The sequence below is a fragment of the Sphingomonas glacialis genome (genome assembly GCF_014653575.1).
In the GTDB taxonomy this organism is placed as follows: Bacteria; Pseudomonadota; Alphaproteobacteria; order Sphingomonadales; family Sphingomonadaceae; genus Sphingomonas; species Sphingomonas glacialis.
Genome location: NZ_BNAQ01000002.1, coordinates 115344 through 569097 on the forward strand (window position 1 = coordinate 115344; position 453754 = coordinate 569097).

Annotated in this window: 423 protein-coding genes, 3 tRNA genes, 2 other RNA genes and 4 pseudogenes (2 of these 432 only partly in view); 224 read left to right on the forward strand and 208 right to left on the reverse strand. The window is 66.7% G+C overall.

Annotated features, from left to right (window positions below):
- The 3 genes from secA to IE187_RS07210 all read right to left on the reverse strand — a co-directional run.
- Positions 1-823: the 5' portion of a preprotein translocase subunit SecA gene (secA, locus tag IE187_RS07200; protein ID WP_189675695.1), read on the reverse strand. It extends 1913 nt beyond the left edge of the window; the window shows 823 of its 2736 coding nt (coding positions 1-823); its start codon is at positions 821-823; its stop codon lies off the left edge, out of view.
- 85 nt (positions 824-908) lie between these two features.
- Positions 909-1172 (reverse strand): hypothetical protein, encoded by a 264-nt coding sequence (locus IE187_RS07205; RefSeq protein ID WP_189675696.1) that lies wholly within the window; start codon positions 1170-1172, stop codon positions 909-911.
- 62 nt (positions 1173-1234) lie between these two features.
- Entirely contained in the window at positions 1235-1705 is a 471-nt protein-coding gene (locus IE187_RS07210; RefSeq protein ID WP_189675697.1) for an energy transducer TonB, read from the reverse strand.
- 206 nt (positions 1706-1911) lie between these two features.
- On the opposite strand from IE187_RS07210, the gene argJ reads away from it, so the two are divergent.
- Both argJ and IE187_RS07220 read left to right on the forward strand, forming a co-directional pair.
- Complete coding sequence (gene argJ, locus IE187_RS07215) at positions 1912-3138, forward strand: bifunctional glutamate N-acetyltransferase/amino-acid acetyltransferase ArgJ (protein ID WP_189675698.1); 1227 nt, start codon at positions 1912-1914, stop codon at positions 3136-3138.
- 155 nt (positions 3139-3293) lie between these two features.
- On the forward strand, positions 3294-4199 hold the full coding sequence (locus tag IE187_RS07220; RefSeq protein WP_189675699.1) for a glutathione S-transferase family protein: 906 nt from the start codon (positions 3294-3296) through the stop codon (positions 4197-4199).
- Positions 4200-4203: 4 nt separating this feature from the next.
- Here IE187_RS07220 and IE187_RS07225 read toward each other — a convergent pair whose 3' ends face one another.
- From IE187_RS07225 to IE187_RS07320, 20 genes are all read right to left on the reverse strand, one after another.
- Entirely contained in the window at positions 4204-4596 is a 393-nt protein-coding gene (locus IE187_RS07225) for a PEGA domain-containing protein (protein ID WP_189675700.1), read from the reverse strand.
- A 100-nt stretch (positions 4597-4696) separates the two neighbouring features.
- Positions 4697-5020: a thioredoxin TrxA gene (trxA, locus tag IE187_RS07230; RefSeq protein WP_133186775.1), complete on the reverse strand. Its 324-nt coding sequence runs from the start codon at positions 5018-5020 to the stop codon at positions 4697-4699.
- Between the two features lie 65 nt (positions 5021-5085).
- Positions 5086-8532 carry a double-strand break repair helicase AddA gene (gene addA, locus IE187_RS07235; protein WP_189675701.1) on the reverse strand — a complete coding sequence of 1149 codons (3447 nt, stop codon included), beginning with the start codon at positions 8530-8532 and terminating at the stop codon, positions 5086-5088.
- Between the two features lie 150 nt (positions 8533-8682).
- Positions 8683-11643: a double-strand break repair protein AddB gene (addB, locus tag IE187_RS07240; protein ID WP_189675702.1), complete on the reverse strand. Its 2961-nt coding sequence runs from the start codon at positions 11641-11643 to the stop codon at positions 8683-8685.
- Positions 11636-12394: a nucleotidyltransferase family protein gene (locus tag IE187_RS07245; RefSeq protein ID WP_133191881.1), complete on the reverse strand. Its 759-nt coding sequence runs from the start codon at positions 12392-12394 to the stop codon at positions 11636-11638. Before IE187_RS07245 ends, addB begins: the two co-directional genes overlap by 8 nt.
- On the reverse strand, positions 12394-13383 hold the full coding sequence (locus IE187_RS07250) for an aminoglycoside phosphotransferase family protein (protein ID WP_189675703.1): 990 nt from the start codon (positions 13381-13383) through the stop codon (positions 12394-12396). Before IE187_RS07250 ends, IE187_RS07245 begins: the two co-directional genes overlap by 1 nt.
- The gene (gene tsaE / locus IE187_RS07255; RefSeq protein WP_189675704.1) at positions 13380-13820 is read right to left on the reverse strand and encodes a tRNA (adenosine(37)-N6)-threonylcarbamoyltransferase complex ATPase subunit type 1 TsaE; all 441 of its coding nucleotides are present in this window, start codon (positions 13818-13820) and stop codon (positions 13380-13382) included. The genes IE187_RS07250 and tsaE overlap by 4 nt, the downstream gene beginning before the upstream one ends.
- Position 13821: 1 nt before the next feature.
- Positions 13822-14121 (reverse strand): CcdB family protein, encoded by a 300-nt coding sequence (locus IE187_RS07260; RefSeq protein ID WP_133186765.1) that lies wholly within the window; start codon positions 14119-14121, stop codon positions 13822-13824.
- Complete coding sequence (locus tag IE187_RS07265) at positions 14121-14402, reverse strand: type II toxin-antitoxin system CcdA family antitoxin (protein ID WP_438810919.1); 282 nt, start codon at positions 14400-14402, stop codon at positions 14121-14123. Before IE187_RS07265 ends, IE187_RS07260 begins: the two co-directional genes overlap by 1 nt.
- A gap of 18 nt (positions 14403-14420) precedes the next feature.
- Positions 14421-16772, reverse strand: coding sequence for a sensor histidine kinase (locus IE187_RS07270; protein ID WP_189675705.1), 2352 nt, complete (start codon positions 16770-16772; stop codon positions 14421-14423).
- 161 nt (positions 16773-16933) lie between these two features.
- A complete protein-coding gene (locus IE187_RS07275; RefSeq protein WP_189675706.1) occupies positions 16934-17857 on the reverse strand; it encodes a 2OG-Fe(II) oxygenase in 924 nt (307 codons plus the stop codon).
- A gap of 89 nt (positions 17858-17946) precedes the next feature.
- Positions 17947-21066, reverse strand: coding sequence for a TonB-dependent receptor domain-containing protein (locus IE187_RS07280; RefSeq protein ID WP_189675707.1), 3120 nt, complete (start codon positions 21064-21066; stop codon positions 17947-17949).
- A gap of 304 nt (positions 21067-21370) precedes the next feature.
- On the reverse strand, positions 21371-21694 hold the full coding sequence (locus IE187_RS07285) for a YbaB/EbfC family nucleoid-associated protein (RefSeq protein ID WP_133186755.1): 324 nt from the start codon (positions 21692-21694) through the stop codon (positions 21371-21373).
- A complete protein-coding gene (locus IE187_RS07290) occupies positions 21691-23343 on the reverse strand; it encodes a DNA polymerase III subunit gamma/tau (protein WP_189675708.1) in 1653 nt (550 codons plus the stop codon). Before IE187_RS07290 ends, IE187_RS07285 begins: the two co-directional genes overlap by 4 nt.
- A 79-nt stretch (positions 23344-23422) precedes the next feature.
- The gene (locus tag IE187_RS07295; RefSeq protein ID WP_189675709.1) at positions 23423-24949 is read right to left on the reverse strand and encodes an ABC1 kinase family protein; all 1527 of its coding nucleotides are present in this window, start codon (positions 24947-24949) and stop codon (positions 23423-23425) included.
- A 267-nt stretch (positions 24950-25216) separates the two neighbouring features.
- An RNA gene (gene ffs / locus IE187_RS07300) (signal recognition particle sRNA small type) lies at positions 25217-25314 on the reverse strand.
- 66 nt (positions 25315-25380) lie between these two features.
- Positions 25381-25596 (reverse strand): hypothetical protein, encoded by a 216-nt coding sequence (locus tag IE187_RS07305; RefSeq protein WP_133186749.1) that lies wholly within the window; start codon positions 25594-25596, stop codon positions 25381-25383.
- A gap of 44 nt (positions 25597-25640) precedes the next feature.
- Positions 25641-25973, reverse strand: coding sequence for a 2Fe-2S iron-sulfur cluster-binding protein (locus IE187_RS07310; protein WP_133186747.1), 333 nt, complete (start codon positions 25971-25973; stop codon positions 25641-25643).
- Positions 25970-27073, reverse strand: a complete 1104-nt coding sequence (locus IE187_RS07315) for a cysteine desulfurase family protein (protein ID WP_189675710.1) — start codon at positions 27071-27073, stop codon at positions 25970-25972. The genes IE187_RS07310 and IE187_RS07315 overlap by 4 nt, the downstream gene beginning before the upstream one ends.
- On the reverse strand, positions 27070-28227 hold the full coding sequence (locus IE187_RS07320; protein WP_189675711.1) for a cysteine desulfurase family protein: 1158 nt from the start codon (positions 28225-28227) through the stop codon (positions 27070-27072). Before IE187_RS07320 ends, IE187_RS07315 begins: the two co-directional genes overlap by 4 nt.
- Before the next feature lie 42 nt (positions 28228-28269).
- On the opposite strand from IE187_RS07320, the gene IE187_RS07325 reads away from it, so the two are divergent.
- Positions 28270-28926 (forward strand): alpha/beta hydrolase, encoded by a 657-nt coding sequence (locus IE187_RS07325; RefSeq protein ID WP_133186743.1) that lies wholly within the window; start codon positions 28270-28272, stop codon positions 28924-28926.
- Between the two features lie 270 nt (positions 28927-29196).
- Here IE187_RS07325 and IE187_RS07330 read toward each other — a convergent pair whose 3' ends face one another.
- Entirely contained in the window at positions 29197-32103 is a 2907-nt protein-coding gene (locus IE187_RS07330; protein WP_189676215.1) for a M16 family metallopeptidase, read from the reverse strand.
- A 96-nt stretch (positions 32104-32199) separates the two neighbouring features.
- On the opposite strand from IE187_RS07330, the gene IE187_RS07335 reads away from it, so the two are divergent.
- The 16 genes from IE187_RS07335 (at position 32200) to IE187_RS07410 (ending at position 45170) form a co-directional block, all read left to right on the forward strand.
- Positions 32200-32772 (forward strand): NifU family protein, encoded by a 573-nt coding sequence (locus IE187_RS07335; protein ID WP_189676216.1) that lies wholly within the window; start codon positions 32200-32202, stop codon positions 32770-32772.
- A 2-nt stretch (positions 32773-32774) separates the two neighbouring features.
- Entirely contained in the window at positions 32775-33362 is a 588-nt protein-coding gene (locus IE187_RS07340) for a malonic semialdehyde reductase (RefSeq protein ID WP_189675712.1), read from the forward strand.
- 5 nt (positions 33363-33367) lie between these two features.
- Positions 33368-33991, forward strand: a complete 624-nt coding sequence (gene tsaB, locus IE187_RS07345) for a tRNA (adenosine(37)-N6)-threonylcarbamoyltransferase complex dimerization subunit type 1 TsaB (RefSeq protein ID WP_189675713.1) — start codon at positions 33368-33370, stop codon at positions 33989-33991.
- Positions 33988-34461, forward strand: coding sequence for a GNAT family N-acetyltransferase (locus IE187_RS07350; RefSeq protein WP_189675714.1), 474 nt, complete (start codon positions 33988-33990; stop codon positions 34459-34461). The genes tsaB and IE187_RS07350 overlap by 4 nt, the downstream gene beginning before the upstream one ends.
- A gap of 106 nt (positions 34462-34567) precedes the next feature.
- A complete protein-coding gene (locus IE187_RS07355) occupies positions 34568-34990 on the forward strand; it encodes a Ros/MucR family transcriptional regulator (RefSeq protein WP_133186731.1) in 423 nt (140 codons plus the stop codon).
- A gap of 113 nt (positions 34991-35103) precedes the next feature.
- Positions 35104-35526 (forward strand): Fur family transcriptional regulator, encoded by a 423-nt coding sequence (locus tag IE187_RS07360; protein WP_133186729.1) that lies wholly within the window; start codon positions 35104-35106, stop codon positions 35524-35526.
- Positions 35510-36427, forward strand: a complete 918-nt coding sequence (locus IE187_RS07365) for a lysophospholipid acyltransferase family protein (RefSeq protein WP_133186727.1) — start codon at positions 35510-35512, stop codon at positions 36425-36427. Before IE187_RS07360 ends, IE187_RS07365 begins: the two co-directional genes overlap by 17 nt.
- A gap of 45 nt (positions 36428-36472) precedes the next feature.
- Positions 36473-37807, forward strand: coding sequence for a tRNA (N6-isopentenyl adenosine(37)-C2)-methylthiotransferase MiaB (miaB, locus tag IE187_RS07370; protein ID WP_189675715.1), 1335 nt, complete (start codon positions 36473-36475; stop codon positions 37805-37807).
- A 173-nt stretch (positions 37808-37980) separates the two neighbouring features.
- Positions 37981-38127 carry a hypothetical protein gene (locus IE187_RS07375; protein ID WP_157134567.1) on the forward strand — a complete coding sequence of 49 codons (147 nt, stop codon included), beginning with the start codon at positions 37981-37983 and terminating at the stop codon, positions 38125-38127.
- A 115-nt stretch (positions 38128-38242) separates the two neighbouring features.
- A complete protein-coding gene (locus IE187_RS07380; RefSeq protein WP_189675716.1) occupies positions 38243-39244 on the forward strand; it encodes a PhoH family protein in 1002 nt (333 codons plus the stop codon).
- Between the two features lie 51 nt (positions 39245-39295).
- A complete protein-coding gene (locus tag IE187_RS07385) occupies positions 39296-39550 on the forward strand; it encodes a type II toxin-antitoxin system VapB family antitoxin (RefSeq protein WP_189675717.1) in 255 nt (84 codons plus the stop codon).
- Positions 39547-39945: a type II toxin-antitoxin system VapC family toxin gene (locus tag IE187_RS07390; protein WP_189675718.1), complete on the forward strand. Its 399-nt coding sequence runs from the start codon at positions 39547-39549 to the stop codon at positions 39943-39945. Before IE187_RS07385 ends, IE187_RS07390 begins: the two co-directional genes overlap by 4 nt.
- Positions 39945-40454 (forward strand): rRNA maturation RNase YbeY, encoded by a 510-nt coding sequence (ybeY, locus tag IE187_RS07395; protein ID WP_189675719.1) that lies wholly within the window; start codon positions 39945-39947, stop codon positions 40452-40454. Before IE187_RS07390 ends, ybeY begins: the two co-directional genes overlap by 1 nt.
- 9 nt (positions 40455-40463) lie before the next feature.
- A complete protein-coding gene (locus IE187_RS07400; RefSeq protein ID WP_133186715.1) occupies positions 40464-41393 on the forward strand; it encodes a hemolysin family protein in 930 nt (309 codons plus the stop codon).
- Positions 41394-41511: 118 nt separating this feature from the next.
- Positions 41512-43758 carry a catalase/peroxidase HPI gene (gene katG, locus IE187_RS07405; protein WP_189675720.1) on the forward strand — a complete coding sequence of 749 codons (2247 nt, stop codon included), beginning with the start codon at positions 41512-41514 and terminating at the stop codon, positions 43756-43758.
- 89 nt (positions 43759-43847) lie between these two features.
- The gene (locus IE187_RS07410) at positions 43848-45170 is read left to right on the forward strand and encodes a PQQ-dependent sugar dehydrogenase (RefSeq protein ID WP_189675721.1); all 1323 of its coding nucleotides are present in this window, start codon (positions 43848-43850) and stop codon (positions 45168-45170) included.
- Between the two features lie 184 nt (positions 45171-45354).
- Here IE187_RS07410 and IE187_RS07415 read toward each other — a convergent pair whose 3' ends face one another.
- Positions 45355-45657 carry a polyhydroxyalkanoic acid system family protein gene (locus IE187_RS07415; protein ID WP_189675722.1) on the reverse strand — a complete coding sequence of 101 codons (303 nt, stop codon included), beginning with the start codon at positions 45655-45657 and terminating at the stop codon, positions 45355-45357.
- Positions 45658-45667: 10 nt separating this feature from the next.
- On the reverse strand, positions 45668-46084 hold the full coding sequence (locus tag IE187_RS07420) for a VOC family protein (protein ID WP_189675723.1): 417 nt from the start codon (positions 46082-46084) through the stop codon (positions 45668-45670).
- Positions 46085-46360: 276 nt separating this feature from the next.
- Between IE187_RS07420 and lnt the strand changes: the two genes are divergently transcribed.
- Together lnt and metK are read left to right on the forward strand one after the other, a co-directional pair.
- Positions 46361-47887, forward strand: coding sequence for an apolipoprotein N-acyltransferase (gene lnt / locus IE187_RS07425; RefSeq protein ID WP_189675724.1), 1527 nt, complete (start codon positions 46361-46363; stop codon positions 47885-47887).
- A 73-nt stretch (positions 47888-47960) separates the two neighbouring features.
- On the forward strand, positions 47961-49181 hold the full coding sequence (metK, locus tag IE187_RS07430; protein WP_189675725.1) for a methionine adenosyltransferase: 1221 nt from the start codon (positions 47961-47963) through the stop codon (positions 49179-49181).
- Between the two features lie 42 nt (positions 49182-49223).
- Here the strand turns inward: metK and IE187_RS07435 are convergent, their stop codons facing one another.
- From IE187_RS07435 to IE187_RS07445, 3 genes are all read right to left on the reverse strand, one after another.
- Positions 49224-49862 carry a hypothetical protein gene (locus tag IE187_RS07435; protein ID WP_189675726.1) on the reverse strand — a complete coding sequence of 213 codons (639 nt, stop codon included), beginning with the start codon at positions 49860-49862 and terminating at the stop codon, positions 49224-49226.
- Positions 49863-49990: 128 nt separating this feature from the next.
- On the reverse strand, positions 49991-50593 hold the full coding sequence (locus tag IE187_RS07440; RefSeq protein ID WP_189675727.1) for a phosphatase PAP2 family protein: 603 nt from the start codon (positions 50591-50593) through the stop codon (positions 49991-49993).
- 61 nt (positions 50594-50654) lie between these two features.
- Entirely contained in the window at positions 50655-51464 is an 810-nt protein-coding gene (locus tag IE187_RS07445; protein WP_189675728.1) for a formate/nitrite transporter family protein, read from the reverse strand.
- A gap of 82 nt (positions 51465-51546) precedes the next feature.
- Here IE187_RS07445 and trmB point away from each other — a divergent pair, with 82 nt between their 5' ends.
- The 6 genes from trmB (at position 51547) to IE187_RS07475 (ending at position 57282) form a co-directional block, all read left to right on the forward strand.
- A complete protein-coding gene (trmB, locus tag IE187_RS07450; protein WP_189675729.1) occupies positions 51547-52236 on the forward strand; it encodes a tRNA (guanine(46)-N(7))-methyltransferase TrmB in 690 nt (229 codons plus the stop codon).
- 107 nt (positions 52237-52343) lie between these two features.
- Complete coding sequence (locus IE187_RS07455) at positions 52344-53195, forward strand: glycoside hydrolase family 75 protein (RefSeq protein WP_189675730.1); 852 nt, start codon at positions 52344-52346, stop codon at positions 53193-53195.
- On the forward strand, positions 53192-53479 hold the full coding sequence (locus IE187_RS07460) for a hypothetical protein (protein WP_189675731.1): 288 nt from the start codon (positions 53192-53194) through the stop codon (positions 53477-53479). Before IE187_RS07455 ends, IE187_RS07460 begins: the two co-directional genes overlap by 4 nt.
- 112 nt (positions 53480-53591) lie before the next feature.
- Positions 53592-54089 carry a 2Fe-2S iron-sulfur cluster-binding protein gene (locus tag IE187_RS07465; protein ID WP_140851689.1) on the forward strand — a complete coding sequence of 166 codons (498 nt, stop codon included), beginning with the start codon at positions 53592-53594 and terminating at the stop codon, positions 54087-54089.
- Positions 54086-55060 (forward strand): FAD binding domain-containing protein, encoded by a 975-nt coding sequence (locus tag IE187_RS07470; RefSeq protein WP_189675732.1) that lies wholly within the window; start codon positions 54086-54088, stop codon positions 55058-55060. Before IE187_RS07465 ends, IE187_RS07470 begins: the two co-directional genes overlap by 4 nt.
- Positions 55057-57282 carry a xanthine dehydrogenase family protein molybdopterin-binding subunit gene (locus IE187_RS07475; protein ID WP_189675733.1) on the forward strand — a complete coding sequence of 742 codons (2226 nt, stop codon included), beginning with the start codon at positions 55057-55059 and terminating at the stop codon, positions 57280-57282. Before IE187_RS07470 ends, IE187_RS07475 begins: the two co-directional genes overlap by 4 nt.
- Before the next feature lie 123 nt (positions 57283-57405).
- Here the strand turns inward: IE187_RS07475 and IE187_RS07480 are convergent, their stop codons facing one another.
- On the reverse strand, positions 57406-57678 hold the full coding sequence (locus tag IE187_RS07480; protein WP_189675734.1) for a UvrB/UvrC motif-containing protein: 273 nt from the start codon (positions 57676-57678) through the stop codon (positions 57406-57408).
- A 47-nt stretch (positions 57679-57725) separates the two neighbouring features.
- A complete protein-coding gene (locus tag IE187_RS07485) occupies positions 57726-58808 on the reverse strand; it encodes a GNAT family N-acetyltransferase (RefSeq protein WP_189675735.1) in 1083 nt (360 codons plus the stop codon).
- Positions 58809-58891: 83 nt separating this feature from the next.
- On the opposite strand from IE187_RS07485, the gene IE187_RS07490 reads away from it, so the two are divergent.
- Positions 58892-59344, forward strand: a complete 453-nt coding sequence (locus tag IE187_RS07490; RefSeq protein ID WP_133186679.1) for a DUF2721 domain-containing protein — start codon at positions 58892-58894, stop codon at positions 59342-59344.
- A 55-nt stretch (positions 59345-59399) separates the two neighbouring features.
- On the opposite strand, the gene IE187_RS07495 is transcribed toward IE187_RS07490, so the two are convergent.
- Both IE187_RS07495 and IE187_RS07500 read right to left on the reverse strand, forming a co-directional pair.
- Positions 59400-60977, reverse strand: coding sequence for an amidase (locus IE187_RS07495; protein WP_189675736.1), 1578 nt, complete (start codon positions 60975-60977; stop codon positions 59400-59402).
- 524 nt (positions 60978-61501) lie between these two features.
- A complete protein-coding gene (locus tag IE187_RS07500) occupies positions 61502-62056 on the reverse strand; it encodes a hypothetical protein (protein ID WP_189675737.1) in 555 nt (184 codons plus the stop codon).
- Between the two features lie 191 nt (positions 62057-62247).
- On the opposite strand from IE187_RS07500, the gene IE187_RS07505 reads away from it, so the two are divergent.
- Complete coding sequence (locus IE187_RS07505) at positions 62248-62616, forward strand: PRC-barrel domain-containing protein (RefSeq protein ID WP_133186673.1); 369 nt, start codon at positions 62248-62250, stop codon at positions 62614-62616.
- On the opposite strand, the gene IE187_RS07510 is transcribed toward IE187_RS07505, so the two are convergent.
- The 3 genes from IE187_RS07510 to uvrB form a co-directional block, all read right to left on the reverse strand.
- A complete protein-coding gene (locus IE187_RS07510) occupies positions 62613-62870 on the reverse strand; it encodes a HigA family addiction module antitoxin (protein ID WP_229839290.1) in 258 nt (85 codons plus the stop codon). The genes IE187_RS07505 and IE187_RS07510 overlap by 4 nt on opposite strands.
- A 34-nt stretch (positions 62871-62904) precedes the next feature.
- On the reverse strand, positions 62905-63186 hold the full coding sequence (locus tag IE187_RS07515) for a type II toxin-antitoxin system RelE/ParE family toxin (protein ID WP_189675738.1): 282 nt from the start codon (positions 63184-63186) through the stop codon (positions 62905-62907).
- Between the two features lie 80 nt (positions 63187-63266).
- Positions 63267-65483, reverse strand: coding sequence for an excinuclease ABC subunit UvrB (gene uvrB / locus IE187_RS07520; RefSeq protein ID WP_189675739.1), 2217 nt, complete (start codon positions 65481-65483; stop codon positions 63267-63269).
- Between the two features lie 81 nt (positions 65484-65564).
- Between uvrB and IE187_RS07525 the strand changes: the two genes are divergently transcribed.
- A complete protein-coding gene (locus IE187_RS07525) occupies positions 65565-66128 on the forward strand; it encodes a DUF3617 domain-containing protein (RefSeq protein WP_189675740.1) in 564 nt (187 codons plus the stop codon).
- A 192-nt stretch (positions 66129-66320) separates the two neighbouring features.
- Here IE187_RS07525 and IE187_RS07530 read toward each other — a convergent pair whose 3' ends face one another.
- From IE187_RS07530 to IE187_RS07550, 5 genes are all read right to left on the reverse strand, one after another.
- Positions 66321-66776: a hypothetical protein gene (locus IE187_RS07530; protein ID WP_229839291.1), complete on the reverse strand. Its 456-nt coding sequence runs from the start codon at positions 66774-66776 to the stop codon at positions 66321-66323.
- Between the two features lie 111 nt (positions 66777-66887).
- On the reverse strand, positions 66888-67808 hold the full coding sequence (locus IE187_RS07535; RefSeq protein ID WP_189675741.1) for an EamA family transporter: 921 nt from the start codon (positions 67806-67808) through the stop codon (positions 66888-66890).
- Positions 67809-67839: 31 nt separating this feature from the next.
- Complete coding sequence (locus IE187_RS07540) at positions 67840-68133, reverse strand: type II toxin-antitoxin system RelE/ParE family toxin (protein ID WP_189675742.1); 294 nt, start codon at positions 68131-68133, stop codon at positions 67840-67842.
- Positions 68121-68393, reverse strand: coding sequence for a CopG family ribbon-helix-helix protein (locus IE187_RS07545; RefSeq protein WP_189675743.1), 273 nt, complete (start codon positions 68391-68393; stop codon positions 68121-68123). The genes IE187_RS07540 and IE187_RS07545 overlap by 13 nt, the downstream gene beginning before the upstream one ends.
- A gap of 73 nt (positions 68394-68466) precedes the next feature.
- Entirely contained in the window at positions 68467-69984 is a 1518-nt protein-coding gene (locus IE187_RS07550) for a fumarate hydratase (RefSeq protein ID WP_189675744.1), read from the reverse strand.
- A gap of 131 nt (positions 69985-70115) precedes the next feature.
- On the opposite strand from IE187_RS07550, the gene IE187_RS07555 reads away from it, so the two are divergent.
- Positions 70116-72227 (forward strand): putative bifunctional diguanylate cyclase/phosphodiesterase, encoded by a 2112-nt coding sequence (locus IE187_RS07555; protein WP_189675745.1) that lies wholly within the window; start codon positions 70116-70118, stop codon positions 72225-72227.
- An 89-nt stretch (positions 72228-72316) separates the two neighbouring features.
- Here the strand turns inward: IE187_RS07555 and IE187_RS07560 are convergent, their stop codons facing one another.
- Positions 72317-72988 carry a hypothetical protein gene (locus tag IE187_RS07560; protein WP_229839292.1) on the reverse strand — a complete coding sequence of 224 codons (672 nt, stop codon included), beginning with the start codon at positions 72986-72988 and terminating at the stop codon, positions 72317-72319.
- A 122-nt stretch (positions 72989-73110) separates the two neighbouring features.
- Between IE187_RS07560 and IE187_RS07565 the strand changes: the two genes are divergently transcribed.
- From IE187_RS07565 to IE187_RS07580, 4 genes are all read left to right on the forward strand, one after another.
- Positions 73111-73770, forward strand: a complete 660-nt coding sequence (locus IE187_RS07565) for a response regulator (protein ID WP_133186655.1) — start codon at positions 73111-73113, stop codon at positions 73768-73770.
- Positions 73771-73888: 118 nt separating this feature from the next.
- Positions 73889-75358: a sensor histidine kinase gene (locus IE187_RS07570; RefSeq protein ID WP_189675746.1), complete on the forward strand. Its 1470-nt coding sequence runs from the start codon at positions 73889-73891 to the stop codon at positions 75356-75358.
- Positions 75359-75759: 401 nt separating this feature from the next.
- A complete protein-coding gene (locus IE187_RS07575; protein WP_133186651.1) occupies positions 75760-77712 on the forward strand; it encodes a ribonucleoside-diphosphate reductase subunit alpha in 1953 nt (650 codons plus the stop codon).
- A gap of 85 nt (positions 77713-77797) precedes the next feature.
- Positions 77798-78193 (forward strand): endonuclease domain-containing protein, encoded by a 396-nt coding sequence (locus IE187_RS07580; RefSeq protein ID WP_189675747.1) that lies wholly within the window; start codon positions 77798-77800, stop codon positions 78191-78193.
- Between the two features lie 77 nt (positions 78194-78270).
- Here the strand turns inward: IE187_RS07580 and IE187_RS07585 are convergent, their stop codons facing one another.
- On the reverse strand, positions 78271-78531 hold the full coding sequence (locus IE187_RS07585) for a DUF2171 domain-containing protein (RefSeq protein WP_133186647.1): 261 nt from the start codon (positions 78529-78531) through the stop codon (positions 78271-78273).
- A gap of 133 nt (positions 78532-78664) precedes the next feature.
- Here IE187_RS07585 and IE187_RS07590 point away from each other — a divergent pair, with 133 nt between their 5' ends.
- The 5 genes from IE187_RS07590 (at position 78665) to IE187_RS07610 (ending at position 81236) form a co-directional block, all read left to right on the forward strand.
- Positions 78665-78865, forward strand: a complete 201-nt coding sequence (locus IE187_RS07590) for a hypothetical protein (protein WP_189675748.1) — start codon at positions 78665-78667, stop codon at positions 78863-78865.
- Positions 78841-79086, forward strand: coding sequence for a hypothetical protein (locus IE187_RS07595; protein ID WP_189675749.1), 246 nt, complete (start codon positions 78841-78843; stop codon positions 79084-79086). Before IE187_RS07590 ends, IE187_RS07595 begins: the two co-directional genes overlap by 25 nt.
- Positions 79087-79107: 21 nt before the next feature.
- Positions 79108-80172: a ribonucleotide-diphosphate reductase subunit beta gene (locus IE187_RS07600; RefSeq protein ID WP_140851713.1), complete on the forward strand. Its 1065-nt coding sequence runs from the start codon at positions 79108-79110 to the stop codon at positions 80170-80172.
- 4 nt (positions 80173-80176) lie between these two features.
- Complete coding sequence (locus tag IE187_RS07605) at positions 80177-80860, forward strand: DUF4145 domain-containing protein (RefSeq protein WP_229839293.1); 684 nt, start codon at positions 80177-80179, stop codon at positions 80858-80860.
- A gap of 115 nt (positions 80861-80975) precedes the next feature.
- A complete protein-coding gene (locus IE187_RS07610) occupies positions 80976-81236 on the forward strand; it encodes a DUF2442 domain-containing protein (protein WP_189675750.1) in 261 nt (86 codons plus the stop codon).
- Between the two features lie 190 nt (positions 81237-81426).
- Here IE187_RS07610 and IE187_RS07615 read toward each other — a convergent pair whose 3' ends face one another.
- The 4 genes from IE187_RS07615 to dxs all read right to left on the reverse strand — a co-directional run bounded on the left by IE187_RS07615 (position 81427) and on the right by dxs (position 85315).
- Positions 81427-81711: a type II toxin-antitoxin system RelE/ParE family toxin gene (locus tag IE187_RS07615; RefSeq protein ID WP_189675751.1), complete on the reverse strand. Its 285-nt coding sequence runs from the start codon at positions 81709-81711 to the stop codon at positions 81427-81429.
- A gap of 1 nt (position 81712) precedes the next feature.
- On the reverse strand, positions 81713-81889 hold the full coding sequence (locus tag IE187_RS07620) for a CopG family transcriptional regulator (RefSeq protein WP_189675752.1): 177 nt from the start codon (positions 81887-81889) through the stop codon (positions 81713-81715).
- Between the two features lie 194 nt (positions 81890-82083).
- Complete coding sequence (locus tag IE187_RS07625) at positions 82084-82782, reverse strand: DUF6629 family protein (RefSeq protein WP_189675753.1); 699 nt, start codon at positions 82780-82782, stop codon at positions 82084-82086.
- Positions 82783-83389: 607 nt separating this feature from the next.
- The gene (gene dxs, locus IE187_RS07630; protein ID WP_189675754.1) at positions 83390-85315 is read right to left on the reverse strand and encodes a 1-deoxy-D-xylulose-5-phosphate synthase; all 1926 of its coding nucleotides are present in this window, start codon (positions 85313-85315) and stop codon (positions 83390-83392) included.
- 117 nt (positions 85316-85432) lie between these two features.
- On the opposite strand from dxs, the gene IE187_RS07635 reads away from it, so the two are divergent.
- Positions 85433-85972 carry a GNAT family N-acetyltransferase gene (locus IE187_RS07635; RefSeq protein ID WP_189675755.1) on the forward strand — a complete coding sequence of 180 codons (540 nt, stop codon included), beginning with the start codon at positions 85433-85435 and terminating at the stop codon, positions 85970-85972.
- A 7-nt stretch (positions 85973-85979) separates the two neighbouring features.
- Here IE187_RS07635 and IE187_RS07640 read toward each other — a convergent pair whose 3' ends face one another.
- A complete protein-coding gene (locus IE187_RS07640) occupies positions 85980-86438 on the reverse strand; it encodes a Fur family transcriptional regulator (protein WP_189675756.1) in 459 nt (152 codons plus the stop codon).
- Between the two features lie 53 nt (positions 86439-86491).
- On the reverse strand, positions 86492-86884 hold the full coding sequence (locus IE187_RS07645) for a MerC domain-containing protein (protein WP_189675757.1): 393 nt from the start codon (positions 86882-86884) through the stop codon (positions 86492-86494).
- A 139-nt stretch (positions 86885-87023) separates the two neighbouring features.
- On the opposite strand from IE187_RS07645, the gene IE187_RS07650 reads away from it, so the two are divergent.
- From IE187_RS07650 to IE187_RS07670, 5 genes are all read left to right on the forward strand, one after another.
- Positions 87024-87608, forward strand: a complete 585-nt coding sequence (locus IE187_RS07650) for a hypothetical protein (RefSeq protein ID WP_229839294.1) — start codon at positions 87024-87026, stop codon at positions 87606-87608.
- A gap of 60 nt (positions 87609-87668) precedes the next feature.
- Complete coding sequence (locus tag IE187_RS07655; RefSeq protein ID WP_189675758.1) at positions 87669-88706, forward strand: COX15/CtaA family protein; 1038 nt, start codon at positions 87669-87671, stop codon at positions 88704-88706.
- Between the two features lie 185 nt (positions 88707-88891).
- Positions 88892-89371, forward strand: a complete 480-nt coding sequence (gene rplM, locus IE187_RS07660; RefSeq protein ID WP_010185350.1) for a 50S ribosomal protein L13 — start codon at positions 88892-88894, stop codon at positions 89369-89371.
- Positions 89371-89931, forward strand: coding sequence for a 30S ribosomal protein S9 (gene rpsI / locus IE187_RS07665; RefSeq protein WP_189675759.1), 561 nt, complete (start codon positions 89371-89373; stop codon positions 89929-89931). Before rplM ends, rpsI begins: the two co-directional genes overlap by 1 nt.
- A 173-nt stretch (positions 89932-90104) precedes the next feature.
- The gene (locus tag IE187_RS07670) at positions 90105-91379 is read left to right on the forward strand and encodes a sensor histidine kinase (protein ID WP_133186620.1); all 1275 of its coding nucleotides are present in this window, start codon (positions 90105-90107) and stop codon (positions 91377-91379) included.
- Positions 91380-91390: 11 nt separating this feature from the next.
- On the opposite strand, the gene IE187_RS07675 is transcribed toward IE187_RS07670, so the two are convergent.
- From IE187_RS07675 to IE187_RS07690, 4 genes are all read right to left on the reverse strand, one after another.
- Positions 91391-92653 carry a dipeptidase gene (locus tag IE187_RS07675; RefSeq protein WP_189675760.1) on the reverse strand — a complete coding sequence of 421 codons (1263 nt, stop codon included), beginning with the start codon at positions 92651-92653 and terminating at the stop codon, positions 91391-91393.
- Between the two features lie 53 nt (positions 92654-92706).
- Positions 92707-93474 carry a metallophosphoesterase family protein gene (locus IE187_RS07680; RefSeq protein WP_189675761.1) on the reverse strand — a complete coding sequence of 256 codons (768 nt, stop codon included), beginning with the start codon at positions 93472-93474 and terminating at the stop codon, positions 92707-92709.
- Positions 93471-94301, reverse strand: a complete 831-nt coding sequence (locus IE187_RS07685) for a diacylglycerol/lipid kinase family protein (RefSeq protein WP_189675762.1) — start codon at positions 94299-94301, stop codon at positions 93471-93473. The genes IE187_RS07680 and IE187_RS07685 overlap by 4 nt, the downstream gene beginning before the upstream one ends.
- 72 nt (positions 94302-94373) lie before the next feature.
- The gene (locus IE187_RS07690; protein ID WP_189675763.1) at positions 94374-94820 is read right to left on the reverse strand and encodes a MarR family winged helix-turn-helix transcriptional regulator; all 447 of its coding nucleotides are present in this window, start codon (positions 94818-94820) and stop codon (positions 94374-94376) included.
- Positions 94821-94932: 112 nt separating this feature from the next.
- Between IE187_RS07690 and IE187_RS07695 the strand changes: the two genes are divergently transcribed.
- Positions 94933-96879: an OPT family oligopeptide transporter gene (locus IE187_RS07695; protein ID WP_189675764.1), complete on the forward strand. Its 1947-nt coding sequence runs from the start codon at positions 94933-94935 to the stop codon at positions 96877-96879.
- A gap of 131 nt (positions 96880-97010) precedes the next feature.
- Here the strand turns inward: IE187_RS07695 and IE187_RS07700 are convergent, their stop codons facing one another.
- From IE187_RS07700 to queF, 3 genes are all read right to left on the reverse strand, one after another.
- Positions 97011-98291 (reverse strand): glycoside hydrolase family 130 protein, encoded by a 1281-nt coding sequence (locus tag IE187_RS07700; protein ID WP_133186608.1) that lies wholly within the window; start codon positions 98289-98291, stop codon positions 97011-97013.
- Positions 98292-98333: 42 nt separating this feature from the next.
- Positions 98334-100607: a glycosyltransferase family 4 protein gene (locus IE187_RS07705; RefSeq protein WP_189675765.1), complete on the reverse strand. Its 2274-nt coding sequence runs from the start codon at positions 100605-100607 to the stop codon at positions 98334-98336.
- A gap of 151 nt (positions 100608-100758) precedes the next feature.
- Positions 100759-101205: a preQ(1) synthase gene (queF, locus tag IE187_RS07710; RefSeq protein ID WP_189675766.1), complete on the reverse strand. Its 447-nt coding sequence runs from the start codon at positions 101203-101205 to the stop codon at positions 100759-100761.
- A 128-nt stretch (positions 101206-101333) separates the two neighbouring features.
- Between queF and sseA the strand changes: the two genes are divergently transcribed.
- The 3 genes from sseA to IE187_RS07725 all read left to right on the forward strand — a co-directional run bounded on the left by sseA (position 101334) and on the right by IE187_RS07725 (position 104533).
- Positions 101334-102173 carry a 3-mercaptopyruvate sulfurtransferase gene (sseA, locus tag IE187_RS07715; RefSeq protein ID WP_189675767.1) on the forward strand — a complete coding sequence of 280 codons (840 nt, stop codon included), beginning with the start codon at positions 101334-101336 and terminating at the stop codon, positions 102171-102173.
- Positions 102174-102288: 115 nt separating this feature from the next.
- Positions 102289-103482, forward strand: a complete 1194-nt coding sequence (gene metC / locus IE187_RS07720) for a cystathionine beta-lyase (protein WP_189675768.1) — start codon at positions 102289-102291, stop codon at positions 103480-103482.
- Between the two features lie 193 nt (positions 103483-103675).
- Positions 103676-104533 carry a TorF family putative porin gene (locus tag IE187_RS07725; protein WP_189675769.1) on the forward strand — a complete coding sequence of 286 codons (858 nt, stop codon included), beginning with the start codon at positions 103676-103678 and terminating at the stop codon, positions 104531-104533.
- 88 nt (positions 104534-104621) lie between these two features.
- On the opposite strand, the gene IE187_RS07730 is transcribed toward IE187_RS07725, so the two are convergent.
- From IE187_RS07730 to sppA, 6 genes are read right to left on the reverse strand one after another with little or no spacing between them, the layout of a single operon-like run.
- Positions 104622-105032 carry a DUF3035 domain-containing protein gene (locus IE187_RS07730; protein ID WP_133186598.1) on the reverse strand — a complete coding sequence of 137 codons (411 nt, stop codon included), beginning with the start codon at positions 105030-105032 and terminating at the stop codon, positions 104622-104624.
- Positions 105025-105567: a signal peptidase II gene (gene lspA, locus IE187_RS07735; protein WP_189675770.1), complete on the reverse strand. Its 543-nt coding sequence runs from the start codon at positions 105565-105567 to the stop codon at positions 105025-105027. Before lspA ends, IE187_RS07730 begins: the two co-directional genes overlap by 8 nt.
- Positions 105564-108677, reverse strand: coding sequence for an isoleucine--tRNA ligase (locus tag IE187_RS07740; RefSeq protein WP_189675771.1), 3114 nt, complete (start codon positions 108675-108677; stop codon positions 105564-105566). The genes lspA and IE187_RS07740 overlap by 4 nt, the downstream gene beginning before the upstream one ends.
- A gap of 50 nt (positions 108678-108727) precedes the next feature.
- The gene (locus IE187_RS07745) at positions 108728-109120 is read right to left on the reverse strand and encodes an endonuclease domain-containing protein (RefSeq protein WP_229839295.1); all 393 of its coding nucleotides are present in this window, start codon (positions 109118-109120) and stop codon (positions 108728-108730) included.
- 52 nt (positions 109121-109172) lie between these two features.
- A complete protein-coding gene (locus IE187_RS07750) occupies positions 109173-109757 on the reverse strand; it encodes a GNAT family N-acetyltransferase (protein WP_189675772.1) in 585 nt (194 codons plus the stop codon).
- Positions 109754-111646, reverse strand: coding sequence for a signal peptide peptidase SppA (sppA, locus tag IE187_RS07755; RefSeq protein ID WP_189675773.1), 1893 nt, complete (start codon positions 111644-111646; stop codon positions 109754-109756). Before sppA ends, IE187_RS07750 begins: the two co-directional genes overlap by 4 nt.
- A 226-nt stretch (positions 111647-111872) precedes the next feature.
- Here sppA and groES point away from each other — a divergent pair, with 226 nt between their 5' ends.
- The 3 genes from groES (at position 111873) to IE187_RS07770 (ending at position 114642) form a co-directional block, all read left to right on the forward strand.
- Positions 111873-112160: a co-chaperone GroES gene (gene groES, locus IE187_RS07760; protein WP_010183565.1), complete on the forward strand. Its 288-nt coding sequence runs from the start codon at positions 111873-111875 to the stop codon at positions 112158-112160.
- 54 nt (positions 112161-112214) lie between these two features.
- Positions 112215-113858 (forward strand): chaperonin GroEL, encoded by a 1644-nt coding sequence (groL, locus tag IE187_RS07765; protein ID WP_133186586.1) that lies wholly within the window; start codon positions 112215-112217, stop codon positions 113856-113858.
- Positions 113859-114072: 214 nt separating this feature from the next.
- Positions 114073-114642 carry a Uma2 family endonuclease gene (locus IE187_RS07770; RefSeq protein ID WP_189675774.1) on the forward strand — a complete coding sequence of 190 codons (570 nt, stop codon included), beginning with the start codon at positions 114073-114075 and terminating at the stop codon, positions 114640-114642.
- Between the two features lie 4 nt (positions 114643-114646).
- Here the strand turns inward: IE187_RS07770 and IE187_RS07775 are convergent, their stop codons facing one another.
- Complete coding sequence (locus IE187_RS07775) at positions 114647-115168, reverse strand: hypothetical protein (RefSeq protein ID WP_189675775.1); 522 nt, start codon at positions 115166-115168, stop codon at positions 114647-114649.
- Positions 115169-115344: 176 nt separating this feature from the next.
- Here IE187_RS07775 and IE187_RS07780 point away from each other — a divergent pair, with 176 nt between their 5' ends.
- Positions 115345-118200 (forward strand): TonB-dependent receptor, encoded by a 2856-nt coding sequence (locus IE187_RS07780; protein ID WP_229839296.1) that lies wholly within the window; start codon positions 115345-115347, stop codon positions 118198-118200.
- On the opposite strand, the gene IE187_RS07785 is transcribed toward IE187_RS07780, so the two are convergent.
- Positions 118194-118685, reverse strand: coding sequence for a GNAT family N-acetyltransferase (locus IE187_RS07785; RefSeq protein WP_189675776.1), 492 nt, complete (start codon positions 118683-118685; stop codon positions 118194-118196). The genes IE187_RS07780 and IE187_RS07785 overlap by 7 nt on opposite strands.
- 23 nt (positions 118686-118708) lie before the next feature.
- Positions 118709-119764: a mannose-1-phosphate guanylyltransferase/mannose-6-phosphate isomerase gene (locus tag IE187_RS07790; protein ID WP_189675777.1), complete on the reverse strand. Its 1056-nt coding sequence runs from the start codon at positions 119762-119764 to the stop codon at positions 118709-118711.
- Positions 119765-119935: 171 nt separating this feature from the next.
- Between IE187_RS07790 and IE187_RS07795 the strand changes: the two genes are divergently transcribed.
- From IE187_RS07795 to IE187_RS07815, 5 genes are all read left to right on the forward strand, one after another.
- On the forward strand, positions 119936-121324 hold the full coding sequence (locus IE187_RS07795) for a TIGR03013 family XrtA/PEP-CTERM system glycosyltransferase (RefSeq protein WP_189675778.1): 1389 nt from the start codon (positions 119936-119938) through the stop codon (positions 121322-121324).
- Complete coding sequence (prsK, locus tag IE187_RS07800) at positions 121321-123369, forward strand: XrtA/PEP-CTERM system histidine kinase PrsK (protein ID WP_189675779.1); 2049 nt, start codon at positions 121321-121323, stop codon at positions 123367-123369. Before IE187_RS07795 ends, prsK begins: the two co-directional genes overlap by 4 nt.
- On the forward strand, positions 123366-124715 hold the full coding sequence (gene prsR / locus IE187_RS07805) for a PEP-CTERM-box response regulator transcription factor (RefSeq protein WP_133186572.1): 1350 nt from the start codon (positions 123366-123368) through the stop codon (positions 124713-124715). Before prsK ends, prsR begins: the two co-directional genes overlap by 4 nt.
- On the forward strand, positions 124708-126753 hold the full coding sequence (locus IE187_RS07810; protein ID WP_189675780.1) for a tetratricopeptide repeat protein: 2046 nt from the start codon (positions 124708-124710) through the stop codon (positions 126751-126753). Before prsR ends, IE187_RS07810 begins: the two co-directional genes overlap by 8 nt.
- 89 nt (positions 126754-126842) lie before the next feature.
- Positions 126843-127667, forward strand: coding sequence for a DUF815 domain-containing protein (locus IE187_RS07815; protein ID WP_189675781.1), 825 nt, complete (start codon positions 126843-126845; stop codon positions 127665-127667).
- A gap of 177 nt (positions 127668-127844) precedes the next feature.
- Here IE187_RS07815 and IE187_RS07820 read toward each other — a convergent pair whose 3' ends face one another.
- Positions 127845-129638 (reverse strand): ABC-F family ATP-binding cassette domain-containing protein, encoded by a 1794-nt coding sequence (locus IE187_RS07820; protein WP_189675782.1) that lies wholly within the window; start codon positions 129636-129638, stop codon positions 127845-127847.
- A gap of 382 nt (positions 129639-130020) precedes the next feature.
- On the opposite strand from IE187_RS07820, the gene IE187_RS07825 reads away from it, so the two are divergent.
- The 4 genes from IE187_RS07825 to IE187_RS07840 all read left to right on the forward strand — a co-directional run bounded on the left by IE187_RS07825 (position 130021) and on the right by IE187_RS07840 (position 133646).
- The gene (locus tag IE187_RS07825) at positions 130021-130326 is read left to right on the forward strand and encodes a PepSY domain-containing protein (protein ID WP_189675783.1); all 306 of its coding nucleotides are present in this window, start codon (positions 130021-130023) and stop codon (positions 130324-130326) included.
- Between the two features lie 31 nt (positions 130327-130357).
- Positions 130358-131023 (forward strand): response regulator transcription factor, encoded by a 666-nt coding sequence (locus IE187_RS07830; protein ID WP_010183547.1) that lies wholly within the window; start codon positions 130358-130360, stop codon positions 131021-131023.
- 110 nt (positions 131024-131133) lie between these two features.
- On the forward strand, positions 131134-132459 hold the full coding sequence (locus IE187_RS07835) for a sensor histidine kinase (RefSeq protein ID WP_416194524.1): 1326 nt from the start codon (positions 131134-131136) through the stop codon (positions 132457-132459).
- Between the two features lie 74 nt (positions 132460-132533).
- A complete protein-coding gene (locus IE187_RS07840) occupies positions 132534-133646 on the forward strand; it encodes a serine aminopeptidase domain-containing protein (protein WP_229839298.1) in 1113 nt (370 codons plus the stop codon).
- A 12-nt stretch (positions 133647-133658) separates the two neighbouring features.
- Here the strand turns inward: IE187_RS07840 and IE187_RS07845 are convergent, their stop codons facing one another.
- Positions 133659-134438, reverse strand: coding sequence for a TIGR00266 family protein (locus tag IE187_RS07845; protein ID WP_189675786.1), 780 nt, complete (start codon positions 134436-134438; stop codon positions 133659-133661).
- A gap of 218 nt (positions 134439-134656) precedes the next feature.
- A complete protein-coding gene (locus IE187_RS07850) occupies positions 134657-135655 on the reverse strand; it encodes an LLM class flavin-dependent oxidoreductase (protein WP_189675787.1) in 999 nt (332 codons plus the stop codon).
- A 189-nt stretch (positions 135656-135844) separates the two neighbouring features.
- Here IE187_RS07850 and IE187_RS07855 point away from each other — a divergent pair, with 189 nt between their 5' ends.
- The 4 genes from IE187_RS07855 to IE187_RS07870 all read left to right on the forward strand — a co-directional run bounded on the left by IE187_RS07855 (position 135845) and on the right by IE187_RS07870 (position 140494).
- Entirely contained in the window at positions 135845-136513 is a 669-nt protein-coding gene (locus tag IE187_RS07855; protein WP_189675788.1) for a pyrimidine 5'-nucleotidase, read from the forward strand.
- Positions 136510-137334, forward strand: coding sequence for a 2,3,4,5-tetrahydropyridine-2,6-dicarboxylate N-succinyltransferase (gene dapD / locus IE187_RS07860; RefSeq protein WP_189675789.1), 825 nt, complete (start codon positions 136510-136512; stop codon positions 137332-137334). Before IE187_RS07855 ends, dapD begins: the two co-directional genes overlap by 4 nt.
- 182 nt (positions 137335-137516) lie before the next feature.
- On the forward strand, positions 137517-138485 hold the full coding sequence (gene glpX / locus IE187_RS07865; protein WP_189675790.1) for a class II fructose-bisphosphatase: 969 nt from the start codon (positions 137517-137519) through the stop codon (positions 138483-138485).
- A 140-nt stretch (positions 138486-138625) separates the two neighbouring features.
- A complete protein-coding gene (locus tag IE187_RS07870) occupies positions 138626-140494 on the forward strand; it encodes a CocE/NonD family hydrolase (RefSeq protein WP_189675791.1) in 1869 nt (622 codons plus the stop codon).
- A gap of 139 nt (positions 140495-140633) precedes the next feature.
- Here IE187_RS07870 and IE187_RS07875 read toward each other — a convergent pair whose 3' ends face one another.
- The 5 genes from IE187_RS07875 to IE187_RS07895 all read right to left on the reverse strand — a co-directional run bounded on the left by IE187_RS07875 (position 140634) and on the right by IE187_RS07895 (position 145618).
- Positions 140634-141428, reverse strand: a complete 795-nt coding sequence (locus tag IE187_RS07875) for an ABC transporter permease (protein WP_189675792.1) — start codon at positions 141426-141428, stop codon at positions 140634-140636.
- 127 nt (positions 141429-141555) lie between these two features.
- Positions 141556-142482 (reverse strand): ABC transporter ATP-binding protein, encoded by a 927-nt coding sequence (locus IE187_RS07880; RefSeq protein WP_189675793.1) that lies wholly within the window; start codon positions 142480-142482, stop codon positions 141556-141558.
- Positions 142483-142667: 185 nt separating this feature from the next.
- Positions 142668-143399, reverse strand: a complete 732-nt coding sequence (locus IE187_RS07885) for a DsbA family protein (RefSeq protein WP_133186532.1) — start codon at positions 143397-143399, stop codon at positions 142668-142670.
- Positions 143399-144754, reverse strand: a complete 1356-nt coding sequence (locus tag IE187_RS07890; protein ID WP_189676223.1) for a M48 family metalloprotease — start codon at positions 144752-144754, stop codon at positions 143399-143401. Before IE187_RS07890 ends, IE187_RS07885 begins: the two co-directional genes overlap by 1 nt.
- Before the next feature lie 48 nt (positions 144755-144802).
- Positions 144803-145618, reverse strand: a complete 816-nt coding sequence (locus IE187_RS07895) for an LD-carboxypeptidase (protein ID WP_189675794.1) — start codon at positions 145616-145618, stop codon at positions 144803-144805.
- 46 nt (positions 145619-145664) lie between these two features.
- Between IE187_RS07895 and IE187_RS07900 the strand changes: the two genes are divergently transcribed.
- The 13 genes from IE187_RS07900 to IE187_RS07960 all read left to right on the forward strand — a co-directional run bounded on the left by IE187_RS07900 (position 145665) and on the right by IE187_RS07960 (position 154931).
- The gene (locus tag IE187_RS07900; RefSeq protein ID WP_189675795.1) at positions 145665-147074 is read left to right on the forward strand and encodes a glutamate ligase domain-containing protein; all 1410 of its coding nucleotides are present in this window, start codon (positions 145665-145667) and stop codon (positions 147072-147074) included.
- Positions 147075-147092: 18 nt separating this feature from the next.
- Positions 147093-147347 carry a DUF6356 family protein gene (locus tag IE187_RS07905; RefSeq protein ID WP_133186524.1) on the forward strand — a complete coding sequence of 85 codons (255 nt, stop codon included), beginning with the start codon at positions 147093-147095 and terminating at the stop codon, positions 147345-147347.
- Positions 147348-147426: 79 nt separating this feature from the next.
- The gene (locus IE187_RS07910; protein ID WP_189676224.1) at positions 147427-149046 is read left to right on the forward strand and encodes an NAD(P)/FAD-dependent oxidoreductase; all 1620 of its coding nucleotides are present in this window, start codon (positions 147427-147429) and stop codon (positions 149044-149046) included.
- Positions 149047-149267: 221 nt separating this feature from the next.
- Positions 149268-149675 (forward strand): hypothetical protein, encoded by a 408-nt coding sequence (locus IE187_RS07915; protein WP_189675796.1) that lies wholly within the window; start codon positions 149268-149270, stop codon positions 149673-149675.
- The gene (locus tag IE187_RS07920) at positions 149672-150091 is read left to right on the forward strand and encodes a hypothetical protein (protein ID WP_189675797.1); all 420 of its coding nucleotides are present in this window, start codon (positions 149672-149674) and stop codon (positions 150089-150091) included. Before IE187_RS07915 ends, IE187_RS07920 begins: the two co-directional genes overlap by 4 nt.
- Positions 150088-150297 carry a helix-turn-helix transcriptional regulator gene (locus IE187_RS07925; RefSeq protein WP_133186518.1) on the forward strand — a complete coding sequence of 70 codons (210 nt, stop codon included), beginning with the start codon at positions 150088-150090 and terminating at the stop codon, positions 150295-150297. Before IE187_RS07920 ends, IE187_RS07925 begins: the two co-directional genes overlap by 4 nt.
- Positions 150294-151205: an alpha/beta fold hydrolase gene (locus IE187_RS07930; protein WP_229839299.1), complete on the forward strand. Its 912-nt coding sequence runs from the start codon at positions 150294-150296 to the stop codon at positions 151203-151205. Before IE187_RS07925 ends, IE187_RS07930 begins: the two co-directional genes overlap by 4 nt.
- A gap of 179 nt (positions 151206-151384) precedes the next feature.
- The gene (locus IE187_RS07935; protein ID WP_189675798.1) at positions 151385-152122 is read left to right on the forward strand and encodes an alpha/beta hydrolase family protein; all 738 of its coding nucleotides are present in this window, start codon (positions 151385-151387) and stop codon (positions 152120-152122) included.
- Positions 152119-152877: a tetratricopeptide repeat protein gene (locus IE187_RS07940; protein WP_189675799.1), complete on the forward strand. Its 759-nt coding sequence runs from the start codon at positions 152119-152121 to the stop codon at positions 152875-152877. Before IE187_RS07935 ends, IE187_RS07940 begins: the two co-directional genes overlap by 4 nt.
- Positions 152878-152953: 76 nt before the next feature.
- The gene (locus tag IE187_RS07945) at positions 152954-153370 is read left to right on the forward strand and encodes a VOC family protein (RefSeq protein ID WP_189675800.1); all 417 of its coding nucleotides are present in this window, start codon (positions 152954-152956) and stop codon (positions 153368-153370) included.
- A complete protein-coding gene (gene gloB, locus IE187_RS07950) occupies positions 153370-154098 on the forward strand; it encodes a hydroxyacylglutathione hydrolase (RefSeq protein ID WP_189675801.1) in 729 nt (242 codons plus the stop codon). The genes IE187_RS07945 and gloB overlap by 1 nt, the downstream gene beginning before the upstream one ends.
- Before the next feature lie 57 nt (positions 154099-154155).
- Positions 154156-154563 (forward strand): hypothetical protein, encoded by a 408-nt coding sequence (locus IE187_RS07955; RefSeq protein ID WP_189675802.1) that lies wholly within the window; start codon positions 154156-154158, stop codon positions 154561-154563.
- Entirely contained in the window at positions 154560-154931 is a 372-nt protein-coding gene (locus IE187_RS07960) for a hypothetical protein (RefSeq protein ID WP_189675803.1), read from the forward strand. Before IE187_RS07955 ends, IE187_RS07960 begins: the two co-directional genes overlap by 4 nt.
- 194 nt (positions 154932-155125) lie before the next feature.
- Here IE187_RS07960 and hslU read toward each other — a convergent pair whose 3' ends face one another.
- Both hslU and hslV read right to left on the reverse strand, forming a co-directional pair.
- A complete protein-coding gene (gene hslU, locus IE187_RS07965) occupies positions 155126-156421 on the reverse strand; it encodes an ATP-dependent protease ATPase subunit HslU (RefSeq protein WP_189675804.1) in 1296 nt (431 codons plus the stop codon).
- Positions 156422-156517: 96 nt separating this feature from the next.
- Positions 156518-157072, reverse strand: coding sequence for an ATP-dependent protease subunit HslV (hslV, locus tag IE187_RS07970; protein ID WP_189675805.1), 555 nt, complete (start codon positions 157070-157072; stop codon positions 156518-156520).
- A gap of 93 nt (positions 157073-157165) precedes the next feature.
- Here hslV and IE187_RS07975 point away from each other — a divergent pair, with 93 nt between their 5' ends.
- Positions 157166-157810 (forward strand): TMEM175 family protein, encoded by a 645-nt coding sequence (locus IE187_RS07975; protein ID WP_189675806.1) that lies wholly within the window; start codon positions 157166-157168, stop codon positions 157808-157810.
- A 32-nt stretch (positions 157811-157842) separates the two neighbouring features.
- On the opposite strand, the gene IE187_RS07980 is transcribed toward IE187_RS07975, so the two are convergent.
- From IE187_RS07980 to IE187_RS07990, 3 genes are all read right to left on the reverse strand, one after another.
- The gene (locus IE187_RS07980; RefSeq protein WP_229839300.1) at positions 157843-158229 is read right to left on the reverse strand and encodes a hypothetical protein; all 387 of its coding nucleotides are present in this window, start codon (positions 158227-158229) and stop codon (positions 157843-157845) included.
- Between the two features lie 60 nt (positions 158230-158289).
- Positions 158290-158724, reverse strand: a complete 435-nt coding sequence (locus tag IE187_RS07985; RefSeq protein ID WP_189675807.1) for a hypothetical protein — start codon at positions 158722-158724, stop codon at positions 158290-158292.
- Positions 158725-158890: 166 nt separating this feature from the next.
- Positions 158891-159628, reverse strand: coding sequence for a hypothetical protein (locus IE187_RS07990; protein WP_189675808.1), 738 nt, complete (start codon positions 159626-159628; stop codon positions 158891-158893).
- Positions 159629-159942: 314 nt separating this feature from the next.
- On the opposite strand from IE187_RS07990, the gene IE187_RS07995 reads away from it, so the two are divergent.
- The 4 genes from IE187_RS07995 to IE187_RS21295 all read left to right on the forward strand — a co-directional run bounded on the left by IE187_RS07995 (position 159943) and on the right by IE187_RS21295 (position 161233).
- Positions 159943-160545, forward strand: a complete 603-nt coding sequence (locus IE187_RS07995; protein ID WP_189675809.1) for a hypothetical protein — start codon at positions 159943-159945, stop codon at positions 160543-160545.
- A gap of 229 nt (positions 160546-160774) precedes the next feature.
- Positions 160775-160969, forward strand: coding sequence for a BrnT family toxin (locus IE187_RS08000; RefSeq protein ID WP_189675810.1), 195 nt, complete (start codon positions 160775-160777; stop codon positions 160967-160969).
- Positions 160929-161132, forward strand: coding sequence for a hypothetical protein (locus IE187_RS21290; protein WP_229839301.1), 204 nt, complete (start codon positions 160929-160931; stop codon positions 161130-161132). Before IE187_RS08000 ends, IE187_RS21290 begins: the two co-directional genes overlap by 41 nt.
- Positions 161129-161233, forward strand: a complete 105-nt coding sequence (locus tag IE187_RS21295; RefSeq protein ID WP_229839302.1) for a BrnA antitoxin family protein — start codon at positions 161129-161131, stop codon at positions 161231-161233. The genes IE187_RS21290 and IE187_RS21295 overlap by 4 nt, the downstream gene beginning before the upstream one ends.
- 103 nt (positions 161234-161336) lie before the next feature.
- Here the strand turns inward: IE187_RS21295 and IE187_RS08010 are convergent, their stop codons facing one another.
- Both IE187_RS08010 and uvrA read right to left on the reverse strand, forming a co-directional pair.
- Positions 161337-162308 (reverse strand): DUF4062 domain-containing protein, encoded by a 972-nt coding sequence (locus IE187_RS08010; protein WP_189675812.1) that lies wholly within the window; start codon positions 162306-162308, stop codon positions 161337-161339.
- A gap of 515 nt (positions 162309-162823) precedes the next feature.
- Positions 162824-165721, reverse strand: a complete 2898-nt coding sequence (uvrA, locus tag IE187_RS08015; protein ID WP_189675813.1) for an excinuclease ABC subunit UvrA — start codon at positions 165719-165721, stop codon at positions 162824-162826.
- 100 nt (positions 165722-165821) lie between these two features.
- Here uvrA and IE187_RS08020 point away from each other — a divergent pair, with 100 nt between their 5' ends.
- Positions 165822-166631 carry an energy transducer TonB gene (locus IE187_RS08020; protein WP_189675814.1) on the forward strand — a complete coding sequence of 270 codons (810 nt, stop codon included), beginning with the start codon at positions 165822-165824 and terminating at the stop codon, positions 166629-166631.
- Between the two features lie 33 nt (positions 166632-166664).
- On the opposite strand, the gene IE187_RS08025 is transcribed toward IE187_RS08020, so the two are convergent.
- Together IE187_RS08025 and IE187_RS08030 are read right to left on the reverse strand one after the other, a co-directional pair.
- Positions 166665-167294 carry a trimeric intracellular cation channel family protein gene (locus IE187_RS08025; protein ID WP_189675815.1) on the reverse strand — a complete coding sequence of 210 codons (630 nt, stop codon included), beginning with the start codon at positions 167292-167294 and terminating at the stop codon, positions 166665-166667.
- Between the two features lie 70 nt (positions 167295-167364).
- On the reverse strand, positions 167365-167649 hold the full coding sequence (locus IE187_RS08030; protein WP_189675816.1) for a hypothetical protein: 285 nt from the start codon (positions 167647-167649) through the stop codon (positions 167365-167367).
- A gap of 51 nt (positions 167650-167700) precedes the next feature.
- Here IE187_RS08030 and IE187_RS08035 point away from each other — a divergent pair, with 51 nt between their 5' ends.
- Positions 167701-168423 carry a YoaK family protein gene (locus tag IE187_RS08035; RefSeq protein WP_229839303.1) on the forward strand — a complete coding sequence of 241 codons (723 nt, stop codon included), beginning with the start codon at positions 167701-167703 and terminating at the stop codon, positions 168421-168423.
- A 278-nt stretch (positions 168424-168701) separates the two neighbouring features.
- Here IE187_RS08035 and lpdA read toward each other — a convergent pair whose 3' ends face one another.
- The 8 genes and pseudogenes from lpdA to IE187_RS08075 all read right to left on the reverse strand — a co-directional run bounded on the left by lpdA (position 168702) and on the right by IE187_RS08075 (position 179547).
- Complete coding sequence (lpdA, locus tag IE187_RS08040; protein ID WP_189675817.1) at positions 168702-170108, reverse strand: dihydrolipoyl dehydrogenase; 1407 nt, start codon at positions 170106-170108, stop codon at positions 168702-168704.
- Positions 170109-170225: 117 nt separating this feature from the next.
- Entirely contained in the window at positions 170226-171482 is a 1257-nt protein-coding gene (odhB, locus tag IE187_RS08045; protein ID WP_189675818.1) for a 2-oxoglutarate dehydrogenase complex dihydrolipoyllysine-residue succinyltransferase, read from the reverse strand.
- Between the two features lie 114 nt (positions 171483-171596).
- Positions 171597-174536 (reverse strand): 2-oxoglutarate dehydrogenase E1 component, encoded by a 2940-nt coding sequence (locus tag IE187_RS08050; RefSeq protein ID WP_189675819.1) that lies wholly within the window; start codon positions 174534-174536, stop codon positions 171597-171599.
- A 106-nt stretch (positions 174537-174642) separates the two neighbouring features.
- Complete coding sequence (gene sucD, locus IE187_RS08055) at positions 174643-175527, reverse strand: succinate--CoA ligase subunit alpha (protein ID WP_010183864.1); 885 nt, start codon at positions 175525-175527, stop codon at positions 174643-174645.
- Between the two features lie 60 nt (positions 175528-175587).
- The gene (gene mdh, locus IE187_RS08060; RefSeq protein ID WP_133186470.1) at positions 175588-176550 is read right to left on the reverse strand and encodes a malate dehydrogenase; all 963 of its coding nucleotides are present in this window, start codon (positions 176548-176550) and stop codon (positions 175588-175590) included.
- A 204-nt stretch (positions 176551-176754) separates the two neighbouring features.
- Complete coding sequence (zapE, locus tag IE187_RS08065) at positions 176755-177864, reverse strand: cell division protein ZapE (RefSeq protein WP_189675820.1); 1110 nt, start codon at positions 177862-177864, stop codon at positions 176755-176757.
- 194 nt (positions 177865-178058) lie between these two features.
- Positions 178059-178803, reverse strand: a pseudogene (locus IE187_RS08070) (succinate dehydrogenase iron-sulfur subunit).
- A gap of 183 nt (positions 178804-178986) precedes the next feature.
- Positions 178987-179547, reverse strand: a complete 561-nt coding sequence (locus tag IE187_RS08075; RefSeq protein WP_189675821.1) for a ClpP family protease — start codon at positions 179545-179547, stop codon at positions 178987-178989.
- 138 nt (positions 179548-179685) lie between these two features.
- Between IE187_RS08075 and IE187_RS08080 the strand changes: the two genes are divergently transcribed.
- Both IE187_RS08080 and IE187_RS08085 read left to right on the forward strand, forming a co-directional pair.
- Positions 179686-179946: an AbrB/MazE/SpoVT family DNA-binding domain-containing protein gene (locus IE187_RS08080; RefSeq protein ID WP_133186462.1), complete on the forward strand. Its 261-nt coding sequence runs from the start codon at positions 179686-179688 to the stop codon at positions 179944-179946.
- Positions 179940-180260 (forward strand): type II toxin-antitoxin system PemK/MazF family toxin, encoded by a 321-nt coding sequence (locus IE187_RS08085; protein ID WP_133186460.1) that lies wholly within the window; start codon positions 179940-179942, stop codon positions 180258-180260. Before IE187_RS08080 ends, IE187_RS08085 begins: the two co-directional genes overlap by 7 nt.
- Positions 180261-180318: 58 nt before the next feature.
- Here the strand turns inward: IE187_RS08085 and sdhA are convergent, their stop codons facing one another.
- The 3 genes from sdhA to sdhC are packed head-to-tail and all read right to left on the reverse strand — an operon-like array spanning position 180319 to position 182924.
- Positions 180319-182121 carry a succinate dehydrogenase flavoprotein subunit gene (gene sdhA / locus IE187_RS08090; RefSeq protein WP_189675822.1) on the reverse strand — a complete coding sequence of 601 codons (1803 nt, stop codon included), beginning with the start codon at positions 182119-182121 and terminating at the stop codon, positions 180319-180321.
- Positions 182114-182512 (reverse strand): succinate dehydrogenase, hydrophobic membrane anchor protein, encoded by a 399-nt coding sequence (gene sdhD, locus IE187_RS08095; protein ID WP_133186456.1) that lies wholly within the window; start codon positions 182510-182512, stop codon positions 182114-182116. Before sdhD ends, sdhA begins: the two co-directional genes overlap by 8 nt.
- Position 182513: 1 nt before the next feature.
- A complete protein-coding gene (sdhC, locus tag IE187_RS08100; RefSeq protein WP_133186454.1) occupies positions 182514-182924 on the reverse strand; it encodes a succinate dehydrogenase, cytochrome b556 subunit in 411 nt (136 codons plus the stop codon).
- Between the two features lie 248 nt (positions 182925-183172).
- On the opposite strand from sdhC, the gene IE187_RS08105 reads away from it, so the two are divergent.
- The 3 genes from IE187_RS08105 to IE187_RS08115 all read left to right on the forward strand — a co-directional run bounded on the left by IE187_RS08105 (position 183173) and on the right by IE187_RS08115 (position 186692).
- The gene (locus IE187_RS08105) at positions 183173-184516 is read left to right on the forward strand and encodes a methyl-accepting chemotaxis protein (RefSeq protein ID WP_133191870.1); all 1344 of its coding nucleotides are present in this window, start codon (positions 183173-183175) and stop codon (positions 184514-184516) included.
- Between the two features lie 20 nt (positions 184517-184536).
- Complete coding sequence (locus tag IE187_RS08110; RefSeq protein ID WP_133186452.1) at positions 184537-185916, forward strand: methyl-accepting chemotaxis protein; 1380 nt, start codon at positions 184537-184539, stop codon at positions 185914-185916.
- A gap of 77 nt (positions 185917-185993) precedes the next feature.
- Complete coding sequence (locus tag IE187_RS08115) at positions 185994-186692, forward strand: SDR family NAD(P)-dependent oxidoreductase (protein ID WP_189675823.1); 699 nt, start codon at positions 185994-185996, stop codon at positions 186690-186692.
- Here the strand turns inward: IE187_RS08115 and IE187_RS08120 are convergent.
- Positions 186689-187270, reverse strand: a complete 582-nt coding sequence (locus tag IE187_RS08120) for a nucleotidyltransferase family protein (RefSeq protein WP_133186448.1) — start codon at positions 187268-187270, stop codon at positions 186689-186691. The genes IE187_RS08115 and IE187_RS08120 overlap by 4 nt on opposite strands.
- A gap of 267 nt (positions 187271-187537) precedes the next feature.
- On the opposite strand from IE187_RS08120, the gene IE187_RS08125 reads away from it, so the two are divergent.
- Both IE187_RS08125 and IE187_RS08130 read left to right on the forward strand, forming a co-directional pair.
- Positions 187538-188566 carry a glycerophosphodiester phosphodiesterase gene (locus tag IE187_RS08125; protein WP_189676228.1) on the forward strand — a complete coding sequence of 343 codons (1029 nt, stop codon included), beginning with the start codon at positions 187538-187540 and terminating at the stop codon, positions 188564-188566.
- A complete protein-coding gene (locus IE187_RS08130) occupies positions 188566-188844 on the forward strand; it encodes a hypothetical protein (RefSeq protein WP_133186446.1) in 279 nt (92 codons plus the stop codon). The genes IE187_RS08125 and IE187_RS08130 overlap by 1 nt, the downstream gene beginning before the upstream one ends.
- Positions 188845-188966: 122 nt before the next feature.
- On the opposite strand, the gene IE187_RS08135 is transcribed toward IE187_RS08130, so the two are convergent.
- A complete protein-coding gene (locus tag IE187_RS08135; protein ID WP_189675824.1) occupies positions 188967-189659 on the reverse strand; it encodes an esterase/lipase family protein in 693 nt (230 codons plus the stop codon).
- Positions 189656-190348, reverse strand: a complete 693-nt coding sequence (locus IE187_RS08140; RefSeq protein WP_189675825.1) for a TIGR02117 family protein — start codon at positions 190346-190348, stop codon at positions 189656-189658. The genes IE187_RS08135 and IE187_RS08140 overlap by 4 nt, the downstream gene beginning before the upstream one ends.
- 44 nt (positions 190349-190392) lie before the next feature.
- Here IE187_RS08140 and phhA point away from each other — a divergent pair, with 44 nt between their 5' ends.
- Together phhA and IE187_RS08150 are read left to right on the forward strand one after the other, a co-directional pair.
- Positions 190393-191262 carry a phenylalanine 4-monooxygenase gene (phhA, locus tag IE187_RS08145; protein ID WP_189675826.1) on the forward strand — a complete coding sequence of 290 codons (870 nt, stop codon included), beginning with the start codon at positions 190393-190395 and terminating at the stop codon, positions 191260-191262.
- Positions 191259-191627, forward strand: coding sequence for a hypothetical protein (locus IE187_RS08150; protein ID WP_133186438.1), 369 nt, complete (start codon positions 191259-191261; stop codon positions 191625-191627). The genes phhA and IE187_RS08150 overlap by 4 nt, the downstream gene beginning before the upstream one ends.
- Before the next feature lie 7 nt (positions 191628-191634).
- Here the strand turns inward: IE187_RS08150 and IE187_RS08155 are convergent, their stop codons facing one another.
- The 10 genes from IE187_RS08155 to IE187_RS08200 form a co-directional block, all read right to left on the reverse strand.
- The gene (locus IE187_RS08155) at positions 191635-192567 is read right to left on the reverse strand and encodes a 50S ribosomal protein L11 methyltransferase (protein WP_189675827.1); all 933 of its coding nucleotides are present in this window, start codon (positions 192565-192567) and stop codon (positions 191635-191637) included.
- Positions 192568-192710: 143 nt separating this feature from the next.
- Positions 192711-193919: an ABC transporter permease gene (locus IE187_RS08160; protein WP_133186434.1), complete on the reverse strand. Its 1209-nt coding sequence runs from the start codon at positions 193917-193919 to the stop codon at positions 192711-192713.
- Positions 193919-194779: an ABC transporter ATP-binding protein gene (locus tag IE187_RS08165; protein WP_229839305.1), complete on the reverse strand. Its 861-nt coding sequence runs from the start codon at positions 194777-194779 to the stop codon at positions 193919-193921. The genes IE187_RS08160 and IE187_RS08165 overlap by 1 nt, the downstream gene beginning before the upstream one ends.
- Positions 194769-196142, reverse strand: a complete 1374-nt coding sequence (locus tag IE187_RS08170) for an efflux RND transporter periplasmic adaptor subunit (RefSeq protein WP_189675828.1) — start codon at positions 196140-196142, stop codon at positions 194769-194771. The genes IE187_RS08165 and IE187_RS08170 overlap by 11 nt, the downstream gene beginning before the upstream one ends.
- The gene (locus IE187_RS08175; protein ID WP_189675829.1) at positions 196143-197618 is read right to left on the reverse strand and encodes an efflux transporter outer membrane subunit; all 1476 of its coding nucleotides are present in this window, start codon (positions 197616-197618) and stop codon (positions 196143-196145) included.
- A gap of 129 nt (positions 197619-197747) precedes the next feature.
- The gene (locus IE187_RS08180) at positions 197748-199805 is read right to left on the reverse strand and encodes an ATP-binding protein (RefSeq protein WP_229839358.1); all 2058 of its coding nucleotides are present in this window, start codon (positions 199803-199805) and stop codon (positions 197748-197750) included.
- A gap of 174 nt (positions 199806-199979) precedes the next feature.
- The gene (locus tag IE187_RS08185) at positions 199980-200342 is read right to left on the reverse strand and encodes a lysozyme inhibitor LprI family protein (RefSeq protein ID WP_189675831.1); all 363 of its coding nucleotides are present in this window, start codon (positions 200340-200342) and stop codon (positions 199980-199982) included.
- Positions 200333-201427, reverse strand: a complete 1095-nt coding sequence (gene bioB / locus IE187_RS08190; RefSeq protein WP_438810920.1) for a biotin synthase BioB — start codon at positions 201425-201427, stop codon at positions 200333-200335. The genes IE187_RS08185 and bioB overlap by 10 nt, the downstream gene beginning before the upstream one ends.
- Positions 201424-203565, reverse strand: coding sequence for a methylmalonyl-CoA mutase (scpA, locus tag IE187_RS08195; protein ID WP_189675832.1), 2142 nt, complete (start codon positions 203563-203565; stop codon positions 201424-201426). The genes bioB and scpA overlap by 4 nt, the downstream gene beginning before the upstream one ends.
- The gene (locus tag IE187_RS08200; RefSeq protein ID WP_189675833.1) at positions 203562-205088 is read right to left on the reverse strand and encodes an acyl-CoA carboxylase subunit beta; all 1527 of its coding nucleotides are present in this window, start codon (positions 205086-205088) and stop codon (positions 203562-203564) included. Before IE187_RS08200 ends, scpA begins: the two co-directional genes overlap by 4 nt.
- Positions 205089-205175: 87 nt before the next feature.
- Here IE187_RS08200 and IE187_RS08205 point away from each other — a divergent pair, with 87 nt between their 5' ends.
- Entirely contained in the window at positions 205176-206585 is a 1410-nt protein-coding gene (locus IE187_RS08205; RefSeq protein ID WP_189675834.1) for a helix-turn-helix domain-containing protein, read from the forward strand.
- A 66-nt stretch (positions 206586-206651) separates the two neighbouring features.
- Here IE187_RS08205 and IE187_RS08210 read toward each other — a convergent pair whose 3' ends face one another.
- The gene (locus IE187_RS08210; RefSeq protein ID WP_189675835.1) at positions 206652-207185 is read right to left on the reverse strand and encodes a DUF805 domain-containing protein; all 534 of its coding nucleotides are present in this window, start codon (positions 207183-207185) and stop codon (positions 206652-206654) included.
- 68 nt (positions 207186-207253) lie between these two features.
- Positions 207254-208759, reverse strand: a complete 1506-nt coding sequence (locus tag IE187_RS08215; RefSeq protein WP_189675836.1) for a YifB family Mg chelatase-like AAA ATPase — start codon at positions 208757-208759, stop codon at positions 207254-207256.
- Between the two features lie 140 nt (positions 208760-208899).
- Here IE187_RS08215 and IE187_RS08220 point away from each other — a divergent pair, with 140 nt between their 5' ends.
- From IE187_RS08220 to yihA, 6 genes are all read left to right on the forward strand, one after another.
- Positions 208900-209229 (forward strand): hypothetical protein, encoded by a 330-nt coding sequence (locus IE187_RS08220; protein ID WP_189675837.1) that lies wholly within the window; start codon positions 208900-208902, stop codon positions 209227-209229.
- Positions 209230-209330: 101 nt separating this feature from the next.
- Entirely contained in the window at positions 209331-209465 is a 135-nt protein-coding gene (gene rpmH / locus IE187_RS08225; protein ID WP_010162954.1) for a 50S ribosomal protein L34, read from the forward strand.
- Between the two features lie 32 nt (positions 209466-209497).
- Positions 209498-209815: a ribonuclease P protein component gene (gene rnpA / locus IE187_RS08230; protein ID WP_189675838.1), complete on the forward strand. Its 318-nt coding sequence runs from the start codon at positions 209498-209500 to the stop codon at positions 209813-209815.
- Between the two features lie 151 nt (positions 209816-209966).
- Positions 209967-210179: a membrane protein insertion efficiency factor YidD gene (yidD, locus tag IE187_RS08235; RefSeq protein ID WP_189675839.1), complete on the forward strand. Its 213-nt coding sequence runs from the start codon at positions 209967-209969 to the stop codon at positions 210177-210179.
- A 34-nt stretch (positions 210180-210213) separates the two neighbouring features.
- Positions 210214-211968 (forward strand): membrane protein insertase YidC, encoded by a 1755-nt coding sequence (gene yidC, locus IE187_RS08240; RefSeq protein ID WP_189675840.1) that lies wholly within the window; start codon positions 210214-210216, stop codon positions 211966-211968.
- Positions 211965-212600 carry a ribosome biogenesis GTP-binding protein YihA/YsxC gene (yihA, locus tag IE187_RS08245; protein ID WP_133186406.1) on the forward strand — a complete coding sequence of 212 codons (636 nt, stop codon included), beginning with the start codon at positions 211965-211967 and terminating at the stop codon, positions 212598-212600. Before yidC ends, yihA begins: the two co-directional genes overlap by 4 nt.
- Positions 212601-212634: 34 nt before the next feature.
- On the opposite strand, the gene IE187_RS08250 is transcribed toward yihA, so the two are convergent.
- Both IE187_RS08250 and IE187_RS08255 read right to left on the reverse strand, forming a co-directional pair.
- Positions 212635-213102, reverse strand: a complete 468-nt coding sequence (locus tag IE187_RS08250) for an OsmC family protein (RefSeq protein ID WP_189675841.1) — start codon at positions 213100-213102, stop codon at positions 212635-212637.
- Positions 213099-214442, reverse strand: coding sequence for a chloride channel protein (locus tag IE187_RS08255; protein ID WP_189675842.1), 1344 nt, complete (start codon positions 214440-214442; stop codon positions 213099-213101). The genes IE187_RS08250 and IE187_RS08255 overlap by 4 nt, the downstream gene beginning before the upstream one ends.
- A 72-nt stretch (positions 214443-214514) precedes the next feature.
- Here IE187_RS08255 and IE187_RS08260 point away from each other — a divergent pair, with 72 nt between their 5' ends.
- Positions 214515-215183, forward strand: coding sequence for a glutathione S-transferase family protein (locus IE187_RS08260; protein ID WP_189675843.1), 669 nt, complete (start codon positions 214515-214517; stop codon positions 215181-215183).
- 130 nt (positions 215184-215313) lie between these two features.
- Here the strand turns inward: IE187_RS08260 and IE187_RS08265 are convergent, their stop codons facing one another.
- Positions 215314-215778, reverse strand: coding sequence for a cupin domain-containing protein (locus IE187_RS08265; RefSeq protein WP_189675844.1), 465 nt, complete (start codon positions 215776-215778; stop codon positions 215314-215316).
- A gap of 10 nt (positions 215779-215788) precedes the next feature.
- Between IE187_RS08265 and dapE the strand changes: the two genes are divergently transcribed.
- The gene (gene dapE, locus IE187_RS08270) at positions 215789-216925 is read left to right on the forward strand and encodes a succinyl-diaminopimelate desuccinylase (RefSeq protein WP_189675845.1); all 1137 of its coding nucleotides are present in this window, start codon (positions 215789-215791) and stop codon (positions 216923-216925) included.
- Positions 216926-217035: 110 nt separating this feature from the next.
- Positions 217036-218175 carry an SET domain-containing protein gene (locus tag IE187_RS08275; RefSeq protein WP_189675846.1) on the forward strand — a complete coding sequence of 380 codons (1140 nt, stop codon included), beginning with the start codon at positions 217036-217038 and terminating at the stop codon, positions 218173-218175.
- A gap of 7 nt (positions 218176-218182) precedes the next feature.
- On the opposite strand, the gene IE187_RS08280 is transcribed toward IE187_RS08275, so the two are convergent.
- From IE187_RS08280 to IE187_RS08305, 6 genes are all read right to left on the reverse strand, one after another.
- The gene (locus IE187_RS08280) at positions 218183-221110 is read right to left on the reverse strand and encodes a PAS domain-containing protein (protein ID WP_229839308.1); all 2928 of its coding nucleotides are present in this window, start codon (positions 221108-221110) and stop codon (positions 218183-218185) included.
- Between the two features lie 168 nt (positions 221111-221278).
- On the reverse strand, positions 221279-222505 hold the full coding sequence (locus tag IE187_RS08285) for a threonine synthase (protein WP_189676230.1): 1227 nt from the start codon (positions 222503-222505) through the stop codon (positions 221279-221281).
- Positions 222506-222640: 135 nt separating this feature from the next.
- Positions 222641-223198: a hypothetical protein gene (locus IE187_RS08290; RefSeq protein ID WP_189675848.1), complete on the reverse strand. Its 558-nt coding sequence runs from the start codon at positions 223196-223198 to the stop codon at positions 222641-222643.
- Positions 223199-223223: 25 nt separating this feature from the next.
- On the reverse strand, positions 223224-223772 hold the full coding sequence (gene grpE, locus IE187_RS08295; protein WP_189675849.1) for a nucleotide exchange factor GrpE: 549 nt from the start codon (positions 223770-223772) through the stop codon (positions 223224-223226).
- A 16-nt stretch (positions 223773-223788) separates the two neighbouring features.
- A complete protein-coding gene (gene hrcA / locus IE187_RS08300) occupies positions 223789-224832 on the reverse strand; it encodes a heat-inducible transcriptional repressor HrcA (RefSeq protein WP_189675850.1) in 1044 nt (347 codons plus the stop codon).
- A 515-nt stretch (positions 224833-225347) separates the two neighbouring features.
- On the reverse strand, positions 225348-226109 hold the full coding sequence (locus IE187_RS08305) for an energy transducer TonB (RefSeq protein ID WP_189675851.1): 762 nt from the start codon (positions 226107-226109) through the stop codon (positions 225348-225350).
- 111 nt (positions 226110-226220) lie between these two features.
- Between IE187_RS08305 and rph the strand changes: the two genes are divergently transcribed.
- Positions 226221-226937 (forward strand): ribonuclease PH, encoded by a 717-nt coding sequence (gene rph / locus IE187_RS08310; RefSeq protein WP_133186384.1) that lies wholly within the window; start codon positions 226221-226223, stop codon positions 226935-226937.
- On the forward strand, positions 226934-227566 hold the full coding sequence (rdgB, locus tag IE187_RS08315) for an RdgB/HAM1 family non-canonical purine NTP pyrophosphatase (RefSeq protein ID WP_189675852.1): 633 nt from the start codon (positions 226934-226936) through the stop codon (positions 227564-227566). The genes rph and rdgB overlap by 4 nt, the downstream gene beginning before the upstream one ends.
- A 160-nt stretch (positions 227567-227726) precedes the next feature.
- Here the strand turns inward: rdgB and IE187_RS08320 are convergent, their stop codons facing one another.
- Positions 227727-228296 (reverse strand): CAP domain-containing protein, encoded by a 570-nt coding sequence (locus tag IE187_RS08320; protein ID WP_189675853.1) that lies wholly within the window; start codon positions 228294-228296, stop codon positions 227727-227729.
- Positions 228297-228335: 39 nt separating this feature from the next.
- On the opposite strand from IE187_RS08320, the gene hemW reads away from it, so the two are divergent.
- Complete coding sequence (gene hemW / locus IE187_RS08325) at positions 228336-229526, forward strand: radical SAM family heme chaperone HemW (RefSeq protein ID WP_189675854.1); 1191 nt, start codon at positions 228336-228338, stop codon at positions 229524-229526.
- Between the two features lie 4 nt (positions 229527-229530).
- On the opposite strand, the gene IE187_RS08330 is transcribed toward hemW, so the two are convergent.
- A complete protein-coding gene (locus tag IE187_RS08330) occupies positions 229531-230730 on the reverse strand; it encodes a penicillin-binding protein activator (RefSeq protein ID WP_189675855.1) in 1200 nt (399 codons plus the stop codon).
- 11 nt (positions 230731-230741) lie between these two features.
- Here IE187_RS08330 and rsmI point away from each other — a divergent pair, with 11 nt between their 5' ends.
- The 4 genes from rsmI (at position 230742) to IE187_RS08350 (ending at position 233861) form a co-directional block, all read left to right on the forward strand.
- Positions 230742-231575, forward strand: coding sequence for a 16S rRNA (cytidine(1402)-2'-O)-methyltransferase (rsmI, locus tag IE187_RS08335; RefSeq protein ID WP_189675856.1), 834 nt, complete (start codon positions 230742-230744; stop codon positions 231573-231575).
- 55 nt (positions 231576-231630) lie between these two features.
- Entirely contained in the window at positions 231631-232032 is a 402-nt protein-coding gene (locus IE187_RS08340; protein WP_229839309.1) for a YraN family protein, read from the forward strand.
- Between the two features lie 141 nt (positions 232033-232173).
- A complete protein-coding gene (gene gshB / locus IE187_RS08345; RefSeq protein WP_189675857.1) occupies positions 232174-233130 on the forward strand; it encodes a glutathione synthase in 957 nt (318 codons plus the stop codon).
- A gap of 131 nt (positions 233131-233261) precedes the next feature.
- A complete protein-coding gene (locus tag IE187_RS08350) occupies positions 233262-233861 on the forward strand; it encodes a DedA family protein (protein WP_189675858.1) in 600 nt (199 codons plus the stop codon).
- 130 nt (positions 233862-233991) lie between these two features.
- On the opposite strand, the gene IE187_RS08355 is transcribed toward IE187_RS08350, so the two are convergent.
- Positions 233992-234876: a tyrosine recombinase XerC gene (locus IE187_RS08355; protein WP_189676232.1), complete on the reverse strand. Its 885-nt coding sequence runs from the start codon at positions 234874-234876 to the stop codon at positions 233992-233994.
- A 187-nt stretch (positions 234877-235063) separates the two neighbouring features.
- Here IE187_RS08355 and IE187_RS08360 point away from each other — a divergent pair, with 187 nt between their 5' ends.
- Positions 235064-237241: a primosomal protein N' gene (locus tag IE187_RS08360; protein ID WP_268249497.1), complete on the forward strand. Its 2178-nt coding sequence runs from the start codon at positions 235064-235066 to the stop codon at positions 237239-237241.
- A 64-nt stretch (positions 237242-237305) separates the two neighbouring features.
- A complete protein-coding gene (locus IE187_RS08365) occupies positions 237306-238880 on the forward strand; it encodes a peptidase MA family metallohydrolase (RefSeq protein ID WP_189675860.1) in 1575 nt (524 codons plus the stop codon).
- Between the two features lie 22 nt (positions 238881-238902).
- On the opposite strand, the gene IE187_RS08370 is transcribed toward IE187_RS08365, so the two are convergent.
- The gene (locus IE187_RS08370) at positions 238903-239757 is read right to left on the reverse strand and encodes a GAF domain-containing protein (RefSeq protein ID WP_189675861.1); all 855 of its coding nucleotides are present in this window, start codon (positions 239755-239757) and stop codon (positions 238903-238905) included.
- A gap of 413 nt (positions 239758-240170) precedes the next feature.
- Here IE187_RS08370 and IE187_RS08375 point away from each other — a divergent pair, with 413 nt between their 5' ends.
- Positions 240171-241721, forward strand: a complete 1551-nt coding sequence (locus IE187_RS08375; protein ID WP_229839359.1) for a S1C family serine protease — start codon at positions 240171-240173, stop codon at positions 241719-241721.
- Positions 241722-241734: 13 nt separating this feature from the next.
- On the opposite strand, the gene ada is transcribed toward IE187_RS08375, so the two are convergent.
- The 3 genes from ada to IE187_RS08390 form a co-directional block, all read right to left on the reverse strand.
- A complete protein-coding gene (gene ada, locus IE187_RS08380) occupies positions 241735-242775 on the reverse strand; it encodes a bifunctional DNA-binding transcriptional regulator/O6-methylguanine-DNA methyltransferase Ada (protein WP_189675863.1) in 1041 nt (346 codons plus the stop codon).
- A 63-nt stretch (positions 242776-242838) separates the two neighbouring features.
- Complete coding sequence (locus tag IE187_RS08385) at positions 242839-243516, reverse strand: dienelactone hydrolase family protein (protein ID WP_189675864.1); 678 nt, start codon at positions 243514-243516, stop codon at positions 242839-242841.
- A 68-nt stretch (positions 243517-243584) separates the two neighbouring features.
- Entirely contained in the window at positions 243585-245366 is a 1782-nt protein-coding gene (locus IE187_RS08390) for a methyl-accepting chemotaxis protein (RefSeq protein ID WP_189675865.1), read from the reverse strand.
- A 219-nt stretch (positions 245367-245585) separates the two neighbouring features.
- On the opposite strand from IE187_RS08390, the gene IE187_RS08395 reads away from it, so the two are divergent.
- The 6 genes from IE187_RS08395 (at position 245586) to IE187_RS08420 (ending at position 252344) form a co-directional block, all read left to right on the forward strand.
- Positions 245586-246140, forward strand: coding sequence for a F0F1 ATP synthase subunit delta (locus tag IE187_RS08395; RefSeq protein WP_133186361.1), 555 nt, complete (start codon positions 245586-245588; stop codon positions 246138-246140).
- Between the two features lie 3 nt (positions 246141-246143).
- The gene (gene atpA, locus IE187_RS08400; RefSeq protein WP_189675866.1) at positions 246144-247673 is read left to right on the forward strand and encodes a F0F1 ATP synthase subunit alpha; all 1530 of its coding nucleotides are present in this window, start codon (positions 246144-246146) and stop codon (positions 247671-247673) included.
- 168 nt (positions 247674-247841) lie between these two features.
- Entirely contained in the window at positions 247842-248729 is an 888-nt protein-coding gene (locus IE187_RS08405) for a F0F1 ATP synthase subunit gamma (protein WP_133186357.1), read from the forward strand.
- A gap of 19 nt (positions 248730-248748) precedes the next feature.
- On the forward strand, positions 248749-250224 hold the full coding sequence (atpD, locus tag IE187_RS08410) for a F0F1 ATP synthase subunit beta (RefSeq protein ID WP_140846760.1): 1476 nt from the start codon (positions 248749-248751) through the stop codon (positions 250222-250224).
- A 186-nt stretch (positions 250225-250410) separates the two neighbouring features.
- Positions 250411-250662 carry an ATP synthase F1 subunit epsilon gene (locus tag IE187_RS08415; protein ID WP_133186353.1) on the forward strand — a complete coding sequence of 84 codons (252 nt, stop codon included), beginning with the start codon at positions 250411-250413 and terminating at the stop codon, positions 250660-250662.
- A 155-nt stretch (positions 250663-250817) separates the two neighbouring features.
- Positions 250818-252344, forward strand: coding sequence for a TadA family conjugal transfer-associated ATPase (locus IE187_RS08420; RefSeq protein WP_189675867.1), 1527 nt, complete (start codon positions 250818-250820; stop codon positions 252342-252344).
- Between the two features lie 165 nt (positions 252345-252509).
- Here IE187_RS08420 and IE187_RS08425 read toward each other — a convergent pair whose 3' ends face one another.
- Positions 252510-252689 (reverse strand): hypothetical protein, encoded by a 180-nt coding sequence (locus IE187_RS08425; protein WP_189675868.1) that lies wholly within the window; start codon positions 252687-252689, stop codon positions 252510-252512.
- Between the two features lie 3 nt (positions 252690-252692).
- The gene (phaR, locus tag IE187_RS08430) at positions 252693-253274 is read right to left on the reverse strand and encodes a polyhydroxyalkanoate synthesis repressor PhaR (RefSeq protein ID WP_133186349.1); all 582 of its coding nucleotides are present in this window, start codon (positions 253272-253274) and stop codon (positions 252693-252695) included.
- A 20-nt stretch (positions 253275-253294) separates the two neighbouring features.
- On the opposite strand from phaR, the gene IE187_RS08435 reads away from it, so the two are divergent.
- The 4 genes from IE187_RS08435 to IE187_RS08450 all read left to right on the forward strand — a co-directional run bounded on the left by IE187_RS08435 (position 253295) and on the right by IE187_RS08450 (position 260039).
- Positions 253295-254374, forward strand: a complete 1080-nt coding sequence (locus IE187_RS08435) for an alpha/beta fold hydrolase (protein ID WP_189675869.1) — start codon at positions 253295-253297, stop codon at positions 254372-254374.
- 29 nt (positions 254375-254403) lie between these two features.
- Positions 254404-255576, forward strand: coding sequence for an acetyl-CoA C-acetyltransferase (locus IE187_RS08440; RefSeq protein ID WP_189675870.1), 1173 nt, complete (start codon positions 254404-254406; stop codon positions 255574-255576).
- A gap of 170 nt (positions 255577-255746) precedes the next feature.
- Positions 255747-258986, forward strand: coding sequence for a TonB-dependent receptor domain-containing protein (locus IE187_RS08445; protein WP_189675871.1), 3240 nt, complete (start codon positions 255747-255749; stop codon positions 258984-258986).
- A gap of 72 nt (positions 258987-259058) precedes the next feature.
- Positions 259059-260039 carry a 2OG-Fe(II) oxygenase gene (locus IE187_RS08450; RefSeq protein ID WP_189675872.1) on the forward strand — a complete coding sequence of 327 codons (981 nt, stop codon included), beginning with the start codon at positions 259059-259061 and terminating at the stop codon, positions 260037-260039.
- Between the two features lie 10 nt (positions 260040-260049).
- Here the strand turns inward: IE187_RS08450 and IE187_RS08455 are convergent, their stop codons facing one another.
- The 3 genes from IE187_RS08455 to IE187_RS08465 form a co-directional block, all read right to left on the reverse strand.
- Entirely contained in the window at positions 260050-261081 is a 1032-nt protein-coding gene (locus IE187_RS08455; protein WP_189675873.1) for an alanine racemase, read from the reverse strand.
- Between the two features lie 45 nt (positions 261082-261126).
- Positions 261127-262740 (reverse strand): MFS transporter, encoded by a 1614-nt coding sequence (locus tag IE187_RS08460; protein ID WP_189675874.1) that lies wholly within the window; start codon positions 262738-262740, stop codon positions 261127-261129.
- 95 nt (positions 262741-262835) lie between these two features.
- The gene (locus IE187_RS08465) at positions 262836-263120 is read right to left on the reverse strand and encodes a chorismate mutase (protein WP_133186337.1); all 285 of its coding nucleotides are present in this window, start codon (positions 263118-263120) and stop codon (positions 262836-262838) included.
- Positions 263121-263227: 107 nt separating this feature from the next.
- On the opposite strand from IE187_RS08465, the gene IE187_RS08470 reads away from it, so the two are divergent.
- Entirely contained in the window at positions 263228-264244 is a 1017-nt protein-coding gene (locus tag IE187_RS08470; protein ID WP_133186335.1) for a polyprenyl synthetase family protein, read from the forward strand.
- Positions 264245-264348: 104 nt separating this feature from the next.
- Complete coding sequence (locus IE187_RS08475) at positions 264349-264537, forward strand: hypothetical protein (protein ID WP_133186333.1); 189 nt, start codon at positions 264349-264351, stop codon at positions 264535-264537.
- A gap of 21 nt (positions 264538-264558) precedes the next feature.
- Here the strand turns inward: IE187_RS08475 and IE187_RS08480 are convergent, their stop codons facing one another.
- Positions 264559-265509 (reverse strand): cation diffusion facilitator family transporter, encoded by a 951-nt coding sequence (locus tag IE187_RS08480; protein ID WP_133186331.1) that lies wholly within the window; start codon positions 265507-265509, stop codon positions 264559-264561.
- Between the two features lie 194 nt (positions 265510-265703).
- Here IE187_RS08480 and hrpB point away from each other — a divergent pair, with 194 nt between their 5' ends.
- Both hrpB and IE187_RS08490 read left to right on the forward strand, forming a co-directional pair.
- Positions 265704-268244: an ATP-dependent helicase HrpB gene (hrpB, locus tag IE187_RS08485; protein WP_189675875.1), complete on the forward strand. Its 2541-nt coding sequence runs from the start codon at positions 265704-265706 to the stop codon at positions 268242-268244.
- A 9-nt stretch (positions 268245-268253) separates the two neighbouring features.
- A complete protein-coding gene (locus IE187_RS08490; RefSeq protein WP_133186327.1) occupies positions 268254-268535 on the forward strand; it encodes an ETC complex I subunit in 282 nt (93 codons plus the stop codon).
- A 39-nt stretch (positions 268536-268574) separates the two neighbouring features.
- On the opposite strand, the gene IE187_RS08495 is transcribed toward IE187_RS08490, so the two are convergent.
- The 4 genes from IE187_RS08495 to IE187_RS08510 are packed head-to-tail and all read right to left on the reverse strand — an operon-like array spanning position 268575 to position 271275.
- Positions 268575-269087 carry an NUDIX hydrolase gene (locus tag IE187_RS08495; protein ID WP_189675876.1) on the reverse strand — a complete coding sequence of 171 codons (513 nt, stop codon included), beginning with the start codon at positions 269085-269087 and terminating at the stop codon, positions 268575-268577.
- Positions 269084-269767, reverse strand: a complete 684-nt coding sequence (locus tag IE187_RS08500; RefSeq protein ID WP_189675877.1) for a TPM domain-containing protein — start codon at positions 269765-269767, stop codon at positions 269084-269086. The genes IE187_RS08495 and IE187_RS08500 overlap by 4 nt, the downstream gene beginning before the upstream one ends.
- Positions 269767-270657: a TPM domain-containing protein gene (locus IE187_RS08505; protein WP_189675878.1), complete on the reverse strand. Its 891-nt coding sequence runs from the start codon at positions 270655-270657 to the stop codon at positions 269767-269769. The genes IE187_RS08500 and IE187_RS08505 overlap by 1 nt, the downstream gene beginning before the upstream one ends.
- Positions 270658-270690: 33 nt before the next feature.
- Positions 270691-271275: a LemA family protein gene (locus IE187_RS08510; RefSeq protein ID WP_133186319.1), complete on the reverse strand. Its 585-nt coding sequence runs from the start codon at positions 271273-271275 to the stop codon at positions 270691-270693.
- Between the two features lie 84 nt (positions 271276-271359).
- Between IE187_RS08510 and mscL the strand changes: the two genes are divergently transcribed.
- Complete coding sequence (gene mscL / locus IE187_RS08515) at positions 271360-271791, forward strand: large conductance mechanosensitive channel protein MscL (protein WP_189675879.1); 432 nt, start codon at positions 271360-271362, stop codon at positions 271789-271791.
- A 120-nt stretch (positions 271792-271911) separates the two neighbouring features.
- On the opposite strand, the gene IE187_RS08520 is transcribed toward mscL, so the two are convergent.
- Positions 271912-272343: an RrF2 family transcriptional regulator gene (locus tag IE187_RS08520; RefSeq protein ID WP_189675880.1), complete on the reverse strand. Its 432-nt coding sequence runs from the start codon at positions 272341-272343 to the stop codon at positions 271912-271914.
- 81 nt (positions 272344-272424) lie between these two features.
- On the opposite strand from IE187_RS08520, the gene ssrA reads away from it, so the two are divergent.
- Both ssrA and dinB read left to right on the forward strand, forming a co-directional pair.
- Positions 272425-272769: a transfer-messenger RNA gene (ssrA, locus tag IE187_RS08525) on the forward strand.
- 69 nt (positions 272770-272838) lie between these two features.
- On the forward strand, positions 272839-273942 hold the full coding sequence (gene dinB / locus IE187_RS08530; protein WP_189675881.1) for a DNA polymerase IV: 1104 nt from the start codon (positions 272839-272841) through the stop codon (positions 273940-273942).
- A gap of 117 nt (positions 273943-274059) precedes the next feature.
- On the opposite strand, the gene IE187_RS08535 is transcribed toward dinB, so the two are convergent.
- Genes IE187_RS08535 through IE187_RS08545 form a run of 3 tightly spaced genes read right to left on the reverse strand, consistent with a single transcriptional unit; the run spans position 274060 to position 277168 of the window.
- The gene (locus tag IE187_RS08535) at positions 274060-275448 is read right to left on the reverse strand and encodes a UdgX family uracil-DNA binding protein (protein WP_189675882.1); all 1389 of its coding nucleotides are present in this window, start codon (positions 275446-275448) and stop codon (positions 274060-274062) included.
- 10 nt (positions 275449-275458) lie between these two features.
- Entirely contained in the window at positions 275459-276709 is a 1251-nt protein-coding gene (locus tag IE187_RS08540) for a putative DNA modification/repair radical SAM protein (RefSeq protein WP_133186309.1), read from the reverse strand.
- Positions 276710-276757: 48 nt separating this feature from the next.
- On the reverse strand, positions 276758-277168 hold the full coding sequence (locus tag IE187_RS08545; RefSeq protein ID WP_229839310.1) for a hypothetical protein: 411 nt from the start codon (positions 277166-277168) through the stop codon (positions 276758-276760).
- A gap of 169 nt (positions 277169-277337) precedes the next feature.
- On the opposite strand from IE187_RS08545, the gene IE187_RS08550 reads away from it, so the two are divergent.
- Positions 277338-277643 (forward strand): hypothetical protein, encoded by a 306-nt coding sequence (locus tag IE187_RS08550; RefSeq protein ID WP_133186307.1) that lies wholly within the window; start codon positions 277338-277340, stop codon positions 277641-277643.
- A 5-nt stretch (positions 277644-277648) separates the two neighbouring features.
- On the opposite strand, the gene IE187_RS08555 is transcribed toward IE187_RS08550, so the two are convergent.
- The 4 genes from IE187_RS08555 to IE187_RS08570 form a co-directional block, all read right to left on the reverse strand.
- Positions 277649-281050, reverse strand: coding sequence for a chromosome segregation SMC family protein (locus IE187_RS08555; protein WP_189675883.1), 3402 nt, complete (start codon positions 281048-281050; stop codon positions 277649-277651).
- A gap of 160 nt (positions 281051-281210) precedes the next feature.
- Positions 281211-281987: a thioredoxin domain-containing protein gene (locus tag IE187_RS08560; protein WP_189675884.1), complete on the reverse strand. Its 777-nt coding sequence runs from the start codon at positions 281985-281987 to the stop codon at positions 281211-281213.
- Between the two features lie 23 nt (positions 281988-282010).
- Positions 282011-282721: a thioredoxin domain-containing protein gene (locus tag IE187_RS08565; RefSeq protein ID WP_189675885.1), complete on the reverse strand. Its 711-nt coding sequence runs from the start codon at positions 282719-282721 to the stop codon at positions 282011-282013.
- The gene (locus tag IE187_RS08570) at positions 282718-283254 is read right to left on the reverse strand and encodes a DUF721 domain-containing protein (RefSeq protein WP_189675886.1); all 537 of its coding nucleotides are present in this window, start codon (positions 283252-283254) and stop codon (positions 282718-282720) included. Before IE187_RS08570 ends, IE187_RS08565 begins: the two co-directional genes overlap by 4 nt.
- Positions 283255-283307: 53 nt before the next feature.
- Here IE187_RS08570 and IE187_RS08575 point away from each other — a divergent pair, with 53 nt between their 5' ends.
- The 5 genes from IE187_RS08575 (at position 283308) to IE187_RS08595 (ending at position 287778) form a co-directional block, all read left to right on the forward strand.
- Entirely contained in the window at positions 283308-284312 is a 1005-nt protein-coding gene (locus IE187_RS08575; protein WP_189676234.1) for an A/G-specific adenine glycosylase, read from the forward strand.
- Positions 284309-285685: a serine hydrolase domain-containing protein gene (locus tag IE187_RS08580; RefSeq protein WP_189675887.1), complete on the forward strand. Its 1377-nt coding sequence runs from the start codon at positions 284309-284311 to the stop codon at positions 285683-285685. The genes IE187_RS08575 and IE187_RS08580 overlap by 4 nt, the downstream gene beginning before the upstream one ends.
- Positions 285686-285698: 13 nt before the next feature.
- The gene (nudC, locus tag IE187_RS08585; protein WP_438810921.1) at positions 285699-286565 is read left to right on the forward strand and encodes an NAD(+) diphosphatase; all 867 of its coding nucleotides are present in this window, start codon (positions 285699-285701) and stop codon (positions 286563-286565) included.
- A 122-nt stretch (positions 286566-286687) separates the two neighbouring features.
- Positions 286688-287347 (forward strand): SatD family protein, encoded by a 660-nt coding sequence (locus tag IE187_RS08590; RefSeq protein WP_189675889.1) that lies wholly within the window; start codon positions 286688-286690, stop codon positions 287345-287347.
- Complete coding sequence (locus tag IE187_RS08595) at positions 287347-287778, forward strand: hypothetical protein (RefSeq protein ID WP_189675890.1); 432 nt, start codon at positions 287347-287349, stop codon at positions 287776-287778. Before IE187_RS08590 ends, IE187_RS08595 begins: the two co-directional genes overlap by 1 nt.
- A 197-nt stretch (positions 287779-287975) precedes the next feature.
- Here IE187_RS08595 and IE187_RS08600 read toward each other — a convergent pair whose 3' ends face one another.
- Positions 287976-288866 carry a prephenate dehydratase gene (locus tag IE187_RS08600; protein WP_189675891.1) on the reverse strand — a complete coding sequence of 297 codons (891 nt, stop codon included), beginning with the start codon at positions 288864-288866 and terminating at the stop codon, positions 287976-287978.
- A gap of 134 nt (positions 288867-289000) precedes the next feature.
- On the opposite strand from IE187_RS08600, the gene IE187_RS08605 reads away from it, so the two are divergent.
- A complete protein-coding gene (locus tag IE187_RS08605) occupies positions 289001-289717 on the forward strand; it encodes a c-type cytochrome (RefSeq protein ID WP_189675892.1) in 717 nt (238 codons plus the stop codon).
- Between the two features lie 48 nt (positions 289718-289765).
- On the opposite strand, the gene IE187_RS08610 is transcribed toward IE187_RS08605, so the two are convergent.
- Both IE187_RS08610 and IE187_RS08615 read right to left on the reverse strand, forming a co-directional pair.
- Entirely contained in the window at positions 289766-290704 is a 939-nt protein-coding gene (locus IE187_RS08610; RefSeq protein WP_189675893.1) for an LOG family protein, read from the reverse strand.
- Positions 290705-290741: 37 nt separating this feature from the next.
- Positions 290742-291407, reverse strand: a complete 666-nt coding sequence (locus tag IE187_RS08615) for an extensin family protein (RefSeq protein WP_133186283.1) — start codon at positions 291405-291407, stop codon at positions 290742-290744.
- Positions 291408-291553: 146 nt separating this feature from the next.
- Between IE187_RS08615 and IE187_RS08620 the strand changes: the two genes are divergently transcribed.
- From IE187_RS08620 to IE187_RS08630, 3 genes are all read left to right on the forward strand, one after another.
- Positions 291554-292687, forward strand: coding sequence for a phosphoserine transaminase (locus IE187_RS08620; RefSeq protein ID WP_189675894.1), 1134 nt, complete (start codon positions 291554-291556; stop codon positions 292685-292687).
- A 136-nt stretch (positions 292688-292823) separates the two neighbouring features.
- A complete protein-coding gene (serA, locus tag IE187_RS08625) occupies positions 292824-294401 on the forward strand; it encodes a phosphoglycerate dehydrogenase (RefSeq protein ID WP_189675895.1) in 1578 nt (525 codons plus the stop codon).
- 59 nt (positions 294402-294460) lie between these two features.
- A complete protein-coding gene (locus IE187_RS08630; protein ID WP_189675896.1) occupies positions 294461-295567 on the forward strand; it encodes an ATP phosphoribosyltransferase regulatory subunit in 1107 nt (368 codons plus the stop codon).
- Between the two features lie 276 nt (positions 295568-295843).
- Here IE187_RS08630 and IE187_RS21820 read toward each other — a convergent pair whose 3' ends face one another.
- Together IE187_RS21820 and IE187_RS08640 are read right to left on the reverse strand one after the other, a co-directional pair.
- The gene (locus tag IE187_RS21820; protein WP_438810922.1) at positions 295844-296017 is read right to left on the reverse strand and encodes a hypothetical protein; all 174 of its coding nucleotides are present in this window, start codon (positions 296015-296017) and stop codon (positions 295844-295846) included.
- Positions 296018-296215: 198 nt separating this feature from the next.
- A complete protein-coding gene (locus tag IE187_RS08640) occupies positions 296216-296656 on the reverse strand; it encodes a winged helix-turn-helix domain-containing protein (protein ID WP_189675897.1) in 441 nt (146 codons plus the stop codon).
- Positions 296657-296834: 178 nt separating this feature from the next.
- Between IE187_RS08640 and IE187_RS08645 the strand changes: the two genes are divergently transcribed.
- From IE187_RS08645 to IE187_RS21305, 3 genes and pseudogenes are all read left to right on the forward strand, one after another.
- Positions 296835-300032 carry a glycoside hydrolase family 2 TIM barrel-domain containing protein gene (locus IE187_RS08645; RefSeq protein ID WP_189676235.1) on the forward strand — a complete coding sequence of 1066 codons (3198 nt, stop codon included), beginning with the start codon at positions 296835-296837 and terminating at the stop codon, positions 300030-300032.
- A gap of 51 nt (positions 300033-300083) precedes the next feature.
- Positions 300084-300314, forward strand: a pseudogene (locus tag IE187_RS21300) (DUF4861 family protein); the annotation flags it as partial.
- Between the two features lie 152 nt (positions 300315-300466).
- Complete coding sequence (locus IE187_RS21305) at positions 300467-300625, forward strand: DUF4861 domain-containing protein (RefSeq protein ID WP_229839367.1); 159 nt, start codon at positions 300467-300469, stop codon at positions 300623-300625.
- 113 nt (positions 300626-300738) lie between these two features.
- Here IE187_RS21305 and IE187_RS08655 read toward each other — a convergent pair whose 3' ends face one another.
- The 5 genes from IE187_RS08655 to IE187_RS08675 all read right to left on the reverse strand — a co-directional run bounded on the left by IE187_RS08655 (position 300739) and on the right by IE187_RS08675 (position 309615).
- The gene (locus IE187_RS08655; protein WP_189675898.1) at positions 300739-301908 is read right to left on the reverse strand and encodes a hypothetical protein; all 1170 of its coding nucleotides are present in this window, start codon (positions 301906-301908) and stop codon (positions 300739-300741) included.
- Positions 301905-306947 carry a DUF11 domain-containing protein gene (locus tag IE187_RS08660; RefSeq protein WP_229839313.1) on the reverse strand — a complete coding sequence of 1681 codons (5043 nt, stop codon included), beginning with the start codon at positions 306945-306947 and terminating at the stop codon, positions 301905-301907. The genes IE187_RS08655 and IE187_RS08660 overlap by 4 nt, the downstream gene beginning before the upstream one ends.
- 75 nt (positions 306948-307022) lie before the next feature.
- On the reverse strand, positions 307023-308078 hold the full coding sequence (locus tag IE187_RS08665; RefSeq protein WP_189675899.1) for a DUF11 domain-containing protein: 1056 nt from the start codon (positions 308076-308078) through the stop codon (positions 307023-307025).
- Between the two features lie 56 nt (positions 308079-308134).
- Entirely contained in the window at positions 308135-308593 is a 459-nt protein-coding gene (locus IE187_RS08670) for a hypothetical protein (protein ID WP_189675900.1), read from the reverse strand.
- 11 nt (positions 308594-308604) lie between these two features.
- Positions 308605-309615, reverse strand: a complete 1011-nt coding sequence (locus IE187_RS08675) for a hypothetical protein (RefSeq protein WP_189675901.1) — start codon at positions 309613-309615, stop codon at positions 308605-308607.
- Positions 309616-309875: 260 nt separating this feature from the next.
- Here IE187_RS08675 and IE187_RS08680 point away from each other — a divergent pair, with 260 nt between their 5' ends.
- Positions 309876-310463: a response regulator gene (locus IE187_RS08680; protein WP_229839360.1), complete on the forward strand. Its 588-nt coding sequence runs from the start codon at positions 309876-309878 to the stop codon at positions 310461-310463.
- Here IE187_RS08680 and IE187_RS08685 read toward each other — a convergent pair.
- The 8 genes from IE187_RS08685 to cyoA all read right to left on the reverse strand — a co-directional run bounded on the left by IE187_RS08685 (position 310460) and on the right by cyoA (position 321227).
- Positions 310460-311227 (reverse strand): response regulator, encoded by a 768-nt coding sequence (locus IE187_RS08685; protein ID WP_189675903.1) that lies wholly within the window; start codon positions 311225-311227, stop codon positions 310460-310462. The two genes, IE187_RS08680 and IE187_RS08685, sit on opposite strands and share 4 nt — an antisense overlap.
- A 32-nt stretch (positions 311228-311259) precedes the next feature.
- Positions 311260-315144 (reverse strand): PAS domain S-box protein, encoded by a 3885-nt coding sequence (locus IE187_RS08690; RefSeq protein WP_189675904.1) that lies wholly within the window; start codon positions 315142-315144, stop codon positions 311260-311262.
- A 262-nt stretch (positions 315145-315406) separates the two neighbouring features.
- Positions 315407-315799 carry a hypothetical protein gene (locus tag IE187_RS08695; protein WP_189675905.1) on the reverse strand — a complete coding sequence of 131 codons (393 nt, stop codon included), beginning with the start codon at positions 315797-315799 and terminating at the stop codon, positions 315407-315409.
- A 412-nt stretch (positions 315800-316211) separates the two neighbouring features.
- Entirely contained in the window at positions 316212-316922 is a 711-nt protein-coding gene (locus tag IE187_RS08700; RefSeq protein ID WP_189675906.1) for a Crp/Fnr family transcriptional regulator, read from the reverse strand.
- A 127-nt stretch (positions 316923-317049) separates the two neighbouring features.
- The gene (gene cyoD / locus IE187_RS08705) at positions 317050-317430 is read right to left on the reverse strand and encodes a cytochrome o ubiquinol oxidase subunit IV (protein WP_189675907.1); all 381 of its coding nucleotides are present in this window, start codon (positions 317428-317430) and stop codon (positions 317050-317052) included.
- The gene (cyoC, locus tag IE187_RS08710) at positions 317427-318062 is read right to left on the reverse strand and encodes a cytochrome o ubiquinol oxidase subunit III (RefSeq protein WP_189675908.1); all 636 of its coding nucleotides are present in this window, start codon (positions 318060-318062) and stop codon (positions 317427-317429) included. The genes cyoD and cyoC overlap by 4 nt, the downstream gene beginning before the upstream one ends.
- Before the next feature lies 1 nt (position 318063).
- Positions 318064-320058: a cytochrome o ubiquinol oxidase subunit I gene (gene cyoB / locus IE187_RS08715; protein ID WP_189675909.1), complete on the reverse strand. Its 1995-nt coding sequence runs from the start codon at positions 320056-320058 to the stop codon at positions 318064-318066.
- Entirely contained in the window at positions 320055-321227 is a 1173-nt protein-coding gene (gene cyoA / locus IE187_RS08720; RefSeq protein ID WP_268249500.1) for a ubiquinol oxidase subunit II, read from the reverse strand. Before cyoA ends, cyoB begins: the two co-directional genes overlap by 4 nt.
- A 158-nt stretch (positions 321228-321385) precedes the next feature.
- Between cyoA and IE187_RS08725 the strand changes: the two genes are divergently transcribed.
- Positions 321386-322735 (forward strand): MFS transporter, encoded by a 1350-nt coding sequence (locus tag IE187_RS08725; RefSeq protein WP_189675911.1) that lies wholly within the window; start codon positions 321386-321388, stop codon positions 322733-322735.
- 147 nt (positions 322736-322882) lie between these two features.
- Here the strand turns inward: IE187_RS08725 and IE187_RS08730 are convergent, their stop codons facing one another.
- Complete coding sequence (locus tag IE187_RS08730) at positions 322883-325018, reverse strand: alpha-galactosidase (RefSeq protein ID WP_189675912.1); 2136 nt, start codon at positions 325016-325018, stop codon at positions 322883-322885.
- A 179-nt stretch (positions 325019-325197) separates the two neighbouring features.
- On the opposite strand from IE187_RS08730, the gene IE187_RS08735 reads away from it, so the two are divergent.
- Genes IE187_RS08735 through IE187_RS08745 form a run of 3 tightly spaced genes read left to right on the forward strand, consistent with a single transcriptional unit; the run spans position 325198 to position 329932 of the window.
- Positions 325198-327162: a beta-galactosidase gene (locus IE187_RS08735; RefSeq protein WP_189675913.1), complete on the forward strand. Its 1965-nt coding sequence runs from the start codon at positions 325198-325200 to the stop codon at positions 327160-327162.
- A complete protein-coding gene (locus IE187_RS08740; RefSeq protein ID WP_229839314.1) occupies positions 327159-328487 on the forward strand; it encodes an alpha/beta hydrolase family protein in 1329 nt (442 codons plus the stop codon). The genes IE187_RS08735 and IE187_RS08740 overlap by 4 nt, the downstream gene beginning before the upstream one ends.
- Complete coding sequence (locus IE187_RS08745; RefSeq protein WP_133186245.1) at positions 328484-329932, forward strand: SLC5 family protein; 1449 nt, start codon at positions 328484-328486, stop codon at positions 329930-329932. The genes IE187_RS08740 and IE187_RS08745 overlap by 4 nt, the downstream gene beginning before the upstream one ends.
- A gap of 268 nt (positions 329933-330200) precedes the next feature.
- On the opposite strand, the gene IE187_RS08750 is transcribed toward IE187_RS08745, so the two are convergent.
- Entirely contained in the window at positions 330201-333032 is a 2832-nt protein-coding gene (locus IE187_RS08750) for a TonB-dependent receptor (protein ID WP_189675914.1), read from the reverse strand.
- Positions 333033-333165: 133 nt separating this feature from the next.
- Between IE187_RS08750 and IE187_RS08755 the strand changes: the two genes are divergently transcribed.
- The 4 genes from IE187_RS08755 to IE187_RS08770 all read left to right on the forward strand — a co-directional run bounded on the left by IE187_RS08755 (position 333166) and on the right by IE187_RS08770 (position 339588).
- Positions 333166-334740 (forward strand): tryptophan halogenase family protein, encoded by a 1575-nt coding sequence (locus IE187_RS08755; protein ID WP_189675915.1) that lies wholly within the window; start codon positions 333166-333168, stop codon positions 334738-334740.
- An 11-nt stretch (positions 334741-334751) separates the two neighbouring features.
- Positions 334752-335459, forward strand: a complete 708-nt coding sequence (locus IE187_RS08760) for a SapC family protein (RefSeq protein ID WP_229839361.1) — start codon at positions 334752-334754, stop codon at positions 335457-335459.
- Between the two features lie 112 nt (positions 335460-335571).
- Complete coding sequence (locus tag IE187_RS08765; RefSeq protein WP_133186239.1) at positions 335572-336315, forward strand: FadR/GntR family transcriptional regulator; 744 nt, start codon at positions 335572-335574, stop codon at positions 336313-336315.
- Between the two features lie 777 nt (positions 336316-337092).
- Entirely contained in the window at positions 337093-339588 is a 2496-nt protein-coding gene (locus tag IE187_RS08770; protein WP_189675917.1) for a TonB-dependent siderophore receptor, read from the forward strand.
- 947 nt (positions 339589-340535) lie between these two features.
- Here IE187_RS08770 and IE187_RS08775 read toward each other — a convergent pair.
- A tRNA-Thr gene (locus IE187_RS08775) sits at positions 340536-340611 on the reverse strand.
- Between the two features lie 196 nt (positions 340612-340807).
- Between IE187_RS08775 and IE187_RS08780 the strand changes: the two genes are divergently transcribed.
- Both IE187_RS08780 and IE187_RS08785 read left to right on the forward strand, forming a co-directional pair.
- Complete coding sequence (locus IE187_RS08780) at positions 340808-342106, forward strand: PAS domain-containing protein (protein ID WP_189675918.1); 1299 nt, start codon at positions 340808-340810, stop codon at positions 342104-342106.
- An 85-nt stretch (positions 342107-342191) separates the two neighbouring features.
- Positions 342192-346796: an NAD-glutamate dehydrogenase gene (locus IE187_RS08785; protein ID WP_189675919.1), complete on the forward strand. Its 4605-nt coding sequence runs from the start codon at positions 342192-342194 to the stop codon at positions 346794-346796.
- 132 nt (positions 346797-346928) lie between these two features.
- On the opposite strand, the gene IE187_RS08790 is transcribed toward IE187_RS08785, so the two are convergent.
- The 5 genes from IE187_RS08790 to IE187_RS08810 are packed head-to-tail and all read right to left on the reverse strand — an operon-like array spanning position 346929 to position 352260.
- On the reverse strand, positions 346929-348047 hold the full coding sequence (locus IE187_RS08790; RefSeq protein ID WP_189675920.1) for a PepSY-associated TM helix domain-containing protein: 1119 nt from the start codon (positions 348045-348047) through the stop codon (positions 346929-346931).
- On the reverse strand, positions 348048-348731 hold the full coding sequence (locus tag IE187_RS08795; protein WP_189675921.1) for a Fe2+-dependent dioxygenase: 684 nt from the start codon (positions 348729-348731) through the stop codon (positions 348048-348050). It lies immediately after the preceding gene.
- Complete coding sequence (locus IE187_RS08800) at positions 348725-349468, reverse strand: tetratricopeptide repeat protein (RefSeq protein WP_189675922.1); 744 nt, start codon at positions 349466-349468, stop codon at positions 348725-348727. Before IE187_RS08800 ends, IE187_RS08795 begins: the two co-directional genes overlap by 7 nt.
- Complete coding sequence (locus IE187_RS08805) at positions 349468-351933, reverse strand: TonB-dependent receptor (RefSeq protein ID WP_189675923.1); 2466 nt, start codon at positions 351931-351933, stop codon at positions 349468-349470. Before IE187_RS08805 ends, IE187_RS08800 begins: the two co-directional genes overlap by 1 nt.
- A 48-nt stretch (positions 351934-351981) precedes the next feature.
- Positions 351982-352260 carry a ribbon-helix-helix domain-containing protein gene (locus IE187_RS08810; protein WP_229839315.1) on the reverse strand — a complete coding sequence of 93 codons (279 nt, stop codon included), beginning with the start codon at positions 352258-352260 and terminating at the stop codon, positions 351982-351984.
- Between the two features lie 287 nt (positions 352261-352547).
- Between IE187_RS08810 and IE187_RS08815 the strand changes: the two genes are divergently transcribed.
- Positions 352548-353219 carry a hypothetical protein gene (locus IE187_RS08815; protein ID WP_189675925.1) on the forward strand — a complete coding sequence of 224 codons (672 nt, stop codon included), beginning with the start codon at positions 352548-352550 and terminating at the stop codon, positions 353217-353219.
- A 56-nt stretch (positions 353220-353275) separates the two neighbouring features.
- Here IE187_RS08815 and cobT read toward each other — a convergent pair whose 3' ends face one another.
- Both cobT and IE187_RS08825 read right to left on the reverse strand, forming a co-directional pair.
- On the reverse strand, positions 353276-355105 hold the full coding sequence (gene cobT, locus IE187_RS08820; protein ID WP_189675926.1) for a cobaltochelatase subunit CobT: 1830 nt from the start codon (positions 355103-355105) through the stop codon (positions 353276-353278).
- 148 nt (positions 355106-355253) lie between these two features.
- Positions 355254-356270 (reverse strand): SDR family oxidoreductase, encoded by a 1017-nt coding sequence (locus IE187_RS08825; RefSeq protein WP_189675927.1) that lies wholly within the window; start codon positions 356268-356270, stop codon positions 355254-355256.
- A gap of 119 nt (positions 356271-356389) precedes the next feature.
- Here IE187_RS08825 and acs point away from each other — a divergent pair, with 119 nt between their 5' ends.
- Complete coding sequence (gene acs, locus IE187_RS08830; RefSeq protein WP_189675928.1) at positions 356390-358330, forward strand: acetate--CoA ligase; 1941 nt, start codon at positions 356390-356392, stop codon at positions 358328-358330.
- 161 nt (positions 358331-358491) lie between these two features.
- Here acs and IE187_RS08835 read toward each other — a convergent pair whose 3' ends face one another.
- On the reverse strand, positions 358492-361332 hold the full coding sequence (locus IE187_RS08835) for an Rne/Rng family ribonuclease (protein WP_229839316.1): 2841 nt from the start codon (positions 361330-361332) through the stop codon (positions 358492-358494).
- Positions 361333-361898: 566 nt separating this feature from the next.
- Here IE187_RS08835 and IE187_RS08840 point away from each other — a divergent pair.
- The 4 genes from IE187_RS08840 to IE187_RS08855 all read left to right on the forward strand — a co-directional run bounded on the left by IE187_RS08840 (position 361899) and on the right by IE187_RS08855 (position 367861).
- Positions 361899-363113 carry an N-acetylmuramoyl-L-alanine amidase gene (locus IE187_RS08840; protein WP_189676239.1) on the forward strand — a complete coding sequence of 405 codons (1215 nt, stop codon included), beginning with the start codon at positions 361899-361901 and terminating at the stop codon, positions 363111-363113.
- A gap of 172 nt (positions 363114-363285) precedes the next feature.
- On the forward strand, positions 363286-365832 hold the full coding sequence (locus IE187_RS08845; RefSeq protein WP_189675929.1) for a penicillin-binding protein 1A: 2547 nt from the start codon (positions 363286-363288) through the stop codon (positions 365830-365832).
- Positions 365833-365972: 140 nt separating this feature from the next.
- Complete coding sequence (gene prfB / locus IE187_RS08850; RefSeq protein ID WP_133186187.1) at positions 365973-367100, forward strand: peptide chain release factor 2; 1128 nt, start codon at positions 365973-365975, stop codon at positions 367098-367100.
- Positions 367100-367861, forward strand: a complete 762-nt coding sequence (locus IE187_RS08855) for a class I SAM-dependent methyltransferase (RefSeq protein WP_133186185.1) — start codon at positions 367100-367102, stop codon at positions 367859-367861. The genes prfB and IE187_RS08855 overlap by 1 nt, the downstream gene beginning before the upstream one ends.
- Here IE187_RS08855 and IE187_RS08860 read toward each other — a convergent pair.
- On the reverse strand, positions 367856-368272 hold the full coding sequence (locus IE187_RS08860) for a JAB domain-containing protein (RefSeq protein ID WP_189675930.1): 417 nt from the start codon (positions 368270-368272) through the stop codon (positions 367856-367858). The genes IE187_RS08855 and IE187_RS08860 overlap by 6 nt on opposite strands.
- Before the next feature lie 97 nt (positions 368273-368369).
- Here IE187_RS08860 and IE187_RS08865 point away from each other — a divergent pair, with 97 nt between their 5' ends.
- The 8 genes from IE187_RS08865 to IE187_RS08900 all read left to right on the forward strand — a co-directional run bounded on the left by IE187_RS08865 (position 368370) and on the right by IE187_RS08900 (position 374637).
- The gene (locus tag IE187_RS08865) at positions 368370-369164 is read left to right on the forward strand and encodes a thymidylate synthase (RefSeq protein WP_189675931.1); all 795 of its coding nucleotides are present in this window, start codon (positions 368370-368372) and stop codon (positions 369162-369164) included.
- A 58-nt stretch (positions 369165-369222) separates the two neighbouring features.
- Complete coding sequence (locus tag IE187_RS08870; protein WP_189675932.1) at positions 369223-369741, forward strand: hemerythrin domain-containing protein; 519 nt, start codon at positions 369223-369225, stop codon at positions 369739-369741.
- A gap of 41 nt (positions 369742-369782) precedes the next feature.
- Positions 369783-370253 (forward strand): dihydrofolate reductase, encoded by a 471-nt coding sequence (locus IE187_RS08875; RefSeq protein WP_189675933.1) that lies wholly within the window; start codon positions 369783-369785, stop codon positions 370251-370253.
- 100 nt (positions 370254-370353) lie between these two features.
- Positions 370354-371520, forward strand: a complete 1167-nt coding sequence (locus IE187_RS08880) for a dipeptidase (RefSeq protein ID WP_189675934.1) — start codon at positions 370354-370356, stop codon at positions 371518-371520.
- 33 nt (positions 371521-371553) lie between these two features.
- Positions 371554-372489, forward strand: coding sequence for a bifunctional riboflavin kinase/FAD synthetase (locus tag IE187_RS08885; RefSeq protein WP_189675935.1), 936 nt, complete (start codon positions 371554-371556; stop codon positions 372487-372489).
- Between the two features lie 657 nt (positions 372490-373146).
- Positions 373147-373470 (forward strand): glycine zipper 2TM domain-containing protein, encoded by a 324-nt coding sequence (locus tag IE187_RS08890; RefSeq protein WP_133186171.1) that lies wholly within the window; start codon positions 373147-373149, stop codon positions 373468-373470.
- Between the two features lie 72 nt (positions 373471-373542).
- Positions 373543-373971 carry an OsmC family protein gene (locus IE187_RS08895; RefSeq protein WP_189675936.1) on the forward strand — a complete coding sequence of 143 codons (429 nt, stop codon included), beginning with the start codon at positions 373543-373545 and terminating at the stop codon, positions 373969-373971.
- Positions 373972-374079: 108 nt separating this feature from the next.
- Complete coding sequence (locus tag IE187_RS08900; protein WP_189675937.1) at positions 374080-374637, forward strand: glycine zipper 2TM domain-containing protein; 558 nt, start codon at positions 374080-374082, stop codon at positions 374635-374637.
- 55 nt (positions 374638-374692) lie between these two features.
- On the opposite strand, the gene IE187_RS08905 is transcribed toward IE187_RS08900, so the two are convergent.
- Positions 374693-374923, reverse strand: a complete 231-nt coding sequence (locus IE187_RS08905) for a hypothetical protein (protein WP_133186165.1) — start codon at positions 374921-374923, stop codon at positions 374693-374695.
- Between the two features lie 122 nt (positions 374924-375045).
- On the opposite strand from IE187_RS08905, the gene IE187_RS08910 reads away from it, so the two are divergent.
- The 6 genes from IE187_RS08910 to IE187_RS08935 all read left to right on the forward strand — a co-directional run bounded on the left by IE187_RS08910 (position 375046) and on the right by IE187_RS08935 (position 378927).
- Positions 375046-375825, forward strand: coding sequence for a hypothetical protein (locus tag IE187_RS08910; protein WP_189675938.1), 780 nt, complete (start codon positions 375046-375048; stop codon positions 375823-375825).
- Positions 375826-375917: 92 nt separating this feature from the next.
- The gene (crcB, locus tag IE187_RS08915) at positions 375918-376292 is read left to right on the forward strand and encodes a fluoride efflux transporter CrcB (protein ID WP_133186161.1); all 375 of its coding nucleotides are present in this window, start codon (positions 375918-375920) and stop codon (positions 376290-376292) included.
- Entirely contained in the window at positions 376289-377407 is a 1119-nt protein-coding gene (locus tag IE187_RS08920; RefSeq protein WP_189675939.1) for an RluA family pseudouridine synthase, read from the forward strand. Before crcB ends, IE187_RS08920 begins: the two co-directional genes overlap by 4 nt.
- A 16-nt stretch (positions 377408-377423) precedes the next feature.
- Positions 377424-378023 (forward strand): FMN-binding negative transcriptional regulator, encoded by a 600-nt coding sequence (locus IE187_RS08925; RefSeq protein ID WP_189675940.1) that lies wholly within the window; start codon positions 377424-377426, stop codon positions 378021-378023.
- Positions 378020-378709, forward strand: coding sequence for an HAD-IA family hydrolase (locus tag IE187_RS08930; protein WP_189675941.1), 690 nt, complete (start codon positions 378020-378022; stop codon positions 378707-378709). The genes IE187_RS08925 and IE187_RS08930 overlap by 4 nt, the downstream gene beginning before the upstream one ends.
- A complete protein-coding gene (locus tag IE187_RS08935) occupies positions 378706-378927 on the forward strand; it encodes a hypothetical protein (protein WP_189675942.1) in 222 nt (73 codons plus the stop codon). Before IE187_RS08930 ends, IE187_RS08935 begins: the two co-directional genes overlap by 4 nt.
- A 13-nt stretch (positions 378928-378940) precedes the next feature.
- Here IE187_RS08935 and IE187_RS08940 read toward each other — a convergent pair whose 3' ends face one another.
- From IE187_RS08940 to IE187_RS08950, 3 genes are all read right to left on the reverse strand, one after another.
- Positions 378941-379198 carry a hypothetical protein gene (locus IE187_RS08940; RefSeq protein ID WP_189675943.1) on the reverse strand — a complete coding sequence of 86 codons (258 nt, stop codon included), beginning with the start codon at positions 379196-379198 and terminating at the stop codon, positions 378941-378943.
- Between the two features lie 131 nt (positions 379199-379329).
- Positions 379330-380799 carry a sensor domain-containing diguanylate cyclase gene (locus IE187_RS08945; protein WP_229839317.1) on the reverse strand — a complete coding sequence of 490 codons (1470 nt, stop codon included), beginning with the start codon at positions 380797-380799 and terminating at the stop codon, positions 379330-379332.
- A 47-nt stretch (positions 380800-380846) separates the two neighbouring features.
- Complete coding sequence (locus IE187_RS08950; protein ID WP_189675944.1) at positions 380847-381428, reverse strand: hemerythrin domain-containing protein; 582 nt, start codon at positions 381426-381428, stop codon at positions 380847-380849.
- 307 nt (positions 381429-381735) lie between these two features.
- Between IE187_RS08950 and IE187_RS08955 the strand changes: the two genes are divergently transcribed.
- Positions 381736-382632 carry a helix-turn-helix transcriptional regulator gene (locus IE187_RS08955; RefSeq protein WP_189675945.1) on the forward strand — a complete coding sequence of 299 codons (897 nt, stop codon included), beginning with the start codon at positions 381736-381738 and terminating at the stop codon, positions 382630-382632.
- A 236-nt stretch (positions 382633-382868) separates the two neighbouring features.
- On the forward strand, positions 382869-383489 hold the full coding sequence (locus IE187_RS08960) for a helix-turn-helix transcriptional regulator (RefSeq protein ID WP_189675946.1): 621 nt from the start codon (positions 382869-382871) through the stop codon (positions 383487-383489).
- Here IE187_RS08960 and IE187_RS08965 read toward each other — a convergent pair.
- Together IE187_RS08965 and IE187_RS08970 are read right to left on the reverse strand one after the other, a co-directional pair.
- The gene (locus IE187_RS08965; protein ID WP_189675947.1) at positions 383477-383734 is read right to left on the reverse strand and encodes a hypothetical protein; all 258 of its coding nucleotides are present in this window, start codon (positions 383732-383734) and stop codon (positions 383477-383479) included. The two genes, IE187_RS08960 and IE187_RS08965, sit on opposite strands and share 13 nt — an antisense overlap.
- 136 nt (positions 383735-383870) lie before the next feature.
- Positions 383871-384815, reverse strand: coding sequence for a lycopene cyclase family protein (locus tag IE187_RS08970; RefSeq protein WP_189675948.1), 945 nt, complete (start codon positions 384813-384815; stop codon positions 383871-383873).
- Positions 384816-385102: 287 nt separating this feature from the next.
- On the opposite strand from IE187_RS08970, the gene IE187_RS08975 reads away from it, so the two are divergent.
- The 9 genes from IE187_RS08975 (at position 385103) to IE187_RS09015 (ending at position 393425) form a co-directional block, all read left to right on the forward strand.
- Complete coding sequence (locus tag IE187_RS08975; protein WP_189675949.1) at positions 385103-385663, forward strand: hypothetical protein; 561 nt, start codon at positions 385103-385105, stop codon at positions 385661-385663.
- 142 nt (positions 385664-385805) lie between these two features.
- Positions 385806-386465, forward strand: a complete 660-nt coding sequence (locus IE187_RS08980) for a hypothetical protein (protein WP_189675950.1) — start codon at positions 385806-385808, stop codon at positions 386463-386465.
- Between the two features lie 41 nt (positions 386466-386506).
- Complete coding sequence (locus IE187_RS08985; RefSeq protein WP_189675951.1) at positions 386507-387142, forward strand: hypothetical protein; 636 nt, start codon at positions 386507-386509, stop codon at positions 387140-387142.
- Between the two features lie 113 nt (positions 387143-387255).
- The gene (locus IE187_RS08990) at positions 387256-387774 is read left to right on the forward strand and encodes a hypothetical protein (protein WP_165954423.1); all 519 of its coding nucleotides are present in this window, start codon (positions 387256-387258) and stop codon (positions 387772-387774) included.
- Complete coding sequence (locus IE187_RS08995) at positions 387771-388379, forward strand: hypothetical protein (RefSeq protein ID WP_133186132.1); 609 nt, start codon at positions 387771-387773, stop codon at positions 388377-388379. The genes IE187_RS08990 and IE187_RS08995 overlap by 4 nt, the downstream gene beginning before the upstream one ends.
- A complete protein-coding gene (locus tag IE187_RS09000) occupies positions 388379-388975 on the forward strand; it encodes a hypothetical protein (RefSeq protein ID WP_189675952.1) in 597 nt (198 codons plus the stop codon). Before IE187_RS08995 ends, IE187_RS09000 begins: the two co-directional genes overlap by 1 nt.
- Positions 388976-389024: 49 nt before the next feature.
- Positions 389025-389762 carry a fimbrial biogenesis chaperone gene (locus IE187_RS09005; RefSeq protein ID WP_189675953.1) on the forward strand — a complete coding sequence of 246 codons (738 nt, stop codon included), beginning with the start codon at positions 389025-389027 and terminating at the stop codon, positions 389760-389762.
- A gap of 4 nt (positions 389763-389766) precedes the next feature.
- Positions 389767-392463 (forward strand): fimbria/pilus outer membrane usher protein, encoded by a 2697-nt coding sequence (locus tag IE187_RS09010; protein ID WP_189675954.1) that lies wholly within the window; start codon positions 389767-389769, stop codon positions 392461-392463.
- Positions 392460-393425, forward strand: a complete 966-nt coding sequence (locus IE187_RS09015) for a hypothetical protein (protein ID WP_189675955.1) — start codon at positions 392460-392462, stop codon at positions 393423-393425. The genes IE187_RS09010 and IE187_RS09015 overlap by 4 nt, the downstream gene beginning before the upstream one ends.
- A gap of 10 nt (positions 393426-393435) precedes the next feature.
- Here the strand turns inward: IE187_RS09015 and IE187_RS09020 are convergent, their stop codons facing one another.
- From IE187_RS09020 to IE187_RS09030, 3 genes are all read right to left on the reverse strand, one after another.
- Positions 393436-393864 carry a hypothetical protein gene (locus IE187_RS09020; RefSeq protein WP_189675956.1) on the reverse strand — a complete coding sequence of 143 codons (429 nt, stop codon included), beginning with the start codon at positions 393862-393864 and terminating at the stop codon, positions 393436-393438.
- A 215-nt stretch (positions 393865-394079) separates the two neighbouring features.
- A tRNA-Pro gene (locus tag IE187_RS09025) sits at positions 394080-394156 on the reverse strand.
- A 69-nt stretch (positions 394157-394225) separates the two neighbouring features.
- Positions 394226-394900: a hypothetical protein gene (locus tag IE187_RS09030; RefSeq protein WP_189675957.1), complete on the reverse strand. Its 675-nt coding sequence runs from the start codon at positions 394898-394900 to the stop codon at positions 394226-394228.
- A 248-nt stretch (positions 394901-395148) separates the two neighbouring features.
- Between IE187_RS09030 and yajC the strand changes: the two genes are divergently transcribed.
- The 5 genes from yajC to IE187_RS09055 all read left to right on the forward strand — a co-directional run bounded on the left by yajC (position 395149) and on the right by IE187_RS09055 (position 399764).
- Positions 395149-395493, forward strand: a complete 345-nt coding sequence (gene yajC, locus IE187_RS09035; protein ID WP_133186118.1) for a preprotein translocase subunit YajC — start codon at positions 395149-395151, stop codon at positions 395491-395493.
- A 4-nt stretch (positions 395494-395497) separates the two neighbouring features.
- Positions 395498-397084 (forward strand): protein translocase subunit SecD, encoded by a 1587-nt coding sequence (secD, locus tag IE187_RS09040; protein ID WP_189675958.1) that lies wholly within the window; start codon positions 395498-395500, stop codon positions 397082-397084.
- A gap of 103 nt (positions 397085-397187) precedes the next feature.
- A complete protein-coding gene (gene secF, locus IE187_RS09045; RefSeq protein ID WP_189675959.1) occupies positions 397188-398147 on the forward strand; it encodes a protein translocase subunit SecF in 960 nt (319 codons plus the stop codon).
- Positions 398147-398527, forward strand: coding sequence for an Mth938-like domain-containing protein (locus tag IE187_RS09050; protein WP_189675960.1), 381 nt, complete (start codon positions 398147-398149; stop codon positions 398525-398527). Before secF ends, IE187_RS09050 begins: the two co-directional genes overlap by 1 nt.
- A gap of 55 nt (positions 398528-398582) precedes the next feature.
- Positions 398583-399764, forward strand: a complete 1182-nt coding sequence (locus tag IE187_RS09055; protein ID WP_189675961.1) for a DUF3089 domain-containing protein — start codon at positions 398583-398585, stop codon at positions 399762-399764.
- Here IE187_RS09055 and IE187_RS09060 read toward each other — a convergent pair.
- Positions 399750-400922 carry a glycosyltransferase gene (locus tag IE187_RS09060; RefSeq protein WP_189675962.1) on the reverse strand — a complete coding sequence of 391 codons (1173 nt, stop codon included), beginning with the start codon at positions 400920-400922 and terminating at the stop codon, positions 399750-399752. The genes IE187_RS09055 and IE187_RS09060 overlap by 15 nt on opposite strands.
- Positions 400923-400992: 70 nt before the next feature.
- Entirely contained in the window at positions 400993-401817 is an 825-nt protein-coding gene (locus IE187_RS09065) for a class I mannose-6-phosphate isomerase (RefSeq protein ID WP_189675963.1), read from the reverse strand.
- 113 nt (positions 401818-401930) lie between these two features.
- On the opposite strand from IE187_RS09065, the gene IE187_RS09070 reads away from it, so the two are divergent.
- Positions 401931-402887 carry an outer membrane protein assembly factor BamD gene (locus IE187_RS09070; protein WP_133186104.1) on the forward strand — a complete coding sequence of 319 codons (957 nt, stop codon included), beginning with the start codon at positions 401931-401933 and terminating at the stop codon, positions 402885-402887.
- Positions 402888-402963: 76 nt separating this feature from the next.
- Positions 402964-404628: a DNA repair protein RecN gene (recN, locus tag IE187_RS09075; RefSeq protein ID WP_189675964.1), complete on the forward strand. Its 1665-nt coding sequence runs from the start codon at positions 402964-402966 to the stop codon at positions 404626-404628.
- Between the two features lie 143 nt (positions 404629-404771).
- Here recN and IE187_RS09080 read toward each other — a convergent pair whose 3' ends face one another.
- Positions 404772-405104 (reverse strand): hypothetical protein, encoded by a 333-nt coding sequence (locus tag IE187_RS09080; protein WP_133186100.1) that lies wholly within the window; start codon positions 405102-405104, stop codon positions 404772-404774.
- A gap of 350 nt (positions 405105-405454) precedes the next feature.
- Here IE187_RS09080 and IE187_RS09085 point away from each other — a divergent pair, with 350 nt between their 5' ends.
- Both IE187_RS09085 and IE187_RS09090 read left to right on the forward strand, forming a co-directional pair.
- Entirely contained in the window at positions 405455-405661 is a 207-nt protein-coding gene (locus IE187_RS09085) for a cold-shock protein (protein WP_010185321.1), read from the forward strand.
- 41 nt (positions 405662-405702) lie between these two features.
- The gene (locus IE187_RS09090; RefSeq protein ID WP_229839318.1) at positions 405703-405942 is read left to right on the forward strand and encodes a hypothetical protein; all 240 of its coding nucleotides are present in this window, start codon (positions 405703-405705) and stop codon (positions 405940-405942) included.
- Between the two features lie 251 nt (positions 405943-406193).
- Here IE187_RS09090 and IE187_RS09095 read toward each other — a convergent pair whose 3' ends face one another.
- Positions 406194-406889 carry a hypothetical protein gene (locus tag IE187_RS09095; protein WP_189675965.1) on the reverse strand — a complete coding sequence of 232 codons (696 nt, stop codon included), beginning with the start codon at positions 406887-406889 and terminating at the stop codon, positions 406194-406196.
- Positions 406890-407209: 320 nt separating this feature from the next.
- On the opposite strand from IE187_RS09095, the gene ligA reads away from it, so the two are divergent.
- Positions 407210-409345, forward strand: a complete 2136-nt coding sequence (ligA, locus tag IE187_RS09100; RefSeq protein WP_189675966.1) for an NAD-dependent DNA ligase LigA — start codon at positions 407210-407212, stop codon at positions 409343-409345.
- A gap of 190 nt (positions 409346-409535) precedes the next feature.
- Positions 409536-412286 (forward strand): TonB-dependent receptor, encoded by a 2751-nt coding sequence (locus IE187_RS09105; RefSeq protein ID WP_189675967.1) that lies wholly within the window; start codon positions 409536-409538, stop codon positions 412284-412286.
- A gap of 65 nt (positions 412287-412351) precedes the next feature.
- Here IE187_RS09105 and IE187_RS09110 read toward each other — a convergent pair whose 3' ends face one another.
- Entirely contained in the window at positions 412352-412942 is a 591-nt protein-coding gene (locus IE187_RS09110) for an HD domain-containing protein (RefSeq protein WP_189675968.1), read from the reverse strand.
- Between the two features lie 157 nt (positions 412943-413099).
- Here IE187_RS09110 and IE187_RS09115 point away from each other — a divergent pair, with 157 nt between their 5' ends.
- Together IE187_RS09115 and IE187_RS09120 are read left to right on the forward strand one after the other, a co-directional pair.
- Positions 413100-414224: a sensor histidine kinase gene (locus IE187_RS09115; protein ID WP_133186092.1), complete on the forward strand. Its 1125-nt coding sequence runs from the start codon at positions 413100-413102 to the stop codon at positions 414222-414224.
- The gene (locus tag IE187_RS09120) at positions 414221-415021 is read left to right on the forward strand and encodes a LytR/AlgR family response regulator transcription factor (RefSeq protein WP_010185313.1); all 801 of its coding nucleotides are present in this window, start codon (positions 414221-414223) and stop codon (positions 415019-415021) included. The genes IE187_RS09115 and IE187_RS09120 overlap by 4 nt, the downstream gene beginning before the upstream one ends.
- A 44-nt stretch (positions 415022-415065) precedes the next feature.
- Here IE187_RS09120 and IE187_RS09125 read toward each other — a convergent pair whose 3' ends face one another.
- A complete protein-coding gene (locus IE187_RS09125; protein WP_189675969.1) occupies positions 415066-415338 on the reverse strand; it encodes a DUF3297 family protein in 273 nt (90 codons plus the stop codon).
- A gap of 96 nt (positions 415339-415434) precedes the next feature.
- A complete protein-coding gene (locus IE187_RS09130) occupies positions 415435-415818 on the reverse strand; it encodes a hypothetical protein (protein ID WP_189675970.1) in 384 nt (127 codons plus the stop codon).
- A 236-nt stretch (positions 415819-416054) separates the two neighbouring features.
- Here IE187_RS09130 and IE187_RS09135 point away from each other — a divergent pair, with 236 nt between their 5' ends.
- The gene (locus IE187_RS09135; RefSeq protein WP_189675971.1) at positions 416055-416723 is read left to right on the forward strand and encodes a peptidylprolyl isomerase; all 669 of its coding nucleotides are present in this window, start codon (positions 416055-416057) and stop codon (positions 416721-416723) included.
- 13 nt (positions 416724-416736) lie between these two features.
- Here the strand turns inward: IE187_RS09135 and IE187_RS09140 are convergent, their stop codons facing one another.
- From IE187_RS09140 to IE187_RS09155, 4 genes are all read right to left on the reverse strand, one after another.
- Positions 416737-418455 carry a putative bifunctional diguanylate cyclase/phosphodiesterase gene (locus tag IE187_RS09140; protein WP_189675972.1) on the reverse strand — a complete coding sequence of 573 codons (1719 nt, stop codon included), beginning with the start codon at positions 418453-418455 and terminating at the stop codon, positions 416737-416739.
- Positions 418456-418521: 66 nt separating this feature from the next.
- Positions 418522-419088: a Smr/MutS family protein gene (locus tag IE187_RS09145; RefSeq protein ID WP_189676242.1), complete on the reverse strand. Its 567-nt coding sequence runs from the start codon at positions 419086-419088 to the stop codon at positions 418522-418524.
- A 56-nt stretch (positions 419089-419144) separates the two neighbouring features.
- Complete coding sequence (gene mltA / locus IE187_RS09150) at positions 419145-420344, reverse strand: murein transglycosylase A (protein WP_229839319.1); 1200 nt, start codon at positions 420342-420344, stop codon at positions 419145-419147.
- Positions 420345-420415: 71 nt separating this feature from the next.
- Entirely contained in the window at positions 420416-421060 is a 645-nt protein-coding gene (locus tag IE187_RS09155) for a Tim44/TimA family putative adaptor protein (protein WP_189675973.1), read from the reverse strand.
- A 190-nt stretch (positions 421061-421250) separates the two neighbouring features.
- On the opposite strand from IE187_RS09155, the gene secB reads away from it, so the two are divergent.
- From secB to trpS, 3 genes are all read left to right on the forward strand, one after another.
- Positions 421251-421763: a protein-export chaperone SecB gene (gene secB / locus IE187_RS09160; RefSeq protein WP_133186078.1), complete on the forward strand. Its 513-nt coding sequence runs from the start codon at positions 421251-421253 to the stop codon at positions 421761-421763.
- Positions 421764-421891: 128 nt separating this feature from the next.
- Positions 421892-423484 carry a murein biosynthesis integral membrane protein MurJ gene (murJ, locus tag IE187_RS09165; protein WP_189675974.1) on the forward strand — a complete coding sequence of 531 codons (1593 nt, stop codon included), beginning with the start codon at positions 421892-421894 and terminating at the stop codon, positions 423482-423484.
- A 3-nt stretch (positions 423485-423487) separates the two neighbouring features.
- On the forward strand, positions 423488-424489 hold the full coding sequence (gene trpS / locus IE187_RS09170) for a tryptophan--tRNA ligase (RefSeq protein WP_189675975.1): 1002 nt from the start codon (positions 423488-423490) through the stop codon (positions 424487-424489).
- Here the strand turns inward: trpS and IE187_RS09175 are convergent.
- The 5 genes from IE187_RS09175 to mutM form a co-directional block, all read right to left on the reverse strand.
- On the reverse strand, positions 424486-424890 hold the full coding sequence (locus tag IE187_RS09175) for a PIN domain-containing protein (RefSeq protein ID WP_189675976.1): 405 nt from the start codon (positions 424888-424890) through the stop codon (positions 424486-424488). The genes trpS and IE187_RS09175 overlap by 4 nt on opposite strands.
- Positions 424880-425107 (reverse strand): AbrB/MazE/SpoVT family DNA-binding domain-containing protein, encoded by a 228-nt coding sequence (locus IE187_RS09180; RefSeq protein WP_189675977.1) that lies wholly within the window; start codon positions 425105-425107, stop codon positions 424880-424882. Before IE187_RS09180 ends, IE187_RS09175 begins: the two co-directional genes overlap by 11 nt.
- A 50-nt stretch (positions 425108-425157) precedes the next feature.
- Entirely contained in the window at positions 425158-426558 is a 1401-nt protein-coding gene (dnaA, locus tag IE187_RS09185) for a chromosomal replication initiator protein DnaA (RefSeq protein ID WP_133186068.1), read from the reverse strand.
- A 499-nt stretch (positions 426559-427057) separates the two neighbouring features.
- Positions 427058-427321, reverse strand: a complete 264-nt coding sequence (gene rpsT, locus IE187_RS09190; RefSeq protein WP_133191840.1) for a 30S ribosomal protein S20 — start codon at positions 427319-427321, stop codon at positions 427058-427060.
- Positions 427322-427412: 91 nt separating this feature from the next.
- Positions 427413-428222, reverse strand: coding sequence for a bifunctional DNA-formamidopyrimidine glycosylase/DNA-(apurinic or apyrimidinic site) lyase (gene mutM, locus IE187_RS09195; RefSeq protein ID WP_189675978.1), 810 nt, complete (start codon positions 428220-428222; stop codon positions 427413-427415).
- Positions 428223-428486: 264 nt separating this feature from the next.
- On the opposite strand from mutM, the gene IE187_RS09200 reads away from it, so the two are divergent.
- The 4 genes and pseudogenes from IE187_RS09200 (at position 428487) to coaBC (ending at position 433214) form a co-directional block, all read left to right on the forward strand.
- Entirely contained in the window at positions 428487-429230 is a 744-nt protein-coding gene (locus tag IE187_RS09200) for a class I SAM-dependent methyltransferase (protein ID WP_189675979.1), read from the forward strand.
- A 124-nt stretch (positions 429231-429354) separates the two neighbouring features.
- On the forward strand, positions 429355-430890 hold the full coding sequence (gene ubiB, locus IE187_RS09205; RefSeq protein ID WP_189675980.1) for a 2-polyprenylphenol 6-hydroxylase: 1536 nt from the start codon (positions 429355-429357) through the stop codon (positions 430888-430890).
- A 37-nt stretch (positions 430891-430927) separates the two neighbouring features.
- Entirely contained in the window at positions 430928-432046 is a 1119-nt protein-coding gene (locus IE187_RS09210) for a glycosyltransferase family protein (protein ID WP_189675981.1), read from the forward strand.
- A pseudogene (coaBC, locus tag IE187_RS09215) lies at positions 432043-433214 on the forward strand (bifunctional phosphopantothenoylcysteine decarboxylase/phosphopantothenate--cysteine ligase CoaBC). The gene IE187_RS09210 and the pseudogene coaBC overlap by 4 nt, the downstream one beginning before the upstream one ends.
- 142 nt (positions 433215-433356) lie before the next feature.
- On the opposite strand, the gene IE187_RS09220 reads toward coaBC, so the two are convergent.
- Positions 433357-433581, reverse strand: coding sequence for a DUF3072 domain-containing protein (locus IE187_RS09220; protein WP_133191834.1), 225 nt, complete (start codon positions 433579-433581; stop codon positions 433357-433359).
- A 108-nt stretch (positions 433582-433689) separates the two neighbouring features.
- Between IE187_RS09220 and dut the strand changes: the two genes are divergently transcribed.
- The 6 genes from dut to IE187_RS09250 all read left to right on the forward strand — a co-directional run bounded on the left by dut (position 433690) and on the right by IE187_RS09250 (position 438643).
- Entirely contained in the window at positions 433690-434148 is a 459-nt protein-coding gene (gene dut, locus IE187_RS09225; protein WP_133191833.1) for a dUTP diphosphatase, read from the forward strand.
- Positions 434145-434528, forward strand: a complete 384-nt coding sequence (locus IE187_RS09230) for a hypothetical protein (RefSeq protein WP_189675982.1) — start codon at positions 434145-434147, stop codon at positions 434526-434528. The genes dut and IE187_RS09230 overlap by 4 nt, the downstream gene beginning before the upstream one ends.
- On the forward strand, positions 434525-435274 hold the full coding sequence (locus tag IE187_RS09235; RefSeq protein ID WP_189675983.1) for a HesA/MoeB/ThiF family protein: 750 nt from the start codon (positions 434525-434527) through the stop codon (positions 435272-435274). Before IE187_RS09230 ends, IE187_RS09235 begins: the two co-directional genes overlap by 4 nt.
- Positions 435275-435308: 34 nt before the next feature.
- Positions 435309-436448: a non-hydrolyzing UDP-N-acetylglucosamine 2-epimerase gene (wecB, locus tag IE187_RS09240; protein WP_189675984.1), complete on the forward strand. Its 1140-nt coding sequence runs from the start codon at positions 435309-435311 to the stop codon at positions 436446-436448.
- A gap of 76 nt (positions 436449-436524) precedes the next feature.
- Positions 436525-437826 carry a UDP-N-acetyl-D-mannosamine dehydrogenase gene (gene wecC, locus IE187_RS09245; protein ID WP_189675985.1) on the forward strand — a complete coding sequence of 434 codons (1302 nt, stop codon included), beginning with the start codon at positions 436525-436527 and terminating at the stop codon, positions 437824-437826.
- 61 nt (positions 437827-437887) lie between these two features.
- Complete coding sequence (locus IE187_RS09250; protein WP_189675986.1) at positions 437888-438643, forward strand: metallophosphoesterase family protein; 756 nt, start codon at positions 437888-437890, stop codon at positions 438641-438643.
- On the opposite strand, the gene galU is transcribed toward IE187_RS09250, so the two are convergent.
- From galU to rpsU, 4 genes are all read right to left on the reverse strand, one after another.
- Positions 438640-439509, reverse strand: coding sequence for a UTP--glucose-1-phosphate uridylyltransferase GalU (gene galU, locus IE187_RS09255; RefSeq protein WP_189675987.1), 870 nt, complete (start codon positions 439507-439509; stop codon positions 438640-438642). The two genes, IE187_RS09250 and galU, sit on opposite strands and share 4 nt — an antisense overlap.
- Positions 439510-439599: 90 nt before the next feature.
- On the reverse strand, positions 439600-440148 hold the full coding sequence (locus IE187_RS09260; RefSeq protein ID WP_189675988.1) for an FKBP-type peptidyl-prolyl cis-trans isomerase: 549 nt from the start codon (positions 440146-440148) through the stop codon (positions 439600-439602).
- A 1-nt stretch (position 440149) separates the two neighbouring features.
- Complete coding sequence (locus IE187_RS09265; protein ID WP_189675989.1) at positions 440150-440743, reverse strand: FKBP-type peptidyl-prolyl cis-trans isomerase; 594 nt, start codon at positions 440741-440743, stop codon at positions 440150-440152.
- Between the two features lie 79 nt (positions 440744-440822).
- Complete coding sequence (rpsU, locus tag IE187_RS09270; RefSeq protein WP_010162663.1) at positions 440823-441029, reverse strand: 30S ribosomal protein S21; 207 nt, start codon at positions 441027-441029, stop codon at positions 440823-440825.
- Positions 441030-441182: 153 nt separating this feature from the next.
- Here rpsU and cysS point away from each other — a divergent pair, with 153 nt between their 5' ends.
- Positions 441183-442610, forward strand: coding sequence for a cysteine--tRNA ligase (gene cysS / locus IE187_RS09275; protein ID WP_189675990.1), 1428 nt, complete (start codon positions 441183-441185; stop codon positions 442608-442610).
- Positions 442611-442813: 203 nt separating this feature from the next.
- The gene (locus IE187_RS09280) at positions 442814-443749 is read left to right on the forward strand and encodes a D-2-hydroxyacid dehydrogenase (protein WP_189675991.1); all 936 of its coding nucleotides are present in this window, start codon (positions 442814-442816) and stop codon (positions 443747-443749) included.
- Positions 443750-443791: 42 nt separating this feature from the next.
- Here the strand turns inward: IE187_RS09280 and IE187_RS09285 are convergent, their stop codons facing one another.
- Both IE187_RS09285 and IE187_RS09290 read right to left on the reverse strand, forming a co-directional pair.
- A complete protein-coding gene (locus IE187_RS09285) occupies positions 443792-444097 on the reverse strand; it encodes a hypothetical protein (protein WP_189675992.1) in 306 nt (101 codons plus the stop codon).
- 238 nt (positions 444098-444335) lie between these two features.
- Positions 444336-445613, reverse strand: coding sequence for a hypothetical protein (locus IE187_RS09290; protein ID WP_189675993.1), 1278 nt, complete (start codon positions 445611-445613; stop codon positions 444336-444338).
- Positions 445614-445773: 160 nt separating this feature from the next.
- Here IE187_RS09290 and IE187_RS09295 point away from each other — a divergent pair, with 160 nt between their 5' ends.
- Positions 445774-447360 (forward strand): class II 3-deoxy-7-phosphoheptulonate synthase, encoded by a 1587-nt coding sequence (locus IE187_RS09295; protein WP_189675994.1) that lies wholly within the window; start codon positions 445774-445776, stop codon positions 447358-447360.
- Between the two features lie 21 nt (positions 447361-447381).
- Here IE187_RS09295 and IE187_RS09300 read toward each other — a convergent pair whose 3' ends face one another.
- The gene (locus IE187_RS09300; protein WP_010407531.1) at positions 447382-447528 is read right to left on the reverse strand and encodes a lmo0937 family membrane protein; all 147 of its coding nucleotides are present in this window, start codon (positions 447526-447528) and stop codon (positions 447382-447384) included.
- A gap of 159 nt (positions 447529-447687) precedes the next feature.
- Here IE187_RS09300 and IE187_RS09305 point away from each other — a divergent pair.
- The 3 genes and pseudogenes from IE187_RS09305 to IE187_RS09315 all read left to right on the forward strand — a co-directional run bounded on the left by IE187_RS09305 (position 447688) and on the right by IE187_RS09315 (position 449360).
- Positions 447688-447762: transfer RNA gene (locus IE187_RS09305), tRNA-Glu, on the forward strand.
- A gap of 129 nt (positions 447763-447891) precedes the next feature.
- Positions 447892-448140, forward strand: a pseudogene (locus IE187_RS21310) (MFS transporter); the annotation flags it as partial.
- Positions 448140-449360, forward strand: coding sequence for an alginate export family protein (locus IE187_RS09315; protein ID WP_189675996.1), 1221 nt, complete (start codon positions 448140-448142; stop codon positions 449358-449360). The pseudogene IE187_RS21310 and the gene IE187_RS09315, both read left to right, overlap by 1 nt.
- A 241-nt stretch (positions 449361-449601) precedes the next feature.
- Here the strand turns inward: IE187_RS09315 and IE187_RS09320 are convergent, their stop codons facing one another.
- From IE187_RS09320 to IE187_RS09330, 3 genes are read right to left on the reverse strand one after another with little or no spacing between them, the layout of a single operon-like run.
- The gene (locus tag IE187_RS09320; protein WP_189675997.1) at positions 449602-450747 is read right to left on the reverse strand and encodes a glutathionylspermidine synthase family protein; all 1146 of its coding nucleotides are present in this window, start codon (positions 450745-450747) and stop codon (positions 449602-449604) included.
- A complete protein-coding gene (locus IE187_RS09325) occupies positions 450744-451154 on the reverse strand; it encodes a hypothetical protein (RefSeq protein ID WP_189675998.1) in 411 nt (136 codons plus the stop codon). The genes IE187_RS09320 and IE187_RS09325 overlap by 4 nt, the downstream gene beginning before the upstream one ends.
- A 43-nt stretch (positions 451155-451197) precedes the next feature.
- Positions 451198-451401 carry a hypothetical protein gene (locus IE187_RS09330; RefSeq protein ID WP_189675999.1) on the reverse strand — a complete coding sequence of 68 codons (204 nt, stop codon included), beginning with the start codon at positions 451399-451401 and terminating at the stop codon, positions 451198-451200.
- 220 nt (positions 451402-451621) lie between these two features.
- On the opposite strand from IE187_RS09330, the gene IE187_RS09335 reads away from it, so the two are divergent.
- The 3 genes in view from IE187_RS09335 to kdpB are tightly spaced (at most 14 nt apart) and all read left to right on the forward strand, a layout consistent with a single transcriptional unit that may run on beyond the window.
- On the forward strand, positions 451622-451711 hold the full coding sequence (locus tag IE187_RS09335; protein WP_081476845.1) for a potassium-transporting ATPase subunit F: 90 nt from the start codon (positions 451622-451624) through the stop codon (positions 451709-451711).
- A 13-nt stretch (positions 451712-451724) separates the two neighbouring features.
- The gene (kdpA, locus tag IE187_RS09340) at positions 451725-453416 is read left to right on the forward strand and encodes a potassium-transporting ATPase subunit KdpA (RefSeq protein ID WP_189676000.1); all 1692 of its coding nucleotides are present in this window, start codon (positions 451725-451727) and stop codon (positions 453414-453416) included.
- A gap of 14 nt (positions 453417-453430) precedes the next feature.
- On the forward strand, positions 453431-453754 hold the 5' end (the start) of the coding sequence (gene kdpB, locus IE187_RS09345) for a potassium-transporting ATPase subunit KdpB (RefSeq protein WP_189676001.1). Its footprint extends 1704 nt past the window's final position; 324 of the gene's 2028 nt are visible here — the first part of the coding sequence; its start codon is at positions 453431-453433; its stop codon lies beyond the right edge, outside the window.

Below are 453754 nucleotides of genomic sequence, written 5' to 3' on the forward strand. Positions count from 1 at the left end.
CAAGCATCCGCTCGACCTTCTCGGTGCCGTCCTCGGTGAGGATGATCGACTTCTGCTTCTCGTCCTTCTCGTAATCCTCAGCGGCGAGCTCCTTCACCACCAGATCGACCGAGCGGTACAGGTCGGACTTGTCGTCGGTCGGGCCCGAGATGATCAGCGGCGTACGCGCCTCGTCGATCAGCACCGAATCGACCTCGTCGACGATTGCCATCGCGAACGGCCGCTGGACCATCGATTCGCGATCGTACTTCATGTTGTCACGCAGGTAATCGAAGCCGAACTCGTTGTTCGTGCCGTAGGTGATGTCGGCGGCGTAGGCGGCGTGGCGCTGCTCGTCCGACAGGTTGGGCACGATCACGCCGACCGTCAGCCCGAGGAAATTGTAGACCTGCGCCATCCAGCCGGCATCGCGTGCTGCCAGATAGTCGTTGACGGTGATGACGTGGACGCCCTTGCCCGGCAGCGCGTTGAGATAGGTCGCGAGCGTCGCGACGAGCGTCTTGCCCTCGCCGGTGCGCATCTCGGCGATCTCGCCGCGGTGGAGCACGATGCCGCCGATCATCTGCACATCGTAATGCCGCTGGCCGAGCGCGCGCTTGGCGGCTTCGCGCACCGTCGCGAACGCCTCGGGGAGCAAGTCGTCGAGCTTCTCGTCGGCGGCGAGCCGCTCGCGGAAGCGGACCGTCTGCGCCGACAAATCCTCATCGGACATCGCCGAAATGACGGGCTCGAAATCATTGATCTTGGTGACGATCGCACCGAGCGATTTGACGTAGCGGTCGTTGGACGAACCGAAGAGCGTTTTGGCAAGGCCACCAAACATGGGGAATTCCTGTACGATAGAACGCGCGCGCCGCGGCTGCGCAGAATAGGATGGAGAGCTGGCAAGCGCGGTCAGCGCCGCCGGATCAAGCGCGTGGGCGATCCAGATACAGCCGCGGTGCGGCCGACAGCGGGGCGGGCAGCGAATCGACAACCGCAAAGCTGTCGGTGAGCCCGAACGCGCCGAGAAGATGCCGATGGCCGATCACGAACGGGGCGACCGCGACCGCGAGACGCTGCGTCTGCGCGGCGGCCAGCGGGCATTGCGCGCTGATCTCGACCGGTCGCACGCCACTCACCACGCCGGTCAGCGCGGTCAGAAGGGCAGAGAGAAGCAGGAGAAACGGCATGGGTCCGCGCGATCTAGGGACTAACCGCGCGCACGTCCAGCGGATCGCGCCTCCATCGCCGATCAGGACGGAAGGCGCCAGACGACATTGCGGTGCCAGGTCGCGGCAATCGGCGTGCCGTTCGCATCGCGCGCCGGGGCGAAGCGGGCACGGCTGCGGAGCGCCCGGCACGCGGCCTGGTCGAGCGACTCATGGCCGCTGCTCTCGCCGATGCGGCACGCGACCACGCTGCCCGTGGCGGCAATTTGGAGATCGACTCCTACCTTGCCCTGCTCGTTGCGGTGGAGCGCTGCGACAGGATAATCATCGGCGGTGATCCAACGCGCTGGATTTCCAACCGGAACCGGACCCTGCGGATCGGAGGCTTCCAAGTGCGCGGGCGACGCTGCGCGCCTGGTCGAATGCGCGGACTGCCTTGCCTGGACGCGCGACAGATCGGCGAGCGAATCGTCGGTCGAATCGCGTACCGATGCGATCGCGATGCTCAGCACCAGGATCCCAGCAACCCCCAGCACGCCGCAGACTGCGATCATCCAAGTTTCGTGGCGTTTCGCCCCCTCCGGCATCGCGCCCTCTCCTTCTGTGTGCACGATCGCGGCATGGACTGGTCCAGCGACGCCATGGGACGATACGGGTAGTCAGGAGACGCGCCAATCCCCCGCTGGCCCGCTCAAGCACGCGCCGCCCTCCTCGGTGCCGACCCTTTGCGTCAGCGCGGCGGCGCATCTAAGAGCACAGCATGACCAGCCCGCGCTCCCCGCTCGCCCGCCCCTTCCCGCTTTTGCCGCAAATTGCCGGCGTCACGCCGCATGTCGCGCGCGCCGGCTACAAGGCGTGGGAGCGCACCGACCTGACTTTCGTCACGCTCGATCCGGGCACCAGCGTCGCCGGCGTGCTGACGCAGAGCAAATGCCCTTCGCCCGAGGTCGAATGGTGCCGCGCCGCGCTCGTGCTCGGCCAGGCGCGCGCGATGGTGGTCAATGCCGGCAACGCCAACGCCTTCACCGGCGCGCGCGGCCGCGCTGCGGTCGAGGCGATCGCGGCACGCGCGGCGGGGCAGCTCGGCTGCCGGCCGTCGGATATCTTCGTCGCCTCGACCGGCGTGATCGGCGTGCCCTTGCCGATCGACAAGGCCGAGGCCGGGCTCGACGCTGCCTTCGCCGCCGCGCCGTGTACGTGGGAGGAGGCGACCAACACGATCGGCACGACCGACACCTTCGCAAAGGCAGCGATGACGACCGCGGTGGTCGACGGGCGTACCGTGACGCTCGTCGGCATCATCAAGGGTTCGGGGATGATCGCGCCCGACATGGCGACGATGCTCGGCTTCATCTTCACCGATGCGGCAGTCGAACCCGCCTTCCTCCAGGCGGCGCTCGGCGAAGCGAACCGCGCGAGCTTCTCGTGCATCACGGTCGATAGCGACACCTCGACCAGCGACAGCGTGCTCGCCTTCGCGACCGGCAAGGCGGGCAACACGCCGCTCGCCGACGCCGAGGATGCCGGCGCCGACGCCTTCCGCGCGGCACTGTCCGACCTGTGCCTCCAGCTCGCGCATCTCGTTGTCCGCGACGGCGAAGGCGCGACCAAGTTCATCGAGATCGCGGTGACGGGGGCGGAAAGCGACGCCAGCGCGCGCACGATCGCGCTCAGCATCGCCAACTCGCCGCTGGTCAAGACCGCGATCGCGGGAGAGGACGCCAATTGGGGCCGCGTCGTGATGGCGGTCGGCAAGGCCGGCGAACCCGCCGAGCGCGATCTCCTCGCGATCCGCTTCGGCGACACGCAGGTGGCGCAAGGCGGCCTCGCGGTGGTCGGCTATGACGAGGCGCCGGTCGCGGCGCATCTCAAGGGGCAGGACATCGAGATCGGCGTCGACATCGGGCTGGGCGAAGGTCAGGCGACGGTATGGACGTGCGACCTGACGCACGGCTACATCTCGATCAACGCGGATTATCGCAGCTGAGTACTGCCCTTTACTGCTCCCCGGCGAAGGCCGGGGCCCAGTCGCGAAGGTCTTGATGGCGGGGGCGGTACACGACGATCATCCGCCCGCAACCGGGCCCCGGCCTTCGCCGGGGAGCACCAACGATAAAAGAAAAACACACCAGGAGAGCCACGATGTCCGAGATCATCCTCCACCATTATCCGCGCTCGCCGTATAGCGAGCTGCTGCGGATCGCGCTCGGCATCAAGGGCGCGGCCTGGCGCTCGGTGATCATCCCCGACATCGCGCCCAAGCCCGATCTCACCCCGCTCACCGGCGGCTATCGCAAGACGCCGGTGCTGCAGATCGGCGCCGACATCTATTGCGACACCGCGATCGCGATCGAGGCGATCGAGGCCGCACTGCCCGGCCCGAGCCTGTTCCCCGCCCCGCTCGGTCGCTTGCACGCGGTGCTCGCGCTGCAGGCGGGCGGCGCGACCTTCAGCCAGGCGGTCGGCTCTGCAATGGCGCCGTTCCTCGACCGCATCCCCGACGCGTTCTTCGAGGACCGCAAGAAACTGTTCGGCTTCGACCGCGACCGTATCGCCAAGGCCGCGCCGCATCTGCTCGCGCAATTCACCGGGTGGCTCGCGCGGCTCGACGACGCGCTGAGCGACGGGCGCGCGTTCCTCGGCGGCGACGCACCGGGCTATGCCGATTGCGCGGCGGCGATGAACCTGTGGTTCCACGGCAATTTCGGGATGAAGGACGCGCGCACCGCCCGATTGCCGCACCTCGCCGCGTGGTTCGAGCGCGTCACCGCCATCGGCCATGGTACGCCGACCGACCTCTCCGCGGCCGAAGCGCTCGTAATTGCGCGCGACGCCGAACCCACCGCGACCGAACTGGTCGAGCCCGACAGCGGCTTCACAGCGGGCCAGACCGTCACCGTTCGAACCGAAGACCCGGGCGCAGATGCGGTAACCGGCGCGCTGGTGCGCCTGACACCGCGCGAGATCGTCGTGCTGCGCGAGGATCCGGACGTCGGGCGCGTCGCGGTGCATTTCCCGCGGATCGGGCAGATCCTGGCACCCGCCTGACGCGTCAGCGTCGCGGCTCGGGCGTCAACGTTACGTCGATCGGGTTGGGCTTGAGTTCGCGCAACGCGCCATTGCCGCGATCGACAAGGTAGCCGACCAGTCCCGTCGTCAGCGCACTACGGGCAGCGGCACCCGGCCGCTCGGTGTCGATGCTGCTCACGGCAACCTCAAGCGGCTGATAGCCGGGCTTGCGGATCGTCGCGACGAAGCCGGTCTTGCGCTTGAGCCGCAGCGTGCACGGCGTGATGCACGCGGTCCCGAGCGACGTGCTGACCTCTGCCCCCGCCGGCTGCGAGCGCACATCCAGGCTTTGCGTCGTGCCGTGCGAGATCGTCGCGCACCCGCCGAGCAGGAGGATCGCCGCCACGACCGCGGTCGCGCGCTTCGCCAGGATCATGATACGACTCCGCCAGCGCGCGAGGATCACGCGCTGGCGGGAAGATATGCAGAAAAGGCTATCGCTTCAAAGCGCTAACAGCCTAACCCGCGATAGGATCTCAGGCGAGCTCGCCCTCGAGCCACGCCTTCAACCGGCCCTTGGGCTCGGCGCCGACCTTGGTCGCAGCAGGCGCGCCGTTCTTGAACAGGATCATCGTCGGAATCCCGCGCACGCCGAACTTGCCCGGCGCATCGGGATTGTCGTCGATGTTGAGCTTGGCGATCGTCACCTGCTCGCCGAGTTCCTCGGAGATTTCCTCGAGGCTCGGCCCGATCATCTTGCACGGGCCGCACCATTCCGCCCAGAAATCGACCAGCACCGGGCCGGTTGCGTTGGTGACGTCGGCTTCCCAGCTCGCGTCGGTGATCTTCTTGGTCGCCATGGTGAAACTCCTTCGTGTGAACGCAGAGATAGGATGTGCGCCGGGTACACTCAAGCGCACGAACGTTAGCTTTGCTCCACCCTCGCGAAGCCTGGCTTGTGCGCGGCGAGCAGGTCGTCAGGCAACATGTGGAGCGTCGGCCCGCTGGTGTAGAGCAACGCCGCCTCGACGCGACGCTGCGGGAAGATCACCGCGAGCGCGGCGACATACGCCGCCATCTGCTTGAGGTGATAGGCGGGCACGTCGGCAAGCCCCGCCGGCACCGCGCGCCCGGTCTTGAAATCGACCACGCGGATCAGTTCGGGGGTCACCAACAGCCGATCGACCGTCCCCGACACGACGAACCCGTCGGGCAATACCGCGGCGATCGGCGCCTCGGCGAGCGCGTTCGGGCCGAACAGCTCGGCCAGCGCCGGATCATCGAGCACTGCGAGCACCGGCGCGATGATCCGCGCGCGGTCCTTGGCATCCTCGACCGCGCCCGCCTGCGCAAGCCAGCGATCCGCCGCCGCCGCCCGCAGCTCGGGCGCGACCGCGGGCAAGCGTTCGAACAGCGCATGGATCAACCGCCCGCGCTCGGCGGCGGCGCGCATCGTCGGCGTCGGCGGCGCATCGGCGACCGCGTCCTCGCCGAGCGACGACGGCGCGAGCGGACGCGGCGGGCGGGCTTCCTGCGGTGCGGGGCGCAGCGCCCAGTCGGGGACGGGCTCGTGCGTCGCTGCCCCGCGCGCCGCGCGGCGATCGGGCGCGACGGGACGTTGCGGCTCGCGCCCGGCAAAGTCGCGCGCGCCCTCGCCCGCGATCCCGAGCGCGGCCATCGCGCGGTCGGCGGCGGCGTACCAGCTCTGCTCGGGCGCGATCCCTTGCGCGCGCGGGCCGACCGATCCGGCGATCACCAGCCGCTCCTCGGCGCGCGTCGCCGCGACGTAAAACAGCCGCCAATGCTCCTCGAGATCGCGCGCCGCGGTTTCCTCGACCAGCACGGCGAGCGGCCCGGTCGCCTCGCCCTTGCGCGGGCGGATCACCGGCAGTTCGTTCGCCATGTCGCCCGCGCGCCAGTTGAGCGTCGAACGCGGCGAGCGCGTCGGATCGACCGCCGCATCGGCGAGGATCACCAGCGGCGCCTGCAGCCCCTTCGCCCCATGCGCCGTCATCACCCGCACCGCATCGAGCGGCGCGGACGGATCGCGCTTGATCTCGACCTCACCGCGATCGAACCAGTCGAGGAAGCGCTGCAGCGACGGCGTGCCGAGCGATTCGAAATCGAGCGCGGCGCTGAGCAGTTCCTCGATCGGATCGCGCGCTTCCTGCCCCAGCCGCCGCACGAGATTGCGCCGCGCGCCGAGCGGGCCCGACAGCAGCTCCTCGAGGAACTGGTACGGCGTTGCAATATCGGCGCGCGCGAGCATCGCGAACAGCGGCGCGATGTCGTCGCGCGGTTCGGTCACCGAGATATGCCGCCACAAGCTGCCGGTGCGCGGCGGTGCCGCCAGCATCAGCCGCTCCTGGCTCCATCCGATCAGCGGCGAGACCAGCAAGGCGGCAAGCGACAGATCGTCCGCCGGCTGCAGCACGAAGCGGATCGCGGCGAGCAGATCCTGCACCGACAGCGGCGCGTTGAGCCGCAATCGATCCACGCCCGCGACCGGCACGCCCTCGGCATAGAGCCGCGCGACGATCAGCGAGGCGAGCTCGCCGCGGCGCTTGACGAGGATCATGATGTCCTCGGGCCGCAGCGTGCGCCCCTTGCTCTCGAGCATCAACGTGCCAATCCACCCCTTGATCGTCCGCGCGATCTGGCGCGCGAGTTCGCGCGTCGAATCGGAGATCCAGCTCTCCTCGTCCTCGTCGCTTCCGCCCGCGACGACGAGCGGCCACAGCGTGACGGTGCCAGGGCCCGGCACTTCGCTCGCATGCACCTCGCGGTCGGCGATCGCGCCCAATCCGGGCTCGGGCAGCGCCTCGATCGCGGCATCGACGAATTCGAGCACGGGCCGCGTCGAGCGGAACGATTGCGTCAGCGACAGCCGGTGCCACGGTCGCGCGCGCATCGTGCCGGTCTGGCGGCGCTGCTCGTCATCGGCCTCCCACGCATCGCGAGCCAAGGTACCGAGCTTCTTTTCGGCGGCGGCGAAGTAAAGCGGGTGCGTCCCCTGGAAGCCGAAGATCGCCTGCTTGAAATCGCCGACGGTGAACAGCGTGCGGACGCGCGCATCCTGCGCGCCCTCGCCCGCGAAGAACTCCTCGACCAGCGCGTGGATGATCGCCCACTGCGCGGGATTGGTGTCCTGCGCCTCGTCGATCAGCACATGGTCGGTCGCCTGGTCGAGCTTGTAGCGCACCCATTCGCCCATGCCGGGCTGGCCGAGCAGGCTGATCGTCGCGCGGATCAGATCATCAAAATCGACCGCACCGAGCCGCCGCTTCGCGCGCTCATATGTGACCGCATAATCGCGCCCGACCGACAGCGCGTCGGCGAGCAAGTCGGCATAAGCCGCGCGCTCGCGCAGGCCCAACAGATGCGCGCAGGCCTCGCCGATCTCGATCGCGAGATCGGCATACTCCGAATCGGCGGCGAGCAGCTTGGGCGAATATTTGCGCGGCTCGCGCTTCGCGGTGAAGGGTACACCAATCAGATCGCCGAGCATCTGGGCGCGCATCGCGGGGTCGGCCTCGACCCAGCATTCGGCGACATCGGCATGGTTTCCGCCTGTCGCGGTGCCCCAAGCACGGTTGGCGGCCGCGACCCGCGCGACCGAGTCGACATCGAACGCGTCATCGCTGCATGCGGCGGTGATCTCCGCCTCGATCTCGCCTTGCGGCAAATCGAGCGCGCGGCGGATGAAGGGCCGCACGCCCTCCCCCATCGGCAGCTCGGCCATCGCCGCGGGCGCGCGGGCGCAGGCGAGCAGGAACTTCTCCGCCTCGCCCTCGCCAAGCCGCAAGCTCAGCGCGCCAACCGTCGCGACGGGCGCCTCGCGCCCTTCGGTCTCGGCAGCGACGAGCATCTCGGCGAGCGCATCGCGCGCCATCACCGCTTCCTCGCGCGCCTCGATCGGACGGAAGCCGGGGACGAGCCCCGCCTCGACCGGGAAGGCGGCGAGCAGGCTCTGGCAGAAGCCGTGGATCGTCTGGATGCGGATCCCGCCGCCCGGCGAATCGAGCACGCGCGCGAACAGCGTGCGTGCTCGCGCGCGGAGCGCCGGCGACGGATCCTCGCCGAGCGCCTGCAGGTCGGAGACGAGCTCGGGCTCGGGCATCCGCACCCAGGCGGCGAGCCGATCGCCGATCCGGCCTGCCATCTCGGCAGCGCCCGCCTTGGTAAAGGTGAGACACAGGATCGCGCCGGGATCGACGCCGGTGAGGAGCAGCCGGAACACGCGCGCGGTGAGCACTTGCGTCTTGCCGGTGCCCGCGGACGCGGAGAGCCAGACGTGCCCGCCGGGGTCGCTGGCGCGCGCCTGCTGGTCCTTGAGGATCGGAAGCGGGCGGTGGGTGTGGGGAGCGCTCATTTAAATCCTCCCCTCCCTGAAAGGGAGGGGATCGAGGGGTGGGTTGCTCTCAGGAGAAACGCAACGCCAGCCACGGGCCAACCCACCCCCAGCCCCTCCCTTTCAGGGAGGGGAGGAAAAAGGTTCGGGAAGAGAAGACGACGGCCGAGCTCACTCACGCCCATACCATTCGTCCCGCCGCATCAATTGGTCATACTCGGCATAGGGCGCATATTCCGGATGCAACTTCGCCTCGAACGCGCGCATCCCCGTCAGCCAGTCCGCAGCCGCAGCCGAAAAATGCCCCGCCGCAACGCCCGTGAAATCCTCGGGCAAAACCTTGTCGCCCTTCCCCGCCGCATCGACCGGCGAAGTCACATACCCGAACGCATCGCCCTTCTTCGACAGCGACCAATATTCGAACCCGCGCGCCTTGCCGGCAATCGCATCGAACCCGTCGTGCTCGGCGATCAGCCCGAGCAACCCAAGCTGCAGACTGAACCCCTCGCGCACCGCTGCCGGCGATGGCGGCTTGCCGGTCTTGTAATCGATGACCGCGAGCGTCCCGTCGGCCAACCGATCGATCCGATCGAACTTGCCCGTCAGCATCACCCCCGCGAGCGACACCGCCCCCGATTGCTCGACCGCGAGCACTTGCCGCCCCTCATCGAGGTTCCGCCCCATCTGCGCGACGATCCAGTCGATCGCCTCCATCAGCCGCGGCTTCCACAGCGCGCGCTGCATCGGATGCGCGCCTTCGAACATCGCGAGCGCCCGCGTATGTAGGCGGTCAAGCGCGCAGCCGTCATCCTTCGCCCAGCGCTCGAGAATGTCGTGGACCGCGGTCCCCCGCCACGCAGCACTCGGATCGGCATCGACCGGATCGAGCGGCGCGAGCCCCAGGATGCGCTTGGCGTAGAAAGCGTACGGGTCGGCTTTGAGCCGGTCGACATCGGTCACCGCGATCTTCTCGGGCCGGCGCTCGGCCGGCGGCACTGGCGCGGGCTGCTGGGCGGGCTCATGCACCCCCGGATCGTCGAGCGCGCGCGTCCAGCCCTCGAGCGCAGTCGCACGCTCGAACCGCTCGCCCGCCAACGCCTGCAACCGCAGCCAGAAGCGCGACGCGATCGCGGGCTGCGTCCCCCCGCGCCGCGCGCGCGTGATTAGCGCGGTCGGCGCGCCGAGCGCCTGCGCGAGATCATGCGCCGCCAGGCCGACACCACGATCGAGCCCTGGAAGCCCGAGCTCGGCGCGGATCCGCGGCGCCAACCACGGATCGGGCGCGGGCAGGCCCGGCCACGTCCCTTCGTTGAGCCCGCCGAGGATCATGATGTCGGCGGTCTGCAGCCGCGCCTCGATCAAGCCATAGATCGCGAGGCGCGGATGCTCGCCCTGGCGCGAGCGCACCGCGACTTCATCCATCAGCGTCTTGAGCAACGGCGCGAGGCTCGCCGGGTCGATCGTCGGCGGGCCGTGGCCAGCATGCGCCTCGGCCTCGTTGAGCAATTCCGCCGCCGCGCGCCCGTTGGGGCCCGACCACAAGGCATCGCCGCACAGCGCCTGCGCGGTCGTGCGCAGCGCCTCAAGCACCGCACCGAGCGGCTGGGCGCCATGCGCAAAGACACGTTCGATCGGTGCGAGCAATGCGCGCGCCTCGGGCCACCATTCGAGCGCAGCGCGCGCGTGCCGCGCCTCGCGCAGATGCGCGTCGATCCCCGCCAGCCCCGCCGCCGGCCGCGGCCCGCGCAACGCGCGGTCGAGCGCCCGCACCCCCGACAGCCACGCCGCACGCGGCGCTCCGCTGCGCACCAGCGGATGCTTGAGCAGCGTCAACAAGGCGAGCGGCGCAAACCGCTGCGTCGCCGCCTCGGCCAGCGCGGTGAGCAAGGTCCCAGGCGGCAGGATCGACAGCGGTCGCCCCGCAGAATCATCGACGGTGATCCCCCACCGCTGGAGATGCGCGGCAACACGCCGCGCCAGCCCACGATCGGGCGTAATCAGCGCCGCGGTCCGCGTGCCGATCAGCTCGCCCGCCTCGGGCTCGAGCGCAGCGCGCAGCGCGAGCGCGATCGCCTGCGCCTCCTCGCCCGGCGTCGCGAGCTCGGCGGCGGAAATTCCCGCCAAGCGGCGCTGCTCGGGACCAAGAGTCGTCCAGCGCGCGGTATAGTCGGCGACCGACAGCGCGTTCGCCACCGCCTTGCCGCGCGCGATCGTAGCGTCGTGATCACTGCCGTCGCGCCAGGTGCGGAACTCGCCGCGATTGACGCCCATCCGCTCGAGCAGCAGCTTCAAATGGAATTGCGGATGCGTCTCGATCGATCGCCGCGACAGGCCGCTCACCGCATCGGGCGCATGCGGCCCGAGCGCCTGCCACTCGCCCTCATCCATCCCGGTCGCGAGATCGGCGAGCACCACCATTCCGCGCGGGCTATCGGCGATGCAGCGCAGCAGCCGCGCCACCGCGGGCGCGCTGTCGATCACCCCCGCCGCGCAGATGAACCCGGCGGGCGGGGCGACACGCCAGCGCGTCGTCAGGCGCTCGAACAGCATCGCGCGCCGCGCCGCCGCGTCGACCCGCCCAAGCCGCCGCAGCTCATCGGGCCAGCGGTCGAGCACGATCCCGAACAAAGCGAGCGCGCGCTCCCAATGCGCCGACATCGCTTCGTTGAGTTCGATGTCGCGCAACCGATGCGGCGCGATCTCCTCGACGAGCAATTGGTCGAGCGTGCGCGCAAGATCGCCGGCAAGCCGCACCGCCTCAGCCGCATCGACGGGCTGCCCCGCCCGCGCGCGCTCCTCGCCGACCAGCCGCGCAAGGATCATCCGCCGTTCTAGCGGTGCGACCGCGGGCGGCACCGGATCACCATCGTCCGCCGGATCGAGCGCCGCGCCGATCGCTTCGTCGAGCGCGGGATCGCCGATCGCGACCAGTCGCGGCAACAGCAATCCGCCCGAACTCGCACGGACGAACGCGTCGGTCAGCGCGAGCTTGGCGCGGTTGTTGGGGAGCAGCACGAGCCCCTTGGCGAGCCCCAGATCATCGCCACCAAATTGTCGGATCAGCCCCGCCGCCAGCGCATCGGCGAACGCGCGGTGCGCGGGGATCGTGAAGAGCCGCGGGCCCTCAGCCATCCGCGAGCATCGCCTCGGTCTTGGGGATCGCCGCCGGCGTGCCGACGTCGAACCACAAGCCCTGATGCACGATGCCGAATGCGCGCCCCGCCTCGATCGCGCGATCCCAGAAAACGTTGGTCGAAAACGCGTCGCTCGGCGGATCGACGATCAGCCGCTTCGACAGCATCTGGATCCCGGTCCAGACATACGGCGCCACCCGCCCCGACTTGCGCCGCGCGATCCGCCCGAATGGATCGAGATAGAAATCGCCTAAGCCCGCATTGTGGTTGGCGCGCGCTTGCGGGATCATCAGCATCAGCACGTCCATGCTCGCATCATCCCACGCGTCTGCCATGAGTTTGAGCGAATCGAGCGGGCCGTCGAGCCAGATATTGTCGGTGTTGACGCACAGGAACGGGTCGGCATCGATCAGCGGCAGCGCCTTGACGAGTCCGCCGCCGGTCTCGAGCAGCTTGCCGCGCTCGTCCGAGATCGCCACCTCGAGCCCGTGGGCATTCACCGCGAGATGCGCCTCGAGCATGTCGGCCATGTAATGCGCGTTGACGACGATCTTCGACACGCCCGCGCTGCGCAGATGGTCGAGCACATGATCGATGAAGGTCGTGCCGCCGATCTGGATCAGTGGCTTGGGCCGCATCGCCGAAAGCGGGCGCATTCGCGTGCCGAGTCCCGCCGCCATCACCATCGCGGTGGTCGGTACCGCGGCGTTCGAATCGGGCCGCAGGCGCAGCGTGCGCTTGGGACGCATCACGCCGCGGCGCCTTGGCGGACCAGCATCGGGTCGCCGCGCAACTCCGCCGGGAGCGTCGCGTCGAACCACACCCTGACCGGAGCGAGCGCCGGATGTGCGAGGTCGCGCTCGAGATAGCGCCACACGCGTGGGCACAGGCCTGCGTAGCGGAGCTTGCCGTCGCGCTGCCACAGCCGCGTGAAGATGCCGACGATCTTGGCGTTCCGCTGTGCGCCGAGCACGTGATACGCCCTGTCGAAGGCGTCACCCGCCCCCGTTGCGTCCTTGTACCGCGCCAGCATTTGCGCCTCCACGCTTTCGTCGACATCGCGCCGCGCATCCTGCAGCAACGAAACGAGGTCATAGGCCGGATGCCCGACCAGCGCATCCTGGAAATCGAGCAGCCCGAGCGTACGTTCGCCCGTTCCGCCCGGGATCAACATCAGGTTCTCGCTGTGATAATCGCGCAGTACGGTCACGCCCGGTTCGGCGAGCACGGGCGCGAAAACCGCGTCCCACGCGGCATCGTAGCGCGCCTGATCGGGGGTAACGCCGACCGCGGGGCAATACCACTGCGTCAGCAGATCGACTTCGCGGTGCAGCACCGCATGGTCATAGGGCGGTACCGGCGCTGCGGGCACGCCGTGCAACCGCACCAGCGTATCGATCGCGGTGCCGTAGAGCGCTGGCGCCCGTGCGGCATTGGCATCGACCGTCTCGCGCATCTGCACGTCGCCGAAATCCTCGAGCAAGACGAGGCCCTGCGCGAGATCGACCGCATCGATCGTCGGCGCGGCAAAGCCGTGTTCGCCGAGCCAGCGCGCGATCGCGATGAAGTCGCGCGGGTCCTCGTGCGGCGGCGGCGCGTCCATCAGGATCGCGCTGCGCGCGCCATCGACCACGCGGAAATAGCGCCGGAACGACGCGTCGCCCGCAACCGGAAGGATCGTCGCGCCGCCCCAGCCATAAGCGGCCAGAAAAGCCGCCGCGGCCGGGGGTGGAATCATATCTGCTGCCATCGCGCCCTCCAGCCAGCGGGCACGCTGGCTGTCAAGCGGCGGGTGCCATCGGGCAGCATCTCGAGCGCCAGCGCGAGCGCCTCGGGCCACCAGCCGGGCGCGCGTTCGGGCCATTCGATGATCAGGACCGAATCCGCGAGCGCCTCGTCGAGCCCAAGTTCCTCGATCTCGTGCGCGTCATCGACGCGATACAGATCGACGTGGAGGACGGGCAACCGCACTTCGGGCGGCGCATACGGCTGGACGATCGCGAAACTCGGCGACGGCGCCTCGCCGACCAGCCCGAGTGCGGCGAGCAGCCCGCGCGCGATGCTGGTCTTGCCAGCGCCCAGCGTCCCCGACAGCGTGATGACATCGCCCGGTGCGACGAGCGCCGCGAGGCGCGCGCCGAGCGCTTCGCTGGCCTGAGGATCGACGAGGATCATTTCAATAGCCCGTCAGCAGCATGTCGAGCGCGTTCATGATAGCGGACTGTTCGGCAGAAAGCGCTGCGACACGTTTCCCGAGGTCCTTGACCGGGACAGTGGCCGCATATTGCGTGGCCATCACATAGTCGCCGTCTGAAAAGGAAAGAACGGGGTTCAACCGCGCGTAAATGCGGCTGATTCGCTCTGCGGGGACAAGCGGAACCACGAATCGCGTCGGCAAGTCATCAAGGACGTCAGCTTGGCAATCGAGCAGAACGTCGTCGAAATCCCGCGTGCGATAGACATCGAAACGCGCCATCAGAATTGACGATAGCGCTCGAGCGGCAAGCCATATGTCTCGACATACTCCGCCCAGGCGGCGGTCGCCTCGAGATTCTCTTCTTTCCAGCGGCGATTGCGCTCCGCCCGGATTTCAGCATCCAGCCCGACTTCGCATGCGCGTGAGACATTGATCCCAAGCGCCTTTGCATCTGCAACCAATTGCTCGTCGAGCGACAGATTGGTTGGTCGTCGAAACGCGGCGCGATCTTCACGGACTCGAGTCATCGGACACCTCCAATGCGCATAGAATATGCGCATCCTTCCAACCGCGCAACGTCAGCCCCGCGGCAATGTCACCGTGATCAGCGTCCCCTGCCCCGGCTCGGACACCAGCGCGATCGTCCCGCCATGCGCCTCGACGAACTGTTTCGCGAGCGGCAAACCAAGCCCGAGCGCGCGCTCGCCGTCGCGCGTGATGCCGGGCTGGCCGAAACGATCGAACGCGCGTGCGACTGCTTGCCGCGACATCCCCGCGCCATCGTCCGACACGACGATCCGCGCGCCATCGGCACCTCCATCGACATGCAGCAGGATCCGCCCGCCCTCGGGCGTTCCAGACACGGCATGACGCAACAAATGCTCGACGACTTGCTGCAAGCGTTTCGCATCGCCCGAAATCTCGCCGCTCGACGGCAGGATCTCGACCGCGAACTCGAGCTTGCGCTTCACCGCGAGCGGCGCAACGGCATCGGCGGCAGCGCGCGCGAGCGGCGCGAGCGCGACCGAATGCATTTCGAGCGCCGGTGTGCGACCCTCGGCCTGTGTCAGATCGAGCACTTCGTCGACCAGCATGCCCAGCCGCTCGACCGATTCGAGGATCGCCTCGACATACCCCACCGCCGCCTTGCTGAGCTTGCCGGCATAGCCCTCATGCAGCATCTCGGCGAAACCGCTGATCGAGGTCAGCGGTGTGCGCAGTTCGTAGCTCATCGTCGCGACGAACGCGGTCTTGATCCGGTCGGCCGCCTCGAGCGCCTCGTTGCGATCGCGCAGCGCGGTTTCGATCCGGCGGCTGTCCGAAATGTCGAGCATCGTGAACAGCCCGTTGCCATCGGGCAGCGGCACTGCCGCGAATTCGAAATGCCGCCCGTCGGCAAAGGCCACCCGCCCGCCGCGCTGCTGGCGCTCGACCGTCGCGGCGCGCACCAGATCGCTGATCAGCACCGCACGCTCGGGGTTCGACAATTGGCGCGCCGCGCGCTCGGCAAGCGCATCGACGCGCGGATGCGTCGAGAGGAACGCCTCGTCGAACCCCCATGTCGCGCGAAACTTGTTGTTCCACAATTGCAGGCGCCCATCGGCGGCGAATACGCCGAGCGCCTCGTGCAGATTCTCGAAGGTCGCGGTGCGGACGCGCAGCAGCGTGTCGCGCGCGCTGGCGAGCTGGACCTCCTCGGTGCGGTCCTCGAAGATCAGCAGCAGCCCGCCATCGGGCAGCGGCTGCGCAACGACGCGCAGATGCACGCCGCCCGGCAAATGCCATTCCTCTTCCTCGCCGCCGCCCGCCAGGAACCAGTCGCGCCGCTCGGCCTTCCAGCCGGGGAAGTCGCGTACTTCGGGCAGGCGCTTTGTTTCACGCATGCGTTCGAGCACGCGGTCGAATTCGGGACGATCGGCAAGCCATTCGCCCTTCATCGCGAACAACCGCCGGAACGGCTGATTGCAGAAGACGAGCGAACGATCCGCGGCGAACTGCACCACGCCCGCCGACAGCCGATCGAGCATCGCGCGCTGCGCATCGTCGAAGCGCTTGAGCCGCGCACGCGCTTGCTCGAGATCCTCGATATCGATCGCGAAGCCCGCGACCCCGCCGGTCGACAGCGGCGCGTCATACACGCGCAGCATCCGCCGCGCGCCGCGGATCGTCGCGGGCATCGCCTGGCTTTGCACCGCCTTGGCATCGCGCGCGAGCACGGCATTGGCAAGCGGGCCGCCCATCCCCGATCCCTCGACCAGTTCGAGCCCACGCGCGATGACGTCCTCGGCAGAAGCGCCTTCGACCGCATCGACGTAATGCGAATTGACCATCGCCAAGCGTAGATCGGCGCCGCGATACCACATCGGCATCGGCGCGGCCTGGATCACCCCGCTCAGTTCCTCGTACAGCGTCGTCGCATAGCCGACGGCGTCGCCGAGCCGGACGATCTCGGCTTCGCTCTCGGTCGCGTCGAACACCCACAGGATCACCCCGCCCGGCGCTTGCATCTCGCGCGCCGCACGGCTGCCGCGGATCATCAGCGCGCGGTCGGAGCCTTGCGCGCGGACGGTGCGCGAAAAGCCGCGCCCCGATTTCTGCGCCGACACGACATCGGCGGCGAGCGCGGCGGCGTCGTCGGTGGCGAGGCCGGCATCGGCCTGTGCGAGATCATCGAGATAGCGCGGCGGCGCCGACAGCCCGAGCCACGACGCGAGCCGGGCGCTGCATTCGACCCGCCCGTCGGCGCGCACGACCATCGCCAGCGCAGGCGCCGACGCGAGCATCGCACCCAACCGGGCATTGCTCGCGATCGCATCGGACGCGGCCCGCCGCGCGCGCAGGCCGGTGTACAGCACCCAGCCGGTCCCGCCGATAAACACGGCGAGTGCGACCCCGACCAGAATTGCTGCAACGTCGCCACTTCCAAACATTGGCGCAAGGGTAGCGGCAGCGAGCCGCGTTCCCAACCCCCCAGCGGGTACAGGCGACGAATAAAGCTGACGCACACCCAAAGCGCATGGTCGAACGACCGGCTTCGTCATCGCCCGCGCCAAAAGCGCCAGCGGCGAGCGCGCGTCACGCTATGGTGATATCACAGCATCAGACGAGACTGCCGGATCCAGCGCGATGCGACCAGCTTTTCTCCGGCCGAGACGACCATGCCTTCATGCAAGGTGAGCGGATCGGGCTGCCCGTCATCGCGCACATTGTAAAAGAGCAAGGCATCCCCCTTTTGCGCCCGGACTTTGAGGCCGATTTTCGGAAAGTGGGTTTCGCCACCACCATAGCCGTCGTTGAGATAGACGAGCATTGTCGCGAGGCGCTGATTGTCGACGCGAGGCAAGGTGTCGAGATGCGCGCGATATTGCTGCCCCGGCCGATAGCGCAGCACCGTCAGCGGTTCGCCAGCCCGCACGTCGGTCTGGCTCGCGGCCGCGATCCGGCGATTGATCGCGTGGATCGCTGGCTGTTCGAGCGCCAGCGGAAACGCAGCCAGGTTCGATGTCCGAATCGGGTCGGGGATCTGCTGGCCCGTCACGGGATGCACGACGAGTGCAGGCTGAAAGCGTGGCGTGGCACGCGCGACGAGATAGTCTGCTTCCGCGTTGCTCAGGAACCGCCGGAACAGGAGGATCCGTGGCTGTGCGCTGAGCGGCTCACCCACGAGCGGCATCGGTCCCGCGCCCGTTTCATCGAGCGCCATCGCGGCGATCAGCGAAAGCTGCTCCGCCGCATCGGGATCGACGTGATCCGCCTCGAGCAACCGCACCGCCGCCGGCCAGTCCGGCGCGCCGCCCGTGCCATTGGCGACAAATGCACGATACACCGCTGCCGCAGCCTGCTCCCCCGCCGCGGCGGCGCGCGCGAAATAGTCGCGCGCGCGCGGCAGATCGCGCGGGACGTCGCGGCCCACCAGGTACAAGCGCGCAAGCTCGAGCAACGCCGCGCCGCTGCCGGCATTCGCATCACGCTCCAGCGCGACCAGCCATGCTGGCGGGGGTGGATTACCAGGCATCATCTACTCCCATGCCACACGCGCTTCGCGACACAAAAAGGGCCGCCGCTTTCGCGGCGACCCCAAGGTGTCGTTCCGATCGAAGCCGATCAGAAGTTCGCGGTGACACCTGCGTACAGGCGGCGACCGATATTGTCGAAGATCGCCGTGCCGCCGCCGATGCCGGTCGAGCCGTAGGGCGGCTGCCGGTCGAAGGCGTTGTCGATGCCGACATAGAAGGTCGACTTCGGCGTCACGTTCACGCCCAGGCGGAAATCGTGATAATCGACCGCCGGGTAGTAGTTGTTCGGATACTGGTTCGGGTTGGTCGGCGCGCGACCCTGAACCGTGTTCACCGTCTCGTAATCGCCGATCAGCTGCGGCGAGATGTAACGCACCTGATAGTTCATGAAGAGCTTGTTGTAGGTGAAGCCGAAGCTGGCGTTGACGCGATCCTTCGGAATGCCGACGGTCGTGTTGTAGCGCGTGATATAGGTCGGATCGGTCGGGTCCGTGAACGCGTCGTTCAGGATCGAATGGCTCCACACAACATGCACCGTGGCGCCGAAGTCACCGAACTTGTGGCGATAGGTGACGTCGGTGTTGATGCCGCGCGCCTGAAGCTTGGCGTAGTTGAGCGACGAGGCGAGCAGGCTGCCCTCGATGATGCGGAACGGCTCTTCGCCGCCCGAACCACCCGTTGCACCGGCACGCTTGAACTGGCCGCAGAACTGGTTGTTCGGGTTCGACAGATCATAACACTGATCGACGATCGTCTGCCCATCGACCGACTGAATCACGTTGTCGACCTTGATGTCGTAGTAATCGACGCTCAGGACGAGGTCGCGGACCGGCTGCAACACCACACCCGCCGTGATCGAGCGCGATTCTTCCGCCTTCAGATCGGGGTTGCCACCGCTGCGGTACACCAGCGACTGGTTGTACGCATAGTTGTAGCCCGCCGGACGCCCTGCAGCGGCACAGTTCGCTGCGCGGTTGGCCGAGCCCTCCGCGATGTGATCCGCAGCGCACGGATCGATGAAGCCCGGCGCGAAGTTCTGGCCCTGCGGGGTGTAGAGCTCGGCCAGGTTCGGCGCACGGACCGCGATGTTGTACGATCCACGGAACGTGATCTGATCGATCGGCTTGTAGGTCCCGGTCGCATTGTACGTCCAAGTCGTGCCCGCCGAACCCTTATAGTTCGAAACGCGTGCAGCCGAACCGACGGTCAGTTCCTTGGCGAACGGCAGATCGCGGAGCAGCGGCAGCTGAACCTCGGCGAACGCTTCCTTCACCTCGAACGACGTCGGCGTGAAGGCCGGGATCGCATTGTAGAAATAATAGCCGTTCGCGACCCCAGCATCCTGCGCATAGCGCGCGGTTTCACGACGATATTCGCCACCGACCGAGCCGCGGATCGGGCCGCCCGGCAAGTTGAAGAAGGCACCCGTATCGCCCGCGATAGTACCCACGATGTCGAGCTGCGTCAGCTTTCCAGAAGCCGAGATCGAGTTGAGCAGGTAGCTCTTGGCAGCTTGCGAAATGTTGCCGTTGCCGAACGGATTGATCGGAACGCACGCCGCGATGTCGCGCGCCAGGTTGGCGGCATCGCCGTTGAGATCGGTACCGGCACGGGCAGCGCTGATCTGCGAACCGCAGACGATCTGGCCCGATGCGTTCCGCTGCGCGTCCATTGCGAGCAGGAAACGCTGGGTGTTCATCACGCCTTCGAGGCGGGTGTTCTCGATGAACTCGCCATAGTTCGCCGAAACCTCATAGTTGAGGTGGCTGCTGAGATCACCCCGGACGCCGCCGACGATACGATACGTGTCGCGCGTCGCCGATTCGGTACGCGTGCCGAGATCGGTCAGGTTGCGGCGCAGCGTGAAGCGCGTCGCCCCCGTGATGTTCGCTGGGTTGGCGCCACCGGCAACCAATGCCGAGATGATCTGCGCGCGCGCCTGAGTCGACAAATACGGATTGTCGAGGTTCGGCCGCTCATAGGTCGACAGCGGTGCCGAATAGCCGAACGCGCTGCCGATCGTCGAACCGGTGATGAACGCCGGACCCGAGGAGCCCTGCCCGACCGAATTGGTGCGCACGAAGCTCGCTTCGACGAACGGGATGAACGCCTTCGAGACTTCGAAATGGCCGATCAAGTTCGCCGAATAGCGATCGAGTTCGGGGTAGAGCTGGACCAGCGTGTTTTCACGCCCGGTGTTGCCGTTGCCGCCAATGAACGAGCTGCCCGAGGGCGAACCCGCCGTCGGCGCGAGACCGACGCGCGTGCCGGTCTGCTGCACCAGCGAACCGTCCGGCTGGAACAGGTAGTTGCAGGTGAACGCCCGGCCCTGCGAATCGCGGCCGCATGCGCCCGTCGTGCTGCCGAAGGCGACGAGGCCGCCATCGGAGATCGTGCCGGTGCGACGGTCGTTGAAGAACTGGTTGTTGGCAGGCCCGGACGTGTTCGCACCGCCGGCCGAGTTCACCAGCACGAAGCCGTTGCTGCTGGCATAGTTCGAACGGTCCGAAGCGTAGAGGCTGTTCTGCCGCGCATATTCGAGATCGATCGCGATGTTGCCGCGGCCGTCGGCGAAATTCTTGCCGGCGAGCAGGCTGCCATAATAGGATCCGGCATCGCCGTGCGGGGTGATGTTACCCTGGCCGCGAACCTGCAGACCTTCGAAATGATCCTTGAGGACGAAGTTCACGACGCCAGCGATCGCGTCCGAACCATAGATTGCCGAGCTGCCGCCGGTGACGATGTCGACACGCTCGATCAGGTCGCTCGGGATGGTGTTGATGTCGGTCGAGACCGCGTTGTTGAGCACGTCCGAAGCGACGTGACGGCGGCCGTTGACGAGGACCAGCGTGCGCTGCGTACCCAGACCGTAGAGATCGATCAGGTTGAGGCCGGCGGTGCCGAGGAAACGAGTCGAGTTTGCCTGGCTGAACGTGTTGGCAGTGCCGGGCAGCTTGTTGAGCACTTCACCGATGTTGGTCGTGCCGGTCTGCAGCAATTCGGCAGCGCTGATCGAGTTGATCGGAACCGCGGACGCGCCGTTCGGATTGCGGATGCGCGATCCGGTGACGACGATCTCGCCGGTCGTGTCGTCGGCAGTGGCTGGCTGGGTGGTCGGCGGCACGGCGCCGGGGGTTGGCGCGGCGTCTTGCGCGACCGCAGAGCTGGCCGTGACGATCGCGAAGAGCGAAGCCGACAAAGCGAGCATCGCCCTGCCACGAGGTGTTCCTACAAGCATTTCACATCCCTGAATTGGTTCGGCATCTCTATGCCGATTGCTAGGATGATGAATGGCTGACGAATGCTTGCAAAGGTGTTTGATGGCGTATGTGTCTGATTGTCTGCGATATGTGTCGGCGCCGCCACAGAACTTCCGATCTGGTCCTTTTGCAGCGATGCGAAAATGCCGGCACGCAAAAGCACCGGGCCGCCGCTAAATACGCGGCGTCGGTCTCGTGCAACACGGATTTTCAGCGGCGCACACCGCGCGCCGCCGCAACCGTCCGTCTCGTTCAGAACGGGAGCTTGAAGCCCGGCGGCAGCGGAATGCCGCTCGTCATCTTCGCCATTTCCGCACCCGACGCCGCATCGGCCTTGACCTTCGCGTCGTTGAACGCCGCGATCACCAGATCCTCGACCATCTGCTTCTCGCTCGGCTGGAGCAGCGACGGGTCGATCTCGATCCCGATGATCCGCCCCTTGGCCGACGCCCGCACCTTTACGAGCCCGCCGCCGGCGGCGCCCTCGACCTCGATCTTGTCGAGCCCGTCCTGCGCCTTGGTCAGCTCGGCCTGGACGTTCTGCGCCATCGCCATGATATCTTCGATGCTCTTCATGCGGTATGTCTCCTTTTTTCGAGCAAGCTCTTGATCTCGGTCTCGGGCAGCTCGGCGCCCGGGAAAGCGGCAAACGCCGCTTCGATCATCGGGCTTGCCAAGATGCTGGCCTTGAAACTCTCATATTGGGCTGCTTCGGCCTCGCGCAATGTCGGCCGGCCGGGTTTGGGCGACGTCGTGATCTTCCACGCGCGGCGCGTGAGCGCTTTGAGCGCGGCACCGAGATCACCGACCAGATCGGCCGGCAGCGGTCGCGCGTTGCTCAGCACGAGCTCGGCCTCGACGATGCTGATCACGCTCGCATGATGCACGATCCGCGACGACAGCGCGAGTTCGCCGGCATCCTCGAGCAGCGCGACGATCCCCTCGACCGTGCTCGGCAAGACCGCCTCGGCGGCGGGCGCCTGCGCCGGTGCGGCGGCGGCTTGCGCGACCGGCGCCGCCATCATCGGCGCGCCCGCCGCGATCATCCGCGCGAGCTCGCCCGGATCGGGCAGGCTCGAGGCATGGACAAGCCGCAACAACGCCATCTCGCACGCCTCGATCGGCATCGCCGCGCGGGCGACTTCGTCATGGCCCTTGAGCAGCAACTGCCACAGCCGGTGGAGCACCGCGAACGACAGCGTCTCGGCCCAGCCGACCAGCGCCTCGCGCTCTTCGGTCGCCTGCCCCGCTTCCTGCGTCGCGCCAAGCTTCACCAGCGTCGTCGCATGGACCGTTTCGAGCAGCCCGCGCAGTACGCCGAGCGGATCGACGCCGAGATCGTATTGCCGGCGAAGCGCGGCAAGCGCGCCAACGCCGTCGCTCGCGATCAGCAACGCCATCAAGTCACGGATCGCACCGCGATCGGACAGGCCGAGCATGTCGCGCACCGCCGCCGCACTCACCGCGCCGCCGTCCATATCGGCATGCGCGATCGCCTGGTCGAGGATCGACAGCCCGTCGCGCGCCGAGCCTTCCGCCGCCCGCGCGATCAGCCCCAAGGCCTCGGGCTCGGCCTCGACGCCTTCGGCCTTCGACACGCGCGCGAAATGCTCGGCGAGCTTCTCGGCCGGGATGCGGCGCAGATCGAAGCGCTGGCAGCGCGACAGCACCGTCACCGGCACCTTGTTGACCTCGGTCGTCGCGAGCACGAACTTCACGCCCTCGGCCGGCTCCTCGAGCGTCTTGAGCAACGCGTTGAACGCGTTCTTCGACAGCATGTGGACTTCGTCGATGATGTAGATCTTGTAGCGCGCGACGAACGCCGTCATCCGCGAGGCATCGATCACCGCGCGCATGTCGTCGACGCCGGTATGGCTCGCGGCGTCCATCTCGATCACGTCGATATGCCGCCCCTCGGCGATCCCGACGCACGGCTCGCACACGCCGCACGGGTCGATCGTCGGGCCGCCTGTGCCGTCGGGCCCGATGCAATTGAGCGCCTTCGCCAGCAGCCGCGCGGTCGAGGTCTTGCCGACGCCGCGGACGCCGGTCAGCAGGAAGGCATGCGCGAGGCGCCCGCGCCGGATCGCATTGCCGAGCGTGGTGACCATCGCATCCTGGCCGATCAGTTCGCCAAAGGTCTGCGGTCGATATTTGCGCGCGAGGACGCGGTACGCGTCCTTCGAGGCGGTGACGGGAAGGTCGAGATCGAAGGAGTCGGACATCGCCGGGCGGTCTAGCGCGGCGGGCGCGCCGTGTCGAAGGGTTGGTGCGCGACGCGGCGATTAGCGCGCCCGGCTCCGCTCAGGCAAGGAACAGCGCCGCCGCAATGAGCCCCGCTGCGATGAGCACCGCAGCCGCGATCCAGCGCCCCACCGTCAGGATCGCTGCCGCCGGATCGCTCTGCACCGGTCCGGCGGGGTCCGCCTCGAGCCGGCGGACCGCCGCGCGGACGAGCCGCGGCGCATCGTCGCCAAGCTTGATCACCTCCCACGCAAGCGCTTGCACGACCGGCGCCCAATGCTCCGACGACAGCCGCGCCTTGACGATTCGCAGGGTCGCGCGCTGCATCGCCGCCGAGAGATCGAAATCGGGCTCGATCGCTTGCAGCACGCCGTCGATCGTCACCAGCGCCTTGAAGATCAGCAGCAGATCGGGCGGCATCGTCATGCCTTCGTCGCGCATCAGCGGCAGCAGATCGCCGACGATCGGCGCGAGCAGCACGCGACCGCCGCCGTGACGGACGATCAGCCGCTCCGCCGCCGCCTGCACGCGCTCGCGCGGCACGCCGCTCCCCGCCGACCATATCGCCAGCACATCGGCCAGCTGCGCCGGATCGGACCGCGACAGCGCTTGGACGAAACCGATGAATTCCTCGCGCCGCCGCGGCGAGACATGGCCGATCATCCCGAGATCGAGCAACGCGATGCGATTGCCCGGCAGGCACAGCAGATTGCCCGGATGCGGATCGCCGTGGAAGCGCCCGTTGACGAGCACCATGTCGAGCACGAGATCGGCTCCGAGCGCGGCGATCGCGCTCGGGTCGATCCCGGCGGCACGCAGCGTCGCGCCGTCGCGCGGCGGCACCCCCGCGACATAGTCCATCACCAGCAGCGTCTCCGACGTCCATTCCCAGTGGATCTGCGGAATGACGATCCGCGCATCGTCGGCGAAATCGGCGCGCAGGCGGTCGGCGTTGCGCCCCTCCGCAGTGAAATCGAGTTCCTCGAGCACCGCCTCGGCCAATTGCCGGATCATCTCCGACGGCCGAAAACGCCGCGCCTCGACGCTACCCGTCTCGGCCAGCGCGGCGAGGTGCGCGATCAGGCGGAGATCCGCCTCCATCCGCGGGCGGATGTCGGGGCGCCGGATCTTGAGCACGACCGCGCTGCCATCGGTAAGCGTCGCGCGGTGCACTTGCGCCATCGACGCCGCGGCGAGCGGCGCGGGATCGAAGGTCGCGAACGCGGTTTCGGTCGATTGGCCGAGCGCCGCCTCGACCGCCGGGCGCAGCGTCTCGAACGGCAACGTCGGCGCACGCGAATGGAGCAGCTCGAGTTCGGCGATCCATTCGGGCGTCAGCAAATCGCCGCGAGTCGCGAGGATCTGACCAAGCTTGACGAAGGTCGGGCCGAGTTCCTCGAGCGCGAGCCGCGTCCTGCGCGGCAGCGTGTTGGGCTCGTCGGGCAGCGCCGCATCGACCGGCGCGCGCTCGAGCCCGAGCTGCGCGAGCAATACCCCGAGCCCGAACCGCGACGCCACCTGGACGATCTCGCTCAGCCGCTGACGGTCGCGCCCGGCGACGAGGATCGTGGAGATAAGGCCGGTCATGCGGAAAACTCGCGATTGCTTCATGGTCGAAACGATGCCGCCGCGGCGAAGGTTGCGCCGGGCGTAGCGCGATGAAACCGTGATGCAGCGCGATCGGTCGACCGGCATGTCCGCGCCGCAGCGGCTGGAGAATCGGCTCCAGGCTTTGCTGCGGTCGGGCGGTTGAGTGGCGGCCCGGCTAAGCCGTGTCGTCGGACGGCGCTGGAGGCGCCGCCGGCCGCGCTTGCTGCGACCTCGCGCTACACCTGCGGTGCAGCGTGGCGGCTGCGCGGTGGGAGCCGGAACGACCCGTAGCGAAATCGTTGTGGCTGCTTCCTTCCGGATCTGACCAGGTTGGCGACGACTACGTCCGCCCGACTCCCGCGGCGCATATGGCGGGGTCGGGCGGCGGGATCAAGCCCGCTTTATCGGCGGGGCTTGCCTAGCCGGTCTCAGTAGCGGACCGTGCGGCACGTGCGGATGCGCTTGTGATGGCGATAGGTCACCTTGCAGACGCGGCGCGTGTGGTTGCGGTAGCCGTTGTGGCGCTCGGTATGGACGGTCCGCGTCACGACGCGGTCGTGGCGGTTCTGCTGCGCGCTGGCGGCGGCGGGGACAAGGGCAGCGGCGGCGATCAGGCCAGCGGAAACGAGGGCTGCAAGCTTCATCAAATCTCTCCCAGTGGGTACCAAGGGGTACGCGAGCGTAATGATCAACGGCCTTGCATGTTCCGAACTTCGCCGGGAATCCTGACAGTTAATTGATCGAGATCAGACGTGAGCAGGATCTGGCACGCGAGCCGGCTGGTCCGCGTTGCACCGGCCGCGAGGTCGAGCATATCCTCTTCATCCTCGCTCGGCGGCGGGAGCTTGGCGAAATCCTCGGCCGCGACGATGACGTGGCAGGTCGAGCAGGCCATCTGCCCCTCGCACGTTCCCTCGAGCGGCTGGCCATCGGCCTGCGCGACCTCGAGCAGCCGTGCGCCGGGCGCGGCATCGACCTCGCGCAGTGTCCCGTCGATTCCGATGAAGCGTACCAGCGTCATGCCGCAATTCCTCCCGCGATCCGTTGCGCATCGGCGGCTGCCACGATCCGGTCGATCGCCTCGGCCAGCTCCGCCTCGGTCGTGTAGCGACCAAAGCCCAACCGGATGCTGGAGCGCGCCTGCGCTTCGGAGCGCCCGATCGCGCGCAGCACATGGCTCGATCGGCCCGAGCCACTCGCACAGGCCGACCCCGCCGAAAAGGCGATATCGCGGAGGTCGGACATCAACCGCGCGACGTCGAGCCCATCGCGGCGGATGTTGAGATTGCCGTGATAGCGCTGCTCGGTCGATCCGTTGATGTGCCACTCGGGGCCGAGGCGTTCGGTGGCGAGCGTCCACAGGCAGTCGACCTTGAGCGCGTCGGGATATTCCTCCGTCTGCAGCAGCCGCGCCGCTTCGCCGAACCCCGCACACAGCGCAGGCGACAGCGTGCCCGATCGTCCCGCAGCTTCCTGCGCGCCGCCATGCAGCAACGCCGCGAGCGTGACCCCCTTGCGGATCCACAGCGCCCCGATGCCCTTGGGTCCATAGACCTTGTGCGCCGACAGCGCGACGAGATCGCAGCTCGACGGAATCGAGACACGTCCGAACCCCTGCACCGCGTCGCACAGCATCAACGCACCGGCGCGATGCGCGATTTCGGCCAGTTCGGCGATCGGCTGGACCACGCCTATCTCGTTATTGACCAGCATCGCCGCAACGAGCCCCGTCCCCGGCCCGATCGCCGCCTCCGCAACGCCCAGATCAACGAGCCCGTCCGTGCCGACCGGCAGGATGGTCACCGTGCGGCCGCGCGCGCGCTCGGCTTCGACCGTGTCGAGCACGGCGGCATGCTCGGTCGCCAGCGTGACGATCGACCCTTGCGTCCCCTTGATCGCCCAGTTGAGCGCCTCGGTCGCGCCGCTGGTGAAGGCGATATCGCCATCATCGCCAAAATGTTCGGCGATCCGCGACCGCGCGACCTCGACCACCGCCTTGGCCTTGCGCCCTGCGGCATGCGCCGAATGCGGGTTGGCGTGCTGGTCGCGCAGCCACGGCAGCATCGCGTCGAACGCCTCGGGCGCAAGCGGCGTGGTCGCCTGGTAATCGAGATAGATCATGCCGCAAACGCCCGCGCCGAGCGGGCGACGCTGCGCCATTCGGCGATGAAGCGATCGACATCGGCCTCGGTCGTCGTGCGCCCGAAGCTGACGCGCACTACCTCGCGCGACGCCTCGACGCTCCACCCCATCGCGCCGAGCACATGGCTCGGCTTCATGCTCCCCGACGAACACGCGCTCCCCGCCGACACTGCGATCCCCGCCATGTCGAAGCGGATCAACTGCGTCGCCGCCGCCATCCCCGGCATGCGATACGCGCCGATCGCCGAATGCCGCGGCGCGTCGGCTGCGACGAGCTGGCCGCCCGAGCGTGCGATCGCGTCATCGAGCTTCGCGCGCAGCGAGCGCATTTCGGCGACATATTCCGCCTCAGCCAAAGCCGCAGCGAAACCGAGCGCGGCAGGCACATTCTCGGTCCCGCCGCGATAGCCGCGTTCCTGCCCGCCAGTCGGGCTGAGCGTCGCGATATCGCGCACCAGCAGCGCGCCGATCCCCGGCGGGCCACCGCGCTTGTGCGCCGAGATCGCGAGGAAATCGGCATGCTCGACGACGTCGCCGGCAGCGCTCGCCGGCATCTGAGCGCCATCGACCAGCAGCAGCGATCCCGCGGCACGAACGATCGCAGCGATTTCCGCGATCGGCTGCCGCACTCCCGTCTCGCTGTTGCACCACTGCACCCCAACGATCGCGCGTTCGCCGTCGAGCATGGCGGCAAGCGCGGTCAAATCGAGCAACCCTTGTCCATCGACCGGCACCACGCCCGCATCGCCGCCAGCACGAATCACTGCGTCATGCTCGACCGCCGAGATCAACCGCCGCGCCGCCACCGCGCGCCCGAGTGCGACTCCCAGCGCCTCGCTCGCCCCGCTCGTCAGGATCGTCTCGCCGCCCCAGCCATAGGCCGCGGCGATCCTCGCCCGCGCCGCCTCGAGCGCCGCGCGCGCCGCGCGACCCTCGGCATGCGGCGAGGACGGGTTGGCCCAGCTGCGCATCCCCGCCTCCACCGCGGCGATCGCGGCCGGCAGCATCGGCGTCGTCGCCGCGTGATCGAGATAGAGGCGGGAAGCGGGGCGGTCGGTCAAAAGCGGGGCGGCTCCGTTAAGATTGCGAAAAGCAGGGTCATGGCTATATAGCGCACAAGCTCCCGCGCCCATATCCTACGGGCCGCGCCCCACATTCTACAGTCAGCAGGTCCGATGCCAGAAGTCATTTTCCCCGGCCCCGATGGTCGCCTCGAAGGTCGTTTCGTCCCCGGACCCCGCCCGCGCGCGCCCGTCGCGATGATCCTCCACCCGCATCCGCAGGCCGGCGGCACGATGAACAACCATATCGTGATGGAGCTCTACAAGACCTTCCAGCGCCGCGGCTTCGCGACGTTGCGCTTCAATTTTCGTGGCGTCGGCAAGAGCCAGGGCACGTTCGACAACGGCGTGGGCGAGCTGTCCGACGCGGCGTCGGCGCTCGACTGGGTGCAGAGCTTCCACCCCGAGGCGCAGACCACCTGGATCGCGGGCGTCAGCTTCGGCGCGTGGATCGGCATGCAGCTGCTGATGCGCCGCCCGGAAATCCGCGGCTTCATCTCGGTCGCGCCGCCGGCGAACATGTACGACTTCACCTTCCTCGCGCCGTGCCCGGCGAGCGGCATCATCATTCAAGCCGAGAATGACGAAGTCTCGCCCCCGCTCGCGACGCAGAAGCTGGTCGACAAGCTGCGCACGCAAAAGCACATCACGATCCACCACGACACGATCCCCAAGGCGAACCATTTCTTCGAACACGAAATGCCGCAGCTGATGGGCAGCGTGGACAAGTATCTCGACATGCGGCTCGACCCGAACTCGCCGATCCGCTGACCCTCGGCCTCGCACCTGTAACGCGTCACCCCGGCCTTGTGCCGGGGTCCACCACGCCCCTCGCGCCGCCGTCTTAGCACGCGCGGCGGGGTAGACCCCGGCACAAGGCCGGGGTGACGCGTTGGGGCGGTACCGATCCGCTCACCCCCGGCCCCGCAGTCCAAACCCGTCACCCCGGGCTCGTCCCGGGGTCCACCACTCTACACGCGCTGCAGACGCTGCACGCGCAGAACGGTGGCCCCCGGCAAAAGGCCGGGGTGACGTGAGGGCTTACTTCTTCCCCTCGCCCGCCGGCACCACCTGCAGCGTCCAGTCGCGATCGGGCCGCAAATACTTCGCCGCGGTCTCCTGCAGCTGCGCCGCGGTGATGTTCGAAATATCCGAATAGAGATGCATCAGCGCATTGATCCGCGCCGGATCATAGGTCGCGCCGTCGAGCTGGTTCATCCAGAACTGGTTGCCGGTCGACTGGCGCTGGATCGACTGCTGCATCGGCCCGATCGTCCGCTTGAGCTCGTCAGCGTCGATCGGCGTCGACACCAGTTCCGCCGCAATCTCGCGCGAGAGCTTGAAGAACAGCGGGATGTTCTCGGGCGCGACCTGGCCGATCGCGGCCATCTTGCCGCCGGTCGCGAAACCGGTCGGCCAATCGCTCGATACGTTGGGGCTGTAGCTCGCGCCCGCCTGCGAGCGCAGCCGGTCGAACAGCCGATCGCTGAAGATCGCCGCGAGCACTTCGAGCCGCCGCGCTTCGGATAGGCCCGCGACGCCGCCCCCGGTCGGCCACGCGATCACCGCCGCCGCCTGGTTCGCCGGGCCGTCATGCGTGCGCGTGACGGGCGTGGTGTTGTGCGCCGGGAAATGCGGTGGCGGGGTCTGCTCGGTCGCCGCAGTGCGCGGCGGGAGCGCGCCGAGCGTCTTCTGCACCGCCGCGATCGCAACGTCGGCCTTGATATCGCCGAACACCATCACCTCGACCGGCCCGGTCTTGAGCAGCGGCTCCCACAAGGCGCGGAAGGCGGCAGGCGTCGTCGCGTTGATCGCGGCGAGGCTCGGCGTACCCCAGCGCGGATCGCCATCGCGCAGCAAGCGATCGAGATCGCGCGACAGCACGCCGGTCGGCGACGCATTCGCGCCGGCATAAGACGACACCGCGACCGCGCGCGCGCGCAGCACCGGCGCCGGATCCCACGCCGGCGCCGACATGGCGGCGGCGATCAGCTTCAACTGGTCGTCGAGATCGGTTGGCGAGGTCAGCGCATTGTAGAGGAAGGCGTCCTCGTCGATTCCGAAATCGAGCCCGATCCGCCGCCCCGACGTCAGCGCATCGAGATCGCCCTGGTTGAGCTTGCCGATGCCACCCGCGGTCAGCGCGAGATCGGCTGCCCAGGCCGGCGTCTCCTTGTTCGACGGCAGCGCGTTATAGCCGCCGCCGAAGCGCACGCGGACATAGACGCGGCTGTCCTCCGACGTCGTCGGATAGACCAGCACGCGCACGCCGTTCGACAGGTTGTACTCCTGCATCTCGAACTCCTTGATCGGCGTGTTCGAGACGATCGTTGCCGGCGCGCCGAGCTTGGGCAGGCTGGCGAAGGTCACATTGCCCTGCCGCGTGCGCTTCCCCGCGAGCCCCTTCACATCGACCTTGAGCGCGTTGGCAAGCGTCGTCTCGAGCCCCGGCTCGGCGGTCGGCGTCGAGATCAAAGCGCGCGTCGCGGTGCCCTGGAACAGCCGCTTGGTCGCAGCGAGGATCTTGTCGGGGGCGAAGAAGCCCTTCTTGACCGCATCCTCGAACACGCCCTGGATCACCGCCGGCGAGGTCGTCGTCTCGCGAATGTCGAGCGCCTGGACCATGTCGTCGGCTTCCTTGCTACCGGCCTCGGCGCGATAGGTGTCGACTTGCGTCTTGAACGACACGCGCTGCTCGGCGAGCTCGCGCTCGATCTCGGCCTTGGTGGGCGCCGAGGCCTGTGCGTCGGCGATCACCGCGCGCACATCCTTCAACGCCGGATCCCACGCGGAGCCGACCGGCAGGATCGTCACGAACGTCCCGTTGGCCGAGCGCGACGGATCGTCGAGCCGGACTGCCGCCGCGATATAACTGCCGCCCGAGCGCGCGCGCGTCTCGAGCCGGCGGTTGATCACCGCGAGCGCGATGAAATCGGCGAGCCGCTTCTGGTTGAAGACGATCGTATCGTCATTGTACTGCCACGGCCGCACGATCGCCATTTCGATCCGCGTCGGAATGCCGGGCTCGACCACCGCCTTGGTGGTGGTCTGCTTGGGGTCGGGCTTGCCGAAATCGGGGTCGGCGGGATTGGGACCGATGCCCTTCCAACCGCCGAAATTCTTCGCGACCATCGTCTCGAGTTTGGCGGGATCGAAATCGCCCGCGATCACGACGAGCGTCCGCTCGGGGCGATACCAGCGATCATGGAACGCGCGAACGGTCTCGGCGGTCGCCGCCTCGAGCTCCTTGACGTGGCCGATCGGCGAACGATCGGCGAGCGGCTGCCCGGCGAAGAACGTCTCGTTGAGCGCATTGATCACGCGCACTTGCGGCCCCGGCTGCTCGCGCTGTTCGGCGAGCACCGCGGGCCGCTCGGCCCCCAGCGCGGTCGCGGTGATGTTGGGGTTGGAGACCATCCCCGACAGGATCTTGAGACTCTCGTCGATCCCCGCCTCGGTCGCGCTCGGCAAATCGAGCTTGTAGACCGTCTGCGTCGGCGTGGTCTGTGCGTTGGTGTCCGAGCCGAAGGTCGTGCCCATCCGCTGCCAGATGCGCTTGGCTTCGCCATCCGGAACGTATTGCGAGCCGCGGAACGAGAGATGCTCGATGAGATGCGCGAAGCCGCGCTCGGGGTCGGTCTCGTAGAGCGAACCCGCGTCGATCCGCACGCGCATCGAGATCTGGCCTGGCGGGACGCCGTTCTTGCGCACCGCATAGCGCAGGCCATTTTTCAGCGTACCGAAATGCCACGCCGGATCGGGGGTAATGTCGCTGCCTTTGTAGAGCCACGCCTCGCGGCTTGCGATCGCGCTCTGCGGATCGACCGGCGTGTTGGCGGCGCGCAGTGCGGGCTGCGCGGGAGCGGTCTGGGCGACGACCTGCGGCACGGCAGCCAGGACCAGGACGGAAGCGAAGGCGAAGCGCGTCATACGCGAGGGCGAGATCATCTGGCGTAGATAGCGGCGGAATGCGGCGACCGCCAGCACCCCAGCGTTTCCATATCCACCCTTGCACCCGCCGCACACGCGCGCCACATGGCAGGCATGTTGATCGAAACCGAAACGACGCCCAACCCGGCGACGCTCAAATTCCTTCCCAACCGTGTCGTGATGGAAGCGGGCACCCGCGATTTCGTCACGCCCGAAGATGCCGAGGCGTCGCCCCTCGCCGACGCGCTGTTCGGCCTGGGTGACGTCACCGGCGTGTTCTTCGGGCGCGATTTCGTCTCGGTCACCGCCGCCGCCGGGGTCGATTGGTCGGCGCTCAAGCCCGATGTGCTCGGCCTGCTGCTCGATCATTTCAGCGCCAACATGCCGCTGTTCAAACCCGGCAATGCCGGTGGCATCGCAGTCCCCGCCGAGGATAGCTTCAACGACGATCCCGCCGACGCCGACATCGTCGCGCAGATCAAGGACCTGATCGAGACGCGCATCCGCCCGGCGGTCGCCAATGACGGCGGCGACATCGTCTATCGCGGCTTCGACAAGGGCAAGGTGTTCCTCGCGATGCAGGGCGCGTGCGCCGGCTGCCCGTCGTCGAGCGCGACGCTCAAGAACGGTATCGAGCAATTGCTCAAATATTACGTACCCGAAGTCACCGAAGTGCGAGCAGTCTGAGCATGGCCATCATCGACGACGCAGCGCTCGACCAGATCTTCCGCACCGCGCGCAGCTATAACGGCTATACCGATCAGCCGGTCAGCACCGAAGAGCTGCACGCGATCTGGGACTTGATGAAATGGGGCCCGACCGCGACCAATCAGCTTCCCGCGCGCTTCGTCTGGTGCACCAGCGACGCCGCGAAGGAAAAGCTCGCGGTCTGCTGCTCGGATTCGAACGCCGACAAGGTGCGCAAGGCGCCCGTCACGGTGATCATCGCGATGGACCGCGATTTCCACCATTACCTCCCCGAACTCTTCCCGCACGTCGATGCGCGGCCGTGGTTTGCAAAGGAAGAGGTCCGGGCCGAGTCGGCCTTCCGCAATTCGACGCTCCAAGGCGCGTATTTCCTGATCGCGGCGCGTGCGCTCGGTTTCGATACCGGGCCGATGTCGGGGTTTGACGGCAAGGCGGTCGATGCCGCGTTCTTCGCCGACACGCCGAACGTGACCACCAATTTCATCGCAACGCTCGGGCATGGCGATCCGTCGACGGTCTACGGGCGCCTCCCCCGCCCGGCGTTCGAAAAATTCAACACGCTCGCCTGACGCCCTTGTCGCGCACGCTCGTAATCGAAACCGCCACCGCTGCGTGCTCGGTGGCGCTGATCGAGAATGGCACGGTCCTCGCCCAGACGCATGAAGTCGTCGGGCGCGGCCACGCCGAGCGGCTGATTCCGATGATTGCCGACTTGCCCGGCGGTGGCCGTGCCGACGCGATCCTGGTCGATTGCGGACCGGGCAGCTTTACCGGCATCCGCGTCGGGATTGCCGCCGCGCGCGGTCTCGCGCTCGGCTGGGGCGCAAGGCTCACCGGATATTCCTCGCTCAATCTGCTCGCCGCGACGGCGTTCGGCAGCGGTGCCAGTGGCGATCTTGCGATCATCCTCGAAGGCGGGCATGGCGAGGTCTTCATGCAAGGTTTTGCCCCGCCAGATCGGGACACCGGTCCCTTTACGTCGCTGCGGCCCGAGGCGGCGCTCGCCGCGCTGGCAGGGCGTACCGCGATCGGCAGCGGCGTCCGCTACCTGACCGCGCTCGACCCGACCATCGCCGCCGATCCACGCTTGCCCGACGCCGCCGACGCGGTGTTGCTGCCGCCGCACTGGACGACGCTCGAGCCCAAGCCGATCTACGGCCGCGCGCCCGACGCGAAGCCACTCGTGCCCGTGGCATGAGCACGATGATCGGCATCGCCTTGCGGACCGGCGCCGTCGCCGATCTGGCGAGTGTCGATCGCGTGATGCAGGCGGCGTTCGATCCGCGCTTCGGCGAGGCGTGGACGCACAATCAAGTCCTCGGCCTGCTCGCAATGCCAGGCGTGTGGCTGACACTTGCCGAAGTTTCCGGTGAATCCGCCGGTTTCGCGTTGTCGCGTCGCGTGCTCGACGAAGCAGAACTGTTGTTGCTCGCAACTACACCGCATCTGCGTCGCCGCGGTGTCGCTGGCGCTCTTCTGCGTACCGTTATCGGCGATGCCGGATTGCAAGGCGCGACCAGCATTCATCTCGAAGTCCGCAGCGATAATGACGCCATTAAATTGTATAGTTCCGAGGGCTTTATCATGGCCGGTCGACGCCGCGATTACTATCGCGGACACAACGGACAGACTTATGACGCTCTAACGTATCGCCGCTTAATACCTTAAACCTTTTGTCACATATTCATTACTGCTTGCACAGGGAGAGCGGAGCGGCGATAGGCCCCGTCAGGCGGGCTGAGACGCCTGCCGAGTTGATCGTGAAAGGATTATTATGGACGTGATGGACGAACTGCAGGAGACCCTGATTACGTTGACCGCGGACATCGTTGCTGCGCATGTCAGCAACAATAGCGTTGCGGTTTCGGATCTTCCGGTGCTCATCGCAAACGTTCATGGTGCTTTGACCAGCCTTGGTGGCCCGGCGCCCGTTGAAACCATCAAGCAAGAGCCCGCAGTTTCGGTGCGCTCTTCGATCAAGCCCGACTTCATCGTGTGCCTCGAAGACGGCAAGAAGCTGAAGATGCTCAAGCGCCATCTGATGACGCATTATCAGATGACCCCCGAGCAATATCGCGCGAAGTGGAATCTCCCCGCCGATTACCCGATGGTCGCGCCCAACTATGCCGAGCAGCGTCGCACGCTCGCCAAGAAGATTGGCCTCGGCACCAAGCGCCGCAAGGTCGCTGCACGCTAAGCCCCTGCCACCGCCCCTCCCGCGACAGGGAGGGGCTCGAGGGTTAGTCGATCGGGCTTGTTGCGACTCACTATCCCCTTTCGCAACAACCGCGAAGCGCCTACATCGGCCGCATGCCGCGTCATATCGATCTTGAAGCCCTGTGCGCCGAAAAAGGCCTGCGTATCACCGACCAGCGTCGCGTGATCGCGCGCGTCCTGTCCGATGCCGAAGACCATCCCGATGTCGAGAAGGTCTATGAGCGCGCCTCGGCGATCGATCCGGGCATCTCGATCGCCACCGTGTACCGCACCGTTCGCCTCTTCGAAGAGGCCGGCATCCTCGACCGCCACGATTTCGGCGACGGCCGCTCGCGCTACGAGCCCGCGCCCGAGGCGCATCACGATCATCTGATCGACGTGGAGACCGGCAAGGTCATCGAATTCGTCGATCCCGAGCTCGAGCAGCTCCAGAAGGCGATCGCCGAACGGCTCGGCTTCCGGCTGGTCGATCACCGCATGGAATTGTACGGCGTCGTCCTTGACCGCAAGAGCTGAAGCGGCTGCGGCGCGCGCCTCGGCGCGGGCCGACGCGGCCGCTGGCCGCCCGCCCCCGATCTCTTGGCTCGGCTGGGTCAGGCTGTGGACGCGCGTGAGCTTGCTCGCGGTGACGCTGCTGCTCGCGATTCCGCTGCACTATCTGTGGCGGACGGTGCGGCTTTCCTCACCCTGGCCGCGCCTGTTCCTCGGCACCGCGGCGCGGATCTGCGGCGCGCGCGTGCGCGTCGTCGGCGTGCCGCTCAAGCGCGACGTTTTCTACGTTGCGAACCATGTCAGCTGGATCGACATCCTCGCGATCGCGGGGGCAAGCGGCACCGCGTTCGTCGCCAAGGCCGAAATCCGCGAGGCACCGGTGGTCGGCTGGCTCGCCACGCTCAACCGTACCGTGTTCGTCGCGCGCGAGGATCGCCTGGGAGTCGCCGAGCAGATCAACGCACTGCGCGAGACGCTTGCCGAGAATTGGTCGGTCACGGTGTTCCCCGAAGGCACGACCACCGACGGCCGCTCGTTGCTGCCGTTCAAGACGCCGATGCTCAAGGTGCTCGAGCCACCGCCGCCGGGCGTGATGGTGCAGCCCGTGCTGCTCGACTACGGCCCGGTCGGTGCGGATATCGCCTGGATCGGGGACGAGACCGGCAAGGCCAATGCGATGCGGCTGCTTGCGCGCAAAGAGCGGTTCCGCGTCGCGGTGCACTTCCTCGAGCCCTTCTATCCGCGCGACTTTCCCGGGCGCAAGCTGATCGCGGCCGAGAGCAAGCGGCGCATCGAGGCGGCGCTGTCGGTGGTGATGTGCGGCCCCGTCCCGCCGTTCATCGGACACGACGCCTGGGCGGGCAAAGGCGACACGCTGCCCGGCGTCCTCGCCGCCGGTCTCGAACGCCCCGCGCCGACCGCCTAGCAGGGGTTCTGCACCGGCGCTTTTGTGCCTATAGCGCCGCCGATCATGTCAGACGCCACCACCGCCCCCAAGTCCGCCCCCAAGACGTACGCCGTCAAATCGTTCGGCTGCCAGATGAACGTCTATGACGGCGACCGGATGGGCGAGCTGATGGCCGCGCAAGGCCTCACGCAGGTAGATGCCAAGGACGCCGACCTCGTCGTGCTCAACACCTGCCACATCCGCGAGCGCGCGACCGAGAAGGTCTATTCGGACATCGGCCGGCTGCGCAAGGATGCCGGCAAGCAGGGCCGCAGCCCGATGATCGCAGTCGCCGGTTGCGTCGCACAGGCCGAGGGCGCCGAAATCGTGCGGCGCGCCAAGGTCGATGTCGTCGTCGGCCCGCAAGCCTATCACAACCTGCCCGACCTCGTCGCGAAGGCCGCACGCGGCGAGGCGGCGCTCGATACCGACATGCCGGTCGACCTCAAGTTCGGTCACCTCCCCGCCCGCCGCCGCGTGCCGCCGAGCGCGTTCCTCACGGTGCAGGAAGGCTGCGACAAGTTCTGCACCTATTGCGTCGTGCCCTATACGCGTGGCGGCGAAGTCTCGCGCGGTTGGGGGCAAATCGTCGACGAGGCCAAGGCGCTGGTCGACGCCGGCGCGCGCGAACTCACCCTGCTCGGCCAGAACGTCAACGCCTGGACCGATGGCGCGCGCGGCTTGCACGACCTGATCGCCGCGCTCGATGCGATCCCCGGCCTCGCCCGGATCCGCTACACGACGAGCCACCCCAACGACATGACGCAGGGGCTGATCGACGCGCATGCCAGCGTCGAGAAGCTGATGCCGTTCCTGCATCTGCCGGTGCAGGCGGGCAGCGACCGCATCCTCAAGGCGATGAACCGCAGCCATAGCCGCGACTCGTACCTGCGCATCCTCGAGCGCGTCCGCGCGGCGCGGCCGGACATCGCGTTGTCGGGCGATTTCATCGTCGGCTTCCCCGGCGAGACCGAGGCCGATTTCCGCGAAACGCTGAGCCTGGTCGACGCGGTCGGCTATGCCCAGGCCTACAGCTTCAAATACAGTCCGCGCCCCGGCACGCCCGCCGCCACGATGGGCGATCAAGTCCCCGAAGACGTGATGGACGACCGCCTCCAGCGCCTCCAGGCCGCGCTCAACCGCGATCAGGCGGCGTTCAACGCGGCGACCGTCGGGCGGACCTGCCAGGTGTTGATGGAACGCGCCGGCAAGCTGCCCGGCCAGCTGATCGGCAAGAGCCCGTGGCTGCAATCGGTCCATCTGGTCAGCGATGCGGCGATCGGCGATCTCGTCGAAGTGACGCTGGCGGAAGCCGGCGCGAACTCGATGCTCGGTCTCCTCCCGCCGTCTTCTTCCTGAAGCCCTCTCCCGCCTTCGCGGGAGAGGGTTGGGTGAGGATCTTCTTCCTTCTTCTCCCCCGCCAACAAAGAAGAAGAAGACCCTCACCCAACCCTCTCCCATGAAGAATGGAAGAGGGCTCAAAAAGAAGCGCCCTCTCGACACGCCTCCCCAAAAAGCGCAAAACGCTGCTTATGCCCAAACCCGCCCCGACCGAACTCGTGCCGCCGCAATGGAAGCGCAATCCGGCGGCCTTGTGGGTCTATATCGCGGCGGGCGTCGGCATGATCCTGCTCTCGGGCGGACGCATCGTGCTCGAACGGATCGGCCTGCGCCGCTGATCCTCGCACGCGCGCCCAGCGCCCTCGGGCGCCGCGTCGGAATATTCCAATCGCCACCTATCTATCCGCGCCGCGATCCCTACCTTTTGCTCACCCTCCGACGTTAAGGAACCGCATGAGCCGCAAGCCCGTCCCCGCGCAATCCGGTGATCGTAGCCGCACCGAACTCGTGTTCGATCGTCCCCAATTGATGGCGCAGCTGTTCGGCGAATTCGACCAGAACCTGCTCGCGCTCGAGAACAAGCTTGGCGTCTACATCACCGCGCGCGGCAACAAGGTCGGGCTCGAGGGCAGCGCCGAAGCGGTCGCGCAGGCGCGTGACGTGCTCCACGGGCTCTACAACCGCATCGTGCGCGGCGAAGTCGTCGATACCGGGCTGATCGACGCGGTGATCGCGATGTCGAGCGAGCCGACGCTTGCCGGGATCATCCAGGCCGATGCGGGCGGCGGCGCCGTCCCGCAGATCATGATCCGCACGCGCAAGAAGACGATCGTCCCGCGCACGATCGCGCAGGCGCATTACATGCGCCAACTGCTCAACAACGACATCATCTTCGCGCTCGGGCCGGCGGGTACCGGCAAGACCTATATCGCAGTCGCGCAGGCGGTAGCGCAGCTCATCACCGGCAGCATCCAGCGCCTCATCCTGTCGCGCCCCGCGGTCGAGGCGGGCGAGAAGCTCGGCTTCCTCCCCGGCGACATGAAGGAGAAGGTCGATCCCTATCTCCGCCCGCTCTACGATGCGCTCAACGATTGCCTGCCTGCCGAGCAGGTCGAGCGCCGCATCGCCAGCGGCGAGATCGAGATCGCCCCGATCGCCTTCATGCGCGGCCGCACGCTCGCGGATGCGTTCATCATCCTCGACGAGGCGCAGAACACCACGCCCGCGCAGATGAAGATGTTCCTCACCCGCTTCGGCGAGAACAGCCGCATGGTGGTGTGCGGCGATCCCAAGCAGACCGATCTGCCCGGCGGGATGAATGCGTCCGGGTTGAACGATGCGGTCGGGCGGCTCGAAGGGGTCGAGGGGCTTTCGATCTGCCGCTTCGGCTCGGCCGACGTCGTGCGGCACCCGATCGTCGGACGCATCGTCGAGGCGTATGAAGGCGCGAGTTGATTGACGATTGGGATATCCTGATAGTATATTCAGGATATCCCGGAGGCTCCGATGGCGTCACTCTACATCAAGAACCATGACACCGCCGATCTCGCGCGCGAGGTCGCCGCTCTGTTGGGCACCAGCAAGACGGCGGCCGTCCATGACGCGCTCGAACATCGCAAGCGCGCCCTTCAGGCCGAGCGGAGCCGCAGCATCCACGATCGGCTTGAGGCGTGGCGCGCGGCCCATCCGCTCGGCGAAGCGACCGGCCTCGAGGCCGACAAGGCGTTTTACGATTCGCTAAATGACGAGGATGAGGATTGATCCTCTTTCTCGATGCATCCGCCATGGTCGCCATGATGACCGGGGAAGCCGGGTCGCCCGCGCTCGAGGAACGGTTCGGCGCGGCTGACGAGATCGTGTGTTCGGCGATCTCGCTGTGGGAGGCGGCACGCGCCGTCGCCAGAAAAAGGACCGTGCCCATCACACACGCGTTTTCCGAAATCGAGACCTTCGTCGCCGACTTCGCGATCCGTCTGGTTCCGATCGGCACCACCGAGAGCCACGTCGCTGTCGATGCGTACCATCGCTATGGCAAGGGCACCGGCCACCCCGCCAAACTCAACATGGGCGACTGTTTTGCCTACGCCTGCGCGAAGGCCAACAACGCCAGCCTGCTCTACAAGGGCAACGACTTCCTCCATACGGACCTTGCCTGATGCTTGAAATCGCCCTCTCCCACGAAGACGTCTGGCCCGAGCACGACTGGGAGGCGCTCGCCACGCACGCCGCGACCGCCGCCATCTCGCGCACGCCGTATGGCAAACTCGCGACCGGCGCCGCCACGGTCGAAATCTCGATCCGCCTCGCCACCGACGCCGAGGTGCAGGTCCTCAACGCGCAATATCGCCAGAAGGACAAGCCGACCAACGTGCTCTCCTTCCCGATGGTCCAGGCCGACCTGCTCGAAACGATCGGCGAGAACAGCGACGATGGCGAGGTCCTCCTCGGCGACATCGTGCTCGCGCACGAGACCTGCGCGCGCGAGGCGATGGAAAAAGGCGTCAGCCTCGAAGATCACGCGACGCATTTAATCGTGCATGGCACGCTGCATTTGCTAGGCTATGATCACATGGTCGGCATGGAGGCCGAGGCGATGGAGGCGATCGAGATCGACGCGCTCAAGAGCCTCGGTCTTGCCGATCCCTATCTCATCGAAGAGGACTGAACGACCGCCATGCCCGACGGCCAAAGTACGACCGGCACCGCCAGCCATTTAGGCGGTGCCCAGCACGCGGAAACCAGCATCTGGCGGAGCTTCCGCAGCTGGATCTCGGGTCACACCGGCGACGAATCGCTCCGCGCGACGCTCGAGGAAGCGATCGACGCGCATGAGGATGACCCCGCGCCCGACGCCAAGGGCGATCTCTCCCCGCTCGAACGCACGATGGTGCGCAACCTGCTCCATTTCGGCGAGCGCGATGCCGGCGACGTCGGCGTGCCGCGCGCCGATATCGTCGCGGTCGAGGAGCGCACCAGCTTCGCCAACCTCGTCGCCTTGTTCGCCGAGGCCGGCCACAGCCGCTTGCCGGTCTATCGCGAGAAGCTCGATACGATCATCGGCATGGTCCATATCAAGGACGTGTTCGCGATCCTTGCGACTGGCGCGCCGCATCCGCCGAGCATCGCCGAGCTGATCCGCGAGCCGCTCTACGTCCCGATGTCGCGCGGCGCGCTCGATCTGCTCGCCGACATGCGGACAAAACGCGTCCATCTCGCGATCGTGCTCGACGAATATTTCGGCACCGAAGGCCTCGTCACGATCGAGGATCTGATCGAGGAAATTGTCGGCGATATCGAGGACGAGCACGACGACGCCCCCGAGGCGCTGCTCGTCCCGCTCGACGGCGGCGCCTGGGAAGCCGATGCGCGTGCCGAATTGGAAGATGTCGGCGAGACGATCGACCCGCGGCTCGCCGAGGTCGATGGCGATATCGACACGATCGGCGGCCTCGCCGCGGTGCTTGCGGGGCATGTGCCGCAAGTCGGCGAATGCATCGTGCATGACAGCGGCTGGACGCTCGAAGTGACCGCCGCCGACACACGCCGCGTGCTGGGCTTGCGCCTGCATCCGCCCAAGGCCGAACCCGAAGGTCGCGATGGCTGACGGCCGACCGCAGAAATCACCCGGTCGATCACTCTCTGCGGTTTAATGCATTTCCTCGATCTTCGCGTCCATGCCACTCTCCGTGTCGAGATTACCAAGCCTCGACATGGAGAGAATCATGGACGCCATTACCTCAGGCAGCCCGCTGAGCGACCCGAGCAAGGAGCCCGCCGCGCTCCGCTCGTTGCTCGGCCGCACCAATCGCGATTGGTGGCCTAACCAGCTCAGCCTCGAAATCCTCCAGCAAAACGGCCTGTCGGGCAACCCGATGGGCGACGACTTCGATTATGCCGAAGCCTTCAACACGCTCGATTACGCCGCGGTGAAGCGCGACCTGACCGCGCTGATGACCGACAGCCAGCCGTGGTGGCCGGCCGATTACGGGCATTACGGCCCGTTCTTCATCCGCATGGCGTGGCACAGCGCCGGCACCTATCGCACCGGTGACGGTCGCGGCGGCTCGTCGTCGGGCTCGCAGCGCTTTGCACCGCTCAACAGCTGGCCGGACAACGGCAACCTCGACAAGGCGCGCCGCCTGTTGTGGCCGATCAAGGCGAAGTACGGCAAGCAGCTGAGCTGGGCCGATCTGTTCATCATGGCCGGCAACGTCGGGATCGAATCGATGGGCGGCCCGGTGTTCGGCTTCGGTGGCGGACGCGAGGACGTGTTCGAGCCGCTCAAGGACATTTACTGGGGCACCGAAGAAGAGTGGCTCGGTGAAACGCGCATCAACGAGGAATCGGGCAAGGCGTTCGAAAACCCGCTCGCCGCGATCCAGATGGGTCTCATCTACGTCAACCCGGAAGGCCCCGGCGGCTGCCCGAACCCGATGGGCTCGGCGCGCGACATGCGCGAGACCTTCGCGCGCATGGGGATGAACGACGAGGAAACCGTTGCGCTCACCGCCGGCGGTCACACCTTCGGCAAGGCGCATGGCGCGGGCGATGCCTCGCTCGTCGGCGTCGAGCCGGAAGGCGCCGACATCGCGACGCAAGGCATGGGCTGGGTGTCGACGCACGGCACCGGCATGGGCGACGACACGATCACGTCTGGGATCGAAGGCGCCTGGACCCCGACGCCGATCACCTGGGACCAGACCTATTGGGACATGCTGCTCGACCATGAATATGAGCTGGTGAAGAGCCCGGCGGGCGCACACCAGTGGCAGCCGGTCGGCAACCCCGAGGAAACGCTTGCCCCCAAGGCGCACACGCCCGGCGTCAAGGTCCCGACGATGATGACGACCGCCGACATGGCGCTCAAGAAGGACCCGGCGTATCTCGAGATCAGCAAGCGCTTCCAGAAGGATCCGGCGGCATTCGCCGATGCCTTTGCGCGTGCCTGGTTCAAGCTGACGCATCGCGACATGGGGCCGAAGGTCCGCTATCTCGGTCCCGACGTTCCCGCCGAAGACCTGATCTGGCAGGATCCGATCCCCGCTGCCGACTATGCGCAGATCGACGAAAGCGACGTCCCCGCCCTCAAGCAGGCGATCGCCAATTCGGGCCTTTCGGTTGCCGAGCTGGTGACGACGGCCTGGGCCTCGGCCTCGACCTATCGCCATTCGGACCATCGCGGCGGCGCCAACGGCGGGCGCATCCGCCTGGCCCCGCAGAAGGACTGGGAGGTCAACCAGCCCGAGCAGCTTGCCAAGGTGCTGGCTGTCTATGACGGCATCAAGGCCGATTTCGACGGCAAGAGCGAGAAGAAGGTGTCGATCGCCGATCTGATCGTGCTCGGTGGTTCGGTCGGCGTGGAAGCGGCTGCAAAGGCGGCTGGCCACGCGATCGAAGTGCCCTTCACGCCGGGTCGCACCGACGCCTCGGCCGAGCAGACCGACGCCGCAAGCTTCGACGTGCTCGAGCCCAAGGCCGACGGCTTCCGCAACTATCTCTCGGTCAAGTTCAGCGTTCCGACCGAGGAATTGCTGGTCGACCGGGCGCAGTTGCTCGGCCTCAGCTCGCCCGAGATGGCGGTGCTCGTCGGTGGCCTGCGCGTCATCGGCGCCAACCACCCCAAGGCCGAGAAGCATGGCGTCTTCACCGACCGCAAGGGCCAGCTGACCAACGACTTCTTCGTCAATCTGCTCGACATGCAGACGGCGTGGAAGCAGCTGAGCGACGACAGCGACGAGGAGTATCTCGGCACGCTGCGCGAGACCGGCGAGGAAAAGTGGACCGCCTCGCGCACCGACCTGGTGTTCGGCGCCAACTCGCAGCTCCGCGCACTGGCCGAGGTCTATGCCTCGGGCGACGCTGGTGACAAGTTCGTGCACGACTTCGTCAAGGCGTGGGTCAAGGTGATGAACGCCGACCGCTTCGACCTGGCCTCGGGCCATGTCCGCGGCGAGCCTGCGGTCGCCTGATACGAACGAAGCCCCTCCCCGAAAGGGGAGGGGCTATCTTTCGCGAGAACGCGCTTCCCCTGCCCGCCTTCGCCCCCTATTTCGCATCCATGCGCAAACACATCCTCATCATTCTCGCGATCGTCGTCCTGGTTGCCGGCGGCGTCCTCTGGTGGGTGCTCCAGCCCGAACCCGCGCAGCTTCCGTTGAGCGCGGTGGAAGGTGACCGCCCGACGATCTCGCCCCCGCGAGAGCAGACCATCCCGACCGTCAAGGTCGCCGACCGCGTCGGCTGGCAGAACGGCGCGATGCCGGTCGCCGCGCCCGGCCTCAAGGTCGCCGCCTTCGCCACCGGGCTCGATCATCCGCGCTGGCTCTACCGCTTGCCCAATGGTGACGTGCTCGTCGCCGAGACCAATTCGCCGCCGCGCGCGACCAAGGGCGTGGCCGACGTCGTGATGGGCTATCTGATGAAGAAGGGCGGCGCCGGCGTCGCCTCGCCCAACCGCATCACGCTGCTGCGCGACACCAATGGCGACGGCGTGGCCGAAACGCGCACCGTGCTGATCTCAGGGCTCAACTCGCCCACCGGCATGGCGCTGCTCGACGGCCAGCTCTACATCGCCGATACCGACGCGCTGGTCCGAGTGCCGTTCACCCCCGGCCAAACCAAGATCACCGCCAAGCCCGAAAAGGTCATCCCGCTCGTCGGCGGCGGCAATCACTGGGCGCGCACGCTGCTCGCCGGGCCCGATGGGCTGCTCTATGTCGGCGTCGGTTCGTCGAGCAACATCGCCGACAACGGCCTCGACGCCGAGAAATTCCGCGCCAACATCCTCCAGGTCGATCCCAAGGCCAAGACCTTCCGCGTGTTCGGCGCGGGCCTGCGCAACCCGCAAGGCATGGCGTTCGAGCCCAAGTCGGGTGCCTTGTGGGTCGCGGTCAACGAGCGCGATATGCTCGGCTCGGACATCGTCCCCGATTACATCACCCGCGTCGGGCTCGGCGACAATTTCGGTTGGCCCTGGTATTATTGGGGCGGCTATCCCGACGCCCGCGTGAAGCCTGAAAACCCCGCGCTGCAGGAATATTCCAAGCGCCCCGATTACGCGATGGGCCCGCACGTCGCGGCGCTCGGCCTGACCTTCGCGGCCGACGCGAAGCTCGGTGGGCAGTTCAGCAACGGCGCGTTCGTCGGCGAGCATGGTTCGTGGAACCGCGTGCCGGTGTCGGGCTACAAGGTCGCGTTCGTGCCGTTCGGCGGCAATGGCTTCCCGGTCAAGGGCAGCAAGCCGGTCGATGTGCTGACGGGGTTCCTCAACGCCAAGGGCGGCGCGCAAGGGCGCCCGGTCGGGGTGATCACCGACCAAGCCGGCGCGCTGCTCGTCGCCGACGATGTCGGCAACACGATCTGGCGCGTGAGCGCGAAGTAGGCACTTTCGTTCCTAGCCCTCTCCCGCCCTTCGCGGGAGAGGGTTGGGTGAGGGCCTTCTTCTGCCTTCCCCGGCCCAACAAGAAGACCCTCACCGACTACGACTAGGCTCGCGCTGAAGAAGCGCGACCCAAGTCTCCGTAGCCTCTCCCGAGTGCGGGAGAGGTAGCAGCAGGAAAAGACCCCTACTCCAGCATCTTCGGCGCTTCCTTCGCCAGCTTCGCCTTAATCTTGTCGGCGAACAGCCGCAGGAAGATCGGCAGGTCGATCTCCGCCCGCACCTTGGCATCCCCCACCGTCAGCCGGCTCGCGACCCGCTGCCCGAGCGCGGCAACGGTGAAATGCATCGTGTCGCCCTCCCAGCGATGATCGACCGACGTCGCGCCGGGCACCATCTCGACGATCTTGCCGACCCCGCCCTCGACGCGCGCACGAGCGCCCGCCAGGCCGAGCTTATGCGGAATTTCGAGGGTGATCGGGTCGCTCATCACATATCCTTCATGTCGCGAAGATCATCGCGTCATCGGCAAACGCCTTGAACTCGAGCGCGTTGCCCGAGGGGTCATAAAAGAACATCGTCGCCTGCTCGCCCGGCTGCCCGACGAAGCGCAGATGCGGCGCGATTCCGAAGCGCGTGCCGGCGGCGGTGAGCCGGTCGGCAAGTGCCTGCCAGTCGGGCATCGTCAGCACGACGCCGAAATGCGGCACCGGCACGTCATGCCCGTCGACCGCGTTCGACACCGCGACGGCTTTCGCCGCCGGATCGAGATGCGCGACGATCTGGTGGCCGTAGAGATCGAAATCGATCCACGCGTCGGAGCTTCGCCCCTCGCGGCAGCCGAGCGTCTCGCCATAAAATGCGCGCGCCGCGGCGAGATCGTGGACCGGAAAGGCGAGGTGGAAGGGCCGTGTCATAAACGCGCCCTACCAAATCCTCCCCCGCAGGGGGAGGGGGACCGTTTTGCCTCTCCCGGCAAAATGGTGGAGGGGGCGTGCCACGGGCGTACCGCTCGTGGAGAGCCTCCTCCACCACCAGGCTGAAGAAGGCTGGTGTGCGAGCGAGAATGTGTCCCCCGGACACATTCTTGGCCTGCCGGGGGCAGGCCAACGCTCGCACACCCCCTCCCCGTTCCGGGGAGGATCGAAGCGCGACGTTGCGTTGCTCGGCCGATCCCGCGATAGCCGCACGCGATGACCCAACGCCCCGCGCTCTTCTCGTTTCTGCTCGGCGGAATCGCCGCGGTCGGCTTCGCGCCGCTCGGGTGGTGGCCCGTCACGCTCGGCTGCCTCGCCGCGTGGATGCTGCTCGTCCACCAGGCGCCGACCCGCAAGGCGGCGCTGTGGCGCGGCTGGCTGTTCGGCTTTGCGCATTTCGCGATCGGCAATAACTGGATCGCCAAGGCGTTCACCTTCCAGGATGCGATGCCGCACGCGCTCGGGCTCGTTGCACCCGCCTTGCTGTCGCTCTATCTCGCGATCTTCCCGATGGCGGCGGCGACGGTGGCGTGGAAGCTGCGCCGCCCGGTGCTCGACGCGAGCTATGTCCTGATCTTCGCCACCGCCTGGATCGCGACCGAATATCTGCGCGGCACGCTGCTCACCGGCTATCCGTGGAACCCGCTGTCGGAGATCTGGCTCCCGCTGATCGGCGTCGCGCGCGGCGCGCAGTGGATCGGCACCTATGCGCTCTCGGGCGTCACGGTCCTCGTTGCGGGCGCGCTGCTGCTCGCGCTGCGTCGCGACTGGCGCCTGCCCGCCGCCGTCACCGCCCTGCTCTTGGTCCTGACGCTCGGTTCGCTCGCCCCGGCGATCGCCCCCAGCGCGCCGAACGCCCCGCGCATCCGCGTCGTCCAGCCCAATGCCGCCGACGAGCAGCGTCCGCGTGACGATTATGCCGAGACCAACCTGCAGGCGCTTGTCAGGCTGAGCGGAAAGCCAGGCCCAGCCCCGCGCCTGATCGTCTGGCCCGAAGGTGCGCTGCGCTATCTGCCCGAAGACGGCTATCCCTTCCAATATTACGCCGACGACCCTGCGTTCGTCCGCCGCCGCATCGCCGCCCCGCTCGGACCCCGCGACGTCGTGCTGACCGGCGGCAACGCGCTCCGCTTCGACGCCGCCGGAAAGGTGCGCAGCGCGACCAATTCGATCTTCGCGATCGATGCGCGCGCCCACATCCTCGGCCGTTACGACAAGGCACACCTCGTCCCGTTCGGCGAATATCTCCCCGCGCGCCCGCTGCTATCGGCGATCGGCCTGTCGCGGCTCGTCCCCGGTGATTTCGACTTCGCCCCCGGCCACGGCGCCGACGGGCTCGATCTCCCCGCCTTCGGCCGCGTCGGGTTCCAGCTCTGCTACGAAATCATCTTCTCCGGCGAAGTCGTCCAGAGCGGGCACCGCCCGGCCTTCCTCTTCCAGCCGTCGAACGACAGCTGGTACGGCTATTGGGGCCAGGCCGAACATCTGGCCCAGGCCCGGATGCGCGCGATCGAGGAAGGCCTGCCCGTCATCCGCGCGACACCGACCGGCATCTCGGCGATCATCGACGCGCAGGGCCGCATCGTCGCGTCGATCCCGGCGGACACGGCCGGCGCGATCGAGCGCCCGATTCCCCCCGCGGCTCGCCCGACCCTGTTCGCGCGTATGGGCAATGCGATGGCGTTGTTGATCGGGATCATCCTCGCGCTCGCGGCATTTGCATTGCGCCGCCTGGCACGATAGGGCGCCATATAAGGAAAGCTTTATATCAGGCATGGCAACGGCCGAAGCTCTCCTCAACATGAGGATCCCACGCATGCGTTCCAATTTTCTTTTCACCTCCGAGTCGGTCTCGGAAGGCCATCCCGACAAGGTCGCCGACCAGATCAGCGACACGATCGTCGATCTGTTCCTCGGCAAGGACCCCTATGCGCGCATCGCGTGCGAGACGCTGACCACGACCAACCTCGTCGTCCTCGCGGGTGAAATCCGCTGCAAGGGCGTGTACGAGAACGGCCAGTGGGCCGATGGCGCGCTCAAGGAAATCGAGGCCGCCGTCCGCAACACCGTCAAGGAAATCGGCTACGAGCAGTCGGGCTTCCACTGGGAGACCTTCGCCTTCCACAACAATCTCCACGGCCAGTCGGCGGAGATCGCGATGGGCGTCGACGAAGGCGCCAACAAGGACGAAGGCGCCGGCGACCAGGGCATCATGTTCGGGTACGCGACCGACGAGACCCCGGGCCTGATGCCAGCGACGCTCTATTACAGCCACAAGATCCTCGAGCGCCTCGCCGCCGATCGCCACTCGGGTGCGGCACCCTTCCTCGAGCCCGACGCCAAGAGCCAGGTCACGCTTGAATATGAGAACGAAGTGCCGGTCCGCGCGACCGCGCTCGTCGTCTCGACGCAGCACAAGGCGGGCTATTGCCTGCAGGGCGACAACGCCAATCCGGCGCTGTACGAAGAACTGCGCGCCTATGTCAGCGGCGTGATGCATGACGTCCTTCCCGACGGCTTCATCAGCGATAAGACCGCGATCTACATCAACCCGACGGGCGCGTTCGAAATCGGCGGCCCTGACGGCGACGCAGGCGTCACCGGGCGCAAGATCATCGTCGACACCTACGGCGGCGCAGCCCCGCACGGCGGCGGCGCCTTCTCGGGCAAGGATCCGACCAAGGTCGATCGCTCGGCCGCCTATGTCGCGCGCTACATGGCGAAGAACGTCGTCGCTGCCGGCCTCGCACGGCGCTGCACGATCCAGCTGTCGTACGCGATCGGTATCGCCGAGCCGCTCTCGCTCTATGTCGACCTGCATGGCACGGGCACCGTTCCCGAAGCCAAGATCGAGGAAGTGCTGCCCAAGCTCGTTCGCCTGACGCCGAAGGGCATCCGCGAGCATCTCAAGCTCAACGCGCCGATCTACAAGCGCACCGCAGCCTATGGCCATTTCGGGCGCGAGCCCGATGCCGATGGCTTCACCTGGGAAAAGACCGATCTGGTCGACGCGCTCAAGAGCGCCGTCGCCGCCTGATCGAACGCCGAGCGCGGGATCATCCCGCGCTCGGCACGGTCGTTACGGCCGGTTGGCCGAGAAGACCGACGGATCGAACCGCGCCGGCAGCGCGCGCGGCCCCTGCGGCGGCGCTTCTGTTCCGGCTCGTGCGGTCTGCGCCGACCCGGGTTGCACGCCGAAGTGCAGATCATCGGCCAGATAGGCGGTGATCGGTGAATCGGCAGGAAGCCGCCCGCTGGTGCCGTGAATGAACATCATCGGCCACGATACGAACAGCGCGCCGCCAATCGCCAGCACGCCTTGATCCAAGCCCTGCCGCGCAGAACGCCCCGAGATGCGGACAGGCCCCGACGGCGTCTCGACATAATCGAGCCGGACCTCGAGTTCACCACGCTTGCCGAAATTTCCGCTTCGCTCGGACCGCATCACTTCGCCAACCGCGATCGATCCGACCGGCACGACGACCTGGCCGCGATAGATCAGCGCTTCGGCCACCTCGAGATAGAAGCGATCGCCCGAATGCACGTCCTTGGTGTTGAGTTCGTTACGCGTCTTCAGCTGCAACGGCATACCGATCGGGAAATACGCCGAGGGGCCCGTCGCCGCCACCGGCGCGGCCCAATGCACGCTATATTGCGCCGCCGCGACCGACGGGATGCTCGCCGCGAGCGCAAGGATCGTCCAACACGTCAACTTCATCACAACGCCCCCGTTTGTCGCAGATCGAGCGTTCTGATAATTCAACCGCGTTTATCGGCACTTAGGATACGCGCTGAAGGCGTTGTTAAGCCTCTTGACCGGCTCATAGCGCGGGCGTCACACGACGCTCAGCGGGTGCGTTTGAAAAGGCGAACCAAGGCCGGTTCGGCAGCGCGAATGATCATGCTTGTCGCCTTCTGCGCGACGAAGCCGACCGCCGCCCCGGCGACGGTATCGAAAATATAGTGCTTCCCGCGCGGCATCTGTACCGCCGCGACCCCGGCCGCCGCCGCATAGGCGGGCGCGATCGCCGCGGGAGTGTCATGCGCGATCGCACCCGCCACCGCGACTGCACCGGCGGTATGGCCCGAGGGGAACGACGTATCGCCGTGCGCCGCGCTCTTGCCCGGCGCGAAGCGGTGCTCGCCGGTCTCGATTGCCTTTTGCGGGCGGGTGCGGTCGATCGAGCGCTTGATGCCGTTCTTGATCGCGGTGGCGAGCACCTCGCTCGCCAGCATCCGCACCCCATTGCGGATCACCGTCGGACGGCGCAGCACCGCACCGACGACGATCGTCCCGACGCCGAGCAGCAGCAACGGCGGCTGGTCGGCAACTTCGCTCGCCGCTCCGGCCAGCTTGACCACCGGCGTGTCGCGATGCGCCGCGGCGCGGTGCGTGACCTTGCGGTCGGCGCGGGCGATTTTCCGCACGGCCTCGGCGATCTTGCTCATGTCGCTATTCCTCTTGTGTCGCACGCCCAACGCCGCGGGCGGCGGATTGGCTCCGCCCGGATCAGGCGCCTTCTTCCTGCACCTGCGCATGCGCCAGCACCGCGAACAGGCCGGCCCCGCCGAACAAATTGCCGAGCACCGCGGGCACGAGGAACGCCAGTGCCTGACCCCCGCCGATCTTGCCCGAAAAGAGCAGCAGGAAGGTCTCGCTCGACCCGACCACCGAATGGCTGAACCCGCCGATCGCGACGACATAGACGATCCCGAACACCACCAGGAAGGCCTGTTCGCGCGCATTGGGCAAGGTCCAGGCAACGATCGCGATCAGGAAGCCCGCTGGCACCGCATTGATGAAGGTATCGAGCGCGCCGTGCTCGGTGATCTTCATCGACACTTCGAGCATCGCCGCGCGCATTGCGGGATCGCCGAGCTCGAGCGTCGCAAACGCCCACGCAACGAGCGCGGTCCCGAGCAGATTGCCCCCCAGCACCACGCCCCACAGCCGCAAGGTCCGCCCGAGCGCAGCCCATGACGGCTCGGTCACGAGCGGCAGCATCGCGGTCACCGTGCTCTCGGTAAACAATTGCATCCGCCCGAGGATCACCATCAGGAAGCCGATCGGATAGCCGATCGCGATCAGCAGCGGCCGCGCCGGGGATGGCGCGGTGTGCGCCGCGATCGCCGCCTCGGCGATTAGCGAGGCGTTGATCGCCAGCCCCCCCGCCAGCCCCGACCAGAACAGCGAGGTGATCGGGCGTTCGAGTTCCTCTTGCCCTTCCTCGCGCACCGCTCGGTGCAGCTCGCGCGCATTGGCGGCCTTCAGTTCCTCGACGTCGCCGCCCTCGGTTTGCTCTTGATTGGTGTCCGCCATCATGTCCGCCACTTCGTTGATGCGCTGTAACGACCGTAACGGGACTTTGCTCCGAACGCTGCGCTCGCTAGAGGCTGCGCGGATGACCGATCCGATGACGACCCGCCGCCTCTATGGCCGCCGCCAGGGGCACAAGCTCCGCCTCGGCCAGGCCGATTTGGTCGAGCGCCTGCTCCCCGAAATCAGCGTTCCCGAAGAAGGTCCGCTCGACGCGACTACGCTGTTCGGCAAGGATTGCCCGCTCGAGGTCGAGATCGGCTTCGGCGCGGGCGAGCATCTCGCCGGCCAGGCGATGGCGCGGCGCGAGACGGGGTTCATCGGCTGCGAGCCATTCCTCAACGGCGTCGTCGGCGCGCTGACGCATGTCCGCGACGAAGAGCTCGACAATGTCCGCCTCCACATGGGCGATGCGCTCGACGTGCTCGAGCGCCTGCCCGATGCGTCTTTGTCGCGCGTCTACCTGCTCCACCCCGATCCGTGGCGCAAAGCGCGCCACGCCAAGCGGCGGATGGTCAATCACGGCCCGCTCGATTTGATCGCGGCCAAGCTCAAGCCCGGCGCCGAATTCCGGCTCGGCACCGACGATCCGACCTATTGCCGCTGGGCGATGATGGTGCTCGGGCAACGCCGCGATTTCGTGTGGAGCGCGCAAACAGCCGCTGATTTCCTCACCCGCCCCGACGACTGGCCCGAGACGCGCTACGAACGCAAGGCACGCCGTCAGGGACGCGAGGTCTGGTACTTCCGCTACATCTACCAGCCAGCGGCATAACCGCTCCCCTCGTCGCGCTGCGCGCACGCCGTACGGCGGGAGCGGAACCCTCGGTCCTGCTGCCTCGTTCGACGCGGGTGCATCCAGCCCCCGAGGGAAATTCAACCGTGTCCACCGTCCGGCGCCTGCTGGCGACCGCTTTGAGCTGCTGCCTCTTTTCGAGCACGAGCGCGATTGCGCAGTCCTGCCCCGCGGGCGGATTCGATTACATGGGCGTGCCGATCGCGTTCAGCCCTGATCACGCGGCCTATTATTTCGCGACCGACCACAAACTCGTCGACGCCGATGGTGCGCCCAACGCCTATCACCCCGCCGACGTGCCCAACACTTGCCCCGCGACGGGGCGCGGGATCGATTGCCTCGCCGCGGCGGGCTATCCCGACGGGTCGTGGTGGCAGACCGTGCTCGTCGCCGACCCTGAAGATCCGACCCGGCCAGCGATCCAGCAGGACGGGCCGTACAAGGGCTTTTTCGTCTCGATGACGTCGCTTCGGAACACCGCGTTCGCCGGGCCCGCGAGCACCGCCAGCTATGTCGATGCCGCGGCGATCCCGTATATCGTGCTCCCCGCGCCGATCTATCGCACCGATGGCATGGGCGAGATGGGCGATATCGGCTTCGCGACCAACCTCGATACCGGCCAGACGACGCCGTTCGTCATCGCCGACGAAGGCCCGGTCGAACGACTCGGCGAGGCGTCGGTCGCGTTCTGGCACGCGCTCGGCGCCCAGGCGCCCAACCCGCGCAACGGCGAGGGGCTGCCCGACGGGCGGATCGCCTATGTCGTCTTCCCGGGAAGCGCCAAGGACGCCAAGATCGGCTGGCCGATCGACAAGGCCGCGCTCGCCCGCGAAGCGCGCACGCGGCTCGACGCGGTCGGTGGACTCGCCGCACTACGGTCGTGCGCGCAGCCGAAGACCGAGATCGCCTCGGCGTCGGCCGTGCGGCTCAGCAAATGATCGCGCTGCCGTCGCTGGCTTTGGCGCTGGCGGCCACGACGCCTGTGCACGCCAAGGCCTGGACGCCGCACTCCGCCGCCGCCTTGCTCGATGCGAGTTTCCCGAGCGAGCAGGCCTGCCAGACCGCGCTCGACGCCGCGCGCGAGCATGAGCGCCTCACCCCGTCCAAGCCAGTCCACGATCTCAGCTACGCGCGGCTGTTCGCACAGGCGCGCTGCGGCAGTGCGGTGCGCAAGACCGGCATTGTCTGGCGGATCCGCATGCACTGGCCGCGCCGCCCCTGACCGAACGCGACCGGCCGATGCCGGGCAGCGAGGATCGGCGCGCAATATCTCCGCGCGTGCGGACCTGAATTCCGAAATGCGCGTTTACCTCGCCGAACCGCAGGGGTCTGACATGCACTTCACCATCAATGGAACGGCCTACACCGCCGAACCCGACATTCGAACCTCGCTGCTCGATCTGCTGCGCGAGCATCTTGGCCTGACCGGCTCGAAAAAGGGCTGCGATCACGGCCAGTGCGGCGCCTGCACCGTTCTGGTCAACGGCCGTCGCATCAACAGCTGCCTGTCGCTCGCGGTGATGCACCAGGACGACGAGATCACCACGATCGAGGGCCTCGGCACGCCCGAGGATCTCCACCCGCTGCAAGCCGCGTTCGTCAAGCATGACGGCTACCAGTGCGGTTATTGCACCCCGGGGCAGATCTGCTCGGCGGTCGGCATGCTCGACGAGGTCAAGAAGGGCTGGCCGAGCCACGTCAGCGAGACGCTCGGCGACGTCGAGTTCAACGATGGCGAAATCTCCGAGCGGATGAGCGGCAACCTCTGCCGCTGCGCCGCCTATCCCAACATCGTCGACGCGATCCGCGACGTGGCGGAGGCCAAGGCATGAAGACCTTCACCTACGAAAAGCCCGCGAGCGTCGAGGAAGCCGTCGGCTTCGTCGGCGCGGGCACGCGCTTCATCGCGGGCGGCACCAATTTGCTCGACTTGATGAAGCTGCAGGTCGAGACGCCCGACAAGCTCGTCGACATCAGCCGGCTCGATCTCGCCAAGATCGAAGACACCGACAACGGCGGCCTGCTGATCGGCGCGCTCGTCCCCAACAGCGATCTCGCCGCCGACACTCGCGTGCGCGAGAAATACGAAGTGCTCAGCCGCGCCCTGCTCGCGGGCGCCTCGGGCCAGCTGCGCAACAAGGCGACGACCGGCGGCAATCTGCTCCAGCGGACGCGCTGCTACTATTTCTACGACCCCGCAATGGCGTGCAACAAGCGCACACCCGGCAGCGGCTGCTCGGCGATCGGCGGATACAATCGCATCCTCGCGATCCTCGGCGCCAGCGACTCGTGCATCGCCACGCACCCCGGCGACATGCCCGTCGCGATGCGCGCGCTCGACGCGACGATCATCACGCTCACCCCGGGCGGCGACCGCCGCCGGATCAGCATCCACGATTTCTATCGCCTCCCCGGCGACACGCCCGAAATCGAGACCGTGCTGGAGCCCGGCGAGCTGATCACGCATGTCGAACTGCCCGCCCCCGTCGCCGGCAAGCAGCTTTACCGCAAGGTCCGCGACCGCGCGTCTTATGCGTTCGCTTTGGTCTCGGTCGCCGGGCTCGTCTCGGTCGAGAACGGCAAGATCGCCACGGCACAGCTCGCTTTCGGCGGGCTCGGGCCGATGCCGTGGCGCGACAGCCGCGTCGAGGAAGCGCTGATCGGCATGGCGCCGTCCGACGAAGTCTTCGCCGCGGCGGCAGATATCCTACTCGCCGATGCACAGGGCTACGGGTCGAACGACTTCAAGATCCCGCTGATGAAACGCACGCTGATCGCGTGCCTGCGTGAGTTGACCGCATGAGCAACACCAACAGCCTCAAGATGGACAAGCCCGTCCCCGCCAGCCTGCTCGACAGCGGCAGCCAGGGGATCATCGGCCGCCCGCTCGACCGCAAGGAAGGCCCGCTCAAGGTCACCGGCCAGGCGACCTATTCGGCCGAGTATCAGATCCCCAACCTCGCTTACGGCTATCTCGTCGGCACCAAGTTCGGGCGCGGCAAGGTCAACAAGGTTGATGCCGACAGCGTCCGCGCGATCCCCGGCGTGATCGACGTCGTCACCGACTTCAAGACCTTCCTGCAGAACTCGCAGCAGGGCGGCGAAACCAGCGCCCCGACGCAGGGCGTGCAGGACGTCCATTATTTCGGCGAGATCGTCGCGATCGTGCTCGCCGAAAGCTATGAAGCCGCGCGCGACGCCGGCATTCGCCTCAAGGTCGAATATGAGGAAGCCGAGGGCCGCTTCGATTTCGAGGCCCACAAGGACGAAACCACCAAGCCGCCGCCCAACAATATCCCCGCACACTTCAAGCAGGGCGATGTCGAAAAGGCGATGGCGGACGCCGCGACCTCGGTCGATGTCACCTATACAACGCCGAGCCAGAACAGCTCCGCGATGGAGCCGCACGCCTCGATCGCGGTATGGGACGAAGACGGCGCGCTGACGCTGTACGGCTCGTACCAGATGCCGACCTCGGACAAGAGCCAGCTCGCCAAGTCGCTCGGCGTCAGCGACAAGAAGGTCCGGATCATCGCGCATTACATCGGCGGCGGGTTCGGCTCCAAGCTCGGCATCGCGCCCGAATCGGTCGCCGCCGCGGTTGCCGCAAAGCAGCTCGGCCGCCCGGTCAAAGCCGTGATGACGCGCCCGCAAGTGTTCGAAACCACCGTTCGACGCTCGAACACCGAGCAGCGCGTGCGCTTTTCGGTTGATGGCGCGGGCAAGCTGACCGGCGTCGGCCACGAGACGCTGACGAGCAACCTCCCCGGCGAGGGCTTTTTCGAGCCGACCGGCATCGGCACGCATTTCGCTTATTCGGGCGAGAACCGGCTGATCAACCATGATCTGGTCGAGCTCGACTGGCTGCTGTCGGGGTCGATGCGCGCGCCCGGCGAAGCGGTCGGCATGATGGCGACCGAGGCTGCGCTCGACGAACTGTGTCACAAGCTCGGCGTCGACCCGATCGACTTCTGGAAGCAGAACGAGCCGAGCGAGGACCCCGAGGAGAAAATCCCCTTCTCGACGCGCCAGCTCGTCCGCTGCCTGGAAGAGGGCGCAAAAAAGTTCGGCTGGTCGAAGCGCAACGCGACGCCGGGCCAGGTGCGCGACGGCGAGTGGATGATCGGCATGGGCGTCGCCATTGCGGTGCGCACCAACATGCTGATGGAATCCTCGGCCAAGGTCGCGATCGACGCCAATGGTCGCGCGACCGTCAGCTCGGCGATGACCGACATCGGCACCGGCAGCTACACGATCCTCGGCCAGATCGCCGGCGAACTGCTCGGGCTCCCGCTCGATCAGGTCAGCGTCGTGCTCGGCGATACCGATCTGCCCGATGCGGCAGGTTCGGGCGGCTCGTGGGGCGCAGGGTCGAGCGGCTCGGCGGTCTATCTCGCGTGCGAGATGCTGCGCGAGAAGCTTGCCAAGGCGATGGGCTGCGACCCCGAGGCGCTGACGCTGAAGGATGGCCGGGCGATCGCCGACAACCGCCAGGTCTCGCTCGGCTCGCTCGTCGGCGACGGGATCGAGGCGGTCGGATCGATCGCACCGGGCAAGATGGAGAAGGAGCGCAAGCAGTCGAGCTACGGCGCGCATTTCGTCGAAGTCGGCGTCAACGCGACCACCGGCGAAGTCCGCGTCCGCCGGATGCTCGGCGTGTTCTCGGCAGGGCGCATCCTCAACGCCAAGACCGCGCGCTCGCAGTGCCTCGGCGGGATGACCTTCGGGATCGGCGCGGCGCTGACCGAGGACCTCGTCCACGACCCGCGCAACGGCAAGCTGGTGAACCACGATCTCGGCGAATATCACGTGCCAGTGAATGCCGACGTGCCGCAGATCGAGGTGCATTTCCTCGAGGAGCGCGACCAGTTCGCCAACCCGATCCATGCCAAGGGCATCGGCGAGCTCGGCATCTCGGGCTGCGGCGCAGCGATCGGCAATGCGGTGTTCAACGCAACGGGCATCCGCGTGCGCGACTATCCGATCACGGTCGACAAGCTGCTGGATCACTTGCCGCCGGTGTGATCCGCTCCCCACGCCCGTCACCCCGGCCTTGTGCCGGGGCCCACCGGGACGCGCGCGCCACGACCTCAGTACGCGGATCACGGTGGGCCCCGGCACAAGGCCGGGGTGACGACGGCGCGCTAATCACCTCTTGCGCGAACGCCCTTTGGTCATCGGATCGGGCTTGACCGGCTTCTTCCACCCCGGCGGAGGTGTCATCCGTTGCTGGCTCGTCCCCAGCCCCATTGCGCCGGGCTGCTGGCGGATCAGGCCGACGGTCTCGGCCTCGGCGGCTTCCGCGGCGCTGGCGCCGCCGCGCAGCAAAGCGAGCCGGTCGCGCAGTCGCCGCGCTTGCTCGAAATCGAGCGCCTCCGCCGCAGCTTCCATTTCAATCCGAACGCGTTCGATCTCATCCATGCCCGTCTAAACGCCGCGAGACCGGCTTGGGTCCTGTCGTTGCTGCCTTACCCGCCCGGATTCCCACTCGCCGCCCAGCGCCTCTTGAACATCGCCCCGACGAACGCCGGCACACCGGGCCGTACCAGCAGCCAGTCGCGCAACGCCGGGCCCTGCTCCGCGCCGAGCGTCGTCTTGTAGCCGCTGTCGCCCGCGCCCCAATCGACGCTGCGCAAGCCTGCCGCCCGTGCGCGAACGAGGTTGCGATAATAGAGCAGCTTGCCCGGCGAATGCTTGGCGAACGCCGGGTCATAGCTGTTGGCGATCGCATAGCGCGTCGTGCCGGCATCGAGATCGAACGAAAACGCCGACGGCGCGCCATCGATGCTCAGCACCGCGGCCGACAGCATCGCGGCGACGACCGGATCGCGCGCCACTTCTCGCCAGAAGCCGCCATGCCCCTCGTCCGTGAACTTGGCATCGCGACCATCGGTCCTCGCCGCGATCCAGCTCTTCTGCTCGACCGCCGCAAGCTGATCGAACGCCGCATCCCACTCCCCCGCGCCGACGAAGCGCCAGTCGAGCGCGCCATGCTCGGCGAGATGCTTCTCGTGAAAGCGGTTCTTGCGCAGCGTCGATCCGCGCGGCCAGTCGGGCTGCTGCACGTCGAGCACGAAGCTGTTCGCGACGAAGCGGTCGAGCACTGCCCACCCCTTTGTGCGCGCCCGCGGCAGCAGCGCCTCGAGCGCCGGATCGCCATCGACCACCGGGCCGATCCGCAATGCGTTGACGCTGCGCGAGAGCATGTCGAGCAAGGCATCGACCGCAGGCACATCGGCGTGGCGGTGAATCGGAAAGCTGCGAAACGGCCAATAGCTTCCAGGGATCGTCGCGACCCGTGCGATCGCCGGCCCGACTCGCACGAACGGCAGCGCGATCACCGGCAGGTCGTCTTCCTCGACCATTATCGTCCGCGCCGCCCCGCCATACGCCGCAAGCGCCGCCGCATACCAGGCATAGCGCAGGAACGCGTGGCTCGGTGCCGCTGCATCGGCAACGATGTCGATCGCGCCCGACAGCCCGGCGCCCACGCTGGCACGCGTGCGCGACGGCAGCCGGGTGAAGTCGGAGAGCAGCATCGGCTTGGTCATTGGAACACGTCTAAAGCAGCAGGGTTACCAATCTGTGGCCGACGCCTTGCGCCCGCGCCAGCCGCATTCCACAAAGGGCCACGATGAACCCCTACCCCGCCGTCTCGACGATCGCCCAGACGATCCAGCTGTCGCTTTCGCCGATCTTCATGCTCGCCGCGATCGGGCAGCTGCTCAACGTGCTCGCCGGGCGGCTGGCGCGCGTCGTCGATCGCGCGCGTGTCGTCGAGGAATGGCACCCGCTGTCGAGCGGCCCCGAGCATGACCGTCACGTCTGGGAACTCCGGCTGCTCGACCGGCGGATGACGGTGATCAATCGCTCGCTCGTGCTTGCGGTGTCGAGCGCTGCGATGACGTGCATCGTCGTTGCCTTGCTGTTCGTCGCCAGCCTGTTCGCACTGCATATCGGCACGATCGTCGCGGTGATCTTCATTCTCGCGATGGCGCTGCTGATTTCCTCGCTGATCGGGTTCCTGCTAGAGGTGCGCATCTCGCTATCGGCGATCCACGTCCGCAGCGAGCTGCTCGAACGCTGAATCGCGCCCGCCTCCCGGGGGACGCCTCCCCTCCCTGGAAGGGAGGGGAGTTAGCTCAGCGTGCGCCGTCCAGCCCCGGCCCGGCATCATTGGTCGCGGAATAGGTCGGTATAACCCGCGCATGCGCCGCTTGTTCATAGACATACCCAGCGTTGAGCACGCTCTGGTCGGCCCACGCGGTCGCAATGAACGACACCCCGACCGGCACCCCGCGCACCAGCCCCATCGGCACCGTCAGATGCGGATATCCCGCCACCGCGGGCAGCCCGGCAGCACTCGGCCCCTCACCGCCATCACCCGAGACCGTGTCGGACAGCCACGGCATGCCGTAGGTCGGCGCGACGATCAGCGTCGCATTGGCGGTTGCCAGCATCGCGTCGATCCCCTCCTTGCCCGCCAGCCGCAGCGATTTCGCGCGCGCGCCGAGATATTCAGCATCGGCGAGGCCGCGCGTCTGTTCGGCTGCCTCGAAGGTCTCCTGCTGGAAGAACGGCATTTCGCGCGTCGCTTCGGCGCGATCGAACGCGATGACATCGGCGACTGTGCGCGTCTTCACCGCTTGCGGCGTGGTCGCGAGATAGGTGTTGAGATCGGCCTTGAGTTCGGTCTGCAGCACCAGCAATTCGGCCTCGCCCAACCCGTCGAGCTTGGGCGGCGTGACATCGACCAGCACCGCGCCCTGCGCCTTCAACACCGCCAGCGCCGCGGCATATTTGGCCTTGAGCAACTCGGACATTTCGGGATGCAGCACGGCGATACGCACCCCGGCCAGCGAAGCGCTCGCCAGCGGCGCGGCGAAGTCATGCGCATATTTGGCGGTGCCCTTGGTCGCCGGATCGGCCGGATCGACGCCGATCATCCCGTTGAACAGCACCGCCGCGTCGCGCACGCTGCGCGCCATCGGGCCGGGCGTGTCCTGGCTGTGGCTGATCGGCACGACATGCGTCCGGCTGATCATGCCGAGCGTCGGTTTCAAACCGACCAGCCCGTTCATCGAGGACGGACACACCACCGATCCATCGGTCTCGGTCCCGACCGCTGCCGCGGCAAAGCTCGCCGCCACCGCCGCGCCCGATCCGCTCGACGAGCCGCACGAGGTCCGGTCGAGCGCATACGGATTGCGCACCAGCCCGCCGACCGCGCTCCATCCGCTCATCGAGTGCGTCGAGCGGATATTGGCCCATTCGGACAGGTTGGTCTTGCCGAGAATCACCGCGCCCTGCTTGCGCAGGCTCGTCACCAGCGGCGCGTCGCGGCGCGTGATGTTGTCCTTGAGCGCGAGGCTCCCCGCGGTCGTCGCGATCGGATCCCTGGTCTCGATATTGTCCTTGATCAGCACCGGCACGCCGTCGAGCGGCCCGAGCGGCTTGCCCGCCTTGCGCCGCGCATCGGCAGCGCGCGCCTGCGCGATCGCATCGGGATTGGTCGCGATCACCGCGCGCAGCGTCGGCCCGGTCCGGTCCATCGCCGCGATGCGCGCGAGATAGGCCTGGGTGATCGCCGCGCTGCTCGTGCCCGCCGCCATCATCGCCTGGACCTGATCGATCGATTTTTCGGTAACGTCCGGGAGCGTCTGCGCGTGCGCGGCTCCGGCGAGAATGGTCGAAAGCAGCAGCGACAGCGTGAAGCGCATCTTGGTCTCCGGTCGAGCGACGCAGCCAGACCCGCGCCATCGCGCGATCATGGGTCATCGCCGCATCGGCGACAAGCAGATCGTCACTGGCAAGAGCACAATCGCGAAGCCCGCCCGCCCCCGACCCCGGACATGAAAAGAGGCTGCCGATGCCCTTTTCGAGGACATCGGCAACCTCCTGACATGGTCAGCGGCCGGAAGCTCCAGCTTGGAGGACCATGCGTACCGCAAAGCCTCGACAATCGGTGGCGTTGACTGGGGGAGAATACCCCCCGCCCCATCGTCGCAGGACTAGCCTCAAAGGCCTAGCGGTGCGTCCTCCGAACGAACTGAACCGACCCCATTGCTGAACCATGAGACATCGGATCACCTCCTTTCGCCAGTTAAAACAGCGTGACCAGGCCTGGTCACGACTCAGGTTTGAATCATATTTTTAGACGAAACAAGTCTTGTATTATGGGCCTGTTTCGACGATTCTCTTCGGCCTGCCCAAAGTCGGTTTATCGTACCGCGCGGCATCCCGATCAGCGGCGGCAATCCTCGGTCACGCGGCCGACTTCGGCCCAGGCGGGAACGACCAGCGTCGGCATCCCGGCCTGCTCGACCAGGAACCGCCCGCGGCTGAACACCATCGCATCGAGGATCCCGTCGCGCGGCGTCAGCGCGGTCGCGACATAGGCCGGCGCGGCGCCGGTCGGCTGGACCGTCACGCTGCGCGCCAGGCTCGACGTCCGCAGCGTCAGCGGGCCGCGCGCCTGCCCTTGGCGCGAGAGATACACCGTGTTGGTCTGCCGGTCGCAGCGCAGCGTCAACACCGCGTCGGCGCCGGGCACCCCGAACAGCGCGATCGATCCGCGTGTGTCGACGCGGTACGTCCAGTCGCCCGGCGTCACCGGCCAATCGCGCCAGTCGGCGGCGAGCGGCGCGGGGGGCGGCGCCACCGGAACCGGGCGCGGCGCCGCAACCGTCGGGGCGACGGCACGCGGCGGTGCGGGATTTCCGACGCAACCGGCAAGGACCAGGAGCGTGGCGACGACAGCAAGGCGTGGCGGGGCGAAGCGAGCGGGAGTCAGGGACATGGCAGGTCTATGCGCGAAGCGATCGCCTCGCTCAACCGCTGCCGCCCGCGCTCCACCCCGAATCCGTGTCGACTGGCGCTCACCAAACGCGCTTATCCGCGGGAACCAGCCCCCGGGGTGCGATCGTTGATGTCCCAGGGAACCGCAATGGCCCACGCGCCGTTACGCTCGCGACACGAAGGAAGAGATCCATGGCCCAGACCGAACCGACCCAATTGCTGCTCCAGTCGAACAAAGCCGACACGATGCCGATCCGCAGTCGCGACGGCGACAAGATCGGCACGCTGTTCTCGTTGATGGTCAACAAGCGCACCGGCCGCGCGGTCTATGCGGTGCTGTCGATCGGCGGCTTCCTCGGCATGGGCAAGGCCTACTATCCGATCCCCTTCTCGCTGCTCGCATTCGATCCGGTCAACGACACCTACGTCGTGACGATCGACCGCCGCGTGCTCGAGGGCGGCCCGAGCTGGGCGGCGAATGCGCCCGAGTTCGACCAGGCCTATGCCGATCGCGTCTCGAAATATTATGATGTGGCGGGCGAGGATCTGTCGCTGGGTTAAGCGGCGCGCGGCACGATGCGGTCGAGCGCGCCGTTCAGGGCGCGCTTGGCTTCGACGATTTCGTACCGGTCCTGAAGGCGCAGAAAAAAGCCTTCTGACATACCGAAATAGCGGCCAAGGCGCAGATCGAGATCGGCGTCGACCGGACGGATGCCTTCGATGACCTCGGTGAGGCGCTCTGACGCGACCCCGATATCGTCGGCAAGCCGCTCGACGCTCAACTCTTCGGGTTCGAGAAACTCGGTGACCAGCATTTGACCGGCATGATCGTTGTCGAGCCAATCCGGATTAGTGATAGTCTGCAATCTCGACGTCATACGCGTCTCCAGCCTTCCAGACGAAACATATACGCCATTGGTCATTAATTGAAATGCTGTGCTGGCCTGCGCGATCATCCCTCAACGCGTGAAGCCGGTTCCCGCGCTGGTTTCCAAGTTCGTCAAGCGACAGGGCAGCATCCAAAACCGTAAGCTTGCGCATCGCGCGTTGCTGAATATCGGGCAGCAGCTTTCGGCTACGCTCTCGGTTCCAGACGCGCTCGCTTTCCGAGTCAGCGAAAGTGCGGATCATGAAAATGCTCCTTGGGGCATTCTCATGGATCACGCTGCGGGAATAGCCAACCATGAAGGCAGGCAGCTTCCACCCATATGTCACCGCGCCCGCCGCGAACTCCCCGCCATTCCAGCCCGGATCTTCTGGCTCTTGCCATAGCGTGTCTTGCGCGTCCCCGGCTTGCCCTCGTTCGAGCGCCCCGAGCGCCCCATCACCGGCGCCTTCTGCTGGTCGACCGGCAGCCCGAGCTCCTCCTGCTCCAATTGCCGGATCTCGTCGCGCAACCTGCCCGCAGTCTCGAACTCGAGATCCGCCGCGGCCGTGCGCATCTGCTTCTCGAGATCCTCGATATACGCGCGCAGGTTATGCCCGACCATGTGCGGCCGGTCCTCGTCGATCTCCACCGTCACCTGGTCGCGGCTAGCGACGTCCTGGATGATGTCGCCGATATTGCGGCGGATCGTCGTCGGGGTGATGCCATGCTCGGCATTGTACGCCAGCTGCTTCTCGCGCCGCCGCCCGGTCTCGTTCATCGCCCGCTCCATCGAGCCCGTGATGCGATCGGCATAAAGGATCACGCGCCCGTCGACGTTACGCGCCGCGCGGCCGATCGTCTGGATCAGCGACGTCTCGGAGCGCAGGAAGCCCTCCTTGTCGGCATCGAGGATCGCGACCAGCCCGCACTCCGGGATATCGAGCCCCTCGCGCAGCAGGTTGATGCCGATCAGCACGTCGTACACGCCAAGCCGCAGGTCGCGGATCAACTCGATACGCTCCAACGTCTCGACGTCGCTGTGCATGTAGCGAACGCGCAGGCCTGCTTCGTGCATGAACTCGGTGAGATCCTCCGCCATCCGCTTGGTCAGCGTCGTCACCAGCGTGCGATAGCCGAGCTCGGCGGTCTTGCGCGCCTCGACGATCAGATCCTGCACCTGCTCCTCGACCGGCTTGATCTCGATCGGCGGGTCGATCAGCCCGGTCGGGCGGATGACCTGCTCGGCGAACACGCCACCGGTCTGCTCCATCTCCCACGCGCCCGGCGTCGCCGAGACATAGGTCGTCTGCGGGCGCATCGCGTCCCACTCGTTGAAGCGCAGCGGGCGGTTGTCGATCGCCGACGGCAGGCGGAAACCATATTCGGCGAGCGTCAGCTTGCGGCGGTGATCGCCGCGCGACATGCCGTTGATCTGGCCGACGGTGACATGGCTCTCGTCGACGAACAGCAGCGCATTCTCGGGCAGATATTCGAACAAAGTGGGTGGCGGCTCGCCCGGCATCCGGCCGGTAAGGAAGCGCGAATAATTCTCGATCCCTGCGCAGCTACCCGTCGCCGCGATCATCTCGAGGTCGAAGTTCGTCCGCTGCTCCAGCCGCTGCGCCTCGAGCAGCTTACCCTCGGGCACCAGTTCCTTGAGCCGCTCGGACAGTTCGAACTTGATCGCCTCCATCGCCTGCTTGAGCGTCGGCCCCGGCGTCACATAGTGGCTGTTGGCATAGACGCGCACCGAATTGAGGCTCGCGATCTTCTTCCCCGTCAGCGGATCGAACTCGACGATCTCCTCGATCTCGTCGCCGAAGAACGAGATGCGCCAGGCGGTGTCGTCGTAATGCGACGGGAACAGCTCGAGATTGTCGCCGCGCACGCGGAAATTGCCGCGCTGGAACGCCGCGTCGTTGCGCTTGTATTGCAACGCCACGAGCTTGCGCACGATCTCGCGCTGGTCGACTGTCTGCCCCTTCTTGAGGTCGAAGATCATCGCCGAATAAGTCTCGACCGAGCCGATACCGTAGAGGCACGACACCGAGGCGACGATGATCACATCGTCGCGCTCCAACAGCGAGCGGGTGGCCGAATGCCGCATCCGGTCGATCGCCTCGTTGGTCGACGACTCCTTTTCGATGTAGGTGTCCGAGCGCGCGACATACGCCTCGGGCTGATAATAATCGTAATAGGATACGAAATATTCGACGGCATTGTCGGGGAAGAACGACTTCATTTCCCCGTACAGCTGCGCCGCCAGGATCTTGTTCGGCGCGAGAATCAGCGCGGGGCGCTGCACCGCCTCGATCACCTTGGCCATGGTGAAGGTCTTGCCCGATCCGGTCACGCCGAGCAGCACTTGGTCGCGCTCGCCGGCTTCCGTCTGCGCGACGAGTTCGGCGATCGCGGTCGGCTGGTCGCCCGCCGCGGTATATTCGGAGGCGAGCGTGAAGCGCTTGCCGCCTTCGGCCTTGGGCGGACGCGCCGGGCGATGGGGGACGAAGCTCTGCCCGGTTTCGGGCTCGTCGAGACTGGTGCGAATCTGGATTGCCATAGCTGCGCAATATGGGAAGGAACACGCCAACAGACAACGCACGCCGACCGCCGGCGCGCGCACTCCCGGGGAGATTCTTCAATGTCGTTCCGCACGCTGGCCACGCTGCTCGCTTTGCCTTCCCTCGCGCTCGTCGCCTGTTCGCCCTCGGGTCCGGTCAAGCGCCAGGCCGGCAGTTGGTCGCAGAAGATCGAGATTCTCAAGCTCGAGGGCCGCGGCGCGACGCCCGAAACCAAGACGCAGATGCAGAAGATGTTCGATTCGATGGCGGGCACATCGGTCTGCTTGACCCCCACCGCCGCCGCCAAGGAAGATTTCGGCAAGGCGATGGAGCAGATGGCGTCGCGCGGCCAGAACTGCACCTTTGGCAAGAAGGACGTGTCGGGCGGCACTATCCATGTCGCGGCGACCTGCAAGCAGCCGACCGGCGGCACCGTCAAGATGACGATCGATGGCAGCAACAGCGCGACCAAGCAGGACATGACGATGCAGACCGAGGGCTATGCCGCCACCGGCGCGAAGGAAGGCACGATGCAGATGCGCATCGTCTCGACCCGCGCCGGCGACTGCAAGCCCGGCGACATCACTCCGCCCGAAGCGCCGGCGGCAGCGCCGGCACCGGTCGCTCCGGCGGCGAAGCCGTAAGCACGCGGGGCGGGAATTATGCCGGTGAAGGTATGAGCCCGCACCGCGATCACCCCACTGCGTCACCCCGGGCTCGTCCCGGGGTCCACTGTGCCGCACAGTCTGCGGCGGCGGGATAAGCGGCACGGTGGCGCCCGGCACAAGGCCGGGGTGGCGGTTTGGGGTTTATGGGCGCACGCCCACCGCCACCACCTACCCCGCCCGGCGATACGCCACGCGCCACATCGTCAAGCCGATCAGCGCGGACACCAGTGCCAGCACCAGGCTCGTCGCGATCGCGCTCATCCAGCGATAGAGCAGCGTCGGCGTGTCTTCCTGCGGCATCGCGAAAATCCCGAACCCATAGGTCTGCCCGCCAAGAAACAGCGCGAAGCCCGCCAGCGCCCCGACGCTCACCGCGCTCACGGGTCCGCGCCGCCCAAGCGCGTGGCACGCGAGCCAGACCGGCCCGCCGATCGCGACCGCCGCCATCGCGGTGATCACCGCGCCGACGAGGAAACCGATCAGCATCGGAAACGGATCGAACCCGCTGCCGATCGTCACCAACCCCGCGGCGAACAGCCCCCCGACGACGCCCCCCGCACCGAGCGCGAGCCCCGCGCGATCGAGTGATGCTTCATATCCCGCCGGTACCATCGATGTCGCCACGTCGGATCCCCCCGCGTGCCGCTTAGCACTCTCCCGCGCCGCCCCCAAGCAGATCTCGTTACGCAGCCGTACCTACACTTCGTGCGAGGTCCAGCAGTGCGCACGCCCGCGTCACAGGCTGCCGGCCAACGCCAGCACGACCCCGATCGCGACCAACACAAGCCCGGCGACCTCGCTCGGGCTGGTCTTCTCGCCGAGATAGAAATGCGCAAACGCCATCGTGAAGGCGACCTCGACCTGACCGACGATCCGCACCAAAGCGACCGGCGCCGACGCGAACCCGGTGAACCAGCACGCCGAGGCGACCGACGACATCAGCCCGACTTGCCCGGCAACGCGCCATTCGGAGAAAACGCGCGCAACCTGGTCGCGCTCGCGCAGATAGACGTACGCGCCCTGCAGCACCGTCTGCGCCGCCACCGTCACCGCCAGCACGATCAGCGCGGCGCGGATGTGATCGGGCGTGTGCACTTCCTGCGTCGCGGCGCGGATGCCAATCGTCGTCAACGCAAAGGCGAAGCCCGAAGCAATCCCGTACCGCGCCGCCGGCTGCCCGAGCGCGCGCAGGAAGGCGAGCGGCCCCATCCGCTTGCCGCCCGTCGACAGCACCATGACGCCCGCCACGCCGAAGCCGATGCCGGTCCAGGTCGAGAGGCTCAGATGATCGCCGAGCAGCAGCACCGACAGCAAGGCGCTCTGCACCGCCTCGGTCTTCGAATAGGCCGTCCCGACGACGAAATTGCGCTCACCGAACGCCATCAGCAGCAAATTGGTCGCGATGATCTGCGCGATCCCGCCGCCGAGGCAGAAGGGCAGAAACCACGCGCCGAGCGTCGGAAACGGGGCCGGTGCCACAAGGTATTGATACCCGACGACCAGAAACACCGCGACCGGGAGGCCGTAGAGATAGCGCACCAATCCGGCAGCGTTGACCGAAAGCGTGCGCGACACCCGCCGCTGCACCGCCGTCCGCCACGCCTGCAACGCCCCGCCGATCAGCGCGGCGGGGAGCCATAATGGAGTGGCGATCACCGAATCTCAGCTTGATCGACCGGAAACGCTTTCAATAGCCTGCCTCTCGTTGATGGCGGAACGCGACGACATAGACGGCGTCGTCCGCCGGATCGTGCCGATACAGCGCGACATAGCCCGCCGTGCCAAAACCGATGACCACCTCGCGCAGGTCGGCGTCGCCCGCATAGGGGCGGCCGATCGCCGGATTGCGTTCGAGCAAGCGAAGCTGCCGGGAAATCTCGGCACCGGCACGTTGCGCCGCTTGCGGGCTCTTCTCGGCAAGGAAAGTGCGGCAGCGCGCGATCCCGCGAACCGCGCCTTCCGTGACGATCAGTCGTGGCACTCGGGCGCCTCGCGCTCAATCTCCGACCCCCAGCTTTCGAGCCAGCCGATCGTTTCCGCAGCCGTGAGATGCCGTCCGGTTTCCTGATACGCCATCCAGGCATCCAGCGCCTCTTGCCGGAAGCCTTCGCGAGCCTCTTCGCGATCGACATATTCGCGGATCGCCTCGCGCATGATCCAGTGCGCCGAGCGGTCGCGTTGCTGCGCCAGCGCCTGGATCCGGCTTTTCATTTCAGGATCGATCTTGAGCGATGTCGGCATGGTATCCACCTCGGTAGTCGGAGGTACTACCTACTCCGAATAGCGGAACGCGAGTTTCCCGACAATCGCCCCCTCACACCAGCAACCCCTCGCGTGCGATCTTCTCCTTCCACACCAGCGGCGCCAACTGGTGCACGTTCGCCCCAGTCGAATCGACCGCCACCGTCACCGGGAAATCCTCGACCTCGAACTCGTAGATCGCCTCCATCCCGAGATCCGCGAAGCCGACCACCTTCGATCCCTTGATCGCGCGCGCGACCAGATACGCAGCGCCACCGACCGCCATCAGATAGGCGCTCCGCCCTTCCGCGATCGCCTTGGTCGCATCGGGCCCGCGCTCGGCCTTGCCGACCATCGCGAGCAGCCCCTGGTCGAGCATCATCCGCGTGAACTTGTCCATCCGCGTCGCCGTCGTCGGACCCGCCGGCCCCACCACTTCATCACCGACCGGATCGACCGGCCCGACGTAATAAATGACACGCCCGGCGAAATCGACCGGCAGCGGCTCGCCGGCATCGAGCATGTCCTTGATCCGCTTGTGCGCGGCGTCACGCCCAGTGAGCATCTTGCCGTTGAGCAAAAGCCGGTCGCCCTGCTTCCAGCCCTGCACCATCTCGGGCGTCAGCGTATCGAGATCGACGCGGATCGCGGCGCTGTCGGGCTGCCAGTCGACCTTGGGCCACTCATCCAGCTTGGGCGCCTCGAGGAAGCTCGGCCCCGATCCATCGAGCACGAAATGTGCGTGCCGCGTCGCCGCGCAATTGGGGATCATCGCGACGGGCTTGCCCGCGGCATGGCACGGCGCGTCCATGATCTTGACGTCGAGGATGGTCGACAGCCCGCCGAGCCCCTGCGCGCCGATGCCGAGCGCGTTGACCTTGTCGAAGATCTCGATCCGCAGCGCCTCGATGTCGGTCTTCGGCCCGCGTGCCTTCAAAGGCCCCATGTCGATCGGCTCCATCAGCGCCTGCTTCGCCAGCAGCACGCAATGCTCGGCGGTCCCGCCGATGCCGATCCCGAGCATCCCCGGCGGGCACCACCCGGCGCCCATCTGCGGCAGCATCTCGAGCACCCAGTCGACGATCGAATCGGACGGGTTCATCATCTTGAACTTCGACTTGTTCTCGCTGCCACCGCCCTTCGCCGCGACATCGACCGAGACGCGCGACCCCGGCACCATGTCGACATGCAGCACGCACGGCGTGTTGTCCTTGGTGTTGCGGCGCGTGAAGGCGGGGTCCGCCAGCACCGAGGCGCGCAGCTTGTTTTCGGGGTTGAGATAGGCGAGCCGCACGCCCTGATCGACGATCTCCTGCAGCGAGCGGCTGGTATCGTCGAAGCGGCAGTCCATGCCCCATTTGATGAAGACGTTGACGATGCCGGTATCCTGGCAGATCGGGCGATGCCCCTCGGCGCACATCCGCGAATTGGTCAGGATCTGCGCGATCGCGTCCTTCGCCGCCGGCCCCTGCTCGGCGTCATACGCTTCGCCCAGCGCGCGAATATAATCCATCGGATGATAGAAGGAGATGAATTGCAGCGCGTCGGCGACGCTTTCGATCAGATCGGCTTCGCGGATGATGGTCGTCATGGGGCTACTCCTATGGGCCGGGCCTTAAAGCCATGTCCGCCGCGCGCCAAGCCATCCGCCGCACGCGGTTCTCGCGAAGATTGTCTAGGGTACAAGGATTTTGGAAAGGATCGCCCGCTATAGCGGCGACGATGCCCATTTCGCCGCTTCTTCTCCTGATTCTGGCCCTCGCTCTGGGGCTTAGCGGCGTTGCGGCCGGTGTCCTCTGGGCCCGTCGGCGCAGCGTTACGATCTGCCCCGAACGCGACTCGCACGATCGCCTCGCGCGGCTGCTGGTCGATGAATTCGAAGGACATTCGAACGGCTGGTTCTGGCGCACCGACGCCGAGGGCTGCCTCAGCTATCTCTCGGCCAAGGTCGCCGCCGAACTCGACGCGCCCGATGCGCCCGCGCTCGGCCAGCCGCTGCCGACGCTGTTCCGCATGGACAGCGCCTCGCCCGAGACCGAGCGCACGCTCGGCTTCCACCTCGCCGCACGCACCGCCTTTTCGAACTATTCGGTCCGCCCCGCGAGCCGCGCCAAGCTCGAGCGCTGGTGGTCGATCTCGGGGCGGCCGATCGCCGATTCGTCGGGCGCGTTCCTCGGCTTTGTCGGGAGCGGAAGCGATCTCACCGAGACGCGCCGCGCCGATGCCGAGATCACGCGGCTCGCGCTGTTCGACGGGCTCACCGGCCTCGCCAACCGCCAGCGGCTGCGGCTATCGCTCGAACAGACGCTGAGCGCGAGCAGCGTCGCGCCGCGCACCAGCGCGCTGCTCCTGCTCGATCTCGATCGCTTCAAGGCCGTCAACGACACGCTCGGCCACCACACCGGCGACGCGCTGCTCAAGCAGGTGGCGCAGCGCTTGCAGCGCGCGATTGGCGGCAACGGGCTGGTCGGACGCCTGGGCGGCGACGAATTCCAGGTGATCCTGCCCAATGAGACCGATCGCACGCGGCTCGGCGATCTCGCGCGGCGCGTGATCTTCGACCTGTCGCAACCCTATACGATCGAGGGCTCGGCGATCAGCATCGGCTGCTCGATCGGCGTCGCGATCGCGCCCGAGGACGGGCATGACGCCGAGACGCTGGTGCGCAACGCCGATCTCGCGCTCTATGCCGCCAAGGGCGACGGGCGCGGCATCCACCGCTTCTTCCGCCCCGAAATGCTCGCCGGCGCGCAGAGCCGCAAGCAGCTCGAGGACGATCTGCGCGACGCGCTTGCCGCCAACCAGTTCTTCGTCGCCTATCAGCCCGTCGTCAGCACCAAGACCGAGCGGATCGTCGGCTATGAGGCGCTGCTGCGCTGGGAGCATCCGACGCGCGGGCTGATCAGCCCGGCCGACTTCGTCCCCGTCGCCGAGGATTGCGGGCTGATCGAATCGATCGGCGAATGGGTGTTGCGCACCGCGTGTCTCGATGCGGCGTGTTGGCCGAAGGACGTGCGCGTCGCGGTCAACGTCTCGCCGATCCAGTTCGCCAATCCAGCACTGCCGACGGTCGTCACCTCGGCGCTCGCCAAATCGGGGATCGCGCCCGATCGGCTCGAGCTCGAGATCACCGAAGGCGTGTTCGTCAACGAAAACGCCGCGACCGAGCAGATGTTCAGGACGCTCAAGGGCTGCGGCGTGCGGCTCGCGCTCGACGATTTCGGGACGGGCTATTCGTCGCTCGGCTATTTGAAGAAGGCGCCGTTCGACAAGATCAAGATCGACCAGAGCTTCGTGCGCGGCGCGGCGATCGCGGGCAACCGCAACGCCGCGATCATCAAGGCGATCGTCAGCCTCGCCGAGACGCTCGGCATGGAGACGACCGCCGAGGGCGTCGAGAATCACGACGAGATCGCGCTGATCCGCGAGCTCGGCTGCAGCCACATCCAGGGCTATGTCTATGGCAAGCCGGCGCGCGCGCCCGACGTGCTCGAGCAGCTCGCGGCGGGCGGCGGCCGCGCGATCGCCAACGGCTTCCGCGTCAGCCGGAGCCCACGCACCGCGATGCTGCGGACTGCGCGGATTCAGGCGGGCGACATTGTCGGCGAGGTGCGGATCCGCAACCTCTCGACGACGGGCGCGATGATCGACGGGATCGATGTCGAGGCCGGAGCAGGCGAGTTCGAAGTGTTGATCGAACTGCTCGAGGACCAGATGTTCCCTGCCACGCTGCGCTGGGCAGCCGATGGCAAGGCCGGCCTCGCCTTCGCAGAGAGCTTCAACCTCGAGCGCCTCGCGGCGGCCACCACCGCCCCGGTGCGCAAGGCGGGATAAGCGCCACACCTGCCGAGCGCCACCGCGGGGTGCGAGCGACGCTCATCCTTCGCCTCCCCTCCCTGAAAGGGAGGGGAGCCGTTGGCACCTTAGCGTGCGGAGTTGCCGGTTGCTGCAGGAGCTACCGGCGCTGCCGGAACGGCGCCCGGAACCACCGGGGCGACCGGAGCGGTCGTGCCTATCGCAGGCGGGGGTGGCGGCGGCGGAGCGTCGTTCGCGCCGGGGCCGCCATCGGGTCCGACGCCCGGACCGCGCGGACCGTGGCGCGGACCGTCGGGCCCATCCGGTCCATCCGGCCCACCCGGACCGTGATGCGGCGGGCCCATCGGCCGCAGCGCGACGACCTTGCCGTCGGCGCTCACCAGGAACGAAGCGTGGATCATCCCGCGGCGATAATGCCCCTGAACGGTCACGGCCTGCCCGGCGCTCACGAGACCGGTGCCGTCACCCTGCCGCCCGAGATCGACCAGCGCACGCCCGCTGCCATCGGTCAGCACGAACATCGGGCCATAGGTTTCGGCAACGCGGCCGCGCACGCTGATCACGCTGCCATTGTCGGTCAGCGAGCGGATCGCCACCGCCTTGAGCGGCGCCATCTCGACCGAAGGGCCGGTCATCTGCGCGATCGTCGCGCCGCCGCCGATGCCGAGCGCGAGCAGCGCGGCACCCACGATCGCGGTGCGGACAGGCAGCTTGCGGCGCGGGCGGTCGTCCGCCACGGTATCGTGAGGGGCCTGGGGGCCTTCGATTTGGTCGGTCATCATTGCACTCCTGCGTGGTTGATGCCCGCTTTCTACGGGAGCGTTCCGACACCGCGCTGAACTTGTCGGTTCAGTCTCGGTTTAAGCAGTCCGCCTAGCGCGCGGTGCAAAGGACTGAGGACATGCGGATCTTATTGGTCGAGGACGACACGGCGCTCGCCGAGGGAATCGCGAAAGCCCTGCGCGCCGAGCATTTCGCGGTCGACGTCGCCGCCAATGGCGAGGACGGCGCGCATCTCGGCGATACCGGCGGCTATGACGCGGCGGTGCTCGATCTCGGGCTGCCGATCAAATCGGGGATCACCGTGCTCGAGGAATGGCGCGCCGCGGGGCGCGTGCTCCCCGTACTGATCCTCACCGCGCGCGACGGCTGGTCGGAAAAGGTCGCGGGCTTCCGCGCCGGCGCCGACGACTATCTGACCAAGCCGTTCCGCGTCGAGGAACTCGTCATGCGGCTGCGCGCGCTGGTCCGCCGCGCGACGGGCAATGCCGCGGCGCGGATCGTGTGCGGCCGTGTCGCCTTCGATTCGCTGACTGGGCAGGTCGAGCTAGACGGTCTCCCGCTGCGGCTCACCGCGCTCGAATGGCGCGTGCTCTCGGCGCTGATGCTGAGGAAGGGCGTCGTCGTCGAGCGGCTGTATTTGCTCGACCATGTCTATGAAGGCGATTCGGATCCCGATTCGAACTCGCTCGAAGTGATCATCGGGCGGCTGCGCAAGAAGATCGGCGCCGAGGCGATCGAGACCGTCCGCGGACGCGGCTATCGCGTGGTGGAGGGGTGAGCGGCCCCGCCCTCTTCCGTCACCCCGGCCTTGTGCCGGGGTCCACTTCGCCCCTCGCGCGGCAGCCGGTGTTGAACGGTGGGCCCCGGCACAAGGCCGGGGTGACGAAAGGGCTGACATGACCCTCCTCCCACGCTCGCTCTACGGACGCCTGCTCGTCACCGCGCTCGTTGCCACGCTCGCCGCGCTCGCCTTTGCCGCGGTGACGATCGGCGCGGTGCTCGATCGCTTCGTGATGCACGGGCTCGACGACCGGCTCGACGCGCAGATCGCGGTGCTCGCGCAAGCCGTCCGCCCCGACGGCAGCATCGACCGCGCGCGGCTCGTCCTCGCCGCGCCCTATGACGATCTGCAAGGCGGCTGGGGCTGGCGGATCGATGCGCCGGGCCGCACGATCACCTCGCCCGCCGCGCCCGCCCTCACCGCGCTGCAAGCGCGCGGCCAGCGGCGCGCACCGCCGCCCGCTTTGCCGCCGCTTTCCCTGCCAGCGCCCTCCGCTCCCTCATCCGCCGCGTCAGCGCTGATCGGCCCGCCGCCCCCGCCCGATGGCCGACGCGCACACGGCGACGGCCCGCGCGACCACGACGGCACGCAAGCGCTCGACTGGCATGGCGAGGATGGCATGCGCCACGCGCGCAGTCTGACGCTCGCCACCCCCGCCGGCGCGGTGCGGATCACCGCCTCGGCGCCGCGCGCGCTCGTCGACCGCCCGCTCCGCGCGGCGATGGTGCCGCTGCTCGGCTCGCTGCTGCTGCTCGGCGTCGCGCTGGCGACAGCGACGCTGGTCCAGCTCCGCATCGGCCTGCGCCCCTTGAAGACGATGCGCACCGGCCTCGCCGCGATCCGCGCCGGAACCGCGCGCGCGCTGCCCGAGGACCAGCCGACCGAGCTCGCCCCGCTCGCGCGCGAGATCAACGCGCTGCTCGACGAAAATGCGACCGCGCTCGCCAATGCCCGCGCCCACGTCGCCAATCTCGCGCACGGCCTCAAGACGCCGCTCGCCACACTCGCGCTCGCGCTGCCGCCGCACGATCCCGACGGCACGCTCGCCGCGCAGGTCGCGCGGATCGACCAGGCGGTGCGCCACCATCTCGGCCGCGCGCGCGCCGCGACGCCGGGGAGCGGCTTGCGCTTCGCAACCCCGCTCGCCCCCGTCGTCGCCGACCTGACCACCGCGCTGTCGCGGATCCACGCCGATCGCGGCGTCAGCGCGAGCGCGACGATCGATCCCGCGCTCAGCGTCGCGGTCGACCGGCAGGATCTCGACGAGCTGATCGGCAATCTGCTCGACAATGCGTGGCGCTTCGCCGCATCGCGAATCACGATCGACGCCGCCCCCGCACCCGATCCGCGCTTCATCCGCCTGAGCATCGCCGATGACGGCCAGGGCATTGCGCCCGCGGCCCGCGCCGCCGCGCTCACCGCCGGGCAGCGACTCGATGAACGCGGCGATGGCCACGGCTTCGGCCTGTCGATCGCACACGAACTCGCGACACTCTATGGGGGCTCGCTGGTGCTCGATGCAGCATCGCTCGGGGGTCTCGATGCGATCGTTACGCTGCCGACGACGCTTTTCTCCGAGGCGTGAAAATATTGTCACGTTCCCGCTTCGGTCTCTTGCGTTTGAGCGAAGCCAGCTTTGACCGCGCGTCGCGGTATCCGGCCTGGCCCGCACGCCCGCGAAGCGCCGCGGATTAGCGACGAACCGAGTCCCCAATCTGTCATTTACCGTCTTGTGTCTCCGCGCGATCCGGCACAATCTGTAGGGGTTGAGTTCGGGGGCGAACCCAAGAGCTAGTGAATCAGACACCGCAACCCTATATTGCGGTAATGATCTGGACTGCGATTGTAGCGCGGGACGGTCTGTTTTTGTTCTCGCGTTTGCCCACGGAATGCTATGCTGGGAGCTCGCTTCCCGATTCGAACGGATCGGGAACAGAGGCGGTCCCGGTCGACACGATTTTGAACGAGTTTACAGGGACGCGAAACATGGATTTTCGGGATACCGGGGAAGTGAGTACCGACATGGCCACCGATATGATCGAGGCGCTCGCCGCCGCTGCGGCACCCGCCGACGACGCCGCCAAGGACGGTCGCGGCACCGCCGATCGCAAGCTCGCCGCGCGTGGCGATTCGAAGGAGATCCACGTCCAGCTCTATCCCGTCGAGGTCGATCATTCGCGCGATGCGCTGTTGACCGATTTCGGCAAGGACACGCTGCGCGATCGCTATCTGCTCCCGGGCGAGACCTTCCAGGATCTGTTCGTGCGTGTCGCCTCGGCTTATGCCGATGACGGCGCACACGCCCAGCGCCTCTACGGCTATATCTCGAAGCTGTGGTTCATGCCCGCGACGCCCGTTCTGTCGAACGGCGGCACCGGGCGCGGCCTGCCGATCTCGTGCTTCCTCAATTCGGTGCCCGACAGCCTCGGCGGAATCGTCGACACGTGGAACGAGAACGTCTGGCTCGCGTCGCGCGGCGGCGGCATCGGCACCTATTGGGGCAATGTCCGCGGCATCGGCGAGCCGGTCGGCCTCAACGGCAAGACCTCGGGCATCATCCCGTTCGTCCGCGTGATGGATTCGCTGACGCTCGCAATCTCGCAAGGCTCGCTGCGCCGCGGGTCGGCGGCCTGCTATCTCGACATCTCGCACCCCGAGATCGAGGAATTCCTCGAAATCCGTAAGCCCTCGGGCGATTTCAACCGCAAGGCGCTCAACCTCCATCACGGCGTGCTGATCACCGACGCCTTCATGGAAGCGGTGCGCGCGGGCGAAGAGTGGAATTTGACGAGCCCGAAGGACGGCTCGGTCCGCGCGACGGTCGATGCGCGCGGCCTGTTCCAGAAGCTCGTCGAGACGCGGCTTGCCACCGGCGAGCCGTACATCGTCTTCGCCGATCACGTGAACAAGGGCATGCCCAAGCATCACCGCGACTTGGGGCTCAAGGTCTCGACCTCGAACCTGTGCTCGGAGATCACGCTGCCGACCGGCAAGGACCATCTCGGCAACGACCGCACCGCGGTGTGCTGCCTGTCCTCGCTCAACCTCGAGACGTGGGACCAGTGGAAGGACGAGAAGGGCTTTATCGAGGACGTGATGCGCTTCCTCGACAACGTCCTGCAGGATTTCATCGACCGCGCCGAACCCGGCATGGAGCGCGCCGCCTATTCGGCGATGCGCGAGCGCTCGGTCGGCCTCGGCGTGATGGGCTATCACAGCTTCCTCCAGGCGCGCGGCCTGCCCTTCGAGGGCGCGATGGCCAAGTCGTGGAACCTGCGGATGTTCCGCCACATCAAGGGCCAGGTCGACGAAGCCTCGATGCACCTCGCGATGGAGCGCGGCCCCTGCCCCGACGCCGCCGACATGGGCGTGATGGAGCGCTTCAGCTGCAAGATGGCGATCGCGCCGACCGCGTCGATCTCGATCATCTGCGGCGGCACCTCGGCGTGCATCGAGCCGATCCCGGCGAACATCTACACGCACAAGACGCTGTCGGGCTCGTTCTCGATCAAGAATCCGTATCTCGAAAAGCTGCTGATCGAGAAGTCGAAGAATTCGGACGCGATCTGGAATTCGATCCTCGAGCAGGGCGGCTCGGTCCAGCATCTCGATTTCCTCAGCCAGGACGAGAAGGATTGCTACAAGACGAGCTTCGAGATCGACCAGCGCTGGCTGATCGAACTCCAGGCCGATCGCACGCCGTTCATCGATCAGTCGACCTCGCTCAACCTGTTCATCCCCGCCGACGTCGAGAAGTGGGACTTGCTGATGCTCCACTTCCGCGCGTGGGAATTGGGCGTGAAGTCGCTCTACTACCTGCGCTCGAAGAGCATTCAACGCGCTGGGTTCGCCGGCGGGGTCGAGAACGACAACACGATCGAGAAGCCGCAATACGAGTTCGAAACGACCGATTACGACGAGTGTCTGGCGTGCCAGTGAGGTGAAGGACGGAGCGCCTCCTGACCTTCCTCCCTCTCCCCTTGTGGGAGAGGGAAGGGGCCCGCGCCCGCAGGGCGTGGGAAGGGTGAGGGGGAATGCGGACGGCCTGACCACGCGCCAGCTGCTGCCCGCGCTAACCCCGTTCCGCTCGCGCGACCTCCGCCGCAATGCCACCGAGCCGGAAAAGCACATGCGTCGCGCGCTCCGCTCGGCCTTCCCGGACGCGAAGTTCCGCTTCCAGGTGCCGCTCGGGGCCTATCATGCCGATTTCTGCTCGCACGCCGCACGGCTGGTGATCGAGATCGACGGCGCCACCCATGCGCAGACCGCGACTTCGGACGAAGCGCGCACGCGCTTCATCGAAGACGAGGGCTACAGCGTGCTGCGTTTCTGGAACACCGACGTGATGGCGAACGTCGACGGCGTGATCGCGGCGATCGCACCGCATCTGCCGGACATGTGCAAAGGGGCCACTCAGTGACTGAGCGGCCCCCTCACCCTTCCCACGCCTGCGGCGCGGGCCCCTTCCCTCTCCCACAAGGGGAGAGGGAGGCGGGATCATTTCTCTTCTTCGAAGGTCACAGCGACATCGCCGTTCGCCGAGAGCCGCACCTTGCCGTCTTCGACATCGGCGACCAGGCCGAGCGAGATGTAATGGTGATGCCCTTCGTGCGACCCCGAGCCCTCGTTGACCTGCGCGCCCGAATCCTTCTTGGTCAGCTTGATGCGGCCGCCCTCGACATGGTCGACGGTGCCGACATGGACGCCGTCGGCGCCGATGACTTCGGCATGTTCTTTGATCTGCGATGCGTCGACCATGATGGTAGCTCCTGTGCTATGATTGCGATCCCCCAACGCGCCGTCGGGGCATTGGATGCACGAGGCACAGCATGATCCCAACATTACGCTTCCGCAACGCCTTCCATGCGGTCCGCCCGATCGGGGACCCGCGATGAGCCTGTCGATCGGCATCATGTACGCGGTCGCCGCGCTGTTCACGGCTCTAGGCGCCGGCCTGCTGCTGTCGCTCACGCGGCCGAGCGCGCCCGGCAAGGTCTACGCCTTCCGCATGATCGGCATCATGGCGCTGTCGCTCGGCATCGTGCTGCTGATGTCGGCGAGCGCGATGTGGCGCTGGAGCGTGGCGGCATGATCTGGGATGCCTATATCAGACCAGCGATCGTCGCGGCCGAGCTGCTGATGGGCCTCACCCTGCTGGTCTATCGCCCCGTGTCTGTCCGCGACGCACCCGATGATCCCGACGCGGCGCATGACTATGTCGAACGCAAGCGCCGCAATCGCCGCTACGTCGCCCTCTATGTGCTCTTCCTCGGCGCCGTCCAGATTCCCGTTCTCCTCAGCCATTCTTCCTAATTCGTATCCGGAGTAAACCGCATGTCCCTCACCGAAGCCCGCAAGCAGTACAAGCCGTTCGAATACCCATGGGCGTTCGATTTCTGGAAGCGCCAGCAGCAGATCCACTGGATGCCCGAGGAAGTGCCCTTGGGCGAGGATTGCCGCGACTGGGCGCAGAAGCTCAGCGACCATGAGCGCAACCTGCTGACGCAGATCTTCCGCTTCTTCACCCAGGCCGATGTCGAGGTGCAGGATTGCTATCACGAGAAATACGGCCGCATCTTCAAGCCGACCGAGATCAAGATGATGCTCGCCGCGTTCAGCAACATGGAAACGGTGCACATCGCCGCGTACAGCCATCTGCTCGACACGATCGGCATGCCCGAGAGCGAATACGGCGCCTTCCTCGAATATAGCGAGATGAAGGACAAGCACGATTACCTGCAGACCTTCGGCGTCGACACCGACGAGGACATCGCCAAGACGCTCGCGATGTTCGGCGGCTTCACCGAGGGGCTGCAGCTCTTCGCCAGCTTCGCCATGCTGATGAACTTCCCGCGCTTCAACAAGATGAAGGGCATGGGGCAGATCGTCACCTGGTCGATCCGCGACGAGAGCCTCCACTGCGAGGGCATTATCAAGCTGTTCCACGCCTTCTGCGCCGAGCGCAACTGCATGACCAAGTCGGTGCGCGACGACATTGCCGACATGTGCCAGCACACCGTCCGGCTCGAGGACAATTTCATCGATCTCGCGTTCGAGATGGGCCCGGTCAACGGCATGACCCCCAAGGAGATCAAGAAGTACATCCGCTACATCGCCGACTGGCGGCTGGGGCAGTTGGGGATGAAGCCGATCTACATGATCGACGAACACCCCCTCCCCTGGCTCGCGCCGATGCTCAACGGCGTCGAGCACGCCAACTTCTTCGAACAGCGCGCCACCGAATATTCGAAGGCGGCGACGCGCGGGAATTGGAACGAAGTGTGGGACGGGTTCGACAAGCGCCAGAAGGCTAAGGCAGGCGTCGGGGTTCCGGTGGCGAACGAGGATGCCGGCGACGCGGGGGATATGTTCTCGCGCGCGGGGGTTGCGGCGGAGTGAAAAAATGAAATGTCCTCACTGCCAAGTCGAGTTCTTCGAAAGTTGGGCGGCAACCATCATAAACAAGTACAATGAGCCCCTGATGAAAGGGGGAACTTTTAATGGCTACACGATTCATCCTATCGGCAGAATTGCCACTTGTCCGAATTGCAAGGGGCCCACGGTAGAGCTTATTTTTGAATCTCCTGCTGACGACACCGTTTATTACAAATCCCAGGTATTTCCTCGCGGTGGACGGTTCCCCCCGTCCCCGCCCGAGGTGCCTGCAACCATCTCGCAAGACTATGCTGAAGCGAACGAGGTGTTGGCGATCAGTCCGAAAGCCTCTGCGGCGCTATCACGCCGATGCCTTCAGTCTATTTTGTCCGCCCACGGGTACAATAATAACAACTTGGTCAAACAAGTAGAATCAGCAATTGGGGAGACGGATGCAGCAAAATCACTTCCGTCCTCCCTGCGAGATAATATCGATGCCATTAGAAATTTCGGCAATTTTTCAGCCCACCCTATAACTGACCAAACGACTCTTCAAATTGTCGATGTTGAAGAGGGAGAAGCAGAATGGTGTCTACAGATTTTGCTCGACATGTTCGACCATTATTATGTCGCCCCCGCAAAAGCGGCCGCACGGCGCGCTAGTCTCAGCGCTAAACTGGCCGCAGCAGGTAAGCCGCCAATGAAGTCATGATGGATCATGCCCGTCGTCTTTCGCCGCAACGGATACCGCCTCATCAACGCGCGAACGCTCACGATGCTCAGCCGCATTGTCGCCGCTCGCAGCGCCGAGATCGAAAGCGCCTGGCATGACTATTTTTTCGCCCAAAGCTACCGAAATTCGCTTCGATGCCGACAAGATGTGGGTCGAGCTCGACGACGGCCGCACGCTCGGCGTGCCGCTCGCCTGGTTTCCGCGGCTGTTCGATGCCAGCCCGACCGATCTCGGCGCAGTGCAGATCAGCCAGCACGGCCTGCATTGGGAATCGCTCGACGAGGACATTTCCATCGCCGGCCTGCTCGCCGGCAGGGGCAATCGGACGATGTTCCCGAAGAACCGGGCCGCTTGATTGTCGTCTTCGGTACGCTTTGAGACGCGGCTAGTTTGCGTTATAACGCGTTCGGCGGTCTTGCCTCGATAGCCGCCTCCGCCGGAGCGAAACGCAAGATGGGCTGCTGTCCGCGGGGTTGGCGGTCAACCCGACACACAAAAACCGCCACCGCTCTGCGCGCGATTGTAGGTGCGAGTGGATAACTTCATCAACGCATCCTGTCCTCCTCATCCCGCGCGCCATGCCGGATGCGCAGGATGATCACCCGCTCCGCGTCGACGCGGTAGCGCAGTACATACGGCCACACCGTGGTCATCTCGCGCTTGCCGCCACCCGCATCGCGTCCACGCTCCGAAAACTCGGCAAGGCTGTCCGCTACGGCGATTAGGCGCTCGCCCAAGGTTTGCGCTGCTGCCGGATTGAATGTGGATATATAGGCGACGATCGCTTCGAGGTGGGCGATCGCATCATCGGTCCAGACGATCTTGCGCAAATCAGTCGCCGATGCGCGGCCGTGGCAACGGCGCGTCACTGCCCCAGGATGCGGCCCAGCGCTTCACCGCTTCATGGCTGATTAAGCGGCCCGCCGCGACATCGGCCTCGGCGCGTTCGTCCGCTGCCGCTTCGGCGGCGGGATCGACAGACTCGAACAGGGTTGGCTTCGGATCCATGCTTGCGAGCATATCACCGTTTGCGCATTCCGAAAATCACCACTTGCGACCGCTCAATCCTCCTCCGCCAGGGGGAGGTGGCGGCCGCAGGCCGACGGAGGGGGCGGAAGCGGTGTCCTTTGCAGGAGAGCGCCCGCTTACCTCCCCCTCCGGCGCATACGCGCCACCTCCCCCTGGCGGGGGAGGATTGAAGGTCACCCCCGCAACCAAGACAAAACAAACGGCCGCCGCGGCGCACTCGTCCCATTAGGCGTCGCCACATCGATGTCCTGCCGGTTGAACTGCCGATACAGCACCACGCTCAGCACCGCGGCATAGAAGCACCACACCGACGCGAACGCATAGCCCTTGACCAGATGCACGATCGTCAGCCCGATCACGTTGAGCAGCCCATAGCCCCGCACCACGCGGTGCGTCGACAGCAGCAGCGCCCCGCACGTCGCGAGGATGTAGAGCAGCGACACCCACATCTGGCTGGTGATCGGGTTGGTATAGGTGATCGAATGCTGCTCGATCACCGCGCAGGTCGGCGCGACGACGAGCCCGGTCATGTCCCACGCGAACACCACCGCCCCCACGCCGCACAGGCCAAGGATCACGCGCCGCCGCCACCCCGGCGGCTCCATCAGCACCACCGCGACGGGCATCAGCAGCGGCAGGATCCCGATCGCATAGAGCGTGAAGAGGAACACGCTATGGTCGACCGCCGTGGCCCCGAGCCGCCCCTCGAGCGCGAGCCACACCATCCCTTCGGAAAACTGGTGCACCGCGAACAGCAGCGGAACGCACGCGAAGAGCAGCGCGCGCGGCTCGCGGACATGCCGTAGCGTCGCGACGCCGACCACGCCGAGGACCGCCGACGCGGTAAAACTGGCGGTGGCCGAAAAGCACATGCGCTGACCTTCACGAGCAGGAGAGACGTCCGCTCTGGGGCGCAACGCCGTGGAATGCCAGCAGGATTTCGCGGCGGCGGCCGCGACGCGACCCCCGGCAGCGACCGGGCCCGTCGCGGGTGCGCGCTCGGCGTGCGAACCCGCCGCCACACGGCGGCCTCGCCCTCCGCCGCGGCGATGCTGCCAGCCAACGCCCGCGTTCGACGCCCGATCACCGATCGAACCGCTGCCGCTACAAACCCCTGTCCTACACGAACCAATTGGGTTATATAAGGCGCATCTCAGATTTCAGGGAGCCGGGCATGCCGATCCTCACGCTCGCCAAGACCCCATCCCGTCGCCCCGGCGAAGGCCGGGGCCGCGCCGCTCTCGCGCGCATCGCCGGTTCGGTCCCACCACAGAGCGGCCCCGGCCTCCGCCGGAGCGACGACATGTGCTGCCCGGCGGCTATCATCACAAAAACGGAAACGATCGCGATCGAAGACTCACCGTCCAGGGGTCAATCGAGTCAAGCACGCACTCGGTTCGTCGCACCGTCCGCAGGATCGACGCAGCACCCAACCCGCCGGCGTATCCCCACCACCGCGGGGATCCGCCGCCGCGCCGTTCAGGCGCGCGCGCCCTCGACGACGCTGCTCGAATTGTGCCGCAGCGCTTTCAGCACCGTCTCGACGATCGCCTCGGCGTCGAGCCCGGCCTGGGCATATTGCAGCTCGGGCTTGTCCTGGTCCTGGAACGTGTCGGGCAGCCGCATCGTGCGCAGCTTGAGCCCCGCGTCGATCAGCCCCGAGTCGCTTGCGAAGGTCAGCACATGCGCGCCCAAGCCCCCGACCGCGCCTTCCTCGATCGTCACCGCGACTTCGTGCGTCGTCAGCAGCTTGCGGATCAGATCCTCGTCGAGCGGCTTGGCGAAGCGCAGATCGGCGACCGTCGTCGACAGCCCCTTCGCCTCGAGCGCCTCGGCCGCGCGCATCGCCTCTTCGAGCCGCGTGCCGAGCGACAGGATCGCGACCTTGTGCCCCTGCCGCACGATCCGCCCCTTGCCGATCTCGAGCGCCTCGGCAACCGCGGGAAGCGCGACGCCGGTGCCGTTGCCGCGTGGATAGCGCACCGCGATCGGCCCGCTGTCATGCAGGATCGCGGTGTGCGTCATATGCACCAGCTCGGCTTCGTCGGCCGGCGCCATCACCACCATGTTGGGCAAAGTGGCGAGATAAGCCAGATCGAACGACCCGGCATGCGTCGCGCCGTCGGCCCCGACCAGGCCCGCACGGTCGATCGCGAAGCGCACCGGCAAATTCTGGATGCAGACGTCGTGGACGACCTGGTCATAGGCGCGCTGGAGGAAGGTCGAATAGATCGCGCAGAACGGCCGCATCCCCTGCGCGGCAAGACCCGCGGCGAAGGTGACGGCATGCTGCTCGGCGATGCCGACATCGAAGAAGCGCTCGGGATGCGCCTTGGCAAAGGCGTCGAGCCCAGTGCCCGACGGCATCGCCGCGGTGATCGCGCAGATCCGCGGGTCGGTCTCGGCTTCCTTCGAAAGCTGCGCGCCGAACACGTTCTGGTACTGCGGCGGCCCCGGGGGTGCCTTGGTCTGCACGCCCGAGATGACATCGAACTTCTGGACGCCGTGATACTTGTCCGCCGCGGCCTCGGCCGGGGCATAGCCCTTGCCCTTCTTGGTCACGACATGGACGAGGATCGGGCCCTCCTCGGCATCGCGCACGTTCTCGAGCACGGGAATCAGCTGGTCGAGGTTATGCCCATCGATCGGCCCGACATAATAGAAGCCGAGCTCCTCGAACAAGGTGCCGCCCATCGCCATGCCGCGGGCGAATTCCTCGGTCTTGCGCATGCCGGTCGCGATCGGCTTGGGCAGCCGCTTGGCGAGTTTGCGCGCCAGATCGCGGAAGCCGAGGAACTCGCGGCTCGACACGATGCGGCTGAGATAGGCCGAGAGCCCGCCGACCGGTGGGGCGATCGACATGTCGTTGTCGTTGAGGATCACGACCAGCCGGTTGCCCGCCTGCGCCGCGTTGTTCATCGCCTCATACGCCATGCCGGCGGACATCGCGCCGTCGCCGATCACCGCAATGCCCTTGCCGGGCTTGTCGGCGATCTTGTTGGCGACGCCGAAGCCGAGTGCGGCCGAAATCGAGGTCGAGCTGTGCGCCGCGCCGAACGGGTCGTATTCGCTCTCGGAGCGCTTGGTGAAGCCCGACAGGCCCCCGCCCATGCGCAGCGTCCGGATCCGGTCGCGTCGGCCGGTGAGGATCTTGTGCGGATAGCATTGATGCCCGACGTCCCAGACGAGCTTGTCGTTGGGCGTGTCGAACACGTAGTGAATCGCAACCGTCAGCTCGACCACGCCGAGCCCCGAGCCCAGGTGGCCACCTGTTACGCCGACGGCGGCGATCGTCTCCTGGCGGAGCTCGTCGGCAAGCTGGCGAAGCTGGGTGGGGGCAAGCGTCCGAAGATCGGCGGGAATGTTCACCGTGTCGAGCAGCGGCGTTTGGAGAATATCGACCATCCAGCCTGCTTAGCGTGGTGCAATCCGCCTGTCGATTACCTCGATTGCGCTGCGCACATTCTTGACGCGCCGTGCGTCGCGGCATCACATCGCGCCGATCGTACCGGGGGAAATGCCATGACCGCGCTTAGCCATCGCCTTGCTGCCGAGGCCGATATCCCCGCGATCGCCGCGTTGATGGAGCGCGCGATCGCCGAGCTGCAGCACGGTTTCCTGTCACCCGAGGAGATCGCCGCAAGCCGGTTGAGCATGGGACTCGACACCCAATTGATCGCCGACCGCACGTATTTCGTGGTCGAGCAGGACGGCCAACTCGCGGGCTGCGGCGGCTGGAGCTACCGCGCGACCCTCTATGGCGGCAATGCCGGCGCCGCGCCGCGCGATGCGCGGATGCTCGATCCGGCTTCCGAGCCTGGCCGGATTCGCGCGATGTACACCGATCCCGGCTTCGTACGCCGCGGCATTGGACGCTTGGTGCTCGGCCTATGCGAAGCGGCTGCGCGGGGCGCTGGCTTCACGCGGGTCGAGCTGATGGCGACGCTGTCGGGCGAGCCGCTCTATCGCGCCGCGGGCTATCAGGAGATCGAGCGCGTCGCCAAGATGGCCGATCGCGGGACGCCGGTGCCGGGGTTACGGATGGGAAAGGATCTTGGCTGAGCGCGGCTCAGCCGCAGTGGGCGCACTTGCCGCGGACTTCGATCACCGGGCGCACCGGCGAGAACCCGGCGGCTTCCGCTGCCGAGCGCACGCCCTTGGTGATCCGATCGTCGTCGAGATGCGTCGTCTGCCCGCAGCTGTCGCACACCAGGAAGATGCAGTCGTGGAGGCAATCGGGGTGCGCGTTGGCGATATAGGCGTTCGAGCTCTCGACTCGCCGCGCCAGATTGGCACCGACGAACAGGTCGAGGATGCGGTACACGCTGTTGGCGGCGACGCGACGCCCCTCGGCCTTGGAGACCGCCTCGGCGATGTCATAGGCCGATGCCGGCTTGTCGAACCCGGCGAGCGCGCGGAAGATTTGCGCGCGCATCGCGGTCCATTGCTCGCCCGAGCGTTCGAGCGTCGCCTGCGCAGCGACGGCGAGATCGGCGCCTTGCGGCTCGGCATGATGATGTGTGGCCATGCGGCCGAGATAGGCGGTGCGGGCCCTCCCCGCAACGGCGCGACTCAGTCGCGTCAGTTGGCGGCGCGGCGGTTCAGGTCGTGGCCGAGCGCGAGCGTCGCCACGCCGATCAGCGTCCACACCGTCTCCATCCCCGATCCGTCATGCGGCAACGAGATCGCGCCCGCCATCGTGCCGAGCCCGGCCGAGCCGACCACAGCCGGCATCATATAGCCGTGCGTGAAAATCCCGCGCCCGAGCGCAAACACGCCGAAACCGATCGCGATCGTCAGCCCGATCTCGTGAAACAGCGGGTTAAGCAGCAGCCCGCCCGCAGTCGAGGCCAGCGCGATGAACACCGAGCTCGCGATGCAATGCACCATGCACAGCCCCGACAGGCCGATCGCCATCGTGTCGAACCGCTGTTCGATCCAGCGGACTGCGGGGGTGTGGGCGAGAGTCGTCATGTTGGACGCCATGTGGCATGTCGAGGGTCAGGTTACAACATATCATCGACGATTTTTTGTGGTGGCCTTTCGTCGGACTGGCGTGCTGTCATGCCGCATCGCATCATGGTGCCTGAACTGCTTGGGGTCGGGAGTGGAAATGCGCTGCGCTATCGTCGGGCTGATGCTGTGGGCGACCCCCGCGTCGGCTGCCTCCCCCGCCCCGGCAGAAACCTCCACGCGGCCCGCGCCCGTGGCGCAACCCGCCAGCAACCCAGAGATGACCGCGCTGTTCGACGCCGACCAAAAGGCGCGCAACGCCCCCGCCACGATCGACTGGAAGGTGCTGTGGCCGGCGGATCGCGCCCGGCGGGCGCGGACGCAGGTGCTGCTCGACACGGGTGCCCTGCACAGCGGGGACGATTTCTATCACGCGGCCTATCTGTTCCAGCATGGCGAGACGCCCGCGGATTTCCTCAAGGCGCATACGCTCGCGGTGGTCGCAACCGCCCGCGGCAAACCCGAGGCGGTGTGGATCGCTGCGGCGACGCTCGACCGCTATCTTCAACGGATCGGTCAGCCGCAAATCTATGGCACGCAATTCCAGCGCGCTCCGGGACACGCCTGGACGCAGGAGCCGTATCAGCGCGACCTGCTGTCCGATGCGCTGCGCCAGGCGACCAATGTCCCGCCGCTGGTCGATCAGGCGAAGCAACTCGAGGGCTATCAACACCAGCCCGGATAACCGCCCCCCGTGGCAGTTTGTCCAATCGACGCGCCGCAGACAACCGCGTAAGGTCGCTCGATGCTCCAGGCGTCTTCGCTCCCCTCCACCGTCCGCCCGCGGACGCTCTCCACCTGGCTGTTCGTCGTGGCCGCGCTGATCGTCGCGATCGTCGTGATCGGCGGGATCACGCGGCTGACCGAATCGGGGCTGTCGATCACGTCATGGAAACCGCTCAGCGGCAGCATTCCCCCGATAACAGATGCGCAGTGGCAGGCCGAATTCGCCAATTACCGCACGATCCCGCAATACGAGGCCTTCAATCAGGGAATGACGCTCGCCGGGTTCAAGGCGATCTTCTTCTGGGAATATCTCCACCGCATGCTTGGCCGCGTGATCGGCCTCGCCTTTCTCGTGCCGCTGGTGTGGTTCGCGGTGCGGCGGCGGATCCCGCGCGGGTATCTGGTGCGGCTCGTCGCTTTGTTCTCGCTGATCGCGCTGCAGGGCACGTTCGGCTGGCTGATGGTCCGCTCGGGGCTCAGTGGGCGGACCGAGGTCGCGCCGGGCTGGCTCGCGACGCATTTGCTCACCGCCTTGTTCACGCTCGCCGGCATGGTGTGGACCGCGCTCGATCTTCGCGCGCTCGCCGACAACCGGCTGGCACGCCCTGCCCGGCTGCGGCTGATCCCGGCGATCGCGATCGCGCTGCTGTTCGCGCAGATCCTGTTCGGCGCGCTGACCGCTGGCCTGCGCGCGGGCTATGCGTTTTCGAGCTGGCCGTTGATGGGCGACGCGATCTTCCCGATGGCGACGCCGTTTACCGATCCGCTGTGGCGCAACCTGTTCGACAACCCGATCGTCGTCCAGTTCGTCCATCGCTGGCTCGCCTTCGCCGTCGCGTTCGGCGTGATGATGCTCGCCGCGCGCGCCCGCCGCGCCGGCTCGCCGCGCCTTGGGCTGGCGCTGATCGGCCTGGTCTGTGCGCAGATCGTGCTCGGCATCGTGACGTTGCTGAGCGGGGTCGAGATCGCCGTCGCGGTCGCGCACCAGGCCAATGCCGCCCTGCTCGTGATCGCGACCGCCGCAGCGGCGCACGCCGTCGGCCGCCGCGCGATCTGACCCTCCGCAAAGCGCTACGGTATCAGAATACCCGTCAGCAAACCCGCACTTTGCTTGACTTTCGCAAGGCCAAGCAGCAATAGCGCCTCCAACGGTGCCGCCTTGCCCGGGTGCCCATGAAGCCCAGCTTCATGGGAGATGGGGGGCGGCATCTGTCATTTTAGCATGTAAAGGTCACAAGCCCCATGAAGGCGCTGATGAAGACCACCAAGCCGGCGTTGCCGCATGAGGTGGAGAAGAAATGGATCATCGTCGATGCCGACGGTCTGGTCGTCGGCCGTATGGCGTCGATCATCGCGAACATCCTGCGCGGCAAGCATAAGCCGAGCTTCACCCCGCACGTCGATTGCGGTGACAATGTCATCATCATCAACGCGGACAAGGTGCGGTTCACGGGCAACAAGCTCAAGGACAAGATCTATTACCGCCACACCGGCTATGCCGGCGGCATCAAGGGCGTCGCGGCCGGCAAGATCCTCGAGGGTCGTTTCCCCGAGCGGATCATCGAAAAGGCCATCGAGCGGATGATTCCGCGCGGTCCGCTGGGTCGCGCCCAGCTGCGCAACCTGCGCGTCTTCGCTGGTACCGAGCATCCGCACGAAGCGCAGAACCCCGAAGTCCTCGACATCGGCAGCATGAACCGCAAGAACAAGGTGGGCAACTGATGTCCGACAACCGCCAGTCCCTCGCCGATCTCGCCGGCCTGACCAACACGCCGGCACCGGTTGCAGCGCCTGCCGCTGCAACGACCGCGCCTGCCACCGGCGAAGATTACGTTGCTGCCCCCTCAGCGCCGACGCACGAGCCGATGCCACTGCGCGAGCAGATCCTCGACCAGTACGGCCGCGCCTATGCGACCGGTCGTCGTAAGGACGCCGTCGCACGCGTCTGGATCAAGCCGGGCACCGGCAAGATCACGATCAACGGCCGCGACCAGGAAGTGTATTTCGCACGTCCGACGCTGCGTCTCGTCATCAACCAGCCGTTCGGCGTGACCGAGCGTGATGGCGCGTATGACGTCGTCTGCACCGTCAAGGGCGGTGGCCTCTCGGGCCAGGCCGGCGCGGTCAAGCATGGCATCAGCCAGGCGCTGACTCGTTTCGAGCCGATCCTGCGTGCGCCCGTCAAGGCAGCCGGGTTCCTGACCCGCGACAGCCGTACGGTCGAGCGTAAGAAGTACGGCAAGGCGAAGGCCCGTCGTAGCTTCCAGTTCTCGAAGCGCTAAGCTTCCACGAAACTGTGGTACGCAAAGGGGCGGTCCGGCAACGGGCCGCCCTTTTCGGTTCTGGTCGACCTGCTCGGTATACCGCGAGCCGGTTGGGCGCGATCTTGCATTGCCACGCTGCCATGCCGAAATACGCGACAGCACCAGAAAAAACGACAAAGGGAAGTCCGGGTTTGACCGACGATCGCGCGCCGCAGGCGACCAACCAGACCGCCTTGCTCGACGGGCCATCGGACGACGTCGTCGAGACGACCGACTGCGCATCGAACGAGCCGACATCGTTTGCCGAAGCGATCGAACAGGTCGGGGCCGGGTCGCTGCTCGGTTACCGCTTGCAGCAACAGGCGATCCTGTCCGATTTCGGGCTGTTCGCGCTTCAATGCCGCGACAATGAAGCGCTGCTCGCCAAGGCTGCCGAAATGGCCGCCGACGGGATGCAAACCAGCCTTTGCAAAGTGCTCGAGTACCGCGCCGAACAGCACGACTTGATCTTCCGCGCGGGCGTGGGGTGGCGCGCCGGGGTGATCGGCAAGGTCAGCCTCGCCGCCGACGACAAGTCCCCCGCGGGCTTCGCCTATCAGAACGGCACGCCCGTCATCTCGAACCATCTCGAGGGCGAGGAGCGCTTCCGCACGCCGAAGATCATGGTCGAACACGGCGTACGCCGCGCGATCAACGTGCTGATCTCGACCACCGCGGGCCCGTGGGGCGTGCTTGAGGTCGACAGCCCGAGCGCCGGCCAGTTCGAGGCCGCCGATATCGCATTCCTCCAGGGCTTCGCCAATTTGCTCGGCGTCGCGATGGACCGCCAGGAGGGCGAACGCCGCCTCGCCGAAGCGATCGATTACCAGAAGGTGCTCGTCCGCGAGGCGAGCCACCGCGTCAAGAACAGCCTGACGATGCTGTCGAGCATCCTCCATCTGCAATCGCGCAGCAATCCGCTCCCCGAGGTCTCGAGCGCGCTAAACGAGGCGTCGGGCCACGTCATCGCGATCGCCCGGACGCACGATCAATTGTGGCGCCAGGATACCGGACGGATCGAGATCCCCGCGCTGATCAAGGATCTGTGCGCGAGCCTTTCGACGCAGCTCGCCACCGTCACGCTGGAGTGCAGCGCCGACGACATCTCGCTTCATGCCGACCAGGCCGTCGCGGTCGGTCTGCTGCTCACCGAGCTTGTCACCAATGCCGCCAAATATGCCTATGGCGATGCCGGGGGGCGCGTCGTCGTCACCGCGAAGGCGCAGGACAGCGCGATCGTCGTGACGGTGCGCGATTTCGGCAAGGGGTTGCCCGAGGCGTTCGACCTGACGAGCCGATCGTCGACGAGCCTGGGTATGCAGCTGATCCGGACTCTGGTGCGCAGTCTCGACGGCGTGATCGACGCCGGATCCGATGGGGGGGCGTGGTTCGCCATCACCTTTCCGGCGAAGCCAGCGCACGGCTGAGACCGGCGCGTTTACGTCCCGTCGAGTTGCGCGATCGTCGCGGTCGCCGCGGGCTCGCCCTTGAGCGCGAGTGCGGCGCGTTCGGCGCCCGCCATCACGCGCATGATGTTGCCGCCCGCCAGCTTGGCGAGATCGCGGTCGCTCCACCCACGCCGCGCCAGTTCGGCGAGCAAGGCGGGATAGGTTTCGACGCCGTCGAGCCCTTGCGGCAATTCGCTAAGCCCATCGAAATCGGATCCGATCCCGACATGGTCGATCCCCGCCACCTTGGCGATATGGTCGATATGGTCGGCGACCATCGTCAGCGTCACCGCTGGCTTGGGGTGCGCCAGCTCCCACGCCGCCAGCGCCGCCTTGGCCTTGTCGGGTTGGCCGATATAGAGCCCGCCGAACGGCGGCGCATTGTAGCTGGCGATCTCGCCATTGTGCGCCGCCTCCCATAGTCGGCGCTGCTCCGAGACATAACTCGGCGCGAAATTGACCATCACGATCCCGCCATTGGCGGCGAGCAGCTTGAGCACGGCGTCGGACACGTTGCGCGGATGATCGCACAACGCGCGCGCGCTCGAATGCGAGAAGATCACCGGTGCGCTCGACACGCGCAGCGCAGCGCGCATCGTCGCTTCGTTGACGTGGCTGAGATCGACCAGCATGCCGAGCCGGTTGAGTTCGTGCACCACCGCCTCGCCGAACTTGGTCAGCCCGCCATGCTTCGGATCGTCGGTCGCCGAATCGGCCCAGGCGATCGTCCGCGAATGCGTCAGCGTTAGGTAGGATGCGCCGAGCTGGCGATAGGCGCGCAGCACCGCGAACTTGCCGTCGATCTGCCCCCCGCCCTCGACCCCGAGCAGCGACGCGATCCGGCCCTTCGCCTGGATCCGGCGGACGTCGGCAGCGGTGGTCGCGGCCTCGAACACATTCGGATAGCGCGCGAAGATCTGCTGCATCAGCCCGATCTGCTCGAGCGTCGCCTCGACCTGTTGCGGGCCGGGCAAGCTGGCATCGACATAGACCGACCAGAATTGCCCGCCGACGCCGCCCTTGCGCAGCCGCGTTATGTCGGTGTCGTATTTGGCCGGGTCGAGCGTCGTCAGATCGACAGTCCAGCGCGCGTCGCCGGCGCGGCCGACGAGCGTCTCGGCCCAGTCGTTATGCCCGTCGATCAGCGGCGTGTCTTTCAGCACGCGCGCGACGCGAGCGTCGATGTCGGACGGCGCTGCATAAGCGGGTGCTGTGGCGAGCAGGAGCGGTGCGAGAAAGAGGAATGTTTTCATTACGCCAGCGTATCGCGCAACGGGGGCGTTACAAGCCCTTCGGCATGCCCGGATTATTCCGCGCGTTCCCGCTCGAGCGGACGATCGGGCGCCGGCGTCATCGTCCGCAGCAGCACGTCGAAACGCCCGTCGGCGATGCGGATTTCGTTGAACGAGGGCGGCGTCGTGCGCGTGCGTTCGGACAGCGTCCCTGCGCCGATCATCCGCACCACGGTGCCATCGACGCTATGCGCAATATCGAACGGATCATGGACATGTCCGGTCAGCACCGCATCCGCGCCGGCGTCGGCCAGCGCCCGAAGCGCAGCCGCGCCGTTATGCGTCTGCGCCGACATCCGCGTCTCGGGTTCGACCAGCGGATGATGACAGGCGATGAAGACCAGCTTTCCCGCAGGCACTTCGGCCAGCAAGGCCAGCGTGCGATCGAGCGCGCCGCGGCTCACCTTGCCCTTCGACCAGTTGAGCCGCCATTGCGCGCGCGCCGTCGTCACGAGCGGGACGATCGCGACGCCGGGCAAGTCGAGCGGCTGCTCGACCATCCGTTCGATTTTGCTCATCCGCCGATAAGGCCGGAAGAACCGGTCGATCGGGTTGAAATAGGGCAAATCGTGATTGCCGACTTCGACCGTCACCGGCACGCCGAGCCCCTGCAACCATGCGAGCCCGGCGGAGAACTCGCGGCGTCGTGCGCGCATCGTCAGGTCGCCCGTCATGATCACCGCGTCGGGCTGCTCGGCCTTGACCAGCCCCCCGAACCAGGCGACCGCTGCCGCATCCTCGCGCCCGAAATGCACGTCGCTGACATGGAACAGCCGCATCACGCGTCCTTCTTGGTCGTAATGAAGAGCTCGCGCGTGGTGCCGAGCCGGATCGTGCTGCCTGGTTCGAGCATCACCGGTTCGCCGTCGACCAGCGCAAGCGCCGGCTTGTCGCCGCGTGTCCGGAATTGCTCGGCATGGCATTGCGTCACTTCGGACGCCTCGACCCAGTCGCCGGTCACCCATTCCCAGCCGAGCCGCGTCAGCGCGCGAAAATCGCGCGCGTCGATCGCCGCGATATCGAGCCGCCCTGACTCTGCCCGCACCAACACCGCTTGCGCGCCGTGCTTGAGGCCAGGCACGCCGTCGAGCCGGATGCCGTGCCCGAACGTCCGTCGCCACGCCTGGCGCAGGGCGCGACCCAATCCCCGCAACCGCCCCGCCCGCACCAGCTCGCGCGCGCGGACCCAGGTGGCGGCCGGCCCGAGGATCAGCCCGACCAGCGCGCGATGCTCCGGCAGGTCGACCACCGGAAGCGCGATCTTGCGACCATGGGCGATCGCCGCGGTGACAATCGCGGCAGGATCGGTCGAGCCGTGAAGCATCTTGGCGAGCAGGTTCATCGTGCCGCCGGGCAGGATCAACACCGCGCCGCGCCATTCCGCCAGCGCACTGACCGCCGCATTGATCGTCCCATCCCCCGCGAACAGCACTGCTGTGTCGACGTCAGCCGCATCGAGCGATTCGGCGGTTGGCAAGGGATCGCTCGGGAAAGCGGTGCGTCCGACCAGCGTCAGCCCCTGCCCGGCGAGCGACGCCGCGATGGCATCGGCCTTGGCGGGGGTCGCGGTGCCCGATTTGATATTGGTGATGAACCACAGTCTCTGCATGGCGCGCTCAACGCACAGCGCGGTCAGAAGTGACTCCTGCGCAACGGAAAAAAACGCGATCCTGCGCGGCAATCACGCGTTGGCGGCGTCCTTCGCAGGCTGTGCATCGGACAAATTGGCCCGGATCTGTTGCAACGTCGCGATTACGCGCGCCTGCTCGGCATCCGAGACCCCCGCCAGCGCACTGCCGAGCATTTCGTCGGCAAGATGCCCGAGATCGTCGAGCAAAGGCCGCGCGCGCTCGGTCAGGTAGATTTGCCACGCGCGCCGGTCGCTCGGGTCGCGTCGCCGCTCGACCAACCCGGCTTCCTCGAGCCGGTCGATCATCCGGCACGCGGTGATCGGCTCGACCTCGAGCATTTCGGCTAGTCCGCCCTGATTGATCCCCTCGCCTCGCTGAAGAAACTTCAGCACGCGCCACTGCGTCCGCGTCACGCCAATCGCGCGCGCGCGCTCGTCGAAGCGACGGCGCATCAGTCGCGAAACGTCACTGATCATGAAGGCGATCGAATCTTGCATGGCACGCGGTATAATAAGCATACTCAAAATATCCAGCGTTTCCTCGGGCGCCGCGCGATGTCCCGCGCAAAAAGCGCTGTCGTTCAGGGCGTCGCTTGTGCGAGATGGGGCGATGACTGACTCTCGTCCCGCCCCGATCGCCGAACTCACGCTGCGCGGCGTGCTGCTTGGCGGGCTCATCACGCTGCTGTTCACCGCCGCCAACGTCTATCTCGGGCTCAAGGTCGGGCTGACCTTCGCGACCTCGATCCCCGCCGCGGTGATCTCGATGGCGATCCTCAAGCTGTTCAAGGGATCGACGATCCTCGAGAACAACATCGTCCAGACGGTCGCCAGTGCAGCGGGCACACTCGCCGCGATCATCTTCGTGCTGCCGGGGCTGGTGATGATCGGCTGGTGGCAGGACTTCCCCTATGTCCAGACCGCCGCAATCACGATGACCGGCGGGATCCTCGGCGTCATGTTCTCGGTGCCGCTGCGGCGTGCGCTCGTCGTCGATACCGACCTGCCCTATCCCGAGGGTGTCGCCGCCGCCGAAGTGCTCCAGATCGGCGCCGGATCGCGCGAGGGCGAGGCCGAAGCCCGCCAGGGATTGCTCGTTTTGATCTGGAACAGCATCGCCTCGGCGGCTTTCGCGATCTTCACGCAGACCAAGATCATTACCGATACCGCCGCAACCAGCTTCCGCGTCGGCGCGGGCGCAACGGGAATCTCGGGCAGCCTGTCGTTCGCGCTGATCGGCGTCGGGCATCTCGTCGGCATCTCGGTCGGCGCGGCGATGGCGCTGGGGCTCGTGATCGGTTGGTTCGTGCTCGTGCCGATGCTGACCGCGGCGCATCCCGCGCCGGGCGACATCGCCGACTGGGTCAACACCGTGTGGAAGGGCGACGTGCGCTTCTTCGGCGCGGGCGTGATCGGCATTTCGGCGATCTGGACCCTGGTCAAGATCGCCGGCCCCGTGATCGGTGGCGTGCGCTCAGCACTCGCCGCCAGCGCCGCGCGCGGCAAGGGCGAGACGCTCGCGCTCGAGGAACGCGATTTGCCGATCGCCTGGGTCGCGCTCGTCGCGCTGCTGACGCTGCTGCCGATCGGCTGGCTGTTGTGGGACGTGATCGCGGGCGGCGCGCTGGTCGGCTCGGCATTCCTGCTGATCGCGGGGGCGCTGGTGTTCGTGCTTGTCGCCGGGCTCATGATCGCGGCGGTGTGCGGCTATATGGCGGGGCTGATCGGGGCGTCGAACTCGCCCGTGTCGGGGATCGGTATCCTCGCGGTGATCGGATCGTCGCTGATGCTCGTCGGTCTGTTCGGGCAGAACCCGGGCGCCGACACGACGCGCGCGCTGATCGCCTATGCGCTGATCGTCACCGGGATCGTGTTCGGCGTCGCGACGATCTCGAACGACAATCTGCAGGACCTCAAGACCGGACAACTGGTCGGTGCGACGCCGTGGAAGCAGCAGGTCGCGCTGGTGATCGGCGTGGTGTTCGGATCGCTGATCATTCCGCCGGTGCTCAACGTGCTCAACAGCGGGATGGGGTTCGTCGGCGTCCCCGGCGCTGGGCCGAACGCGCTTGCGGCGCCACAGGCTGGGCTGATCTCGGCGCTGGCGAAGGGTGTGCTGTCGGGCGATGCCAATTGGACGATGCTCGGCTATGGCGTCGCCGCGGGCGTCGTGCTGATCGCGCTCGACGAGCTGCTTGGTCGGCTCCGGCTGTTGCGCCTGCCGCCGCTCGGCGTCGCGCTCGGCATCTACCTGCCGATGGCGGTGATCCTGCCGACCGTGCTCGGCTCGGTGTTCGGCTGGTTCTACAACCGTTGGGCACACCGCAGCGCGAACCCTGAGGTTGCCGAGCGGATGGGGACGCTGACCGCGACGGGCATGATCGTCGGCGAAAGCCTGTGGGGCGTGGTGTTCGCGCTGGTCGTGTGGCTGAGCGGCAGCGATGCGCCGCTCAAGCTGATGTCGGGCCACGAGACCGAGGCGTTGATCGGGGGGACGCTCTTGTTCTTCGCGATCGCGGCGATGCTGTATCGCCGCGCGGTGGCGGCGACGCGCTGACCCGCCCCTCCCTTTGGGAGAGGGTGGCCGAGCGCAGCGAGGCCGGGTGAGGGAAGAGGACGAACTGCCCTCACCCTTCCCCCGCGGCTTCGCCGAGCGGGCCCCTTCCCTCTCCCGAAGGAAGAGGGAGGTTAGGCCATCGCCTCGAGCAGCGTCTTGATGTCGATGAACGCGAACGCGACCGAGCTATCGGCCACGCCGTAGGGCACGAACAGCGTGTCGCCATGCCGGATCGCGCCGCACGTATAGACGACGTTGGGCACATAGCCCTCGCGGTCCTGGTTCGCCGCAGCGAGGATCGGCTCGCGTGTGCGGCCGATCACCTTGGCCGGGTTGGTCTTGTCGAGCAGCACCGCACCGATCGCATATTTGCGCATTGCGCCAACGCCGTGCGTCAGCAGCAGCCAGCCCTCGTCGAGCTCGATCGGCGGGCCGCAATTGCCGATCTGGACCAGCTCCCACGGATACATCGGCCCGAGCAGCTTTTCGCCCTCGTCCCAATGCGTCAGCGTGTCGGATTTGATCAGATACAGGTTTTCGCCGTCCTGCCGGCCGATCATCATGTACTGGCCGTTCACCTTGCGCGGGAACAGCCCCATGCCCTTGTTGCGCGACGCCGAACCCGACATCGGCACCAGATCGAACGCGCGGAAATCGCGCGTGCGCATAAGCTCCGACTGGATCGTCGAGCCGTTATACGCGGTGTACGTGCCGAGCCATTCGTAGCTGCCATCGTCATGCTGGAACTGGACGAGGCGAAGATCCTCGAGCCCCTTCGACTGTGCCGCGGTGATCGGAAAGATCACCGTACCCGACAGCGTCGAATCACGATGGCGATAGACGGTGATCGGCCCCTCGGGCAGCTCTTCCTCGTCGAGCCCGACCGCATCGGTCGCGGTCGCGAACGGGGGCTCGGGCGCGAGCTTCAACTGGTTGCCGTCGGTAATGATGCCTTCGCGGAACGCGACCGAGGAGATGTGCCCTTCGCCCACCGCGCGCAAGCTCATCAGGATGCGCTGCGATCCCGCAGGCATGCCCGACTGGTCGAAATGCGGCACCGCGCTGGGGTTCATCAACGCCGCCGCAGCATAGCTGTATTCGTGGCAGAAATAGGCACCGATCAGCTGGCGCTTTTCGTCGCCGATCTCGCTGCCGTCGAGCCCGAGCATCGCCTCGATCTCGTCGTAGCGCGTCATGAAGACGCGCCGCGTCTGCCAATGCCGCGCCTCGAAATCCTTGAGCACCACCTCGAGCTCGGCGCGCGTCTCTGCAGCATCGAGCGCCATCACGGCATTGACGATCCGCTCGGTGCGGTTGCCACCATTGCCGCTCCAGGCAAGGTGGAACGGTCGCACGACGACCCGTGACGGGTCGGCGTGGAGTCGCAATGGGTGTTCAAACAGCTCGATCACAATATCGCCTCGCGTAACGCCTTGGCGACGTCGCGAGCGAGGCTACGCGACGGCGCGATCCGGTCCTGCCACGCTTTGCGCCCGCTTTGCCAGCCCGGAAATCGTGCAACCGGCCAATTGCAGCGCCAAAATCGACTCGGCACCCTGATTCCGGTTGAGCCCGCTAGGCATCAAGCCGTCGAAGCAGCCGCCATCCTGGACGGTTGCCAGCGGCAAATCGAGATCGTTCTGCCCGAGATACCAGCGATACGCGCGGTTGGCTTCCTCGACCCAACGCGCGTCCCGCGAGGCATCGAATGCCGCGCTGCACGCGTCGATCGTCGCCTGCGCCTCGAGCGGCTGCTGGTCGAACTGCAACGGCTCGGCATAGACCCGCCCGAAGCTCTCGCTGCCGACCGCGCGGAAGCGGCCGTCGGGCGAGGTCTGCTTGGCGACGATCCATTCGAGCGTCTTCAGGCCGCACTGGATCATGTCGTCGCGCTGGAGCGCAAGACCGGCACGCAGCAGGGCCTCGGGCAGACGCGCATTATCATACGCCAACACGATCTCGAACCATTCCCACTGCGGACGGCGCGCATCCTCGAGCAAGGCGAGCAGATCGTCGCCGAAGCGCGCCAGGATCGTCCGGGCGAGGGAATGCGTCGGAACCACCTCGAGCATCGCCGCGGCACCCAGCATCGCAAAGGCGTGGGCGCGTGGCGATCCCAGTTCGAGCGACAGCGACGCCGTCATGTCGAACATCGACGCGGCCCACATCTTGTGCTTGTCCATCTGCGCATCGCGCGCGGTCACGCCGAAGGCCCACAGCGTGCGACCGTTCGAATCCTCCGAACCGAAATCCTCGCACCAGGTGCGATCGAAATTCATGAAGTTGCGGAAACGCCGCTCCTCGGGGTTCCAGGCATATTGCAGGAACGACGCATAAATCGTCATCCACTTGTCGCGCTGGACCTCGTCGAGCGACGTCATCTGGCTGACCAGCATCAGCGCACGGGCATTGTCGTCGATGCAATAGCCATGGCGGCGATCGGGGATCGAGAAGATCGAATGCTGCAGCATTCCGGTCGAATCGCTCATCCGCTCGACCGCCGCGAAATCGGGCGCGAGCGGAGTCAGCGCCGCAGTACTGCTCGGCATGCGCAACGGCTTGGAGGCGACCATCTGCCCAATCTCGCGCATCGCGAGTTCGGCGAGACGCGGCCAGATCATCGTACGGCCACGCGCATAGGCACGCTCCGAAAGCTTGATCCGGTTGCGCTCGCTGCCGAGCAAGGCGTTGATCTCGCGCGCGAACGCTGCAGAATCCCCAAAGTCGACGAGCACGCCGTACCCATCTGCGAGAATCTCGGTGGCATGGACATACGGCGTCGAGACGACCGCCTTGCCGACGCCGACTGCGTAGGACAAGGTCCCCGACGTGATCTGCGCCGGATTGAGATACGGCGTCGCATAGATGTCTGCAGCCTGCAGATAGTCGATGAGCTCGTCATGCTCGAGAAACGCATCGATGAATTCGATGTTGCGGCCGACCCCGAGATCGAGCGCAAGCGCCTTCAACTTGTCGCGATACTTCTCGCCTTCGTGTGCGACGAGGTTCGGATGCGTCGCACCGAGTACGGCATAGAGCACGTTGGGGTTCTGCTCGACGATCGCGGGCAGCGCATTGATCATCACTTCGATGCCCTTGCCCGGCGCTAGCAGGCCGAAGGTCAGGACGACGTCGCGCCGTTCCCAGCCAAAGCGCGACTTGAGCGTGTTGGGATCGACGAACTCGCGATCGGGAACACCGTGCGGGATCATCACGATCGACCGGCCGGTTGCACCATAAACGCGCTCGAGGATCTCACGACCACGCTCGGCCATGACGATGACGCGCGACGCACGCCGCAACAGGCCTTCCATCACGCGACGCTGATCGGCGTTGGGCTTTTCGAGGATCGTGTGGAGCGTGACGATCACCGGCATCGACACGCGCTCGAGCAAGGCGAGGATATGCTCGCCCGCTGCGCCGCCGAAAATGCCGTATTCGTGCTGCAGCCACAACGCCTGCGCACCGCTCGCCTCGATCTCGCGCGCGGCTTCGAGATACTGCATCCGGTCCTGCTCGGGGATGCTGCGCGTCACCTCGGGGGGATATTCGTAGCGGCCGGGGTGATCGTCCATCGCATAGACGTCGATCTTAAGATCCGGAAACCGGCTCTTCAGCGCGGTGAAGGTATCGGTGGTATAGGTTGCAAGACCACATTTACGCGGCAGAAAATTACCGACCAAAGCCAGGTGGTCGATCGAGTTCACGACATCCGCCAGTTGCACCATGTTCGCAAATCCTATTTCTGACGGGGCTTATACCCTCGAGTTACCTCTCCCGAACGGCCAAGTTTCAATATGGTTGCAAGAATGTTGCATTGCAACAATGGGAATTGTCTGATCCAAATCAACCTTGCGGTAGGATGAACCGGCCCAGCGCTCAACCGCGCCCGCGATAGCCCGGAACGTCCTGCGACGGCAGCCACAGGCTCTCGGGCGGTGCGCCCGATTGCCAGAAAACGTCGATCGGAATGCCACCGCGCGGGTACCAATACCCACCGATTCGCAACCATGTCGGCTGCATCTCGGTGAACAGCCGTTCGCCAATCCCGACGGTGCAATCCTCATGGAACGCCTGGTGGTTGCGGAACGCGCCGAGAAACAGCTTGAGCGACTTCGATTCGACGATCGTTGCTGCAGGTGCGTAATCGATCACGAGATGCGCGAAATCGGGCTGTGCCGTCACCGGGCAAAGCGAGGTGAATTCGGGCACCGCGAAGCGCACCAAATACAGGCGACCGGGCCGCGGGTTGGGAACGTAATCGAGCACCGCCTCCTCGGGCGAAGTGGGGAGCGCGCTGGTTTGGCCGAGATGCATAGGAGTCATGCACAGCGATATAGGGAAGCGATCCGCCCCCGTCATCCCGCACCGATCATCCCACGCGGATGATCCTTGAGCGTCTCGACGGCGCGCGATCGGATGGTTAGGCTATCAAAAAACCAAGGAGACGATCGATGGATTCGCTGGTGACAACCGAATGGCTCGCAAACGAGCTGGGCGCGAACGACCTGAGGATTGTCGACGCCACCTATTTCGCCGGACTCGTCGACCGCGACCCCGCCGCCGAATATGAAGCCGCGCACATCCCGGGCGCCGTGTTCATGGATCTCGCCGAGATCGCCGACACCAGCAGCACGCTGCCCTCGATGCTCCCGGCGCCCGAAAAGTTCGCCAGCCGGATGCAGTCGCTCGGTCTCGGCGATGGCAGCCGCATCGTGCTCTACGACAATTCGCCGCTCCACACCTCGGCGCGCGCCTGGTTCATGCTGCGCACCTTCGGCGCGCATGATGTCGCGATCCTCGATGGCGGGCTCGCCAAGTGGCAGGCCGAAGGGCGTGAGACCGCCAGCGGCAAGGAGCAGCTCCGCCACCGCCACTTCACCGTCTGGGCCGACGACAAGGGCGTCCGCACGCTCGATCAGATGAAGGCCAATGTCGACAGCGGCGCCGAGCAAGTGCTCGACGCGCGCTCGGCCGCACGCTTCACCGGCGAGGAACCCGATCCGCGCCCGGTGACGCATGCCGGCCATATCCCGGGCTCGAAGAACCTCCCCGTCGGCGAGCTCTTCAATGCCGATGGCACGTGGAAGACCGGCGACGCGTTGAAGTCGGCGTTCGAAGGCGCGGGCATCGATGTCGCCAAGCCGCTCGTCACGACCTGCGGCTCGGGCATCACCGCCTCGGCGCTGGCGTTCGGTGCGCATCTGCTCGGCAACCAGGCGGCGGTCTATGACGGCAGCTGGTCCGAATGGGGTGCCGACCGCACCACGCCAAAGGCGACCGGCGCGGCGTAAGCGCATCTCGAAAGCCCCTCCCCTGAACGGGAGGGGCTTCCAACAATACGCGCGACGCTCTTGCCTTCTTCACGGTCTCCGGCTTTGCAGGGCCTGCATTGCAGGATTTCGCGCCATGAAGAAGACCGATGCCCCCAAGGGCGATTCGACCCGCGTCGTCACCGCCGGCCGCCGCAAGGAATGGACGCAGGGGATCGTCAACACGCCGGTCTGGCGCGCCTCGACGATCCTCTACGATTCGGTCGCGGATCTGCGCGAGGCGGGTGGGCGCGATACGCACCACCGGCTGTTCTACGGTCGCAAGGGCACGCCGACGCAGTGGAGCCTCGCCGATGCGCTGACCGAGCTCGAGCCCGGCGCCGAAGGCACCTTCCTTTACCCCTCGGGCGTCGCGGCGATCGCTGCCGCCTTGCTGTCGGTGCTCTCGCCCGGCGACGAACTGCTCCTTCCCGACAGCGCCTATGACCCGACCCGCGCGATGGGCATGGGGCTGCTCAAGCGGATGGGAATCACGACGCGCTTCTATGATCCGATGATCGGCGCGGGCATCGCCGACGTGATCACCGATGCGACTCGCGCGATCCTGCTCGAGAGCCCCGGCAGCCTGACCTTCGACGTTCAGGACATCCCCGCGATCGTCGCCGTCGCCAAGGCGCGCGGCATCACCACGCTGCTCGACAACACCTGGGCGACGCCGCTGTTCTTTCCCGCGATCGCGCACGGCGTCGACCTCACGATCCTCGCGTGCACAAAATATATCGTCGGCCATAGCGACGTGATGCTCGGCTCGGTCACTGCCGCGCCGGGCCATTTCGCGCGGCTGCGCGACACCAGCTTCCAGCTCGGCCAGATCGCCAGCCCCGACGACAGCTGGCTCGCCAGCCGCGGCCTGCGCACGATGGCGATCCGGCTCAAGCAGCATCAGGCAAGCGCGCTCGAGATCGCGCACTGGCTCGAGCAGCAGCCCGAAGTCGCGACCGTGCTCCACCCGGCTTTGCCGTGCTGCCCCGGCCACGCGCACTTCCTGCGCGACTTCAAGGGGTCGTCGGGGCTGTTCTCGTTCGTCCTCAACGGCGGCGGCGAGGCCGATCGCGCACGGCTGATCGACGGGCTCGAGCATTTCGGGATCGGCTATAGCTGGGGCGGGTTCGAAAGCCTCGCGCTGCCGGTCGACCCACAACGCCATCGCAGCGTCACGCGCCGCGCCGATGCCGGGCCACTCGTCCGGCTGCAGATCGGCCTCGAGGATCCGGCAGATCTGATCGCCGACCTCGCCGCTGGCCTGGCGCGCTTTTCCGCTCAGCAATGATTTGAAACACGGGTGTTGCGCAACAGCTACAATAGCGCGGTATCCCGCGCACGCGCGCGAATTAAGTTGTGCGATGCAGCGTAGCTCGGCAATGAAAGATCTTGCCGCTTAGCTGCGCGGGAGGTCTTGCGCCTCCGACAGACGCCGCATCGGTAAAGCAGGCTGGGACAGTCGCATTTTCGAAAGGGAAACGATGCGCTTCTCCACATCTACGCTTGGCGCGCTCTTGCTCGCCGCCTCCGCCACGCCCGCCTTTGCGCAGGATGTCCCAACCACCACCACCACGCCCGACGCCAAGGACGCGCCCGCCGCGGCGCCTGCCGCGCCCGACAAGCCGTTCAAGATCACCGGCGGCGCAACGCTGATCAGCGATTACCGCTTCCGCGGTTTGACCCAGACCAACGGCGAAGGCGCCGTCCAGGGCACGATCAACATCAACAGCTCGGCCGGCTTCTATGTCGGCACCTGGGCCTCGACGATCGACGGCAGCGGCAAGACCCCGCTCCTCACCGGATACGGCGATGCCGAGGTCGATCTGTACGCCGGCTATACCAAGACCTTCAGCGGCCTGACGGTCGATGGCGGCCTGCTCTATTATTACTATCCGAGCGGCGTGAAGGGCCTCAACACCGACTTCTTCGAGCCTTACGCTTCGGTCAGCTACACGCTCGGCCCGGTCTCGACCAAGGTCGGCGGCAACTATGCGTGGGGCGGCCAGAAGGGCCTCGATTTCACGCCGAACAACAAGGACGACAATATCTACGTCTATGGCGAAGCCTCGGTCGCGGTGCCCAAGACGCCGATCACGCTGAAGGGCCATCTCGGCTATACCGACGGCTCGCTCGGCCTCGCCAACCTCAATGGCAACGACCGCAACTATCTCGACTGGTCGGCCACCGCCGAAGCCGTCGGGGGTCCGTTCAAGGTCGGCGTGAGCTATGTCGATACCGACATCACGAACAACAAGGTCGGCGGACTGTACCGGCACGGCTATGCGTCGCGCTTCGGCCGCGGCTCGACCGTGCTCGCCTATGTCGGCGTGAACTTCTGATACGAAGAAGGGAGCGCCCTTGCGGGCACTCCCTCTGATCGGTCCCGAAACCCTCTCCCGCGGCCGCGGGGGAGGGTTTTGTTTTGGGTCACTTCGGCGCGGTCGCCTTGGCTGCCTGACCGTCGCCCTCGGGCGCTGCGACCACGTCGCGCGTCGTCGTGCCCTTGTCGACCACGGTCGTGCCCGGATCGCCAACCGACGAGCGGATGCCGGGATCGTCCGAATCGACACCCGCCTGCGAGATCGCAGCGCTTTCGGCGGCGCTGCGCGGCGCGGTGCCGCCGAACAGCGCGTCGAGCGCCTGCGCGTTGGCGCTGGTGTCGTTCGCACGCGCCGCACCTGGCTTTGGCGGGGTCAGCGAGAAATCGGGCGGAATGACGAGCGGAGCCTGGCGCGCGACCGAGAATTCGTCGGGTCCGCTGCGGCCACCCTTGCCATGCGCGCAAGCGCCCAACGCGAGCAGCGCCACGCCGGCCGACAAAATCGAAATCTTACGCATGGATATTCTCCGTTGGGCCCTGGTCCGCCCCAGATGCTTTGGTCCCAGAATCTTGGTTCGGTGTATCTCGTATCAGAAGCGCGCGCGCGAGCAAGATGAGCACGCCGATACTGATCGCCGCGTCGGCGATGTTGAACACCAGAAACGGCTGCCACGCGCCGAAATGCAGATCGGCGAAATCGACGACATAGCCGAGCCGGATCCGGTCGAGGATGTTGCCGAACGCGCCGCCGAGCACGAGCCCGAGCGCCATCTGGTCGGCGCGCTTGGTCTCGCGCAGCATCCACACCAGCACCCCGACCGCGATTGCGCCGGTCATCAGCACCAGTAGCCAGCGCGTCGTATCGGTATCGGCGTGGAGCAGCCCGAGCGACACGCCGCGATTGGCGACGAAGCGCAGGTTGAAGAACGACGTGACGTAATGCGCGTTGGTCATCGCATCGAGCTTGAGCCCCTCGGTCACGCCGAGCTTGGCGGCCTGGTCGGCGACGAAGAGCGCGACCGCGGTCGCGAAGCCTGCGAGCGGGAGCCTCATGCCACCACCGCCTCGCAGCGATCGCACAGATCGCCGTCTTCCTCGACCTCGGGAAGCAGCCGCCAGCAGCGCCCGCATTTGTGGAAGGTCGTGCGCTCCGCTTCGACCACACCACCGCCGTATCCCCATTCCGAGCCTGCCACGTCGGGATTTGGCAATACTGGGTAGCCGTCGGATTCGAAGATCGACACCTTTGCAGCAATAAAGATCTCGGCCAAATCCATCGACCTCAAAGGCTCTAAATTCTCGCGCTTCGCTGGCCAAATCCGCACTTCAGCTTCGAGACTTGAGCGAATCTCTTTGCCTGCGCGAAGTTTTTCCAGAACCTCGTTTACATGGGACCGAGCTCCTCGAACCGTGGACCATTTTCCCGAGAGGTCCTCACCTAACGCGTTCTCAGCGACCTCCGGCCATTCGAGCAGATGGACCGAGCCATCCTCGCTCGGGAAGCGCGCTTGCCACGTCTCCTCGGCGGTGAAGCACAGCACCGGCGCGGCATAGCGGACGAGTGCGTGGAACAGCGTGTCGAACACCGTCCGCACCGCGCGGCGCTTGGGATCGGTCGGCGCGTCGCAGTACAGCGAATCCTTGCGGATATCGAAATAGAAGGCCGACAGATCCTCCTGCGCGAACTCGGTCAGCAGCCGGACATAGCTGTTGAAATCGTACACCAGCACCGCCGCCTTGAGCTTGGCGTCGAGCTCGGCGAGCAAATGGAGCACGTAGCGTTCGAGCTCGGGCATCTCCGCGACCGGCAGCCGCTCGCTCTCCTCGAACCCGTCGAGCGCGCCGAGCAGGTAGCGGAAGGTGTTGCGCAGCTTGCGATACTGGTCGGAGACGCCGCCGAGGATCTCCTTGCCGATGCGGTGGTCCTCGGTGAAATCGACCGACAGCGCCCACAGCCGCAGGATGTCCGCGCCCGATTCCTTCATCAGATCGAGCGGGTTGATCGTGTTGCCGAGCGACTTGGACATCTTCATGCCCTTGGAGTCCATCGTGAAGCCATGCGTCAGCACCGCATTGTACGGCGCGCGCCCACGCGTACCGCACGCCTCCATCAGCGACGACTGGAACCAGCCGCGATGCTGGTCCGACCCTTCGAGATAGAGATCGGCCGGCCATTGCAGATCGGGCCAGCGCCCGCTCTCGAGCACGAAGGCGTGCGTGCAACCGCTGTCGAACCACACGTCGAGAATGTCGGTGACGCGCTCGTAATCGGCGAGGTCGTAGTCGGGGCCGAGCAGGTCCTGCGCCGCTTCCTCGGACCACGCATCGACGCCCTCGGCGTTGATCGCGGCGATGATGCGCGCATTGACCGCGGGATCGACGAGATACTGGCCGGTCAGGCGGTTGACGAACAGCGTGATCGGCACGCCCCAAGCGCGCTGGCGGCTGATCACCCAGTCGGGGCGCCCGGCGACCATCGCGGTGATGCGGTTCTGGCCCTTGGGCGGATACCAGGTGGTCGCTTCGATTGCCGCGAGCGCGGTTTCCCGCAAAGTCCGCCCAAGACTCCCCTCCCCTTCAGGGGAGGGGCTGGGGGTGGGGGAGGTCTCACCGAGACCGACGCTTGCGTTCGCGGCACGGCCCCACCCCAACCCCTCCCCTGAAGGAGAGGGGCTTTCCGGCAGCGCCTGATCCATCGGAATGAACCACTGCGGCGTAGCCCGGAAAATGACCTTCGCCTTCGACCGCCACGAATGCGGATACGAATGCGCAAAATCATCGCTCGCCGCGAGCAACGCGCCCGCTGCGCGCAGGTCCGCACAGATCGGCCCCTCGGCGGAGACGAACTTCTTGTTGATCACCGAGCCCTGCCCGCCGAGCCACGCCCAATCGTCGCGATACATCCCCGCACCGTCGACCGCGAAGACCGGCTCGATGCCATATTGCTTGCACAGCACGAAATCGTCCTCGCCGTGATCGGGCGCCATATGGACGAGCCCGGTGCCCGCGTCGGTGGTGACGAAATCGCCCGGCAGGAACGGCCGCGGCTTTGCGAAGAACCCGCCGAGTTCGTGCATCGGATGGCGTGCGGTGGCGCCTTCGAGCTGCGAGCCCCTCACGGTCCACTCTTCGCAGTCTTCCGCTGGATCAAGCACAAAGCTGAGGCGATCGAGGCCGATGTCTGTGACTTCGATGCTATCGAAAACGCGCGCAAGTCTCTTCGCAAATGTGGGAAGAAGTTCGGTGGCAATGACCAAGCGGCGACGATCATCGAACCACGGCATTTGCTCGTTGACGCGCGCGCGGGCGACCTCCGATTGCTCCTTTGTCACCGTAGCGGTTAGGAAGCCAAGGATGCACTCGACAACCGAATATTCAATCTCAGGCCCATAGCTCAGCGCCTGATTCACCGGGATCGTCCACGGCGTCGTCGTCCAGATCACCGCATGGGCACCGACCAGCTCGGGCGCGTTCGGCGCATCGACAATCTCGAACGCCACGTCGATCTGCGTCGACACGACGTCCTCATATTCGACCTCGGCCTCGGCGAGCGCGGTCTTTTCAACGGGCGACCACATCACAGGCTTGGCGCCGCGATAGAGCTGGCCGCTCTCCGCGAATTTCATCAGCTCGGTGACGATCGTCGCTTCGGCAGCGAAATCCATCGTCAGATAGGGATGGTCCCAATCGCCATTGATGCCGAGCCGCGTCAACTGCTCGCGCTGCACGTCGACCCAATGCTGCGCATAGGCGCGGCACTCGGCGCGGAACTCGGCCGGGGGGACCTCGTCCTTGTTGAGCTTCTTCGCGCGATATTTTTCCTCGACCTTCCACTCGATCGGCAGGCCGTGGCAGTCCCAGCCGGGCACGTACGGCGCGTCCTTGCCGAGCAGCCCCTGCGTGCGGCACACCGTGTCCTTGAGGATATGGTTGAGCGCATGGCCGATATGCATGTCGCCGTTCGCGTACGGCGGGCCGTCGTGCAGGATGAACTTCTCGCGGCCGCGGCGGGCTTCGCGGGTCTTCTCGTAGAGGTTCATCGCCTGCCAGCGCGCGAGGATGCCGGGCTCCTTGGCGGGCAGGCCGGCCTTCATCGGGAAGTCGGTCTTCGGCAGGAAGACGGTGTCGCGGTAATCGCGGGCGGGGGCTGGTGTGTCGGTCATAGGTAAAGCGCGCTTAGCGTGAAGCCGGGCGCGTAGAAAGCCCCTCCCCTTCAGGGGAGGGGTTGGGGTGGGGAAGTACGCTGCCAGCGGTTTGATAGGGTGGAGGCTGTGGTGGAGATCGATTCCGCTACGCCGGCCAAGTTCGACATGACGTCGGGATTGCTAAAGCGGACGATCGTGAAGCCTAGCGCGGCGAGCCGCGCGTCACGACGCGCGTCTCGATCGGCGTCGTGCGTATCGCCATCAACTTCGATCCCGAGACCGATTGCGGGACAGAAGAAGTCGAGAATCGCCTGAGCTTCTAGAACCACATGCTGGCGGCGAAACTTCAGCCCATCCAGCTGCGAATTAGACAGCGCCCGCCAAAGCCGGATCTCCGGCTCGGTCGGATTTTTGCGCATCTCGTGCGCGCGTTTCAGGAGCTCAGCCTCAGTGGCCACCACTTCCCCACCCCAACCCCTCCCCTGAAGGGGAGGGGCTTATTTGCTCAGCGCATCACCAATTCCACACCATCCCCGTCTCGCTGAACGGCTTGGGTTCCATCGGCGGGATCGTCGCGTCGTTGAGGTCGCAGTGCCAGTATCCGACGTCGATCCAGCGCCCGTCCTTATACCCCGCCTCGCGGAAGAACCCCGCGCGCTTGAAACCAACCGACTCGTGCAGCCGGATCGAATGATCGTTGGGCAGCGCAATCACGCCGATCGCATGCGTGAACCCCTGCGCGCGCACCGTGTCGATCAGCGCATCGTACAGCTGCCGCCCGTTGCCGCGCCCCTGCGTACCCGTCTCGAGATAGACCGTCGTCTCGATCGTGAAGCGATACGCCGGCCGATCGCGAAACGCCGAGGCATAGGCATAGCCAAGCACCGCCCCGCCCTCGCCTTCGGTCGCGACCAGCCACGGATACAGCCCGCGCGACGCCGCCATCCGCTGCGCGATCACGCCGGCATCGGGCGCCTCGGTCTCGAACGACACCGTCCCGCGCTCGACATAAGGGCGGTAGATCGCCGCGATCGCTGCGGCATCGTCGGGGGTCGCGGGCCGGATCGCGATCCGCGTCGGGGCGCGGTCCAGGCTCACAGCCCGAACCGTGCGAGCACGAAGTCCATCAACCGCGCGTCGCCGGCGCGCGGTGCGTTACCGCCGACGCCGTCGCATTCGAGGCAGCGCGCCTGGATCGCAGCCCCCGTGCCGATCCTCGTCACGTCGCCCAGCGCGCGCGCGAACACCGCACGCCGCTCGGCCGCCATCCGCGTGAAGGCATCGCCTGCCGACGCATCTTCATCCTTGTTCGAATCGGCGAACTGCTGGATCATCTTGGCGAACGCGCTGGGCTTCTTCTCGAGATATTCGGCGTGATAGCCGTCGGCCTTTAGCCCCGCGCGCCGCGCCGCCTCGGCGATCGCATCCTGCAACCCGCCGAATTTGTCGACCAGATGGAGCTGGAGCGCAGTCCCGCCATCCCAGACGCGCCCCTGCGCGATCTCGTTGACTTGCGCGGGCGTCATTTTCCGCGCGCCGGCAACGCGCGTGATGAACTGGCGATAGCCATTCTCGATCCCCGCCTGGAAGATCGCATCGGTCTCCGGGTTGGTGCCGCCATAGATGTCGGGCTGCCCCGAGAGCGGCGTCGTGCGGACGCCGTCGGTGGTCAGCCCGACCTTCTTGAGCGTGTTCTCGAAGGTCGGGATGATCCCGAAGATGCCGATCGAGCCGGTGATCGTCGTCGGCTGCGCGAACACCATGTCGCCCGCGGTCGACACCCAATAGCCGCCCGATGCCGCGACCGAGCCCATCGAGACGACGATCGGCAGCTTCTGCGCCTTCGCCTCCTCGATCGCGCGGCGCATGTCTTCCGATGCGAGCGCCGAGCCGCCAGGCGAATCGACGCGCACGACGAGCGCCTTGAGATCCTTCTTGGCCAGCGCATCGAGCAGCAGCTTCGACACCGTGTCCGACCCGACCGAGCCGGCCTTCGACTTGCCGTCGATGATGTCGCCCGCGATCGTCAGCACGCCGACCTTGTCGCCGCCGGTCGGCAGCGGATTGGCGGCGACATAGGCGTCGTATTTGATCGTCTTGAACAGCCCGGCCGCCTTGCCGCTGTCGACCCCGGCGATCGCGGCGACCCGCTTGCCGAAGTCGAGCCGCGTGCCGAGCTTGTCGACCAACCCCGCGTCCATATTGGCCTTGGCGATGTCGCCCTGCGCCGCGGTGATGACCGCGCCCGGCGTCGCGAGGAAAGGCGCGAACTTCGCCTTGGGGCGTGCACGCGCGACCGACTGCTGCCAGTTGGCGAACAGCACCTGGTAGAGCTTGACCACTTCCTCCTTCGCCTCGGGCGAGGCTTCGGTGCGGGTATAGGGCTCGACGAACGACTTGTACTTGCCGACGCGGTAGACGTGCGCATTGACGCCGAGCTTGTCGATCAGGCCTTTGTAATAGAGCTGCGATCCGCCCGGCCCCATGAACAGCGTGCCGCCCATCGGGCTTTCCCAGATCTCGCTGGCGTTCGCGGCGAGGCGGTAGCCGGAATCGGTATACGCGGTGGCATAGGCCAGCACCGGCTTGCCCCCCTTCCCATCGGAACCGTCGCGAACGCGGCGCAGCGCCGCGCCGACATCCTCGAGCGCCGCTGGATAACCGCCGCCGAACGAGTCGAGATCGAGCACGACCACCTTGACGCGGTCGTCCTTGGCCGCCTTGTCGAGGCTGCGGACCACGTCGCGCAGGCGATATTCGCGCTGGATGCCGTTGCCGCTCAGGCTGGCGAAGGCGCTTGCCTCCTGCGTCTGCTCGACGATCGGGCCATCGAGCTTGAGCACGAGCGCACCGTCGCCGATCGCCGCCTTGTTCGGTTTCGAGGCGAGCGCTGCGAACAGCAGGCCAAAGAACAGCAGCATCGCGATAAGGACCAGCGCGTCCTTGATGCCGACGAGAATTTTCCACGCGCCGCGTACGAGTTTCACTTGGCCGCTCCTTGTTGGCGGAGATCACATCGCCTCGCTACGGCAAGCCACCAGCCGAGTAAATGCGTGCTATACGACCAACACGGCAATTCGCCGATTTTGCATTTGGTTCCGCAGAAATTTGGCTGCGCCCGTTGACGATGCGAGACCTCGCCATCATATCCGCCCTGCTGGCACTCACCAACGTCGAGTGCTAACACCTGTTCATTATAAAGGGACTTCGCCCATGACCTTTCGTCCGTTGCACGATCGCGTGCTCGTCCGCCGCGTAGAGGCAGAAGAAAAGACCGCCGGCGGGATCATCATCCCCGAGACCGCCAAGGAAAAGCCGCAGGAAGGCGAAGTCGTCTCCGTCGGCACCGGCGCCCGCAACGAAGCCGGTGAAATCCACCCGCTCGAAGTCAAGGCCGGCGACAAGATCCTGTTCGGCAAATGGTCGGGCACCGAGGTCAAGATCGACGGCGAAGACCTGCTGATCATGAAGGAATCGGACATCCTCGGGATCGTCGGTTAAATCCTTCTTCGCGTAACTTTCACCACATTTCTCATCTGAAAGGGTAGCCTCATCATGGCAGCCAAGGACGTAAAATTCGGCCGTGACGCGCGCGAGCGCATCCTCCGTGGCGTCGACATCCTCGCCGACGCCGTCAAGGTCACGCTGGGGCCAAAGGGCCGCAACGTCGTGATCGACAAGAGCTTCGGCGCACCGCGCATCACCAAGGACGGCGTCACCGTCGCCAAGGAAATCGAGCTCAAGGACAAGTTCGAGAACATGGGCGCGCAGATGCTGCGCGAAGTCGCCTCGAAAACCAACGACATCGCCGGCGACGGCACGACCACCGCAACGGTGCTCGCTCAGGCGATCGTTCGCGAGGGCATGAAGTCGGTCGCAGCGGGCATGAACCCGATGGACCTCAAGCGCGGTATCGATCTCGCCGTCATCAAGGTCGTCGAGGACGTCAAGTCGCGTTCGAAGCCGGTTTCGGGTTCGCACGAAGTCGCTCAGGTCGGCATCATCTCGGCCAATGGCGATCGTGAAGTCGGCGAGAAGATCGCCGAAGCGATGGAGAAGGTCGGTAAGGAAGGCGTGATCACCGTCGAGGAAGCCAAGGGTCTCGAATTCGAGCTGGACGTCGTCGAAGGCATGCAGTTCGACCGCGGCTACCTCTCGCCGTACTTCATCACCAACCCCGAGAAGATGTCGGTCGAGCTTCAGGATCCCTACATCCTGATCCACGAGAAGAAGCTGTCGAACCTGCAGGCGATGCTCCCGATCCTGGAAGCCGTCGTCCAGTCGGGCCGTCCGCTCCTGATTATCGCCGAGGACATCGAGGGCGAGGCACTCGCCACGCTCGTCGTCAACAAGCTGCGCGGCGGCCTGAAGGTCGCAGCGGTCAAGGCACCGGGTTTCGGCGATCGTCGCAAGGCGATGCTCGAGGACATCGCGATCCTGACCAAGGGCGAGATGATCTCGGAAGACCTCGGCATCAAGCTCGAGTCGGTCACGATCGGCATGCTCGGCACCGCCAAGCGCGTCACGATCGACAAGGACAACACCGTCATCGTCGACGGTGCTGGTGACTCGGACGCGATCAAGGGCCGCACCGATGCGATCCGTCAGCAGATCGAGAACACGACGTCGGACTACGACAAGGAGAAGCTCCAGGAGCGTCTCGCCAAGCTTGCTGGCGGCGTTGCTGTCATCAAGGTCGGCGGTTCTTCGGAAGTCGAAGTCAAGGAGCGCAAGGATCGCGTCGACGACGCGCTGCACGCAACGCGCGCAGCCGTTGAAGAAGGCATCGTCCCCGGCGGCGGCACGGCGCTCCTTTACGCCAGCAAGGTCCTCGACGGCCTGACCGGCGCGAACGAAGACCAGACGCGCGGCATCGACATCGTCCGCAAGTCGCTGACCTCGCTGGTGCGCCAGATCGCCACCAACGCAGGCCATGACGGCGCAGTCGTCTCGGGCAAGCTGCTCGACGGCAACGATCCGACGATCGGCTTCAACGCTGCGACCGACACGTACGAGAACCTGGTCGAAGCCGGCGTGATCGATCCGACCAAGGTCGTCCGTACCGCACTGCAGAACGCAGCATCGGTCGCCGGCCTGCTCATCACGACCGAAGCGGCCGTGAGCGAGCTGCCGGAAGACAAGCCCGCAATGCCGATGGGCGGCGGCGGCATGGGCGGCATGGGCGGTATGGACTTCTGAGCCAACGCGGCGTGACATAGCGAGAGCTATGTCAGGACTCGCGTGGCTCCGGCCGGTGGGTCGTCGAGCATGCTCGACGATCCCGTCCGACGCAGCACCGGCTTTGCCGGTGCCGGAACCAACGCCCGGCCTCCCGGCTGGACCAAGACGAAGGGCCGACGGAGCGATCCGCCGGCCCTTTGTTTGTCGGGTGATTCGGCGTATATTGCGTGTCATGCCCGCGATCGCCCTCGACCCAGCCTATCGCCGCGTCAGCGTCGAGGAATTCCTCGAAATGGATTTTGGCGGCGCCAAGGCCGAGCTCGAAGACGGCATGATCTATATGATGGCGGGCGGCAGCGAAGAGCATGCGCGGATAGCCTTCAATATTCTTATGGCGCTCGGCCCGCGCCTTCGCGGCTCAGGCTGTCGCCCGTACGGCTCCGACCTCGCCGCCCAGACCGACATACGCACGGTGCGCCTCCCCGACGTCAGCGTCTATTGCAACAACCCGGCCGCCCCCGAGAACGCCCGCAAGAAATTGCTCGGCGATCCGCAGGTGGTGTTCGAAGTGCTGTCGCCCTCCACGTCGACACACGACCAGAAGGTCAAGCTTGCGGAATATTGCGCGCTTGCCGGCATGCGCGAGGTGATCCTCGTCGACCCCGCGGAAGAGCGCATCCATCTCGTCCAGCGCGCGCCCACCGGCGGCTGGACCGCCGACTGGCTCGCGACGGGCGACGACCTGACGATACCCTCGCTGAACCTCACGATTCCCCACGCTGAAATCTTCGCGCGCGACTGACGGCTCAGTTCGAGCTAGGCGTATCCGCTACCGCCGCACGCGTCGGTGCCGCTGGTGCCGCGCATTTGCGCGCATAGCCCAGCCCCTTCAGAAACGCGCGCCGTGTCTGCCCGGCATAGACCGCCGCCTCGGCGCGGCGCTGCTCCTTGTCCGCCCCGGTGATGACCCGGACGAGCCCCAGCCCCGGGATCAGCGTACTGACCGCCGTCCGCGCCGCCACCGCCGCGATTTCGCTGCCCTCGCCCTTGGCCTTGCCCGGCACGTCGACATCGGCGCCGAGTGCACCGTCGAGCTTCCGAACTTCGCCCGCAATCGTCGCGCAGCTTTGCGTATGCGCTGCGGAATACGGCGCCGACGCCGCGAGCTGAAGGACAGGCGGAATCTTGGTCTTCTCGATCCGCGTGTCGCGCAGTGGCTGCGTCACGACATGCCCGAGGCTGTCGCGCTCTTGCGCATGGCCGCTCACGGCCGCGATCGAGCCGATCAGCAGCGCGCTCAGGCCGTAGACTATGGGGGTGCGACGCATCGGTGTCCTCCGCCTGATTCGGTTTGAGCGTCTCCCCTACCATAGACCGGTCGCCGACTCGCGCCTTCTCCGAAACATAGCGAAAACGTCACGCTCCCGTCACGCGACGCGGATAGGGCCTCGGCGACGCGGGCACATTGAGAATCCCCAATCAACGCCGCGAGCGGGGGAAAATCATGATGTTCGGACAAATCCGGGCGCGTAGCTTCGCGTCCAAGGCAGGCCTGTGCGCATTGCTCGGCTCCACCGCGCTACCGGCATATGCCGCCGATGTAGCGGGCCGCGTCCTCGATCCGCAGACCGGCGCGGCCTTGCCGGGCGCGACGATCTCCGCTGCGGGTCGCACCGCGGTTGCCGACCGCGACGGCATGTTCGTGATCCGCGATCTCGCGCCCGGTCCGGTCGAGCTGACCTTCACCTATATCGGCTATCCGACCGTGACGCGCAGCGCGACCTCGAGCGACGGCGCGACGATCGTCGAGTTCCGGCTCGATCCGCCATCGGGCGACACGAGCGGCGGCGAGATCGTCGTCACCGGACAGCGCGCCGCCGAGCGCCGCGCACTCCAGGTCAAGCGCTCGTCCAACGCCATCTCCGACACGCTCAACGCCAATGACGTCGGCAAGCTGCCCGACCAGAACGTCGCCGAAGCGGTGCGCCGCCTGCCCGGCATCTCGGTCGCCAACGACCAGGGCGAAGGGCGCTACGTCATCATCCGGGGCGTCAATCCCAACCTCGCCAACGTCACCGTCAACGGCCAGACCGCCCCCGCACCCGAGCCCGAGAGCCGCCAGGTCAAGCTCGACGACATCCCCTCCTCGCTGATCGGCTCGGTCACCGTCGTCAAATCGCTCACCCCCGACCGCGACGCCAATGCGATCGCGGGTCAGGTCGACATCAACACGCTGACCGCTTTCGACCGCACCAAGGCGTTCGCCAACGCGCGGATCGTCAGCGGCTACAATACGCTCAACAGCCGCAGCCCGTATGAGGGCGATATCACTGCGGGAACGCGCTTCGGTCCCGACAGGACCTTCGGCGTCGTGCTCTCGGGCAACTATTCCAGCCGCCCGATCGAGTCCGAGAACCTGCAGGGCTCGTCGAACTGGGGCACGCCGACCGGCGCGAGCCGCGCGCTGCCCGACGATTACCGGTTGCGCGACTACAATCTCAACCGCACCCGCTACGGCGTGGTCGGCAATTTCGACTGGCGGCCGAGCTCCGACGTCAGCGTCTATCTCCGCACGCTCTATTCGACCTTCAAGGACCACGAGACGCGCGATCAGTCGCGGATCGAGATCCCGGTTACCTATGCAACGACCAACGCCGCTGGCGTCACCACGCAGCCGACCGCAGCGCAGCAGGCGGTCAATGCCGCGATCTCGAACGGCAGCACCTTCAGCGGCCGCGGCACGCGCTTCCTGCGGCTGCGCAACGAGGATGACTCGACCTTCTCGGGCGAGCTCGGCGGCAAGTTCCGCTTCGGCGGGTCGGAGCTGCAGGTCGAGGGCACCTACAGCAAGGCGCTCAAGAAAGACCCGCTGCGCTCGGAATTCTCGTTCCGTAGCGGCAGCACCGCGCTGACCGGCCTGTCGCTCGACCTCGCCGACACGCTGTTCAGGGTCAACACCGCCAATGGCACGCCGTACAACAGCGCGCTCTACAACGGCTATCGCGTGACGTACGACCGCCGTCGCGCCGCGGAAAACCTCTACCAGGCGCGCGCCGACCTGACGATCCCGATCGGCGTCGGCAGCGACAGCACGATCAAGCTCGGCGGCAAGTTCCAGCAGACCGACAAGTCCAACAATCGCGACTTCCAGCAATATTCGCTCGGCAGCACGCTCGCCGCGACCGGGGCTGCGGGCGACGACGGCAGCGCGATCTATGACGGCCGCTATCCGGTCGGCCCGCGAATCAACTACGATCAGGCGCAGACCTATTACACCGTCACCAATCCCGCCGCGCGGACGCAGAGCGCGTCGGACGCGGCGACGTCGGTCGCCAACTCGCTGGTCAACGATTACGACCTCAGCGAGAAGGTCTATGCCGGCTACATCATGGGCACGTTCACGTTCGCTAAGCTGACGATCGTCCCCGGCGTGCGCGTCGAGCACACCGACGGAACCTACAAGGGCAAGGCCTTCACCGCGACCTCGCTGGTGAGCCAAGGTTACAACGTCTCGAATTCGCGCGCCTATACCGACGCCTTCCCCGATCTCACCGTGCGCCTCGACGCAACCGACCGCCTCGTGCTGCGCGCCGCCGTCACCACCGCGATCGGCCGGCCGGATTATAATCTGCTCGCGCCCTATGTGAACGTGAGCGACACCACGCCCAACGCCGGCGTCGTCGCGCTCGGGAACCCCAACCTCAAGCCCTACAAGGCGGTGTCGGGCGATCTATCGGCCGAATATTATCTCGCGGGCCAGGGAATCGTTTCGATAGCGGGCTTCTACAAGCATCTCGACGACCCGATCTTCACCGTCGGCACGACGCAAGGCGGCACCTTCGGCGGCACGACCTTCACTCGCGCACTGGTCACGCAGCCGGTCAATGGCGACAGCGCCAAGATCTACGGCGTCGAGGCCAATCTCCAGGCGCAGCTGACCTTCCTGCCGGGTGCGTTGTCGGGCTTCGGCGTGTCGGGGAATTTCACCTATACCGATGGATCGTCGCGCGGCGTGATCGGCCGGGCGGGGTCGGTGCGCAATCTGCTCCAGTCGAAATATATCGGCACGGCGCAGCTCTATTACGAGAAATACGGCCTGACCGGACGGCTCGCCTACACCTATCGCTCGGCCTATCTCGACACGCTCGGTACGAGTGCGGCGACCGACCAATATACCGACGAGAACAATTCGCTCGACGCGCGGATCGGCTATTCGCCGGTCAAGCGGTTCACCGTGTTCGTCGAGGCGAGCAATCTGCTCGATTCCCCCTGGCGGCGCTACCAGGCGGTCAAGACGCAGCTGATCGAGAACGAGCGCTATCGCCAGACCTTTCGTATCGGCGTTCAGCTCGCTTATTGAGCGGCGGCGGCGAGCGGATACAGCATCGCGACGTTGCAGCGTTCGTATCGGGCGCCGAACTCCGCCATGATTCCCGCATCATGGCGGAAGCCGGCTTTCTCGTAGAGGCGGATCGCCGTCGCGCTCTTGGTATTGCTCAGCAGATACAGCCGCCGCGCGCCCATCGCCGTGGCGCGCGCGATGACGGCGTCGAGCAGGAACGCCCCCGCACCACGCCCGCGCGCGGTGTCGAGCACGCCCATCTTGGTCAGCTCATATTGGTCCTGCCCGGTCCGCTGCAGCGCGCACGCGCCGACAATGCCGAGACCCGCCGCCTCGACGAACAGGATATCGCCGCCCGGCGCGATAATCCGCTCGAACGGATGTTCGAGCACATCGCGATCGGTCTGCTCGAGCCGATACATCGCGCCGATCCACTGCGCGTTGATGTCGTGGAAGGCGGGGGCAAGCGCGTCGCTATAGGCGTGAATCGTCAGGCCCGTCATCGTCGCTTACCCCCTGCCCCGCCTTACTTCTTCTTCATCGCCTCGATCAGCGCCTTGACCTCCTGGCTCCGACCGCTTGGCAGGATCAAGATGTCATTGCCGCTGGCAACGACGATCAGATTGTCGACCCCGACCATGGCGATCCGGACACCATCGCTGCGCACCAGGCAATTGGTCGTGTCGATCGCGATCACTTCGCCTTGATGCGAATTGCCCGCAGCGTCGCGCTCGCTGATGTCCTGCAGCGCGTCCCAGCTGCCGAGATCGCTCCAGCCCATCTTCACCGGCACGACGGCAACGCGCTCGGCCTTTTCCATCACCGCGTAATCGATCGACTCTGCGGGCGAAGCAGCAAAAGCTTCGGCCTCGGGATAGATCCGCTTGCCCTCGTGGCGCGCGTTTTCCATCGATGCCTTGCACGCGGTGAGCGTCTCGGGATCATGCTGCGCCAACGCTTCGAGATACGAATCGGCGCGGAACAGGAAAATACCACCGTTCCAGGCATGGTCGCCCGCGGCAAGCATCGCCTCCGCCGCGTCGCGCGGCGGCTTTTCGACAAACTTTGCGACGCGATGGACGCCGGTCGCCAGTTTCTCGCCCATATGGATATAGCCGTAGCCCGTCTCGGGCGCATGCGGATCGATCCCGAAGGTGACAAGCCAGCCCTGCTGGACCAGTGGCAACGCAGCTTCGATCGCGGCATGAAACGCCGGCACGTCGAGGATCACGTGATCCGACGGCATGATCAACAGCGCGGCGTCCCCCGACCCCGCCGCGATCGCTGCCAAAGCGATCGCCGGTGCGGTATTGCGCCCGATCGGCTCGAGGATAAGCGCATCGGCCGTGGCGGACGCTGCTTCGAGTTGCTCTTCCACCATCGCTGCATGCTTGGCATTGGCGACGACGATCGGCGCCCTGAACCGCGCGCCCTGGGCGCGACGGGCGGTAAGCTGGAGCATCGTTTCGTCGGAGGTCAGCGCCAGCATCTGCTTGGGCATGGCTGGCGTGGACATCGGCCACAGTCGCGTGCCCGACCCGCCCGATAGGATTACAGGGACAATGGTCTGTGGCTGTGGCATAAAGTTCCTCCTAGGTCGCGGCGCTGTAGCGGCTCGCGCGGCGGAAGGTAATCCCTTGTTCCATCCCGATCCGGCCCTTTTAGCTTTTCTTTGTCAATTTCTGCGACAGCGGCATGCCCGTGTCGGAATCGCTTACATCCCCCGCGCGGGCGCGGACGAGGTCCACCGCTGATGATCAGGTTGTTCAAGCACTATATTCCCAACGCCGTGCTGCTGCTCGGGATGATCGACTTCGTCCTGCTGATCGCGGCGGGGGAGATCGGCTACACGCTGCGGATGGGCCAGTTGCTCATGCCGATGACGCCGATGCAAGCGCGCATCCCGCAACTGCTGACCTTCGCCGCGTCGCTCGAAATAGCGATGGTCGCGGTTGGGGTGTACGGCGCGGGCGCGCTGCAGTCGTTGCGCTACGCGACGGCGCGGCTGCTCGTGGCGATTTCGCTTGGCGTGATCTTCCTGAGCGTCGTCTTCTTCCTCCTGCCGTCGGCGAGCTTCTGGCGGTCCAATCTGTTCTACGCGATGGGAATCGCCGCGCTGCTGCTGATCGCGCTGCGAATCCTCATCGGCAAGCTGATCGGCGGGCAGGCGTTCAAGCGGCGCGTCGTCGTGCTCGGTGCCGGCGCGCGCGCAGCGCGGCTCAAGGCGCTCGCGCAGACGCCGGGCGCGGGGTTCGTCGTCGTCGGCTATATCTCGATGAGCGAGGCCGCGCGCGTCATTCCCGAGGCGATTGCGCGCGATGCGATCTATAACCTCGCCGATCACGTCGTCTTGCTCAACGCCAGCGAAGTCGTGCTCGCGCTCGAGGAACGCCGCAACGCCTTGCCGCTCAAGGACCTGCTGCGGATTAAGACCACCGGCGTCCACGTCAATGAAATCTCGACCTTCCTCGAACGCGAAACCGGCCGAGTCGACTTGCAAAGCGTCAACCCGAGCTGGCTGATCTTCTCCGACGGCTTTTCGTCCGGCCGTGTCTTCTCGAGCCTGTTCAAGCGCGTGTTCGACGTCACCGCGAGCCTTATCCTGCTCACGCTCACGCTCCCGCTGATCCTGCTCACGGCGATCGCGATCAAGCTCGAGAGCAAGGGGCCGGCGTTTTATCGGCAGCGCCGCGTCGGGCTTTACAATGTCGGCTTCGACTGCGTGAAACTGCGCTCGATGCGGATCGATGCCGAGGTCGCCGGGCAAGCCGTCTGGGCCGAAAAGAACGATCCGCGGATCACGCGCGTCGGGCGCATCATCCGCAAGCTCCGGATCGACGAACTGCCGCAGACCTGGTCGGTGCTCAAGGGCGAGATGAGCTTTGTCGGCCCGCGGCCCGAGCGTCCGCAATTCGTCGAGGATCTCGAGCAACAGCTGCCCTATTACGCGGAACGGCACATGGTGAAGCCGGGGATCACCGGCTGGGCGCAGATCAACTATCCGTACGGTGCGTCGATCGAGGACAGCCGGCAAAAGCTCGAATACGATCTCTATTACGCGAAGAACTATTCGCCCTTTCTCGATCTGTTGATCCTCCTGCAGACGGTCCGCGTCGTGTTGTGGCCAGAGGGCGCGCGATGACGGGCACCGCCACGCTCATCCTGTGGAGCCATGCGCTCGCCGCCTTCCTCTTCGCGGGCGTCGCCGCGTCGCGGCTGCGCGAGCGCGGCAAGGGCCTGCCGCGTTTGCCGCTGGTCTGCGCGCTCGGGCTGACCGCTTTGTGGGCACTGGCGGTCGCCGGGATCGAAGCGAGCGATGTCGTCACGCGCGTCGCCGAAGGACTGCGCAATCTTGCCTGGCTAGCCTTCATGCATGCGCTCGTACGGCACGACCTCCCGGTGCGCGAGCGCCGCGCGATCGGCGTCATCTACGGCGTGGTCGCCCTAGTCAGCGCCGCCGGGATCGGGCTCGCGATCCTCGAACAGGCCGTCGGCGTTACCCTAATTCCGCAAGTCGCCGCCGTGCGCTTGCTCCTGCGCAGCATGGTCGCGATCGTGGCGCTGTTGCTGGTCCACCACCTTTACGCCACCGCCACGCCGCGCTCGCGCGCAGGGTTACGCCTGGTCGTCTTCGCGCTCGGGGCGATGTGGGGCATCGACTTGCTGCTCTATGTTTCGGCATATATCAGCGGCGGCGCACCGACCGCGCTGACGATCGGGCGCGGTTTCGTGATGGCGCTCGTCGCGCCGGTGCTCGCGGTCGCGGTCCAGCGCAATGGCGAGTGGACGCTGCAAGTCTCGCGCACCGTCGCGTGGCAGACCGTCTCGTTCGCGGTGACCTTGCTCTACGCCGCGGTGATGTTCGTCGCGACCAGCGCGATCGCTTCGATCAGCGGCGACAATGCGCGGCTATGGCAGACCGCCTTCGTCTTCGGTTCGACCGCTGCCGGGGTGACGATCCTGTCGTCGCCATGGGTGCGCGCCTGGGCCAAGGTGAAGGTCTCCAAACACTTCTTCCGGCATCGCTACGATTATCGCGCCGAGTGGATCCGTTTCACCGACACGCTCGGGAAGCCCGACGATGCCGCCTCGCTCGACGCGCGGATCGTCAAGGCGGTCGCCGATCTTACCGATTCTCCCGCCGGGCTGTTGCTCGTGCCCGATGGCGCGGGACTCGGCGTCGGCGCCGGGTGGAATTGGGACGCGCCCAGCGCTGGCGCCGAGGCCGCGCTGGTCACGCATCTCGCAAGGACGGGGCGGATCGTCGAACTCGATGCGGTCCGCGCCGATACGACCGACGCGGCGGAAAGCGCGAGCGTACCGATCTGGATGCTCGACAGCGATGGCTGGGTGTTGCTGCCGCTCGTCCATCTCGACCGGCTGCAAGGCGCGATCCTTCTCGCCCGCCCGCCGATCGACCGCGCGCTCGACTGGGAGGATTTCGACCTGTTGCGCATCGCCGGACGCCAGGTCGCGAGCTATCTGGCGGAAGAGCGCGCGCAATCGGCGCTCGCCGAGGCCAAGCGCTTCGACGAATTCAACCGCCGCTTCGCCTTCATCCTGCACGACATCAAGAATCTCGTCAGCCAGTTGAGCCTCGTCGCGCGCAATGCCGAGCGCCATGCCGACAACCCGGCCTTCCGCGCCGACATGATCGCAACGCTGCAGGATTCGGCGGGGCGGATGAATGATTTGCTCGCGCGGCTGTCGCAGCATCATCACACGCGCGCCGAGGAGCTTCGCCCGGTCGAGGTGCTCGCGCTCGCCGAACTGGTCGCGGCGCGGCGACGCGCCCAGCATCCGGTCGTGGTGAGCGGCACACCCGTATTCGCACACGCCGATCCCTTCCGGCTCGAGCAAGCGCTCGGCCACCTGCTGCAGAATGCGATCGAGGCAAGCCCACCGACCGAACCCGTCACGCTCGCGGTTTCGGGCGATGCCAAGCGCGTATCGATCGCGGTGATCGACCAAGGCTGCGGGATGAGCCCGGCGTTCCTGCGCGAACAGCTCTTCAAGCCCTTCGCGTCGTCCAAACCGGGCGGCTTCGGCATCGGTGCGTTCGAGGCGCGGCAGCTGGCCGAGGCGATGGGCGGCAGCGTCGCGGTCGAAAGCCGCGAGGGCGCCGGCACGACTTTCCATGTCACGCTCACTGCAGCGCGGACGATCTCGCTGGACCAGGCCGCATGACCGACAAACCCAAATTGCTGATCGTCGAGGACGATCTCGGCCTGCAGCGCCAGTTGCGCTGGGCGTATGAAGGCTATTCTGTCGTCACCGCGGTCGATCGCACTACCGCGCTCGACGCGATCCGCGCCGAGGAGCCCGCGGTCGTCACGCTCGATCTCGGCCTGCCGCCAGACCCCGACGGCACCAGCGAAGGCTTTGCCACGCTTGCCGAAATCCTTCGGCTCAAGCCCGATACCAAAGTGATCGTCGCATCTGGCCACGGCGCACGCGACAGCGCGCGCCAGGCGATCGCCGATGGCGCGTGGGACTTCTATGCCAAGCCGATCGACATCGACGCGCTCGGCCTGATCGTCGCGCGCGCGTTCCACGTTCACGCGCTCGAAGCCGAAAACCGCCGTCTTGCTGCGCGCAGCAGCGGTACCGGGCTCGGCGGCATGATCACCGCGAGCCCCGAAATGCTCAAGGTCACACGCACGATCGAACGCGTCGCGGGTGCCGACGTGTCGGTGATGCTGCTCGGCGCGAGCGGCACGGGCAAGGAACTGCTCGCGCGCGGCCTGCACGATGCCAGCCCGCGCGCGAAGGGCGCGTTCGTCGCGATCAACTGCGCCGCCATCCCCGAGACCTTGCTCGAAAGCGAGCTGTTCGGCCACGAAAAGGGGGCGTTCACCGGCGCGGTCAAGACCACCGAAGGCAAGATCGAACAAGCACAGGGCGGCACGCTGTTCCTCGACGAAATCGGCGACGTGCCGCTGCCGCTCCAGGTCAAGCTGCTACGCTTCCTGCAGGAGCGCACGATCGAGCGGATCGGCGGCCGCAAGGCGATCGCGGTCGACACACGGATCGTGTGCGCGACGCACCAGGACGTCGACGCGATGGTCGCGGCGGGCACGTTCCGCGAGGATCTCTACTATCGCCTCGCCGAGATCGTCGTACGCATCCCCGCGCTCGCCGAACGCAGCGGCGACGCTGCCCTGCTCGCGCAGCATTTCCTCAAACTCTATGCCGCGTCGATGCGCTCGGGGGTCACCGGCCTCGCGCCCGACGCACGCGCGGCGATCGCGTCGTGGCCATGGCCGGGCAATGTCCGCGAGCTCGAGAACCGCATGAAGCGCGCCGTGATCATGGCCGAGGGCAAGCTCGTGACCGCCGCCGATCTCGATCTTGCCGAGGGTCGCGACGAGCTGCCGCTCAATCTGCGCGCAGCGCGTGAAGGCGCCGACCGCGCGACGATCACCCAGGCGCTGGCCCGCGCCGAGGGCAATATTTCCAACACTGCCAAATTGTTGGGCGTCAGCCGACCGACGCTCTATGATCTGCTGAAGAGCTATGACCTGCATGCATAAGTCCCTGCCGTATCTCCTCGGATCGGTCGCCACGATAGCCGCTGCGGGCCTGCTCGCGGTCGGATGCAGCGCGCCGGCGCGCGCCGATGCCACCACCGCCCGCACCGAGCTCGCGCTGAGCGCGAAGGCGCTCGGAATCGGAAACTACAGTGCCGCGCGCAACCATGCCCAAGCCGCGATCAAGGCGGATCCGAAATCGGGGCTCGCGCATGCGATGCTCGCGCGCAGCTTCGTGTCGGTCGGCGACGGGATCGCCGCGGAGGGCGAAGTCATGCGCGCTCGTGCGGCCGGATTCGATCCGGCCCGCACGCATCATTTGCTCGCACAGGCCTGGCTGCTTCAGGGGCAAGCCAACCGCGCGCTCACCGAGGCTGGCAAGGCGCCGCCGCGCTATGCCGGCTACGCAATTCGCGTCGGCGCTCACGCCTTGGCGGCGGGGGGCGATCCGGCGCGCGCGCAAGGCGTGCTCGCCACGCTGCTCGCCGATACGCCGAACGACAGCTTCGCCTGGTCCGATCTTGGCCGCATCCAGTATCAGATGGGCAATCTCGCAGGCGCGATCAGCGCCGCGCAGCGCGCGACCGCCGCGAACGCCAACAATGTCGAGGCGCTGACGCTGCGCGGCGAACTCGTCCGCGCGCAATATGGGCTGGTCGCGGCGCTTCCGTGGTTCGAGGCCGCGCTCGCGCACGACGCCTATTACGTCCCCGCCTTGATCGAATATGCCGCGACGCTCGGCGAGGTCGGGCGCTATCAGGACATGCTCGCCGCGACGCGCAAGGCGCTCGCCGCGCGCCCGGGCAGCGTGCAAGCGCTCTATCTCCAGGCGGTGCTCGCCGCGCGCGCCGGCAAGGACGATCTGGCACGCCAGCTGATGGCCCGCACCAAGGGCCAGCTCGACGCCATGCCCGGCGCGCTGCTGCTCAACGGGACGCTCGCGTACAAGGCCGGCGTGTACCAGCAGGCGATCGATTCCTGGACGCTGCTCGTCGGCCAGCAACCCACCAACATCGTCGCGCGGCGGTTGCTCGGCGCCGCCCTGCTGCGCTCGGGCGATGCGCGCGGCGCGCTCGATATGCTCAAGCCGATCGCGCTCCGGGCCGATGCCGACAGCTATACGCTGTCGCTCGTCGGGCGCGCGTTCGAACAGTCGGGCGAGCGCGACTGGGCGGCGACATATCTCGACCGCTCGGCGCTTCCCGTGCAGGTCGGGTCGACGCCATTCGGCACCGATGACGGTCTGGCCGGATTGAGCCTCGCCGCACACACCGCGCCCGACGAGCCGGTCGCGCAGCTTGGGCTGGTACGCGGCCTGCTCGAAGCGGGGGATACCGCCGCCGCGCTCGCCAAGGCGCAGAGCCTCGTCGCGCTGACACCGGGCGCGCCCAGCGCTTATCTCGCGCTTGGCGACACGCTGATGGCGATGAACCGCGCAGGCGACGCCGCCAATGCCTATCGCCACGCGATCGACATCCGCTTCGACGAACCGACGATGCTGCGCACGGTCGATGCGCTCGACCGCGCGGGCCGCCGCGCCGAGGCCGCGAATGTCCTCGCCTTGTTCGTGTCGCAAAACCCGCAGAACATCGCGGGCCAGCGCCTCACCGCGCATTGGCAGATCGCCGGCGGCGATTGGGACGCGGCGATCGAGACGCTCGAAAGCTTGCGGCAGCGGATCGGCAATCGCGACGCGGCTTTGCTCGCCGAACTGTCCTATGCCTATACCGGCGAAGGCGATGCGGTGACGGGCGGCGTGTTCGGCAAGGCCGCCTATGCGCTCGCGCCGATGAACCCGGCGACGACCGATGCCTATGGCTGGGCGCTGTACCAGCAGGGCAAGAGCGCGCTGGCTTTGCAACTGCTCGAAAAAGCCGCGTCGATCGCACCCGAGAAGTCGGAACTGCGCTGGCACCTTGGCCAGGCCTATGCCGATCTCGATCGCAATGCCGAGGCCAAGACGCAGATCCGCGCGGCGCTTGCCGATCCGAGCTTCGAGGATCGTGCCGCGGCGCTCGCGGCGCTGAAAGTGCTCGGCTAGCCGCGCGATCGCGGCCGCGGGTATGCCATGCAGAGGCGACGCGCTGGCTCAACTAGCGAAGCCGCCGCCCGCAGTGTAGCAGGCGCGGCATGACCGAGCCCAGCACCGACCCCCTCGCCCGCATCGCCGCCGCGCTCGAACGCCTTGCACCGCCACTGCCCGCAAGCGCCGATCCGCTCGCGCACCCGGCTTATGTGTGGCGTGGCACAGTGCTGGAACCGGTGCGCGACTTCCGTCCCTTGCCGCTGGAACGGCTTCACGGCGTCGATGCGCAGCGCCGCGCGATGCTCGACAATGCGCGCCATCTGGCGGTCAAGGCCGCAGCGCACGACGTGCTGCTGTGGGGCGCGCGCGGTACCGGCAAGTCCGCGCTGGTCAAGGCGGTGACCGGCGCGGTGCAGGCCGAGGGCGGCGCGCTGGCGCTGGTCGAGATCGTGACGGCGCAGCTCGACACGCTGCCCGCGTTGTTCGCCCTGATCGCCGAGTGCCCCCGTGCGTTCCTGCTGTTCATCGACGATCTCGGATTCGACGCCGCCGCCGACGGGCGCGCCTTGCGCTCGATGCTCGATGGCGGGGCGGAAGCGCGGCCGGCCAATGCCCGGCTCGTCGTCACCTCGAACCGCCGCCATCTCGTCCCGCGCGAGATGATCGACCAGCCGAATGCGGTGAACCCGCGCGATGCCGCCGACGACGCGCTGGCCCTCGCCGATCGCTTCGGGCTGAGCCTTGGTTTTCACGTGGTCGACCAGGAAGGGTATTTGGCGATCGTCGCGAGCTATGCGCAGGCGTATGCATTGCCGTTCGATCCGATGGATGCTGTCGGTTTTGCCACGCGGCGTGGCGCGCGCTCGGGGCGCGTCGCGTGGCATTACATCGTCGATCTGGCCGGGCGGAATGGGCGAGCGCTGGGGTAACGGAGTCGCCCCGCCCTCTCCCGCATGCGGGAGAGGCTACGGAGACTTGGTTCGCCTCCTTCAGGCGGACCTAGTCGCAGTCGGTGAGGGCCTTCTGTCGCGCTTGAAGAAGAAGGCCCTCACCCAACCCTCTCCCGCAAGCGGGAGAGGGCTAGGAACGATAGATCGCCCGCAGGCTCACCCCTGCCCTTCGACCATTTCCGCCAGCTCGAGCCAGCGCAGTTCGGCCGCCGTTTTGTCTTCCTGCGCCTGGCCGATCGCCTCCATCAGCCGCTCGAACGCGTCGGGGTCGCGCGTGTAGAGATCGGGATCCTCGAGCAGCGTCTGGTCGCGCGCGATCGCGGCGTCGAGCGCCTCGATCCGCTTGGGCAGCTGCTCGTAATCGCGCTGATCCTTATAGGTCAGCTTGACCTTGGCGCCCGGCGCGGGTGCGGCGGTGGCCGAGACAGCGTTGCGCGCGATCGCGCCGCGCTTGGTCGGCGCCTTCGCCTTGCGCCGACGCTCCCAATCCTCATAGCCGCCCGCGACGACATCGACCGTACCCGAGCCGTCGAGCCCGAGCGTGATCGTCACCGTGCGATCGAGGAAGTCGCGGTCGTGGCTGACGATCAGCACGGTGCCTTCATAATCGCCGATCACGTCCTGCAGCAGGTCGAGCGTCTCGAGATCGAGATCGTTGGTCGGCTCGTCGAGGATGAGCAGGTTCGACGGCTTGGCGAATTCGCGCGCGAGCAGCAGGCGCGAGCGCTCGCCGCCCGACAGCGTGCCGATCTTGGCGTCGAGCACGCCGGGCTCGAACAGAAAGTCCTTCAGGTACCCAACCACGTGCTTGCGCGAGCCCTGCACCTCGACCCAGTCACCGCCGTCGGCGAGCACGTCGCGGATCGTCTTGTCAGGCTCCATCTTGCTGCGCTGCTGGTCGATGACGATACGCTCGAGCCCCTGCGCCATCTTGATCGTGCCGTGGTCGGGCGCGAGTTCGCCGGTGAGCAGCTTGAGCAAGGTCGACTTGCCCGCGCCGTTCGCGCCGACGATGCCGATGCGATCTTTCCGCGTCACGCGCAGCGTCAGATCGTCGATGATCGTGCGGTCGCCGAACGCCTTGGTGATGTGCTTGGCGTCGATCACCACCTTCGACTTGGCGTCGCCCGTGCCGATCGAGAGGTTGGCGGCGCCCGCCGGGCCGACCATCGACGCGCGTTCGGCGCGCATCTCGACCAGCTTGGTGAGGCGGCCCTGGTTGCGCTTGCGGCGGCCGGTGACGCCGCGCAGCAGCCAATGCTCCTCGAGCTTCAATTTGGCGTCGAGCTTCTCGGCGTTGCGCGCCTCGTCGGCATAGACCGCTTCGGTCCAGGCGTCGAAGCCACCGAAGCCGATCTCGGCACGGCGCAAGTTGCCGCGGTCCATCCATAGCGTCTGCTTGGTCAGCTTGGTGAGGAAAGTGCGGTCATGGCTGATCACGACGAAGGCGCCGCGGAAGCGCTGGAGCCATTCCTCGATCCATTCGATCGCGCCGATGTCGAGATGGTTGGTCGGCTCGTCGAGCAGCAGCACGTCGGGGTTCTGCGCGAAGGCGCGGACGATCGCGGCGCGGCGGCGCTCGCCGCCCGAGGCCTTGGCGGCCTCGCGGGTGAGATCGATGCCGAGCTGGTCGGCGATCGCCTCGGCCTCGTGCTGGCGCGGGGCGTCGTCGCCGCCGAGAACGTAGTCGGCGAGCGTCGTGCAGCCGGTCATTGCCGGCTCCTGTTCGAGCAGGATCACGCGCGTGCCGGGGACGATCGTGCGGCGGCCTTCGTCGCTGTCGATCTTGTTGCCGAGCAGCTTCATCAGCGTGGTCTTGCCAGCGCCGTTGCGCCCGATCAGCGCGAGCCGATCGCGCGGGCCGATATGGATGTCGAGGTTCCGAAAGAGCCATCCGGAGCCCTGGATGACGCCGAGATTTTCGTATGCGAGGATTGGTGCTAATGCCATGGCCGCGCGGCCTAGCGATTTAGCGTGGGTAAATCGAGGCTAAAGCGCGGGCGCGGGTGAGGCCGCATGAAGCGCGGTCCGCTCGAGCAGGATCCTAGCCGTCACCCCGGCCTTGTGCCGGGGCTCACCGGGCCGCGCGGTCATCGTGACGAATTGCGGTTTGTGCCCGCTGCTTGGTGGACCCCGGCACGAGGCCGGGGTGACGACGACTGGCTCTGGCGAGGAAACGGACGGTGCGCCCCGCCGCGGCCAAGCCGCGTCGTCGGACGGGTTCGCTGGCGCGACCCGCCGTCCGGCCTTGCGCGGGTCAGCCGGGCGTGGCCGGCTGCCGCGCTTCGGCTCATTCACAGGCTGTTCAATCCTGCGCCCCTATGCAAAGCCGATGTCGATGCTCGTAACCGTCTTGTTGGGACTGGCCACTGCCACCGCCCCGCCCCCGCTGGCGGGCGTCTGGCTGCAACATGTCGATCAACGCGAAGCGTGGCGCGCGCGGCGCGAGGGCCGCATCCTGCCGATCCGCGAGATCGAGGGGCGCGTGCTGCCGACGATGCGTGGCAGCCAGTATCTCGGCTTCGATTTCGACGCCGACCGCGGGATTTACACGCTCAAGTTCCTGCGCGATGGAACCGTCATCTGGGTCGAGGTCGACGGCCGTACCGGCCAGATCATCGGCCGCACCGGCAATTGAGCGCGTCCGCGCTCGTAAAGGGAACACAGACATGCGCGTATTGATCGTCGAGGACGAACCGAGCCTGGGCCAGCAGCTCAAGGCCACGCTGGAAGGCGCCGGCTATGCAATCGACCTCGCCACCGATGGCGAGGAAGGGCATTTCATGGGCTCGACCGAGAATTACGACGCGATCATCCTCGATCTCGGCCTGCCCGAGATCGACGGGCTGACCGTGCTCGACCGCTGGCGCAAGGAAGGCCGCACCGCCCCCGTGCTCGTACTCACCGCGCGCGACAGCTGGTCGGACAAGGTCGCCGGGCTCGATGCCGGCGCCGACGATTATGTCGCCAAGCCGTTCCAGTCGGAGGAACTGATCGCCCGCCTGCGCGCATTGATCCGCCGCGCCTCGGGCAATGCCTCGTCCGAACTGACCGCGGGCGGCGTGCGGCTCGACACGCGCTCGGGCAAGGTCACGCTCAACGGCGAGCCGGTCAAGATGACCGCGCAGGAATACAAGCTGCTCAGCTATCTGCTCCACCACAAGGGCAAGGTGGTCAGCCGCACCGAGCTGATCGAACATATCTACGACCAGGATTTCGACCGCGATTCGAACACGATCGAAGTGTTCGTCACGCGTATCCGCAAGAAGCTCGGGCAGGACGTGATCACAACGATCCGCGGGCTTGGCTACAGCCTTGAAGACCCGGATGCCTGACCGTGGCTGAAGCCGACGCGTCCGATCTCGTAGCGCCGCCGCTGCCCGCGCTCGAGGGCGATGCGCATCCGGCGATCCCGGTGCGCACCACGGGGTCGTTGTCGCGCCGGATGATCCTGATCGCGGCGGGCTGGATCCTGCTGCTGCTCGCCGGCGGCGGGTTCGCGCTCGACCGCGTGCTGACCACCGCGATCACGCGCAATTTCGACGACCAGCTCGAATATGTGCTGACCGCCTTGATCGTCTCGGCCGAGATCGGGCCGCAGGGCGAAGTCCTGTCGAATCGCGAGCTCGCCGATCAGCGCTTCATCGAGCCAAATTCCGGCCTTTACTATCAGATCGGCGCGCCGGGCCAGGAACCGTATGCGTCGCGCTCGCTGTGGGATCGGCGGCTGGCCTATGGCGGCAAGCACAACGATCTCGGCGTCCATGCCTATGACAGCAAGCAGTTCGTCGATCCCAAGGCGGAGAATCCCGAACGGCTGCGGATCGTCGAGCGCGACGTCACGCTGCCGGGGTCGAAGGTGCGCTGGCGCTTCCAGGTCGCGCAGAATCGCGACGGGCTCGACGCGCAGATCAAGGTGCTGCGCAAGACTTTGGTGCGCAGCTTCGCGTTGCTTGGCTTCGGGCTGATCGTGATGGCGGGCCTGCAGACCTTTTACGGGCTGTGGCCGCTGCGCAAGGTGCGCGAGGAGATCGCCCGGATGCGCGCCGGGAAAGCACGCCAGATCGAGCGGCCGATGCCGATCGAGGTCGCGCCGATGGTCGAAGAACTGAACGCGCTGATCGCACATAACGAACGCCAGGCCGAGGAAGCGCGGCGTCACGCCGGCAACCTCGCGCATGCGCTCAAGACGCCGCTCACCGTGATCATGAACGCCGCGACCGCCGAGGCTAACGATCTCGGCGAGACCGTCGTGCGCGAGGCGCGGACGATGCGGCGGCAGGTCGATCATCACCTCGCCCGCGCCCGCGCGGTCGGGCGGCGCGGGTCGGCGCACAGCCGGGCGGACGTCTGGCCGAGCCTCGAATCGGTCGAGCGCGCGGTCGGCATCCTCTATCGCCACGTCCGCATCGACAGCGACGGGCCGAAGGACCTGCAAGTCCATGTCGAGCGGCAGGATCTCGACGAGATGCTCGGCAATCTGATCGAGAATGCCGCGAAGTACGGCGGCGGATCGGTGTTCGTCACCGTCTCGAAGCATTCGGGCTTCGTCGAATTCCTGATCGAGGATGACGGCGTCGGCATTCCCGAGGAACAGCGCATCCGCATCTTCGACCGCGGCGTGCGGCTCGATTCGGGCAAGCCTGGCACGGGGCTCGGCATGGCGATCGTGCGCGACGTGGCGGAGATCTACGAGGGCACGGTGAGCCTCGAGGAAAGCGAGGACCTCGGCGGGTTGCTGGTACGTTTGCGGTTGCCTGCGGCGAACTGAGTGCTGCGCTTGCCTAGCGATGAGGCAGCTGCCAGAACCGCATCCGGGCAGTCAAATCGGGTTGGGGTGACGACGTGCGGGGATCGTTTTATTTCGCTGTAGCAGCGGCCTCCACGATGCTCGTGGCACCGGCCTTCGCCCAGGACTGCGTGCCGCAACGCGCGCCAGTCGCCTTGGCGCTTCCCAGCGTGACGACCGCGGGTGAACTCGTAACACCGCCAGCCGGGATCGCGCGGCGCGGCGTGGTCGTGCTGTTCCCCGGGTCCGATGTTGCGGACATGGACGGTGCAATCGAGGGGCCGAACCACACGATCACCTCGCGGCCGATGCTTCAGGTCGCCAATCGCCTTGCGTGCGCCGGGATCGTCTCGTTCCGTTACAACAAGCGCTATGTCACCGGGCCGACGACCGTGGACCGCGCCAAGTTCGACACGTTGAACGGATCCGATCTCGCAGCCGACGGGCGCGCCGCAGTCGCATGGGTCACGGCACGCCCGGAAGCGCGCGGCCTGCCGCTCGGCCTGGTCGGGTGGAGCGAGGGCACCACGGTCGCGATGGCGGTCGCGAGCGGGGAGCCGGCGGTTCGCGCGGTGGCGCTGATGGGCCCGGTCGTCGACACGCCCGCCCATGTCGCGCAGGCGCAATATCAACGCATCGGCAAGCCCTATCTCGCGCGCTTTGCGGTCGACGGTGCGCTCGATGCCGATGCGATCGCGCGCGCCGATGCCGGCCCCGGCGGCGATCTCGCGCACATCTTCGTTCGCATGTTCCGCGGTTTTCGGCCCGGCGAACGCGTCAATCCGCTGCTCGACACCAACTGCGATGGGCGGATCAGCTTTGCCGAGGCCGATCCGATCCTGGCTTCCTGGTATGCCGATGGTCCCGAAAGTGGGCTCGGGATCGCCGCGACGGCGCGCTCGCTTAAAGGGGTTGCCGACGCCTTCCCGGCGACCAATGCGCGGATCCTGCTGCTGCAGGGGTTGAACGACTCGATGATCGCGCCCGACGCGGCTCAGGCGTTTGCACGCCGCCCCGAAGCGCGTGCGCGCGTCACGTTGATCGGCTATCCGGGGCTTGGCCATTCGCTCGGCACCGCAGCGTCGGCGCAGACCGACACGCTATTACCCGTCGCTCGCAAGCCGCTCGATGACATGGCGAAGTGGTTCGGTCAGGCGCTGCGGTCGTAAAGCGCCCTCGCCTCACTCGTTCCCCAATAACCCGCCGAGCAGCCCGCCGACCACCGCGCCGGCCGCACCACCGCCGACCAGGCGTCCGATCCCCGCGCCTGCTGCCGCGCCGCGCTCCTCATTCCCCGGCAGATGGCGCGCGACTTCCTCCGCCAGATTCATGATCGGCATCGATTGCAGCCAGACCTTGCCCGGCCCGGTCAGCGTCGCGAGGAACAGCCCCTCGCCGCCGAACAGGATGTTGCGGAAGCCGCGCACCATCTGAATGTCGGTCGAGACGGTCGGCTCCTGGATGCCGATATGCCCGGCATGGACGCGGAGGCGCTCGCCGGGGGCGAGGTCCTTCTCGATCACTTCGCCCGACAGGTCGAGGAACACGGTGCCAGGGCCAGTAACGCGCTGGAGGATGAAGCCCTCGCCCGCGAACACGCCGGCGCCGAGGCGCTGCTGGAAGGCGATGTCGAGCGACACCGAATATTCGGCGCAGAGGAAGGTCTCCTTGCGGCAGATCAAGGACTCGCCGGCGCGGAGGGTGCGCGCGATGATCTTGCCGGGAAAGCGCGGCGCGAAGGCGACGTGCGCGGCCTCGTCGGCGATATATTCGGTGATGAAGATGCTGCCGCCCGACATCGCACGCTTGAGCCCCGCGAACAGCCCGCCGCCGGTGTGCGTGTCCATCCGGATGCCGTCGCTCATCCACGCCATCGCGTGCGTCTGGCTGACGATCCGTTCACCGCGATCGAGATCGATCGAGACGGTCTGCATTACGGTGCCGGCGATGTCGTAGCGCATGGTTGGAGAGGCCCTTGCTGTGGTGCACTGACGTAACACAGCAAGGGGAGCGATGGAATACTACGCCCCTCCCTCGTCACCCCGGGCTTGTCCCGGGGTCCACCGGGCCGCGCACGCTCCAGCGGCATCCCGCGCATCGCGGTGGGCCCCGGCACAAGGCCGGGGTGACGGCGGGGGGCGTCCGCGCGCACGTCGAACCAAGTCCGGCGTGCGCGGCTTTACGCCGCGATGGCGACGTCCTGCATCGCTTCCGCGGTGATCGTCAGGCTGCGCTTGCGCGCTTCGTGATCGTAGATCGAACTGGCGATCATCAGCTCGTCGACGCCGGTACGGGCGACGAACGCGGCGATCTCGCGCGCGACCTTGGCCGGGCCGCCGACTGCCGAGCAGGACAGGACGTGATCGAGGATCGCGGCCCCTTGCGCGCCGAGGCTCTCGCGATAGCCCGCGACGGGCGGCGGAAGCTGGCGCGGGTTGCCGGTGCGCAGCGCGACGAACGCCTGTTGCTGCGAGCTCGCCAGCAACTCGCCCTGCGCATCGGTATCGGCGGCGAAGACGTTGAAGCCGGCCATGACGTGCGGTTTGGCAAGCGCGGCCGAGGGGCGGAAGGTGCGACGGTAGATGTCGATCGCCGCCATCAGCGAATCGGGCGCGAAGTGCGACGCGAAGGCATAGGGCAGCCCGAGCATCGCGGCGAGCTGCGCGCCGAAGGTGCTCGAGCCGAGAATCCACAGCGAGACGTCTGCACCGGCGCCCGGCGTCGCGACGATGCCGGTCTGGCCGTCATTGGCGAAATAGCTCTGCAGCTCGACCACGTCGCGCGGGAAGGCGTTGGCGTCGGTCTCGAGATTGCGGCGCATCGCGCGCGCGACGATCTGGTCCGAGCCCGGCGCGCGGCCGAGGCCGAGGTCGATCCGGCCGGGGAACAGCGCGTCGAGCGTGCCGAACTGCTCGGCGATCGCGAGCGGGGCGTGGTTGGGCAGCATGATCCCGCCCGCGCCGACGCGGATCGTCGCGGTGTTCGCGGCGATGTGGCCGAGCACGACCGAGGTGGCGGCGCTGGCGATGCCGGTCATGCCGTGATGCTCGGCGGTCCAGTAGCGGTGGAAGCCGTTGCGCTCGGCGTGCTTTGCGAGGTCCGCGGCGTTGGCGAGCGCCTGGGACACGGTGCCGCCTTCGATGACGGGGACGAGATCGAGCAGGGAATATTGGGTCATGTTAGGGATGTGGGGAGGACGGCGGTCGTTTCAAAGCCCCTCCCCTGAAGGGGAGGGGTTGGGGTGGGGAAGTCAAAAGCGCCGGCGTCTCTGCGAGGCACGCCCCACCCCCGTCCCCTCCCCTGAAGGGGAGGGGCGAAGATGCGTCTCCGCCTTGCCCCTACGTCCCCTCCCGCTTAGAGCCACCGCATGGACCCACGCCTCGCCCATATCCGCACCTGGATCTTCGATCTCGACAACACGCTCTACCCCTCGAGCGCGCGGCTGTTCGACCAGATCGATTCGCGGATGACGGGCTATATCGCCGACAAGTTCGCGGTCGACCATGTCGAGGCGCGCCGCATCCAGAAGGGCTATTTCCACGCGCACGGCACGACGCTCGCCGGGCTGATGGCAGAGCATGACGTCGACCCGCACGCCTTTCTCGACCATGTCCACGACATCGAGATGGACGTGCTCGAGGAAAACGCCCCGCTCGCCGCGGCGATCGCCAAGCTGCCGGGGCGCAAGCTCGTCTTCACCAACGCCGACACGCCCTATGCCAGCAAGGTGCTGGCGAAGCTCGGGCTCGGCGAAAGCTTCGAGGCGATCCACGACGTCCATGCGATGGACCTGATCCCGAAGCCGCAAGCCTCGGCTTATGCCGGGCTGTGCGCGGCGTTCGATCTCGACCCGACGACCTGCCTGTTCGCCGAGGACATGGCGCGCAACCTCGCGCCCGCCAAGGCAATCGGCATGACGACGCTGTGGGTCGACAATGGCTCGGAACAGACGCCGGGCGGCGAGGACCGCTCCTTCATCGACTTCACCTGCGCCGACATCACGGCGTGGCTCCACGACCATACGGGGGATATATGAGCGACCTGCAGCAGACCATCGACGGCGCGTGGGACGCGCGCGACACGATCAGCTTCGCGACCAAGGGCGCGGTGCGCGACGCGGTCGAGCAGGCGCTGCTCCAGCTCGATTCGGGCGCGATGCGCGTCGCCGAGCCGACCGGGGACGGCGGCTGGCAGGTCAACCAGTGGCTCAAGAAGGCGGTGCTGCTGTCTTTCCGGCTCAACGACAACAGCCTGGTCGAGGGCGGTGCCGGCGGCGCTCCGGCGTTCGACAAGGTGCCCTCGAAGTTCGCCGGCTGGGGCGAGGCCGAGTTCCGCGCAGGTGGCTTCCGCGTCGTTCCCGGCGCGGTTGCGCGGCGCGGGAGCTTCATCGGCAAGGGCGCGATCCTGATGCCGAGCTTCGTCAACATCGGCGCCTATGTCGGTGAGGGCACGATGGTCGACACCTGGGCGACGGTCGGGTCGTGCGCGCAGATCGGCAAGGGCGTGCATCTGTCGGGCGGTGCCGGGATCGGCGGCGTGCTCGAGCCGCTGCAGGCGGACCCGGTGATCATCGGCGACGGCGCGTTCATCGGCGCGCGGGCCGAGGTCGCCGAGGGTGTGCGCGTCGGCGAAGGTGCGGTGCTGTCGATGGGCGTGTATCTCGGTGCGAGCACCAAGATCATCGACCGCGCGACCGGCGAAGTTTTCCGCGGCGAAGTGCCGCCCTATTCGGTGGTGGTGCCGGGCTCGACCGGTGGCGGCGACGGCAAGCCGGCGCTGTATTGCGCGGTGATCGTCAAGCGCGTTGATGCGCAGACGCGCTCGAAGACCAGCATCAACGAACTGCTGCGCGACTGACCCTTCTTCCCCCCTCCCGCTTGCGGGAGGGGTCGGGGGTGGGCGCGCGCTATCGACGGCAACTGTCGCTGAAAGCGCGCGCCCACCCCCAGCCCCTCCCGCAAGCGGGAGGGGAGTAGCAACGTCTCGACAACGTAACGCGCCCCGCCTAGTCCCTCCCCAAACAAGAGGATGCTTCGTCAATGACCACCACCGCTTCCAAAACGCTCGACCGTGTTCTCGTCCTCGAAATGGTCCGCGTGACCGAGGCGGCGGCGATCGCCGCGTCGACGCTCACCGGGCGCGGCGATGAAAAGGCGGCGGATGCGGCGGCGGTCGATGCGATGCGCACTGCGCTCAACTCGCTCTACATGGACGGCACCGTCGTCATCGGCGAAGGCGAGCGCGATGAGGCGCCGATGCTGTTCATCGGCGAGAAGGTCGGTTCGGCGATCGGCAAGGGGCCGAAGATCGACATCGCGCTCGATCCGCTCGAGGGCACGACGATCTGCGCCACCGCCGGCCCGAACGCGCTCGCGGTGCTCGCGATCGCCGAGGAAGGCGGGCTGCTCAACGCGCCGGACGTCTATATGGACAAGATCGCGTGCGGCCCGGGCTATCCCGAGGGCATCATCGATCTCGACAAGTCGCCGACCGAGAACGTCACCGCGCTGGCGGCTGCCAAGGGCGTCAAGCCGTCGGAGGTCATCGCCTGCGTGCTCGATCGTCCGCGCCACGCCAAGATCATCGCCGAGTTACGTGCACTCGGCTGCGGAATCATGCTGATCGGTGACGGCGACGTGGCCGGCGTGATCGCGACGACCAACCCCGACACGACGATCGACATCTACATGGGTTCGGGCGGCGCGCCCGAGGGCGTGCTCGCGTGCGCGGCGCTGCGCTGCGTCGGCGGGCAGTTCAAGGGCCGCCTGCTGTTCCGCAATGACGACGAGCGTGCGCGCGCCGCGAAGTGGGGCGTGACCGATCTCGACAAGCAATACGACCTGACCGAACTCGCGCGCGGCGACTGCATCTTTGCGGCGACCGGCGTGACCGACGGCTCGCTGCTCGCCGGCGTGAAGCGCAAGGGGCACATCATGACGACCGAGAGCGTCGTGATGCGCGCGAGCTCGGGCACGGTGCGCTGGGTCAAGGGCGAACACCGGATCTGAGGCGCGCCTAAGCCCCAGACCCTAACCATATCGTCACCCCGGGCTTGTCCCGGGGTCCACCGTGCCGCACACTTGCTGCGTGAGCATTTGCGGCACGGTGGACCCCGGCACGAGGCCGGGGTGACGTTTAGGGGTTGGGCATGCGGAAAGTTGTGGCGGCGCTGGCTGCAGGTGTAGCGCTGGCAGGCCCGATCGCCGCCCGACCGCAAGCGGCATCGGCCCCGACGGCCGCCCCTGCCCCCGCGCTCTCCCCCTACACCTACGAAGAAGTGATGGTCCCAATGCGCGACGGCGCGCGGCTCCAGACCGTGATCTTGCGTCCGCGGAACCAAACCGGACCCCTGCCGATCCTGTTTTCGCGCACCCCCTATGGCGTGCCCGACTCCGCGCCGAAGAAGACGCCGGGCAACCAAGTCGCGCTCGACCGCGACGGCTATATTTATGTCGAGCAGTCGATGCGCGGGCGCTTCAAGTCCGACGGCGTGTTTACGCTTTCCACCGCGGTGCATCCGGGCGATCCGAAGCAGGTCGACGAATCGACCGACGCCTATGACAGCATCGACTGGCTGGTGAAGAACGTGCCGCAAAACAGCGGCAAGGTCGGGATGTGGGGCGTGTCCTACCCGGGCTTCGCCGCGGCGATCGCGCTGATCGGCCCGCATCCCGCGCTGAAGGCGGTCAGCCCGCAGGCGGCTTGGGTCGATTACTGGCAGTCCGACGATCTTCACCGAAACGGCGCGCTACGCCTGTCGTATGCGACCGACTGGCTGGCAATGCTCCAGCTCGACAAGACGCAGGACACGTCGTTCCAATACGATCGCTACGACACGTACGACTGGTTCCTCGCCAAGGGCCCGGTCGAGCAGATCGACAAGACCGAGTTCAAGGGCAAGGTGCCGATGTTCACCGCGCTGCTCGACCATCCCAATCACGACGCCTTCTACACCGATCAGCGCTGGAGCGACCGGCTCGGCAAGACGACGGTGCCGACGCTCAACGTCGCGGGCTATTGGGATCAGGAAGATCCGTCGGGATCGTGGCAGATCTATTTCAAGCAGGCGCAGAACGATCCCGATCATCTCGCGACGATGGTCGCCGGCCCCTGGGCGCATGGCTGGTGGCAGCGCCCGACCAATGCGCTCGGGCCCATCCCGTACGGCGTGCCGAGCGGGACGCAGTTCCAGGAGCAGATCCAGGCGCCGTTCTTCGCCTATTGGCTCCACGGGACGGGCGCGAAGCCGACGACCGGCGTGAAGAGCTTCCAGAGCGGCAGCTGGACGTGGAAGAGCTACACGGCGTGGCCGGCGGCGGGCACCAAGCCGACCGACCTGTATCTCCACGCCGACGGCTCGCTGTCGTTCAAGGCACCGGCACCGGGCGAAGCGTGCCGCGATTATGTGTCGGACCCGGCCAACCCGGTGCCGTTCCGCGCGCGCCCGATGTCGGGGACGTATCTGTCGCCCGACTGGTCGTGGTGGGAGGCGGCCGACCAGCGTTTCCTCGGCGGCCGGCCCGATGTGCTGAGCTATACGAGCGCGCCGCTCGAGAAGGATCTGACGGTTACTGGGCATGTCCTCGCGCAGCTTGCCGCCTCGACCAGCGGGACCGACAGCGACTTCGTCGTCAAGTTGATCGACGTCTATCCGGACAACCAAGTGCAGAACGCCGAATCGCCCAAGCCCGGCGACTATGCCAAGTCGCTCAACGGCTATCAGCTGCCGATCGCGATGGATGTCCGGCGGGGGCGTTTCCTTGCGAGCGACACGAACCCGCAGCCGTTGGTGCCGGGCAAGGTGACGCGCTGGGAAGTGGCGCTGCGCGAGCACGACCATGTGTTCTTGAAGGGCCACCGGCTGATGGTGCAGGTTCAGTCGAGCTGGTTCCCGGTGATCGACCGCAACCCGCAGCGCTTCGTACCCAATATCGCGCGGGCGAAGCCGGGGGATTTCGTCAAGGCAACGCAGAAGGTGTGCGCCGGGTCGAAGATCGTGCTGCCGGTAATGCCCTAAATCCCTCTCCCTTCGGGAGAGGGTGGCCGAGCGCAGCGAGGTCGGGGGAGGGCAGTCCACGCCGCCGGACCGCACTGCCCTCACCCTTCCCACGCCCTTTGGGCGCGTGCCCCTTCCCTCTCCCACAGGGAGAGGGAGATTAGTTCTTCATTCGCCAGCCGGTCTTGAAGATCCACGAGATGACGGCAAGGCACACGACCAAAAACAGCGCGGTCACGCCCAGGCTCAAACCCACCGACACGTCGCCCTTGTCGAAGAACGCCCAGCGGAAGCCGCTCACCAGATACACCACCGGGTTGAACAGGCTCACCGTCCGCCACGGCTGCGGCAGCATGTCGATCGAATAGAAGGCGCCGCCGAGGAAGGTCAGCGGGGTGATCAACAGCGCGGGGATGAAGTTCAGCTGCTCGAAGCCGTTCGCCCACACGCCAATGATGAAGCCGAGCAGACTGAAGGTGATGCTCGTCAGCACGAGGAAGGCGAGCATCGCGACCGGATGGACGATGCTGAGCGGCACGAACAGCGACGCGGTCGCGAGGATGATCAGCCCGAGCACGATCGATTTGGTCGCCGCCGCGCCTACATAGCCGATCACCATCTCCATCGCCGACACGGGAGCCGAGAGCAGCTCGTAAACGGTGCCGGTGAATTTGGGGAAATAGATGCCGATCGAGGCGTTCGAGATGCTCTGCGTCAGCAGCGAGAGCATGATCAGGCCGGGCACGATGAAGCTGCCGTAGCCGACCCCGCCGACCGTACTGATCTTCGACCCGATCGCCCCGCCGAACACGACGAAATAGAGCGAGGTGGTGATCACCGGCGTGACGAGGCTCTGCCACAAGGTGCGCAGCGCGCGCGCCATCTCGAAGCGATAGATCGCCCAGATGCCGTGGAAATTGACCGCGGGGGCCTTGGTTGCGGCGTGCGTGCTCATGTCGCGATCCTCCCTGTTTCCGTTCGTGCTGAGCCTGTCGAAGCACTGCCCACCACGAGCGGACCGTCCGTTGAGAGCAGCCCTTCGACAGGCTCAGGGCGAACGGGTGGGAGAGATGCCCAGGCGCTCATGCCGCGTCCTTCTGTTCGACGAGGTCGACGAAAATGTCTTCGAGCGAGCTCTTGTGCGTCTCGAGATCGCGATAGCCGATGCCGAGCGTGCCGAGCTTCGCGAGCAACCCCGGAATGTCCTCATTCTCCGAATCGAAGGTGTAGAGCAACGTCGCGCCCTCATCCTCCAGTGCGAGGTTCCATGCCGCGAGATCGGCGGGCACCGCGGTCATCGGCGCCTGCAGCGCGATCAGCATCCGCCGCTTGCCGAGCTTCTTCATCAGCGCGGCCTTCCGTTCGACCAGGATGATCCGCCCCTTGTCGATCACGCCGACGCGGTCGGCCATCTCCTCGGCCTCCTCGATGTAATGCGTCGTCAGGATGATCGTCGTGCCGGCGGCGCGGAGCTTGTGGACGAGCTTCCACATGTCGCGGCGCAAAGCCACGTCGACGCCCGCGGTCGGCTCGTCGAGGAACAGGATCTCGGGTTCGTGGCTGAGCGCCTTGGCGATCAGCACGCGGCGCTTCATGCCGCCCGACAGCTCGCGGATCTTGGCGTCGCGCTTGTCCCACAGCGACAGGTCGCGCAACACTTGCTCGATATGCGCGTCGTTCGGGCCCTTGCCGAACAGGCGGCGGCTGAACTTGACGGTGGCGAGCACCGTCTCGAACATGTCGACCGACAGTTCCTGCGGCACGAGGCCGATCGCACGGCGTGCGCTGCGGAAATCCTTCTGCGCGTCATGGCCGAGCACCGTCACGGTCCCCGTGCTGGGCGTGACGATCCCGCAAATGATCGAGATCAGCGTCGTCTTGCCCGCGCCGTTGGGCCCGAGCAACGCGAAGATCTCGCCGCGCGCGATGTCAAGATCGACCGGCTCGAGTGCGCGATGTCCCGAGGCGTAGGTCTTCGACACGCCCACGATCGATAGAATGGTGTCCATGCTGCCCCCGATTGTTGTCGCGCAGATAGGGCGGTAGCGGGGAGATAACAACCGCTCGGTATGAAAGTCGCGATGCCTATCGCGCCGTCACCCCGGCCTCGTGCCGGGGTCCACTGTGCCGCGCGAACTGCCGCCGGACCGCGCGCCGCACGGTGGCCCCCGGCACAAGGCCGGGGTGACGGGTGTTACTTGAGCCCAGCCGCGCGCGCTTCGGCGACCGCCTTTTGCAAGTCCTCGAGCGGGAGCGCGGAGGAAACCACCTTGGTGCCGATCACCCAGCTCGGCGTGCCGGTCATGCCGAGCGCGCGTGCGATCGTTGCGTTCGAAGTGATCTCCTGCTCGGCGCGCGGCGCATAGGCCGCGGCGCGCGCGGCATCGACGCCCGCGGTCTTCGCCGCCGCGGCGATGCTCTGCGTGCTGACCGGGCCGCCGGCATAGAGTGCGTCGTGGAACGCCTGGAACTTGCCCTGCTCGGCCGCCGCCAAGCTCATCCGCGCGGCATCGATGCTGCTTTGCGCGAGGATCGGGAAGTCGCGATAGACGATGCGGATCTTCGGGTCGCTCTTGAGCAAAGCCGCGATGGTCGGGAGGCTGGCGCGGCAATAGCCGCAATTGTAATCGAAATATTCGACCACGGTGACATCCGGGTTGGTGCTCCCCGCCCAGGCGCTGCCGACCGGCGTGTAGATCGCGCTGCGGTTGGCGGCGATCGTCTCGGCATGGCCACGGTCGCGCAGCGCGTCCATCGCCGCGGGAAGGATCTCGGGATGCGCCATCAGATAATCGTGCACCATGCCTTCGACGCGTGCGCGCTCCCCCCCGCTCGCCGGAATCAGCCGTTCGAGGCTGGCAAAACCGGCCGCGCCGATCAGCCCCGCGACGAGCGCGAGGGTTATGGAATTCCAGGCCGGGCGCATCAGCGTTTCTTCTTATATTTCTTCGGATTGTCGTCGATTTCGTTCTGCGCGGCGAGCGCGATGTCCTGCGCGCGGATCCAGTCGACGCTGTTGGGGGCGAGCCCTTGCATCGCGCCGCGCGCGCTATACGCGGCGAGCGGGACGTTGCCCGTCAGGCTCGCTTGCTCGGCGCTTGACAGCATCGCGCGCGGCTGGTCGCCCATCGCCTCGTAGACGGTGCCGAGCTGATACCAGGCGAAGGGATTTTCGTCGTCGCGCGCCACTGCCTGGCGCAGCACCTTGATCGCCTCGGGGTAATTCGCCTTGTCCTCGGTCGCGATCAGCGCGTGGCCGAAGGTCGTCGCGATCAGCGGCGCGTTGCGCGACAGCTCGGTCGCCTCGCGCAACGGGGCCAGCGCCTGGACCGGCTTGCCCGCTTCGAGCAGGATCTGGCCCTGGATCTCGAGGAAATAGGGGTCGTGCGGGGCTGCCTTGATCAGCGCAGCGGCCTCGGCATCGGCTTTCTCGGGGTACGCCGATTTGTGCCAGGCATAGGCGCGGGCATAGTGCGCATAGAGGCTCTGATCCTCGTCGGTATAGGTGTTGAGCGTGGTCTTGGGGTCGGCAACATAGCCGAGCAGCTTGGCCTTGACGCGCTTGAACTGTTCCTCGAGCGCCTGGTCGGGCTTCTTGCCATAGGCCGGCGAGGCGATGACGTCGGCAGTCAGGCTGGCGATGCGCTCGCCCGACAGCGGATGGCTCTGCGCGAACGGGTCGATGTTCTTGAGGCCGTACGCATATTCCTCGTTCTGCAGCTTCTTGAAGAAGGTCAGCATGCCCTTGCCGGTGACGCCGGCCTCGCGCAGGAATTTCGCGCCGGTGGCGTCGGCCGTCGATTCCTGGACGCGGCTGAACGCGAGGAACTTGCCCTGCGCCGCGGTCGTGCCGGCCGAGAGGATCCCGGCCCCCGCCTCGGGCGCGCCCGCGGCGATCGCCGCGACACCGAGCACCATGCTGAGGATCGAGACGCCGAGCGCGGGCTTGATGCCCGCATCCATCAGCACGACGTGCCCGTCGGCGACATGGCCGAGCTCGTGCGCGATCACGCCCTGGACTTGGTTGGCGTTGTCGGCGGCCTGGATCAGCCCCGAATGGACATAGATCGTCTGCCCGCCCGCGGTGAAGGCGTTGATCGAATCGTCGTTGATCAGGACGACCTTGACGTTCCTCGGCGAGAGCCCCGCCGCCAGGATCAGCGGACGCGACATGTCGTTGAACATCGCTTCGGTCTCGGCATCGCGCAGGATCGATTGCGCTGCCGCCGGTTGCGCCCAGGCGAGGAGGGAGAGCGCGCACGCCGCGAAGAGTCGCTTCATCCGCCCCGTATCGCCGAGATTGGCGGGCGGGGCAACGCCCATGCGGCGCTACGCCAGGCCGAACGGGACGACGTGATTGCCCGCCCCATGGCCAATTTCGGCGCGCCCGAGATAGCGCACCCCCATCTCGCCGCACCAGCGCACGATCATCGTCTCGAGGCTTTCGCCCCACGGCGGTTCGTTGGCCTGGATATCGGTGACATTGCCGAGCCGCACGCCCGCCAGCCCCTTCAACTGCGTCGCGTGCGCCATCGTGAAGAGCATCCGGTCGATGCGGTAGAGCGGTTCGGACACTTCCTCGATCAGCAGCACGTGATCGGTGAGATCGGGCAGCCACGGCGTGCCGATCAACGCGGTCAGGATCGCGAGGTTGAAGGCGGCGGCGGGGTGGCCGTCGAGCCCGGGTTCGAGCACCGCGCGGTCCTTGGTGGCGAGCCAGCGCAAGCCCCGCGCGAAGGCGAAGCCGCCATCGCTGCGCCGCGCATCGAGGATCATCGGGCCGTGCGCCGGCCGCCCGATCTTGGCGGCATAGAGCGCGCCGAGCAGGAACCCCATGTCGGAGAAACCAAGATAGGTCTTCCGCCGCGCGGCCTCGCCGAGCTGCGGCATGACGGTGTGGAGGATGCGGTTCGAGCCATAGCCGCCGCGCGCGAACCAGATCGCGTCGAACGCAGGATCATTGGCAATTTCGAGGAAAGCCGCCGCGCGCGCCGCGTCGGGGCCGGCGAAATGACCGTCGGACAGGAAGCATTGCGGATGGAAGACGAGATCGACCGAAGGCATCGCCACCGCCGCAAGGCCGAGCGCCCGCGAGGCGAGCGCTTCGTCAATCCCCTTGGCGGGTGCCACGATCCCAATTCGCATGTTCAGCTCCGTTGCACTCCGTCGCTGCCCGCGATAGCCCCCGGCCATGAGCAACGGCAAATCATACTTCTTCGCCCCCTATTTCTTCGTGGGCATTGGCGGCAGCGGCATGATGCCGCTCGCGATGATCCTCGCCGGGCGCGGCGCGCGCGTGGCGGGTTCGGACCGTTCGCTCGATCGCGGCGCCCTGCCCGCCAAGTTCGCCGATCTTGCCGCAAAGGGCGTGACGCTGTTCCCGCAGGACGGCTCGGGCGTGACCTCGGCCGCGCAGATCGTCGTCGCTTCGGCCGCTGTGGAAGCCTCGGTGGCCGACATCGTCGCTGCCGAGCGCGTCGGGGCGCAACGGCTTAGCCGGCCCGAACTGCTCGCCTCGCTGTTCAACGCGAGCGCGCTGCCGATCGGCGTTGCGGGGACGAGCGGCAAGTCGACCGTGACGGGGATGATCGGCTGGATCCTCCACGCCTGCGGGCGCGACCCGACCGTGATGAACGGCGCGGTGATGAAGAACTTTGCGAGCCCCGACGCGCCGTTTGCCAGCGCGCTGGTCGGCGCGGGCGAGGCGTTCGTCAGCGAAGTCGATGAGAGCGACGGGTCGATCGCGCTGTACGCGCCGAAGATCGCGGTGCTCAACAATGTCAGCCTCGACCATAAGTCGCTCGAGGAATTGCGTGCGCTGTTCGGCGAGTTCGCGGGTAAGGCGCAGACGACGGTTCTCAACATCGGGGACGCCGAAACCGCCGCGCTGGCCTCGACGCTCGACTCGGCAAAGCTGGTCACCTTCGCGGTCGATGCCGACGCCGACCTGAGCGCGCGCAACCTTGCGCCGGAGCCGTTCGCCATCGGGTTCGACCTGATCGCCGATGGCGCGACCCACGCGGTCCGGCTCGCCGTTCCGGGGCGGCACAACGTGTCGAACGCGCTCGCGGCGCTTGGCGCGGCGCGCGCAGCCGGCGTGCCGCTTCGCGAAGCAATCGCCGCGATCGGTGGCTTCACCGGCCTCAAGCGCCGCTTCGAGCTGGTCGGCGAGGCTGACGGTGTCACCGTGCTCGACGATTTCGGGCACAACCCCGACAAGATCGCCGCGACGCTGGCGACGTTGCATGCTTTCCCCGGGCGGCTGCTCGTACTGTTCCAGCCGCATGGCTACGGCCCGCTCAAGGTCATGCGGATCGAACTGGTCGCGATGTTCCGCGATGCGCTCGGCGGCGACGACCGGCTCGTCTTGCCCGACCCGGTCTATCAGGGCGGCACCGTCGCGCGCGAAGTGACCAGCGCCGACATCGTCGCCGAAATCGGTCCGCAAGCCCATCACCTCGCCGACCGCGCCGATGCCGCCGCGTGGATCATTGCGCAGGCGCGACCCGGCGACCGGATCGTGGTAATGGGGGCGCGCGACGATACGCTGAGCCAGCTTGCTGCCGACATGTTGCCACAGATTGCCGCTAGACTGCGCTGACCTACAAGGAGCCGCCTTATGTTTCGCCGCCTGTTTCTCGATCACCCCGCCTCGGTCGGCGAGACCTTTGGCGAGCATTTCCTCGTCGCCTCGCGCTTTGGCATGACGATGATCGGCGGCGGGCTTGCCGGCGTGGTGCATGCGTTCCTGCCGTTCGCGTTCAAGACCACCGGGAGCCGCACAGTGATGCGGTTGAACGCGCAGATCGTGGCGAAGCGCGCGGCGGCGAGCGCGGATGAATTGCAGCGCCGCACCGTCGAATATGTGATCTGAACCTTCACCTCCCCCGCTTCGCGAGGGAGGGTTGAGCGACTCAGTTCCCGAACGCGCGCTTCCCCGCTACAGCGTCGCGATGCTCCGCATCACCGAACTCAAGCTCCCGCTCCATCACGCCGACGAGGAACTGACCGCCGCGATCCGCAATCGCTTGCGGATCACCCCGCGCGACCTCGTCCGCTTTTCGATCGCGCGGCGTGCGCACGATGCGCGGATCAAGAGCGACATCCAGCTCGTCTATTCGGTCGACGTCACGCTGCGCAACGAAGCCCCCGTGCTCGCGCGCTTCAAGAAGGACCGCCACGTCCAGCCGACGCCAAACACGGCGTACAAATTCGTCGCCCAGGCCCCCGCGGATTATAGCGGCCCGCGCCCGGTCGTCATCGGCACCGGCCCGTGCGGCCTGTTCGCCGGGCTGATCCTCGCGCAGATGGGCTACAAGCCGATCATCGTCGATCGCGGCAAGGTCGTGCGCGAACGCACCAAGGACACTTGGGGGCTGTGGCGCAGATCCGTGCTCAACCCCGAATCTAACGTCCAGTTCGGCGAGGGCGGCGCGGGGACCTTCTCCGACGGCAAGCTCTACAGCCGGATCAAGGACCCGCGGCATCTCGATCGCAAGGTGCTGATCGAATTCGTCAAGGCGGGCGCGCCGCCTGAGATCCTGACCGAGGCGCACCCGCATATCGGCACCTTCCGCCTCGTCACGATGGTCGAGAGCATGCGCGCGACGATCGAGGCGCTCGGCGGCGAATATCGCTTCGAGACGCGTGTCGACGGGATCGACGTGGCGACCGCCGCCGATGGCATGCGGAAAGTGCGCGGACTGCACCTGCATACGGGCGATTATCTGGAGGCCGAACAGGTCGTGCTCGCGGTCGGCCACAGCGCGCGCGACACCTTTGCGATGCTGCATGACAAGGGCGTCTATCTCGAGGCCAAGCCCTTCTCGATCGGCGTCCGCATCGAGCATCCGCAATCGTGGATCGACGATGCGCGCTTCGGTCCCAATGCCGGCAACCCGATCCTCGGCGCGGCCGATTACGCGCTGTCGCACCACGCCAAGAACGGGCGCACGGCGTACAGCTTCTGCATGTGCCCGGGCGGAACGGTGGTGGCGGCGACATCGGAGGAAGGCCGTGTCGCGACCAACGGCATGAGCCAATATTCGCGCAACGAGCGCAACGCCAATTCGGGGCTCGTCGTCGGGATCGACCCGGCGCGCGATTATCCCGGCGATCCGCTCGCCGGGATAGCATTGCAACGCCATTGGGAATCGCGCGCCTTCGTCGCGGGCGGATCGACCTATGCCGCGCCGGCGCAATTGCTCGGCGATTTCCTTGCCGGGCGCGCCTCGACCAAGCTCGCCAGCGTCGTGCCGTCGTACAAGCCCGGCGTCCACATGACCGATCTCGCGGAATGCCTGCCCGAGTTCGCGGTGACCGCGATGCGCGAGGCGCTCGTCCAGTTCGGCCGCGAGATCCCCGGTTACGACCATCCCGACGCGGTTCTGACCGGCGTCGAAACGCGCACCTCCTCGCCGCTCCGCATCACGCGCGGCGACGATTTCCAGAGCCTCAACACTGCCGGGCTGTTCCCGGCAGGCGAAGGCGCTGGGTACGCCGGGGGGATTTTGTCGGCTGCAGTCGACGGGATCAAGGTGGCGGAGGCGGTCGCGCGGGCGATGAGCGCGTAAGTTCGGGCTGTTTCACTCGCCCCGTCGTCACCCCGGGCTCGTCCCGGGGTCCACCGTGCCGCGCGAGCGGTCGCTGTAGTACGCGCATCCCGGTAGACCCCGGCACAAGGCCGGGGTGACGGAGAGGCACACCCGCAACATAAACCGGATGGAAAGCTAGCTTGACAGACAAGCGACCTTGACTGTAAAGCCTCCTTCACAAACGTGAAAGGGAGCTTTCCATGTCGCGCACCGTTGCCGCCCGCCGCTATCAAGTCCGCACGATCTGGCTGGCGCTGCTGTACGCCGCCGCGTTGCTTGGCGCGGTCTATGCCTTCAAGCATCAGCTCGTTGGCGGTCCGGCGGCGTGGGTCGTTGCGGTGCTGCCCGCGCTGCCGATCATCGGGGTGTTCGTCGCGATCGGGCGCTATCTGGCCGACGAGCAGGACGAATATCTGCGCATGCTGATGGTCCGCCAGACGCTGTGGGCAAGCGGCTTCGCGCTGAGCGCCGCGACCTTGTGGGGGTTCCTCGAGGCGTTCGACCTCGTCGGCCATGTCGAGCCCTATTACGTCGCGGTGCTGTGGTTCGGCGGACTGGGTCTGGGCAACTGCGCGAACCGCCTCACGGGCGCGGACGCCGCGCTGTGAGCCGCCGCATCGACCCGGCCGACCGCGCTTATCTGCGTCGCTTCGTCCCGACGATGGCGCTCTATGTCGTGCTGGTCTGGGCATCGCCCTTCCTGATCCGCGCGCTCCACGCCGAGGGGCCGCTGCTGTGGCTGATCGCCTTGCTCCCCGCGTTCCCGCTTAGCGCGGTGTTCTGGATCATCGGGCGCTATCTGATCGACCTGCGCGACGAATATCGGCGGATGCTCGAAGTGCGCAAGGCGCTGGTCGCGACGGGCTTTGCGATGACGCTGGCGACCGGCTGGGGGTTTCTCGAAGTCTATGCTCACGCGCCGCACGTGCCGCTGTTCTTCGTGCCGATCGCATGGTTTGCCGGGCTGGGCCTCGGATCGGCGGTCAACGCCGTGATCGAGCGGCGCAGCGAGGACGCGGCATGATCAACCGCCTCAAGGTGCTGCGGGCCGAGCGCAACTGGAGCCAGGGCGATCTCGCCGAACGGCTCGACGTGTCGCGCCAAAGCGTCAACGCGATCGAGACCGGACGCTACGACCCCTCGCTCCCGCTCGCCTTCCGCATCGCCGAACTGTTCGAGCTTCCGATCGAAGCGATTTTCGCCAGTCCCTCCAAAGGAGATGTAGCGTGAAGCCTGTCCTCAAAGCCTGCCTCGTTGCCGCGCTCGCGCTGCTTCCCGCCACGCCCGCCCTCGCGGCGCCGCTTGCGGCGACACCCGAGGTGCGGTTGCCGCATATCTCGATCGTGACGATCGGCACGGGCAGCCCGGTGATCCTGATCCCCGGCCTCGCCTCCCCGCGCGCGGTATGGGACGGCGTCGCGCCCGCGCTCGCCGTGAAGCACCGTGTCATCCTGGTGCAGGTCAACGGTTTCGGCGGCGACGATCCGGGGGCCAATCTCCAGCCCCGCGTGCTCGATGGGATCGTCGCAGATCTCGACGGCTATATCGCGGCGGAGAAGCTGCAGAAGGCGCTGGTCGTCGGGCATTCGATGGGCGGGCTGGTCGGCCTGATGCTCGCAAAAGCGCATCCGAGCGACCTGTCGCGATTGATGATCGTCGATTCGCTGCCGTTCTTCGCGGTGATCATGGCCCCGCCCGAGGTCGATCCGACGCCCGCGATGGTCGCGCCGTACGCTGCCAAGATGCGCGACGGGATCGTGGCCAGTTATGGCAAGCCGCTGAGCGACGAAATGGTCGCGGCGCAAACGCGGGGACTCGCGCTCAAGCCCGGCAGCGTCGTCACGATGTCCGCCTGGGCGAAGGCCGCCGATCCGCGCGTCACCGGCGAGGCGATGTACGAGGATCTGACGACCGACCTGCGCCCGTCGCTCGCGACCATCGCGACGCCGATCACGATGCTCTATCCGTGGAATGCGGCGACGTTGCCAAAGGCGAAGGCCGACGCCTTCTATCGCAAGCAATACGCCGCCGCGCCGCATATCGCCTTCGCCGACATTGCCGAGAGTGCGCACATGGTGATGCTCGACCAGCCCGACGCGTTCAAGGAGGCGGTGCTCGCCTTCGTCGAGGCGAAGTAAAGGGCCAACGCGCTCCTGTTCCCCGGCGAAGGCAGGGGCCCAGCAGCGAAGTGCGGAGCCGGTCGAGCGCAGCGCTTCCCTGCAGCTGCCCGCGACTGGGCCCCGGCCTGCGCCGGGGAACGGGAGGCTGAGGAAAGCGCGATTTCCCCTCCCGCGATCTTGCGCTAAGCCCCGGCGCCATGACCGACACGCTCTCCCCCACCCCCGCCCGCCCCGCGCTCGCCTATCATCTGACCGAGGGCGCGGGCCCGACGATCGTCTTCCTACCGGGCTATGGCTCGGACATGGAGGGCAGCAAGGCGCTCGCGCTCGAGGCGTGGGCAAAGCGCAAAGGCCGCGCCTATCTGCGCTTCGATTATGGCGGCTGCGGCAGCAGCGAGGGCGACTTCGAGGAGCAGACGCTCGCCGGCTGGCGCGACGATGTCGTCGCGATGCTCGACGCAGCCGCAGGTGGCCCCGCGGTGCTGGTCGGATCATCGATGGGCGGCTGGCTGATGCTGCTCGTCGCGCGCGACCATCCCGAAAAGGTGGCGGCGCTGGTCGGGATCGCGGCGGCGCCCGATTTCACCGATTGGGGTTTCACCGTCGAGCAGAAGCTCGCGATCCTGTCCGAAGGTCGGCTCGAAAAGGTCGGGCGCTATGCCGACCTGCCGATGGTCTATACCCGCGCCTTCTGGCAATCGGGCGAGGCCAATCGCGTGCTCTTCGCCGGATTGGCGATCGATGTGCCGGTGCGGCTGCTCCACGGCATGGCCGATACCGAAGTGCCCGCCAACCGCTCGATCCATCTGGTCGAGCAGCTCCGTTCAGCCGATGTGCAGCTTGCTTTGGTGAAGGGAGGCGACCACCGCCTGTCGCGCGACGCCGACCTCGCGTTGCTCGAGGCGACGCTCGAAAGTGTGATGGCCGATCTATGACCCTGTTGCTGCTCGCTCCCCTGTTGTTCGCGCAAAGCGCCGCGCCGATCGGCCCGCCCGCCCCGCCGCCGTCGCAGCGCTACGAAAAGTGCCTCGATCTCGCGACCAACAACCCGAGCTTGGCCGAAGCCGAAGCCGGGCAATGGCAGCTCGCGGGCGGTGGTTTCCTCGCCGGGCAGTGCCTCGGCATGGCCTATGCCAATGAACAGCGCTGGCCCGCCGCCGCGACCGCGTTCGATGCCGCCGCGCGTGCCGCCGAAAAGGCCGGCGACGGCCGTGCGGTCAATTACTGGGCGCAAGCGGGCAATGCCTGGCTTGCCTCGGGCGATGCGACCAAGGCGCGCGCCGCGCTCGATGCCGCGCTGGCGGGCGGATCGCTGACCGGCCTGCCGCTGGGCGAAGCGCATCTCGACCGCGCGCGCGCGATGGTTGCCGGGGGCGATCTCGACGGTGCGCGCGACGATCTCGACCGCGCGCTTGCTGAGGTGCCCGAAGACCCGCTCGCTTGGCTGCTCTCGGCGACGCTCGCGCGGCGGCAGAGCCAGATCGTCCGCGCGCAGCACGACATCGCCGAAGCGCTGCGGCGCGGCAGCGACGACCCAGCGGTCCAGCTCGAGGCGGGCAATATCGCGGCGTTCGCGAAGGACGAAGCCGGCGCGCGGGCCGCGTGGCAGCAAGCGGTCACGCTGCGGCCCGACAGCGCCGCCGGAAAGGCCGCCGCCGCCGCATTGCTGCAGTTCACCGCCAAGCCCTGACGCTTTTGGAACGCGTCGGGGTGGCATCGCTGCTCGCGCACGCCTATCTCGGCGCAAAGCACAATGGAGCGCGCCGATGAAATATCTCCACACCATGATCCGCGTCACCGATCCCGATGGGACGATCGCGTTCTTCAAGCTGCTCGGGCTCGAGGAAGTGCGGCGGATGGACAGCGAGAAGGGCCGCTTCACGCTGATCTTCCTCGCCGCCCCCGGCGACCATGACGCGCAGGTCGAGCTGACGCACAATTGGGATCCCGAACCCTATACCGGCGGGCGCAATTTCGGGCATCTCGCCTACCGCGTCGATAATATCTACGAGACGTGCCAGCGGTTGCACGACGGCGGCGTGACGATCAATCGCCCGCCGCGCGACGGCCACATGGCGTTCGTCCGCACCCCCGACAACATCTCGATCGAACTGCTCCAGGAAGGCGGCGCGCTGGCGCCGGCCGAGCCGTGGGCGTCGATGCCCAACACCGGCGAATGGTGATGGCAGGCGCGCTCGAGATCGTCCGCATCCCGGCACTGAGCGACAATTATGTCTGGCTGGTGCATGATCCCGTCTCCGACGAGACCGTGGTGATCGATCCGAGCGACGCCGCCCCCGTGCTCGCCGCGGCCGAGGCGCGCGGCTGGACGATCTCGCAGATCTGGAACACGCACTGGCACCCCGATCACACCGGCGGCAACGCCGCGATCAAGGCGCTCGGCGCGGTGGTTAGTGGCCCCGCCGCCGAGGCCGGCAAGATCCCGACGCTCGATTACGGCGTGCGCGAAGGCGATTCGGTGCGCATCGGCACGCATGTCGCGCGGGTCATCGAGACGCCCGGCCACACCGCCGGGCACGTCGTGTTCTACATGGCCGACGACGCTGCACTGTTCAGCGGCGACACGCTGTTCGCGATGGGCTGTGGGCGGCTGTTCGAGGGCGATGCCGCGCAGATGTACGGCAATATGCAACGCCTCGCGGCGCTGCCACCCGAGACCATCGTTTATTGCGCGCACGAATATACGCAGTCGAACGGCCGCTACGCCGCCGCTGCCGAGCCCGACAATCAGGCCGTCACCGACCGGATGGCTACGGTTGACGCGCAGCGCGCAGCGGGGGAGCCGACCGTTCCGACGACGATCGCGCTTGAGCTAGCGACCAACCCGTTCCTGCGCGCGACATCGGCCGACCAGCTCGCCGAGCGGCGTGCAGCCAAGGATGCATTCTAGCCGTATCTGCGGTATGACGCGGATGGGGCCGCAAGCGTTTTGAAAAGGACCGATCGCATGTTCCGCTTCATCCTTCCGCTCATCGTGCTGGCTGGCGCGAGCGCCGCGCTGTCCGCCGACTCGAAAGAGTATCGCGCACGTGAAGCGGCGCGCGATCAGGTCGAGCTCGACAAGCAGCTTGCCGGCCTCGTGCCGGGCAAGCCGCAAAGCTGCATCGACACCTTCCGGTATCGCGACTCGACGCGCGTCGGCGACAAGATCCTCTACAAGAACGGCCGCAACGACGTGATGGTCAACGATACCGGCGGCGGCTGCTTCGGCCTACGGCGTGGCGATGCAATCATCACCAAGACCTTCGGCAGCCAGTTCTGCCGCGGCGATATCGTGCGGACGGCCGATCTCATAACGAGCACGCCGAGCGGGAGCTGCAGCTTCGGCGACTTCGTCCCCTATCGCAGGCCGTGATCCGCGGGCTGCTGCTGGTGGCGGCGCTGGGCGGGGCGACCGCATCGGACGATGCGAAGGATCTCGCCAAGGCGCTCTTGGGCCGGACGCCGGGCAAGCCCGAGACCTGCGTTTCGCCCAGCCGCGTCGGCGCGCCGCAGGTTATCGGCGACCACACCTTGCTGTACCGCGACGGCAGCCGGATGTGGCGCAACGATTTGCCCGATGGCTGCCCCGGGCTCGACGACGATGCGATCGTCGTTACCGAGGTCTATGGTGGGCAATTGTGCCGCAACGATCAATTCTACACGCTCGAACGCACGGGCAGCACGATCCCTGGGCCGCGGTGTCGGCTGGGGAGCTTCGTGCCGTGGGACAAGCGGCGGTAGGAACCGGGCCGTTTCCAGGGCGAAGCCGCCGCAGCCTCGCTAAAGCGCGCCACTCCAGACCCGTTCGGGCTGAGCCTGTCGAAGCCCCGCCGCACCCACACCCCCTGCGCAAGCGGCGAGGTGCCCTTCGACAGGCTCAGGGCGAACGGGAGGGGCTGCGACAGTCCTGAAGGCGAAGACGATGCCCCGCCTTGTTAGAGCACGAACCGGCTGAGGTCAGTGTTGCGCGCGATGCTCGCCAGATGCGTTTCGACATACGCCGCGTCGACCACCACGGTCTCGCCACCGCGATCCTCGGCATTGAAGCTGACATCCTCGAGCAGCTTTTCCATCACCGTCTGCAAGCGCCGCGCACCGATATTCTCAATCTCGCCATTCACTTCGGCGGCGATCCGCGCGACGGCGCGGATACCCTCCGCGGTGAACTCTACCGCAACGCCCTCGGTCGCGATCAACGCGACATATTGCTGCGTCAGCGACGCCTTGGTGTCGGAGAGGATCGCAACGAAATCGTCCTCGGTCAGGGCCTTCAATTCGACGCGGATGGGCAGGCGGCCCTGCAACTCGGGCAACAGGTCGGACGGCTTGGCGACATGGAACGCGCCGCTCGCGATGAAGAGCACGTGATCGGTCTTCATCGGCCCGTATTTGGTTGCAACGGTCGTTCCCTCGATCAGCGGCAGGAGATCGCGCTGCACGCCCTCGCGGCTGACCGATCCGCCGCGCCCGTCGCTCACCGCGATCTTGTCGATCTCGTCGAGGAAGACGATACCGTTGGCCTCGGCGTCGGCGATCGCCGCGCGGCTGAGCTCGTCCTGGTCGAGCCGCTTGTCGGCCTCTTCCTCGACGAGCTTGTCCCAGGCGGCGGGGACGCTCAGCTTGCGGCGCTTGAGCTGGCCGCCGCCGAACGCCTTGCCCATCATCTCGGACAGGTTGATCATCTGCGCGCCGCCGCCGGGCATTTCGAACGGCATCGCGGGCGCCGCCTCGAGTTCGATCTCGATCTCGGTGTCGCGCAGATGCCCGTCATGGAGACGTTGCCGAAAGGCCTCGCGTGTCGCCTCGCTCGCGCCCTTGCCGGTCAGCGCGTCGAGGAGGCGCGCCATCGCGGCTTCCTCGGCCTTGTCCTTGACCGCGCCGCGGCGACGCTCCTTCTCGAGCCGGATCGCTTCCTCGACCAGGTCGCGCGCAATCTGTTCGACGTCGCGGCCGACATAGCCGACTTCGGTGAACTTGGTCGCCTCGACCTTGATGAACGGCGCGTCGGCGAGCTTGGCCAGCCGGCGGCTGATCTCGGTCTTGCCGCAGCCGGTCGGCCCGATCATCAGGATGTTCTTGGGGCTGACCTCGTCGCGCAGATCGGGTGCGAGCTGCTGGCGGCGCCAGCGGTTGCGCATCGCGACCGCGACCGCGCGCTTGGCGTCGGCCTGGCCGATGATGTGCGCGTCGAGCGCGGCGACGATGGCTTTGGGGGTGAGGTCTTGGTTCATATCTGCTTCCGTCGCCCCGGCGGAGGCCGGGGCCGCTATGGTGCAAGGGCGCGCGCTAGAGCCTAGCGGCCCCGGCCTCCGCCGGGGCGACGCGCATCACGCGCTCGTGTCGAGCCCTTCGACCGTCAGCCGGTCGTTGGTATAGACGCACAGCTCGCCTGCAATTCCCATCGCCTTGCGCGCGATCGTCTCGGCATCGGCTTCGTAATCCGCCAGCGCGCGCGCCGCGGCGAGCGCGAAATTGCCGCCCGATCCGATCGCCGCGATCCCCGCCTCGGGCTCGAGCACGTCGCCATTGCCCGTCAGGATCAGCGTCACGTCCTTGTCGGCGACGATCATCATCGCCTCGAGGTTGCGCAGATATTTATCGGTCCGCCAGTCCTTGGCGAGCTCGACCGCGCTGCGCAGCAGCTGGCCGTGATGCTGTTCGAGCTTGCGCTCGAGCCGCTCGAACAGCGTGAAGGCGTCGGCGGTTGCTCCGGCGAAGCCGCCGATCACCGATCCGTCGCCGAGGCGCCGCACCTTCTTCGCATTGGGTTTCATCACCGTCTGGCCCTGCGTCACCTGGCCGTCGCCGGCGACGATGACGCGGCCATTCTTGCGCACGGACAGGATCGTGGTGCCGTGCCACACACTTTTGTTCTCGCTCATGGGGGGCGATATGGGATGCGGGGTCGCGCTGTGCAATCCGGCTTGCGTCGGCGCGCCCTGCTCGGCGATAGGAGGCGCGGGGGAACGATACGTATGAGCGACCAGCACGGCCATGCAGGGCCCGATCACCCGCTCGAGCGGCTGATCTTCTTTTCCGATGCGGTGTTCGCGATCGCGATCACGCTGCTGATCATCGAGGTGCACCCGCCGCACCTGCCGCATGGCGCGCCGTGGCAGGCCTATACCAGCGCCCTGCTCGCGCTCACGCCCAACTTCTTCGGCTTCTTCGTCAGCTTCTTCGTGATCGGCGCCTTCTGGTCGGGGCACCACCGGGCGTTCGGGCTCGCCGGGCACTATTCCGACACGCTCGTCGCGCCCAATTTGCAGATGCTGTGCGCGATCGTGTTCATGCCGTTCGCCACCGCCTTCATGAGCGCGAACCTCGGGACGCTGGTCCCATCGCTGCTCTACGCGCTGACGCTGATCGTGACCGGGTTCCTGAGCATGCGGCTCACACGGCTGACGACCAGCCCGGGCGTGGTGCGCGCCGATGCGCCGGCAGCCGACATCGCGCTTGCGCGCGCGCGCGGCGGCGGCGTGGTGCTCGGCGCGCTCGTCGCGTTGGGCATGGCGTTCTTCATCGCGCCGCTGAGCCAGGTCGGGCTCATCACGATCCCTTTGTGGCAATGGTTGCTGCGGCGACGCGTCTTGCGGCGCCTCGCCCGCGCATCGGCCTGAGCCGAGCGGCGGGCGAAGCGCCGCGGTGCGCGTCAGTTCGACGGCGCGGTCATTGCGTTCATCGAGCCGTTCGACGCGGTGATCGACGGCTTGCCGACCGGCGGGCGCAGCGCCTCGCGCTCGGCGGCGGTCATCACCGCATCCATGTCGGGACGGAAATCGGCGATCGCGCGGTCGTCGGCATTGCGCTTGGGATCGAGCAGGTCGGTCGGCACATGCCCCTCGGCCGTTCCCGACGCCTTGGCGAGCGCGCTCGCGATCCGCCCGCGCGTCAGGAACGCGGCGAGCCCGGCGCCCGCCGCGACGACGACCGCGCCGATCGACCAGGCCGCGGTGCGGCTGATCGCAGGCGTGGCGCTGGCAGCCTCCGGCGCGGGAGCGCGCTTGGTGGCGCTTTTGGGAATCTGGGTCTTGGCCATGTCACATCTCATTCTGCAAAATCGGGCGCGCGGCGACCGAGGCCACCGCGCGCGAGGAAGTTAGCGGCAGCGCGCGTCGCGCGTGCTGTCCTTGTCGATCGCCTGGCCGGCAAGCGCACCGCCGACACCGCCGAGCAAGGCGCCGAGCACGCCCGAACCACCCGGTGCGATCGCCGCGCCGAGCGCGCCGCCCGCGATTCCGCCGACGACGAGACCGGTCGTGCCGTCGCTATGGCGGCAATAGTAACGCCCGTCGCTGCCGCGATAGACGCGGTCGTTGTTGCTCAGCCGGCGCTCCTGATAGCGGCGGTTGTCGTCGCGGTAATAGCGCGAGGCATCGTAGCCGTTATACGCCGGATCGGGCCGGTCGTAATCGTATTGCGAATAGCCGCCGCCATAGCCGCGGCGCGGGCCGCCGCCGTAACTGTCGCCATATTCGTCGCAGCCGGCGACCAGGGTACATGCGGCCAACAGGCCGAGAGTGAGGGTGCGCATTCGAATCCTCCTGTTATCGTATCCAAGCGCAATGCGCGGGCGGCGATAAGGTTGCCCGCCGACGCCGCCCCGCCGCGCGGCGGAGCGATCCCGCGCGGCGCGCGATACGGTCAGGAGCGTGCGACGAAGCGTGCGCGCTTGACTCGATTGACCCCCGGAGCTGTCCTTATCGCTCGTCATCGTTTCCGTTTTCGTCATGATCGGCGTCGCGCGTGCGCAGCATCTTCATGTCGAACGGCAGCTCGGCATCGACCTGCGCGAGCAACGTCGGCCAGGCCTGCGCCAGCGACGCCGCGTCATACGCCGAATCGATCGGCTCGAAGGTATGCGCGAGCAATTGCATCAGCAGCCGGTCGTTATGGACGATGCGCTCGCCGACGTGCTCGCCGCGATACCAGACGGGCAGCGACCGCCCGGCAAAGGCGCGCTCCAACGCTTCGTCGAGCAGCGCTTTGCGCGCCGAGCGGACCGCGACCTCCCAGGCGAGCGCGAACATCGTGCGCCCACCGCGGTGGCGCAGCGCATAGGCCGATTGCTTCGACAGGCCGACATAGGCCGCGGCGTGGCTGACGCAGCCGTGCGTCGCGAGATGTTCGAGAAAGGCGCGCTGCTTGTCGGTCGTCCAGCCGGTGGCGGAGACGTCGCGCCACACCATGCCGTTCGCGCGGCGACGGCGCTTCGGGGCGGCCTCCGGCGCGCGCGCGGGATGGGGCGTGGCCTCGCGCGCGCGCGCCGCCTCGGCACGCTGGAGCTTGCGGATCCGCGCCCTGATCGCGGCGTGGGGATCGTGGCGGGTGCGCGGCTGGGGTGGCGCGTCGGGGGTTTGCGGGGGCGCGGGGTGATCGGCCGCGGACTCGCGCACGGGCGCGGCGTCGGATGGCGGCTGGGTCGAGTCTGACGGCATGAGTCGGTCCTCTCCATGGGTAGCGAGGATTCGGAACATATACAGAACAATGCGCTGTAGGACAGCCCCATCCGCAAGATTTTTTACGCCGCGCCGCCGAGGCTTTTGCGCAGCAAGCGACGAGCGCCCCCGCCCGTGGCCCGGACCGCGGCGCGACAGCGTTGGCCGACGAACGGGGTTTGCCACAGCGGCAGACGGTGTGGTGCCGCAGCGCGGCTTTGCTGCGGCGCCCCCCCCCTCCCCGCGGCGCGCAAGACTCGACGCCCCGCCTCGGCCGCGCTAGCCTACCCCCTGATATCCGGGGGGAAATCACGATGAGTCCATTTGGTTTGGTGTTCACGCTGTTCGGCCTGGTGCTGGGCCTGGCGCTCGCCGCGGTGCTCAACGGCTTTTCGCGTGCGTTGAAATTGAAGCGCGGCGTGCGGCCGGTGCGGATCGGCTGGCTGACGCCGTTGCTCGGGCTCGTGGTAATGCTCGACCTGACGAGTTTCTGGCTGCTCGCCTTCGATGCGCGCGAGCAGATCAGCGCGAACTACGTCACGCTGCTCAGCGTGCTGGCGATGGTCGGCGTCTATTATCTCGCGGCGACGCTGATCTTTCCCGACACGCCCGAGGACTGGCCCGATTTCGACGAATGGTACGACAAGCAGAACCGGCTGGTGATCGGCGGGCTGCTCACCGCGAATGTGGCGAGCTGGGTCGGGGGCGTCGTGCTCGACACGCTCCATCCGCGGCCCGAGGTGGTGGAGCCGGTGGGGAACGGGCTGGTGGTGCTGGTGTATCTGGTGAGCGGGTTCGGGGTGCTGGGGCTGCTGATCGCGCTGCTGCTGGTGAAGGGGCGGCGGGCGAATGCGGCGATGCTGGCGGGGGTTTGTGGGTTGTTGGTGGTGAGCGGGGTGATGGAGCCGTGGGTGTAGCCGAGCGCTCAAGCGCGGCCCGGCCGGCGGCGCTACAGCGCCGACCGACGGCCGGGTCCCCACAAAGTATGACTTTGTGGGGTGCCCGACGCGGCTTTGCCGCGACGCCCCCTAATTAACTCCCGGCGTCCGGTAATTACATAATCACCGACGTGAAGATCAGCTTTGACCCCGCCAGCGTGCTCTCGCGCTAAGCGAGCGCGGACTTGACTTCGTCGACGCCGGACAAGTGTTCGACGGGCCGCAGTTCACGCTCGAGGACATCCGCTTCCCCTACCCGGAACGGCGCTATGCGACGTTTGGGCTGATAGAGGATCGCTTGATCGTCCTGGTCTGGGCCGAAGCTGAAGAGCGACGACGCATCATTTCGATGAGGAAGGCGAATGACCGACCAGTCACCAAATCCCGATCCCGCCTGGCTTGATCCAGCCGACGACGCGCCAGAATGGACCGGCGAGATACTCGACACTGCCGAATTCGCAATCGGCGGGACGGTGAGCCGCCCGGCGACGGGCTATCTCGGCCCGAACGGCGTCATGCGCGGCCGCCCGCCCGAGCGCGGCGCGGCGCGGCGAAGCGGCGAGTGACACTGCGGCACGACCCAGACGTAAGCAACCGCTTCCGCGCCGAGGGGCCGGGGTGGCAGGGACGGATGAATGCGGCGCTTAGGAAGGCGGTTGGGTTGTAAATAGCCTCGGTTCACCGTCTGTTGTTAAAAGCACCACGGGGTACTCTTCCGCGAACCTCAATTCATAAGGAGGCGATCTACCGCAGCAAAACTATCCGAGCCGTTAATCGATATCTACATCAGAGCTTGGATCATATGTTACAAAGTCTATTAGCTTATCGCTCCAATCAAGTTCGTCCAATGATTTTAATACACCTTCTTCATCGAATATTATGTTGTGTATTTTTAACAGTGGATGCGGACTTTCAACCGAATCATATTTCTTACTAATCCACTCTTGAACGTCGGGTTCGTCCCACTTTAGCTTATCGACCATAAAGAATTGCCGAGATCTAAGCCAGTCCTGCATTTCTTGGTTAGTCGAGAAGAACACCCTATACTTTACATTTAGCAATTTCTTTAGTCTCGAAAAGGCTGGGTGCTGCAATGCAACTAGCGAACTAACCGTGGGCGAGCTATCGGCATTTTTAGAAGAAATTTCGTCGATAATCTGGCGTAAGGTTGTCAATCCTTGGGACAGCTCTTGAGCTATTGTGACTTGGCCGGATATTCCAGACTCCTGCAATAACCTTTGAAACAATCCTGACCACTGCTCTTTCAATATCGTAATAATCGATTCAGAATCATCGAATGAGAAGATAGCATTATTAAACGGAAGATCATATAGGTCCTCGATGAATTGATATATAGCAACATTGTCTACGTGAGCCCAGCTTATTTGAGCATTTTTGTTTTTCCTGTATGTATTAAATTCAGATAAAACGTTTCTATCTACAAATATATATACTTGCTTGCCAAGTTCTAAAGCAGTTCTCAACTCATTTTGACTAATAGACCCATTCCCATCCGAGGACGTCGAACCGAATCGACCACCGATTATAGATACTACGATATCACAACTTCGTATTTCATCGTAGCAATACATATCTAAGGGGGAAGTTTTGCCATAGGCGATACTCCCAACTTCGTTCAAGGTAACATCATAACCCATGCTTCGGATGAATGCTGATATTGCTACACGCACGTTCTTTAGGTCGTAATAAGTAGAGCTCAAAAATACCCTTGGATGTGCCATTTCCTACCCTCAAAGTGCCTGCATAACGTGAGCTTATAGATGGCGTAGGCGTGGCGCTACAGACCTTAGACGTTGGAACGAACCTTTTCCGACAATTGGGTAAGTGGACCGCTCGTCTCGCAGTTTCTGTTAAAAATCCCGCGATTTAGCTTCGCAGCCATGGTACTCGAGCACAAACGCAGCAGTCAGCATACTTTGTGGAGACGATCAATTAGCCTGCGCCGGAACAGCGAGCCTTTCAATGACACCTGCGCCTATGTTCCCGATACACTTAGGCCAGGCTTGTCCGGGGCGGTTCTCCAACAGCAGCTTGCGATAGCAACCGGCGATGCTTCCTTCCGTCTTGGCCAACTTTTCCGGGGCGACCTGCGCTGACATCTCGCCGCCATTGAAGCCTCCCTTACGCCCACCTTCTAGCACCCAGTCGGTGGTATTGAAGACGTCATGCTTCGCACCCGGTCAGTCGATCATACCCCCGACCTCCTCGACCTGCGACCACCGCAACCCCGTCGCCGTCATGCAGCCGCCGAGTCACGAAGTCCCAACAATGGCGCCAGATACTTCCCAGTAAACGACCCCTTCGCCTTCGCCACCACCTCAGGCGTCCCCTGCGCGACGATCTCGCCGCCCTTCACGCCGCCCTCGGGCCCAAGGTCGAGCACCCAGTCGGCTGTCTTGATGACGTCGAGGTTGTGCTCGATCACCACCACCGTATTCCCCTGCTCGACCAGCTGGTGGAGCACTTCGAGCAGCTTGCGCACGTCCTCGAAATGCAGCCCCGTCGTCGGCTCATCCAGAATATACAGCGTCTGCCCGGTGGCGCGGCGCGACAGTTCCTTGGCGAGCTTGACGCGCTGCGCCTCGCCGCCCGACAGCGTCGTCGCCTGCTGGCCGACCTTGACGTAGCCGAGGCCCACTTCCTGCAGCATCGCCATCTTGTCGCGGATCGGCGGGACCGCCTTGAAGAATTCGACCGCATCCTCGACCGTCATGTCGAGCACGTCGGCGATGCTCTTGCCCTTGAACTTCACCTCGAGCGTCTCGCGATTGTAGCGCTCGCCGTGGCAGACGTCGCACGTCACATAGACGTCGGGGAGGAAGTGCATCTCGATCTTGAGCAGCCCGTCGCCCTGGCACGCCTCGCAGCGGCCGCCCTTGACGTTGAAGCTGAAGCGCCCGGGCTTGTAGCCGCGCGCGAGGCTTTCGGGGAGGCCGGCGAACCAGTCGCGGATCTGGGTGAAGCTGCCGGTATAGGTCGCCGGGTTCGAGCGCGGGGTGCGGCCGATCGGCGACTGGTCGATGTCGATGACCTTGTCGAGATATTGCAGGCCGGTGATCTTGTCGTGCTTGCCCTGGACGATGCGCGCGCCGTTGAGCGTGCGCGAGGCGGCGGCGAACAGCGTGTCGATCGTGAAGCTCGACTTGCCCGACCCCGAGACGCCGGTGATGCAGGTGAAGGTGCCGAGCGGCAGGCTTGCGGTGACGCCCTTGAGGTTGTTGGCGGTGGCGTTGTGGACGGTGATCTTCTTGCCGTTGCCTTTGCGCCGAGTCTTGGGGACGGCGACTTCGCGCCTCCCTGAGAGATAATCGGCGGTGATGCTGTTCTCGTTGGCGAGGACTTCCTCGAAGGTCCCTTGCGCGACGATATGGCCGCCATGGACGCCGGCGCCCGGCCCCATGTCGATGACATAGTCGGCGGTGCGGATCGCGTCCTCGTCATGCTCGACGACGAGCACGGTGTTGCCGAGATCGCGGAGCCTGCGAAGGGTCTTGAGCAGCATGTCGTTGTCGCGCTGGTGCAGGCCGATCGAGGGCTCGTCGAGCACGTAGAGTACGCCCGACAGGCCGCTGCCGATCTGCGACGCAAGACGGATGCGCTGCGATTCGCCGCCGGACAGCGTGCCGGAGGTGCGGTCGAGGTTGAGGTAATCGAGCCCGACATTGTTGAGGAAGCCGATCCGCTCGAGGATCTCCTTGAGGATGCGCTCGGCAATCGCATTCTGCTGGTCGCCGAGCTGGCTCGGGACCTGCTCGAACCAGGCGAGCGCGTCGACCACTGACAGGCGCGTGACGCTCGAAATGTCGCGCATGCCGATCTTGACGGCGAGCGCCTCGGGCTTGAGGCGCGCGCCCTTGCAGACTTCGCACGCGGCGGAGGATTGGTATTTGCTCAGCTCCTCGCGCATCCACGCGCTCTCGGTCGAGAGCATGCGGCGGTTGAGGTTGCCGATGACGCCCTCGAACGGCTTCTTGACGTCGTACGACTTTTTGCCGTCGATGAAGGTCAGCGTGACCGCCTTGCCCTTGGTGCCGTAGAGAATCGTGTCGCGGGCGGTTTCGGGCAGGTCTTCCCACGGCGTGTCGAGCTCGAACTTGAACTCGCGCGCGAGGCTGCCGAGCACCTGCATGTAGTACGGGCTCGGCGGGTTGGACTTGGCCCAGGGCACGACCGCGCCCTTCTTGATGCTGAGCGCATGGTTGGGGACGACGAGCTCCTCGTCGAACAGCATCTTCTCGCCGAGGCCATCGCACGCCGGGCACGCGCCCTGCGGCGCGTTGAACGAGAAGAGCCGCGGCTCGATCTCGGCGATGGTGAAGCCCGAGACCGGGCAGGCGAACTTCTCGCTGAACACGATGCGGCCGGGGGGCGCGTTGTCGCCGAGCACTTCGTTCTTGGGGGTGTGCGGCTCGACCGGGTCGGCCGGGTCGACATAGGCGAGCCCGTCGGCGAGCTTCAGCGCGGCCTCGAAGCTTTCCGCCAGACGCGTCGCGATGTCGGGGCCGATGACGAGGCGGTCGACCACGACCTCGAGGTCATGCTTGTACTTCTTGTCGATCGCGGGGGCTTCGTCGATCTCGTGGATCTCGCCATCGATGCGGACGCGGGTGAAGCCCGCCTTCTGCCACTCGAGCAGTTCCTTCTTATACTCGCCCTTGCGGCCGCGCACGACGGGGGCGAGCAGGTACAGCCGCGTGCCCTCGGGAAGCGCCATCACGCGGTCGACCATCTGGCTGACGGTCTGCGCGGCGATCGGCTCGCCGGTCGCGGGGGAGTATGGAATGCCGACGCGCGCCCACAGCAGGCGCATGTAATCGTAGATCTCGGTGACGGTCGCGACGGTCGAGCGCGGGTTGCGGCTGGTGGTCTTCTGCTCGATCGAGATCGCGGGGCTGAGGCCCTCGATATGATCGACGTCGGGCTTCTGCATCAGCTCGAGGAACTGCCGCGCATAGGCGCTGAGCGACTCTACGTACCGTCGTTGACCCTCGGCGTAGATCGTGTCGAAGGCGAGGCTCGACTTACCGCTGCCCGACAGCCCGGTGATGACCGTCAGCGTATCGCGCGGGATATCGACCGAGACGTCCTTGAGATTGTGCTCGCGCGCGCCGCGCACGGAAATATGAGTCAGCATGGGAGCGGTTTGTTCCAGATTTGTTCGGATGGCGCAAGCGACCGGTTGCAGGGGCGAGATGGGGCGTTAAACTCGCAACGACAAGGTTTGGGGGCAAGCGATGAAGACGATGCTGATTGCGGCGCTGCTCGCGCTCGCGGGGCCCGCGCCCGCCGACGTGCCATTGCAGCCGACCGGCAAATGGACCGTCGAATATGCCGATGCGGCGTGCATCCTGTCACGCGACTATGGTCCAAGCAATGCGCGAATGGCGCTCGGCATCAATCCTTCGCCGCTTGCTTCAGGCCTCGAAGTCGTAACCGTCACGCCAGGCGCGAAGACGACGCGATACCGTCCGATGAAAGGCACGCTCACGCTCCAACCGTCGGGCCGGACGATCGACAGCGATATCTCGGTTTACGAGATCAAGGAGAAGAACCAGACCATTACGACCCTCACGACCGAGGGGGATGTGGCAACCGAAATCCTGCGCTCGTCATCCTTGTCCGTCACCTTGGCGAATGGATCGCGTACTGCGTTTGCCATACCGGGGATGTCGGGGGCAGCGGGTGCGCTAAAGGCATGCCAGGACGATCTGCTTCACCAGTGGGGGATCGACCCGGCAGAGCGCGATTTGCCGTCGCTGGCGAACGGTAGTGCATCGCCTGCACAGTGGATCACAAATGACGATTATCCCTCATCGGCCGTGGGGGCTGGAATACAGGGTACTTCGACCATCGTCTGGACCATACGGACCGACGGCAAGGTCGGCGATTGTCGGGTCGTCCAGTCGAGCGGATCAAAAGCGTTGGACGACGCGTCCTGCGGCGCGATCAGCAAGCGCGGCCGGTATCAGCCCCCGCTCGGGGTCGATGGAACGCCACAGGTGCGGCACGCCATGCGCAAAATTGTCTGGCGCCTGCCGTATTAGAGTTAGGCGCCGCTCGGGCGCCTCGAAAATCCGTCAGATCTTGCCATAGGCCGGCAACGCCAGCCGCCACCTGATGGCCGCAGCCCGCAGGGCAAAACCGCACGCAGCGGCGATCGGCGCGGCGAGGCTTGGCGCGACGCCCGCGCTCACCAGAACGACATACGACCCCGACGCCAGCGCCGCCGCGGTCACATACAATTCCGGCCGCATCAAGATCGACGGCTCGCCCGCGAGCACGTCGCGGATGACGCCGCCGATGCACGCCGTCACCACGCCCATCAGCGCCGCCGGCACCGGCGGGATGCCGAATGCGAGCGCCTTCGCCGCGCCGAACACGGCATAGGCGGCCAGGCCTACCGCATCGAGCCAGTCGAGCGCAGTGCCCTTCCACCAGCGCTCGGGCGTCGTCCACACCAGCACCGCGACCGCAAGGCAGATCCCCGCGACGAAGCGATCATGCACCCAGAAGACCGGCGCGCCGATCAGCAGGTCGCGCACCGATCCGCCGCCGACCCCGGTAATCAGCGCGAAGAAGGTGGCGGTGACAAGCGTCTGGCGATGCCGGATTGCGGCGAGCGCACCGGTGATCGCGAACACGGCGATCCCGAACAGATCGAGCCAGGGCAGCGCAGAGCCGAATTGCCAGGGAAATTGCGAGGGCATCGCAGCGCTCTACCCGCGCAAGGCGCGCGAGGGAATGCGGCGCGCGACACCGGGTCGCGCGCCGCAGCGATCAGCGGACGGCCGCCGCTTCGTTGGCGACGACTTCGCCGCGCTGTTCGGGCGTCATCGCGCTTGCGTTGACATCGGCGGCGCGGATCGCGTCGGCGCGTTCGTCGCCGGTCTTGCGCTCCTGCTTGGCCTGCTCCTCGAGGTCCTTGGCGTTGGCCTCCATCGCGTCGGCGCGGTTGTCGGCAGCCTTCTCGACTTGCTTGGCGAGCTTGCCGTCGCCATTGCCGCCGCATGCGGCGAGCGGGAGTGCGACCAGCGCCAGCGCCGCGATCATCGTCTTCTTCATGTGAAACCCCTGTTGGACACGTACCGTGATGGTACGCGCGGGAAAACCGCCGTGCGCGCGGATCGTTCCGCCTGCGCAGCGAGCGCGACGCTGGCATCGGCGCGGGGCATCGGGCATGATCGCGCGATGCGACGGTATCAGCGCTCCACCCTCCTCTTTGCAGCGTGCCTCACCGGGTTGGCGGGGTTCGTCGATGCGCTCGCCTATTCGAGCATGGGCGGCTTCTTCGCTTCGTTCATGAGCGGCAACACGACGCGGCTCGGCGTGTCGCTGGCAACCGGCGCGACGCACGATGCGCGGATCGGGGCGGGGTTGATCTTGAGCTTCGTCAGCGGCGTGGTGGCGGCGGCGATCATCGGACGTTCGCGGCCACACCATCAGCGCGTCGCGGTGATGGCGCTGGTCACGCTGCTGCTCGGCGGCGCGGCGCTGTTTGCGCCATATCATCCGGTCATCGTGCCGCTGCTGCTGCTGGCGACCGCGATGGGGGCGGAGAACGGCGTGTTCACGCGCGATGGCGAGGTCAGCATCGGGCTGACCTACATGACCGGCGCGCTGGTGCGGATCGGCCAGGGGCTCGCCGCCGCGCTGATGGGCGAAGGACCACGCTGGGACTGGGCGCGCTATCTTGGGTTGTGGCTGGGGTTCGGCGCGGGGGTGATCACGGGCGCGCGGTGTTATGCGGCGTACGGGACCGGCGCGCTGTGGATCGCGGCGGGGGCGGCGGCGGTGCTGACGGTTGGGGCGCGGGCTACGCAGCGCGATACGGCGTAAGGGCGCGGGCCGACCGAGCAGATGCAACCGAGCCGTTCCCCGGCGAAGGCCGGGGCCCAGTCGTGCTGGAGGCGACGATCGCGCGACACCGCTCGCTTACCTCCGCCCTTGCTACTGGGCCCCGGCCTTCGCCGGGGAACGGGGGTGTGGCCGGTTGGCTTCCTAGTTGGCAGCGGCGTGGCAAAGCCACGCCGTCGGTCGGCGCTTTGGGCGCCGCCGGCCGGTCTGATCGCGGCGGGGCCGCGCCGTAGCTTTGCTACGGCTTGGCGCGATCAGCCTCAGACGTGGATCGCCTTCCCTCTCACCGCCATCGCCGCTTCCTTGATCGCCTCGCTATGCGTCGGATGCGCATGGCAGGTGTAGGCGATGTCCTCGCTCGTCGCGCCCATCTCCATGCCGAGCGCAGCCTCGGCGATCATCGTGCCCGCAGGCACCGCGATCGCCCAGACGCCGAGCACGCGGTCGGACTTGGCATCGGCGATGATCTTCACGAAGCCGTCGGGATCATGATTGGTCTTGGCGCGGCTGTTGCCCGCCATCGGGAACTTGCCGACCTTGATCTCGCCGCCGTTCTTGGTCGCCTGCTCGCGCGCGACTTCCTCGGTGAGGCCGACGCCGGCGATCTCGGGCCAAGTGTAGACCACGCTCGGGATCACCGCGTGGTTCACGATGCCGGTGTGGCCCGCGATGTTCTCGGCGACCGCAATGCCCTCGTCCTCGGCCTTGTGCGCGAGCATCGGGCCCGGAATCACGTCGCCGATCGCCCATACGCCGGGGACGCTCGTCTGGAAGCGGTGATCGGTGTCGATCTGGCCGCGCGGGTTGGTCGAGAGACCCGCGTTCTCGAGCGCGAGGCCGTCGGTGTTGGGACGGCGGCCGATCGAGACGAGCACGCAATCCGCTTCGATCGTCTCGGCTGGGCCGCCGGCCGACGGCTCGACCGTCAGTGTCGCCTTGTCGCCGTTGACGGTGACGCCGGTGACCTTGGTCGAGAGCTTGAATTCGATGCCCTGCTTCTTGAAGACCTTGTTCGATTCCTTGCGGATATCGCCGTCGAAGCCGGGAAGGATCTGGTCGAGATACTCGACGCAGGTGACGCGCGCGCCGAGCCGGCGCCACACGCTGCCGAGCTCGAGCCCGATCACGCCGCCGCCGATCACGACCATATGCTCGGGCACCTTGTCGAGCTCGAGCGCGCCGGTCGAATCGACGATGATCTTCTGGTCAACGGTGACGCCGGGGAGCGGGGTGACCGACGAGCCCGTCGCGATGACGATGTCCTTGGCGGTGACGGTCTGCTCGCCGACCTGGACGGTATGCGCGTCGACGAACGCGCCGCGGCCCTTGAGCCAGGTGACCTTGTTCTTCTTGAACAGGAAGGCGATGCCGCCGGTCAGCTGGTTGACCGCGTCGAGCCGCTGCGCGTGCATCTGCGGAAGGTCGAGCTCGGGCGTGACCTTGATGCCGAGCTTGGCCATCGTGCCGTTGGCGGCGGCGTCGAAATACTCGCTCGCGTGGAGCAGCGCCTTCGACGGGATGCAGCCGACGTTGAGGCAGGTGCCGCCTAACGTCTCGCGCGATTCGACGCAGGCAGTGCGCAGGCCGAGCTGGGCGGCGCGGATCGCCGCGACGTAGCCGCCGGGGCCCGAGCCGATGATGAGAACGTCGTAATCGTAGTCAGCCATGTGTCACTCCGTTCGCCCCGAGCTTGCCGAGGGGCTGCCTTCTCTTCCGTCCGACAGACAAGGACAGTGCTTCGACAAGCTCAGCACGAACGGAATATGGGTAGATGCGATCCGATATTACAGGTCGATCAGGATCCGCGTCGGATCTTCGATCGCATTCTTGAGCGCGACGAGGAACGTCACCGCTTCGCGACCGTCGATCAGGCGGTGATCGTAGCTCAAAGCGAGGTACATCATCGGGCGGATCACGATCTGGCCGTTGACGACGACCGCGCGGTCCTCGATGCGGTGCAGGCCAAGCACGGCGGCCTGCGGCGGGTTGATGATCGGGGTCGACATCAGCGAGCCGAACACGCCGCCGTTCGAGATGGTGAAGGTACCGCCCTTCATCTCGTCCATCTTGAGCGTGCCGTCCTTGGCGCGCTTGCCGAAATCGCCGATCGTCTTCTCGACCTGCGCGACCGACATCTGATCGGCATCGCGCACCACCGGCACGACGAGCCCGCCCGGCGACGACACCGCGACCGAGATGTCGGCATAATCGTGATAGACGATCTCATCGCCCTCGATCGAAGCGTTGACGCTGGGGATGTCCTTGAGCGCGAGGCACGCCGCCTTCACGAAGAAGCCCATAAAGCCGAGGCGGACGCCGTGCTTCTTCTCGAACAGATCCTTGTACTTCGCGCGCGCCTCGATGACCGCGGTCATGTCGACGTCGTTGAAGGTCGTCAGCAGCGCTGCCGTGTTCTGCGCTTCCTTGAGGCGCTTGGCGATCGTCTGGCGCAGGCGCGTCATGCGGACGCGCTCTTCCTTGCGACCGGTCGAGGCAGCAACCGAAGCCGAGACCGGCGGCGCGGCGGCGGGTGCCGGGGCGGGCGCCGGGGTCGAGGCGGCAGCGGCGGCGACGTCGTCCTTGGTCAGGCGGCCATCCTTGCCGGTGCCCTTGACGGTCGCGGGGTCGACTCCGTGCTCGAGCACCGCGCGGCGGACCGACGGCGAAAGCGCGGCGGGGGTGTCGCGCGGGTCGGAGGCAGGCGCCTGCTGGCCGGCGGTCGCGGCGGGCGATGCCTGGGCCTCAGCCGCGGGCGACTGGAGCACGGCGGGCTGCGGCGCGGCAGCGGTGGCGGGCGCGCCCTCGCCTGCGTCGATCGTCGCGATCATGGCGCCGACCAAGACGGTGTCACCGACCTGCACCGCGTGCTGGCCCATCACGCCGGCGACGGGCGACGGGACTTCGACCGAGACCTTGTCGGTCTCGAGGCTGGCGATCGGCTCGTCGACCGCGACCTTGTCGCCGGGCTGCTTGAGCCATTCGCCGAGCGTCGCTTCGGTGATCGATTCACCGAGTACCGGTACTGTGACTTCGGTTGCCATATCAGCCTCTTTTCTCTTCCCCGGCGAAGGCCGGGGCCCAGGTGCGCAACGCTTGCCGATCAAGCGCTGCGCGAAATTACGAAGGCCCGGCTGCTCGCGCAGCCGGGGTAACGATCAAACCTTGCGCGTCCGGCGAATTTCCTCGCGAACGCTGTGGCCGAGTGCGTCGGCGACGAGCGCCGCCTGCTCGGTCTGGTGGCGCTTCATCAGGCCCGTCGCCGGCGAGGCCGAGGCCGCACGCCCGGCATAGCGCGCACGCTGCACCGTGCCGCCCGCTTCGATCAGGCATTCCTCGATGAACGGATCGACGAAGGTCCACGCGCCGTTGTTCTTCGGCTCTTCCTGCGCCCACACCACCGTCTCGAGGTTGGGCATGCGCTTCAGGCGCTCGACCAGCGGCTCACCCGGGAAGGGGTAGAGCTGCTCGACGCGGACGATCGCCGTGTTCTGGTCGCCCGCGGCATCGCGCGCTTCCATCAAATCGTACGCAACCTTGCCGGTGCAGAGCACGAGGCGCTTCACGTCCACATCGGCGGGCGCCGAAGGGTCGCTCAGCATCCGCTGGAAGTGGCTGTCGCCGATGAAGTCCGCGGTCTTCGACACGGCCAGCTTGTGCCGCAGCAGCGACTTGGGTGTGAAGATGATCAAGGGCTTGCGGAACGAGCGGTGCATCTGCCGGCGCAGCAGGTGGAAGTAATTGGCCGGCGTGGTGCAGTTGGCGACCTGGATATTGTCCTGCGCGCAGAGCTGCAGGAAGCGCTCGACGCGGGCGGACGAATGCTCCGGCCCCTGTCCTTCATAGCCATGCGGCAGCAGCATCACGAGGCCGTTGGCGCGCAGCCACTTGGCCTCGCCGCTCGCGATGAACTGATCGATCATGATCTGTGCGCCGTTCATGAAGTCGCCGAACTGCGCCTCCCACAGGACCAGCGTCTTGGGATCGGCGAGCGCATAGCCGTACTCGAACCCGAGCACGCCGTACTCGCTCAGCGGCGAGTCGAGCACTTCGAAGCGGCCATGCTCGACCGTCGAGAGCGGGCGATACTTGTCCTCGTTGGTCTGATCGACCCACACCGCATGGCGCTGCGAGAAAGTGCCGCGGCCCGAATCCTGGCCCGACAGGCGGACGCCATAGCCTTCAGAGAGCAGCGAGCCGAACGCGAGCGCTTCGCCGGTCGCCCAGTCGAAATTCTCGCCGGTCTTGAACATCGCCCGCTTGGCGTCGAGCACGCGGTTGAGCGTCTTGTGGACGGTCAGCCCCTCGGGGATCGTCGTCAGCGTACGGCCGAGCGAGTCGAACAGCTTCTGCTCGATGCCCGTCTCGACGTTGCGGCGCGCGCTTTCCGAATCGGCGGGCGAGTGCAGCCCCGACCAGCGACCGGCGAACCAGTCGGCCTTGTTGGGCTTGTACGTCGCGCCAGCCTCGAACTCGCCTTCGAGCAGCGTCGTGAACTGCGCGATATTGGCGTCGATCCACGCGCGGTCGATCACCTTCTGCTCGATCAGCTTGGCGCCATAGATTTCGCTGACCGGCTGATGCTTGCGGATCACGTCGTACATCAAAGGCTGGGTGAAGGACGGCTCGTCGCCCTCGTTGTGGCCGTTGCGGCGATAGCACCACATGTCGATCACCACGTCGCGGTGGAACTTCTGGCGATATTCGATCGCCATCTTGGTGGCGAAGGTCACCGCCTCGGGATCGTCGCCGTTGACGTGGAAGATCGGCGCCTGGACGCCCTTGGCGACGTCCGACGGGTATGGCGACGAACGCGCGAACTGCGGCGACGTCGTGAAGCCGACCTGGTTGTTGATGATGAAGTGGACGCAGCCGCCGGTGTTGTAGCCGCGGATGCCGGAGAAGCCGAGGCACTCCCAGACGATCCCCTGTCCCGCGAACGCCGCGTCGCCGTGGATGAGGACGGGGAGCGATGCCTTGTGCTCGTCGAGATCGCCCGCGATCGTCTGGATCGCGCGCGTCTTGCCGAGCACGACCGGGTCTTCCGCCTCGAGGTGCGACGGGTTGGCGACCAGCGACATATGGACGCTGATCCCGTCGAACTCGCGGTCGGTCGAGGTGCCGAGGTGGTACTTCACGTCGCCCGAACCCGCGACGTCGTCGGGATTGTCCGACCCGCCGCCGAATTCGTGGAAGATGATGCGGAACGGCTTGGCCATCACGTTGGTGAGGACGTTCAAGCGGCCGCGATGCGCCATGCCGAAGACGATATCGTTGATGCCGAGCGCGCCACCATATTTGATGACCGACTCGAGCGCCGGGATCATGCTTTCGCCGCCATCGAGGCCGAAGCGCTTGGTGCCGACATACTTCTTGCCGCAGAAGCGTTCCCACTGCTCGGCTTCGATCACCTTGTTGAGGATCGCCTTCTTGCCGAGGTCGGTGAACTCGATCGCCTTGTCCTTGCCTTCCATGCGGTCCTGCAGGAAGCGACGCTCTTCAACGTCGGCGATGTGCATGTATTCGAGGCCGACATTGCCGCAATAGTTGGTGCGCAGCGTGTCGACGAGCTCGCGGATCGTCGCCCATTCGAGCCCCATCGCGCCGCCGAGATAGACCTTGCGGTCGATATCGGCGTCGGAGAAGCCGTGATATTCGGTCTTCAGATCATCGGGCATGTCGCGCGTCGACAGACCGAGCGGATCGAGATTGGCGGCGAGATGGCCGCGCACGCGGTAGGTGCGGATCAGCATCATCGCGCGGATCGAATCGCTCGCGGCGCGCAGGATCGCGTCCTGCGAGGGCGCCGGGACAGCCGCCGCGGCGGGAGCTGGCTTGGCGCCACCGCGCGCGGGCTTGGGCGCGGGCTCCATCTGGGTCGGGTCGAGCGCCGAGGTGAGATCGTCGGTCGAGGAGAGCGGCCAGTTCGCCTGCTGCCACGAAGCGCCTTCGGTCGAGCCTTCGAGGCCTTCGAACCAGGAGCGCCACGACGGCTCGACGCTGTCGGGCGACGCCTTGAACCGCGCGTAGAGCGACTCGATGAAGGCGGGGCTTACGCTGCCCGCAACATCCGCGAAATCCTGGCCTTCAATGCCCATATCGAGTCCTCGTCACCCCGGCGTAGGCCGGGGTCGCTGTGTTTGGGGCAACCGCTGCGCAACAGTAACGCAGCGGCCCCGGCCTTCGCCGGGGCGACGCCCGAGATTAACCGTTCAGCACTGCCAGCAAGGTCGTGCCCAGTTCCGAGGGGCTGTCCGCAACGCGGATACCCGCCGCTTCCATCGCCGCGATCTTGTCCTCGGCGCCGCCCTGGCCGCCCGAGACGATCGCCCCGGCATGGCCCATGCGACGACCCGGAGGCGCCGTGCGGCCCGCGATGAAGCCGGCCATCGGCTTGCTGCGACCGCGCTTGGCTTCGTCACGCAGGAACTGCGCGGCTTCCTCTTCGGCCGAACCGCCGATTTCGCCGATCATGATGATCGACTTGGTCTCGTCGTCGGCGAGGAACAGCTCGAGCACGTCGATGAAGTTCGTGCCGTTCACCGGATCGCCACCGATGCCGACCGCGGTCGTCTGGCCAAGGCCAGCGTTCGACGTCTGGAACACCGCCTCATAGGTGAGCGTGCCTGAACGGCTGACAACGCCGACCGAGCCCTTGCGGAAGATGCTGCCGGGCATGATGCCGATCTTGCACTCGCCCGGCGTCAGCACGCCCGGGCAGTTCGGGCCGATCAGCCGCGACTTCGAACCCGACAGCGCGCGCTTGACGCGAACCATGTCGAGCACCGGAATCCCTTCCGTGATCGTGACGATCAGCGGAACCTGCGCGTCGATCGCCTCGAGGATCGAATCGGCCGCGAAGGGGGGCGGAACGTAGATCACGGACGCGGTCGCGCCGGTCTTGGCGACAGCCTCGGCGACGGTGTCGTACACCGGCAGGTCGAGGTGGGTGGTGCCGCCCTTGCCGGGCGTCACGCCGCCAACCATCTGCGTGCCGTATTCGAGCGCCGCCTTGGTGTGGAAGCTGCCGGTCTCACCGGTCATGCCCTGGGTGATGACCTTGGTGTTCTTGTCGACGAGAATGCTCATGCAGCGTTCTTCCTGTTGGGAGAAAGCGGTGGTGCGATCAGCGCACCACCGGCAGAAAAATCAGTTGAGCGACCCGTCGATCGCCTTGCACGCGACCAGCAGTTCCTTGACCGCGTCGACCGAGACCGAGAGGTTGCCCTTGGCTTCGTCGTCGAGTGCGATCTCGACGATCTGCTCGACGCCGCCCGCACCGATCACCACCGGAACGCCGACATAGAGATTGTCGATGCCGTACTGGCCGGTGAGGTGCGCCGCTGCCGGGAGGACGCGCTTCTGGTCGTAGAGATAGGCTTCGGCCATCGCGATACCGCTGGTGGCGGGCGCATAATAAGCCGAACCGGTCTTGAGCAAAGCGACGATCTCGCCGCCGCCGCCGCGCGTGCGCTTGACGATCGCGTCGATCTTCTCCTGGGTCGAACGGCCCATCGCGATCAGATCGGGGACCGGGATGCCCGAGACGGTCGAATACTGGATGACCGGGACCATCGTGTCGCCGTGGCCGCCAAGCACGAAGCTGGTGACGTCCTTGACCGAAACCTCGAATTCCTCGGCGAGGAAGTGGCTGAAGCGCGCCGAGTCGAGCACGCCGGCCATGCCGACCACCATGTGATGCGGCAGCCCCGAGAATTCGCGCAGCGCCCACACCATCGCGTCGAGCGGGTTGGTGATGCAGATGACGAACGCGTCGGGGGCGTTGGCAGCGATGCCCTCGCCGACGGCCTTCATGACCTTGAGGTTGATACCGAGCAGATCGTCGCGGCTCATGCCGGGCTTGCGCGCGACACCAGCGGTGACGATAATCACGTCGGCGCCGGCGATGTCCTTGTAATCGTTGGTGCCGGTGACCTTGGCGTCGAAGCCCTCGACCGGCGAGCACTGGCTGAGATCGAGCGCCTTGCCCTGCGGGACGCCTTCGACCACGTCGAACAGCACGACGTCGCCCAGACCCTTGAGCGCTGCGAGGTGCGCGAGCGTGCCACCGATGTTACCGGCGCCGATCAGCGCGATCTTCTTGCGAGCCATCTGGGATCCTTCCGACTATCGCCCGCATCCGGGCGTTGTGATTGGGGCCGCGGACGCGCGGCGGGGCAGATGGCGCGCGGCTTAGGCCGGTTTGCGCCTCGGGGCAACCGTAAAGGCGAGTGGGTTAACAAGCAGTATTGCGACTAATTCGCAAGTGCAATTAGGCAGGCTTACACTCTGTACCTAGGATGAACGCGACAGCGCTCAGTCGGTGCCATGGCCTTGCGCGAGATACGCTTCCGAACGCATTTCTTCCAGGCGGCTGATCGTGCGTTCGAACTCGAAGCGGCCATCGCCTGCCTCATACAACTGCGCCGGCTCGGCGTCGGCGGCGGCGAGCAGCTTGACCTTATGTTCGTACAGCGCATCGATCAAAGCGACGAATCGCGCCGCCTCGTTGCGCATATCGGGGCCGAGCTTGGGGATGCCGACGAGGATCACGGTGTGGAAGCGCCGCGCGATCGCGATGTAGTCGGCGGCACCGCGCGCCTCCCCGCAGAGCCGCTTGAAGCTGAAGACCGCGACACCCTTGAGCGCCTTTGGAACGTGGAGCGTGCGGCCCTGGACGATCATCTCTTCGGAGGGAACGTGGGCGCGGTCCTCGACCGGGAAATCGGTGAGGCGGAAAAAGTCGCCCGATAGCGTCGCGGTCGCCTGCGGGCCGTTGGGGACGAGCCAGGTGTCGACCTGCCCCAGGCGATCGCGGCGGTAATCGGTCGGGCCGTTGAGCGCGAGCACGTCGAGCTTTTGCTCGATCAGCGCGATGAACGGCAGGAAATGCTCGCGGTTGAGCCCGTTCTTGTAGAGATCGGCGGGCGGGCGGTTCGAAGTGGTCACCACGGTCACGCCCTCGTCGAGCAAATGCGTGAACAGCCGCGACAGGATCATCGCGTCTGGGCTGTTGGTGACCATCATCTCGTCGAACGCGAGCAGGCGCGTTTCCTCGGCAAAGGTTCTGGCGAGCGGCGGGATCGGGTCGCCGAGTTCCTTGGCACGCTCGGCGGCGAGGCGCTGGTGCACTTCGAGCATGAATTCGGCGAAATGGACGCGGCGCTTGCGGCGGATGTCGAGACTGTCGAAGAACAGGTCCATCAGCATCGACTTGCCGCGCCCCACCCCGCCCCAGATGTAGAGCCCGCGCGGCGGCTCTGGCTTGCGTCCGAGCACGCGCCACAGCGTGGAGCCGCGTTTTGGGGTGGCCTGGAGCGCGGTCGCGAGATCGGCGAGGCGCTGGGCGGCGGCGGCTTGCTCGGGATCGGGTTTCAGCTCGCCCGAAGCGAGGAGCGCGGCGTAGCGCTTGAGGATGTCGGTCATTCCGTAACGCACCTCACATGGATTCCCACGGAGCTGCAGTTACCGCGAGGTGATCCCTCAAATCCTTCTCCCGGTGGGAGAAGCTGGCGCGAAGCGCCGGATGAGGGTGCTGCGCGATATCGCCCGCGTCACCCTCACCCTTCCCACGCCGTTGGCGGAGCCCCTTCCCTCGGCCGGAGGGAGAGGGAGAAAAATCAAACGACGCGTTCGATTTCCATCTTCTTGATCTCGGCGATCGCCTTGGCGGGGTTGAGACCCTTGGGGCAGACGTTCGCGCAGTTCATGATCGTGTGGCAGCGATACAGGCGGAACGGATCCTCGAGCTCGTCCAAACGCTCGCCGGTCATCTCGTCGCGGCTGTCGGCGAGCCAGCGATAGGCTTGCAACAGGATCGCTGGGCCCAGGAACTTGTCCGAATTCCACCAATAGCTCGGGCACGCCGTCCTTCTCGCGCTCGGCCGGCGACTGGAGCCGCTCCTTGCCCGAGGGCGGCGGGGTGACGGTCTGCAGCCACGGCTTGATCGAGCCGTACTGCGCATAGAAGTGCGTGAAATCGGGGACGAGATCCTTGATCACTTCCATGTGCGGCAGCGGGGTGATGCGGATCTCGCCCTTCACGTCCTCGATCGCCTTGGTGCAAGCGAGCGTGTTGGTGCCGTCGATGTTCATCGCGCACGATCCGCAAATGCCCTCGCGGCACGAACGGCGGAAGGTGAGCGACGAATCCTGCTCGGACTTCATCTTGATCAGCGCGTCGAGCACCATCGGGCCGCACGAATCGAGATCGACCTCGAACGTATCGTAATGCGGGTTCTGGCCGGCATCGGGATCGTAGCGATAGATCTTGAAGTTCTTGATCCGAGTCGCGTCCGATGCCGCTTTGTGCACCGTGCCGGTCTTCTTGATCTTCGAATTGGCGGGAAGGGAGAATTCGGCCATCGCTGTCTCGTTTCCGTGATGCGTAGCGCCCAAGAGCGCCGGGTTTGCGACCGCTCGTACACAGAGTGAGCGCGGGCCGCAAACCCTAGCTCTGCATTGCAGCATGCAATTGAAAGAGGGTGGGCAATTTGTCCCAGCCGCGGCATCGCTCTCGCGCGCGCTTAACGGGAGGGGAGCAAGCCCTCAAATCACGTCGAGCACCAGCCCGAGATCGCGCGCCTGCTCGGCCTCGATATACCAGTTCGACGGCGCCTTCTCGCGCAGTTCCTCGAAATCGACCTGGCTGTCCTTGACGATCGCGCGGAAGCCCTCTTCCTCGATCTCGATCGAATGCTCGACCTCGTGGAGCGCCGCCTTGATCGACGCGACCACCATCCGCAGTGGCCCATCGAGCGTGATCGTCTTCGAGATCTTGCGCTCGTGGATCATCAGCCGCGTGTGCCGCGTGAGAAACCGGCGCTCGACCGGGAACGCCGCCATGAAGGTCGCGCCGGCCGAATAGACCGCGACCTTACCGAGGAACAGGATCTCGCGCCCGTCATGCTCGTCGAGCAAGCGGATATCGTCGGCCATCGTCCGCGCGACCTCGGGGTCGCCGCCGAGCGTCGTCAGCGCGATGACGATCGTCCCCTCGTCCGGGCAGGCGTCGAGCTGCTGGCGGAAGTTGGTGTACATCAGCTGGTCGACCGGACCCGACAGGCGGATGTGCGGATTGGCGAGCAAGGGGTAGCGGGTGGCAGTCATGCCCGCGCCAACCGGCGACGCTGGGGCTGGTTCCGCCACGGTGCGGAATATCGCGACCGATTGCTTACAGAACGCCACCGCAACGCGACGCAGTTATAACGAAGTTGCCACATCACTGCGCGAATGGTATTTCGGGGAATGCAAACTTCGCTCCGCAAGATCGGCAATTCGACCGGAATGATCCTCCCAGGCTCGATCCTAGGCGAGATCGGCGTCACCACCGGCGCGGCCATGGATTTGCGTGTCGAGGATGGTCGATTGATCGCAACCCCGATCCGAGACGTGCCGCGCAAGGGCTGGGCAGAGGCCGCAGCGCTGGTCGCGGCGGCGGAAGAGGATCCCGACGAAACCGCCTGGACCGCATTCGGCAATGACGGCGACGACGCCTCGACGTGGTGAAACGTGGCGAGGTCTGGTTGATTTCGCTCGATCCGACCGTCGGAAGCGAAATTCAGAAAACCCGCCCGTGTCTGGTGTTATCGCCCGATGATCTCAACGGGGTATTGCGGCGGACGATCGTCGCCCCGCTGACGAGCGGCAGCCACCCAGCGCCATTTCGCGTGCCGGTAACCTTTCGCCGGAAATCCGGTCTTATCTTGCTAGACCAGATCCGGACGGTCGACCGGGCACGGTTGGTGACGAGGCTTGGCGCGCTTCAACCCGCTACAGTGGCGGCGGCGCTTTCGGTGCTGACGGGCATGTTCGCACTCTAGCGCACTATCATCGCCGCCTGATGCGGAGGGGCAAGGCTGTCCTCGCCCCTCCGGCCGCTCAATAAACCCGCTTCTTCGGCTTGATGTATTCGGCCTCGTCGGTGAGCGTGTAGTCGTGGACCGGGCGATAGCCGATCTCGACCTTGCCGCCGACGCCGCCCCAACCCGTGAAGGTCGCGGTGGTGTGCTTCATCCAGTTCGCGTCGTCGCGATCGGGATGATCCTCGTTGACATGCGCGCCGCGCGATTCCTTGCGGTTCGCCGCCGACTGCATCGTCACCATCGACTGCGCGAGCAGATTGTCGAGCTCAAGCGTCTCGACCAGATCGGTGTTCCAGATCAGCGAGCGATCCGTGACCGCGACGTCATTGAGCTTGGCGTAGGTCGCCTTGATCTGCTCGACGCCCTCGTTCAGCAGCTCGTTGTCGCGGAACACGGCGCAGTTCTTTTGCATCGTGCGCTGCATCTCGAGGCGGATCTGCGCGGTCGGGATCGTGCCCGTCGCGTTGCGGAAGCGGTCGAGGCGGCTGAGCGACAGCTCTTCCGACCCCTTGGGCAGCGGCTGGTGCGGCGTGTTGGGCTTGAGGATATCCTTGATCCGCAGCCCCGTCGCACGGCCGAACACGACCAGATCGATCAGCGAATTCGAGCCCAGGCGGTTGGCGCCGTGGACCGAGACGCATGCCGCCTCGCCCACCGCGAACAGGCCGGGGACGACCGCATCGGGGTTGCCATCCTTCATATGGACGACTTCGCCGTGATAATTGGTCGGGATGCCGCCCATGTTGTAATGCACCGTCGGCGTGACCGGCAGCGGCTGGCGCGTCAGATCGACGCCGGCGAAGATCTTGCCGGTCTCGGTGATGCCCGGCAGGCGCTCGGCAAGCACCTTGGGATCGATATGGTCGAGATGGAGCCAGATATGGTCGCCATTCTTGCCGACGCCGCGGCCCTCGCGCATTTCGAGCGCCATCGAGCGCGACACGACGTCGCGCGACGCGAGATCCTTCGCCGACGGGGCATAGCGCTCCATGAAGCGCTCGCCCTCGGAATTGGTGAGGTAACCGCCCTCGCCGCGCGCGCCTTCGGTAATGAGCACGCCCGCACCATAGATGCCGGTCGGGTGGAACTGGACGAACTCCATGTCCTGCAGCGGGAGCCCCGCGCGCAGCACCATCGCATTGCCGTCGCCGGTGCAGGTGTGCGCCGACGTCGCCGAATAATAGCAGCGACCATAGCCACCCGTCGCGAGCACGACGTTGTGCGAGCGGAAACGGTGGATCGAGCCGTCGTCCATGCACAGAGCGATCACGCCGCGGCACACGCCGTCTTCCATGATCAGGTCGAGCGCGAAATATTCGATGTAGAAGTCGGCGTCATACTTCAGGCTCTGCTGGTAGAGCGCGTGGAGCATGGCGTGACCGGTACGATCGGCGGCAGCGGCGGTGCGCTGGACCGGAGGCCCCTCGCCCATGTTCTGCATGTGGCCGCCGAACGGACGCTGGTAGATCGTGCCATTCTCGTTGCGGCTGAACGGCACGCCGGCATGCTCGAGCTCATACACCGCCGCCGGTGCTTCGCGCACCATATACTCGATCGCGTCCTGGTCGCCGAGCCAGTCCGACCCCTTGACGGTGTCGAACATGTGCCACGTCCAATGGTCGGGGCTGTTGTTGCCGAGCGACGCGGCGATACCGCCCTGCGCGGCCACGGTGTGGCTGCGCGTCGGGAACACCTTGGTGATGCACGCGGTTTTCAGCCCGCTTTCGGCGATCCCCATCGTGGCACGAAGGCCGGACCCGCCGGCACCTACGACGACGGCGTCGTAGGTATGATCGATAATCTTATATGCCTCAGACATGCGGCACTCCGGTGGTGGCGGTGAACGCGACCTTGAGGATCGCAAAAAGGGCGACGGCGCCGCTGCCGAAGGTGAAGAAGTTGAGCAGCAGCATCAAAGCAACCCGGCTGGCGCCGTGTTGGTAATCCTCGATCAGCACCTGCAGCCCGAGCCGGAAGTGATAGAAGACCGAGAGGATCAGCAGCACCAGCGGGATCGCCGCCCAGGGCGAGCCGAGCCAGGTGTGGACCGAGTCGTAATCGTAGGCCGGCAGGCGGACGAGCGCGACGAAGAACCACAAGGTAAGAAACAGGTTCGATCCGGCGGTGACGCGTTGCGCCCACCAATGGTGCGCGCCTTCCTTGGCGCTGCCGAGACCGCGGACGCGGCCGAGTTCGGTTCCGTTACCCATCTTACTTGACCCCCACGATATAGGCCCAGACGAGCACGGTTGCCACCACCGCGAAGACCATCGTCGCGATCGAGCCCGAGCGATTGATCTTCAACTCGTAACCGGCGCCGGCATCGAGGAAGAAGTGGCGGATGCCGGTCGCCATGTGCTGGAAGAAGCACAGCGTCATGCCGATGGCGAACAGGTAGCCGAGCGCACCGCCGGCAACTTCGCCGAACACATGGTAGAAAGTGTGATAGCTCTCGCGCCCCGCCGCGATCGCGGCGAGCCACCAGACGAGCACGACGGTGCCGACTGTCGCCATACCGTCGCCGGTAATGCGGTGGAGGATCGAGACCACCATGTGCGGACCGGGTTTCCAGATCGACAGATGCGGACTGAGCGGTCGGGCGCGGGGTGTTGGGCTGGCCAAGGCTAGGACGTCCTCGTCATATTGGGTTGTGGCTCCTTTAGTCGGCAAGCGCTGCGATGCAAGGTTTCTGGCATGCCACGCACATGCAGCAATTGCAGCTGGGCACTTTGCCCAAGGGCCTGAGCAGGCCGCACGCAGGGCTTACCGAGCGTTAACCAAATCGCGTTAAGCCATCGGGTGACCGCCGACCAGTAGCGTACAGCCCATGGCTGCGGCAGATACGGAGCTTCGCCTTGAACCCCACTGCATTGCCTGCCCCCGGTACGGTCGCCGCGACCATCGATATCCGGGCGCGCCTGCGCGCCTTCGATTTCGACAATACGCTGGAAGCCGCCGCGCGCGACGTGTGGAGCGTCCTCGAGGCCGATGCCGCCGAGATCGCGCTGGCGTTCTGGGCGCAATGGCGCCGCGCGAGCCCGGGCGAAAAGAGCTGGCAGCCGCACGAAGAAACCAAGATGATCGAGCTTGGCGTGACCTTCCTGCGCAATCGCTTCTGCGACGTTTCGGGGCGTGCCTGGATCGAGTCGATGGAGCGATCGGTCGCGTCGGGCTACAAGGAGGGCGTGTCGACGATGGCGCTGCTGTCGATGACCTGCGCGAGCGACCGCGCCGCGCTCGACATCCTGTTCAAGCGCGTCAAGGGCGACGACCCGCGCCTGCCCGGCTTCATCGATACGCTGATGCGGCTGACCGGGCTCGAAGCCGAGATCACCGTCGAAATCTACAACGCCTTCCGCCTCAACAGCGCGCAAGGCGAGCGCGACCGACTCGCCACCGAGTTCCGCGAGCGCATCGCCGCGACGGTCGAGGAAGCGACGCAGGAATCCGAAGTGCTGCGCGGCCAGTCGGTCCGCACCTCGACGTCCGCGCGCGGCATGCTCGGCAAGACGAGCGAAGTCGCCGCCGCCGCCGAGCAATCGGCGATGGCGATGCGCGAAGCGGCGCAGACCGCCGCCGGGCTGATCCGCGCGATCGAGGATGCGCGCTCCGAAGTCGAAGCCGCCGCCGAGATCGCGACACGCGCCTCGACCCAGGCAAGCGCTGCGGTCGGCATGTCGGAAACGCTCAGCGACCATGCCAAGTCGATCGAATCGATCCTCGGGCTCATCCGCGACATCGCCGGGCAGACCAATCTGCTCGCGCTCAACGCAACGATCGAGGCGGCGCGCGCCGGCGATTCGGGGCGTGGCTTCGCGGTCGTCGCGCAAGAGGTGAAGTCCTTGGCCAACCAGACCGCGCGCGCAACCGACGACATCGCCGCCAAGATCGCCGCGATCCAGTCGGCGACGCGCTCGACCGTCGCGACCAACGCCTCGATCAAATCGACCGTCGCCGAGGTCCAGGAAAGCGCCAACCGCATCCGCTATGCGATGGAGGCGCAAGCGCACACCGTCACCGCGATCACCGCCGCGGTCGACGAGACCGCGCTTGCCGCCGATTCGATGTCGAACACCATCACCGCGATCCGCGAGGACACCGAATCGGTCGCCTCCGAGATCGACAGCGTCGGTCGCGGCTTCGATTCGCTCGACCACAAGCTGGGGACCCTAAAGAACCGCGCGAGCGACTTTGTCGCAAAAGTCGCGGCGTAAACCGGGAACGAGGAACTGAGATGGCAGTAAGCGACGCGCTTGTAGGCGCGATCCCGGGTGGGTGGAGCGGCGAACACCGCACCGCCGCCGCCCGTGTCGCCGACTATGATTGGGACGGCAGCATCCGCGCGTGCGCGGCGGAGATCACGCAGGCGATCGCCGGACACGAAGCCGAAATCTCGCGTGCTTTCTGGGAGCATTATCTCTCGCTGCCGGTGAGCGCGCACATCCGCTCGCAATTCACCGCGGACTATCTCGACACGCGAGTCGACAACAGCGCGCGCTACACCCGCGTCAAATATGCCGCGCCGTACGAGGATGACTGGATGCGAATGGCGACGCGCCATGCCGCATCGTCGCAAAAGGCGGGCGTGCCGTTGCAAGCACTGCTCTCGTCGTTGAGCTTTGCGCATACCCGCACGCTGGTCGCGATCGAAGCCAAGCTCGGCAGCGGGTCGTCGCGGATCGGCGCGCTCGCCGATTGCGTCCAGCGGCTCGCGCTCGTCGAGGCCGATGTGATGGCATCGTATCTCGGCGCGCACGATGCCGAACGCGCACGCTCCGAACGGCGCACCCGCTCGGCCGATTTCAGCGCGACGATCGCCAGCTCGATCGAGGGCGCCGCCGCGCTCGGCAACCGCATTCGCGTCCAGGCGCAAGGTGCATCGCGCGCGGCGCGCGGGATGCTCGGCCAGACGAGCGAAGTCGCCGCCGCGGCCGAACAGTCGGCGATGGCGATGCGCGAAGCCGCGCAGACTGCCGCTGGCCTCATTCGCGCGATCGAGGATGCGCGCAGCGAAGTCGAAGCCGCCGCCGAAATCGCAACGCGCGCCTCGACCCAGGCGACGACGGCGGTCGGCATGTCGGAGACGCTCAGCGATCACGCAAAGTCTATCGAATCGATCCTCGGGCTGATCCGCGACATTGCCGGACAGACCAATCTGCTCGCGCTCAACGCGACGATCGAGGCGGCGCGCGCGGGCGATGCCGGCCGTGGTTTCGCGGTGGTCGCGCAGGAAGTGAAAAGCCTCGCCAACCAGACCGCGCGTGCGACCGACGACATCGCCGCCAAGATCGCCGCGATCCAGTCGGCGACGCGCTCGACCGTCGAGACCAACGCCTCGATCAAATCGACCGTCGTCGAGGTCCAGGAAAGCGCCAACCGCATCCGGTTCGCAATGCAGGCGCAAGCGCAGACCGTTACCGCGATCACCGCGGCAGTCGACGAAACCGCGCTCGCCGCCGATTCGATGTCGGGGACGATCACCGCGATCCGGGCGGGCACCGAGCGAGTCGCGGGCGAGATCGACACGCTCGAACGCGAGTTCGGCACCGTCGACGATCGGCTGGGCGAGCTGAAAGGCGCGGCCGACACCTTCTCGGCAAGCGTGGCGGCCTGACCTCCTCCCGTCTCTCCCCTCCCTGAAGGGAGGGGAGGCCCGTAGCGCTTGGGCGAACGGCCCGCTAAACACCGCCCATGACCAACATCCTCCTCACCGGTTCATCGCGCGGGATCGGTGCCGCCACGCTCACCGCGCTCGAAGCGGCGGGCGCCACCGTCATCGGCCAGGGCACCCGCTCGGGCATACCCGCCGACTTCGCCGATCCCGCCGCACCGCGCGCCTTGTGGGACGCAGCACTCGCGCGCTGCGATGGGCGGATCGACGTGCTGATCAACAATGCCGGGGTGTTCGAAGCGAACCCGATCGAGTCCGACGATGCGGTCTGGGTCGAGCAATGGGAGCGCACGCTGCGGATCAACCTGACCGCCTCGGCCGAGCTCTGCCGCTTTGCGGTGCGCCACTGGCAGGAACGCGGCGTCGGCGGGCGGATCGTCAACATCGCCAGCCGCGCGGCCTATCGCGGCGATTCGCCGGCGCATTGGCATTATGCCGCGTCGAAGGCCGGGATGGTCGCGATGACCAAGTCGATCGCGCGCGGCTATGCCCGTAACGGGATCCTCGCGTTCGCGATCTGCCCGGGCTTCACGATGACCGGGATGGCCGAGGATTATCTCGAGAGCCGCGGCGGCGACGCGCTACTCGCCGACATTCCGCTCGGGCGCGTCGCGATGCCCGAGGAAGTTGCCGAGGCCGCGCGCTTCCTCGCGCTGACCGCGCCGGCGTCGATGACGGGCGCGGTGCTCGACATCAACGGCGCGAGCTACGTCCGTTAGCGCAGCGCGCGGAGCCGCTCGAGATCCTCGGGCCGGTCGATGTCGAGTAGCTCCGCTTCGGGCGCGATGACGTGGCGCCCGGCGCGGACCATCGCGCGCGCGCCTTCGTCGCCCGCCAGTTCGAGCAGCGCCGGAAGCCGCGCTGCGCCGAACAGCGCGGGCGGGCTCGTCTGGACGCCGTTGCTCGAGGCGATCACGGCATTCTCGCCATCGCCGTCGACCGCGTCGGCGAGGCGATAGATGTGCGACGCGGTCACGCGCGGCATGTCCGCAAGCGCGATCACCGCACCCGCACAGCCGAGCTCGATCGCGGCGCGCACGCCGAGCTTGACCGATCCCGCCATGCCATCGCCGGGGTCGGCATTGTGGAGCACGGTGTAGCCCCGACTGCCGAAATCGAGCGCGGTGTTCGAACAGACCGCAAAACGCGCCTTGAACGGCACATCCTCGAGCGCGGTGACGACGTGGAAGGCGAGCGGCTTGCCGAGAAAGTCCTGCTGCAACTTGTCGGCATCGCCGAAGCGTTCGGACCGCCCCGCGGCGAGCAGGATCAGCACATAGTCGTCGATCGCGATCATCTCGGTTCTCCGGCGCGGCTGCCCCTCGCCCTGCGGCATCAACGCGCGCCGCCGCCGATATGGTCCGCACAGCGCTGCGCTATCGAGGCTTTTCGCGTGGCGCGCTATCGTCAAACTGTCATCGTCTTGCCCCATGCGGGTGGACACGACGCTGCCAAGAGGATTTTCACGACGATGACGCATTCGAGCACCGCCAAGGCCGCCCAGACAGTCGCGGCGCTGTTGCTGTCGCTGGCGTCGAGCGCGGCGATCGCGCAGACTGGCGCGATGCCCCACCCCGTCCCCGCCCCCGTCACCACCCCTGCTGCCGCGCAGCCGCTCTCCCCGCCGATCGTCATCGCGCACCGCGGCGCGAGCGGGCTTCGGCCCGAGCATACCATCGCCTCGTACACGCTCGCGATCGAGCAAGGCGCCGATTTCATTGAGCCCGACCTCGTGCTGACCAAGGACGACGTCTTTGTCGCGCGGCACGAGAACGACATCACCGGCACCACCGATGTCGCCAAGCACCCTGAATTTGCCGCGCGCCGCACGACCAAGGTGATCGACGGCGAGAGCCATACCGGCTGGTTCACCGAGGATTTCACGCTCACCGAGCTGAAAACGCTGCGCGCGGTCGAGCGTTTGCCCAAGCTGCGCCCCGGCAACGTCAAATATGACGGCCAGTTCGAAGTTCCCACGCTCGCCGAGGTGATCGCTCTGGCGAAACAGCATTCGGTCGGCGGGCGCGTCGTCGGCATCTATCCCGAGACCAAGCATCCGAGCTATTTCGCGCGCATCGGCCATCCGATGGAAGCGCGGCTCGTCGCGGAGCTCAAGGCGGCAGGCTGGGACAAACCGAGCGACCCGGTGTTCATCCAGTCGTTCGAGGTCGACAATCTCAAGCGCATCCACGCGATGACGGGGCTGCGGCTGATCCAGCTGATGGACGCGAGCGGCGGCCCTGCCGACCATGCCGTGCCGAGCTATGCCGCGATGGTCACGCCCGAGGGGCTCAAGGCGGTCGCGAAATACGCGTATGGCATTGGCCCCGGCCTCGCGATGATCGAGAATGGCGATGCGCCGCCGACGACCCTTGTCGCCGATGCGCATGCCGCCGGGCTGCGGCTCCACCCCTGGACCTTCCGCGCCGAAAACATCTTCCTGCCGCCGAGCCTGCAGACCGGCACCGATCCGGCGGTCCACGGGCGGATCGAAGATGCGATGCGGCGCTATCTCGCGCTCGGAATCGACGGCTTCTTTACCGATTTTCCAGGGATTGGCGTAAAGGTGCGCAACGCCCTAAAGGAAAAATGATGCAGTACCGCCCCTTGATCGCCGCCGCCTTGCTCCCGCTGATGATGGGAGGCTGCGTCCGCACCGCTGCCAGCATCGTCACCTTCCCCGTCAAGGCCGCGGGCAAGGCGGTCGACTGGACGACGACGAGCCAGTCCGAAGCCGATCGCAACTACGGCCGCAAGATGCGCAAGCAGGAAGCGCGCGAAGGCGCCGAACGCCGCCGCTGGGCGCAGGAATGCCGCCGCGAGCAGCGCCCCGATTGCAATCGCTACGACGGGTATCAAGCCGGGCGCTGAAGGCCCCTTCTTCACCCCGGCCTTGTGCCGGGGTCCACCGGCCCGCACATCCGGCCCGCGTAGCACGCGCGGCACGGTGGGCCCCGGCACGAGGCCGGGGTGACGGTCGGTACGACGTTCGTTCAGACCGCAGCGCCGCCCAGCACCTGCGCCACCGCGAGCAACACCGCCGGGCGCACCTGCACGCCGACATGGCTGCTGCGCACCTCGACCGATCGCCCCGCGGCGTCGTGGCAGATCATGCCATTGACCAGCCCATCGCTGCGGCTCCAGATCGCGGTTGCCGGCACCGGCGGGGTCTGCGCGACCAATGCGCTGTGCGCGACGATCTCGGGCGCGTCGATCCGGTCGCCGGTGAAGAATTCGAACGCGCGCCACACATTAGTCGCACGCGGGCTGCCGGCATAAGGCGAGCTGATCGTCACCACTTCGCGCACCAGCTCGGGCCAGCGATGCGCCGCGAAACGCGCCATGATCCCGCCGAGACTGACGCCGACCAACGTCACCGGCTCGCCGCTCGCCGCAGCCAGCGCGGCGATCCGGTCGTGCAGCCGCTCGCCATCGACGCCGATCGTCCGCGCGCCGAGATTGCGCCCGAGCGCCCACCCCTCGGCGCGATAGCCGAGCGAGACGAGATAGCGCTGCAGGAACACCCCCGACAGATCACTGTTGAACAGTCCCGGCAGCAACAGCACCGGTCGCCCATCGCCGCGCGGCCCCTTGGCCAGCAGCGACCGCGACCCGAGCAGCGACGCAAGTCCCCACGCCCCGCGCGGCACTTCGAGCGCGAGCAATGCTTTCGACGGCGGCTTCACGTCGCATCTCGTAGCGGATGTCGCGGCGGGGCAAACCAGCCGAGTACCGTCACCGGAAACGGCGTCCACACCCCGATCCGCACCCCGGCCGCTCGCAAGGCGTCACCGGTCCAGGCGTTGCACGTCTCGATCGCGCTGTAGCGCCCGCGCGCCTGGTAGAAGGCATCGTTGCTGCCGTAGCCCGCGCGGTGCCACGCCTGCCGCCCCGCAAAGCTCGCGCGGATAAAGGCCGCGAGCCGGCGATATTCGTCAGGCCGCAGCACTACCTCGCGCGCATCGTCGGCCGCGGCGGGCGGCGCGATGTGCTCGACATGCAGCACGGTGCGATCGCTGCCGATCGCTGCACGCAGCACGGTCAGCGGCTTCACGTCGCTCCAGCGCGGCGTCTCGAGGTAGAAGGTCCGCTCGCCCCAGCCGATCGCGACATGATCGAAGCCGGCATAGCGCGGATCGGCGAGATCATCCCCCGGCAACAGATCGCGCCAATCGACCCCGGCGGCGACCTTGGGCAGCACCAGATCGGTATGCACGCCATTGCTCTCGACCAGGATTCGCACGCCGTCGCGCGGCTGGCTCCAGCCGGCGTTGCTCGGCACGGCGCCACCCGCCATCCCCGCCGCGCCATAAGCGACGAGCAATACGGCGATTATGCCAGCCACGCTGACTACCCGCCCAAGAATTCGTTTCATGCGTAAGCATTCCAGACCCGCAGTGGCTGTGATACCCTGCAGCAATGACCGATGATACGCACGTTCTCGACCGCCCCCCGCCCGGCGCCTCCGCCGATTGGACGATCCCGCAGGATTGGGCGCATTTCAGCCAAGAAGAACACCACGTCTGGGACACCTTGTTCGCGCGCCAGGCAAAACTGCTGCCCGGTCGCGCGTCGGACGCCTATTTGCGCGGGCTAGATGTACTCAAGCTGTCTAAACCGGGGATTCCCGATTTCGAGGAACTGTCCGACCGGCTGATGAAGCTCACCGGCTGGCAAGTCGTCGCGGTGCCCGGGCTCGTCCCCGACGCCGTGTTCTTCGACCATATGGCGAACCGCCGCTTCGTCGCGGGCAATTTCATCCGCCGCGCCGACCAGCTCGATTATCTCCAGGAACCCGACGTGTTCCACGACGTGTTCGGCCATGTCCCGATGCTCGCCGATCCCGTCTTCGCCGATTACCTCGCGGCATACGGCCGCGGCGGGCAGCGGGCACAGGGGCTCGATGCGCTGAAATATCTCGGCCGGCTGTATTGGTACACGGTCGAGTTCGGCCTCGTCGCCGAGCCCGAGGGCTTGCGGCTGTACGGCGCGGGGATCGTGTCGAGCTTTGCAGAGAGCCGGTTCGCACTCGATGACCCGAGCCCCAATCGCATCGCCTTCGATCTCGAACGTGTGATGCGCACCGAGTACCGGATCGACGACTTCCAGCAGAACTATTTCGTCATCCCGAGCTTCGAGGATCTGCTGCGCGTAACGGTCGAGACCGACTTCGCCCCGCTCTATACCAAGCTTGCTGAGATGCCCGACGTGCCGGTCGCGCAAATCCTGCCCGACGACATGCTGCTGACGCGCGGGTCGCAGGCCTATGCGCTGGCGAAGGCGTCGTGAGCCGCGCCGAACGCGAGCGCTGGGCGATGGCCGAGGAACAGTGGCCGACGCTGCAGGCGTTCATGACCGAGCGGCTCCATGTTTTCGGCCATTTGAAGGCGCTGCATGCCGAAATCGCCGAGGCGCTGCCACAGCTGAGCTTCGACGAACGCGCGACGATGGCGAGCGAATGCCGCGATTTTCTCCAGACGTTCAAGACACGCTATGACGACCGCGAGTTCCTGCGCGACGGCTTCGGCGTGCGCGGCGAGCTGCCGATCGACGATCGCGGGCGCAGCCAGGCCGGGCTGACGCGCGCCAAGGTGATCTACGATTCGCTGCTCGCCTCGCTCCGGCGCGAGAAGGCCGAGTGGCAGCCGGCCTGACGCGCCGCTAGAGATCGAGCGCCCAGCCGTCGCGTCCCTTCGGGTCGATCGGCTTGGTCGGGACATAGCGCACCGCGCCCGCGACGAGCCGCAGGATCGTCCAGTCGCCACGCCGGTCGGTCTCGGCCAGCGTGCAGCCGCAGCCGGCAAACGCCGCGACGACGTCGGCGCGCTGCGTGTCGAGCAAGCCCGCCAGGACGATCGTCGCGCCGGGCGCGGCAATTGCGGCGAGCTCGGGCGCCATCGACACCAAGGGGCCCGCCAGGATATTGGCGATCACCAGATCGTACGGCGCTCGCGCGGTGATCGTATCGTCGAGCGCACCGTCGGCGACGATCAGCGCGATGCCGTCGAGCGCATTGAGCTCGGCATTCTCGCGCGTGACGATGATCGCGCGCGGGTCGATATCGGTCGCGACGATCTCGGCCGTCGGCCACAGATGCTGTGCGGCGAAAGCGAGCAGCCCGGTGCCGGTGCCGATATCGATGATCCGCGCGAACGATTGGTCGGCGAGGCGATCGAGCATCGCGAGACACCCCGACGTGGTCGCATGGTGTCCGGTGCCGAACGCCTGCCCCGCCTCGATCAGGAAGGCGCGACCGCCTGCGGGGGCGGCGACGGGATGCGCGCTGGTATGGACGACGAAGCGCCCCTCGGCGATCGGCTCGAGCCCGTCCTGGCTCAGCGTCACCCAATCCTCGTCGGGCAGTTCCTCGACCAGCGGCGCGGTCTCCCCCGCACTCGGCGCGAGCAGGCGGATCGCGGCGATTGCCGCGGGTGTCGGCGCCACCTCGATATAGGCGTCGAGCCGCCAATGCTCGCGATCGTCCTCCTCGAGTTCGGTCGTCATCAGCACCATACCCTCGGCGATATCATCGGCGGCATCGATGGCCTCGGCCTCGGCGCGGGTGCAGGGGAGCGTCACTTTCCAGCTGGTCATCGCTGCGTCCTGCCCGCGCCGCCCGCCCCGCGCAAGCGGGCATCCCCACTTCTCTCCGCGTCTTCGCGTCTCCGCGTGAACAAGAAATTGATTTCACGCGGAGACGCGGAGACGCGTAGAAGAAAGGGCGTAGCGCTACGCGGTTATTCGTGGCGGAGCGCGTCGATCGGGTTGAGTGCTGCGGCGCGGCGCGCGGGGAAATAGCCGAAGACGACGCCGATCACCGCCGAGATGCCGAATGCGATCAGGTTGATCTGCGGCACGAACAGGAAGTCGACCTTCATCACCGGCGCCAGGCCGAGGATCGCGAGCTGCGCGACGACGAGCCCGATCAACCCGCCGAGCATCGACAGCGCGATCGCCTCGACGAGGAACTGCATCAGCACCTCGTTCGCGACCGCGCCGATCGCGAGGCGGATGCCGATCTCGCGCGTGCGCTCGGTCACCGACACCAGCATGATGTTCATGATCCCGATCCCGCCGACGATCAGGCTGATCGCCGCCACTGCGGTGACGATCCCGGTCAGCAAGGTGGTCGATTGCGTCAGCGTCGCCGAGATCTGGGCTGTATCGAAGATGTTGAAATCGTCGTCCTTGCCGCCGGTGATGTTGCGGCGTTCGCGCAACAGGTCCTCGATCGAGGATTGCACCGCCGCGCTCGAATAGGCCTGGTCGACGCCGACCAGCATCAGCTTGAGGTCGGTCGTGCCGGTGAAGCGGCGCTGCACCGTCTTCAGCGGCATGATAATGACATCGTCCTGATCGCCGCCGAAACCCGCCTGCCCGCGCTTCGACAACAAGCCGATCACGTCGCACGAAATCCCGGCGATGCGCAGCCGCGTGCCGAGCGGCGACGCGCCGCGATAGAGATTGTCGTTGACGGTATTGCCGATGATGCAGATCGATTTGCCTGCGGCTTCCTCCGCCGGGGTGAAAATGCGCCCCTCGGCGAGCGGCCACGGCTGGACCTGGAAATAGGCATTGGTCGTGCCGTTGACGGTGGTCGACCAGTTCGCGCCTTCGTAGATCGCGGTGCCGGTCGTGCCGGCCTGCGCCGCGACCGCAGTCACACCGGCGATCTGGTCGCGGATAGCGGCGGGGTCGTCGGCCTTGAAGTCGGGCGGACGCGGTCCGCCGCCGCCGCGGCCGAAACCCTGGCCGGGGCGAATCTGGAGGATGTTGGTGCCGAGCGCGGCGATCGATTTCTGCACCGCTGCGGTCGTCGCCTGGCCGAGCGTCACCATCGTCACGACCGCCGCGACACCGATGATGATGCCGAGCGTGGTGAGGAACGAACGCAGCTTGTGCCGCGCGATCGAACGCAGCGCGAGGAGGAGGGTCGTGCCGAACATTATGATTCCCCGCCCGCTTGCGGGAGGGGCGTGCCGGTGGGGCTATCGCTCGAGGCACTGCCCTCCCCTAACCCCTCCCGCAAGCGGGAGGGGGATTCGTCGGGAGTCTCCCCCGGCCGATGCTGCGCCTCGACGCGCTCGACCAGCCCGTCCTTGAAATGGACGATAGTATGCGCGAACGCCGCCATGTCGGGCTCGTGCGTCACCATGATCACCGTGATCCCGCTGTCGCGATTGAGCCCCGACAGCAGCTCCATGATCTCGATCGACCGCTCCGAATCGAGGTTGCCGGTCGGCTCGTCCGCCAGCAGCACCGACGGCGACGTCACGATCGCGCGCGCGATCGCGACGCGCTGCTGTTGCCCGCCCGACAGCTCGGCCGGCGTATGGTCCCACCAGTCGGCGAGCCCGACCTTGTCGAGCGCCGCCATCGCCAAAGCGCGCCGCTCCTTCTTCGCATCGCCGCGATACAGCAAGGGCAGCTCGACATTCTCGAGCGCGGTCGTGCGCGCGAGCAAATTGAACCCCTGGAACACAAAGCCGAGATACTTCCGCCGCAGCAACGCGCGCTGGTCGCGGTCGAGCGTCTCAACATGGACGCCCTTGAACACGAACGTCCCGCCGCTCGGCACGTCGAGACAGCCGAGGATGTTCATCGTCGTCGACTTGCCCGAGCCCGACGCCCCCATCACCGCGACGAAATCGCCCTGCGCGATGTCGAGGTCGATGCCCTTGAGCGCCTGGAACGCGGTCGCGCCCTCGCCGTACGTCTTGATGACCTGACGCAGCGCGATGATCGGTGCGCCCGCGGCCGGCACATATTGGCCGGCGACGTGGACGGCGGGGGCGTTACTGGCCACCGGCCTGCCCGCCCGACCGCTTGCGCTTGCCCGCCCCCGATGCGCTCGCGCCCGCCGCGAGCTGCCCGGTGATGACCTTGTCGCCGGGCTTGAGATTGCCGCCGATCACTTCGGTCATCGCGCCGTTGCTCTCACCCGTGGTGATCTGCACCGGCTGCGGCGTGCCCTGCGCATCGGCGATATAGACCGTCTGCGATCCGCCGCGCTTGACCGTCTCGCCCTTGCCCGTACCCGCGCCGCCACGCCGTGGACGACCGGGGATCAGCGCGCCGGCGATGCCCTTGTTGGCGCTCGCGCCCGTGTCGGTCGGCTTGAAGCGCAACGCGGCATTGGGGACGAGCAGCACGTTGGTCTTGGCGGTCGTGGTGATGTCGGCAGTCGCGGTCATGCCCGGGCGCAATTGGAGATTGGCGTTACCGACGCTCAGCGTCGCGCTGTACGAGACGACTTGCCCGGTCGTGGTCGTCGTCGTGGTCGTCGTGCTCGCTTGCGCCGACAGGTTCGATCCGAGATCGACGCGCGTGATCGCCGCGGGGAAGGTCTTGCCCGGGAAGGCGTCGACCGTGAAGACCGCGCTCTGCCCTTCCTTGACCGATCCGACATCGGCTTCGTCGATCGCGACCTGGAGCTTCATCCGGCTGAGATCCTCGGCGATGACGAACAGCGTCGGCGTGCTGAACGAGGCGGCGACGGTCTGGCCCGGTTCGATCTGTCGCGCGAGCACGACGCCGTTTACGGGCGAGCGGATCACCGTCTTCACGAGCTGCGTCGCGTTCGACGACAGCGTCGCGCGTGCCGAGGCGACGTTGGCTTGCGCCGCCCGCACATTGGCGATCGCGCGGTTCCGGTCGGCGATAGCCTGGTCCATCTCGGTCTTGGCGGGGACGCGCCCGCCCGACAGGCGGCTGACCTCCTGGAAGCGCGCGAGCGTCGCATTCGACTGCGACAGCGTCGCCTGATTCTGCGCGACCGTCGCGACCGCGGCATCGAGCGCGGCCTGGCTTTGGTTGACCGTATCCTGGAAACGCGACGGATCGACCAATGCGAGCGGCTGTCCCTTGGTCACGCGATCGTTGACGTCGACGACGACCTTGGTGACGAGCCCCGACAATTCCGAACCGACATTGACCTGGTTGGTCGGTGCAAGCTTGCCCGTTGCCGAGACGCTGACCGCCAATGCGCCGCGCGCGACGGTGTCGGTCGCATATTCGGGCTTGGCAGTGCCCCCGAAGCAGCTCTTGAGCAGGATCAGCAGCAACAGGACGCCGACGCCGACCGCAGCCCATTTCGCCCAGCGGCGCCAGGCGGGAACCGACTTGGCGCCGAGAAATTCGTTCAGATCGGTGCGCGCGGGATCGGCCATCTATCGTACCTGTGCGGGAGAGAGCGGGAGGGCGGTCGGGAGGGCGGCCGGATCGGCGGCACTGTCCCAGCCACCGCCGAGCGCGAGATAGAGCTGGACGAGCGCCGTCGCCTGGTCGGACTGCGCCTGACTGAGGCCGTTGCGCGCGGTCAGCAAGCTCGCCTCCGACGTGTTGAGCGTGGTGAAATCGGTCAGCCCCGCGCGGTATTGCGTGCGCGACAGAATCGCGCTGTTGTTCGCGGCATCGAGCGCGATCGCGAACTGTGCTGCACGACGCTTGGCACTATCGAGCGCGACGACCGCGTTTTCGACATCCTCGAGCCCACTCAGCACGGTCGATCTGTACGCCGCGAACGAACCCTCGGCCGCCGCCTCGCTCGCGCGGACTTGCGAGCGCAGCCGCCCGCCGTTGAAGATCGCCTGTGTCAGCCCGGCGAACACCTGGCCCGCGATGCTCTGGAACAGGTCGCCGAGATGCGATGCATCGGTCGAGACGCTGCCGCTGATCGCCAGCGCCGGATAGAGCGCCGCCTTCGATATGCCGATCTGCGCCGTCGCAGCGGCAAGCGCGCGCTCCGCGGCGCGGACATCGGGGCGCTGGCGCAGCGTGTCGATCGGGATGCCGACCGCGACCGATGCCGGCCCCGTCGGGATCGGCCGCGCCGCCGCCAGCTCGGCCTTGAGCGCGCCGGGGGCCTGGCCGGTCAGCACGCCCAATCGCGACACCGCAGCGTTGTAATTCTGCTCGATCGTCGGGATCGTCGCCGCGGTAGAGGCGCGCTGCGAACGCGCCTGCTCGGCATCGAGCGAGGAGACGAGCCCCGCCTGGACGCGGAAGCCCGCGATCTGGAGGTTGTCGTCCTGCAATCGCAGCGAATCGCGCGCATTGGCGAGCTGCGCTTGATACAGCCGCGCGAGCATGTAGTTGCGCGCGGTCTCGGCCTGGGTCGACAGCACGACCGTCGCGTAATCATAGCCCGACGCCTGATATTGCGCGCGGCTCGCCTCGACCGTGCGGCGCACTTCGCCGAACAGCCCGACCTGATATTGCACGTCGAGCCCGAGCGACAGCGTGTCGCCCGATCCGCGCCCGGTGATGACCGTCGCGCCGCCGGGCAAGGTCGTCGTGCCGCCGCGGATACTTTGCGAGCGCGTATAGCCGCCCGATCCGCTCAGCGTCGGCAGCAATTGCGCGCGCGACTGGACCAGCGCTTCGCGCGCCTGGCGCAGCCGCGCGACGGCTTGGGCGATGTCGAGATTGTTGGTCCGCGCGCGCTCGACGATGCTCGCCAGCAGCGGATCGTTGAACTGCGTCCACCAGGCGGTGAGATCGGCGGCGGGGCGGCCGTCGCTCGGCACCGAATACACATCGGGCACGCCGAGCGTCGCGGGCGTGGCGGGGTGGTAATTGGGGCCAACCGTACACGCCGCCAGCGGTACGGTGACGGCGAGCAGCAGGGAAAGGCGGTGACGCATGGTGTTCGTGTGGACTAGCACACCGTGCGAGGTCCACCGATTTATTGTCGCAACCTGTCGCGGTTCCGTCCTGACGCGATACGAAATGTCGGTATCGCGGATCGCATCAGCGCGAGACGCCGCCCACGGCTATTCCATCTCAAGGATCACCGCATCGACCGCGAGGCTGTCGCCGGGCGCAGCGTTGACCGATTTGACCGTACCCGCCTTCTCGGCGCGCAGGATATTTTCCATCTTCATGGCTTCCACCACCGCGAGCGGCTGCCCCGCCTCGACCTTGTCGCCCGCGCCGACATCGAGCCGCATCAGCAGGCCGGGCATCGGGCAGAGCAGGAACTTCGACAGATCGGGCGGGATCTTGGTGATCATGTGCTGCGCGTAGGGCGCGACATGCGCCGGGAGCACGCGCGCGACGTGACTCGCGCCGCGCGTGGTGAGCTTGAAGCCGGTGCGGGTGCGCGAAATCTTGACGGTGAGCGGCGCATCGTCGAGCTCGGCGTCTACGTAGCGGTCGCCCGGCGTATATTCGAGCGCGATGTCGAGATCGGCATCGTCTACGGTGATCCCGTCGGTCGAGATCGACACGAGATGATCGCTGTCGCCGATCCGCACCGACCATTCCGACGGCGGGCGCAGCCGCTTGCCGAGCTGCCCGTCGATGCGGCGCGCGCGGTCGGCCTCGGCGGTCGCGGCGAAGGCGGCAATCGCGGCGAGCGCTTCGATCAGGTCTGCGTCGGCGGGGGCACCGTGGAAGCCGTCGGGATATTCCTCGGCGATGAAGCCGGTCGTGATATTGCCCGAGCGGAAGCGCGGGTGCTGCATCAGCGCCGAGAGGAAATCGATGTTGTTGCCGGGGCCTTCGATCTCGAACGCGTCGAGCGCGGCGATCTGCTCGTCGATCGCGTCCTCGCGGGTCGGCGCCCAGGTGATCAGCTTGGCGATCATAGGGTCGTAGAACATGCTGACCTCGCCGCCCTCGCGGACGCCGTCATCGACGCGGGTATAGGCTTCTTCTTGCCCCCCTCCCGCTTGCGGGAGGGGTTGGGGGAGGGGCGTGCCGGAGAGGTTCGCGCTCGCGGCACGCCCCTCCCCTAGCCCCTCCCGCAAGCGGGAGGGGGAAAGGTAGGGCGTCTCGCTGCTTTCGGGCGGATTGTACCGCACCAGCCGGCCAATGCTCGGCAGGAATCCGCGATACGGGTCCTCGGCATAGACGCGGTTCTCGATCGCCCAGCCGTTGAGCTGGACGTCGTCCTGCGAGAAGCCGAGCGGTTCCCCCGCCGCCACGCGGATCATCAGCTCGACCAGATCGAGCCCGGTCACCGCCTCGGTGACCGGATGCTCGACCTGCAGCCGGGTGTTCATCTCGAGGAAGTAGAAGCCTTCGCCGGTGGTATCGGCGCCCGACACGATCAACTCGACCGTCCCCGCCGAGAAATAGCCCACCGCGCGGGCGAGGGCTACCGCCTGCTCGCCCATGGCTTTGCGCATCTTCGGCGTGACGAACGGCGACGGCGCTTCCTCGACCACCTTCTGGTGGCGGCGCTGAATCGAGCATTCGCGCTCGCCGAGATAGACGATGTTGCCGTGCTGGTCGCCCATCACCTGGATCTCGATGTGGCGCGGGCTTTCGATGAACTTCTCGATGAACACGCGGTCGTCGCCGAACGACGCGAGCCCCTCGCGCTTGGTCGCCTCGAAGCCTTCGCGCACGTCCTGCTCGGAGTAAGCGAGCCGCATCCCCTTGCCGCCGCCGCCGGCCGAGGCCTTCATCATCACCGGGTAACCGATGCCCGAGGCGATCTCGACCGCATGATCGGTGCTGTCGATCTCGCCAAGAAAGCCCGGCACGACGTTGACGCCCGCCGCCTTGGCGAGCTTCTTCGATTCGATCTTGTCGCCCATCGCGGCGATCGCTTTCGGGGGCGGGCCGACAAACGCGATCCCGGCATCGGCGCAGGCGCGCGCGAAGCTCTCGCGCTCGGACAGGAAGCCGTAGCCTGGGTGGATACAGTCGGCGCCGGTTTCCTTGGCGGCGAGCAGGATCAAGTCGGCGAGCAGGTAACTCTCGCCCGCGGGGGGCGGCCCGAGCCGGACGGCTTCGTCGGCCATCAGCACGTGCGGGGAGCGCGCGTCGGCGTCGGAATAGACCGCGACGGTGGCGATCCCCATCTTCTTGGCGGTGCGCATCACGCGGCAGGCGATTTCACCGCGATTGGCGACGAGGATCTTCTTGAACACGCTAACTTCTCCCCTCCCGCTTGCGGGAAGGACCAGAGGAAGGCCCGTCCGCAAGAGGTGAAACCTGGAGGGAGGATGGCCCCTCCCCCTAACCCCTCCCGTAACCGGGAGGGGAACTCGTCATCACTGGTACCAGATCATCGATTTCAGTTGCGCCGTCCGCGCTCGCGTCAGGTCGGTCCGGCACGCCGCCATCGTCATGCCTTGCGCCGATCCGCCGGCATATTGCCCGCCCTCGATGACGCACTGCGTATCGCGATACTCGAGCCACGCACGCTGGCTCTCGAGCAAGGCGCCCGCATAACCGAACCCGCCGCCGCGCGACGTATCCTGCGCATCGCGGCCCTTCATATAGGCATAGGTCCGCTTCCACTGCGCGGTCATCGCCGCGTCAGCCTGCGCGTAACTCGCGCCGCCCGAGCGGTTCATCGCCGCCTGGGTCTGGACCGGGGCGGCCGCGGTGAGGAGCAGCGCGATCAGCAGCACGTCTTTTCCTTCCGCATCGGTTCCTCGCCGACCATCGGGACGAGCCCGAGCTTGGCGAGCAGCGCGGCGTCCTTGTCGTCGCCGGCATTGCCCGTGGTGAGCAGCTTGTCGCCGGTGAAGATCGAGTTCGCGCCCGCCATGAAGCACAAAGCCTGCGTCGCCTCGGACATGCTCTCACGCCCCGCCGACAGCCGCACCATGCTCAGCGGCATCGTGATGCGCGCGACCGCGACCGTCCGCACGAACTCGATGTCGTCGATCGCGGCGAGCGGCGTGTCGGCGAGCATGTTGCCGAGCACCGTGCCCTTGACCGGCACCAGCGCATTGACCGGCACGCTCTCGGGATGCCGCGGCAGCGTAGCGAGCGCATGGACGAAACCGACGCGATCGGCGCGCGTCTCGCCCATCCCGACGATCCCGCCGCAGCAGACATTGATGCCCGCCTCACGCACGTTCTCGAGCGTGTCGAGCCGGTCCTGGAAGGTCCGCGTCGTGATGACCTCGGCGTATTTTTCCGGCGAGGTGTCGATGTTGTGGTTGTAGTAATCGAGCCCCGCTTCGGCGAGCTGCTCGGCCTGGGCGGGTGTCAGCATGCCGAGCGTCATGCAGGTCTCCATCCCCATCTGGCGGACGCCCTGCACCATCTCGATGATCGCGGGCATGTCCTTGTCCTTGGGGTTGCGCCAAGCGGCGCCCATGCAGAAGCGCTGGCTCCCCGCGTCGCGTGCCTGCGCGGCGGATTGCAGCACGGCGCGGACGTCCATCAGCTTGCTCGCCTTGAGCTCGGTCTCGGCCGAGGCGGACTGGTTGCAATAGCCGCAATCCTCGGGGCAGCCGCCGGTCTTGATCGACAAGAGCGTGCAGAGCTGCACCTGCCCCGCAGCGTGGTGTGCGCGGTGCGTGGTCTGGGCGCGGAACATCAGTTCGTCGAACGGGAGATCGAACAAAGCGGCTATCTCGGCGCGGGTCCAGTCGGTGCGCACGTCGTCACCCCGGACCTGTTCCGCCTCAGCTTGCAAGGTCGGCGCGTGTGGCGCGGTGGACCCCGGAACAGGTCCGGGGTGACGGAGCGTATCTACAGTCATTTCACATCTTCCTCGACCGGCGGCATATTGTGCCCCAGCAACCGCAACACTTCGCCCGCCGCCTCGACCAAATTGGTCCCGGGTCCGAAAATCCCCTGCACGCCGGCGTCGCGCAACACCTGATAATCCTGCGCGGGGATCACCCCGCCCGCGATCACCTTGATATCGCCGCGCCCGGCCTCGCGCAGATGCCCGATCAGCTCGGGGATCAGCGTCTTGTGCCCCGCCGCGAGCGACGATGCGCCGACCACGTCGACATCGCTTTCGATCGCGAGCTTGGCCGCTTCGGACGGCGTCTGGAACAACGGCCCCGGCACCACGTCGAACCCAAGGTCGCCAAACGCCGACGACACGAGGTTGGCGCCGCGGTCATGCCCGTCCTGCCCCATCTTGGCGACGAGCATGCGCGGACGGCGGCCGTTGCGCGTCTCGAGCGAGACGACGCCTTCCTTGAGCCCCTGCCATGCCGCGTCGAATTCGTGCGCGCCGCCGTAAATGCCCGACACCGGGGTGGGGACTGTGTCGTAGCGGCCGAAGATATCCTCCATGGCGGAGGAAATCTCGCCGAGCGTCGCGCGCTGGCGGGCGCACTCGACCGCGAGCGCGAGCACATTGGTCGTACCGCGCGCACCTTCGCGCAACGCGTCAAGCGCCGCCGTGCATTTCGCCTCGTCGCGCCCCGCCTTCGACCGCGCGATCCGTGCGATCTGCGATTCGCGCACCGCGACGTTGTCGACGTCGAGAATGTCGATCGGGTCCTGCTCGGCGAGCTTGTACTTGTTGACGCCGACGATGACGTCCTCGCCCTTGTCGACGCGCGCCGCGCGGCCGGCCGAGGCTTCCTCGATCATCGCCTTGGGCCAGCCCGCCGCGACCGCCTGCGCCATACCGCCCTCGGCCTCGACGCGCTGGATGATCTCCCACGCCTTGTCGACGAGCTCCTCGGTGAGCGCCTCGATGTAATAGCTGCCGCCGAGCGGATCGACGACCTTGGTCATCCCCGTCTCTTCCTGCAGCACGATCTGCGTATTGCGCGCGATCCGCGCCGAGAAATCGGTCGGCAGCGCGATCGCCTCGTCGAGCGCGTTGGTGTGGAGCGACTGCGTCCCCCCCAGCATCGCCGCCATCGCCTCGACCGTCGTGCGGATCACGTTGTTGTACGGATCCTGCTCGGTCAGCGACACGCCCGACGTCTGGCAATGCGTGCGCAGCATCTTCGAGCGCTCGTCCTTGGCGCCAAGATCGGTCATCACGCGGTGCCAAAGCTTGCGCGCGGCGCGCAGCTTGGCGACTTCCATGAAGAAGTTCATGCCGATCGCGAAGAAGAACGACAGCCGCCCGGCGAACGCATCGAGGTCGAGCCCGCTCGCCATCGCCGCCTTGGCATATTCGCGCCCGTCGGCGATCGTGAACGCCAGCTCCTGCAGCTGCGTCGCGCCGGCTTCCTGCATGTGATAGCCGGAAATCGAGATCGAGTTGAACTTTGGCATATGCGCCGAGGTGTAGGCGATGATGTCCGAGATGATCCGCATGCTCGGCTCGGGCGGGTAGATATAGGTGTTGCGGACCATGAACTCCTTGAGGATGTCGTTCTGGATGGTCCCGTCGAGAAGCGCCTGAGGCACCCCCTGCTCCTCGCCCGCGACGATGAAGAAGGCGAGGATCGGGATCACCGCGCCGTTCATCGTCATCGAGACCGACATCTTGTCGAGCGGGATCCCGTCGAACAGGATCTTCATGTCGTCGATCGTGTCGATCGCGACGCCCGCCTTGCCGACATCGCCGGTCACGCGCGGATGGTCCGAGTCATACCCGCGATGCGTCGCCAGATCGAACGCGACCGACAGCCCCTTCTGCCCCGCCGCCAGGTTGCGGCGGTAGAAGGCGTTCGACGCCTCGGCGGTCGAGAAGCCCGCATATTGCCGGATCGTCCACGGCCGCCCCGCATACATCGACGCGCGCACCCCGCGCGTGAACGGCGCGAAGCCGGGGAGGCCGGGGTCGATCCCCTCGACATCGGCCGCGGTATAGAGCGGCTTGACCGCGATCCCCTCGGGCGTCTGCCAGGTCAGGTCGCGACCTTTGACTTCCTTGGCAGCAGCCGCCTGCCAGTCGCTCAGCGTTGGTTTGTCGGTCATAATGGGATGTTGTCGTGCTTTTTCCACGGGTTTTCGAGCGCCTTGCCGCGCAGCTTGCGCAAGCCCAGCGCGATCCGGCGGCGCGTCGAGTGCGGCTGGATCACCTCGTCGATGAACCCCTTGCTCGCCGCGACGAACGGGTTGGCGAAGCGCGCCTCGTACTGCGCGGTCTGCTCGGCGATCTCCTCGGGCGAGCGGCCGCGGAAGATGATCTCGACCGCACCCTTCGCGCCCATCACCGCGATCTCGGCGGTCGGCCAAGCGTAATTGAGGTCGCCGCGCAAATGCTTCGACGCCATCACGTCATACGCGCCGCCGTAAGCTTTCCGCGTGATCACGGTGATCTTCGGCACGGTCGCCTCGGCATAGGCGAAGAGCAGCTTGGCGCCGTGCTTGATGATGCCGTTCAATTCCTGCGCGGTGCCCGGCAGGAAGCCCGGCACATCGACGAAGGTGACGATCGGGATCTCGAACGCGTCGCAGAAGCGGACGAAGCGCGCCGCCTTTTTCGACGAATTGATGTCGAGGCAGCCGGCGAGCACCATCGGCTGGTTCGCGACGAAGCCGACGGTGCGCCCCTCGATCCGCCCGAACCCGATGATGATGTTGCCGGCATGCGTCGGCTGGACCTCGAAGAAATCGCCCTCGTCGACCGTCTTCCGGATCAGCTCGTGCATGTCGTACGGCTGGTTGGCGCTGGCCGGCACCAACTGGTCGAGGCTGTGCTCGATCCGGTCCCACGGATCGGACGATGGCCGTTCGGGCGAAGCTTCGCGGTTCGAGGCGGGAAGGAAATCCACGAAGTCGCGGGCCGCGAGCAGCGCCTCGATATCGTTCTCGAAGGCCACATCGGCGACCCCCGACTTCGTGGTATGCGTCACCGCTCCACCCAGTTCCTCCTGCGTGACGATCTCGTTGGTAACGGTCTTCACTACATCTGGGCCGGTGACGAACATGTAGGAACTATCCTTCACCATGAAGATGAAGTCGGTCATCGCCGGGGAATAGACGGCACCCCCGGCGCATGGCCCCATGATGAGAGAGATTTGCGGCACGACGCCGCTCGCCAGAACGTTGCGCTGGAACACCTCGGCATAGCCGCCGAGCGAGGCGACGCCCTCCTGGATACGCGCGCCGCCGCTGTCGTTGAGCCCGATCACCGGCGCGCCGACCTTGAGCGCCATGTCCATGATCTTGCAGATCTTCTGCGCATGGCGCTCGCTGAGCGAACCGCCGAACACGGTGAAATCTTGGCTGAAGACGAACACCAGCCGGCCGTTGATCGTGCCCGACCCCGTGACGACGCCGTCGCCCGGGATGATCTGCTCCTGCATCCCGAAATCGACGCAATTGTGCTCGACATACATGTCGAGCTCTTCGAACGAGCCCTCGTCGAGCAGGACATTGAGCCGCTCGCGCGCGGTCAGCTTGCCCTTGGCGTGTTGCGCGGCGATGCGCTTTTCACCGCCACCCATGCGGGCGGCTTCGCGCTTGCGGTCCAGTTCGGCGAGGGTCGAAGACATGCGCACTCCCTTAGGTCGCGCTCGTCTTGCCGCTCTGCGCGCACTATGCAAATGTGGTTTTGCAAATATGCGTGTGGAAACTTCACAATGCCCGTCCCCCAGTCGCGCAGATCGTTCGACGGCTACCGTGTCCGCGCGGTGCGCAAGCAGCTCGGCTTGAGCCAGGCCGAGATGGCGCGGGCACTCGCCATCTCGGTGTCGTACCTGTCACAGATCGAGAGCGGCGACCGGCCGATCACGGGCAACGTGCTGGCAGCGCTCGCGACGCACTATCCGCATGACTGGTCGGCGATCGACCCGAGCGAGACCGAGACGCTGCTGTCGGATGTGGTCGACGCCTGCTCGGACCCGAGCGTCGGCGACGTCGTTGGTGATCTCAGCGATATCGAACGCGTCATCCGCCAGCACCCGTTGATCGCGCGCCGCCTCGCCGCGCTCTATGCGACGCAGCGCGCAAATCTCGCGCAATTGCGCGCGCTCGACGATCAGGTCGGCGCCGAGGGCAGCGCACGCCGCCTGCCGTGGGAAGAAGTGCGCGACTGGTTTCACGCGCAGCAGAACTACATCGACGAGATCGACCGCGCCGCCGAGCGGATCGCCGCCGAATTCGCCGACGGCCCGGCGCTGCAGCAGATCGAGGCGCGGCTGCTCGACCGGTTCGGCGTGCGCGTCGCGCCGATCGCAAAGGGCGACAGCGCGATCCGCGCGTTCGATCCGGCGGGCGTGCTGCATGTCGATCCGTCGCAGCCGGCCGAAAGCATCCTGTTCTCGGTCGCGTATCAGCTCGCGCGGCTCGAATTCGGCGATCTCGTCGCGAGCATCGCCGCGCGCGGATCGCAGACGAGCGTCGGACGCCAACTGCTCGGCGCGGGCATCACCAATTACGCCGCCGGGGCATTGCTGATGCCGTACCTCGCCTTCCGCCAGGCCGCGCGCGAGTGTCGCCACGACGTCGACCAGCTCCGGCTCCAGTTCGGGACGAGCTTCGAGCAAACCTGCCACCGCCTCTCGACGCTCCAGCGTCCTGGCGCACTCGGCATTCCGGTGTTCTTCTGCCGCGTCGACATGGCGGGCAACATCACCAAGCGGCATTCGGCGACACGACTCGAATTTGCGCGCTTCGGCGGGGCGTGTCCGCTGTGGGTGGTGCACGAAGCCGTGGCGATCCCCGATCGCATCCTCGTCCAGCTCGCCGAGACGCCCGACAGCGTGCGCTACGTCTCGATGGCAAAGGGGCTCGTCAAACCGTCGAACAGCTATACGCGCGCCCCGCGCCGCTACGCCGTCGCGCTCGGCTGCGAGGAGCGGTACGCGTCGGCCTTCGTCTATGCCGATGGCTTGCGCACCGACAGCAGCGCGACGCCGATCGGCAGCTCGTGCCGCGTTTGCCCGCGCGCCGATTGCGACCAGCGCGCCTTCCCGCCGGCCGCGAGCGATTTGCACATCGATCCCGACCGGCGTGGGCGGATCCCCTACGAGCTTCGCACCACGCCGTAGCGGTGGGGGCGGCCGACCCGATCGCCCCGATCGCAGCGCCGTCCTCGCGTCACGCGACGGGGCGCGTTACTCGAAGGTGCGCGCGAGGTCGGCAGGAACGTCCGCCTTGGGATCGTTGCCGAAGCGGTTGGGGCCCGGCGTGCCGGCGGTGCAATACCAGACGAACACGAGGATGCTGCAGACCAGCGCGGCAAGCCCGGCGACGCCTGCCAGAACCATCACGCCCATGTTTCCCGACGCCGCGCTGCCCGCCACAGCGAAGATCGCGACGAATACCGGGACCATCGGCAGCAGGATGTACCAGCCGCTGCGGTCGATGTCGTGCATCCGCCGCACCGCGACCGCGATGTTGGGCAGCAGCACCGCAAGCGAGAAGATATTGCTGAGGATCCCGCCGCGCAGATTGCCCGCCGCAGCGACGCTACCCGGCACTGCGCTCGTCGTGCCGGTGGCCTGTCCGCCAAGTCCGAGCGCTGCATCGACAAAGCTGAGCACGATGCCGACGATCACCTGGAACAGGATCCACATCCAATATTCCTTGCGGCGCGAGCGGCCATTGAATTGCGCGTAGCGCTTCAACGGCAAGATCATCCATTCCATCGTCTGTCCCCTGGCGCGGGCTGCGCATGCTTATAGTGTTGCGGCCAAACATTGCGGGAGCAAGTCCTTCAATTCCGCGGCGCTTGGCGGCGATAGCTCAACGCCTCGGCGACGTGCAGCCGCCCGACCTGCTCGGCCCCGGCGAGATCGGCGATCGTCCGCGCGACGCGCAGGATGCGCGTATAGCCCCGCGCCGACAGGCGCATCGCCGCCGATGCCTGCGCCAGCAACGCGCGCCCGGGATCGTCGGGCGTCGCGACCGTATCGAGCAATTCGCCATCGGCCTCGGCATTGGTCCGCACCGGATGATCGGCGTAGCGCAGCGTCTGGACGCCGCGCGCCGTCGCAACGCGCGCCGCGACCTGTGTCGATCCCTCGGCGGGCGATGGCAGCACGAGATCCGCCGCGCTCACCGCCGGCACTTCGAGATGCAGATCGATCCGGTCGAGTAGCGGGCCCGACACCTTCGCCTGGTAATCCGCGGCACAGCGCGGCGCGCGCGAGCACGCCAGCGCGGCATCGCCGAGATGCCCGCAGCGGCACGGATTCATCGCCGCGATCAACTGGACGCGCGCCGGGAAGGTAACGTGCGCATTGGCGCGTGCGACGCTGACCGTTCCCGTCTCCAGCGGCTGGCGCAGCGAATCGAGCACCGCGCGCTGAAACTCGGGCAGTTCGTCGAGGAACAGCACGCCGAGATGCGCGAGGCTGACCTCGCCCGGCTTGACCTTCAGCCCACCGCCGACCAGCGCCGCCATCGACGCCGAATGATGCGGCGCGCGGTACGGCCGCGACCGGGTCAGGCGCCCGCCGGTGAGCGTTCCCGCGACACTCGCCACCATCGACACTTCGAGCGCCTCGGCCGGATCGAGCGGTGGCAGAATGCCGGGCAGGCACGACGCCATCAGCGACTTGCCCGACCCCGGCGGGCCGACCATCAGCAGATTGTGCCCGCCAGCCGCCGCGATCTCGAGCGCGCGCTTGGCGGTTTCCTGCCCCTTGACCTGGCGCAGATCGGGTCCGGCAAGCGCCGCCTCGACCACGCCCGGCTGCGGTGCACCGAGCAGGCCATGCCCCTTGAAATGGTTGATCAGCGACAGGATGTCGGGCGCGGCGAGCACCGCCTGCCCCGCCCATGCCGCCTCGGCGCCCTGCGCCGCCGGGCAGATCAGCCCGAGCCCACGCTCGGAGGCATGCAGCGCCGCGAGCAGCACCCCGGGCGACGGCGCAATCCGTGCATCGAGGCTCAATTCGCCGACGACGAGATAGTCGCTCAGCGTCTCGGCATCGACCACGCCCATCGCGGCGAGCAACCCGAGCGCGATCGGCAAGTCGAAATGCGACCCTTCCTTGGGCAAGTCGGCGGGCGAGAGATTGACCACGATCCGCTTGGGCGGCAGCGCGAGCCCCATCGCCGCGATCGCGCCGCGCACGCGCTCGCGGCTCTCGCCGACCGCCTTGTCGCCGAGCCCGACGACATAGAAGCCCGGCAATCCGGGAATGAGCTGCACCTGGACCTCGACGGCGCGCGCCTCGAGCCCGAGATACGCCACCGTCGACACGCTCGCGACCATCCCCACCCCCCAGCAAGTATCGACAGCATAGCGTCTTTTGCCCGCCACGATAGCGGGCGTGCTGGCGTGGCGCGATCGCGCCTTGCCGAACCGGCTCGCGCGACCCACATCGGACGACAATGAAGCCGCAACGCCATCCGATGCTCCGTACGCTATGGTTTTCCACGGGCGTCGTCCTGGTGATTCTCTCGCCGCTGGTCGGCGCGATTCCCGGACCGGGCGGCATTTTCGTGTTCGCCGCAGGCCTTGCGCTGATGTTGCAGAATTCGCACCGCACCAAGCGAATCTTCGTCGACACCAAGCGTCGCTGGCCAGCGCTCGGCCATTATGCCGACATGGGGCTGCGCCGCAAAAGCGCGGCGCGCCGCCGTGCGCGCGACAAGGCGGTGATGCCCGAGGGTCCGCCGCCGACCTTCCGCCAGCGCCTCGCCGAGATTCTCGCCCCGCCGACGAACGATCGCCCGCGTTGACTTTGCGCAGGTCGGTCGTTAAGCGCAGCCCACCAAGGCCGTCCTCGTGGCGGCCGTTTTCTATTTAGACGTGCCCCGGGCAGAATTTTAGGGAATGAACGATGAAGCGGACCTTTCAGCCGAGCAATCTGGTGCGCGCACGCCGCCACGGGTTCCGCTCGCGCATGGCGACGCCAGGCGGCCGCAACGTGATTCGCGCGCGCCGCAACCGCGGCCGCAAGAAGCTGTCGGCCTAAGCAACCCCGTCGGCGGAGCCGACATACGGACATTGCAGATTCGCCGCGATTTTCTCGCGGCGAATACTGGCAAGCGAGCGCCGATGCCGGGCTTTGTCCTGCAAGTGCGCGCCCGCGACGACGGATCGAGCGACATGCGTGTCGGCTTCACCGTCACCAAGAAAATCGGCAATGCCGTGGTGCGGAACCGGATGAAACGCCGGTTGCGCGCTTTGGCGCGTGATGTGCTCCCCGATTCGGGCGTGCGCGGGGCGGACCATGTGCTGATCGGCCGCAATGGCGGGATCGAGCGCGATTACGCCGTGCTGCGCGCCGAGCTGATCAAGGCGCTGGCGAAGGTGGCACGGTGAGCAGCCCCCACCCTACCGTCACCCCGGCCTTGTGCCGGGGCCCACTTCCCACCCCGCGCAACGCCCGGCTTGCAAGGGCTGCGCGAGCCGCCCGGTGGACCCCGGCACGAGGCCGGGGTGACGGATGGGCGATTCGCGCCGGAGCGCAGCCATGCTGACCCGCCTCCTCGTGCTGCTCGTCCGCGGCTGGCAGATCGGCCCTTCGGCGATCCTCCCGCCCTCCTGCCGCTATCAACCAAGCTGTTCCGCCTATGCAATCACCGCTTTACGCCGCTATGGCGCGATCAAAGGTGGGTGGTTGGCGGCCAAGCGAATCGCGCGATGCCATCCCTGGGGCGGGTTCGGACCCGATCCCGTGCCCTGAAGACTCCCGCGAGTGACGAACGGATAACGCCAGCGTGAAACAAGACACCCGCAATTTCATCCTGTTCGCGGTGCTCGCCGCGATCATCCTGTTCGGCGGCAATTTCCTGTCGGCGCGCTTCTTCCCGCGCGCGGCGAACCCGCCTGCCACCAAGCTGGTCGACGGCAAGAGCCAGGTCGTCGCCACGCCGACCGGCCCTGCCGCGACGGGTGCCGCGGCCGTGCGCGATCTCAAGATCGTCCAGGCCGAGAGCCCGCGCGTGCCGATCCGCACCGCCGACCTCCAAGGCTCGATCAACCTCAAGGGCGCGCGGATCGATGATCTGACGCTGACCAAATACAAGCAGACGATCGACAAGAATTCACCGCCGATCCGCTTGCTATCGCCGCGCGGCACCAAGGACGCGTATTTTGCGGGCTTCGGCTGGAATGGCGACGGCGTCAGCGTTCCCAATGGCGACACGGTCTTCACCGCGAGCGGTGGTGCGCTCACCCCCACCACGCCGGTCACGCTGCGCTGGGCGAACGGCAAGGGCCAGGTCTTCGCGCTCACCTTCGCGATCGACGACAAATACATGTTCACGGTACGCCAGAGCGTCGGCAATGCCGGCCCCGCGGCCGTAGCGCTGCGCCCCTATTCGCTCATCTCGCGCTCGGGCGTCGGCACCGAGCCCGATACCTGGACCAATCACATCGGCCCGATCGGCGTGTTCGACAAAGGCGCGACCTACGACATCACCTTCGACAATCTGAAGGGCAAGGACGCAACCTTCATGGGCCGCATCTGGGGCAGCAATGCGAAGGCCGGCGACAACTTCTTCGACGCAAAGGGCGGCTGGCTCGGCTTCGGCGACAAATATTTCCTCGCCGCCGTGATCCCCGACCCCAAGGCGCAGGTCCATGCCGGCTTCCACGCCGCCAATGGGGACACCTTCCAGGGCGATTTCACACAGGCGCCGCGCGTCATCGCGCCGGGCAAGGCGCTCGTTTCGACCGCGAAGTTCTTTGCAGGCGCAAAGGAGACCAACACGCTCGACCGCTATGAGGATCGCCTCGGCATCCAGCATTTCGGCAAGGCGATCGACTGGGGCTGGTTCGAGGTCGTCGAAAAGCCGATCTTCAAATATCTCGACTGGCTGTTCCGCATGATCGGCAATTTCGGTGTCGCGATCATCCTGCTCACCGTCACGATCCGCACGCTGATCTTCCCGGTCGCGCAACGCCAGTTCGCCTCGATGGCCGCGATGAAGGCGATCCAGCCGAAGATGAAGGCGATCCAGGAGAAGCATAAGGACGACAAGGCGCGCGCACAGCAGGAAGTGATGGCGCTGTACAAGGCCGAGAAGGTCAACCCGCTCGCGGGCTGCCTGCCGACGCTGATCCAGATCCCGATCATGTATTCGCTGTACAAGGTGTTGCTGCTGACGATCGAAATGCGCCATCAGCCGTTCGTCGGCTGGATCCACGATCTGTCGGCGCCCGATCCCGCGACGATCCTCAACCTGTTCGGCTATCTGCCGTACCATCTGCCGCCCTTCCTCGCGATCGGCATCGTGCCGGTGCTGCTCGGCATCTCGATGTTCTTCCAGTTCAAGTTGAACCCGGCGCCGATGGACGACGCGCAGAAGCAGGTGTTCGCGATCATGCCGTGGGTGCTGATGTTCGTGATGGCGCCGTTCGCGGTCGGCCTGCAGGTCTATTGGATCACCTCGAACCTGTGGACCGTCGCGCAGCAGCGCCTGCTGTACGCGCGGCACCCGGGCCTCAAAGAGCCGGCGGTGAAAAAGTGAGCTTCGAACCAGAAGATATCGAGATTGCGCGCAAGCTCTTCGCCGGGCCGATCGCGTTCCTCAAATCCGCGCCGACGCTCGAGTTTATCCCCGAGCCGACGGTCAACGAAGTCGCCTTCGCCGGCCGCTCGAACGTCGGCAAATCGTCGCTGCTCAACGCGCTGACCAATCGCAACTCGCTCGCGCGCACGTCGAACACGCCGGGCCGCACGCAGGAGCTGAACTTCTTCGACGTCGGCAATCCGCTGGCGTTCCGCCTCGTCGACATGCCTGGCTATGGCTATGCCAAGGCGCCGAAGGACCTGGTCAAGAAGTGGCGCTTCATGGTCAACGATTTCCTGCGCGGGCGCGACGTGCTCAAGCGCGCGCTGGTGCTGATCGACGCGCGCCACGGCATCAAGGAGGTCGATCGCGACATTCTCGAGATGCTCGACAAGGCGGCGGTGAGCTACCGCATGGTCATTACCAAGGCCGACAAGATCAAGGCGTCGGAGCTGGTCGAGGTCACCGAAGCGACCGCGGTCGAAGCGCGCAAGCGCCCGGCAGCGCATCCCGAGATCCTGGTGACGTCGAGCGAGACCGGGCTCGGCATCCCCGAACTGCGCGCAGCGGTAATCGAGGCGGTACGCTGAGACTTGCGCGCGTCGGTCCATCGACCGACGCGGTTCAAACCTCGACGTAGGTTGCCGCTACCTCGACCGGAAAGTTTACCGACCGCGCGATGAAGCAGTGCGCGTGGATCTGCGCGTGGATCGCATCCGCCACCGTCAGGTCACTCCCCGCCGCGACCTCGATCCGAGGCCGCAGCACTGCCTTGACGAAGCACCCGGTGCCGTCGGGCGCGCTCTCGCCCATGCCGAGCGGATCGTCGGCATAGCCGGTCACCACGACGCCAGCGACGCTCGCCAGATGCAGGTACCACAGCATGTGGCACCCCGCTAAGCTCGCCAGCAACAGGTCCTCGGGGTTGGGCAACGCCGGATCGCCGCCGAGCCGCGGATCGTTCGAGCACGCCACCACCGCCCCACCGGGCGTCGCGATGTCCCACGTCCGGTCGTAACCGCGATAGGTAGAGGTCCCCGCCCCGCGGTCGCCCGTCCAGGCGATTCGCGCGGTGAAATCGTGTTGTGTCATGCCTTACCCTCCACCAGCGCCACGAACGGTTTGGCGAGCCCGTGATACAGCCGCTCACGGCACACCAATGTGCTCGCCGCATCGGCGATCAGCGCGGTCGCGAACAGCGGCAGGATCAGCCCGCGCGCCGCGGTCGCCTCCATCACGATGATCACCGCGGTCAGCGGCGCGCGCACCACGCCGACGAAATAGGCGGTCATGCCGAGCAGAACGACCGCACCCGCCGGCTCACCCGCAAACAGCCCGGTCAGCAGATTGCCGAACCCCGCCCCCACCGCGAGCGATGGCGCGAAAATGCCGCCCGGCGCGCCGCTGAGCGTCGTGGCGAGCGCTGCGAGGAACTTAGCCGGCCCGAACCAGTCCGACTGGCCATGCCCTTCGACCAAGGCGCGCGTCGCGCCATAGCCAGTGCCCCACGTCGCGCCCCCGGTGACAATCCCGAGCAGCGCGACAACCAACCCGCATCCGCCAGCGAACAGGATCGGATGCGCCCGCGCCGCCGCGATCGGCCGCCAGCGCGCGCCCGCAAAGCCGAGCACCAGCCGCGAGAACAGCCCGCCCGCGGCACCGCCGAGCACGCCTGCAACCGGGGTGACGAGCAAGACCGCCGACACTCCCAGCGTCTCGTGCATCACGCCGAAATAGACATAGTCGCCCGCGATCCCGAGGCTCACCAGGCCCGCGATCATCACCGCCCCCATCACCAGCACCGCGACACGCTGCTCGTAAGCGGCCGCAAGCTCCTCGATCGCGAAGGCAACCCCCGCGAGCGGCGTGTTGAACGCCGCCGCCACACCCGCTGCGCCGCCCGCGATCAGCACGCCCGAGGTGATCGGCACGCGCAGATAGCGATGGACCTTCACCATGATCGCCGCGCTGATCTGCACCGTCGGCCCCTCGCGCCCGACCGACGCGCCGCCGAACAGCATCACGATCGTCAGCACGAGTTTGACGCACGCCGTCCACAGCGAGACGAGCGCGTTGCTCGGCGGCGTATCGGGCGCGCGGCTGGCGGCAATCACCTGCGGAATACCCGATCCGCGGGCGTAGGGCGCGGTACGGTGCGTCACCCACACGACCAGCGCGAACACCGCCGGGGTCAAAGCGAGCGGCGCATACGGGAAGCGCGCGACGAACACATCGAAAACCGCCTGCGCGCGGTCGCTCGCCCCGGCAAACAGCAACGCGACCAGCCCGAGCAGTACCGCGCCGACCCCGGTCGCCAGCCGCCGCCGCAACCGACCGATTTGCATCCCGGCCTGGCGCGCACCGCGTCGGCGCCACACGATCGAGACGAGGCGGACGGCATAAGGCGCATTGCGATTCATGCCCGCGCTCATGCGCGATTGCGGCGCTGGACACCACCCGCGGATGCGGTTGCGCGGCGTTCCGCGCTCGCTTAGGCAGGGGCCATGAAACTCATCATCGGCAACAAGGCCTATTCCTCCTGGTCGCTGCGCGGCTGGCTCGCGTGCAAGCAATCGGACTTGCTGTTCGAAGAAGCCGTCGTGCCGCTCTACGACGCCGAGTGGGACAAGCGCCGCGAAGGCGACGAATTCGCTCCTTCCTCGGGCAAGGTGCCGATCCTGTGGGATGGCGACGCCGTGGTGTGGGACAGCCTCGCGATCGTCGAATACCTCGCCGAGAAGACCTCGCGCGACCTGTTCTGGCCGGCCGATGACGCCGCGCGCGCGATGGCTCGGTCGATGGCGGCGGAGATGCATTCGAGCTTCACCGCTTTGCGCCGCAAGCACAGCATGAACGTCCGCCAGATCTTCCCGCCCGCCCAGCCCGACGCCGACGTGCTCGCCGATCTCGAGCGGATCATGGAGCTGTGGGCACAGGCGCGCGCGCGCTTCGGCGGCGAGGGCGATTTCCTGTTCGGCGCGTTCGGCGCGGCCGACATCATGTACGCGCCGGTCGTGACGCGGATCGTCACCTACAGCCTGCCGATCGCGCGCTTTGCAGCACCCTATATGGACGCGGTGCTCCACCACCCGTTTATGCAGGACTGGATCGCGAGCGCGCAGGAAGAGGAATGGGTGATCGAGCAATTCGAGCAGCCGGCGCCGACGGCCTGACACTCCAAATCCGTTCGGGCTGCGCCTGCCGAAGCCCTGCTCTTAGCACGCTGAACGCCAGCCTGCTGCGAGGTGCCCTTCGACAGGCTCAGGGCGAACGGCACATGGTTCAGCCTGGGTAGAAGCGACGCTACGGCACGCGCTCGGTCCGATACGGCGTCCCGTCCTTCCGCTCGTAACGGCCGGGCAGGAAGCGCATGTCGATATCGGAATACTCCCCGCCCTGCAGCCGCGGCCCCGCGCCGATCGCGACGAACACGCAGGCCGTGTCGCTGCGGTTCTGCAGATGGTGCCCGTCCGCGACCCCCGCCGCGAACGTCGCGACGTCGCCCGCGCGCAACAGCGTCTCACCGCCGTCCTCGACCAGCACCGCCTCGCCCGACAGCATCACGACCAGTTCGTCCTCATCGGCATGCCAGTGCCGCTGCGACGACCAGCCGCCGGGTTCGAGCGTGACATGGCTCGCCCCGAAATGCGTCAGCCCAGCAAGCGGCGCGAGCCGGCGGTACCAGCGCCCCTGCACCGGCGCATCGAACGGCGGCGGATAGCCCGTCGCGTTGGTTTGCGGGATTGTATCGAGGTCGAGCTTGGGCAATGTCGCCTCCATGGATAGCACCCCGAACCTGCCCGATTGCGTCACCCTCGCCAAGGCGCTGCTCGCTTGCGAGAGCGTGCCCCCGGCGCGGGGCACCGTGTTCGACGTGGTCGAAGCCGCGCTGCTGCCGCTTGGCTTCACGGTCGATCGGTTTACCCTCGGTGAAGCCCCCGACGGCCCGGTCGAGAACCTGCTTGCGACGCGCGGCGGCACCGGCGCGCATCTCGCCTTTGCCGGGCATCTCGACGTCGTGCCCCCCGGCGAGGGTTGGACGAGCGGCGCGTTCGCGCCCGAGATTCGCGGCGACTTGCTCTACGGCCGCGGCGCGGTCGACATGAAGGGCGCGATCGCCGCGTTCATCGCCGCAATCCCCGCCGAGCCCACCGCCCCGCTCAGCTTGATCCTGACCGGCGACGAGGAAGGCCCCGCCACCTACGGCACGCGCAGCCTGATCGAGCGGATGGCGGAAACGGGCGTCCGCCCCGATTTCTGCCTCGTCGGCGAACCGACCTCGTCGGCAATGCTCGGCGACATGGTCAAGATCGGCCGCCGCGGCTCGGTCAATCTGTGGATCGCGGTGCCGGGCAAGCAGGGCCATGTCGCCTACCCCCACCTCGCCGACAATCCGATCCCGCGGCTGATCGCGATACTCGCCGAGATCGACGCCATCGTGCTCGACACGGGCAATGCCTGGTTCCAGCCGTCGAACATCGAGGTCACCGACATCACCGTCGGCAACCCGGCCACCAACATCATCCCGGCCAAGGCGAGCGCGCGGCTGAGCATCCGCTTCAACGACGAGCAGCGCGGGGGCGCTCTGGTCGAGCGGATCGAAGCGCTCGTCCGTCGGCATGATCCCGCCGCAATCGTCACCGCGCGGATATCGGGCGAAGCCTTCCTCACCGCGCCGGGCGCGTTCTCCGCGCTGATCGGCGCCGCGATCGAAGCGCAGACCGGTTTTGCGCCCGCGCTGTCGACCACGGGCGGGACGTCCGATGCGCGTTTCCTCTCGGCGCTGTGCCCGACAGTCGAATTCGGGTTGGTCAACGCAACGATGCACAAGCTCGACGAAGCCGTGGCGCTCGCCGACTTGACCGCGCTCACCGCGATCTATGCCGAGATCATCGCGCGGGTCGCACAGCTTTAACCGAGTCCAAATCATCGAGCTTCGGTGCGACTCGTGGATATTCCTACGTTTTCGTGGACGCGAGTCGGCAGATGCGATACGCATAGAATTAACCTTAACGGTGCGCGGGCATGCCGATCGATCCCTGGTTCCTGATTGCGATCGCGTGCAGCGTGGCCGGCTATGGCCTGTACTTGGTCGGGCTGCGTCGGCACCTCGTCCAGCCCAACCGCGCCTCCTGGCTGATCTGGAGCGCCGCCACCACCGTCGAGGCCGCCACCTACGCCGCGGTCAACCCGAACGCGCTCCCCGGCTGGGTGTTCGCGCTGTCGGCTCTCGCATGCGCCGCGGTGACGATCGGGATCTGGCGCCGCTCGGTGTGGAGCGCGCCGTCGCGCGGCGAGCTGTTCTGCACCGGCACTTGCCTTGCCGCGCTGACGCTGTGGATCGTTTCGCACAATGCCTTCTGGGCGCATATGCTCGTGGTGGTCGCGGTGCCGGTGAGCTTCTGGCCGACTTGGCAAAGCGTGCTGCAGGACCGCACGCGCGAACGCTCGCCTGCCTGGGGCCTGTGGTCGATCGGCGACCTTGCGACGCTGCTCGTCGCGACCCGCAGCGGCGACCAGCACGTCGGCGAATATGCCTATATCCTCGTCGAATTGCTGTGCCACGCCAGCGTGTGGTTCATGGTCGGCCTGGCGACGATCAACCCGCTGCGCTCGCTCGGCTTCCGGCAGGGCCGCTTCTACGTGCTCGACGCGTACGGCCCCGCCGCCAATCTGTTCGCGGTCGGTGAGACGCATCTCGGCAAGGCGGTCTATGCCGCACAGGGCTTTGCCGAAGGCGACGCGATCATCCGCTTCACCGGTCGCCGCTTCCGCGCGGACCAGGTGCCCAGCCTGATGCGCGGATCGAGCGATCGCTTCGTCCAAGTGACGCCGCAGCATTTCATGGGGCCATCGGGCAAGATCGACGATCTCATCAACCATAGCTGCGACCCCAATGCTGGGCTGCGCTTCGCCGGCGGCAGCGTGACGCTGGTCGCGGTGCGCGACATCGCAGCGGGCGAGGAGATCGCGTGGGACTATTCGACGACCCTCGCCGAATCGAACTGGCACATGATCTGCCAGTGCCGCAGCGCCGACTGCCGCCGCGTCATCGGCAATTTCTCGACGCTGTCGCAGGAGCGTCAGGAGTGGTTTCGCGCGCGCAATCTCGTCGCGCCGTATCTGCGCCGCCGCGACGCGGTGACGCGCGACCGGGCGGCGTAGCGCAGCCCTACGCCCCCAGCATCGTGCGGATCCGCTCGACCAGCGCCTCCATCGCGAACGGCTTGGCGAGCAACGCCATCCCCGGCTCGAGCGCGCCGTCGCCGACGACGGCATTCTCGGCAAAGCCCGTGATGAACAGCACCGGCAGCGTCGGCCGCGCGACCCGCGCGGCGTCGGCGACTTGCCGGCCGTTGAGGCCGCCGGGCAACCCGACATCGGTTACCAGCAAATCGATCCGCTCGGCCGAACGCAGCAGTTCGAGCGCCGCCGCGCCGGTCTCGGCCTCGAGCGCGACATAGCCGAGCTCGCCGAGCACTTCGCTCACCAGCATCCGCACGCTCGGCTCGTCATCGACGACGAGCACGGTCTCGCCGCGCCGCGCGGCGCCGAGCGTGGGCCCCGTCTGGGCAGGCGCGCGGTCACCGACCGCGCCGTCATGCCGTGGCAGATACAGGCAGATCGTCGTCCCTTCGCCGAGCGTCGAGTGGATCTGGATCTGCCCACCCGATTGCCGGACGAAGCCGTAGATCATCGACAGGCCGAGCCCCGTTCCCTGCCCGATCGGCTTGGTCGTGAAGAACGGATCGAACGCGCGGGCGATGACGTCGGCACGCATCCCCGTCCCCGAATCGGCGACGCACACTACGAGATATGCGCCGGGCGGGAGGTCGCGCACTGCCGCCGCGGACGGATCGAAAGTCTCGTTATGCGCCGTGATCCGCACCGTCCCGCCAGCCGGGCTCGCATCGCGCGCATTGATACACAGGTTGAGCAGCGCATTCTCGAGCTGGTTGGCGTCGGCCAGCACTGGCCAGCTGTTGGGCTGCGCGGCGATCTCGAGCGTGATCGACGGGCCGAGCGTGCCACGGACGAGATCCTCCATCCCGGCGATCAGCTGCGGGACATCGACCGGGCGCGGATCGAGCGGCTGGCGGCGCGAGAACGCGAGCAACCGGTGCGTCAACGCCGCCGCGCGCACCGCGCCGGCCTGCGCCGCATTGATGTAGCGCGGCAGGTCTTCGGTGCGCCCCTGCGTCACCCGCAGCTGCATCAGCTCTAGCGCGCCCGAAATGCCCGTCAGCAGATTGTTGAAGTCATGCGCGAGCCCCCCGGTGAGCTGGCCAACCGCTTCCATCTTCTGTGCTTGGCGCAATCGCTCCTCGAGCTCGCGCTGGCGGCTGACATCGACGCCGACGCCGACGACGGTCTCCCGTCCGCCAGCCGCGTCGTGCTGGACATGGTTGCGCGCCATCACCCAGCGCACGCTGCCATCGGGCAGCCGCAGGCGATATTCGTGCGCGCCGTCCTGTCCGGTCTTGCGCGCAAGCTCGACGGCGGCCGTCAGAATCGCTTGGTCATCGGGATGGACCCGCGCCGCGACATCGGCGAGCGAGACCCCCGTTTCCAATTGCTCGGGGGTAAAGCCGTACAGCTCGGCAAAGCCGATTTCGCCATCGAACCGGTCGCGCGCGACGTCATAGGTCCAGACCCCGATGCCCTCCATCGCGTTGAGCACGATCCGCGTACGGGCATCGGCGGCCCGCAACGCGGCCTGCTGGCGCCTCTCTTCGGTAATATCGCGCGCGTTGGTGTAGAGCCGGTCGCCGACCAGCGTCGTCTGCCAGGCAAAGATACGATAGCCGCCGTCGCGCGTGCGCAGCCGCCGTTCGAGCCGATGCGTCGTTCCGGCCGCCGCGATCTGCGCGATCTCGGCCGAGCTGCCGCCTTCGTCGTCGGGATGTCGCAGCCACTGGCTGTCGCGCCCGACGATCTCCTCGTTCGACCAGCCGAGCGCGCGCTCCCACGCAGGATTAACCGCAATCCAGGACCCGTCCTGCTCGGCAATGCCAAGCAGATCGGTGCTGAACTCCCACAATTGATCGCGCTCCGCAGTTCGCGCCGCGACCTTGCGCGCAAGGTCGGCGTTGAGCGCGCGCAACTCGGTCACCGCGCGGACCCGCGCGACCGCGTCCCAGCTGAGCTCGGCGACCTCCTCGACCAAGGCGATCTCGCCACGCGTCCACGCGCGCGGCTCGGCATGGCTGACATAGAGCGCACCTTGCAATGCGCCGCCACGCACCAGCGGAACGCTCAGCCCGGCCTTGGTCCCGATCGCGCCGAGGACGACCGGCGGTGGCGCGGCCGGATCGTCGGGAGCGTTGAATACCAGCGTGTTGCCGCGTTGCACGGTCTTGCCGATGATCTTGCCGAACACCGCCGAAGGCGTCGTGCCCGTCAGCGGCGGCAAGCGTCCGCTGACCCAGCACGCTCCGTAGATCAGCAGATCCTCGGGCGTGACCTCGAAAAATCCGACCCGGTCGACCTCGAGGAACCGCCCCAACGCCTCGGCCGTGCGCTGCATGACGTCATCCGGGCTTGGCTGGATGCGCTGTTCCTCGACGAGGGTCAGGATGAAATCGCGCTCGCGCTTCGCCGCGCGCAAGGCATTGTCGGTCTCGACATAGTCGGTCACCTCGAGGCCCTGGTTGAACAGGCCGACGACCGTGCCGTTCTCGTCCTGGATCGGCGAAATGTTGTAGGTCCAATAGGTGAGCGTCGGTACCCCGTCGCGCAGCATGGTCACTGGCTGTGACGAGAAGGTCGCGCCTTCGCCGGTCTCGAACGCCCGCCGGAAGTGCGGCTCGATCATCGACCACAATTCAGGCCGCGTCTCCGCCACCGGACGCGCGAGCTTCGACGCGTCGGGACCGGCCATGCCGGTCCACGCAGCATTGAAGATCAGCCAGAAGTCCGCCCCCCAATAGACCGCGCTCGGGAAGCGCGCGCGCAGGCACAGGCTGACACTCAGCTTGAGCGTGGCGGGCCAATCCTCGGGGGGCCCGAGCGGATGCCCGCTCCAGTCGTGGGTGCGCAACAGCGTCGCGATCGGCCCCGCACCGTCGAGAAAGCGCAGCTTTGCCGAGATCGATTCCACATTCGACCTCGGGACGAGATCGGGTACGGGATGTTCAACGGCCATAGGCTCAGATCTCGCACATGGGCACGGCAGCGCCGGACGGCGGCGACCAAAGCGTGCGAGCTCATGGCAAGGCTGTCAACACGGCACGATACGGCCGAAAAAATTAAGCAATATTAGCGTGCCTCACAGTGCGCCAAGATCGATCTCGCCAAACCGATCGACCGCGGCATTGGCCTCGGGCATCGGATATTTGAGGCCCGTCGCGCAGTTGAACAGAACGACGCGCTCGTCCTCATCGACTTCGCCGCTGCGCAGCGCCGCGCGATAGGCGGCGAGCGTCGCGCCGCCCTCGGGACAGAGCAGCAAACCGTCCTTTTTCGCGCAATCCTCGACCGCCTTGAGGATCGCGGGATCGCCGACGCCGAGCGCCTTGCCACCGCTTTCACGGACGGCGCGCAGGATCAGGAAATCGCCGACCGCCTTGGGGACGCGGATCCCGGCGGCGACGGTCGCGGCGTCTTCCCAGCGCTCGGCATGTTCCTCGCCCGCCTCGAACGCGCGGACGATCGGCGCGCAGCCGCTTGCCTGGATAGCATACATGCGCGGTCGCTCGGAGCCGATCCAGCCGAGCTTTTCGAGCTCGTCGAACGCCTTCCACATGCCGATCAACCCGGTGCCCCCGCCGGTCGGATAGAAGATCGCATCGGGGAGCTTCCAGCCGAACTGCGCGGCGAGCTCGAGCCCCATCGTTTTCTTGCCCTCGATCCGGTAGGGCTCCTTCAGGGTCGAGAAATCGAACCAGCGCCCCTCGGCGGCACCGCGCCCGACGATCGCGCCGCAATCGTCGATCTGGCCGTTGACGCGGTACACGCGCGCGCCCTGCGCGGCGATCTCGCGGATATTGACCTCTGGCGTTTCCTCGGGCGCCAGCACGATCGTCTCGATCGCGCAGCGCGTCGCATAGGCGGCGAGCGCGGCACCGGCATTGCCGTTGGTCGGCATCGCGATCCGGGTGACGCCCAGCTCCTTCGCCATCGCCACCGCCATCACGAGCCCGCGCGCCTTGAAGCTGCCCGTCGGCAAGCGGCCTTCGTCCTTGACCAGCACGTTCGCGCTGCCCGCGCTCTTGGGGATCGGCACGAGCGGCGTCTCGATCTCGCCGAGGCTGACGATGTTCCCTGTCCGCCGCACGGGCAGCAGCTCGCGCCAGCGCCACAGATCGGTCTGGCGCGCCTCTAGCGTTGCCTTGGGAAGCGCGGCTTTGACCGCGTCGAGATCGTAGCGGACGAGCAGCGGGCGCCCGACGCGCGACAGGCCGTGGAGCTGATCGGCCTCGTAGCGCTCGCCCGTCATCGAGCACTCGAGATGCGTGACGAAGGTCGAGCGGTCGGCGGTAAGGTTCGAATTGATCACCACTTGCCCCCCGCAACTTCGATTGCCTTTAGCAGCGCGCGCTTGCTTTCGGTGCGGCGGTTGCCGGCGTTGCGCGGCATGTCCGGGTAGCCAGCCGCGGCGCGGCGTCGCTCGATCTCCGCAACGAATGCGTCAAGCGGGATCGGCTGAGAGGTCTTGAACACCGAGGTCACCTGCTGTTTCTTCTCTGATACGACGTTCCAAATAGGCACGGTCGAGATCGTTGTGAAGCGATGCCAACACTTTCGCTTGCCCCAACATTTCGGGCGCGGCGCCTGAATGGAACTGGCCCATGCGGTCGGCGATCATGTCCTCCCTGGACAGGATTGCCGCGACCCCGTCCTCGCCGAGATCGATCAAAACGAGCCGATCACGTTCCGCCAATCCGTCAAGAAGCGTCGCGGAAACAACCTCAAACCCCAATTTGAAATCCGGATGTATCCAGCCACGCGTCGCAACCCCCGGGCCCTGCGGTCTCGTAAAGCCGAGCGCTACCAGCTCGGTTTCGAAAGCCTCCTGCCGTGCGGTTGCGATATCGAAGTCGCCCGTCGCAATCAGATTATTCGAGAACAACTCTACCGCAGCGCCGCCAACTAAAACCGGCGCCTGGATTCCTTTCGCCCGAAATCCAAGACCGGCGCGCCCGAAGAACCGCAAGGCTTTTTCAAAATCGGGGCGGAGGGATCTCATCGAACAATCCCCCCGCCCATCAGGCTCATCCCGCCTTAGCCACGCCTACCAGAGCCGGCCGCAACAGACGGTCCTTGATCATGTACCCGGCCTGCATCTCCTGCACGACGGTGCCCGGCGTCTCATCGCTCGGCAGTTCGAACATCGCCTGGTGGAAGTTCGGGTCGAGCTTCTCGCCGATCGCCACCATCTTCTTGATGCCGTGGCGCTGGAACACCGCCTCGAGCTCGCGGCCCGTCGCTTCGAGGCCCGCGACCAGGCCCTTCATCTTCTCGTCGGCGCGCAGCTCGGCCGGGATCGCGTCGAGCCCGCGCGCGAGATTGTCGGCGACCGACAGCAGGTCGCGCGCGAAGTTGGTCGAGGCGTAGGCGCGTGCGTCGGCGGTTTCCTTCTCGGCGCGGCGGCGGACGTTCTGCGCCTCGGCGTGCGCGTACAGCACGGCGGCCTTCGACTCGGCGAGTTCGGCGCGCAGCTTGGCGGTCTCGTCATGCTCGGCAACTTCGGGCGCCGCTGCGGCGGTCTCTTCGCGCAGCTCGGCCGCGTCGTTCGCCACGGTGTTTTCGTCTTCGGTCATGTCGTCCCTAGTCCATTCAAGCCATCAGCCGCGCGAGTGTCGCGGCGGTATAATCCACCATGGGCACGACGCGCGCATAGTTCAACCGCGTCGGCCCAATCACACCCACCACGCCGACCACGCGACCGTCCAATCCGCGGAACGGTTTGGCGATCACCGACGAGCCCGACAGCGAGAACAATTTGGTCTCCGCGCCGATGAAGATCCGCGTCGCATCGCCCGCGCTGGCATTGTCGAGCAGCCGCGCGATGTCCTGCTTGCCCTCGAGATCGTCGAGCAGGAAGCGCACGCGTTCGAGATCGGCGGCGGCGGCATCGTCGATCAGCCGCGCCTGGCCGCGCACGATCAGCACCGGGCGGCGCTCGCCATCCTCGCTCCAGATCGCGAGGCCGCGTTCGATCAGCGCGCGCGCGGCGCCGTCGAGCTCGGCGCGTTCGGCGAGCAGCTCGCGCTCGATCTTCGCGCGCGCCTCGAACAGCGTGAGGCCGCCGAGCATCGCGCTCATGTAATTACCCGCCTCGATCAATGCCGAGACCGGCAGGCCGGCCGGCAGATCGATTACGCGGTTCTCGATCGAGCCGTCCTCGCCGACGAGCACCGCGAGCGCCTTGTCGGCGGAAAGCGGCACGAAGCTCATCTGGCGCAGCACAAGCTCGCGCTTGGCGACCATCACCATCCCGGCGCACGCCGACAGGCCCGACAGCGCCGCAGTGGTGGCGGCGATCGCCTCCTCGACCGGACCGCTCTGGACGAGTTGGCGCTCGATCGCGGCGCGCTCCTCGAGCGAGGGCTCGAGCGCCTGCATCATGCCGTCGACGAACAAGCGCAGGCCGATCTCGGTCGGCATCCGGCCGGCGCTGGTATGCGGGGCTGCGAGCAGGCCGAGTTCTTCGAGATCCTGCATGACGTTGCGGATCGAGGCGGGCGACAAATTGAGCCCAGACAGATGCGCGATGGTGCGCGACCCGATCGGCGCGCCGGTGTCGAGATAGCTCTGGACGACGACGCGGAAGACGTCGCGGGCGCGGTCGTTAAGCTCGGTGATCGGGGGCAGCCGCATATCGTCTATATGGGGCGGTGTGGCGCGGGGCTCAACCGGTTGCGTGTTGCGACCGACGGTGCGTTGGTTGACTCGATTGACCCCCGGAGCGAAAACGACCGACGATATCGTTTCCATTTTTGCGATGATCGGCGTTCGTCTCCGACCCTTCGCCGGACGCGAGCGGTTACTGGACAGCCGACGATATCAAAAAGCCGACACGGACATACCATAAGCACGCCGTGTAGGACAGCGCCCGCCCGTCACCCCAGCGCACGCTGGGGTCTCCCCGTTTTCGCGCGCCCGCGCGGCCGCGGGAGATCCCAGCTTTCGCTGGGATGACGAGCGTGGTGGGCGGGCGGGTATGATGCGATAGCGGCGTGGCCGATGACGGATGCCCAACCATGCGCCGCCCACACCCCCCGCGTCACCCCAGCGAAAGCTGGGGTCTCCCAGTCTCTGCGCCCCCGCGCGCCGCGGGAGATCCCAGCCTTCGCTGGGATGACGACGGTGGGCAGTGACGCTCGGCGCGCGGGCTAGCGATCCCGATCGTCGCGATCCGGATCCCGCGTAACGGTCCATTCCTGTTCGAACAGCGCCGAATCCGCCACCTTGCGCCCGTTCGCATCGCGCGCCGGGCGGAAGCGGACGTGCTGCAGCGCCAGCGCGCAGGTCGCGGCATCGAGCGCGCGGTTGCCGCTCGACTTAACGACGCGACAATCGCTGAGCCGCCCGTTCACCCCGATCGTCGCGCGATACGTCACCATCCCGGCCGCCTGCGATTCGTACACGTCGCGCGGCAGATCGCGGTAGCGCAGTTCGTTGCTGACAAGTTCGGCGTCGGTCCCGCCGCCCCCGCCATCGCCGTCGCCACCATCGCCGCTGCCCGTCCCATTGCCCTGCCCGCCACTCCCCGTGCCCGGTCCGGCAACCGGCGCCGCGCCGGTCGAGCGCTCGGCGCCGACCCCGGCGATCGGCGCAACCACGACCGGGGGCGGCTGTTGCAGCACGATCGGCGGCGGCGGCGCGACGATCTCGGTTGCCTTCGACTTGAGATTGGGCGGCGACGCCGCGCCTTCCTTGCGTTTCTCGGCCTTTTTGGGCGCGGGCACCGGATCGGGCTTGGGCGGCGGCGAGTCCGGCAGCACCGAAATCACCGTCAAATCATCGACGATGCGTCGCTGGAAATCGACGCCGAGCCCCATCACCAGCCCATAGCCGATCAGGCCGACCAGCGCCGCCGCGCCGCCCGCGCCGATGATCCGGTCCTGTCGTGAAGCTGGTGCGTAGCCGGTCATGTCTTTGCGTCGTCCTTGGCCCCGAATGTGGGCATCCGCCGCCCCCAGCCAAGGGGTGACACCCGCCCAACGCACAGCTAGGGCGACTCGATCATTTCCAGGAGAGTCCCCATGCGCCCAAGCGGCCGCACCCCCGACCAGATGCGCACGATCACGATCGAGCCGCGCTTCACCAAACATGCCGAAGGGTCGGTGCTGATCGGCTTCGGCGACACCAAGGTGCTGGTCACGGCGTCGATCGAGGAGAAGGTCCCGCCGTTCCTGCGCGGCAAGGGCGAAGGCTGGGTGACGGCCGAATACGGCATGCTCCCGCGCGCCACGCACACGCGCGGCAGCCGCGAGGCCGCCAAGGGCAAGCAGTCGGGCCGCACGCAGGAAATCCAGCGGCTGATCGGCCGTTCGCTGCGCGCGGTGACCGACCTCAAGCTGCTCGGCGAGCGCCAGATCGTGCTCGATTGCGACGTGATCCAAGCCGATGGCGGGACGCGCACCGCGTCGATCTCGGGCGCGTGGGTCGCGCTGCGGCTCGCGATCGACGGGCTGATGGCGAGCGGCAAGCTCACCGCCGACCCGCTGACGCAGAAGGTCGCGGCGATCAGCTGCGGGATCTTCAAGGGCACGCCAGTGCTCGACCTCGACTATGACGAGGATTCGAACGCCGACGCCGACGCGAACTTCGTGCTGCTCGAAAACGGCAACATCGCCGAAGTCCAGGCGACCGCCGAGGGCGCGACCTATGACGAGGAGGCGCTGCTGCGCTTGCTGCGTCTCGCGCGGATCGGCTGCACCGACATCTTTGCAGCACAAGCCAAGGCGGTCGCAAAATGACGCAAGAGGTCGCGCCGCAGGCCATTCGCAAGCTCGCACCCGGCAAGCTCGTCATCGCCAGCCACAATGCCGGCAAGGTGCGCGAGATCGGCGCCTTGCTCGCCGAGCACGGCATCGAGGCGATCTCGGCGGCCGACCTTGATTTGCCCGAGCCCGAGGAGACCGGCACGACCTTCGTCGCCAATGCCGAACTGAAGGCGTTGCAGGCGGCGGACCTGTCGGGCCTCCCCGCGCTCGCCGATGATAGCGGGCTGTGCGTCGAGGCGCTTGGCGGCGATCCCGGCGTCTACACCGCCAATTGGGCGGAAACGCCGAACGGGCGCGACTGGAACCTGGCGATGACCAAGGTCGAGCAGGCGCTTGCGACCAAGGGGCCAGACGCGAGCCGCGCGGCGCACTTCGTCTGCGTGCTCGCGCTGGCGTGGCCCGATGGGCATGTGCAATGGTTCGAAGGCCGTGCCGAGGGCACGCTGACCTGGCCGCCGCGCGGCGATGTCGGGTTCGGTTATGATCCGGTGTTCGTGCCTGCAGGCGGCGACCAGACCTATGCCGAGATGGACCCGGCGCAGAAGCACGCGATCAGCCACCGCGCCGATGCCTTCGCGCAGCTTATTGCGGCGGTGGTGTAAGCCGCCCGGTCATCGCACGCATCTGTTCCCCGGCGAAGGCCGGGGCCCAGGTGCGATGGCTTCAACAGGCGCGCGTTGCGCCCGCCTCGGCCTGCGCCACGACTGGGCCCCGGCCTTCGCCGGGGAACGGAAGCCGGGGACGACCCATGCGTAAGCGCCCTTAGTCCGCCACGCGCCGCCCCACGACATTCCCCGGCGGCGAATAGCGGCACACCAGATAGTCGTCGCGCGCGCTGCTCGCGAGCGCGCAGCCGACCGCGCTGGTCCGCCGCCAGACGATCTGCGTGTAATGCGCGACATCCTGCCAGCGCCCCGTCGTGCTGATGTCGGGCACGACGCCTGCCCGGTAGCCGCGTCGCTCGTCGACCCACAGCTGCACCATCTCGTCATAGCGATACGCGCCGCGCGACCCCATGAAGAGGTTCTCGCCCTCGGGGATCCGGCCGCGCACGCCGGTCGAATGTTTGAAGTCGCGCGTCTCGGCGAGCACCGCGGCATAGCGCGCGGCATCGTCGGCAAGTTCGGCGTTCCACTCCAGCGGCGGCGCGCCGACCGCAGCGCGCGCACGATTGTGCCCGTCGAGCATCGCGCGCTGCAGCAGCGATTCGCCGCGCGCAGCGGACGCCTCGCTCAGTCGTGGCTCGGTGACGCGCGGCGGTTCGTCCGGGTCGGACGCGGCGCATCCCGTCAGTCCCGCCACCAGGGCCAGCGCCAGCCAATGAACGCGCATCTTTCGTAATCTCCCCGACACGCCCATAGGCTCCGGTTGATGAATGCCCCCGATACGCCCCTGCTAACGCCGCCGCTCGCGCTTTATGTCCATTGGCCGTTCTGCGTCTCGAAATGCCCTTATTGCGATTTCAACAGCCATGTCCGCGAGAGCGTCGACCAGGCGGCGTGGCGCGACGCGCTGCTTGCCGACCTGGCGTATGAGGCGGCGGCGCTGCCCGGACGGCGGCTCGGGTCGATCTTCTTCGGCGGTGGCACGCCCTCGCTGATGCCGCCCGCGACGGTCGCCGCGATCATCGATGCGGCGACCAGCTATTGGCCGCCAGAGCCCGATATCGAGATCACGCTCGAGGCCAATCCCTCCTCGGTCGAGGCGGCGCGCTTTGCCGATATCGCGCGCGCCGGGGTCAACCGCGTGTCGCTCGGCCTGCAGGCGCTCGACGACCAAGCGCTGGTGTTCCTCGGCCGGGCGCACGGGGTCGACGAAGGCCTCGCCGCGCTGGCGACCGCGCAAGCGGCCTTTGCGCGCGTCAGCTTCGACCTGATCTATGCGCGCCCCGGCCAGACGCTCGCGGCCTGGGATGCCGAGCTCACCCGCGCGCTGTCGTTCGGGACCGAGCATCTCTCGCTCTACCAGCTGACGATCGAACCCGGCACGCGCTTTGCGACCGAGGCGGCGGCGGGGCGGATCGTGATTCCCGATGGCGATTCCGCCGCCGATCTGTTCGAGGCGACGCGCGCGACGACCGCGGCGGCGGGGCTGCCGGCGTATGAGATTTCGAACCATGCGCGGCTGGGGGCGGAGAGCCGCCACAACCTCGTTTACTGGCGCTACCGCGATTATGCCGGGGTCGGTCCGGGCGCGCACGGGCGGCGCGGTGGCCTTGCGACCGCACGGCACAAGAAGCCCGAGAACTGGATCGGCGCGGTCGCGCGCAACGGCCACGGCGCGCAGATCGAGCAGCCGCTGGTGCCGGGCGAGCGCTCGACCGAAGCGCTGCTGATGGGGTTGCGGTTGCGCGAAGGGGTCGATCTCGCGCGGATCGCGGGGCTGGGCGAGACGACGGTCGAGGCGCTGATCGACTGGACGGCGGCGGCGCGGCTCGAAACGCAGGGCTTGGTTGCACGCTCTGGCGACCATCTGCGCGTCACCGACGCAGGGATGCTGCTGCTCGATGCGATCCTGCCGCTGATCGTCCTCAGCCCCTCCCCTTCAGGGGAGGGGCTTTAGAACATCAGAACCCGCTCGGTGCCGGCGACACCGTCACCGTCGTTCCGCTGTGGATCTCCTGCACTTCGAGCGCACGCTCGGCGACATTGTCGCGGCCGAAGCGGAATGCGCCGTCGATCCCTGAAAAACCGCCGCGATCCTTGAGCCGGTCCTCGGGGAACGCGCTCCCCATCGGCCAGTCGCGCATGATGCGGATCGTCAGCAGCACCGAATCATAGCCGAGGCTCGACAGCCGGAACGGCGCGGCGCCGAAGCGGGCGCGGTATTTTGCGGCATATTGGCGGTACAGCCCGTCCGAGACGCTCGCGAACCACGCGCCCTCGAGCGCTGGCTTGCTCGCGATCGAACTTTCCGAATTCCACAATTCGGTGCCGAGGATGCGCGCGCCGCCCATGCCATTGCGCCGCAGCACGGGCACGCCCGCCGCCGCCGCAGAGCCGCCATCGGCGATCAGGATCGCCTGATACGGTGCGCTCTTGGCCATCCGCGTGATCGCCGCGGTCATCGAGCCCGGCGCGCGATCATAGGTCTGCAGCGCGCCGACGCGGCCGCCGGCCGATTCGACCGCACGCAGGAACGCAGTCGAGGCGCGTTCGCCGTACACGCCGTTGGGGACGAGGCCGCCGAAGCTCGCCACGCCCTGGTCGTGCGCATATTTGACGACGCGGATGATCGACTGCGCGGGGACATAGCCCATCAGATACGCGCCGTTGCCCGCCGCGGTGGCATCGTTCGAGAAGCTCACCACGGGAACGCCGGCGCGCCGCGCGATCGGCGTCACCGCGCGGACGTCGTCGGCGAGCAAGGGGCCGAGAATCAGCTGGTTGCCATCGGCAAGCGCGCGCTGCGCGGCCTGCGCGGCACCGGCGGCGGTGTCGTAGCTGGTGATGCGGACGCGCTCGTTGCGCGAATCGAGCAGGGCCATCTGCGTTGCGTTGGCCAGACTCTGCCCGACGCCGGCATTCGCCCCCGAGAGCGGCACGAGCAAGGCGACGCGGTGGCGCTGCGTATCGGTCGGGATGCCCGGCTCGACCGCAGGCTGCTGGCTCTGCGACGGGCGCTCCGCCGGGGGGCGCCGCGATGGGCCGGGCCCGGGCACGACCGTCTGGCAGCCCGCGAGCAGCACCGCGCCGACCAACGCTGCCCCGCGCAAAAGCCGCTTAAACCCGATGGGACGTTGCGCGCCCATATCCCGCTCTGCCATGACCACTCCCGATGAACCCTGATCTTTCCCCCGGCCTCTACATCGTTGCCACCCCGATCGGCAATCTCGGCGATCTCACGCCGCGTGCGGCGCATATCCTCAGCCACGCCGCGATCATCGCGGTCGAGGACAGCCGGGTGACGGGCAAGTTGCTGAACCATATCGGCGTCAAGCGACCGATGACGCCGTATCACGACCACAATGCCGAGGACGTTCGCCCCGGCCTGATCGCCCGCATGGGGACCGAAGCGGTAGCCTTGGTGTCGGATGCGGGGACGCCGCTGATCTCCGACCCCGGCTACAAGCTGGTGCGCGATGCGCGCGCGGCGGGGCATACCGTGTGGACCATTCCGGGGCCGTGTGCGGCGGTGGCGGCGCTGACGCTCGCCGGGTTGCCGACCGACCGCTTCCTGTTCCTCGGCTTCCTGCCGTCGAAGGCGCAAGCGCGCGCCGCCGCGATCGCCGAGGTGGCGGCGGTACGCGCGACGCTGGTGCTGTACGAATCGGGCCCGCGGCTCGGCGTGATGCTTGCGGCACTCGCCGAGGGGCTGGGGGATCGCGAGGCGGCGGTGACGCGTGAGATCACCAAGCATTTCGAGGAAGCGGTGACGGGGACGTTGTCTGAGCTTGCCGCGCGCTATGCCGATGCGCCGCCCAAGGGCGAGATCGTCGTCGTGGTGGCAGGCCCCGGCGCGCCCGAAGCGGCGAGCGCGGCGGATGCCGACAGCGCGCTCGCCGAGGCGCTGACGCGGCTGTCGACCGGGCAGGCGGCGAGCGAAGTGGCCAAGGCGCTGGGGTTGGATCGCAAGACGCTCTACGCGCGGGCGCTGGAGCTGAAGGCGTAGTGGCTCCTCCTCCCCTCCCGCTTGCGGGAGGGGTTAGGGGAGGGCATGTTCAGGCGTGCCGCGCGACATCCCCTCCCCTAGCCCCTCCCGCAAGCGGGAGGGGAATGCGAAGCGGCAAGCGGCCGAAGCCTCCGGTCGTCGCGGCGAGCGCTTGGCCGGCTGGTGGCTGCGCCTCAAGGGCTGGCAGATTCTCGCGCGCCGCGTGCGTACCCCCGCGGGCGAAGTTGATCTGATCGCCCGCAAGGACACGCTGGTTGCCTTCGTCGAAGTGAAAATGCGCGCCACCGCCGCCGAACTCGACTTCGCGATCGACGAGCGCCGCCTCGCCCGCGTCGCCGCGGCAGCCGAATATCTCATGGCCAAATATGCCGGCCCCGGCGATGACATCCGCGTCGATGTCATCCTGCTCGCGCCCGGCACGCAGCCGCGCCACATCGAGAATGCGTGGATCGGGTGACATCGCAGGCTCGGCACCTTAGATGCGCTTTGCCCCAACCGTCATGCCAGCGCAGGCTGGCATCTCGCGGTTGACGCGCAGCGCCCGCGCCACAGAGACCCCAGCCTCCGCTGGGGTGACGGCAAGCGGCAGGAGTCGAACATGTCCCTCACTGTCGCCGTCCAGATGGATCCGATCGCGCATATCAACATCGCGGGCGATTCGACCTTCGCGCTGATGCTCGCCGCGCAGCAGCGCGGGCACAAACTGTTCCACTACAATGCCGAAGACCTTAACTATGCGAACGGCCGCGTCTGGACCAAGGCCGATCCCGTCACCGTGCAGCGCGTCGTCGGCGATCATTACAGTTTCGGCGAACCCGTCAGCCTCGATCTCGGCGATGAGGCCGACGTCGTGCTGATGCGGCAGGATCCGCCGTTCGATCTCGGCTATATCACCGCGACGCATTTGCTCGAGCGGATCGCGCACAAGACGCTGGTGGTCAACGACCCCGCTTCGGTCCGCAACGCGCCCGAGAAGGTGTTCGTGCTCGATTACCCGCAGTTCATGCCGCCGACGCTCGTCACGCGCAGCCTCGACGAGGCGCGTGCCTTCCTCGCGCAGCACGGCGAGATCGTCATCAAGCCGCTCCACGGCAATGGCGGCAAGGCGATCTTCAAGGTCGGGTCGGACGGCGCGAACCTGTCGGCGCTGATCGAGGTGTTCAACACGATGTGGCGCGAGCCGCACATGGTGCAGGCGTTCCTTCCGGCGGTCGCCAAGGGTGACAAACGGATCGTACTGATCGACGGAGAGGTTGCCGGCGCGATCAACCGGCTGCCCGGCGAAGGCGAGATCCGCTCGAACCTCGCGGTCGGCGGGTCGGCGGTGAAGACCGAGTTGACGGACAAGGAGCGCGAGATCTGTGCGGTGCTCGGGCCCGAGCTCAAGCGGCGCGGGCTGCTGTTCGTCGGGATCGACGTGATCGGCGGCGAGTGGTTGACCGAGATCAACGTCACATCACCGACCGGGATCGTTGCGATCGAGCGGTTCGACGGGACCGATGTGGCGGGGCTGATCTGGGATGCGATCGAGCGGAGTGTTGCAGCGCGTGGGTGAGACCCTCCCCTTCTTCCCCCCTCCCGCTTGCGGGAGGGGTCGGGGGTGGGCGCGCGCTATCAGCGGGCGCTAGCGTTGAAAGCGCGCGCCCACCCCCAGCCCCTCCCGCAAGCGGGAGGGGAGGCAAGTCGATGACCGACTTCATCGTCAACCTCACGGCGTGGGGCGGCTATTTCGGCATCTTCGTGCTGATGGTGCTCGAGAACGTCTTCCCGCCGATCCCGTCCGAAGTGATCATGGGCCTGGGCGGGATCGCGGTCGCGCGCGGGCAGATGACGCTCGTCCCGCTGATCGCCGCGGGCACCGTTGGAACGGTCGTCGGCAATTATTTCTGGTACGCGATCGGCTACCGGCTCGGCTATCACCGGCTGCGGCCGTTCGTCGATCGTTACGGCCGCTGGCTGACGCTCGACTGGCAGCATGTCGTCGCGCTCGAGGCCTTCTTCCAGTCGCGCGGGCAATGGGTGGTGTTCGTGTTCCGCTTCATGCCCGCCTTTCGCACGATGGTGTCGCTGCCCGCCGGGATGGCGCGGATGTCGCACGTCCGCTTCCTGCTGTGGACTGCGGCGGGCTCGGCGATCTGGAACACCGGGCTGGCGGTTGCGGGCTATTATCTCGGCGCGAATTTCCGCGAGCTCGATCGGTTTATCGGTCCTGCCGCGATCGCGCTGACGGTGGCGATCGTGGTTGGCTATCTGTGGCGGCTGCTGCGCTGGAGGCCACGCGCCTAGGGCTTGACCGCGCGCCCTCCCCCACCGTCACCCCGGGCTTGTCCCGGGGTCCACCGGGATACGCGCCCTGCCCGCGAGGCTCGCGCGGAGCGGTGGACCCCGGCACGAGGCCGGGGTGATGAAAAAGCGCCTAAGCCCGCGGATGCGCGTTGCGGTAGACGTCGAGCAGATGCGCGGCATCGACCTGCGTATAGATCTGCGTCGAACTGAGGCTCGCATGGCCGAGCAGCTCTTGCAACGCGCGCAGATCGGCGCCGCGGCCGAGCAGATGCGTCGCGAACGAATGCCGCAGCGCGTGCGGCGTCGTGCGGTCGGGCAGGCCGAGCCGCACGCGCGCGCCCTGCACCGCGCGCCGCACCAGGCGGGGTGACAACGGACCGCCCTTCGCGCCGCGGAAGATCGGCGCGTCGCGCGCGGTGCCGTACGGGCTGAGCGCGACATACGCCTCGACCGCCGCGCGCACTTGCGGGAGCAGCGGGACAATCCGCGTCTTGTCGCGCTTGCCCGTCACGACGAGCGTCGCGCCGAGCGGGAGCACCGCGCCGGTCAGCGACAGCGCCTCGGCAACGCGCAAGCCCGCGCCGTACAGCAGCAGCAGGACCGCGAGGTCGCGCGCGCCGATCCACGGTTCGCTGGCATCGTCGGCGACATCGTCGGCGAGCGCGACAGCTTCGTCGGGCGACACCGGGCGCGGCACGCCTTTCTTGACGCGCGGGCCCTTGAGCCGCGGCGTGGTGCCCTCGCCCGTTGCGAAGGCGAGGAAGCCGCGCACCGCCGACAGTTCGCGCGCGGCGGACGCGTTGCTCAGCCCGTCGCTGCGGCGCTGGGCGAGGAAGGCGCGCAGATCGGCGGTGTCGGTCCGGGCGAGCGCGGTACGGTCTACGGCCTCGCCCCAATGCTGGGTGAGGAACCCACACAGCCGCGTCGCGGTCGCCTCATAGGCGCGCACGGTGTGGACCGAACGCCGCCGGTCGCGCGCGAGGTGCTCGGCGTAGAGGCGGGGGAGGTCTGACATGGCGGGGGTGTAGCGGACCTCACCCACCGCCGTCACCCCGGCCTCGTGCCGGGGTCTACCCAGCCGCGGGCGCGACGCCGCTTATCCTGCCGCAACCTCGCGGCATGGTGGACTCCGGCACAAGGCCGGGGTGACGAACCGGTTGGAAACACTCGCCCCCTTTGCACCCGCCCCCTCGACCCGCCATATGCGCTCCATGTCCCGCGCCCGCGTCCTCGTCCTCAACTCAGCGCTCGGCCCGCTCGATTACCGCGTGCCGCATGGCATGAGCGTCATGCCGGGCTCGGTGGTCGTCGCGCCGCTGGGCCCGCGGCAGTTGCTCGGCGTGGTGTGGGAGCCTGAGCGGATGCCGTCGGATGCCGAAGTCGGCGACAACCGGCTACGCAACCTCGTCGGCGTCGCGCCGGTGCCGCCGCTCGCCGCGCCGCTGCGGCGGCTGATCGAATGGACCGCCGATTATTATCTCGCCTCGCCCGCAGCGGTGGTGCGGATGGCGCTGTCGTCGACCTCGGCGCTCGAGGGCAGCAAGACGATCACCGAATATCGCGCGACCGGCGAAGTCCCTGCGCGCCTGACGCCGCAGCGCGAGCAGGCGCTCGAAAAGATCGGCAGCTTCCAAGGGCTGATCCGCGAGCTCGCTGCGCTTGGCGAGGTGTCCGACGCGGTGATCCGCGGGCTGGTCAAGGTCGGCGCACTCGAAGCGGTCGAGGTCGATATCGACAGCCCCTTCCCCGCGCCCGATCCCGATTTCGCAGCGCCCGCGCTCTCGCCCGACCAGCGCGCCGCCTCGGCCACGCTCGTCGCCGACGTTACCGCGCGTGCGTTCGCACCGACCTTGCTCGACGGCGTCACGGGCTCGGGCAAGACCGAAGTCTATTTCGAAGCGGTCGCCGCCGCGATCCGCGAGAACCGCCAGTGCCTCGTGTTGCTTCCCGAAATCGCGCTGACCGAGCCCTTCCTCAAGCGCTTCGCCGCGCGCTTCGGCGTCCAGCCGGTGGCGTGGCATTCGGGCCTGCGCCAGTCGCAACGGCGGCGCGCGTGGCGCGGCATCGCCAGCGGGCAAGCGCTCGTCACCGTCGGCGCGCGCTCGGCGCTCTTCCTGCCGTATGCCAATCTCGGGCTGATCGTCGTCGACGAAGCGCACGAGACGAGCTTCAAACAGGAAGAGGGCGTGCATTATCACGCGCGCGACGTCGCGGTGATGCGCGGCAAGTTCGAGGAGATTCCCGTGATCCTCGCCTCGGCGACCCCGGCGATCGAGACGCGCCAGCAAGTCGCGCTCGGCCGCTATGCCGAGGTCAAGCTCCCCGGCCGCTGGGGCGCCGCCGAGATGCCCGCGATCGAGGCGATCGACTTGATCGCCGAACCGCCCGAACGCGGCCGCTGGATCGCGCCGCGCCTCGTGAAAGCGATGGAGGCGACGCTGGAGCGGCGCGAACAGTCGCTGCTCTTCCTCAACCGCCGCGGCTACGCGCCCCTCACCTTGTGCCGCACCTGCGGCCACCGCTTCCAATGCCCCAATTGCACCGCATGGATGGTCGAGCATCGCCTCGTCCGCCGGCTCGCGTGCCACCATTGCGGCCATACCGAGCCAGTCCCCAAGATCTGCCCCGAATGCCATAACGAGGATACGCTCGCCGCGGTCGGCCCGGGGGTCGAGCGGATCGCCGACGAAGTGACCGAGCTGTTCCCCACCGCCAAGATCGCGGTGGTCACCTCGGACACGATGTGGTCCCCCGCCAAGGCCGCCGAGTTCGTCGCGCGGATGGAGGCGCACGACATCGACATCGTCGTCGGCACACAGCTGGTGACCAAGGGCTATCACTTCCCCAACCTCACGCTGGTGGGGGTGATCGACGCCGATCTCGGGCTCGACGGCGGCGATCTGCGCGCGAGCGAGCGGACCTTCCAGCAGATCTGCCAGGTCGCCGGCCGCGCCGGGCGCGGCGCCAAGCCGGGGCATGTCTACATCCAGACGCACAGCCCCGACGCCGCGGTGATGAAGGCGCTCGTCTCGGGCGATACGGAGGCGTTCTACAGCGCCGAGACCGAGCATCGCCGCGAGGCCAATGCGCCGCCGTTCGGGCGTTTCGCCGGGATCGTCGTGTCGAGCGAGGACCAGCAGGCGGCGCTCGAGACCGCGCGGCTGATCGGCCGCGCCGCGCCGCAGCTCGAGGCGATGGAAGTCTACGGCCCCGCCCCTGCCCCGCTCGCGATGCTGCGCGGGCGCCACCGCTTCCGCCTGTTGATCCACGCCAAGCGCGGGCTGGCGGTGCAGGACGTCGTGCGCGACTGGCTCGGCGGGCTCGACTGGCCGAGCAAGGTGCGCGTCGTCGTCGATGTCGATCCGTACAGCTTCGTATGACCTAGCTTGCCGTGCCCGCACCCGGCCGATACGCTGGTCGGCGACATTTGGCGGGGGCTGAAACATGGTACGGAAATGGGTATGTGCGGCGCTGTTGGCGGCCACGTCGAGCGCTGCCGGCGCGACGTGGCGGACGGCCACTTCGACCAATTTCATCGTCTATACCGAGGGGAGCGAAACGAGCGCGCGTGCGCTGGCGGAGCGGCTCGAAAAGTATGAGAACGTGCTGCGGGTCATCTCCGGCGCCAAGACGACCCCCAATACGACTCCGATCCGCGTCTTCATGGTACCCAGCCAGACTGCGGTGCAAGACACGATGCCGTTCCCCAGCAGCGGCGTCGCGGGCTATTATGACGACGACATTCGCGGATCGTACACCGTCATGCCGCGCGCCGGGATCGAAGGGGATGACGGCTCGTTCGCGCAGGTCGTGCTGTTCCACGAACTGGCGCACCAGTTCATGTTCCATAACTTTTCGGGCGCCTACCCGACTTGGTACATCGAGGGCTTTGCCGACTATTACGGCACGACCAAGATCGGCGCAAAGGATGTAACGACGGTCGGGATCCCGCTGGAGAACCGCTACAAGTCGCTGAACGACAACGCCTGGATACCGATCTCGCAAGTCCTCTCGGCCCGCCGGTACAGCGATGTGACCAACGTCTATCTGCTCTATGCCGAGGGCTGGCTGCTCGTGCATTATCTCTCGACGACGCAGAAGCGGCCCGGCCAGCTGACCGCCTATCTCAAGGCGATCAACGACGGCAGCAGCTTCGAGGCCGCGGCGACCAAGGCGTTCGGCAATGTTTCGGCGCTCGATGCGGAATTGCGCGACTATGCGGCGGTGCGGAACCACCAGGTGCTCGATCTGCCGTTCAAAAAGCTCGATCCCGGCCCGATCACGGTTCAGACGCTGAGCCCCGCGCAAAGCGCGCTCGTCCCCTTCCAGATCCGGCTGAGCGCGGGTGTCCCCGCTGCCAATTTCGCCGATTTCGAACAGCGGCTCGGCAGCGTCGTGGCCTCCTATCCCGATGATCCGTCGGCGCTCGCGGTGCTGAGCGATGCGCAAATGCTCGTCCAGCATCACGATGCGGCGCGCGCCACCGTCGCGCATTGGCTGAAGGTCGCGCCGCAGGATCCGCGCGCGCTGATGTTCCAGGGAATGCTCGATGTGGAGGGACTGCGTGTCGCCAAGGTCACCGATCCGGCACGCTGGACCGCCGCGCGCCAGTCGATCCTCGCCGCCAACCGGCTTGCGCCGCACACGCCCCGCATCCTCAAGGCCTATTATGAGAGCTTTACCGCACAGGGCGTGCTGCCGCCTGCGGGGGCGCAGAACGGCTTGCTCGCCGCCTTCGACACGATGCCGGAAAACGCCGAGCTGCGGCGGATGGTCGCGTCCGATTTCGAGGCCCGCGACATGCTGGACGATGCCATCGACACGATCCGGCCGCTGGCCTTCAGGACACGCGCGAGCGGCGAACAGAGCGCCAAGGACAAGGCGCGCGACGACAAGCTGTCGGTGAAATACCGGCTCGCCGGCGCGGGGGCCAAGGAGGAGACCGCGCGCGAGATGCTCGAGCGGCTCGAGAAGCGGCGCGCGGGGGGTGCCACGGCGGCTAAACCGGCGGAAAGCTGACGCGCGCCGAGACGCGATCGACTCACGCCAGCGGCGGCGGCACGGCGATCGGCGCCCGCTCGCCCGCCGCGACGGGCCGCCGGTCGCCGGCCAGGATGCGGTCGTTCATCCAGGCGAGCAGGATCGGGTCGATCGGGTTCTGGAAGGCGAGGCCGGCGGTGTCGTCGCGGCACCAGGCGACCGTCGTGACGACGACCGTGTTGCCGATCGTCAGGATCAGGCCGCCCTGGTGCTGCAGCGGCGGCAGGCTGCCGCGGATCAGCGCGCCGCGCGTGGAAATGTTGGCGATCTCGACCAGCGTCTGGACGATCCCGTAGCCGCTCACCGAGCCGTGCAGCGCGACGCCGTGGCGCAGCAAGCCGCGCTGGTCGCCCGGCGGAGCGCGGCGATCGAGTTCCGCCATCGCCACCGTCGCCAGCGCGGCCAATTGCCGCCGCTCGCGCGCGCAAAAATCCGCGCGTGGGACCGAATCGATGATGCAGACCGTGCCGATGTTGAAACCGCCCGGCGTCGTCAGCGGCGCGCCAGCGTAGAACCGGATGTGCGGCGCGTGCACCACCAGTGCATTTTCGTTGAAGCGCGGATCGACCATCGCGTCGGGGACGACCATCGGCGCGTTCGACAGGATCGTATGCGCGCAAAAGGCGTCCTCGCGCCGGGTCTCGGCAAAATCGATTCCGCGCCGCGCCTTCAACCATTGCCGGTCGTCGTCGACGAACGACACCGCGCTCGACGGCACGCTGAACACGCGTTGCGCGATCCGTACGACATCGTTGAACACGGGCTCGGGCGCGGTATCGAGGATCGCATAGCGCTTCAGGGCGTCGAGCCGAGAGGCCTCATCGTCTGGGACAGGAAAGCGTCGATCGACGAGCATGACGAACTTTCGAAACCTCTCTCACGCTACGGCGTAAGCTGCCTCGCTCGCAAAATCCTGTCCGGTCTTTCACAGTATGAAGCAGCGATTCCCCTGACCAAGAACAGCTGCATCCTGGCCTCGTAGCGGCTTTTCGCGACCGGATTTTCCGGCTGCATATGTCCGGCATACCGGATCGTGCTCCCCGTCGCTGGCGTGACGCTGGCTGGTCGGCGCCGTGTTGGCTGAAGGCACGCCCCCGGGCTCGGGCCAGCGCGCGAATGCCTCGGACACGCACTTTCCCCTGTCCCGCGCGGCGCTATCCTGTCAGAATCGTTGGCATGTCCTGCCTGCCCTCCGTCTTCCCCGCCGACAGCGGCCGTCGCGCCGCGTCGCGCCAGAGCCTTGCCCTTTGCCTCCTGCGGTCTTGGGCGATGGTCATCGCGGTGCTGGCGACCGCACTGCTTTCGGCAGCACCGGCGCGCGCCGACGATATCTCCGCCACTGCGCGCGGTGTGGTGCGCGTCGTGACGATCGCGATCGTCGATGATGAAGTGGTCGGCTTCGGTCACGGCAGCGGCTTTGCGGTCGCGCCCAACCGGATCGTCACCAACGCGCATGTCGTCGAACTGCTGGCGCGCTATCCCGGCAATGTCGTGATCGGCATCGTGCCGTCGGAGGGCTCGAAAAGCTATCAGGGCAAGGTCATCGCGCTCGATACCGTGCACGACCTCGCGCTGATCGAATTCACCGGCAAGCCGATCCCGACCACCGCAATCTATACCGGGCCGGTCGACGAGGGGAGCATGGTCACCGCGCTCGGCTATCCCGGCAATGTCGACATGGCGACCGCGAAATCGGCGGTCGATTACATCCACCCCCTCTCGCCGATCCGGTCCGAAGGCGTGTTTTCGGGGCGGCGGCAGATGTCGGGGACCGCCGTTTTGCTCCACACCGCGCAGATCGCGCGCGGCAATTCGGGCGGGCCTTTGCTCGATCCGTGCGGGCGTGTGATCGGTGTCAATTCGGCGATCACGCGCGGCGAGGAAGGCGATTCGAGCTTCGGCTTCGCGATCGCCAATAGCGAGCTCACCGCCTTCCTGATCCGCGCCAAGCAACCCTATGCCGCGGTCGGCACGCCGTGCACCAGCATCGCCGATATCGACAAGGTCGATGCGCAGGCCGAGGCCAAGGCCGCCGCGCTCGCCGACGGCGCGCGGCGCGATGCCGCGGGCAAGGCGCTGGTCGCGCGCGATGCCGCCTGGATCGCCGCGCGCGACGCCGCCGATCGGCACCGCGAGAACGTGATGGCGATCGCCACGCTGCTGCTCGTGCTCGGCGCGATGGCGATCGGCGCGGGCGGGCTGCTCGATGCGCAGGCGCTGCGGCGCGGGGCGATCTGGGCGTGGGGGATCGGCGCGCTGATGATGGCGGGCGCGGTCGTGCTGTTCCTGCTGCGCCCGACGGGGACGCCGATGCTTGCCACTCCCAGCGAAACCGCGAAGATCGACTCGCCCGTCGCGCCGATGTCGTCGCGCGCGCCGCTCGGCAAGCTGGTGTGCCACCTGGTGCCCGAGCGCAGCCGCGTCGTCTCCTCGGCAACAACCGACACGGTGATCGACTGGGGCCAGGCGGGCTGCATGAACGGTCGCACGCAATATGCCGAGAATGGCAGCAAATGGGATCGCATCCTGGTGCCCGCACAGGAGCAGACGGTATCGGTGCTGCAGTTCGATCCGGCGACGCGCAGCTATGTCACGACGCGCTATTTCCTGGGTGCCGACCAGATGGACGATATCCGCAAAATCCGCGCGCAAGTGACGCTCAAGGCGTGCTCGCCCGACGAAGCCGGACGCGCCAACCTCGCCTCGCAACAGGCCGCGATCCGCACGAGCCTGCCCGCACGGCCGAACGAGAAGATCGTCTATCAGTGCGAGGCGGCGCAGGCCGGCGGGCCGCCCGCTTCCGCGGTGCCCGTCGAGTAACGGCGCGGAGCGTCTACGCTACGCCCTCGCGATCGCGCAGCGCGACCTTGCGGTCGATCCCGTACGCATAGCCGCCGAGCGTCCCGTCGCTGCGCTGGGCACGGTGGCATGGCACGACGATCGACACGGGGTTGGCGCCGCACGCGCTCCCCGCCGCGCGGACGGCCTTGGGGTTGCCCGCGGCCGCGGCGAGTTCGGCATAGCTGCGTGTCTCGCCCAAGGGGATTTCGCGCAGTGCCTGCCAGATCGCTTCCTGGAACGCCGTCCCGCGGACGTCGAGCGGCAGATCCTGGTCGCGCTCGGGCGATTCGACGCTGGCAACGACGCGCGCGGCGAGATCGGCGAGCGCCGCGCCGCCGGGGACGATCGCGGCGTGCGGGAAGCGGGCGCGCAACGCGCCCTCGTCCTCGTCGAACGAGACGCGGCACAGCCCCTTGTCGGTCGCCGCGACGAGCATCGGCCCGAGCGAGGTCTCGGCGAGGATCCAGCGGATCGTCACCCCCTCGCCACCGCGCTGCCACGCGCTCGGACTCATGCCGAGGCGCTTGGCGCCGCCTTCATAGAACCGGCTCGGGGCGGAATAGCCGGCTTCGTAGATCGCAGCGGTCACGGTGCTCTCCTCGGTCAGCGCGCGCGCGGCGCGGCGCGCCATCAGGCCGCGCCCATAGGCGGCAGGCGTCACGCCCGTCGCGCGCTTGAACAGCCGGTGGAAATGGTGCGGCGCATAGCCGACGCACGCCGCGATCGTGTCGAGCGCGACCAGTTCGTCGGCCGCCTCGATCAACTCCACCGCGCGCGCCACGGCGATGCGGTCGCGCCCGACCGCGTCGGGGGTGCAGCGCAGACACGCGCGGAACCCCGCGCCCCGCGCTTCCTCGGGCGTGCGGTAGAAGTCCATATTCTCGCGCTTGGGGCGGCGTGCCGGGCAGCTCGGCTTGCAATAGATGCCCGTCGTTTTCACCGCGCCGACGAAGCGGCCATCGGAATGCCGGTCGCGCGCTTCGAAGGCGCGCCACGCGGCGTCTGGGTCGAGCGGGAGGCGCGGCATGGTCATGCGGTCTTATGTACCCGCTGCCCCGTACCGCGCCATCCCGGCGCTTGCGCTCAAAGCGCAGCGTCAGCCCGCGTTGGCGGCGAACAGCTCGAGCGTGCGTGCCTTGGCGAGCTTGGCGCTCTCGGCGTCATAGGCTTCGCGGCGGTCCGAGTTGAAGCCGTGGCCCGCTTCGTAGACATAGACCGTCGCGTTGGGCCAATCCTTGGCGATGACCTTTTCGACGCCGTCCATCGGGATGCCCTGATCCTCGCGCCCGAAATGGAGGATGACGGGAACCTTGGGCTCCTCGTCGGCGGCGGCGGGGACCATGCTGCCGTAATAGGCCGAGGCCGCCGCGACATTGTGCATCCGCGTCGCCGCGAACCACGCGACCGAACCGCCATAGCAATAGCCGACGACGAACACCGGGCCGTCCTTGGCGAGCGTATCGACGCAGGTCTGGACGTCGGCGAGGCTGAGGTCGAACGGATGGACTTCGCGCGCGAGCTTGATCCCCTGCGCCATGCCCTCGGCATCGTGGTCGGCCTCGAAGCCGGGATGCTCGCGGTCGAAGATCGCGGGCGCGAGCACTTCATAGCCATCGGCGGCGTACCCATCGCAGAGGTCGCGAATGTGCGCGGTGACGCCGAAAATCTCCTGGACCAGCACCAGCCCGCCCTTGCGCGCGCCGCTCGGCTGCGCGTGATAGACGCCGATGGTGGCGCCGTCGGACATCGTCATCTGCTGCATCTGGCCGGTCATTCTACTCTCCGTCGCTGTCGCCCCGTGCTCGCGCCGCTAGCAACATTGCAGCGTCCACGGAAGCGCGATCAGGCGGCGCGGACGTCGGCCATCAGCTGGTTGATCTGCCCGCGCAGCCGCTCGACGCTGCCCGCGACATCCTCGGCGGTGCGCGTCACGTCGTCCGACGTCTGGCGCGAGCGCTGGGCGCGTTCGCGCAGCGTCTGCATGTTGGCGGCGGCGTCGGCGGTGCCGTCCTCGACCTCGGCGATGGCATAAGCGATCGCTTGCGTCATGCCGCGCTGCTGATCGACCGCGTGCGCGACATTGGCCGACGACTGATCGAGCTCGGCGACCAGCCCGTCGACCGATTCGATCGTCGCAAGTACGGTGTCGCTCGCGGTGCGCACGGCGGCGAGCCGCGCCTCGATCCGCCCGGCCGCGGTCTGCGTCTGGCGCGCGAGGCCCTTCACTTCCTCGGCGACGACCGCGAAGCCGCGCCCCGCCTCGCCCGCGCGCGCCGCCTCGATCGTCGCGTTCAAGGCGAGCAGATTGGTCTGCCCGGCGACCGCGGCGATCATGTCGAGCACGGCGGCGATCTCCGCCACCAGCGCCCCCATCGATTCGGCGTGCCCGCGCCCTTCGAGCGTGCGCTCGCGCACCGTCGCCACGCCGGCGCGCGATTCGTTCGCCGCACGGCTGATCCGCTCGATCGCGCCGGCAAGCGCGGTCGCCGATTGCGTGATCGTGCGGGCATTGTTCGCGCTTTGCTCGGTCAGCGCGGCGGTCGCCATCGCATGTTTCTCGGTCGTCCCCGCCTCGCTCGACATCGCCGCGGCGGTCTCGCGCAGCGCCGGGCCGGTCGAGGCGAGCTGGCGCACCGAGATCCCGGCGGTCCGCTCGAACACTTCGAACAGCGCGTCGAGATGCGCGGCGCGTTTCGCGCGCGCGGCGTCCTCGCGCCGCTCGTTGGCGTAGAGCGCGTCGGCGGTCCGACGCGCTTCCTCGCTCAGCCGGCGCGCATCGGCCGAGCGCTGCCGCGCAAACACCAGCGCGCGCGCGATGTCGCCGATCTCGTCGCTGCGGTCGAGCGCGGGGATCGGCGCGTCGGCGCGCTCGAGCGTGATGTCGCGCGTCGCCTCGGCGATCAGCGCGAGCGGGCGAACGACTCGCAGCGTCAGCATCCGCATCCCCCATACCGCCACGAGCAAGGCCGCTGCAGTGACGAAGGCGACGAGCAGAAAGACCTGGAGGAACCCGGCATCGAGCGCGGCTCGCTCGCGCGCTGCGTCGGCACGCAGATCGGTCATCAGCGTCGTGCTCGACGCGGTCAGCGGATCGATCGCGGCATAAAGCGGGCCGCTGACGAAAAAGTCGAGTTGGTCGATCCGTTTGGCGCGCAACAAGTCGTGGAGCGTATCGAGCGCGGCATCGGCATCGTGGCGCGCGGATTCGACGTGCGCGACCTGGCTCGCCCGACGCGTATCGAGATGGTGGTGCGTGAACGCGCTCCAGTTGGTTGCGATTTCGGCACGCGTCGCCTGGATCGTCGCGATCGCGCCCGCCGCCGAGAGATTGCCGCTGCGCACCTTGTTCGCCGTCAGCAACGCGTTGGCGTAGCTCGCATTGACACGCTGCAGCTCGCCGATCGGATACAAGCGGTCGAGCACGAGCACGTTGACGCGGTGGCTGGTCGCGGCGGTGGTGCCGACCAGCGCGAGCGCGAGCAAAGCCTGGATTGCCAGCAACGCCCCGACGATCCGCCGCAGCTGGATACGCACGTTGCGCCCGCCGGCATCCCAGCGCGAGGCAAAACGGCCGATCCAGCGATCGAGCAGGGGGACCTTCGGAGCGAAAGCGATTCGTTTCATGTCCGACGCTATGGTCTCGAAGCTGCCAAGCAATGGTTAAGCGAATGTTACAGTTGCGTGAAAGACGCGAGTTCTTGCCGCAATAGGGCCGCTTGGTGCGCATGGCTTGCAAGCGACCCGAGCCGATGCTAACCGCTCGCCATCCCATCTGAAGGCGCATTCCCCAGCGCCCTCTTTTTGCATGGGGCCACCATTCGTGCCCAAGAGGACCTCAATCGCGTGGAAGCATCCGGCGGTATTCAAGCAAGCTTAAGCGGCCGCTATGCCACCGCTTTGTTCGAGCTCGCGCGTGACACCAAAAGCATCGACGCGGTCGAGGCCAGCCTTGGCCGCGTGCGCGCCGCCATCGCCCAGTCGAGCGAGTTCGCACAGCTGATCGGCAGCCCGGTCGTCTCGCGCCAGCAGGCGGCCAAGGCCGTCGCGTCGGCCGCGGAGATGATCGACGTCGACGATACGACGGCGAAGTTCCTCGGCGTGCTCGCCGACAACCGGCGTCTGTCGCAGCTCCCGGCGATCATCCGCGCCTTCCGCGATCTGGCCGCGCGCCACCGCGGCGAGACAACCGCGGAAGTGACCTCGGCGCATCCGCTCACCGAAGAGCAGGTCGAGGCGCTCAAGCAGCAGCTGCGCACCCGCATCGGCACCGACGTTTCGGTCGATCTCTCGGTCGACCCCACCCTCCTCGGCGGTCTGGTCGTCCAGATCGGCTCGCAGCGGATCGACAGCTCGATTCGCACTCGTCTCAATGCTCTCGCGCACGCGATGAAAGGTTAAGTCATGGATATCCGCGCCGCAGAAATCTCGAAGGTCATCAAGGACCAGATCGCCAATTTCGGCACCGAAGCGCAGGTTTCGGAAACCGGCCAGGTGCTCAGCGTCGGTGACGGCATCGCGCGCATCTTCGGGCTCGACAACGTCCAGGCGGGCGAGATGGTCGAATTCTCGAACGGCGTGCAGGGCATGGCGCTCAACCTCGAGGCCGACAATGTCGGCGTCGTGATCTTCGGGTCCGACTCGCAGATCAAGGAAGGTGACGTCGTCAAGCGCACCGGCACGATCGTCGACGTCCCCGTCGGCAAGGGCCTGCTCGGCCGCGTCGTCGATGGCCTCGGCAACCCGATCGACGGCAAGGGCCCGATCGAGACGACGCAGCGCAGCCGCGTCGAAGTCAAGGCACCGGGCATCATCCCGCGCACCTCGGTCAACGAGCCGGTCCAAACCGGCCTCAAGGCGATCGACGCGCTCGTTCCCGTCGGCCGTGGCCAGCGCGAGCTGATCATCGGCGATCGCCAGACCGGCAAGTCGGCGGTCGCGATCGACACCTTCATCAACCAGAAGGCGGCGCATCAGGGCGACGACGAGTCGAAGAAGCTCTATTGCATCTACGTCGCGGTCGGCCAGAAGCGCTCGACCGTCGCCCAGCTCGTCCGCACGCTGACCGAGCAGGGCGCGATGGATTACTCGATCGTCGTCGCGGCGACCGCGTCGGACCCTGCCCCGCTGCAGTTCCTCGCACCCTACACCGGTTGCGCGATGGGCGAATATTTCCGCGACAACGGCATGCATGCCGTCATCGTCTATGACGATCTATCGAAGCAGGCCGTCGCCTACCGCCAGATGTCGCTGCTGCTGCGCCGCCCGCCGGGCCGCGAAGCCTATCCCGGCGACGTGTTCTATCTCCACAGCCGTTTGCTCGAGCGCGCTGCAAAGATGAACGACGCCAACGGGGGCGGCTCGCTCACCGCGCTGCCGATCATCGAGACGCAGGCGGGCGACGTGTCGGCCTACATCCCGACCAACGTGATTTCGATCACCGACGGCCAGATCTTCCTCGAGACCGACCTGTTCTTCGCGGGCATCCGCCCGGCGATCAACGTCGGTCTGTCGGTGTCGCGCGTCGGCTCGGCCGCCCAGACCAAGGCGATGAAGAAGGTCTCGGGCTCGATCAAGCTCGAGCTCGCGCAGTATCGCGAAATGGCGGCGTTCGCACAGTTCGGTTCGGACCTCGATGCTTCGACGCAGAAGCTGCTCAACCGCGGTGCGCGTCTGACCGAGCTGCTCAAGCAGGCTCAGTTCGCGCCGATGCCGTTCGAAGAGCAGACCGTGTCGATCTTCGCTGGCACCAACGGTTTCCTCGATACCGTCCCGGTCAATGCGGTCGTCCGCTACGAGCAGGCGATGCTCGCCGAGATGCGCAGCAGCCACGCCGCTCTCCTCACCGACATCCGCGACAAGCGCGACCTGTCGAAGGAGACGACCGAAGCGCTGAAAACCGCGCTCGGTGCGTTTTCGAAGACGTTTGCGTAATGCCTAGCCCTCTCCCGCTTTCGCGGGAGAGGGTTGGGTGAGGGTCTTCTTCTCGTCGACGCCCGACAAGCAGAAGACCCTCACCGACTTCGACTAGGGCCGCGTGAAGGACGCGACCCAAGTCTCCGTAGCCTCTCCCGCACGCGGGAGCGGATAAGAAGGACTAGAATGGCCTCGCTTAAAGCCCTCAAGATCCGCATCGGCTCGGTGAAGTCGACGCAGAAGATCACCAAGGCGATGAAGATGGTCGCCGCTGCCAAGCTGCGCCGTGCGCAGGAAGCGGCGATTGCCGCACGCCCGTACGCGCTGCGCCTCGAGCAAGTGATGGCGAGCCTCGCATCGAAGGTGACCGTCAGCGAATCGAGCCCCAAGCTGCTCGCCGGTACCGGCAAGGACCAGGTCCATCTGCTGGTCATCGCGACCTCGGAGCGCGGCCTCGCGGGCGCGTTCAACTCGAACATCGTCCGTGCGGCGCGCCGCAAGGCCGAGGAGCTCGAGCGTGCCGGCAAGACGGTGAAGTTCTACGTCGCCGGCAAGAAGGGCCGCGTGATCAAGCGCTTCTTCCCGACGCAGATCCTCGCCGATCATGAAATGAGCCACATCAAGACCGTCGCCTTCGCCGACGCCAAGGCGATCACCGACGATCTGATCGCACGCTACGAAGCCGGCGAGTTCGACATCGCGCATTTGTTCTACGCCCGCTTCCAGTCGGCGCTGGTGCAGGAGCCGGTCGGCCGCCAGATCATTCCGGTCGCGCTGCCGTCGGCCGCGAACGACGTCGCCGCGTCGTCGGCGACCGCCGCGGTCGAATATGAGCCCGACGAGGAATCGATCCTCGCCGCGCTGCTGCCGCGCAACATCGCGATCCAGATCTTCGGCGCATTGCTCGAGAATGCCGCGTCGGAGCAGGGCAGCCGCATGACCGCGATGGACAATGCGACGCGCAATGCCGGCGACATGATCAATCGCCTGACGATCCAGTACAACCGCAGCCGCCAGGCCGCGATCACCACCGAGCTGGTGGAAATCATCTCCGGCGCCGAAGCGCTCAAGTAGTCGATACGAGGAAAGCATCATGGCAACCGCCCCAGACACACTCCCCCCGGTCGCGACCACCAACAGCGTCGGCCGTATCAGCCAGGTCATCGGCGCCGTCGTCGACGTGACCTTCGAGCAGGATCGCCTTCCCGCGATTCTCAACGCGCTCGAGACGTCGAACAACGGCAACCGCCTCGTGCTCGAAGTCGCGCAGCATCTCGGTGAGAACACCGTCCGCACGATCGCGATGGACTCGACCGAGGGCCTGACCCGCGGCCAGGAAGTCACCGACACCGGCTCGCAGATCCGTGTTCCCGTCGGCCCGCAGACGCTCGGCCGCATTCTCAACGTCATCGGCGAGCCGATCGACGAGCGTGGTCCCGTCGGCCACACCGAGACGATGCCGATCCACGCACCGGCGCCGCTGTTCGTCGACCAGTCGACCGAGAGCGCGATTCTCGTCACCGGCATCAAGGTCATCGATCTGCTCGCGCCGTACGCAAAGGGCGGCAAGATCGGCCTGTTCGGCGGCGCCGGCGTCGGCAAGACCGTGCTCATCCAGGAACTGATCAACAACATCGCCAAGGGCCATGGCGGCACCTCGGTGTTCGCGGGCGTCGGCGAGCGCACCCGCGAGGGTAACGATCTGTACCACGAGTTCCTCGACGCAGGCGTCATCGCCAAGGACGCCGACGGCAACCCGACGCCCGAGGGCTCGAAGGTCGCGCTCGTGTTCGGCCAGATGAACGAGCCGCCAGGCGCGCGTGCGCGCGTTGCGCTCTCGGGCCTGACGATCGCCGAATATTTCCGCGACGTCGAAGGCCAGGACGTGCTGTTCTTCGTCGACAACATCTTCCGCTTCACCCAGGCGGGTTCGGAAGTGTCGGCACTGCTCGGCCGTATCCCGTCGGCGGTGGGCTATCAGCCGACGCTGTCGACCGACATGGGCGCGCTGCAGGAGCGCATCACGTCGACCAACAAGGGCTCGATCACCTCGGTGCAGGCGATCTACGTTCCGGCCGACGATCTTACCGATCCGGCGCCGGCCACGTCGTTCGCGCATTTGGACGCAACGACCAACCTCAACCGCGCGATCTCGGAGTTGGGCATCTACCCGGCGGTCGATCCGCTCGACTCGACCAGCCGCGTGCTGACCCCGGCGATCGTCGGCCAGGAGCATTACGACACGGCGCGGCGGGTTCAGGAAACCCTCCAGCGCTACAAGTCGCTCCAGGACATCATCGCCATTCTCGGCATGGACGAGCTGTCGGAAGAAGATAAGTCGACCGTGTCGCGCGCACGGAAAATCCAGCGCTTCCTCAGCCAGCCGTTCCACGTCGCCGAGGTCTTCACCGGCATCAGCGGCAAGTTCGTCCAGGTCGAGGATACCGTGAAGTCGTTCAAGGCGGTCGTCGACGGCGAGTATGATCACCTGCCCGAGAGCGCCTTCTACATGGTCGGCGGTATCGACGAAGTGATCGCCAAGGCAGAAAAGATGGCCAAGGAAGCCTAAGGCTTCTTCCCTACTAGCCCTCTCCCGCCTTCGCGGGAGAGGGTTGGGTGAGGGTCTTCTTGTTCGCCGCGCCCCGGACAAGAAGAAGGCCCTCACCGACTTCGACTAGGTCCGCCTGAAGAAGGCGGACCAAGTCTCCGTAGCCTCTCGCGCGAAAGCGGGAGAGGGCCTGGAGAAGGACAAGACATGCTGCACTTCGAACTCGTCACCCCCGAAAAGCTCGTCCGGTCCGAGGACGTCTATATGGTCGTCGTCCCCGGCACCGAGGGCGATTTCGGCGTGCTCGAGGGCCATGCGCCCGTCATGTCGACGATCCGCGACGGCGCGCTGTCGGTCTATCGCACCGAAAAGGGCGAGCCCGAGCTGATCGCGATCGAAGGCGGGTTCGCCGAAGTCAGCGCGACTGGCCTCACGGTACTCGCCGAGCGCACCGCTTAAGGTTTACGCTCTCCCGCGATCGGGCACTGTCATCGTCATGATGACGGTGCCCTTTTCGTTTTAGCGGTCAGCGCCACCCGAGCGCGCGGTTTGGTTAGGAAAATGTCAAACACTCTCGCCTAACGCTTGTTGCCAAGCATGAGGAAACTGGCGGCATGAGTGCATTTGGGCGTCGACCTGGCATGGCGGGCGCGAGCGCGAGACCCGCGTTCGGCGTGGCACGCCCGATGCAGGGCGGTGGTTCGCGTCCGGCGGATGGCGAATCGGCTCCCGGCGCGGGCGAACAGTTCCCGCCGCTGCCCGGTGGCCTCGACCCCGAGCCGCTCGGCACGATGCCAGGTACGCAGCAGGACGCAATGCAGCGCCTTGCCGACCGCCAGGCGTTGTCGGGCGAATCGGGCAGCTCGAAGGTCGAGGGCTTCGAAAGCTCGATCCACAAGATCAAGGAGCAGGTCCTCCCGCGCTTGCTCGAACGCGTCGATCCCGAGGCGGCGGCAACGCTCGACAAGGATGAGCTCGCCGAGGAATTCCGCCCGATCATCGGCGAAGTGCTCGCCGAGCTGAAGCTGACGCTCAACCGGCGCGAACAGTTCGCACTCGAAAAGGTGCTGGTCGACGAATTGCTCGGCCTGGGACCGCTCGAGGAATTGCTCGCCGATCCGAACATCACCGACATCATGGTGAACGGCCCCGAGCAGACCTATGTCGAGCGCAAGGGCAAACTCGAACTCGCGCAGATCCAGTTCCGCGACGAGGAGCACCTCTTCCAGATCGCGCAGCGCATCTGCAACTCGGTCGGCCGCCGCGTCGATCAGACCACGCCACTCGCCGACGCCCGCTTGAAGGACGGCTCGCGCGTCAACGTCATCGTGCCGCCGCTGTCGCTGCGCGGCACCGCGATCTCGATTCGTAAATTCTCCGCCAAGCCGATCACGCTCGACATGATGGCAGGCTTCGGCTCGATGAGCCCGAAGATGGCGACCGCGCTGAAGATCGCCGGCGCGTGTCGCTTCAACGTCGTCATCTCGGGCGGTACCGGCTCGGGCAAGACGACGATGCTCAACGCGCTGTCGAAGATGATCGACCCGGGCGAGCGCGTGCTGACGATCGAGGACGCGGCCGAATTACGGCTCCAGCAGCCGCACTGGCTCCCGCTCGAAACGCGCCCCGCCAACCTCGAGGGCCAGGGCGAGATCAGCATCCGCGATCTCGTCAAGAACGCGCTGCGTATGCGCCCGGATCGCATCATCCTCGGCGAAATTCGTGGGTCCGAGTGTTTCGACATGCTCGCGGCCATGAACACCGGTCACGACGGCTCGATGTGTACGCTCCACGCCAACTCCCCGCGCGAGGCGCTCGCGCGTATGGAGAACATGGTGATGATGTCCGACATCAAGGTGCCGAAGGAAGCGATCTCGCGCCAGATCGCCGATTCGGTCGAGATGATCATCCAGGTGAAGCGCCTGCGCGATGGCTCGCGCCGCGTGACCAACGTGACCGAAGTGATCGGCATGGAAGGCCCGGTGATCGTCACGCAGGAGCTCTTCAAGTTCGAATATCTCGACGAATCGGCCGACGGGAAGATCATCGGCGAATATCGCTCGATGGGCCTGCGGCCGTATACGCTCGAAAAGGCGCGGACCTTCGGGTTCGACCAGGCGTATCTCGAGGCGTGCCTGTAAGGCGGGCAGGTAACGGCCGCTTAGGCGCGAGCGCGACCACCAATTTCCGTTCGGGCTGAGCCTGTCGAAGCCCCGCGCACGCCAGCCGCCCGCAGCGGAGAAGGCCCTTCGACAGGCTCAGGGCGAACGGGGTTTAGGTTCCGCGCAAGCGAGCGAACCCGCTTGCTACCCGTGCTGCGCGATGATCGCGCATCCCGCCGCCGCGATCAGCGCGAACATCTGCATCGAGCGCCAATCGACCCAGCCGACGCGGTCGAGATCATCGCGCCGGTCGCGCCGCCAATCGGCGACTCCGGCGAGCACCGCGACCACCACCGCGACGCCCGCTCCGATCCACCACAGCATGCCTCAGTCGCCGAGCTTCTCGATCTTTTCGTTCAACCGGCCAAGTTCGGCCTTGAGCGCGGCGATCTCGTCATCCTTGCTCATCGCGGCAGCCGGAGCAGGCTTGGCCGCCCCACCGGGCACAGCGCCGGGCTTGAACGCCGCGGTCGCCGCTTCGAACATCGCCATGTTCTGCTTGGCGATCTCGGCGAACGGCGTGTTGGCGAAGGGCGACTGCGCGAACGCGCCCTCGACCGCCGACTTGAACTGCTGCTGGTTGTGGCGGAAGCTGTCCATCGACGCCTCGAGATAGCCCGGCACCATCGCCTGCATCGAATCGCCATACATCGCGATCAGCTGGCGCAGGAAGTTGACCGGCAACATCGTCTGGCCGCGCTGTTCCTCTTCCATGATGATCTGGGTAAGGATGTTGTGCGTGATGTCTTCTTCGGTCTTCGCGTCGAGCACCTTGAAGTCGCGCCCCTCGCGCGTCATCGCGGCGAGATGTTCGAGGGTGATGTAGGAAGACGTCTCGGTATTGTAGAGCCGGCGGTTCGCATACTTCTTGATCGTCACCGGGCCGTCGCCCGGAATGGTCTTTTTCATGCAGAAGGGCTCCCCGACGAATGTTTGGCCAGAACCTACCACCAATTATTACCGCATCGCAACACGGCCCGCGTCCGCTACCCTTATTCCTCGAAATGCTGCTTGCCGAGACCGCGACCGAACCCGATCGCCGCGTCGCAGCACTGGCGGGACTGCGCGCGTATCAGGACGCGCCGCGCGGTCGCGTGCGCAAGCCGATGCCGGCGCGCTACCGAAAAGGGAAAGCACGGCTGCGCGATTACGGCGCGAAGGGCGCGACCGGGCGCGCGATCGTGTTCGTGCCGTCGCTGATCAATCCGCCGCACATCCTCGATTTGCTGCCCGACGTCTCTCTGCTCCGCTGGCTGGCCGCGCAAGGCCACCGCCCCTTCCTGCTCGACTGGGGGACGCAAGCCCCGGCGGGGCGCGCGCTCGATCTCGACGCGCATGTCACGCGCGTGCTGCTGCCGCTGATCGCCAAGTTCGACTCGCCGCCGATCCTCGTCGGCTATTGTCTCGGCGGCACGCTGGCGCTTGCCGCCGCCTGCCTCGCCGAAGTCGCGGGATTGGCGCTGATCGCCGCGCCGTGGCATTTCGCTGGCTTCGGCGAGGCGGCGCGCGCCGATATGGCGGGCTTGTGGGCGTCGGCCAAACCCGCGTGCGAGGCGATGGGGCTCGTGCCCATGGAAGTGCTGCAAGCGGGCTTCTGGCGGCTCGACCCGGCGCGAACGGTCGCCAAATACGAATCGTTCGCCGCGCTCGACCCCGACAGCGCCGCGGCGCAGCGCTTCATCGCGATGGAGGATTGGGCGAATGGCGGCGCCCCCCTGCCCTATGCCGCCGGACGACAATTGTTCGAGCATTGTATCGCCCACGACGTGCCCGGCAGCGGCGGCTGGCAGATCGCGGGCACCACGATCGCCCCCGCGGCGCTGCACTGCCCGAGCGTCGACTTCGTCTCGCGCAACGACCGTATCGTGCCCGCCGCCACCGCCGCCGATCTCGCCGACCGCCACGATCTCGGCGCGGGGCATGTCGGGATGATCGTCGGCAGCGGCGCCCGCGCGCAGCTGTGGGAGCCGCTCGCGGGGTGGTTAAACGCGTGTTCCCCGGCTAGATAGCGGCCACACCCTACCGCCGGAGCAGAGCCATGCAGGACATCGTCATCACCGCCGCCAAGCGCACGCCCGTCGGCAGCTTCCTCGGCGCGTTCGCCGGAACGCCGGCGCACGAGCTCGGCCGGATCGCGATCGAGGCGGCGCTCGCGCAGGCCGGTGTCGCGGGTGACGAAGTCTCCGAGGTCATCCTCGGCCAGGTGCTGACCGCCGGCCAAGGGCAGAACCCGGCGCGCCAGGCGGCAATGGCCGCAGGCGTACCCAAGGAAATCCCTGCCTGGGGCGTCAACCAGGTGTGCGGTTCGGGCTTGCGCGCGGTGGCGCTGGCGGCGCAGTCGATCGCGTGCGGCGATGCGCGCATCATGGTCGCGGGCGGGCAGGAATCGATGTCGCTCAGCGCGCACGCACAGAACCTGCGCGGCGGTACCAAGATGGGCAACGTCACGCTGGTCGACACGATGATCAGCGACGGGCTGACCGACGTGTTCAACAACTATCACATGGGCATCACTGCCGAGAATCTCGCCGAGCAGTACCAGATCTCGCGCGAGGCACAGGACGTGTTCGCGGTCCGCTCGCAAAACCTCGCCGAAGCCGCCCGCACCGCCGGCCGCTTTCGCGACGAGATCGCGCCCGTCACGATCAAGGGCCGCAAGGGCGACACGATCGTCGCGGACGACGAATATATCCGCGCCGGGGCGACGCTCGAGAGCGTTGCCGGCCTGCGCCCGGCGTTCAAGAAGGACGGCACCGTCACCGCGGCCAATGCGAGCGGCCTCAACGACGGCGCCGCCGCGCTGGTGCTGATGACGCGCGCCGAGGCCGAGACGCGTGGAAGCCCGATTCTCGCACGGATCGCGAGCTGGGCGTCGGCCGGGGTCGATCCGTCGATCATGGGGATCGGCCCCGTCCCCGCGACTCGCCGCGCGCTCGAAAAGGCCGGGTGGAGCATTGGCGATCTCGACCTGATCGAAGCGAACGAAGCGTTTGCCGCGCAGGCGCTGTCGGTCGGCAAGGAACTCGGCTGGGATCCCGAGCGCGTCAACGTCAACGGCGGTGCGATCGCGATCGGCCACCCGATCGGCGCCTCGGGCGCGCGCGTGCTGACGACGCTGCTGTACGAGATGGCCAAGCGCGATGTGCACAAGGGTCTGGCAACGCTTTGTATTGGCGGCGGAATGGGAATTGCGGTCTGCGTCGAGCGGTAAGACCGTGAGCGGTACCACCGATCCGGCCACATGTTGCATTACTGCCACATTTAGTTACATTCTGAACCGCTCAGTCATCAAACGTTCATGTAGCCTTGCGTGAGCCGCGCAAAAAAGTTTCAATGCCCCACTGTCAAGGCAAACAAGCCGAAAACAAGTGGGGCCTATATATGAACATCAAGAAGCTTATGGGCGCGACTGCGCTCGTTGGCGTTCTGGCGGCATTCCCGTCGATCGCCTTGGCGCAGACCGCGCCGGTTGGTACCACCACCGACGCTGGTCAGGCCGATGACCAGGATGCAGCATCGAACAAGGAAATCATCGTTACGGGTTCGCGCATTTCGCGGCCGAACGACAATTCCTCGGTCCCGATCAGCAGCGTCAGCGCCCAGGAACTGCGCCAGACCGCGCAGGTCTCGATCGGCGACGTGCTTAACGACCTTCCGCAGCTGCAGAGCACCTTCAGCCAGTCGAACTCGACTCGCTTCCTCGGCACCGCGGGTCTCAACCTGCTCGATCTGCGCGGTCTCGGCACGCAGCGTACGCTCGTGCTCGTCAACGGCCGTCGCCACGTCGGTTCGGACGTGCTCAGCAACGCCGTGTCGCCCGACACGAACACCTTCCCGACCGATCTGATCGAGCGCGTCGACGTCGTCACCGGCGGCAACTCGGCAGTCTACGGTTCGGACGCGCTCGCGGGCGTCGTCAACTTCGTGCTCAAGGATCACTTCCAGGGCCTTCAGGTCCGCGGCCAAGGCGGCATCTCGCAATATGGCGATGCCGGCACCTATTATGGCAGCGTCCTCGCCGGCAAGAACTTCGCTGACGGCCGCGGCAACATCGCGATCGATCTCGAATATGCGCGCCAAAACATCTTGTACGCGTCCGATCGTACGCGCCTGCGCACGGCATCGGGCTTCGTCACCGTCGACACCGATCAGCCCGGTCTCGGCACCACGCAGCCGAACCTGACCATCAACAATGACGGCAACCCGGATGCGTCGTTCTTCCACGACATCCGCAGCTCGACGATCAGCGATGGCGGCCTCGTCTCCTTCGCCGGCCCGCTCAGCGCAACCGCAACCGCACCGTGCGGCCGCGACAAGGACGGCCGCGCCTTCACTTGCAACTTCCTGTTCCAGCCCGATGGCACGCTCGTCGCCCAGACGGGAACGCGCGTCGGCATCTCCGGCGGCAGCGCAACGGGCCCGAGCGCAACGCCGGCCGGCAGCTTCATCGGCGGCAACGGCAACACGCGTCGTGAGGGCGAGCTCGTCCAGATCACGCCGGCGCTCAACCGCTACTCGGCGAACCTGATCGGCCACTTCGAAGTCTCGCCAGCGTTCGTTCCGTTCATCGAAGCCAAGTATGTCCGCACAGACTCGTACGGTCAGGGCGGTAGCGGCCCGGCGTTCTTCACCGGTTCGACGATCGGTGGATTGTATGAGCGCCCGCGCCTCGACAACCCGTATCTGAGCGCGCAGGCACGTGGTGTGATCGCAGCTCAAGCGTTGGCTTCGATCGCCAACGGCCAGAGCCCTACCACCGGCGCAGCAATCTCCGCGGCAACGGCAGCAACACTGACCACGCAGGTCAACAACGGCAGCTATCGCTTCATCCTGCGCAAGAATCTCACCGATTTGGGGGTTCGCTCCGAGCAGGCCAAGCGTGAGACGTATCGCTTCGTTGGCGGCGTCAAGGGCGTGTTCAACAAGGACTGGAACTACGAAGTCTCGGTCAACTACGGCGAGTTCGACGAAAAGACGAAGGTCCTTGGCAACGTCAACGTCCAGCGTGAACTGCTCGCGCTCGACACGACGCGCAACGCCGCCGGCCAGATCGTCTGCGCCGCGCAGATCGACCCGACCCGTGCGATCGATTACGGCAACGTGCCGAACCAGACGACGCTCAACGCCGACATCGCGGCGTGCCAGCCGCTGAACCCGTTCGGCCTTGGCAGCCCGTCGGCGGCGGCCAAGAACTACATCCTCCAGAACACGATTTCGTCGGGCAAGATCACGCAGCTCGACATCAACGCGTTCGTTGGCGGTAACACCGGTCAGTTCTTCAACCTGCCAGGCGGCCCGGTCGGCTTCGCAGTCGGCGGCGAATATCGTCGTGAGACGGCCTATTATCGTCAGGATCCACTCGTAGAGAACGGCTACACCTTCTATAACTCGATCCCGGTTTTCAACCCGACCGCGTTCGAAGTGAAGGAAGCCTATGGCGAGCTCCGCTTGCCGTTCCTGAAGAACCTGCCCTTCGCCGAATCGCTCGAGGTCGATGCCGCAGGCCGGATCTCGAACTACAAGGGCTCAGCGGGCACAACCTACACGTACAATGTCGGTGGTGACTGGGCGCCCATCAGCGACATCCGCTTCCGCGTACAATATGCGCGCTCGGTGCGTGCACCGAACCTATCGGATCTGTACTCGCCGCAGAGCCAGAACTTTGCGCCGGGCTTTGGTGATCCGTGTTCAGCCGTAAACATCGCAAGCGGGACTCAATATCGCGCTGCCAACTGCACCGCGGCAGGCATCCCGACCGGCGGTGCAAACCCGTACAACTTCCAATATTCGCAGTCGCTGCAGATCGTGAGCGGCGGCAATCCTAACCTAAGCCCCGAAACCTCGGACTCTTACACCTACGGTGTGGTGCTCAAGCCACGGTTCGTGCCGGGTCTGACGATCTCGGTCGATTACTACAAGATTCGGGTCAACAACGTGATCACCGCGCCGTCGGCGCAGGGAATCGTAAACAGCTGCTACGATTCGCCGACCACGAACAATCAGTTCTGCGCCCTGTTCAAGCGTGACAACGCATCCGGCGCGGTGACGGGCAACCCGTTCCGGATCATCGAAGGCAGCCTGCAGCAAACGGTGCTAAACTACGCCAAGCTCGCGGTGAGTGGTATCGACGTCGATGTCGCCTATTCGCACAAGTTCGGCGACGTGACGCTCGGCGCCCATGCGGTCTACACACACGCAACGCAGAAGAACTCGTACACCGATCCGACCCAGCCCGGCTTCGCCGATACCACGCTGGGCGAGCTTGGTGCGCCGCGCGATGCGGCAAACCTGACGCTGACCAGCGACTTCGGTCCGGTCTTCGCCAGTTACGAGATCCGCTATCTGTCGAAGCAGTCGGTCGGCGCGATTGAAAATCACGAGACGTTCCAGGGGCGCGAGCCGCAGAACCTCGACGATTTCACCACCCCGTTCTACCCTGATGTCGTTTACATGAACGCGCGTCTGGGCTTCAACGTTAAGGGTGGCTCGAACTTCTACTTCGGCGTCGACAACCTCACGAACCAGGCCCCGCCGCTCGGCTCGACCGGCATCGGCGCTGGTTCGGGTATCTTCGAACCGATCGGTCGTCGTTTCTATGCGGGCTTCACCGCGAAGTTCTGATCGGATCACGATCTACCTCAATAAGGGGCCGGCGATGTTTCGCCGGTCCCTTTTTTTTGTTAGCGCTCGGTGATGAGCACCTTCGACAGCGTCGGCCAGGCCAATGCATTGCTGGCATCCGGCAACCGCCCGCGCGCCATCGCGCTGATCGAACAGGCCGCGGCCGCGGGTGAGCCCGACGCGCTGTTCACGCTCGCCATCTGGCTGATGTCGGGGGATCCGACACCGCGCGATCTGCCGCGTGCGCGCGGCGTTCTCCGGCGCTGCGTCGCAACGGGGCACCGCGATGCGGCGATGATCGAAGTCGCGCTCGCCGCAACGGGAGCGGGCGCCCCGACGGACTGGCAGCATGCGCTTGCACTGCTGCGACAGGCGGCAAGGACCGACCCGGTTGCCGCCAGCCATGTAGCGCTGCTCACCGAAATGACGTTGCGCGAAACCGGCGATCCGGTGTCGCTCCCGCAAGACGAACTGCTCAGCGCGGCCCCGCAGGTGCGGCGCTACCCCGCGTTGCTGAGCCCCGCCGAATGCGCGCATATCATCGAGTGGACCGAGGGCCTGTTGCAGCCGGCGGTAGTGATCGATCCGCAAACGGGCCGGACGATGGTCCATCCGATCCGCACCTCGGACGGCGCGGTAATCAGCCCGGCGCGCGAGACGCTCGCGATCCACGCGATCAATCGGCGGATCGCCGCGGTGAGCGCGACGCAGCCGCAGCAGGGCGAACCGCTCGCGGTGCTGCGCTACGCGCCCGGCCAGCAATATCGTCCGCACCTCGACACGATCACCGGCACCGCCAACCAGCGCGTGCTGACCGTGCTCGTCTATCTCAATGAGGGGTATAGCGGGGGAGAAACGATGTTCACCGCGACGGGGCTGAAGGTTTCACCGCGGATCGGCGACGCGATCGTCTTTTCGAACGTGCTGCCCGATGGGCGGATCGATCAGCGCGCGATCCATGCCGGGCTGCCCGTGACGCACGGGATCAAGCGGCTGGCGACTCGCTGGATCCGCGCGCGCGCTTACGACCCGTGGAACCCGCCACGGCCATAGCCGCGTCCGCTCAGCCCCAGCGCCTTTCGAACCGCCGCCCCAACCCTGTCAGCAATTCATATTGCGACATGCCCGCGGCGGCCGCTGCCGCCGGCAACGCATAGTCGAGCGCGACCCAATCGCCCTCGCCGAGCTCCGGCGCCGCCGCGACCGAGATCGCCGTCAAGTCCATCGACACGCGGCCGATCACCGGCAGCGCGGCAGCACCGACGTGCGCGGCGCCGGCATTGCTGAACCCGCGCCAATAGCCGTCGGCATAGCCGATGTTGAGGATCGCCACCTCGAGCGGGGCCGCGGCCGTGAACTGCGCATTATAGCCGATCGAATCGCCCGCCTGGAGGGTACGGCGCTGGAGGATCTGCGCTTCGGGGGTCACCACTTGCCCGACCACGCCCGCCAGTTCGCCGCGCGGCACGCCCCCGTAGAGCGCGAGCCCGGGTCGCGTGAGGTCGAAGGCATAGTCGGCGCCAAGCGCGATTCCCGCCGAATTGGCGAGGCTCAGCCGCCGTGCGGCGGTGCGCCCGCCGAGCCCGCGCAACGCCGCTGCCTGCCGCGCATTCATCGCGCTGTCTTCGTCGGCGCAGGCGAGATGGCTCATCAGCGTGTCGATCGCCAGGCCATCGAGCAACCCGCTTGCGACCTCGGCGATCGATACGCCGAGCCGGTTCATGCCGGTATCGACCATCACGTCGCACCGCCCGCCGCCACTCTCGCGCCAGCGCGCGACGTGCGCCGCAGTATTGAGCACCGGGCGCGCGATACCGCTCGTGGCCGCCGTCATGTCCTCGGCGCGCACGCCGTGCAGCACGGCGATGTCGAAGCCGAGCCCGGCAAGGCGCTCGGCCTCGCCCCAGCTCGCGACGAAGAAATCGCGGCATCCCGCCCCCGCCAGGCGCTCGGCGACACCCGCTGCGCCGAGGCCATAGCCATCGGCCTTGATCGCCGCGCCGCACGCCGCCGCGCCGCTCAGCGCGTCGAGCGCGCGCCAGTTCGCGACGAGCGCGGCGGTGTCGAGGCGGAGGCGGAGCGCGGCATCGGTCATGCCAGAGCGGTTAGCCGCCGCGGCAGGCACGCGCCAGCCCGGCGTTCAGTCGGCGCTCGCGCGACCGGGCTTGCTTTCCTCGAGGCCATAGAGCGTGACGACCAGCGCCATCGCCACCACCGCGATCGTGTACCACAGCCCGGCATAGGGATTGCCCGTGCGCGCGACGATCACCTGGCTGATCAGCGGCAGGAAGCCGCCGAAATAGCCGGTGCCGAAATGATAGGGGATCGACATCGAGCTGTAGCGGATCCGCGGCGGGAACATCTCCGACAGCAGGGCGGCGACCGGGCCATAAGTGATTCCGGCGAGCGCGCTGAGCGCAAGGATCGCGAGCAGGATCAGCACGATATTGCCCGGCGACGGCACGACCGGGCGCAGATCGTACCCGCCGTTCGCGAGCGCGGCATCGAGCCCGGCATCGCTGAGATCGTCGACGCCCACGCCGCCGATCAGCACCAGCGTCACCGGGGTGTGCGCCTTGGTATACGGCACGCCCTTTTTCGACAGATAGTCGAGCAAGCGGCGGCATTCGGTCGGCTTGGCCGGAAACAGGTCGTATTGGCACGCAGGCCCCGACACGACGACGGGCGCGCGCTTGGCGGCATGCGCGAGTTCGGGGTTGGCGGCGCTGCCCATCACCCAGAAGATCGGAAAGAGCAGCACGAGCGTCAGCGCATAGCCGATCACGATCGGCGTCTTGCGCCCGACTCGGTCCGACAGCCAGCCGAACAGCACGAAGAACCCAAGCCCGCCGAGCGCGCCGAATCCGACGATCAACTGGGCGGCGGTTTCCTGGACGCGCATCGTGCCTTGCAGGAACGACAGCACAGTGAACATCGCGGTGTACCAGATCACCGTCAGCCCGGCGGCGATGCCGAACAGCGCGACGAACAGCCGCTTGAGGTTGCCGGGATAGGTGAAGCTTTCGGTGAACGGGTTCTTCGCGGTCTCGCCCGCCGCCTTCATTTGTTTGAATACCGGGCTCTCGGACAGTTTGAGCCGCATCCACAGCGACACGCCGAGCAGCACGAGCGAGAAGACGAACGGCACCCGCCAGCCCCATGCGTCCCACATTCCTGCCAGCATCAGCGCCTTGGCGAGCAACACGACGGCGAGGCTGAGGATGAATCCGCCAGCCACACTCGCTTGAATGAAGCTCGTGAAATAGCCGCTCCGCCCGGGTGGCGAATGCTCGGCGACATAGATCGCCGCGCCGCCATATTCACCGCCGAGCGCGAGCCCCTGCAGGATTCGCAGTCCGATCACGACGAACGGCGCGGCGAGCCCGATCGTCGCCGCGCTCGGCACCAGGCCGACTCCGGCGGTGGCGAGGCCCATCAGCGTGATCGTGACGAGGAAGGTATATTTGCGCCCGAGCTTGTCGCCGAGAAAGCCGAACAGGATCGCGCCGAGCGGGCGGAAGCCGAACCCGACCGCGAACCCCGCCCAGGCGTAGAGCGTCTGGAGCAGCTCGCTTTGCGCGGGAAAGAAGGTCCGCCCGATGATCCCCGAGGCAGCAAGCGTGCCGTAGATGAAGAAATCATACCATTCGAAGATCGTGCCGAGCGACGAGGCAGTGATGATGAGCTGGATGTCCTTGCGGCTCGGCGTCACCGGCACGTCCGGCCCCACATCGCTCGCCAAGATCGTCGCCATTCTCACCATCCCCACCCATGCTTCGGGTCCGGCGCGACGATAAGCGGTTTCGCCCGTGCGGCAAGACGCATCCCGCCAGCCCGGCGCGCAGCGGGTTATCCGGCGTCGCGCACGCGCTCGTGATGGCGGATCACTTCGTCGATGATGAAGCGCAGGAACTTCTCGCTGAAATCGGGGTCGAGATCGGCTTGCTTGGCGAGCCCGCGCAGCCGCGCGATCTGCGATTCCTCACGCCCCGGATCGGCGGGCGGCAACCCAGCGGACGCCTTGTAGCGCCCGACCGCCTGCGTCGTCTTGAAGCGCTCGGCGAGCAGAAAGACCAGCGCCGCATCGATATTGTCGATGCTCTGGCGGTATCCGTTCAGCGTCTCGTCGGCCACCGATTGCTCCCCATCTGATGTCCTCGCCCTATTGCGGGCACGGGAGGGCCCATGCAAGCCGGGAAACGCTTGCCTTTGGGCGCGCGCGCGGCCACATCGCACGCCACATGAGCGCCACCCTTCTCCGCCTCGATCCGAGCCGCGCCCAGCCCTCGCTGGAGCCGATGGTGCAACTCGTCACCGGCGACATGAACATGGTCAATGCCGTGATCCTGTCGCGGATGCAGTCCGAGATTCCGCTGATCCCCGAACTCGCCGGGCATTTGATCGCCGGCGGCGGCAAGCGGATGCGCCCGATGCTGACGCTCGCGAGCGCACGGCTGCTGAGCTATTCGGGCACGCGGCATCACCGCCTCGCCGCCGCGGTCGAGTTCATCCACACTGCCACGCTGCTCCACGACGATGTCGTCGACGGATCCGATCTGCGCCGCGGGAAGCGCACCGCCAACCTCATCTGGGGCAACCCGGCGAGCGTGCTCGTCGGCGATTTCCTGTTCAGCCGCTCGTTCGAGCTGATGGTCGAGGACGGATCGCTGAAAGTGCTCGGGATCCTCGCGGGCGCAAGCGCGATCATCGCCGAGGGCGAGGTCAACCAGCTCACCGCCGCGCGTCGGATCGACACGCCCGAGGAGCGCTATCTCGACATTATCGGCGCGAAGACCGCGGCTTTGTTCGCCGCGGCCTGCCGCGTCTCTGCGGTCGTCGCCGAGCGCCCCGAGGCCGAAGAGCTCGCGCTCGATTCGTACGGGCGCAACCTCGGCATCGCGTTCCAGCTGGTCGACGATGCGATCGACTATGTCTCCGACGCGGGGACGATGGGCAAGGATGCCGGCGACGATTTCCGCGAAGGCAAGGCGACGCTCCCGGTGATCCTCGCTTATGCGCGCGGCAATCCGGAGGATCGCGTGTTCTGGAAGGCGGCAATCGAAGGGCATCGCAACAGCGACGCGGATTTCGAGCGTGCGATCGAGCTCGTTCGGGCGACGCGCGCGGTCGACGACACGCTCGCGCGGGCGCGCCATTACGGCCAGCGCGCGATCGATGCGCTGGCGATCTTCGCCAACGGCAAGGCCAAGGACGCAATGGTCGAAGCCGTCGAATTCGCGATCGCGCGCGCCTACTAAGCCGCGCGCCCGGTCGGCCTTTCGATCTTTCCAATGCCACGGAAAGGCGCATAGTGGCGGCGCGGTTGGACGTCGAGCGGACGATCGCAACAAGAGGATCGAGTATGTTCGTCGATTTCCAGAACCAGTGGAGCCCACCCGAGCCCCCCGCGCCAAAGCCCGCGCCACGGCAGAACAAACGCGCCGAGTCGATCACCGCCTGGATCATCGGTTTCAATCTCGTGATGCTCTTGGTCGGCCCGCTCGCCGGCGCGACGCTGTTCGACGCCGTGGTGGCGATGTTCAAGCACTGACGCGCGACACCGCCCCGGCGGTTAGCAGCCGAGCTTCGGCTCGGTCGCGTCGGCCCCGTCGAGTTCGACTTGCAACGTCGCATGGCCGATCCCGAAATGCGCCTTGAGCATCGTCCGCGCGCGGTCGAGGAAGGCATCGCCCGGATGCCCGCCGGGCATGACGAGATGCGCGGTCAGCACGGTCTCGGTCGTGCTCATCGGCCAGATATGGACGTGATGCACCCGCGCGACGCCCGGCAGTTCGCGCAATTCTTCCCACACCGCGTCCGAATCGATGCTGCGCGGCACCGCCGCCAGCGCCATCTCGACCGATTCGCGGAGCAAGCCCCAGGTCTGCAGGAAGATCAGCACCGCGATGACGATGCTGACGATCGGATCGATCCAGGTCGCCCCCGAGAGCCAGATCACCAGTCCCGACACGACGACCCCCGCGGACACCATCGCATCGCTCAGCATGTGGAGATAGGCGCCGCGGATGTTGAGATCGTCCTTGCGGCCGCGCATGAACAGCAACGCGGTCACCCCGTTCACGACGATCCCCGCGCCCGCGACCCAGGCGACGGTCGGCCCGTCGACCGGCGCGGGCGTCGCGATCCGCTGCACCGCCTCGAGCACGATCGCGCCGAGCGCGACGAGCAGCAGCAGCGCGTTGAGCAAGGCCGCGAGGATCGTCGAGCCCTTGAGCCCATAGGTGAAGCGCTTCGACGCCGCGCGCCGCCCGAGCGCGATCGCCGCCCAGGCCGCGCCGAGCCCGAGCACGTCGGACAGATTGTGCCCGGCATCGGCGAGCAGCGCGACCGACCCCGCGATCAGCCCAAACACGACTTCGGCGACGATGAAGCCGAGGTTGAGCGTGATGCCGATCGCAAACGCCCGGTCGTGGCCCGCGGCGGGCGGACCGTGGTCGTGCCCGGCATGGCTATGGCCTGCGCCATGCGAATGCCCGTGATGATGATGCGAATGGCCGGCCACGACGATCTCCGAAACTCTGGACGCCCGCCTAGCATCGCGATTGCGGGATATACTAGGACGTTGGGAATGCCGCCGCAGTTCCCTCGCCATGCGTCGATCGATCGCACGATATCGCGCTGTCCCCGTGGCGCGCGATCGGGCAAGGCGCTGCGTATCGTGGCCACCCTTCCCCTTCCCCATCTGCGGTGTTTGGCATGACGCTGCCGATCCACGCCGTCCTGCCCGATCTGCTCGCGCGGCTGCGCGACGCGAGCAACGCCGTCCTCGTCGCGCCGCCGGGCGCGGGCAAGACCACCGCCGTCGCGCCCGCTTTGCTTGTCGAAGCGTGGTGCAGCGGCGAGATCCTGCTGCTTTCGCCACGCCGCCTCGCCGCGCGCGCCGCCGCCGAGCGCATGGCGGCGACCGCCGGGCAGGCCGTCGGCCAGACCTTCGGCTATGCCACGCGGATGGATTCGAAGCGCTCCGCGGCGACCCGCGTAACCGTCGTGACCGAGGGAATCTTCGTCGCGCGCATCCAGAACGACCCCGAACTGGCAGGCGTCTCGGCGGTGCTGTTCGACGAAGTCCATGAGCGCAGCCTCGACAGCGATTTCGGGCTCGCGCTCGCGCTCGATGCGCAGGCCGGGCTGCGCCCCGATCTGCGGCTCGTCGCGATGTCGGCGACGCTCGACGGCGCGCGCTTCTCGGGGCTGATGGAGGGCGCGCCGGTGATCGAGAGCGCGGGGCGGATGCACCCGCTGACGCTGCGCCATCTCGGGCGTGCGGCCGAGGCGCGGATCGAGGATTCGGTCGCGGGCGCGGTGCGGCTCGCGTTGCGCGAGGAGAAGGGCGGAGTCCTCGCCTTCCTGCCGGGCGTCGCCGAGATCGAGCGCACCGCCGAACGGCTCGACGGGCTCGGCGAGGGGATCGTGCTCCACAAGCTCCACGGCAGCCTCGATCCGGCAGCGCAGCGCGCCGCGATCGCGCCCGACGCCGCGGGGCGCCGCAAGGTCGTGCTCGCGACCTCGATCGCCGAGACCAGCCTGACGCTCGACGGGATCGCGGTGGTGGTCGATTCGGGTCTCGCGCGTCGACCGCGCTACGATCGTGCCGCGGGGATGACGCGGCTCGTCACCGAACGCGCGAGCCAGGCTGCCGTCACGCAACGTGCGGGCCGCGCCGCGCGCCAGACGCCGGGGGTGGCGTATCGGCTGTGGGAGGAAGCCGCGACCGCCGGGTTGCCGCGCTTCGATCCGCCCGAGATCCTCGAGGCCGATCTGTCGGCGCTGACGCTCGACTGCGCGCTGTGGGGCGTCGCCGATCCGCGACAGTTGCGCTGGCTCGATCCGCCGCCCGAGGCGGCGGTGCAGGAAGCGCGCGCGCGGCTCGCGGCGCTCGACGCGCTCGATGCGGATGGACGCCCGACGCCGCATGGCCATGCAATCGCGCGGCTGCCGCTCGCACCGCGGCTGGGGCATATGCTGGTGCGGGCGGGGGAGCTTGGTCTGGCCGACGTCGCGGCCGAGGTCGCGGTGCTGCTCGGCGAGCGCGGACTTGGCGGGAACGACGTCGATCTCGAAACGCGCCGCCGCCGCTGGCGCAGCGAGCGCGGGCCACGGGCGGAGGCCGGGCGGAAATTGGCGAAACGGTGGAGCGGGCTCGCTCCCCTCCCGCTTGCGGGAGGGGCTGGGGGTGGGCGCGCGCCTTCAACCAGCGCTAACCGCGATAGCGCGAGCCCACCCGCCAATCCCCTCCCGCAAGCGGGAGGGGGACAAGAAGCCATCGCCATCGCGCTCGCCTTCCCCGATCGCATCGCGCGCCGCCGCGACAGCTCGGGCGAAACCTGGGCTTCGGTCGGCGGACGCGGGTTCAAGCTCGATCCGACCAGCAGTCTCGCGCGCGAAGAGTGGCTCGCCGTCGCCGAGACGCAAGGCATGGCGTCGGGCGCGCGCATCCTCTCGGCCGCCGCGATCGACCTCGCGACGATCGAGGCGCTGTTCAGCGAGCGCATCGCGACGCATCGCACCGTCGCCTTCGACCCCGCGACCGGCGGCATCCGGGCGTTGCGCGAACGCCGGCTCGGCGCGCTGCGGCTGTCGAGCGGCCCCGATTCGAACGCCGACCCCGATGCCATCGCCGCAGCACTGCTCGAAGGAGTCCACGCGACTGGCCTCGCCCGCCTCCCGTGGAGCGACGCCGCGCTCGCGCTGCGCCACCGCGCCGCCTTTGCGCAGGAGTATGGCGGCACCGAACTCGCGCTCGACGACGCGGCGTTGCTCGCGCGCGCCGACGAATGGCTCGTCCCGCTGCTGACGGGCAAGCGCCGGCTCGACGCGATCGACTCGGGCGCACTGACCGAAGCGCTGCGCACCCTGATCGGCTGGGACGCGCTGAAAACGATCGAGCGCCTCGCCCCGACGCACTTCACCAGCCCCGCTGGCTCGACCCACCCGATCGATTACGATGCCGAAGGTGGCCCGCGCGTCGAGCTGCGCCCACAAACGCTGTTCGGGCTCGCGACGCATCCGATGATCGCGGGCGGGCGCGTGGCGCTGGTGCTCAGCCTTACCTCGCCCGGCGGCCGGCCGATCCAGACGACGCGCGATTTGCCCGGCTTCTGGGCGGGAAGTTGGTCGGCGGTGGCGAAGGAAATGCGCGGCCGTTACCCGCGCCACCCCTGGCCCGACGACCCCGCCGCCGCCTCTGCAACGCTCCGCACGAAAAACGCAGATGCGCGGCGCCAAGAAGCACGATAAGGAGACGCCATGTCGATCGCCCGAATCTATCAGCGCCCCAAGAACGCCATGTCGTCGGGCCGTGCCCGCACCACCAGCTGGGTGCTCGATTTCGCCCCTGCCGAAGCCAAGCAAGCCGACCCGCTGACCGGCTGGGCCGGCTCGGGCGACACGCGCGACCAGGTGCGGCTGAGCTTCCCGACACAGGAAGCCGCGATCGCCTATGCCGAGCGTGAAGGTCTTGCCTTCACCGTCGTCGCCGCGCCGACGCGGACGCTCAAGCTGCAAAGCTACGCCGACAACTTCCGCTGACGGCGAGGGTTGATCGGGAGCGGATTGCCCCTCGCCGATTCAGCCAGCCAGAATTCCGCCGCTGAGCAGTAGTAGCATCTTGACGTCGATCGCCACGCCCTCGGCGCGCTTTGCGGCGACGAACGCCGCGATCTCGCCGAGCGGGACGCGGTGGACGGTGATGTTCTCGCCCTCGACCCCGCCGCCGGCACTCACCTGCGTCAACCCGGTGGCGCGGACGAGCGTAAAGCCCTCCGAGACCATCCCCGGCGAGGAATGGAAGAAGCCGATCGTTTCGATCGTCGCCGCGGTATAGCCCGTTTCCTCCTCGAGCTCGCGCGCGGCCGAGGTGTGGATGCCCTCGCCTTCGGTTTCATCGCCGACAAGGCCAGCCGGCAACTCCAGACAGCGCTTCCCGAGCGGCACGCGGTATTGCTCGACCAGGATCACCGCGCCATCGTCGATCGCGAGGATGACCGCGGCGCCGATCCCGCGCGCGCGCGCGACATATTCCCAGGTCCCGTCTTTGATAACCTTGATGAACTTGCCGTCCCACACCGTCTCTGCGGTCATACTTCGATCAGCCTATCGGGGAGTTCGTTGCGGTCGTCGGAGGTCTTGGGAAAGGTTTCGGACAGGATCGTGCCGATCTGCTCGACCGCCGCTGCCATTCCGGCGGCGGGCCGTCCCGCGCGCGAGTGCGCGACCAGCGCCGCCATCGCCGCGCCCCAGCGCTCGGCCGGGACCGCGCGGTGGATCGCTTCGTCGGCGACGATTTCGGCCATGCGCTCGTCGCGCGACAGATACAGCAGGATCCCGACGCGCGCGGTGGTGCGCAGCTCGGCACCGACCTTGAAATACTGGATCGCGCGACGCCGCACGCGCCGCGCGCGCGTCGCCTTCGGCACCAGCGCGATCCGCCACGCGGCACGCCCGAGCGCATAGCGGACGATCAGGAAGACGATCGCCTCGACCACGAGCAGCGCCGACAGCAGCAACCGCGGATCGGCGGGCGATTCCCACCCGTCCGAAAAGCCTGCGGGCCACCGCTCGATCGCGGCCGGATCGATCGTGAACAGCGCGACGACGAGCAGCATCGCCGCCACCGCATAGTGCAGCGCGGCGTCACGATACTCGTCCGAGCGATCGCTGACGATCGTCACGATCTCGCCGTCGGTCCCCGCCTCAGCAGCCTTGACCGCCGCGAGCACGACCGCGTGGTCCGCCGCCGTGAGATGCGCTGTGCGCGGCATTACCAGTCTCCCGAGGCGCCACCGCCCCCAAAGGATCCGCCGCCGCCGCCGGTGAAGCCACCGCCGCCCCAGCTGCCATCGGAACCGCCGCCGCCACCGCCGCCGCCACCGCCGCCGCCACCGCCCCAGCCGCCGCCCGAATCGCGACGCGAATCGCTAAGACTGCTGAGCACAGAGCCCCACAACACCGCCGAGCCGATCCCGTCATTATACTGCCGCCCGCCGCCGCGCCGGCGCAGGCTCGACAGGATGACGAAGCCGATCACAAGGCCCCAGAAGATCATCCCGAACGGAATCCCGCCGCCGCCGCGCGATGTGCTGCGCTTGTGCGTCGCATCGAACGCGGCTGCCGCCTTGTCGAGATTGGCCTTCTGTTCCTCGGGCGATGCTCGCAACTGCGCGATGACGGCGTCGGTGCCGGCCTCCATCGCGCCGGGAATGTCGCTCGGCTGCTTCTTGAGCAGCGGCAGCATCTTCTCGCGGATCATCACGCCCGAAAACGCATCGGTCAGGAAAGGTTCGAGACCATAGCCGACTTCGAGCCGCGGCCCGCGATGCCCGGCGGCCTCGTTCGGCGCGATCATCAGGATCGCGCCGTTGTCGACGTCCTTGAGGCCGACGCCCCAGGCACGCCCGAGCCCGACGCCATATTCGGACAGCTCGCGCCCCTGCAAATCGGGGAGCGTGACGACGACCAATTGCCGCTTGGTGTCCTTCTGCAACGCCTCGAGCTTGGCGGTAAGATCGGCCTCGGTCTCTGGCGGCAGGACGTTGGCGGCATCGACCACCAATCCGGTAAATTTCGGATAGGTCTGCGCCGCTGCCGGGACGAGCCCCAGCAGCAGCGCGACCAACGTCGCAAGCAAGGCCTGAATCAGGCGCATCGGCATCACATCGCCTTCAGGGCCTTCGGCCCGGTTACTTTAGTTGGTGTTGCCGAAATTGACCGCAGGCGCCTCTTCCGCGCCCGTGCTCGTCGCCTTGAACGGGACGAGCGGCTTCGCGCCGTAGAACACCTTCGCGCCGATCGCGTCGGGGAAGGTGCGGATCGTCGTGTTATACGATTGCACCGCGTCGTTATAATCGTGGCGCGCGGTCGAGATGCGGTTCTCGGTGCCTTCGAGCTGCGTCATCAGCGTGGCGTAATTGCCCTGCGACTTGAGCTCGGGATAGGCTTCCTGGAGCCGCTGCAGCGACATCGTCACGCCGGCCTGCGCCTTCTCGTAACTGGCGACCTTGGCCGGATCGGAGAGATCGGCACCCGAAACCTTGACCTGCGACGCCGAGGCGCGCGCCTGCGTCACTTCGACCAGAATCGACTTTTCCTGCGCGCCCGCGGCCTTCACCGTCGAGACGAGGTTGGGGATGAGGTCGGCGCGGCGCTGGTAATAGTTCTCGACATCGGCCCATTTGGCCTTGGCATTCTCTTCCGCGGTCGGAACGCTGTTGAGCCCGCAGCCAGCCAAGGTGACGGCGCCGAGGAGAACGAGCGGAGTGCGGTACTTCATATCGTAGGGATCCCTTCAGATCTTGCGTCACCATGATAGCCGGGTACGATGGCCTCGCGAAATGAAATCGGAAGGGGGCGCGCGATGTTCAAGGAGTTCAAGGCATTCATCGCGCGGGGGAACGTGCTCGATCTCGCCGTCGCGGTGATCATCGGCGCCGCGTTCGGCAAGATCGTGACTTCGCTGACCGACGACGTGATCATGCCGGTCATCGGCAAGATCTTCGGCGGACTCGACTTTTCAAGCTATTTCGTCGTGCTGGGCAAGGTGCCGCCGGCGCTTGCCGGATCATCGGATTATGCCGCGCTGAAAAAGGCCGGCGTGCCGCTGTTGGGCTATGGGACGTTCATCACCGCCGCGGTGAACTTCGTGATCGTCGCCTTTATCATCTTCCTGATCGTGCGCGCCGTGAACCGGCTGATGCCCAAGGCGCCCGAAGTCGTTGCCGAGCCCGTAGAGCCGACCGATGTCACCTTGCTGCGCGAAATTCGCGACGAGCTGAAGAAGCGCCCGTGAAACGCGGATAGCCCCTCCCCTTCAGGGGAGGGGTTGGGGTGGGGACGTCTAGGCACAGGGCAGGTCTCGGTGAGACTCGGCCCCACCCCCAACCCCACCCCTGACGGGGAGGGGAGCACGTCAGGCAGCGACCAATTCCTCGGCAGTCGCATCGGCAAGACTGGTGCCATCGAGAATCCGTGCGGTCTCGTCGCGCACGCGCATCATCGCGTGGCGGATCGCGCAGGTCGCCTCGTCCTTGCAGTCCTTGCACGAGCGGTATGCGGTACGGCTGACGCACGGCACAAGCGCGAGCGGCCCCTCGATCACGCGGATGATCTCGCCGAGCGAAATCAGGTGCGGCGGGCGCGACAGGCAGTACCCGCCCATCTTGCCGCGATGGCTGTGGAGAAACCCCGCCTCGCGCAGATCGGCGAGGATCAGCTCGAGGAACTTGCGCGGCACGTTCGCCTCGGCGGCGATGCGGTTCATCGGGATCGGGGGGCTTCCGTCGGGGGCTTGCGCCAGGAACATCATCGCGCGGAGTGCGTAGCGGGAACGTTGCGTCAACATGATATACTAACCCATGCACCCGATTTGTGGCGAGTGAAAGGCGGAAGGTGTCAAACCGGGCCTTTTCATCATGTTGCAACGCCCCTTTTCACGCGGCTGTAACATGCCTATATCGCCCATGCCGGGCTTGCCCGGCTATGGTGATAAAGTGCGGCGTAGAATAGATGCAGCGGACCCGGGGGCAGTACCCGGCGACTCCACCACACCCCCTCTCTCCAGAGGGGGTATGACGGGGTCGAACTAGGATCGACGTGTATTGAAAGGCGCTGTTTTTGCCCAGGCTGAGTAACCTGTTCAAGGCTCATAACCACAAGTGCAAACGATAACCATGCACTCGCGATTGCTGCGTAACACTAAGGCCTAACGGTCTAAGTTACTAAGTTAAAAGCGCGGTCCGGGCCGCACCGGGCAACAGAAGCGGACACCGGCGGTCCGGGGGGCACCGAGCAACAGAAGCTCCCCACCTATCCTGCGGCGAGTAGCGTTACGCGAAGCATGGCCGACTCCGACAGCGCCCCACCCCCGCCCCCGCCCCCACAGCGCAAGATCATCCATATCGACATGGATGCCTTCTATGCCTCGGTCGAACAGCGCGACGATCCGGCGTTGCGTGGCAAGCCCGTCGCGGTCGGCGGATCACGCGCGCGCGGCGTGGTCGCGGCGGCGAGCTATGAAGCACGGACCTTCGGCGTGCGCTCGGCGATGCCCTCGGTCACCGCGCTGCGACGCTGCCCTGATTTGGTGTTCGTGCCGCCGCGTTTCGACGTCTACGGCGCGATCTCGCAGCAGATCCGGGCGATCTTCGCCGACTATACCGACCAGATCGAACCGCTCTCGCTCGACGAGGCGTATCTCGACGTGACCGAGGACCGCCACGGCCTCGGCTCGGCCAAGGCGATCGCCGAGCAGATCCGCGCGCGGATCAAGGCCGAGACTGGGCTCACCGCGTCGGCGGGCGTTAGCTACAACAAGTTCATTGCCAAGCTCGCCTCGGACCAGAACAAGCCCGACGGGATCTGCGTCATTCCCCCGGCGCGCGGCGCGGCGTTCGTCGCGAGCCTGCCGGTCAAGCGCTTCCACGGCGTCGGCCCGGTGACCGCGACGCGGATGGCGGCGCTCGGAATCGAGACCGGCGCCGACCTGCGCGAGCAACCGCTCGCCTTCCTCCACGCGCATTTCGGGAGCTATGCCGACTATCTCTACGGCGCGGCGCGCGGGATCGACCATCGCCCGGTACGCAGCAACCGCGCGACCAAGTCGGTCGGCGCCGAGCGGACGTTCGAGACCGACATCGCGTCCCCTGCCGATCTCCACGCCGCGCTCGACCGGGTCGCCGAGGCGGCGCTGGTGCGGATCGAGCGGCACGGCGTGCGCGGACGGACGGTGACGCTCAAGCTGCGCTTCTCGGATTTCCGCACGATCACGCGGGCGCGCTCGCTCAGTCGCGGGGCGTTCGACCGCACAAGCTTCGTCGCGGGCGGACGTGCGTTGCTCGATGCGCAGCTTCCGGTGCCGCTCGGCGTGCGCTTACTCGGGCTGACGCTGTCGGGCATCACCGACAATGAGGAAGCGACCGAGCAGGCAACGTTGTTGCTGTAGCGCCCGTCGTTCCCCGGCGAAGGCCGGGGCCCAGTTGCGAGCGTTGGCGGTTCTAGCACAGCCTCCGTCCCATAGCGCCCACGACTGGGCCCCGGCCTTCGCCGGGGAACGATGCCGCTACGCCACCCGCTCCCCGACCCGCTGCAGATCCTCGACGAAGCGCGCATATTCCGCATCCGCCTGCGCGCGGTCGGGAATCCGCAGCAAATAGCTCGGATGCACCGTGATCCACGCCTCGCCCCCACCGGGCAGCGTCAGCGCGCGCCCGCGCTCCTTGCCGATCGTCACCACGCGCCCGAACAGGCTGCGCGCCGCGGTCGCGCCGAGCGCCACCGTCACCTTCGGCCGGACGAGCAATTGCTCCTGCTCGACCCACCAGCGGCACGCGTCGATTTCGCCGGCGTCGGGCTTCGCATGGATGCGGCGCTTGCCGCGCGGTTCGAACTTGAAATGCTTGACCGCGTTGGTGACGTAGACACCCGCGCGCTCGATCCCCGCGGCCGCCAGCGCGCGGTCGAACACCTGCCCCGCCGGCCCGACGAACGGCTTGCCCGCCAGATCCTCCTGGTCGCCGGGCTGCTCGCCGACGAACATCAAGCTGGCATCGACCGGCCCTTCGCCGAACACCGTCTGCGTCGCGGGCCCGTAGAGCGAACAGCGCGTGCACCCCGCCGCTTCACCCCGCAAAGCCGCCCACGCCGCGTCGATATTGTCGCCGATGTCGCGCTTCGTCTGCGCCGTCGCCATCATCCCGCTCTCGCGCGCCTGCGCGCCCGCGATGAGGCCTGCCACCAAGGCGGTCTCGGGCATGTTCTTCCAATATTTGCGCGGCATTTCCTTCAGCATCATGCCGATCTTGAGCCGGGCCGGGTTGAAGATCGAGGCGTAATAGGTCTTCCACACTTCCTCGATCGGGTCGCCGTCGGGCGCGTCGCTCTTGGCGGCACAGGGGCCTTCGGCGAGCGTCTCGCCGTCCCAATGCAGCGACAGCTCGGGCGTCAGGATCGACCAGCGCATGCTCGAAAAGCGATCGAGGAAAAAGCCGGCATTGGCGCGCACGATATGATGCTCGGGCTCGAACCAGGCGACGAAACGCGCGACGCCATCCTCGTCGACCTCGCGGAAGCGCAGGAAGGCGCGCATCTTGTGGATGTCCTTGCGCACTTCGTGCGCGAGATGCTCGAGCCGCCGGAGCAGCGGATCGGCATGATCCTCGATCGCGCCAGGCTGCACGCGGATTCGCGCAAGCAGCGTGTAGAGCAAGGCGAAGCGCTCGGGATCGCGGTGGAGCACGGCCTTCTTCGCCAGATCGATAAACGCGCGCGGCACCGCAAAGGCCGGGCCGGTCGGCACCATCGTGTCGGCGGTCGCCGCGAACAGGTCGGTCGGGTTGCCCGCGCCCTGCCAGACGACGTCCTCGGGCGGCACGCCCGCAGCGGCGAGACTGCGCGCGGCATCGCGCCAGCCGTCGAAATCATCGGGTTCGGCAAGAGTAATCGCGCGCATCAAGCTCCCCTTATGCCGCGAACAACTCCAATTGCTCGGTCTTGGGTGCAACCACCGGTCGCAATTCGGCGCGATCGCTGAGCGCGACCGGGCGCCAATCTTCGGCGATCAGGAACGGTCGCACTTTCGCGACGGACACCGTGAGCCGGGCGACATCGGCGAGATGCAGCCGCCGCCAGCGCCGCGCTGCCAGGATCGCGGTCACCGCCTTCACCCCCAGCCCCGGCACGCGCAGCAACGCCTCGCGCGGCGCGCGGTTGACGTCGACCGGGAACGACCCGCGGAACTTGAGCGCCCAGGCAAGTTTCGGGTCGATGTCGAGCGGCAGCATCCCCGTCGTCGCGTCGGCGGCGGCGACGACATCGGCCGGCGTGTAGTCGTAAAAGCGCATCAGCCAGTCCGACTGATACAGCCGGTGTTCGCGCATCAGCGGCGGGCGCTGGAGCGGGAGCACAGCACTCGCATCGGGGATCGGGCTGAACGCCGAATAATAGACGCGACGCAGGCCGAAGCGATCGTACAGCGTCGACGCCTTGGTGACGATATCGCCGTCGGTCGCCGCATCCGCCCCGACGATCATCTGCGTCGATTGCCCGGCAGGCGCGAAGCGCGGCGCCGACTTGAAGCGCTTCTTGGCATCGCTCGTATCGAGGATCGCGGTCTTGGTGTCGCCCATCGCGCCCTCGATCCGCGCCGCCGACTTTTCGGGTGCGAGCCGCGTCAGTCCCGCGACGGTCGGCAGCTCGACATTGATCGAGAGGCGATCGGCGTGGAGCCCGGCCTGATGGACGAGTTCGGGATCGGCGTCGGGGATCGTCTTCAAATGAATGTAGCCGCGGAAATCATGATCCTCGCGCAAGCTGCGCGCGACCTCGACCATCTGCTCCATGGTATAGTTCGACGATCCGATGATCCCCGACGACAGGAACAGTCCCTCGATATAATTGCGCCGGTAAAAGGACAGCGTCAGCCGCACGACCTCCTCCGCGGTGAAGCGCGCGCGCCGCACGTTCGAGCTCTTGCGGTTGATGCAATAATGGCAGTCGAAGATGCAGCTGTTGGTCAGCAGGATCTTGAGCAGCGAGATGCAGCGGCCATCGGGCGCATAGGCGTGGCAGATGCCCATCCCCTGATCGGTCGAGCCGATCCCTTTGCCGTCGCGCGACGTACGTTTCACCGATCCCGAAGAGGCGCACGACGCATCGTATTTGGCGGCGTCGGCAAGGATCGCGAGTTTCTGCTGGACGTCGAGCTGGGCCATACGTTCGATATATGTTCCGCGCCGCCCAGACGCAACCCAAGTTAGAATTCAGAAGCCCGAATGAAGCCCCACCCGCTTCTCGTGCGTCACGTCGCTCTTCGAGCCGACCAGCCGCCCGGCCTTGCCGTCGACGCATTCGACTTGCGCGACGATCCGCACCCAACGTCGCTTGCCGTCGATCTCGATCTCGGCGTCGAGCATGAAGCCGGTCTTGTCGCGGATCGCAGCCATGCGCAGGCATTCGAGCGCGATACGCGATTCAGGTGTGTAGCATGCCGCCGCCGTGGCGCGATCGAGCACGCTGCCGCGCGGGAACCCGAACAGATCGTAGACGCCTTCGCTCCACGTCAGCGTTTCCGTTGCAAGGTCGCACGCCCAAAGGCCGGTTTTCACCATCGTCGGCATGGCCGCGTATGGAATGATGTCGCTCTGCGGCCCGTATAGTGTGGCATCGTTCATGCACGTTGCCTTGCCTTGCCCATTTCAGCCTTGCTCATTTCACCCGCCATATTGCTCAACAAAGGTTAATCAAATGATCGCCAAGACGAGATTGTTCGCTCGGCGATGCAACCCTCGCCGCGACGGAACGTTACGCACCCGAATAGGGTCAAAAAGGGATTATACCATCATGCGTCACCTCTTCCTCTCGCTCGCCGCCGCTTCGCTCGTCATTCCGGCAACGATGGCCCTCCCCACCGACAAGGCCGAAGCGCGCAAGCATCGCTATTACGGCAAGTCGAACCGCCATTATTCGTGCCGCCGTTCGTCGGGAACGACCGGCCTGCTCGTCGGCGGTGCCGGTGGTGCGCTCGCCGGTAATGCGCTCGGTGGCGGCGTGCTCGGCACGGTGGCCGGCGGCGTCGGCGGTGCGCTCCTCGGCAAGCATCTCGACAAGCGTCACGACGCTGCGCAGAACCGTCGCAACGGCTGCTGATCCGACTACTCGGCGGCGAGGAGGCTTTCCGCGCCGCCGAGATCTACCGAGACGAGCCGGCTGACGCCTTGCTCGACCATCGTTACCCCGAACAGCCGGTGCATCCGGCTCATCGTCACCGCATTGTGGGTCACGATCAGATAGCGTGTCTGCGTTTCGCGCGTCATCGCGTCGAGCAGCCCGCAGAAGCGCTCGATATTGGCATCGTCGAGCGGCGCATCGACCTCGTCGAGCACGCAGATCGGCGCCGGGTTGGTGAGAAACAGCCCGAAGATCAGCGCGACCGCGGTCAGCGCCTGTTCCCCACCCGATAGCAGCGTCAGCGACTGGAGCTTCTTGCCCGGCGGCTGCGCCATGATCTCGAGCCCGGCCTCGAGCGGGTCGTCCGAATCGATCAGGTCTAGATGCGCGCTGCCGCCGTTGAACAGCGTCGTAAACAGCCGCCGGAAATGCCCGTCGACCGCCTCGAACGCGGCGAGCAGCCGCTGCCGCCCTTCGCGATTGAGCGTGCCGATCGAGCCGCGCAGCCGGTTGACCGCGAGCCCCAGTTCCTCACGCTCGGCGGCATTGCCCGAACTTGCCGCTTCGAGTTCGGCGAGCTCGGTCTCGGCGACGAGATTGACCGGGCCGATGCGGTCGCGATCGAGCATCAGCTTTTCGTGGGCGGCCGACTCCTCGGCCGGGCTGCGCACCGTGCCCCCCTCGAACCCGACGCGCTCGGGGAGTAGCACCGAAGGGCATTGAAAGCGCTCGCCCGCCAGCCGGTTCATCTCGACGCGGCGCAATTCCTGATTTTCCGCGCGTGCCGTCGCGCCTGCTCGGGCTTCACGCGCTTGCGCCAGCGCTTCCGCCGCCGCTGCCGCACGCGCCTCGGTGTCACGCAGCGCGGTTTCGGCGGCGCGCTCGGTCCTCGCCGCGTCCTCGGCCTCGGCGCGTGCTGCGGCGTGCGACTGTTCGAGCGCTGCGACCTCGTTCGCAAGCGCCTCCGGGCGGCCGATCAAAGCTTCGGCTTCCGTGGCAAGCTCGCCATCGCGCTTGTCCATCTCGGCGATCCGCCGCGCCGCCTCGCCCGCGCGCGTCCGCCAGCCCTTCGCTTCGGCCGCCATCGCCGCGAGCCGTTCGCGCGCACTCGCAACATCGCGGTCGATCCCGGCACGATCGGCGCGCGCGGTTGCGATCGCGCTGCGCCGCGCCTCTGCCTCGGCCGACAGCGTGCGGACGCGCTCGCGCGTCGCGCTGCCATCGGGGAGCGCAGCATGCAGCGCGGTCGCGCGGGCGACCTCGGCTCCCGCCTCGTCATGCTCGGCATCGATCCGCGCGCGCCGCGACGCCAGATCGGCGCGTTGCGCCTCGATCCGTTCGATCGCCGCTGTCGCGCGGTCCTCAGCCCGCGCCGCTTCTCGCGCACGCATTTCCGCGCTTTCCAGCGTCCGCCGAGCCGCCACCGCTGCCGCGCGCGCGTTGGCGATCGTCGTGGCGATGCGCGAGAGCTCGGCGTCCGCAGCCTCGACCGCCAGCACCGCTGCGGGACGCAGCGCGGTGATCGCGCGCAAGCGATTGATCCGCTCGAGCCGCTCGGCGGCCGCCGCACCACCCGACTTGGCGACATAGCCATCCCAGCGCCGCAGCACGCCGCCCAGCGTTACCAGCCGCTGCCCGACCGCGAGCGCAGCGCCGTCGTCGCTGTCGACCACCATGACCTGCGCGAGCCTCCGCGCGAGCGCCGCGGGCGCGACGACGTGCTGCCCGAGCGGCACCGTTCCCTGCGGCGGCGGCGGGTCGCCCGGCGCGACCGTGGCGCCCGCCCAGTGCCGCTCGCCCGCCGGATCGAGCCCGGCTTCGAGATCGTCGCCCAGCGCCGCGGCGAGCGCGCGCTCATAGCCCGGCTCGGGCTGGACTTGGTCGAGCAGCCGGTCACGCCCGTCGCGGCGCGTCGCCTTGGTCAGCGCGGTCGCCTCGCTGTCGAGCGCGGCGAGATCGGCGTGCGCCGTCGCGCGCGTCGCCTGTGCGCCGTCGCGCTGCGCGATGCCGCCGCGCTCATCGGCATCGGCGCGGGTGAGCGCGGCGCGCGCATCTTCACCGTCGTGGAGCGCCTGGGTTCGCGCGGCTCCGGCCTCGGAGCGCTGCGCGACGAGCGGCGCGGCATCGCCGAGCGCCGCAGCCTCGGCGGTCACGCGCGCGAGATCGCGCGCGCTGCGCTCGGCGCGCGCGAGCGCTGCCGAAAGCGCCGCATCGGCAACACGCGCGTCGGCTGCCTCGGTCGCTTGCGCGGCAAGCGCTTGCGCGAGCGCGACCTCGGCGTCGCGTCCGGCGCGTTCGGTATCGCTCAGCCGCGTCTCGAGCTCGGGCACGCGCGCAATCGCCGCGGCAAGCGCCGCATCGAGCCGCTCGGTCTCGTCGGTCATCCGCGCGATCGCCTCGGCGGCATCGCTCGCGAGCGACCCTTCGCGCGCGCGGTCGTCGGCAAGCCGCAGCCGCGCCGCCGCCAGCTCCTGCGTCCGGCGCACCGCCGCGGCCTGTTCACCGCGCAATCCGCCGAGCCGGTGTCCCGCTTCGCTCGCCGCCTCGCGCAGCGCCTGTGCCGCGCCGCGCGCCTGCGCCAGTGCCTCGGTCGCCGCCAGCGCATGGGCGGCGGCGGAGCGCTGCGCCTCGGCGGCGGCGACGACGCTCGCCTCGCACGCCACCGCCTCGGCCTTGGCCGCATCCGCTGCCGCTTGCGCATCGCGCCAGCGCGCGAAGATCATCCGCGCCTCGGCGATGCGGATCTGGTCGGAGAGCGCGCGGTAGCGTTCGGCCTGCCGCGCTTGGCGCCGCAAAGCATTGGCGCGGCCGTCCTGTTCGGCGATCAGTTCGTCAAGCCGCGTCAGATTGGCTTCGGTCGCGCGCAGCTTCTGCTCGGCGTCCTTGCGGCGGACGTGGAGCCCGGCGATCCCTGCCGCCTCCTCGAGCATCGCGCGGCGTTCCTGCGGCTTGGCGGCGATGATCGCGCCGATCCGCCCCTGGCTGACGAGCGCGGGCGAATGCGCGCCCGTCGCCGAGTCCGCGAACAGCAACGCCACGTCCTTCGCGCGCACGTCGCGCCCGTCGATCCGGTACGCCGAGCCCGCCCCGCGCTCGATCCGGCGGACGACTTCGCTTTCCTCGCCCTCCGCCTCGATCAGCATCGACACTTCGGCGAAATCGCGCGCGGGCCGCGTATTGGTGCCGGCGAAGATGACGTCGTCCATCCCCGCGCCGCGCAGCGACCGCGCCGAGGTCTCGCCCATCGTCCAGCGCAACGCCTCGAGCAGGTTCGACTTGCCGCAGCCGTTGGGGCCGACGATGCCCGTCAGACCCGGCTCGATCCGCAGATCGGCCGCGTCGACGAAGCTCTTGAAGCCGGAGAGGCGGAGCCGCTTGATCTGCATTCAGAGCCCCCCGGCCGGAGTGAAAACAGCGGGGCGTCCTCCCAAAACTAGGCCGTCACCCCGGGCCTGTCCCGGGGTCCACCGTCGTCGGCACCCCATGATCGCGGACCATGCGGCACCGTGGATGCCGGGACAAGCCCGGCATGACGGGCTAGGTGCGTTACGCCCCGGCGCGCTTGAGCGCTGCCTCGACGTCAGCCCAGGTCACGCCGTCGACCTTGGCGCCGTTGATGATGAAGGTCGGCGTACCCGTCACCGCCGCGCCGTCACCCTTGCTCATCATGCCGATGATCTCGTCGAGCGCCGCCTTGTCGGCGATGCACGCGCGCGCCTTGGCCTCGGGGATGCCGCGCTGCTTCACGAACTCGACATAGCCGAGATAATCGCCCCACGCTGCGGCGGCCTCGTTCGGGGTCTTGCCCTGGAGCTGCGTCTGCAGCGCGGTGGTCGCCGCCTGGTCGGCGAGCTTCGCCTCGAATTGCGGCTGCGCCACGTACATCGCTTCGAGCAGCGGGAAGAAGGTCGCGGTGCCGACGCAGCGGCCGAGCAGGCTCGGCGCGAAATCGGGCTGGCCGTGAACCAGATAGTCGCGGAACTCGTAACTCACCTTGCCGGTCGAAACGTAATTGTCGGTCAGCGGCTTCTGCCCGGTCTGGCCGAACGCACCGCACGTCGGGCACGTGCGCGAGCCATATTCCACGACCTTGATCGCCGCATCGGGATTGCCCATCCGATAACCGCCCTCGGGCGTCTTGACGACGGTGTCGATCCACTTCTGCCCGGCGGCCGAAGGCGTCACTGCCGCGGTGCTGGTGCCCGCAACGGTGCCGCCCGACGTCGTGCCGCCGGCGCTGTTGCCGCCCGAAACGGCATCGTTTCCACCGCACGACGCGAGCGACAGCGCGGCAACCGCGGCGAACAGGATACGAGGGGTCATCGATAGGCTCCTAGTCAGTAAGATCATTTGGCGACGGCGGCGCGCACGAGCGGCTCGAGCGCCGCCCAGTCGTACACATTGGCTTGCGCCGCGCCGTTGAGCACGAACGTCGGTGTTCCGGAAACCGCATAGGCCTTGTTGGCGGCGTCAGCGCGCGCGACGAGCACATCGATCTTCTTGCGATCGGCGAGGCAGGCATTGGCCTTGGCGAGCGGCAGGCCGCGCTTCACCACGAAATCGGTATAGCCATAGAATCCGGCGAGGTAGCTCGCGACGGCGTTGGGCGTCGCGGTCTGCAATTCCTTCTGCTTGGCATCGGGGATCGCGTCGCTACGCCCGACCAGCGTCTTTTGCTCGGCCATCATCGCATCGAGGACCGGGAAGAACGCACGCGTCGGGACGCACTGGCCGAGCAGGATCGGCCCGAGATCGAGCGCGCCATGCACCGGATAATCGCGGAATTCGTAGCTGACCTTGCCGCTTGCGATATAGCCGGCCTTGAGCGCCGGAAGGCCCTCGACATCGAAGCGCGCACACAAGGGGCAGGTCCGCGAGCCGAACTCGATCAGCTTGACCTTCGCCGCCGGGTTGCCCATCCGCACCCCGCCCTCGGGCGTCGCGACGACGGTCTGCAGCCACGCGGCGTGCGCCGATGCCTTTTTCGGCGGAGCGGCCTCAGCCGAAGAAACCAGAGCGACGCCCAACACCAGCGCCACCAGACCAAATCGCATCATTCGTCTCCACCCACGCTCGGCGCCCCGCGCGTCGCTGCGACACCCGCCGCCAAGGCCTCGAGCACCGCCTTCAATTCGGGATCGGCGATCGTCCTGAGGCTCGCGCCGAGATCGACCGGCACCGGCTTCAACGACGGCGGCGCGGCGCGCGGTCGCGGCACGGGGACGTCGCCCTGGCGGAACTGCACCTTGGCGACCGCGGCATAGCCGAAGAAGCGATTGACGCGCTCGATGATCTCGGGCGCGATATGCTGCATCATCGTCGCATGCGCGCCGCGCACGACGAGATTGAGCGTGCCGCCGATACGCTCGCCGTGCGGGAATTTGATCGATTCGGGCGACGACACGCCGGCATAGCGCGGCCCGACGATCTCGCTCCAGCGGCTGACGACCGCGCTCTGGACGAAACCGAAGCGGCGAAACGCGGCGCGGCCCGCATCGGGCAGCAGCTCGGCGACCGATCGCGCACGGCCGCCGCGCGGGCGTTCGGCGACGGGTGCAGGAGTGGCGCGCTTGCTCATTGCGTCGTCCATGCCATAGCGGAGCCGTGTCCGCCAAGCGTCCTTCCGCCCCGCCAGCAAAACTCCTGCTCGATTGGTACGATAGCCACGCGCGCGATCTGCCGTGGCGCGCCGCGCCCGGTAGCAACGCGCCCGATCCGTACCGGGTGTGGCTCTCCGAGATCATGCTCCAGCAGACGACGGTCGCCGCGGTGCGCCCGAAGTTCGAGGCGTTCGTCGCGCGCTGGCCCAGCGTCGAGGCACTCGCCGCCGCGCCCGAGGCCGATCTGATGGCGGCATGGGCGGGGCTCGGTTACTATGCCCGCGCCCGCAACCTCCACGCCTGCGCCCGCGCCGTCGTCGCCTTGGGCGATTTCCCGACGACCGAAGACGGCCTGCGCGCGCTGCCCGGCGTCGGCGCGTACACCGCCGCCGCCATCGCCGCGATCGCGTTCGGCGAACGCGCGGTGGTGGTCGACGCCAATGTCGCGCGCGTTGTCGCGCGGCTGTTCGCGATCGAACGCCCGCTGCCCGGGGGTATGCCCGAAGTGCGCGCGGCGACTGACGAGATCACCCCCGACACCCGCTCAGGCGATTTCGCGCAGGCGATGATGGACCTCGGCTCCTCGGTCTGCACCCCGCGCAGCCCGCGCTGCCTCGCCTGCCCGCTCTCGAGCGTGTGCGAGGGCTACCGGCTCGGCAATCCCGAGGGCTTCCCGATCAAGGCGGCGAAACTCGCCAAGCCGCAGCGCCACGGCACGATCTTCTGGGCGCAGCATGACGACAAGGTCCTGCTCGTCCGCCGCCCGCCACGCGGGCTGCTCGGCGGAATGCGCGCGCTGCCGACCGGGCCGTGGGCCGACACCCCGCCCGGCCTCGCCGATCCGCCACTCGCCGCCGGCTGGCAGATGCTGCCCGAAACCGTCGCGCATGTTTTCACGCACTTCCGGCTCGAACTGTCGCTTGCGGTCGCGCGCGTGGATGGGCATTCGGACGACGGCGAATGGTGGGATGTGACCGAGATCGACTCGGCGGGCCTGCCGACGGTATTCGCCAAGGCGGCGGACGCCATCAGGAGGGCAAGACCATGATTCGAGCGATGATTCCGATCACGTTGCTGGCGACGATCGCCGGATCCGCGGCGCTCGCCGGGCAGGCGTCACCGCAGCCCGTCCCCCAGCAGTCCGCTCCAGCGACAGCTGCGAACGACGATTTCGTCGTGACCGAACGGCTTGGCAGCAAAGATCTGGCGCGCTTCCCGAAGACCTTCGGGCTGTTCACCGATTACATCAACAGCAACAAAATCCCCGGCGTGGTCGGCGCGTTCGGCCAAGGTCAGACGCCAACCGCGATCGTCGCCTCCGGCAAGCTCGGCGACGAGCCAGGCGCTCCGCGTGTGGACAAGGACAGCCTGTGGCGCGTCTATTCGATGACCAAGCCGATCACCGCGATGGCCGCGATGATCCTGATCGAAGAGGGCAAGATGCGCCTCGATCAGCCGGTCAGCGACTTCATCCCCGCGTTCAAAACCATGCGCGTCCAGATCAGCCCCGATTCGCTCGAGACGCGCCCTGCGACCAAGCCGATCACGATCCGCAACCTGCTCACCCACACCGCAGGGCTCGGCTACACGATCATCACCAAGGGCCCGCTGCTGAAAGCGTATGAAGACGCCGGCATCACCCCCTTCACCTCCGACGCCAAGACCGAGGCGCAGCTCCGCCTCAAGCGCCCCGCGACGCTGGAAGCCTTTGCTAACAAGGTCGCCACGCTCCCGCTGATCGCCGAGCCCGGCACCAAATGGAGCTATTCGATCGGCCTCGACGTGATGGGCCGCGTGATCGAGGTCGCCTCGGGCCAGTCGTTCGACGGCTTCCTCCAGCAGCGCATCTTCACCCCGCTCAAGATGAACTCGAGCTATTTCCAGGTCCCCGCATCGAACGCGCGCCGCCTGGCGACGGGCTATTTCATCGCCGGCAACACGCGCGTCCCGCTCGATCCCGGCGCGACCTCGGTCTTTCTCCAGAAGCCGAGCTTCCCCTATGGCGGCGCCGGGCTGGTGACGTCGGCAACCGATTACGACCGCTTCCTCCACATGCTGCAGAACGGCGGCAGCCTCGACGGCGTCCGCATCCTCAAGCCCGCCACCGCCAGGCTCGCCATGTCGAACCTGCTGCCGACCGGCGTGATCTACCCCGGCGCGGTCTCGGCGACCGGCGGCACGACCAACCCGCAGGGCTTCGGCGCGGGCGGCTCGGTCACGCTCAACGACACGCCCGGCGGCCCGGCCAAGGGCACCTATGGCTGGGGCGGGGCTGCGGGCACGATCGCCTGGGTCGATCCGGTCAACCAGGTCCGCGCGACGATCATGGTCAATTACCTGCCGGGCGACAAATGGCCGCTGCGCGTCGAATCGACCAAGGCGGTGTATGCCGACCTTGCCCCCTCGCTCCAGCGCAAGTGATCGGCATAGCGTGATGTCCCCAGGCTTTACCGGCGGTCTGCTCGACCGCGCCGATGCGCTGCGCCACGATCCCGAGGGGTTAGCCGCGGCACGCAGCGACTGGCGCGCACGCGTGCTGCGGCTCGACCGCTTCGAGCCCGAGCTCGATGGCGAGGGCCGGCTCGGCTGGTCCTCGCTCGCCGAGACGCCCGAGGAGGCCGAGCTGATCCTGCTCGGTTTCGACGAAGCGCGCCGCCCGCATTTCGCGGCGTATCTGCCGGGGATGCGCGCACCGGCCGGGCGCTCGCCGCGGCTGTTCGCGCTGCTCGACCAGTTCGCGCCGGGCGAGGCGGCGACCTACGCCGCGGCGCGCTCGGTGCTCGACTGGCACAGCCGCCACCAGTTCTGCGCGAATTGCGGGCACCAGACCGCGCTGTTCCGCGCCGGCTGGGGCCGCGCCTGCCCCAATTGCAAGGCCGAGCATTTCCCGCGCGTCGACCCAGTGGTGATCATGATCGCGGAACATGATGGCCGCGCGCTGCTCGGCCGCCAGCCGGCGTTCCCGCCGGGCCGCTACTCTGCGCTGGCGGGGTTCCTCGAGCCCGGCGAATCGATCGAGGAAGCCGTCGCGCGCGAAATCATGGAGGAAGCGGGCGTCCGCGTTTCGGGCGTGCGCTACATCGCGAGCCAGCCCTGGCCCTTCCCCTCCTCGCTGATGATCGCCTGTGTCGGCAGCGCCGAGGACGACGCGATCACGCTCGACACCAACGAGCTCGAGGACGCGATCTGGGTGTCGCGCGACGACGTGCGCGCGGTGCTGGCGGGCGGCGACGGCCCGTTTTTGCCGCCGCCGCCTTACGCGATTGCGTATACGTTGTTGAAGGCTTGGGCCGAGGGATAATTGCCCGCGTGCAGGCCTCGTTCCCTGTTGTAACGCCGACCCGCCACCTAAGCTGATGACCCTCTTTTGGGCTAATTCGTACGTTGACCCATATTTGGGTAAAAACTACTATTGACCCTAATATGGCAAGTGATCACTCCTATGCAGCCCTGATGGGCGACCTGGTGCGCAGCGAAAGCAGCGAGGCCATCGACGCGCTACATGATCATTTCAACAATGCCGTCGATCGCCAAAACGATGAGCGAAGGCCCGCCTTGGCATCGCCGCTCACCATCACGCTAGGGGATGAATTCCAGGGATTGATGCTGTCATTCCGTGAAGCGGCCTTCGCGGCGCGCGCAATGCGGCTCGAGCTGTTTGGCCATGGCATCGAATGTCGGTTCGTCATCGGGGCGATTTCGCTTCGTACTCCGCTCAACGACAAGCGGGCGTGGAACATGATGGGACCGGGACTCAGCGCGGCACGCGCCAAACTCAACGACAAGCGGGCGTCATCGCTCTACCGCTTTTCCTTTCCGAACGATCCTCTCCTGGAGCAGCTGCTTGATGCAATCGGGGCGGGCCTGACCGCCATCGAGCGGCGCTGGACCGAAACACAGCGCAGTGACGTTCTCGCCGCCCTCGACGGTTTGAACGCAACGGACATTGCCGCGCGGCGTAACGTGTCGGTGCATACGGTATACAAAGTGCAGCGGTCGGGCGAGCTTGATCTCTACCAGACCCAATGGCAGGCTATTTACGAAGCACTTGCCGCCATCGATCGCAAGTCTGGAGGCGGGTGATGCAACAGATCCTTCACGCGCTGGCATACACGATCGCGGGATATTTTCTCCTTACCTGGTTTGGCAATGTTCTTTGTCGCCAGATCTTCAGTTTGACGGGGCTCAAAGACGCGACGGCGAGCGATGACGCGCCAGCGCACAACGCCGGCCGGTGGATCGGCACGCTTGAACGGATCATCCTTGCGATCGGGGTCATCCTGCAGCGCTGGGAAATCCTCGCTGCCGTCATCGCGCTCAAAACCGTGTCACGCTTCAAGGATTTGGATAAGCGCGACTTTGCCGAATACTTTCTGGTCGGTTCGCTGTTTAGCATCCTGTGGGCCATGCTCGTTGCCGGCGCCTGGCAAGCCTATGATCATAGTGTGGGCATGGATTTGCGCCATCGCGCAACGGTCCTGCTTGGCGTGGAGGCAATAAAGCCAAAGGCGTGACGACAGTCCGCAGGAACGCGCGCGTCTCCTCCACATCAATCGGCGATAGCCCTGTCCTACAAGCGACGTTCATGATATGTACCACGCCGCTCTTTGAAATCGTCGAGCCCGCGCAACCGCAATAGCGCAGAAATGGAAACGATCGCCGTTGTAAACACCACGTTCAGGGGTCAATCGAGTCAACCAACCGCCTCCCCTCACCCCCGCGCCCGCGCGCGCCGATACGTCCCCAGCACGCGCACCCATTTCGAATGGAACCCCAGTTCCTCGAGCGCGCGGTCGAGCCCATGCTCGCCCGGCCGCCCCTCGACATCGGCGTAGAACTCGGTCGCGGCAAAGCTCCCGCCGCGCTGATAGCTTTCGAGCTTGGTCATGTTGACGCCGTTGGTCGCAAAGCCCCCCATCGCCTTGTAGAGCGCGGCGGGGACGTTCTTCACTTCGAAGATCAGCGTCGTCATCCACGCACCCTCACCAATCGGGGGATGCCCAGCGCGCGCCAGCACGACGAAGCGCGTCGTGTTGTGATCGGCGTCGGCAATGTCGCTGGCGAGCGTCTCGAGCCCGTACAGCGCCGCCGCACCCGGCGGGGCGAGCGCCGCGAGCGTCGGGTCGCCACGCTCGGCCACCACCGCCGCAGCACCCGCGGTGTCGGGATAGGCGACCGGCGCGATGCCGCGCTCGCGCAGCCAGTGGCGGCATTGGCCGAGCGCTTGCGGATGGCTCATCGCCTCGCGCACGCCCGAGAGCGGCCCCTGCCCCATCAGCGCATAGCGAATGCCGAGGAAATGCTCGCCGGTGATCACCAGCCCCGATTCGGGGAGCAAGAAATGGATGTCGGCGACGCGCCCGTGGAGCGAATTCTCGATCGGGATGATCGCGCAATCCGCCCGCCCGTCGCGCACCGCGTCGATCGCGTCGGCGAAGTCGAAGCACGGCAGCGGCAGCCCGTCGGGGAACGCCTCCACTGCGGCGATATGCGAATTGGCGCCGGGCGCGCCCTGAAAGGCGACCGCGCGGTCGGGCGCGGCGGCGGCGGCCTGGGTCATCTGGGCGACGAGCGCGCGGGCGGGTTCGGCGAAATTTTCCATGGGAGCCGGGCGGTAACCGCCTTGCATCCGTGCGGCAAGCTTGGCTTGCGGTGCGCCCCGCGCGAATCTATGGGTCAAACCAACTACGTGGTCCTTCAGGGGGACCCTCCTGCGGCAGAGGCGGAAAAACGAGCATGGATAACCGGACCAACACGATTGCGGGCTGGATTTTGGGCAGCATGGCGGCTGCGCTCGCGCTCGGTATTGCCGGCCACATGATTGTCGCGCCGATCACGTCTGAGAAAGAAGGCTATCCGATCGAGGCACCGGCCGACGACGCTGGTGGCGGCGGCCCCGCCGCGCCCGACAAGCCGATCGCCGATCTGCTCGCCACCGCCGACGCGACGCACGGCGCCGATGTCTTCAAGAAGTGCGGCGCCTGCCACACCGTCGCGCAGGGCGGCGCCAACGGCATCGGCCCGAACCTGTGGGGCACCGTCGGCGAGGCGATCGCGCAAGGCAAGGCGGGCTACGCCTTCTCCGACGCGCTCAAGACCGCGGGCGCCGGCAAGAAGTGGGATTTCGATCAGCTTAACAAGTGGCTGACCAGCCCGCGCGCCTATGCCGCAGGCACCAAGATGACCTTTGCCGGTCTGACCGACGCCAAGGATCGTGCCGACGTGATCCTCTATCTCAACACGCAGGGGTCGAACCTGCCGCTGCCCGCCCCCGCGGCCGGTGCGCCGACCGCAACCGACGCCAAGGCGCCGCCAGCGGCTGGCGCGGCCGATCCGGGCGGCAAGGCCTCGCCGAGCGCAGCGGGTCTCGGCAACGAGACCGCGCCCGCCGCAGCCGGCAAGGTCTCCTCCTCGCCGCTCGGCCGCGAGACCGCGGCGCCGGTCGCCAAATAACCTCAGAAGGAAAAGCCCCTCCCCTTTAGGGGAGGGGCGAAGAAGGGCTCAGTCCTTGTCGCGGTAGAAGTCCTTCACCACCGCCCAGCCTTCCTCGGCGGTTTCGACGAAGGTGAAGATGCTCAGATCCTTCGCCGAGACGACGCCTTCCTCGACCAGCGCCTCGAAATTGACGACGCGTTCCCAGAATTTGCGACCGTAGAGCAGCACCGGGATCGGCGCGATCTTGCCCGTCTGGATCAGCGTCAGCAGCTCGAACAGCTCGTCGAATGTCCCGAACCCGCCCGGGAACGCCGCCAGCGCGCGCGCGTGGAGCAGGAAGTGCATCTTGCGCAGCGCGAAATAGTGGAACTGCATCGACAGCGCGGGCGTCACATAGGGGTTCGGCGCTTGCTCGTGCGGCAGCACGATGTTGAGCCCGACCGATTCGTACCCCGCCTCGGCCGCACCGCGGTTAGCCGCTTCCATGATCGACGGCCCGCCGCCCGAGCAGACGACGAATTGGCGCTTGCCCTCCTCGTCGACCGGGAAGGCGCTGACGAGCTGCGCGAGTTCATAGGCGACGTCGTAATATTTCGACTTCTCGACCAAGCTCTCGGCAATGCGGATCGACGCTTCGTTGCGATCGACCGCGTTGCGCGCGAGATCGAGCAGCGCCTGCGCCTTGGACGGTTCGGGGATCCGCGCCGATCCGTACATCACGAAGGTCGAGCCGATCTTGGCCTCGTCGAGGATCAGCTGCGGCTTGAGCAACTCGAGCTGGAAGCGGACCGGGCGCAGATCCTCGCGCAGCAGGAAGTCCATGTCCTGGAAGGCGAGGCGATAGGCCGGGTTCTCGGTCTGCGGGGTGCTGACGGCGGCCTTGGCATTCTCGGCGTCCTGGCGTGCGCGCGCAAAGACGCGGGCTGGGACATGCGTATGCGTGTCGGGGCTGTGGCTGTCAGCGTGCGTGGCGTCGGGCGTTCCCGATTTCGGTGTCTCTGTCATCCACCGCATCTAAGCGCCGCGCGCGCGAATTTGAAGCCTAGCGGCAGAACGCCTTGTGATCGTCCTCGAAATGGAAGTGGTTGGCATGCGCCGCATTGTAGTCCGGGCTGAGCACCGTGCCGAAGCGGCGGCACGCCGAATCGTGGATCGCGCGCAGGAACGCCCGCGCATTGGGATCGCCGCCGTTCCAGTCCTGCTGAACCGTGATTCGCCGCCCGTTCCTCAGCACGACCGCGGACACATCGACCGCATTGGCAAGCGCGTGCCCCGACAACCGCCCCGCCCCCGCCGCCGATCCGATCACGGCGCGACACGCATATGTTCCCATGCTTTCGACGCGGACCACGTCGCTGCCGAGCATCTGCCGCGCGGCAGGCGCGACGGCATGTTCGATCCAGCCGGTGAAACTGCGCGCGAGGCCGCAGCGCATCGCCTTGAGATTGGTGACGGGTACGCCGATGTCGATCAGTTGCACCGCCCCGACGATCTGGCACCCACCGCCATAATCGCGATCGGGCAAGGGCGAATAGCGCACATCCTCGCGCGACAGATCGGCGAAGCACGCTTGCGTCTCGCGACTCGTCGGCAGGCTGAGCGTGATCGGCCGGCTCCCGCGCGGGCGAGTCGGCGGGCGCTGGTCGTGTCCGCTCGAACAGGCGGCGAGCAGCAGCGACACGAGGACGGTGAGAGAGCGGCGCGACATGGCGACTCGATACCAACCCGTTGGTTAACGCCGCCACAACCTTGCGACGAACGACTCATCGCTTGACGCGCGCTGCGCGGGCTCTAGGACCGTCGACGGGCCACGCGGTCCCAACGCCGCGCGTGCTCTCTGTAAGGAGAGACTACATGACTGACGTACCTGCCGTCCCGGCGATCAAACCGGCGCGCCCCTACTTCTCATCCGGCCCGTGTGCGAAACCGCCCGGCTGGTCCCCTGAAAACCTCGCTACCGAATCGCTCGGCCGCTCGCACCGTTCGAAGATCGGCAAGACGCGCCTCCAGCTCTGCATCGATCTGATGCGCGAACTGCTCAAGCTCCCCGACACGCACCGCATCGGCATCGTCCCCGGCTCCGACACGGGTGCCTATGAAATGGCGATGTGGACGATGCTGGGCGCGCGTGCCGTCACCGCGCTTGCCTGGGAAAGCTTCGGCGAAGGCTGGGTCACCGATGCGGTCAAGCAGCTCAAGATCGATCCCACCGTCGTGCGCGCCGATTATGGCCAGCTGCCCGATCTGGACGCGGTCGATTGGTCGAACGACGTTTTGTTCACCTGGAACGGCACCACCTCGGGCGTCCGCGTGCCGAACGCCGACTGGATCCCCGAGACCCGCGAAGGCCTGTCCTTCGCCGACGCGACCAGCGCGGTGTTTGCCTACGACATCGACTGGGCGAAGATCGATGTCGCGACCTTCTCGTGGCAGAAGGTGCTCGGCGGCGAGGGCGCACACGGCGTGCTGATCCTCGGTCCGCGTGCCGTCGAGCGGCTCGAGAGCTACACCCCCGCCTGGCCGCTGCCGAAGGTGTTCCGCCTCGTGTCGAAGGGCAAGCTCACCGAAGGCGTGTTCAAGGGCGAGACGATCAATACGCCATCGATGCTCGCGGTCGAGGATTGCATCGCAGCACTCGAATGGGCGAAGTCGATCGGCGGCGCGGACGGGCTGATCGCCCGCTCGGACGCCAATGCCGCAGCACTCGACCAGATCGTGGCGGAGCGTTCGTGGCTCGGTCACCTGGCGGCCGACGAGGCAACGCGCTCGAAGACCAGCGTGTGCCTGACGGTCGAGGGCGCCGACGAGGCGTTCATCAAGACCTTCGCCGGCCTGCTCGAAAAGCAGGGCGCCGCGTATGACGTCGCCGGCTATCGCGACGCGCCGCCGGGCCTGCGCATCTGGTGCGGCGCGACGGTCGACACCGCCGACGTTGTCGCGCTCGGCCCGTGGCTCGACTGGGCCTACGCGACCGCCAAGGCCGCCTGATTGACGTCGCCTCGGCGGAGGGCTCCCATCAAAGTGATACTTTGATGGGGCCCGGAGGCCGGGGCCGCTGCGCAACTGACCGCAGCACATCCCCCATAGCGGCCCCGGCCTACGCCGGGGCGACGGAGTAGAATCCATGCCAAAAGTCCTCATTTCCGACAAAATGGACCCCAAAGCCGCCCAGATCTTCCGCGAACGCGGCATCGAGGTCGACGAGATCACCGGCAAGACCCCCGAGGAAGTCATCGCGATCATCGGCCAGTATGACGGCCTCGCGATCCGCAGCTCGACCAAGGTGACCAAGGCCATTCTCGCCGCCGCGACCAACCTCAAGGTCATCGGCCGCGCCGGCATCGGCGTCGATAATGTCGATATCCCCGCCGCATCGGCGCAGGGCGTCGTCGTGATGAACACCCCGTTCGGTAACTCGATCACCACTGCCGAGCACGCCATCGCCTTGATGTTCGCGCTCGCCCGCCAGCTGCCCGAGGCCGACGCCTCGACCCAGGCCGGCAAGTGGGAGAAGAACCGCTTCATGGGCGTCGAGCTCACCGCCAAGACGCTCGGCCTGATCGGCGCGGGCAACATCGGCGGCATCGTCGCCGACCGTGCGCTCGGCCTGCGGATGAAGGTCGTCGCCTACGATCCGTTCCTGTCGCCCGAGCGCGCCGTCGAACTCGGCGTCGAGAAGGTCGAGCTCGACGAACTGCTCGCACGCGCCGACTTCATCACCCTCCACACCCCGCTCACCGACCAGACGCGCAACATCCTGTCGGCCGAGAATCTCGCCAAGACGAAGCAGGGCGTTCGTATCATCAACTGCGCGCGCGGCGGCTTGATCGACGAGGCCGCGCTCAAGGCCGGGCTCGATTCGGGGCACATCGGCGGCGCGGCGCTCGATGTGTTTGTCGAGGAGCCGGCCAAGAGCAACCCGCTGTTCGGCACGCCCAACTTCGTCTCGACCCCGCACCTCGGCGCCTCGACCGATGAAGCGCAGGTCAATGTCGCGATCCAGGTCGCCGAGCAGATGTCGGATTATCTGATGTCGGGCGGCATCACCAACGCGCTCAACGTGCCGTCGCTGTCCGCCGAGGAAGCGCCGCGCTTGAAGCCGTACATGGCGCTCGCCGAGAAGCTCGGGTCGCTGGTCGGCCAGCTCACGACGGGCTCGATCGGGCGGATCTCGATCCACAGCGAAGGCGCTGCCGCCGAGCTCAACCAGAAGCCGATGGTGTCGGCAGTCCTCGCCGGCTTCCTGCGGACGCAGACCGACACGGTCAACATGGTCAACGCACCGCTCCTCGCCAAGGAGCGCGGGATGGAAGTGCGCGAAGTCCGCACCGAGCGCGAAGGCGATTACCACACGCTGCTGCGCGTCTCGGTCAAGACCGATGCGGGCGAGCGGTCGGTTGCGGGCACGCTGTTCGGAGACGCCGCGCCGCGCTTGGTCGAACTGTTCGGCATCAAGGTCGAAGCCGATCTCGCCGGGCACATGCTCTACGTCGTCAACGAGGATGCGCCCGGCTTTATCGGGCGCCTGGGCACCTTGCTCGGCACGGGCGGGGTCAACATCGGCACCTTCCATCTCGGCCGCCGTTCGGCGGGGGGCGAGGCGGTGTTGCTCCTGTCGATCGACGAAGCGCTGACGCCCGATCTGCTCGCGCAAGTCCGCGCGCTGGCGGGCGTGAAGACCGCGATGGGCTTGGCGTTCTGATCCTCTCCGAAGCGCGATTGCGGCTTTCGCTGCAATCGCGCTTCGGGCAAGGCGCGCGCATGACATCTTCCCTCCTCCCGACCGGCTTCCACGACCGGCTCCCGCCCTTCGCCGACGCCGCCGCGCGGCTCGAGCAAGCGCTGCTCGGCGCAGCACATGCTTATGGCTACGAACGCGCCGACCCTGCCCTCGCCGAGTTTGAGGCCGGGCTGGCCGGTCGCCTCAAGGCCGCACGCGCACAGGACGCGGTGCGTTTCGTCGACCCCGTCTCCCAGGCGACGCTCGCGATCCGCCCCGACATGACCGCGCAGATCGGCCGCATCGCCGCGACGCGGATGGGCCACCATCCACGGCCCGTCCGCCTGTCCTATGCCGGCCCCGTGCTCAAGCTGCGCGCCTCGCAACTCTCCCCCGAGCGGGAAATGCGCCAGATCGGCTGCGAGTTGATCGGCCTCGACACGATCGCCGCCGCGCGCGAGATCGTCGAGGTCGCGGTTGCCGCACTCGCCGCCGCCGGTGTTTCCAACGTCTCGATCGACTTCACGCTGCCCGACCTGATCGACGTGCTGGCGCGCGGCCCCTTCCCGGTCGAACCCGGCCAGATCGATACCCTGCGCGACCGGCTCGACGCCAAGGACGCTGGTGCTGTCGCCGCGCTGGCGCCCGCCTATCTCCCGCTGATCGAGGCCGCTGGCCCGTTCGAGTCGGCGCACGACCGGCTGTGCGCGTTCGATGCGGGCGGCGCGCTGACCTCGCGGCTCGACGGGCTGTGGCAGATCGCCGAGGGGCTCAAGGGCCGCGTCGCGCTCACGCTCGATCCGACCGAGCGCCACGGTTTCGAATATCAGAGCTGGCTCGGCTTCTCGATCTTCGCTGGCGGCGTGCTCGGCGAGATCGGCCGCGGCGGCACGTATACGATCGTTCACGAGAATGGCGCGGAAGAGACGGCGGTCGGCTTCTCGCTCTATGCCGATGCGATCGTCGCGGCGGGGCTCGCTGAGGTCGACCGGCGCCGGCTGTTCGTGCCGCTGGGGACCGATCCGGCTGTGGCGGCAGCGATGCGCGCGGCAGGCTGGGTCACCGTCGCCGCGCTCGAGGCCGGCGACACACCCGGGGCGCAGCTGTGCACGCATGTGCTGGCCGAGGGTGAGCCGCGCGCGCTTTAGGACACGCGCGCAAGCTGCGTTATGCCGCCTGCTCGTCCAGTCGTGCGCCCACGGGTGACGCGAGCATCGAACGCTGTGCTACAGGTTGGCGTCTCGCCTGACGGCTTGATACCCCAGGACGACGTCGACAAATCCCAAGTGCCGCGCATCGAGACGCTTGCCGGCGGAAAAACCCCACATTCCGCCTCGCCAAGCTCGGCAAACTGCGCACGCGCGGCGTCGAACTCGAGGGAGGCGCGCGTTTCAACCCTGCGTTCAACCTCAGCGGCGGCGAGATCACCGCCGCATCGTTCGCCAGCACGAGATGCCGCAGCGCCTCTCCTGCCCCGTGTAATGGAACACGCGGTCGTCGGGGCCGAGATCGACCTGCAGCAACGGCGTGAGCACGCCGATCATCTGGCGGTCGACAGAGTTGATCGCGGTGGCGGCAAACAGCAGCCCGCAGATCATTCAGCGATACGATCCGGCGCGGCGCGCGGCATCGGTAATCGTGGCTGCGGTCGCGGTCAGAGCTGGAGGCGTTTCGCGGCACGGGATGGTCGAAGGCCCGATCGGCATCACCTAGGCATTCCGGCCGTTCACCGACCCGGCTGCTCCGGAGTTTGACGTCGGGATTGCGCCATTTGTAGGACAACCTGAATGCGCTCTTCAGTCGCTCGCGCCGCTTCCCTCCCCTTTCGGGCGCAGGCTGGTCGTCTCGCTCAACTGCGAGTGGCGGCTGAGGCTTTCCTGCATGTGATGCCGCGCCGCCTCGCGCGCACGCGTAGAGTCCATCCGTACGATCGCGGCGAGGATCGCCTCATGCTCGCCCTGGACCTTGGCGGCGTAAGCACGGTCGCGCGTCACCTGGAACGCGCGGTATTGCGCGGTTGCGGCGACGAACACGCCCGATCCCTGGCGCGAGGTCGTCAGCCCCTGCGCCGACAGCCGCGCGACCGCCTCGCGTACCACCGTCCGGCTGACATTCTCCGCCGCTGAGATTTCGAGCTGTGTCGGGAAACGCGAGCCCGGCGGCATTGCGCCCGTACGGATCCGTTCTTCGAGCTTGGCGAACAGCCCATCGGTCAACGATGCAGAATTTCGGGCCATCGCCATTTCCCTCCCACCGCCCCCAATGCACCGGAGCGCTAACTTCTTGTCAGACTAATTTTGCAGTTGTAGCATAACTGCTGACATCGAAGAGCGCTGAGCGCTACGGTCAACGGAGAGGCGCATCGTGCGGTCGGTATTCCCCCTATTCCTCAGCGGTGTCGCGTGTCTCACGCCCATGGCGGCGGCAGCGCAAGGCGCGCCGGTCGCGCCGATCCAGCCGCAAGTGTCGCCCGATCGCCCGGATTGGGAAAATCCTGCCGTCTTCGCCATCGGAAAGGAACCGCCGCGCGCGACGGGCTTCCCGTTCGAGAGCCGCGCCAAGGCGATCGCCGGGCACCGCACCAAGTCCGATCGCTTCCTGCTGCTGAGCGGACAATGGGCGTTCGCGCTGTCGCCCAATGCCGACCAGCTGCCGGCGGGGTTCGAGAAGCCCGACTACGACGTCTCGCAGTGGAAGACGATCAAGGTCCCCGCCGACTGGCAGGCCGAAGGCTTCGACCAGGCGCGCTACAACAACATCACCTACCCCTTCCCCGCCAACCGCCCGCTGATCCCGCACGCGACCAACCCGGTCGGATCGTACCGTCGCGATGTCGAGATCCCGGCGGGCTGGTCGGGCAGCGACGTGATCCTGCATATCGGTGCCGCGGGCTCGGCCTATTACGTCTGGGTCAACGGCGCCAAGGTCGGCTATTCCGAGGACAGCAAGCTGCCGTCCGAATTCGATGTCAGCCGCTATCTCAAGCCCGGCCACAACACGATCGCGATCCAGGTCTATCGCTGGTCCGACGGCAGCTATCTCGAGGACCAGGATTTCTGGCGCGTCTCGGGGATCGAGCGCGAAGTGTTCCTGATGGCGGCGCCCAAGACCCGGATCCGCGATTTCTTCGTCCATGCCGGGCTCGACGAGCGCTACCGCGACGGCAAGCTCGCGGTCGATCTCGCGGTCACGCCCGCCAAGGCAGCGACCAGCGCGCGGATCGTGCTGCTCGATGGCGACCGCGTCGTCACGGAAAAGTCGACCGCGATCGCCGCAGGTCAGGCCGAACGCTCCGTCTCGATCGCAACCACGATCCCGCAAGTGAAGCCCTGGACCGCCGAGACACCCAACCTCTACATGCTGCTGGTCGAGCTCTACGACGCGAAAGGCGCGATCGTGCAGTCGACCTACAGCCGGATCGGCTTTCGCAGCGTAGTGATCCAGAACGGCCTCGTCACCGTCAACGGCCAGCCGATCACGATCCGCGGCGTCAACCGCCACGAGCATGATCCCGAGACCTTCCACGTCATCTCGCTCGAATCGATGGAGCGCGACATCCAGCTGATGAAGCGCGCCAACATCAACGCGATCCGCACCTCGCATTATCCCAACGATCCACGGCTTTACGAGCTGGCCGATCGCTATGGCCTCTATGTCATGGACGAGGCCGATATCGAGAGCCACGCCTATATGGACTTTGCCAACAAGCATCCCGAGCAGCGTGGCGCCTATCAGCTCGGCTTCGATCCCGCGTGGAAGGCCGCGCACGTCGCGCGCGTCACCAACATGATCGAGCGCGACAAGAACCACCCCTCGATCATCTTCTGGTCGCTTGGCAACGAGGCCGGGATCGGCCCGAACTTCGCCGCAGCGGCAGCGGCAGCCAAGCAGCGCGATCCGGCGCGGCTCGTCAGCTATCTCGGCTGGGGCACGTGGGACGGGCGGTTCGAGCACCACCCCAACGACTTTGCGGACATCTATGCGCCGATGTACGACACCGCCGCCAAGCTCGTCGATTACGCGACCAACTGGTCGTTCCGCCAGCCGCTGATCATGTGTGAATATGCGCACATGATGGGCAATTCGGGCGGTGACCTGAAGGAATATTGGGACGCGATCTACGCGCATCCCGACAAGCTCCAAGGCGGCTTCATTTGGGACTGGGTCGACCAGTCGATGTATCGCAAGACCAAGGACGGGCGGCGCTATTGGGGGATGGGCGGCGAATATGGCCCCAATCCCGGCGGCGAGCTCGAATTCGGCGACGGCCTGGTCCAGTCCGATCGCACGCCCAACCCGCAGCTGTTCGAGCTGACCAAGGTCTATGCGCCGATCCAGTTCGAGGGCTTCGACCCCGCCAGCGGCGCACTGCACGTCGCCAACCATTATGATTTCGCGAGCCTCGCCGGGCTCGATCTCGGCTGGCAAATGCTCGAGGACGGCGTCGTCGTCGCGCGCGGGACGATACCCGCGCTCGCCACTGCAGCGCATGGCCACGAAACGACGACGATCGCTCTGCCCGCGATCGCGCGCAAGCCTGGCGCCGAATATTTGCTCAACGTCATCGCCCGGGCCAAAGACGGTGGCACCCCGGGGATCGCCGCGGGCCAGGTGATCGGCTGGGAACAGTTCCCCCTCGGCAACGCAGTGGAGGTCGCCAAGCCCGCCCCCACGGGCAAGGTCGACGTCTCGCAGGCGGGCACCACGATCACGCTGCGCGCCGCCGGGGCCGAACTCGTGCTCGATCGCAAGACCGGGCTGCTCGTCCGCTATGCCGCCAACGGTCGCACGCTGCTGCGCGGCGGAACGCCCGATTTCTACCGCGCCCTGACCGACAACGACGTCGGCGTCGGCGTCGAGCGCACCCATGCCGTCTGGAAGGCAGCCTCGAGCGATCGCACCGTCGAGGCAGTCGAGCAGCATGCGACGCCCGGCGGCGCCGACATCACGATCCGCTACCGCATCGGCCAGGACGTCGCGCGTTTCGTCACGCGTTACGCGATGGCGGGCGACGGCAGCGTGGCGGTCGAGGGCAGCTTCACGCCGCTGCGCACCGATTTGCCCGATCCGCTGCGGATCGGCCTGGCCTATGCCATGCCCGCCAGCTTCGACACGCTCGAATGGTATGGCCGCGGCCCGCACGAAAGCTATGCGGACCGCAAGACCAGCGCGCCCATCGGCCTGTGGCGCGGAGCAATCGCCGAGCAGAACCACGATTACATGCGGCCGCAGGAAACCGGCAACAAGGTCGATGTGCGCTGGATGGAGCTGTCGGATCACGCCGCCGGCGGCCTGCGCGTCCAGGGCGACGCGCCGCTGTCGATGAACGCGCTCGCCTTCCCGTACGACGATCTGTCGCACCGCGCGCCGGGCACGCGCCGCAGCTCGGACATCGTTCCGCATGATGCGGTTTCGTTGATGATCGATGCAGCCCAGTCCGGGATCGGCGGCGATACGCAATGGGACCAGACCGGGCGAGCGCTCCCGCGCTACCGGATCGCGCTCGCGCCGCGCAGCTTCGGCTTCCGGCTGACCCCGTTCAACGGCGCGGGCACCACCCCGACGCTCGCCCGGCCCGCGTCGGCGACGGGCGTGTCGGAGGTGATCCAGTGACCGCGCGCGCGCCCTCGCGCCCGCTCGCCGGCACGCTGCTCCTCTTGGCCGGTGCCGCCGTCGCGTAGCAGGCCGCCACTCCGAGGCGGCCGAGCCGCCCTCGGGCTTAGGATCTGGCACGACAACAAGCTGTGCACCTCGCGCAATTGCACCCGCCACCGCATCCTCACGAACGGCCCCGATGCCGCTGACTTCGAGGTCGATTATGCGCCCTGGCCAGTCGATGTCGATCGCCGTGTATGGGAGACGCGCCGCTTCACGCTGCCGCTCGGCACGCAGTTCACGCGGATGGTCTCGACGCTGTCGTCGGACAAGCCGGGTCCGCTGATCGTCGGCATCGGCATCGGCCGCCACACGATCGGCGCGAGCGAAGGCGCGCTGTCGGTCGACCGCGCGCACGGCGTCCGCTCTCTGGAGCGCCCAGGCTGGCGCGCATGGCGATCGCGCTCAAGGTCGAGCCGGGCAAGCCGTTCGTCTATTATTACGGCTCGGCGTGGGACGAGGGCGTCGGCGGCCCTTGCACGCGCGGCGAGTGGGACCGCTACACCCTTACCGCCCCCGTCGATTTTCGCGTGCCGACCGACCGCCGATAGGGGGGGGAGACTCGATGAAGCGCCGCGATCCTGCGGCGAGCGCAGCGCACCGGCAATCGACCCATTCGCGGTCGCTCAAGCCAACTTCCGATGTCGATCAGGGCCTCGCATTGCTATTTGATCGAGGCTGCGAACGACAAGGTGAAATTGGAATTCGCGGCCATATTGCCCGAGGGCGTGATCCGAATGGCGTTCACCAATGGGTCGTAGCCATTCGACGGGGCATAGGACCAGGTCACCCCCTTGTCGTTCGAGTAGCTTATATTGGCAGCGGCGAGTGTAACCCCGCTCGTCCCGGAAACGAGCTTGACGGGCAACGCGGTGGTGCCATCGAAATTTGTGTTGAGGTAGGTTATCCCGGCGGGAAAGATGTCGGTAAGGATGATCGTACCCGGATCGACCGGACTGTTTCCAGTATTCGACACCGAAAACACGTAAACCACGTCGGTGCCGGGCAGGTTGTACGCCCCGAGATTTCCGGAGCGTGGCGCCGATGCTTTGGTCACCGACAGCGACGGCATCGGACACGCACTGATCGACGCAATGCCAGCGCCCTGTTGACCCGTCGTGGTTTCGCCCGACTGAAACGGATAGTTTCCGTACCGCAGCACGACCGTCGTGACGGGTTGCGCAAACGTCGCAGTGATCGTGCCGTCATCGGAATTGTTGTTCGAAGCGCCGGTGCCGGCCGCTTGCGTCGCAGCGAGCGTTACCGGCGCAGTCGTGGCGCCTGACGTGAGCGCGGATCCGGTTGCCGTCCGTGGCGCCGTTGCGCCGTTCCCGTTCCCCCAGGGGGTGGTGAGCACAGGCGTATAGGTGGTCGCGCCGCTCGCCCCCGTTATCATGATCCAATCCCGATACTGGTTGAGCGTGAAATCGATATCGTGCGTGACGACCGAGAAGTCGCGAATTGGCGTGGAGAATGTGAAGGTCACCGTGATGACCCGCGTTCCGCTGGTCAGGTCGGTGGTCCGGCCCGCAAAAATTCCGCCGAAGACGAGGTCGCGTTTGGTCGCATCGGGGCCTGTGATCAACGTCCCGATCGCCGGCATCTGCGTGTTCGCAATGGCCGTCGAGCTCAGGCCGTTCTGCGCAATCGCCACGGAAAAGGGCAGCGAAGCGCCAGCGCTGCTGACGGCGGTGTAGGCATAGGTGGAACCGTAATTGAGCGTCGCCGCCGGCTGGTTGGCAAAGGCGAAAGTGTACTGGCTCGCGACATCGCACGAGGCGTGCGCCACAGCGGGCGCCACGAGCGCCATGAGCGCGGCAAAAACCCTTTTCATCGACCCGATAGTCCCAGGAAAGCGAAGCGCGTCTGATCGAACTTCAGACGTGCGGTGAGGAATGCGCCATGATGCGTCGACCGCTCCGCCGCAAAGTCGCGGTCGGCAAAGCCGGAAAAATTCCAGCCGGCGGTGACCAGCATATTGGCGGCCGGGCGAAGTCCGATCACCGGGCCGACGGCATAGGCCAGGGTGCGCCCGTCGAGATCGCCGCGCGCGGTTGCGTGCACCCCGACTTCGAGCCAGTCCGCCAGGCCGAGATGTCCGTCGAGCCCCGCCACGGCGGTCACGCCGCGAAGGTCATAGCTCGCGATCCGGTCGCTGGTATAGCGCGCGGCGAGGAAGATGCCGATCTCGCTGCGCTGATACAGGCCGGTTTCGTCGCGGCCATACGGTGCCCAATCGAACGACAGGCTGCCGAGCAACCGGCCGGAACGCGCATCGCCGGTGACGAGCAACACGCCGCCGCCGGGCGCCGTCGCACCCCTGACCGCGCCGCTCACACTGTCGGCGCGGTATTCGAGCTTGGCCAAGAACGCGACCTGACGGGATGCCGGTCGCGATGCCGCCGACACGGCGACGTTGGCGACGCTGGTGGTGGTGCCCCCGACCTGGACACGCGACCAGGTCGCAAGGCCGCCAAGTGCCTGCCCCTCGCCAAGCTGACGCAGCAAGCCGAGCGTCAGCGCGGCCCGGTCACCGAGCGAGCCGAGCCGATATTCGGCACGCGCCGTGCTGCTCCACCGGCCGCCGCGATAGCCCAGCCCCAACGTCAGCGCGTTGAAATCCTCGGTCAGCGTCGCACCGTTGCCGACGAAACCACCGCTGGCGACGGGCTGTGCGGCGGTGACGACCGTCGCCGGATCGATCCCGCCGAGCGTACGGTTGCCATCGATCGTCGCATCGATCGTCCAATGCTTGCCGAGCTCGAACGATTGCGCAAGACCATAGGCTGCGTAGCTGCGCCGGCCATATTCGCTCAGCATCTGATCCGACACGCTGCTCGTGATGCGGCCGCCGGCCCAGGGCTTGAGGTCGAAGCCCAGGCGCGCGGTCCGTGCATCGATCTTGTCGCCATGCGCCAGCTCGTACGTGCCGACCAGCGTGACGGAATCGCTCAGCGCGAAGCGCGCCCCGGCGCGGTGGCGTTGCGGGAAGTCGATGCTGCCGGCATTGCCCAAGGCGAGACTGCTGCTCGCATCGAGCTCCAGTCGATTGTCGAACAGCCGCTGCGTCGCGCCACCCTCGATCAGCGTCGAGACCGCCGCGCCGCCATTGGCGAGGCGATCCTCCGCATGCGCCAGCGCGATGCGAAAATCGGTCCGCGCGCCGCGATAGTCGAGCCGCAGCTGCGCCGCGCGGCGGGTGGTCGCATCGACCAGGCTAGCGTCGTTCCAAACGCTCGCCGTTGCAGAGAGGTTTTCCGTGACCTTGGCGCGAAGATCGGCGCCGATCTTGCGGCGGCCACGTTCGGCGCCGTTTTGCTGGCCAAGCCCGAAGCCAAGATCCTGTTGCCGCGCATAGCCGAGCAGATCGAAGCGTCGATCATGATGCTCGACCTCGACCTGCCAGGCCATTCCGCTGCTCTGGCCGGGCTGGGTGTTCGCGGCGCCCGAAAGCGACCGATTGCCCCGGCTGGCGGCGAGTTCGGCGCGGATCTCGGTGTCGCGCGCAAACCGCAGGCGGAGATCGGTCGCGATCAGATCGGTCCGCCCCTGATCGCCATCGTCGTGCAGCACGGTGGCCCCGACGCGCAGCGCGCCGCCCCTGCCGTCATACCGCACGCGCGCGCCGCCATTGAGCGCGCCGGAATCGTCCCGATCGACCTCGTAATCGGCGACGATGAACTGCGGGTTCAGGTCACTCGACCGGCTCAGGACGGGTGCCGAGAAGCGGATCGTTCCGGCAGCATAATCGATATCGTAATCGACGAAACGAGTCAGCGCGCGGCGGTCCATGATCCGCTCGGAGCGCAGCCGGTCGCGGACTTCGATGACGATCTGCTCGCTATTGGCGAGCACGTCGCGCGACGCCAGCGCATAGGGGCCCGACAGGCCATTGCCCTGGATCTCGTCGCGACGATGCCGAGTCGCGATGCGGGCGGCAAAACCGCTGGCGGCAAGGCGACGGCCCCGCGCTTCCGCCTTGAAGCCGGTCGCCGTCCGGGTGTAGCGGCCGAGATCGGTTTCGCCGAAGCCCGTCTCGAAATCACCGAACAGCGCATAGAACTGGCGCCGCTCGAGCTTGACGTAGAGCTTGCGCGTCGATGCCGCGTCGAACCTTCGCTCGGAGCGATCGGCATAGAGCGTATAATAAGTGTTGGGGTCGATCGCGCCCGAAAGGCGCTGGTCCTCGCGCCGCTTTGCGCTGTCATAGGCGAGCGTCAGCAGCCATTTTCCCAGAATTCGCCCCTTTGCGTAGAAGGCGATCCGACCGTCGGCGCGGATCTTGTCCGCACGCTCGATCGCTTCGATATGGCCTGCCAGCCCCGCGCGGTCGACACCGGCCTCGGCCAAGCCAACGATGGTCCAGGCGCGGGCGCCCGGTTCGAGCCATGTCTCGACTTGCTGCGAGCGGACGGTATCGCGATCGCGGAAGCTGAACGTGATCGTGACGGCGCCGCTCACCGTGGTCGGGGCGAGCGCGATATAGGCGATGCCGTCGTCGCCCGTCACGTGCCACACGGGTTTGGCCCGGCCGAGCCCGGTCAGCGCCCGTGCCTGTTCGGCGTCGATCTCCATCGCCGTCGCATAGGGCGCAGACACGGCGATATCGCCGACGGTCCCGGCGTGAACCGGGCGGCCGTCGCGATCGATGAGGCGGACCGCGAGGACCGGGCGGCGGACGCCATCGGCGACGAGCACGGATTTTTCGGGCAGATACTGCGCGCGCGCCGCCGTTCGCACGAAATGGACGTCGCGCGACAGCGTCGTGACCAGCGCGCCGTCGCTGCCACGGACTTCGGCGGTCAGATGCGTCGTACCGTCGCCGAGCGGCACCCCACGCCACATGCTGACGGCGAAGCGCTGCGCCGCTTCGGTGCGGCTCCCGTCGAACGCGACGGGATCGACCGGCGTGCCGTTCGCGAACAAGGTGAGTTTCTGGCCTGGCAGATGGCGGATTGCGACGCGCACCGCTGGCGCCCGCGGGTTGTGGTCGGGTTCCGGGAAGAGCCAGGAGATATCGGCTTTGCCATCGGCGAACCAGTCGCGCTCGCCAGCGGCGGCGACGCGGTCCGAGACGGGTTCTGGTACATCGGTGCGCGCCACCCCGGGCTGTGCCGAAATCACGGCGTGGAAATCGGCCGTGACGAGCGCCCCGCCCTGCCCTTCGACAAAGCGCGAAATGGCACTGCCGGCCGACCGCGTGCTGCGCACGCAGTCGACGAAGCTGCTCGCTGGGGAAAGGCTGGTCGGATCGACCTGCACCACATGCCGCCCCGGCAAAACGCCCTCGAAATGATAGCGGCCATCGCGGTCGGTGATCGCGTAGCTGCCATCCTCGAGAAAGACGCGCACGTCCGCGATGCCTGCCGCAACCCGCGGTATCGCGGCGCAGCCACCCGCCATGATCCGGCCGACGATCGTCATGCGTGCCGCGATCGTGTCGCGATCGATCCTGACGGCGACGCTGGCATTGCTCTCTGCGCCACGCACGTCGATCGTCCGGGCGCGGTTGAGCGCTTGCCCTGCCGGGGCATCCGGCCGAACCTGCAGGACATAGGTAAGCGTGCGCTGTGCGCCCGCCGCGATCGTCCCGAGATCGACGGTAATCGTGCGTCCGTCCGCGGCAATCGTCACCGCGGCGGGATCGCTCGCTCCATCGACGCGGATCGTGTCGGGTCGCAAACGCATGACCGTCGGCAGGATGTCGGTCAGGATGACGCCGCGCTTGGCATGCGTCGTGTCCGGATTGCGCGCCGTGATCGTGTAGACGACCCGATCGCCCGGCGATGCCACGCCGCGCGACGCCGTCTTGGTGAGGTTGATAGCCACAGGCGGCCGGTCGAGCGGAATGTCGATCCGAACTTCCGCCGGTCCGCTCAGCGTGAACACCTCGCCATAAGACGCGCCGTTGACGACAAAGGGCTGACCACCGGGTCGGAGCAAGGTGGCGAACTGGATCGGCGTCAAACTCGATGGTGCCACATGGGGCGCCGGGGCCTCGACCTTGAGGCGATAGCGTCCGGCGTTGGCCTGTGGGAAGCGATACTCGCCCGGCGGCAGCGCGTACGTCTGTCCGGCGCCATCGGTCACGGTTTGCCCGGTGACGATGCTCGACGGATATCGCGTCTTTCCGTCGGCGGCGTACACCACCGCGGGCAGGCCCGTCACGGCATCAAGCATCGTGACGCGCGCGCCGGAGACCGGAGTGCCGTCTTCGCTGTCGAACGCCACCCCGGCGGGATCCACCAGAGTGTCGATGATGGCCGTTGCGATCGGCTTCTGCGTGCCGTCGCGACGGCATTCGATCGAGATCTTGTCGTCCGCGCTCAGGCTCAGCGCGCAATCGCCGGTGGCGAGCGCGGGCGGCGCGGCACGCGTGGCGATGATCCCGACGAATTCGCCACTGTTCACGGCGTTTTCGGACACCACGAGCGTTTCGCGATCGCCACTCGTCGTCACCAGGGTGACCGTGACGGTATCGATCGCTTGGGGATCGCGGTTCGCACTCGGCGCCGCCAGCTTGAAGATCAACGGTTCGCCGGCCCGAACCTCCGTCGAGGGCGTAACGCCGCCGATCCCGGCTGCGCTTGCCGGACCGATCGGCGCGGCCGCTTGCGGGGCGACGGCCTGACACAGCGGCGTCCGCACCGAAAAGACGAGCGGCGAACCGACGTCTGGACGGTAGGTGGTCAGCGTGACCGCTATAGCCTCGACAGTAACGGTGACCGGATTGGAGGCGATGCTGCCGTTGGACCAGTCAGCCCGCGCGACATTCTCGATCCGCGTCTGCGCCTGGCATGCGCTTGCCAGCGCGGCGCAGCACGCCACGATCGCCACCATCCATGCACAGAGGATCAGAAAGAGTTTGCGCATCTCGATTTCAAGACAGGAGCGGGTCCGCCGGTGGCTCCGGGTCGAAGCAAGGATTTGAACCACCGGCGAATTTCGTCAGTTTATGGTCGCGCGGAACAGCAGGGTGCGGGCGTCGCCCGCAGCGACGCTCGACAGCGTTCCCGTGATGGTGCCGGAGGCAAAGCTCCCGCCGCTCGCGCCATCCGCATTGCAGGTCGACCCCGTCACGGTTCCGTTGAGAAAGATGCCGAACGACGAGAGGTAGGTGATCGTGGTCGGCAAGACGTCCGCCAGCGCCACGTTGGTGGCATTTGCACCGCCGGCCGCATTGGCGACCGAAATGCAATATTCGATCGTCGCGCCCGGGATCATCTTGGGGTTGGTCGTGCCGTTGAACGGATCGCTGACGATCCGGCTGACCTTGGTCACGCTCAACGCGGCGGCAAAGACGGTGTAATCGTTCTTTGCCGAATACGCTGCGTCTCGCGCGGCGTCTGTCGCACCGGCACCGTCGGCGAACACGGTATCCATGCCAGCGGTATTGCTGCCGGTGGTCTGCACCAGGGCGTTACCCTGGGTCCCTGCCGTACCGCCTTCGCGCCCGGTCGCGGTCAAAGTCACTGCAGCGACATCATTGGTGGCGCGGCCGAGCGGGATGTCGGCAACGACGAACACCGTCTTGGACGTGTCGGCTGCCAGCTCGTCGAGATAGGCGACCTGGCTGTCGCCGGCATCGTAGACGCCGTTGGCGTTCGTATCGACGTAGATGCGCAAATTGGTCGCGTCGAACGTGTCGGTGTTCGAATGCGCTCCGGCGCCCCCCGTCTGCTGCGAAACGGCGAGTGCGAAGTCGAGCGTGGCGTTGGATGTATTGGTGACCGAGAACGCCGTGACTGCGGCGAGTTGTCCCGGTGAAACCTGGGTGGTCGACGTTCCGACCGCCGCAACCACGAGATTGACCTTGCGGTCGACGGTGAAGCTGTCCGACGCGGCAATCTGGTTCTGGGCCACGCCGCCCACTTGGTAGTTGACCTGAACCGTGTTGGTGATGGTCGATCCGGCCTGAGTCCCGGCCGCGAATGCGGGAGTAGAGCCAAGTACGGCGAGCGCGACAAGGCTCCCCGCGCCCAGCAGGGTGCTGGCACGTGTCATGATAGTCTCCGATTAGGGTGTGCGCGCCTTGCCCCGCCGGCGCGCGCAGCGGTTGGTTAGCGGACGATGCCGCGGTACTTCAGAGACCCACTCGCGCCCGGCGCGATGCTGGGCAGCGTCCAGCGCAAATGGGTAACGTCGGTTGCTTGAGCCTGTCGTGGTGCGACACCCGCAACCGCGATCCGGAGCGCGGCAAGCGCCCCGAAGGTGCGCCCCCCGTCGACCGACACCTGTGCTCCAGGCGTACTGTCGCCGGTGAAGATGACGCCGTTCGGCACAGGGTTGGTCACGACGAAGTGCACGACCGGCTGCGTGGTCACGTTGCGATAATTCGTCGCCAGGATCAGCCGATCACCGGGGACCACGTGTTTCGCGTCCGACACCACGGTTTCCGGATGCCCGTTGGTCAGGACCGTTTTCTCGGTCGTCACGGTGCTGCTGAGCGACACCGCGTTGGTCGCCGCAACGGCGACCACGGGCAAAGCGACAGCAGCGAGAAGAGCAAAGAGTTTCATAGCGATCATCCTCAATTGATGCGGGTTTTGAATTCGACGGTGTGGGTCGTTCCGGCGGTCTGCGCGCCCAGCGCGACATCGATACCGGCGCTCGACGCAGTCCCGACGTCGGCGTCGGCGGCATCCGACAGATTGGCGCCGTCGAGCGTGAGCGAGCTCGCCTGGTAGCCGGTGCCCGCGGGTATCGCGTCGATCACATGCAGGCCCGCAACGCTGCCCGAGCCCGTCACGGTCGAAACCAGACGCCAGGTGATGATCGATCCCGGCACGGCGCGTGTGCCCCCGAACGGATCGGTCACTGTTGCCGACTTCACCAGGTTGACGGTCCCGCGGCTGACGACAAATCCGCTCGTACCGTCACGCATCGCGTGGGTCGCGCCTACGACGGCGTCGCCGCCGCCCGTGCCCTGCGCGGCAAACAGCGTTCCCGGCGCCCCGCTGCCGGTCGTTGCCGTAGCGCTCAACCGGACGAGGCCATGCTTTGCATCAAGAGCGTCGGCCGGGATCGAGGAGACGACGAAGACGGTGACGCCGCTTTCCGGCGCCAGCACCGGCGTTGCGCCACCCGCTGCGACCACCGCATCGACCCCCGGCTCGTACTGGCCATTGCCGTTCGTATCGATCGCGAGCTGGGTGATGGTGGGATCGAACGCGTTGCCGGTGACGGTCCCGACAGCCGCCAGCGCGAAGCTTTCCTCACCGTTGCCCTTGTTGGTGACCGTGAAGGCCAAGACCTGCGCCGCGCTCCCCGCCGTCGTCGCCACGTCGGCCGTTTCCCGCGCCGCCACCGCCACGTCGAGCATCTCATCGACGCGGATCGAAACCGTGTTGGACGTGATCGTCGCTTGCGTCCCGCCCTCGGGATAGGTCGCGGTCGCACTGTTGTTGATGATTGTTCCGGCCTTGACGCCTTCGGCGTGGACGGGGGACGCGAAGACCAGCGTCAGCGCGGTCATCGCGACCGCGGGAATGCCAGTGCAGCGGGGCGTCGAAGCGGGCAAGAAGGAGGTGTTTTTTGTCATAGCCAGGCCATTCACGGCCGAACCCGTTAAGCCTATCTTGCCATCCGGCGGCTTCATCCGAAAAGACGAGATCGCCAAACCGATGACTAATCCTTTCAGATCAGCGATAGACACATTAGCGGTACGGCTGCGGATTCTTGCCGGAACCGCCGCAGTTGGATCGATAAACGAATCGTTACCCCGGGGCCCAGAGACCTATGACAACGCCACCCTCGATCCTTGTCGTCGACGACCATCCGATCTGCGCAGCGGCGCTATCCATGGCTTCACGCGCGGTCGATGGCGAGGCGGTCGTGACGACGGTAAGCACCATGACGGAAGTCGAGACCGCGCTGCGGGAAAGGCGTTTCGACCTCGTCTTGCTCGATCTGATGCTGCCGGACGTGAACGGACTTTCCGGGCTCGCCATGGTGCGCTCGCTTTCGTCGGCAACCCCTGTCGCCATCGTTTCCGGTCGCGACGACATGACGACGATCCGGCAAGGCCGCGGCCTGGGCGCGAAGGGCTTTATTTCGAAATCTGCCGAAATCGACGAGATGATTGCGGCGATCAGGGTGATCCTGGCGGGTGGCCAGTGGTTCCCCGATGCCGCAATGGCGGACGGGGCGGCAACCGAGCACGAAGATCTGGCGCGACGCCTCGGGGAGCTGTCGACCGCGCAACTCCGCGTGCTGCGGGCGATTGCGGGCGGGCAGCAGAACAAGCAGATCGCCTACGAGCTCGGGCTCGCCGAGCCGACGATCAAATCGCACCTCGCGGCGATCTTCCGCAAGCTTGCCGTCGGCAACCGGACGCAAGCCGTTCTTGCCTTCCAGGCGCTCGAAGCGCGCGGCGACGAAACGCCCTAGGAGAGAGGATCCGAGAGCGACACTGCGGCATCTTCGGACAGGACGCTTTCGATCGCTTCGCGCGTCGCTCTGCCCGTCGCCGCCAGCTGGTTGCTCCTATCGCTGCGATCGTCGGGAGCGCGTTCGATCGTGCGGCACATTTCGGCCAATCGCGCCGCACCGACGGTGGTTGCCGCGCCTGCCAGCGCATGGGCTTCTTGCGCGACTCGCGCGCGATCGCCCGCTTCAAGCGCTTGGACGAGGGTTTGAATCGACTGATCCAAGGTGTCAGCCATCATGCCAAGCAAGACGTGCGTATCGTGCAGCCCCAGCGACGATCGCAGCATGCTCAGATAATCGATATCGATCAGCGGTTCGGCCTCGGCGCCGCTCCGATCGACGATGGGCTGCACCGCATCCGCTTTCTGGAGAAGCTCGCCGACGATGCGCAGCAAATCTTCCACTTTGAAGGGTTTGCGAAGATACGCGCTTGCGCCTGCATCCATCGCGAGCCGGGCGTGCCAATCGCTCCGGCGCGCGGTGAGCATGAGCACCGGGATCGCCTGAAACCGCGGCGAAGCGCGCAATTCCTGCAAAATCGGCAGCCCACCTTTTCCGGGTAGCGCGCAATCGAGAATGATGAGATCCGGATCGCTTTCCCAGAGACAATCGATCGCGTCCAAACCATCCGCGACGGGAATGACAGTGTGCGCCGCGCTTTCCAGCGCCCGCGCAACGATTTCTTGTACCAGTTCGTCATCCTCGACAATTACGATCGTCGCCATCCATCTTCCTTGAAATGTGGTGCAAGCTCGGCTCACCAGACCGCTGGATCCGATCTTCGCAGCCGTGGCATTCCAGCGCTTAGAAACGCCAGCTTTTCCGGGATGGGAAGCCGCGCCAGCGTCTCGGCGAATTCGGCAGCGATTTCGCCCATGCCGTCGTCATCGAAGAACCCCGCACTGCCGGCGACCTTGTGGAGCTCGTCCTGCAATTCGTCCGCGGTCTGCGGATCCAGGTCTCCGGCCGCGACGACGGTCTCGATCCTGGCGATCAGGCGGTCGGTCCGATCCGCGAATTTCTTCGCGAGCGCGCTGCTGACTCGAAACGGAGCGGCATCCCCGGGTGCCGGATCGGACGCACGACGGTATTTCTGGATCACGGCGCGAAGGGCGTCGATCGTAATCGGCTTGCTGAGATGATCCTGCATCCCGGCTTTACGACACATCTCGATGTCCGATTCATAGGCGTTGGCCGTCAACGCAACGATCGGAAGCATCGCGGTATCGACCCCCGCGGCACGGATGCGCTGCGTGGCATCGACGCCGTTGAGCGTCGGCATCTGCATATCCATGAGGACCAGATCGAACGCCTCGCCCGACCTGATCATCTGGTCGACCGCGGCCACGGCGACGGCACCGTTTTGCGCGATGGTGGTCTTGCACCCGAGCCGAGCCAACATCGCCTTGACCAAATGCTGATTGATCTCATGATCTTCGGCAACCAAGATATGCAAGCCCAAGTCAGACGAGACGGCATCGCTCTGCTTCGCCTGATCGGCAGTGCGTGCAATTCGTGCCTGGTCTTCGGCCACGCGGAGCGGAAGCGCGAGGGTCAGCGTCGTGCCGACGGCTTTCGTGCTGTTGAGGGTCAGCGTCCCGCCCATCAGCTGCGACAACTCCGCGCTGATGCTGAGGCCAAGCCCGCTCCCGCCGAACCGCCGCGCCGTGCCGTCCTCGGCCTGCACGAATTTCCCCATAACGGCAGCCTGCCGGTCCTCATCGATGCCGATGCCCGTGTCTTCGACACTGAGCGAGAGCATCGCGCCCTGCACCTCGGCCCGGATCGTGATCGATCCGACCGTCGTGAACTTGATCGCATTGCCGAGCAGATTGAGGATGATCTGCCGCAAGCGCAGACCATCGCCGATGATGTTCGAGGGAACGCCGTCGGCCATCGAGAACGTGATCGGCAGCGATTTCCCGAGCGCGAGCGGCGCCATCAGTTTGATGCACGCGCCGACGAGATGCGGCAGGTCGACCACATCGTGAAAGATGACCAACTGTCCCGCCTCGATCTTCGTCAGATCGAGAATGTCGTTGAGCAAGCGCATCATGGCGGTGCCGGAGTCGGCGATGAGTTCGACCTTGCGCCGCTGGTCGGGGGTCAGCGTATCCGCAAGCAGCAACTCGGTAAACCCGAGCACACCGTTCATCGGCGTCCTGATTTCGTGGCTCATATTGGCGAGAAAGCTCGTCTTCGCCTCGGCAGCGCCCTCCGCGGCGGCGAGCGCGCGCTCGAGATCGAGTTCGAGGCGCTTGCGTTCGGATATGTCGCGCACCGAAACGATGATCTCCGAAGGCAATCCCGTCGCCGGATCTCGCACCAAGCCGCTGTTTGCCTCGAGCCACACCCAGATTCCGGGCCGGTCAATCGGCTCGGCCCGATACGCGACGATCAGCTGGTCCTCATCCCCCGTCGCAAGCCGCTTATACTGCGCATTGACCCGTGCTGCATCCTCGGGATGGAATCTGGTCAACATGTTCCGGCCGATGAGGCCTGCGGGATCGACGCCAAGCAACCTGGCGACCGAAGGCGACGCGTAGATGCACGTTCCGTCGAGGCTTAGCCGAAATACGGCATCGGTGGCGTTCGCGGCCAACAGGCTGAGCTGCTCCTCGCGCTCGCCGAGCGCCTTCTCCGCCAGCTTGCGCTGGGTGATGTCGATGTTGACGCCGATATAGCCCACCAGGCTGCCATGCTCGTCAATCTCGGGTTCGCTAATCACTTCGACCCAGCATGTGCGACCATCGCGGTGCTGAAAGCGAAATTCACTCCGCAGACCGATACGCTGTTCGACTGCGCCGATCCAATCCCCGAAGAGCCGATCCCGATCATCGGGGTGGATCGCCGACGCCCAACCGCTCCCGAACGCCTCGGCTTCGACCAACCCCGACAATTTCAGCCATGCGTCGTTGACATAGGTGCAGTTGCCCGATGAATCGGTTCGGAAGATGCCCGCCGGCGACAGGCTGGCCAGCGTCTCGAAAAGGCGTTTGCTCTCGGCAAGGTCGATCTGCGACTGACGCTGTTCGGTAATGTCGATGACCGCGCCGATGAACCCCGTCAGGCTACCTTGGTCGTCGAATTCGGCGCTGTTGACCGTTTCGACCCACATCTCTCCGCCTTGGGCGCGCTTGAACTTCGATTGGCGGACGCGGACTTCACCCGGAACGAAGCCGATCCATGCCGGCCGCTCGATAAAGGGCGTCGGATCGGCCAAGGCCCGCATCCACCCATTGCCCAGCGATTCCTCGAAACTGAGACCGACCTTGGCGACCCACTCGCGATTGACGTAGGTGACGTTGCCGTCGGCGTCGGCCCTGAAAATGCCGATCGGGGCCGATTCTGCCAGGCGCCTGAAGCGCGTTTCGCTGTCCTCCAGCGCCCGCTTCGCGGTTACGCGCGCCGTCACGTCTCGCACGGAATCCGAGATTTCGAGCAGCTTGCCCGCGCGATCCCAATGGAATTTCGGGCGTGCTTCGAGCCACCGCGCCTCGCCCGCTTTGGTGAGCGCGCGATATTCGATCGTCCGTCCGTCCCCCGCGACCGATGCCGCGCTGAACGCTTCGGCGACGCGCGCGTGATCATCCGGATGCATGAACGCAAACGGGGTTTTGCCGATCAGGTCGTCGGGTACGTAACCGAGCAAATCGGTGACCGACGGGGAAACGTAGCGAAAGATGCCGTCTGCCCCATAGAGCGCGATCACGTCGCTGACATTGTCCGCGAGCAGCCGGTAATGGCGCTCGCTTTCGGCGACGCAGGCGGCGGCCAGATGTTGCGCGGTAACGTCCTGGAATACGCCGAAGAGCGACGTCGTTTTGCCGCTGGCATCGGCGGAGCACTCGGCGCGCGCGATCACGTGACGGATTTCTCCGTCGGGCCGGCGGATTCGCAATCCAAAATCATAGCCTTCGCCGGTTTCGACCGCGTTCGCGACGAACCGCGTCAGCGTTTCGCGGTCGTCCTCATGGTATAACTTCTGGATTGCCTCATAGTCCGGGACCGCTTGGGAAACCGGAAGACCGTGGATTCGGAAGACTTCGTCAGACCAGATGACTTTTTGCGCAACGAGATCGAAACGCCAGTGGCCGACGCCGGACATCGCCTCGGCGGTCCGTAACAGGCGGTTCTGCTCGTCGAGGATCGACCGTGCCTTCGACAGTTCGAGCTGGTCGACGACCAGTTGCGCAAGCGACCGAAGATAGTCGATATCCGCCTCGCTGGGGCGCGGCCTGGGCTCCGTATCGATGACGCACAAGGTGCCGAGATTGTGCCCATCCGACGTCGTCAGGACAGCCCCAGCATAAAAGCGGATAGCGGGCGCGCCCAAGACCAGCGGGTTGGTGTCGAACCTGGCGTCGGCAAGCGCGTTCTCGACCACCATGACCGAGCCAGGGGCCAGATTGATCGCATGATCGCAAAAGGCCCAATCGCGCGGCGTCTCACCGACGTCGAGGCCGATGCACGCCTTGAACCACTGGCGCTGTTCGTCGATCAACGAAACCAGCGCGATCGGCGCCTTGAAATACCCCGCTGCAAGCTTCGCGATCCGGTCGAAACGGTCTTCGCGCTCTGTTCCCAGAATGGCGTGTTCTCGAAGCGAGGCGATCCGTAAATCTTCGGCCGTCGGTATCATCGGGATTGGCATAGCGACGTTTGAAGCATCGGGCGCCATGAGTGTGTGGTCGGATATGGCGTCGCGGCGCCGCCGGGACTGCGCCTATTCATCGCCTTGTCAGGAAGGTGCCGCATACTCGCCCCTACGGATAATTACCTAACGACGTGCCGATAAATGGTTAACAAATCATGCGACTGCATGTCTTGCCGGATGCACCGGGTTGGTGAGCCAAAGCCGCCCCTGTGTACGCCCCCCCGCGTACACACGATTTTACGCCGATTTACGGCGGCGGCGATATCACCGCCACGGTCGTATGGGAATTGATGGCGAACGATTGACCGGCAAAGAGCCGTGCGTGTTGGACGAATTCCTCGACAGCACCAGCGAGCTTCGAGGCAAAGACGGCTTCGGTCAGCTGCACACCAGCATAAAGTTCCACCTCGACCAGACAGTCGATCAAGCGGAAGGCACCGACACGGGCGGTCGCGTTTCGTAGCAAATGCGCCTCTTGACGCGCGCCCTTCAAGTCCCCCGCGCCGATCAACAGATCGAGCCGGTCTCCGATCTTTTCGGTCCAGTCTGCGAGTTCGGACAACAAGGCATTGCGACCTGCAGCGCCGACGGATCGATCGAGCTCGGCGATCAGATCGTCGTCAAAAACAAGCGCGTTCAACGCTGACGCACAATCGATGCGAAGGTCAGCTGGATCGGCCCCTGGACCAGGCGCGTCCGAATACCTCCATCGACGTCTTTGAACGATCTGTTAAGCATAGCTGACGGAACTTGCCGACAACCTCTAAGCGGCACAATCATACATTCGGATGCACATCTCGGTCCGACCGAGCTAGCGTTCGATGATTGCGGGCGCGGTCCAGGCATCTTCGGGTTGCCGGCACCGCAACGCCGTCGGCTTCGCGGAGACCTCGCCAAACGCATCGGTCATCCGTGCGCGTAATCGAATGAAGATCGCATATATTGCGTCCATGCCCCCCGGATCGAGGAGCGCGAGCGACCATACCCCCGGGCACCCTGCTCGGCAGCGACCCGAGATCGCGCGCGGTACGATGACGCGGTACGCCAGGCCGCTAAGCAGCGACCGCCCGCGCTTCCAGTCCGATCGAGTCCGTGATCGTGATCGCGCGTCCGCCGGGAAGCCGAATAATCCCGGCCGCCTTCAAATGGGTCATCTGCCGGCTCACCGTTTGAATGGTGAGCCCCAGGACGTCGGCGATCTGTCCGCGCGACAAAGGCAAATCGAAGGTCACCGGGGCGTCGTAGGTCGCCCTGCATCCGCTCGACGCTGTGCGTGAGGTCATGTCGATCAAAAACCCTGCGACCTTTTCAGCCGCCGACGTCCGGGCCAGCGTCCACATCTGCCGACGGGCAATGTTCAGGGCTGCCAATGTGCGCTGAAGCAACAAGCGCTCCATCCCGGCCTGATCGGTCAGCAGCCGCTCGAATGCTCTGCGCGAGTAGACACATAACTCGGCATCCGTCATCGCCGTGATCGTGAATTCAGCGCGCCCTGGATAGGGCTGCCCGACGAAATCGGCTGGGTACAGCAGCCCGACGATCTGCTCACGACCCTGCGTGGTGCAGGCGACGAGCTTGAGCACGCCGGACAGCAAATTGCCGCAGATGGTGCTTTCGTCACCGGCCCAGATCACCGTTTCGCCACGAGAAACGTTTTTATACCGCCCGATCGTATCCAATGCCGCGCGTTCGCTGCGCATCACGCTCGCGCACACCCTCGGGTCGGGTGCCGTATCATCGGCGCAGATATCCATGCTGAGCATAGGAAGTTTCATACGCCCACGAGATGATAAACCTGCATCAATTCGGCATACCTAGGTATATGCCGAAGGCGTCAGGCAGGTAGGCCGCGTCGCGAACGAGGCACCCTCGCGCGGGTGGTGTCCGCGCTCAGTGCGCCGGGATCACCAGGCCGCCAGGCATCGGCATCGGCATCATGTTGGCGTTGAGGTGATACATCACCCAGATCGACCCGGCGATCGTCAACACGACGATCACCGTGGTGAACAGGAAAGCGAGCAACGTCCAGCCGCCTTCGGATCGCGTGTCGAGATGCAGGAAGCAAAGCACGTGAACGATGATCTGGGCAAAGCCCATGGCGAAGATCAGCGCCGCTGTCGTCTGCGCATCGTGCAGCACTCCGGACATCACCAGCCAGAACGGCACCGCCGTCAGGATGATCGCGAGGATCGTGCCGATGCGGTAGCCCCGCTGGCTGTGGCCGGACGTGGCGCCATGTGCGGTTTCTGGCGCGATCGAGGGCTGGCTCACCGGAGGACTCCAAACAGATAGACGAAGGTGAAGACACCGATCCAGATGATGTCGAGGAAGTGCCAGAACATCGACAGGCAGATCAGCCGGCGCTTCATCGGCTGGCTGAGGCCGTGCTGCCCGAGCTGGACGAGTATGACGCCGATCCACAGCAGCCCGATCGTGACGTGCGCGCCATGCGTGCCGACGAGCGTGAAGAAGGCCGAGAGGAAGGCGCTACGCTGCGGCCCTGCGCCTTCGGCGATCAGCGTCGAGAATTCGTACAGTTCGATGCCAATAAAGCCAGCGCCGAGCAGGCCGGTCACCGCCAGCCAAAAGCGGGTCGCGCGGACCCGCCCGGCTTCGATATGCGGCATCGCCTGGCCGAAGGTGATCGACGACGCCAGCAGCAACGCGGTGTTGAGCGCGACGAGCGGCAGCTCGAAGATCTCATGCGGCATCTGCCCGCCGGCATAATTCGTCCGGACCACGCCGAACATCGCGAACAGCGACGCGAAGATCAGCGCGTCGCTCATCAAGTAGATCCAGAAGCCGAGCACGGTGGCACCGTTGCCGCCGGAATCGTGATCGTCGTCTTCGGCCAGGTGCCAGCTCGGCGCGGCGTCGCTCGGGAGGCGCGTGTGGTCGGTCATGTCAGGCTCCCACGGCCGGCTGGTGGCGCTTGCTCTCGGTCAGCGCGACCTCGTCCGCCGGAATGAAATAGTCGCGCGCGAAGTTGAAGGTATGCGCCACCGCGACGACGATCAGCCCGGCGAAGCTCAGTGCGGCGAGCCACCACATGTACCACACCATGCCGAAGCCGAGGCTGAGCGCGAGTCCGGCCAGGATGATTCCGGCGCCGGTGTTGCGCGGCATGTGAATCGGGCGATAGCCCCCGGCGGGCCGCTCGTAACCGCGGCTCTTCATGTCGTACCACGCATCCAGATCGTGGATCACCGGCGTGAAGGCGAAGTTGTACGCTGGCGGCGGCGAGGTGGTCGACCATTCGAGCGTGCGGCCGTCCCACGGGTCGCCGGTCAGATCGCGCAGCTGGTCGCGCTTCACGAAGCCCATCACGATGCTCATCACGAAGCCGAGGATGCCGACCAGGATGATGAGCGCGCCGATCGCGGCGACGATGAAATAGGGTTGCAGCGTGGGATCGTCGAAATGGTTCACGCGGCGCGTGGTGCCCATCAGTCCGACGACGTAGATCGGCGTCCAGGCGACCCAGTAGCCGATCACCCAGCCCCAGAAGGCGACCTTGCCCCAGAACTCGTCGAGCTTGAAGCCGAACGCCTTGGGGAACCAATAGACCATCCCGGCGAACAGCCCGAATACCACGCCGCCGATGATCACGTTGTGGAAATGCGCCACCAGGAACAGCGAATTGTGCAACACGAAATCGGCGGGCGGAATCGCTAGCAGCACGCCGGTCATCCCGCCGACCACGAAGGTCAGCATGAACGCCACCACCCACATCATCGGCAGTTCGAAGCGGATGTCGCCGCGATACATGGTGAACAGCCAGTTGAAGATCTTGGCGCCGGTCGGGATGGCGATGACCATCGTGGCGATGCCGAAGAAGCTGTTGACGCTCGGTCCCGCACCCATGGTGAAGAAATGGTGCAGCCAGACGAGATACGACAGGATCGTGATCACCACGGTCGCATAGACCATCGACGTATAGCCGAAGAGCCGCTTGCCCGTGAAGGTCGAGGTGATTTCCGAATAGATGCCGAATGCGGGGAGGACGAGGACATAGACTTCCGGGTGCCCCCAGATCCACACCATGTTCCAATACATCATCGGCGAACCGCCGAGCTCGTTGGTGAAGAAGTGCGTGCCGATATAGCGATCGAGCATGAGCAGGAAGAAAGCGGCGGTCAGTGCGGGGAAGATGGCGATCGCGAGCACGTTCGAACACAACGCCGTCCAGCAGAACACCGGCATCTTCATCATCGTCATGCCGGGCGCGCGCATCTTGATGACGGTCGCGACCATGTTGATCGCCGACAGCGTCGTGCCGACACCGGCGATCTGCAGCGACCACAGATAGTAATCGACCCCCGTTTCGGGGCTGTACGCCAGCCCGGCGAGCGGTGCGTAAGAGAGCCAGCCGGTGCTGGCGAACTCGCCGACGAACAGCGAAATCATCACGAGGACCGCACCCGCCGCGGTCAGCCAGAAACTGAGATTATTGAGGAACGGAAAGGCCACGTCGCGCGCGCCGAGCTGCAGCGGCATGACGAAGTTGACCAGGCCGACCACCAGCGGGATCGCCACGAAGAAGATCATGATCGTACCGTGCGCGGTGAAGATCTGATCGTAATGATGCGCCTCGAGGAAACCCTGGTTGTCGCCGAAGGCAATCGCCTGCTGTGCGCGCATCATCAGCGCATCCGAAAATCCGCGCAGCAGCATGATGATGCCGAGGATGACGTACATGATGCCGATCCGCTTGTGATCGACACTCGTGAACCATTCGGTCCACAGATAGCCCCACAGCCGGAAGTAGGTCAGCGCGCCGAAAAGCGCGAGGCCGAGCGCCGCGACGACGATGAACGTCCCCAGCAGGATCGGTTCGTGCAGCGGAAACGATTCCCAGGTCAGCCGCCCGAAGATCGATTTGAGAAGATGATCGCTCATGAGTGTCCCGATGCTTGGGGATCAGACCGCGCGGTGCGAAGCGCACCGGGGGCGAGGAAAGGCTGCGTGGCCGACAGATCGCGATTGCGCGGATCGCCTTGCTTGCGCTCGCCGGGTGCGCCGGGTTTGGCCGGCTTGGTGACGTTGGGCCCCGTGCCCTTGTCCTCGGGGGCCTTGAAGAGCGCCGGAGTCGGCGTGGTGCCATGCAGCGGCGCGGCGCTGCGGCCCGCAACATCGCCCCGACTGCGCGCCATGTCGCGGCGCATCACGTCGATCGTGCATGGCGCACCCGGGGCGACGCAGCGATTGACCACCCGGTCGAACAAGCCCGGCATGACCGACCCGAAATACAGCGCTGGCACCTTGATGCTGGGTTTCTCCAGCGCGCCATAATTGGCCGCGGCGAGCGTGCCCTTGCTGGCGTTCACCCGGGCGACCCAGCGCGCGAAATCCGCCGGTGCCATGCCGCGCAGCTTGAAGCGCATCTCGGTGTGACCGCGCCCGGTATAATTGCCCGAATAGCCCCAGCTGTCGCCGGGCTGGTTGAGCACCGCGTTGAGCACGGACTGCATGCCCGGCATGGCGTAGATCATCCCGGCCATCGTCGGCGCGTAGAAGGTGCTGAACTGGCTCGTCGACGTGATCGAGAAGTGTACCGGCACGTCCACCGGCAGCGCCAGTTCGTTGACGGTGGCGATGCCCTGTTCGGGATAAATGAACAGCCATTTCCAGTCGAGCGCGACGACCTGCACCTCGAGCGGCTTGGTGTTGGGCGCGATCGGCCGGCCCGCCGACAGACGCTCGAGCGGGCGGAACGGATCGAGCAGATGCGTGCTCGTCCAGGTCACGACGCTGAGCGCGATGATGATCAGCAACGGGCATGCCCAGATCACGAGCTCGAGCGTGGTCGAATGGTCGAAATTGGGATCGTAGACCTTGTTGGGGTTGCCGCGGCGGTACCGCCAGGCGAAAAGCACTGTCAGCACCATCACCGGCACGATGATCAGCAGCATGATCCCGGTCGCGAACAGGATGAGGTTGCGCTGTTGCAGGGCAATATCACCGGTCGGATTCAACACCACCATGTTGCAACCGCTCAGCAATGCCGGAATCCCTAGGAGGGGAAGGCGCAAGGCCGTGCGGATGCGATGTGATGTTATGCTGCCCATGCCTGACGCGTAGCCGCTGAACGAATGCAGAACTTTGTCCGCGATCAAAGTTTTGCGGTTTGTGAATCGCTACAGCGGGAGTGTCGGCATCGCTGATCGATCACGGCGTGCCGCCGCAGTCGCTGCAAAACACGACTGAGCAGATAGGACGGAACGCGATGGTAGGGACGGCACTCGACGCGGGGAACTCGACCCCCTTGGAGCGCGATGCGCAGCTGATCAACGCGCGCGACCATCAGGTCCGACCGGGCGACATCGCCGTCGGGGTGATCATCGGGCGGTCGTCGGAATTCTTCGACTTCTTTGTCTTTGCGATCGCGTCGGTGCTGGTCTTTCCGTCGGTCATCTTCCCGTACGTCGATGCCTTGACGGGCACGCTCTATTCGTTCGCACTCTTCGCGCTTGCCTTCATCGCACGACCGATCGGCGCACTGGCCTTCATCTGGATCGACCGCAAGCACGGCCGCGGCGTCAAACTGACCGCCGCGATGTTCCTGCTCGGCGGATCGACCGCGGCGATCGCCTTCGTCCCCAGCCACGCGCAGGCCGGCGCCTGGGCGGTCATCCTGCTGGCGCTGTTCCGCATCGGGCAGGGTTTCGCGCTCGGCGGCACCTGGGACGGCCTTCCGGCACTGCTGTCGCTCAACGCGCCCGCCGGGCGCCGCGGCTGGTTTGCGATGATCCCGCAGCTCGGCGCCCCCGTCGGCTTGTTCGTGGCCGCCGCGGTCTTCGCGTATCTGCTCAGCGCGCTCAGCACCGCTGATTTCCTCGATTGGGGCTGGCGCTTTCCCTTCTTCGTCGCCTTTGTCATCAACGTGGTGGCGTTATTCGCACGACTGCGGCTGATCTCGACACCAGGGTTCCAGCAGCTGTTCGAAAGCCGCGAGCTGCAGCCATCGTCGCTTTCCGCGCTGGTTCGCGAAGAAGGGGGTACGGTCGTGCTCGGGGCGTTCGCGCCGCTGGCGAGCTTCGCGTTGTTCCACCTCGTCACCGTATTCCCCTTGTCGTGGTTCGTGCTCACCTCGGGGGAGCCGCCGGTTCGCTTCCTGGTGATCGAGCTGGTCGGTGCGCTGGTCTGCCTCGTCGCGGTAACGCTGTCCGGCGTCATCGCCGACCGGGTCGGCCGCCGCACCTTGCTCGGCGTCTCGGCCGCGCTGATCGCCGGTTACAGCGGCTTTGCCCCGCAACTGCTCGGCCGCGGGGCGGCGGGGGAATGGACGTACATGATGCTGGGCTTCGTCCTGCTCGGCCTGTCGTTCGGCCAGTCTTCGGGGGCGGTCAACGGCAGCTTCTCGCCCCGGCACCGCTACACGGGCGCGGGCACGACCGCGACCGCATCCTGGTTCATCGGCGCCGCCTTCGCACCGCTTGCGGCGCTATGGCTGGCGAGCACGTTCGGATTGATGTCGGTTGGCGCCTATTTGTTGTCCGGGGCGCTCTGCACGCTTGCGGCGCTTGCGCTGAACCGCGATTGGGCACGCAAGCATCCCCGCCAGATGGCGCAGTAAGGTGCGCTAGCGGGATACGCCCTGCGCGGCCTCGCCGGTCCGCTCGGCCTGCTGGGCGCGAGTGCCCAGCGCCGGGAGATCGAAGTCCCCAATCCAGTGCAGGGATAAAGCCGGGCGGGAACCTTCGACGGGCTCCAGCGCCCGACGTCAGACCCGTTCGACGTGGAGCAGGAACCCCGCTTGTGGCTTCAAGCGTGGCGGTTGCAGGCCAACTGCGATCAGCGACTGGCCCGACACGATCAAGCCATCGCGCAAGGCCGCGAACAGCGGCGACCCGACGACGGGCTCAACCGGCCAAACCCAGCGCACGCGATAGTCCGCCTCGCGATCGAGCCCCGCCAGCCGGAGCGGATCGGCGAAATAGCCGCGCTGTTCGCGCACCTGGGTGTAACTGAACACCGCCTCGCCACGGTCGGCGGCGACGATCCCGAATGCGATTTCGCCCTCCCCGCGATCGAGCCGGACGAGATCGCCCGAATGGATCAGCGCGCGGTGCCGCTTGTGGAGCGCGATCCCGGCCGCGAGTTCGGCGCCCTCGCTCTCGCTCAACGCGCCGAGATCGGCCTCGACACCGAAATGCCCGAACAGCGCCGTCGCCACGCGCGTTGCCATTGAAACGCGCCGGCCGGTGATGTGGCAATCGGTCGGGCCGACATGCGCGCCCAGCACTTCGGCCGGCAGGAAGGTCGACAGCCCCCGCTGGATCGCAAGGCGATCGAGCGCATCGTTGGTGTCCGACGTCCACACCCGGTCGGTCAGGTCGAGAATGCCCAGATCGGCGCGCCCGCCCCCGCTGGAACAGCTTTCGATCTCGACTGCAGGATGTGCCGCACGAAGACGCGCCAGCAGGTCGTACAGCCCGCGAACATGGGCATGTGCTCCCGCTCGGCCATCGGCGTCGCCGGGGTGGCTGAGATCGCGATTCATGTCCCATTTGAGATACGCGACGGGATGGTCGCGCAGCAGCGCGTCGATCGCGGCGAACAGATGGTCGCGCACCTCGGCACGGCCGAAATCGAGCACAAGCTGGTGGCGAAAGCCGAGCTGCGGTGCCGGCGGGGTCGCCAGCACCCATTCGGGATGCGCGCGGAACAGGTCGCTGTCGGGATTGACCATCTCGGGCTCGACCCACAGCCCGAACTCCATCCCGAGCGCGCGCACGCGCTCGATCAGCGGCGCAAGCCCCTCTGGATAGACGCTTCGATCGACGGTCCAGTCGCCAAGCCCGGCGCGATCGTTGCGCCGCGCGGGGAACCAGCCGTCGTCGAGCACGAAGCGCTCGACCCCGATCGCCGCGGCGCGCTCGGCGAGCGCGATGAGCTTGGCCGGATCATGGTCGAAATAGACCGCCTCCCAAGTGTTGTAATGCACCGGGCGTGGCTTCGCGCGCAGCCGCGCATGCTGTGGACGCGCGCGGACATGGGCGTGGATCGCCTGGGAGAGGCCGCTGCGCCCTCGGTCCGACCAGGCGCAGACGAGTTCGGGGCTCGCATACGCAGCGCCAGGCGCGAGGCGGATCTCGCCGGGCAGGAGCAGTTCGCCGAGCTGGACATAGGCGCGGTCGTCGGACAGCGTCTCGGCCCAGAGCCGGTGGTTGCCGCTCCATGCGAGGTGGAAGCCGAATACTTCGCCGAGTTGCTCGCCGCACGGCGCGACCTCGGCGAGAAGCGCCGGGAAGGCATCGTGGCTGGTCCGTCCGCGGCGGTTCTCGCGCGACACCGCGCCCATCGTGCGTGCGACGCGCTGCATCTGGAACTCGCCCGACCAGCGCCCGTCGAACAGCACCCAGTCGGACACCGCCGCCGGCACCGGCAGCGCGGGGGCGTCGCACGCCTCGATCGCCAAGGGGGTCGCGCCATCGTTGGTCACCGTGGTGCATGCGCGCAGCACGTCGCCCGCCGCCGCAAGCCGGAGGGTATGGCGCAGCGTCATGCCATTGGCCGCGTCGCGCGAGACAATCTCGACGCTGTCCTCACCGCATTGGACGGCAACGATCTCCGTCCAGCTTGCCCAGCCCTGCCCGTCCCGGTGGCACGACAGCCCCGGCCGTCCCGGAAACCCCGTGCCGATCAAGGGCGTGAGCGACAATGGCGGCGTCTGTGCGGGCGAGCATGGCGCTTCCTCGCGCGCGCCGAGCAAAGCGAGCGTCGCCGGATCGGCGCTTTCGGCGAGCCGAGCGCCCCAGTGCAGCACCACCGGCGCCCCGCCCCGACAATCGATTACCAAGCTGGTCCGTGCTCCATCGAGCCGAACGAAGGCGGGCAGCGGTGCGGCAGCTGGCATTGGCGATGTCTCTCTAAAGCAAGGGTCAATTTTTCTGACAACGCTATCCGGAGCGATTGACCCGGTCAATTTATCCGATAAATATGCTCGTATACCCCGCCGGCTGCTTCTCGTCACGAGAACGGCGCGAGATGGGTGCACAAACACCGCTTCGGTGAAAGCGGCGGGAGGAGAGCGACGTGCTCGGGGTTTGCTATTATCCGGAACACTGGCCGCGCGACCAGTGGCCAGACGATGCGCGGCGCATGGCGGCGCTCGGCTTGCGCTACGTTCGCATCGGCGAATTCGCGTGGTCGCGGCTCGAGCCCGATCCCGGTCGATATGATTTCGAATGGTTCGATGCAGCGCTTGCGACGCTCGCCGCTGCCGGGCTGAAGGTCGTGATCGGCACGCCGACCGCGACCCCGCCGAAATGGCTGATCGACGCGCATCCCGAAATCTTGCCCGTCGATCCTGCGACCGGCCGCACGCGGGGCTTCGGCTCACGCCGGCACTATGACTTTTCGAGCGACGTCTATCGCGATGCCGCGGTCAAGATCGTCACCGCGCTCGCCGAGCGCTATGGCGCGCATCCCGGCGTCGCTGGGTGGCAGACCGACAACGAACTGTGCTGCCACCACACCACGCTGAGCGCCTCGCCCGTCGCGCGCGACGCGTTCCGGCTGTGGTGCCGCGACCGCTATGGCGATGTCGCTGCGCTCAACCATGCTTGGGGCAACGTCTTCTGGTCGATGGAATATCGCAGCTTCGACGAGATCGAGCTGCCCGTCGGCGCGGTGACCGAGACCAGCCCGGCGCATCGCCTCGCCTGGTATCGCTTCTCGTCGGACGAAGTCGTGCGCTTCCACGATGCGCAAGTCGAGGTGCTGCGGCGCCTGTCGCCCGGCCGGTTCGTCACGCACAATTTCATCCCGATGGACGAGACCGGGATCGACAATCACCGGCTCGCGCGCGATCTCGATTTCGCCTCGTATGACAATTACCCGCTCGGCCGCACCGACTTGCGCATGGCCGATGCTGCGCCGGCCGACTTCAAGCGCTTCATGCGCACCGGCCACCCCGATTACAGCGCGTTCTACTTCGACCAGACGCGCGGGCTCGCGCCGGGTGCGTTCTGGATCATGGAGCAGCAGCCCGGGCCGGTGAACTGGGCGACGCATAACCCCGCGCCCGCGCCGGGCATGGTGCGGCTGTGGACGCTCGAGGCGTTCGCGCATGGTGCCGGCGTGGTGAGCTATTTTCGCTGGCGGCAGGCGCCGTTCGCGCAGGAGCAGATGCACGCCGGCCTGCTCCGCCCCGACAGCAGCGAAGCCGCCGCTTGGCCCGAGATCGAGGCGGTGGTGCGCGATCTCGCCTTGCTCGACCTCAATGCCACGCCGGCGACGCGTGCGCGCGTCGCACTGGTGGTCGATGTCGAGGCGCAATGGCTCGGCGAGATCGAGCAGCAGGGCCAGAGCTATGATTACACGAGCATCCTGCTGCAGCATTATTCGGCGCTGCGCGGCATCGACGTCGATGTCGACTTCATCGCGCCCGATAGCGACCCGGCGGATTACGCGCTGATCGTCGTGCCCGCGCTGGCGATGCCGCGCCCGGGCATGGCCGAACGGCTCGCGAGCGGCGGGGCGATCGTGCTGTTCGGGCCGCGCTCGGGTGCGAAGACGCCCGAGCTGACCTATCCCGAGGGGTTGCCACCGGGGCCGTTGCGCGCGCTGCTGCCGATGCGCGTGCTGTCGGTCGAGACGCTGCGTCCGGGGTGCGAGGACGCATTCGCGTGGAACGGTCGGTCCTACCCATCGGGATTCTGGCGCGAGACGGTCGAGCCCGGCGACGGGGTCGAGACGCTGGCACGCTATGACGATGGCGGGGCCGCGCTGCTGCGCCGCGGCCGCGTGCTGTATCTGGCGACGCTGAGCGATACGGCCTTCACCACCGACCTGCTCGAGGCACTGTGTGCCGAGGCGGGCGTGGCGACGCTGCGCCTTCCCGACGATCTGCGGCTCCGGCGGCGGGGCGACCTCGTCTTCGCGCTCAATTACGGCGCGGTGCCAGCCACCGCCCCGGCACCGGAGGGTACAACATTCTTGATCGGCGGCCGAGAGATCGGCGCGCGCGACGTGGCAATCTGGAGGGAACGGGCATGAGCGGCTGGATGAAACGGATCGGCGCCGGACTGACGCTGGCGGCGGCGGTGGTGGCAACCCCTGCGCTCCCACAGGCCTTGCCCGATGCGCCGCAACTCGCAGTGCCGGGGTCCTATACGGTCGGGGTGCAGCGGATCGACGTCACCAATCCCGACCAGCCCGATCTCCTGACGCTCGCTGCCAACGGGATCGCGCGGCACGACCGCGTGCTTCCGCTGACGATCTGGTACCCTGCGACGCGCCCGGCGCGCGGCGTGGCGGCGCATTATGTGCCCTACCAGCCCGGACCGCAGGCGATCGGCGGGCGCACCGGCACCGCTTCCCTCGCCGCCGCGCCGATCCGCGGGCATTTCCCGCTGGTGGTGTTCTCGCACGGCTTCCACAATTGGGCGACGGGCTTTGCCGATCTCGCCGAGCATCTCGCGTCGCGCGGCTATGTCGTCGCCTCGATCGACCATGCCGACGCCCCGCGCGATACCAAGCTGTCGCAGCTCGCCGCGTTCGGCATGACCGTCATCAGCCGCAGCGCCGACCAGCGCTTCGTCATCGCCGAGCTCACCCGCCGCGCAGGCAGCGGTCCGCTGGCGGGCACCTACGACGCCACCAGGATCGCGCTGATGGGCTATTCGATGGGCGGCTTCGGCGCGCTCGCCACCGCCGGCGCTGGGTTCGACCCTGCCAGCACCTTGTACAAGATCGCGCCCGGCGGACTGCTCGCGCCCTATGCCGCCGGTGCCCCGTTGGTCACGCAGGGAGCGCCCGCCGGGGTCAAGGCGATCGTCGCCTTCGCGCCATGGGGCGGCGGCACGCCGCTGCGCGCCTGGACCGGCGCCGCGCTCGGCCAGATCAAGACGCCGACGCTGCTCGTCGTCGGCGATCATGACGATGTCAGCGGCTACACCGACGGGGTGGCCTGGCTCTACGGCCAGATGACGGGCGCGGACCGGCGGATGCTCGTGTACCAGAATGCGCACCACAATATTGCCGGCGACGGCACCACCGGCCTGCCGGCGGTCGATTTTGCGAAGGTCGAGCAGCTCGAGGAGCCAGTGTGGCGCCGCGACCGGATCCTCGCGATCAACCGGCATTTCGTCACCGCCTTCCTCGACGCGACGCTCAAGGGCGACGCGGCGCATGCCGCTTTCCTCGCGGTGCCGACGCTGAAGGCTGACGACGGCGTCTGGCCGCTCGCTCAGGGGGCGAGCGTCGGCGCCCGGTTCGCCGCGCCCGACGATGCGGGGTCGAAGGGGTATTGGCCGGGCTTCCAGCGCCGCTGGGCGCTCGGGCTCGAATTGCATCACGACTTGCCGACGGTGGCGAAATGAACCTGCAGCTGACCCAGGCCTGGATCGCCGCCGCCCTGACCGCCGCGATCGCCTTCATCACCTATCTCAAATGCCGCGGCGAGGCGCGCCACGCAGGCAACAGCAACAAGGAATTCTTCCTCGCCGGCGGCGGGCTGTCCTGGCTCTACATCGCTGGCTCGATCACCATCACCAATTTGTCGACCGACCAGTTGCTCGGGATGAACGGCAACCAGATGGCGTTGCTCGCGTGGTGGGAGCTGTCGGGCGTGGTCGGCCTCAGCATCCTCGCCTGGGTGTTCCTGCCGATCTATTATCGCAACGACTGCACCACCGTAACCGAGCTGCTCGAAAAGAAATATGGCGACAAGAACGTCCGCGCGGTGATCGCCGCGATGTTCCTGTTCGGCAATATCGCGGTGTTCCAGCCGATCGTGCTCTATTCGGGCGCGCTGATGATGAAGTCGATGTTCGCGCTGCCGATTCCGACCGTGCTGCTGGCGGCGATCTTCGGGGTGGCCGGGTCGCTCTATGCGATCTTCGGGGGCCTGCGCGCCGCGGCGGTGGTCGATACCTATAGCGGCATCCTGCTGCTGTTCATGGCGATGCTCGTCGTGTTCCTGTCGCTCGCCGCGATCCACTGGGACTTTTCAGGCATTCCGCCCGAACGGATCTCGATGATCGGCGGCCCGGATTCGCCGATCCCCTGGCCAACGCTGCTGACGGGGATGATCTTCATCCAGACCTTCTACTGGTCGACCAACCAGACGATCACGCAGCGCGCGATGGCCGCACCGAACCTGCGCGAGGCGCAGAAGGGCGTGGTCGCGGCGACGGTGATCCGGTTGCTGGTGGTGCCGGCGATCGTCGTCATTCCCGGCGTGGTGTCGTACAAGCTGTTCGGCCATCTCGGCGATGCGGCGTATGGCAAGATCGTGTGGCACGTGCTGCCCAACTGGTTGTCGGGCATCTTCGCCGCGGCAATCGCATCGGCGGTGCTGGCGCATTTCACCAGCCTGCTCAATTCGTCGGCTGCGCTCTACGTCTGCGACATTCACGAGAAGTTCGTGAATCCCAACCCCAATGTCGCCAAGCTCAATCTGTGGAGCATCGTCGGCTTCGTGATCCTCGCGATCGCGATCGTGCCGTTCTACGACGGCGCGCCGAGCATCATCAACCTGGTGCAGCAGCTCAACGGGCTGATCTCGATGCCGGTGCTGTCGGTTTTCGTGGTGGCGCTCCTGTTCCGCGGGGTCGATCCGCGCGCGGCGATCTCGGGGATGCTGTTCGGCCTTGCGCTTTATGGCTTCTCGACCTTCGTCTGGTCGCCGCTGCACTATATCCACATGATGGCGGTGACGCTGTTCGCAAGCGTCGGCGTCGCGCTGGCGGTCAATCGGCTGGTGCTGGGTGGACGGGCGACGCTGCTGATCGGCTCGGCCCGTCGGGCGCGGGCCGCGGCATAGGATCCGGGACGACTCTTCGGGCTTGATAGAGGCGCTTCGGTCTCCCCTCCCTGGAAGGGAGGGGTCGGGGGCGGGTCGGCATAAGGCGGGCGTGACGCGCGACTGGAAGCCCACCCACCCCCTGCCCCTCCCTCTCAGGGAGAAGAGTCGCAGCGGCCTCCCGGCCCTCCGATAACAGACCGCCCGAGGACGCTGTTCGCGTCGCTGCACACACGAAAACGGGGCCGGCGCATCGCGCCGGCCCCGTAGTCTTGCCACCCTGCCCTGCTCAGAAGTTCAGGCGGAACCCGATATCGTAGCGCGGCCCGGTGTTCTGATAGTTCAGCACCTGATTGTCGAAGCGCCCGGTCGTGACGTACTTGGCGTTGAACAGGTTGGTGCCCTCGATGAAGATCTGCGCATTCTCGGTGACGCTGTAGGCGGCACTGCCGTCGAACTGACCATAGGTCCGCACGAACACCGGCTCGTTGCCCGGGCCACCCGCAAGCGTCTGCAGGAACTTCTCGCGGCGGTTATAGGCGATCCGCGCCGACACGCCGTATTTCTCGTAGAAGACCGTCGCATTCTGCGAATTGCCGATCCCCTCGGCGGCGAACGACTGGTTGGTCTTGGTGACGTCGAACGGCCGGTTGCTGCTGACGAAGGTCGCGTTTGCCTGCACGCCAAAACCGCTCAGGAAACCCGGCGCCCAGTCGAGCGAGTGCACCGCGTTCAGCTCGAGCCCGCGAATGTCGAGCGAACCGCCGTTGCGCGGCCGCTTGACGCTGAACGTCGCCGATTTCCCGCTGACGAACTGACCCGAGATGTTCTGCGCGTTGGCGATCGTGAAGACTTCGGGCGCGAACACCTGGGTGATGAAATCCTCGACATGCTTGTAGAACACCGCCGCCGACAGCGTCGTCGTCCGCGTCGGATAGAATTCGAACGACAGGTCGAAGTTGGTCGCCCGGTACGGCTTCAGGTCGGGATTGCCGCCAGCGGCCGTCAGCGTTGCCGGGCGCAGCGTGGTATAGGTGAGACTCGGCGCGAGATCGCTGAGCGCGGGACGGGTGAGCGACTTGTACGCCGCGAAACGCGCCTGGAACTTCGGCGCCAGATTCACCCGCACGTTCAGATTGGGGAGGAAGGTGTCGTAGGACGACGACTTGTCGATGCTCACCGCAGCGCCGTTATTGGCGTAGACGCCGGTGTAGATCGTCGGATCGTTCTGCACCAGATCGAGCAATTGCTGCTGCTGGCCGAACGAGCGAACCTCGGTATGTTCGTAGCGCGCGCCGATGTTGACGAACCATGGCACGCCGCCCAGATCGCCTGCGAAATCGACGTCGGCATAGCCTGCGTAGACGACTTCCTTGACTTGCGTCGATGGCTGCGGCGTCGCGGCATAGCCGTTGCTCGCGGCGTAAAGCGCCCCGATCGTGCCGGGGCGGAGGCCGCGCGCCGCATCGATCGCCAGCGTCGCCGCCGGGCTGGTGAGGAACTTCAAATACGCTTGCGGATCGAACTGCAGGAAGGTGGTGGGAACGGCGCCGCCACCGAACGATTGCACCGTGAACGGTGACAGCAGCGAAGGGTCTGCCGGGGTCAGATAGCCGCAATAGAAACAGCCGATGTTCGGGTTCGACGCGATCGGCACGTCGGTCTTGTCGCGCGCCGTGCGCATCAGGCCGAAGCGCAGCGTCTTGAGCGCGCCCGATTCCGCCTTCCACTCGGTATTGAGGCGATATTCGGTGACCTTCTCGGTCACGTCGTCGCCGCCGATGCCGGCGATGTGCGTCCGCCCGAGCGCCGGGTTGGTCAGCGCGCCGGCCGAATAGCCGAAGGTCGAGGGAATGCCATTCCCCGTCGGCGCCTTGAAGCTGTACTGCGTCGGCGTGCCGATCACGACGAAATAGCCCTTGCCGCCGGCCGAATTCTTGGCGCGCGACTGGCTCGCATCGAGCACCACCTTGACCGACTCGCTCGGGCGCCATTCGACATTGCCGCCGAATTCATAGGTCGTCGTATCGCGGACCGACCCCGACGAGACGAAATCGGCATTGCCGTTGGTGGTGAGCGACGTGATCGTCCGGTTGCTGTCGATCGTCGCCGCGGTGTAGCTCGAGGGTTCGAACCAGCTGCCGAGCGCATGGCCTTGCTGGTCGCTCTTGAACCGGTTGTAGAGGCCGTCGACGGTGAAGGTCAGTTCGTCGCTCGGCGCATATTGCGCGACGAGCGTCGCGCCGAGGCGGGTGCGCCGGTCGACCGTATTGCCGATCGCCTGGGTGCGCGGGGCATAGACATTGGTGTAGATCGGCGCGTTGACCGGCCCGACGGACTGGCCCGGCAGATAGCCGTCATCGGTGATCGCATCGACCGAGGCGATGCGGCGCTGATAGGAGAGCGACGCGAGGATGCCGAGCTTGCCGTCGGCGAAGGTATCGCTGAGCAACTTGAACAGCTGCGGCGTCGCCTTCTTGCTGTTCTTTTCGTACAGCCCCTTGGCGACGAAGACGCCCTTGAATCCCTTGAGATCGAGCGGACGCGGCGTCTGGACGTTGATCGTCGCGCCGATACCGCCGCCCTGCAGCGGCGCCTGCGTGCTCTTGTACACTTGCGCACCGCTGATCAGTTCGGCCGGGATGAGATCGAACGAGAAGGCGCGGCTGTAGCTGTCCGACGCGAAGCTGCGCCCGTTGAACAGCACCGTGTTGAACGCCGGCCCGAGGCCGCGCACCGTGACGCGCTGGCCCTCGCCATTGCTGCGGTCGATCGCGACGCCGGGAATACGCTGCAGCGACTCAGCGACGTTGGCATCGGGGAACTTGCCGAGATCCTCGGACGAGATCGCATCGAGGATACCCGAGGCATTGCGCTTCTGCGCCGCCGACGAGGCAAGGCTGGCGCGAATGCCGGTCACGACGATGTCCTCGGCGGTAGCCTCCGCCACATCCTGTTGTGCGGTCGGCGCGGTAGCGGCGGGGGCCTGTGCTGCCGACGGCGCCTGCTGCGCCAGCGCCGGCGTGGTGGCGGCAAACAGTGCGAAGACCGCGATGCCCGATCCGCCCATCACCCGTGCGATACGCCGTTCAATGGACGTCGCGCCTGAAAAACCAGACATATACCCTCTCCCCTTTATGTGTTTTTCGTATCACTGCACGAATTTAACATGGAAATGATATTGCATTTGTCCGGTTAATCAAGCGTCTTTCTGACACCGTAATCACAGCTATAGTGGGCGCAGGGAGAGTGGCATGGAAACGCAGCAAGGCGAGGCCCGAACAGGCGCGATCCGGACGATCGTGGTGGTCGGCGGTGGTTCGGCAGGGTGGATCGCGGCGGCGCGGCTGGCGGCGCGCCACGCCCGCGGCACCGACGACATCGTCGTCAAGCTCGTCGAATCCTCGACCGTCCCGACGATCGGCGTCGGCGAGGGCACCTGGCCGACGATGCGCAACACGCTCGCCAAGATCGGCATCGGCGAAACCGACTTCCTGCGGTCGTGCGACGCGGCCTTCAAACAGGGGGCGCAGTTCGTCGGCTGGAAGGACGGGTCGCCGGGCGATGCCTATTACCACCCGCTCAATCCCCCGGCGGGGGCGACCGAGGTCAATCTGTCGCCGCATTGGCAGCATCTCGCCGGCGCGGCGCCCGATCGGGCATTTGCCGACTGGGCCGATTTCCAGGCCGCGCTGTGCGATGCGGGGCTTGCGCCCAAGACGATCACCGCGCCCGAATATGGCGGTGTCGCCAATTACGCCTACCATCTCGACGCAGGCAAGTTCGCTACGCTGCTGCGCGACCACGCGGTTGGCAGGCTCGGGGTCGAGCACATCGTCGCCGATGTCACCGGCGTGACGATGGCCGACAATGGCGACATTGCGCGCCTCGAACTGGCCGATGGCGGCAGCGTGGCGGGGGATCTGTTCGTCGACTGCACGGGATTTGCCGCGCTGCTGATCGGCAAGGTCTATGACGTCCCGTTCCGGTCGTGTCGCGACGTCCTGTTCGCCGATCGCGCGATCGCGATGCAAGTGCCCTATGCCGAGGAGGACGCGCCGATCACCAGCCACACCGTGTCGACCGCGCAGGACGCCGGCTGGATCTGGGACATCGGCCTGTGGGCGCGGCGCGGCACCGGCTATGTCTATAGCAGCGCACATATCGACGACGATGCGGCGGAAGCCGCCTTGCGCGCCTATGTCGGCCCCGCCGCCGAACAATTGTCGGCCCGGCGGATCACGATCGAGGCGGGCCACCGCGAGCGCTTCTGGCAGAACAATTGCGTTGCGGTCGGGCTGTCGGCGGGGTTCCTCGAACCGCTCGAAGCATCCGCGCTGATGCTGATCGAGGCATCGATGGACGCGATCGCCGATCGCTTGCCGCGCACCCGCGCCGCAATGGACACCGCCGCCCGCCAGTTCAACGAATCGTTCACCCACCATTGGGCGCGGATCATCGAATTCCTGAAGCTGCATTATGCGATCACCAAGCGCGTCGACACCGCGTTCTGGCGCGACAATGCCGCGGCGCGTTCGATCCCGGATTCGCTCAAGGAACGGCTCGCGCTGTGGCGGGAGCATCCGCCGGCGCCGCAGGACTTCGCCCATGCACGCGAAGTGTTCTCCTGGCCGAGCTATCAATATGTCCTGCACGGCATGGGCTTCGAGACGCACTATCCGGCCATTGCCGCGACGACTCCCGACGCAGCGATCGCGCGGCGCTGGACGGGGCGGATCGAGCGGATGCGCGCCGATGCGGTGGCGCAGATGCCACGCAATCGCGACCTGCTGCGCGCGATCCGCGAACACGGGCTGCAGGCGGTATGAGCCGCATCGTGATGCTCGATCCCATGCGCCATCATGCGCTCCACAGCGATGCGATGGCGGGTGCGGCCGCGCGGCAGTTCGTCCAGATCGGCCTGTCGGAAATCGCGCTCGCCGCCGCCGACATGCCGCTGTGCCTGGTCAAGGATGCGCAGACCGGCCGCTTCACGCTGATCGCGTTGCTCGGGCTGATCGAGCCGCGCAACCTGTTCTGGCACGACGGGGAAATGCGGGCGACCTATCTGCCGCGCGCCGCCTCGCTGACGGGCTTCCGGCTCGATGCGGCGGGGGCCGGCGGGCTGGCGGTCGACGAAGCCGATCCGGCGATGGGCGCGCGGGGCGAAGCGCTGTTCGCGGCCGACCGGTCTCCTGCGCCGATCCTGGCAGACATCCGCGCCGGTTTGGAGCGGATCGTTGCCGACATCGCCGCGGCGCAGGCGCTGATCGACGACTATGCCCGGCTGCGGGTGATCCGGCCGCTGTCGATCACGCTCCAGCTGAGCGACGGGCGCGAGCATGTCGTTGCCGGGCTTTACGGTCTCGACGAGGAGGCGCTGGCGGCGCTCGACGATGCGACCGTGGTGGCGCTGCACCGCGCCGACCAGCTCGCGCCGGCGGCGGTGATGGCCGCCTCGCTCGCGCAGGTCGAGCGACTGCGCCAGCTCCACAATGCAACGCACGCGCGCCAGATCGCGGCATACCAGATCGCGTTCACGGATTGACCGCGATCCTTCCGCTCCGGTGGCGGTTGCCGCGCGCGCCGGCTGCGGCGCCGTGCGCCACGGGCGTTGTCATCGCTTTCCGCGCTCTTATGGTCATGGCAAAGACGGAGCGATGACATTGACCGAAGAAGGGCGGTATCTGCCCGCACATATCTGCATCGCCAGGACATGGGGCGTGGCGATCGTCACCGGGGTCCACGCGCCCGGCTCCACCTTGCCCGGCGAGATCGAGATCGCCGCGCAGCACGGCGTATCGCGCAGCGTGATCCGCGAGGCGCTGCGCGTCCTCGGCGCCAAGGGTCTCATCGAAAGTCGCCCCAAGACCGGGACCCGCGTCCGCGACCGCGCCGGATGGAATCTGCTCGACCCCGAACTGCTCGGCTGGATGTTCGAGGGCGTGCCCCCGCGCCATTTCGTGCAAAGCCTGTTTCAACTGCGCATGATCGTCGAACCCGCCGCGGCCGAGATCGCGGCGAACGAGCGCACCGCGCAGCAATTGTCCCGCATGGGCCATTGTCTCGAACTCATGGCGGAACACGGCCTCGCCACCGCGGTCGGGCAGAAGGCGGACCAGCAGTTCCACGCCATCATGCTCGAGGCGACGCGCAACGAACTGCTCGTCAGCCTCTCCGCCACGATCGCGGCGGCCGTGCGCTGGACGACCTTCTTCAAATATCGGGCGTCCCGCCATCCGCGCGACGGATTGCCAGAGCATCGCATCCTGTTCGAGGCGATCGCCAACGCCGATCCGGTCGCGGCGCGGCACACGACCGAAATTTTGGTGCGGCAGGCGCAGCTCGACACCGAGGCCGCGCTTGGCCCCGGCCCTCAGACCCGACCAACGGCAGAAAAGTGATGGGAACAGCGAAAGGCTTGGTCAACGCCTTCGCAAAAATGGGGACAGCTTCCCACACCCTCGCCGAACCAAAATCCGGTGTGGCGGTGACCGAGTGTCCGATAGTGTCCCGTGCGCGCCAAGACCGGTCGTTCCGGTCTTCACCCGAGCTCATCAATTCTAGCCACTGATCGCAGTTCGCCGGTTCGAACCAGCTCATCGCAGCGAGCGTCGGTGCCATCGGCGGTCCCATGCGGATGGCAGAGCCCCAGAAACCTTCGCAAGGGTAGGCGCAGCTGCACCGAAATCGGTCGTGAGCTCCGGGAAGGGCCCAGCATCAGCCGACGAACGGCGCGCGCGCGCACAGTAGCAGCGAGTCCTGGCGTTCCCGTCGGTAGCGCTCGATCGCCTGACGCAACCTGATTGCCCACGCGCGTGCGAATGCGGGTTCCGCCCTGCATCGCGATCTCGACGCGCACCTGTTTGGCGTCGGCGCTGGCGCCTGCCATGTCGCCCTTGACGGTATCGAGCGCGGCGAACGCGCGGCAGTCCTCACCGACCGCAGCGCCTCTGCGTAGCCGGACACGGGCGCACTGGAACAGGGCGCACCGGAACAGGGCGCCGGGACGACGTCTCTCGGACTTCGAGCCTTCGTAATGGCCGCAAAATGCACCGTGTCGGCCGCTCGTCGCCGCGGTCCGCTATAAAGAAGGATCGGGGATGGTCTGCTTGCCCGCGCCGACGGCGTCGGCACGCCGCGGCAACGACCCTCATCCGCCCTGTTTCGAAGGATTGCTCATGAAGCGACTTGCCCTGCTGGTATCTGTGTCCTCCTTCGCCGTGGCGAGCGCCGCTATGGCCCAAACCGCCACACCGGCAGAGGCCACCTCCACGGCGACGCCGTCGTCGGAGGCGCGCGCCAGCGACCGACAGGCGAGCGCGATAGCCAGCAAGGAATCCTTCTCCACCGGCGTGGCAAAGGCACGAGATCAGCTCGACAGCGCGACATCGACCAGCATGTTGGACAGCGAGACAATCGTGGATCTTGGGCCACGCGGCGTTCCAGACCTGCTGCGCTTGATCCCCGGCATTCGCTCTGAAGCGAGCTCCGGCGAAGGATATGGCAATGTGACGATTCGCGGTCTACCGCTGTCGGCCAACGGTGCAAAATATGCCCAGTTCGAGGAAGATGGCCTGCCCGTCCTTGAATTCGGCGACATCGGCTGGGCCAGCAGCGACGTATTCCTGAGGACCGACCTCAATCTTGCCGGCGTGCAGGCGATCCGCGGCGGTTCGGCCTCGACCTTTGCTTCCAATTCGCCAGGCGGCGTGATCAACTTCATCTCGAAGACCGGCGTCACAGAGGGTGGCACGATCGCAGCGACGGTCGGGCTCGATTTCGAGCGCTATCGCCTGGACTTCGATTACGGCGCCAAGCTGTCGGACACGGTGCGGATGCATATCGGCGGCTTCTATCGCCAGGGCGAAGGTCCGCGCGCAGTGGGCTTCGAAGGTGAACGCGGCGTCCAGATCAAGCTGAACATCACCAAGGAATTCACTGGCGGCTATGTTCGCTTCTACGGCAAATATCTGAACGATCGCACCCCGGCCTACAGCACTGTGCCGGTCACCATCACTGGTAGCAATGCCGATCCGAAATATGGTGCCGTCGTCGGCTTTGATCCGACGCACGACACGTTGATGTCGAAATATGCGACCACCTTGCTGACGCTCGATGGCACCAATCAGGTGGCGAGCTATGATCTGACCGATGGCCAGCACCCGGTCGTCAAGTCGGCTGGCTTCGAGGCGCAGTTCGAGGTCGCCGGATGGACGATCATCGACCGCGCTCGCTATTCGGGCATTTCCGGCGGCTTTCGCAGCGCCGAGCAAGTCGTGACCAACACCGCGACCGCAATCGCCACGCAATATGGCGGCGCGGGCGCCACGCTGAGCTATGCCAATGGCCCCACTGCCGGTCAGCTCATCACCAACCCCGCTACGCTCAACGGCAACGGATTGCTGGTGCCGATCAATTTCGCCAACCTCGATTTCCGCGGCCTCGACGATTTCACCAACGACGCGCGCGCCAGCCGTACGTTTGCCATGGGCAAGACCGAACTCACGGTGACCGCCGGGTTCTACAAATCGCGCCAGCAGATCGACGTCGATTATCTCTGGGGATCCGTCCTGTCCGAGGTCAAGGGCGGCGGCCAGGCGGCCTTGATCAACCTGACCAGCGCCAACGGGACACCGGTTACGCAGAACGGCTATTATTCGTTCGGCCCGGGGTTCGGTTCGATCGGCCTGGGCCATTTGAGCCTGAAGACGGCGTACAATATCTCTGCGCCGTATGGCTCTGCCAATTTCAAGGTCGGCAAGCTCTCGCTGGGCGGGAGCCTGCGCTACGATTTCGTCGATGCCAAGGGGAGCTATCGCCGCGCGCCCGGGTATTCGGCGGTCGACGTGAACGGCGACGGAACGCTCTCTGCGGCGGAAAAGCGTGTTTCGCAATTCAACCTGACGACGGCTTCGCCGCTCGCTTATTCGGCTCGCTATCTCTCCTATTCGGCCAGCGCGAACTATCGCTTTGCACAGAGCCTGTCCGCCTTCGCGCGCTACAGCCGGGGCGGTCGCGCCAATGCTGACCGCCTCGTCCGCAACGGCTTTGTCGATCTGACGACGGGTGACTTGACGAAAAGCAGCGCGGCCGTCGACATCGTCAAACAGCTCGAAGGCGGCGTGAAGTATCGCAATAATGGGCTGACACTGCAGATCACGGGTTTCTCGGCCAAGGCGGACGACACCAACGCGCTGCGCGGTGTGCCGTTCACGCGTACTTATGATGCCAAGGGCTTCGAGTTCGAAGGCGAGTTCCAGCGCGGCTGGTTCCGGATCAACACCGGTGCCACCTATACCAACGCCAAGATTTCCGCCGACAATCTGACCCCATCGAACGTCGGGAACAAGCCGGGTCGCCAGCCGGACTGGATCTTCCAGGCGATCCCCCAGATCACCACCAAGACCTTCAGCGTGGGCGCCGCCTTCATCGGAACGATAAGCAGCTTTACCGATACGATCAATCGATTACGGCAGCCGGGCTACATCACCACCGATGCCTTTATGCGGTACACTCTGAACGACCGCATGACGGTGTCGGTGAACGCGAATAATCTGTTCGACGTGCTCGCGATCGCGGCACTGAACGAGGGGACGATCCCCGCCTCCGGCCTCGGCCTGGCGCGCGTGCTGAACCCTCGCGCAACGTCGGCAACGATCAGCTTCCGCTTCTGACGCGCCGATTTGAATACCGAGGATGCGGAACGGGCGAATCTGATCTGACGATCGATGAGGCTCCGGCGGGGTTTGATCGGGTATTTCACCTCCGTGAAAACCCTGCAAATGCCCGTGCTTGAAACCGACCGCTCCCGTTCATCGGTGCGGCGGCGGCGCAAAGTTGGCTGATCATGCTCGGTTGTCTGGGGCTCCGCCCGGTTCTCGGACAGCCGTCCAGGAAATTTGACAGCCCCCTGTTCTCAGAGGGTTGCAAAAGTTGGTGCCCCACAGGGGACATGGTTGGGCACGCAGATCATTGAGGAATCTCGATCCTGCGCCGCCCGATCGGACAGCCCGTTACCGATAGGTCGCGATCCAGCGCCTCATCCTCGGGCGCCCAGGGTGGATAGCCTAGCGCTTCATCAGGCGTCTAATCCGATTCAGCAGTCGTCCGACCGAGTTCCGGCACATCCGGGCACAGTCCGCGTCGCGGCGGCGTTGCTCGCCGAGCCGTCCGACCTCGACATACCGGTCAGTCCACGCGACTGACCTTTGGACATCCCCGCGCCTTACCAGCCTGGATTAGCGAAGGGCTGATTACCACCCATGCCGGGTATCAAGGCACCTGCTCGCCCCATTCACGAAGAGCCGGTTACAGTGAGCGCGACCCGAAAGCCGCCGGTCCGGTTTCCACCAGATCTGCCGGTTTCTAGCGCCTGATCGCAGTTCGCCGGTTCAACACCAGATCATCAGCAACGGGCGTCGATTCCATTGGCGGTCTTATGAGGATGACAAAGCCTTAGAAACCTCTGCAATCCCAACCGATTCGTCAGGCCTCATCAGTTCGGAACGCGTCCTGACGCGGCTTGAATCGTTGCAAGACTACGAGGTGCGATACCAAATTGCGGGTATCACAGGCGTGGATACGCTGGCCTAAGAAACCGTAGTATTTCAATGGTTTGAAATGGTGCCGCTTACAGGACTCGAACCTGTGACCCCCGCATTACGAATGCGATGCTCTACCAACTGAGCTAAAGCGGCGTCGCGCCGTTCGGGTGAACGGGTGCGAGGGCGGGCGCTTAACAGGTGGTTTTCGTGCTGACAAGCCGCTTCGCCCCCTCAGGCGCAATGGCGCGCAAAAAAGCGAGGCTTTACTCCGCGTTTACCACGCGCGGTGCACAAGCCGGTTAGGACAGTCGCCCGATCGGCGGGGCGGGCCAAATAGGACGGTTGTGCAATGGACAGTGTTCGCGGATTCGGGGACGGTCGCTTCGACAGCGAAGTCGAGGGCGACGAGATCGACGACACGCCCGTCGACAGCGCGGGAAACGGCGTTGCCGAGACACAGATCGACGTCGGCACCGACGAGCGCCGCATGCACGTTCGCGCCTATAACCATTGGGTGTCGCTGCTTGGCGGTCGCGCCTATCCCTCGATCGAGGATCTCGACCCCGCCAATATCGCCGATTTCGGCCCGCACAGCGTCCTGCTCGATTTCTCGCTCGGGATCGAAAACCCGGCGATCGCCTATCTCGGCCGCGCGCTGCGCGAGGAGTGCAGCCTCGATTCGTCGGTGACGCACATCTCGCAAGTGCCCAGCCGCTCGCTGCTGTCGCGGCTGACCGACCATTATCTGCAGATCATCGCGAATCGCTCGCCGATCGGCTTCGAGGCCGAATTCGTCGGCGTGCGAGGCCACAACACGCTGTATCGCGGCATCTTGATGCCCTTCTCGTCGGACGACGAATCGATCGACTTCATCTATGGCGTGATTAACTGGAAGGAGTTGGTCGACGCCGAGACGCAGGCCAAGCTTCACGCCGAAATCGCAGCGGCGGTCAGCAGTGCGCCGATGGCGCCGCCGGCAGCACCGATCTGGGCCGACGGGCCGAGCGCTGGATTCGATTCGGCGGAAGCCGATGATATCGACGATGCGGCAGCCGCGGCTACCGGCGGCAATCTTGCCGATCAGTTGATGCTTGCGCAGCAAACCGCCGCCGCGGTGCGCGCTGCAGACGTCCGTGGCCGCGCGACGCTCTATCGTGCGCTCGGGCGGGCGCATGATTTCGCCGCCGCCGCCGATGCCGATCCGCAGAGCTACCGCGCGTTGCTCGAATCGGCCGGGATCGTCGTCCAGCTCCGCGCGCCGATGACGCCAGTGGTCAAGCTCGTCTTCGGGTCCGATTACGACAAGACGCGGTTGACCGAATATGCCGCGGTGCTGTCCTACGCGCGCCGGATCGACGTCGCGACGGGACAGCTCGGCGAGTTTCTCGAAGGCTTCGAGGGTGGCATCAAGGGGATCGTCAAAGCCGAACGCGCCGCACGGACGCCCGTCGCCAAACCGCGCGCGAGCAGCGCGGGCTTGCTCGCCTCGCGCCCGACGCTCGCCAGCGTGGCGATCGAAACCCCGCTCGAGCGCGGCGCTTATGTCGTGCTGCTGGCGCGCGCCAACGATGGCGGAATGCTCGACATCGTCGCGACGCTTGGAGACGACACGGCGCTGACCGAGCGGGCGATGCGCAGCGCGGTCTGACGCGCGCACCGCGCGGCACGACCTCGAAAATTGTGCACCGCCACAAGTCTTGAGGTCGCGCAGCGTCGGGCGCATAGGGGCCCGCATGGCTAAAACCACGCTGAAATCGCTGTCGGACGCGCTTGCTGCCCGACTGACCAAGGGTGCTCTTCCGGGCGAAATACAGGGGTTCGGCAAGACCGAGCGAATCGACGCTGCCGCGTTCGTCGCCGCGACTGCCGAGCGGCGCAGTCCCGGCACCGCGAGGATCGCGCTCGAGCCGCTGCCCGGTACCGACCCGCGCCGCCGGATGCGGCTGGCGATCGTCAATGACGACATGCCCTTCCTCGTCGACTCGATCGCCGCGACGATCGGAGCACACGACATTTCGATCGACCGGATCATCCACCCCGTGCTCGGTGTGATTCGCGACGCCGACGGCCAGTTGGTCGACGTCGACGATTCGGGGCCTGCCGAATCGATGATCTATATCGAGCTCGAACGCGCCGATGCGCGCGAGCGGCGCGATCTGGTGGCCGAGCTCGAACGCAATCTCGCCGATGTCCGCGCCGCGGTGCAGGACTGGCAGGCGCTGCAGGACGCGATGGCAGCCGACATCGCGACGCTCCCGGCGGGCGAAGGCGCCGAGATGCTCGCCTGGTTGCTCGATCGCAACTTCACCTTGCTCGGCCACGAACTGTGGCGCGGCACGACCGAGACGACGCTCGGCCTCGCGCGCAATCCGCAGCCGGTGCCGATGCTTGCCGAAGCATCGCGCACACTCGCGATCCAGTGGTTCGAAAAGGGTGGCGAGGCGCCGCTGCTGCTCAAGTCCAATCTCATCTCGAGCGTCCATCGCCATCTCCCGCTCGATCTTGCCGTCGTGCCGGTGCGCGAGAAGAAGAAGATCGTCGGCGTTTCGATCCATGCCGGGCTGTGGACCAGCAGCGCGCTCAACGCCGCGCCGCAGGATGTGCCCGTGCTGCGCAAGCATCTGGCCGCGCTTGAGCAGAAGTTCGGCTTCGATCCCAAGGGGCATACCGGCAAGGCGCTGACGCACGCGCTCGCCGCGCTGCCGCATGATCTGATCACCGCCTTCACCCCCGAAGCGCTCGAAGAGGTCGCGCTCACCGCGATGTCGCTGGCGGACCGCCCGCGGCCGAAATTGGTCCTGGTGCGCAGCGTGCTCGGGCGGCATCTGTTCGCCTTCGTCTGGCTGCCGCGCGACGACCTGACCACCGCGCGGCGCATCGCGATCGGGGACATGCTGGTCGAGGCGGCGCATGGCGGGCTGCTCAACTGGGCGATCGCGATGGACGACGTCACCGCGCTCATCCGTTTCACGATCGACGTGCGCGGCGGCGGGGTGATGCCCGATACGGCGACGCTCGATGCGCGGATCGCGCGGATGGTGCGCGGCTGGGTGCCTGCGGTTGAGGCTGCGCTTGCCGATTTGGTCGAGCCGGCGCGCGCCACGCGGCTTGCGTTGCGCCATGCAACCACCTTCCCGGCGGGCTATCGCGCCGCCAACACCGCCGAGGAAGCCGCGCAGGACATCATCCGCCTCGCGCGGCTCGAGAACGCCGAGGACCGGTCGGTGCGGATGTACCGCGACGCACACGGCGCGGCGCGGTTGAAGATCTACCGCCAGGGCGGCGCGCTGGCACTGTCCGACGCGGTCCCGGTGCTCGAGAATTTCGGCTTCCGCGTGATCGAGGAGTTGCCGACCGCGCTTGCCGATGACGAGCAGGGCTTCGTGCATGAATTCCTCGTCGAGGCGGCGGGCGTGCGGCTTTCGGCCGATACGACGGTGCTCGAGGATGCGATCCAGGCGGTGCTCGAGGGCAAGGCCGAGAATGACGCGTTCAACCGGCTGATCGTCGATGCCGCGATGGCGCCGGCGTCGGTGCTGCTGTTCCGCGCGTGGTTCCGCTATCTGCGCCAGGCCGGGCTGACCTATGGTCTCGTCACCGTGGTCGATGCGCTGCGGCGTGCGCCGAAGGTCGCCGCGGCGCTGATCGAGCGTTTCGCCGCTGCGCACGATCCGGCGCGCGCGCGCTCAGGCGTCGAGGCCGCCGATGCGGCGATCGACACCGGGCTCGACGCGGTCTCGGCGATCGACGACGATCGCATCCTGCGCAGCTTGCGCAGCGTGATCGCAGCGACGCTGCGCACGAACGCGTTTGCCTCAGCCGGGCAGATCGCGCTCGCGTTCAAGCTCGACAGCCACCTCATCCCCGGCCTCCCCGCCCCCGTGCCGTGGCGCGAGATCTGGGTCTATTCACCGCGCGTCGAGGGCATCCATTTGCGCGCCGGCCCGGTCGCGCGCGGGGGCCTGCGCTGGTCCGACCGACGCGACGATTTCAGGACGGAAATTCTCGGGCTGATGAAGGCGCAGCGCGTCAAGAACGCCGTGATCGTGCCGACCGGCGCGAAGGGCGGCTTCTACCCCAAGCAGCTCCCGTCGGCGTCGAACCGCGACGCGTGGCTCGCCGAGGGGACCGAGAGCTACCGCGTTTTCATCCGCACGCTGCTGTCGATCACCGACAATATCGTCGAGGGCGCGGTGGTGCACCCCGCCGACGTCGTGATCCATGACGGCGACGATCCCTATTTCGTCGTCGCCGCCGACAAGGGCACCGCGACCTTCTCCGACGTCGCCAATGCGATCGCGCTCGAGCACAATTTCTGGCTCGGCGATGCGTTCGCGAGTGGTGGATCGGTCGGCTACGATCACAAGGCGATGGGGATCACTGCCAAGGGCGCGTGGGTCAGCGTCCAGCGCCACTTCGCCGAGCGCGGCATCGACGTGCAAACGCAACCGATTCGCGTCGTCGGCTGCGGCGACATGTCGGGCGACGTGTTCGGCAACGGCATGCTGCTCAGCCAGACATTGAAGATCGTCGCGGCGTTCGACCATCGCCACATCTTCCTCGATCCCGACCCCGATCCTGCGAAGAGCTGGGCCGAGCGCGCGCGCATGTTCGCCCTCCCCCGCTCGTCATGGGCGGATTACGACGCGTCGGTCATCTCGAAGGGCGGCGGCGTGTTCGCGCGCACCGACAAGGTGATCAAGCTCTCCAAGCAGATCCGCGCCGCGCTCGGCATCGAGGCGAGCGAGATCGAGCCCGGTGCGCTGATTTCGCTGATCCTCAAGGCTCCGGTCGACCTGATCTGGTTCGGCGGCATCGGCACCTATGTGAAGGCGCGCGCCGAGAACAACATCGCGGTCGGCGACCCCGCGAACGACCGGCTGCGCGTCGATGCGGAGGACCTGCGCGCCACCGCGATCGGCGAAGGCGCGAACCTGGGCGTCACGCAGGCCGCGCGCATCGCCTTTTCGGCGCGTGGTGGACGGATCAACACCGACTTCATCGACAATTCGGCAGGCGTCGATTGCTCGGATAACGAGGTCAACATCAAGATCGCGCTCAACCGCGAGATGATCGAGGGCCGGCTTGGCTATGAGAAGCGCAACACCTTCCTCGCGAGCATGACCGACGACGTCGCGCACATCGTGCTCGAGGACAATCGCCTGCAGACGCTCGCTTTGTCGATCGCCGAGGCTGACGGCGCGCGCGACGTGCCGAGCTATGTCCGGCTGATCGAGATCTTCGAGGCGAGCGGTTCGCTCGACCGCGTCGTCGAAGGGCTGGCGGGCAATGACGATCTGCTGCGCCGCTCGGCCGAAGGGCGCGGGCTTACGCGACCCGAGCTCGCCGTGCTGCTGGCAACCGCCAAGCTCGCGCTGCAGGCCGCGATCGAGCGGTCGGATCTGGGGGCGGATGCCGAACTCCTGCCCGATCTCCACGCCGCCTTCCCGCCGGCGATGCGCAAGAAGTTCGCGAGCGCAATCGACCAGCATCGCCTCCGCGGCGAGATCATCGCGACCAAGCTTGCCAACCGGATCGTCAACCGGATGGGCGTGCTCTATCCCTTCGAGCTCGCCGAGGAAGAGGGCGCGGCGATGAGCGACATCGCGGCGAACTTCGTCGTCGCCGAACGGCTGTTCGACCTGCCCGAATTGTGGCGCGAGATCGAGACCGCCGAGATGCCCGAAGCGGCGCGGATCGCGCTGTTCGACGAGGTCGCGGTGGCGACGCGCTCGCAGATCGCCGATCTGTTGCGCGTCACGCGCGGCGGCAGCCGTCCGGGTGACGTGCTCGCGCGGCTGTCGAAGGGCATTCGCGAACTCGATAAGCAGACCAAGGCGCTGCTGCTCGAGGAAGCGAGTGCGCAGAGCGCGCGGATCGCCGCGACGCTCGAGACCGCAGGCGCGCCGGGCAAATTGGTGCAGAAGGTCGTGCGGCTGTTCGAGCTCGATGGTGCGGTCGGGCTGGCCGATCTCGGCGAGCGGCTCGGGATCGACGAGGCGGTGCTGACGCGCGCCTTCACGCGGCTGGGGCAAGCGCTGGGTCTCGACTGGGCGCAGGCCAATGCCGCGCGGATCGCCTCGAGCGACCCGTGGGAGCGGTTGCTGATCGCAGGGCTGGCGCGCGATTTCCAGCAGCTGCGGCTCGAGTTCCTCGGTCGCGGCGCGAACGGGAACGGGAGCGATCCGCAGGCGCTGGTCGAAGGCTGGCTGGCGGAGAATGCCGGCCGCGTCGCGCAGTTCAAGGCGGTGATCGATCGCGCGCGGCTTGCGCCGGCGCCGAATGCGGCGATGCTGGCGCAGATCGCGGGCCAGGCGCGCGTTCTGCTGGGCCGGTAGCAGCCCTCCACAACCGTCACCCCGGACCTGTTCCGGGGTCCACCGGGATGCGCGACCTGCCTTGGCAGTTCGTGCGGCACGGTGGACCCCGGGACGAGCCCGGGGTGACGTTTCAGAAGTAGGCCAGCCAGATCAGCTTAGGACAACAGCTTCACCCCGCGCGCGCTGGCGCGCCTTGAGCTGCGCGCGCCAGCCGCGCGACCGCCACCACATGATGATCCCGGTAACCGCGAGGATCGCGGGCAGCAGCCCGCCGAGGAAGATCACGATCTGCCAGACGAGCCCCATCCGGGTGCCGTCGTGGATCCGCCGCATCGTCCGCGCGAGTGGTTCGCGTGGCTCGGGCACGACCTTTGCGGCACCATCGGCGTCGGCGACCGTCACGGCGCGGGCATCGTGCGCGATGCCGAGCGTCCACACCGGCTTTTGATCGGTCGGCCAATCGACCTTGGTGATGGCACCCGGCGACACGGCGTTGCCGCGCGCGATGACCGCGTCGAGCGCGAGCTTGGGTGTCGCAAGCGGCAGCGGCCGCTGGCCACCCGCCCGCGCACCGGGCTTGCCGCCCGCCCCACCCTGCGCGCCGCCGAACACTTGCGGGAACGAGATCCAAGCCCCCGTCAGCGACAACACGAACAGCGGTAGCGCGATCCAGAAGCCGAGCAGGTGATGCAGATTGGTATCGGTGTTGCGATGCCGCCGCCAGCGCAGGCCCCTGGCCCAGCGCCCGACGGTCGGCCACCAAAGCCACAGCCCCGACACGCAGGACAGCAGCATCGCCACCCCGATCCAGCCGACCACTTGCCGCCCGACGCCGGGAATCAGCAGCGATCCGTGGATCATGTGGAAGGTGCGGATCAGCCCTCCGCCGCTACCCGCGCTGTCGAGCACATGCGCGGTCGCCGGATCGATCCAGACGGTCTTGCGGGGCGGCGGTCCGGCGGTACGCTTGGCGGTCGATGCGGTGCTCGCCACCACGATGACGGGCTCGCCCGCCGCCGCCGGCAGCGCGAGCGAGGCGATCCGGTCGCCAGACGCGAGCACGCCGCGCGCCGAAGCGACATAGCGCTGCATCGGCTGCAGCCCGCTTCCGCTCGTCGCATAGCGCTGCGGGTTGATCGCGTGGTCGAGTGCATCGTCCCACACCAGGGCGGCGCCGGTCACCGAGAGCGGGATGATCGCCACCGCGAGGATCAGGCCGATCCATTTGTGCACCTGGAACCAGGCGTTGCGCATTCCGATCTTGCTCACTCAGACCTCCGCCCAACGGCGTAAAAGATTATGATAGACGCCGGTCAGCCGAACGATCTCGGCATCCCCCTGCCCGACACGCGCGCCGAGCGACTGGATCGCGGTGTCGAGCTCGAACAGCATCGCGCGCGCTTCGGTGTCGCGCACCATCGACTGGATCCAGAAGAACGAGGCGACACGCATCCCGCGGGTCACCGGCGCGACATGGTGCAGGCTCGACGCCGGATAGAGCACCAAATGACCCGCGGGCAGCTTGACGCTTTGCTCGCCGAACTGCGTCTGGATGACGAGCTCGCCGCCGTCATAGCTGTCGGGGTCGGCGAGGAAGAGCGTCGCCGACAGGTCGCTGCGGATGCGATAGTCGCTGCCGCGGCGGATGCGGATCGCGCTGTCGACATGCGCGCCGAACCCGTCGCCGGTCGCGTAGCGGTTGAACAGCGGCGGAAACACCTTGAGCGGAAGCGCCGCCGCAACGAACAGTGGCGAGGCGGCGAGCGCATCGAGCACGATCGCTCCACCAGCGCGTGCAGCCTGCGAATCCTCGGGCAGTTGCGCATTGTGCTTGGCGAGCGCGGACTGGTGCCCCGACGTGGCGTTGCCGTCGATCCAGTCGCTCGCATCGATCATCGCGCGGAGCGTAGCGACCTGTGCCGCATCGAAGAGATCCGGGATGACCGTCAGCATGCGGCCCCCCGGATCGCCTGAACCCCGCGTACGCGGAAGGCACCGATGTCGGAGGCCGCAAGCCACGCCGCGGCTTTCTCGACGAACGCCGGCGTCGCGCTCGCGCCGGCGCGCTTGAGCCAGCCGATCGCATCCTCGATCCGGCCCGCCGCGCCGAGCATCCGCGCATGGTTGAAGCACCCGCGAAAATCGCCGCCCTGCGCCGCGCGGGCATAGCACAACGCCGCCGCACGCATGTCGCGTGCGACGACCCAGCCGTCTTCATGGAAGCTGCCGACGAAGTTGATCGCCTTGGCCCCTGCCAAATTTCTACCGAGCGCCGCTGCCTTGCGGAACCACGCGAGCGCCGCCGGTCGGTCCTCGGCCACGCCGTCGCCGAGCGCGAGCAGGGTCGCGTAATTGTACATTCCCCAGTCGAGCCCACGCTCGGCCGCGATGCGGTAGCAATCCGCCGCGCGGCGTTTGTCGGGCGGCGTGCCCCAGCCGAGATCGTAGCACCGACCGACCATGTTGATCGCCATCAGGTGATGCTGCGCCGCCGCGCGCGTGAACCAGCCGAGCGCGGCGCGTGGATCCGTGGCGACGCCGATCCCGTCGAGCAGCATCTGCCCATAGACCGCCTGCGCCTCGGCCTCGCCCGCTTCGGCACAGGCGCGGATGAACGCCGCGCGTTCCGCCGGTGGTGCGGCAAGCCGCGCGGCGATCTCGTCGCGTGACAGCGCCGTGACATCCTCCATCAGAACTTCGCCGTGAGCGTGCCGAACACGGTGCGTCCGGGAGCGATCGATGCGTAATGGTTGGTGTAGGTCTGGTTGAAATAGACCTTGTCGGTCAGGTTTTGCGCGTTGACCGAGAGCTGGAGGTTCGGCGTTAGCTGATAGCTCGCGCGGGCATCGAAGCGCCAATAGGCGGGCACGCCGCGCGCGAACTGGACCGTCGCGGGGGCGACCGTCACCACGCCTGCCGCATTCTGCGTCGCGCTGCGATTGTCGGCGTAGCCGCCATAGATGCGGCTCGAGTAGATCGCGCTGCCGCCGAGCTGGAAGCGCTTGGTGACTTCGTAATTGGTCGTCGCGGTGAAGCTGTGTTTCGCGATCTGCGGCACTTGCCGGCCGGTATTGGCCGAGGCGACATAGACCGTGGTTGCCGCCGCAGCGCCATTCGCCGCCACGGCGAGCGCGCTCCGACCGCCATCGACCACCTTGGCATCGAGATAGGTGTAACCGCCGAACACCGTCCATCCCGGCAGCACCGCGCCCGATGCGGTGAGCTCGAGCCCGCGGATCCGCGTGCGGCCGATAAAGGCGACGCTGCCGCCATCGGCGGTGACGCGCGCGTTCTGGATGTCGGTCTGGAACACCGCTGCTGCGAGCGCGAGCTTTTCGTGGAACACGCTCGCCTTCGCGCCGAGCTCGTACGACTTGGTCTTCTGCACCTTGAGCGAGTCGAGCACCGAAAGCGTGGCAACCGTCGTCGGCAGCGCATTGTCCTCGCGACCCTCGCCGAGCAGGCTGTTGGGCGGCGTCGCGGCGGTGGCGTAGCTGGCGTAGAGGCTGGTTTCCTTGGTCGGCTTGAACACGAGGCCGGCCTGCCAGTTGAACAGTTCGTCGGTGCGCGACACGCGCAGCGGCACCGCGCCGACCGCGAAGGGCAGCGTCACGGTCGATTTGAAGCGATCGAAGCGCGCACCGACATTGAGGATCAGTTGTGGGAGCAGCGTGATCGAGTCGAAGCCATAGAGCGCGATCGTCTGCGCGTCGTTCTGCGTCTCGGTGTTGCTGGCGCCGCGGACGATCGGTGTCTGCACGCTCGACGTGTCGCTGGTATAGTTGACGAAGGGGTCGTTGGGGTTGGGGTTGAACAGGCTCGTGCAATAATAGCGCGCAAGCGTCGCGGTCGTGCAGCGCGGCGTCAGCGTCGAGCCCGAGGCGACGACATAGGTGCCGCGCCGCGTCTTCTCCCACGCGAGTTCGGTGCCGACCGCGAAGCTGTGCTTGATGCTGCCGGTCTTGAAGCTGCCGCTGAGATCGGTCTGGTTGATCAGCGCCTTGCTATAGCCATAGCGCGTGTTCGCGCGCCGCCAGACATAGCCGCCACTCGTCAGATTGCCGCCGGTATTGGTCGTCGTCGTGCCGAAGACGTTGCCCGTGCTGTCGTCGGGCAGCAGGAAGATATAGGCCTGCGTGTCATGGTTGAAGCGCGCGGTGTTGCGCAGCGTGATCCCGCCGCCGAAATCATGCTCGACCCGCAGCGTCGCCTGGTTGGTCGTCGCGTCGCGGAAGTCGCGGTTCTTGAGACCGTAGAAGGTGTTGCGCGAGATCGTCCCCGTCTGGCCGCCGCGCGTCGTGACGGTGCCGATCGCGGGCGTCGTGAAGACAGTGCCCGCGGGCAGCGCGCAATTGGTGGCCGTGCAGACGTTGAGATAGGGAATACCGCTGTCGGGGAGCTCATGGCTCTCGAGCCGGTAGAAGCCGACCGTTAGCCTCGTCGGCGTGCCGAGCCCGAAGGTGACGCTCGGCGCGATGCCCCAGCGCCGCGCGGAGACCGCGTCGCGCCCGGCGACGTCCTGGTCGTGCCACACGCCCTCGATCCGGAACGCCGCGGTGTCGCTGACGCGCAGGTTCACATCGGCGGTGACGCGCTTGTAATCGGCATTGCCGTACGAGACGCTCGCCGATCCGAAGCTGCTCGCTTGTGGGAGCTTCGAGAGGATGTTGATCGTCCCACCGGCGCTCCCGCGGCCGCCGAGCGTCGAGTCCGAGCCGCGCACGATCTGCACCGAATCGACCGCGAACACTTCGCGGCTCTGCGAGGCGAGATCGCGCACGCCGTCGACGTAAAGGCTGCCCTGGCTGTCGAACCCGCGGATGAACGGGCGGTCGCCGATCGGGTTGCCGCCCTCGGCCGCGCCGAAGGTGATGCCGGGAACGGTGCGCAGCGCGTCGGCGAGGCTGTTCGATCCGGTCTGCGCGATCGTGTCCTTGTTGAGCACGAGGATCGACTTGGGCGTGTCGAGCAGCGGCGCGACTTGCTTGGGATCGGTGCGGCGCTGGCCCTGGACGACGATATCGAGCTTGGCGTCGGGATCCATGTCGTTCGCCGCGGCGGGCGGCGCATCCTCGGCGAACGCCGGATGGCTGGCGAACGCGCCGACGCACGAGAGAGCGAGATAGACGGGCTTGCGGACGGCAGAAGGTGTCAAAGCGGTTTCCCCTTGTGGGACCACCGCTATTGCGAGTCACTCGCACTGTCAACCTTGTTGCGAATGAGTATCACTAGTGATTGCTTGGATGTCGGAAAGGATCCAGCTTCGCAGCGCGCTTGCGAGGTTGGGCGGATCCTCGGCAACGATCCGCAGCGCGTCGATCTGCGCGATGAGCGCGTTGAGCGGCAGCGCGCGCCGCGCCGCCGCGGCTTCGAGCACGTGCCAGAAGACGGGCTCGAGACTGATCGACGTGGCATGCCCCGCGATCGTCACCGAGCGTTTGACGGGGCCGATAAAGCCGGCGGCGGGTGGTGTGACGGTCATGGGGCTGGTCATACCATGGGCGGGATCCGTTTCGACAATGCTCGGACCTTGAAGTCTGTCAGTGTCGAGAGTGTCGGTTACGTGCTTGACTCGATTGACCCCAAGACGTGCAGTTTACAACGGCGATCGTTTCCGTTTTGCGCGGATGGCGGCGTGCAGGTTCGACGATTTCAAAGAACGTGCCGATCATACCATAATAGCGGCGATGTAGGACAGCGCGATGACAGCAAAGATCGGAACAAACAAACAATTGCGAAGATTTGGCATTGGCGAGTAACACTGTGAGGATGACCGCCGAACAACATGCCAGACTATGGGCCTTCGTTCGGGGGGAGAGCGACGAGATCAGCTTCGAAAGGTGGTTTCTCGCGCAGGACGATCTCGAAGTGCCGCTCGGCGGAGGCCTGCACTGGAACCTTGCTTCAGCCGATTATCGCGACAGGGACGTCGTATGGGAGCTTCGTAATTCGCTTGCTCAGCGCCTCGAGGCGCACGAGAAGTGCAAATGTGCTTCAATTCCGGACCTTGCCGCCATTCCGATGGGTGGTGACGGACTTGATGAGCGTGTATTTGCGACGATTGAAAATGTCCGAGATCACGGAGGCGATCTTTGGTGGCTTCACCTTTCGAAATGTAGCGCGTGTGGCCAGCATTGGATGATCGCTCAGGAGGAGCGCATTTTTGACGAATACTTTTTGCGACGTGTCAGCAAAGAAACGGCAAAAGGTATTCTAGAGCATGCTTGGCCAGATGAATTCATAACCTACGAGCGCGTTTTGAAAATTGGCCACACATTCGCCACACCGTGTGTTTTCGTGGACCCAATGTCAGGATCATTGATCTGGTCAGCACACGATTTGCAAAAGGCGCGTCCCGAAATCACCGTTGACGAGATCGCCCGCTTGCTTGGAGTGACGCCTATGAACGCGAAGCACCTGCTTCAGGCGAAGGGCGGCTAACCGCCAAAGCCAGACCTGCCCATCGCGACTTCCCAGCCCCCGCCGAACCGCCACCCTCAAGGCGTATCGAACAGTGCCGCCAACTGCTCGATGATCGTCCCGCCCAACTGCTCGGCATCCATGATCGTCACTGCGCGCGCATAATAGCGCGTCACGTCGTGCCCGATCCCGATCGCCGCCAGCTCGACCGGCGATTTCGACTCGATCCAGCCGATCACCTGGCGCAGGTGCCGCTCGAGGTACGACCCCGAATTGACCGACAGCGTCGAATCATCGACCGGCGCGCCGTCCGAGATGACCATCAGGATCTTGCGCTCCTCGGGCCGCGCGATCAGCCGCGAATGCGCCCAGAGCAGCGCCTCGCCGTCGATATTCTCCTTGAGCAGACCCTCGCGCATCATCAGCCCGAGCGATGGCCGCGCGCGGCGCCACGGCTCGTCGGCCTTCTTGTAGACGATGTGGCGCACGTCGTTGAGCCGCCCCGGTTGCGGCGGTCGCCCCGCGGCGAGCCAGGTCTCGCGGCTCTGCCCGCCCTTCCAGGCGCGCGTGGTGAAGCCGAGGATCTCGGTCTTGACGCCGCAACGCTCGAGCGTGCGCGCCAGGATGTCGGCGCTGATCGCCGCGATCGAGATCGGGCGGCCGCGCATCGAGCCCGAATTGTCGATCAGCAGCGTGACGACGGTGTCGCGGAAATCGGTCTCGCGCTCGATCTTGTAGCTCAGCGACAGTGTCGGGTTGACGATGATCCGCGCGAGCCGCGCCGCATCGAGGATCCCTTCCTCCTGGTCGAAATCCCAGCTGCGGTTCTGCTGCGCCATGAGGCGGCGCTGGAGCCGGTTGGCGAGCTTGGTCACCGCGCCCTGCAGATGGACGAGCTGCTGGTCGAGATACGAGCGCAGCCGCGCGAGCTCGTCGGCGTCGCACAGGTCGGTCGCCGCGATTACCTCGTCGTAAGACGTGGTCCACGCCTTGTACTCGAACTGCGACGACGGGTCGGACAGCGGGCGGTTGGGGCGGACGGGGAGCATCCCCTCCTCGCCTTCGTCACCGGGTTCGCCATCCATGTCGTCGAACGAATCGTCGCCCTGCTCGGTGCCCTCGCCCTCTTCGCTATCGGCCTCGGTCTCAGAGCCGCGCGCCTCGATCTCGCCCTGGCCCTGCTCGCCTTCGTCCTCGCCCTCGTCGCCCTGATCGTCCTGCTGATCCTCGCTGCCCTCTTCCTCCGATCCGCCTTCATCGGCCTCGTCGGGGATCATGTCGCCTTCGATCAGCTCGAGATCCTCAAGCAGCTTGGTGGCAAGGCCCGCAAAGGCGCGCTGATCGTCGATCGCGAGGCCGAGCGCATCGAGGTCGCGCCCCGCCTTCTGCTCGATCCAGTCGCGCACCAGATCGAGCCCGGCGACCGTTCCCTCGGGCGGCGGCGCTCCCGTCAGCCGCTCGCGCACCATCAGCGCGAGCGCGGTCGACAGCGGAACTTCGTCGCGGTTTCGTGCGCGCGTGATCGGATCGGCGCGCAGCCGCGTCTCGAGCGCGCGGTCGAGATTGGCGGTGATCCCGGCATAGCCTCGGCTCCCGAGCGCCTCGACCCGCGCCGTCTCGACCGCATCGAACACCGCGCGCGCCACCGCGTCGCCGGGTGCGCCCTTGGCGTGAAGCGCGGTGTCGTGATGCCGCAGCCGCAGCGCGAAGCCATCGGCGAACCCACGCGCCTCGGCGACTTGCTCGGGCGGGAGCGTGCGCGCAGGCATCGGCACCTTGATATGCTTGCCGCTTTGCGCGGGCGCGTCGGCAGTGAAGGCGAGCTCGATCTCGGGCTCGTGCGCGACCGCGCGCGCAGTGCCGCCGAGCACCGCCTTGAAACGATCGAGCGGGGTATCAGTGGCCACGGTTCGACTCCGGCAATGCGGTACGCGCAGGGGCAGGAAGAGCAGAGCGATACATCATGCGCCCCTGCTATCAGATGAGCGCGGCGCGGAAAGCCGCAATCTTAGCGTCCGCGACGCTACAGCGAGGATTTCGCGCCCGCCGCCGCGCTCAAACCCGGACGATCCCGCGCTCGAGCAAGCTGTGCGCGGTATCGAGAATCGTCGTGCGCGCATCGCGCGTCTGCCACCCGAGCCGCGCGAGCGCGTGGCCGGCATCGAGCGCACGCGTGCGTCCGAGCTCGCCGGTGACCTGGCGGATCGTCGGATCGAACAGCGCGAGCAAACGTACGACGAAATCGGGGATGCCGTGCTTCGGCACCTTGCGCGCTTGCGGGCCGAGGCCATCGCGCAGGATCGCGCCGACCTCGTTCATCCACAGGAACGGGCCCGCGCCGATGAAACGTTCGCCGTCGAGCCCCGGCGTCTCGAGCGCGAGCACATGCAGATCGGCGAGATCGCGCACGTCGACCACCGCGAAACCGAGCCGCGGCGTCCCCGGCACTGACCCGTCGAGCAGCCGCTGGACGAACTGGATCGAGCTCGAGAAATCGTCGCTGAGCAGTGGCCCCAGCACCGCCGACGGATTGACCGAGCAGAACTCCATCCCCGTGCCGTGCGCCGCGATCCAGTCGCGCGCGGCGCGCTCGGCGATCGTCTTCGACTTGATATAGGCGCCGACGCCGGGCGCGGTCGGATCGGTCCAGTCGACTTCGGTGTAGCGCCGCGCATCGCCGCTGTGCCCGTATGCGATCGCCGCGACCGACGAGGTGAGCACGAAGCGCGAAACCCCCGCTGCCTGCGCGAAGTGCAGCGCGCGCAGCGCACCGTCGCGCGCCGGGACGATCAGATCGTCGTCGTTCCTCGGCGCACCCGCCGGAAAGGGCGAGGCGACATGCGCGACATGGCTGCACCCGGCGACCGCCTCGGCCCAACCGGCATCGCTCAGCAGATCGGCGGCGAAAAACGTCAGCGCATCGGGCGCCACGCCGAGCGTCGCGCGGACCTCGGCCTCGCGCGCGAGCGATCGCACCGTGGTGTTGACGTGCCACCCGCGCGCGACGAGCTGGCGGATCAGGAAGCCTGCAATATAACCGCTGCCACCGGTAACCAGGACCGTCTTCGTCATCGCGCGCTCCACCTCTGCCTGGCGATCAGTTGTAGATCGAAACGTGTTGCACGCAAAGCGACTTGACCTTGCCAAGCCGCCCGCTCCCGTCGCACATGGCGCGCGCAGGAGAGCGCGCAATGGCCGATCAGGATCTCTACCCCGTCCCCCCCGAATGGGCCGCGCATGCGCGCGTCGATGGCGCGGGCTACGATCAGATGTACGGGCGCTCGCTCGCCGATCCCGGCAGCTTCTGGCTCGACCAGGCCAAGCGGCTCGACTGGATCAAGCGCCCCGAGATCGCGGGTGACTGGTCGTTCGACAGAAACGACTTCCACATCCGCTGGTTCGCCGACGGCAAGCTCAACGTGTCGGCCAATTGCCTCGACCGGCATCTCGCCAAACGCGGCGGCGAGACCGCGTTGATCTGGGAACCCGACGAACCGAGCGAAGACCCGCGCCGCTTCACCTATGCCGAGCTTCATGCCGAAGTGTGCCGCTTCGCCAACGTGCTCAAGGGCCAGGGCGTGGTGAAGGGCAACCGCGTCACGATCTACATGCCGATGATCCCCGAGGCGGCGTTCGCAGTGCTCGCTTGCGCGCGGATCGGCGCGATCCATTCGGTGGTGTTCGGCGGCTTCTCGCCCGAGGCGCTTGCGGGGCGGATCGAGGATTGCGGGTCGACCATCGTCATCACCGCCGACGAGGGCCGCCGCGGCGGCAAGCGCGTGCCGCTGAAAGCCAATGTCGATGCCGCCGCAGCGAACGCGCCGAGCCTCAGCACCGTCATCGTCGTCAAGGCGACCGGCGGCGCGGTGACGATGCACGACGAGCGCGACGTCTGGTATCACGAGGCGGCCGAGGGTGTCGCCACCATCTGCCCGCCCGAGCCGATGGGTGCCGAGGATCCGCTGTTCATCCTCTATACTTCGGGCAGCACGGGGCAGCCCAAGGGCGTGCTCCACACCAGCGGCGGCTATCTGCTGTGGGCAAGCCTGACGCACGAGCTCGCCTTCGACTATCGTCCCGGCGATGTGTGGTGGTGCGCCGCCGATATCGGCTGGGTGACGGGGCACACCTATATCCTCTACGGCCCGCTCGCCAATGGCGCGACGACGCTGATGTTCGAGGGGCTGCCGACCTGGCCCGACGCGAGCCGGATGTGGCAGATCGTCGACCGCCACAAGGTCACTACGCTCTACACCGCGCCGACTGCGCTGCGCGCGCTGATGAAGGAAGGCGACCGCTTCGTCACCGCGACCGATCGCAGCTCGCTGAAGCTGCTCGGCACCGTCGGCGAGCCGATCAACCCCGAGGCGTGGCGCTGGTATCACGACGTCGTCGGCGAAGGGCGCTGCCCGATCATCGACACCTGGTGGCAGACCGAGACCGGCGGCGCGATGATCGCCCCGCTGCCCGGCGCCACCGCGCTGAAACCCGGTTCGGCGACCAAGCCGCTGCCGGGAATCGACCCGCAACTGCTCGATCCCGAGGGTGTCGTGCTGAACGGCGCGACCTCGGGCAATCTCGTCATCGCGCGGAGCTGGCCCGGCCAGATGCGCGGCGTGTGGGGCGATAGCGATCGCTTCTTCCAGACCTATTTCACCACCTATCCCGGCAAATACATCACCGGCGACGGCGCGCGGCGTGACGAAGACGGCTACTACTGGATCACCGGCCGGGTCGACGACGTGATCAACGTGTCGGGACACCGGATGGGGACGGCCGAAGTCGAGAGCGCGCTCGTGCTGCATCCGCACGTCGCCGAGGCGGCGGTCGTCGGGATGCCGCACGAGATCAAGGGCCAGGGCATCTACGCGTACGTGACGCTCAATTCGGGGCAGGATCCGTCCGACGACCTGCGCAAGGAGCTGGTCGGCTGGGTGCGCAAGGAAATCGGCCCGATCGCCGCGCCCGACAAGGTGCATTTCGCAGCCGGCCTGCCCAAGACGCGCTCGGGCAAGATCATGCGCCGCATCTTGCGCAAGATCGCCGAGGGCGACGTGTCGAGCCTGGGGGATACGAGCACGCTCGCCGATCCGGCGGTGGTCGATGATCTGGTGGCGAACCGGGTGGTTTGAGCCGGGGGCGGATAGCCTCCCGGGCGTCCGTTGCGTTCGAGCGGGTATCGGCCCCGCCGCTCAAACGTCACCCCGGGCTTGTCCCGGGGTGACGATGGATCAGAAAACCTAGAATGACGCGGCCGCAGTCCCTTCACCTGGAAGGGACTGCGGCCCGTTCATCATGCGCCGAACGTGCGCTGCCACCAGCCGCGACGCGGGCTGCCGGCTTCGCCCGGATCGGGATCGATCCCGCCGTCGGGACCGGCCGCGGCGTCATCAGCCGGTGCCGCGCCGTCGAGACCGTCGGCCAGCACGACCGCCGGTGTTTCGGCTTCGGGCGCTGCCGCTTCGGGCGTCACGGCGTCGACCGCCGCTGCCTTGGGCTTGCGCGTGCGCTTGGGCTTAGGCGCGGGCTCCTGCGAGACCGGCACGTCCATCGTCGCGCTGGTTTCGTCCGCAGGCGCCGCTTCGGCCGCAACGGGCTCGACCGCCTTCTTGCGACGCGTGCGCTTCGGCTTGGCGTCGGCGTCGACCGGCGCTTCAGCCGCAACCTCGGCCGGAGCCTCGACCACGGGGGCAGCCGCAGGCTTGGCCTTGGCAGGCTTGGCCTTGACCTCGGCATCGCGTGCCTTGGGACGGCGGCGACCCTTTTTCGGGGCTTCGGCCTCGGCTTCGGCTTCGACCATCGGCGCTTCGGCAACGGGTGCCTCGGCTTCGACGGCTTCGCTCGCTACCGCGTCCTCGGCGTCGGGCGCGCCGGTTTCGCTCGCGACCTGCTCGCCCTCTGCGCGACGTCCGCCGCGACGACCGCGACGTCCGCGACGACGACGACCGCCTTCGCCACCGGCGCCTTCGCCTGCGGCTTCACCGTCGGCTGCGAATGCCGCCTCGGCATCCTCGTCCTGCTCGGCCGTCTTGAGCTCGGCTTCGGCCTCGACCGAATCCTCGGCGTCGGACAGTTCGCCCTCGCCAAGCGCCTCGCCCTCGGCGGCACCCTCACCCTCGGGACGTGCGCGGCCGCGACGCCCGCGACGACGACGGCGGCGGCGCGAACCGGCCTCGTCCTCGCCAGCCGCCGCTTCGCTACGCTCGCGCGGAGCACGCGGCTCGCGTGGCTCGCGGGCGGCCTTGGGCTGTTCCTCTTCCTCTTCCTCGATCTCGTCTTCGATTTCTTCCTCGACGAAATCGTCTTCGACTTCCTCGATCGGCGCGTCGAAGCGCGGCGTGTAGGCCGGCGGCGGACCCGAGACCTCGACCGAGACGCGCGCGCCTTCCTGCTCGCCGTCGGGCGCGATCTCGATCATCACGCCGTAGCGCTCCTCGATCTCGGCCAGCTCGCCGCGCTTGCGGTTGAGCAGGTAGAACGCCGCTTCCTGGCTCGCGCGCAACAGCAGCTGCGACCCGCGACCCTGCGCGGCTTCATCCTCGAGCATGCGCAATGCAGCGATCCCCGACGACGACGCGGTGCGGACGAAGCCCGTCCCTTCGCAATGCGGGCACGGCCGGGTCGACGCTTCGAGCACGCCGGTGCGCAAGCGCTGGCGGCTCATTTCCATCAGCCCGAACGACGAGATGCGACCGATCTGGATGCGCGCACGATCGTTCTTGAGCGCTTCCTTCATCGCCTTCTCGACCTTCCGGACGTTGGACCCGTTGTCCATGTCGATAAAGTCGATGACGACGAGCCCGGCCATGTCGCGCAGGCGCAGCTGGCGGGCGATCTCGGCGGCAGCCTCGAGGTTGGTCGCGGTCGCGGTCTGCTCGATCGAATGCTCGCGCGTCGAACGGCCCGAGTTGATATCGATCGACACCAGCGCTTCGGTCGGGTTGATGACGAGATAGCCGCCCGACTTGAGCTGCACGACCGGGTGGTACATCGCCGAAAGCTGCTCTTCGACGCCGGCGCGCTGGAACAGCGGCACGGGGTCGCTGTAATGCTTCACCTTGCGCGCGTGGCTCGGCATCAGGAGCTTCATGAACTCGCGGGCGTGCTGATAGCCCTCGGTGCCCTCGACGATGACCTCGTCGATCTCCTTGTTATAGATGTCGCGGATCGCGCGCTTCATCAGGTCGCTGTCGCCATAGACGAGCGCAGGCGCCGACGAGGTGAGCGTCGTCTCGCGGATCCCGTCCCACAGCCGGGCGAGATAATCGAAGTCGCGCTTGATCTCCTGGCGCGTGCGCTGGAGGCCTGCGGTGCGCACGATGCAGCCCATCGACGGGGGCAGCTTCATGTCGGCCATGATCGACTTCAGACGCTTGCGATCGCCCGCGTTCGAAATCTTGCGGCTGATCCCGCCGCCGTGCGACGTGTTGGGCATCAGCACGCAATAGCGGCCGGCGAGCGACAGATAGGTCGTCAGCGCGGCGCCCTTGTTGCCGCGCTCTTCCTTCACGACCTGGACGAGCAGCACTTGGCGGCGCCGGATGACGTCCTGGATCTTGTAGCGATGGCGCAGCGAGGTGCGGCGCTGCTGCAGATCGTCGGCGGCATCGTCCGATGCCGAACGCTTGCGGCGACGGCCACGGCCTTCGCCACCGCGCGCTTCGCCCTCGGCGACGACTTCGGTGTCGGGCTCGTGCCCGCCCCCAAGCTCATCGGCGTCGTCGAAACGCTCGACCGACGTTTCGTCTACGTCCGAATCGCGCTCGAAGCCGTCATCTTCATGCTCGTCGTCATGGAGATCGTCTTCGGCGTCCTGCTGGGCGCGCAATGCAGCTTCTTCAGCGGCATGCTCGGCCTCTTCGCGCAGGAGCGCGTCGCGATCTTCCTTGGGGATCTGGTAATAATCGGGATGAATCTCGCTGAAGGCGAGGAACCCGTGGCGGTTGCCGCCGTAATCGATGAATGCGGCCTGCAGCGACGGCTCGACGCGCGTCACCTTGGCAAGATAGATATTCCCCTTGAGCTGCTTGCGCTCGGCACTCTCGAAATCAAACTCTTCGATTCGGTTTCCCTTGACGACAGCAACGCGGGTTTCCTCCCGGTGCCGTGCGTCGATCAGCATACGCGTGGTCATGTAATATTCTCCGGTCGCGCGACGCAGGGTCCAAGGGCGCTGGGCGCCGTGGCGCTGGTCGCGCGCGATCAATGAAAGGGCTGGTCCCGGCGAAAAGGTCGCCTGGTTCGCCGCCCTGGGTTGTTACGAAAACTGCCTCTGCTCGCGCTGCACGCTCTGCCTTCCGGCTTGGAGCACCCCGCGCGCTCGCGATTCCGCCGGCGAAAGCCGGGCGGAGCGAGGGACGGGATAAATGCAGCATGCGAACGTCAACCTGGATGGGCCGCGCCAAAGGATTGTGGGGCGGCCAAGTGGCCCTGAACGCTGCCTGAACCAGGCAGAGGACGGGGTACTGTCTATTGCGTAGCATCCCCTGTCGTGCGCAGCAACTGGCAGCTTTTTGCCGGGCACCGGCAAATCTATGCCTACCCCGGCATTAACCGCACCCGGCAAGGCGGTCTTGCGACCTCGCCCTCTACCCAAGCTGCATGACCGCATCCCCCGCTCCCGCCGATTGTCGTGCCTGCACCGGGCAGCCAACGCCTTTTCGCTTTACCGCCCCTGCGATCCGGCTGCATTACAAGGCGGTGTCGTTCCTCCTCGCATTGCTGGCCTGCTGGTTTGCCGGTGCTCCCGGCTGGGCGGCGTCGATCGAACGCGTCGAGGTGAAGCACGACCGGATCGTGCTGCGCTTCGACCAGCCGATCGCCGATGCGTCGAGCTTCATCCTTGCGCAGCCGCAGCGCATCGCGCTCGACCTCAAGGGCGCGCGGCCGGGCGGCGCGCTGACGAGTGGCGGCGCGATCTCGGCGATGCGGCTCGCGCCACGCGGTCCCGACGGCGTGCGCATCGTGTTCGATCTCGCGCGGCCGACGCTGATCACCGAAGGCCAGTTCGGCCGCGACGGGCGCGAGCTGACGCTCGAATTGCGTACCGTCGACGACACGACCTTTGCCCGCGCCGCAAGCGAGCGCCGGATGCACTTCCTGCCGCCCTTCACGATGGGGCTAGCGCAGGCGGTCGATACGAGCGGCTACCAGGTCACCGTGCCGATCCCGCCCGCGCGGCGCAGCGCAGGCCTGCCGCGGATCTATGGCGACGACGACAGCCGCCCGCTGGTGGTGATCGATGCCGGGCATGGTGGCGTCGATCCGGGCGCAATCTCGCCGCTCGACGGGCGGCGCGAGAAGGACGTGACGCTCAAGATCGCCAAGGCGATCCGCGACGAATTGCTCCGCTCGGGCCGCGTGCGGGTGGCGCTGACGCGCGACGACGATCGCTTCCTCGTGCTGCAGGAACGCTTCGGCATCGCGCGACGGCTGCGCGGGGATCTGTTCATTTCGATCCATTGCGACAGCGTCGGCTCGGGCAATGCGAGCGGAGCGTCGGTCTACACGCTGTCCGAAGTCGCCTCCGACAAGGAATCGGCCAAGCTCGCGGCGCGCGAGAACAAGGCCGACATCATCTCGGGCGTGAACCTCGCCTCGACGTCGGCCGACATCTCCTCGATCCTGATCGACCTGACGCAGCGCGAGACGATGAACGCCTCGGCGAGCTTCGCCCGGCTGCTCGGCCGCGAGGCGCAGCCGCTGATTCCGGTCAAGGCCAACTTCCACCGCATGGCCTCGCTGATGGTGCTGAAGGCGCCCGACATGCCCTCGATCCTGTTCGAGACGGGCTATATCTCGAACCCGCACGACGCCGACTTCATCGACAGCGCCGAGGGCCGCCACAAGATCGCGCAAAGCATCGAACGCGCGGTCCAGGTCCATTTCGCGCGGCGGATGGCATCCAGAGACTAACCCCCTCTCCCAACGGGAGAGGGAGGGGCCCGCTCGACGCAGCCGAGTGGGAGGGTGAGGGCAGCGCCCGTCACCATCGCCCGCAATGTCCCGTCGCTTCGCTCCTCCTTCCCCAAGTGGAGAGGGACAAGGCTGGCAAGCCTCGCGAATCTTGCTAGAGCCTCACCCCGATATGGCCGAACCCGAAAACAGCGTGAATTTTCGTATCCGTCGCGAGATCGACGGGTTCGCCGGCGTGGTCCAGCGTGTCTGGGGGCGCTGGTGGGTCAAGACGCTCGCCGCGCTCGGCGTGCTTGGTGTGCTCGGCGCGACGGTGTTCTATTTCGCGTTTGCCGCAGGCCTGCCCTCGGTCGACAAGTTGCGCACCTATGAGCCGCCGTTGCCGACCAATGTCCGCGACGTCGATGGCATGCCGATCCACGCGTATGCGCGCGAGCGCCGCGTCGAGCTGAGCTACGACGAATATCCGACGCTGCTGGTGCGCGCCTTCCTCGCCGCCGAGGACAAGAACTTCTTCGAGCATCACGGCGTCGACTATCTCGGCATTGCGAGTGCGGCGGTCAACAATCTGACCAGCGGCAAGCGCCCCGCCGGCGCCTCGACGATCACGCAGCAAGTCGCCAAGAACCTGCTGATCGGCAACGAGACGAGCTATGCGCGCAAGATCAAGGAGGCGATCCTCGCCTACCGGATCGAGGATACGCTGACCAAGCCGCAGATCCTCGAGCTCTACCTCAACCAGATCGCGCTCGGCCGCAACGCGTTCGGCGTCGAGGCGGCGAGCTATGCCTATTTCGGCAAGGATCTGACGCAGCTCGATCTCGCGCAGATGGCGTATCTCGCGATTCTGCCCAAGGGCCCGTCGAACTACGATCCCGTTCGCCACGCCGACCGCGCGCTCGGCCGCCGCGCGTATGTGCTGCGCGAGATGCTCAAGAACGGCTTCATCACCCAGGCGCAGCACGACCAGGCGCGCGCCGAGCCGCTCGGCACCGTGCCGCGCCAGACCCCCAAGACCGAGACCGCGGGATCGGGCTATTTCGTCGAGGAAGTGCGCCGCCAGCTGATCGACAAGTTCGGCGAAGACGAGCGCGCCGGGCCGTACAGCGTCTATTCGGGCGGGCTCTGGGTGCGGACCTCGCTCGACGAGAAGATGCAGGATTACGCGCAGACCGCGTTGCGCCAGGGGCTGCTGCGCTTCGACCAGGGGCGCGGCTGGTCCGGGCCGATCGGGCATGCCGAAATCACCGACGACAGGTGGCAGGGCGCGTTGCTCAACACCAATATCGGGCTCGACTATGATGACTGGCGCGCCGCGATCGTGATCGCGCGCGATGCCAGCGCGGCGCAACTTGGCTTCTCCGACGGCAGCACCGGGACGCTCCCCCGCTTCGCCGCGCAAATGCCGGTGCGGGGCGGCGGCGGAACCGCGTTCGCCAAGATGGTACCCGGCGACATCATCGCGGTCGCGCCCAGCGGGAGCGAATTCGCCTTGCGCTCGGTGCCCAAGATTTCCGGCGCGTTCGTCGTCGAGCAGCCGCAGACCGGCCGCGTGCTCGCGATGCAGGGCGGGTTCGACTTCCGCGTCCAGGCGTTCAACCGCGCGACTCAGGCGATGCGTCAGCCGGGGTCGACGATCAAACCGATCGTCTATGCCGCAGCACTCGAGGGTGGGATGACGCCGGCCTCGATCATCGTTGACGGTCCGTTCTGCGTCTATCAGGGAGCGCGGCTCGGCCAAAAATGCTTCAAGAATTTCGGCGGCGTCGGCGGATCGGGCGCGCATACGATGCGCTGGGGCGTCGAGCAGTCACGCAATTTGATGACGGTGCGCGCCGCCGCCACCACCGGCATGCCGCATGTCGTGTCGCTGATGGACCGCATCGGCGTAGGCAAATACCCGCCCTACCTCTCCTTCGCGCTGGGTGCTGGGGAGACGACGGTGTCGCGGATGGTCAACGCCTATGCGATCCTCGCCAACCAAGGGCGTTCGCACCCCTCGTCGCTGATCGATTTCGTCCAGGATCGCCACGGCAAGGTGGTCTGGCCCGAGAATTGGCATGCGTGCGACCGCTGCAACGCGCCCGACTGGAACGGCCGGCCGATGCCGCGACCGGTCGCGGGCGGCAAGCAGATCGTCGATGCGATGAGCGCGTACCAGATGATCCACATCGCCGAGGGCGTGATCCAGCGCGGCACCGCGACCGTATTGCGCGATCTCGACCGGCCGATCTTCGGCAAGACCGGCACCAATACCGGGCCGACCGACGTGTGGTTCATCGGCGGCACGCCGCAGATGATCGGCGGGCTGTATATCGGCTATGACACGCCGCATTCGCTCGGCGGCGGCGCGCAGGGCGGGACGCTCGCTGCGCCGATCTTCAAGGCGTTCGCGGTGAAAGCCTATGAGGGGATGGACAAGCTCCCGTTCCGCGCGCCCGCCGGGATCCGCATGGTCCGCATCGACCGGCAGAGCGGCAAGCCGGTGTTCGGCGCCTGGCCGAGCGACGACCCCAAGGCATCGGTGATCTGGGAAGCGTTCAAGCCCGAGAGCGAGCCGCGTCGCGTGATCCATCGCGGTACGATCGTGCCCGATCCCGCTGCCGCAGCGACCGCTGCCGCTGCGGCCTCCGCGGCACGCGCACGCGCGGCGACGCAGGCGCAGAGCGAGGCACGCAAGGACAGCGACTTCTTGCAAAAGCAGGGCGGCATCTACTAGCGATATATATCCGTCGCCCCGGCGCCAATCTCAAAGGGGGGCCGGGGCCGCCCGGTTGTCGCGGGACAATTGGCGTCTCGCATCCTATATAGCGGCCCCGGCCTTCGCCGGGGCGACGAATTCAAGTCTGGAGTAACCCCATGCGCGCTGAAGCGCAGGCTCATATCGATTCGATCAAGGACGCGCTCGCGCTGCTCCGCCGCTTCCTCGACTGGGACCGCGCGCTGCGCCGGCTCGACGAGCTCAACGCGCGCGTCGAGGACCAGGCCTTGTGGAACGACCCCAAGGCGGCACAGGTCGTGATGCGCGAGCGTCGCCGGCTCGAGGAGGCGATCACCGCGACGCGCGCAATCGAGAGCGAGCTCAACGACACCGCGGAGCTGATCGAGATGGCCGAGGCCGAAGGCGATACCGAGATGGAGGCCGAGGGCGTATCCGCGCTCGCCGATCTCGCCGCGCGCGCCGACAAGGACAAGGTCAAGGCGCTGCTCGCGGGCGAGGCCGATGGCAACGACACCTATATCGAGGTCAATGCCGGTGCCGGCGGGACCGAGAGCCAGGATTGGGCGGGCATGCTCAGCCGGATGTATTCGCGCTGGGGCGAGCGTCACGGCCTTAAGGTCGAGCTGATCGACCAGCATTCGGGCGAGCAGGCCGGGATCAAGTCGGCGACGCTGCTGCTCAAGGGCGAGAACGCCTATGGCTATGCCAAGACCGAGAGCGGCGTCCACCGCCTCGTCCGCATCAGCCCGTACGACAGCGCCGCACGCCGCCACACTTCGTTCGCCAGCGTTTGGGTCTACCCGGTCGTCGACGACAATATCGAGGTCGAATATAACGAGAGCGACCTGCGCATCGACACCTATCGCGCATCGGGCGCGGGCGGGCAGCACATCAACACGACCGATTCGGCGGTGCGCATCACGCACATCCCGACCGGTATCGTCGTCCAGTGCCAGAACCAGCGCAGCCAGCACAAGAACAAGGCCGAGGCGTACAACCAGCTCCGCGCGCGACTCTACGAGCGCGAGCTCGCGATCCGCGAAGCCGCGGCCAATGCCGAGAATGCCGGCAAGACCGACATCGGCTGGGGCCACCAGATCCGCTCCTACGTGCTCCAGCCGTATCAGATGGTGAAGGATTTGCGCACCGGCGTGACCTCGTCGAGCCCGTCCGACGTGCTCGACGGCGATCTCGAAGCGTTCATGGCGGCCGCATTGTCGCAGCGTGTGACCGGCGAGACGGTCGAGGTCGAGGACGTCGAATAATGCGCGCTTCCCCCGTCTGTCCGTCCCCGGCGAGACGGGGGAAGGCCGCCCTGGTCGGCGTGGCGCTTCTCGCGCTTGCTGCGTGCGACGGCGGTTCGGCGACGGTGCCAGATCGCAGCCCGAAGGTCGGCCCCTTCCCCGCCGCCGATCGGCCGGTCGCCGCGATCGTCTCGGCGCGCTGGTCGACCGAGGAGAATCGCGACCGGCTCAATGAAGCGGGCGAAGTGATGGCCAAGGCCGGGATCAAGCCCGGCATGACCGTCGCCGATATCGGCGCGGGCGAAGGCTATTACACGATCCGCCTCGCCAACCGCGTCGGCAAGGAAGGCCGTGTGCTCGCCGAGGACATCGTCGCTGACGTCCGCGATGCGCTCGCGCTGCGGGTGGCGCGCGAGCATCTCGAGAGCGTCAGCGTCCGGCTCGGCGCGCCGAACGATCCGCGGCTGCCGGCCGCCAGCTTCGATCGGATCCTGATGGTCCATATGTATCACGAGATCGAGCAGCCCTACGAATTCCTGTGGCGGATGCGCCCGTCGCTCAAGCCCGGTGGCCTCGCGATCGTCGTCGACGCCGATCGCCCGACGCAGAATCACGGCACCCCGCCCGCCTTGCTCAAATGCGAGTTTGCCGCGGTCGGCTATAGCGAAGTCGCGACCTATGACATGCCGTCGGCGGGCGGCTATCTCGCCGCCTTCCGCGCGACGGGCCCGCGCCCCGAGCCGAGCGCGATCAAGGCGTGCCGGCTCCACGCCCGCTCATAGCAGTCCGCGCGCGCGAAAACTGCGATAGCCGTGCGCTGCGATCACGAGATGATCGAACAGCGCCACGTCGATGAATTGCAACGCCTGCGCGATCCGGCGCGTGAGCCTGTAATCGGCGGCGCTCGGCGTCGGATCGCCGCTCGGATGGTTGTGCGCCATCACCACCAGCGCGCAGTCGGACGCCAGCGCATCGGCGACGATCGTGCGAAACGGGATTGTCACCGCATCGACGCAGCGCGGCGGAAGGTGTCGCATCGCGAGAAGCCGCCATTCCGGATCGAAATAGCCGAACGCCGCGACCTCCTGCGCGGCGGTCGCGATCGGCAGGAAGCGCGCGAGCACGGCGTCGGGCAGATCGAGCGCCGCGCAAGCGCCGCGATTCGCGCGCTCCTCGAAAAGCCCCGTCCCCATGCCCCGCTCTGCGCAGCGGCTCAGCACGGCGCCACACAAAGCGTCTCCGAAACGGCAATGGTTGGCGTCGCGGCACGGGCGCGCTAGACCCCCGGCCATGCAAGCCTATCTCGACCTGATGCGCCGCGTGCTCGACCACGGCACCCCCCAGATGGACCGCACCGGCACGGGGACGTTGTCGGTGTTCGGCCACCAAATGCGTTTTGATTTGGCCGCTGGCTTCCCGCTGCTGACCACCAAGAAGCTGCATCTGCGCTCGATCGTGATCGAATTGCTGTGGTTCCTGCGCGGCGACACCAATGTCGACTGGCTGCGCGAGCGCAAAGTCAGCATCTGGGACGAATGGGCCGACGAGAAGGGCGATCTCGGCCCGGTGTACGGCAAGCAATGGCGCGACTGGGAAACCGCCGACGGCCGCCACATGGACCAGATCGCCGAGCTGATCGAGCAGATCAAGACCAACCCCGCCTCGCGCCGCCAGATCGTCAGCGCGTGGAACCCGGGCGATCTCCACGCGATGGCGCTCGCGCCGTGCCATTGCCTGTTCCAGACGCATGTCGCGAATGGCAAGCTCTCGCTCCAGCTCTACCAGCGCAGCGCCGACATCTTTCTCGGCGTGCCCTTCAACATCGCGAGCTATGCGCTGCTGACGATGCTGCTCGCGCAGCAATGCGGGCTCGAGCCCGGCGAGTTCATCTGGACCGGGGGCGATTGCCACCTGTATTCGAACCATCTCGACCAGGCACGCGAACAGCTGTCGCGCACGCCGGGATCACCGCCGCGGCTCGAGATCCTGCGCAAGGCGGACGCGATCGACGGCTATGCCTATGAGGATTTCGTGCTGCACGATTACGTCGCGCAGCCCCATATCAAGGCGCCCGTCGCGGTTTGACACGGAACCGCGCGGCGCGATGCGCGCTTAGCTCCTGAAATTCACGCAGGGGCCGATCATGGACATCACGCAACTCATTCTCGACGAACACGGCCAGCAGCGCGCGCTGTTCGCGCAGATCGAACAGATCGATCCCAAGGACACGACCGCGCTGTCGGCGCTGTGGAACCGCCTCCACGCATTGCTCGATTCGCATGCCGAGGCCGAGGAGCGCTTCTTCTATCCGCGCCTCATGCAGATCGGCGAAGGCGGCAACGATGCCGATTCGGCCGCCGAGGAGACCGAGGACGCGATCGAGGATCATAACGACATCCGCGACACCGCCGCCGCGGTCGACAAGGAGAAGGTCGGCAGCACGGCGTGGTTCGAGGCGCTCGGCGAATGCAACAAGGCCAACAGCGACCATATGGCGGAGGAAGAACGCCAGGGCCTGACCGACTTCCGCCTCAATGCGACGCTGCAGGAGCGCCACGATCTCGGGGTCAAATTCGCCACCTTCGAGGCCGAGCATCTCACCGGCGTCAAGGCGGTCGACAAGGATCCCAAGACGTGGGTCAAGGATCACGCACCAGACTGAGCCCTCTCGCCAATCGCGGCGCGTGCGGGCATGACGGCGGCATGATCACGCTGTATCTCGCGCGCGCCGACAATGGCGTCATCGGTGTCGATGGCAAACTGCCGTGGCACCTGCCCGCCGACCTCAAGCGCTTCAAGGCGCTGACGATGGGCAAGCCGATGGTGATGGGGCGCAAGACCTTCGAGAGCTTCCCGTCGCCCCTGCCCGGCCGCCGCCATATCGTGCTGACGCGCGACCCGCTTTGGGCTGCGGCTGGCGCAGAGGTGGCGCATTCGGTCGACGCCGCGCTCGCGCTGGCGGGCGACGGCGATATCGCAGTGATCGGCGGTGCCGAGATCTTCGCGCTGCTGCTGCCCCGCGCCGAAGCCATCGAGCTGACCGAGGTGCATGTGAGCCCGCCCGGCGATGCCGTCGTCCCCCCCTTCGACGGCTGGCACGAGCGGGCTCGCGACCCGCATCCGGCCGACGGCGCGCGTCCAGCCTATACCTTCGTGACGCTCAGCAGGCGGTGACCGCCAGCGGCTTGTCGCCGCGCCGACGATCCCGCATACCCCGCGCTGACCGGACGCGGCAGACCCTGCCCGAGAAAGCCGGCACGACGGGGAGAGCGAGATGCGCAAGGTGCTGGCTGGGGTAGCGGTGCTCATCGTGCTCGGCCTGATCGCCTTCTTCGTGCTCGCCCCCGGGATCGTCGAGCGGTCGATGAACAAAGTCGAACCCATAGCGCTTGCCATCAGCCCGCGCGCCCGCGCGCTGCACGCCACGCTACAGATCGCCGACATGCACGCCGATACGCTGCTGTGGCAGCGCAGCCTGCTCGACCGCGCCGACCGTGGGCAGATCGACCTGCCGCGCTTGCTCGCGGGCAATTACGCGCTGCAGATCTTCTCTTCGGTGACCAAGACGCCGAAACACCAGAATTACGATTCGAACCGCGCCGACAGCGACAACATCACCGCGCTCGCGATCGCCGATCTCCAGCCGCCGCGGACTTGGGGTTCGCTGCTCGAGCGCTCGCTGTGGCACGCGCAGAAGCTCGATCGCTATGCCGCCGCCTCGAACGGCCAGCTGCGCGTGATCCGCACCCCCGCCGAGCTCGACCGCCTCCTCGCCGACCGCGCGCGCGGGCAGAAGGTCGTCGGCGGCCTGCTGTCGATCGAGGGGTTGCAGGATCTCGAGGGCAAGCTCGCCAATCTCGAGAGGCTCCACGCCGCCGGGTTCCGCATGGCGGGGCTTGCGCATTTCTTCGACACCGAAGTCTCGGGTTCGATGCACGGCGTAGCGAAGCGCGGGCTGACCCCGCTCGGACGGCAGGTGGTGCGGCGGATGGAAGCGATCGGCATGATCGTCGATGTCGCGCATTCGAGCCACGCGACGATCGCCGAGGTGATCAGCATGGCACGCCGCCCGATCGTCGCGAGCCATGGCGGGGTGCAAGCGACGTGCAAGGTCAACCGCAACCTGACCGACGACGAGATTCGCGGGATCGCGCGCACCGGCGGGGTGATCGGCATCGGCTATTGGGATGCCGCGATCTGCTCGACCAAACCCGCAGCGGCCGCCGCCGCGATCGCGCATGTCCGCGACGTGGCCGGGATCGACCATGTCGGGCTCGGTTCCGACTTCGACGGCGCGGTGACGACGGGGTTCGATGCGAGCCAGCTTGCCGCCGTCACGCAAGCGCTGATCGACCGCGGCTTCAGCGACGCCGATGTGGCCAAGGTGATGGGCGGCAACGTGCTGCGCGTGCTCCGCGCCGGGATCGCGCCCGCCCCCTAGCGCGCGCGCGAAGCCGACCGTATAGCCGACGCCATGAAGCGGCTCGACGGCGGCTCGACGGTTCCGGCGGCGATGCGCGCTGGCATCGTCGCGCTCGGGAATTTCGATGGATTTCACCTGGGGCATCAGGCTGTGGTCGGGCTTGCCGTCGCGCGCGCGCGCGCCGAGGGGCGGCCCGCGCTGGTCGCGACGTTCGATCCGCATCCCGTACGGCATTTCCAGCCCGACAACGCCCCCTTCCGCTTGACCACACTCGACCAGCGCGAGCGGCTGTTCGCTGCGGCGGGTGCCGATGCGATGGTCGTCTTCCAGTTCGACGCAGCGCTCGCCGCGTTGACCGCGCGCGAATTCGTCACCGATCGGCTGATCGACAAGCTCGGGGTCGGCGGCGTGGTGACCGGCGCGGATTTTACCTTCGGCAAGGCCAAGAGCGGCAATGTCGCGGTGCTCGCCACACTTGGCATCGAGCACGGCTTTGCGGTCGAGACGGTCGGCGCAGTGACGCTCGACGGTGTTGCCGTCTCGTCGAGCCGGATCCGCGACTTGCTCAAGGCGGGGGACCCGCGCGGCGCGGCCAAGCTGCTGACGCGCCCCTTCACGGTCGCGGGAACGGTGCAGCATGGTGACAAGCTCGGTCGGACGATCGGCTATCCCACCGCCAATCTCGACATGGGGAAATATCTCCGGCCTGCGTACGGCATTTATGCGGTGCGCGGGCGGCTGGCCGATGGGCGTGTGCTCGACGGTGCGGCGAACCTCGGGATCCGGCCGAGCTTCGATCCGCCGAAAGAATTGCTCGAGCCGTATTTCTTCGATTTTTCCGAAGACCTGTATGGCCAACAGATCGAAGTCGAGCTGATCGAGTATCTGCGCCCCGAAGCGAAATTCGACACGCTCGAGGCGCTGACGACGCAGATGGATGCCGACTGCGCGCGCGCGCGAGACATTCTGGCGGCCGAGCCCCGCTGAGCCGGCGCCTCTGCGTCGCGAATCTTCGACAAAAAGGGGCCGGCAGTGCTGCCGCCCCCTGTCGCCGGACCTCGATCCGCTTGGTGGGTTGCTAGCACCCCTACCCGCGCCATCAGGTTTCGGCGGCTCGCGCCCCCTGCGCCGCCAAGCGACGCCAGGTCTTGCGTTCGGTCGCCAGGCGCGGGTCGGCTCGTGCGAACCGTGGCGCCCGACATCCCGGTGGCCAGCACGGCGCTCAAGCTGAATCGCACGCCACGCTTGCGAGATCTTTTCTCGCGGCCGTAAACCCCTGGGGAGGCGCCTGCCCTTCCGCCCGATGCCTTCGTTACGACACTGGCCTGGTTTCCCGCGGGCACCTAGGCTGACGTCGCGACATAAGCGCCTGATGCCGCTCCTGTTTCCGGTCGCGCCGTCGCTCGCCGACAGTCGAGATGCCCTCACGACTTGCGAGTTGCACCAAGGCCGCAAATGCTATCGCCGCGCTGTGAATAGTGCGGAAAGCGTGAACAGATCCGCCTCGTCATTCTCGGCTTTGTCGCGGCGCTTCGACTTTCTGAACGCGAGGTTGTTTCAGGTTCATGCAACCTGACTAAAACGCCCATCGTTACCGCTTTGGACTTCATCCAGAGCAGAATCCATTCCACGGGAGTTTTACCAATGCGCACCTTGATCCTCGCACTCAGCGCGGCAGCCGTCACTATCCCCGCAACGATGGTCGCCCCCGCGACGCACGCCGAAGCGCGGGACCACCGCCATCACTATCAGCCGCGCGTCTATGAGGGCCGCGACGGTCGTCGCTATTGCCGCCACTCGGACGGCACGACCGGCCTGCTGGTCGGCGGCGTCGGCGGCGCGCTGCTCGGCAATTCGATCGCGGGGCGCGGCGACAAGACGCTCGGCACCGTGCTCGGTGGCGTTGCCGGCGCCTTCGGTGGCCGCGCGCTCGATCGCGCCAGCACCGCGGACCGCCGCTGCAACTAACCTGTCTCCTACGGCGTATACCATAGGCGCGGATCGGCAACGGTCCGCGCCTTATCTTTTGGAGAACACCCCATGACGACTCGCAGCGGATCGGCCAGCTATGATGGCCTTGGCAAGGATGGTAAAGGCCATGTCTCGACGCAATCGGGCGTGCTGTCCGACACGCAGTACGGCTTCAACAGCCGCTTCGAAGAGGGCGCGGGCACCAACCCCGAGGAACTGATCGCCGCCGCGCATGCGAGTTGCTTCACGATGGCGCTGAGCTTCGCGCTCGCGGGTGCCGGGTTCAACGACGGCAAGCTCGAGACGACCGCGAAGGTCACGATCGACAAGGACGGCGACGGCTTCACCATCACCAAATCGGCGCTCGATCTCAAGGCGAGCGTCGCGGGTATCTCGCCCGAGCAATTCGAGACGATCGCGCTCGATGCAAAGCAGAATTGCCCGGTTTCGAAAGTGCTCAACGCCGAAGTGACGCTGACCCACAGTCTCAACGCCTGATCTCTTGCGGGGGCGTGAACGGGCCGTAGTTTCCCGTTCACGCAACCTCCGGGCATGCCGACGGTTCTACCTGCAATCCAGCACGGATTGTCTCAAGGAGCATTCGACATGCGCAAGTTTCTTCTCGCCGCCGTAATGGCCGCGACCTCGCTTTCGGCGATCCCCGCGACCGCGCAAGACTATCGCGGCGACCGCCAGGACCAGCGCCGCGATGACCGCGCCGACCGCCGCGACGATCGCCGTGACGACCGGGCCGACCGCCGCGATGACCGCCGCGACTATCGCCAGGACGCACGTCCGGATTGGCGCCAAGACCGCCGCCAGGATGCGCGCCAGCGCAATTGGCAGCAGTATCGCAGCTACGACTATAATCGCTACGAGCCAGGCCAGCGGACCTATCTGGCCGACCGCTATTATCGCGACGGTAGCTATTATCAGCCGCGCCGGCTCGGTCGCAACGACCGCATCTATCGCGGTGGCGACAACCGCTATTACTGCCGCCGCAGCGACGGCACGACCGGCCTGATCATCGGCGGTCTCGCCGGCGGCCTGCTCGGCAATTCGCTCGCGAGCGGTGGATCGCGCACGCTGGGTGCGTTGATCGGTGGCGGCGCGGGCGCGCTGCTCGGCCAGTCGGTCGATCGCGGCCAGGTCCAGTGCCGCTGAGCGCGACACGTACTTAACCACAGGGCCCGGCGCGAAAGCGTCGGGCCTTTTGCTGTCAGATCACGCCGCCGCCAAGGACGAGACGGATCACCGCGACGATCAGCACGAACAGGTTGAAATTGCGGCCCGAGCGATAGCCCGACAGCATCCCGAGCGCCGCGCCGACAATGGCGATCGGGATCGCCAGATAATTGGCGAGGCCGAAGAACGGCACCAAGCCGACCAGCGCCACCGGCAAGGCGACGAGTCCGGCCAAGATCGAAATCAGATTGACGATGAGTCCCATATCCGGACCATGAACCAAGATAAGCCGCCTGCGCAAGCGCGCCGCAAACGGGTATGCTATGCCCAATCAATTATTAACTGCAGCCGGTCCAAAGGGTGCAGTGGGTGTGGAGCGTCACGTCGATGAGTCGTAAGCGGGTCTTTCTGAGCGTTCTGGTGCTGCCGCTCGCGTTGATGGCGTGCGGCAAGCGCGATGGCGAGCGCGATCTCGACACGCTCGACAACGAACTGGTCGATGCCGGCACTGGCGCGCCCAATAGCAGCGACCCGGCGATGACGTCGGCGCTGCACGATCAGATCATGGTCGACCCGTCGCTCGCGCAACAATCGAACGCGAACACCGTCCGGCCCCCGGCGCAACCCTATTCGGGCGGCGTGCCGCCCGTGACGATCGCCCAGACCGCCGGTGGCGCGGCTGGTACTCAAGGCAGCGCAGTCAGCCAGCGCGCCAAGCAAGCCCCAGCGCCGGCGTCGAAGGACTGCCCGAACTGCCAAGCGGCGCGCAATTCGCTCACACTCGGCGCATTGGCCGCGAATCAAACCGACAAGCGCACCAGCGCATGCGCCGGGTCGATGCGCTATTCGGCGGCCTGGGCCGACCGTGTGCCCGGCGACGTGCCGCTCTATCCCGGCGCGCGCGTCGTCGAGGCGGCTGGCGCCGATACCGCAGCGTGCCATTTGCGCGCGGTCAGCTTTGCGACCAACGCGTCGCTGAAGACCGTGATCGACTGGTATTATACCCGCGTCACCAATGCCGGGTTCAGCGCCGATCATCAGTCCGACGGCGCCGAGCACACGCTTGGTGGGACGCGGCAGCGCGATGGCGGGGCGTATGTGCTCTTCCTCACCAGCCGCCGCGATGGCGGGACCGATGTCGATATGGTAGCCAATAACGGACGCTAGCGGCCCGCGCTGCTGACGCCGGAGGCCGGGCAAAACCGCCACCGTTGCACGCGAGGTTCTCATTGTGCGCAATTCGCGCTAACGCACGCAGCATGTATCATCTCATCCTCGTCATGGCGGGCGGCGCGCTCGGTTCCGCTGCGCGTTTCCTCGTCGGCCGCGCCACGCTCGCGCGCTTCGGCCCCGATTATCCCTTTGGCACGCTGACCGTGAATTTGGTCGGCGGCTTCGCGATGGGGCTGCTCGTCGGCATCCTCGCCCGCCACAGTGCGGGCGAGAACTGGCGCCTGCTGCTCGGCGTCGGCGTACTCGGCGGCTTCACCACTTTCTCGTCCTTCTCGCTCGACGTCGTGTCGCTGATCGAACGCGGCGATCTCGCGACCGCGCTCGGCTATACACTGCTCTCGGTCGTCGGCGCGATCGTTGCGCTGTTCCTCGGCCTCTCGCTCACGCGGGTGGCGGCATGAGCATCGACACGCCCAAGCCGAGCAAGGCGACATCGGACGTCCGCCAGTTCAACGTCGGCGCCGACGATGATGGCATCCGGCTCGATCGCTGGTTCAAGCGGCATCTGCCCGACACCAGTTTCACCACGGTCGCCAAATGGGCGCGCACCGGCCAGCTTCGCGTCGACGGTGCGCGCGCCAAGCCCGGCGATCACATCGTCGCCGGCCAGTCGATCCGCGTGCCCCCGGCCGAGCCGGTCCGCGTCGATGCGCCCGTCAAGCGCGAGCGTCCGCCGCTGAGCGACGACGAAATGACCTTCGCGCGCGAAATGGTGATCCACCGCGACGCGCAAGTGATCGTGCTCAACAAGCCGCCCGGCCTCGCCACGCAGGGCGGGACCAAGACGATCGAGCATGTCGACGGCCTGCTCGACGCGCTGCAGGACGATCTCGAGGGTCGTCCCAAGCTCGTCCACCGGCTCGACAAGGACACGTCGGGCGCACTCGTCATCGCGCGCACCGCGCGCGCGGCGGGTTTCCTGTCGAAGTCCTTCTCGTCGCGCACCGCGCGGAAGACCTATTGGGCGCTGGTCGTCGGCGTTCCCTCGATCGAGGACGGCACGATCGAACTGCCGATCGGCAAGCAGCCCGGCTCGGGCGGCGAGAAGATGCACGTCGACGAGAAGGAGGGCTCGCCCGCCCGCACGCGCTACCGCGTGATCGAGATGGCGGGCACGACCACCGCCTGGGTCGAGCTGATCCCCTATACCGGGCGCACGCACCAGCTCCGCGTCCATCTCGCGGCGATCGGCCATCCGATCGTCGGCGACGGCAAATATGGCGGGCAGGCCGCGTTCCTGACGGGCAACATCAGCCGCAAAATGCATCTGCATTCGCGGCGCATCCGGATCGATCACCCCGATGGCGGGCAGATCGACGTCCAGGCCGAACTGCCGACGCATTTCGCCGAGAGCCTCAAGCAACTCGGTTTCGACGAGATGCTCGGCAACACCATGCCGCTCGAGGAGCCGCCACCCCCGAGCCGCGCGGTCAAGAAGCAGCAGGCGCGCCAGCACAACAAGACGATGCGCAAGGACCGCAAGGGCGAACGCCGCCGGCGCGGCGCAGCGACCTGAGCGTCGCGCGCGGCTGATGCATCCCGATTCGACCTTTCGCTGGGAAGACCGCGCGGAGATGCGCGATCTGGTGCGCGAGCTCGGATTCGGCACGCTGTTCGCCGCGACGCCCGACGGGCCGCGCGTGGTGCATTTGCCGGTGGTGTGGCGCGATGAGACCACGCTCGCGCTGCATGTTTCGCGCGGCAACGGCATCACCAAGCATCTCGATGGCGCGACGGGACTGTTCGTCGCGCAAGGGCCTGACGGCTATATCAGCCCCGACTGGTACGATCTCGGCAACGAGCAAGTGCCGACGTGGAACTACGTCGCGGTCGAGCTCGAGGGACGGATGCGGCGGATGGATCAAGCGGGACTGGTGGCACAGCTCGATCAGCTCTCGGCCGAACAGGAAGCACGGCTCGCGCCCAAGCCCGCCTGGACGCGCGCGAAGATGACCCCTTCCGTGTTCGAGCAGATGACGCGCGGGATCGTCGGCTTCACGCTCGAGGTGCAAGGCTGGCGCGGCACGCGCAAGCTCGGGCAGAACAAGCCCGACGCGGCGCGCCTCTCGGCGGCGGACGGCGTCGAAGCGGCCGGACGGCGCGGGATCGCCTATTGGATGCGCAACGCATGACCACGATCCAGACCTCTACCCCCAACCGCCTCGCTTTGTTCGATTGCGACGGCACGCTGGTCGACAGCCAGGACAATATCTGCCGCTCGGTCGAGGAAGCGTTTTCGATCGCGCGAATCGAGGCGCCACCGCGCGCCGCGATCCGCCGGATCGTCGGGCTGAGCCTGGTCGAGGCGATGCGGATGCTGCTGCCGACGGGCGACGACGCGCTCCACCGCAGTCTGGCGCAGGATTACAAGGACGCCTTCTTCCGGCTGCGGACCTCGGGCGCGATGGCCGAGGAGCCGCTGTACGAGGGGATCGTCGACGTGCTCGACAGCCTCGCGGCAGACGGCTGGGTGCTCGGTGTCGCGACGGGGAAGTCCGACCGTGGCCTCGCGCATATCCTCGCGCATCACGGCATCGCCGCGCGCTTCGTCACGCTGCAGACCGCTGACCGTCACCCCTCGAAACCGCACCCCTCGATGATCGCGACGGCGATGGCCGATGCCGGCGCGGTCCCGGCGACGACGGTGATGATCGGCGATACGAGCTTCGACATGCTGATGGCGCGCGCCGCCGGTGTGCGCGCGCTCGGCGTGGCCTGGGGCTATCATCCGGTCGGCGAGCTGACCGCTGCCGGCGCACATGCCGTTGCCGATGTGGTCCCGGCGTTGCCGCGTTTGATGCAGGAACCGATCGCATGACGGACGCCGACACCACCGCGCGCAATCGCTATTTCCTGATCACCGGCACGCGGCTGGCAGGTGCAGCGGGCGCGATCCTCGGGCTGATCCTGATCGCACGCTCGCACGCGACCTTTCCCAAGGTGATCGGCACCGCGCTGGTGCTGTCGGCGCTGCTGATGATCGCGACCGTACCGCGCGCGCTGGCGCGCCGCTGGCGCACCCCGCCCGAGGCATAACGCGGGTCGCGCGTCAGGGCTGGGTTTCGACCAGTTCGGCGATCTCGAAGACATGGCTTTTCCAGCCGCGCTGCGCCGCCGCCTCCGCGAGCGCCGACTTCTTGCGCCTGGCCTCGGCAAGCGACTTGGTATGGCCCCAAAACACCTCGCTCTTGCCGTTGGCGAGCAGCGCGACGATCCGCCAATAATGCGTGAACGCCGTGCTCGTCGGCCCAATCGTCTTGACATAGCCGTCCGGCAGCGTCGCGGTGAGGTAGCGCTTCTTTGCCACGGCTCAGCCCTGTGGCGCGAGCCGTGCGGCACAGCAACTGGCGTTCATCGAAACTCTCCTGGCGGCGCGGTGTAATGCTCCCTTAGGCGATTGCCCCGTCCTGCCACCATACCTTTGCCGTACGCGTGCGGCTATCCCGCGGAGCGCCGATAGACGCTCACCGTCCCGCGGCGTGCGCGCTTTGCTTCGTACAGCGCGATATCGGCGCGGTGGAGCAAGTCGCTGCGATCGCGCACCTCGCGGTCGAGCCATGCCGCGCCGATCGTCGCCGACACCGTCTGCCCGTCCTCACCCGTACCGCCGAGCCGGCCCAAGTCGCGCGCCAGCCGATCGAGCAGCCCGGTGAGATCCTGCAACGCGGTGTCGCGCGTGATCAGCAGGACGAATTCGTCACCGCCGAGCCGCGCCGCAAAGGTCCCGTCGAGATATTCGGCGCCAAGGCACGTCGCCACTTGTCGCAACACCGCATCGCCCGCGAGATGCCCCTGCGTGTCATTGATCGTCTTGAAATGGTCGAGGTCGATCAGCGCGAGCGCGAGCCGCGTGTCTTGCCGCCGCGCCGTCGCCAGCGCCTCGTCGAGCGTCTCGTTGAAATAGGCGCGATTGGCGAGGCCAGTGAGGTCGTCGCGCCGCGCGCTGTGGCGCAATTGCTGCTCCATCCGATAGCGAATCGTGATGTCCTGCATCACGCCGATCACCGCGACTGCCTTGCCGTCGCGCAATTCGAGCTCGCCCATCGAGCAGATCCGGCGAATGGCGCCCTGCGCGGTCACGAAATCGGTTTCGACCGAAAAGGGAACGCCGGTCTCGATCGTGCGCCCCAGCGCATCGACCACTTGGCTCCGCGCCGCTGGCGGATAGAAAGCGAGCGCCTCTTCGAGACCGGGCTTCACCCCCAGCGCCATGCCGTGGATCGCATAGATCTGATCGGACCATTCGGTGCGATTGTCGTCGAGCGTCAGCCGCCACGATCCGATATTGGCCATCCGCTCAGCCTGTCGGAACTGGCGATGCGTGATGTCGAGCCGCTGCATCGCCGCGCCGCGCTCCTGCGCAAGGATGCTCGCGCGCGCGGCGAGCGCACGCGCGGAAAGCAGCGATTCGGCCAGATGCCCGAGCTCGCACAGCACGGTCGCTTCGTCGGGGCTGAGCGTACGTGGCTGATCATCGATGACGCACACCGTGCCCATCGGATAGCTGCGCTCGGGCATCGCGGGATCGGTCGCGCGGATCGGCACGCCGGCATAGAAGCGGATGTGCGGCTCCCCGAGCACCAGCGGATTGTCGGCAAAACGCGGATCGAGCGTCGCATCGGGCACGACCAGCAACCCGTCGTCGCGGATCGCATGCGCGCAGAACGACTGCGTGCGCGGCGTCTCGCTCGCATCGAGCCCGCGCTTCGCCTTGAACCATTGGCGATCCTCGCCGACCAGCGACAGCAAGGCGATCTTGGTGCCGAGCAATCGCTGCGCACAGGCGATGATCGTTTCGAATTCTGCCTCGGGGGGCGTGTCGAGAATGTTCAGGCCATCGAGCATTGCAAGGCGGCGCGTTTCGTCGTTTCCGGCGACGGCACCGAAGGCGTGATCCATCTCGGTCATTTCGCGGGATAGCCATCGTGCGGTTAAGGAACCGCTATCGCCACAGCTCAGCTGACGCGGCGTTCGCCGTGTTCGAGCATTGCGGGAATGACGATTTCTTCCTCGTCGGCCAGATGCCGGACGAGTTGCGCGAACAGGATGTGGCTCGTGCCGGCATAGGCATCGACTGCGGGGCGAGAATCGCCCGGCATGCCGAATGCGCGCAGCATCGTGCGTGCAGCGTCGAGCGTCGCCTCTAGCCCGGCATGGATGATCCCATGGTCGCTCTCGAGCACATCGAACCCCGCCGCCATGCGCGGATCGAGCGCACGGAATTTGGGGAAATAGGCCTGGTCTTCGATTCCGTGATGTCCGCTCAAATGGTGCAGGAAGTGATTGAGCCCCGGAACGACCGCAGCCTGAAACGCGCCGACCGCCATGCGGCCCTCGCGAAAGCTCGCGGTCATGCCGTCGAGTCGCGCGGCCTGTTCGCGCAGGCTGGCATGGACGTGCAGCCAAAACGCGGTCAGCTCGCCATAATTGCGATGGCTTTGCCACTTCGCCGCAGGATAGGCCGCACGCAAATAGGCGATTTCGTCGGACAGCCCCGTCCGATCGGGCAGCAGGACAGACGCGGGAGAAAGGATCATGACGCGGCTCTCAGACGGCGGAGGGTCCGCGTCAAGGCGTTCGGCACACAGCCGCTTGGCACTTCTCCCATACTCTGGAGCGGACGATGGTTAAAACGACATTGACCGAACAAAGTACGCGCGACAGGATGCGCCGATGGCGGTTGATGGTTCGATAACGCGAAGAATTCCACCTGCCGCTATCGACTCCGTGTCGCCCATGAGCGCTTGCCGCAACGAGCAGAACGAAGCGGCGGCGACCACGATTCCAATCGACTATTATTCAACCGGGGGTTTGCCTGCGGAGGACCGCTATCGGGCTTGGCGCATGCGCAATTGGCCCCGCGAGAGAGCCGTCTACCGTACCGAACCTACCGAGCCATTCAACACATGCTGGGAAGCATCCCAACTGGGCGAGGTGACGTTCGTCTACACGGAGATCACCGGACAGCGCTGGGAACGCCGCAAGGAAGACATTCGCGAGTCGGATTTCGATCCCATCATCATCAATCTGATGATCGAAGGGCTGGCGCAGGGGGATATGAACGGGCAAGCCTTTTACGAACCCGCTGGATCGCTGCATTTCCACGATCTCGGTCTGCCGTCGCTGCACGTCTCTACCGCCAGCAAGACCTATGCCGTCATCATCCCGCGCGCCGTCGCCCACGCGCGTTTCGGGCCGCTCAGCGCGCTTCACGGTCTTGTCGTTTCCCCACCGAAAAGCGACATGCTGTTCGCGCACGCTGCGCAGGTGCGTCGATCGCTCCCGCGGCTGAGCGCCGCGCTGGCGCCCGCGCTCGGTCGCGTCTTCCTCGATTTGATCGAGATATTGGTTGGCGACGTCGCGCCGGGCGAAACGCCGAGGACGTCGCCCGAACAGGCTCTGCTGTCGCGCGCCAAGGAAGAGATCGAACGGCGACTGGGAGCCGGCAATATCACCGCGGCGAATTTGTCAGAGGTGCTTGGCGTGCCGCGTGCGCGGCTATTCGCCGCGTTCGCCGAGACGGGTGGCCTGCATGCCTATATCGTCTCGCAGCGCCTGGAGCGGGCGCGGACCGCAATCGCCGAAGTCGACCGCGGCGAAACGATCGGCGCCATTGCGCACCGGCTGGGGTTTAGCGACGCTTCGCACTTGAGCCGCAGTTTCCGCACGCGCTTCGGCATGACGCCGCGCGAATATCGCGGTCTCGTCGGCGCGCAAACGGCTCGCGATCTGGCGTCCTGACTCGGTACGGTTCTTCAACTATTTTGCTCTTGTCATTCTATCGTTACACATGCGACGTAATTGCCGCGGTTAAGCAACCATTAACAATAAAATGGAGCAACCACGGGTAACAAGGACGGGGATAGTAACGATGGGCCGTTTCGAACGGGCGTCGAACAAGCACGCGCGAGCTCTACAGACTTTTGCGCAAAACCGTGTGCGTCGAGCCGATGCACGGGGTTGGGACGGCGCTGCGCATGGTAGTCGAGCGTTCCATACCTTTGCAGAGCGCACCTCCTATTTTCGCGCGGAGCCACGCGGCCGAGGCACCCGCGTCGCATGACGGCAGCCTGTGCCACTGGCTGATGACCGATCCCGTGCCGCGTGTGCTGGTCGATCGCAACCTGCGACTCGTCTGGGCTAACGAAGCCGCGGACTCGTTCCTGGCGCAGCGTCACGATCTCGAAGTGCGCAAGGCCGCGCTGGGCGCGGTCGATAGCGCGCAACAGGCGCAGCTGGTCGATGCGATCGGTGCCGGTACCGATACGACGCGCTGCTGGGAATTGCTCAGCGCAGACGACAATCATATCGTGATGCAGATCCGCCGCCTCAGCGATCTCGATCGACCGCTCATCGCCGTCACCTTCTGGCGCACCGAAACGCCGCGCTTTGCCAATCTCAGCCGGGTGTTCGATCTCACCAAGGCCGAACATGCGGTGCTGCTGAAGTTGCTGAATGGCAGCGTCGCCGACGGCATCGCCGAATGTCACGGGGTCTCGCTCGATACAGTGCGTACCCAAATCAGGTCGATCTACGCAAAGCTCGATGTCTCGTCGCGCGAAGGACTGTTCCACAAGGTCATGGCCTATGTGCTGTGACCTGCGATCACCCGCGCGGCGCCCCGGTCATCACCAATATTGGTGATGCATATTGATACGCGCGCCGCGCTGGGATAGCGTTCGGTTTCGACAGAATAGTGGCGCTGCAGAATCCTCCTATGCAATATTGGCGTGTCATTTCTTCTGCGCAGACCGATGGCAGCGAGATTCTCTTCGCGGTTGCCGACGGTGATCGCCTCACGTTGATCGGTCGCTGCCAGTGGCTCGCCGAAAGTTCTGGTCAACCCGCATGCTGGTGGAGCGACGATCTCTGCCGCGCGGTTGTGCCCACGCACTGGCTGCCGTTGCCGACGCTCAGGCCAGCGCTGCAGAGCGCTGCTGCGCCAGTCGCGCGCATGCCCGCTTAGACCGGTCCGGCCGTCACACCGTCATATCCATCGCCATCTCGGCGAGGACCGTGCAGCGACGATCGGGATCATCGCGCAGCGTGGCGAACAACGCGGCGCGCGCGGCGACTGCGGGCGCAATCTTTGCGGCCGCGCGTGCGCGAGCCGCGGCATAGGCTGCCGGCGTCCATTCGGGGAGCGCGATGACGGCCTGGGCCAGCGCCGCCGCCGATCCCATCGCCGACGGCAGCAGCGGATGCGGCGGAAGCGATGACCAGCGCGGATCGGCGGCAAAGGACAGCGCAATCTCGCGCGGCGCCCGCAGGGTCGTGACCGCAAAGCGCACCGGCAAAGTAAGCGGTGTCGCATCGAAGCGTAAGGCGCGCGCCATCACGCCGTGCCGTCCGATCGGGAAATACTGCCAGACTGCCGCCCCGGTCCGCCCCGCGAGCACCGAGTCGAGCAGAATAGGGTAGCGAAGCCCGAGCGGATCGGGACTGCGATAATCGATCATGGTGGCCAGGATCGCTGGCCCCGCGGTGGGCGGCGGTGGTCGGAGATCGAGCACGAGGCCGGCCCGAATTTCGCCGCGCGGCGTCGCGATGATCTGGTCGCCGCGAGGAATCGCCGAGACGTTGCGCCAGCATCGCGCCGAGCCAAGGTGGGCAAACACTTCGGCATGGAGTTGTGCCGGGTCGATCAAACCAAGCGCGTCGGCCACGCTGTGCGTCTCGTCGCCCAGCTCGACATAGTAGCGCGGCCATTCCCCGACGATCAGGGGCTCGATGACCAGCGACATCGCCGTCCCTACGTCGCGCAGCCGGAACGGCGCGATCGGGCCACCGCCGAAGCGATCGCACGCTTCGATGAGGAGGACCCGCGCCTCGGGCCGCCAGCGCGCCAGTGCCAGGGCGACCAGACTTCCGTGTAATCCCCCGCCGACGATTGCCACGTCGATCGTCCGCGACTCGATCGACATTGCGCCCCGCCTCTCCCCTCTGCGCGCTCGGCCATCCGGTTCCGGTCGCGCTATGATGTTCTTAACGTGTCAATAAGGGACAGATGCCGCGGCGGAGCCCGGCATGTAAGGTTAATATCCCGTTTTAAATAAGTCTCTAATCAATGGTGGTGATGCGGCCGGATCGGTCCCGCCCTTAACGCTTTCTTTACCAGCTCGGAACTGACCTCGTCGAGTCGAGGCGGACCCCGGGGCTGGCAACGGGGGCTTGCAAACCGATGGCATACGGTCGTGGAAAGGCATGGGCATTGGCGATCGCGCTCGTGGCGCCGTCGACCGCCTTTGCCGCCGACGCCGACCATATCGCGATCGACGTTACCGCGACGATCGCCGAGCGGTGCGGCATTGCCCGCGGTCCCGCAACACTGGCGAGCGCCGCCTTGCCCGACCTCGAAACCGCGCAGACCCTCGGTTTCGATTTTCAGCTCGATTGCAACACGCCCTTCGCGATCGCGGTGAGCTCGAGCAACGGGGCGATGGTGCTCGACGATCCGACGCGCGCGGGCCCTGTCGGCCGGACCGAAACGGGCTTTTCGAACCGCAAGGCCTATTCGGTCGCGCTGGCGCTCGAAACCGACGATGCGCCGATCGCGACGCGGCCCTGCGATGCCGCCGACCTCGTCGCGGCCGGCAGCGCCTGTCCGTTCTACGGCACTGTCGCCGGCCAGGGCCTGTCGTCGGGCCGCCGCACCGCGATCCGCCGCAACGGCCGCGTCATCGTCGGCTGGCGCGGCGGCGACGACGGCATCCGCCGCGCCGCGGGCACTTATCAGGATACGCTCACCATCGTCGTCGGGCCGCGCACATGATGCGCCGCGCCCCTGCGCTGGTGATCCCGCCATTCCAACGTTGGACGCGCGCTCCGTCCAACAGGAGTCCAATCAAGGTCGCACCGCGCGGCTGCGATCGGAACGATAGTCGAGCGCAGCAACCAGGTGGGAGACCTACGACATGAAGACCATCACCATCCTCGCGACCGCGGCCGTCGCCGCGATCGCCACGCCTGCCTTCGCGCAGGACAGCAACAATCACGACGTCACGCTGACCGTGCAGGGCACTACGCCGCCAAAGTGCAACATCGCTGCCGACGATTCGACGATTATCCTGACAGGCTATGACCTGACCGACGGCCAGGGCAAAGTTCGCGCTGACGTCGACCAGAAGGTAGCGACTGCCCTTAGCGGCCTCCAGCTGAAGGCCTGGTGCAACGGGGCCCGCAACGGCGTTGCGGTTTCGCGTTCGGCGCTGATCACCGGCAATGGCAACGCGGCAAATGGCTTCAACCAGGCGATCGTCTACGATCTCAACGTGCTGATCGAAGGCGCGACGCGCGATGGCGCAGCGTTCTTCGACGGCACGAGCGATGGCCCGGCCAACGGCCCTGGCATCGGCGCCGGCTCGGGCATCGCCGTTCCCGCCTTCGGTCCGACCGGCCAGGGTTCGAAGATCAGCTTCGTCACCGAACCCGGCACGTCGGTCGCGGCGGTCAGCAACGGCCAGGGCGGCGCTGAAGTCAGCCGCGCTGCGTTCAACGGTTTCGAGAACAATGCGGCGCGCATGGTCGCTGGCACCTACTCGGGCACCGTCACGCTTACGCTGACCCCGAACTGATCCACCCTCGCCCATAATCCATCAGTGAAAGGACTATCATCATGAAGACGCTTTATATCCTCGCGGCCGCAACGGCCGTCATCGCCACCCCCGCCTTCGCGGAGGAGTCCTCGAACAACCATGATGTCGCCGTCACGGTTCAGGCTAACACCCCCGCCAAGTGCAACATCGCGGCCGACGACCAGACCGTCACGCTTGCCAATTACGATCTCACCAACAGCAATGGCCAAGCGCGTGATAATGTCGGCACGACGATTGGCAGCGCACTGACCGGCCTCAACATGAAGGCCTGGTGCAACGGCGGCGGCAACGGGGTCGTGCTGACGCGCACGTCGCTGCAGAAGGATGGCTCGTCCGGTGGCCTGACCGACAGCGGTTTCGCGCAGAACATCGTCTATGACCTCGCGCTCAAGATCGAAGGCCTGACCCGCTCGGATCGCTCGGACGATCTGATCGAAGCCACCGAAGATGGCACCGGCGGTCCAACCGTCGGTCGCTTTGGCCCGACTGGTACGGGCGCGGCGCTGACCTTCGTGAACTTCGGTGCCGCCTCGAGCGCAACCTCGCTTGCCGGCGCCGGCACGCTGCCGCGCGCAAGCTACGACACGTCGACCGCCCGTCTGGTCGCCGGCAATTACACCAGCACCGTCACGCTGACGCTGACGCCTGGCCTGTAAGACTACCCGCCGGGGCGGGATCCTCCCGCCCCGGCCTTTTTCCTTCCGTCGAAAGTACCGCGTTGAGCGATTTCCGGTTCTGTCTTGGAGCAATGGCGCTGCTGGCGACGGCGATGCCTGCCCATGCCCAGACCGACCCGACCGGACCCGACAGCGTCACCGTCCGTTTCGTCGGCGGCGTGCCACCCGTGTGCCAGATCGGCGGATCGACCGATACGCGCGGCAGCTTCGATCTGGGCGTGCTGATCGATACGCAGACCGGCTTGCTGCGCCGCAATCTCGCGCCGCCGCAGAAGGAACTCGGCGACACCTGGTGCAACGCTCCATCCGAAATCGAGATTTCCGCGATCGAACTGACCCCGCAAGGCGCGACCGCGCAATTGCGCAGCGGCTTCACGAACGCCATCCACTATACTGCAACCGCGTCGGGCTGGACCGATATCGCAGCAACCTATCGTACCGACGGCGCGACCACCCAGCGCGACGCGGTGCAGACCGCCCCCGATCCGCGCGTCGTCCCGCTCATTATCACCGCCAGCGATTTCCGGCTGCGCGAGGGCAGCGCCACGCGTCCGCTGGCGAGCCGTGCCTATCTCGGCGCGATCCGCGTGACCTTGAGGCCGCTGCCATGACCGCCCTGCCCGTTCGCCTCGCACCCGCGCTCCTGCTGATGGCATGCGCGATGCCGGCCACTGCGCAGATCGCGCCTGCAGCACCGCAACCGACGTCGGCGCTCCCCGTCACCGGCAGCGTGCCCGATCTTTGCATCCTCGGCGACCCGCGGCTCGACACGGGCAGCGCGGCGCTCAACGTCAACGCGCTGACCGGACGGATCCTGCGGATCGCAGCGCTGACCGATCCGACCAACCTGTCGACCCGGCCGGTGCGCGCATCACTCGCCTTCGATGCCGCGTGCAACTATCCCTACACGCTGACGGTCGCGTCGCGGAACAACGGGCTGTGGCGCCAGACAATCGGCACGCCGACGCCCAATGGCTTCGGCAATGCCGTTCCCTATCTCGCCGATGTCACGTGGCAGGAAAACAGCGTTCGCCTGGACGCCGATGCGACAACGCGCGCACCCAAATCGGCGGGTTTCAGCTCGGCGACGGCGGCGGCCGGGACGATCACGATCGATTTCCGCGTCCTGCCCGGCGCGACCAACGCGCTGGCCAATGCGCCGCTCGTCGCGGGCGACTATACCGACACCCTCACCGTCACGCTGGGAGCGCAATGATGCGGATCGCGCTCCTGCTCGCGACGCTGACGATCGCGCTCCCGACCGCGACATTTGCGCAAACCAGCTCGGCGGGCGTGCTGTCGGGCGAAGGCACTGCCGGCGCGCGCGATCTGGTGGTCGAGGGTACCGCGCCGCCCGGCTGCGTCATCGGATCGCCGAGCGCGACCGAGCAGGACAATGCGCGCGTCACCGTCGCGCAATCGGGCGGTCTCGACGTCGCGCTGGGCGGCCCCGGGTTCATCAATCCGCTAACCGGCGTGCCCAATCCGGCCGCCATTCGCATCGCGTTGCCGATCACCTGCAACACCGCGCACCGCATCCAGATCGAAAGCCGCAATGGCGGGCTGGTGAACGAAGCGACCAGCGGCCCGACCGGCGCCTTGCGCAACCGGCTCGATTTCAGCGTGTCGCTGGAATGGGCCGGGACCAGCGCGGGGTTCGATACCAGCACGGCACGCACGGTGCAGACGCTTGTCGGCAACGCTGCGACCGGCACCGCGCAGATCGGCATTCGCATTCCCGGCGGCGGCACGCCGCTCGTCGCGGGCATTTACAACGACACCGTAACGATACGGGTCGAAGCAACATCCTGATCAGGATGGGTGGGGGGGACATTACGTGACGTACCTGGCGCGCTTGCGCATGATGCTGATATTTACCGTCGGCGTCGCGATCTTCGCGGCGGCGGCGGTGGCGATGACGGTTCAGCCGGTGATCGTCGATCTGTCGACGACCGGCAGCCGTACGTCGCAAGTGGTGACGGTCGAGAATTCGTTCACGACCCCGCTGCCGATCGAACTGCGTGCGACCGAATCCGATTTCAAGGACGGGGCGCTCGTCGCCTCGACCCGGGAGGCGAAGGATCTGCTGATCTTCCCACCGCAGGCGATCGTGCCGCCGGGGCGATCACAATCGTTCCGCATTCAGTGGATCGGCGATCCCGACATCAAGACCAGCCGGCACTTCTTCCTGACCGTGGCGCAATTGCCCGTGAAGCTGCCCGCCGGCCAGTCGGCGGTGCAGATCCTCTACAATTTCCAGGTGATCGTTAGCGTCGCCGCGCCGGGGGCGAAATCGGCGATCGAGGTCAAGTCGGCCGAAGCGGTCAAAGGGGTGGATGGCAAGGTTCGCTTGCTGCTCAACCTGCAGAACCAGTCGAACACCTATGGCTATCTGGCCGAAGGAACGCTGAAAATCTTGCAGAAGGACCGGCAAGGCAAGGAAGTCTTCAAGAAGTCGATGAACAGCGCCGAAATCCAGCAGCAGTTTGGATACGGTCTGGTTGGGGCGGGGCAAGTACGGAAGCTGCAGACTCCTTTAGAGTTGCCGCTCGACGGGGGGTCAGTTGAGGCAGTCTACACGTCCAAATCACGGCGCTAGCGTGATGGCAGCGCTGTTGGCGAGCAGCGCGTTGCTGCTCGCCGAAGCTCCGGCTGCGGCCCGCTCCACCCTGTTCGTCGATCGAACGGTGCCGTGGCGGCCGGACCGCGCCGAGCCGCGCGCGCAGCTCTGCCACCTGATCTGCGATGCCCGAGCCGCGGGGACCACCGCGCCGCCGCCCGGGCGCGACCGTGGACCGCTGCTGCCGAAATTCGCCGCAGATGCAGGTGCGCCAGTGGTGTCGGGCGGCAGCAATGCGTTCCTCGGCGACGCGCCGCAACCGCAGCGGTCCGCGGCGCCTCCGCCAGCGGCGCCGGCCGACGCCACCGGCCCCAAGCTCAATCCGACCGGACGCGACATCGTGCTCACCGCGCCGCTCCGCGACGGGCCGTTCGCGCTGGGCGAAGTGCCGTTCACGCTGACGCGCGACGATCATGTCCTGGTCAACGCGCCGGCAGTGCTCAAGGCGGTCAAGCCCGTCATCGATCCACTCGCCTATGACAAATTGGCCAGCGGGCTCGGCGGGTTGGGCGATACGCCAGTCGAGCAATTCTCGGCGTTCGGCTATCTCATCAGTTACGATCCCCAGACGATCGGGCTGGTCATCGTCATTCCGCCGACTGCGCGGACGCGGCGCGACGTCCGCCTCGCGCAGTTGAGCCAGGACGTCGTCGGCGACGTCGACCGCCCCGCCGGAGTCGCGGGCTACGTCAATCTGCGGACGAGCGCCGATTATGAATGGCAGGGTTCGAACCGCGGCCTGCAGAGCCCGATCGTCTCGACCGATTGGGCGCTGCGCGCGCACGGCGTCGTGCTCGAGGGCGAAGGCACGCTGCAGATCGGCCAGCGTGGTTCGCCGACGCTCTTCCAGCGCGAGGGCACGCGCTTCGTCTATGACAATGATCGGCTGCTCGCACGGGTAACCGTCGGCGATCTGCTGCCAGTGACGCGCGGTTTCTCGGGTGCGCCACAAATGGCGGGCGTGTCGTTCGCGCGCACCTACTCGGTGCTGCAGCCGCAGCGCAACGTCCAGCCGACGGGCAGCCAGACCTTCACCGTCCTGCGCCCGTCGAACGTCGTCGCCTTCATCAACGGCCAGCAGATCCGGCAGATCCGGCTCGAGCCCGGCACCTACAACGTCCGCGATTTCCCGTTCGTGCAGGGCCTCAACGACGTCCGATTGCAGATTACCGACGACAGCGGGCGGCAGGAAACGCTCGAATTCTCGCTGTTCTTCGACCGCACGCTGCTCGCCAAGGGCCTCACCGAGTTCGGCGTCTATGGCGGTGTGCTCGCGCCGACGACCAATACCGGGCGCAACTATCGCTTCAACCAGCCGGTCGCGAGCGGGTTCATCCGGCGCGGCATCTCCGACACGCTCACCGCCGGCGCCAATTTCCAGGCACAGAAGCGCGGCGCGACGGCGGGGGTCGAGGTCGTCTGGGCGAGCCCGCTCGGGACGGTGGGATTCGATCTTGCCGCCTCGCGTGTCAGCGGCGTCGGCACGGGCTATGCGCTCAATGCCTCGATCCAGCGGACGTTCGGCGGCACTGGGTCGCGCGGCAAGGCGTTTGCACTGACGTTCGAAACGCGCAGCCCCAAATTCGCGACCCCGAACGATATCGCGGCCGACAATCGCTATGCCTTCGAGGCCGGCGCGACCTATTCGCAGGCGATCGGCGAGTTCCAGTTCGTTTCGGTCGACGGCCGCTATTCGAAGGGGCGCAGCGGCTTTTCGGACCAGCAATCGGCGCGGCTGACCTACGGTTTCCGCCTGTCGCAACGACTCAACCTGCAGGCGCAGGGCCTTTACGACAATCGCAACGTCGGCGGTTCGTCCTATGGCGGGCGCCTCGGCCTCACATTGCGGCTGGGCGGGCGCAGCAGCGCCACTGCCGAATATGAATCGCGCGGCGGACGCGGCCGGATCGGCTATCAGACCTCGTCGGGCACCGGCGTCGGCGCCACCTCGCTCGCGGTCAACGCCGATTACGGCCAGGGCGCGTTCGGGGTTGACGGCGGCGTCAGCTATACCGCCAATCGCGCCGAGCTCGCGGTCTCGCACACCACGGCTTTCGATTCTGGCGGGTTCAAGGTCACCGATCAGCGCACCTCGGCACGGCTCGGCACCGCGCTGGTGTTCGCCGATGGCCATTTCGCGATCTCGCGGCCGGTCTATGACGGGTTCGCGCTGGTCACGCCGCATCGCTCGCTGAAGGGCACGCAAGTCGTCGTCAATCCGTCCGACGGGCATTATACCGCGCGCTCGGGCTTGCTCGGCGGCGCGGTCGCAAACGATCTGTCGGCCTTTGCCGACCGCGTCGTCACCTTCGACGCGCCCAAGGCGCCCGCGGGCTATGATCTGGGCGCCGGCAACATTCGCGTCTATCCGCCGTACAAGGCCGGGTATCTCGTCACCGTCGGATCCGATTATTCGATCACCGCGATCGGCACCTTCAAGCTCGAGGACGGGTCGCCGGTCAGCCTGCTCGCGGGCGAAGCGTTCGAGCTCGCCAAGCCCGGCGCCAAGCCGGTGACGGTGTTCACCAATCGCGAAGGCCGCTTCGGCCTGTCGGGTTTGCGCCCCGGCAAGTGGCGGATCGAAATGCCGACCGAGCCCAAGAGCAGCGCGATCATCGAGATCGCCAAGGATGCAAGCGGCGTGGTGCGCCTGAACGATGTGAAGCTGGAGACGAAATGATGCGCGCTTCTATCCTTATCGCCGCGGCGATGCTGGCGAGCCCGGTAGCAGCCTGGGCCGGCCCGACCAATTGCGCGCAGTTCGAGATCCTCAACCAGGGGATCCAGCGGACGTACAACCCGTTCAGCCCGTCCGAATATGTCGATGTGTTCACGCTGCGCGTGGTGCGCACCGATCCGAATGTCAGCTCGGTTCGCTTCCTCCTGGTCGATTCGACCGGGCGCAACGGCGCGCCGAAGTTCGGGACCGACGGTCCCGATCTCTACACGATCGACTGGATCGAGGATCGCGGGCGGCGCGTGTTCGTGACGACCGCCGAGTCGGTGACCGATCTCAATTCGGCGCGCGTCGGCTTTGCACGCGCGCGCGATATGAGCGAGACGGTCTTCCGGCTCAGTATCGGGCGCGGGCAGCAGGCCTATGCCGGTCGCTATGCCGAGCGGCTGGTGGTCCGCTACCAATGCTATGCCGGCAGCGACCTGTTCGGCACGCAGCAGGAACAGTATAATGGCCAGACCGAACTTGCGGTCACCGTGCCGCGGATCGTATCGGCCTATGTCGGCGGGACCGGCCAGCAGCGCGGCGAGATCGCGTTTGGCGAATTGGGCAACGGCGCGGCGCTCGTCCGTACCGCATCGGTCACCGCGCTCAGCACGCTGCCCTATGCGGTCGATATCGCGACGGACAACGGCCAGCGTCTACGCCGCGGCCGCGATCAGACCGGCGCGATCGGCTATCGTCTCAAATATGCGGGGATCACCGTGCCCGGCGCAACGACGATCGCCTGCCCCGTCACGCAAATGCCAGTGGGCGACGTCAAGCTCGTCGAAGTCGCGCTCGATCCGGCCGCGGTCGCCAGCCAGCCGGCCGGTGACTATAGCGACACGATCACGCTGACCTTCCGCCCGAGCGACGGCTATGCCGGATCGACTTGCACCGCGACGACAGCGACGGCGCCGTAATTCGCGTCGCTTAGTAGATGGTGCCCTTCGGCTCCGCGCGGACGCTGAGATTGAAATTGTCGGGCAAGGCCGCCTTTCCGTCGATTTCGATCCGCGCCGGTTCGGCGCCGAGTTCAGGCTGGCTGCTGTCGATGATGACGGTTTCGCCGTCGGCCGATAGCGGTACGCGGACCGAGCCATAGACGAAGGTCGCATTGGACAAGCCATGTGGCGTCTGTAGCACCACCCGGTAGCCAGCCGAATCGTTGCAGAAGCGGGACATAGTCCCCAAATCGATCGCGGACCCGGTAGACGTGGCCATGCCAGCGCGAAAACTCACGTTGCAAATGGTCGGGACCACACCGGTAATTCGAAGCTCGCTCGAGATCGGTTCGGCTCCGACAGGGAAAGCGACCGTGAGCGCGATCCCGGTTGCGAACAATTGAAGTTTCCGGCGCATTCAAGCTTTCCCAACCTAGAGACACGCTATGCTACGCGCGCAATGATTAAGACTTCGTTGGAGCTTTGTCGTCCTGCGCATGGACGAATCGCAATAGCCCGACCGCGGGAGCCAAGCTGCCACAGTGCCAGAGCGACCACGATAAAAACGGAGCTTGCCGAGATGGAAACTCTCATCGCGGTACAGCCTTACAGGCTCGTAAGGCAATGTGTCTCTGGTCGGGGCGACAGGATTCGAACCTGCGACCCCCACACCCCCAGTGTGATGCGCTACCAGGCTGCGCTACGCCCCGACCGAGGGAGGCGCGTCTAGGCTGACCTGCGTCTGGATGCAAGCCACTTCGCAAAATTGGCGGTAAAGCTCAACCAAATTGGCCAAGCGGGAGCAAGCGATTGGCGAGCGCCTGGATCAGCTTGGCATCGCCGCCCTTGAGCACCAGTTCGAGCTGCGCCGCGCGGCGTTGCATCAGCCGGTCGATCGTCGTGGCGGCCGAGGCATGCACCGACTGCCCGATCAGCGCCATGCCGCGCGCATCGCCGGGATCGATCGCAAGCCGCAGCATCCCGGCGATCCCGGGGAACAGCGCGCGGTCGCCGCCCGCCGCGAGCGCGCGGTCGATCACCGCGAGACCCACCGCCTTGCGCGCGCCGAGCCCGCCGCGCGCGACCATCGCACCGAGCGCCTTGACCGCGCTCAGATGCCACGCGCCGAGCGCCGCAAGCGCTTCGGGATCGCGCGGGTTCTTGGCCACCAGCGCTTCGAATTGCGCTTTGGCGGAGAGCGCTTCGGTCCGGCTGTGCGTCAGCTTGGCGCGATAGCTCGTCGCCATTGCGCGCGACAGCAACGCTTCGCTGTCACCCGGCGTCTTGGCGAGCGCCGACGCGGCCGCCGCCTCGACGCTGGCGAGCTGCGACAGCGCGGCGCCGCGGTCGCGCACGACAAAGGCGGTCTGGATCAGCGTCTCGCGCCCGCTATCGGCGGCGGCGACGCTCGGTACCGCCAGCAGAAAGAGCGCTAAGGTCAGGAGAGATTTCATCGCGGGCTTCGCTACTCAACAAGAAGAGCCGAAATGGTACGATCTTTCGGCGCGCGATCAACCCGTCGCGTGGGATCGGCGCGGGCCTGACGTCGCCCTTTGCCGCCCCCCGGAGCACGCGGTGTCGGCGAGTTAGCGTTGCGCGGGCGGAGCGTACCTGATAGCGCGGCGGGCTTGTGGCGTGCCCGAAAGGGTGCGCGATCCCGCGTGTCGAAACGCAGGCGGGTCCAGTCTTACCAAGGTAGCCCATGTTCGCCACCCCAGCCTTTGCCCAGACCGCCGGTGCCACTGCCGCAGGCCCCGATGGTTTCCTCGCGATGATCATCCAGTTCGCGCCGTTGCTGCTCGTCTTCGTCGTCTTCTACTTCCTGATCCTGCGCCCGCAGCAAAAGCGCGCGCGTGACCAGGCAGCGACGATCGGCGCGGTCAAGAAGGGCGATTCGGTCGTCACGGCCGGTGGCGTGCTCGGCAAGGTGACCAAGGTCGAGGACGCGTTCGTCGAAGTCGAGATCGCTCCGTCGATCAAGATCCGGGTCGTCAAGTCGACGCTCGCCGACGTGACGCCGCTCGGCTCCAAGCCCGCGAACGACTGATCCGATGCTCGATTTCCCGCGCTGGAAGGTCGTCTCGATCCTCGGGTTCCTCGCCTGCCTGATGGCGCTGGCGATCCCGAGTTTCCTGCCCGATTCGGTCACGTCGAAATGGGGCGCCTTTCCGCACCCCAAGGTCAATCTCGGGCTCGATCTCGCCGGCGGCAGCTACATGCTGATCGAGGCCGACACGGACGAGCTGGTCAAGAACCGGCTCGAGGCGATGCGCGAGCAGATCGTCACCGAAATGGCGAAGGGCCCGCCGATCTCGATCGGCGACATCGCGACCGACGGCGGCAAGCTCAGCTTCCTGCTGCGCGACGTGACGCAGCTCGATGCCGCGCGCGAGCGGCTCAACAAGCTCACCGGCGGCGTCGGATACACCGGCCAGCGCGACTGGGACTTGCAGGTGGTCGACTCGTCGCGCGTCGTGATGACGCCGACACAGGCGGGCATCGCCGCGGCGATCAACACCGCGATGGCGACCGCGACTGACGTCGTACGCACGCGCATCGACAAGCTCGGCACCAAGGAGCCGACGATCGTCCGCCAGGGCAACGACCGTATCGTCGTCCAGGTGCCGGGTCTGAAGGACCCCAAGGCGCTGCGCGAACTGCTCGGCAAGACCGCCAAGCTCGAATTCAAGATGGTCGACGACACGCCGTACGTGCCCGGCGGCATCGTCCCCGCGGGCAGCCAGGCACTCCCCTATTCCGAGGCCGGCCCCGGCGCGCAGATCCTGGTCAAGCGCCAGGCGATCCTCACCGGCGACCAGTTGCTGACCGCAAGCCAGGGCTTCGCGCAAGACACCAATGAGCCGATCGTCAACTTCGGTTTCAATAGCGAGGGCGGCAAGAAGTTTGCGCGCGTGACGCAGGAAAATGGCGGCCGCCGCTTCGCGGTGATCGTCGATGACAAGGTTATCTCAGCGCCGAAGATCGACACCCCGATCCTCGGCGGCTCGGGGTACATCCACGGCTCGTTCACCGTCGAATCGGCGAACAATCTCGCGATCGCGCTGAGCTCGGGCAAGCTGCCGATCTCGCTCAAGGTCGTCGAGGAACGCACCGTCGGCCCCGATCTTGGCGCGGATTCGATCCATGCGGGCCTGCTTGCCTCTGGCATCGCAGTCGCCCTCGTCGTGCTGTTCATGATCGCGACCTATGGCCGCTTCGGTTTCTATGCCGACTATGCCGTGGTCATCAACGTCGTCGTCATCATGGGCGTGCTCGCGCTTCTCAACGGTACGCTGACGCTGCCGGGGATTGCGGGGTTCGTGCTGACGATCGGCACCGCGGTCGACGCCAACGTGCTGATCAACGAGCGCATCCGCGAGGAACGCCGCCGCGGTCGCAGCGTGATCCAGTCGGTCGAACTGGGCTACAAGGAAGCGAGCCGGACGATCTTCGAGGCGAACGCGACGCACGCGATTTCGGGGCTGATCATGCTGATGCTCGGCTCGGGCCCGGTGAAGGGTTTCGCGGTCGTGCTGCTGATCGGCATCATCACCTCGGTGTTCACCTCGGTGACCTTCACGCGGATGCTGGTGGTGCTGTGGATTCGCAAGAACCGCCCGACCGAGATCCACATATGACCCCCTTTTTCCGTCACCCCAGCGAAAGCTGGGGTCTCCCTGCGGCAGGCATCGCCCTCGCCCAAAAAGATGCCAGCGTTCGCCGGCATGACGAGGATGTGACATGCGCCTGCTGAAACTCGTTCCCGACAACACCAACCTGCCGTTCGTCTCGCTCCGCAAATGGGCGTTCGGGCTGACCATCCTGCTGTCGCTCGCCGCGATCGGCCTCGTCTTCGCGCGCGGGCTCAACCTCGGCGTCGATTTCGTCGGCGGTCTGATGATCGAGGAGAAGTTCACCACTCCGCCGTCGGTCGACAAGTTGCGCACCACCATCGATCGGCTCAACCTCGGCGATGCCCGCTTGCAGGTCGTGGGCACTGACGGAAAGACGATTTCGATCAAGCTCCCGCCGGTCAAGAGCCAGGCCAAGGACGCGACCGATCGCGTCGTCGCGACGGTGCAGGCCGCAATCGTCAAGGATTTCCCCGACGCCAAATTCTCCAAGCAGGATGCGGTGAGCGGCAAGGTCTCCGGCGAACTGATCTGGAAGGGCATCCTCGCGGTCGTGCTCGCGGTGGTCGGCATTGGCCTGTTCGCGATCTTCCGTTTCGAATGGCAGTTCGGCGTCTCGACCGTCGTCGCGATCGTCCACGACGTGCTGATGACCTTGGGCTTCTTCGCGCTGACCTGGTACGAATTCGACCTCAACATCGTCGCCGCAGTGCTCACGATCATCGGCTATTCGATCAACGACAAGATCGTGATCGACGACCGCATCCGCGAGAACATGCGCCGCTATCGCAAGATGGACATGTCGAGCATCGTCGATCTCTCGGTCAACGAGACGCTGCCCCGCACCGTGATGACCTCGCTAACGATCCTGCTGGCGCTGTTCGCGCTGCTGATCTTCGGCGGTCACGTGCTGCGCGGCTTCACCGCGGCGATGATCCTCGGCATCTTCGTCGGCACCTATTCGTCGATCTACGTGTCGTCGTCGCTGCTGATCACGCTCGGCCTGCGTCCCGATCCGCGGGTCGACGACGTCCCCGCCGTAACTGCCGGAACGCCCAAGGCACGCTGATGCGAGTCGAGCGCGAGCGCGGCGTCGGGCCGCTGATCACCGCCTTTTCGGGCGGTGGCTTCAAGGTCGAGGCGGGCGAATTCATCGGCGTGTACCGTGCGCTGCGGATCTGGCCCGACGGGTCGGAGGAATGGGCGCCGCCGCCGATCGCAGCATTGACGGTCGAAGCGCTCGGCGCGCTGCTTGCGCTCGATCCGCGCCCGGAATTCCTGCTGCTCGGAACTGGCGCGACGATGCAGCGCCCGCCCCCGAGCTTCGTGCGGGGGTGCGAAGCGCTCGGCATCGGCGTCGAGGCGATGGACAGCCGCGCCGCCGCGCGCGCCTGGGCAGTATTGCGCGGTGAGACGCGTTGGGTCGTGGGCGCGCTGTATCCGCTTTGAAGGCTGGCGCTGCAGCGCTATCCTCCTGCCCAAAGATGTTGGGGGGAGACGTTTCATGAAATCGATCGTGCTGGGCTTGAGCCTGTTTGTCGCGCCGGGCGCCGTTGCCGCGCAGACGCAGCCCGCCGCCGCTCCCGCCGCTTCGCCGGACTATGGCAAGCCCGAGAACTGGCTATGTCGGCCGGGCAAGGTTGATCCGTGCGATGCGAACCAGGACGCGACGATCATCAAGGCCGATGGTTCGCGTAGCACCGAGAAATTTTCGCCGACCAGCAACCCCAAGTTCGACTGCTTCTACGTCTATCCGACGGTTTCGCTCGATCGCACTCCGAACAGCGACATGATCGCCGGCCCCGAGGAGAACACCGTCGCCGCAGCACAAGCCGGACGCTTCGCCGCGCACTGCCGCGTCTTCGCGCCGCTCTACCGCCAGGTCACGCTCACCGCCCTCCAGGCATTGCTGCTGGGCAAGCCCGTCCTTGCCGACCGCGCGATGGCGTATCGCGACGTGAAGGCGGCGTGGGACGAATATCTCGCCTATGACAATCACGGCCGCGGCGTCGTGCTGATTGGCCACAGTCAGGGTTCGGGAATCCTCAAGCAGCTCGTCGCCGATGCGATCGAGGGGACGCCGACGCAGAGACTCATCATTTCGGTGCTCATCCCAGGCACCAATGTCGCGGTGCCCGCGGGCAAGGATGTCGGCGGCGATCTCAAAGCGACGCCGCTCTGCCACACCGCCAAGGATGTCGGCTGCGTCGTCAGCTATGTCAGCTTCCGCGCCGATTCGCCCCCGCCCGAGAACAGCCGCTTCGGCGTCGTGCCGCAGCCCGGGATGGTCGCGGCGTGCGTCAATCCGGCCGCACTCGGCGGCGGCACGGCGGTGAGCGACGCCTATCTCGGCACGCGTGGCGCCGGAATGGCGAGCGCGCCGATGGGCCCATGGACGACGGACGCCGCGGCGGTGACCACGCCCTTCGTCAAGGTTCCTGGGCTGATCAGCACCGCCTGCACCACCAACGGCAAGTTCAGCTATCTGGCGGTGTCGGTAAACGCCAAGCCGACCGACAAACGCACGCCGACGATCGTCGGCGATGTCGTGGTTGGCACGCGCATGCTGAAGGATTGGGGACTGCACTTGGTCGACATGCCCGTCGTGATGGGCAATCTGGTCGAACTGAGCGATGCACAGGCGAAGGTCTGGGCGGGCAAGCAGGCGATTTCAGCGGCGCAGTGAAACCAACTGGCTGAGGTGATCGACCAAGGCGGCGGTGTTCGCCGCCCAGGTGAAGCGCGCGGCGCCGGTTCGCACTGCCGCGGGCGGCGGCGGATCGGCGAGCAGCGCTGCGATCGCTGCAGCAAAGGCCTGCGCTGTGCGGTCGGCGATACGGCCATAAGCGGCGTCGGTCACCACCTCCATCGCCCCGCCGGCGCCGGTGATGACGATTGGCGTGCCGCATGCGAGCGCCTCGACCCAAGCGTTCGCCAGCCCCTCGGACGCTGATGCAAGCGCCATCAGGTCGGCCGCCGCCAACAGCCCCGGCAAGTCGCCATGCGGGATCGCGCCGAGCAAGCGCACGCGGTCGCCGACGCCGCGCGTAGCGATCTGCGACTCGAGCGCGGCGCGCGCAGGACCTTCGCCAGCGATCAGCAACGTGGTGCCAGGCAGCGACGCGACCGCGTCGATCACGACGTCATGGCCCTTGCGCGGGATGAGAGCGCCGACCGAGACGACCAATGGCCCCGTCACGCCGTACCTTGCCTTACCCACGCTGCGGTCGCGCGGCGCGAAACGGTCGAGATCGACGCCGGTATGATGGACGCGGATCCGCTCCGCCGGGATACCAAGCGCGATCATGTCGGCGCGCATCGCCTGCGATACCGCCAGCACGCCGTTCGCCGTTTGCCCGGCCGTCACGACCTGTGCGCTGGTGGCGGATGTGGTGCCCCAATGGTGGATATCGGCGCCGCGTGCCTTGATCGACACCGGCACACCGAAATACTGGCCGAGCGCGACTGCGGCGGGGCCGTCGGGAAAGAAGAACTCGGCGTCGATTACGTCGAAGGCGAAGTCGCGGCGGATCTGGGTGAGGAGTGGGATCAGCCGCTTAGTCAGCGCGCGTGCATGGAATCGCCCCGCCGTCCCCGGTAGCGTCGTAAAGCGTGGGCGACAGGTCGCGAGACCCTTCCACGTCTCGCGCTCGGGAAGCGCGGATAGCGCCGCATAATGGGCATGGCGCGACAGCGGCCACGGCGGCAGCCCGACCGGCGCGACCAGCCTGAGATCGATGTCCGGATGGGCCGCCAGTCCCAACGTCTGCCGCTCGACGAAAACGCCGAAGTTCGGCCGCGACGCATCGGGGAACAGCGTGGAGAGGGTGAGGACACGGAGCATGGCCGCATCGCTAGCACGAGAGTGTAAAGGTCTTCTCCCCTCGCGTGTCCGCGAGGGGAGACGCGATCGATCAGATGCGCTTGTCGCCCGGATAGGCGAGCAGCAAGTCGCTCTCGGCGTCGGACGAAATCTCGCAGCGGCCCTCGAGCAACAGGCACTCGCCCGCCTTGAACGCGACACCATCGACCGTGCCCGAACCCGCCACGGGGACGAACCAGCCCGGAACGCCTTGGGGAAGGTCGATCACGCGGTGGCCGCCAGCGAAGCGCTCGGTCACGAACTTGGGGCCCTCGGACAGGATCTGATGGTCCTTGCCGTCAGAGGGGGGCGTCGGCAGCGGCACGAACGGCACTGGGTCGGACACCTTGACCCCGGCATCGAGATGCAGTTCGCGGTCGCTGCCATAATCGTACAGGCGATAGGTCAGATCGACGTTCTGCTGGACTTCGATCGTCGTGATCCCTGCGCCGATCGCGTGGATCGTGCCGGCCTCGTTATAGTAAAAGTCGCCCGCCTTGACCGGCTTCCAATCGAGCAGATGCTCGATCGAGCCGTCGAGCGAGGCGGTGCGCAACTGCTCATGGGTCATCGGCTCGAGCGTCCCGATCGCGATGGTCGAATCGGGTTCGGCGGCGAGGATCAGCCACGCTTCGTCCTTGCCGCGCGGATAGCCCGCGGCCTGCGCGGCAGCGTCATCCGGATGCACCTGCACCGACAATTTCTCGCTGGTGAACAGATATTTGATCAGCAATTCTGGCTCGCCCGCATGCGGCGTCTGGAACCACACTTCGCCGACCTTTTCACCACCGGGCGCAGGATCGGCAAAACCGGGCCACAAGGTATGACGCCCCCAGGGCTTTTCGACGCGTTTGGTGGCGAGCAGAGTGGCAGTCACGGCGATGATTCTCCTGTCGGTGCCTCATATGCCAACGCATCGTCGCGTCCAAGCGATCCGTGCGCGTTAAAAGGATTGTTCGCGCGTCGGCGGTTGCGCTAAGGCTGGCGCCAATGCGCACCCCCCTGCCCCGCTCGCCCTTTCTCCGCAGCCTCGCGATCGGTCTGATCGCCGCGACCGCGCTCACCACCACGGGGTGCGCGCGCAACAGGACCAAGGGCGACATCCCCTATGTCGCGCGCGACGTCGGCACGCTTTATACGGCAGCGCGGAAACAGCTCGATCAGCGCAATTACAAGATCGCCGCCGCGCTGTTCGACGAAGTCGAGCGCCAGCACCCCTATTCGGTATGGGCGCGCCGCGCGCAGTTGATGAGCGCGTTCAGTTACTATCTCGCGCATGACTACACCGCCTCGATCCAGTCGGCGCAGCGCTTTTTGACGGTGCATCCGGGCAACCGCGACGCCGCCTATGCCTATTACCTCGTCTCGCTCGGCTATTACGAGCAGATCAGCGACGTCACACGCGACCAGAAAATCACGCAGCAGGCGCTCGATTCGCTCGGCGAGCTGATGCGCCGCTATCCCAACACGCGCTACGCCGCCGATGCGCGGCTGAAGGTCGATCTGGTCCGTGACCATCTCGCCGGCAAGGAAATGGAGATCGGGCGCTTCTACGAAGTGCGCGGGCAGTGGCTCGCCGCCAACGGCCGCTTCCGCAAGGTCGTCGAGGAATATCAGACGACGACGCACACGCCCGAGGCGCTGATGCGGCTGACCGAGACTTATCTTGCGCTCGGCGTTCCTGACGAGGCGCGCAAGTCGGCCGCCGTGCTCGGCGCCAATTATCCCGGAACGCAGTGGTACGAGCGCGCCTACAAGCTCAGCAACGAGCATCCCCCGGTGAACGTCGCCGCGCTCGCGCCGGGGCAGCAGATCGTTGCCGACCGGACCAGCGTCGCCGATTCGATTCCGGGCAAGAGCAACGACATCAAGCGCGACACCAGCGCAGCCGCCCCGATCGGCGGCGGCTCGGGGACCAACCCGGGCAACCCCAATCCGGGCAACTGAGTCGCGCCGGCGCCGGTTCGATTGAAAAGAACGTTACCGGAACGCGGTCAACTCGGCTAAAGGGCAAGGCGACCCCATGCTGATCTCCCTGGCCATTCGCGACGTCGTGCTGATCGAAGCGCTGGACCTGCAGTTCGGGCAGGGCCTCGGCGTGCTGACGGGCGAGACCGGCGCGGGCAAGTCGATCCTGCTCGACGCGCTCGGGCTTGCGCTCGGCGCGCGCGGCGAAGCCGGCCTCGTCCGCCAGGGTGCCGCGCAGGCGATCGTCACCGCCACCTTCGACACCCCCGCGCCGGATGGCCCGGTCGTTGCGCTGCTTACCGAAAACGGGCTCGAGCTCGACCCCGGCGAGCCGCTGATGATCCGCCGCATCGTCAAGGCCGATGGCGGCAGCCGCGCCTTCGTCAACGATCAGCCTGCGTCTGCCGGGCTGCTGCGCGAACTCGCGCCGTATCTCGTCGAGATCCACGGGCAGCATGACGATCGCGGGCTGCTCAACGCGCGCGGTCATCGTGCGCTGCTCGACGCGTTCGGGCGCGTTGCGGCGGGATCGACCGCCGCCAGCTACAAGGCGCTGCGCGATGCCGAGGCGGCGCTCGCCGAAGCGCGCGCGACGATCGACACCGCGGCGCGCGACCGCGAGTGGCTCGAACATGCCGTCGGCGAACTCCGCACACTCGCGCCCGAGCCGGGTGAAGAAGAGGCTCTCGCCGATCGCCGCCGGACGATGCAGCGCTCGGAAAAGATCGCCGAGGATCTGCTTGCGATCGAGAATTGGCTCGAGGGATCGGATGGCGGGCTCGCCCAACTCCGCCAGGCGGCGCGCGTGCTCGAACGCATCGCCGAGGATCATAGTGCGCTCGCCGACGCGCTCGCCGCGGTCGACCGCGCGGTGATCGAGGGCGCGGTCGCCGAGGAGAAGCTGCGCGAGGCGAAGACCGATCTGTGGTTCGATCCCGCCAGCCTCGAGGATGACGAGACGCGGCTGTTCGAGTTGCGCGCAATGGCGCGCAAGCACCGCGTCCAGCCTGACGAGCTGGCGGGTCTGGCGAGCGAGCTCGAAGCCAAGCTCGCGGCGCTCGAAGCCGGCGAAGAGGGGCTTGCCGCGCTCGAGGTGAAACTGACCAAGGCGCGCGCCGCCTATGACACTGCCGCCGCCGCGCTGACCAAGGCGCGTACCGCCGCCGCGCTCCAGCTCGATGCTGCGGTGAAGGGCGAGCTCGTTCCGCTCAAGCTCGACGCCGCGCGTTTCCGGACCGTTGTCGCACCTGCCCCGCCCGAGGCATGGTCGGCGGCGGGCAAGGACCGTGTCGAGTTCGAGATCTCGACCAACCCCGGCGCGCCGTTCGCACCGCTCGTCAAGATCGCGTCGGGTGGAGAATTGTCGCGCTTCATTCTCGCGCTGAAGGTCGCGCTCGCCGAGCAGGGCGGTGCCGCGACGATGATCTTCGACGAGATCGACCGCGGTGTCGGCGGTGCCGTGGCGAGCGCGATCGGCGAGCGGCTCGCCCGGCTTGCCGATGCCACGCAATTGCTCGTCGTCACGCACAGCCCGCAGGTCGCGGCGCGCGGCGGGCATCATCTGCTGATCGCCAAGCGCCACGACGGCGTGGTCACGCGGACCGGCGTGACCGCGCTCGACATCGCGCAGCGCCGCGAGGAGATCGCGCGGATGCTGTCTGGCGCGACGATCACCCCGGAAGCGCGCGCACAGGCGGAGCGGTTGATCGAGACGGCCTGAGGGACTCCTCGAAGCCCTTCCCCGTCGTCACCCCGGCCTTGTGCCGGGGCGCACCGTCCCACGCGTGCTGGGTGGGCAGGATGCGCGGCACGGTGGACCCCGGCACAGGGCCGGGGTGGCGGCTATCGGGGTCGACGCTCCGCTCAAAACGGCATCGTCACCGTGAACAGGATCCGCTTGGCGAGCTTGCCGTCGATCGTCGCGCCAGGCTCGGTATGGAGGTTCCCCCGCGCGCCCTTGCCGAGATCGACCCCGATCCCGGGCCCGCCGACCTCGGCATATTTCTCGGGCAGAGGCCGGACGCGATACTGTTCGCCCGCGTCGCGCTTGCCGCAGACGACGATGTCGCGCGACGGCTCGGTGCTCGAACAGCCGCCGGGATGCCAGGCCGCCGGGAGATCGACGCTCGCGCGCGCCGCGCGTTGCGGCTCGGGGGAATCGGCGGTCTGCAATGCAACGAGCAGCGGCAAGATCATGTCGGCAAACCCCATCCCGGATGCGCAAAGGCTAGCGCGCCCGCCCGGTGCTGTATAGCGCGCGACTTTTGCGTAACGACCTGCTATAGCACTTGCATCGCGCGAGTCCGTACAAGCTTTTTCGCGACTGAGAGACCCCCTGCGCTCCCGCTTGATTGGCACCGGACGCGCATTTTGGTTTCTCTGTTCACCCCCTTTCGTCACCCAGCCCGCTGCGGACCCACCGCGCGCGGGTGACACCGTCATCGGATGCGCCGGCCGGGGCCGGACGTCGCATCCGTCTTTGATCTCGGCCCCACTCCGGCGCTTTCGCATGATCTGCGCGGCGATCCGGCACTAAGGAATACACTATGGCTATCGGCACCGTTAAGTTCTTCAACGCCGACAAGGGTTACGGTTTCATTGCGCCTGAGGGCGGCGGCGGCGATGCGTTCGTCCATATCAGCGCGGTCGAAGCCGCCGGCATGGCGACGCTCGATCGCGACCAGCGCGTTTCGTACGAGCTGGAAGAAGATCGCCGCGGCAAGGTCTCGGCCGTCCGTCTCGCCCAGGCCTGACGCGTTTGGGGGTGTCGCCAACCGGCGGCACCCCTTTTTATGTGGCCCCTCCCTCGCTCAGGAGACCTCCGACGAACACCACCGCCATCTTCTATCGCGACCGCGCCCGCCAGGCCGAGTCCGAAGCTGCCACCGCCACGCTCGACAACGTCCGCACGCGCCATCTGCGCGCCGCCAAGGCGTGGGACGAAATGGCGACCCGCGCCGAAAAGACCGCCGAGCGCAAGTCGGTCAACGAAGAAGCCAAGCTTGCGGCTGAGATGAACGAGGATGACGATTAGGGCGTGAGCTTATTGCGAACGGTCGCAACTGGGTTGACTCGATTGACCCCAAGACGCGGTGTTTGCGAAGGCGATCGTTTCCGTTCGCGGCATAATGCTGTTGTGCGAGTTAGACGATTTCAAAGAGCGGTTTCGGTACATATCATGAACGGCGGGTGGAGGACAGCGCCGTGTCTGCTTTCGACCAATGTCGGTCGAAAATCGACCAGCAAGCGCCGCCCGAAAGCCGCCGAAACCGAGGATCGTCGGCGTCAAACGACAATCATTTCTTCTCGCCGCTTGCGAGCGATCCAGTCGCGCGCTTGGTCAAGAAACGTCGAAACTGAACCGTCGCCATTGTGCGTCGTGAAGCCACCGTTCTCTTGCATCAAGGGGTGAGTATCAGGATCGTTCAACCGACAAAGCTCGAATGCGCCGTCCATGTCCTTCGCCAAAATGTGAAGGCAGATGGCCAATGCGCGGTGAGCCCGGACTTTATGGCTTCCCGGCAGTGCGCCCAGCATGGACGCAACGGAGATGCTCGTCAGAATCTGGCTCACCTGTTTGTTGCCCCATTCGAAAACGTCTTTGGCAAGCAGCTCGACTTCAATTGTATGCAGTCCAACACAGCTTTCGGTCGAAGGTGGTCGCAAAACCCATGCCCCTGTTGCCCGAAAAGAAAGGGGCAGCTTGTTGTTATCGCTTAATCCGACGATGTCCCAGAATAGCGGGTCTATCGCCATTGGTTTGACCTCCATACGGACGACAGCGCCGCGCTCCCATAGCAACGAAGGCAGAATGCTGATAAACCAATCGGCAGACTGACGGAAAATTGTTCCCCGAGCATAACGCCAACCGGCTGCACGAGCATCGCGTTTCAGCGCAGCGTCGAAATCATTGTTGCGTTGCTTTACCGCTTTTTGCTGTTCCCGCGTCAACTTCGCAGGCCATGCGGGAATATCGATCATATTGCCAGCTTGCCACAGTGAACGGCTGCTTTCCACTGTCCCCGCTCCGGAAGCTGCCCGTCGCCTAACCACCCAAAGCCAGACATGGCCTTAGCCGTCGCCCCGGCGGAAGCCGGGGCCTTCCGACGGCGTGGCGGGCGGCGGGACACCAGGAGGGCGGCCCCGGCTTTCGCCGGGGTGACGGCGATGGCGTAGGATCGCTTTCCACCAGGGGGAGGATTTCTGGGGAACGGTTGTCTCCCAATAATTCCCGCCAATCGGTATCTCCGGGACGACGCCACAGCTTGATGCCGCCCCCCGCTCTCCGGTAACGCCGAGCGATGAGCGCTCCCCTCCCCGCCACCGAAACCGACGCCGCTGCCGAACTCGCGCGGCTGGCGGAGCAGATCGCCTATCACAACGCGCGCTATCACACCGATGACGCGCCCGAGATCAGCGACGCCGCCTTCGATGCGCTCCGCGCGCGCAACACCGCGCTAGAAGCGGCCTTCCCGCAGCTCGTCCGCGCCGATTCGCCAGCGCTCCAGGTCGGCGCCGCACCCGCCGCGCATCTCGCCAAGGTCGCGCATGCCCGCGCGATGACCAGCCTCGACAATGCCTTTACCGACGAGGACGTCGCCGAATTCGTCGCGCGTGTGCGGCGCTTCCTCGCGCTGGCCGACGATGCGCCGGTCGAGCTGACCGCCGAGCCCAAGATCGACGGCCTGTCCTGCTCGCTGCGCTACGAACAGCGTCGGCTCGTCCAGGCATTGACCCGCGGCGACGGGCAGGTCGGCGAGGACGTCACCGCCAATGTCGCGCACATCCCCGATATCCCGCAGAGCCTCCCCGCCGACGCGCCCGACATTTTCGAGGTGCGCGGCGAGGTGTATATGGCGAAGGCCGATTTCGCCGGCCTCAACGCCCGGCTGCTCGCCGAGGCCGAAGCCGCCGGCAAGGACGCGCGCCAGTTCGCCAACCCCCGCAACGCCGCCGCAGGGTCGCTCCGCCAGAAGGACGCCGCGGTCACCGCGACGCGGCCGCTCCGCTTCTTCGCCTGGGGCTGGGGCGAAACCAGCGCGCTCCCCGGCGAGACGCAAAGCGCCAACGTTGCCAAACTCTGCGACTGGGGCTTCCAGGTCGCGAGCGGTTTCGCGCACGCACCAACGACCGACGCCGCGCTCGCCGTCTACCGCGCGATCGAACACCAGCGCGCCGACCTCCCGTTCGACATCGACGGCGTCGTCTACAAGCTCGACCGGCTCGACTGGCAGGCGCGGCTCGGCACCGTCGGGCGCACCCCGCGCTGGGCGATCGCGCACAAATTCCCCGCCGAGCGCGCCGAGACCACGCTGACGGCGATCGACATCCAGGTCGGTCGCACCGGCGCGCTGACCCCGGTCGCGCGGCTCGCGCCCGTGACGGTCGGCGGCGTCGTCGTCACCAATGCCACGCTGCACAATGCCGACGAGATCGAGCGGCTCGGCGCGCGCGTCGGCGACCGCGTCGTGCTGCAGCGCGCGGGCGACGTCATCCCGCAGATCGTCGAGGTGCTGACGCAAAGCGAGGAGCGCCCCGCCTTCGCCTTCCCGACCACCTGCCCCGAATGCGGCTCGCTCGCCGAGCGTGGCGAGGGCGAGGTCGTCGTGCGCTGCACCGGCGGGCTGATCTGCCCGGCGCAGCGCGTCGAGCGGCTGATCCATTTCGTCTCGCGCCACGCCTATGACATTAGCGGCCTCGGGCTGGTGCGGATCGAGGAGTTCTTCCGCGACGGGCTGATCGCCTCGCCCGCCGATATCTTCCGGCTCCACGAACACCGCGCCGCGCTGGTGACGCGCGAGCGGATGTCCGAACTCGTCGTCGACAAATTGCTCGCGGCGATCGACCTGCGGCGCGAGATCGGGCTCGACCGTTTCCTGTTCGCGCTCGGCATCCGCCATGTTGGCGAGATCACCGCGCGTGACCTTGCGCGACGCTATGTCAGCTATGCGGCGTTCGCCGAGATGATCGCGCGCGTTCGCGCGGTGCGCGAAGCGACGGTGCCCGCACTCGGCGAAACCGAGGCGAAGTTCGTCGTGCGGCGCGGCCGCGTGCTCGCCGATGCGATCGAGACCGCGGGGATCGGCCCCGAAGTCGCCGACGCGCTGATCGAGTTCTTCGCCGAGCCGCACAATCGCGACGTCGTCGCGGCGCTGCTGCGCGAAGTGACGCCGACCGACGTCGTCCATCAGACCCGCGAGTCGCCGGTCAGCGGCAAGACCGTGGTGTTCACCGGCAGCCTCGAGACGATGAGTCGCGACGAGGCCAAGGCGCAGGCCGAACTGCTCGGTGCGCGCGTGGCCGGATCGGTCTCGGCCAAGACCGATCTCGTCGTCGCGGGGCCTGGCGCAGGATCGAAACTGAAAAAGGCGGCGGATCTGAAAGTTACGGTGATCGACGAAGCAGGTTGGGCCGAGATCGTCGCCGCCGCCCGCTAAGTCCCGGACGCCCCGTCGGTTACCCTGTGATGCTAATATGCAACGGTTCCCAACCGTTTTCAACCGAAGATGAACAGTCTGCATGACTTGTCATTGAACAGAAATATAACGCGTGCAGGGGCTCCGGTCGACGGAGCGTGACGGCTAGAGGCCGAACGCCGACGATCACGATATTCTGTGGGGAACGAGCATGAACACGAAGCTATTCACTGGCGTGGCGTTTGCCGCGCTCCTGATTCCGGGCGTAGCCTTCGCGCAGTCGTCGGGTTCGACCGACTTTGACGCGGGCACCGACATCGTCGTCACCGGCACGAAGACCGGCAAGGGCGGCATCACCGTTCCCGACGTCCCCAAGACGCGCATCACCGTCGGCGCCGACACGATCAGCCGCCAGCGTCCGGGCCAGACCGTCAACGAGATCATCAATCTGGTCCCCGGCGTCAGCTTCCAGAACAACGACGCGACCGGCGCCGCCGGCGGCACCTTCACGATCCGCGGCTTCGACAGCTCGCGCATCTCGCAGACGCTCGACGGTATCCCGCTCAACGACACCGGCAACTACGCGATCTATTCGAACCAGCAGCAGGATCCCGAGACGCTCGACTCGATCAGCGTCAACCTCGGCTCGACCGACGTCGACAGCCCGACCGCTTCGGCCGTCGGCGGCACCGTCAACATCCGCACGCGCAAGCCGACGCAAGACTTCAGCGCGATGATGAGCGGCACCTACGGCACCTATCTCGGCCAGGGCGACCCGCTCAACCGCTCGATCTTCCGCGTCTACGGCTCGGTCGACACCGGCGAAATCGCGCACACCGGCGTCCGCGCGTTCTTCACGGGGTCGAGCATCAGCGCCGACAACCCCTTCAGCAACTATTCGCGCCTGAAGAAGCAGCAGTATAACGCGCGCATCTTCAAGGATCTCGGCGACAATGGCGACTTCCTGTCGCTCGCCGGCCAGTGGAACGAGAACCGCAACAACTTCCTCGGTTCGGTGCCGCTGCGCAACGATCTGACCAACGGCGCCTTCGCACGCGTCGTCGGTCCGAACTCCTCGAACCGCGCCCCGCTCACCGGGGCAGAGCGTTTCTACAACATCAACTATCCGTGCGTCATCGGTGGCCCGACGCCGACCGGCGCAACCGCCGGCGCTGCCTGCGGTACCGAGTTCGACCGTCGCTTCAACCCGTCGAACACGGGCAACGTCCGCTTCGGGTCGCGCTTTACGCTCACGCCGAAGCTCGTCCTCACGCTCGATGCCAGCTATCAGTACGTCAAGGCCAATGGCGGCGGCACGGTGTCGCTGCTCGAAGGTTGCGGCAATCTCGGCAGCACGACGGTCCGCACGTGCGGCCCCAACAGCGTGCTCGGCGTAATCAACACCACGGGCAACACGGGTAACGGCGCGCCCGGCGGCTTTGGCTATTACACCGGTCGCGATCTCAACGGCGACGGCGTGATCAGCCCGACCACAAGCGTTCTCGCAATCGCGCCGAGCCAGACGCAGACGCGTCGCTTCGTCGGCGTCGCCGGTCTCGCCTATGAGTTCGACGAGAACAACCGCGTCCGCATCGCCTATACCGGCGATTACGGCCGCCACCGCCAGACGGGCGAAGCCGGCTTCCTCAACACCGACGGCACCCCGCTCGACGTGTTCCCGGTCAACAGCGGCATCGTCGACGCCAAGGGCGCGCTGATCGAGAAGCGCAACCGCAAGTCGCTCGCGATCCTCAACCAGGTCTCGGCCGAATATCGCGGCAAGTTCTTCGACGACAAGCTCGTCGCGACGCTCGGCGTGCGTGGCACGTTCTTCCGCCGCGACTTGACGCAGAACTGCTTCACGGTCGCTGCCAACACCAACGTGTCGTGCGTCTCGCCGCCGCAGACCGCGGCCTATGCCGCAGCGAACCCATACACCTACTTCGCGCCGGGCGTGACGACGGTGAACGGCGTCAACCGTCCGGTCGTCGCGGGTACGTCGTGCGCGGTGTTGACCTCGGCGTGCGTCGTCGGCTTCGCGCCGCCGCAGAACCGCATCCGCAACTACAACCGCGCGCTGCCCAATGTCGGCCTGACCTACAACTTCACCAACGCGATCAGCATGTATGCGAGCTTCTCGCAGGGTCTGTCGGTGCCGAGCACGGACAACCTCTACAGCTCGTTCTATTATGCCGACGGTTCGCCGCAGTCGAAGCCCAAGCCCGAGACGACCGACAGCTACGAACTCGGTGCACGCTACACGACGGGCAAGGTCCAGGCGCAGATCGCTGGCTGGTACACCAAGTTCAAGAACCGTACCGTCACCATCTATGACGTCGAGAGCGACGCCAGCGTGTCGCGCAACCTCGGCACGGTCGACAAATACGGCTTCGACGGCTCGGTGTCGTACACGCCGGTCCGCAACCTGACCGCGTATCTGTTCGGTTCGTACCTGCACTCGAAGATCCGCGACAATTTCGAAGCGGGTCGTACCGGCACGACGATCAACTACTTCCAGACGGCGGGCAAGCGCGAGGGCGGCGCGCCGACCTGGATGGGCGGCGGTCGTCTGCAGGGCACCGTCGGGATCTTCGATCTCGGCGCGCAGGCCAAGTACACCGGTTCGCGCTTCGTCAACGACGAGAACCTGCCGGTCTACACCTGCACCGGCACCGTTTCGGGCGGGCTGTGCCCGGTGGCATCGCAGAACCAGATCTACGGTGCGAAGATCCCGAGCTACACGATCGTCGACCTCGACGTTCGCATCAACATCGGCCAGCTGCTCGGCAACAACCGCAAGACCTTCTTCCAGGTCAACGTCAGCAACCTGTTCGACAAGGTCTATATCGGCGGCCTGAGCGGCTCGGGCGGCTTCGTCGGCCTGCCCAACCGCTACTCGATCGGCAATGCCGTCATCGGCACGCCACGGTCGATCACCGGCTCGCTGGTGATCGGGCTCTAAGCCTTCTTACAGTTCGTCACGATGGCCGCCGTCCCCGCAAGGGGGCGGCGGTTTTCGTTTGGGCCTCACGCTTCCGCTGCGGCCTTGGCGTAGAGCGACTGGATCGGGCGCGCGAAGACGCGGCCGACCATCGGCTCGAAGAACGACAAAGGCGCGCTGTCATAGGTCGGGTCGAACGCCGCCTGATCGTATTTCTCGCAGAATTCGGCACACGCCTCGAAATGCGGATGCCCGCGATATTGCTCGCGCAAGTCGCGATCGCCGCCGATATAGTGGAAGAAGTAATAGCCCTGGAACACGCCGTGGGTGTTGGCGATCCAGTGGACTTCCTCCGACACGAACGGGCGCAGCATGGCAGCGCCGATCTCGGGATGGTTGTAGGTGCCGAGCGTATCGCCGATGTCGTGGAGCAGCGCCATCACGACATAGGCCTCGTCGCGCCCGTCGCGGTGCGCGCGCGTCGCGGTCTGGAGCGAATGTTCGAGCCGGTCGACCGGGAAGCCGCCATAATCGCCGTCGAGCAGCTTGAGGTGTGTCAGCACGCGGTTGGGGAGCGTCCTGGCGAATTGGCCGAAATGGCCGGCGATCAGGCTCCAGTCGGCCTGGGTGCCGTGCTCCATCGCGGTGAACTGCGCGCGGTCGGGCTGGTCGTTCATGATGCTCTCCACGGTGTTATCGTCACCCCGGGCTTGTCCCGGGGTCCACCGTGCCTCGTGGACACAGCCCGCAGAATATGCGGTGCGGTGGACCCCGGGACAAGCCCGGGGTGACGGGTGCTTTGCGCAACGCGCCCAGCCGGGCTAAGATGGTCGGATGCCGCTTTTCACCCGACCCGCGATCTTCTCGCGGCCCTTCTTCGAGGATAAGGGCCGCGCCTTCTGGACGCTGCAAGCGGCCGGCTGGACCGGCTATCTCATCCTCCGCGGCGTCTCGAGCGTGTCGAATGCCGCCGACGTGTCGGTGGTGGTGCCTGTCGTGATCGAATCGATCGTCGGCTACAGCATCACGCTGCTGCTCGCGACGGTGTACCATTATTACCGCCGCCAGCCGCGCTTCGCGATGGCGATCCTGACGATCATCACGCTCGCCGCCGCGACCTTGCTCTACGCGGTGCTCGACGCCTTCTCCTTCTCGTTCATCAAGCTGCAGAGCCCGGGGCTCAATATCAGCTTGGTGCTCGGCACGATCTTCCTCAACTTCACCGTGCTCGCGGGGTGGACCGCGCTCTATTTCGGGATCAATTTCTACCTGATCGTCGAGGATCAGATCGACCAGCTCGCCACGCTCGAGAACACCGCGTCGTCGGCGCAGCTCGCGATGCTGCGCTATCAGCTCAACCCGCATTTCCTGTTCAACACGCTCAATTCGATCTCGACGCTGGTGCTGCTCAAGGAAACCGAGCGCGCCAATGCGATGCTCGGGCGGCTGTCGTCGTTCCTGCGCTACACGCTCGCCAACGAGCCGACCGCGCACGTCACGGTGCAGCAGGAGTTCGAGACGCTGAAACTGTATCTCGAGATCGAGAAGATGCGCTTCGAGGAGCGGTTGCGGCCGACCTTCGACGTCGACGTGCGCGTCGCCAAGGCGCGGCTGCCGTCGCTGCTGCTCCAGCCGCTCGTCGAAAACGCGATCAAATACGCGGTGACCCCGCAGGAAGATGGCGCCGAAATCGCCGTTACCGCGCGGCTCACCGGGGATCGGGTGCAGATCGTCGTATCCGACACCGGCCCCGGCTTGAACGAAACAAAGGCGCGGCAGAGCGTTTCTCCAAGCCAGGCTCTTTCAACCGGGGTTGGCCTTGCCAATATCAGGGAGAGGCTGGCCCAGGCTTACGGGCCGGACCACAAATTCGAGACGCGATCGATCCCGGGGGGCGGTTTCGGGGTCGAGATTGAAATCCCGTTCCAGCTCGAGGAACCGAAGAAAGAGTTTGCATGACGATCCGCACCATCCTCGTCGATGACGAAAAACTAGCTACCCAGGGGCTCGCGCTGCGCCTTGCCGCGCATGAAGACGTGGAAATCGTCGACACCTGCATGAACGGTCGCGAGGCGATCCGTGCGATCAAGACGCACAAGCCCGATCTGGTCTTTCTCGACATCCAGATGCCGGGGTTCGACGGCTTCTCGGTCGTCCAGGGGCTGATGGAAGTCGAGCCGCCGCTATTCGTGTTCGTCACCGCCTATTCCGACCATGCGCTGAAGGCGTTCGAGACCGACGCGGTCGATTATCTGATGAAGCCGGTCGAGGAATCGCGCCTCGCCGATACGCTCGACCGCGTGCGCCAGCGGCTGACCGAGAAGCGCGGGGTCGAGGAAGTCGACCGCTTGAAGGAAGTGATCGCCGAGATCGCGCCCGATTCGGTCGAGAACCTCGCCGAGGGCGGCGAGCAGGTTTCGGCCAATCGCTTCGAGAAGCTGATCAACATCAAGGATCGCGGGCAGATCTTCCGCGTCGATGTCGACACGATCGAGCGGATCGATGCGGCGGGCGATTACATGTGCATCTACACCGGCGACAACACGCTGATCCTGCGCGAGACGATGAAGGATCTGGAGAAGCGGCTCGATCCGCGCCGGTTCCAGCGGGTGCATCGCTCGACGATCGTCAACCTCGACCTGGTCAAGGAAGTGAAGCCGCACACCAATGGGGAGTGTTTCCTGGTGTTGCAGTCGAACGCGCAGGTGAAGGTGTCGCGCAGCTATCGCGACGTGGTCGCGCGGTTCGTGCACTGATATGAACTTCTCCCCTCCCCTTCAGGGGAGGGGCTAAGACGAAATCAGCCCTCGGCGGTATCCGCGCCGTCAGCCGGCCGCTCGAACCACGCCTCGACCTCGCCCGACAGCTTGAGCGTCAGCGGCTGGCCGTGGCGGTCGACCTTCTTGCCGAGCGCGACGCGGATCCAGCCCTCGGAGCGGCTATATTCCTCGACGTCGTGGCGCTGCTGGCCCTTGAAGCGGATGCCGATCCCGCGGGCGAGCGCAGCCTCGTCATAATGCGGGCTGCGCGGGTTGGAGGACAGGCGGTCTGGGGTCTGATCTGTATCGGTCATGCCCCGGGCTCATGACGGAAAAATCGCCCCCACGCCAGACACGAAAACGGCGCGGAACCGAAGTCCCGCGCCGCATCGCCTCGCGCAGTCGCCAGTTTAGCGGCAGACGCGAACGTTGACCGGACGATCGTAATAGCCATCCCAGCGACGCTCGATGAAGCAGCGCTGCTCATAGACCGGCTCGGCATAATAGCCGCTGTAATACCCGCGATCGCGGTAATAGCCGTCATTGTAATAGCCACCGCGATAGTACCCGCGGTCGCGGTAATAGCCACGGTTGGAGTTCGACGCGAGCGCTGCGCCGACGGCGAGGCCGGCAATCCCGGCGACGATCGCGGTCCCGCCACCGCCGCCGCCTCGATAATAGCCGCCATGGCCACGATAGCCGCCCCAGCGCTGCGCTTCGGCGGGTGCTGCTGCGGTCAATGCGGTCGCGCCAAGGGCAAGGCCGAGACCGATCTTCTTCATCAGGTGGTTCATCTCGTATCTCCTCATTCCAAGCATTCCCCGTGCATCGCCAAATAACGCATCAGCGGGCTAGCTTGTTGCAAGCTGTAGGCGAGTCGGCCTGAACGGGTCTGGAATGCGCCATTTATGGGGCGTTCACCAAGCGCCGGGCACCATGCAGCCCGCGACGGTTGCGCACGTCGCAGCGCGCTGTATCGCCAGGGTCTCGGCGCGCGCCGCGCGGGCGAACGACAACAAGGTTGGATGCGATGCGGTTTCGAACGAGTCTTTTGGCGCTGGCGATGGCAGGTACGGGGATCGCCGCGGGCGCCTCCCCCGCGGCCGCGCCGCGCGAGCCAGCGGTGGTCCGCGTGCGCTTCGTCACCGCGGCAGGGCCGATCGTCGTCGCGCTCGATGCGCGCCGCGCACCGGGGACGGTCGCCAATTTCCTCGCCTATGTCGATGACGGGCGCTTCGAGGGCACCAGCTTCTACCGCGCGACGCGGCGCAAGACCGCGCCCAATACCGGTTTCGTCCAGGGCGGGATCGGCACCGATTCGCACCGCATGCTCGGCGTCGTCCCGCTCGAGCCGACCAACAAGACCGGGATCAAGCATCTCGACGGCACGCTCTCGATGGCGCGCTACGAGCGCAGCGATTCGGGGTCGGGCAATTTCTCGATCATGGTCGGCGCCAATCCCTCGCTCGACGCGCGGCCGGGGTTCATTGGCTATGCCGCGTTCGGGCGCGTGATCGTCGGGATGGATGTGGTCAAGCGGATGCTCGCGCGGCCGACGCTGCCCGGCGGCGACGGTGCGTTCAAGGGGCAGATGATGGCCAAGCCCGTCACGATCGTCCGCGCCGAGCGGCTCGACGGCGTCGCCAAGCCGACCGGCGGGATGAAGGTGTGGCAGATGCTGCGCGGCGTGAAACGCTGAGCGGCACGCGCCGTCAGCCGCGCCAGCCGACACCCGCCAGGACCGCACCATCGCCGACCGCGCGGCGCACGCTGCCGCGGCTCCACGCGACGAACGCCGATTCCTCCATCGGCGCCGCGATCGCATAGCCCTGCATCACGTCGCAGCCGATGATGCGCAGGATATCGACTTGCGCTTGCGTCTCGACCCCTTCGGCAACCGCCTCGCAGCCGAGCGCGTGGATCACGCCGACCACCGCCTGCGCGATCATCCGCGCGGCGGCATCGTCGGCGACGGGCGCGACCAGACTGCGGTCGAGCTTGATCCGGTCGATCGGCAGCGCGCGCAGCCGCGAGAGGTTCGAATAGCCCGTCCCGAAATCGTCGATCGCGATCGTCGCGCCGGCGGCGCGGAGCTGCACGATCGCATCGAGGACGTCGTCGCTGCACTGCATCGCCAGCGTCTCGCTGATCTCGAGCTCGAGCAGATGCGCGGGGGCGCGGGCGCGGTGGAGCGCGGCGCGCAGTCCGTGGAAGAAGCGCGCATGATCGATCTGGCGCGGCGAAACGTTGACCGAAAGCCGCTGCTCGATCCCGATCCGCCCCCAACGCGCGATCGTCGCGGCGACCGAATCGACCACCCAGTCGCCGATATCGACGATCATCCCGGTCTCCTCGGCGCAATCGAGGAAGGTCAGCGGCAAGCGCAGCCCCTCGCGCGGGTGGCGCCAGCGGAGTAGCGCTTCGGCCCCGACGATCCGGCCGTGATCGACGCTGATCTGCGGCTGGAAGACGAGCGCGAATTCGTCGCGGTCGATCGCTTCGCGCAGATCGCCCTCGAGCGTCGCACGCGCGGCGATGCGCGCGGCGAGCTCGACGCTGAACGGTTCGGCGCGACCGCGTCCGCTGCCCTTGGCATGATACATCGCGGCATCGGCGGCACGCATCAGCTCGGTCAGCGTCACGCCGTGTTCGGGGCACAGCGCCATGCCGATCGACGCGCCGATCGAAACGTTGGCGCCGCCCAGGTCGAACGGCTCGGCGAGCGCGCGCAGAATGTCGCAGCCTATCTTCGCGGCATCGCCGGCCGCGCCGATCGCGGGGAAGAACATCGTGAATTCGTCGCCGGCAAGCCGGCCGATCAGTGGCGGCACGCCGTCGGGCTCGCGAGCGATGCTGTCGGCAACGGCGCGCAGACGGTTGGCAACCATGCCGAGCAATGCGTCGCCACAGGCATGCCCCATCGTATCGTTGACCACCTTGAAGCGATCGAGATCGATGAAGAACAGGCCACCGCGCGTGTCCCGCGCGGTCGCGGGCGGCGTCGCGAGCATTCGCTCGCACGTCGCGCGGAAGTTGCTGCGGTTGGCGAGGCCCGTCACCGGATCGAACATCGCTAGGCGCTGGACGCCGTCGAGATGCGCGGTCATCTGCGTGAACAGGCTTTCCATCGCGCGCGCGAGTTGCGGAACGTTCTCGCCGATCTCGGGCGGGATCGCGCTGGCGAGGTCGCCCTCGGCGGCATGCGCCAGCCGTTCGATCGCGGCGTCGATCGCGCCGGCGGTGCCGGCGATGCTGCGCTCGGCCGAGGCCCAGCACATCGCCGCGCAGACCACCGCGGGGATCAACGCCCGCGTCAGATTATCGAGCTGGACGCCCCCCGCCGACGTCGCAAGCACCGCGAGGAAGAAGGCGACAGCCCCAGCGCAAATCGCAAAAACGACCGCGCGACTCTTGAGCGTGACCTCGTCCATTGTAGCAGTGCGCGACTCCTGACCCGATCGTTTGCGCGGGCTTGGCAGGACCTTCGCAGCAAAAGGTTAAGAGTTTTGTGATGCCCGCAAACGCTTGAGGACAATATACAAAGCCCCCGCCCCGCCATGCCGCGGATGCGCCCCGCGCACCGCCGCGATCGCTGCGGAGTGGCGCGATCCGGCGAGCCAGTCGCCCGTCGCTGCGCGGATCGCACCGCGCGCATGCGGACGTTCGCTCGCCGGGCGCGGCGGCTTGCCGGTAACGAGCAGGATCACACGGTCGCCGGCGCGGATCGCTGCATCGAGCGCGGCGTCGAGCAGGTCATAGGCCGAGTGCAGCGTATGGCCGTGGAGGTCGATCGTGCGGTCGGGCGAGACGAGCCCGCGCGACAGCTGGCGATCCCAGCTGCCGTCGAGCGTGTTGCCGGGCGGCTTGGGGGGCGCGGCGATCGAAATGCCCTTGCGGCCAAGCGGCGGGACCGAGCCGACCGTCCCCTTGCCGAGCAACGCGCCGAACGATGGGAGAGGTTTTTCGGGGACGCGCATCGCGGGAACGGGACGACGTTCGACCGGCGCGATCGGGACCGCCTTGGCGGCGGGCGCGACCGCGCGCAGCGGGCGGACCCCCGCCATCACGCGCGCCCACAGCGCGGCTTCCTCGGGACGGAGCGGGCGCGATCCCACCCCTGTCAGCCCGCCGTCGCAGCACCCAGGCGCTGCAGCGTGCCGACCGGCAGCAGCAGGAACGCGGTGCCGCGCGCCGCCATTCCGCCCGCCGTCGCCGCCGCATCGGCGCCTGCGCCCCAGAAGGTGTCGATCCGGTTGGCGCCCTTGATCGCGCCGCCGGTATCCTGTGCGATCCACAAGCGGCTCGCATCGGCGCGGTCCATCGACAGCAAAACCGGCGCGCCGAGCGGCACGAAATGCGGATCAGCCGCAGCACTCACCCCGCCCGTTACCGCAATGCCGAGCGCGCCGAGCGCCGGCCCGGTCTGTTCGCGGAAGAACACGTAGCTCTTGTTCTCGCGCATGATCGCGCGGCCCTCGTCGGGATGATCGTGCAGCCAACCGACGATGCCCTGCATCGAGCTCTGCCCCGGCGCGAGCAGCCCGCGCTGCTTCATCAGCGCGCCGATGCCGGTGTAATCGCGGCCGTTCTGGCTCTCATAGCCGATCCGCATCACCGACCCGTCGGGCAGCCGCAGCCGGCCCGAGCCCTGGACTTGCAGGAAGAACAGTTCGATCGGATCGGCCGCCCAGGCGATGATCGGCGCACGGCCGTCGAGCGAGCCCTGCTCGATCGCGGTGCGATCGTCATAGGGGACGAAGCTCTTGCCCGCGACACGACCGCGGATCTTCTTGCCCTTGAGCGTATCGCTGAACAGCCCGAGATCGACATCGACGAGGTCGGACGGACGCGCGTAGATCGGCACCTCGTACCCGCGTCGCCGATCGCGCGAGCCGCGGATCTCGGGCTCGTAATAGCCCGTCGCGAACGCCTTGCCGTCGCCGACTTGGACTGCTTCAAAATATTGCGCGAAGAACGCACGCGCCCCGCCCGAACGGACGCTCGGCGCGGCGGCGCACGCCGGCTGCCAGTCGGCGCCGTGCGTCAGCCCCGTGGCGTCGGTGCGGCGTTGCAGTGAGGGGCAGGTCGCGCGGAAGGCGACGAGCGCGCGCTCGGCCTGCGCATCGTCGATCGGCAAGCTGTAGAGCGGCGGCCCGGCGATGACGCCCGCGCTACGCGCGGTCGGCCCGGGCGCGGTGACGGCCTGGGTCGGAGCGATCGGCGTTGCCGGTACGGGGCGCCGGACGGGAGTTTGCCCGTTGCCGATAGCGCGGGGGCGTTCGATCTGCCCACCGCCGCAGGCCGCGAGGAAAAGCGCCAACGCGGTTACGCCAACGGACTTCCCGTACCGAAGGCCGGAAAGCGAAACCCGAACGTCCCCCCGCACCGCGATCACGCCTCGTCGGTGTCGGCGAGCTTCCAGTTCGGATCGCTGCTCTTGAGCGTCCGCGCGAAGGTCCAGGCGTCGTGCGTCTCGACCGCGTCGCTCATCGAGCCGGCGATGACGGTATTCTCGGCATCGCGCGTGACCGCAGCGATATCGGCGTCGAAGCGCACCGTGATGCGCGCAACCTTGCCCTCGAGCGTCGCGTCGGAGATCACCGCGCGTTCGATCGAGACCAGGCGATTTTCGAGGACGTGGCCCGCGGTGTTGCGCGCTTCGATCGCAGCGACGAACGCCTCGCGCACATCGTCCTCGGCGAGCCAGGCGAGTTCTTCCTCGTCGCCCTTCCAGAACGCCTCGAGGATCATGCGATACGCCGCCTTCGATCCATCGAGGAAGCGCGCCACGTCGAACGACGAGTCGCCGGCGATAATCGCGCGGATGCCGGCCTCGGCCTTGGGCTCGACCAACCGGCTGACCGGCTCGCGGCTTTCGCCGGCAATTTCGGTCGGGCGTTGCACCAGCGTCAGCGGCGCGCGGTCCTCGGCGGGTTTGGGCAAGGGCTGCTCATGCCCGGTGCGCTTGCCGAGCACCATGTACAGACGCAGCGCCAGAAAACCGGCGACCATCGCGAGGATAACAATCAGGAACACGCGGCCTCCAGGGCTTTCACTAGACACGCTACATAGGCATAAACCGCCGCTGTTTCAAACGACGTGATTGTACGCGGTGCCTGTCAAAGCCGTGGGGCCTCGGTTGAACTCGGTCCCACCCCCTGCTAGGCGCGCGCCTTCCATGCCACAACGCTGTGGCGACTATACGGCCAAAGCAAGGACGAGTTCCATGAGCGAGCAGGATGACGGCTTCATCACCACCACGGTCGACGGCGCGCCGTTGGCAAATGGGGCCGATACGACCCCGGCGGCGGGTCTGATCTCGCAATACGTCAAGGACTTCTCGTTCGAGAACCCCAACGCCCCGGCGATCTTCCAGAACCCGACGCCGCCGGCGATCGACGTCCAGTTCAACATCGCCTCGGCGCAGGTCGGCGAGGACGTCTATGAGATCGTCCTGCGGATCGAAGTGAAGGCCGAGGCCGAGGGTACGGTCGCGTTCCTGGTCGACCTTTCCTATGCCGGGCTGTTCGGCTTGCGCAATTTCCCGCTCGAGCATCTCCAGCCGTTCCTGCTCGCCGAAGCGCCGCGGCTGATCTTCCCGTTCGCGCGCCGCGTGCTCGCCGATGCGGTCCGCGACGGCGGCTTCCCGCCGCTGCTGCTCGAGCCGATCGATTTCGGCGCGGTGTTCCTGCAGCAGCAGGAAGCCGGCGAAGCCTCGGGCGCGTTCGGCACGGCGTAATCTTGCCGCGTCACCCCGGGCTTGTCCCGGGGTCCACCGCGCCGCACACTCTCCGCCGATCGGCGCGCGGCCCGGTGGACCCCGGAACAAGTCCGGGGTGACGAAATGGGTGTCGGGCTGATGGCGCAATGAACCTCGTCAAATCCCTTGGCTCGGTCGGCGGGCTGACGCTCGTCAGCCGGGTGCTCGCCTTGCTGCGCGATTCGCTCGCCGCACGCTATGTCGGCGCGGGGTTCGCATCGGATGCCTTCAACGGCGTCGCCTTCCGCTTGCCCAACATGTTCCGCGCGCTCTTCGCGGAGGGCGCCTTCTCCGCCGCCTTCATTCCGCTGTTCAACAAGAAGGCCGCGGGTCCCGAGGGCCTCCCCGCCGGCTATGCCTTTGCCGAGCGCGCGCTGGCGGTGCTGCTGCCGGTGCTGATCGTCTTCACGGTGGCGATGCTGCTCGCGGCCTGGCCGATCACCTATCTCCTGTCGGGCGGCTTTGCGCGCCAGCATCCGAGCCACGCGCAATTCGCCTTCGCGGTCATGCTCTCGCGGATCACCCTGCCCTATCTCGCTTTGATCTCGCTCGCCTCGCTGCTCGGCGGGATCCTCAACTCGCTCGACAAATTCTGGGTCAATGCCGCCGCGCCGATCCTGCTCAACCTCGCGATGATCGGCGGGCTGTGGTTCTTCCACGGCGCCGACGAATATGAGACCGCGCGCGTCCAGGCGATCTCGGTCACGGTCGGGGGCGTGCTGCAACTCGCCTGGCTGATCCTCGCGTGCCACCGCGCGGGCGTCGACATGCGGCTGCGCATGCCGCGGCTCGATGCGGATGTGCGCGAGATGCTGCGCCTCATCGTCCCGGCCGCCGCGGGTGCGGGCGCGTCGCAGATCAATCTGCTGATCTCGACCTCGCTTGCGGGCAGCCTGCTCGCGTCGGGCTCGATCACGTACATCTATTATGCCGACCGGCTCAACCAGCTCCCACTCGGGCTGATCGGGATCGGGCTCGGCACGATCCTGCTGCCGACGATCTCGCGGCTGCTGTCCTCGGGCCAGGACGCGGCGGCGATGGACACGCAGAATCGCGGGATCGAGCTTGCGCTGTTCCTCACGCTTCCCGCGACGATCGCCTTCCTCGTCGCCGCCGAGCCGATCGTCCGCGGGCTGTTCGAATATGGCAAGTTCGGCGCGATGGACGCCAAGCGCTGCGGCTGGGCGCTGAGCGCTTTCTCGATCGGGCTGCCGTCGTACGTGCTCGTCAAGGTGCTGACACCGGGCTATTACGCGCGCGGCGATACGCGGACGCCGGTGCGCTATGCGATGATCTCGATTGCGGTCAATATCGTCGGCAACCTCGTGCTGATCCCGCTGATCGGCCATGTCGGCCCGCCGCTGGCGACCGCGCTCGCCTCCACCGTCAACGTGGCGATGCTCTACCGCACGCTCGCCGTACGCGGGCATTTCGTCGCCGATGCGGGGCTGCGTCGCAAGGTGCCGCGGCTACTGCTGGCAGCACTGCTGATGGGCGCGACGATCTATGCGTTCGAGCAATGGCTCGATCCGTATCTCGGCGGGCCGCTGATCGTGCGCTACGGCGCGCTCGGCGTGCTGGTCGGCGCGGGCGGCGCGGTCTATGGCGTGGCGTGCTTCGTCACCGGCGCGTATCGCATCGCCGACATCAAGGCGCTGCTGCGCAAGCGCGGCGCGACCTCAAAACCCGTTCAGGAATAACCCATGCGCGTTCTCTCCGGCATCCAGCCCACCGGCAACCTCCACCTCGGCAACTATCTCGGCGCGATCCGCCAGTGGGTGGCGATGCAGGACACGATGGCGGCGGGCGACGAATGCCTGTTCTTCCTGGCGGATCTGCACGCGCTGTCGCAGCCGGTCGTGCCGGCTGAGCTGAACGCGCACACCACCGAGATGGCGGCGACGCTGCTCGCGTGCGGGATCGACCCGCAGCGCTCGATCCTGTTCAACCAGGCACGCGTGCCGGCGCATTCGGCGCTGCACTGGATCCTTGGCGGCACCGCGCGGATGGGCTGGCTCAGCCGCATGACGCAGTGGAAGGACAAGGCCGGCAAGAAGGGCGAGACGCAAAGCGTCGGGCTGTTCACCTATCCCGTGCTGCAAGCCGCCGACGTCCTGCTCTACCAGGCGACGCACGTGCCGGTGGGCGAGGACCAGAAGCAGCATCTCGAGCTCGCGCGCGACATCGCGGTCAAGTTCAACAGCGATTATGGCGACACCTTCACGCTGCCCGAGCCGTTCATCTCGAAGGCCGCACCGCGGATCATGAGCTTGCGCGATGCGAGCGGGAAGATGTCGAAGTCGGACCCGAGCGATGCGTCGCGGATCAACCTGGTCGATTCGGACGAGCTGATCGCGAGCAAGGTCCGCAAGGCCAAGTCGGATGCCGACGGGCTGCCGGGCGAGGTCGCGGGTCTTGCCGAGCGGCCCGAGGCGAAGAACCTCGTGACGATCTATGCAGCGCTCGAAGGGAGCACGCCGGACGCGGTGCTGGCACAGTTCGCGGGGCAAGGCTTCGGCGCGTTCAAGCCTGCGCTCGCCGATCTGGCCGTGGCGACACTCTCCCCGATCCGCGAGCGGCTGACGGCATTGCTGGATGATCGCGCGGCGGTGAGCGCGGTGCTCGCCGACGGCGCGGCGCGTGCGGCAGTGCTGGCGGCGCCGACGCTCGCCAAGGCGCAGGCGGCGGTGGGGCTGCAGGTCTAGGCAGCGGCGAACGGGTTGCGGATCGTCAGGCGGCGCTCGATGACGAGGCCATCGTGCATGTCTTCGGACCAGAGCGTGTCGCAATCCGCCAGCAGTGCGGCGGCGACAATCGCACAGTCGTAAAACGCAAAGCGGTGCCGTTCGCGGACTTCCAGCGCCAATTCGTGAATCTCGATCGAAACCGGGATCGTTCGCATCGCGCCGCGAATCCCGGCTAGGAATAGGTCGAGTTGGGCCATCGACATCCCGAATTTGCGGAGCCCGACATTGGCGATCTCGTTCAGGACCTGAACGCTGATCACGCCACCCTTCGACAGGAGCGACTCGGCGCGATCGGCTTTTGGCGACGTGCCCGCAGCGAGATAGAGCGGAACATTGCTGTCGAAAAAGCTACCGGGCATTCGCTTCGTCACGGTCGAACTTGAAGTCCGCGGGCATCATCCCCCGAAACTGCCGCAGACCTATGATCGCCTCTTCGGGCGTCATCTTGCGCGAAATGCGGATCGACCCGTTCTGAACCTTCACATCGAGCTCCTCGCCAAGCTCCACCGCGAGCGCCTCGACCATTTCCCTGGGCAAACGGACCGCGAAGTCGTCGCCCCACTTCGCCAACTGCATCGCCTGCCTCCGAATACGGCCTTGGCCATACCGGAATTTCGGCGCGCTCGCTATCCCTCGAGCTCGCGCAGCAGCACGCGCACCGCGGTGTCGATCTCGCGATCGGTGTCGCGCAGTTCCTCGATCCGGCGGACCGCGTGGATCACCGTCGAATGGTCGCGCCCGCCGAACTTGCGCCCGATCTCAGGGAGCGAGCGCGTCGTCAGCCGCTTGGCGAGGTACATCGCGATCTGGCGCGGGCGGGCCACCACCACCGCGCGGCGCGCCGACACCAGATCGACCGGCTTCAATTCGAAATGCGCCGAGACCGCCTTCTGGATCTCGTCGATCGTCACGCGGCGTTCCGCCCCGCGCAGCACGTCGCCAAGCGTCGCCACGGCAAATTCGAGATCGACTTCGACCCCAGTGAGCTGCGCATAGGCAACGACGCGGTTGAGCGCGCCCTCGAGGTCGCGGATGCTTGCGGTGATGCGCGCGGCGAGCAGGTCGAGCACGTCGCCCGGCACCTTCGCGCCGGGCATGTCGAGCAGCTTGCGGGTCAGCACCGCGCGGCGCAGCGCCAAGTCGGAATTCTTGATATCGGCGACGAGGCCGCACGACAGCCGCGACATGATCCGCGCCTCGACCCCGTCGAGCCCCTGCGGGCAGCGATCGGCCGAGATGACGAGGCGTTTGCCCGCGCCCATCACTTCGTTGATCGTGTGGAAGAACTCTTCCTGCGTCGAATCCTTGCCGGCGATGAACTGGAGGTCGTCGACCAGCAGCAGATCGGCCGAGCGCAGCCGCAGCTTGAAGCTGTGCGTGTCGCGGCTGCGCAGCGCCTGGACGAAGTCGAACATGAAGCGTTCGGCCGACATCATCAGCACACGCGCCTCGGGCACTGCCGCGAGGTAGGCAGCGCCGATCGCGTGCATCAAGTGGCTCTTGCCCTGCCCCGTGCCGCTATGGAGGAAGAGTGGGCTGAAACGCGGCACGCCGGGCTCGGCGAGCGCCTTGGCGGCGTTGAACGCGACGCGGTTCGACGCATCGACGACGAAGCGGTCGAAGGTGAAGCGCGGATCGAGCGTCGGACGGTCGGCGATCACCACGGGCTCGGCCGGCGCGACGGGTGCGGGCGCTGGCTCGGCCTTGAGCACGGGCGTCGGCGCCGCCGCCATCCCGGTCTCGATCGCCACGCTGCGGACGCTCGGCACCAGCGCGCGGAATTCCTGCAGCAGCCGGTCGCCGTAATGGTTGCGCACCCAGTTCGTCATGAACGCCGACGGCAGCGTCAGCCGTACCGTCTCGCCGTCCCCGCCCGCGACGAGCGCGATCGGCTTGAGCCATTGATCGAACAACCGCACCCCGGCCGATTCGCGCAGATGCGTCCGCACCGTATTCCAGGCGCGCGCGACCGTATCGGCCTGCCCGCCGGCAAAGTCGGTATCGTGCGCGTCACCCCCCCTGTTCACCGTCAAGACCACGCCAAAACCTTTGCATTGCGAGCTGCGGGAGACCCCGCACCGCTGAAATTACGACAGACAAACATCCCCCCAGGCGGAATCACGATCCGTCTGACGCTTGCCATTCAAAGTAGGTCGCGAGCCAGAAACACCGCTCGCGGCGGAGGGCCATTTATGAAGATCGCAGCGAGTCGAGCAAGGCCCCGACCTGTCACATTTTCTAAATATACCCGGTTGACTCGGATTGAGCGAAGGTTTCGCGTCGAAAATCTCACAAGCCTATGAAATCAGGGCGTTTCGTCAGTGACACTTTGATGAAGGTTCTGCGAATCGCGGTAAACTGCGCCTTTGCCGTTTGGACGGTCAAAAGCGTTCGCGCAACGTTCCTTGATAGGGGTTAAGTCGACACTGCGAGACCCATCGCCGCGTCGAAAAGCGTAGACCACGACAAAAAGCCCGCCGGACCTGTGTCCAGCGGGCGATCAGCCGTTGCGTAACCCGATTGGGATTAAGCGAGCGCGGTGAGGCGCTTGGTCAGGCGCGAGAACTTGCGGCTCGCGGTGTTCTTGTGCAGCACGCCCTTGGCAACGCCGCGCATCAGCTCGGGCTGAACCATCGCCATCGCGGCGGTTGCAGCAGCCTTGTCGCCCGCTTCGAGCGCAGTCTCGGCCTTCTTGACGAAGGTGCGGATGCGGCCGGTACGGTTGCCGTTCACGATGGTCCGCGCGGCGTTACGACGGATGCGCTTTTTCGCCTGTGGCGTGTTCGCCATGAAGCCCTCTGATCTGTAAATAAGAAAGGGCGGGAGATCGCTCCCGGCCCCGGAAGCCGTGCGCCTTACGCAGAACGGCGGTGGCGGTCAATCATTTCTGGCATTTCGGGCACCAGAAAGTCGAGCGGCCGCCTTCGGCATAGCGCTCGACGGTGCCGCCGCAGCTGCACGGCTCGCCCTCGCGGCCATAGACCGCGAATTGCTTGGAGAAATAGCCGAGCTCGCCGTCGGGGCGGGCGTAATCGCGCAACGACGAGCCGCCTGCGTCGATCGCCGCGAGCAAGACCTCCCGAATCGCCGGCACGAGTCGCGCGAGCTTGGCGCGCGAGACGGTCCCGGCGGCGCGCTTGGGCGAGATTCCCGCGGCGAACAGCGCTTCGCACACATAGATATTGCCGAGCCCCGCAACGAGTCGCTGGTCGAGCAGCATCAACTTGATCGAGGCGATTCGCCCGGCGAGCTTGGCGTGGAGATAGGGCACGGTCAGTTCGGGGCCGAGCGGTTCGGGGCCGAGCGCCTTGAACGCGGGGAAATCCGCAAGCGATTCGGTCGGGAGCAGATCGACCGAGCCGAAGCGCCGCGGATCGTTGAGCGCGAGGCGCTGAGTCGCGGTTTCGAGAATCAAATGGTCGTGCGGCAGCAGCTCGGAGGGATCGACTCGCCAGCGCCCCGACATGCCGAGGTGGAAGATCATCGTGTCGCCGCGATCGGTCTCGATCAGCCCGTATTTCGCGCGGCGCGACAGGCCCGTCACGGTCGCGCCGGTCAGCCGCTGCCCGAGATCGTCGGGAAACGGCCGCCGCAGATCACCGCGACGGGTTTGCACCAGCGTGATGCGCTGGCGCTCGAGCACGGGCCGGAGCCCGCGCACGGTGGTCTCGACTTCGGGAAGTTCTGGCATCCCCCGTCCCTGCCCGCTTCCACGCCCGCCGCGCAAGCGGCGACCCACACCGAGGCCACTTGGCGCTCGGGCCAAAGGGCGCTTCCACTGCGTAGCACCCGCCGCGCCCTTCTTCTTCTCCGCGTCTCCGCGTGAAAAGAAGATTGGATTCACGCGGAGCCGCGGAGACGCGGAGAAGAAGGATGAATGGGCCGCGCGAGACGATTTGTCCGAGCTGCAACGCAGCGGTTTGCGCCGCCGCTTTGCTCGGCTAGAGCGTGCGACATGAACGATCCAAACTCTGGCACCGTCTCCTTCGGCTACGAAGACATCCCCGCCACCGAAAAGACCGCGCGCGTCGGCGGCGTCTTCTCGAGCGTCGCACGCAGCTATGACATCATGAACGATGCCATGTCGGGCGGGATGCACCGCGTGTGGAAGGACCGCTTCGTGCGCCGCGTGAAGCCGCGCGACGGCGAGCAGATCCTCGACATGGCCGGCGGCACCGGCGACATCGCCTTCCGCCTCGCCGAATCGGGCGCGAGCGTCACCGTTGCCGACATCAACCCGCAAATGCTCGAAGTCGGCGTCGACCGCGCGGCCAAGCGCGGGATCGACGGCTTGGTGTGGACCGAGGCGAATGCCGAGACGCTGGTCTTCCCCGACCGCTTCTTCGATGCCTACACGATCGCGTTCGGCATCCGGAACGTGACCGACATCCCCAAGGCGCTGCGCGAGGCGAACCGCGTGCTGCGGCGTGGCGGGCGGTTCTTCTGCCTCGAATTCTCGACCACGCTGTGGCCGGGATTCGCCGACGTCTATGACGCCTATTCGCACAAGCTCGTCCCCAAGCTCGGCAAGCTGCTCGCGCAGGACGAGGACAGCTATCGCTATCTGATCGAATCGATCCGGCGGTTCCCCGACATGCCGACCTTTGAAGGCATGATCCGCGATGCGGGCTTCGTGCAGACGGGGGTCGAGCCGATGCTTGGCGGGCTGGTCGCGATCCACCACGGGTGGAAGATTTGATGGGGCGCGAAACAAAAGCCCCTCCCCTTCAGGGGAGGGGTTGGGGTGGGGCCGTAACAGGTGCTGCGCTCTGCGAGGCGTCCCCCACCCCCAACCCCTCCCCTGAAGGGGAGGGGCTTACGATATGACCGCCCCCGCAACCCACGTATGGCGCTTGCTCAAATGGGGCCGCATCCTCGCGCGCCACGGCGCGCTGAGCGGCATCGAGCGCGATCAGAACACCCCGCTGCCGATCCGTCGCCTCGCGCGGATCGCGCGCATCGGCGCGCGTGTTCCCGCCGTGCCGCGCTATGCCGATGCGCTCCAGGCGATCGGCCCCGCCGCGATCAAGCTCGGCCAGACGCTCGCGACGCGTCCCGATATCGTCGGCGAGGCGGCGTCGAACGATCTGATGCGGCTCCAGGACGCGCTCCCGCCCGTCCCCTACGAGACGATCCACGCCGCGATGACGCGCGCCTTCGGGCGCGATCCGGCCGAGCTGTTCGCCTCGATCGACCCGGTGCCCGTCGGCGCAGCGTCGATCGCGCAAGTCCACCGCGGCGTCACCACCGATGGCCGCACCGTCGCGATCAAGGTGCTGCGCCCCGGCGTCGAAGTCGATTTCGCGCGCGCGATCGAGACCTATCAATGGGCCGCGGCGCAAGTCGAAGGCTATGGCGGCGAACTCGCCCGCCTGCGCCCACGCCTCGTCATCGAAACCTTCAAGCGCTGGACCGCGCGCGAGCTCGACTTGCGGCGCGAGGCCGCCTCGGCATCCGAACTCGCCGACGCGATGACCGCCGAGCCCGATTTCCTGGTGCCCAAGATCGACTGGCAGCGCACCACCGGCAAGGTGCTGACGCTCGAATGGATCAACGGGATCAAGCTGTCGAACCGCCCCGCGCTGGTCGCGGCGGGCTACGACTTGCCGCTGCTCGCCAACACACTCGTCCACGCCTTCCTGCGCCAGGCGATCGCCGAGGGGTTCTTCCATGCCGACATGCACCAGGGCAACCTGTTCGCGCTGCCCGGCAACAAGATCGCGGCGATCGACTTCGGCATCATGGGGCGGATCGACCGGCGCGCGCGCGTCTGGCTCGCCGAGATCCTCTACGGGCTGATCACCGGCAATTATAAGCGCGTCGCCGAAATCCATTTCGAGGCGGGCTATGTCCCGCCGCACCACAGTGTCGCCGAGTTTGCGACGGCGCTGCGTGCGGTCGGCGAGCCGATGCGCGGCATGTCGGTCAAGGACATGTCGATCGGGATGATGCTCGACGGGCTGTTCAACATCACGCGCGACTTCGATATGCAGACCCAGCCGCATCTGCTGCTGCTGCAGAAGACGATGGTGATGGTCGAAGGCGTCGCGACGAGCCTCGATCCCGAGATCAATCTGTGGAACGCAGCGTCACCGTTCGTGCGCGAATGGATCCGCACCGAGCTTGGCCCCGAGGCTGCGGTCGCCGACCGGTTGGTCGAGGATTTCCGTACGCTCGCGCGACTTCCCGACCTGATCCGCAATATCGAACGGCGCTTCCCCAATCCGCCCGGCGCGCCGCCCGAGCCCCCCTTGCGCGAAATCGAGGTCGTGCGGATCGGCGGCGGCTGGCGCTATGCGCTCGTCGCGGTGCTGAGCGCGGGTGCCAGTCTGGGTCTGGGGTGGATGCTGTGGGGGTGAGGCGGCGCCTCCGCTCGCCGCGGCGCGACGCGCTGGCGTGAGTCCACGGCCGCCCTTCTGGCTGGCCGAGCCATCGCGCTATGCCGCGCTGTCGCAACCGCGCGCGCGGATCGCCGCGGCTTTGCTCGCCTTGCTGCTGCTTGCGACGCTGCTCGCGCTCGCCAGCCCCGGGCCGCCGCCGGTGAGCCACACGCCCGCGTCGCGCGCCGACGACCAGCGCGACGTCATGCTGTACGAGACGATCGTCCAGGGCATCCGCGCCGGGGGCGATTATTACAGCGTGACCGCACAGGCGCTGCGCACCGGCGACTATCCGATGCGCCCGTTCGTGACCTTCCGCTTGCCGACGCTCGCGGTCGTCCAGGCCGCGCTGCCGCGCCTTGCGACGATCGCGTTGCTCTACGCGCTCGTCGCTGGCGTCGGCTACGCCTGGTACCTGCGGCTTGGCGGGGTGTTCAATCGCCCCGCGCCGCGCCTTATCGCGCTTGCGCTGCTCGCCAGCGGGCTGATGGCGTTCGTGCAAAGCGATCTCATCGCCTTCCATGAGATCTGGGGCGGGCTGCTGATAGCGCTGTCGCTCGCCGTGCGGCGCGAGGACAAATGGATCGAGGCGGTCGCGATCGGGCTGATCGCGATGCTGATCCGCGAGAACGCCGCGCTCTATGTCGGGGTGATGGTGCTGTTCGCGCTCGCCGAGGGGCGGCGGCGCGAGGCGATCGGCTGGGCAGCGACGCTCGGCGTGCTCGCGATCGTCGTCGCGCTCCACGCGCACGCCGTGGCGATGGTGGTGCGCGAGACCGATCCCGCCTCGCCCGGCTGGGCCGGACTGCTCGGCTTCGGCTTTTTCGTGAAGACGATGCAGATCTCGACCGCGCTCGATCTTGCGCCGCTGTGGATCGCCGCCCCGCTCGTCGGGTTGGCGCTGTTCGGCTGGTCGGCGTGGCGCAGTCCGCTTGCGCTGCGCGCGCTCGGCGTGTTCACTGCCTATGCGCTGCTGCTGGCGCTGTTCGGGCGGACCGACACCTTCTATTGGGGACTGATGATCGCCCCCACGCTCCTGATCGGCCTGGCCTTCGCGCCCGACGGCCTGCGCGACCTGATCGCCGCTGCGCGCGAGCCGCGACGGAAAATCATCGTGACGCGGGTGACGCGGTGAAGATCCTGCTGATCGTCGGCGGCGGGATCGCCGCGTACAAGGCGTGCGAGCTGATCCGGCTGTGCCGCAAGGCCGGGATCGGCGTGAAATGCGTGCTGACCGCGGGCGGCGCGCATTTCGTCACGCCGATGACGCTCGCGGCCTTGTCCGAGAACCAAGTCTATACCTCGCTGTGGGATCTCAAGGACGAGGCCGAGATGGGGCATATCCAGCTCAGCCGCGAGGCCGATCTGGTGGTCGTGGCGCCTGCGACCGCCGATTTGATGGCGAAGATGGCGGGGGGAATCGCCGACGATCTTGCGACCACGCTGCTGCTCGCGACCGACAAGGCGGTGCTCGCGGCGCCCGCGATGAACGTGCGGATGTGGCAGCACGCCGCGACGCGCCGCAACGTCGCCACGCTGCGCGGCGACGGGATCACCGTGCTCGAGCCCGACGAAGGGGCGATGGCGTGCGGCGAATTCGGCCCGGGGCGGTTGCCCGAACCTGCGGCGATCTTCGCCGCGATCCAGGCACTCGCCCGGTGAGCGCGCTTGCCGGACTGCATATCCTCGTCACCGCCGGCCCGACGCACGAGCCGATCGATCCGGTGCGCTATCTCGCCAATCGCTCGTCGGGGAAACAGGGCTTCGCGATCGCCGCGGCGCTTGCCGCGCGGGGCGCGCGCGTCACGCTGATCGCGGGGCCGGTGACGCTCGCGACGCCTACCGGGGTGACGCGAGTCGATGTCGAGACCGCGCTCGAAATGGAGGCGGCGGTGGCAGCCGCGCTCCCCGCCGATGCGGCTGTGCTCGTCGCGGCGGTCGCCGACTGGCGCGTCGACAGCGCGGGGCAGAAGATCAAGAAGGGCGCGAGCGGTCCGCCGGTGCTGCATCTCGTCGAGAATCCCGACATTCTTGCGGGGCTCGCGCGCAGCCCGCAGCGTCCGCGGTTGCTGGTCGGGTTTGCGGCGGAGACCGAACATGTGATCGACCACGCCACCGCCAAGCGCGTGCGCAAGCAGGTTGACTGGATCGTTGCGAACGATGTGTCGGGGGATGTGATGGGGGGTGCTGCGAACAGCGTGCATATCGTCACAGAGGACGGGGTCGAGAGCTGGGCGCGGATGGCCAAGGAAGCGGTCGCGGAACGGCTTGCGGAGCGGATCGTCCAAGCCTTGGCCGACTAACGAACCGCCTCCCCCCTCCCCGTCACCCCGGCCTTGTGCCGGGGCCCACCGTGCCGCGAATAGTGGCCGTCATGGCGCGCGGCACGGTGGACCCCGGCACGGGGCCGGGGTGACGGTTTGGGCGCACGGGGAGGGCAAACCCTTACAGGTCGAGCTTGCCCTTCAATTCGTCGATCCGCTTCGACGCATCGGCCTTGCTCAGGTCGGGGCTTGGCGGCTCGACATGCGCTTCTTCGCTGAGCGTCGTCAGATACGATTCCTGCGCGCCGGTCATTGGGTCACCGCCCGAAACCCACTGGTCGGGGTTCTTCTCGGTGTTCGATCCCGGATGCTCGTCGAGCTTCGGATTGTGCGGGGTGTCGGCCATGGGATACTCGCATGTTTCTGGTATGTTCTGAACCACCGAGACGCCGCGCGGTTCCGTTGCACGCGGCAGGCTTCGACACCGACTGCCAGACTTGCTAAGGCCGTCCGCATGCATACGCCTGCCACGCCGCCGATCACGATTGCGCTAAAGCGCTTGCCGCACGGCGAAGACTTGCCCCTGCCCGCGTATGCGACCGATGGCGCCGCCGGGCTCGACGTCGTCGCCGCCGAGGCGTTGACGCTCGCGCCAGGCGCGCGTGCCGCGGTCGCGACGGGGTTTGCGATCGCGATCCCGCATGGCTTCGAGGTGCAGGTTCGCCCGCGCTCGGGACTCGCGCTGAAACATGGCATCACGTGCCTCAACACCCCCGGCACGATCGACAGCGATTATCGCGGCGAAGTGAAGGTGATCCTCGCCAATCTCGGCCAGGCGCCGTTCGAGATCGCGCGCGGCGACCGGATTGCCCAACTCGTTCCGGCCCCGGTTCAACGCGCGATCCTCGACGAAGTCGCCACGCTCGACGATACCGAGCGCGGAACCGGGGGCTTTGGATCGACCGGACGATGATACTTTTCATGCTGCTGCTGCAGGCTGCGGAGCTTCCCGCGGTCCCCGCTGACTGGGCGACGCTCGCGCCGCTGCCCTATGTCGCGGCGCCACGCCTCACGCCGCAATTGACGAGCTTCGTCGCGAGCGAGATCACCGCCAATCGCTGCCCGATGGCCAAGCCCGCCGACGGGCATTACGTCGTCAAGGTCGACGTCGCGACGCTGGTCGGCGCGGATGGCATCGTCCGCCGCACCGTGCCGCACGCGATCAACTGCCCGACGGTCGAGCAATATGCCGCGGGTCTCGTGACGGGGTTCGCGCGCGGCAACCTCGCGCTGCGCGCCGGGACCACCGATCATTGGTACCGCGCGACCATCGTGTTCGACTGGCGCGAATGACGCTCTCCGACGCCGAGCTCGAGCGCTATGCGCGCCATATCGTGCTGCGCGAGGTCGGCGGGGCGGGACAGCTTGCACTCAAGGCAGCGAGCGTCGCGCTGATCGGCGCGGGCGGGATCGGCAGCCCGGCGATCCAGTATCTCGCCGCAGCGGGTGTCGGACGGCTCGTGCTGATCGACGACGATACCGTCGATCTGTCGAACTTCCAGCGCCAGACGCTGTTCGGCGAAGGCGACATCGGCGCATCGAAAGTCGCCGCCGCGGCCGACGCGGCACGCGCGATCAACGCGCATGTCGTGATCGACGCACGCCCCGCGCGGCTGACGCCCGCCAATGCCGCCGATTTGCTCGGCGGGGTCTCGGTCGTGCTCGACGGCAGCGATTCGTTCGCGACGCGGCTCGCGGTATCCGATGCCGCGCACGCGCTGCGCATTCCCCTCGTGTCGGCCTCGGTCGGGCAGTTCGAGGGCCAGCTCGGCGTGTACCGCGGCTGGGAGCAGGACAAGCCGTGCTATCGCTGCTTCGTCGGCGACGCGCGCGACCGCGCGGGCGACAGTTGCTCCGAGCAGGGCGTGCTCGGCGCGATGGCGGGCGTCATGGGCAGCCTCGCCGCGCTCGAGGCGCTCCGCGCGATCGTCGGTTTCGGCGAGGATACGGCGGGCAAGTTGCTGCTGGTCGACGCGCTCGCCTTCCGCTTTCGCACGATCGCCTTGCCCAAGGATCCCGGCTGCCCGGGCTGCGGTTAGCAGCACCTTAAGGGTGGCACGCTAGGACAGTCTCATGAAACGCGCGCGCATCCTCGTCATCTTCGGCACCCGCCCCGAAGCGATCAAGCTCTTCCCGGTTGTCGCCGCGCTCAAGGCGGTGCCCGGGCTCGACGTGCGCACCTGCGTCACCGCGCAGCATCGCGGGCTGCTCGACCAAGTGCTCGCGATCGCCGGGCTCACCCCCGACGTCGATCTCGATTTGATGGAGCCGGGCCAGTCGCTCGACCGCCTCACCGCGCGGCTGCTGACCGGCCTCGGTGACGTGATGGACGCGGAAAAGCCCGACCGCGTGATCGTCCAGGGCGATACCGCGACCGCGATGGTCGGTGCGCTCGCGGCCTATTACCGCAAGGTCCCAGCCAGCCATGTCGAGGCGGGCTTGCGCTCGGGCGACATCTACCAGCCCTGGCCCGAGGAAGTGAACCGCCGCATCGTCGCGCCGATCGCCGACCAGCATTTCGCGCCGACGCAGACCGCCGCCGATGCGCTGTTGCGCGAGAATATCGATCCGGCGATGATCCATGTCACCGGCAACACCGTGATCGACGCGCTTCACGCGACGCGCGCGAAGCTTGCCGCCGACCCGTCGCTCGCCGCCGGGCTCGACGACATCGCGACACGCTTTGCGGGCAAGAAGATCGTGCTCGTCACGACGCATCGACGCGAGAATTTCGGCGGCGGGATGGACAATATCGCGCACGCGCTCGGGCAGATCGCGGAGCGCGATGACGTTGCGATCGTCTTCCCGATGCATCCCAACCCCAATGTCGTCGAGGCGATGAACCGCGTGCTGGGCGACCGCCCCAACATCGCGCGGATCGATCCGCTCGATTACCCGCACTTCATCCGCGCGCTCGGCCTGTGCCATATCGCGCTGACCGATTCGGGCGGGGTGCAGGAGGAAGCCCCCGCGCTTGCCAAGCCCGTGCTGGTGATGCGCGAGACGACCGAACGCCCCGAAGGCGTCGCCGCGGGCACCGCCAAGCTGATCGGCACCGACCCGGAGCGGATCGTCGCCGAGGTCACCACGCTGCTCGACGACCCCGCCGCCTATGCCGCAATGGCACGCGCGCACAATCCGTTCGGCGACGGCCATGCGAGCGAACGGATTGCCAGCATCGTCGCCAAGGGCTTTGGTGTGGCATTGCCGTGAGCGCACGCCGCGTTTCCGAAATATCAACGCTCCGCGCGCATGAGCCGGAGCGTGAGCAAGTAAAGGCGCAGGATCGATGATGTCGCACGCTGACCTGAAGGTCGTTGTCGTTGGTCTGGGCTATATCGGCTTGCCGACCGCTGCGGTGATTGCGCGGACCGGCGCGAGCGTGCTCGGCATCGATGTGTCGGCGCATGTCGTCGAGACGGTCAATTCGGGCAAGGTGCATATCGAGGAGGTCGATCTCGACGGCCTCGTCTCGGGCGTCGTCGCGCGCGGTACGCTGCGCGCATCGACGCGGATCGAAGCCGCCGACGTGTTCGTCATCGCGGTGCCGACGCCGTTCGCCGCCGATCATGCGCCCGATATCGGCTATGTGCTCGACGCCGCGAAGTCGATCGCGAGCGTGTTGAAGGCCGGCGACGTGGTGGTGCTCGAATCGACTTCGCCGGTCGGCACGACCGAGAAGGTGCGCGATCTGCTCGCCGAGCTGCGCCCCGATCTCAAGGTGCCCGGCAAGAGCAACGGCGACAGCCCCGACGTCGCGATCGCCTATTGCCCCGAGCGCGTCCTGCCCGGTCGAATCCTCGTCGAGCTGATCGACAATGACCGCGTGATCGGCGGCATCACCCCGCGCTGTGCGCGCAAGGCGCTCCAATTCTACCGGCGCTTCGTGCGCGGCGCGTGCGTCACGACGACGAGCCGCGCGGCGGAGATGACCAAGCTGACCGAAAACGCCTTCCGCGACGTCAATATCGCCTTCGCCAACGAACTGAGCCGCGTCGCCGACACGATGGATGTCGATGTATGGGAGGTGATCCGCCTCGCCAACCGCCATCCGCGCGTCAATATCCTGTCGCCCGGCCCCGGCGTCGGCGGGCATTGCATCGCGGTCGATCCGTGGTTCCTGGTCCATGCCGACCCCGCCAACACGCCCTTGATCCGCACCGCGCGCGAAGTGAACGACGCCAAGATCGACTATGTCGTCGAGCGCGCCGAAGCCATGGTCGCGGCCAATCCCGCTATGCGCGTCGCGTGCCTCGGCCTCGCGTTCAAGGCCAATATCGACGATTTCCGCGAGAGCCCCGCGTTGAAGGTGGCGCTCGCGCTGGCGGCGCGCTTCGGCGACCGGCTGTGTGTCGTCGAACCCTATACCGACACGCTCCCGCCGAGCTTCGATGGCAGCGGCACGACGCTGATCGACATCGACAGCGCGATCGAGACGTGCGGGATCATGATCGTGCTGGTCGACCACGACGTCTTCAAATCGGTCCCACTCGACGAGCGCGCCGACAAGCACGTCTATGACACGCGCGGCATCTGGCCCGATCAACCGCGCAGCGTTCCGCGCGGCGAAGCGTTACGACTGGCGAGCTGACGCGCGTGGCCGCCGACCCGCGCGGTTGCTGCGAGTCGGGTCGCGATGAAAGGTCCCACGAGTGCTGACGACTGACCCCCGCCCGCCCAGCGGACCACCCGAATCGCGCGCGTATGCGATCGGCGACGTCCATGGCCGACTCGACTTGCTCGACGCACTGCTCGAACAGATCGCGGCGGATCGCCAGGCCCGGCCTTGTGCGCGCGAATTCCTCGTCCTGCTCGGCGACGTGATCGATCGTGGTCCCGATTCGCAAGGGGTCGTCGCGCGGCTGCGCGGGCTCGATGACCCGACGCTCCACGCTGTCGTCCTGATGGGCAATCACGAAGAAATGCTGGTGCGCGCGCTTGGCGCGCAGCCGCAGCGGCTGCGCGACTGGCTCAAATTCGGCGGCGCCGAATGCGTCGAGAGTTACGGCGTCGATGCAGGCGACGTCGCCGAGCTCGATCCCGCCGCCGCCGCCGCGGTGATCCGCGCTGCGATCCCACGCGGCGACCTCGCCTTTATCGACGGTTTTGCCGACAGCTTCCGCTTCGGCGACTATCTCTTCGTCCATGCCGGCATCCGCCCCGGCATCGCGCTCGAGCATCAGCGGACCGGCGACCTGCGCTGGATTCGCGAGGATTTCCTCGACAGCGAGGCCGCGCATCCGCTGTTCGTGGTCCACGGGCATACGATCAGCGAGCGCCCCGACGAGCGACCCAACCGGATCGGGATCGATACCGGCGCCTATGCCAGTGGCGTGCTGACGGCGCTGTGCATCGAGGGCACTGGGCGACGGTATCTAGCGACGGCCCCCCTGATCCGCTCGGTTTAGCGCAGCAGATCCACCGCGAACGCGCGCACCGTTTCGCCGATATCCTCGCGCCCGATCGCGACCGACAGATTGGCGGTGACGTACCCGGCCTTGTCGCCGCAATCATAGCGCTTGCCGTCGAAGGTCAGCCCGTGGAACGGCTGGTCGCCGATCATCCGCGCCATCGCGTCGGTCAGCTGGATCTCGCCGCCCGCGCCCTTCTCCTGATTTTCGAGCACGCGCATCACCTCGGGCTGGAGGATGTAGCGGCCGATCACCGACAGATTCGACGGCGCGGTGCCCTTGGCCGGCTTCTCGACCAGACCTTTGACCTCGGTCAGCGGCCCGTTGCGGACGCCCGGCGTGATCACGCCGTACATGTGCGTCTGGTTCTCGGGGACTTCCTGCGCGCAGATCAGATTGCCACCGACCTGCATGTACGCATCGACCATCTGCTTGAGGCAGCCTGGCTTGCCGAGCATGAAATCGTCGGCGAGCAGCACCGCGAACGGCTCGTCGCCGACGATGTCGCGCGCGCACCACACCGCATGGCCAAGCCCCATCGGCTCTTGCTGGCGGACATAAGCAACCGCGCCCGGGGCCAGACGCGTCTGATCGAGCACTTGAAGCGACTTGCCGCGCGCCGCCATCGTCGCCTCGAGCTCATAGGCGATGTCGAAATGGTCCTCGATCGCCGATTTACCCCGTCCGGTAACGAAGATCATCTGCTCGATTCCTGCTTCGAGCGCTTCGTCCACGGCATATTGGATCAGCGGACGATCAACGATCGGCAGCATTTCCTTGGGCATCGCCTTGGTCGCAGGCAGGAAGCGCGTCCCCAAACCACCAACGGGAAAAACGGCTTTACGCAATGGCTTGATTGGCATCGACGTCCTTCGATTTCAAGATATTTGGACACACTTTATACGCCGCGTACATCGCGAAAGAAAGTAACGACGCCTTCCACGCGAGTGCGCTCATTGTGTGGCGGGCGCCGCCTGTTGCTGCATCTGCTGGAATTGCGCGCCGGAGACGAAATCGAGCAGTTCGATATCGAACGCCAGTACCGATCCAGCCGGGATCGGCCCGGTCGCCCGATCGCCATAGCCGAGGCTCGGCTTGATCCAGACGCGGTATTTCGCACCCTTCGGCATCAGCTTCAACGCTTCGCTAAAGCCCGGGACGACGCCGGAAACGGGCATCGGCGTCGGGCGCGCGCTCTGGTCGAAGGTCGTGCCGTCGATCAGCTTGCCGACATAATTGACCAGCGTGACGTCCGCATCGGTTGGCTTGGCGGGGCCGACGCCGGGGGTCAGCACGCGATATTGCAGGCCCGACGGCGTCGTCACGACGCCGCGCTGCTTGCCGTTGCTGGCGAGGAAGGCTTCAGCAGGACTTAGCGGCACGGCCACCGCAGCGGGCTTCGCCTTGACCGCACGGTGCACCACCTTGTGGGTCGCCGCGTGCAGTGGCGCCGCTGGGAGAAGAATCGCGCCGATCACGCCGGCAATCGCGAGGTTGCGCATCTCAGCGGCCGGTCGGCGGTCCGCCCGCGCCCGCGCCCGGCGGCATGCCACCGGCCCCACCCTGCTGCTGCATCATCTGTTGCTGCTGCTGGATCTGGCGATAGGTGCTCATCGGGATGAATTCGAGCATCTCGACATCGAAGGCGAGCGTCGAATTGGCCGGGATGCCGGGAGGCGATTTGTCGCCATAGGCCAAGGTCGGCTTGAGCCAGATGCGATACTTCGCACCCTTGCGCATCAGCTTGAGCGCTTCGCTGAAGCCCGGCACGACGCCCGCGACGGGCATCGGCGTCGGCTGCTGCGACTTGTCGAATACCGTGCCGTCGAGCAGGCGGCCTTCATAGTTGACCAAAGCGACATCGTCGTCGGTCGGCGACGCGCCGGTCCCCGGGGTCAGCACCTGATACTGCAGACCCGACGGCGTGGTCAGGACGCCCGCCGCACGCGCATTGCGCGCCAGGAAGCTGGTCGACGGATCGACCGGCGTCTGGAACGCCAGCGCGATCGCGGCGATCACCAGCACGGCAATGCCGATCCACAGGTACACCAAAATACCCCGCTTCACGGGCTTTAGCGGGACAGCGGTGATCGACATGGTGGCTCCCGGGCGGGGGTCGTGAGGTCTTTACGGACTTGAGGCAGGCAAAGCGGGCGCGACGGCCCGCTTTATCGTCTTACCGTGCGCCGTCGCGTTCCATGCGCTTGCGCTCGAGCTTGCGCGCGCGACGAACCGCAGCGGCACGCTCGCGGGCGCGCTTCTCGCTCGGCTTTTCGTAATGCCGGCGCAGCTTCATCTCGCGATAGACGCCCTCGCGCTGCAGCTTCTTCTTGAGCGCGCGCAGCGCCTGGTCGACATTGTTGTCGCGTACGATGATTTGCATAAAACCGAACAGCTCCGAATCGATAGAAAAGCGCCGCCGCAAACCCACGGCCCGCGTCGCAAGGCAGGCGCCCTACACGGGAGGTGCCCAACTTTCAAGCGATCCGTCACCTTTTACGTGACTTTGGGCTCGCCCGGTCTGTAAGCGAGCGGGATGACCGCAACCCCGCTCACGCTCTACAACAGCCTCACGCGCAGCCTGACGCCGTTCGTCCCGATCGATCCGGCGCTGGTGCGGGTCTACACCTGCGGGCCGACGGTCTACAATTATCAGCATATCGGCAACATGCGCGCCTTCCTGTTCGCCGACACGCTCGGGCGCGTGTTGCGCTGGAAGGGGTATCCGACCAAGCATGTCATCAACATCACCGACGTCGGCCATCTGACCTCGGACGCCGATGCCGGCGACGACAAGATGGAGAAGGCCGCTGCGGCCGAGGCCAAGTCGATCTGGGAGATCGCGGCGCACTATACGCAGGCGTTCAAGGCCGACGTCGCGCGGCTCAACATCGATCCGCCCGCCGAGTGGACCGTCGCGACCGAGCACATCCCGCAGATGATCGCCTTCGCGCAAGCGATCGAAAAGGACTGCTACCTGATCGAAGGCGGACTCTATTTCGATACGACGCGCGTGCCGAACTATGGCAGCCTGGCGCGTGCGGTTTCGGACGAGGGCGAAAGCCGGATCGATCCCGTCTCGGGCAAGCGCCATCCACAGGACTTCGCGATCTGGCGGCGCTCGCCGCCGGGCGAGCAGCGCCAGATGGAATGGGAGTCGCCGTGGGGGTCGGGCGCACCGGGCTGGCATCTCGAATGCTCGGTGATGAGCCGCCAGCATCTCGGCCATCCCTTCGACATCCACACCGGGGGAATCGACCACCGCGAGATCCACCATCCCAACGAGATCGCGCAGAACCAGTCCTTCTGCGGCTGCGACGACAGCGGCGCACGGATCTGGATGCACAACAATTTCCTGGTGGACCGCGGCGCGAAGATGTCGAAGTCGACCGGCGACTTCCTCCGCCTGCAGACGCTGGTCGACGCCGGCGTCCATCCGCTCGCCTATCGCCTGATGTGCCTCCAGGCGCAGTATCGCAGCGAATTGGAATTCACTTGGGAGAACCTCGCCGCCGCCTTCACGCGGCTCAAGCGGCTGGTGATCGCGCGCGACGCCTTGCGCGCGCGCGATGATTACGTGCTCAAGGGCGATCCCGAGCCGTATCTCGCGCAGCTCGACGCCGCGGTGAGCGACGACCTCAACACCCCGCGCGCCCTGATCGCGCTCGACGAGATGCTCGCCGACAAGCGGCTGTCGCCCGCGACGCGGCTTCGCGCGCTCGAGGATTTCGATGCGGTGCTTGGGCTCGAGCTCGTCACGCTCAAGCGTGCGGCGCTGCGGCTCCGCCCGGTCGATGCGACGCTCGACGACGCCGCGATCGATGCGCAGCTCGCCGCGCGCAAGGATGCGCGTGCGGCAAAGGATTTCGCGGCATCGGATGCGATTCGCGACGCGCTCGCCGCAGCGGGCGTCGAAGTGATGGACGGCGATCCGCTCTGCTGGGACTGGAAGCTGGCGCTCTGAACCCGTCGCCCCGGCGCAGGCCGGGGCCGCTTCGTAACCGCGCGCGTCGGTTCGACCAACGGGGCGGCCCCGGCCTGCGCCGGGGTGACGGCGAAACGGTCCGCAAGCGGATCGCACCGCTTCCCTTCTCGCCCGTGCGCGCTACGCTCTTGCGCTATCGAGGGCGACGGTGCCTGCTCACCGCGCCTATTTGGAGCCTCGCCATGAAAGTCGTCCTCCCCGCCCTCGCCCGCGCACTGCTTGAGCCCAAGCTCCCCGCTGGGCTCGACATCAGCTGGGTCATGACGCGCGAAGAGGCGACCGCGGCGATGGCCGATGCCGATATCGGCTGGGTCGACCTCTATCCGCACGGGCTGACCGAGGAAGCCGTCGCCGCGGGCACCGCGCTCAAATGGCTGTTCACCGCGATCGCCGGACTCGATTCGCTCGATCTGCCGGCATTGGCGCGGCGCGGGACGATCGTCACCAACGGCACCGGGATCAACGCGATCGCGGTCGCCGAATACACCGTGCTCGGCATCCTCGCCGCGGCGAAGCGCTTCGACCAGGTGGTGCGGATCGCCGACCGCCACGAATGGCCCGATTCGGCGCCCGGCCGGATCGAATTGTTCGAAAGCCGCGCGCTGATCGTCGGCTATGGCGCGATCGGCACGCTCGTCGCCGAGCGGCTGCGCGCGTTCGGCGTCGCGGTGACTGGCGTCACCCGTTCGGGGCGCGACGGCACGCTGACCCCCGATGCGTGGAAAGCCCGGCTCGGCGAGTATGACTGGGTGATCCTCGCCGCCCCCTCGACCGACACGACCAAGGCGATGATCGGCGCCGAAGAGCTCGCCGCGATGAAGCCCAGCGCCTGGTTGATCAACATCGCGCGCGGCGACATGATCGACCAGGACGCGCTGATCGTCGCGCTCACCGCAAAGACGATCGCCGGCGCCTATCTCGACACCGTCACGCCCGAGCCGTTGCCCGCTGACCATCCGCTGTGGTCGGCGCCCAACACGATTCATTCGATGCATCTGTCGGGCCGCAGCCAGACCAAGATGTTCCAGCGGGCGGCTGCGCTCTTCCTGCGCAACCTCGATGCGTTCCTGGCGGGTAGGCCGATGGAAAATGTGGTCGATCTCGACGCCGGCTATTGAGGCGACAACGGCGCCCGATCCATTCGGGCGCCGTCCTGCCGATCAATAGCCGTCGTTGCGCCAATCGCGACCGCGGCCCCAGCCGCCATGCTCGAAGCGCTCGCGCTGCCAGTGGCGGCGGCGGGCCTGCTCCTGCCAGCGACGATGCTCGATCCAGCGCTGGCGGGCATAGCCCCCGTCGCGATAGCCGCGATCGTCATACCGGCGGTCGCCGCGGTCGTGATAGCCGTCCTGATACTGCGACTGGCTGTTCCAGCCATCGTAGCGCTGTGCCGAGGCCGCGCCGGGGATGATCGCCAGCAGGGCCGTCAGGCCGAGCGACGCCGGAAGGATCAATTTACGAAACATGCGCGAACTCCTCGTCGGCAAGAGGCCGATCGCCATCGTCTAGCAATCGCGCGATGCGCCGAGGCTGAACGCAGGATGCAGCCAAGGTTAACGTCGCCGATCGCCAGGACGACGAATGCGCCGCCATTGCTGACGGGGCATTCGAATACACGAAGCGACGCTTTAGGGTTCGCCAGAGTCTTCGGCACCGAGCGTCGGCACGTCGAGAATCTCGACGCGCAACCTCACACGGCGCGTCTCAACAGCCGCCAAGCCCGGTGACCGCACCGAGCAGGCTTGGCTTGCAGCGTTTCCGCGGGCGTTCGCTGCTCGAACGGTCGCCGTTCGAGCGCTCACTCCCCGATTCGTCGTCCATTTCGGGCATTCCGGGGAAGAAGGTCGCCGAGGTGCGGAAGCGCACGCGTGCGCTCCATTCCTGGTTCCACGGCCCGGTCGCGGGCCGTTCGGGATAGACGAAGGTCGATTCGGGACCGTAGCCGATCAGCGTCCCGAACATCATCTCGCCCGCCGCCTGCTTCACTTCGGCGGGCACGACGCAATTGGTCTGCGTCGGTGCGAGCAACGTACCATCTGAGACGAGCCGCTGCGCAATGGCCGGGCTGATCCAGTCCCACAACGCACCGCCGAACTCGCGGCTGGTCGAGGACGACCACCAGACGATGTCGCCGGTGTCGGTGTTGCCGCGCCGCCCGGCGTCCTTCGCCCCCATCATCCAGGCGTAATAGCCCGTCGCCATCGGCACCCCGTTCCACGACAGCTGGACCGCGCCGTCGGGGCCGCCCCCGGTGCGGACGTGGAGCCCCTGCAGATAGTCCTGCTGGAGGTTGAAATTGATCGACGGCGCAAAGGTTGATTGGATGCGGTGATCGCCGAGCAGCGACCCGCCCTGCGGCTGCCGGCCCGAGCGCGGGTTGGGCCATTCGGCATAGCTGCGGCTGTTGGCGAGCGTCGGCCCGCGATCGACCGGAACGCGCGCGCTGAACAAATCGGGCGGCATCTGCCCCGCCGCCAGCTTCGCGAAATCGATCACGACCGGCTGGCCCGGCCGCGCATGCGCGCCGCATCCCCAGAAGATCAGCAAGCGCCCCTTGGGTCGCTCGAACGATTCGGGCACATCCTCGCGCCCGCCGGTGCGCTGTGGCGCGAGCAGCGGGACCGACGCGCCCATCGCCGCTTGCGGGAGGAAATAATGGTCGCCCTGCGCCGCGCCCGTCGCGGCAAGCGTCGATCCGAGACGCAGGCGGAGTTCATGCTGGTCGCCGCCGCGACGCCCGCCCATTCCCGCCATCATCTCGCCGATGTTCGGTCGGCCGCCGCCACCGGCCATGCCACCCATGCCGCCCATCCCGCCGATGCCCGTCATCGTCCCGACATCCATCGCATAGCGCGCCTTGGGCCCGGTGACGGTCTGGCTCGATGCGGGTCTGGTGGTTTTCGGGGCGGGCTTGCGTTGCGCCAGGACAGAACTGGCCGTCAACACCGCAGCTGCGGACGCGATCACGATCAGACGGCGCATAACGACCCCCTTCGAAACGGTCTCGAAACAATAGTCCCAAAACGGTCGTAAATCCAGCGCAGGTTTTCCTTCGGCCCACGTGCGGCCTGCCCAAAACGATTTACCCTATCAGGGAAAATCGCCCTTGCCTCTTTTACCCTGGCTGGGTAATGCGCTGTCCATGACGACGATGGCCGGCCTCAAGATCAAACGCTTCCGCGAAGAACGCAGCCTTACCCGCGCCGCGTTCGGGGCGTGGTACGGCGCGCCGGGCTCGACCGTCCAGGGCTGGGAAGAGGATGGCAAGCGCGCCAGCGGCCCGGTCGTCAATCAGATCGCCGCCAACGCCATCGCCAGCCACGCCGATTGGTACGTACAGATTCGCACGGAGAATGACATGAGCAGCTGGGCCCCCGATAGCTGGACGCGCGCCGACGCGCGGCAGATGCCGACCTATCCCGACGCTGCCGCGCTCGACGCCGCGACCGACCAGCTCGCCTCCTTCCCGCCGCTCGTCTTCGCAGGCGAGGCGCGCAACCTTACCGCCGATCTCGGCCGTGTCGCCGAGGGCAAGGCGTTCCTGCTGCAAGGCGGCGACTGCGCCGAATCGTTCGCCGAGCATAGCGCGAACAATATCCGCGACACCTTCCGCGTGATCCTGCAGATGGCGGTGGTGCTCACCTTCGCCTCGAAGCTGCCGACGGTGAAGCTCGGGCGCATGGCGGGCCAGTTCGCCAAGCCGCGCTCGGCCGATACCGAGACGATCGGCGACGTGACGCTGCCATCCTATCGCGGCGACATCGTCAACGACATCGCCTTCACCCCCGAGAGCCGGCAGAACGACCCGCAGCGGATGATCCGCGCGTATTCGCAATCGGCCGCGACGCTCAACCTGCTTCGCGCGTTCGCAACGGGCGGGTACGCCAATTTGCACCAGGTCCATCGCTGGACGCACGATTATATGGGCCGCAGCCCGTGGGCCGAGAAATACAGCCATGTCGCCGACCGGATCGGCGAGGCGCTCGACTTCATGGAAGCGTGCGGGATCAGCCCCGAGACGGTGCCACAACTCGCGCAGACGCAATTCTATACGAGCCACGAGGCGCTGCTGTTGCGCTACGAACAGGCGCTGACGCGGCAGGATTCGCTGACGGGCGACTGGTACGACACGTCGGCGCATTTCCTGTGGATCGGCGACCGCACGCGCTTCGAAGGCTCGGCGCATGTCGAGTATCTGCGCGGCATCGGCAATCCGATCGGGATGAAGTGCGGCCCGAGCCTCGAGCCCGACGCGCTGCTGCGCCTGCTCGACACGCTCAACCCCAACCGCGTCCCCGGCCGCATGACGCTGATCACGCGCTACGGTCATGACAAGATTGAGGCCAACCTGCCCAAGCTGGTGCGCGCGGTGCTGCGCGAGGGGCATCCGGTGGTGTGGAGCTGCGACCCGATGCACGGCAACACCGTCAAGGCCGCGACGGGTTACAAGACGCGGCCGTTCGACCGGATCCTGGCGGAGGTGCGCGGCTTCTTCGCGGTACACCGCGCCGAAGGCTCGATCGCGGGCGGCATCCATGCCGAGATGACGGGGCAGAATGTGACGGAGTGCACCGGCGGTGCGGTCGACGTCACCGAGCAGTCCTTGGCGGACCGCTATCATACGCATTGCGACCCACGGCTGAATGCCGGTCAGTCGCTCGAGCTCGCGTTCCTGCTAGCCGAAATGCTCAACGAGGAAATGGCCGAACGGCGGCGCGCGGCGGCCTGAGCCGCCCCGCGCCGCGCGGGGTCAAAGCGCGCTGCGGCCCTGCAGGAGGCGGACGACGACGACGATCAGCGCGATGACGAGCAGCAGATGGATCAAGCCACCGCCGATATGCACGGCAAACCCGAGTGCCCAGAGAACGAGCAGAACGACGACGATAGTCCAAAGCATCGGAGAACCCCTTTATTTGCAGCCGGAAATTCAAACCGCATCTGAAACGAAAACGTCCGTCCGCGCGGCAAGTTCCGCTTCATCTGTGAATTGCCCCGGCTCGACCGCACCGTCTTGACGGCGCGTGCGCCGATGCGTATTGCGCCGTTTCGCGCAAGCGGCCCCTTCGTCTAGCGGTTAGGACGACGCCCTCTCACGGCGTAAGCACGAGTTCGATTCTCGTAGGGGTCACCAGCGCCGTATAGCGTGCCATCCACGCCACACCCTCTTCGCCCTTTTCAGCGTGTTACGGCACCGCGCTACGCTTTCGGCAGGTTGCCTGTCGTCGAAACCGTATAGCTTGGCGCCGCATCGGCATGGGGGATTGCGAGGCTCGAACCGCAGCGCTTCCGCAGCGAGATCGGCGTGATGACCGGCTTTGGCGGCTTCGGCGGCGGGATCGGCGGCTTCTCCCTCGCTTCCTCGCTCGGCTTTGCCAAGCGATGAAGCGGCAGCGCCTCGTCTGGCTTCCTGATCTTTGCCGCGCTAGCGGTCCCGGCCTTGGTCGGCATCCTTGCCATCAAGACCCACTGGCGCGGCACGTGGACGGCCGCCAACGGAGCACGAATTTGATGCGCGCGATCTCGGTATCCCTTCTTTCGCTGGGAGGGCTGGTGGCGACCCCAGCTCTTGCAGACCCCCTCGTCTTCACGCCCCTGATCGACGCGCAGCTGCGCTACGAACATGTCGAACAAGCACCGCTGACCAAGGATGCCAATGCCGTCACGCTCCGGCTGCGCAGCGGCTTCGAGGCGAAGCTCAGCGACTTCAGTTTCCTCGCCGAATCCGAAGCCAATCTGGCGATCGACCCGAGCTACAATAGCGGGCTCAACGGCAAGACCGCCTTTCCCCAGGTCAGCGACCCGCAGACGATCGAACTCAACCGGCTCCAGCTGCAATATCGCGGGCTGCAGCACACGGTCGTCACCGTCGGGCGGCAAGTGATCAATCTCGACGACCAGCGCTTCGTCGGCGCGGCGGCGTGGCGCCAGAACGAGCAGACCTACGATGCGGTTCGCGTCGAATGGTCGGGCATCAAGAACCTCAAGGCCGATCTGACCTATGCCAACACCGTCAACACGATCTACGGGATCGACGGCGGCAACCGCTTCGGGCCGACGCGGCTGGGGCATATCGGCGGCGACAACGTCTTCGCCAATCTCGGCTACAAGACCCGCTTCGGCACGCTGACCGGCTTTGCCTATCTGGTCGACCAGGACCAGGCGCCGGTGTTCGTCGAATCGAGCCAGACCTATGGCGGACGCTTTGCCGGCGCCTATCCGCTGAGCAAGACGGTGACGCTCACCTACCTGGCGAGTTTCGCCTCGCAGAGCGACTATCACCGCAATCCCAACCGCTATCACGCCGACTATTATGCCGGCGAACTCGGCGTCGCGGTCACCGCGCTGACGCTGACGGGGGGCTATGAAGTGCTCGGCGCGGACCAGGGCGTGGCGGTCACCAGCTTCCAGACGCCGCTCGCCGCGCTCCACAAGTTCAACGGCTGGGCCGACAAGTTCCTCGTCACGCCGCCCAACGGCCTGCGCGATGCCTATGGGTCGGTCAGCTATGGCTGGAAGAAAGTAGCCGGGCTCGACGCGATCGCGCTGAGCGCGGCCTATCACCGCTTCGACAGCGATCGGCTCGGCCAGCATTACGGCAACGAGGTCGATGCGCAGGTCAGCGTGAAGCAGGGCCGGTACACCGCGCTCGTCAAATATGCCGATTACCGCGCCGACCGCTTCGCGACCGACACCAAGAAATTCTGGCTTTCGCTCAACTGGGTATATTGAGACGACGACCGCGCATTTGATCGTGATCGGTAACCGAACGGCGGGCCGCCGCGGGCTATCGCATCACGATCTTCGGTGCGGAGCACGATGGAAACGACAACCTCACGCTCGGGCCGCGTCGAGCGCGATGACACGCTGATCCTCGCGACCGGCTCGGACCCGTTCGTCATCCCGGTGCCGGGGCATGATTTGCAAGGCGTCGGCTATGTAGGCGCGATGCTCGGCGGCGCCTGTCGGCCTGTCAGCCTTCGATCACGTGTGGCACGAAGCGCGCCGTGTTGCCCGTGATCAAGCCATCCTCGCGAATCCCGATTCCCGCCGGTGTGCCGTCGACAACCCAACTGCCGATGACCGGAAACACACCGGGCGCCGTCTCGGGCAAGGGGTATAGCGCCTGATAGACGTATCCTTCGTCGCCATAATCGCCGTCGGTTTGCGCGACGACGGTGCCGGCCCTGCGGATCGACACGTTCGCCCCTTCGCGCGCGAGCAGCGGCTTGGCGACGGCATCGCCGCTCGGCGCCGTCATCGTCGCCGCGAGCAGGTTCGGGTGATCGGGGAACAGGTCCCACAGCACCGTGAGAATCGCCTTGTTCGACCAGAGCATCTTCCAGATCGGCTCGATCCAGACCACCCCGTCGGCAAGGCTTTTGACCAGATGCGGCGCGAACGCTTCGTTCACCAGCCATTCCCACGGATACAGCTTGAACAGCGCTGCGATCGGCTGGTCGTCCAGATCGACGAAGCAGGCGCGGTCGCTGTCCCAGCCGAGGTCGTCGATCACGATCGCGCCGGTCTCGATCCCGGCCGCCTCGGCGGTATCGCGCAGATACGACGTCGTGATCGTATCCTCGCCGGCGCTGTCGGCGACATGGGCGAACAGCACGCCCGGCGGGAGCAGCGGCGCGATGTCGGCCCATTTCGCGACGAGCATGTCGTGCAGGCTGGTGAACTGGTCGAGCTGCGGGAAGCACTCCTCCTTCCAGCTCCATTGCACGACGGCCGCCTCGAGCAGTGACGTCGGCGTGTCGCAGTTGAACTCGAACAGCTTGGGCGGGCTCTTGCCGTCATAGCCAAGGTCGAAACGGCCATAGTTGAGCGCCGGGGGTTCGGCATTCCACGCATCGCGGATCGGCTGGTGGAAGGCGCGCGGGATGCCGAAGCGGTCGAGCAGGGCCTGGTCGTCGACAATCGCCTGGCCGGCGAGCAGCAGCAAGCGGTAGAGCTCGGCGGTGCTCGCCTCGAGCTCGGCGATCTGCGCGCCGGTGAAGGCGTAATAGGCGCTTTCGAACCAATATGGATCGCCGGCCGCGGTGTGCCAGATCAGCCCGTCCGCCTCGACCCTTGCGCGCCAGTCGGGCCGCGCGGCGATGTCGCGCCGGATCATTCGCCCGCGCCGCCATGGCCGCCACCAAAGCCCCTGGCCGACGCGCCGAAGCCGCCGCGTGAAATCGCCGTCGCACGCGTCATCGCCGCTGCTGCGGGTGCACGGAAATAGGGCGTGTTCGCGCTGCGTTGAAACGACCCGCCCCCAACGCGATCACCGTAATACGGGATCACGCTGCTGCGCGCGAGATAGTACCACAGGAAGGCGTTTGCGGCCCCACCGCCCCCGCCGCCTGCGACACGCTGCTGCTGGCAGTTCGCGTCGGGGACACGCTGCCCGTTGCGGTCGGTACAGATCGCGGTGGCGCGTTGCGCGGTCTCGCCCCAATCGTCGTCGTTCTGCTGGCTGCACGCACCTGCAAGCAACGCCGCGGCAATCGCCGTCGTGATCCTCAAGTCGGTCTTCATCTCGATCCCCGTCCCAGTCGAACCCGGTGCGCGTGCGGACGCGTCAGCGTTGCGGCGCCCAGAACATCCGGTGGTGCCCGGGGCGATTGGTTGTTCCGCCGAACGCCCCGATGAAGATTCCGCCGCGGGCGCCTTCGGATACCGTTTTCGCCGGGGGCGATACCCGGTGGTGCGTGTGCCGGGCGCCGATCGCTGCAGGCATCCCTATCCCAAGTGCGGCAACCGCCACCAAAGCCAGCGTCTTCATGATCCCCTCCAAGCGACGGGTTCGTCGCCCCGGCGATAGGTGCGCGCATTCGCCGTTCGCGGTCAATCCGCAACACGCCCGCGCCGACACGCGCGCATCACGGCACGCGCGCCGCGCCACTTTACGGTGTCTTTATGCGAATCGATCGTCTTCCACCGCGCGCGCTAACGCCGATACGCCGCACAGCGACCGCCTGAAAACCATAACAGGCGGGCTCCCCATGTCCTTCGACCTTATCCTCGGCGGCATCGTCGCCGTCTTAGTCCTTATCTACCTGCTCGCTGTGCTCGCACAGCCCGAGCGGTATTGAGGAGCGCGGCACCATGACGCTTGCCGGCTGGAGCATGATCCTCCTCTTCGTTGTGCTGATCGTCGCGCTGGCCAAACCGGCCGGCGCCTGGATGCACGCCCTGTATGCGCGCGAGACGCTGCCGTTGGGCTTTGTCGAACGCGGCTTTTACAAGCTTGCCGGGATCGACCCCAAGGCCGAGCAGAGCTGGGTCGGCTATGCCGCCTCGCTGATGATGTTCAACCTCGGCGGGATCGCGCTGCTGTTCGCGATCCTCAAGCTCCAGGGCGTGTTGCCGATGAACCCGCAAGGCTTCACCGGCATGGAAAGCCTGCTCGCGTTCAACACCGCGGTCAGCTTCGTCACCAACACCAACTGGCAGAATTACGGCGGGGAATCCGCGCTGTCGAACCTCAGCCAGATGGCGGGCCTGACGGTGCAGAACTTCCTGTCGGCCGCGGTCGGCATCGCCGTCGCCTTCGCCTTCATCCGCGGGTTCGCGCGCAAGCAGGCGAGCGGAATCGGCAATTTCTGGGTCGATGTGACGCGCGCCACGCTGTACCTGCTGCTGCCGATCTCGGTCGTGCTGGCGCTGGTTTATGTCGTGCTGGGCGTGCCACAGACCTTCGGCCCGTCGGTCGTCGCGACGACGATCGAAGGCGCCAAGCAGACCATCGCGGTCGGCCCGGTCGCCTCGCAGCTTGCGATCAAGATGCTCGGCACCAATGGCGGCGGCTTCTTCAACGCCAACTCGGCGCATCCGTTCGAGAACCCGACCGCGCTCAGCAACTTCCTCCAGATGCTGTCGATCTTCGTGCTCGGTGCCGGCCTGACGCTCACCTTCGGCAAGGCGGTCGGCAATGTCCGCCAGGGCTGGGCGATCCTCGCCGCCATGATGCTACTCTTCGTCGCCGGTGTCGCGGTCGCGTACGGCGCGGAGGCCGCGGGCAACCCGATCCATCACGCACTCGGCGTCGCCGGCGGGAATATGGAGGGCAAAGAAGTCCGCTTCGGCATTGCCGCGACGGCGCTGTTTGCGGTCGTCACCACCGCCAGCTCGTGCGGCGCGGTAATCGGCATGCATGACAGCTTCACCGCGATCGGCGGGCTGGTGCCGCTGTTCAACATGCAGCTCGGCGAGCTCGTGATCGGTGGCGTCGGCTCGGGGCTCTATGCCGTGCTGATCTACTGCATCCTCGCGGTGTTCATCGCCGGACTCATGGTCGGCCGCACGCCCGAATATGTCGGCAAGAAGATCGAATCGCGCGAGATGAAGCTCGCCGTGATCGCCATCGCCGTCCCGCCGCTCGCGATTCTCGGGCTGACCGCGGTGGCGTGCATCACCGGCGCGGGGCTTGCGGGGCCCGCCGCCAAGGGCGCGCACGGGTTCAGCGAGATCCTCTACGCCTTCACCTCGGGCGCGGCCAATAACGGCTCGGCGTTCGGCGGGCTCAGCGGCAACACGCCGTTCTACAATCTGCTGCTCGCGCTCGACATGTTCGTCGGCCGCTTCGGGGTGATCCTGCCCGTCCTCGCGATCGCCGGTGGCCTCGCCGCCAAGCGGCGCGTGCCCGAGGGCGCGGGGTCGTTCCCGACCACCGGGCTGCTGTGGATCGGCCTGCTCGCGGCGATCATCGTGATCGTCGGTGGCCTCACCTTCCTGCCGTCGCTCGCGCTCGGTCCGATTGCGGACCAGGCGCAGGTCGCCGCCGGCACCGTGCTCTAAAAGGTCATCGTACCATGGCAAACCAGAACGCTTCGCTCTTCACCGGCCCGCTGCTCGCAGCAGCGGCCCGGGATGCCGTCCTCAAGCTCGATCCGCGCAAGCTGATCAAGACCCCGGTGATGTTCGTGACGGCAATCGTCGCGAGCCTGTCAACGATCCTCCTCGTTAAGGGGCTCGTCACCGGCACTGGCCACCCGCTGTTCGAGGGCCAGTTGGTCTTCTGGCTGTGGCTGACGGTGCTGTTCGGCAATGTCGCCGAGGCGCTCGCCGAGGGGCGCGGCAAGGCGCAGGCCGCGTCGCTCCGCGCCACCAAGGCCGAACTCCGCGCCAAGAAGCTG

What these genes read in the sequence shown, in the direction of transcription:
- IE187_RS07205 (WP_189675696.1), bottom strand. Translation starts at nt 1,172, where the DNA reads ATGCCGTTTCTCCTGCTTCTCTCTGCCCTTCTGACCGCGCTGACCGGC.
- IE187_RS07210 (WP_189675697.1), bottom strand. Translation starts at nt 1,705, where the DNA reads ATGATCGCAGTCTGCGGCGTGCTGGGGGTTGCTGGGATCCTGGTGCTG.
- argJ (WP_189675698.1), top strand. Translation starts at nt 1,912, where the DNA reads ATGACCAGCCCGCGCTCCCCGCTCGCCCGCCCCTTCCCGCTTTTGCCG.
- IE187_RS07220 (WP_189675699.1), top strand. Translation starts at nt 3,294, where the DNA reads ATGTCCGAGATCATCCTCCACCATTATCCGCGCTCGCCGTATAGCGAG.
- IE187_RS07225 (WP_189675700.1), bottom strand. Translation starts at nt 4,596, where the DNA reads ATGATCCTGGCGAAGCGCGCGACCGCGGTCGTGGCGGCGATCCTCCTG.
- trxA (WP_133186775.1), bottom strand. Translation starts at nt 5,020, where the DNA reads ATGGCGACCAAGAAGATCACCGACGCGAGCTGGGAAGCCGACGTCACC.
- addA (WP_189675701.1), bottom strand. Translation starts at nt 8,532, where the DNA reads ATGAGCGCTCCCCACACCCACCGCCCGCTTCCGATCCTCAAGGACCAG.
- addB (WP_189675702.1), bottom strand. Translation starts at nt 11,643, where the DNA reads ATGGCTGAGGGCCCGCGGCTCTTCACGATCCCCGCGCACCGCGCGTTC.
- IE187_RS07245 (WP_133191881.1), bottom strand. Translation starts at nt 12,394, where the DNA reads ATGCGTCCCAAGCGCACGCTGCGCCTGCGGCCCGATTCGAACGCCGCG.
- IE187_RS07250 (WP_189675703.1), bottom strand. Translation starts at nt 13,383, where the DNA reads ATGATTCCACCCCCGGCCGCGGCGGCTTTTCTGGCCGCTTATGGCTGG.
- tsaE (WP_189675704.1), bottom strand. Translation starts at nt 13,820, where the DNA reads ATGATCCTCGTCGATCCTCAGGCCAGCGAAGCGCTCGGCGCGCGCCTC.
- IE187_RS07260 (WP_133186765.1), bottom strand. Translation starts at nt 14,121, where the DNA reads ATGGCGCGTTTCGATGTCTATCGCACGCGGGATTTCGACGACGTTCTG.
- IE187_RS07265 (WP_438810919.1), bottom strand. Translation starts at nt 14,402, where the DNA reads ATGCGCATATTCTATGCGCATTGGAGGTGTCCGATGACTCGAGTCCGT.
- IE187_RS07270 (WP_189675705.1), bottom strand. Translation starts at nt 16,772, where the DNA reads ATGTTTGGAAGTGGCGACGTTGCAGCAATTCTGGTCGGGGTCGCACTC.
- IE187_RS07275 (WP_189675706.1), bottom strand. Translation starts at nt 17,857, where the DNA reads ATGCCTGGTAATCCACCCCCGCCAGCATGGCTGGTCGCGCTGGAGCGT.
- IE187_RS07280 (WP_189675707.1), bottom strand. Translation starts at nt 21,066, where the DNA reads ATGCTCGCTTTGTCGGCTTCGCTCTTCGCGATCGTCACGGCCAGCTCT.
- IE187_RS07285 (WP_133186755.1), bottom strand. Translation starts at nt 21,694, where the DNA reads ATGAAGAGCATCGAAGATATCATGGCGATGGCGCAGAACGTCCAGGCC.
- IE187_RS07290 (WP_189675708.1), bottom strand. Translation starts at nt 23,343, where the DNA reads ATGTCCGACTCCTTCGATCTCGACCTTCCCGTCACCGCCTCGAAGGAC.
- IE187_RS07295 (WP_189675709.1), bottom strand. Translation starts at nt 24,949, where the DNA reads ATGACCGGCCTTATCTCCACGATCCTCGTCGCCGGGCGCGACCGTCAG.
- IE187_RS07305 (WP_133186749.1), bottom strand. Translation starts at nt 25,596, where the DNA reads ATGAAGCTTGCAGCCCTCGTTTCCGCTGGCCTGATCGCCGCCGCTGCC.
- IE187_RS07310 (WP_133186747.1), bottom strand. Translation starts at nt 25,973, where the DNA reads ATGACGCTGGTACGCTTCATCGGAATCGACGGGACACTGCGCGAGGTC.
- IE187_RS07315 (WP_189675710.1), bottom strand. Translation starts at nt 27,073, where the DNA reads ATGATCTATCTCGATTACCAGGCGACCACGCCGCTTGCGCCCGAGGCG.
- IE187_RS07320 (WP_189675711.1), bottom strand. Translation starts at nt 28,227, where the DNA reads ATGGGCGCGGGAGCTTGTGCGCTATATAGCCATGACCCTGCTTTTCGC.
- IE187_RS07325 (WP_133186743.1), top strand. Translation starts at nt 28,270, where the DNA reads ATGCCAGAAGTCATTTTCCCCGGCCCCGATGGTCGCCTCGAAGGTCGT.
- IE187_RS07330 (WP_189676215.1), bottom strand. Translation starts at nt 32,103, where the DNA reads ATGATCTCGCCCTCGCGTATGACGCGCTTCGCCTTCGCTTCCGTCCTG.
- IE187_RS07335 (WP_189676216.1), top strand. Translation starts at nt 32,200, where the DNA reads ATGTTGATCGAAACCGAAACGACGCCCAACCCGGCGACGCTCAAATTC.
- IE187_RS07340 (WP_189675712.1), top strand. Translation starts at nt 32,775, where the DNA reads ATGGCCATCATCGACGACGCAGCGCTCGACCAGATCTTCCGCACCGCG.
- IE187_RS07350 (WP_189675714.1), top strand. Translation starts at nt 33,988, where the DNA reads ATGAGCACGATGATCGGCATCGCCTTGCGGACCGGCGCCGTCGCCGAT.
- IE187_RS07355 (WP_133186731.1), top strand. Translation starts at nt 34,568, where the DNA reads ATGGACGTGATGGACGAACTGCAGGAGACCCTGATTACGTTGACCGCG.
- IE187_RS07360 (WP_133186729.1), top strand. Translation starts at nt 35,104, where the DNA reads ATGCCGCGTCATATCGATCTTGAAGCCCTGTGCGCCGAAAAAGGCCTG.
- miaB (WP_189675715.1), top strand. Translation starts at nt 36,473, where the DNA reads ATGTCAGACGCCACCACCGCCCCCAAGTCCGCCCCCAAGACGTACGCC.
- IE187_RS07375 (WP_157134567.1), top strand. Translation starts at nt 37,981, where the DNA reads ATGCCCAAACCCGCCCCGACCGAACTCGTGCCGCCGCAATGGAAGCGC.
- IE187_RS07380 (WP_189675716.1), top strand. Translation starts at nt 38,243, where the DNA reads ATGAGCCGCAAGCCCGTCCCCGCGCAATCCGGTGATCGTAGCCGCACC.
- IE187_RS07385 (WP_189675717.1), top strand. Translation starts at nt 39,296, where the DNA reads ATGGCGTCACTCTACATCAAGAACCATGACACCGCCGATCTCGCGCGC.
- ybeY (WP_189675719.1), top strand. Translation starts at nt 39,945, where the DNA reads ATGCTTGAAATCGCCCTCTCCCACGAAGACGTCTGGCCCGAGCACGAC.
- IE187_RS07400 (WP_133186715.1), top strand. Translation starts at nt 40,464, where the DNA reads ATGCCCGACGGCCAAAGTACGACCGGCACCGCCAGCCATTTAGGCGGT.
- katG (WP_189675720.1), top strand. Translation starts at nt 41,512, where the DNA reads ATGGACGCCATTACCTCAGGCAGCCCGCTGAGCGACCCGAGCAAGGAG.
- IE187_RS07410 (WP_189675721.1), top strand. Translation starts at nt 43,848, where the DNA reads ATGCGCAAACACATCCTCATCATTCTCGCGATCGTCGTCCTGGTTGCC.
- IE187_RS07415 (WP_189675722.1), bottom strand. Translation starts at nt 45,657, where the DNA reads ATGAGCGACCCGATCACCCTCGAAATTCCGCATAAGCTCGGCCTGGCG.
- IE187_RS07420 (WP_189675723.1), bottom strand. Translation starts at nt 46,084, where the DNA reads ATGACACGGCCCTTCCACCTCGCCTTTCCGGTCCACGATCTCGCCGCG.
- lnt (WP_189675724.1), top strand. Translation starts at nt 46,361, where the DNA reads ATGACCCAACGCCCCGCGCTCTTCTCGTTTCTGCTCGGCGGAATCGCC.
- metK (WP_189675725.1), top strand. Translation starts at nt 47,961, where the DNA reads ATGCGTTCCAATTTTCTTTTCACCTCCGAGTCGGTCTCGGAAGGCCAT.
- IE187_RS07435 (WP_189675726.1), bottom strand. Translation starts at nt 49,862, where the DNA reads ATGAAGTTGACGTGTTGGACGATCCTTGCGCTCGCGGCGAGCATCCCG.
- IE187_RS07440 (WP_189675727.1), bottom strand. Translation starts at nt 50,593, where the DNA reads ATGAGCAAGATCGCCGAGGCCGTGCGGAAAATCGCCCGCGCCGACCGC.
- IE187_RS07445 (WP_189675728.1), bottom strand. Translation starts at nt 51,464, where the DNA reads ATGGCGGACACCAATCAAGAGCAAACCGAGGGCGGCGACGTCGAGGAA.
- trmB (WP_189675729.1), top strand. Translation starts at nt 51,547, where the DNA reads ATGACCGATCCGATGACGACCCGCCGCCTCTATGGCCGCCGCCAGGGG.
- IE187_RS07460 (WP_189675731.1), top strand. Translation starts at nt 53,192, where the DNA reads ATGATCGCGCTGCCGTCGCTGGCTTTGGCGCTGGCGGCCACGACGCCT.
- IE187_RS07465 (WP_140851689.1), top strand. Translation starts at nt 53,592, where the DNA reads ATGCACTTCACCATCAATGGAACGGCCTACACCGCCGAACCCGACATT.
- IE187_RS07470 (WP_189675732.1), top strand. Translation starts at nt 54,086, where the DNA reads ATGAAGACCTTCACCTACGAAAAGCCCGCGAGCGTCGAGGAAGCCGTC.
- IE187_RS07475 (WP_189675733.1), top strand. Translation starts at nt 55,057, where the DNA reads ATGAGCAACACCAACAGCCTCAAGATGGACAAGCCCGTCCCCGCCAGC.
- IE187_RS07480 (WP_189675734.1), bottom strand. Translation starts at nt 57,678, where the DNA reads ATGGATGAGATCGAACGCGTTCGGATTGAAATGGAAGCTGCGGCGGAG.
- IE187_RS07485 (WP_189675735.1), bottom strand. Translation starts at nt 58,808, where the DNA reads ATGACCAAGCCGATGCTGCTCTCCGACTTCACCCGGCTGCCGTCGCGC.
- IE187_RS07490 (WP_133186679.1), top strand. Translation starts at nt 58,892, where the DNA reads ATGAACCCCTACCCCGCCGTCTCGACGATCGCCCAGACGATCCAGCTG.
- IE187_RS07495 (WP_189675736.1), bottom strand. Translation starts at nt 60,977, where the DNA reads ATGCGCTTCACGCTGTCGCTGCTGCTTTCGACCATTCTCGCCGGAGCC.
- IE187_RS07500 (WP_189675737.1), bottom strand. Translation starts at nt 62,056, where the DNA reads ATGTCCCTGACTCCCGCTCGCTTCGCCCCGCCACGCCTTGCTGTCGTC.
- IE187_RS07505 (WP_133186673.1), top strand. Translation starts at nt 62,248, where the DNA reads ATGGCCCAGACCGAACCGACCCAATTGCTGCTCCAGTCGAACAAAGCC.
- IE187_RS07510 (WP_229839290.1), bottom strand. Translation starts at nt 62,870, where the DNA reads ATGCTGGTCACCGAGTTTCTCGAACCCGAAGAGTTGAGCGTCGAGCGG.
- IE187_RS07515 (WP_189675738.1), bottom strand. Translation starts at nt 63,186, where the DNA reads ATGATCCGCACTTTCGCTGACTCGGAAAGCGAGCGCGTCTGGAACCGA.
- uvrB (WP_189675739.1), bottom strand. Translation starts at nt 65,483, where the DNA reads ATGGCAATCCAGATTCGCACCAGTCTCGACGAGCCCGAAACCGGGCAG.
- IE187_RS07525 (WP_189675740.1), top strand. Translation starts at nt 65,565, where the DNA reads ATGTCGTTCCGCACGCTGGCCACGCTGCTCGCTTTGCCTTCCCTCGCG.
- IE187_RS07545 (WP_189675743.1), bottom strand. Translation starts at nt 68,393, where the DNA reads ATGCCGACATCGCTCAAGATCGATCCTGAAATGAAAAGCCGGATCCAG.
- IE187_RS07550 (WP_189675744.1), bottom strand. Translation starts at nt 69,984, where the DNA reads ATGACGACCATCATCCGCGAAGCCGATCTGATCGAAAGCGTCGCCGAC.
- IE187_RS07555 (WP_189675745.1), top strand. Translation starts at nt 70,116, where the DNA reads ATGCCCATTTCGCCGCTTCTTCTCCTGATTCTGGCCCTCGCTCTGGGG.
- IE187_RS07560 (WP_229839292.1), bottom strand. Translation starts at nt 72,988, where the DNA reads ATGACCGACCAAATCGAAGGCCCCCAGGCCCCTCACGATACCGTGGCG.
- IE187_RS07565 (WP_133186655.1), top strand. Translation starts at nt 73,111, where the DNA reads ATGCGGATCTTATTGGTCGAGGACGACACGGCGCTCGCCGAGGGAATC.
- IE187_RS07570 (WP_189675746.1), top strand. Translation starts at nt 73,889, where the DNA reads ATGACCCTCCTCCCACGCTCGCTCTACGGACGCCTGCTCGTCACCGCG.
- IE187_RS07575 (WP_133186651.1), top strand. Translation starts at nt 75,760, where the DNA reads ATGGATTTTCGGGATACCGGGGAAGTGAGTACCGACATGGCCACCGAT.
- IE187_RS07585 (WP_133186647.1), bottom strand. Translation starts at nt 78,531, where the DNA reads ATGGTCGACGCATCGCAGATCAAAGAACATGCCGAAGTCATCGGCGCC.
- IE187_RS07590 (WP_189675748.1), top strand. Translation starts at nt 78,665, where the DNA reads ATGAGCCTGTCGATCGGCATCATGTACGCGGTCGCCGCGCTGTTCACG.
- IE187_RS07600 (WP_140851713.1), top strand. Translation starts at nt 79,108, where the DNA reads ATGTCCCTCACCGAAGCCCGCAAGCAGTACAAGCCGTTCGAATACCCA.
- IE187_RS07605 (WP_229839293.1), top strand. Translation starts at nt 80,177, where the DNA reads ATGAAATGTCCTCACTGCCAAGTCGAGTTCTTCGAAAGTTGGGCGGCA.
- IE187_RS07610 (WP_189675750.1), top strand. Translation starts at nt 80,976, where the DNA reads ATGACTATTTTTTCGCCCAAAGCTACCGAAATTCGCTTCGATGCCGAC.
- IE187_RS07620 (WP_189675752.1), bottom strand. Translation starts at nt 81,889, where the DNA reads ATGGATCCGAAGCCAACCCTGTTCGAGTCTGTCGATCCCGCCGCCGAA.
- IE187_RS07625 (WP_189675753.1), bottom strand. Translation starts at nt 82,782, where the DNA reads ATGTGCTTTTCGGCCACCGCCAGTTTTACCGCGTCGGCGGTCCTCGGC.
- dxs (WP_189675754.1), bottom strand. Translation starts at nt 85,315, where the DNA reads ATGGTCGATATTCTCCAAACGCCGCTGCTCGACACGGTGAACATTCCC.
- IE187_RS07635 (WP_189675755.1), top strand. Translation starts at nt 85,433, where the DNA reads ATGACCGCGCTTAGCCATCGCCTTGCTGCCGAGGCCGATATCCCCGCG.
- IE187_RS07640 (WP_189675756.1), bottom strand. Translation starts at nt 86,438, where the DNA reads ATGGCCACACATCATCATGCCGAGCCGCAAGGCGCCGATCTCGCCGTC.
- IE187_RS07645 (WP_189675757.1), bottom strand. Translation starts at nt 86,884, where the DNA reads ATGACGACTCTCGCCCACACCCCCGCAGTCCGCTGGATCGAACAGCGG.
- IE187_RS07650 (WP_229839294.1), top strand. Translation starts at nt 87,024, where the DNA reads ATGCGCTGCGCTATCGTCGGGCTGATGCTGTGGGCGACCCCCGCGTCG.
- IE187_RS07655 (WP_189675758.1), top strand. Translation starts at nt 87,669, where the DNA reads ATGCTCCAGGCGTCTTCGCTCCCCTCCACCGTCCGCCCGCGGACGCTC.
- rplM (WP_010185350.1), top strand. Translation starts at nt 88,892, where the DNA reads ATGAAGGCGCTGATGAAGACCACCAAGCCGGCGTTGCCGCATGAGGTG.
- rpsI (WP_189675759.1), top strand. Translation starts at nt 89,371, where the DNA reads ATGTCCGACAACCGCCAGTCCCTCGCCGATCTCGCCGGCCTGACCAAC.
- IE187_RS07675 (WP_189675760.1), bottom strand. Translation starts at nt 92,653, where the DNA reads ATGAAAACATTCCTCTTTCTCGCACCGCTCCTGCTCGCCACAGCACCC.
- IE187_RS07685 (WP_189675762.1), bottom strand. Translation starts at nt 94,301, where the DNA reads ATGCAGAGACTGTGGTTCATCACCAATATCAAATCGGGCACCGCGACC.
- IE187_RS07690 (WP_189675763.1), bottom strand. Translation starts at nt 94,820, where the DNA reads ATGCAAGATTCGATCGCCTTCATGATCAGTGACGTTTCGCGACTGATG.
- IE187_RS07695 (WP_189675764.1), top strand. Translation starts at nt 94,933, where the DNA reads ATGACTGACTCTCGTCCCGCCCCGATCGCCGAACTCACGCTGCGCGGC.
- IE187_RS07705 (WP_189675765.1), bottom strand. Translation starts at nt 100,607, where the DNA reads ATGGTGCAACTGGCGGATGTCGTGAACTCGATCGACCACCTGGCTTTG.
- queF (WP_189675766.1), bottom strand. Translation starts at nt 101,205, where the DNA reads ATGACTCCTATGCATCTCGGCCAAACCAGCGCGCTCCCCACTTCGCCC.
- sseA (WP_189675767.1), top strand. Translation starts at nt 101,334, where the DNA reads ATGGATTCGCTGGTGACAACCGAATGGCTCGCAAACGAGCTGGGCGCG.
- metC (WP_189675768.1), top strand. Translation starts at nt 102,289, where the DNA reads ATGAAGAAGACCGATGCCCCCAAGGGCGATTCGACCCGCGTCGTCACC.
- IE187_RS07725 (WP_189675769.1), top strand. Translation starts at nt 103,676, where the DNA reads ATGCGCTTCTCCACATCTACGCTTGGCGCGCTCTTGCTCGCCGCCTCC.
- IE187_RS07730 (WP_133186598.1), bottom strand. Translation starts at nt 105,032, where the DNA reads ATGCGTAAGATTTCGATTTTGTCGGCCGGCGTGGCGCTGCTCGCGTTG.
- lspA (WP_189675770.1), bottom strand. Translation starts at nt 105,567, where the DNA reads ATGAGGCTCCCGCTCGCAGGCTTCGCGACCGCGGTCGCGCTCTTCGTC.
- IE187_RS07740 (WP_189675771.1), bottom strand. Translation starts at nt 108,677, where the DNA reads ATGACCGACACACCAGCCCCCGCCCGCGATTACCGCGACACCGTCTTC.
- groES (WP_010183565.1), top strand. Translation starts at nt 111,873, where the DNA reads ATGACCTTTCGTCCGTTGCACGATCGCGTGCTCGTCCGCCGCGTAGAG.
- groL (WP_133186586.1), top strand. Translation starts at nt 112,215, where the DNA reads ATGGCAGCCAAGGACGTAAAATTCGGCCGTGACGCGCGCGAGCGCATC.
- IE187_RS07770 (WP_189675774.1), top strand. Translation starts at nt 114,073, where the DNA reads ATGCCCGCGATCGCCCTCGACCCAGCCTATCGCCGCGTCAGCGTCGAG.
- IE187_RS07775 (WP_189675775.1), bottom strand. Translation starts at nt 115,168, where the DNA reads ATGCGTCGCACCCCCATAGTCTACGGCCTGAGCGCGCTGCTGATCGGC.
- IE187_RS07780 (WP_229839296.1), top strand. Translation starts at nt 115,345, where the DNA reads ATGATGTTCGGACAAATCCGGGCGCGTAGCTTCGCGTCCAAGGCAGGC.
- IE187_RS07785 (WP_189675776.1), bottom strand. Translation starts at nt 118,685, where the DNA reads ATGACGGGCCTGACGATTCACGCCTATAGCGACGCGCTTGCCCCCGCC.
- IE187_RS07790 (WP_189675777.1), bottom strand. Translation starts at nt 119,764, where the DNA reads ATGCCACAGCCACAGACCATTGTCCCTGTAATCCTATCGGGCGGGTCG.
- IE187_RS07795 (WP_189675778.1), top strand. Translation starts at nt 119,936, where the DNA reads ATGATCAGGTTGTTCAAGCACTATATTCCCAACGCCGTGCTGCTGCTC.
- prsK (WP_189675779.1), top strand. Translation starts at nt 121,321, where the DNA reads ATGACGGGCACCGCCACGCTCATCCTGTGGAGCCATGCGCTCGCCGCC.
- prsR (WP_133186572.1), top strand. Translation starts at nt 123,366, where the DNA reads ATGACCGACAAACCCAAATTGCTGATCGTCGAGGACGATCTCGGCCTG.
- IE187_RS07810 (WP_189675780.1), top strand. Translation starts at nt 124,708, where the DNA reads ATGCATAAGTCCCTGCCGTATCTCCTCGGATCGGTCGCCACGATAGCC.
- IE187_RS07815 (WP_189675781.1), top strand. Translation starts at nt 126,843, where the DNA reads ATGACCGAGCCCAGCACCGACCCCCTCGCCCGCATCGCCGCCGCGCTC.
- IE187_RS07820 (WP_189675782.1), bottom strand. Translation starts at nt 129,638, where the DNA reads ATGGCATTAGCACCAATCCTCGCATACGAAAATCTCGGCGTCATCCAG.
- IE187_RS07825 (WP_189675783.1), top strand. Translation starts at nt 130,021, where the DNA reads ATGTCGATGCTCGTAACCGTCTTGTTGGGACTGGCCACTGCCACCGCC.
- IE187_RS07830 (WP_010183547.1), top strand. Translation starts at nt 130,358, where the DNA reads ATGCGCGTATTGATCGTCGAGGACGAACCGAGCCTGGGCCAGCAGCTC.
- IE187_RS07835 (WP_416194524.1), top strand. Translation starts at nt 131,134, where the DNA reads ATGATCCTGATCGCGGCGGGCTGGATCCTGCTGCTGCTCGCCGGCGGC.
- IE187_RS07845 (WP_189675786.1), bottom strand. Translation starts at nt 134,438, where the DNA reads ATGCGCTACGACATCGCCGGCACCGTAATGCAGACCGTCTCGATCGAT.
- IE187_RS07850 (WP_189675787.1), bottom strand. Translation starts at nt 135,655, where the DNA reads ATGACCCAATATTCCCTGCTCGATCTCGTCCCCGTCATCGAAGGCGGC.
- IE187_RS07855 (WP_189675788.1), top strand. Translation starts at nt 135,845, where the DNA reads ATGGACCCACGCCTCGCCCATATCCGCACCTGGATCTTCGATCTCGAC.
- dapD (WP_189675789.1), top strand. Translation starts at nt 136,510, where the DNA reads ATGAGCGACCTGCAGCAGACCATCGACGGCGCGTGGGACGCGCGCGAC.
- glpX (WP_189675790.1), top strand. Translation starts at nt 137,517, where the DNA reads ATGACCACCACCGCTTCCAAAACGCTCGACCGTGTTCTCGTCCTCGAA.
- IE187_RS07870 (WP_189675791.1), top strand. Translation starts at nt 138,626, where the DNA reads ATGCGGAAAGTTGTGGCGGCGCTGGCTGCAGGTGTAGCGCTGGCAGGC.
- IE187_RS07875 (WP_189675792.1), bottom strand. Translation starts at nt 141,428, where the DNA reads ATGAGCACGCACGCCGCAACCAAGGCCCCCGCGGTCAATTTCCACGGC.
- IE187_RS07880 (WP_189675793.1), bottom strand. Translation starts at nt 142,482, where the DNA reads ATGGACACCATTCTATCGATCGTGGGCGTGTCGAAGACCTACGCCTCG.
- IE187_RS07885 (WP_133186532.1), bottom strand. Translation starts at nt 143,399, where the DNA reads ATGCGCCCGGCCTGGAATTCCATAACCCTCGCGCTCGTCGCGGGGCTG.
- IE187_RS07890 (WP_189676223.1), bottom strand. Translation starts at nt 144,754, where the DNA reads ATGAAGCGACTCTTCGCGGCGTGCGCGCTCTCCCTCCTCGCCTGGGCG.
- IE187_RS07895 (WP_189675794.1), bottom strand. Translation starts at nt 145,618, where the DNA reads ATGCGAATTGGGATCGTGGCACCCGCCAAGGGGATTGACGAAGCGCTC.
- IE187_RS07900 (WP_189675795.1), top strand. Translation starts at nt 145,665, where the DNA reads ATGAGCAACGGCAAATCATACTTCTTCGCCCCCTATTTCTTCGTGGGC.
- IE187_RS07905 (WP_133186524.1), top strand. Translation starts at nt 147,093, where the DNA reads ATGTTTCGCCGCCTGTTTCTCGATCACCCCGCCTCGGTCGGCGAGACC.
- IE187_RS07910 (WP_189676224.1), top strand. Translation starts at nt 147,427, where the DNA reads ATGCTCCGCATCACCGAACTCAAGCTCCCGCTCCATCACGCCGACGAG.
- IE187_RS07915 (WP_189675796.1), top strand. Translation starts at nt 149,268, where the DNA reads ATGTCGCGCACCGTTGCCGCCCGCCGCTATCAAGTCCGCACGATCTGG.
- IE187_RS07925 (WP_133186518.1), top strand. Translation starts at nt 150,088, where the DNA reads ATGATCAACCGCCTCAAGGTGCTGCGGGCCGAGCGCAACTGGAGCCAG.
- IE187_RS07935 (WP_189675798.1), top strand. Translation starts at nt 151,385, where the DNA reads ATGACCGACACGCTCTCCCCCACCCCCGCCCGCCCCGCGCTCGCCTAT.
- IE187_RS07940 (WP_189675799.1), top strand. Translation starts at nt 152,119, where the DNA reads ATGACCCTGTTGCTGCTCGCTCCCCTGTTGTTCGCGCAAAGCGCCGCG.
- IE187_RS07945 (WP_189675800.1), top strand. Translation starts at nt 152,954, where the DNA reads ATGAAATATCTCCACACCATGATCCGCGTCACCGATCCCGATGGGACG.
- gloB (WP_189675801.1), top strand. Translation starts at nt 153,370, where the DNA reads ATGGCAGGCGCGCTCGAGATCGTCCGCATCCCGGCACTGAGCGACAAT.
- IE187_RS07955 (WP_189675802.1), top strand. Translation starts at nt 154,156, where the DNA reads ATGTTCCGCTTCATCCTTCCGCTCATCGTGCTGGCTGGCGCGAGCGCC.
- hslU (WP_189675804.1), bottom strand. Translation starts at nt 156,421, where the DNA reads ATGAACCAAGACCTCACCCCCAAAGCCATCGTCGCCGCGCTCGACGCG.
- hslV (WP_189675805.1), bottom strand. Translation starts at nt 157,072, where the DNA reads ATGAGCGAGAACAAAAGTGTGTGGCACGGCACCACGATCCTGTCCGTG.
- IE187_RS07975 (WP_189675806.1), top strand. Translation starts at nt 157,166, where the DNA reads ATGAGCGACCAGCACGGCCATGCAGGGCCCGATCACCCGCTCGAGCGG.
- IE187_RS07980 (WP_229839300.1), bottom strand. Translation starts at nt 158,229, where the DNA reads ATGGCCAAGACCCAGATTCCCAAAAGCGCCACCAAGCGCGCTCCCGCG.
- IE187_RS07985 (WP_189675807.1), bottom strand. Translation starts at nt 158,724, where the DNA reads ATGCGCACCCTCACTCTCGGCCTGTTGGCCGCATGTACCCTGGTCGCC.
- IE187_RS07990 (WP_189675808.1), bottom strand. Translation starts at nt 159,628, where the DNA reads ATGCCGTCAGACTCGACCCAGCCGCCATCCGACGCCGCGCCCGTGCGC.
- IE187_RS07995 (WP_189675809.1), top strand. Translation starts at nt 159,943, where the DNA reads ATGAGTCCATTTGGTTTGGTGTTCACGCTGTTCGGCCTGGTGCTGGGC.
- IE187_RS21290 (WP_229839301.1), top strand. Translation starts at nt 160,929, where the DNA reads ATGACCGACCAGTCACCAAATCCCGATCCCGCCTGGCTTGATCCAGCC.
- IE187_RS08010 (WP_189675812.1), bottom strand. Translation starts at nt 162,308, where the DNA reads ATGGCACATCCAAGGGTATTTTTGAGCTCTACTTATTACGACCTAAAG.
- uvrA (WP_189675813.1), bottom strand. Translation starts at nt 165,721, where the DNA reads ATGCTGACTCATATTTCCGTGCGCGGCGCGCGCGAGCACAATCTCAAG.
- IE187_RS08020 (WP_189675814.1), top strand. Translation starts at nt 165,822, where the DNA reads ATGAAGACGATGCTGATTGCGGCGCTGCTCGCGCTCGCGGGGCCCGCG.
- IE187_RS08025 (WP_189675815.1), bottom strand. Translation starts at nt 167,294, where the DNA reads ATGCCCTCGCAATTTCCCTGGCAATTCGGCTCTGCGCTGCCCTGGCTC.
- IE187_RS08030 (WP_189675816.1), bottom strand. Translation starts at nt 167,649, where the DNA reads ATGAAGAAGACGATGATCGCGGCGCTGGCGCTGGTCGCACTCCCGCTC.
- lpdA (WP_189675817.1), bottom strand. Translation starts at nt 170,108, where the DNA reads ATGGCTGACTACGATTACGACGTTCTCATCATCGGCTCGGGCCCCGGC.
- odhB (WP_189675818.1), bottom strand. Translation starts at nt 171,482, where the DNA reads ATGGCAACCGAAGTCACAGTACCGGTACTCGGTGAATCGATCACCGAA.
- IE187_RS08050 (WP_189675819.1), bottom strand. Translation starts at nt 174,536, where the DNA reads ATGGGCATTGAAGGCCAGGATTTCGCGGATGTTGCGGGCAGCGTAAGC.
- sucD (WP_010183864.1), bottom strand. Translation starts at nt 175,527, where the DNA reads ATGAGCATTCTCGTCGACAAGAACACCAAGGTCATCACCCAGGGCATG.
- mdh (WP_133186470.1), bottom strand. Translation starts at nt 176,550, where the DNA reads ATGGCTCGCAAGAAGATCGCGCTGATCGGCGCCGGTAACATCGGTGGC.
- zapE (WP_189675820.1), bottom strand. Translation starts at nt 177,864, where the DNA reads ATGACCGACATCCTCAAGCGCTACGCCGCGCTCCTCGCTTCGGGCGAG.
- IE187_RS08075 (WP_189675821.1), bottom strand. Translation starts at nt 179,547, where the DNA reads ATGACTGCCACCCGCTACCCCTTGCTCGCCAATCCGCACATCCGCCTG.
- IE187_RS08080 (WP_133186462.1), top strand. Translation starts at nt 179,686, where the DNA reads ATGCAAACTTCGCTCCGCAAGATCGGCAATTCGACCGGAATGATCCTC.
- sdhA (WP_189675822.1), bottom strand. Translation starts at nt 182,121, where the DNA reads ATGTCTGAGGCATATAAGATTATCGATCATACCTACGACGCCGTCGTC.
- sdhD (WP_133186456.1), bottom strand. Translation starts at nt 182,512, where the DNA reads ATGGGTAACGGAACCGAACTCGGCCGCGTCCGCGGTCTCGGCAGCGCC.
- IE187_RS08110 (WP_133186452.1), top strand. Translation starts at nt 184,537, where the DNA reads ATGGCAGTAAGCGACGCGCTTGTAGGCGCGATCCCGGGTGGGTGGAGC.
- IE187_RS08115 (WP_189675823.1), top strand. Translation starts at nt 185,994, where the DNA reads ATGACCAACATCCTCCTCACCGGTTCATCGCGCGGGATCGGTGCCGCC.
- IE187_RS08120 (WP_133186448.1), bottom strand. Translation starts at nt 187,270, where the DNA reads ATGATCGCGATCGACGACTATGTGCTGATCCTGCTCGCCGCGGGGCGG.
- IE187_RS08125 (WP_189676228.1), top strand. Translation starts at nt 187,538, where the DNA reads ATGCCCCACCCCGTCCCCGCCCCCGTCACCACCCCTGCTGCCGCGCAG.
- IE187_RS08130 (WP_133186446.1), top strand. Translation starts at nt 188,566, where the DNA reads ATGCAGTACCGCCCCTTGATCGCCGCCGCCTTGCTCCCGCTGATGATG.
- IE187_RS08140 (WP_189675825.1), bottom strand. Translation starts at nt 190,348, where the DNA reads ATGAAACGAATTCTTGGGCGGGTAGTCAGCGTGGCTGGCATAATCGCC.
- phhA (WP_189675826.1), top strand. Translation starts at nt 190,393, where the DNA reads ATGACCGATGATACGCACGTTCTCGACCGCCCCCCGCCCGGCGCCTCC.
- IE187_RS08155 (WP_189675827.1), bottom strand. Translation starts at nt 192,567, where the DNA reads ATGACCAGCTGGAAAGTGACGCTCCCCTGCACCCGCGCCGAGGCCGAG.
- IE187_RS08160 (WP_133186434.1), bottom strand. Translation starts at nt 193,919, where the DNA reads ATGTTCGGCACGACCCTCCTCCTCGCGCTGCGTTCGATCGCGCGGCAC.
- IE187_RS08170 (WP_189675828.1), bottom strand. Translation starts at nt 196,142, where the DNA reads ATGGCCGATCCCGCGCGCACCGATCTGAACGAATTTCTCGGCGCCAAG.
- IE187_RS08175 (WP_189675829.1), bottom strand. Translation starts at nt 197,618, where the DNA reads ATGCGTCACCGCCTTTCCCTGCTGCTCGCCGTCACCGTACCGCTGGCG.
- IE187_RS08180 (WP_229839358.1), bottom strand. Translation starts at nt 199,805, where the DNA reads ATGCGCACCGCCAAGAAGATGGGGATCGCCACCGTCGCGGTCTATTCC.
- bioB (WP_438810920.1), bottom strand. Translation starts at nt 201,427, where the DNA reads ATGACTGTAGATACGCTCCGTCACCCCGGACCTGTTCCGGGGTCCACC.
- scpA (WP_189675832.1), bottom strand. Translation starts at nt 203,565, where the DNA reads ATGACCGACAAACCAACGCTGAGCGACTGGCAGGCGGCTGCTGCCAAG.
- IE187_RS08200 (WP_189675833.1), bottom strand. Translation starts at nt 205,088, where the DNA reads ATGTCTTCGACCCTCGCCGAACTGGACCGCAAGCGCGAAGCCGCCCGC.
- IE187_RS08205 (WP_189675834.1), top strand. Translation starts at nt 205,176, where the DNA reads ATGCCCGTCCCCCAGTCGCGCAGATCGTTCGACGGCTACCGTGTCCGC.
- IE187_RS08210 (WP_189675835.1), bottom strand. Translation starts at nt 207,185, where the DNA reads ATGGAATGGATGATCTTGCCGTTGAAGCGCTACGCGCAATTCAATGGC.
- IE187_RS08215 (WP_189675836.1), bottom strand. Translation starts at nt 208,759, where the DNA reads ATGGTCGCGAGCGTGTCGACGGTGGCGTATCTCGGGCTCGAGGCGCGC.
- IE187_RS08220 (WP_189675837.1), top strand. Translation starts at nt 208,900, where the DNA reads ATGCTCCGTACGCTATGGTTTTCCACGGGCGTCGTCCTGGTGATTCTC.
- rpmH (WP_010162954.1), top strand. Translation starts at nt 209,331, where the DNA reads ATGAAGCGGACCTTTCAGCCGAGCAATCTGGTGCGCGCACGCCGCCAC.
- yidD (WP_189675839.1), top strand. Translation starts at nt 209,967, where the DNA reads ATGCTGACCCGCCTCCTCGTGCTGCTCGTCCGCGGCTGGCAGATCGGC.
- IE187_RS08250 (WP_189675841.1), bottom strand. Translation starts at nt 213,102, where the DNA reads ATGACACAACACGATTTCACCGCGCGAATCGCCTGGACGGGCGACCGC.
- IE187_RS08255 (WP_189675842.1), bottom strand. Translation starts at nt 214,442, where the DNA reads ATGAGCGCGGGCATGAATCGCAATGCGCCTTATGCCGTCCGCCTCGTC.
- IE187_RS08260 (WP_189675843.1), top strand. Translation starts at nt 214,515, where the DNA reads ATGAAACTCATCATCGGCAACAAGGCCTATTCCTCCTGGTCGCTGCGC.
- dapE (WP_189675845.1), top strand. Translation starts at nt 215,789, where the DNA reads ATGGATAGCACCCCGAACCTGCCCGATTGCGTCACCCTCGCCAAGGCG.
- IE187_RS08275 (WP_189675846.1), top strand. Translation starts at nt 217,036, where the DNA reads ATGCCGATCGATCCCTGGTTCCTGATTGCGATCGCGTGCAGCGTGGCC.
- IE187_RS08290 (WP_189675848.1), bottom strand. Translation starts at nt 223,198, where the DNA reads ATGAGATCCCTCCGCCCCGATTTTGAAAAAGCCTTGCGGTTCTTCGGG.
- grpE (WP_189675849.1), bottom strand. Translation starts at nt 223,772, where the DNA reads ATGACCGAAGACGAAAACACCGTGGCGAACGACGCGGCCGAGCTGCGC.
- hrcA (WP_189675850.1), bottom strand. Translation starts at nt 224,832, where the DNA reads ATGCGGCTGCCCCCGATCACCGAGCTTAACGACCGCGCCCGCGACGTC.
- IE187_RS08305 (WP_189675851.1), bottom strand. Translation starts at nt 226,109, where the DNA reads ATGACCGGCTACGCACCAGCTTCACGACAGGACCGGATCATCGGCGCG.
- rph (WP_133186384.1), top strand. Translation starts at nt 226,221, where the DNA reads ATGCGCCCAAGCGGCCGCACCCCCGACCAGATGCGCACGATCACGATC.
- rdgB (WP_189675852.1), top strand. Translation starts at nt 226,934, where the DNA reads ATGACGCAAGAGGTCGCGCCGCAGGCCATTCGCAAGCTCGCACCCGGC.
- IE187_RS08320 (WP_189675853.1), bottom strand. Translation starts at nt 228,296, where the DNA reads ATGCGCGTTCATTGGCTGGCGCTGGCCCTGGTGGCGGGACTGACGGGA.
- hemW (WP_189675854.1), top strand. Translation starts at nt 228,336, where the DNA reads ATGAATGCCCCCGATACGCCCCTGCTAACGCCGCCGCTCGCGCTTTAT.
- IE187_RS08330 (WP_189675855.1), bottom strand. Translation starts at nt 230,730, where the DNA reads ATGGCAGAGCGGGATATGGGCGCGCAACGTCCCATCGGGTTTAAGCGG.
- rsmI (WP_189675856.1), top strand. Translation starts at nt 230,742, where the DNA reads ATGAACCCTGATCTTTCCCCCGGCCTCTACATCGTTGCCACCCCGATC.
- gshB (WP_189675857.1), top strand. Translation starts at nt 232,174, where the DNA reads ATGTCCCTCACTGTCGCCGTCCAGATGGATCCGATCGCGCATATCAAC.
- IE187_RS08350 (WP_189675858.1), top strand. Translation starts at nt 233,262, where the DNA reads ATGACCGACTTCATCGTCAACCTCACGGCGTGGGGCGGCTATTTCGGC.
- IE187_RS08355 (WP_189676232.1), bottom strand. Translation starts at nt 234,876, where the DNA reads ATGTCAGACCTCCCCCGCCTCTACGCCGAGCACCTCGCGCGCGACCGG.
- IE187_RS08360 (WP_268249497.1), top strand. Translation starts at nt 235,064, where the DNA reads ATGCGCTCCATGTCCCGCGCCCGCGTCCTCGTCCTCAACTCAGCGCTC.
- IE187_RS08365 (WP_189675860.1), top strand. Translation starts at nt 237,306, where the DNA reads ATGGTACGGAAATGGGTATGTGCGGCGCTGTTGGCGGCCACGTCGAGC.
- IE187_RS08370 (WP_189675861.1), bottom strand. Translation starts at nt 239,757, where the DNA reads ATGCTCGTCGATCGACGCTTTCCTGTCCCAGACGATGAGGCCTCTCGG.
- IE187_RS08375 (WP_229839359.1), top strand. Translation starts at nt 240,171, where the DNA reads ATGGTCATCGCGGTGCTGGCGACCGCACTGCTTTCGGCAGCACCGGCG.
- ada (WP_189675863.1), bottom strand. Translation starts at nt 242,775, where the DNA reads ATGACCATGCCGCGCCTCCCGCTCGACCCAGACGCCGCGTGGCGCGCC.
- IE187_RS08385 (WP_189675864.1), bottom strand. Translation starts at nt 243,516, where the DNA reads ATGACCGGCCAGATGCAGCAGATGACGATGTCCGACGGCGCCACCATC.
- IE187_RS08390 (WP_189675865.1), bottom strand. Translation starts at nt 245,366, where the DNA reads ATGAAACGAATCGCTTTCGCTCCGAAGGTCCCCCTGCTCGATCGCTGG.
- atpA (WP_189675866.1), top strand. Translation starts at nt 246,144, where the DNA reads ATGGATATCCGCGCCGCAGAAATCTCGAAGGTCATCAAGGACCAGATC.
- IE187_RS08405 (WP_133186357.1), top strand. Translation starts at nt 247,842, where the DNA reads ATGGCCTCGCTTAAAGCCCTCAAGATCCGCATCGGCTCGGTGAAGTCG.
- atpD (WP_140846760.1), top strand. Translation starts at nt 248,749, where the DNA reads ATGGCAACCGCCCCAGACACACTCCCCCCGGTCGCGACCACCAACAGC.
- IE187_RS08415 (WP_133186353.1), top strand. Translation starts at nt 250,411, where the DNA reads ATGCTGCACTTCGAACTCGTCACCCCCGAAAAGCTCGTCCGGTCCGAG.
- IE187_RS08420 (WP_189675867.1), top strand. Translation starts at nt 250,818, where the DNA reads ATGAGTGCATTTGGGCGTCGACCTGGCATGGCGGGCGCGAGCGCGAGA.
- IE187_RS08425 (WP_189675868.1), bottom strand. Translation starts at nt 252,689, where the DNA reads ATGCTGTGGTGGATCGGAGCGGGCGTCGCGGTGGTGGTCGCGGTGCTC.
- phaR (WP_133186349.1), bottom strand. Translation starts at nt 253,274, where the DNA reads ATGAAAAAGACCATTCCGGGCGACGGCCCGGTGACGATCAAGAAGTAT.
- IE187_RS08435 (WP_189675869.1), top strand. Translation starts at nt 253,295, where the DNA reads ATGTTTGGCCAGAACCTACCACCAATTATTACCGCATCGCAACACGGC.
- IE187_RS08440 (WP_189675870.1), top strand. Translation starts at nt 254,404, where the DNA reads ATGCAGGACATCGTCATCACCGCCGCCAAGCGCACGCCCGTCGGCAGC.
- IE187_RS08445 (WP_189675871.1), top strand. Translation starts at nt 255,747, where the DNA reads ATGAACATCAAGAAGCTTATGGGCGCGACTGCGCTCGTTGGCGTTCTG.
- IE187_RS08450 (WP_189675872.1), top strand. Translation starts at nt 259,059, where the DNA reads ATGAGCACCTTCGACAGCGTCGGCCAGGCCAATGCATTGCTGGCATCC.
- IE187_RS08455 (WP_189675873.1), bottom strand. Translation starts at nt 261,081, where the DNA reads ATGACCGATGCCGCGCTCCGCCTCCGCCTCGACACCGCCGCGCTCGTC.
- IE187_RS08460 (WP_189675874.1), bottom strand. Translation starts at nt 262,740, where the DNA reads ATGGCGACGATCTTGGCGAGCGATGTGGGGCCGGACGTGCCGGTGACG.
- IE187_RS08470 (WP_133186335.1), top strand. Translation starts at nt 263,228, where the DNA reads ATGAGCGCCACCCTTCTCCGCCTCGATCCGAGCCGCGCCCAGCCCTCG.
- IE187_RS08475 (WP_133186333.1), top strand. Translation starts at nt 264,349, where the DNA reads ATGTTCGTCGATTTCCAGAACCAGTGGAGCCCACCCGAGCCCCCCGCG.
- hrpB (WP_189675875.1), top strand. Translation starts at nt 265,704, where the DNA reads ATGACGCTGCCGATCCACGCCGTCCTGCCCGATCTGCTCGCGCGGCTG.
- IE187_RS08490 (WP_133186327.1), top strand. Translation starts at nt 268,254, where the DNA reads ATGTCGATCGCCCGAATCTATCAGCGCCCCAAGAACGCCATGTCGTCG.
- IE187_RS08495 (WP_189675876.1), bottom strand. Translation starts at nt 269,087, where the DNA reads ATGACCGCAGAGACGGTGTGGGACGGCAAGTTCATCAAGGTTATCAAA.
- IE187_RS08500 (WP_189675877.1), bottom strand. Translation starts at nt 269,767, where the DNA reads ATGCCGCGCACAGCGCATCTCACGGCGGCGGACCACGCGGTCGTGCTC.
- IE187_RS08505 (WP_189675878.1), bottom strand. Translation starts at nt 270,657, where the DNA reads ATGCCGATGCGCCTGATTCAGGCCTTGCTTGCGACGTTGGTCGCGCTG.
- IE187_RS08510 (WP_133186319.1), bottom strand. Translation starts at nt 271,275, where the DNA reads ATGAAGTACCGCACTCCGCTCGTTCTCCTCGGCGCCGTCACCTTGGCT.
- mscL (WP_189675879.1), top strand. Translation starts at nt 271,360, where the DNA reads ATGTTCAAGGAGTTCAAGGCATTCATCGCGCGGGGGAACGTGCTCGAT.
- IE187_RS08520 (WP_189675880.1), bottom strand. Translation starts at nt 272,343, where the DNA reads ATGTTGACGCAACGTTCCCGCTACGCACTCCGCGCGATGATGTTCCTG.
- dinB (WP_189675881.1), top strand. Translation starts at nt 272,839, where the DNA reads ATGGCCGACTCCGACAGCGCCCCACCCCCGCCCCCGCCCCCACAGCGC.
- IE187_RS08535 (WP_189675882.1), bottom strand. Translation starts at nt 275,448, where the DNA reads ATGCGCGCGATTACTCTTGCCGAACCCGATGATTTCGACGGCTGGCGC.
- IE187_RS08540 (WP_133186309.1), bottom strand. Translation starts at nt 276,709, where the DNA reads ATGGCCCAGCTCGACGTCCAGCAGAAACTCGCGATCCTTGCCGACGCC.
- IE187_RS08545 (WP_229839310.1), bottom strand. Translation starts at nt 277,168, where the DNA reads ATGAACGATGCCACACTATACGGGCCGCAGAGCGACATCATTCCATAC.
- IE187_RS08550 (WP_133186307.1), top strand. Translation starts at nt 277,338, where the DNA reads ATGCGTCACCTCTTCCTCTCGCTCGCCGCCGCTTCGCTCGTCATTCCG.
- IE187_RS08555 (WP_189675883.1), bottom strand. Translation starts at nt 281,050, where the DNA reads ATGCAGATCAAGCGGCTCCGCCTCTCCGGCTTCAAGAGCTTCGTCGAC.
- IE187_RS08560 (WP_189675884.1), bottom strand. Translation starts at nt 281,987, where the DNA reads ATGACCCCTCGTATCCTGTTCGCCGCGGTTGCCGCGCTGTCGCTCGCG.
- IE187_RS08565 (WP_189675885.1), bottom strand. Translation starts at nt 282,721, where the DNA reads ATGATGCGATTTGGTCTGGTGGCGCTGGTGTTGGGCGTCGCTCTGGTT.
- IE187_RS08570 (WP_189675886.1), bottom strand. Translation starts at nt 283,254, where the DNA reads ATGGACGACGCAATGAGCAAGCGCGCCACTCCTGCACCCGTCGCCGAA.
- IE187_RS08580 (WP_189675887.1), top strand. Translation starts at nt 284,309, where the DNA reads ATGATTCGAGCGATGATTCCGATCACGTTGCTGGCGACGATCGCCGGA.
- nudC (WP_438810921.1), top strand. Translation starts at nt 285,699, where the DNA reads ATGTCCCCAGGCTTTACCGGCGGTCTGCTCGACCGCGCCGATGCGCTG.
- IE187_RS08590 (WP_189675889.1), top strand. Translation starts at nt 286,688, where the DNA reads ATGGCAAGTGATCACTCCTATGCAGCCCTGATGGGCGACCTGGTGCGC.
- IE187_RS08595 (WP_189675890.1), top strand. Translation starts at nt 287,347, where the DNA reads ATGCAACAGATCCTTCACGCGCTGGCATACACGATCGCGGGATATTTT.
- IE187_RS08600 (WP_189675891.1), bottom strand. Translation starts at nt 288,866, where the DNA reads ATGGAAAATTTCGCCGAACCCGCCCGCGCGCTCGTCGCCCAGATGACC.
- IE187_RS08605 (WP_189675892.1), top strand. Translation starts at nt 289,001, where the DNA reads ATGGATAACCGGACCAACACGATTGCGGGCTGGATTTTGGGCAGCATG.
- IE187_RS08610 (WP_189675893.1), bottom strand. Translation starts at nt 290,704, where the DNA reads ATGACAGAGACACCGAAATCGGGAACGCCCGACGCCACGCACGCTGAC.
- IE187_RS08615 (WP_133186283.1), bottom strand. Translation starts at nt 291,407, where the DNA reads ATGTCGCGCCGCTCTCTCACCGTCCTCGTGTCGCTGCTGCTCGCCGCC.
- IE187_RS08620 (WP_189675894.1), top strand. Translation starts at nt 291,554, where the DNA reads ATGACTGACGTACCTGCCGTCCCGGCGATCAAACCGGCGCGCCCCTAC.
- serA (WP_189675895.1), top strand. Translation starts at nt 292,824, where the DNA reads ATGCCAAAAGTCCTCATTTCCGACAAAATGGACCCCAAAGCCGCCCAG.
- IE187_RS08630 (WP_189675896.1), top strand. Translation starts at nt 294,461, where the DNA reads ATGACATCTTCCCTCCTCCCGACCGGCTTCCACGACCGGCTCCCGCCC.
- IE187_RS21820 (WP_438810922.1), bottom strand. Translation starts at nt 296,017, where the DNA reads ATGATCTGCGGGCTGCTGTTTGCCGCCACCGCGATCAACTCTGTCGAC.
- IE187_RS08640 (WP_189675897.1), bottom strand. Translation starts at nt 296,656, where the DNA reads ATGGCCCGAAATTCTGCATCGTTGACCGATGGGCTGTTCGCCAAGCTC.
- IE187_RS08645 (WP_189676235.1), top strand. Translation starts at nt 296,835, where the DNA reads ATGGCGGCGGCAGCGCAAGGCGCGCCGGTCGCGCCGATCCAGCCGCAA.
- IE187_RS21305 (WP_229839367.1), top strand. Translation starts at nt 300,467, where the DNA reads ATGGCGATCGCGCTCAAGGTCGAGCCGGGCAAGCCGTTCGTCTATTAT.
- IE187_RS08655 (WP_189675898.1), bottom strand. Translation starts at nt 301,908, where the DNA reads ATGAAAAGGGTTTTTGCCGCGCTCATGGCGCTCGTGGCGCCCGCTGTG.
- IE187_RS08660 (WP_229839313.1), bottom strand. Translation starts at nt 306,947, where the DNA reads ATGCGCAAACTCTTTCTGATCCTCTGTGCATGGATGGTGGCGATCGTG.
- IE187_RS08665 (WP_189675899.1), bottom strand. Translation starts at nt 308,078, where the DNA reads ATGACACGTGCCAGCACCCTGCTGGGCGCGGGGAGCCTTGTCGCGCTC.
- IE187_RS08670 (WP_189675900.1), bottom strand. Translation starts at nt 308,593, where the DNA reads ATGAAACTCTTTGCTCTTCTCGCTGCTGTCGCTTTGCCCGTGGTCGCC.
- IE187_RS08675 (WP_189675901.1), bottom strand. Translation starts at nt 309,615, where the DNA reads ATGACAAAAAACACCTCCTTCTTGCCCGCTTCGACGCCCCGCTGCACT.
- IE187_RS08680 (WP_229839360.1), top strand. Translation starts at nt 309,876, where the DNA reads ATGGCTTCACGCGCGGTCGATGGCGAGGCGGTCGTGACGACGGTAAGC.
- IE187_RS08685 (WP_189675903.1), bottom strand. Translation starts at nt 311,227, where the DNA reads ATGGCGACGATCGTAATTGTCGAGGATGACGAACTGGTACAAGAAATC.
- IE187_RS08690 (WP_189675904.1), bottom strand. Translation starts at nt 315,144, where the DNA reads ATGATACCGACGGCCGAAGATTTACGGATCGCCTCGCTTCGAGAACAC.
- IE187_RS08700 (WP_189675906.1), bottom strand. Translation starts at nt 316,922, where the DNA reads ATGCTCAGCATGGATATCTGCGCCGATGATACGGCACCCGACCCGAGG.
- cyoC (WP_189675908.1), bottom strand. Translation starts at nt 318,062, where the DNA reads ATGACCGACCACACGCGCCTCCCGAGCGACGCCGCGCCGAGCTGGCAC.
- cyoB (WP_189675909.1), bottom strand. Translation starts at nt 320,058, where the DNA reads ATGAGCGATCATCTTCTCAAATCGATCTTCGGGCGGCTGACCTGGGAA.
- cyoA (WP_268249500.1), bottom strand. Translation starts at nt 321,227, where the DNA reads ATGGGCAGCATAACATCACATCGCATCCGCACGGCCTTGCGCCTTCCC.
- IE187_RS08725 (WP_189675911.1), top strand. Translation starts at nt 321,386, where the DNA reads ATGGTAGGGACGGCACTCGACGCGGGGAACTCGACCCCCTTGGAGCGC.
- IE187_RS08730 (WP_189675912.1), bottom strand. Translation starts at nt 325,018, where the DNA reads ATGCCAGCTGCCGCACCGCTGCCCGCCTTCGTTCGGCTCGATGGAGCA.
- IE187_RS08740 (WP_229839314.1), top strand. Translation starts at nt 327,159, where the DNA reads ATGAGCGGCTGGATGAAACGGATCGGCGCCGGACTGACGCTGGCGGCG.
- IE187_RS08745 (WP_133186245.1), top strand. Translation starts at nt 328,484, where the DNA reads ATGAACCTGCAGCTGACCCAGGCCTGGATCGCCGCCGCCCTGACCGCC.
- IE187_RS08750 (WP_189675914.1), bottom strand. Translation starts at nt 333,032, where the DNA reads ATGTCTGGTTTTTCAGGCGCGACGTCCATTGAACGGCGTATCGCACGG.
- IE187_RS08755 (WP_189675915.1), top strand. Translation starts at nt 333,166, where the DNA reads ATGGAAACGCAGCAAGGCGAGGCCCGAACAGGCGCGATCCGGACGATC.
- IE187_RS08760 (WP_229839361.1), top strand. Translation starts at nt 334,752, where the DNA reads ATGCTCGATCCCATGCGCCATCATGCGCTCCACAGCGATGCGATGGCG.
- IE187_RS08765 (WP_133186239.1), top strand. Translation starts at nt 335,572, where the DNA reads ATGACATTGACCGAAGAAGGGCGGTATCTGCCCGCACATATCTGCATC.
- IE187_RS08770 (WP_189675917.1), top strand. Translation starts at nt 337,093, where the DNA reads ATGAAGCGACTTGCCCTGCTGGTATCTGTGTCCTCCTTCGCCGTGGCG.
- IE187_RS08780 (WP_189675918.1), top strand. Translation starts at nt 340,808, where the DNA reads ATGGACAGTGTTCGCGGATTCGGGGACGGTCGCTTCGACAGCGAAGTC.
- IE187_RS08785 (WP_189675919.1), top strand. Translation starts at nt 342,192, where the DNA reads ATGGCTAAAACCACGCTGAAATCGCTGTCGGACGCGCTTGCTGCCCGA.
- IE187_RS08795 (WP_189675921.1), bottom strand. Translation starts at nt 348,731, where the DNA reads ATGCTGACGGTCATCCCGGATCTCTTCGATGCGGCACAGGTCGCTACG.
- IE187_RS08800 (WP_189675922.1), bottom strand. Translation starts at nt 349,468, where the DNA reads ATGGAGGATGTCACGGCGCTGTCACGCGACGAGATCGCCGCGCGGCTT.
- IE187_RS08810 (WP_229839315.1), bottom strand. Translation starts at nt 352,260, where the DNA reads ATGACCGTCACACCACCCGCCGCCGGCTTTATCGGCCCCGTCAAACGC.
- IE187_RS08815 (WP_189675925.1), top strand. Translation starts at nt 352,548, where the DNA reads ATGACCGCCGAACAACATGCCAGACTATGGGCCTTCGTTCGGGGGGAG.
- IE187_RS08825 (WP_189675927.1), bottom strand. Translation starts at nt 356,270, where the DNA reads ATGACGAAGACGGTCCTGGTTACCGGTGGCAGCGGTTATATTGCAGGC.
- acs (WP_189675928.1), top strand. Translation starts at nt 356,390, where the DNA reads ATGGCCGATCAGGATCTCTACCCCGTCCCCCCCGAATGGGCCGCGCAT.
- IE187_RS08835 (WP_229839316.1), bottom strand. Translation starts at nt 361,332, where the DNA reads ATGACCACGCGTATGCTGATCGACGCACGGCACCGGGAGGAAACCCGC.
- IE187_RS08845 (WP_189675929.1), top strand. Translation starts at nt 363,286, where the DNA reads ATGGCCGAACCCGAAAACAGCGTGAATTTTCGTATCCGTCGCGAGATC.
- prfB (WP_133186187.1), top strand. Translation starts at nt 365,973, where the DNA reads ATGCGCGCTGAAGCGCAGGCTCATATCGATTCGATCAAGGACGCGCTC.
- IE187_RS08855 (WP_133186185.1), top strand. Translation starts at nt 367,100, where the DNA reads ATGCGCGCTTCCCCCGTCTGTCCGTCCCCGGCGAGACGGGGGAAGGCC.
- IE187_RS08860 (WP_189675930.1), bottom strand. Translation starts at nt 368,272, where the DNA reads ATGGGGACGGGGCTTTTCGAGGAGCGCGCGAATCGCGGCGCTTGCGCG.
- IE187_RS08865 (WP_189675931.1), top strand. Translation starts at nt 368,370, where the DNA reads ATGCAAGCCTATCTCGACCTGATGCGCCGCGTGCTCGACCACGGCACC.
- IE187_RS08870 (WP_189675932.1), top strand. Translation starts at nt 369,223, where the DNA reads ATGGACATCACGCAACTCATTCTCGACGAACACGGCCAGCAGCGCGCG.
- IE187_RS08875 (WP_189675933.1), top strand. Translation starts at nt 369,783, where the DNA reads ATGATCACGCTGTATCTCGCGCGCGCCGACAATGGCGTCATCGGTGTC.
- IE187_RS08880 (WP_189675934.1), top strand. Translation starts at nt 370,354, where the DNA reads ATGCGCAAGGTGCTGGCTGGGGTAGCGGTGCTCATCGTGCTCGGCCTG.
- IE187_RS08885 (WP_189675935.1), top strand. Translation starts at nt 371,554, where the DNA reads ATGAAGCGGCTCGACGGCGGCTCGACGGTTCCGGCGGCGATGCGCGCT.
- IE187_RS08890 (WP_133186171.1), top strand. Translation starts at nt 373,147, where the DNA reads ATGCGCACCTTGATCCTCGCACTCAGCGCGGCAGCCGTCACTATCCCC.
- IE187_RS08895 (WP_189675936.1), top strand. Translation starts at nt 373,543, where the DNA reads ATGACGACTCGCAGCGGATCGGCCAGCTATGATGGCCTTGGCAAGGAT.
- IE187_RS08900 (WP_189675937.1), top strand. Translation starts at nt 374,080, where the DNA reads ATGCGCAAGTTTCTTCTCGCCGCCGTAATGGCCGCGACCTCGCTTTCG.
- IE187_RS08905 (WP_133186165.1), bottom strand. Translation starts at nt 374,923, where the DNA reads ATGGGACTCATCGTCAATCTGATTTCGATCTTGGCCGGACTCGTCGCC.
- IE187_RS08910 (WP_189675938.1), top strand. Translation starts at nt 375,046, where the DNA reads ATGAGTCGTAAGCGGGTCTTTCTGAGCGTTCTGGTGCTGCCGCTCGCG.
- crcB (WP_133186161.1), top strand. Translation starts at nt 375,918, where the DNA reads ATGTATCATCTCATCCTCGTCATGGCGGGCGGCGCGCTCGGTTCCGCT.
- IE187_RS08920 (WP_189675939.1), top strand. Translation starts at nt 376,289, where the DNA reads ATGAGCATCGACACGCCCAAGCCGAGCAAGGCGACATCGGACGTCCGC.
- IE187_RS08925 (WP_189675940.1), top strand. Translation starts at nt 377,424, where the DNA reads ATGCATCCCGATTCGACCTTTCGCTGGGAAGACCGCGCGGAGATGCGC.
- IE187_RS08930 (WP_189675941.1), top strand. Translation starts at nt 378,020, where the DNA reads ATGACCACGATCCAGACCTCTACCCCCAACCGCCTCGCTTTGTTCGAT.
- IE187_RS08935 (WP_189675942.1), top strand. Translation starts at nt 378,706, where the DNA reads ATGACGGACGCCGACACCACCGCGCGCAATCGCTATTTCCTGATCACC.
- IE187_RS08945 (WP_229839317.1), bottom strand. Translation starts at nt 380,799, where the DNA reads ATGACCGAGATGGATCACGCCTTCGGTGCCGTCGCCGGAAACGACGAA.
- IE187_RS08950 (WP_189675944.1), bottom strand. Translation starts at nt 381,428, where the DNA reads ATGATCCTTTCTCCCGCGTCTGTCCTGCTGCCCGATCGGACGGGGCTG.
- IE187_RS08955 (WP_189675945.1), top strand. Translation starts at nt 381,736, where the DNA reads ATGCGCAATTGGCCCCGCGAGAGAGCCGTCTACCGTACCGAACCTACC.
- IE187_RS08960 (WP_189675946.1), top strand. Translation starts at nt 382,869, where the DNA reads ATGGTAGTCGAGCGTTCCATACCTTTGCAGAGCGCACCTCCTATTTTC.
- IE187_RS08970 (WP_189675948.1), bottom strand. Translation starts at nt 384,815, where the DNA reads ATGTCGATCGAGTCGCGGACGATCGACGTGGCAATCGTCGGCGGGGGA.
- IE187_RS08980 (WP_189675950.1), top strand. Translation starts at nt 385,806, where the DNA reads ATGAAGACCATCACCATCCTCGCGACCGCGGCCGTCGCCGCGATCGCC.
- IE187_RS08985 (WP_189675951.1), top strand. Translation starts at nt 386,507, where the DNA reads ATGAAGACGCTTTATATCCTCGCGGCCGCAACGGCCGTCATCGCCACC.
- IE187_RS08990 (WP_165954423.1), top strand. Translation starts at nt 387,256, where the DNA reads ATGCCTGCCCATGCCCAGACCGACCCGACCGGACCCGACAGCGTCACC.
- IE187_RS08995 (WP_133186132.1), top strand. Translation starts at nt 387,771, where the DNA reads ATGACCGCCCTGCCCGTTCGCCTCGCACCCGCGCTCCTGCTGATGGCA.
- IE187_RS09000 (WP_189675952.1), top strand. Translation starts at nt 388,379, where the DNA reads ATGCGGATCGCGCTCCTGCTCGCGACGCTGACGATCGCGCTCCCGACC.
- IE187_RS09005 (WP_189675953.1), top strand. Translation starts at nt 389,025, where the DNA reads ATGATGCTGATATTTACCGTCGGCGTCGCGATCTTCGCGGCGGCGGCG.
- IE187_RS09010 (WP_189675954.1), top strand. Translation starts at nt 389,767, where the DNA reads ATGGCAGCGCTGTTGGCGAGCAGCGCGTTGCTGCTCGCCGAAGCTCCG.
- IE187_RS09015 (WP_189675955.1), top strand. Translation starts at nt 392,460, where the DNA reads ATGATGCGCGCTTCTATCCTTATCGCCGCGGCGATGCTGGCGAGCCCG.
- IE187_RS09020 (WP_189675956.1), bottom strand. Translation starts at nt 393,864, where the DNA reads ATGCGCCGGAAACTTCAATTGTTCGCAACCGGGATCGCGCTCACGGTC.
- IE187_RS09030 (WP_189675957.1), bottom strand. Translation starts at nt 394,900, where the DNA reads ATGAAATCTCTCCTGACCTTAGCGCTCTTTCTGCTGGCGGTACCGAGC.
- yajC (WP_133186118.1), top strand. Translation starts at nt 395,149, where the DNA reads ATGTTCGCCACCCCAGCCTTTGCCCAGACCGCCGGTGCCACTGCCGCA.
- secD (WP_189675958.1), top strand. Translation starts at nt 395,498, where the DNA reads ATGCTCGATTTCCCGCGCTGGAAGGTCGTCTCGATCCTCGGGTTCCTC.
- secF (WP_189675959.1), top strand. Translation starts at nt 397,188, where the DNA reads ATGCGCCTGCTGAAACTCGTTCCCGACAACACCAACCTGCCGTTCGTC.
- IE187_RS09050 (WP_189675960.1), top strand. Translation starts at nt 398,147, where the DNA reads ATGCGAGTCGAGCGCGAGCGCGGCGTCGGGCCGCTGATCACCGCCTTT.
- IE187_RS09055 (WP_189675961.1), top strand. Translation starts at nt 398,583, where the DNA reads ATGAAATCGATCGTGCTGGGCTTGAGCCTGTTTGTCGCGCCGGGCGCC.
- IE187_RS09060 (WP_189675962.1), bottom strand. Translation starts at nt 400,922, where the DNA reads ATGCTCCGTGTCCTCACCCTCTCCACGCTGTTCCCCGATGCGTCGCGG.
- IE187_RS09070 (WP_133186104.1), top strand. Translation starts at nt 401,931, where the DNA reads ATGCGCACCCCCCTGCCCCGCTCGCCCTTTCTCCGCAGCCTCGCGATC.
- recN (WP_189675964.1), top strand. Translation starts at nt 402,964, where the DNA reads ATGCTGATCTCCCTGGCCATTCGCGACGTCGTGCTGATCGAAGCGCTG.
- IE187_RS09080 (WP_133186100.1), bottom strand. Translation starts at nt 405,104, where the DNA reads ATGATCTTGCCGCTGCTCGTTGCATTGCAGACCGCCGATTCCCCCGAG.
- IE187_RS09085 (WP_010185321.1), top strand. Translation starts at nt 405,455, where the DNA reads ATGGCTATCGGCACCGTTAAGTTCTTCAACGCCGACAAGGGTTACGGT.
- IE187_RS09095 (WP_189675965.1), bottom strand. Translation starts at nt 406,889, where the DNA reads ATGATCGATATTCCCGCATGGCCTGCGAAGTTGACGCGGGAACAGCAA.
- ligA (WP_189675966.1), top strand. Translation starts at nt 407,210, where the DNA reads ATGAGCGCTCCCCTCCCCGCCACCGAAACCGACGCCGCTGCCGAACTC.
- IE187_RS09105 (WP_189675967.1), top strand. Translation starts at nt 409,536, where the DNA reads ATGAACACGAAGCTATTCACTGGCGTGGCGTTTGCCGCGCTCCTGATT.
- IE187_RS09110 (WP_189675968.1), bottom strand. Translation starts at nt 412,942, where the DNA reads ATGAACGACCAGCCCGACCGCGCGCAGTTCACCGCGATGGAGCACGGC.
- IE187_RS09115 (WP_133186092.1), top strand. Translation starts at nt 413,100, where the DNA reads ATGCCGCTTTTCACCCGACCCGCGATCTTCTCGCGGCCCTTCTTCGAG.
- IE187_RS09120 (WP_010185313.1), top strand. Translation starts at nt 414,221, where the DNA reads ATGACGATCCGCACCATCCTCGTCGATGACGAAAAACTAGCTACCCAG.
- IE187_RS09125 (WP_189675969.1), bottom strand. Translation starts at nt 415,338, where the DNA reads ATGACCGATACAGATCAGACCCCAGACCGCCTGTCCTCCAACCCGCGC.
- IE187_RS09130 (WP_189675970.1), bottom strand. Translation starts at nt 415,818, where the DNA reads ATGAACCACCTGATGAAGAAGATCGGTCTCGGCCTTGCCCTTGGCGCG.
- IE187_RS09135 (WP_189675971.1), top strand. Translation starts at nt 416,055, where the DNA reads ATGCGGTTTCGAACGAGTCTTTTGGCGCTGGCGATGGCAGGTACGGGG.
- IE187_RS09140 (WP_189675972.1), bottom strand. Translation starts at nt 418,455, where the DNA reads ATGGACGAGGTCACGCTCAAGAGTCGCGCGGTCGTTTTTGCGATTTGC.
- IE187_RS09145 (WP_189676242.1), bottom strand. Translation starts at nt 419,088, where the DNA reads ATGGCGGGGGTCCGCCCGCTGCGCGCGGTCGCGCCCGCCGCCAAGGCG.
- secB (WP_133186078.1), top strand. Translation starts at nt 421,251, where the DNA reads ATGAGCGAGCAGGATGACGGCTTCATCACCACCACGGTCGACGGCGCG.
- murJ (WP_189675974.1), top strand. Translation starts at nt 421,892, where the DNA reads ATGAACCTCGTCAAATCCCTTGGCTCGGTCGGCGGGCTGACGCTCGTC.
- trpS (WP_189675975.1), top strand. Translation starts at nt 423,488, where the DNA reads ATGCGCGTTCTCTCCGGCATCCAGCCCACCGGCAACCTCCACCTCGGC.
- IE187_RS09175 (WP_189675976.1), bottom strand. Translation starts at nt 424,890, where the DNA reads ATGCCCGGTAGCTTTTTCGACAGCAATGTTCCGCTCTATCTCGCTGCG.
- IE187_RS09180 (WP_189675977.1), bottom strand. Translation starts at nt 425,107, where the DNA reads ATGCAGTTGGCGAAGTGGGGCGACGACTTCGCGGTCCGTTTGCCCAGG.
- rpsT (WP_133191840.1), bottom strand. Translation starts at nt 427,321, where the DNA reads ATGGCGAACACGCCACAGGCGAAAAAGCGCATCCGTCGTAACGCCGCG.
- mutM (WP_189675978.1), bottom strand. Translation starts at nt 428,222, where the DNA reads ATGCCAGAACTTCCCGAAGTCGAGACCACCGTGCGCGGGCTCCGGCCC.
- IE187_RS09200 (WP_189675979.1), top strand. Translation starts at nt 428,487, where the DNA reads ATGAACGATCCAAACTCTGGCACCGTCTCCTTCGGCTACGAAGACATC.
- ubiB (WP_189675980.1), top strand. Translation starts at nt 429,355, where the DNA reads ATGACCGCCCCCGCAACCCACGTATGGCGCTTGCTCAAATGGGGCCGC.
- IE187_RS09220 (WP_133191834.1), bottom strand. Translation starts at nt 433,581, where the DNA reads ATGGCCGACACCCCGCACAATCCGAAGCTCGACGAGCATCCGGGATCG.
- dut (WP_133191833.1), top strand. Translation starts at nt 433,690, where the DNA reads ATGCATACGCCTGCCACGCCGCCGATCACGATTGCGCTAAAGCGCTTG.
- IE187_RS09230 (WP_189675982.1), top strand. Translation starts at nt 434,145, where the DNA reads ATGATACTTTTCATGCTGCTGCTGCAGGCTGCGGAGCTTCCCGCGGTC.
- IE187_RS09235 (WP_189675983.1), top strand. Translation starts at nt 434,525, where the DNA reads ATGACGCTCTCCGACGCCGAGCTCGAGCGCTATGCGCGCCATATCGTG.
- wecB (WP_189675984.1), top strand. Translation starts at nt 435,309, where the DNA reads ATGAAACGCGCGCGCATCCTCGTCATCTTCGGCACCCGCCCCGAAGCG.
- wecC (WP_189675985.1), top strand. Translation starts at nt 436,525, where the DNA reads ATGATGTCGCACGCTGACCTGAAGGTCGTTGTCGTTGGTCTGGGCTAT.
- galU (WP_189675987.1), bottom strand. Translation starts at nt 439,509, where the DNA reads ATGCCAATCAAGCCATTGCGTAAAGCCGTTTTTCCCGTTGGTGGTTTG.
- IE187_RS09260 (WP_189675988.1), bottom strand. Translation starts at nt 440,148, where the DNA reads ATGCGCAACCTCGCGATTGCCGGCGTGATCGGCGCGATTCTTCTCCCA.
- IE187_RS09265 (WP_189675989.1), bottom strand. Translation starts at nt 440,743, where the DNA reads ATGTCGATCACCGCTGTCCCGCTAAAGCCCGTGAAGCGGGGTATTTTG.
- rpsU (WP_010162663.1), bottom strand. Translation starts at nt 441,029, where the DNA reads ATGCAAATCATCGTACGCGACAACAATGTCGACCAGGCGCTGCGCGCG.
- cysS (WP_189675990.1), top strand. Translation starts at nt 441,183, where the DNA reads ATGACCGCAACCCCGCTCACGCTCTACAACAGCCTCACGCGCAGCCTG.
- IE187_RS09280 (WP_189675991.1), top strand. Translation starts at nt 442,814, where the DNA reads ATGAAAGTCGTCCTCCCCGCCCTCGCCCGCGCACTGCTTGAGCCCAAG.
- IE187_RS09285 (WP_189675992.1), bottom strand. Translation starts at nt 444,097, where the DNA reads ATGTTTCGTAAATTGATCCTTCCGGCGTCGCTCGGCCTGACGGCCCTG.
- IE187_RS09290 (WP_189675993.1), bottom strand. Translation starts at nt 445,613, where the DNA reads ATGCGCCGTCTGATCGTGATCGCGTCCGCAGCTGCGGTGTTGACGGCC.
- IE187_RS09295 (WP_189675994.1), top strand. Translation starts at nt 445,774, where the DNA reads ATGACGACGATGGCCGGCCTCAAGATCAAACGCTTCCGCGAAGAACGC.
- IE187_RS09300 (WP_010407531.1), bottom strand. Translation starts at nt 447,528, where the DNA reads ATGCTTTGGACTATCGTCGTCGTTCTGCTCGTTCTCTGGGCACTCGGG.
- IE187_RS09315 (WP_189675996.1), top strand. Translation starts at nt 448,140, where the DNA reads ATGCGCGCGATCTCGGTATCCCTTCTTTCGCTGGGAGGGCTGGTGGCG.
- IE187_RS09320 (WP_189675997.1), bottom strand. Translation starts at nt 450,747, where the DNA reads ATGATCCGGCGCGACATCGCCGCGCGGCCCGACTGGCGCGCAAGGGTC.
- IE187_RS09325 (WP_189675998.1), bottom strand. Translation starts at nt 451,154, where the DNA reads ATGAAGACCGACTTGAGGATCACGACGGCGATTGCCGCGGCGTTGCTT.
- IE187_RS09330 (WP_189675999.1), bottom strand. Translation starts at nt 451,401, where the DNA reads ATGAAGACGCTGGCTTTGGTGGCGGTTGCCGCACTTGGGATAGGGATG.
- IE187_RS09335 (WP_081476845.1), top strand. Translation starts at nt 451,622, where the DNA reads ATGTCCTTCGACCTTATCCTCGGCGGCATCGTCGCCGTCTTAGTCCTT.
- kdpA (WP_189676000.1), top strand. Translation starts at nt 451,725, where the DNA reads ATGACGCTTGCCGGCTGGAGCATGATCCTCCTCTTCGTTGTGCTGATC.